This window comes from Microbacterium sp. zg.Y1084 (genome assembly GCF_024623595.1).
Lineage (GTDB): Bacteria > Actinomycetota > Actinomycetes > Actinomycetales > Microbacteriaceae > Microbacterium > Microbacterium wangruii.
In genome coordinates, this window is the sequence record NZ_JANJGV010000003.1 from 229120 (window position 1) to 675865 (window position 446746).

The following is a 446746-nucleotide window of genomic DNA, read 5'->3' on the forward strand; positions in this document are numbered from 1 at the left end:
CCGACTGGTACTGATCGGCGGCGTCCGCCGCCGACGGTGCGGAGTCAGTGAGGGGCGTGGTACTCGGTCTCGCCGCGCTTCCAGTACCCCTTCGCGACGAACCCGTCGGCGGGCAGCGCCCACCGCTCCTGCAGCAGCGCGCGGGCCGGCTTGACGATCGCCTGCTCGGCGGCCACGAACGCGAACACATCGCCGGCGGGGCGGTCGGCGGCGGTGAGCGCGTCCAGCGTCTGCGCGAGGGCTGCACCGGCCCGATCGGCGCCGCGGTGCACGAACGACACCGCCACCCCCGACGGCGCCGCGATCGACAGCTCGTGCGCCACGTCGGCCACCTCGACGATGATGCGGCCCTGAGCATCGGCATCCATCAGCGCTGCGTACCGGCGCATCGCCGGTACGGCGGTCTCGTCGCCGGCCAGCAGCCAGGAATCGGGCCTGCCGCTGAGCACGAGCGAGCCACGAGGGCCACCGACACCGGCCACGGCCCCGAGCTCTGCGGTCGCCGCCCACTGCGACGCGACGCCGTCGCCGTGGATCGCGAACTCCAGGTCGAGCCGGCCGGCCTCGGCGTCCCAGTCCAGCGGGGTGTACTCGCGGCTCGGCGCCGAGCGCAGCTGCTCGACCGACGCGGGCGGGGCGGCGGGGAAGAAGACGCGGATGTGGTCGTCCGAGCCCAGCGATGAGAAGCCGATCAGGTCCTCGCCCACCAGCCGCAGGCGCACGTAGTGGGGCGTGAGCCACTGTCGCTCCGCCAGCCGCGCCATGCGGAAGCGAAGGTCGAGCGGCTGGCGCTCGAGGCGGAAGGATGCCGGGCTGGTCGACGCGATCACACAGGTTAGGCTAACCTACATTCGCGGCCGTCCTCCGCCTCCGCGGCGGATGCGGGCGGCCCGCTCCCACCCTACCGACGGCGCAGCGAGCCTCGTCTGCCGCGCCCGATGCCGCGCGACCGCGCAGCACCCAGGAGAAGACATGACGCTCACCTCGTCCCGGCCGCTGCTCGCGGCATCCCTCGCCCTCGCGACCGCCGTCGCGCTCACCGGCTGCGCCACCGCCGACGCCGATGCCGATGCCGCGGCCGCCGCCGACCCGGCCGACACCGTCACGTACTCGTGGGACCGCAACACCGCCGGCGAGGATGAGGATCCGCAGTTCGAAGCCACCACGGTCGAGGTGCCCAAGAACCCCGAGACGATCGTCGTGTTCGACATGGCGAGCCTCGACACCATCGGCGCCCTCGGCGGCGAGGTCGCCGGCGCCCCGCTGGACTCGGTCCCCGACTACCTGCAGGACCACCTGGCGGCCGACGCGTTCAACGCCGGCACGCTCTTCGAAGCCGACCTGGTCGCCATCGAGGCGGAGCAGCCTGATCTCATCATCATCGGCGGCCGCTCGACGGCCCTGTACGACGACCTCAGCGAGATCGCCCCGACCGTGGACCTCAGCATCGCCGGCTCCTTCCAGGAGACCCTCGAGCGCAACACGACGTTCCTCGGTGAGGTCCTCGGAGCCGAGGACGCCGCAGCGGAGGCGCTCGCCGAGCTCGAGGCGGGGATCGAAGAGGCACAGGCCGCCACCGCCGGCGCCGGAACGGGCCTGGGGCTCATGGTCTCCGGTGGCCGGCTCAGCGCGATGGCACCCTCGGAGGGCAACGCCACCGGCCGCAACGCCCGCGGCGGGCTGATCTACGACGTCTTCGGCGTCGAGCCCGTCGTCGAGGACGTCAAGGCGGCCACCCACGGCGAGCCGGTCTCGTTCGAGTTCCTCCTCGAGCACAACCCCGACTTCCTCTGGGTCGTCGATCGCGACGCCGCCACCGGCGAGGAGAATGCGCAGGCCGCGGCCGCCGTACTCGACAACGACATCATCAAGCAGACCACCGCATACCAGGAAGACCAGATCGTCTACCTCGACCCCACCGCCTGGTACATCGTCTTCGGCGGGATCGACACCACCCGCATCATGATCGAGGACGTCCTGCAGATCGCCGAATAGGCGCTCGATCAGAGAGATCCGGCACTGAGGTGACTGCGACAGCCGTCGCGACGACGAGCACCCCCGCCCCTGCCCGCCCCCGGCGGACGTGGGTGGGGGTGCTCATCGGCGTGCTCCTGGTGGTGCTCGGCATCGTGAGCCTGTTCGTGGGGGTCTCCGACGTCTCGGTCGCCACCCTGCTCGAGGGCGGTGCCGACGGCACGGCGGCGTTCCTCCTCGTCGCGAGCAGGATGCCGCGCACGGTCGCCGTCGTGCTCGTCGGGGCATCGCTGGGCATCGCCGGGCTCATCCTGCAGATGCTCGTGCGCAACAAGTTTGTCGAGCCGGGCACGACAGGGGTGAGCGAGTTCGCCACCCTCGGCATGCTGGTGACCATCGTGCTGTGGCCGGGCATGGCGATCATGGGCAAGATGGCCGTCGCCGCGGTGTTCGGTCTCATCGGCACCTGGGTGTTCCTGCGGGTGATCCGGGCGGTCCCGGTGCGCCAGCTCGTGCTGGTTCCGCTGGTCGGCATCATGCTGGGCGGCATCGTCGGCGCGGTCACGGCGTTCTTCGCCTATCGGCTCGACCTGCTGCAGTCCCTGGGGCAGTGGTCGCAGGGCAGCTTCGCCTCGGTCATGCAGGGGCGCTACGAGTACGTCTGGGTCGCCGCCGTCATGGTGCTGGTGGCGTGGGTGGCCGCCGATCGGTTCAGCGTCATCGGGCTCGGCGAGGACTTCGCGACCAACCTCGGGCTGAACTACCGGCGCGTGGTCGCCGTCGGCATGGTCGTCGTCGCCGTCATCACCGCCTCGGTGCTCGTGACAGCCGGCATGATCCCGTTCCTCGGTCTCGTCGTTCCCAACATCGTCAGCCTCATCATCGGCGACAACGTGCGCCGCTCGATCCCGTGGGTGGCCGGCCTCGGCGCGACCTTCGTGCTCGCGTGCGACCTCATCGCGCGCACCGTGCGCTTCCCCTACGAGATCCCGCTCTCGGTGGTCGTCGGCATCGTCGGTGCGGGGCTGTTCCTCTGGCTGCTGCTGCGGAAGGGGAGCCGTGCGCACTGACACCGCCCCCGCCCCTGCCGCTGTCGCCGGTGTGCGCCCGCCGTCGCGCCTGGCATCCGCATGGTCGCGACCCGGCGTGCGGCTCGCCGTGCTCGCCGCCGCCGTGCTCGTGCTGGCCGCCCTCTACCTCTTCACGGCGGTGCCCGGCTCGCTCGGCTACGCGGTGAAGATCCGCAGCGTCAGCGTCGCGGGCATGGTCGTCGTCGCCGTGGCGGTCGGGGTGTCGACGGTGGTGTTCCACACCATCACGCAGAACCGCATCCTGACGCCGTCGATCATGGGCTTCGACGCGTTCTTCATGCTCATCTCGACGGTCATCGTGTTCGGCCTCGGCGCGACGACCTTCCTGCGCGCCGACCCGGTGGTGCTGTGGCTCGTGCAGGTGGCCGTCATGACGGCGTTCAGCGTGTTCCTGTTCACCTGGCTGTTCGGCGGCAAGCGTCGGTCGATCCACCTCATGCTGCTGGTCGGCATCGTGCTGGGCACGTTCTTCCGCAGTCTCACCGAGTGGATGCAGCGGATGCTGGACCCGCTGGATTTCCAGGTGCTCACCGACACCGGGTTCGCCTCGCTGACCCGGCCGAACGAGACGCTGCTGCTGCTCACCGGCATCCTCGTCGCCCTCGGGTGCCTGGGGGTCGTGCCGCTCCTGCGCACCCTCGACGTGCTGACCCTCGGCGAACCGACGGCGGTGGGACTCGGGGTGGATCACCGCCGGGTCGTCATGGCCCTGTTCGCGATCGTCTCGGTGATGGTCGCGGCCTCCACCGCCCTCGTCGGCCCGATCCTCTTCTTCGGCCTCATCGTCGCCAACCTGGCCTACAGCTACGCCGGCACCTTCCGCCACCGGTTCACCCTGCCGGCCGCCGCCCTGCTGGGCGTGGTGTGCCTGCTCGGCGGACAGCTGCTGCTTGAGCGGGTGCTCGGGTTCGGCGGGAGTCTGTCGATGGTGATCGAGTTCGCCGGCGGACTGTTCTTCCTCTTCCTCGTGCTGCGAAAGGGGGCGCGATGATCGCGCTCGACGGTGTGACCAAGCGCTACCGCGGACAGGCGGTGCTCGACGACGTCACGCTCACCCTGGGGGATGCCGGGGTGACCGCCCTGATCGGCCCGAACGGTGCGGGCAAGTCGACGCTCTTCGGGTTGATCGGCCGTCTCATCCCCGCCGACGGCGGCACGGTCACTGTCGACGGCGTCGACGTGCGCACCGCCGCCTCGGCCGACCTCGCGAAGGTGCTCGCGGTGCTGCGGCAGGACAACCACATCGCCGCGCGGCTGACGGTGCAGGACCTCGTGGAGTTCGGGCGCTACCCGCATTCGAAGGGCCGGATGAGCGCCGACGACCGCGCGCACGTGGACCGCGCCCTCGCCTATCTCGACCTCGACGCGTTCCGCGGGCGCTTCCTCGACGAGCTGTCGGGCGGGCAGCGGCAGCGCGCGTTCATCGCCATGGTGCTGGCGCAGGACACCAAGTACGTGCTGCTGGACGAGCCGCTGAACAACCTCGATGTGCGGCACATGGGCGAGATCATGAAGCTCGTGCGCCGCATGGCCGACGAACTCGGCAAGATCGTGGTGGTCGTGCTGCACGACATCAACTTCGCCGCCGCCTACGCCGACCGCATTGTGGCGATGCGCGACGGCCGGGTCGTCGCCGACGCCGCGGTCGCCGAGATCATGCGGCCCGAGGTGCTGGCCGAGGTGTACGAGACGCCGGTGGACGTGCGGCAGATCGACGGGCGTCCGGTGGCGCTGTACTACCGCTGACTACAGCTGAGCGCCGTCGTCGTCGCGGTCGTAGATGCCGCTGTTGCGCCCGCGCGACGACTCGTAGGCGATGAGCCAGCCGATCGACACCGCGCCGGCCAGCACCACGCCGAGCCACACATTGCTCATGATGAGGCCGAACAGCACGCCGACCACGAGCAGCAGGGCGGTGCCGGCGATCCAGCCGATGCGACCGCGCGGCCACCCCGGGCCGGTGCGAGAGTCCGTCATGCCGCCAGCCTACGGGCGACGCGGGCGGCCGGCATCGACGGGCAGCCGCGGCGAGGTCAGGACGGCGCGTTCAGCGCCACCATCCAGGGGACGTCGAACCGATCGGTGAGCATGCCGAAGCGACCGCCCCACGGCGGCGGGTCGAACGGCAGGGTGACGGTGCCGCCGCCGGTCAGGGCATCCCAGAACCGCTGCAGCTGCGCCTCGTCGTCCCCGCTGAGGGACACCGCGATGCCCGCGGGGGCGACGTAGGGCAGCGCGCCCGGTGTGTCGGAGCCCATGAGCACGAAGCCGTCGGGGGTGGTGAGCTGGGAGTGCATGACGAGCTCGCGCTCGCTGGGATCCTGCGCCATGCCCTCGAACTCGCCGAAGGTGGAGATCTGCAGGTCGCCCCCGAACACCCCCTGGTAGAAGGTCATGGCGGCGCGCGCCTGAGCGCGGAACGACAGGTAGGGGTTGAGAGCGGCCATCTCGCTTCTTCTCGTGACGGTGGATGCCGCGCCGGCGCGCGACGGGTCCAGTGTGAACCGCGCCGCGACGGCTCACAAGGGCGCCCGTCAGCGGTCGCGGTGGTCCTCGGGGTGCAGTCGAGGACCCCGCCGCTGCTCGCGCACGCCACCGGCGTAGATCAGTCGGATCACCCTCTGGCGGTGACCGGCCCACGGCTCCAGCAGCTCCAGCATCCCGTCGTCGTCGACGCGGTGGCCGGTCAGGGCGTTGCCGACCTCGTGGGCCAGGTGGTAGTCGGCGACGCTCACCGCGTCGGGGTCGCCGAGGGCACGGATGCGCGTCTCAGCGGAGGTCCAGATGCCGATGCCGCGCAGGCTCATCAGCACGCGGTCGACGGCCTCGCCGGCGCCCGCATCCATCACCGCCGCGACGACCGACGCGCCGCGACGTGCTGTCTCGACGATCGTGCGCGCCTGCGGCGGCTCCACGCCGGCGCGATGCCACGCCCAGCTGGGGATGTGCCGCCAGCCGTCGATCGACGGCGGCGCGAACATGGCCTTCGGAGTGGGGCCGGGAGCGCGCTCGCCGAAGCGGGTCACGAGCACCCGCCACGCGCCGAACGCCTGCAGGCCGGTGACCTTCTGCTCGATCACGGCGCTCGCGAGGGCCTCGAAGACGAGGTCGGTGCGGCCGATGCGCAGGTCGGGATGGCGTCGGTGCACCTCGGCGATGAGCGGATGCCGCCCGGCGTCGAACCCGGCCGGGTCGTCGAGGCCGCCGCACAGCGCGGGCAGCTGGTGCAGGGCCCACTCGGCTCCGGGTCCCCACGCCGCCGCCCTGATGCGGCTGCGGTCGGGGCGGATGGCCAGGGTCGCGACGCCTTCGGGGGTGCGGCTTGCGCGCCACAGCACCGATCCGTCGACCGCGAAGGCGGGGTCGTTCGCGCCGTGGCGCTGGTACCGGATGGCCCGCGCGGCGTCGATGGGGACCCGCGGCCGGTACTCGGTCTCGAGTGGGCGCGCGGCCCCGGGCGCGGGGGTGTGTGCGGGGGCGGCCGCGGGGGTGTGTGCCGGTGGCGTCGCGGTCGCGGTCGCGGTGGTGCGTGCGGCTGCTGCCGCGGCCGCGGTGGCCGGGGCGAGTGCTGCCGTGCGCGGCATCCTTCCCGCCTGCACCGTGCTCATGCCGCCACCCTACGCTCACCCCGCCGACATCCCGCTGGACGCGGGCGCCGGGGCCGGCGTGCGCAACGCCGCGGATGGTGCGAGTGCGGGTGCGGGTGCGCCGCCCTGCAACGGGCTGGGGGTGTGCACAACGTCGCTGATCCGCGCATCGGGGCGCCCACATCGCGCGTCGGGGCCCCGTCGGCAGGCGGGAAGGCGGCGTGATGCACGCGGTGCGGGCACAACGTCGCGGATCCGGCCCGTGCGGACGTCCACGCCGCCCGCCGGCATCTCCCGCGGGACGGGAAGGCGTCGTTGTGCACGCGGCCGCCGGCGCACCGCGCGCGGCTGCCACCGTACGGGGAGGATGCGGGTCAGAAGCGGTCGGGCGAAGGGCTGCCGTGGCCGTAGCGGATCACGACGTCGGCGTGGCGGTCGAACCGGTAGCCGACGCCGCGCACGGTGCGCACGATGTCCTCGTACCGGCCGAGCTTCGCCCGCAGGCGCCGCACGTGCACGTCGATGGTGCGCTCACCCGGCGCCTCGTCGTCGCCGGTGCCCTGCCAGAGCGACGAGACCAGCTCGGCGCGCTCGATCGTGCGTCCCTCCCGCAGCACCAGGTACTGCAGCAGCTCGAACTCCTTGAAGGTGAACGCCGCCGAGGCGCCGTCGATCAGCACGCGCTTGCGCGAGATGTCGACGGTGACGCCGCCGGGGACGGCATCCTCGTCGGGTTCGTCCTCCTGGGTGCGGGCGACGGCGCTCGGCTCGTGCAGAGCGAGTCGCACGACGTCGACGTCGCGGCCGCCGGCGCCGGCCGGAGCGAGCGCAACGGTGGCGTAGGTCTCGGCCTGCGGCGCGAGATCGGCGAGCGTGCGGCGCAGCGCGGCGACGAGCACGGAGAGCGAGACGCCGTCCTGCGCTGCCTTCACCTCGTCGATGCCGACGTACAGGGCGAAGCCGCGGGGGGCGGTGCCTGCCGGCACCGGGCGGGGGGATGCCGGGCGGGCCTCCGCCTCAACGGGTGCGGCGGCGCGTGCAGCGGGAGCGGTGGGCGCGACGTCTTCGACGGCGCGGAGGTGGCGGGCGGTGGCCGGGCGATCGAGGATGGCGATGTTCGACATGGGAGTTGACGTCCTTGCAGGTGGAACCCGGGCGATGCGCCGGAACGGGTTCAGGGTGTGCTGCGAAAGCCCGAGAGTGGGCGATGTGTCGGAGCAGCGGTTGCGCGTTGTGGGCGCATGCCGCAATGCTCGGGGGCCGGCCGCGGCGCTCAGATCAAAGGCGCGGCTCGAGCCCGGCGTGGGGTCGTGGTGTCAACGACACATTCGGCAACACATGACAGCGCGGCCGGGCATCATCATGCCGGCAGTCCCGTTCGCCTCCCAGGCGGACAGAGAGCGTGCGTTGTCAGTCATGAGGCCGATTATGACCCACCGAGTCGGAAAGCGTCAAACCGCTCGGACGCCCCGCCCTGCAGATGACGAAATGTGACAGATTGCTCAGCGTCCGCGCACCGGCGACATCTGGCTGGAGTCGGCCGGTGCCGATAGCCCGCCCGCCCCGCCGCATCCGGGTGCTCGTGACGTCCGGCTCCGGCACGTCGCGACGGGCCGCGCAGCTCTCGGCCGAGCTCGGGCTGCCGCGGCCGCCCGCGCGGCGGAAGGGTGGTCGATCGTGCACCTCCGCGGTCAGCGCGCCGTCGACCGCCGGCTCGCCGACGTCGTCGCGGCATCCCGGCCGCGCTGACGCTTCCCGAACCGCCCCCGGCCTCGGCCCCCGGCCTGTCACACGGGCGTAGCCTGGCGGCATGAAGGACCTGCGCTTCGAGAATCAGACCGACGCGTCCCGATGGGCCCTGCTGCGCGGCGATGAGCTGCTCAGCGTGCTGGACTACCGCGACGACGGCAGCACCATCGCCATGACCCGCGCCTACACGGTGCCCCCGCACCGCGGCCACGGCTACGCGGGCGAGGTCGTCTCGCGCGCCGTCGCCGAGCTGGAGGCCCGCGGCGACCGCACGGTCATCCCGGTCTGCTGGTACGTCGCGGACTGGTTCGACGAGAACCCGGCGCACCGCGGCATCCTGCGCACGCCCCACCCCGCCTGAGCCTCCCGCGCTCCCTACGCGCGGCGGACGCGTTCGTCAAGCCCGCGACGGCCCCCGACCTGACGCCGCAGAGTGGGGGGCAGACGAGAGGAGCGCATCATGACCGACAACCCGGATCGCACGTTGCCCGAGGGAGTGATCGACGCCGACCCGCCCGGTGGCTGGGAGGGCATCGATGACATCGAGTCCCGTGAGCGCAACGCGGATGCCGTCGGCTCGCCCAATCTGACCGACGCGCCCGTCGACGTGGGCGATGTCGAGTCGCCCGAGCCGTCCCGCGGCGCCGACCCCGACCTGGGAGTGGAGGAATCATGACCGAGCGCGAGAACGAGTTCGAGAACACCGGGGGCAACCACCCCGATCAGGGCGGAGCGGATGCCGAGGCGATGCAGCGCACAGCCGCAGCCAGCCCGGCCGACCGCGACCCCGCCAACCCGGTGACCGGTCCCGAGGGCGACTCCACGGCCGCTGCGCCGTCGCAGGGCACCGTCACCGACGCCGAGCGCGAGGCTGAGCCGGTCGACGGCTCGGCGGCTCCTGCCGCGGACCCCACGCACGAGGCGGTCGGCATCGGCGTGCCCGACGTGCCCGACCACCACGGTCAGGACGAGGGGCGCGACACCCTCACGGCCAGCCAATCCCAGCGTGATCTCTCCGGCGCGCAGGAGCAGCGCCTGCCGGCGATGGCGCAGAACAACGCCTCCGAGGTCGACAAAGTCGCGGGCATCGTGGCGCAGACGCGCAACGACCTCGGCACCGAGCCCCACGATCGCATCGTCGAGGTGCTGCACCAGCGCCTCGAGCAGTCCGGCATCCAACTGCCCGACAACGAGGTCTCGGAGCTGGCACGTCAGGTCTCGACGGGCTGAATCCCCACGTTGGCGAGGATCTCGCGGGAGGCCGGCGCCGCGTCGCGGATCATCGTCTCGTGCCCGTGACCGGGCACCTCGACCAGTCGTGCGCGCAACGCCGTCGCCACCTGACGACACCAGGCGCGCGGGCACACGACGTCCTTCTCGCCGCGGATGACGAGGGCCGGCACGTCGATGCGCGGGTACGCCAGCTCCGGGCGGTGCGTGAGCATCGCCCGGGTCTTGCGGCGGAGGTTCGGACCCGCGCGCACATACTCCCGCGCGCCCAGCGCGAGCACCTTGGGGCTCTCGATCACCAGGTCCAGGGCGAGCCGGCCGAGCTGCGGCAGCGCGCCCCGCGCGGCGGGATCCACCGTGGGCGCCACCAGCACGATGCGGTCGACCTGATCGGGATGCCGCGCCGCCAATTCCGCGACGACCTGCGTGCCCATGGAGTGGCCGATCGCGATCGTCTCTCCCGGCGTCACGTCGTAGGCCCGCAGGTAGGCGGCGAGCAGGTCGGCGAGGCGTTCGATCGAGGGCACCCGGGGCGGCTCCGCGGCGGCGCCGTACCCCGGCAGGTCCACCGCGAGCACGCGGCCGTGCGGCTCGAGCCGGCCGACGAGGTCGACGAAGACACGTCGGCCCATGCCGATGCCATGCACCAGCAGGAACGTGCGCGGACCCGAGCCGGTCTCCTCGACGACGAGTTCTGCACCGTCATGGGTGAAGCGTGTGAGGGCGTCGCCGGGGTCGTCGGATGCGGTGTCCACCGTCCGAGACTAGGGTCTGGCCAGGGCGGCATCCTGAGCGTACGGTGACCGCATGTGCCGCAACATCCACACGCTCCACAACTTCGAGCCCGCCGCCACCGACGATGAGGTGCGCGCTGCGGCGCTGCAGTACGTGCGCAAGATCTCGGGCGTCACCAAGCCTTCCCGGGCCAATGCGGCGGCGTTCGACCGGGCCGTGGACGAGATCGAGCACGCCACGCGCCACCTGCTGGCGGACCTCGTCGCCGTGGCGCCCCCGAAGAACCGCGAGGAGGAGGCGGCGAAGGCTCGCGCCCGTGCCGAGAAGTCCGGGCGCTACTCGCCCCGCGTCGCCTGAGGCCGCCGCCGGCGCGGCCGCGGCGCGTCGAGGCCGATGTGGATGCGGGTGCGCTTGCGCTCGACGACGATGAACGCCGTCCCGACGATCCACAGCGGAACCTGCACGAGGAACGCCAGACGGAAAGCGTCGAGCGTGTAGGTCGCGGGCGTGCCCGCGCCCTGCAGGTCGAGTGCCACGCCGATGAGGAAGATCGCGATCAGCGACGCGAGGAAGCCGCCGGAGTTCGTGATCCCGGTCGCCGTGCTGAGCCGGTGCGAGGGGTTGTGGGTGCGGGCGTGGTCGAAGGCGACCATCGATGCCGGTCCGCCCATCGCGAGCGCCACCGCCAGTGCGAGCAGCAGCCACAGGGGTGAGGCGCCGGGCTGTGCGATGACGACGAGCCACACCAGCGCCTGCACGGCGATCGACGGCAGCACGAGGGCGCGCGAGCGCAGCGTCGGCACGCGGCTCGACAGCGACCCCATGACGGGGCCGATGAGGATGCCGGACAGCACGTACACCGTCGTCACGACGGCCGCCTCGCCCTGCGTCAGCCCCTCACCGGCGGTGAGGAAGGGGAAGCCCCAGAGCATGACGAAGGCCGATCCGGCGAACGGCGTGGTGAAGTGCGACCAGAACGCCAGCCGGGTGCCGGGGTGCGACCAGGCGGCACGGATGCCGACGCGGTTGTCCACGGCGGAGGTGACCACCCGGATCGATCCGGTGTCGGTGTCGACGGTGACGTCGGAGTCGAGGTCGGGTGGGTGGTTGCGGATCACCGCGAAGACGAGCACCGCGAAAAGGACGCCGAGCCCGGCGACGCTGCCGAAGGCCACCGACCAGCTCGTGGCGTGCAGGAGCGCCGCCAGCGGCACGACCGCCACGATCTGCCCCAGCTGACCGACGATCCCGGTGACCTGCACCATCACGGGTCCACGCTGCGCGGGGAACCACGTGGCGATGAGCCGCAGCACGCTCGGGAAGATCGCGGCATCCCCTGCGCCCAGCAGCATGCGCGCCGCGATCGCGATGCCCACGTTGGGTGACAGCGCCATCACGAGCTGCCCGACGGCCATGAGCACCATGCCCGCCGTGATGAGGGGTCGGGCGCCGTACCGGTCGAGCATCAGTCCCACGGGGATCTGCATCGCGCCGTACACGCCGAGCTGGATGACGGCGAACATCGACAGGGTCGAGGCGTCGATGTCGAAGCGGTGCGCGGTGTCGACGCCCACCGCCGACAGCGACGTGCGGTTGACCACCGACAGGATGTAGGCCGCGACGCCGACGGCCCAGATCGTCCAGCTGCGCCACGAGGGGGCGGAGGCGGGGAGCACGGCGGTCACGGCGGAACCAGCCTACGCGGGCGATCCTCCAGGAGGATGTCGGAAGCGCCGATTACCGTGAAGGCATGCGCATCCTGCACACCTCCGACTGGCATATCGGGCGCACCTTCCACGGGCACGCGACCCTCGATGCCCTGCGCGTCGTGCTCGACGCGATGGTGACGCAGGTGCGCCAGAACGACGTCGACGTCGTGATCGTCGCCGGCGACGTGTTCGACTCGGCCACCCCGGCCGCCGCCTGCTACGCACTGCTCACCGACACCCTCGTCGCGCTGGCCGACGCCGGCGCTCAGGTCGTCGTGACCAGCGGCAACCACGACTCCGCCGCCCGGCTCGGCTTCCAGTCGGCGCTGCTGCGCGAGGGCATCCACGTCGTCACCGACCCGCAGACCGCCGGCACGCCGCTCACCTTCACCGACGCGCACGGTGCCGTCCACGTCTACGCGCTGCCGTTCCTCGAGCCTGCGCTGCTGCGGCATGTGTGGCCGGGTGTTCGGTCGCAGGCCGATGTCATGACCCACGCGATGCACCTGGTGCGGACTGATCTCGCCGAGCGCGGCGGGCGCTCGGTCGCGGTGGCGCACTGCTTCGCCGCCGGCGTCGAGCCGACGCCGCACCTCGAGCGCGACATCCAGCAGGGCGGGCTCGACGTCGTGCCGCTGTCGGCGTTCGACGGCGTGGACTACATGGCCCTCGGCCACATCCACGGGCGCCAGCGCCTGTCCGATGCGGTCCGCTACGCCGGCGCCCCGCTGCACTACAGCTTCGGCGAGGGCGACAAGCCGCGGGGGTCGTGGCTGGTCGAACTCGGCGCCGCCGGTCTCACCGAGGTCACCTGGCTCGAGCTGCCCGTGCCCCGCCGGCTGGTCACGCTCACCGGTCCTCTCGACGAACTGCTCGCCGACGAGCGCTTCGCCGTGCACGAGGATGCCTGGGTGTCGGTGGAGTACACCGACCCGCTGCCGCAGCGCGATCCGATGCGCCGGCTGCAGCAGCGCTTCGCCCACTGCGCGTGCGTCGCCCACCGACCCGCCGAGACGATGCCCGACGACGGCCGCAGCTACTCGCAGCGGGTGCGCGCCGCGCGCAGCGACCGCGAGCTGCTCGACGTGTTCCTGCGGCACGTGCGGGAGGGGGAGGGCGCGAACGACCGCGAGAGTGCGCTCATCGACGACCTGCTCGACGACCGCACCCTCGCCGAGGCGGCGACGTGAAGCTGCACCGGCTGGAACTGACGGGCTTCGGGCCGTTCCTGGCCACCCAGACGGTCGACTTCGACGCGTTCGACCGTGACGGCATCTTCCTCATCTCGGGTCGCACCGGCGCGGGAAAATCCAGCATCCTCGACGGGGTGAGCTTCGCCCTGTACGGCAGCGTGCCGCGCTACGACTCCGGCGACAAGCGCCTGCGCAGCGATCACTGCACCCCTGACGACCCCACCGAGGTGCGGCTGGAGTTCACGGTCGCCGGCCGTCGGTGGCGGGTCACCAGGGCGCCGGAGTACCAGCGGCCGGCGCGGCGTGGTGGGGGACTGACCACCGAGCCGACCCGCGCGACGCTCGAGGAGCAGGTCGCGGGGGAGTGGGTCGGGCGCGCCGCGAAGCCGCGCGATGTCGGGCTCGCCCTCGACGAGATCCTGGGCCTGAACGCCCAGCAGTTCCAGCAGGTGATCCTGCTGGCGCAGAACAAGTTCTCGCGCTTCCTCCTCGCCTCGGGAGCCGAGCGCCAGCCGCTGCTGCGCACGCTCTTCGGCACCCGGCGATACGAGGAGTACGTGCGCGTCCTCGCCGAGCGCAGCAAGGAGGCCGCGAGGAGTCTCGACACGCTCGGGGAGCACGCCCGCACGCTGCTCGACCAGGCCGAGCGCCTCATCGCCGAGCACGCGCTCGCCGGTGAAGGCGGGGTGCCGACCGATCTCGCCGGGCGCCGCAACGCCGCAGAGCGGGCCGTCCGGCGTGCCGACTACCGGCAGGAGACCCTCACACGCGCGCGGGCGGATGCCGACGCCGCGTTCGCTGCGGCGACGGCGGCTCATGCCGAGCGCGTGGCCCTGGCCAAGGCGCACGCCGACCTCGCGCAGGCCCGCGACCGGCTGGCATCCCTCGAGGGCGATGCGGAGAGCATCGCCTCCGACCGCATCACGATGGAGCGCGCCCGCGCAGCCGAAGCCCTGCGCTCGGTGCTCGACATGGCGACCCGCACGGCGCAGGCCGCTGCCGAGGCGACGTCCGCGGCGACCCAGGCCGACGAGGCATGGGCCCTCCTGGCCTCCGACCCCGAGGCAGACCTCGCCGTCGTCGAGGAACAGCTCACCGGCGACCTGGCGGTGTGGGCCGCCGCCGCGGCCCAGGAGTCCGCGCTCGCCGACCGCGAGGCCGAGCGTGCCGCTGCCCGAAGCCGGGTCGCCGTGCTCGAGCACGAACTCGCGACGCTCGACGAGCAACGTGCTCAGATCCCCGCCGAGCTGACGCGGCTGCGCGACCAGCTCGCCGATGCGCGCACGCGCGCCGCCGTTCTCGCGGGCGCGACCGCTCACCGTGACGGCCTCGCGGCTCGCGTCGCCGCGGCCAGGGAGACAGAGACGCTCGGGGTCGTGCTGCGCGAGGCCGATGCCGCCCATCGCGACGCCGCCGCGCTGTCGGCCGCCGCGGCTGCCGGTGTGGCGGTGCTGCTGCAGCGACGACTCGACGGCTACGCCGGAGAGCTTGCGGCCGCGTTGATCGACGGCGAGCCGTGCGCCGTGTGCGGTGCCACGGCGCACCCGGCCCCCGCCGCGCGCGGCGACGAGCCGGTGACGGATGAGCTGCTGGCCGAAGCAGAAGCGCAGCGCGATGCCGCACTGGCAGCCGAGCGCGCCGCGTCGGACGCTGCGCGCGCCGCGCGTGACGCGCACGCTCACGCGGCCGCGCGAGCCGGCGGCGAGGGCGTCGAGTCCCTCGAGACACAGCTGGCGGCCGCCGAGGCCGCTGTGGGCGCCGCCGCTGCCGCTGCCGGTGAGGGTGACCGCCTCGACGCGCAGTGCCGGCAGCTCGAAGAGCTCGAAGCCGTCTCGCTCACGGCGCGCGACGGCCTGGCCGCCGACCTGAACTCGGCACGTGAAACCGCCGCAGCGCTGGACGCGACCGTGACGGCCATGGGTGAGACCATCGCGGCCGCACGGGGGGACCACCCCACCGTGGCCGACCGTGTCGCCGTGGCCACGGCGCAGCGAGACGCCGCCCGCGCGTGCCGTGCTGCCCGCGCCACCGCTGCTCGCGCCGTGGAAGACCGTGACGCGGCGGTCGCCGAGCGAGACGCCCGCCTCGCGGCATCCGTGTTCACCGACGCCGACGACGCCGCGGCGGCGCTGCGCGACGATCGTGTGGTGCGGGAGCTCGTCGACCGCATCGGCGCTCACGACGCAGCTCTGGCCGCCACGCGCCAGCGCGCCCTCGAACTCGAACTGGAACTGGCCGGGGCGCCCGATGAACCGGTGGATCTCGCGGCGTCTCAGGCCACGGTCGACGCGGCCGACGCCACTCGTTCGACCGCCATCGCCGCCGAGCGCGACGCGCAGAACGTCGCCGCGCGGCTGCGCGACCTGCTCGTGCAGGCCGACGACGCCTATGCCGCCGTCGCCGCCCACGCAGAGGAGGCCGAAGCGGTGCGCCGGCTCGCCGACACGGTGGCCGGGCGTGCGCCGAACACGATGAAGATGGACCTCGAGACGTTCGTGCTCGCCGCCGAGCTCGAGGAGATCGTGGCAGCGGCCAACGTGCGGCTCGGGGAGATGTCGGCGGGGCGCTACACCCTGCACCACACCGACGCCCGCGCGGCCCGGGGTGCCGCGTCCGGGCTGGGCATCGAGGTGCTCGACGCGCACACCGGCCGCCTGCGCCCGCCGCAGTCGCTGTCGGGGGGCGAGACGTTCCTGGCCTCCCTGGCCCTGGCGCTGGGCCTGGCCGAGGTCGTCACCGCGCGCGCCGGGGGACTGCGGTTGGACACGCTGTTCATCGATGAGGGATTCGGCTCACTCGATGCCGACACGCTCGAGCTGGCGATGCGCACCCTCGACGAACTGCGCGCCGGTGGCCGTACCGTCGGCGTCATCAGTCACGTCGAGGCGATGAAGGAGCAGCTGCCCGCTCAGCTGCTCGTCGAAGCGACCCCCCGAGGCCCCAGCGTGATCACCCAGGACGCGCCCGTCCCGGCGGCCTCGTAAGCTGGGGGGATGAACAAGAGCACACTGTGGACCGTCGTCGGTGTCATCGTCGCTGTCGTGATCGCCTGGGTGCTCGTGGAGGTGCTGGGCGCCTTCCTCGTGTTCGCGTTCAAGCTGGCCATCGTCGCCGTCGTCGCGGTGATCGTCTTCCTCGTGCTGCGCGTGGCCTTCTCCGGCTCGCGGCGCTGAGCGGAGGTCCGCGGTGAGTTCGGTCGACCCTGAGAAGAACAAGCCCTCTCCGGCCCGTATCGGCGTCTGGCTCGTCGTGGGCGCCATCGGCGTGTACATGCTCACCTCGGGGGTCATCGGGATCCTCTCCGGCGGCAGCTGAGCCGGCGGTATTCACGGCCCGGCCCCGTGGCCCCGGGGCGGGACCTGGGCGAAGATGGTGGACGGCTTCGGCCGGAGAAGAGGAATGACATGGAATCCGTCCTGCTCGAGACGCCTGAGGCGATCACTGCCCGGCTGGGCTGGGACCCCGCCGTCAGCGTGCACGATCGACGGCGCATCCTGACGCGCGAGATCGTCGCGAAGCTGCAGAAGTGCGAGCCCCACGAGATCCGCGTCGAACGCGAGCCCCCGCGAGGCTACGGCTACCACACCCGCCTCATCGCCTCCCGCGACGGCGTCGAGCTGCCGTACGAGGTCAAGACCGCCAGCTATCGCTCCGCCACGGTCGTCGCCGTCGCCGATCCGGCGCTGCCGCTGGGACTGGACGTGCGGGACATGCACCCGGATGCCGCTGACATCCACATGATGCAGAAGCACTCGCACCTGTTCAACGAGGACGACATCCCAGCGCTCCTGGACCACTGGACGAAGGTGCAGGCCGTGCTCGAGGCCGACGGGCGCGGCGTGCGCGTGGCGGCGGAGCGGGTGAAGCTCGACGCGGCCAGGCGCAAGGGATGGCTTCCTGACCGCAAGCTCGGCTACCACCTGCTCGACGCCTCCCGCGATGGGTGGATCATCACCATCGCCTACGGCGCAATGCCCGTCTGACCCTCCCTCACCGCCACGCACCTCGCGGCGCCGCAACGCACCCGGCGGCGCCGGCCGGCGGTGCCGGCCGACCGCTGACTACCTGTCGGTCAGCGCGGCGTCGAGTTCCGCGAGCCAGGCCCGCGCGTTGCCGTCGCTGGGCGCCCGCCAGTCGCCGCGGGGCGAGAGCGAGCCTGCCGCGGCGACCTTGGGGCCGTTCGGGATCGCCGACCGCTTGAACTGCGCGAAGCCGAAGTACCGCTGCAGGAAGACCCGCAGCCACCGCACGATCGTCTCGCGGTCGTAGCCGTACCGCTCTTCGGCGGGGAACCCGGGCGGCCAGGAGCCGGCATCCGGGTCGGCCCACGCGTGCTCGGCGAGGAACGCGATCTTCGAGGGGCGCAAGCCGTAGCGCAGCACGTACGCGAGGGTGAAGTCGTGCAGCGCGTACGGGCCGATCGTGTCCTGCGTCGACTGCACCTTGCCGTCTTCGCCTGCGGGCACCAGCTCGGGGCTGATCTCGGTGTCGAGCACGGAGCGCAGCACGGCGACCGCATCGTCGGACAGCCGGGTCGCAGCGTCGTCGGCGGTGCCGCCGCTGCCGGGCCGGTGCGCGATCACCCAGCGGATGATGTGCTGGATCAGCGTCTTCGGCACACCCGCGTTGACGGCGTAGTGGCTCATGTGGTCGCCGACGCCGTAGGTCGCCCAGCCGAGCGCGAGCTCGGACAGGTCGGACGTGCCGATGACGATGCCGTTCTCGCGGTTGGCGATGCGGAAGAGGAAGTCGGTGCGGACGCCGGCCTGCACGTTCTCGAAGGTGACGTCGTACACCGGCTCGCCGGAGGCGTAGGGGTGCCCGATGCCCTTCAGCAGCTCGTTCGCCGCGGGACGGATGTCGATCGTCTGGATGCTGGCGCCGATCGCCTCGGCGAGGGCGATCGCGTTGGACTTGGTGTGCTCGCTCGTCGCGAACCCCGGCATCGTGTAGGCGAGGATGTCGCTGCGCGGCCGGCCCATGCGGTCCATCGCGCGCGCGACGACCAGCAGGGCATGGGTGGAGTCCAGCCCGCCGCTCACGCCGATGACAGGGCGCGGCCCGCCGATCGCGCGCAGGCGCTGCTCCAGGCCCGACACCTGGATGTTGAACGCCTCGTAGCAGTCCTGGTCGAGGCGGGCCGGGTCGTCGGGCACGAACGGGAAGCGGTCCAGGGGCCGGCGAAGTCCCACATCGGTCGCCGGCGGGTCGAGGAACAGCTCCACCGTGAGGAACTCGCCGCCGTCGGCGAGACGGTTGTCGTCGAACGTCCCCTGCCGCAGGCGCTCCTGTCGCAGCCGGTCGAGGTCGACGTCGACGACGGTGCGGCGCGGCCCTTCGGGGAAACGCTCGGTCTCCCCCAGCAGCGCGCCTGCCTCGTAGACCATGGTCTGGCCGTCCCACGACACGTCGTTCGTGGACTCGCCCATGCCGGCGGCGGCATACGCGTACGCGGCGAGGCAGCGCAGCGACTGGGACTGGCAGAGGATCTTGCGATCGTCGGCCCGGCCGATCGTGATCGGACTGCCCGAGAGGTTGGCCAGCACCGTCGCGCCGGCCAGCGCGGCCCGTGACGACGGCGGGATGGGCACCCAGACGTCTTCGCAGACCTCGGCGTGCAGCACGAGCCCCGGCACATCGCGCACCTCGAACAGCAGGTTGTTGCCGAACACGGCTTCATGGATGCCGATGCGGATCGGCTCGCCCGACCATGCCTCTCCCGCCGCGTACCAGCGGCGCTCGTAGAACTCCCGGTACGTCGGCAGGTACGACTTCGGCGCGACCCCGACGACCTCGCCGCGGTGGATGACGACGGCGCAGTTGTAGAGGCGGTTGCGATGGCGCAGCGGCGCCCCGACGACGAGCACGGGGAAGAGGTCGACGGATGCCGCGACGAGGCGCTCGATCGCGCGCTCCACGGCATCCAGCACGGCGTCCTGCATCACGAGGTCCTCGATGGCGTACCCGGTGAGGCAGAGCTCGGGGAAGACGGCGACGGCGACGGTGTCGTCGTGGCACCCCCGCCACGACTGCAGCACCGACTCGGCGTTGGTGGCCGGGTCGGCCACAGCCAGGGGGATCGTGCACGCGGCGATGCGGGCGAACCCGTGACGGTAGACGCTCTCGAAGGGGAGGCTCATGGCTCCAGTCTGGCAGGGTGCACGCGCGGTGCACGGAGAGGGTTGCGCGTCGCTGCCGGAGGCGGGCTCGCCGGGATCGTTCGCGACCGCTCCTCAGGCGGCCCGGGGCGCCGCGCTCGGTGTCCGAACCCGCGGCTAGGGTCGAAGGCGAAAGGGGAACATGCGATACATCGAGGACGAAGCCCGAATCGTCTGGAGCGCGAGCGACCTGAAAGCGGCCGCGGAATGCGAGTTCGCCTGGCTGCGCGCCATCGACGCGAAGCTGGGACGCATCGCCGCCGTGGACGAGGTGGAAGACCTCACGCTCGAGCGCGCCGGCCGTCTCGGCATCGCGCACGAGCTGCGCGTGCTCGACGACTACCGCCGCGCGTTCCCCGGCAGGGTCATCGAGATCCCCGAGGCGCGGTCGAGCGATGCCGCGGCGCTCGCCGATGCGGTCGCGCTCACCCGAGAGGCGCTGCGCTCCGACGCCGCCGTCATCTACCAGGCCGCGTTCGCCGCACCCGATTTCGTGGGCTTCGCGGACTTCCTCGTGCGCGACCCCGCCACAGCGGACGCCGACGGCCACGGCCGCTGGGTCGTTCAGGACACCAAGCTCGCCCGGCACGCCCGGGTCACGGCGCTGATGCAGCTCGCGGCCTACGTCGTGCAGCTCGACGCGCTGGGGGTCGCGCGGGCCGACCACGTCGAGCTGCTGCTCGGCGACGGCACCACGTCGCGTCACGCGGTGCGGGACCTGCTGCCGACGTTCCGCCTGCGCCGCGCCCGGCTGCTCGCGCTCATCGCCGACCGCGACGTCGCCGCCGGCGCGGCGGGTGCGCCGATCGCCTGGGGAGACCCGCGTGGTGAGCTGGGCGTCATCGCCTGCGGGCGCTGCGCCACCTGCGACCTGGAGGTCATCGCCCACCGGGATCTGCTGCTCGTGGCCGGCATGCGGCCGGTGCAGCGCGACCGGCTGCGGGCCGCGGGCGTGACCACGATCGACGCGCTCGCCGCCGCCGACGAGGCTCCGCCGCGCATGTCGTGGGACACCTTCGCCAGCCTGCGCACCCAAGCCCGGCTGCAGCTGGAGAGCCCTGCCGGTGTGCCGGACACCGTCGCGGTCATCGAGCGGGCGGAGCGAGACGAGACACCGGTGCCCGCGCCGCTGCCGACCTTCGAGGTCGTCTTCCCGCAGGCGCTGGGCGCCCTGCCGCTTCCCGACGCCGGCGACCTCTTCTTCGACTTCGAGGGCGACCCGCTGTACACGGAGGGCGCAGGCACCACCTGGGGCATCGACTACCTCTTCGGCTGGGTCGATGTGCGGGAGCAGTACAGCGCCCTCTGGGCGCACAGCTTCGCCGAGGAGCGCGCCGCGTTCGAGCGCTTCCTCGATCTCGTCGCGCTGCGCCGCCGCGAGCGCCCCGGCATGCACATCTACCACTACGCGCCCTACGAGCCGACCCACCTGCTGCAGATGGCCGCTCGCTACGGCGTGCGCGAGGGCGAGGTCGACCGGCTGCTGCGCGACGGCGTCTTCGTCGACCTCTACCCGATCGTGCGCCGGGCGCTGCGGGTGGGGTCGCGGTCCTACTCGATCAAGAAGCTCGAACCGCTGTACATGGGCGCTGAGGTGCGCACCAGCGACGTGCAGCGCGGCGACGACTCCATCGTGAAGTACGTGCAGGCGCGGGCCGCTGCCGCCGACGGCGACGCCGCGGCATCCGAGGCCGTGCTCGCCGACCTCGCCGACTACAACCGCTACGACTGCGTCTCCACGCGGCGCCTCCGGGACTGGCTGGTCGAGCGTGCGAAGGACGCCGGCATGCGACCCTCGGTCGAGCCCGACCCCGTCGACGCCGGGTACGAGCCGTCGCCGCGCGCCGAGGCGCTGGGACGCCTCGCCGAAGGGCAGGCGGAGTCCGACGCGCAGGCGCTGCGCCTGGCCGCCGCCGCCATCGACTACTACCCTCGCGAGCGCAAGACGTTCTGGGCGACGCACTTCCTGCGGCTGCGCGAGCCGGTGTCGGTGTGGGCAGACAGTCGCGACGTCGTCGTGTTCGACGCCGAGCGCTCTCGCGTCGTGCAGGACTGGCACCGTCCCGAGGGCGGCCGCGTCGACCGCCGCCTGGTGGAGCTGCGGGGCGAGCTCGCCCCGGGCACGCGCCTGAAGGAGCGCGGCCGGCCCTTCGTCGTCTACGAGCGCCCCGCGCCCTTCCCCGTCGATGCCGGACCCCGCGCCCTGCATGCGGCACGCTCAGCGGAGATCGTCGAGGTGCTCGACGACGGCGTCGTCGTGAGCGAGACGCCCGTCGACGGGTTCACCTGGTCGGAGCTCCCGGTCGCGCTCACTCCCGAGGGGCCGCCCGCCGCCGGCAGCCAGCAGGGCGCCATCGACGAATGGGCCGATGCCGTCATCGCCGCCGCGCCTGCTCTGCCCGCCGATGCCGCGACCGACCTGCTGCGACGAGTGCCGCCGCGCAGCCGGTCGGGCGCGCTCGTCCGCGGCACGGGTGACATCGTGGCGGACATCACCGCCTCGATCGCCGACCTCGACCGCAGCTACCTCGCCGTGCAGGGACCCCCCGGCACCGGCAAGACCTATGTCGGGTCTCACGTGATCGCGCGCCTCGTCGCCGAGCGCGGCTACCGCGTCGGAGTCGTCGCGCAGTCGCACGCCGTCGTGGAGAACATGCTCGACCGCGTCGTCGCCGCCGGGGTGCCGAAGGCGCAGGTCGCCAAGGCGCTGAAGGATGCGCCGACGGGGGAGGAGTCCTTCACCGTCATCGCGAAGAACGGCGTGCAGGCGTTCACCGCAGAGCAGACGGCCGGGTACGTCATCGGGGGCACCGCCTGGGACTTCTGCCACCCGACCCGGGTGCCACGGCAGAGCCTCGACCTGCTCGTCATCGACGAGGCCGGGCAGTTTTCCCTGGCATCCACCATCGCCGTGTCCGTCGCGGCTTCTCGGCTTCTGCTGCTGGGCGATCCGCAGCAGCTGCCGCAGGTGAGCCAGGGCACGCATCCCGAGCCGGTGGACACCTCCGCCCTCGGCTGGGTGATGGACGGCGCCGAGGTGATCGACGCGGCCCACGGATACTTCCTGGCCCAGACCTGGCGCATGCATCCCGCCGTCGCAGGACCCGTCTCGCAGCTGGCGTACGCCGGCGAGCTGGCATCGCACCCGTCTGCCGCCGAGCGATTGGTCGGCGGCATCGAGCCGGGCGTGCACCCGATCCCCGTGCGCCACCACGGCAATGCCACCCAGTCACCCGAAGAAGCAGACGAGGTCGTGCGGATCGTCCGCGACGTCGTCGGGCGCGCCTGGACCGACGGCGCCGGTGCGCCGCCGAGGCCGCTCACCGCCCGCGACGTCATCGTGGTGACGCCCTACAACGCCCAGCAGGTGGTCGTGGAGGAGGCCCTCGCCGCGGCGGGCTTCGGCGAGGTGCCCGTCGGCACCGTCGACCGGTTCCAAGGGCAGGAGGCGGCGATCGCGATCGTCTCGCTCGCGGCATCCAGCGGACGCGATGCGCCGCGCGGGCTGGAGTTCCTGCTGCTGCAGAACCGCCTCAACGTCGCCGTCTCACGGGCGAAGTACGCCGCCTACATCGTGTACGCGCCCGGCGTGCTCGACGACCTGCCGCGTACACCCGAGGGGGTGGCCCGGCTCAGCGCGTTCGCGCGCCTGGTCGGCGCCTGAGGCCCCGCGCAGCGCCGTCGGCGCATCGCACCGCGCGGCGGGGTCTCAGACGGTGCCGTAGAGGCGGTCGCCGGCGTCGCCGAGACCGGGCACGATGTACCCCTTCTCGTCGAGCCGCTCGTCCAGCGCACCCAGCACCAGGGTCACATCGCGGTCGCCGACCTGGCGCTCGATGGCAGCGACACCCTCGGGTGCGCCCAGGATGCAGATGGCGGTGACGTCCTGCGCGCCGCGCGCGAAGAGGAAGTCGATCGCCGCACCCAGCGAGCCGCCGGTGGCGAGCATGGGGTCCAGCACGAAGCACTGCCGGTCGCTGAGGTCGTCGGGCAGGCGCTCGGCGTAGGTGGCCGGCTGCAGCGTCACCTCGTCGCGGAGCATTCCCAGGAAGCCCACCTCGGCGGTCGGCATGAGCCGGACCATGCCCTCGAGCATGCCGAGACCGGCGCGCAGGATCGGCACGACGAGGGGGCGGGGCTCGCTGAGCTTCACGCCGGTGGTCTCGGTCACGGGCGTGCGGATCGACACCGGGTCCACCCGCACCTGGCGGGTCGCCTCGTAGGCGAGCAGGGTGACGAGTTCCTCCACCAGCTGTCGGAACATCGGCGACGGTGTGCGCTCGTCGCGCAGCACGGTCAGCTTGTGGGTGATGAGGGGGTGGTTGGCCACGTGCACACGCATGAGTCCAGCCTACGCGGTGGGGTCGTCCGCCACCGTCGTCGGCCGCGAGAGCCTGCGCGAGACGCTCGGATCCGACGTCGTCGGCTGCGGCGATGGGCGCAGCTCCCTCTTCGCACGGGTGCGGGGCAATAGCCTGGAGCGCGTGACCCTGCCTGCCCGAGACGCCGACCTGGCGGCGATGGACCGTGCGCTGGCGCTCGCCGCCGAGGCCGCCGCGCACGGCGACATCCCCGTCGGCGCCGTGGTGACCGATGCGACCGGCGCCGTCATCGGCGAGGGCCGCAACCTGCGCGAGGCCACCGGTGACCCGCTGGCGCACGCCGAGGTGGTGGCGATGCGCGCCGCCGCCCAGACGCTCGGCTCGTGGAATCTCTCCCGATGCACCCTCGTGGTGACGCTGGAGCCGTGCCTGATGTGCGCGGGTGCGCTCCTCCAGGCCCACGTGGACCGTCTCGTGTACGGCGCGTGGGACGACAAGGCGGGAGCGGCGGGGTCGATGTACGACGTCGTGCGCGACCGGCGCCTGCCGCACCGCGCCGAGGTCGTCGCCGGGGTGCGCGAGGCGCAGTCGGTGGCGCTGCTGCGCGCCTTCTTCGGCGCCCGTCGCGAATTCTGAACCTGGTCGGCCGGCGGGGGGGGGGGGGGGGGGCGCCCCCCCCCCCCCCCCCGCGGGAGCGGCCCCCCCGGCGGGGGCGGGGGGGGGGGGCCCCCCCCCCCCCCCCCCCGGCGCCGGGGCCCCCCCCCCCGCCCGATGGCGTCAGTCCGAGGAGGCGATGACGATCGCCTCGGTGGGCGGTGCGGGGTCGGCGCGACGGCCGATGTAGCCGATGTTCGCCAGCAGAGCCTGGCGGAACTCCGCCGGGCGCTCGAGGTGGGGGGAGTGGCCGACGCCCTCGAGGGCGACCTCGACCACGTCGCCACCGCCCTGGGCATAGGCGCCCAGCACATCGCGGGTCTGCGTGACCATCGCCTGCGCCGGCGCCGCGTCGACGCCCGGCCAGTCCGGCACGATCCCCAGCTGTCCCAGCTGGTTGTAGTCGAAGAACGACGCGTCGGACACGATCGCGTCGGAGGTGCCGTGCACCCAGAGGATCGGCGGCTTCGGGTCGAGGTCGACGACGCCCGACACATCGAAGTAGCGCGGCGCGAGGGCGTTGAGCACGCCGGTGGTCCCCGGGGCGAAGCCCGGCCAGTTGTCACTGTGGGCGGTGTCGCCGGGATAGTTGCCCGACGCGGTGGACGTGGTGAGCATCGAGGCGACCCACAGGTCCTCGTGCTCGGTGCGGTAGCCCGCGGCGACGTAGGAGTTGCGGAAGACGTTGCGCGGCGAGGTGGATGCCTCGTCGCCGGTGTCCCGGTCGTTGAGACGCTGCACGAAGTCGGGGTTGGCCGCTCCCGCCCCGCATCCCGCGTCGTCATCGGTGAGCCTGCTGCCGTCGCGGCGCGTGCCGCCGAAGCCGTAGGGGGAGATGGGGGACTCCAGGGTCAGCGACCGTGCGCCGTGGTCGAGGGCGTACTGCATCACGACCCCGGCCCCCAGCGACCAGCCCACGAGGTGCACGGCGCTCAGCCCCAGGGCATCCAGGGTGGCGTGCAGGTCGTCGCTGAAGTCGCGCACGCCGCGGGTGGCGTCGACGGGGGCGTGGTCGGTGCCGCCGAACCCGCGCAGGTCCACCGCGAGGGCGCGCAGCTCTCCGGGGAGGTCCTGCATGATCTCCTGCCAGAACAGGCTCGACGAGACGTTCCCGTGCACGAACACCACGGTGCGGTCCTCCGGGGTGGCCGGGTCGTCCGCGGCGCGCTCGAGGATGTTCACCGTCAGCCGCGGCGTCTCGATGAGGCGCGACTGGATCCCGTCGAGGAGGGTCTGCATGATGCGTCCTGCGTCCTTCGTCTGCTCGATGCAAGCGGGTGCGGGCCGCGCCCGTGCTCGTCACTATAGCCGCGCGCCCGTTGCGCCGACGGGGCCGGGCATGCGCCGGTGAGTCCCGCCGGTCGTCTGCGAGGATGGCCCCATGACCTCCGCTCTGCCCCCCATCGCGATCCTCGGCGCCGGCTCCATGGGGGGTGCGGTGCTGCACGGTCTCGTGCGCTCGGCATCCGCGCCGCAGGTCACCGTGACCAACCGCACCGGGGCCAAGGCCGCGGCGCTGGAAGGGCTTCCCGGCGTGCGCAGCATCGCCCTCGAGCGGGATCCGCAGGGCAACGTGCGCGCGGCGGAATCCGCCGACATCGTGCTCATCGGGGTGAAGCCCGCCTTGGTGCCCGATCTGCTGCGCGAGATCGCTCCGGCCGTGCGGCCGGGCACGGTCGTGGTGAGCCTGGCGGCCGGCGTCACCGTCGCCACATTCGAGTCGATCCTGGGTCCTCGGGTGCCGGTGCTGCGGTCCATGCCCAACACCCCCGCCCTCGTCGGCAAGGGCGTCACGGGGCTCGCTCCCGGCACCACCGCCGACGCGGACCACGTCGCGCTGGTGCGTCGGCTGTTCGAGACGGTCGGCGCCGTCGTCGAGGTGCCCGAAGAGCAGATCGACGCCCTGTCCACCATCTCGGGCTCGGGCCCCGCCTACGTCTTCCTCCTCATCGAGGAGCTCACCGCCGCCGCCCGGGGCAAGGGCTTCGCCGACGCCGACGCCCGCCTCATGGTGCAGCAGACCTTCCTCGGCGCGACCGCGCTGCTGGAGTCATCCGGTGAGGATCCCGCAGAGCTGCGGCGTCAGGTGACGAGCCCGAAGGGCACCACCGAGCGGGCCGTCGCGGTGCTGCAGCACGCCGATCTGGCGGGACTGTTCGCCCGCGCCACGGATGCCGCGCTCGCGCGGGCCCGGGAGCTGGCCGCCGGCGACTGAGCCTCGCGCGGCCTCAGCGGTCGAGGCCCGCGAACCTCTCGATGTCGGAGTTCGTGCCCGACACGATGATGAGGTCGTGGTTGGTGACGACGGTGTTCGCCTCGGCGTACCGGAAGGGCTTGCCGGGACTCTTCACCCCGACGACGGTCACCCGGTATTTCGTGCGCACGCCGGATTCGTTCAGCCCGACGCCGCGGATGAACTTCGGCGGATACATCTTCGCCAGCACGAAGTCGTCGTCGAAGCGGATGAAGTCCAGCATGCGGCCGCTGACGAGGTGCGCCACGCGCTCGCCGGCCTCACGCTCGGGGTAGACGACGTGGTTCGCCCCGACGCGGGCCAGGATCTTGCCGTGCGACTGCGAGACGGCCTTCGCCCAGATCTGCGGCACCTTCAGGTCAACGAGGTTCGCGGTGATGAGCACCGACGCCTCGATCGACGAGCCGGTGGCGACGATGGCCACCTGGAAGTCCTGTGCACCCACCTGCTTGAGGGCGTCGATGTTGCGCGCATCGGCCTGCACGGTGTGGGTGACGCGCTCGGACCACTTCTGCACGAGCTCGAGGTTCGCGTCGATCGCGAGCACGTCGCGGTCGAGGCGGTCGAGTTCCCCCGCGCACGCGGCGCCGAAGCGACCGAGTCCGATGACGAGGACGGGAGCGTCTCCCCGGATCTGCTCAACCAACGATCGGCCTTTCCACCGGCATCGAGTACAGCTGCGAACGCGCTGTCGCGGCGATGGCCGCGGCGAGAGTCACTGTACCAACGCGGCCCATGAACATCGTCGCGGCCATGACGTAGATGCCCGAGTCGGGCAGTTCCGCGGTGAGTCCCGTCGACAGCCCGACGGTGGCGAACCCGGAGATCACGTCGAACAGCACGAATTCGACGGGCGCCTTGGTGATCTGCGCGATCGTGATGGTCGACAGCGCGACGATGGTCGCGCCCCACGCCACGACCGAGAGCGCGACGCGCTGCACGTCGCTGGGGATGCGGCGTCCGAAGGCTTCGACCTGCTGGCGCCCCTTGGCCTCGGACCACACCGCCAGTGCCAGCACCGCCAGCGTCGTCACCTTGATGCCACCCGCCGTGGAAGCCGAGCCGCCGCCGACGAACATGAGCATCGAGCCGACCATGAGCGACGAGCCGTTGAGTTCTCCGATGTCGATGAGCGAGAAGCCGCCGGACCGGGTCATCGCCGACAGGAACAGCGACTGGAACGCGGTGTCCCAGGCATCCATCGCCCCGAAGGTCTTCGGATTGGCGTACTCCAGGCTGACCACCGCCACGGCCCCCGCGAAGAACAGCACGATCGTGGTGATGAGCGTCAGCTTGGTGTGCAGCGACCAGCGGCGCACGTGCCACGTGTGCCGCCACAGGGTGAAGATCACCGGGAAGCCGATGGACCCGAGGAAGACGCCGATCATCAGCACGGTCAGGAAGTAGTAGTCGTCGGCGAAGGGAGCCAGACCTTCGGCGTTCGGGACGAATCCGGTGTTCGTGAAGGACATCGCCGCGTAGTACGGGGCCTCCCACAGGGCGGTGAGAGGGTCGATGCCGGCTGCGAGCAGGGCGGGATAGATGAGCACCGCGAGCGCGGCCTCGATGATGAGGGTCGACAGCGCCACGGTCGAGAGCATCTGGCCGACTTCACCCAGCCGCACCGTCTGTCCTTCGTTGACGGGCCCGCCGTGGGCGCGCAGCGGATTGGTGTCGCCGGCGGCGATGAGCTTCGCACGCAGGCCGAGCCGCTTGGAGATCACCAGACCCAGGATCGAGGCGAGGGTCAGCACGCCCAGTGCCCCGACGTTCACGCCGATGTAGGTGATGACATGGCCCAGCGGCGACCAGTGCGCGTACATGTCGACCGTGGCAAGTCCGGTCACGCAGATCGTGGAGACGGCCGTGAACAGGGCATCCGCCAGCGGGGTCGCCCGCCCGTCCGCCGCGGCGGCGGGAAGCGAGTACAGCGCCGTGAACACGAGGATGAGCACGACGAAGATCATCACCGCGAATCGTGCGGGAGAGGAGGTCGTCAAGTCGCGGAAGGTGTCGCGGATGCGATTCATTCGCGCGAGGGCGCGGCTACGCAGCCGGGTGCCGACGGTTCGCCCCGTCATGCGGGGTCCTCCTCGCTCTCGGATCCGTGTCATGGTACTCCCGCAGGGGCGCGGCTAACCTATACCCCATGGCGGATATCTTCGACGTGATCGCCGACGGCACCCGTCGGGAGATCCTGCAGCTCCTTCTCGCGCGCACGTCGGGCGGTGAGCACGGTGGCACGAGCGTGTCCCGCATCGTGGCGGATCTCGGTGTCAGTCAGCCGACGGTGTCCAAGCATCTCAAGGTCCTGCGCGAGGCAGGGCTCGTCTCCGTGCGCGAGGAAGGGCAGCATCGCTACTACAGCCTCTCCACGGCGCCGCTGGACATCGTGGACGACTGGCTCATGCCGTTCATGCTGGAACAGGAGCAGGAGGAGCTCCCCGCCCTCCCCGGATCCGCCGCGCAGGCGGCGGAGGCTGTCGGGCGCGCCGCGGCATCCGCGAAGCATGCCCTCTCGAGCGTGTTCAGCAGGATGCCGGGGCGCTGAGCCCTACACCACAGCCGTCCCAGTGGTCACACCGGTTTACAGCCGTCGCATGCGGACCCTAGAGTGTGGTCATCACGAGGGGGAACCATGGCTGAACTGCCGGATATGCGATTCTTGACGGTCGCCGAGGTCGCCGAGCTCATGCGCGTCTCCAAGATGACGGTCTACCGCCTCGTGCATGCCGGCGAGCTCCCCGCCGTGCGCTTCGGCCGCAGCTACCGCGTGCCCGAGAGTGCCGTCGTGGATGCCTTGCAACGTCCTATCGCCGACGTCGGCTAGACTGATCCGAGGCATTTTTCCGTTTGCCCGATCCCGGGTGTGGTTCCACCACTCCCAGACCCCTGACATAGTGAGGTTTTCCGTGGGTTCAGTCATCAAGAAGCGCCGCAAGCGCATGGCGAAGAAGAAGCACCGCAAGCTGCTTCGCAAGACTCGCCACCAGCGCCGCAACAAGAAGTAAGCGGCATCCCACACAAGCGCCCCCGACCGGTTCACCGCGTCGCAGGGGGCGCTTCGTGTTCTGAAGGCCGGGTGTGAAAGGACCGTCATGAAGTCGATCACCGTCCAGCAGCTGCGCGAGCGCCAGGGCACTCCGCTCATCGATGTGCGCGAAGAGCACGAGTTCGCCGCCGGCCACGTGCCCGGTGCGGTGAACCTGCCGATGTCGCAGCTGGGCGACCTGCTCGATCGTCTGCCCGACGAGCCGTTCGACGTCATCTGCCAGGCCGGCGGCCGCTCCGCGCAGGTGGTGACCGCGCTCGAGCAGCGCGGCTACGACGCCACCAACGTGGCGGGCGGCACCGGGGAGTGGATCGCTTCGGGCTTTCCCGTCGAGCACTGACGTGACCAGGCTCACCCTCATCTCCAAGCCCGACTGCCACCTCTGCGACGTGGCACGGGAGGTCGTCGAGACTGTCGTCGCCGAGCTGCCCGAGGACAGCGTCACCGTCGACGAGCTGTCGATCCAGGACGACCAGGCTCTCCACGACCTGTGGTGGGAGAAGATCCCGGTCGTCCTCGTCGACGGTCGTCTGCACTCCCACTGGCGCGTCTCGCCCGACCGGCTGCGCGCCGCACTGACCGAGGAGGTCTCCCGATGATCCGTCACGTCGCGGCGTTCACGTTCGCCGATGCCGACCCCGCCGTGCGCTCGGCGCAGGCTGCCGAGGCCGCGCGCCGGCTCACCGCGCTCGTGGGCGTGGTTCCGTCGCTGCGCGCCATGAGCGCCGGCGCCGAGGCGCTGCACCTTCCCGGCAACTGGGACCTCGTGCTGGTGGCGGACTTCGACGACGCCGCCGGTCTCGACGCCTACCAGGTGCATCCCGCGCACGAAGAGGTCGCGGCCTTCATCGGCGGCCTGCGCTCCGACCGCGCCGCCGTGGACTTCGAGGTCTGAGCCGCCTCAGCCGCGCAGGCGCGCGTTCAGCCCCGCCGATTCGTCCTCGCTGAGCCCCCCGGCACGCAGATACGCGGCCGATCCGCCGCGCTCGTCGACCCAGGCCAGTGCCGCCTCGATGGCGGATGCCGGTGCGCCGGCGATCAGCGTGGTCAGGGCCGGTGTCAGCGGCACGCCCATGCCGGTGACGAGGGAGAACATCTGGTCCGCCCACGCGCCGGAGAGGTTGCGCTCGGAGGCGGTGTAGTCCGCCACGATCGCGTCACGCTCCACGCCGACCGTGTCGAGGATGAGGGCCATGGCGACGCCGGTGCGGTCCTTGCCGGCCGTGCAGTGCAGGAGCACCCCCTGGGAATGCTCGACGGGAGCCGCCACCGTGCGGGCGGCCTCGGCGAACGCGGTGGCGCCGTGCTCGAGCATCCGCGCGTAGATCTCCTCCAGGGTGGGGAGCTGCTCCAGGGCGTCGGCGATCGCCTGCTCCGCAGCACCCCGGTCGCCCGATTGCCGTCCCATCTGCATCGCCTGCTGGGCGAGCCCGGTGAGGGCGCCCTCCAGCAGCGGCAGCCGGACGGTGTGGAAGGCGCGGCTGGCGGGCAGCCGGTCGGGAGCCATCTGCTGCTCGAAGGGGGTGCGGAAGTCGACGATCACCTCGATGTCGCTTTCGGCGAGCTGTCCGAGGCCGTCGGCGGTGAGTCCGCCCAGCGCGTCGGAGCGGAACAGGACGCCCGCCGCCGTCGAGCCTCCGCCCTGCAGCGGCATCCCGCCGGCATCGCGGAAGTTGACGGTGCCTTCGAGCGTGTCGATCATGGGCCGAGCCTAGCCCGGCGCACGGGCCCCACGCCCGGGCCGCCCCCGGGGAGGAGGCGGCCCGGGGGTCGGTCTCAGCGGTGTGCGTCGGCCGTGGGGCCGTCGAGGCGCAGGCGGTCGGTCCGGCGATTGCGTACGAAGACGATCGCGATCACGGCCGCCGCCAGCATCCCGACCGCAGCAGTGACGAACGTCGCACTGTAGCCCTCGACGAGCACAGCGGGGGAGGGCAGACCCGACCCGTGGGTCCCCACCACCGCGGCGTACACGGCGGTGAACACCGATAGCCCGATGGAACCGCCGATCTGCATGGCTGAGTTGGCCGTCGCGGAGGCGACGCCGGCATCGTGCGCCGGAACGCCGGCGAGTGCCAGGTTCTGCAGGGGCACGAAGATGAACGCCATCCCGACCCCCATCACGATCAGTGCGGGGAGCACCTCGACCGCGTACGAGCCTCCGGTGATGCGTGAGAGCAGCAGCAGGCTCCCCGCCACGACCACGGGCCCCGTGATCATGAGCGGCCGCGGGCCGATGCGCCCCAGCAGCGAGGTGACCAGCGCCGCAGTGAGCATCGTCGCGAGGGGCAGGGGCAGGCTCGCCATGCCCGCCGTCAGCGCCGTCATGCCGAGGACGAGCTGCAGGTGGAAGGTGAGATACAGCGTCGCCCCGATCATGACGCTGCCGGCGACGGCCTGGATGAGGAAGGCGCCGGCACGCACACGGTCGGTGACGACGTGCAGCGGCAGCAGGGGGTTGGCGACGCGCGTCTCGATCCACACGAACAGGGCGATCAGCGCGACACCGGCGACGAGGAAGCCGACGGTCGCCGGGTTGCCCCAGCCGAACTCCGCCAGGCTGAAGCCGTAGACGAGCGAGCCGAGCCCCAGGGTCACCGTCACTGCGCCCCGGACGTCGTACCGGTTGTCGCCCTCCGCCTTGGACTCGCGCAGGAACAGTGCCGCGCCCACGAGGCCGACGACGACGAAGACGAGGTTCACCAGCAGGCACCAGCGCCAGCTGAAGAACTCCGTGAGCAGGCCGCCGAGCGCGAGCCCGACGGCCGCGCCCGCGCCGGCGACCGTGCCGAACACGGCGAAGGCGGTGTTGCGGTCCCGTCCCGTCGGGAACGTCACCGTCAGCAGGGCCAGGGCCGCCGGCGCCAGAAGTGCGGCGAACACGCCCTGCAGGCCGCGGGCGAGGATCAGCTCGGCGCCGGTCTGGGCCAGCCCGCCCCACAGCGAGGCGATGCCGAAGCCCACCATGCCCACCATGAAGGTGCGCTTGCGGCCCCAGTAGTCGGCGATGCGGCCGCCCAGAAGCAGCAGCGCTCCGAACGCGAGGGCGTAGGCGGTGACGACCCACTGGCGTGCGCTGTCGGTGAGGTCGAGGGCGGCCTGGGCCTGGGGCAGCGCGATGTTCACGATCGTGCCGTCGAGGACGACTACGAGCTGTGTGAGCGACAGCACGGCGAGGGCCCACCAGCGGGTGCGCGGGGACAGGGGTGAAGACATGGAAAAACCTCCGGGTGTCTGGGTGAGAGATGCCGGAGGTTTCGAGCCTCGGACCGCAGCGGAAGAGCCGTGCGACCACCTCGCGCAGGGGGCGAGCGAACCTCCAGTTTACCCTCCGCCGGCACCGGCAGGCCGCCACCGACCCCCCTAGTCGCGGTGTCGGGGCGTCACTATGCTCACCGCCATGACGGTCAGAGAGCATGCCACAGACAGCAGACCGCACCACCCCACGCCCGCGTTCGCGCAGCCCAAGCTCATCGCCTTCGTCTTCTTGGGGGGCATGGTCGGGGTGGCCGCACGACTCGGGCTCACCGTCGCGATCCCCGAGCAGCGCGGGGATGAGTGGGCGGTGCTCACAGCCAACCTGCTCGGTCCCTTCCTCCTCGGATTCCTCCTCACGGCGCTGGCCTCCCGCAAGCCCGAGACACCCGGCAGGCGCGATTTCCGCCTCTTCGCCGGCACCGGCATCATGGGCGGCTTCACCACCTACAGCTCGCTGGCGACCAACAGCGCGCTGCTCGTGGAGACCGACGGCTTCATCGGCGTCGCCTATGCGCTCGGCACGCTCATCGGCGGCATCCTGACCGCCTGGCTCGGAGTGTGGCTGGCCGGGGTGGCCTTCCCCGCCAGACCCGCCCCCGCGACGAAGGGTGGCGCGTCATGACCGTCGGAGTCTTCCTCCTCGCGGTCGTCGGCGGTGGCCTGGGAGCGGCCCTGCGGTTCGTCACCGATGGGCTGATCATGCGCCGCGTGTCCTCCGGCTACCCGTGGGGCACCTTCGTCATCAACTCCGTCGGCTCGCTGCTGCTCGGGTTCCTCACCGGTCTGTCGGACTCCTCGGTGCTGGATGCCGCATGGCTCACGATCCTCGGCGGCGGGGTGATGGGCGGGTTCACCACCTTCAGCACCGCCATGGTCGACACCGTGCACATGCTGCAGAAGCGCACGTACGGACGCTTCTTCGCCAACTCGCTGGGGATGCTGATCCTCACGGTGCTGCTGGCCGTCGTCGGACTGGCGATCGGCCGAGCCCTGTGACGCGGCACGGGCGGTGACCCCCGTGCCGTCCGGTCCTGCCACTGCGCCCGCGGCCGCGGCTGACGGTGCGCGGGGACGGGGGCGGGCGCGCACCCTGACCGGGTGCCTGCTGGCGGTGACCTTCGGCACCGGCATCGTCGACGCGCTCAGCTGGGTGGTGCTCAGCGGGGTCTTCACCGCCAACATGACGGGAAACGTGCTGATCGTGGGCATGGGGATCGTCGGCGCCGGAGGCAGCCACTGGTTCCCCTCCCTGTTCGCCCTGGCGTGGTTCCTCATCGGTGCGGGCGTCGTCGGTGCGACGGCCCGCCACGCGGCTCCGGGCTGGGGGCGGCGCACCACCGTGGTGTTCGCCGCCGTCGCCGGCACGCTCACGGCCGTGGCGGTGTTCGCCGCATTCTGGCAGCCCCACCGGCTCGACGCCGGGGCGTTCGCCGCGACCGCCGCGATGGCATTAGCGATGGGGGCGCAGGGCGCCGAGGCGATGCGTCTGGCAGTGCCCGGGCTCATCACCATCGCCGTCAGCAGTGCCACGGTCGGGGTGGGCATGAGCCTGTTCCTCGGTCTGGGTGCCCGGGGCTCCGGAGTGGCGAGGCGCCTGGCAGCCATCGTCCTACTGTGCGCCGGCGCCTTCGTCGGCGCACTGCTCTCGCCGCACGGACTCGCCCCCGGGCTGCTGGTCGCCGCAGCGGTGGCGGGGCTCGCAACGGCGGTCGGGCACCGACAGGTGAGGGAGGCGGCGTGATGGAGGTCGTATGGATCGTCCTGGGCATCGTCGTACTGGCGGCGACGCTGCTCGACGTCTTCCTCAGTGTGCTCAACTACGACGAGGCAGGGCTGTTCGTTCACCGTGTCGTGCGCTGGGAGTGGGTCCTCATCCGCGCGGGAACGCGGCGCATCCGCCGTCGGTGGCGGCCCGTGGTGCTGCGCCAGGTGACCGGCCTGCTCATCGTCTCGTCCATTCTCTGGTGGGTCACCGGCATCATCCTCGGGTTCTCGTTCATCTACTACGGCGCGATGCTGGCCGGAGACCTGCAGATCTCCACCGGCGTGCCGCAGGACTACTGGGGAGCGCTCTACCTCAGCGTCGGCCAGTTCTCGACCGTCGGCGTGGACAACATCTCGCCCGGCGGACCCATCCTGGACCTGCTGACGGTGAGCGAGGCCATGGCGGACGTGCTGCTGCTGTCGTTCATCATCGCCTTCCTCAGCAACATCTACGGCGTCGTCCAGTCGCTGCGGGCGCTCTCGTCGAACTTCTTCCACGCCGGGCATGGGGTCGTCGCACCCGTCGACACCCTCGCGCCGTTCTTCCCCGATGGTCAGGCCCGCGGCCTGGACAGCCAGCTGGGCGCCATCGCCGACTCGCTCGCGGCTTACTCCGACGGCCTGTCGCAGAACCCCGTGGCCTACTACTTCCAGAGCGGCCGCGACCAGTTCTCGCTGCCCTTCTCGCTGTACATGACCTCCGGGGTGATCGGGGCGCTGCGGTGGGGGCTGCCGACGGGCAGCGACCCCGCCAAGGAGCCCGGACTCGCGCGGCTGACCGAGCAGTTCTACGACCTGCGGGCGGCACTGCTGCGGATGCTGGGACGCGTGGCGCCGCAGAACCCCGAGCCGGTGTCGGCAGAGGACTTCGCCGCGGCCATGGCTGTCCTGCAACGTGGCGGCCGCGCCGCCAAGCTCGACCCGTGGGTGGTGCGGTTCTTCACGGTGCAGCAGCGCATCGGCGCACTCGTCGCGCCCGGTGCCGGTGCGGCGCCGACGGATGCCGGTCCCGCCGCGGCCGCGCCGGGTGCGGCGGCGCAGCGCTCTGCCGACCCCGGCACGGCCGACGCCTACCGGCGCTACGTGCAGTGGCTGCCGTTCGAGGTGCAGTCGCAGTGGCTGCTGGCACTCATATCGAGGGACCTCGACTACCAGCCCGTGTACCGGGGCACGGCGGCGACGCCCGACGGCATCCCGTTGGACGACGCGACCCCCGCCGAGCTGTTCGCCGCCTCGGATGTCGGCGCGCGGGTGCCGATCCTGGGGGCGCCGGTCGAGGGTGATCCCGGCCGCAGGCCCTCCCGCCTGACACGCTGGCTGCGCCGGCGCCACCTGTTCATCGACCCCGGCTGGGCACGTCTGATCGACGCGTTGCGCACACTGGCGGCGGTGGCCCTCGCGCTGGCGGTGGTGATCCCGCTATCGCAGGTGCTCGGACCGGGCGACCAGAGTGGTGCGGTGTTCGCCGCGATGGTGGCGCTGTTCACCACGCCCGCTGCCGCTGCGCAGGCCGCGCCCGCCGCGCGCACGGTGAGGGCGCTCGTCTCGATCATCCCGGTGTCCCTCGCCGTCGTGCTCGGTGCCCTGCTGTCGGCGGATCAGCCCGTCATCGTGGTGTCGATGGCGCTCGCCGCGGGACTCGCCGTCTGGCTGCGGCGCTTCGGCCCGCGCGTGGGGGCGATGGGACAGCTGTTCTTCCTGATCTTCTATTTCAGCCTGCTCGTGCACCTGTCGTCGCAGGACATCCTCTTCTCGCTGCTCGCGGCGATCGTCGGGCTGGCGGCGAGTTGGCTGGTGCAGGCGATCCCCGGCGCGCCGCCAGCCAGGCAGGTGCACGCCGGCATCGCGGCCGTGTACGAGCGCATCGAGGACCTTCTCGACACGCTCGTCGATCTCGTGTCCAGCGGCCGGCCCGACCGGCGTCTGGTGCGGGAGCTGCGCTCAGCCCGTACCGCGCTGGAGCATACGGTCGATGACATCAACGGGCCGCTCGAGCGGATGTCGGGGGATCAGATGAATCCGATGCGGGTGCGCGTGCTGCGCATGCGCATCTTCGACGTGCAGCTGGCGGCCGAGAACCTGCTGACGCTGCTGCCGGTCGTCCCCAGCATCGCGATCACGGTCGACGAGCGTGCGCGCCTGGCCGGCGACCTCGTCGCCACGAGCGCCGAGATCTCGGCCTTCCGCGGTTCGGCCGCGCCGCCGGAGCGCTCGCGCAAGGACCTCGAGCTGCCCCCGGGGCTCACCAGCGACGTGCGACGGGTGCTGTTCTCGATCATGCAGCTGCGCTATGCCGTCGAGCGCCTGCGGCGTCTGCAGCTGGCCGACGACAAGGCGCTGGAGTCCCTCCCGGAAGCCGCGGCCGATACGGACCCCGGCCCGGGGGCCGCGCAGAAGTCGGGCGCCGCAGCGCACCCGGCGCCACCGCCGCAGCGCACGGGTGCGCTGCGGCCGACAGACCGGCAGGCCGCCCAGGCGACCGCCGCGACGGGGATCGCGCTGCTCCTCGGCTCGCTGGTCTCGTCGACGCATCAGTACTGGGCGGCCATGCCCGCGTTTCAGACCATCAGCGGCTCCGACGGGGAGACCCGGGTCAAGAGCATCCAGCGCATCGTCGCGACCGTCGCCGCCTCCGGCATCGCGTTCGGGCTGGCGATCGTCGCGGGGCACGATCCGCTCTGGGCCTACCCGCTGCTGATCGTGAGCGTCTTCTTCGTGGCCTTCACCCGTTCCATCTCGCCGGCGGCGATGGTCTTCTGGATCACGCTGGGGCTGGCGACCATGTACGACGTGATGGGCACGCTGAGCGTGGAGACCGTGCAGGCGCGCATGCTCGAGACGTTCGTCGGCGGCGTGGTCGCCATCGTGATCTCCGCGTTGCTGCTGCCCACCCGCACCGGGTCGCAGGTCGCGGCGGGTATGACGTCTACTGTGGGGCGGGCGCGGGCGCTGATGTCGGACCTGCTCGCCGCGCGTAGGGGGGAGCAGGCGCTGACCCCACAGCAGGTCGCCGAGCGCGAGCGCGAGCTGGCCGGCCAGCTGCGATCGCTGGAGATGCGGGCGGCTCCGCTGCGCCGGGACCCCGGCTCCTTGCGCACCGACGGCATCGAAGCGCAGCTGACGGCGCTGTGGTCGGTGCTCGACTACGAACGGCGCCTGGGACGCTCGCTCGTGCGGCTACCGCGCGCGGACAGCCCCGCCGACACCGCGCAGTGGTCGCGTCTCGCGCAGATGTCCGACGACAACTTCGCGGCCCTCCAGGAGGTGCTGCGAGGCGCTCTGCCCAGCAGGTTGCACCCCCTGGCCGATCTCGCGCTCAACCCTGGAACGGGCGAGGGGCCTGCAGCGGACGCGCTCATCCAGCTGACGCGCCTGAACCAGTCGGTGCTCGCACTGATCGAGTCGATCCGCCCCGGAACCGTGGACCCTCCCGACGGGACGACCGCGCAGGTGCCCGCCGACATCGGCCGTCGCCGCCGCGCGTCGCGCTGACCCGGCTCAGCGCTGAGCTGGGCTCAGTGCACGGCGGCGGGCTTGCGGGGCACGGGGATGTGCGTGCGTGGCGTGCTGACGGCGAGCACGGCGATGAGCGCCCCCGCCGCCACCAGCACCGCCCACACCCACCCGCCCATGTCGTCGAACGCGACCGCATCCGATGATGTGCCGGCGACGGCGAGGATCGATCCGGCGCCGGCGATGCCCAGCAGCTGGCCGGTCTGCTTGGACGTGGAGATGAGACTCGACGCCAGGCCGGACTCCTCGGTGGGCAGCTCCGAGAGCGCGGTGACGCTCACCGGGTCCGCGATGAGGCCGAAACCGAACCCGAAGACGAAGTACGGCACGATCACGGTCCACAGCGGGGCGCTCTCGGTCAGCCACAGGCCCGCGGCGCCGATGGCGATGAGCGCGCCGCTGGCGATGAGGGCGGCGCGGGAGCGCTGATGCGCAACGAGGCGGGCGGCCCACAGTGCGGACGCCGTCGCGCCGGCGGCCAGCGGGATCGTCATGAGACCCGCCGCCGTGGCATTCAGCCCCCGCTCGGACTGCAGGTAGAACGTGTTGAGGAAGAGCAGTGCCGCCAGCGACAGGTAGCCGGCGATCGCCATCGTCAGTGCGGTGACGAACGGCCTGTCGGTGAGCAGATGCAGGGGCAGGAGCGGATCCGGCTGACGTCGTTCGTACGGCACCAGAGCGACCAGCGACGCCACCGCCACGAAGATCGCCACGAGCACCGGCACCGAGGTCCAGCCGAGGTGCACGCCCTCGATGAGGGCGAAGGCCATCGCGGCGAGGAAGAGCGTCAGCAGCAGCTGTCCCACGCCGTCGAGCGGCGCCGGATGCTGGGCGCGGGACTCCTGCAGCAGGACCACGGCGAGGATCGAGGCGACCGCTCCCAGGGGCACGCCTGCCCAGAAGACCGAGGTCCAGCCGAGGTCCTTCACGATCAGTCCGCCGAGGATCGGGCCGGCTGCGAGCGACGCGGTGCCGATCGTCGTCCACCACATGACGGCGACGGCGCGGCGCGCGGTCTCGGGGAACGCCGCCGCAAGCAGCGACAGTCCGGCGGGTGCGATCAGGGCGCTGCCTGCGCCCTGGATCACCCGCCCGACGATGAGCAGCGGCACGGACGTGCTGACGGCGCAGATGATCGAGCCGGTGATCATCACGACGTTGCCGAGCACCAGCACACGGCGCCGCCCGATGCGATCGGCCAGGTTCCCCGCGAAGATCAGCAGGCTCGCCAGGGTGAGCACATATGCGCTGACGACCCACTGCAGCGAGTCGATTCCGGCACCCAGATCCCGCGAGATGTCGGGGAGGGCGATGTTCGCGACGCTGCCGTACACGGTGTGCAGGAACTGCGACAGACAGCAGACGAGGATCAGCCAGCCGCCCGCGACACTCCCCGATCTGACCATGCGACCCCCGTTCGAGGCCTCGACTATAGCCCCGCCGGAGGGCCATGCCCAGGGCTCCTGCGACCTCGTCGCAGGAGCGCTGGAACGGTCGACGACGGGCCTGGTCACACCCGTCTTCGCGTGTAATGCTGACCCCCTATCGACGCCCCACGCAGACACGTCGGAGCGCCTCCTCCCTCATCTGATGTCAGGAGTTGCAATGGACCTCACGCCACGAGAGATCGACAAGCTGTACGTCTACCAGGTCGCGGAGCTCGCGCGACGCCGCCGGGATCGCGGCACCAAGCTCAATGTCAGCGAGGCCATCGCCCTCGTGACCGAAGGCGTTCTCGAAGCCGCCCGCGACGGCAAGACCGTCTCGGACTGCATGGAGCTCGGCAAGAAGATCGTCACCGTCGACCAGTGCATGGACGGGGTGCGCGAGCGCGTCACGCTGCTGCAGGTCGAAGCGACCTTCCCCGACGGCACCAAGCTGGTCTCCTGCCACGATCCCATCGGCGGCTGACACGATGACGGGCGCCACCGGAGTGCAGGTCGTCCTGGTCGGTGGACACGAGAGCGACGACGCGCGCGACCTCGAACGGTTCGAGCCGCTCGCAGGTGGGGCGCGCACGACCGTCGCGGGCCGCGCGCTGGACAACATCGCCCGCGCCGCACTCGACCACGGCGACCGCGTCGTGGTGCTCCCGATGACCTTCGGGCGGGACCCCGCCATGGTCGCCGATGCGGCCAAGACGCTCCGTTGGCTGAACCGCACGCATCCCGGGCGGCTCGCGCTGGCCGCGCCCTTCGGCCAGATCGACCATCTCACCGCCTGGCTGCGCACCGCAGCCAATCGCGCGAGCCTCGTCGATCCGGCATCCGCCCTGCTCATCGTCGCGCCGCACTCCAACCCGTTCGACGAGGCGGAGCTGCACCGCGTGGCCTATCTCGTCGCCACGCACGGCGCGCTGGACGAGGTGGCGGTGGCGATCGCCGACGACGGCGCCCAGATCTCGGCAGCAGCGGCGCGGCTGCGCACGCTCGGCGCGACGCGCGTCGTGGCGGTTCCCGCGGGATTCGCCGCTTCGCTGCCCGCAGCAGACGCCGAATTCGGCGGGCCGCTGATGAGCGACGCGTCGATCGTGCGGGTGATCGGCACCCGGGTGCGCGACGCGCTCGCCGCCCTCGATGACGGTGACGACGGCATCGAGGCGGGGCTCCTCGCCGACCACGGCCACGGGTACGCCCACTCGCACGCGTTCGAGGGGGACGCCCACGCCCACCCCCACCCGCACGACCACGCCGACGGAACGCGGCACTCCCACACGCACGGGGGCCTTCACGCCCACGTGCACCATCACGACAGCGACGCGTTGGCGCTCTCCGACGCGCACCACGACCACGACCACTGAGTCGTAACCGGAGGGAACATCATGCTCAGCAGACGCCCCAGCTACCACCACGGTGCCGACACGATCGAGATCAACGAGGGTCGGCCCTCGGCGACGATGAATGTCACGAACACCGGCGACCGGCCGGTGCAGATCGGCTCGCACTTCCACTTCTTCGAAGTCAATTCGGCCATGCGCTTCCCGCGCGAGCAGGCGTGGGGGATGCACCTGGACATCCCGGCAGGCAGCGGGGTGCGCTTCGAGCCGGGCGAGACCAAGCAGGTCACACTGGTGGCCTTCGCCGGCGCGCGCCGGATCATCGGCTTCAACGGGTTCGTCAACGGCGGTCTGGACGCGCCGCAGACGAAGGTCGAGGCGCTGAAGCTCCTCGTCGAGCGCGGCTACCAGGACGGCGAAGCCGACAGCACCCCGAACGCTCCGGCCAAGACCGCGAAGACATCCGGAAACGGAAAAGCGAACAAGAACGCATCCGGAAGCAAGAAGGGGAGCAAGTAGCCATGGCCATCATCTCCAAGAAGCAGTACACCGACCTCTTCGGTCCGACCGTCGGCGACCGAGTGCATCTGGCCGACACGAACCTCGTCATCGAGATCGAGAAGGACTACGCCGCCGACAGCTACGGCGATGAGGTCGTGTACGGCGGCGGCAAGTCCGCCCGTGACGGCATGGGGGCAGACCCCCAGGCCAGTTCCTCCCAGGGGTCGCTCGATCTCGTGATCACGAACGTGATCGTCATGGATGCCATCCTCGGCATCGTCAAGGCGGACATCGGCGTGCGGGACGGCAAGATCGCGGGAATCGGCAAATCCGGCAACCCTCAGACTCAGAAGGGCGTGGACCCCCACCTCGTCGTCGGTCCCGGCACCGAGGTGATCGCTGGCGAGCACCTCATCGCCACCGCCGGCGCGATGGACCCGCACGTGCACTTCATCTCCCCGCAGCAGGTGTACAACGCGCTCTCCAACGGCATCACGACCCTCTTCGGAGGCGGCACGGGGCCCACGGACGGCACCAACGGCACGACGTGCACGCCGGGCACCTGGAACATCCACCGGATGTTGCAGGCGTGGGACGACCTTCCGATCAACGTGGGCATCCACGGCAAGGGCAACAGCTCGCTGCCGCAGGCTCTCATCGACCAGGTCGAAGCAGGCGCGGGCGGGCTGAAGGTGCACGAGGACTGGGGAACCACCCCGGCCGCCATCGACATGGCACTGCAGATCGCCGACGAGTACGACATCCAGGTCGCCATCCACACCGACAGCCTGAACGAGTCGGGATTCGTGGAGAACACCATCTCGGCCATCAACGGGCGGACGATCCACACGTACCACACCGAGGGTGCCGGCGGCGGCCACGCCCCCGACATCATGAAGATCGCCGGACAGTCCAACGTGCTGCCGTCCTCGACGAACCCCACGCTGCCGTACACGGTGAACTCGGTCGACGAGCTGCTGGACATGGTGATGGTGTGCCACCACCTGTCGTACGACGCGCCGGAGGACGTCGCGTTCGCCGACTCGCGCGTGCGTGCCGAGACGATCTCGGCAGAGACCGTGCTGCAGGATATGGGCGTCATCTCCATGTTCTCGTCGGACTCGCAGGCCATGGGCCGTATCGGCGAGTCAGTGACGAGGGCGTTCCAGACGGCGCACCACTGCAAGGACAAGCGCGGCAAGCTGCCGGAGGATGCCGAGGACAACGACAACTTCCGGGTGCTGCGGTACCTCGCGAAGGTGACGATCAACCCCGCGATCACCCACGGCATCTCGGACTACGTCGGCTCGCTCGAGCCCGGCAAGATGGCCGACATCGTGCTGTGGCCGGTGGACACCTTCGCGGCGAAGCCGAAGGTGGTCATCAAGGGCGGGCTGATCAACTGGGGCCTGATGGGCGACCCCAATGCGTCGCTGCCCACGCCCCAGCCGGTGTACTTCCGTCCGGCGTTCGGTGCCCTGCCCCAGACGCTTCACGCGACGAGGGCGACCTTCGTGTCGAAGGTGTCGATCGAGAAGGGGGTGCCGGAGAAGCTCGGGCTGAAGAGTCAGATCCTGCCGGTGCGCAACACCCGCTCGATCGGCAAGAGCAGCATGGTGCGCAACAGCGAGACGCCGGAGGTCACGGTCGATCCGGAGACGTACCGGGTGTCGCTGGACGGCGTTCCGGCCGAGATCGAGCCCGCCCAGTCGCTGCCGCTGACGCAGCTGTTCTTCCTTGCGTGATCGCCACGAGATGACGATCATCACGAGCGCGGGGTCGGCGGTGGCACCGCTGCTGGTCGGCCTGCAATTGACCGACTCCGCGTTCCCCAGTGGGTTCTACACGATGTCGCACGGCCTGGAGGGGTTCCACCAGGCCGGGCTGGTGGATGCCGGCACCGTGGGCGACCTGCTCGAGGATCTCTTGATCTCCGCGGTGGGCCCGGGCGACGCCACGGCGCTCGCGCGGGCGCACGGCTGCGCGTCGCGCGGCGAGTGGGACGCGGTCGCGGAGATCGACCGGGTGCTGTTCGCGTCGAAGCTGAATGCGGAGCTGCGCACATCCAGTGTGCGAAGCGGCAGGCAGCTCGCCGACATCACCGCGGAGATCTTCGAGGGGACCCCGGGGGCCGACGACATCGCGGCCTGGGCGGCACGGGTGAAGCAGCGCCGCACGCCCGGCTGTCAGCCCGTCGTGACGGCTGTCTGCTACGCGGCGGAACGGGTGCCGATCGCCGCGGCGGTGGCGGCGGACCTGTTCGCGTTCGCCGCGAGCTATGCGTTCGCCGCTCTGCGCCTGCGCCTGGCCGACCACCGGTCGGCGCAGGTGATGATCCGGCGTGTTCACCCGGTCATCGAGGCGGTGACCGCAGACGCGCTGGTGCGCCCGGTCGCCGACATCGGCGGCTTCGTGCCGATGGGCGACATCATGTCGGCCGGCCACGAGCGCGCCGAGGCGCGACTTTTCACCAACTGAGCACACGAAGGCAAGGAAAGAGGAACACATGAGCGACAACGTTCTGCGCGTCGGAATCGGCGGCCCCGTGGGGTCGGGCAAGACCGCGCTCACCGAGGCGCTGGTGCCGATCTTCATCGCCAGCGGCCGTACGCCGGGCGTCATCACCAATGACATCTACACCCAGGAGGACGCCCACCACGTGCGACGGGAGCTCGCCGGCATCCTCGACCCCGAGCGCGTCGTCGGTGTCGAGACGGGCGCTTGCCCCCACACCGCAGTGCGCGATGATCCCACCATGAACCTCGCCGCGGGGGAGGAGATGCTCGAGCGCTTCCCCGACATCGACACCCTCATCTACGAATCCGGCGGCGACAACCTGACGCTCACCTTCTCGCCGTCGCTGGCGGATGTGTTCGTGTTCGTGCTCGACACATCGGAGGGGGAGAAGATGCCGCGCAAGCGCGGTCCCGGCATCACCGAGAGCGACATCCTGGTGATCAACAAGATCGACATCGCGCAGTACGTGCGCACCGATCTGTCGATCATGGAGCGCGACGCCCACGCGGTGCGCAGCGGCAAGCCGGTCGTGCTGACCAACTCGCTCGACGGCACCGGGGTGCAGGAGCTCTTCGACACGATCATGTCGGTGTGGCACGCGAAGACGGGCGAGCTGGTCTCGTGACCGATCTCGAGGTGGGCGAGGTGGATGCCGAGTCGTCGTCGCCGACGCCGGAGCCGGCACCGCTGTACGGCGGGCCGCGCCTGCAGCCCGCCCACTTCGAGCCGACGCACGTGCCGATCGAGGTGGCCCGCTACGGCACCGAGAGCTATACGCTGCCCGTGGGGAGCCCGGGAAAAGTCGGCATCCTCGAACTCGGATTCGCGCTGCGCGGGCGGGGCGACGCGCAGCGCACGGAGCTGGTGCATCACTACCAGAAGGCTCCGCTGCAGATCATGAAGCCGCTGTACTACAACACCCTGCGGCCCGACATGCCGTATACGTACCTCATCACGACCGGCGGCGGCATTCTGCACAACGACCGTCAGCGCATGGACCTCACCTTCGGCGAGGGGACCTCGGCCTTCATCACGACGCAGGCGCACACGAAGGTGTACCGGATGGTCTCGGGCTACGCGACGTCGATCGTGAACATCGACGTTGCCGAGGGTGCATACGTGGAGTACCTCCCCGACCCCCTCATCCCGTATGTCGACTCGCGCTTCTATCAACAGCTGACGGCGCGCGTTCATCCGGATGCCACCCTGCTGGTCGGCGAGACGGTGTACGCCGGCCGCCTGACGCGCGGTGAGCGGTACGCCTTCAGTGCCTATGCGAGCGACCTCGACGTCCGCCGTCCCGACGACCAGGGCGGTGAGCCCGTCGCCATCGACCGCGTGCGGCTGGTGCCCCGCGACGGCCGCGTCGGCGGAGATGCGGTGCTCGGCGGCCGCGACATCGTGGCGTCGTTGTACGTCGTCACACCGCTGCAGCCCGCCGCACGGGTCGCGGAGGTGCTGCACGATGCCGTGGGTGCCGTGGTCGCGGCATCCGGCGACGCCGCCGCACGCTTCGGCGTCAGCGTGCTGCCGGGGGACACGGGCGCATGGCTGCGCTACGCCGGCGACGACACCGTCGTCTCGCTGCGCGTGCAGACGGCCGCCGCGGCTGCGATGCATGAACTGCTCACGGGGCGACCCGCCCCGCTCATCCGCAAGTAACAGCTTCGTGGGGAGGATGTCATGACCGACACGCAGACGGAGAAGCGCACGTCCGGCAGGCAGTGGGGCCTGGGGTTCCTCCACGGTCCATCGCAGATCTACTTCCAGATCAACATCATCACCGGCATCCTGGTGCTCGCGGCCTTCGTCGTCGCGGACTGGCGGATGGGCGTGCTGGCGGCGATCGGCGCCATCGGCGGCATGCTCGGCGGCCGCGCGGTCGGGTTCCCGCCCAGCAGCGTGGAAGCGGGCATGCAGTCCTTCTGCGGCACGCTCGTGGGCGCCGCGGTCTTCGCGGCGCTCGGCGGCGACGCATGGTGGTCGTACGTGCTGGCCTTCGTCGGCGGTGTCGCGACCGGTCCGGTGACCTGGCTCGTCAACGCCCTGTTCACCAAGACGCCGCTGAAGGTCTACAACCTGCCCTACACCACCGCGCCCTTCGTCATCGTCGCCACGATCATCGCGCTGTCCACGCTGAGCCTCGCGGTCGCGTCGTCGCCGTCGGATCTCCCCGACGAGCCGTTGCCGGCCTTCCTGCTCTCGCTGCTGACGAACGTCTCACAGGTGGTACTCGTCGACAGTCCCATCGCGGGAGCGCTGATCCTTCTCGGCCTGTTCATCGCGAGCTGGAAGGTGGGGCTCGCGGCGATCATGGGATCGTTCGTCGGCACGCTGACGGCCATCGCGATGGGGGAGACTTGGAGCGAGATCGCCAACGGGCTGGCGAACTACTCGGGGGTGCTCACCGCCATCGCGTTGGCCGTGACGTTCCTGAAGAGCAGCACCGGCTCATGGTTGTACTCGCTGCCGTGGATCGTGGTGACCGCGGTCGTGACCCTCGTCATGCACCGGGCAGGCCTCGACACCTACACCTGGCCGTACATCCTCACCACGTGGGTCGCGCTCATCGTCGCGCACTACATCCCGGGTCTCAAACGCTCGTGACCGGTGCCATCGGCTCTGCGCTCGACATGGGGTAGAGGAAGCGCAGGGCCGGTGACACCATGAGGGCATGTCCGAGTCCTCGGCGTTCCCCGAGCACGATGCGCTGCATGCGGCGGCGCGCGGCGAGGACCTCCGTGCGGCGATCTCGACGCTGCGGTCCCGCGGCGAGCGGGTGACCGCGCCGCGCCGCGCGGTGCTCTCGGTGCTCGCCGCCCGAGCGGACCACCTGACCGCCGACGACGTGGCCGCCCTCCTCGGCGACGGGGACGTGCACCGCGCCACGGTGTACCGCACCCTCGACCTGCTCGCGGCATCCGGTGTGGTCTCGCGGCAGCACGTGCCGGGCGGGGCCGCGCGCTACCACCTGGCCACGACCGGGGGTCGGCGACGCCACCTGCACGGTCAGTGCACCGACTGCGGCGCGGTGGTGATGCTGCCGCCGGAAGCGCTGCGCGCGGCAGGACGGACGCTGCGAGCGATGACGGGCTTCGACTGGTCGCCCGATCAGAGCACGTTCAGCGGCAGATGCGCCACGTGCGTCGACCTCGCGCGCTGAGGCCGGGTGCCGGCTGCGGCTAGGGTGCCAGACGCGTGGGACCGCGGAAGAGGTAGGTGACCTCGCGGATCGAGTCCTGCCCGAGCAGCAGCATCAGCACGCGGGCCAGGCCCATGCCGAAGCCGCCGTGCGGCGGGGCGCCGTAGCGGAAGAAGTCGAAGTAGAACTCGAGGTGCTCCGGCTCCAGACCCTTCTCGCGCGCCTGTTCGATGAGCACGTCGACGCGGTGCTCACGCTGTGCACCGGTCGTGATCTCGACACCCTTGAACAGCAGGTCGTACGACTTCGTCAGCCCGGTCTGCTCGTCGCGCATGTGATAGAACGCGCGGATCTCGGGGTGGTAGTCGGTGATGAAGACGAACTGGTGGCCGTACGTCTCCTCGACGTACGCCGAGATCTGCCGCTCGCCTTCGGGGTCGAGGTCGCCATCGGTGCGGGGGATGTCGTAGCCGCGGCTCTTCACGATCTCGCGGGCCTCGGCCAGCGGGATGCGGGGGAACGGGATCGCCGGCACCTGCACCTCGATGCCGAACAGCTCCTCGATCTCGGCCCCGTGCTTGTCCTTGACGGCCTGGATCGCCGTCTGCAGCAGTTCCTCCTGCATCGCCGCGACATCCTCGTGCGAGTCGATCCAGCTGATCTCGGCGTCGATCGAGGTGAACTCGGTCGCGTGGCGGCTGGTGAACGACGGGTCGGCCCGGAAGGCGGGGGCGATCTCGAAGATCTTGCCGAAGCCGGCGACCTGGGCCATCTGCTTGAAGAACTGCGGAGACTGCGCGAGGTACGCGGTCTTGTCCTCGAAGTAGGGGACCTCGAACAGCTCGGCGTTGGACTCCGAGGCGGAGGCCATGAGCTTCGGCGAGTGCACCTCGATGTAGTCGCGCTCGATCCAGTAGGACCGCATCGCGTGCTCGAGCGTGGTCTGCACGCGGAAGATGAGGTTGTTGCGGCGCTGGCGCAGGTCGAGGAAGCGCCAGTCCATGCGCTTGTCCATGCCGCTGTCGGCGGCGATGGGGGTCTCGGGGAGAGCAGCGGATGCCACCTCGAGCGAGCCGATCTTGATCTCGACGCCCCCGAGCTTGACGCGCTCGTCGTGCTTCAGCTCGCCGGTGACGGTCAGGAACGTGCCCGTGGTCAGCTCGGAGATGAGCGAGGTCAGCGCCAGCTTGTCGGCATCCGGCTCGGGTGCGTCGACCGCGTCGGCGGCGGGCGGACGGGTGGCCGGGTTGACCAGCTGCACCGCCCCCGTCTCGTCGCGCAGGATGACGAACTGCACCTTCTTCTGGTCGCGGACCGTCTCGACCCATCCGGATACCGAGACGGGTCCATCGGGGAGACCCTGCAGCTGCTGGACGAGAACGCGTTCACTCACGATCGACCAGTCTACGTGGGCGGACGGCGCGTGCCCCCACCCCACTTCGGGGGCATCCTCCAGGTTTCCGGCCGCGCTGTTCCCTATCGTGGGAGGAATGACGCCTGACGCCGTGATCGCCGCCGCCGCCGCCGCCCCCTCGGACGGCGGCTGGCTGACCGCTCTGGCGGACTGGACGGTGTCGCTCATGGACACCATCGGCCCGATCGGCGCCGGCGCCGCCATCGCGCTGGAGAACCTGTTCCCGCCGCTGCCGAGCGAGGTGATCCTGCCGATGGCGGGACTGGCTGCCAGTCGCGGCGGGTTCACGCTGTTCGAAGCGCTGTTCTGGACCACCGCGGGATCGGTCGTCGGCGCGTTCGCGCTCTACGGCATCGGCGCCTGGCTCGGCGCGCGCCGGCTGACCGCCTTCGCGGACAAGATGCCGCTGCTGCACCCGGAGGACATCGACCGCACGATCGCGTGGTTCCTCAAGCACGGCGGCAAGGCGGTGTTCTTCGGGCGGATGCTGCCGATCTTCCGCAGTCTCATCTCCATCCCCGCCGGGATCGCGCGGATGCCGCTGTGGCGCTTCGGCCTGCTCACCACCGCCGGCAGCCTCATCTGGAACACCATCTTCGTCCTCGCCGGGTTCTTCCTCGGCGAGCAGTGGCACATCGTCGAGACGTACGCCGACGTGCTGCAGTACGTCGTCATCGCGGTCACGGCCATCGGTGTCGCCTGGTTCATCTACGTGCGCGTCCGCGCGCTGCTGGCCGCGCGCGGCACCCCCGGCGCCGACGCGGTGTAGCCGCACTCAGCGCGCGCTCAGCCTGCGCACAGACCGGGCCACCGTAGACTTGGCGGGTGCCCGCCGATCGCCTTCACCTCGTGCGCCACGGCGAGGTCCACAATCCTGGCCGCGTGCTGTACGGACGGCTCCCCGGATTCGGGTTGAGCGCCGACGGCCGCCGCATGGCGCGGCAGGCTGCCGAGTACGTCGCATCGCTCGACCGGCCGGTGGGGAGTCTCGTCTGCTCGCCGCTGCAGCGCACGCAGGAGTCGGCGGAGCCCTTCACCGAGATCTTCGGCATCGAGCCACTCGTGGACGAGCGGGTCATCGAGCCGACCAACGTCTTCGAGGGCCGGCGGATGAAGCGGGCCATGTTCAACCCGTGGAACTGGCGCCACCTGCTCGCTCCCGCGCTTCCCAGCTGGGGCGAACCGTACCTGAAGGTCGTGGCACGCATGGATGAGGCGATGCGCGAGGCATGGGAGCGGACGGAATCGGGTGACGTGGTCATCGTCTCCCACCAGCTGCCCATCTGGGTGACGCATCTCTCGGTGACCGGGGCGGCGCTGCGCCACAACCCCACTCAGCGGCGCTGCGCGCTGTCGAGCGTGACGAGCTTCGACCTGGCCGATGACGAGTGGTCCGAGGTCGCCTACGCCGAGCCCGCCCGCCTGGACGGCGCCGTCGACGTGGGGGCGGTGTGATGCCCGCCGCACGCGCGTCGTCCTCCCGTACCCGCTCCGCACGCCGCCGGCTCCGCGCGGCCACCGCGGCGCTCGCCGCGGTGGCCCTGGCCGGGTCGCTGGCGGCCTGCACGGCTCAGAACGACGACCTGGTCGACGCCTACCGCGAGGGTGATACGTCCGGCTTCGTCTCCCGCGACTTCGCGGCGACCGAGATCGCGCTCGACGCACGCGACGAGGCGATCGTCTTCTCCGGCACCGGCGTGGACGGCAGCACGATCACCAGCGACGACATGCTCGGCGACGTCGTCGTCGTGAACTTCTGGTACGCCGGGTGCGGGCCGTGTCGCGCCGAGGCGCCGTTCCTGCAGGAGGCGAACGAGGAGTTCGCCGACGCCGACGTGTCGTTCCTCGGCGTCAACATCTACGACGAGGCCGCCACCGCCGAATCGTTCGATCGCACCTACGGCATCACCTACCCGTCGGTGCTCGCCCACCGCGACCCCGACCTCAAGCTCGCCTTCGCCGAGGTGACGTCGCTGCAGGCCGTGCCCACGACGCTCGTGCTCGACGCCGAGGGGCGGCTGGCCGCGCGCATCATCGGGCAGCTCTCCGACGCCTCGATCCTCACCACCCTGGTGCGCGACACGCTCGCGGAGACGCCGTGAGCCCGTTCGGGATCGTCTTCGACGGTGCGCTGTGGCTGGCGATCCCGATCGCGCTGCTCGCGGGGCTGGTGTCCTTCCTGTCGCCGTGCGTGCTGCCGCTGGTCCCCGGCTACCTCGGCTTCCTCGGCGGCGCCGCGCCCGAGCGCGCCGGCGCGCGCGCGGGCGGACGCTCACGACTGCTCTGGGGCGTGCTGCTGTTCATCGCCGGGTTCACGGCGGTGTTCGTCGCGATCTTCGTGCTCGGCGGCACGCTCGGACAGCTGTTCATCCGCTTCCAGGACCCGATCACGCGGGTGCTGGGCGTGGTGGTGATCCTGCTGGGTCTGGTGTTCATCGGCCTCTTCGGCGTCGCCCAGCGCACCGTGCGCCTGCGCACGAGAGACAATCTCGGGCTCGTCGGCGCCCCTCTGCTGGGGGTCGCCATGGGGATCGGCTGGGCCCCGTGCATCGGCCCCACGATGACGGCGATCCTGGCGATCTCGATCAACCAGGGCGACCCGGTGCGCGCCGGCATCCTGGGGGTGGCCTACTCGCTGGGGCTCGGGGTGCCCTTCATCCTGCTCGCCGTCGGCTTCGGCTGGGCGACCCGCTCGGTCACGTTCGTCAAGCGCCACATCCGCGCGATCAACATCACGGGAGGGGTGCTCCTCATCGCACTCGGACTGCTCATGGTCACCGGGGTCTGGACGGACCTGCTGTCGCGACTCGGGGCGGTGATCGGAAGTGTCCAGCTCCCGCTCTGACGACGGCACGCTCACCGAGCAGCCCATCGACGGCCCGCTGCGCCCCAGCGATCACGCCGATGGCGCCGGTGACGGCATCCGCGGACCCGCGCTGGGTGGAACCGGGTGGCTGCGGTGGGGCTGGCGACAGCTGACCAGCATGCGCACCGCGATCGTGCTGCTGCTGCTGCTGGCGATCGCGGCCGTTCCCGGCTCGATCGTGCCGCAGCGCTCGGCCGACCCCAACGGCGTCACGCAGTTCCGCTCCGACAACCCCGACCTGTATCCGGTGCTCGACGCGATGAGCATGTTCGACGTGTACACGTCGCCCTGGTTCTCGGCGATCTACCTGCTGCTGTTCATCTCGCTGATCGGCTGCGTCATTCCGCGCACCAAGCACCACTGGAAGGCGCTGCGCTCACGCCCGCCGCGCACGCCTGCACGGCTGACCCGACTCGACGACCACACCGATGCGGTCGTCACCGTGCCGGAGGGGCGGGATGCCGACGCCGTCGCCGCCGAGGCGATCGCCCTCGCCGACGAGCAGCTGCGCAAGGCCGGGTATCGGGTGGAGCGCTACGACGACCGCGGGACGATGTCGGTGTCGGCCGAGCGCGGGTACCTGCGCGAGACCGGGAACCTCGTCTTCCACGCCTCCCTGGTGGGGGTGCTCATCGCGGTGGGCGTCGGCGGCGGGTACACCTATACCGGCCAGGACGTGCTGGTGGAGGGACAGAGCTTCGTCAACACGCTCGCGGACTACTCCTCGTTCAACCCCGGACGGTTCGTCGACACCGAGACGCTGCCGCCGTACTCGATGACCCTCGAGGAGTTCCAGGTCAGCTACGTGCCCGTCGGCGAGCAGGGAGCCGGTCAGGCCGGGGACTTCGCCGCGGTGCTGACGACGCGGGTGCCCGGCGGCGACGAGCAGCCCGCCGAGGTGCGGGTGAACCACCCGGTCGACATCGAGGGCGACCGCATCTATCTGATGGGCAACGGCTACGCGCCGACGCTCACGATCCGAGACGCCGACGGCGACGTCGTCTACAGCGAGTCGGTGCCCTTCCTGCCCCAGGATGCCGCGATGACGTCGCTCGGCGTGGTGAAGGTGCCCGACGGCATGCCCGAGCAGCTCGGCATGGTCGGTTTCTTCTACCCGACGGCAGCCGCCCTCGGGACCGGGGCGCTGACCTCGGTCTATCCCGACCTGGTGAACCCGGTGCTGACCCTCGACGTCTACGCCGGCGACCTCGGCATCGACGACGGCACGCCACGTTCGGTGTACACCCTCGACCCCGAGGGCATGGAGCAGCTGACCGGCCGCGCGATCGGCGTCGACTCGATCGAGCTGGCGCCGGGGGAGACCGCCGACCTGCCCAACGGGTGGGGGACGATCACCTTCGAGAACACGTCGCCGGCCGGCGTCGCCGGCTACGCCGAGTCGGTGCCCCGGTTCGCGTCGCTGTCGATCCACCGCGACGTCGGTGCGCCGTGGGTGCTGCTGTTCGCGGTGCTGGCGACGACCGGGCTGATGGTGGCGCTGTTCGTTCCCCGCCGCCGCATGTGGGTGAAGGCGACGGTCGACGGCGACGCCGTGCGGCTGGAGTACGCCGGCCTCGCCCGCGGCGAGGACCCGACGCTGCGCGCCGCGGTCGACGACGTGGCGCGCCGCCACGGCGACGCCCTCGAAAGCCGTCTCCGAACCCGCGAGTGACTGTTCCCGCGCCCGCGCGCACTCGTTCCACCCCCTTGTTCCGCCCTCTGCGCCCCCGGTTCCCCGGGACGCGCCCGACGTAGACTGGATGCCATGCCTGCGACCGAAGCGCTTTCGCTCGACGACGTGTCCGTGCTGCTGGTGTGGACCGCGATCGCGATCTATGCACTGGCCTTCATCGCGTACGCGGTGGACCTGGCCCGCCGCTCCGAGCAGGCTGTGAAGGCTCAGGACACCCGCGCCCGCACGCTCGTGTCCGCCGCTGCGACCGCGGGAGCCACCGGATCCGCCGCCGGAGGCGGTTCGCCGGACCCCGCGGCATCCGCCACCGACGTCGAGGCCCGCCCGAGCGAGCGCCCCCGGCACCTCTGGGCCCGCATCGCCACGGCGATGATGTGGCTGGGCTTCCTCTTCCACGTCGCCGCCGACGTGCTGCGCGGTATCGCCGCCGAGCGCGTGCCGTGGGCGAACATGTACGAGTTCGCCCTCACCGGCACGATGCTGATGGTCGCGGTGTACCTGGGCGTGCTGTTCCGGTACGACCTGCGCTTCCTCGGCGCGTTCGTCAGCGGCCTGGTCGTGGTTCTGCTGGGCGGGGCGACCCTGGCGTACTACGTCGAGGTGCAGCCGCTCATGGACCCTCTCAAGAGCGTGTGGCTCGTCATCCACGTGTTCGTGGCTTCGCTGTCGACGGCGTTCTTCGCCCTCGCGTTCGCCCTGTCGGTGCTGCAGCTGTTCCAGGTGCACCGCGAGGCGAAGCTGCGGCGTCTGGCCGAGACCGACAGTGCGTCGCTGGCCGCCCCGGGCGCCGGATCGCGTCTGCTGCGCACGCTGCCGAACGCCGACACGCTCGAGTCGCTGGCCTACCGCTTCGCGATCATCGGCTTCATCTTCTGGACCTTCACCCTCATCGCCGGATCGATCTGGGCGAACGAGGCGTGGGGCCGCTACTGGGGCTTCGACACGAAGGAAGTCTGGACCTTCGTGATCTGGGTGCTCTACGCCGGCTACATCCACGCCCGCGCCACGCGCGGCTGGCGCGGCGTGCGTTCGGCGTGGCTGTCGATCATCGGCTTCGTGACGGTCATCTTCAACTTCACGATCGTCAACCAGTTCTTCAAGGGGCTGCACGCCTACAGTGGCCTGAACTGACCGACCGGCACCCGCCCCCGGGCGGGTGAGTGGATGCCGCCAGGTCCACCGGTCGCTCAACTCGACCGGCGGGCGACGTCCGCTTCTCGGCGCAGGCGGTCGAGAGCCTCCGCGTTGTCCGTCACGTCCTCCTGCGACGCGACTTCCCACGCGCTCCGCTCATACTTCGTCTCCAGAAGCGCCAGGACGTCGTCGTAGAGCGCGGCGAACGTCTCCGGCGACGCGAACACCCGGATGGACAGCTCGGCGAGGGTGAACTGCTCGATGTCGTTCATGGAGGTCATCCTCGCGTTCGCTCCCCGTCTCCTCCACCTCACGGCCCCGGCCCTCACCCCGAACCGCACCCGGACGCTCGACTCCTGATCGGCCACGGACGTCGACGAAGAACACACCGTCCCACCGAACGACGCAACGGGCGCGCCACCCGAAGGCAGCGCGCCCGTTGCGGAGCGCCTCGACGTGGCGGCTACACCGCGGCCGCCGCCACGATCGCCTTGGCCGACGTGGAACGGCGCCGCGCGACCACGAGCGTGGAGGCGATGAACGCCAGCGCGCCCCAGACGATCAGCCCGGCCACCGCGGCGCCGACGCCGCCGGCGTCGGTCAGCGCGCCCAGCAGAGCCTGGTACGCGGGCGTGGTGGGCATGAGCCCCGCCAGGGAGGCGAGCACCCCGGGCACCGTCGACACCACGCCGGTCGCGACGGCGAGCACGCCGACGAGGGCGGCGATCCAGCGGCCGGCGCCGCCGAACACGGCGATGAGCGCCTGGTTGACGGCGGCGAAGGCGACGCCGGCCAGCACGCACAACAGGGCGAACAGCGACCAGGTGCCGCCGTCGTAGTCTGCGGCCAGCTGCACCACGATCGCGACCAGCAGGCCCTGCGCAGCGCCGATCGCGGCGGCGGGCGCGAGCGATCGCAGTGCCAGCAGCACCGACGGGCGGCGCGAGGTGAGGGCGCGGGCCGAGACGGCGCGCAGCGCGACGAACGAGGCGACACCGCCGAACCACAGCGCCAGGGTCACCAGCAGCGGCACGGCGGATGCTCCGAAGAGGTTGTTGCCCAGCCCCTCGGCGGCCACCGGGTCGGCGACGACGGAGGCGAGGTCGGCTGCCTCCTCGTCGGTGTAGGACGGCAGTGCGTCGGTCGCGGTCGTCAGCCCTTCCGAGAGCGTGTCGGCCCCGCCGGCGAGCTCGCCGATGCCGTCGGCGAGGGCATCCGCGCCGTCTGCGGCATCCGTCGCCCCCGAGGTCAGCTGATCGGCACCGGATGCCAGCTGGGAGGCGCCCGTCGCCAGGGCGCCCGCTCCGCCGCCGAGCTCCCGCACGCCGCCCGCGGCCTGCTCGGCGCCGCCCGCGAGACCGGCGACGCCGTCGGCGATCTGCCCGGACTGCGCGGCGATCTCGGTCAGGCCGGCTCGCAGCTGCGGCAGGTCGTTCAGGCCCTGCAGCGCCCCTCCGATCGGTCCGGCCTGCCCCACGAGCGTGGTGAGCGTGGGCAGCAGCTGCTGGGACTGCCGGCTCGCCGCCTCGAGCTGCGTGCAGAGCTGCGGGGTGGCGGCCGGGTCGCACGCCGCGGCGAGGGCCGCGAGCTGGGTCGCGGAGTCGGTCAGCTGACCGATGATGGCATCGCTGTTCGCACCGATGCCCGCGAGGGCGTCGGTGAGCTGCGCCGGCACCTGCGCCTCGCTGGGAAGCTGCGCGGCGATGCCGTCCAGCGCTCCGGCGACCTGACGCTGGCCGTCGGCGAGGGTCGTCGCTCCGCCGGCGAGGGTGTCGAGACCGTTCGCGGCCTGCGTCGCGCCGCCCGCGAGCTGCCCGGCACCCGATGACAGTTCGCGTGCACCGTCGGCGATGGCGCCCGCTCCCGTGCCCAGCGCCCGCACGCCGTCGGCGAGGCTCGTCGTGCCGTCGGCGATCGTGCGTGCGCCGTCGCCCAGCTCTGCGGCGCCGTCGGCGGCCTCGCCCAGCTGGTCGCCGAGCGTCGTGAAGCCGAGGAAGACGTTCTCCAGGTACACCTGCGACAGCTCGCTGCCGAGCAGCGATGCGGCGGCCTGCGTGACCTGGGCGGTGATCGCCTCGTCGACGATCAGGCTGTCGGGCGCGGTCTCCACGACGATCGTCGCCTGCTCGGGGGTGCTGCCGGGCGCGGTGGAGGTGGCGGCGGCGGAGAAGTTCTCCGGAATCGTCACGATGGCCGCGTACGTCCCGTCGGCGAGCCCGTCGCGGGCGTCGTCGTCGTTGGAGATGGTCCAGGTGAGGTTGCTCGGCAGCTCATCGGACCCCTCGACCAGGCCGGCGGTGAGCTGGCGACCGAGCGGAACCATCTGGTCGTCGATCGTGACCGGCTCGTCGTCGTTCACCACGGCCACGTTCATCGCATCGAGGCGCTCGACCGGGTTGTACAGCGCGGCGACCAGGACGCCGCCGATGAGCACCGGCAGCAGCAGCACCCCGATGAGGGTGAGCCACGTGACGGGGCGACGCGAACGGGCGCGCTCGAGGGGGAGGGTCATGCGTGGGCCTTGCTTTCGGCGAATCGGGGGGAGCCGGCGTCCGCGTCGCGGCGCAGGGAAGCCGGGTCGTCCAGGGTCAGAAGGATCGGATCGGTGCGGCCGGCATCGGCGAGCACCGCGCGGGCGGTGCCGTCGGCGCGACCGGATGCCACGATCGTGAGGGCCGCGCGGGGGTCGCTGGAGCGTTCCCGCAGCGCGTCGACAGCCGCGCGCAGCAGCTGGGCCGCGGTCTCGCGCTGCTCGACGGGAAGGGTGTCGAGACCGTCGATGACCACCAGCCGCGGTGAGCCCGACAGGGCGTGACGGAGAGCGCGGATCGGGTCGTCGGGGGCATCGAGCAGAGCGACCGACACGTGTGCCCGCACCCAGGCGGCGCGCCCGGGCAGCAGGTGGCCGGCCACCCGCAGCAGGCCGGCGTCGGGGGTGATGCGACCGGCGATCATCAGCGCGAACGCCCGCGCGGCGCGGGGGTCGCCGTCGACGATCAGCGTGCCGCCGTCGGGGACGCGCACGTCGACGTCGGCGAACAGGGGGATGTCGTCGTGGCGACCGCCGTCGGCGGTGAGCGTGAGCCCATCGCCGGCGATGGCGGCCGGCTGCTCCGGCCAGTGCGCCGTCGCGAGCTCGCGCTCGACGGCCTCGCCCTCGATGTCGAAGTGGGGGAGGCGCCGGTCGAGCCACCGGGGGATGCGCCAGGCGCGCTCGCCCAGCAGCGCCATGACGGCCGGCACCAGCGTCATGCGCACGAGGAACGCGTCCACTGCGATGCCGGCGGCCAGTCCCAGCGCGATCGGCTTGATGGAGGAATCGCCCTCCGGGACGAACGCGGCGAACACAGCGAACATGATCACGGCGGCCGCGGTCACCACGCGAGCCGATGCGGTGAAGCCGGAGCGCACCGCGCCGACGGCGGTGTGGCGATCCGATCGACCGCCGCGGTCGCGCCGGGCGTGCACGTAGTCCTCCCGCATCCGCGACACCAGGAACACCTGGTAGTCCATGGCGAGCCCGAACAGCACGCCCATCAGGATGATCGGCATGAAGCTGATGACCGGGCCGGTGCGGGTGACATGCAGCAGGTCGGCGAACCAGCCCCACTCGAACACCGCCGCGACGACGCCGAACGAGGCGGCGACGGACAGCAGGTAGCCGGCGGCGGCGGTCAGGGGCACCCAGATGGAGCGGAAGACGATCGTCAGCAGGATGAGCGAGAGGCCGACGACGAAGAGACCGAAGGGCAGCAGCGCCTCGCCGAGCCGGTCGGAGATGTCGATGCCGACGGCGGTGAACCCGGTCACCACGAGGTCGACGCCGTACTCGTCCAGCAGCCGGTCGTGCTGGGCGCGCAGCTCGCGCACGAGATCGGCGGTGGCCGGGTCGTCGGGCGCCGTCTCGGGCACGATCTGGATGAGGCCGGTGTCGGCGGTCTCGTTGGGGGTCGCGAGCGCCACCTCGGCGACGCCGGGGATCTTCTCGATCTCGTCGGCGAGGTCGCTCATGAGGCCCAGGGGGTCGGTGGATGTCACGATCGTGCCCGTCATCACCAGGGCGCCGTTGGTGCCGGGGCCGAAGTGCTCGGCGGTCAGGTCGTAGGCCTGGCGGGCTTCGCTCGACGGCGGCTGCACGCCGGCGTTGGGAAGGGCGAGGGTGAGGGATGCCGCGGGGATCGCGACGACGCCGAGCCCCACGATCACGGCGATGGTCGTGACGACGGGATGCCGGGTGACTCCGGTCACCCAGCGCTGCGCGAAGCCGCGGTCGCTGCGGGGCGCCCGGGCCTTGCGAGGACGGCGCGGCGCGCGGCGGGGACGCCCCGCCACCCGGCCCTTGGCGAAGCCGAGCAGCGCGGGAGTGAGCGTGATGGCGACCGCGACGGCCACGGCGACCGACGCGGCGGCGGCGATGCCCATCGTGGTGAGGAAGGGGATTCCCGCGAACGACAGGCCGATCAGCGCGATGAGCACCGTGACACCGGCGAAGACGACCGCCGAGCCGGCGGTGCCGGTGGCCCGTGCGGCGGACTCCTCCGGCTCGACGCCGGCGCGGACCTGGTCCTGGTGGCGGGCGACGATGAACAGCGCGTAGTCGATCCCGACCGCCAGTCCGAGCATGATCGCGAGCATCGGCGCCGTCGACGGCACGGACTCGAACGCCGTCGCGACGTAGATCAGGGCGATGCCGAGCCCGACACCGATGAGGGCGCTGACCAGCGGGAAGAAGGCGACCGCGATGGAGCGGAAGGTGACGATCAGCACGAACAGCGCGATGAGCACACCGACCGCCTCGATCAGCGACAGGGTGGGGATCGACGTGCCGAACAGGTCGCCGCCGAGCGCGACCTGGGCGTCCGCGGGCAGTGCGTCGCGGGCGTCGGCGGCGATCGCGCGCATCGCATCGGTGGTCTCCTGGGAGACGTCGATCGACTGGCCGTCGAACTGCAGGCGCACGATGGCGGCGCGCTCGTCGTCGGACACGAGACCGGACACCATCTCGTCGAACGGGTCGGTCACCGCCAGCACGCCGTCGAGGTCCTCGAAGGCCGCGACCGTGTCGTCGATGGCATCCACGTACGCGTCATCGGCGACGGTGTCGCCGTCGGCGGCCACGATCACCAGCTGGGCGCTCGTGCCGCTGGCCTGCGGGAAGGTGCGCTCCAGCAGCTCGATGCCCTCCTGCGCCTCGGTGCCGGGGATCCTGAACGCGTCGTCCGTCCCCTTCATGAAGGCGAGGGCGCTGCCCCCGACGATGGCCAGCAGCAGCAGCCACCCGATGAGGACGCGCCACGGGTGGCGGTACGACCAGCGGCCCAGGGAGAACAGGAGAGTGGACACGGCGTCCTTCGATCGAGGTCGGACAATCTCGATACATCACTGTATCCGATACACAGGTGTATCCTAAGGGCCACAGGGTGTGCCAATCTGTGGAACACGTGTGAAGAGAGGGACAGGGCCATGGTCGATGTGCGTCCACCCGTCCGCAGCCGTGAGAACACGCGCGGACGGCTCATGGATGCCGCTCTCGACGTCTTCGCGCTCGTCGGACTGGACGGAGCATCGGTCGAGGCCATCTGCGAGCGCGCCGGCTTCACCCGCGGAGCCTTCTACTCCAACTTCGCCTCGAAGGACGAGTTGTTCCTGGCGATCATCGCCCGCCTCGCGGAGGCCAAGGTCGAAGAGGTCGAAGCGCGTGTGCGCGACCTGGGCGAGCTCGGCACCCCGCTCGGCCCGACCGAGATCACCCACCGGGTGGCCGACCTCTCGATCGGCCCCAGCATCGACCCCGCGCTCACCGGAGAGATCCGGGCGCAGGCCCTGCGCGACCCCGAGATGGCACGGGCGTACCTGGAGTGGCAGGACGGCATGATCGCCCGCATCGCGCAGATCGTGTCGTCGCTGGTGGACACCTACGGCTTCCGGCTGCGGCTGCCCGCCGACGAGGTGGCACGACTGTTCGTCGAGATCGCCGACGACACCGCGACACGAGCGGCGCTGCAGGGCATGGACCGGGCGGAGGCCAACCGCCTGCTCAACGAGCGCGCCCAGCGTCTCGCCGGCGCTCTGGTCGACCTGCCCGCGAGCTGAGCCCCGATCCGTCGGGTTGCGGCGCGGGTCGCTAGCCGGCCGCGGTGCCGGCGTCGGCCTGCGCGGCCAGCAGGGCGTGGCAGCGCGCGATGCGCGCGAACCACCAGTCCCGGTGGGCGTCGTCGACGGCGAGGGCGCGCACCACGGCGTCGTCCACGGCGACCCGGCCCACGCGCAGCATCCCGTCGATCGGCGCGAGCGGCGGCGTCGTCACATCGGCGGTGAACAGCGCCGCCGTCCCCAGTCCGCAGTCGTAGTCGAGGTCGGGCAGGGCCGCCGCCAGGGCCACGCCCATCGACAGGCCGACCGAGGTGTCCAGGGCGCTCGAGACGACCGCCGGCAGTCCTGCCTCTGCCACGATCCGCAGCGCCCGGTGCACGCCGCCGAGCGGCTGGGCCTTGACGACGAGGATGTCGGCGGCGCCCGCCCGGGCGACCGCGAGGGGGTCGGTGGCTTTGCGCACGCTCTCGTCGGCGGCGACCGGGATGTCCATGTAGCGGATGCGGGCGCGCAGTTCGGCCAGCTCGGGAACGGTCGCGCAGGGCTGCTCGACGTACTCGAGGTCGAACGGCGCGAGGGCGTGCACCGCATGCTCCGCCTCGTCGACGTTCCAGCCCCCGTTGGCGTCGACGCGCACCCGGCCCTCCGGGCCCATCGCGGCGCGGACGGCGCGGACGCGGGCCACGTCGTCGGCGAGCACCTGGCCGCGCTCGGCGACCTTGACCTTCGCCGTGCGGCATCCGTCGTAGCGGGCCAGGACACGGGCCACCTGTTCGGCCGGCACGGCGGGCACCGTGGCATTGACCGGAATGCGGTCGCGCTGGACGGTGGGCTGCCCCGCCCAGCCGAAGTCGACAGCGCCCGCCAGCCACGCCGAGGCCTCGGCGTCGTCGTACTCCGCGAAGGGCGAGAACTCCGTCCATCCGGCCGGACCGCGCAGCACGACGGCCTCGCGGACGTCGACCCCACGGAAGCGGGTGGCCAGCGGCAGGGCGACGACGGCGGCGTTGCGGAGGATGTCGTCGAGTGCGGGAAGCGGAGTCACCTTCCCATCCTGGCCCGGCCGCGCGCGGCTCGCCCGGGTCCGCGCCGTGCATACCTGCCACCGGTGCGGAACTTCGATGATTGCATCAATGTGTTATTGACTATGGTGTGTGTCGCACAGTACAGTGTGATCCATGAGTGAGAACGAAGCCCTCGACACCCACCTGCAGGAGCTGCGGCGCGGCACGACGGTGCTGGCGTGCCTGCGGCTGCTGCAGCAGCCCGGCTACGGGTACGGGCTGCTCGAGGAACTGAGCCGGCGCGGGTTCGACACCGACGCCAACACGCTGTACCCCCTGCTGCGCCGACTGGAGAAGCAGGGGCACCTCACGAGCGAGTGGAACACCGACGAGGCCCGGCCCCGCAAGTTCTACCGCACGAGCGAGGCCGGGCAGCGCCTGGCCCGTGCCCTCACCGCCGACTTCACCGCGATCGCCGACGCGATCGCCGGCCTCCCCGAGGAGAACTGAGATGCCCACCACCACCGCCACCCTCACCGACCGCTACGTCGAAACCGCCATGCGCACGGTGCCCGAGAAGCAGCGGCCCGACCTCGCCGCCGAGCTGCGCGCATCGATCGAGGATGAGATCGAGGCCCGCATCGCCGCCGGCGACACCCCGGATGCCGCCGAGATCGCCGTGCTCACCGAGCTCGGCGATCCCGACGCGCTGGCGGCGGGATACATCGACCGTCCGCTCTGGCTGATCGGCCCGAAGTACTACCTGACGTGGTGGCGCCTGACGAAGCTGCTGTGGGCCATCGTGCCGGCCTGCGTCGCGTTCGCCGTCGCCCTCGGCCAGGTGCTGGCGGGGGAGAGCATCGGCACCGTCATCGGCGCGGTCGTCCCCGCGGTGATCTCGGTCATCGTCAACATCGGCTTCTGGACGGCGCTGGTGTTCTTCATCATCGAGCGCTCCACCGGAGACAAGGATGCCGCCGTCGTCTCCGCGTGGACCCTCGACCGCCTCCCGGAGAAGAAGGAGCGCGGCGCGGGCCTCAGCGACCTCGTCGCGAGCCTGGTGTTCCTCGCGCTCGCGGCCGGCGCCGTCATCTGGGACCAGCTGTTCGGCCTGGCCTACCTCACCGACGCCGGCGGCTGGCTGCCGGCGCTGTCTCCGGCGCTGTGGCCCGGGTGGATCCTGGGTCTGCTCGCCCTCATCGTGCTCGAGGCGCTGCTCATGACCGTCGTCTACCTGCAGGGCCGCTGGACCGCAGTGACGGCCACCGTGAACGCCGCGCTCAACGTGGCCTTCGTCATTCCGCTGCTCTGGCTGCTGTCGCGGGGGGAGCTGCTGAACCCGGAGTTGTTCCCCGGCCTGATCCCGGCCGGCTCGGCCGACACCGTCGAGACCGTGCTGGTGACGCTCCTCAGCTTCGGAGCCGTCGCCATCGCCGCCTGGGACACGATCGACGGCTTCCTCAAGGCGCGTCGCGCCCGGTGACACCGGACGCCAGAAGAGAGGCACGAAAATGGAATCGATGGCCACCGGCGACCACACCAGCCGCTACATCGCGGCGGCAACGCGGCCCCTGCCGGCGCGCGAGCGCGCCGACCACGCCGCCGAGCTGCGCGCGTCGATCCGCGACCAGATCGACGGTCGTCTCGAGCAGGGGCAGGACGCCGACGCCGCTGAGATCGCCGTGCTCACCGATCTCGGCGACCCGGCCGTCCTCGCCGCCGACTACGCCGACCGACCGCTGCACCTTCTCGGCCCTCGCTGGTACCCCACATGGCGGCGCATGCTGCGGATCGTGCTGTGGAGCGCGCTGCCGTTCGTCGCGTTCGCCGTCGCCCTGGCGATGGCCCTCGAGGACCGGCCGTTCTGGGGGATCGTCGGGCCGACGATCGGCGTCACGCTCGCCGTCGGCGCCGGCATCTTCACGGGCATGACGCTCGTCTACGCCGCCCTCGAACGCGCAGGGGAGCAGGCGCAGCCGTGGAACGTCGAGCAGCTGCCGGGGGGCGATGCCGACCAGATGTCGCCGGTCGGCCGCGGCGAGTGGATCGCCGGGATCCTCGCGGTGGGCTTCGCCATCGCGGGGCTTGTCGTCCTCACCGTCCCGTGGGACATCGACGGCCCCGGGCGCCTCTCGGTGCTCGATCCGGCGCTGTGGCCGTGGAACCTCGTCGTCGGAGTGCTGCTGGTCCTGGCCGGTGCTTTCGCGACGCTGCGGGCACGCATCACCGGGCTCTGGGGGAGGGGCAGCGCAATAGCCGGCGCCCTGCTCGCGCTCGCGTGGGCGGTGCCGATCGTGGTGCTGACGGTCACCGGTCGGCTGTGCGATCCCGCGTTCGTGGCGTACCTCGACATCGACGCCGACGCGAAGACGGCGATCGCGGGCTGTCTCGTCGCGGGCGCCGTCGCGATCGCGGGCTGGACCGTCTTCGCCGCCGTGCGGCGTGCGCGCCGCGCCGGCTGAGGCGATCGGGTGGATGCCGCCCCGTGCGGCATCCACCCGCCTTAGGCTGTGCCGCATGCCTCTTCTCGACACGCCCGTCCGCCTGGGGATCCAGCTGCAGCCCCAGCACGCCCTGTACCCCGACTTCCGCGAGGCCGTCATGCGGCTGGAGGAGATGGGGGTGGACGTCCTGTTCAACTGGGACCACTTCTTCCCCCTCTCGGGCGATCCCGACGGCCTGCACTTCGAGTCGTGGACGATGCTCGCCGCCTGGGCGGAGCAGACCGAGCGTGTCGACTTCGGGGCGCTGGTCAACTGCAACAGCTACCGCAACCCCGACCTGCAGGCGGACATGGCCCGCACCATCGACCACATCTCGGCCAAGGGCGGCACCGGACGGTTCATCTTCGGCACCGGGGCCGGCTGGTTCGAGCGGGACTACGACGAGTACGGGTACGAATTCGGCACCCCGGGCTCGCGCCTGCGCGACCTCGAGCAGGGTCTCGCCCGCATCGAGCGGCGCTGGGAGAAGCTCAACCCGGCCCCGACCCGGCGGATCCCGGTGATGATCGGAGGCGCGGGCGAGCAGAAGACGCTGCGTCTGGTCGCCCGCCACGCCGACATCTGGCACAGCTTCGTGGGGCCCGACAACCTGTCGCACAAGCTCTCGGTGATCGAGAAGTGGGCCGACGTCGAGCAGCGTCCGACGGATGGGCTCATCATCTCCAACGAGTTGAAGGACCGTGACGAAGACGTCGCCGACGCCCTCTACGACCACGGTGTGCGCCTGTACACCCTCGGCTTCCAGGGGCCCGACTGGGACTACGCGCTCGTCGAGCGGTGGCTGCGCTGGCGCGACGGCAAGAACGCCTGACAGGCTCCGTCGCCCACGGTGGCCGGGAATAGGCTGGAGCCATGGTCTCCGAGCTGTTCGACCCGGCCGCGTGGGTGCCCGCGCCCGGCGCCGATGCCTACACCGACATCACCGCGCATGTCTCCACCGACGGGCGCATCGCGCGCATCGCGTTCGACCGGCCCGAGGTGCGCAACGCCTTCCGGCCGCACACCGTCGACGAGCTGTACCGGGCGCTGGACATCGCGCGGCAGGACTCGCGCATCGGCGTCGTGCTGCTCACCGGCAACGGCCCCAGCCCCAAGGACGGCGGGTGGGCGTTCTGCTCCGGCGGCGACCAGCGCATCCGAGGCCGCGACGGCTACAAGTACGAGGGCGATGAGGCGTTCGTGCCCGACCCCGCCCGCTCCGGGCGCCTGCACATCCTCGAGGTGCAGCGGCTCATCCGCTTCATGCCGAAGGTCGTCATCGCGGTGATCCCGGGATGGGCGGCCGGCGGCGGGCACTCCCTGCACGTCGTCTGCGACCTGTCGATCGCGTCCCGCGAGCACGGAAGGTTCAAGCAGACGGATGCCGACGTCGGCTCGTTCGATGCCGGGTACGGGTCGGCCTACATGGCGCGCCAGGTGGGGCAGAAGATCGCCCGCGAGGTGTTCTTCCTCGCCGAGGAGTACTCCGCCGACCGAGCGTACGAGATGGGCGCGGTCAATCGCGTCGTGCCGCACGCCGAACTCGAGCGCGAGGCGATCGCGATGGCGCAGACCATCCTCACCAAGTCGCCCACGGCGATCCGCATGCTGAAGTTCGCCTTCAACGCCGTCGACGACGGCCTGGTGGGCCAGCAGGTGTTCGCCGGGGAGGCCACGCGCCTGGCCTATGGCACCGACGAGGCCGTCGAGGGACGGGACGCGTTCCTCGAGAAGCGCGACCCCGACTGGTCGCCCTACCCCTGGCACTACTGAGGTGGCGATGGACCTTCAGGCGGTGTCGGGGGACGACCCCCGTGAGGTGCTGCGTGCCGTGCGCGCCGCGATCGACGGCGCAGGTCCCGCGCTGGGGCTCGGAATGGTCGACACCGCACCGCGGGAGGTGCCGGCCGGCACCGCGGTGGTCGTCACGACGTCGGGTTCCACCGGCATCCCGAAATCCGTCGTGCTCAGCCGCACCGCGCTGACCGCCGGAGCACGTGCCACCGCGGCGCGCATCGGCGAGGGTGCGTGGCTGCTCGCTCTGCCGGCGTCGTACGTCGCCGGGCTGCAGGTGCTCGTGCGCTCGATCGTCTCGGGGCGCGAGCCGACGATGCTGAAGGGTGCGTTCACCCCGCAGGCATTCGCGGCGGCGGCGCGCGACATGGCGTCGGCCACCGGTGCGCGGGAGGTGCCCGCCTACACCTCGCTCGTCCCGGCGCAGTTGACGAAGCTTCTGGATGCCGCGGAGCACGATGCCGCGGTGGGGGACGCGCTGCGGTCGTTCGAGGCGATCCTCGTGGGCGGCCAGTCGCTCCCCGCCGCCGTGTACGACCGTGCCCGCGAGTGCGGCGCGCGCATCGTGCGCACCTACGGGTCCACCGAGACCAGCGGCGGGTGCGTCTACGACGGCGTGCCGCTGGACGGCGTGGAGCTGCGCCTGGTCGACGGCGAGGTGCAGGTGGCCGGCCCGACGCTCGCCGACGGCTACCTCGACGATCCCGAGCGCACCGAGGCGACGTTCGTCCGTGACGGCGACGGGACCCGCTGGTACCGCACCGGCGATGCCGGGGTCATCACCGACGGCGTGCTGGCGGTGCGCGGCCGCCTGGACAACGTGATCATCTCGGGCGGCGTCAACATCTCGCTGGACCGCGTCGAGCAGGTCGTGCGCGGGGTCCCCGGGCTCGCGAATGCCGTCGTCGTCGCTGTCCCCGACGCACGGTGGGGGGAGGCATCTGTCATCGTCTGCGCCCGCGGCAATGCGCTGCGCCGCAGCGATGCCGACCACCTCGCCGCCGCCCGCAGCGCCGTGGCGGACGAGATCGGCGCGCATGCCCGCCCCGTGCGGCTGGTGCTGCTGGACGAGGTCGCGACGCTCGCCAGCGGCAAGCCCGATCGTGAGGCGATCCGCCAGGCGGTGCGACAGACGCCGCACTGACGCGGCCGGGCGCGTGGCGGGGAGTGTCCCGGCACGGCCTAAACTGACTGGTCGTGGCCGCACCCTCCCGTAAGAAGAAGCGCACCCCGTCGGCATCCGCCCGCAAGACGCGCGGCAACCCGCAGCGGTCGCAGGCGCCGCAGGCGCCCGCCCGCGTCGAGCCCGCGACGCTCGGCGACTGGATCGGAGCCGCCCGGCTGCGCACACTGCCGCTGGCGGTGACGCCCGTGCTCATCGGCACCGGCGCCGCGCTGGTCGTCGAGCCGGCGTTCCACTGGGCGCTCGCCCTGGCCTGCCTCGTGGTGGCGGTCGCACTGCAGATCGGCGTCAACTTCGCCAACGACTACAGCGACGGCATCCGGGGCACCGACGACCACCGCGTCGGCCCGGCGCGCCTCACCGCCTCACGCAAGGCCCGGCCGCGCACCGTGCTGATCGTGGCCCTCGCGTTCTTCGCCGTCGCCGCGATCGCCGGAATCGCGATCGTGATCCGCACCCAGCACTGGTGGATGCTCGCGATCGGCGCGGTCTGCATCATCGCGGCCTGGTTCTACACCGGCGGCAAGCGGCCCTATGGCTATGCCGGCCTCGGTGAGCTCTTCGTCTTCGTCTTCTTCGGGCTCGTCGCCACCGTCGGCACCACGTTCGTGCAGGTCGGCGTCGTGCCGCAGGAGGCGTGGTTCGGCGCGGTGGGCGCGGGTCTGCTGGCCTGCGCGGTGCTGCTGGCGAACAACCTGCGCGACATCGACCAGGACCGTCTGGCCGGCAAGCGCACCCTCACGGTGCGCATCGGCAAGCGCGCCACTCAGGCGCTGTTCACACTGTTCCTGCTGATCCCGTTCGCCATCGCGGCGTACCTGGCGCTGTTCTACCCGATCGCCTGGCTGACGCTGCTGGCACTGATCCCGGCCGCCGCGGCGATCCTCATCGTGTGGACCTACCGCGCCCCGCGGGAGCTGGTCGTCGCCCTGGGCGTCACGTCGCTGACGTCGGTGGCGTACGGCGCGCTGCTGCTGTGGGCCTTCGCGGGCTGAGTCAGCGTGCGGCGGGACCGGCCGTGGTGCCGGGGCCGGCAGCGTCGGTGTCGTCGCCGGTAGATCTGCTCACGGCGTCGTTCGCGGCATCCTCCGCGTCGGCATCCAGGTGCTCGGTGCGCCGCGCACGGCGGTCGGCCAGGCCCGCCGTGACGTCGTCCAGCGGCGCGCGCAGGAACAGCAGCGACAGGCTCAGCCCGATCAGCGCGGCGAAGATCGCCGAGAGCCAGTAGAACTCCCGCATGATCGGAAACAGCATCATGATGCCGAACGGCACCAGGAACGCCAACAGTCGCAGCACCGAGTAGACGATCACGGAGCGTGCTTTCACACCCGCCATCCTACGCGGCATGACGAGGGCGGCCCGGTTCCACTCCTCTGGGCGCCCGCTCAGCCCAGCGCGCCTAGGATGGAACGCGTGGCGCGTATCCTGCTCATCGTTGCGCTGCTGTTGATCCTGTTCTGGGTCTACAGCATCGTCGACTGCGCCGTTCAGCACCCCAGCCGGCACCGTGGCGTCAGCAAGCCGGTGTGGATCCTGATCGTGGCGCTGCTGCCGGTGCTCGGTGGCGTGCTCTGGTTCGCGGTGGGCCGCACTCGTTCCTCGGCGATGCCGCGGCCGAAGGCGCCGGATGACGACCCCGAGTTCCTCGGCCGCATCGGCGACATCCGCGACACGGATGAGCGCATCCGCCGCATCGAGGAGGAGCTGAAGGCCCTCGACTCGGAGGACGACGATCCGCACTGGGGCAACCCCCCGCCGCCGCGCCCGACCGACGCATGAGCGCAGGGGAGCGGTCCCCGGCCACGGATGCCGCCGCCGCGCTGCTGGGCCGACTCGTCGAACGCGGCGTGCGCGACATCGTGCTCAGCCCGGGCTCGCGCTCGCAGGCGCTCGCGCTGATCGCCGCCGAACTCGAAAGCCGCGGCGTGGTGCGGCTGCACGTGCGCATCGACGAACGGGTCGCCGGGTTCACCGCTCTGGGCCTCGGCCGTGAGTCGGGCGTTCCCGCTGCGGTGATCTGCACCTCCGGCACCGCCGCCGCCAATCTGCTGCCGGCCGCCCTCGAGGCGCACCACGCGGGCGTTCCGCTGCTGCTGCTCACCGCCGATCGTCCCCCGGAGCTCCGCGGCGTCGGCGCGAACCAGACCACCCGCCAGCCCGGCATGTTCTCCGCCGCGGTGCGGCGCGAGGCCGACCTTCCGGTGCCCGACCGCATCGACGCCGACGGCACCGACGAGCAGTCGGCGATGCTGCGCGCCGTCGCGGACGACGCGTTCGAGGCGAGCCTGGGCTACGGGGCGCTGCCGCGCGGACCGGTGCATCTGAACCTTCCGTGCCGGGAGCCGCTGGCCGGGACCCTGCCCCCGTGGCTCATCGCGGCCGCGGCCGTCGACCCCACCGCTGCGGACGATCCGTCCGGCGCGCCGGACGCCGCCCCGATCCCTGCCTCCGGGGACGATTCGGGCGCGCTGTACCAGGGCGGTGGCGGCATCGGACGGGCGGATGTGCCCGCCGCCGACGACGCACCGGTCGTGCTGGAGCCGGGCCCGCGCACCCTCGTGATCGCCGGTGCCGACGCCGGGCCCGCCGCAGAGGAGCTCGCCCACCGCGGCGGGTGGCCGCTCGTGGCCGAGATCGTCAGCGGCGCGCGGTTCGGCCGTCAGCTCGTGCACGGCTATCGCGGGCTGCTGCGCGATCCGCGCCTGGGCGGTCGCGTGCAGCGTGCCGTCGTCTTCGGCCACCCCACCCTCAGCCGCGAGGTCGTCGCCCTGCTCTCGCGCGACGACGTCGAGGTCATCGCCGTCCGCGGCCCGGGGGAGCCCCTCAACCTCAACGGAGCGACCGTGGCCGCCGCCGCGGTGACGGTCTCCGCCAGGGACGCCGACCCGCAGTGGCTGCCGGAGTGGATGCGGGCCTCGCGGGACGCCGCGGTCGATCTCGCCCCGCCCGCGCCCGACGCGGTCGGCCTCGCCTCGGCCTCGCCCGCCGCGCGACTCGGTGCGATCGCCGCCGAGCTGCAGGCCATCAGGGCGCCACTGGACCGCGAGGCGCTCGTCGACGCGGTGTGGCGCGCCACGTGGCCGCACGACCGCCTGGTGTTCGGGTCCTCGCGCCTCGTGCGCGTCGCCGATGCGGTGCTCGGCGGCAAGAAGGTGCCCGTCCACGCCAACCGTGGCCTCGCGGGCATCGACGGCACGATCGCGACGGCCACGGGCATCGCCCTGGCCTCGCAGGTGATCGGCGCGCCGGGCGTCACCCGCGTGCTCATGGGCGACCTCACGTTCCTCCACGACGTCGGGGCGCTGCTGCTCCCGCCGCATGAGGAGGAGCCCCGCCTGCAGGTGATCGTCGGCAACGACGGGGGCGGAACGATCTTCGACGGGCTCGAGGTGGCCGCCGTCGCACAGGCCTCGGCCATGGAACGGGTGCTGTACACCCCGCAGACCGCGCGGCTGGAGCAGCTGGCCACCGCCTATGGCTGGGAGTACCAGCGGGTCACGACGCGGGCGGCGCTCGACCAGGCGCTCACCTCGCCTGTCGGCGGACGCCAGCTCATCGAAGTGCCGCTGCCGCGGTGAGCGCCGGGCGCTGAGGGTTCGGCGCACGAACCCGGTGCCGCGGGCTCCGGCATCCGCCATGATGACTGCATGACCGCGAGAAGTCAGTCCAATGTCACCGTCGACCTGATCGAGACGCTGCGGGTGCGGGAGGGGTTCCGCCTCGCCGACGTCGACAGCCGTGCGACACCCGGGTACGGCAAGGACAAGGCCAAGGCCGCGGAGGATCTCGTCGCCGGAGCGCATGAGTTCGACGAGCTGCAGGAGCGCCTCTACGCCCAGAGTCGCGAGGATCCGACCAAGCCCTCGGTGCTGCTGGTGCTGCAGGCGATGGACACCGCAGGCAAGGGCGGCATCGTGCGGCACGTCATCGGTGCGACGGACCCGCAGGGCATCCACCTGAAGGCGTTCAAGAAGCCGACGGCGGAGGAGCTCGCCCACGACTTCCTCTGGCGCATCGAGAAGCACGTGCCCCACCCCGGTTACATCGGCGTCTTCGACCGCTCGCACTACGAGGATGTGCTGATCGGCCGGGTGCGCGAGCTCGCGCCGCCGGAGGAGATCGAGCGCCGATACGGGGCGATCAACGACTTCGAGCGGCGCATCTCCGACGCCGGCACCACCATCGTGAAGGTGATGCTGCACATCTCCCCGGCTGAGCAGAAGGAGCGCCTGATGCAGCGCCTGGAGCGGCCGGAGAAGCACTGGAAGTACAACCCCGGCGACATCGATGAACGCCTTCTCTGGCCGCAGTACATGGATGCCTACCAGACGGTGTTCGACCGCACCTCCACCGACGTCGCGCCCTGGTACGTCGTCCCCGCCGGTCGCAAGTGGTACGCGCGCATCGCGGTGCAGCACCTGCTGCTGGCGACGCTGGAACGCCTCGACCCGCAGTGGCCGCCGGCCACCTTCGACGTCGAGGCGGAGAAGCGACGCCTCGAGGCCACATGACGCTCCGTCCGGCAGGGCGGGCCGTGCGTGGCGGACGCTACGCCAGCGCGTCCACGATCGGCCGGAACTTCACCCGCGTCTCGATGAGCTCGGTCTCGGGGTCGCTGCCGGGCACGATGCCGGCGCCGGCGTAGGCGGTCACAGCGATCGGCGCCGCCTCGTCGGCGGGAAGGTCGAACTGCGCGCAGCGCAGCGCGATCGCCCACTCGCCGTCGCCGTGCGCGTCGATCCAGCCGACGGGCCCGGCGTACCGGCCGCGGTCGAAGGGCTCCAGGCGCCGGATGACCTCGATCGCCGCGGCGGTCGGGGTGCCCGCCACGGCGGCGGTGGGGTGCAGCGCGCCGACGAGGTCCAGCGCCGAGGCCACGCCGCCGAGCTCGCCCTCGACGTCGGTGGCCAGGTGCCAGACGTTGGGCAGCTTGAGGGTGAACGGCGCCTCGCCGGCGACGAGCGCCCGGGTGTAGGGGCGCAGTGACGACAGCACGCTCTGCACCGCGAACTCGTGCTCGTCGAGATCCTTGCCGCTCGAGGCGAGCGCGGACGCCGCGGCCGTGTCGGCGTCGGCGTCGGCGCCGCGGGGGGTGGTGCCGGCGAGCACGCGGGCGGTCACAGTGCCCCCGTGCACGGTGACGAGGGTCTCCGGACTCGCGCCGATGATCCCGTCCACGGCGAAGGTCCAGGTGTCGGGGTAGTCGGATGCCAGCGCACGCGCGAGCCGGCGAAGATCCGAACCGGCCGGGGCGGTGCCGCGCAGGTCGCGCGCGAGCACCACCTTGCCCACCTCGCCCGCGGCGATGGCGTCCAGCCCGGCGCGCACGGAAGCGAGGTATCCCTCGGCGGACTGCTCGCCCGGCCCGAGCGTGCCGGCCCAGTGCCCGCCGTACGGCGTCTCGTGCGGCTCCAGGGGTCCCTCGCCGGCGGGGTCGATGGTGGTCACCCAGCCTCGTCCCCCGCGGCGGCCCACGATGACGCGCGGCACGTGCAGCTCGCCCGCCCGGCGCGATCGGGTGTCGAACGTCAGCGCGCCGAACGCCACGAGCCCGGTGCCGGGAAGACCCACCGGGTCGTCGATGTCGGCGGCGGCGGCCAGAGCGGTCCACTGCCGCGAGAGCTCGCCCGCGGCATCCCCGTCGGCGACCGTGAACGTGTGGGCCGCGCCCCAGCCGACCATGCCGTCGCCGCGGCGCATCCACGCGGTCGGGCGGGTCGGGGAGGTGAAGGTCAGCAGGTCTTCGACGTGGTCCGTCTCGCGGGTCCGGACGACGAGATGCGGAAGGGACACAGACACGCCTTCCAGCCTAGACTCGCGAAGATGACCGTCGCCCCCGAGCCGCCGCGTCGTCCCGCGCCCGGCACCCGCCTGTCATTCCGCTGGCGCAAATGGGACGGCGGGGTGCACTGGGTGCACGAGTGCGTCTATCTCGGCAGCGACCGGTGGGGCGACTGGGTCGGTCAGCGACCGGGCGATCGCAGCGTGCGGCCGGGGCGCGATGTCATCGCCGAGCACCCGAACGTCAGTCTGATCCCGCCCGACGGTGACTGGGTGCTGACCATGAACGCGCCGCCGCACCGCACCCGGATCTACATCGACCTGGCCTGGGACGCCGGCTGGCAGGACGGCGAGCCGGTGGGCATCGACATGGACCTCGACGTCGTCGACCATGTCGGCACCGGCGTCTACGTCGACGACCGCGACGAATGGGAGGAGCACCGCGTGGCATACGGGTACCCCCTCGACGTGGTGGAGCGGCTCGAGGACGTCGCCGTGACGCTCGAGGCGCGGGTGCGCGCGCACGAGGCGCCGTTCGACGACGCGACGGCGGCGCACTGGTTCACCCGTCTCGCGGCGCTCGCTGCGGACGCGCGCGCCGCCAGCGGGGCTGCCGCCGACGCGGACGACCCTGACGCCGCGCCGTAGGATCGAATGGTGACTTCCGAACCGCTGCGCGCCGACCTCGGCAAGGACCCTGCTCGTGTGAGCGGCATGTTCGACGAGGTCGCCCCCGCGTACGACCGCACCAATACGGCGCTGAGCCTCGGCAACGACAAGCTGTGGCGTGTCGCCACCACCCGCGCCGTCGCCCCTCGGCCCGGTCAGCGCATCCTCGATCTCGCCGCCGGCACCGGCGCGAGCTCGGTTGCGCTCGCCGCGAGCGGCGCCGAGGTGGTCGCGGCCGACTTCTCGCCCGGCATGATCGCCGAGGGGCGACGCCGTCACGGTGCGGTGCCGAACCTCTCCTTCGTCGAGGCCGACGCCACCGCGCTGCCCTTCGCCGACGACACCTTCGATGCCGTGACGATCTCGTTCGGCCTGCGCAACGTCGCCGACCCGCAGAAGGCGCTCGCCGAGATGCTGCGCGTCACCGCGCCGGGCGGTCGCATCGTGGTGTGCGAGTTCTCGCACCCGCGCTCGCCCGCGTTCGCCGGTCTCTACCGCTTCTACAACGACCGCGTCCTCCCGGTCATCGCGCGGGCCCTCAGCTCGAACGCCGCCGCGTACGACTATCTCAACGAGTCGATCCGCGACTGGCCCGACCAGACGACCCTGAGCGCCTGGATGCGGCAGGCAGGCTGGGCGGACGTCGCCCACCGCGACCTCACGTTCGGCATCGTCGCCCTGCACCGGGCTCGCAAACCCCTGACCACTCCCTGAGCGGCGGCATCCCCCCTGCCTGACCCCGGTAGGCTGGAGAGCGTGACTGCAAGCCACCCTGCGCCGGGCATGCGCCTGTCGAACCGCCTCGGCCTCACCGAGAGGGTGTTCGCCGGACCCCGCGCGCGGAAGCTGCTCACCCGCGTGGAGGACGGCCTCGACCGCGTCGAGGCGAACCTCGCCGCCGAGCTGCGGGTCGCCGACACCCTCGCCGACGCCACCAGCCGTTACCTGTACGAGGCGGGCGGCAAGCGCGTGCGGCCCATGCTGACCCTGCTGACCTCACAGCTCGGCGACGGCATCACCGACGACGTCATCACCGGCGCCACGGCGCTGGAGCTCACCCACCTCGGCTCGCTGTACCACGACGATGTCATGGACGGGGCGGACGTGCGCCGCGGCGTCCCCAGCGCCCAGACGGTGTGGGGCAACAACGTCGCGATCCTCACCGGCGACCTGCTGTTCTCCCGCGCCAGCCAGCTGATGGCGCGACTGGGGGAGCGGGCCATCCGCATGCAGGCCGACACGTTCGAGCGCCTCGTGCTCGGCCAGATGCACGAGACCGTCGGGCCGCGCGCCGACGAGGATCCCGTGGCGTTCTACCTGCAGGTGCTCGCCGACAAGACCGGGTCGCTGATCGCGGCATCCGCGCAGGCCGGCGTCGCGTTCAGCGACGGGCCGCGCGAGTACGAGGAGCCGTTGGTGACCTTCGGCGAGAAGGCGGGCGTCGCCTTCCAGCTGCTCGACGACGTCATCGACCTCTCCGCCGACCCCGACGAGACGGGCAAGGTGCCCGGCACCGACCTGCGCGCGGGGGTGCCGACCATGCCCTACCTGCTGCTCGGCCAGCGCACCGATGCCGCGTCGCAGGCGCTGCACCGTGAGATCGACGAGGGCGTCGCGGCCATCGCCGAGGGCGCCGACCCGGCCGTGCTCGACCGTCCGCTCGCGCGGCTGCGCGACCACGAGGCCACTGCCGCGACCCGCGACCTGGCGGGCGACTGGTCGGATGCCGCGATCGCCGCGCTGGACCCCCTCCCCGACGGTGCGGTGCGCGAGGGCCTCACCCGCTTCGCGCGCGCCGTCGCCGACCGCTCCAGCTGACGGCACCCGACACGCTGCGACGGGACCGGCAGGTGCCGGCCGTCGATCACGAAAGGACATCATGACCAAGTTGCGACTCGCGATCGTGGGCGCCGGCCCCGCAGGGATCTACGCCGCCGACATCCTGCTCAAGGCCGAGCGCCGCTTCGACGTCTCGATCGACCTGTTCGAGCAGCTTCCCGCCCCCTACGGCCTGGTGCGCTACGGCGTCGCGCCCGACCACCCGCGCATCAAGGGCATCGTCACGGCGCTGCGCGGCGTGCTCGACAGCGGCGACATCCGCTTGTTCGGCAACGTGCGCTTCGGTGAGGACATCACCCTCGACGACCTCAAGCGTCACTACAACGCGGTCATCTTCGCCACCGGCGCCATCCGCGACACCGCGCTGGACATCCCCGGCATCGACGCCGAGGGCTCGTTCGGCGCGGCCGACTTCGTCAGCTGGTTCGACGGTCACCCCGACGTGCCGCGCACGTGGCCGCTCGAGGCCGAGTCGATCGCGGTCATCGGCAACGGCAACGTGGCCCTCGATGTCACGCGCATGCTGGTCAAGCACCCCGACGATCTGCTCCCCACCGAGATCCCCGACAACGTCTACGAGGGCCTGAAGGCCTCGCCCGTCACCGACGTGCACGTGTTCGGCCGCCGCGGTCCCGCACAGGTGAAGTTCACTCCCCTCGAGCTGCGCGAGCTCGGTGAGCTGCGCGACGTCGACATGGTGGTCTACGACGAGGACTTCGACTACGACGAGGCGTCCCGCGCCGCGGTCGCCAGCAACAAGCAGGTCATGGTCATCGACCGCGTGCTGCAGTCGTGGCGTCAGCGTCCGTCGGCGAACAACGCCGGCGGCGAGGCATCGCGCCGGCTGCATCTGCACTTCTGGGCACGTCCGGTCGAGGTGAAGAAGGATGCCGAGGGCCGGGTCACCGCCTTCGTCTACGAGCGCACGCGTCCCGACGGTCAGGGCGGCGTCGAGGGCACGGGGGAGCTGCGCGAGATCGCCGTGCAGGCGCTGTACCGGGCCGTCGGCTACTTCGGGTCGCCGCTGCCGGGCGTGCCGTTCGACAAGCGCCATGGCGTCATCCCCAACCAGGAGGGGCAGGTGCTGCACAAGGACTCCAACGAGCGGGTCCCCGGCGTCTACGCCACCGGCTGGATCAAGCGCGGCCCCGTCGGCCTCATCGGCCACACCAAGTCGGACGCCATGGAGACGGTGAGCCACATCATCAATGACCAGGGCTCGTGGTGGACGCCCGAGGACCCCTCGGAAGAAGCGATCCCCGAGCTGCTGGCATCCCGTGGGGTGCGGTGGACCGACCTGGAGGGCTGGCACCGTCTCGACGAGTACGAGGTCGCCCTGGGCGCCGCACGCGAGCGTGCCCGCGTGAAGGTGGTCTCGCGCGAGGAGATGATCGCCGTCTCACGCGGCGAGTAGCGCGCGGGCGCGGGGCGCCGCGATGGCCAGGACGACGGCCGTGGTGATCGCGATCTGCCCGGCGACCATCAGCGCGGGCCCGAATGGCGTGGCATCCGCGCCCGACGTCATGAAGGTGTCGGCCAGGCCCATGCCCATGGTGAACGACGCCATCCACTGGGTCGTGGCGATCAGCCCGAGCATCGCGCACCCGATCACGATCCCCGAAGCATAGGGGGATGGCATTCCGCGAGCGTGGACGAGCATCGCCACCCCGCGCCACCGGCCGCCGCCCCCGTAGGCTGGCCGCATGCCCGAGCAGTGGATCACCGACATCCTCGGAGCGCCGTTCGAGAGCCTCACCCTGCCCCTGGGCGAGGACGACGAGGGGCCGGTCGTCGCGACACTCGTGCGCAGCCTGCCCTCGTTGACCGCGCGCCTGACCCAGCCCCTGCGCGACGTCGACGTGCTCTACGTGCACGGCTGGTCGGACTACTTCTTCCAGACGGAGCTGGCCCGGTTCTGGAACCACCTCGGGGCGCGGTTCTACGCGCTGGACCTGCGCAAGTACGGGCGCAGCCTGCGCGAGGGGCAGACGCCCGGCTACATCACCAACCTCGACGAATACGGAGCCGACATCGGCGCGGCGCTCGCGGTCATGGGCCACCCGCCGGACGCCGCGTCGGGGCGGCGGCTGGTGCTGATGGGGCACTCCACCGGCGGATTGACCCTGACCCTGTGGGCCGCCCGGCACGAGGGTCGCGCGGCAGCGCTCGTGCTCAACAGTCCGTGGCTGGAGCTGCAACTGGGCGCGATCGGGCGCCAGGCCATCGCGCCACTGGTCCAGGTGCGGGCGCGGATGGACCCCCTCGGCGCGCACCCGGTGGTCGACCTCGGGTTCTACACGCGCGCGCAGACCGAGCTGGGGTCGCTGCCCGCGGACCCGCCACGCGCCCTGTGGCGACCGGACCGGGGGTTTCCGACCCACCCTGGATGGCTCGCCGCCATCCTCGACGGGCACCGGCGGGTGGCGGCGGGGCTCGACGTGGGGTGTCCCGCCCTGGTGATGCTGGCGGAGCGGTCGTCGAATCCCATGGTGTGGTCGCAGCACATGACCTCCACCGACTCGGTGCTGATCGTCGACGACATCGCCAAGGCCGCCACCCGCCTCGGGCGGCGCGTCAGCGTGGAGCGCATCAGGGGCGGCATCCACGACCTCTTCCTCTCCAGCGCCGATCCCCGGGCCGAGGCCTACGCGGCCCTGCAGCACTGGCTCACCCGCGGCGCGCTGCGGTGAGCGGTTCCGTACGCTGGAGTCATGGACGCGACGACGGGATGCCGCAGCGGCGGGGAGGCCTGAGATGAGCGGGGATCTGCTGCTCAACATCGCCCTCGTCATCCTCTTCGTGCTGATCGGCGGGGTGTTCGCGGCGACCGAGATGGCGCTGGTCACACTGCGCGAGAGTCAGCTGAACGCGATCGCGCTGCGCGGGCCGCGCGGACAGAAGGTCGCCGAGCTGGCACGCAACCCGAACACGTTCCTCTCGGCCGTGCAGATCGGTGTGACGGTCGCCGGTTTCGCCTCGGCGGCGTTCGGCGCCTCGTCGATCGCACCCTCGGTCGCGCCGCTGTTCGTCTCCTGGGGCTTGTCCGAGTCGACCGCGACGCTCGTCGCCACCATCCTGCTGACCCTCGCGATCGCCTACCTGTCGCTGGTGCTGGGGGAGCTCGTGCCCAAGCGGCTGGCCATCCAGCGCAATGCGCAGTTCGCCTACGGTGTCGCGCCGCTCGTGAACGGCTTCGCGCGGCTCATGCGCCCGGTGATCTGGCTGCTGTCGGTGTCGACGAACTTCATGGTGCGACTGCTCGGGGGCGACCCGGACAAGACGGCGGAGGGCCTCAGCGACGAGGAGCTGCGCGACATCGTGTCGAGCCACGAGGGCCTTCCCGAGGACGAGCGGCGCATCCTCGACGACGTGCTGTCGATCCGCCACCGTCACCTGAGCGAGGTCATGCGCCCCCGGCCCGAGGTGGTCACGCTGGACCTCGACAACACCGTCTCCTCCGCGGCAGCGCGGGTGCGCGACCTGCCATTCTCGCGGTACCCGGTGCTGGATCAGTCGATCGACGACATCACCGGGTTCGTGCACGTGCGGGACGTGCTCGAAGCGGCCGCGACCGACGCCGAAGCCCCGCTGGCCGGCATCCTCCGTCCCATCCGCTATCTGCCCTCCACCGCGCGGGTGCTTCCCACCCTCACCGGCATGCGCGCCGAGAACGACCAGATCGCCGTCGTCGTGGACGAATACGGCGGCACCGACGGCATCGTGACCCTCGAAGACCTCGTGGAGGAAGTCGTGGGGGAGATCTTCGACGAGTACGACACCGAGGTGGCGCCCGCGCAGCTCGCCGCCCACGGCGGGCTCGTGGACGGCCGGCTGAACCTGCAGGACTTCGAGGAGGCCACCGGCATCAGTCTGCCCCGCGGGGCGTCCGACACCGTCGCCGGCTTCGTCGTCGAGCAGCTCGGCAGGCTGGCGGTCGTCGGGGACAAGGTGGAGGTGCCCGGTGCGACGATCCAGGTCGCCGAGATCGACCGACGCCGCATCTCGCGGGTGCTCGTGACGCCGCACGGGGCCGGGGAGACGGTCGTGGCGACCGACGCCGACTGAGCGCCTCGGTGGACGAGGGGCGCGCAGATCGACCGTGGTCATTGTGCCGACGGGGTGTCGGTAAGGTGGGGGCATGGAGATTCTGAAGAACGTCATCCTCGCCATTCACATCATCGGCGTGGCCGCTCTGCTCGGAGGCGTCCTCTACCAGATGGGATCCGCCCGTCGCGGTACCCCCCGAGTGCTGCCCGCCATGATGCACGGCGCCTGGACGATGCTCGTGACCGGCGTGATCCTCGTCGGTCTGCAGTACCCGATCGGCAACGAGCCGAACAACGTCAAGATCAGCGTCAAGCTGGTCGTCCTGATCGCGATCATCGTCATCGCGCTGATCAACCGCAAGAAGGAGCAGGTCGCTTCGTGGGTGCTGCCCACGATCGGTCTGCTCACCGTCGTGAACATCCTGCTTGCGACGGTCTGGAAGTAGCCCCTCGCCGGGCTTGCCGGCATCCGCATGACGCCCGTCCCGCTCGCCGGGGCGGGCGTCGTCGCGTACGCGGGTACGCGCTGATCTTCCTCCCAGCTTTTGGTGACAGACTGTCGGCATGATGTCGACGGACCGTCGATAACCCCCGAGAACGGAATCCTTCATGTTCCTCGCCTTGCGCGAACTGAAATTCGCCCGTGGCCGCTTCGCTTTGATGGGGGTCGTCATCGCCCTCATCTCCCTGCTCGTCGTGCTGCTGTCCGGCCTGTCGTCGGGACTGGTCAACGACGGCGTGTCCGGCCTCAAATCGATGCCCGCGACCGCGTTCGCCTTCGACGGCGGCACCAAGAAGGACAACGCCTTCAGCCGCTCCGTCGTCGACGGTGACCAGCTGGCCGCCTGGCAGGACGCCGAGGGCATCGCCGAAGCCGAGCCGATGGGCGTCAACATCGTCAACGGTGTGACCGACGACGGCACCCAGATCGACCTGACGCTGTTCGGCGTCGAGCCCGACGGGTTCCTGGCGCCTCCGGTGTCTTCCGGTGACGGGATCGCCACTCCCGGTGGGATCGTCGTCTCGGAGCCGATGAAGGATGAGGACGTCGAGATCGGCACCGTCGTGACGCTCGACCGCCTCGACCTCGAGCTCACCGTGGTGGGGTTCACCGAGGGTCAGGCCACCTTCGGCCACGTCGACGTCGCCTACCTGCCGCTGGACACCTGGAAGCTCATGGCCGCCGGTGCCACTCAGCCCGGTGCGCCCACGCAGGCGCAGATCGCCGAACTGGACTTCCCGTTCTCGAGCGTCGTCGCACTGAAGGCCGCCGACGGGGCGAAGCCCGATTACGCCGCCATCGACGCGGACGCCGATACGACCACGATGACGCTGACCGAGTCGTTCAACGCCTCGCCCGGCTACGAGGCCGAGACGCTGACGCTCAGCATGATCCAGTTCTTCCTGTATGCCATCTCCGCGCTCGTCGTGGGTGCGTTCTTCACCGTCTGGACCATCCAGCGCAGCCACGACCTCGCGGTCCTGCGCGCCGTCGGAGCATCCAGCCGCTACCTGCTGCGTGACAGCCTGATGCAGGCTGCCATCCTCCTCGTCGGCTTCACCGCCCTCGGTGTGGCCGCCGGCGTCGGCCTGGGTGCGCTCATGCCCGCCGCCATGCCCTTCGACCTCGAAGCGGCACCGATCGCCCTGGCATCCGGCCTGACGATCCTGCTCGGACTCATCGGCGCCGGCGTCGCGGTGCTGCGCATCGTCCGAATCGACCCGCTCCGAGCCCTGGGAGGCCAGCGATGAGCACCGACAACACCCCCGCCCTCGACATCAGCAACGCCGTGCTCGAGCTCGGCGACGGCGACTCGCGCGTGCGTGCCCTCGATGACGTGTCGCTGACCGTCATGCCTGGCGAGTTCCTCGCCATCGTCGGTCCCTCGGGCTCCGGCAAGTCGTCGCTGCTGGCGATCGCCGGCGCGCTGGCACACCCCGACAGCGGCACCGTGCGCGTGCACGGCACCGATCTGGCGACGCTCTCCAAGCGCACCCGCGCACGGTTCCGTCTGCGCAACATCGGGTTCGTCTTCCAGTCCGGCAACCTGCTGCCCGCCCTCACGGCCGCGGACCAGCTGCGCCTCGCCGGGCGCCTGGCGGGCAACCGCCACGTCGACCCGGCGCCCGTGCTGGAGTCGGTGGGCATGAGCCACCGCGCCGGTCACCGTCCCGGGGAGCTCTCCGGCGGCGAGCGTCAGCGTGTCGGCATCGCCCGTGCGCTGGTGAACCAGCCCACCCTGCTGCTGGTCGATGAGCCCACTGCGGCCCTCGACCGCCGCCGCAGCCACGAAGTGGTCCAGCTGCTCGCCGACCGGGCGCACGACGCCGGCGTCGCCGTGGTCATGGTCACCCACGACCGCGATGTGCTGGAGCACTGCGACCGCGTGCTCGAGATGGTCGACGGTCGCCTGGGAGTTCCCGCCACGGTCTGAGCCATCGCCCCCGTCGCCCGCGGCAGCTTCGGCTGTCGCGGGCGACGTGCTCCTTCTCCCGAACATTGCAGCCGCCGCGCCGCTCCGTGCGAGGGCTGCCGATGAGGACGATAATTGCCGGATGCCCAAGATCACTGCGCCCACGGTCGCCGAGCACCGCGCCTCGCAGCGCGCCGCTCTCGTGCGCGCGGGTGAGGCGCTGCTGCAGGAGGCCGGTCTCGCCGGGGTGACCCCGGGGAGCGTCTCCGAGCGCGCCGGCATGTCGCGCTCGAGCTTCTACGACTATTTCCCGTCCAAGGACGACCTGCTCGTCGCGATCGCGATCGATGCGATCGAGCGGTGGGACGCCGACATCGAGCGCACGCTCGACGGCGTCGATCGCGGCCTGCCCGAGCTGCGCGCCTTCGTCGACGCCACGATGCGGATGACCGCCGACGGCCGTCACGCGATCGCCGGGGCGTTGCGCGACGCGAAGCTCTCCCCGAGCCGGTTCGAAGACCTCATGACGCTGCACGACGCGCTCATGCGTCCGCTGACCCGGGTGCTGGCGGATCTCGGTCTGTCGGCATCCCGGTCGACTGTCGCCCTGGTGCAGGGTGTGCTGGGCGCGGGCGTGCAGCTCGTGTCGCACGGCGTCGATCCGCAGGTCGCCGCCGACGACGTGTACGGGCTGCTGACCCGCGGCATCATCACCGCCTGACGGCAGCCTGCGCGCTGCGGCGACGCGGGTGCCAGCGTGCCATGTTCGCCGTGCCGCGCCGTGCCGCGCCGCCGTGCCGGACGCGCGGTGCCGCGCTGCCGTGCCGCGCTGCCGTGCCGGACGCGCGGTGCCGCGCCGAGCGCGTGCACAACGTCGCTGATCCGCGCCGCCCACCACGCTGATCGTGGCCGTCGCGGTCCGCGCGCGCCGTATCGGCGACGTTATGCACGCAGGCTCGCCGCGATCTGTGCTCGGCGTCAGCGCTCGCAGGCGTACCCGTCGCCGTCGCGGTCGAGGCCGTAGACGTCCGATCCCACGACCCGCGCAACACCGTCGAAGTAGGCGGGACCGTCCCCGGTTCCCCAGGCGCAGTCGACATCGCTCGCGATCGGAACGCACGCGTCGGCATAGTTCGGGTCGCAGCTGGGTGCGGGCGGGGGAGGAGGTGCGACGTAGGTCCCGATCGACGTCACGTGGGTGACGGGCTCGGCGGTCACGACGTCCGAGATCAGTTCCCGCTCGATCTCCACACCATCGAGCTCCGTCACGCGGTATGTGAGGGTGCGTTCGCCGTCGCGCCCCTCCGTCGTCACAACCGTCTGTCCCTGCGCGAGCGCGCCATCCTCGACCGTGGTGGACGAAAACGCGATCGGCTCGGTGGCGACCACCTCACGGAACGTCGGTGTGGGCGTCGGCGTGGGTGTGGGCGTCGGCGTGGGCGTCGATGTCGGGGTCGGGGCGGCGGTCGCCTCGGCCAACGCCGGGCGAGACGACTCCGACGAGCTCGCCGCCCGCTCGGTGCCGCCGTCGCCGGAGGACATCGCCGACGAGATGCCGCTGCTGACGAACAGCAGGACAGCCGCGAGCAGGGTGGCGCTCAGGGCCCATCCGCGGGAACGGAAGCGCAACCAAGTCGGCGAGTTGCGGACGAGTGCCACGATGCCGGTGATCATCACGGTCAGTGCGATCACGGCCACGAGCGGAGCGAGGAAGACCAGCAGCAGGATTCCGATGACCCCTGCAACGACCCAGCCCCAGACCGGAAGGCGGAAACGGGGTCCGAGTACAGAGGGCAGCGGTGGCGGCGGCAGCGTGCCCACCGCTGGGGCAGCGTAAGTCTGCTCCGTCCATACGGCGCCGTTCCACCATCGCTGCTGAGCCGGCTCTGAAGGATCGGCGTACCATCCCGCCGGCGGCGCGCTCACCGACGTGCTTCCGACGTGCGCATGACGAATGTACGAGCGCTGAACCCCATTGTTTTCTCCCCAGTGCGACGCGCCCTTCCCCAACGAAACATGAGAGCGCGCTAATAACCTACATCGACCGGCTCACGCACGGGCGGGTCTTTTCGCGCGGCGACGCGAGCACAACGTCGCCAATCCGTGCACCACGGTGCGATATGGCGGGGCGACCGCGCCCGGCACACGACGGATCAGCGACGTTGTGCACGGGCGGGCACCGGCACCGAGCCCGCGACCCCCGTCCCGGCGACCCTGCGCGCGGGATCCCGCCGCCCGGCCCCCGCGCCCCACCCCGGACGTAGCCTGGAAGCATGAGCCTCGCGCCCGAGACCACCGTCGACCTGGGCTCGCGCTTCGCCCGCGAGTTCCCGGAGCTGTCCACGCCGTGGTCCGCGGCGGACTTTCCCGACGCCCGTCTGCTGGTCCTGAACGCCCCGCTCGCCGTCGAACTGGGACTCGACCCCGAGGCCCTCCGCGCAGCCGACGGCGTCGCCTTCCTCACCGGAAACCGTGTGCCCGCGTCCGCCGCCCCGGTCGCGCAGGCCTACGCCGGTCACCAGTTCGGCGGCTACTCTCCCGTGCTCGGTGACGGGCGCGCGCTGCTGCTCGGCGAACTCACCGCCCGTGACGGCGCCCTGCGCGATCTGCACCTCAAGGGGTCCGGCCCCACTCCCTTCGCCCGCGGCGGCGACGGGCTGGCCGCCGTCGGCCCGATGCTGCGGGAGTACGTGATCAGCGAGGCCATGCACGCGCTGGGAGTGCCGACCACCCGCGCGCTCGCCGTCAGCGCGACCGGCCTCGGCGTGCAACGCGAGACGATGCTCCCCGGCGCCGTGCTCACCCGCGTCGCCGCGAGCCACGTGCGGGTGGGAACGTTCCAGTTCGCGGCTTCCACCGGCGAAGTCGACCTCGTGCGCCGGCTCGTCGCCCACGCCCTCGAGCGCCACTACCCGGAGCGCGTCGGTGCCGAGAACCCGTCGGTGGCGCTGCTCGAAGCCGTCATCGACGCCCAAGCCTCGCTCATCGCGAAATGGATGCTGCTCGGCTTCGTCCACGGCGTGATGAACACCGACAACATGACGATCTCGGGGGAGACGATCGACTACGGCCCGTGCGCCTTCATGGATGCCTTCGACCCGGCATCCGTCTTCAGCTCCATCGATCTGCAAGGCCGCTATGCCTTCGGCCGGCAGCCGCTCATCGCCGAGTGGAACCTCACCCGCTTCGCCGAGGCGCTGCTGCCCACGCTCGATGACGACGAAGACCGGGCGATCGAGCTGGCGCAGAACGCGCTCGGGCGCTTCCGCGACGCGTACAACGCGGCATGGTTCGGCGGGATGCTGGCCAAGCTCGGCATCCGGGCCGACGCCGACGACGCGGTCACGACGGCCCTGCTGACCGACCTCGTCAGCCTGCTGCAGATCGGTCGTGTCGACTACACGGGCTTCTTCCGGCGCCTCGGTCAGGCCGCGCGCGGCGACGAGGCTCCCGCCCGCGCGCTGTTCGCCGACCCGGGGCCGTTCGACATCTGGGGCGCCCGGTGGCGGGCGCTGAACCCCGACGCGGATGCCATGGACGCGGTGAACCCGGCGTACATCCCGCGCAACCACCTCGTGGAGGAAGCGCTGGCGGCGGCCACCGAGGGCGACGTCACCCTGGTCGAGCGGCTGGTCGAGGTCGTAGGCTCACCGTACGTCGAGCGGACCGGGGCTGAGCGCTATGCGGAGCCCGCGCCGGAGGCGTTCGGCCCGTACCGCACCTTCTGCGGCACCTGACCGGATCGACGCGCGCACGTCGAGAGGGGCGGCCCATGCCGGAGACCACCTGTCACATCTCGATGTCCCTCGACGGCTTCGTCGCGGGGCCGGACCAGAGCCTCGACGATCCGCTCGGAAGGCGCGGACTCGAGCTGCACCGCTGGCACCTGGGAGATCCGCGCGCCACGGAGGCCGATGCCCTCGCCTCCGCCTGGGTGGGACGCCCCCGGGGCGCTTACGTGATGGGCCGCAACATGTTCGGCCCGATCCGCGGCGCCTGGGATGGTGACTGGCGCGGGTGGTGGGGACCTGAGCCGCCGTACCACGCACCCGTGTTCGTGCTCACCCACTACGCCCGCGACCCGATCGAGATGGAAGGCGGAACCACCTTCCACTTCGTCACCCGAGGCTTCGACGATGCCTACGCGCGCGCGGTGGAGACCGCCGGCGATGACGGCATCCACATCGCGGGCGGTGCCTCCACCGTGCGCCAGGCGCTCGCCGCCGACCGGGTCGACGAGATCACCCTCGACATCGCGCCCGTGCTGCTCGGCTCGGGGGAGCGCATCTTCGACGGCAGGGAGACGTTCGACTACGAGCCCGTGGAGGTGCTGCACTCGCCCCTGGCGACGCACATCCGCTACCGCCGCGCCTGAGCGCGCACGGGATGCCGGGTGCGGCGGCGGGTCAGCGGTAGTTGATGAACTGCAGGTCGACGTCGAGGTCGGCCGCCTTCAGCAGGCGCTGCACCTCCTGCAGGTCGTCGCGGCTCTTGGACTGCACGCGCAGCTCGTCGCCCTGGATCTGCGACTTGACCGACTTGGGGCCCTCGTCGCGGATCATCTTGCTGATCTTCTTCGCGTTCTCGGAGGAAATGCCCTCCTTGAGCGTGGAGACGATGCGGTACTCGCGACCGCTGGCGACGGGGTCACCCGACTCCAGGCTCTTCAGCGAGATGCCGCGTTTGATGAGCTTCGACTGGAACACGTCGAGCACGGCCTTCGCGCGCTCTTCGCTGTTCGCCTTGATGATGATCGACTCGCCGCTCCACTCGATCGACGAGTCGGTGCCCTTGAAGTCGTAGCGCTGCTCGACCTCTTTGCGCGCCTGGTTGAGAGCGTTGTCCGCCTCCTGGCGGTCGATCTTCGAGACGATGTCGAACGAGGAATCAGCCATGGCGTGAGTCTACCGAGAGCCGTCAGCGGCGGTGGCGGATGCCGGCGAGGAAGTACGCCGCCGGACCGATCCAGTTGATGAGGATGATCGGGGTCCACAGCGCCTTCGGGCCGCGCACGTCGCCCGGGTCTCGGTGACCGAGGTCCCAGTAGGCGAGGAAGGCGAATGCGGCCTGCAGCACGCCCACCAGGCTGAGTCCGACCTTGGCTCCTGCGCTGAGAGCTGCGGCTTTCTTGGCCATGTCCCACCCCTTTCGTCGCGCTCATTCTGCCCCAGGTGGTGCCGGTGTGGGTCCTCCTCGCGGAAAAGCGTGCGCCCTCGGGTGCCGTCGGGCACGATGTGGTCCATGGGATCAGCGTTGACCACCATCGGATTGCCCGTCGCCCTCGGCATCATCATGTTCGGCTTGGGCCTCAGTCTCACCCCGCGCGACTTCGCGCGGGTCGCCACCCAGCCCAAGGCGGTGATCGTCGCGCTGGGATGCCAGCTGGTGCTGCTGCCGGCGATCTGCTTCGGCCTGGTGCTGCTGTTCCAGCTGCCGCCGGTGCTCGCCGTGGGCATGATGATGCTCGCCGCCTCACCGGGAGGGACGACCGCCAACCTCTACAGCCACCTGTTCCGCGGCGACATCGCGCTGAACATCTCGCTGACCGCGATCAACTCCGTCATCGCCGTGGTGACGCTGCCGATCATCACGAACCTGGCGATCGCCTACTTCGACCCCTTCGACGGGGAGCTCGGGATGCAGTGGGCCAAGACCGCCGAGGTGTTCGCGATCGTGCTGCTTCCGGTGGCGCTCGGGATGATCGTGCGGCGCGTGCGTCCGGGGTTCGCCGATGGCATGGACAAGCCGGTGCGCATCGTGTCGGTGATCGTGCTGGTGGTCGTGATCGCGGGAGCGGTGGCATCCAACTGGGCGCTGCTGGTCGACAACGTCGCGAGCCTGGCGCTCATCACGGTGCTGTTCTGCCTCATCAGCCTGGCCGTCGGATACCTCGTGCCGCGGCTGCTGCGCGTCGGGCAGCGCCAGGCGGTCGCGTCGTCGTTCGAGATCGGCATCCACAACGCCACGCTCGCCATCGTCATCGCCCAGACCGTGCTCGGCTCGATGGAGCTGAGTCTTCCGGCCGCCGTCTACGGCGTGCTGATGTTCTTCATCGCCTTCGGGTTCGGCTTCGTCATCCGCGGGCGCGGCGACGCCGCTGCCGCCGAGCGCGAGGAGAGGGACGGTGCCGCCGAGCGCGTGCCTTCGTAGACTGGCCGCCATGCGTCCGCTCACTGAGGACGAACTGCGCACCTCGTTCGTCAACGCCGGTCCTGAGGACATCCGCCAGGTGACCGTGCCCGCCGACTTCCCCTTCGCCGACTGGGACCACCTGGACTTCTACGCGTGGCGCGACCCGCGCACCCGGGGGAGGGGCTACGTCGTCGCCGAACTCGACGGCCGGCTCGCCGCGGTGATGCTGCGCGCGGCCGACGGATCGGGGCGGGCGCGAGCGGCGATGTGCAACCTCTGCCACACGATGCAGCCGGCTGATCAGGTGGCTCTGTTCACGGCGCGCAAGGCCGGGGATGCCGGAGCGCACGGCGACAGCATCGGCACCTACATCTGCGCCGATCTGTCGTGCCACGAGAACGTCAGGCTGGCGGCTCCCCTCGCGCCGAGCGAGGTCCGCGCGAGCGTGGACCGCCGCATCGACGGCACCCGGCAGCGCGCCGAAGCCTTCGTCGCGCGGGTGCTGGATGCCGAGGCGTGAGCCGATTTTCGCCACCCGCCGCGACAGAGTACGATAGACAATCGCGCCTCCGATCGCCTGATAAAGCCGGTCGGGTGCGCACCTGGCGAGTTACCCAAGCGGCCAAAGGGATCTGACTGTAAATCAGCCGGCGTAGCCTTCGGGGGTTCGAATCCCTCACTCGCCACCCTCAAGTGAAGGAGACAGCGGAGCGATCCGCGGTCTCCTTCACTTTTTTGCGTGCCGGGAGCGGGTCGCGGCAGCGACGAGGCCGTAACCGTCCAGTCGTGTCCAACATCGATCCCATGCTGGTGCTGTGTGGTTGCTATGCGCCATCGTGGACATACGAGACCGTGAGGGCCGTCCAGGAGGGGGGCTGAGCGATGGACCGAAGGCGATCTGTCCGCGCGGTGGTGCTGCCCGTCCTCATCATGTGGTGGGTGTTCACCGGACTCTTCGTGGTGAGCCTCCTCTCCGCTCCGCTCGGGGTGGGCGAGGAGCGAGGGTGCCTGCAGCGGCACGTGGGATTCAGCGTCGACCGCTCGATCATCGTCGAGGGGAGCTGGGAGCTTTTTCCGCTCGGACTCACCTGCTCGTTCACGATGCCGTCAGGCGAGCAGATCGTCTATGGCGCCGACCCGGTGCCGTCGGTGATGCTGGTGACGGGGGTCGTCCTGACGGTTGTGGGCGCCGTCGCCCTGATCGTCTCGCACCGTGACCCCGAACGTCAGCGTCGGGGTCGAGCGAGCAGTCCGTCACTGTAGAGGGCCCACGAGCCGTCAGAACGACGCCGGCCCCCGCCATCGCAGCGGGGGCCGGCGTCGGTCGCGCCGGATCAGACCATCAGGCCATCGCGGTGGTCGCTGCGACGCAGACCCGCAGGCTCTCGCGGATCGCGGCTTCGACGTCCTCGGGGCCGTAGCCGAGAGCTGCCTGCACCGGCTCCGGGTCGATGTAGGCGAAGCGCTCCTGCACGCGCGCGGCATCCTCCTGGTGCATGCCGTGCTCGATGCCGCGTGCGGCTTCGGCCTTGTCGTACGCCGTCATACCGGGGAGGAAGACCTCCGCAGGCAGGGGTGTCACGCGGGCCGGGTCCATGCCGGCCTCCTCCGCGATCATGCGGTGGAAGTCGGCGTACGTCATGTTGATGCCGCCGAGCGCATAGGTCTTGCCGTGCTCGCCGCGCTCGATCGCGCCGCGCGCGGCCTTGGCGACCTGGCCGGTGGTGATCATGACGGTGCCACCTGCGGGGACGGCGATGGGGGCGTCCTCGGGCACCGCGGCATCCATCGCCACGAACATGCTCCACAGCGGCACGGTGTCGGGCATGGTGCCGAAGATCCAGGGGAGGCGCAGCGACGTGACCGTCATCGCGCCGTCGCCCTCGAGGAAGGCGACCTGCTCCTGCAGGAGCCGGGTGCGGACGTACCCCGCCTTCTCACGCAGCCCCAGTTCTGGCCACCGCTCGGCGAACTCGGCGAAGTAGGAGCCGAACACGACGAACGAACTGACGCCGGCCTGCCTGGCCAGGCGCGCCATCCGCTGGGTGGGCAGCACGTTGGCGCGGTAGAAGAAGCCGGCAGCGGGTGCCTGCGGGGCGACCCGCTCGTCCACGCCGGCGGCGTAGGCCACAGCATCGACGCCGTCGAGCAGCGCGAGCAGCTCGTCATCGGATGCCGCGGCGACGTCGCAGTACGCGTAGCGCACGCCCTCGAGAGGGTGGGCGGTCTCCGGCGGAAGTGCGATGGAGAGCACGTCATAGCCGTGGGCGAGGAGCTCCTCAGCCGTGGCGCGTCCGAGGAGGCCGGTTCCGCCGATGATGGCAACAGTGGACATGATGTTCCCTTCGTTCTGGGTCAGTCCGCTGTAGTCAACCGCGTCTGGCCTGTGGTCTGACCACAACATATCGCGGGGGGTGCCCGCGGCGCCAGTGGTGGGCCGGGAAAACTCGCTCGCCCGTTCTGCGGCCGGGCTGTGCCGCCGTCAGAGCCGCAGACAATGGATGACCGTGGTCCGACACGCGGGGGCGTGTCAGGATGGGGGGATGCCGCGGCGTGGCGCCGCGCGAGAGGACCGATGATGAGCGAACCGATCACCAGCCCCGCCTCCGCCAAGCTTCTGCGCGTCGCGCTGTGGGTCGCCATCGGCGCGCTCATCGCCGCCGCCTTGGTGTGCGTCGTCTGGGTGCTGTTCGGGCCGGAGACCGGTCTCGTCGGCCGCGCGTTCCTGACGATCCTGTTGCTGGCGGCCTTCGCGGGGGTGGCCATCCTCGAAGCCCAGCTCGCCCCGCGCCGTCCCGCCTGGTTCGCGCTGGCGAGCATGACGACGTGGGTCGTCTCGCTGCTCATCGGCGCCTTCATGATCTGGATGCCGGAGCCGGACCGCTACTTCGGACTCGGTGCCGAGCGCTTCTTCCGCTTTCTGCTGATCGTGCTCATCTTGCAGCTCGCGCTGCTGCACGTGCGGCTGTTCACCAAGTCGCACACCCGCAACTCGACCACGTTCATCTCGATCGTCACCTACGTCACGATCGCGCTCGTCGTGATCCTCGCGGTCATGCTGGTGCTGCCGCTCATGCTGTCGGACTACTTCGACTTCCTCGCGGTGTACTGGCGCATCGTGGTCGCGCTCGCCATCCTGGCGGCGGTCGGAACCGCCCTGGTGCCGCTGGTCAACGCGCTGTTCGCGCCGAAGCGCGAGCGGCCCCTGCGCCACGCGCACGAGGGGCACGATCCCCGAGTCGTGCAGCAGTACGCCGGACAGTCGCCGTACGCCGGGCAGGGTCAGTACACCGCCGAGGGCACATACGGCGGGCAGGGCTACGGCACCACCTCGCCGTACGGCGCGCAGCAGCAGGTGCCGCCGCAGTGGCCGACCTATGCCGACGGCTTCACCCCGCTCCCCGTCATGCCCGATGGGCAGCCGGATTGGAACGCCTACTACACCGGGCAGCCGACCTTCCCGCAGCAGGCATACGGCGCCCCGTCGCCGCAGCCGCCCGCAGCGCCGCACGAAAGCGCGCCCGAGGTCGCACCGGCGCCGCCCGCGCAGCCGGATGCCACGGCGACGGCGCCCGCAGCGCAGCCGGAGGCGCCGGCATCCGTCGACGCCACCGACATCCCGCCGGTGCCGCCGCTGCCTCCGGTCCCGCCGCTGCCGCCCCGGCCGTAAGCGATACCGCAGCCGCCGCCCGTGACGTTCGTCGCGGGGCGGTCGCGCGTTCCGGCGCAGCGGGTGCGCGTAGCGTGGGCGCATGGCTCTGGAGCAGGAACTGTCCGCACTCGCCGTCGACATCGCCGCGGAAGCCGGGGAACTCGCCCACCGCCGCCGCGCGGAGGGGGTCTCGATCGCGGCGAGCAAGTCCGCCCTTGCGGATATCGTCACCGAAGCCGACCGCGAGGTGGAGAACCTCATCCGGGATCGGCTGTCCGCCGCGCGCCCGGGCGACGGCTTCCTCGGAGAAGAGTCCGAGGCCGACCGCGGCACCACCGGCATCACGTGGGTCGTCGATCCCATCGACGGCACCGTCAACTACGCCTACGGCATCCCCTCCTATGCGGTGAGCATCGCCGCCGTGTCCGGCGAACCCGACCCGCGTGCGTGGCAGGCGCTGGCCGGCGCCGTGTATGCGCCGGCTCTGGGAGAGATGTTCCGCGCGGAGCGCGGTGGGGGTGCGTGGCTCGGCGATGAGCGTCTGCGCGTCAACAGCGACCTGAACCCCGCCGGGTCGCTGCTGGCGACCGGTTTCGGATACGACCCCGCCACGCATGCGCCCCAGCTCGCCCTGCTCGGCCGGGTCATGCCGCTGGCTCGCGACATCCGCCGCATCGGCGCGGCGTCGCTGGATCTGGCCTACGTCGCGGCGGGCCGGCTCGACGGCTATTTCGAGCGCGGGCTGAACCCGTGGGATCACGCCGCTGGCGTGCTCATGGTGCAAGAAGCGGGTGGCATCGCGGTGGGCGTCGACGGCGGCGCCCCCAGCCGGGACATGACCATCGTGGGTGGGGAGCAGCTCGTCGACCGGCTGGCGGCGATCGTCTTCGGCGAGCAGGGAATCCCGACGTGACAACGGGGCCGTCGGAGGGATAGGGTTTACCCGATCGTTATCTTTTCCGCCCGAAGGAAAAGGTGACATCAACCGAATACGAAGACGTCCCTCGCCCCCCGAGTGGCTGACCCGAGAGCCCCCCGATTTGACCCTCGACGCCCCCTCGGCCGTCCCGGCGCCCGCGCGCAGGTCCGACCGCATCGCCGCCGCGAACGCGCGCGACGCCGTCGCTTCCGACGCGCCCCGCGTTCTCACGCGCGCGGAACTGCGCCAGCGCGCGGCCGTCGCTCCGGTCGAGCCCTCGCGTTCGTCGCTGCGCCGGCGTGCCTCGGGCATCCCGGGGGAGTCGTGGCGCGTCGAGCAGCCGACCGAGGTCGCGCCGGAGCCGCAGGCGGATGCCGCGCAGGCGACGGCGCCGCAGGCGGACGCACCGCAGGCGGATGCCGCGCACTCGGACGCGTCGCAGGTCGATGGCGCCCAGGTCGCGGGTCTCGCCGCATTCGTGGTTGCCGCGGCGGCCGTCGAGCTTCCCGCGGCGCTGACGCGCCGGTCTCCCGAGCCCGCCTCCGTGCTCCAGCCCTCCGCCGCCCCGATGACGCGCGCGGCCCGCGCGGCTGCGGCGCGCGCGGCCCGTGCCCCCGAGCCTCTCGCGATCGTGGCTCCCGATGCGCAGGTCCCCGCAGTCGAAGCGCCCGCAGCCGAGGCGCCCGCAGTCGAAGCGCCCGCAGTCGAGGCGCCCGCAGCCGAGGCGCCTGCAGTCGAGGTCCCTGCAGTCGAGGTCCCCGCAGTCGAGGCGCCCGCTGTCGAGGTCGCCGTGGCCGACGTCGCCGTCACCCTCGTGCCGGTGGATGACGCGTCCCTCACCGCCGCGCCGCAGGCGCAACCGCCGCTGCGGCGGCGCGCACGCCGAGCGGAGGCCGCCACGCCGCCCGCATCGGCTGCTGCAGACATCGATGCGACAGCAGAAGCGGACTGCCCCCTTCCTGACGCGGTGACCTCTGCGCCCGCCGCCCCACAGCTCGACGATTTCGAACGCGCCGCGAAGATCTTCGCGTTCGCGGGATCGGCCCGGCAGCAGGCCGCGGGTGCACGCGCCGGGGAGCGCGCCGCCCCCCGCGCGCAGGTCGCGCCGTGCGCCGAAGGCACGCCCCCTCGCGGGTGGGCGCAGGCGCGCAAGCGTCTGGCTGCCGCATCCGCGTCGATCGGCGCGATGGGCGTCGTGGGCCTGCTCGCGATCAGCATGACGACGCCGGCCGGCGCCGTCGCCGCGGGTGAGGCGCAGACCGTCCCGGGTGCCGCGGCTACCTCGGCATCCGCCGAGGACGCGCTCACCGAGACCGATGAGATCCAGGCGTTCGTGGCATCCGCCGCCACGACCGACATCAGCCTCGGTCGCGATGCGAACTACACCACGGCGACGCGGTCGGACCTCGCCGCCGAGTCGGGCGTGCGCAACTTCGACAATTCGTTCATCAGCGACCCGAACTCGCCCGTGCAGTGGCCGTTCCCGGTGGGGGTTCCCTACACCTGGGGCTTCCAGATGCGCGACGGCAGCATGCACCACGGCATCGACTTCGTGCCGGGGCAGGGCGCCGAGATCCACGCGATCGCCGACGGCACCGTGCGCGTCGCCACCGAGGCCGGCGGGCTGTACGGGGTGCACGTCATCATCGACCACGTCATCGACGGCGAACTCGTCTCGAGCCACTACGCGCACATGGAGTACGGCTCCCTCAACGTGGCGGTCGGTGACACGATCACGGTGGGCGAGGTGCTCGGCACCGTCGGTGACACCGGCTACTCCTTCGGTGCGCACCTGCACTTCGAGATCCTGCAGAACGGGTCGACGCGCATCGACCCGCTTCCGTGGATGCGCGAACACACCGGAGGGTGACTGCGCGTTTCAGAGCACGCCGCGGCTCTGATATCCTCGTCTAGTTGCCTGCTTGCAGGCAGCACGCCCCGATAGCTCAGTGGCAGAGCACTTCCATGGTAAGGAAGGGGTCGTCAGTTCAATCCTGACTCGGGGCTCGAAGCATCGTGAGATGCGTCGCGGCAGGGTAGCTCAGTTGGTGAGAGCGCACGACTCATAATCGTGAGGTCGCGGGTTCGAACCCCGCTCCTGCTACAGATTGAAACCCCCGGATTTCCGGGGGTTTCGTCGTTTGTACCCGACGTCAGCCGCGATCTCACCCCCTCGAAAAGTGACCTCACGATTCGCGCCGTTGACCGCGTCGCGGACTGCGAGGGCTGCCTCGGTGCCGGACAGGTGCGTATAGCGCTCGGTGGTCGTGATCGACGCGTGCCCTGCAACCTTCTGAATGTGGGCAGGGGCGATGCCGTGACGTGCCAGTCGCGACAGGAATGTGTGACGCAGATCGTGGAAGCGCAGAGGGTGACCGTCTGCGAACGTCGCGATCTGGTCACGGATCGCGTGCCACCGGACAGCGCGGGCGAGGTTGCCGCTGTCGAACGGACCGCCGAGCTTGCCGGTGAAGATGTGATCGTGGCCGCCTCCGCGTGCCCCGTCCAGCCACGGCACCAATTCTTCGATGATCGGAACCTGCCGGGATTTGCCGCTCTTGGTTGACTGCTCGACGAGTCGCCCGTGCCCGTCAGGCGAGAAGGTGCGGCGGACGGTCAGCAAGCCGCGCTGCTCGTCCAGGTCCTCCCAGCGGAGGCCGACGAGTTCGCCCAGGCGGAGTCCCGTGAAGGCCAGGCCCGCAAGGGCGCGCTGGCCGTGCGGGTGAAAGTCCGTGAGGGCGAGCATTCGTCGCACCTGCAGGTCATCGAGCGCGCGTGAAGTCCACTCCGCCTCTGAGGCCTTGCCTCGGGAGCGGGGAAGCGAGCGGCACGGGTTTGTCGACAGGAGTTCGCCCACGACAGCGAACTCAAGGATCTTCGAAAGGAGCGCAAGAGCGTCACCCTTGGTGGATGCTGCGCCCGACCAGTCCGCACGCGCCTTGGCGATTATCAGAGGGCGAATGTCCGTGAGTGGAAGGGAGCCGAGGGATGGCTCAACGCGAAGCGCCCATGCGCGCTCGTAGGACTGGCAAGCGTTGGAGGTGAGGCCCTCGAAGAAAAGCGCGCGGAACTCGCTGAAGAACTCAGCCAGAGTCGTCGTCGCAGGGTCTAATCTCACAATTGAGACTGTAGACCCGTTCTGTCTCTAGTGTCAATCGTGAGACTAGGAGTCGTCCCTCTTAAGCCCGCCTTGTGCCGTCAGGCCGGCGTAGAAGGCCTCGACATCGACCGTGATCCCGGGGAACTCATACACGTCCGGGTGCTCACCGAACACGGAGCGAAACGCAGCGATCCGGCGATAGATCGTGGAGCGGCTCATCCCGAGGTGCTCCTGCAGACCCTCGAAGCCTCCGAAGAGACGCCACGCGAGCCAGAAACCGAAGACATCGACAGCGGCCGAGGCAGCTTGCCCCCGCATCATCGTCTTGATCCAGGGGAACGCAGCAAAGAGCGGCTTGTTGGCGGCGCGGTTGACCACGTAGTACGTGTCCCAGGCGTTCTCGAGGGCGTGCTTCGCGCGGCCTTCTCCTTCAGGAGAGGCCATGCGCTCAGATCGGAAGTCCGCCATGCGTCCGCCTAGTCTCAGTTGCCGGGACTACCAGGCTAGGCCGTGGTCGCCCGGAGCGGCGTCAGCGAAGCCAAGGAGTCCGCAGTCCCCGCAACTCCATGCGCGGCTTTCCTTCTGTCGAGCGGCTGATCCGCCTGAGCCAGACATCGCATCACCCAGGCTCGGCCACCACATCAGCTTGGGCGAGGAGCAAGCGGTGCACGCGGTCCCGTCCGGCCCAAGCAAATCGACCCCGATGCCGCCATGTCGCCCGGCAGTGGGCGGCGCGCCGGTCGAGGCGCTGCGCGCCGCCCGGCGACGCTGTGAGTTCTTCCCCATGGCCCGAGCATGGCACCCGCTACCGACATACCCGCGGCGGACGCTCCCGAAATCCTCTACACAGGATCAAGGCTCACCTGTAGATCGCTATCGGGTGCACAATCACTGCCGGATACTCGTAGGAGGTGTCACTGTCATCGATGGTGACGCCGAGTCCGCCGGCTGCGTCCCTGAAGCCGTCGAGGACGTTAGTCATCATCGTGACCTCCACCGGCGTCGGGGGCGTGTCTCTCAATATCCGTAGAGCTGGCACAACCTCGCCTCTGTCGACGAGGTTCGAGACCTGCGCGATAACGGTGAAGTCGCCTTCCACCATTTGTGCGCCGCCCACAAGGTACTGCTCGTCCAGACGCGCAACGACCCTAGGGCTATCAACGCCGAAGGGCGCGGCAAGAACCTGAATATTCCGCCCATTCCCGGCACCCCGGATCATGTTCTCGATGGGCCGCGCCTGTTTCTTCAGTTCGGCCACCTTCGCGGTGGGCTGCTTGAAAACGGAGTTGGGATCACCAGCCTGTGCAACGTACTCAAGGAACACGAAGAACACCTGCTGAACCTTCGAGAGCGTGACGCGGGCCTCAAAACGAACAGTGTCGCCAACTTCGATCTCATCCCGCGTTTCAACGTCCCACGCCGTGAGTTCGCCTACTCCATCCTCAGCGTCGAGATGCTTGATCCAGCTGTCGAATGCTGAGAAATGGGTGCGGGAGCGCGTCAGTTCTTCCTCCATGCTTGCCGACTTCTTCTTCCCGGCGCTGACCTTGGCGTTGGCTGGCCCGACGTTCGCCCCCAGCGACCCCGACAGGCCTCCATCCGAAGCTTCGGAGACCTTCTGCAGGATCTCATCCACCTTGCCTGCTTCGAACGCCGAGAGGGAGTTGATGATCGTGTCGTAGTTGAGGTACATGAACTCGCGATGCAGCCGCTTCTTCGGTGCCTTGTATCCACCCATAGCGACAACATAGCGACCGATAACGCCGTTGTAACGCGTGGCACCTGCCGCCCTACGCGCTACGCGCTGCGGTTGCCCTCGGCGGCGTGCTCCAATTCGGCAGGCGCGACCCGTGGCGAGCCGGGGCGGCCGCGCGCGTCCCGCATGCGGGACTCCGCGCGCTCCGCCCCCGGCTCCGCTCACGCGTCCTCGACTGCCTCCCACGGCGGCACAAGCGTCGACGGGCGCACGTGCACGAGCCCGCCCGACCAGTCCGGGTGCATCGACCGAAACATATCCGCAGCTTCCTCATGCGTCCTCGCGGCGTTGATCACGCCGCCGATCAACTCGGTCGGGCGTCCGAACGCGTCACACGCGTAGATATCCCAATGCGGCATCCGCTCGACCTCCGAGCCGGACCGAACAAAGAACTTCACCACGATTACCCCTCGACTACGGCGCGGCCCAACCGCGCGCGACCAACTCACGACGCGACCGCGCCGCAAGACCTTCCAGCGGAGCCGGCGCCACGGTCGGCGACGCGTCGCCGGCCCCCGACTGCTGCGACTCCCACCACTCCCGCCGCAACCGGCGCTGCACCGTCCGAGTCAGGCCGGTGAACGACCAACCCGGCCGGTGCTTCGTCCGACGTGAAGCGGAGACAACCTGGGAGCGTGACCCGAACCGCTTGTGCACGAGGCTCGAGCAGTTCTGCGGCTCGCAGACCCCCGAGCAGCGCATCCGGCGAGCAGCGTCACCGAGAGCGACCTGATGCCGCCACACCTCAACCGGCACCTCGCCCGCGTCCGTTGCCACGTCCTTCAGCACGTAGTTCAACGCTTTGGACAGATACCAGATCGTCTTCGCGCCGTCACCGTCCGCGCGGAACGCGTCACATTGCGCCTGCGCGCCCCACTCGACGACAGAGCCGTCGACCTTCGAGACCGCCGTCGCCGTCCGCGCGGCATCCCGCAGCCGTTCTGCAGGAGGAGCCTCCACACGCGCCACCCGGACGATCGCGTGCACGTGCAGCACGCCCCGGTCCTGCCACTCCCGGACGATGAAGTACTCGAGCGAGTCCCAGCGGTCACGAAGGCGACGGCGCGTCCGATCCCAGAGCACCCCCGCATCCCGGTTCCACGCCACCTGGCCCGCGTAGTCGTACTGTGCGGGGTCGAGGGGTACCCCTCGCAGCGCGGCGTCCGCTGCTGAGTGCGCTGAGCCGCAGCCGCAACGCGGCGCGGGACCGGACCGCGGTACACGGTGTACCCGCCCGAACGACGGAGCAGTGAGCGTGAGCAGGTAGAAGCGGTAACGCTCGACAGGGCCATCGAACACACCGGATCGAGCAATTGCCGCCCAGTCACCGCGGTAGAGCTCAGCGCACGACGCGCACTTGCTTTTGATGCGCGAGCCGCAGCGCACCCAAACGCCCGTCGCCGTCTTGATCGGGGAAGAGCAGCCGCGCGCGAGTACATCCGCCTTGCCCGGTTCGATGGTTTCGGAGTCGGCTCGCATGACGAGCGGCTACGGGTACACGTCTCATAATCGTGAGGTCGCGGGTTCGAACCCCGCTCCTGCTACAGATTGAAACCCCCGGATTTCCGGGGGTTTTCTGCATCTGCCGACGGATGCCGTGGCTACCGAGCTCCGCCGCCGAGGAACCATACGCCGGGATGACGGCAGGTCATCTTCGCGGCGGATTCGCCCCGCCGTGCCCCCGCGTTCACTGGGACCATGAACGAACCCACGTCGTCGCCCCGTCCTTCCCGCATCGCGCGCCTCACCGCCACCGGTCTGCTCGGACTCGCTGCCGTCGCCACGCTCGCCGGCTGTGCGAACCCCATGGACATCGTCTCGAAGGTGCACACCGAGACGTTCTCCGATCGGAAGGCGGCCGATGAAGGCTGGGTGGGCGTGCGGATGCCGGAATGGATTCCCGCGGACGCCGGTCCGATCCACTCCACGGCCACCATGAACGAGACCAACGCCGTCATCTTCGTCGAGGGCGGATCGGATCCGCAGGGGTGCGAGGAGCAGGACCGGCGGTCCCTCCCGTTCGACGGCCGCTACGGCGGATTCCCCGAAGACGACGCGCTCCCGGCGACGGTTCTGGCATGCGGGCCGTACGAGGTGCTCGAGATCGAGTCGGGCCTGCTCGGCTGGTTCAACGCCACGGAGGAGGGCCAGACGCCGGATGATCTCTGAGCCGAGCGGGCACCGAGGGGCGCGCCGTCAGAAGGGCGCGTCGTCGAACTCGGGATCGGTGGCGAACGCCACTTCGCTCACGGGCCGGTCGATGTAGACGCGCGCGGTCGGTGACGTCCACTCGAGCACACCACCCGGTCGTTGACGCACGCGCCAAGGGGAGTGGTGTTTGCCGGTGTGATGTCGCCGGCAGACGTGCGCGAGGTTGCGGACGTCCGTCGCGCCGCCCCGAGCGCGGTCGACAGTGTGATCGATGTCACAGATCTTCGCCGGCACGCGGCAGGCGGGGAACCGGCAGTGCTGGTCGCGGGTGCGCAGATGCCGTCGCATCTCCTCGGAGGGGCGGTACCGGTCCACGGCGAGCACGGCGCCGCTGACCGGGTGGGTGAGGATGCGATCCCAGCCGGGGGCGTCGGCGGTGAGGGATCGCGCGGTGGCCGCATCGATCGGCCCGTGCCCGACGAGCACGGTCGCCTCGAACGGATCGGCGACGCGGTCGCCGATGAGGGCCAGGACGGGCACGGTGACCTGCACCGTGCCGCGGATCGCGCGGAGACCACCGTCGGCGACGCTCAGCGTCGACGGCTCCCCGGTCAGCAGCAGGTCGGAGAGGACGTCGGCGCGCAGCTCGTTGAGGGTGCGGGTGTCGGAGGGGGCGGGTCGCCCGTCGTCGGTGAGTGCATCGTCACCGACGCCGGCCTGCGAGTCCTGGGCGCTGCGCGCGATCTGGGAGAGCCGGTCGAAGGCGCCGTGCGCGAGCACCGCCGGGAGGACGGCGACGAGCTCGGCCATGCCGTCGTCGAGGTCCGTCACCGACACCCCGCGCCGCAGCCGTGCCTGCCGGTGCCGCTCGTCGACGGTGGTGTCGGAGTACCACTGCGCGCGGAGGCGCGCGACCGGCGCGAGCCGGGTGGCCGCCTCGCTCTCGGCATACGGCAGTACCGCATCTTCATAAGCGGCGCGCAGCTCGGGCCGCGAGATGATCGCGCCGTTGGCGACGATGACCCGCACATGAGCGGCGGAGATGCGTCCCGCCTCGAGTGCCGCGAGCGTGCTCGGATAGTCCCTGACGAGCGTGGCGGCGTCGCCGATCTGACGCTGCACGGTGCGGTCGCTCACCCGCCACGCGGCGGCGATCTCCGCAGCGGCGATGCGGTGCGGCATCTCGGCCTCGGAGCGGTGCTGCAGCCCGGCATCCTTCACCCAGTCCGCCACGACGTCGTCCGTCGCGGCCAGCAACCGTGCCTCACGAGCCTGCAGGCGTGCCAGCTGCTGCCGCACGGCGATCAAGTCGGGCAGGATCCCGCCGAGGCGGTCGACGGCACGCGCCGCCGCCTCGTCGGGGGGAAGATATCTCGTATCCTGCATGCCCTTATCATCGCGCGAACCTCCGACATTGATTCGACGCCGGAGGGTGCTCACGTCACGCCGTCATCAGCACCTTCAGCGCCTTCGTCTCGGCAGCGCGGCCGAAGACGTCGTACGCCTCCTCGATCTCGTCGAGGGTGAACTCGTGCGTGACGAACAGCGATGCCTCGACCTTGTGCTGCTCGACGAGCTTGAGCAGGGTGTCGGTGGTGTTGGCGTTGACCAGCCCCATCGTGATGGCGATGTTCGCGATCCACAGCCGGTCGATCGGCAGCTCCACGGGCTTGCCGTGCACGCCCACATTGGCGACGACGCCTCCGGGGCGCACGATGTCGAGCGCGGCCGCGAAGGTGGCAGGGATGCCGACAGCCTCGATCGCGACGTCGACGCCGAGCCCGTCGGTCAGCGCCATCACCTGCTCGCGCCAATCCGCGTCGGAGGAGAGCACGCCGTCCGTGGCCCCGAACCGCTTGGCCTGCTCGATGCGGTTGGCGTCCAGGTCGAGGGAAATCACCCGCGACGGGCCGTAGAGTCCCGCGGTCGCGATGGTGGCGAGGCCCACGGGTCCGGCACCGATGACCGCGACCACGTCGCCGGCCTTCACCCCGCCCGCCTGCACACCGATCTCGTGACCGGTCGGCAGAATGTCCGACAGCAGCATCGCCTCGGCGTCGGTGACCGTGGCCGGCACCTTGTACAGCGACGTCTCGGCGTACGGGATGCGCACGTACTCGGCCTGCGTGCCGTCGATGAGGTGCCCGAGGATCCAGCCGATGCCCGACTCGCCCTCCGGGGCCAGACAGTGCGAGTACAGCTGCTTGCGGCAGTAGCCGCAGTGCCCGCACGCGCTGATGCAGGAGATGATCACGCGGTCGCCGACCGCCAGGCCTTCGACGGCGGCTCCGACCTCGGTGATCGTTCCGACGCCCTCGTGCCCGAGGATGCGCCCATCGGTCACGGCCGGCACGTCGCCCTTGAGGATGTGCAGGTCGGTGCCGCAGATCGTCGTCGCATCGATCTTGACGATGGCATCCGTGGCGTTCTTGATGACCGGATCGGGCACCGCCTCCCATGCCTTGTTCCCTGCCCCGTGGTACACGAGTGCCTTCATGGCCTTCCTCCTGTCGTCGTCGTGCGGCCCATCCTCCGCTCCGCGCGGGCCGGGCAACAGGCCCCTTGTCGCACCCCCGCCCCGGGGATAGCGTCAGCCGCACAGTGTGCATCATGCGAGCTCCGGTGGTGCATCCCGAACGCTGCCCGTCACGGTGCGTCGCGGGCGGCCTGAACGCAAGGTAGGCAAATCCATGGCTGATCTCATCGTCATCGCCTTCGACTCGGAGGCCGACGCCGAAGCGGCGTACAACACCGTGCAGCAGCTGCAGGACGACATGGTCGTGCAGCTGGCGGGTCTTGCGCTGGTCAAGGTGAACAACGAAGGCAAGACGAGCGTGGAGTACCCCGGAGGCATCGCGAACATCGGGTTCGGTGCGGTGGGCGGGGCGCTGTTCGGCACCCTCATCGGCATCCTCTTCTTCGTCCCCGTCGCCGGACTCGTCCTCGGCGGCCTCGTCGGCGCGCTGTTCGCGGGCCTCGACAAGGTCGGCATGGACTCGGAGTTCCGCAGCCGCGTGCAGTCGGCGGTCACGGCCGGCAAGTCGGCCGTCGTGATCTACGCGACCAAGCTCACGGCCGACAAGTTCGCCGCCGCGCTGGCGCCCTTCCACGGCACGGTCATGCAGACCTCGCTGTCGGAGGACGACGAGCGCGAACTCGCCCATGATCTCGGCGCGAACCAGGGGCAGGCGTCGCCGGCACCGGCACCGGCACCGGCCCCGGCCGAATAGTCGTACGGGGAGCGCTCGCTTGCCGTCGGTGCGGGCGAGCGCAACCCCTGGGCGCACCCCGGGGAGTGCTTCTAGGGTGGGCGGATGCCGGTGAACACTCTGTGGCTCGTACGACACGGTGAGAGCGTGGGCAACGTCGCGGCGAGCCGCGCGGAGCGGGAAGGACTCGAACGCATCCCGCTGGACATACGCGACTCCGACGTGCCGCTGTCCTCGACGGGGGAGGAGCAGGCCGCCGCGCTCGGGGATTGGCTCGAAGACAATCGCGGCGCGATCGACGCGTACTGGTCATCGCCGTACCTGCGGGCACGCGAGACGCTCGCGATCGCGCTGGGCGGCCACCCCGCCGACGTCGTCGTCGACGAGCGGCTGCGCGATCGTGAGCTCGGCATTCTGGACCTGCTCACCATGAGCGGAGTCGCGCGGCTGCACCCGGAGGAGGCGCAGCGCCGGCGTCACCTCGGCAAGTACTACCACCGCCCCCCGGGCGGGGAATCGTGGGCGGACGTCGCGCTGCGGCTGAGATCCGTCCTCGGAGATCTGCTGGCCGGCCCACAGGAATCGGCGCTCGTGGTCGCCCACGACGCCGTGGTCACCCTGATCGTCTCCCTGCTGCGCGGCATGCCCGAGCGCGAACTGCTGGAGTTCGCCGCGGCGAACCCGGTGCTCAACGCGTCGGTGACCCGTCTCGAGCTCGTCGACGGCCGGTGGGAGCTGCGGGCGTTCTCCGACGTGGGCCATCTGCAGGAGGAGGGTGCGAAGGTCACGGTGCACCCGGGGACCCCCGAGGTCGGCGACCCGGCAACCGGTCCGCAAGCCACCCCCGACGCCCGCACGGAGCAGGCGCCATGACGACACATCGTGACGACGCACCGCAGCCGGTGACGGAGGAGCTGCTGGCGCAGTGGGGCCTTCCCGATCCCGGAGCGGACAAGAAAGCACGCGGGGACGTCATCGTGATCGGCGGCTCCCGCAGAACGCCGGGCGGCGTGATGCTTGCGGGCGAGGCGACCTTGCGGGTGGGCGCGGGCAGACTCGCCGTCTTCGTGCCGGGTTCGATCGATGCGCAGGTGGGCATCGTGCTGCCGGAGGCGGCGGTCTATGCCCTGCCCGAGCGCGCCCGGGACCCCTTCCCCCGGGCGGCGCAGCAGAACATCGCCGCGGCGGATGCCGTGCTCGTCGGGCCCGGGTTCGACGACGCCGACGAGACGCGCGACACCCTTCTCGCCGTCGCCGACGCCGGCCCGCGGTGCCTGGTGCTCGACGCCTACGCCCTCGGCATCCTCTCCGACGTCGACCGTGCGCGCCTGCCCGAGGAGCTGCTCCTCACCCCCAACCGCGAAGAGCTCGCGCTGCTGCTCGGCGGAGACACCCCGGCGGATGAGCTGGGCGATGATCTGACGGATGCCGTGCGCGAGGTGGCCCGACGCCACTTGGCCGTCGTCAGCTGCTACGACGTCGTCGCCGACCCTGACGGCGCCGCCTGGCGCATCGACGGCGGCGGGCCGGGGCTGGCCACCTCGGGAAGCGGCGACGTGCTCGCGGGTGCCGTCACCGGGTTCGTCGCCCGCGGCACCGGATCGGCGCAGGCGGCGGTGTGGGCGGCCTGGGTGCATGCACGCGCCGGTGACCGGCTCACCGAGCGCTTCGGGCTCGGCTTCCTCGCCCGCGAGCTCGTCGCCGAGCTGCCGCTCGCGCTGCGCGAGGCCGCGTAGCGCGCTACGACGCCGCCGCGCGCGCGTCGAGCGCGGCCGCCATGCGCTCGACCGCCGTCCGCAGCAGCGGGCGCGGCAGAGCGAACACGAAGCGCACGTGACCTCGACCGGCCTCGCCGCACGCGATGCCGTCGATCATCGCCACCCGCGCATGCTCACGGAACCATTCCGCCAGGTCACCACCCAGGCCGTACGCGCGCAGATCGATCAGCGCGATGTAGGTGCCTTCCGGCATCGTCATCCGCGCAGCGGGGAGCAGCTCGCGCACCAGCTCCGCCAGCATCCGCCGGTTGCCGTCGAGATAGGCGACGGCGTCGTCGAGCCAGTCCGCGCCGCCGGCGAACGCCGCCGTGTTGGCGTAGACCCCGATCGTCGAGGTGCCGTGGCCGGCCCACATGCCGAACTCTTCCCACGCCGCGGCATCCGCGTCGTTCGAGAGGATCACCTGGGCGCACTTCAGCCCGGCGAGGTTCCACGCCTTCGAGGCGGATGCCGCCGTCAGCGTGTGCCCGGCCGCGGTCTCGGACACCGAGGCGTAGGGCACGTGGCGAGCCGGGCCGTAGACGATGGGCGCGTGGATCTCGTCGGAGAACACGCGTCCGCCTGCGGCATCGACCACCTCCGACACCGCGACGAGCTCGTCCCGCGTGAAGACGGTGCCGAGCGGGTTGTGCGGATTGCAGAGGACGAGCAGACCGCCCCCGTCGGCGAAAGCGCGGGCCACGCCCTCGAGGTCCATGACCATGCGGTCGTCCACCTCGATGCTCGGCACTTCGATGACCCGGCGGTCGTGCATGCCGGGCACCGTCAGGAACGGCATGTAGGCCGGCGTCGGCACGATGACGGCCGACCCGGGCGTGGAGAAGCGTTCGATCGCGAGCTCGAACGCCGCGATCACGTCGGGCACATGGTGCACCCGCTCGGGCGGTACGGCCCAGCCGTATCGGTCGGCGTACCACGCAGCGGTGGCCGCCGAGAGGTCGGCGGCGGCCTGCGTGGGCAGGTAGCCGGTCGCGCCGCGGTCCAGCGCGCCGGTGACGGCATCGCGCACCGCGGGTGCCACACCGAAGTCCATCTCGGCGACGAACGCGCCGATCGCGTCGGGGAACATCGTCCACTTCAGGCTGCCGCGCTCCCGCAGCCGGTCTTCGGTGAGGGCATCGACGTCGGTCGCGAAGGTCATGCCTCCACGTTAGGGCTCGCCGCAGACGACAACGCTCCGATGACGACCCGACGATGACGGCGTTGCCGGACGGTTAGCAGAAGAGCCGCCCCCGGACAACGGTCATCCCTCGGCGGGCTGTTCGGTGCACCATCGAGGCGGGCGAGGGTGCAGGGGTCGCCCGGACCGACGCCGCGCGCAGCGGATGCCGGGCGGCGCATCGCACCCCGCATGCTCGAGAAAGGACTCGGACCGGCATGGGCATTCGACAGAGGTCGCAGTGGCGACAGAGGGCCGTCGGCGCGGCTGTCGTGGTGGCAGCGCTGGTGCTGGCCGGGTGCGGCCGCGCGGACGACGGAGCGCCCTCGGGCGAGGCCGGCGCGGTGACCGACGGCCCCGCCACGGGCACGATCGAGCTGTGGGCGGCGGGGGCGGAAGCCGCGGAGCTGCCGGTGCTGTTCGATGATTTCATCGCCGAGAACCCCGACGTCGAGATCAACATGACGCCCATCCCCGAAGAGGAGTTCGTCACGAAGATGACCGCGGCGATCGCCGCGGGCACCGTCCCCGACCTGGTGTACGTCTTCACCGAGCACCAGCCCGCGCTCTTCGCCACCGAGGCGTTCGCGCCGGTCCCCGAAGGACTCGTGGACGAGGCGGACTTCTTCGCGTCGGTGTGGGAGAGCGGTCAGGTCGACGGCGTGTCGTACGGGGTGCCCTGGTTCACCTACGCCCGCGTCTTCCAGTACCGCGCCGATCTGGCAGAGGCCGCCGGCCTCGAGCCACCGCAGGACTGGGACGATCTGCGCGAGTTCGCCCAGACGCTGAAGGATGCCGGCGTGGCGTATCCGCTCGCCTTCTACGTCGTCCCCTTCGACGAGTACACCGCCGCGCAGTTCGACACGTTCGCGCATCAGAACGGCGGCGGCATCATCAGCGACGACGCCACGGAGTGGACCATCGACTCCCCGGAGAACGTCGAGGCGCTGGAGTTCTACGGTTCCCTCTTCGACGACGGCTTCGTCTCGCCCGACGGCCCGACCTCGGTCGACTCCGTGGCCTACCTGGCCCAGGACCGTATCGCGGGGGTGCTCAACGGGCCGTGGCTGCGTGGCTGGATCAAGGACGCGCACGGCCAGGAGTGGCTCGACGAGCACATGGCCGCGCTGGTGCCGCCCGCAGGCCCGGGCGGTGAGCGGGCCGCCTCGATCGGCGGCGGCAACTGGGCTGTGCTGGAGGACGCCGCCAACGCCGATGCCGCCTGGAAGTTCGTGCGGTACGCCTCGGAGCCCGAGACGCAGCTGGCCTGGTTCGCGAGCATGGGAAACCTGCCGACGGTTCAGGTCGCCTGGGACGATCCGGCGATCGCCGACGACGAGGCACTTGAGCAGGTGCGCGAGGCCATGGAGTACGGCGTCTCGGTCCCGCCGGTGCCGACATGGAACCAGGTCGGCAAGGCGCTGGGAGAGCAGATCGAGCGCGTGGCACGGGGGACCGCAACCGCGCAGGAGGCGCTGGATGCGGCGCAGGCCGAGGCGGAGTCCATCGGCGTCGGCCAGTAGATGACCGCCACCGTGACGTCGGGTCCGGAAGGCAGGGCAGCGCCCCCGCCTTCCGGACCCGGGGCGGCGGGGCGGCGATGGCGTGCGACGAACCCCCCGCGGCGGTCGTCGCTGCAACGGGCGCAGGCACGGGCGGCCTGGCTGTTCCTGTTGCCCTTCCTCGTGGTGACGGCCACCTTCACCGCCGTCCCGGTTCTCGCGGCCATGGGGATGAGCCTCACCGACATCACCTCGCGCGACATCCGCACCCCCTTCGCCGTCGACTTCATCGGCTTCGAGAACTTCGTGCGGGTGCTCGGCGACGCTGGCTTCCAGCGATCGATGCTCAACACCGCGCTGTTCGTGGTGCTGTGCGTCCCGCTCAGTGCCGGACTGGGCCTCGTGCTGGCCCTGCTGCTCGACAAGGGCATCCGGCGGCTGCGCACGTTCTTCCGCGCCGCCGCCTACCTTCCCGTCATCACCAACATCGTCGCCGCGGCGGTGATCTGGCAGTATGCCTTCGCCCCGCTCGGGCCGGTCAACGCCGCTCTGGAGGGCATCGGTGCGGCGGGACCGAATTGGCTGGGCGACCCGGTGTGGGCGGTGGCGACCGTGGTGATGCTGGCGGTGTGGCGCAACGTCGGCACGTGCATGGTGCTGTTCCTGGCGGGCCTGCAGGCCATTCCTCAGCAGGTCTACGAAGCGGCGGCGGTCGACGGCGCCACGGCCGCGCGCCGCTTCCGCTCCATCACACTGCCGCTTCTGCGCCCGGCGACGCTTCTGGTTGTGGTGCTCATGACGGTGTCGTTCCTGAGCATCTTCGAGGAGCCCTATCTGCTCACCGCCGGCGGGCCACTGGGCTCGACCCGGTCCATCGCCCTGTGGATCTATCAGCAGTTCGGCTTCGGCAACACGGCGATCTCGATGGCCGGATCGTTCCTCCTCATCGTGTTCGTCTCGATCGTCGCGGTCGTGCAGTTCCGTTTGCTGAGGCCCAAGCATTGAACGCGCCGTCGCGGCTGTCCTCGGCAGCGCTGTACACCGCCGTCGTCGTGATCGTCGGGGCACTGCTGCTGCCCTTCGTCTGGGTCGTCTTCGGATCGTTCAAGACCCAGGGGGAGTTCCTCTCCGACCCGGGAGCCTGGTTCCCGCAGAGCTTCCAGGTCCAGAACTACGTCGACCTGTTCGTGGAGGAGGGGTTCGGCCTCTACTTCGTCAACAGCGCCATCGTCTCGGTCGTGGCCGTCTCGGCCAACGTGCTGTTCAGCTCGATGGCGGGATACGCGCTGGCGAAGCTGGAGTTCCGCGGCAAGAACCTCGTCTTCTCGCTCGTGATCTTCGCCTGGATCGTGCCCTACGTGGCGATCTTCGTGCCGCAGTTCCTGGTGATCGTGCAACTGGGCCTGGTGAACACCCTGTCGGGCATCATCGCGCCGCTGCTGGTGACGCCGCTGTCGGTGTTCATCATGCGCCAGTTCGCGTACTCGCTGCCCACCGAACTGCTCGAGGCGGGCAGGGTGGACGGTGCGAGCGAGGCGCGCCTGTTCTTCGGCATCTTCCTGCCGCTGTCCGGCCCGCCCGTGGCCACCATCGCGATCCTGTCGTTCCTCGGGTCGTGGAACTCGTTCCTGTGGCCGTTGATCGTGGCCCAGAGCGAGGGGACGTTCACCCTTCCCGTGGCGCTGGCGGTGGCCTCGCAGGCATCCAACACCACGGAGTTCGGCATCCTGCTGGCCGGGGCCGTGGTCGTGCTGCTGCCGGTGCTGATCCTCTTCCTCTTCCTGCAGAAGTACTTCATCCAGGGGGTCGCCACCGCCGGCATCAAGTAGCGCCGGCCGCCGGCATCCCGGGAGGACCGAGGGGATCAGCTCAGCGCGCTGGAGGACTCCGGGGTGTCGTCTGCGACGTCCGCCGCGTCGGTGTCGATGTGCTCGGCGACGAGCATGACGCCGCCGGAGGAGTTCGCGCTGCTGGCGAGTTCCTCGACCCAGCTGCGGCTGAGCTGCGTCGGCTCCGGGTCGTCGAAGACGAAGCGCAGGGGGATCGACGGGTGGATCCACACGGTGCTGCGGCCGCGCTCCTGGTCGTCGGGATGCCGCCACGACACCGTGAAGCTCTCGCCACGGCGCAGCTTGGTCGCGATGACGACCTTCAGGTGCGCCAGCGCGCGATCCTCGATGTGTACGGGCGTGGACTCGCCCCCGTAATACAGCGTTCCCACGTCACTCCACTCTCTCGGTCTGGGCTAGATCACCGCCACCGACCAAGCGGCTGCAGCGACCCCAGCCTAGCGCCCTTACGATGCCCAGACCGTGAGCGCAAGCACCCCTCGCCGATCGGGGTCAGGCCTTACGTTCTTGGGCATGGTGTATCTGCTGGTGGGAGGGCCGAGGGCGCGGCAACTCGTTGATGATCTCCCCACGGGTTACCGACCGGCCCCCATGCCCGCGGGGTCCGACGCGATGACGCTCTTCGACGATCTCGTCGTGGAAGAGGCGCTGTGGACGGACCCGGTCGGGCTGCGCTGAGGCGACGCCCCACGCCGGTGCGGGACGTGCCAGGCTGGTGCGCATGACTGTTCCCACCCTCACGCTCAATGACGGCCACACGATCCCGCAGCTCGGGTTCGGCGTCTTCAAGGTCGACCCCACCGAGACGGAGCGCATCGTCTCCGACGCGCTCGAGGTGGGCTACCGCCACATCGACACCGCGGCCGTCTACGGCAACGAGGAAGGCGTCGGTCGCGCCATCGCCGCCTCCGGCATCCCGCGCGAGGAGCTCTTCGTCACGACGAAGCTGTGGAACTCGGACCAGGGCACGCAGTCGGTCTTCGACGCGATGGACTCGAGCCTGGAAAAGCTCGGCCTGAACCACGTGGATCTGTACCTGATCCACTGGCCGCGCCCCGATCTCGACCGCTACGTGGAATCGTGGCGCGCACTGGAGCAGCTGCGCGACCGCGGACTCACCCGGTCGATCGGCGTCTCCAACTTCCACCGCTCCCACATCGAGCGCATCCTCGCCGAGTCGGACACCGTTCCGGCGGTCGACCAGATCGAGCTGCACCCGGCCTTCGCGCAGCGCGAGCTGCGTGCGTTCATCGAGCCCCTCGGCATCCGCACCGAGGCCTGGGGCCCGCTCGGGCAGGGCAAGTACGACCTCTTCGGCGAGCAGGCGATCGTGGATGCCGCGGCCGCCCACGGCGTCACGCCCGCCCAGGTCGTCATCCGCTGGCACCTGCAGCAGGGGATCATCGTGTTCCCCAAGAGCAACTCCCGGCAGCGCATGGCCGAGAACTTCGACGTGTTCGGGTTCGAGCTCTCCGACGACGAGATGGCCGCGATCGACAGCCTGGACCGCGGTCAGCGGGTGGGGGCCGACCCCGATCAGGCCACGTTCTGATCCAGAACGAGAACACGGCCCGGGCGATGAGCCCGGGCCGTCTTCCCGGTCGGGGTGACCCGAACACCGCGCGACCGGGGTGAAGCAGATTCCACGCTAGCCGCGGCGTGCGGCCGAGCGCGAATTGCGTGAGAACACCCTCATCCGCGGCGCGGATGCCGATGCGGCCACCCGCCGCCCCGCGCATCGGAAGATTAGGCTGACCACCCGCGGCAGACGCCGCGCGACGCGAAGGATCGCCATGAGCTCACCCAGTCCGGGACGGTTCGACCAGGGCAGCGGCACCCTCGTGCCCGCAACGGACGGATGGGCGATCGACGAGGTGGTGCCGGCATGAGCGCGCCCGCGGCCCCGGTCCGTCGCACCCCCCGGTTCATCCTCTCGTGCCTGGGGGTCGGCCTTGCCGCGGGGCTTCTCTCCGGGCTCTTCGGCGTCGGCGGCGGCACGGTGATCGTGCCCCTGCTGGTGCTGCTGCTGCACTTCGACCAGCGTCGAGCGGCCGGCACGTCGCTCGCCGCGATCGTCCCGACCGCGACGGTCGGGGTGATCTCCTACGCCGTCAACGGCTCCGTGGCCTGGATCCCCGCACTCCTCCTCGCCGCCGCGGCGGTCGTGGGCGCGCAGCTGGGCACCTGGCTGCTGGCGCGGGTGAACCAGAACGCCCTGCGGTGGGGGTTCGTCGGGTTCCTCGTGGTGGTCATCGTCTCGCTGTTCATCGTCGTGCCGTCCCGTGACGCGCAGCTCGTGCTTTCGTGGGGCACCGGACTCGGCCTGATCGCGCTGGGTTTCATCACCGGCATCCTCGCCGGTCTTCTGGGCGTCGGCGGCGGTGTCGTGGTCGTTCCGGCCCTCATGCTCCTCTTCGGCACGAGCGACCTGATCGCGAAGGGGACGTCGCTGCTGATGATGATCCCCACCGCCCTCTCGGGGACGATCGGCAACATCCGGCGGCGCAATGTCGACCTCGTCGCCGCCGCTCTCGTCGGCGTCGCCGCGTGCACGACGACCGCGCTGGGGGCGTGGTTGGCGACCCTGTTGGACCCCCTCGCCGCCAACATCCTCTTCGCTTTTTTCCTGGCCTTCATCGCCGTGCAGATGGCGCTCAGGGCGCTGCGTGCGCGCCGGGCGTAGACCGCGGTCGGTCGGCGCGGCTGTGGGAGGATGGAACGCGTGTCCGTGAATCCCGAGCTGGTCGAGCGTGTGTTCCCGCCGACCCCGCCGTACCTCGTGGGGCGAGAGAAGGTGCGCGAGTTCGCACGCGCCGTCCACGCCACCGACCCGCAGCACACCGACGTCGCCGCAGCCCGCGAGCTGGGCTACCCCGACGTCGTGGCGCCGCCGACGTTCGCGATGGTGGTGCAGGATCTGACCCTCCAGCAGCTGCTGGCCGAGCCTGATTCCGGCATCGCGCTGGAGCGCACGATCCACGCCGAGCAGCGCTTCCGCTACAGCCGGCCGATCGTCGCAGGCGACGAGATCACGGCGACCCTGTCGATCACGGGCGTGCGTCCGTTCGGCAAGGGCGCGATGGTCACCAGCGAGGCCGAGATGACCGACGCCGCGGGCGACCACGTCGTCACCGCTGTGTCGGTGCTGCTGATCGGGGGAGAGGACGAATGAGCGACCTGACCGTCGGCGACGTCGTCGCGCAGCGCACCGTGCACCTGACCCGCGAATCCCTCGTCCGCTACGCGGGGGCATCGGGTGATTTCAACCCCATCCACTACCGCGACGACGTCGCCGCCCGCGTCGGGCTTCCCGGCGTGCTGGCCCACGGGATGCTCACCATGGGGCTCGCCGTCGAGACGATCGTGCCGTGGCTGGGCGACTCCGGCCGCATCCTCGACTACGGCGTGCGCTTCACGCGCCCCGTCGTGGTGGATGCCGAGGACGGTGCCGATGTCGAGGTGACCGCCACCGTCGGCGCACTGGACGACGACTCCGCCCGCATCGATCTCAAGGTCACCTGCGCCGACACCACCGTGCTCGGCAAGGCCCAGGTGCGCGTGCGCCGCTGATGCCCGAGATCACCCCGCTTCCGCTGTCCCGGCTGACCACGCTGCGCGCCGGCGGCACTCCCCGCCGCCTCGTCGAGGCACGCACCCGCGACGAGCTGATCGAGACGGTGCGCGCGGCCTGGGCCGACGACGAGCCGTGGCTGGTCATCGGGGGAGGATCGAACCTGCTGGTCTCGGACGACCCCTTCGACGGCACCGTCGTGCTGGTGCGCACCTCCGGCATCCAGGCGCTGCCCTCCCCGCGCGCCGGGCGCGTGCGCCTGCGGGTGGAGGCGGGGCATGACTGGGACGACCTCGTGGCGTACACCGTCGCCGAGGGGCTCGCCGGCATCGAGGCGATGTCCGGGATCCCCGGCACGACCGGTGCAGCGCCCATCCAGAACGTCGGCGCCTACGGGCAGGAGATCGTGCAGACCCTCGTGGAGGTGGAGCTGCTCGACGAGGCCACCGGCGAGGTCGAGACGGTTCCCGCCGCCGACCTGGGGCTGGGCTTTCGCACCTCGGTGCTGAAGGACCACTACGGCACGGGCGCCGCCCGCCGTGGCGTCATCATCTCGGTCACGCTGGAGCTGACCGAGGTCGGTCACGGGGAGTTCCCGGTGCGCGGCGCGCAGCTGCGCCAGGCGCTGCGGCTCGAGCCGGATGCCACCGTGAGCCTCGCCTGGGTGCGCGAGACCGTGCTGGCCACCCGCCGCATGAAGGGGATGGTGCTCGACGACGCCGACCCCGACACGCACAGCGCCGGATCGTTCTTCCAGAACGCGGTCGTATCGGCCTCGTTCGCCCGCACCCTGCCGCCGGAGTGCCCACGGTGGCCAGTGGCGCCCGACCTCGACACGGTCACCGTCATCCCGCTGTCGGCCTTCGACGGCTCCGTCCCCGCGCCGGTCGCGCAGGAGCCGGAGGTGAAGGTCAGCGCCGCCTGGCTCATCGAGCACGCCGGGCTGCGCAAGGGATTCCGCCTGCCGCGCTCGCGGGCGGGTCTGTCGACCAAGCACGCGCTGGCGCTGACGAACCGCGGGTCGGCCACGGCCGAGGAGATCGCCGAGCTGGCGCGGTTCATCCAGCAGCGTGTGCAGTCCGATTTCGGGCTGATCCTCCAGCCCGAGCCGGTGCTGGTGGGCGTCGAGCTCTAGTCACGGCGTGCGCCGGCGCACGGCCTTCCGTGCGCCCCGGCCTCCGCTCGTGGCCGCGGGACCGGGGCCGACGGCTCAGGCGAACAGGCGCTGCAGACGCTGCACGCCTTCGAGCAGCTGGTCGTCGCCGAGCGCGTACGACAGTCGCAGGTACCCGGAGGGGCCGAACGCTTCACCCGGGACGACGGCGACCTCGGCCTGCTCGAGGATGAGGTCGGCCAGCTCCAGCGACGTCGTCGGGGTGACCCCGCCCCACGTGCGGCCCAGCAGGCCGGTGACGTCGGGATAGACGTAGAACGCGCCGAGCGGGTTCGGCACGGTCACACCGTCGATCTTGGCGAGCTCACCGACGATGAGGCGACGGCGGCGGTCGAACGCGACCCGCATCTGCTCGGCCTCGTCCTGGGGGCCGGTGAGGGCGGCGAGCGCTGCGCGCTGCGCGACGTTGTTGACGTTGGAGCTCAGGTGCGACTGCAGGTTGGCCGCCAGCTTGATGGCGTCGGCGGGGCCGACCATCCAGCCCACGCGCCACCCGGTCATGGCGTAGGTCTTCGCGACACCGTTGACCAGCAGCGTCTGGCCGGCCAGCTCCGGCACGGCCTCGACGATCGACACGGCGCGCGCTCCGTCGTAGACGAGGTTCTGGTAGATCTCGTCGGTGACCACCCAGATTCCGTGCTCGAGCGCCCACTGACCGATCTCGGCGGTCTCCTCGGGGGTGTAGACCGATCCGGTGGGGTTGGACGGCGACACGAACACCAGCACGGTGGTGCGCTCGGTGCGGGCGGCCTCGAGCTGCGCCACGGTGACCTTGTAGTCCTGGTCCGCGCCGGCGAAGACCTCGACCGGCACGCCGTCGGCCAGCGCGATCGCCTCGGGGTAGGTGGTCCAGTACGGCGCGGGCAGCAGCACCTCGTCGCCCGGGTTCACCACGGCCTGGAACGCCTGGTAGACGGCCTGCTTGCCGCCGTTGGTGACCACGATCTGCGAAGGGGAGACCTCCAGGCCGGAGTCGCGCATGGTCTTCGCGGCGATCGCCTCGCGCAGCACCGGAAGGCCGGCGGCAGGCGTGTAGCGGTAGTTCGCGGGGTCCCTCAGCGCCTCGGCGGCCGCGTCCACGATGAACTGCGGCGTGGCGAAGTCGGGCTCGCCCGCCGCATATGAGATGACGGGGCGACCGGCCGCCTGCAGGGACTTCGCCTTGGCATCCACCTTCAGGGTGGCGGACTCGGCGATGGCGGACAGCTTGCGGGACAGGGGAGCGCGTTCGGTCACGGTTGAAATCGTAGTGCGCGACCGTGCTTCGCGCCGGGCGAGCGGCGTTCACGGGCAACTGTGCGTAGGGAAAACATCGCCGATCACGCATGCTGTATCCATGGACATGGATGCCGTGCGGGTGGAGAACCTGCGCAAGACCTATGGCGATGTCGCCGTGGTCGACGACGTGAGCTTCACCATCGCGCGCGGCGAGACCTTCGCTCTGCTGGGCCCCAACGGCGCAGGGAAATCCACCACGGTGGAGATCCTGGAAGGGTACCGGCGCCGCACCGCCGGGTCCGTCAGCGTGCTGGGCGCCGACCCCGGCACGGCAGGGCTGGAGTGGAAGGCCCGCATCGGCATCGTGCTGCAGTCGGCGGGTCAGGGCGGCCTCTACACGGTGCGCGAGCAGCTGCGGCAGTTCGCCACCTACTACCCCCGCGCCCGCGACGTCGACGAGGTGATCGCCGCGGTCGGGCTCGAGGCGCAGGCCGGCACCCGCATCTCCAAGCTCTCCGGCGGTCAGCAGCGCCGCGTCGACGTGGCGCTGGGGATCATCGGCCGGCCGGAGCTGCTGTTCCTCGACGAGCCGACGACGGGGTTCGACCCGCAAGCGCGGCGCGAGTTCTGGCAGCTGATCCGCGGGCTGCAGGACGAGGGCACGACGATCCTGCTCACGACCCACTACCTCGACGAGGCTGCCCAGCTGGCCGACCGGGTGGCCGTGATCACTCGCGGGCGTCTGCGGGCGATCGGCCCGGTCGCCGGGTTCGGCGGGGAGCAGGCCCGCACGCCGCGGGTCACCTGGCGAGAGGGCGGGGTCACGCACGAGGCCCGCACCGCTCGTCCGTGGGAGTTCACCGCGGCGTTGGCCGAACGACTCGGCGGTGAGCCGGAAGGGCTGGAGATCCGCCGCCCGGCGCTGGAGGAGATCTACCTCTCGATGGTCGACGAGCAGGAAGGCGTGGATGCCGCCGGCGACACCGCGCTCGGCGGCGCAGAGGACGAGGCGCCCCAGGCCCCCGCGACCGAGGGGGCGGGTCGATGAGCGTCATCGCCCTCGGCGTGCACCGCGCCGCCTACGAGGTGCGCGGATACTTCCGCGCCGGCGACACCCTGTTCTTCACGTTCCTCTTCCCGGTGTTCATGCTGGCGCTGTTCAGCACGATCTTCCAGGAGGAGGGCGGCATCGCCGGCGGGCCGGGCGTTCCCGAGCTGTCGGCGGCCGAGCTGTACTTGCCGGCGATGCTCGCTGCGGGTCTGCTGCTGTCGGGCTTCCAGAACCTCGCGGTCGACATCGCCATGGAGCGCTCCGACGGCACCCTGAAAAGGCTCGGGGGCACGCCCCTGTCGCCGGTGAGCTACTTCGCGGGCAAGATCGCCCAGGTGCTCACCACGGGCGTGCTGCAGGCGTTCATCCTCATCGTCGTCGCAGCGGTCGTGTTCGATGTCGCGCTGCCGTCCGACGCGGAGTCGTGGATCACGTTCGCCTGGGTGTTCCTCCTCGGGCTCATCGCATCCGCGCTCCTGGGCATCGCGGTCTCTTCGCTGCCGCGCTCGGGGCGCAGCGCCACGGCGGTGGTCGTCCCCATCGCGCTCGTGCTGCAGTTCGTCTCGGGCGTCTACATCTTCTTCTGGCAGCTGCCGGACTGGCTGCAGTACGTCGCCAGCGCGTTCCCGCTGGTGTGGATGGCGCGTGGCATGCGCGCCGCGTTCTTGCCCCCCGAGTACGCCACCCTCGAGCCCGGTGACGGCTGGGAGCTCGGCTGGGTGGCGCTGGCGCTGGGCATCTGGCTGCTGGTGGGACTCCTGCTCAGCCGCGCGACCTTCCGCTGGATCCGCCGCGACGCGTGAGCCGAGCGCCCGCCCGGCGGGGCGGGCGCTGCCCCCGCGTCAGAGGTCCAGCGGCCAGGCCGGATGCAGCTGGATGACCCCTGCGGTGGCCATCGGATGCCGCGAGGCCAGCTCGACGGCTTCGTCCAGCGTCTCGCACTCGAGCACGTCGAAGCCGCCGAGGAGCTCGTAGGACTCGGCGAACGGGCCGTCGCTGACGATCACGCCGTTGCGCCGGCGTCGCACGGTCTTGGCCTCGGCGGCCGGTCGCAGCCGGTCGCCCAGCACAGCCCTGTCGGTCCCGTATGCCTCGTCGACCCAGTCCTCGATCGAGACGGGCGGCTCCTCGGGGGCATCGAGGTCGGGATCGGTGAGCACGAGCATGAGGTATCGCATTTGCGTCGCCTTTCGTTGGAGTGACGTTACGACAGCACGTCGCTGCGGCGGCAGGGGGAATCGACATTCCGGGAGAGGAAACGGCGGATGCCCCGGACCGGGTGGTCCGAGGCATCCGCCGTGTCGAGCGCGTGCTCAGCCGAACTGGTTCATCGTGTTGTGCGCGCCGCCCGCCTTCAGGGCCGCCGCGCCGGCGAAGTACTCCTTGTGGTTGTCGCCGATGTCGCTTCCCGCCATGTTCTGGTGCTTGACCGTCGCGATGCCCTCGCGGATCTCGCGGCGCTGCACGCCCCGGACGTACGCGAGCATGCCCTCGTCGCCGAAGTAGCCCTTGGCGAGGTCATCGGTGGACAGCGCGGCCGTGTGGTAGGTCGGCAGCGTGATGAGGTGGTGGAAGATGCCCGCCCGAGCCGACCCGTCGCGCTGGAACGTGCGGATCTTCTCGTCGGCCAGCCGGCCGAGCTCGGTGTCGTCGTAGGCGACGTTCATGAGCTCACCGCGGTCGTAGGCCGAGACGTCCTCGCCCTGCTCGGCCAGCTGGTCGTAGGCCTGCTGGCGGAAGTTGAGCGTCCAGTTGAACGACGGGCTGTTGTTGTAGACGAGCTTCGCATCCGGGATCTCCTCGCGGATCGCGTCGACCATGCCGGCGATCTGCTCCACGTGGGGCTTCTCGGTCTCGATCCACAGCAGGTCGGCGCCGTTGCGCAGCGAGGTGATGCAGTCCAGCACGACGCGCTCCTCGCCGGTGCCGGCGCGGAACTGGTAGAGGTTGCTCGCCAGGCGCTGGGGGCGCAGCAGCTTGCCGTCGCGCTTGATGACGACATCGCCGTTGCCGAGGTCGGACTCCGAGATCTCCTCGACGTCCAGGAACGAGTTGTACCGGTCGCCGAGATCGCCGGGCTCCTGCGTGACGGCGAGCTTCTGCGTCAGGCCGGCGCCGAGCGAATCGGTGCGGGCGACGATGATGCCGTTGTCGATGCCCAGCTCGAGGAAGGCGTAGCGCACCGCGTTGATCTTGGCGATGAAGTCCTCGTGGGGGACGGTGACCTTGCCGTCCTGATGACCGCACTGCTTCTCGTCCGACACCTGGTTCTCGATCTGGATGGCGCAGGCGCCCGCCTCGATCATCTTCTTCGCCAGCAGGTACGTCGCCTCGGGGTTTCCGAACCCGGCGTCGATGTCCGCGATGATCGGCACGACGTGGGTCTCGTAGGCGTCGATCTGCGCCTGGATGAACTCCGCCGCCGTCTCGTCGCCGGCGCTGCGCGCGTGGTCGAGCTGCGTGAAGAGCAGGTCGAGCTCGCGGGCGTCGGCCTGGCGCAGGAACGTGTAGAGCTCCTCGATGAGGGCCGGAACAGAGGTCTTCTCGTGCATCGACTGGTCGGGCAGCGGCCCGAACTCCGACCGGAGCGCGGCGACCATCCACCCGGAGAGGTAGAGGTAGCGCTTGTTCGTGGACTTCAGGTGCTTCTTGATCGAGATCAGCTTCTGCTGGCCGATGAAACCGTGCCAGACGCCGAGCGACTGGGTGTAGACCGACGAGTCCTGGTCGTACTCGGCCATGTCGCGGCGCATGATGTCGGCCGTGTACTGGGCGATCTCGAGCCCGGTCTTGAAGCGGTTCTGCGCCCGCATCCGGGCGACGGACTCGGGGTTGATGGCATCCCACGCGGATCCGTGCTCCGCCTTGAGCGCCTGGATGGCCTGGATGTCGTCCTGGTAGGTGGTCATTGCTGTTCCCTTCGTTGGGGTGTGAGTGTCGCGTCGCGCAGGCGACGGCGAGCGCGGGTCAGTCGGCCTCGATGAGGAAGCGCGAATACGCCGAGAGGGTGAGGAAGGCGGGGAAGTCCTGGCCGAGTGCGACCTCGCGGAACACCTCCGCGGCGTCGTCGAACCGATCGCCGCTGCGGCGCGGGACCTCGCCGAGCATCTCGGCGATGAGCCCCTCGATGTAGTCGCGGGTGATGCGGTCTCCCTCCGCGGTGGACAGATCCTGGTGGATCCACTGCCACACCTGCGAGCGGCTGATCTCGGCCGTCGCGGCATCCTCCATCAGGTTGTCGATCGCGACCGCACCCTGGCCGCGCAGCCAGGCCTCGAGGTAGCGGATCGCGACCGACACGTTGTCGCGCACACCCTGCGCGGTGATAGGGCGCCCGATGCGCACGTCGATCAGATCGGCCGCTGTGACGTTCACGTCGAACCGCTCGCGGTCCACCTGGTTCGGCTGCTCGCCCAGCACCGCGTCGAACTCTGCGCGGGCGACGGGGATGAGGTCGGGGTGGGCGACCCACGTGCCGTCGAAGCCGTCGGTGGCCTCGCGCTTCTTGTCTGCGGCCACCTTCTCGAACGCGCGCTCGGTCACCTCGGGGTCGCGGCGGTTGGGGATGAAGGCGCTCATCCCGCCGATCGCGAAGGCGCCGCGCTTGTGGCACGTCTGCACCAGCAGTTCGGTGTACGACCGCATGAACGGCACGGTCATCGTGACCTCGCTGCGGTCGGGGAGCACGAAGCGGGCGCCGCGGCCGCGGTAGTTCTTGATGATCGAGAAGATGTAGTCCCAGCGGCCCGCGTTCAGGCCGGCGCAATGGTCGCGCAGCTCGAAGAGGATCTCCTCCATCTCGAACGCCGCCGGCAGCGTCTCGATCAGCACCGTCGCACGGATGGTGCCGTGCGGGATGCCGACGTACTGCTCGCTGAACGTGAAGATGTCGTCCCACAGCCGCGCCTCTTCGCTCGACTCCAGCTTGGGGAGGTAGAAGTAGGGTCCGCGGCCGTTCGCGATCAGCTGCGCCGCGTTGTGGAAGAAGTACAGGCCGAAGTCCACGAGCGACCCGGATGCCGCCATCTCGCGACCGAAGCGGTCGGTGAAGCGGATGTGGTGCTCGATGAGGTGCCAGCCGCGCGGGCGCATCACGATCGTGGGCGTCTGCTCGGCGGTGACCTCGTAGCGCTTGCCCTCCGGGCTCGTGTACGACAGCTCGCCGCGGATCGCGTCGCGCAGGCTCAGCTGACCTTCGATGACGTTCTTCCACGTGGGGCTCGTGGCGTCCTCCTGATCGGCGAGCCACACCTTCGCGCCCGAGTTGAGCGCGTTGATCGTCATCTTCGGGTCGGTGGGGCCGGTGATCTCGACGCGACGGTCCTCGAGGCCGGGACCGGCGCCGGCGACCTGCCATTCGGCATCCTCGCGGATGTGCCGGGTGTCGTCGCGGAAGTGCGGGTCGTGGCCGTTGCCGATCTGGAACCGCCGGCGCATGCGGTCGGCGAGCCGGTCGTGGCGGCGGGAGCTGAAGCGCTGGTGCAGCTCGGTGAGGAAGGCCAGAGCGTCGGGGGTGAGGATCTCGTCGTAGCGGGAGCCGAGGCGACCGACGACGTCGACGGATGCCTCGCGCGTCGGGGTGGGGATCGGTGCGGTGCGCGTGCGCATCGGGGTGGCGGTTGCAGGTGTCATGTCCCTGTTCTCCTGTGAGCGAGTGCGGGTGAGTGTTCCTGGGCTGCGCGACCGGCGAGTGAGCCGGGTCTGCAGTCCGCGATCCTCGGTGCGGATCCCTGGGGGTGTGGCGTGGTTCCACTATCCGGTGAACATCCCGGGTCTGAACGGCCGAATCGGGTGTGAAGTTTCCCGATACTTCTGCATTCGTGACAGAATCCGGCCATGACGACCTCTCTCGATGTCGAGATCGACGCTCGCTCCGCCGACGATGAAGCGGTGGACGCACTGACGATGGGCCGGCGCATCCGTCAGCTGCGCACGGCCAGGGGGATGACCCTCGACGAGCTCGCCGCCGCCGTCGAGCGCGCACCCAGTCAGCTGTCGATGATCGAGAACGGCAAGCGGGAGCCGAAGCTCACCCTGCTTCGGGCGATCTCGCGGGCCCTGGGGACGACGCTCGACGCGCTGCTGGAGAGCCAGCCGCTCGACGAGCGGGCGACGCTCGAGATCCAGCTGGAACGGGCGATGCGCGGCCAGACCTTCCAGGCGCTGGGCATCGCGCCCTTCCGTGTCGGCAAGACGGTGCCCACCGAGGCGCTGAAGGCGATGATCGCACTGCAGGGCGAGATCGAGCGCCTGCGCGACGAGCGGTCCGCGACCCCCGAGGAAGCGCGGCGGGCGAATGTGGCGCTGCGGCGTCTCATGAGGACGCAGAACAACTACTTCGCCGACCTCGAGCAGCACGCCCGCGGCATCCTCGATGCCGTCGGCCACCCCGGCGGGCCGCTCACACAGCGGACGGCGTCGGACATCGCCGCGCACCTCGGCTTCACGCTGCATTACGTGCCCGACCTGCCGCAGACGACCCGCAGCGTCGCCGACATCAAGAACGGGCGGCTCTACCTCTCGAGCCGCGTCACGGCGAAGGCCGACCCGCGCACGGCCGTGCTGCAGGCGCTGTCCAGCCGCATCCTCGGGCACTCCGAGCCGCACAGCTACGCCGAGTTCCTGCGCCAGCGGGTGGAGACGAACTACCTCACCGGCGCGCTGCTGATCCCCGAGGCGCACGTCGTGCCGGCCCTGCGGGATGCCAAGGCCCGCAGAGCACTGTCGATCGAGGACCTGCGCGACACGTACTCCGTGTCGTACGAGACGGCCGCGCACCGGTTCACCAACCTCGCGACGACCCACCTCGGCATCCCGGTGCACTTCCTCAAGGTGCACGAATCGGGGACGATCACGAAGGCGTATGAGAACGACGACGTGAACTTCCCCACCGACCGGCTGGGGTCGATCGAGGGGCAGATGTGCTGCCGCAAGTGGACGAGCCGCGTGGTCTTCGACGTCGACGACCACTTCAACCCGTACTACCAGTACACCGACACCGGCAACGGCACCTACTGGTGCACGGCGCGGGTGGAGGCGTCCAGCGAGGGGGCGCACTCGGTCAGCGTGGGCGTGCGCTTCGATGACACGAAGTGGTTCCTGGGACGCGACACTCCGAACCGCGGCGTCTCGAAGCACTCGGTCGAGGCGTGCTGCCGCCGGGCGCCGGCCGACCTCGAGTCGGCGTGGCGCGAGCACTCGTGGCCGAACGTGCGTACGCCGCGGACGCTGCTGGCGACCCTGCCGACGGGCTCGTTCCCGGGGGTGGACTCGACCGAGGTGTACGAGTTCCTCGAGGCGCACGCGCCACGCTGAGCGCCGCCGTCGGGCGCTGCGCTGCTCCCGCGCGCTGCTCGTGTGTCGGGCGCTGCTCGCCCTCGCGCGCTGCTCGTGTGTCGGGCGCTGCGCGCCCTCGCGCGCTGCTCGTGTGTTCGGGCGCTGCTCGCCCTCGCGCGCTGCTCGTGTGTCGCGGATGGCGGGTTCCGCTGGCACGAGACTGTGCGTAAGCGACACTCGAGCAGCGCTCGGCGGGGGCGGGTGAGCGGTATGTTCGGGGCCATGATCATCGACGATCTCGCCCCTTCCCTCCCGCTCGGCGGACCCGGGCTGCCGCAGCAGCGCCGCATGGTGACCGCCATCCCCGGGCCGCGCTCTCGCGACCTGCTCGAACGCAAGAGCGCCGCTGTCGCGGCGGGCGTCGGTCACACCGTCCCGATCGCCGCGGTCGCCGCGGGCGGCGGCATCGTGATGGATGCCGACGGCAACGCGCTCATCGACCTGGGATCGGGCATCGCCGTCACCACTGTCGGCTCTGCGCACCCGAAGGTCGTCGAGGCGATCGCCGCGCAGGCCGCCCAGTTCACGCACACCTGCTTCATGATCTCGCCGTACGAGTCGTACGTCGCGGTGGCCGAGGCGCTGAACCGGCTCACCCCGGGTGACCACGAGAAGAAGACCGCGCTGTTCAATTCCGGCGCCGAAGCCGTCGAGAACGCCGTGAAGATCGCTCGCAAGCACACCGGCCGCCAGGCGGTCGTGGCCTTCGACCACGGCTACCACGGCCGCACGAACCTGACGATGGCGCTCACAGCCAAGGCCATGCCCTACAAGAGCGGATTCGGCCCCTTCGCCCCCGAGATCTACCGGGTGCCGGGGTCGTACCCCTTCCGCGACGGGCTGACCGGCGGCGAGGCAGCCGCCCGCGCGATCACGCTCATGGAGAAGCAGGTGGGGGCGGAGAACCTCGCCGCCGTCGTCATCGAGCCGATCCAGGGGGAGGGCGGGTTCATCGTGCCGGCGGACGGCTTCCTCCCCGCCGTCGCCCAGTGGTGCCGCGACAACGACGTGGTCTTCATCGTCGACGAGGTGCAGTCGGGCTTCGCCCGCACCGGAGCCATGTTCGCCAGCGAGCTGTTCGGCGTCGTGCCCGACCTCATCACGACGGCGAAGGGCATGGCAGGCGGCATGCCGCTGGCCGGAGTCACGGGTCGCGCCGAGATCATGGATGCCGCGCATGCCGGGGGCCTCGGCGGCACCTACGGGGGCAACCCGGTCGCGTGCGCCGCCGCGCTCGCCGCCATCGACGCCTTCGAGAACGACGGTCTCATCGAGCGCGCGCAGCAGATCGAGCGCCTCATGCTCGACCGGCTGCGGGAGCTCGCAGGGGCCGACCCGCGGGTGGGTGACGTGCGTGGCCGCGGAGCCATGATCGCGATCGAGCTCGCGGACCCGGGCACCGGCGCGCCGGACGCCGCGCTGGCCACCGACATCGCGCGGGCGTGCATCGCCGAGGGCGTCATCGTGCTCACCTGCGGAACGTACGGCAACGTGATCCGGTTCCTGCCGCCGCTCGCCATCGATGACGAGCTGCTCCACGAGGGCCTCGACGTCGTGGCATCCGCTATCGCCGCGCACTGACCCGCCCGCTGGCGCACCGGGCCGGGGTCAGGGCTCGGGGCTCGGGGCTGCGGGCTCGGGGCTGCTCGAGTGTCGCTTCCGCGCGGTCCGGGGGTCGGTGACCCGCCATTCGTGACACACGAGCGGCGCCGGGGGCGCGCGGCGGCGTGGGGCGACTCGGGCCCTCTGGGCGGCGCGGGAGTGCGCTGCGGCGGCGCGGGGCGGCTGCGGGCTGCTCGAGTGTCGGTTCCGCACGGTCGGGGGCTCGGCGGCGCGGCATTCGTGACACTCGAGCGGCGCGGGGTGCTGCGGGGGCGCGGCGCGGGGGCGCGGCGCGGGCGGGCGGGCGGCGGGGGCGCGCGGGGCGGCTGCGGGCTGCTCGAGTGTCGGTTCCGCACGGTCGGGGGTGCGGGTGTCGCGGCATTCGTGACACTCGAGCGGCGCGGGGGCGGCGGGGTGCGGGTGTCGGGCATGATGGCAGCGGGTGCCAGCGCCGGCACCCGTGCCGCCGGCATCCGTGAAGAGCCGACCACCCGGTCCACGCCGACCCCGCCGACGGCGGGCAGAACGGAGCACCATGAGCACGTACGCGGTCGTCAACCCCGCCACGGGGGAGACCCTCGCCACCTACCCCACCGCCACCGACGAAGAAGTCGAGTCGGCCCTGGCCACCGCGGATGCCGCCGCGCGCGGCTGGCTGCGGACGTCGACACCCGACGAGCGGGCGCGCCTGCTGCGCCGCGTCGCGGAGCTGCACCGGGAACGCCGCGACGACCTCGCCGCGATCATCGTGCGGGAGATGGGCAAGCCCCTCGCCGCCGCCGAGGGGGAGGTCGACTTCGCCGCCGACATCACCGAGTACTACGCCGACCACATCGGAGAGATCACCGGAGACACCCCCGTGGACGTCCTGGGCGACGGTACCGCGGTCATCCGCCGGGCGCCGCTCGGGGTGCTGCTGGGCATCATGCCGTGGAACTTCCCCTACTACCAGGTGGCGCGCTTCGCCGCTCCGAACATCGCGATCGGCAACGCCATCCTGCTCAAGCACGCCTCGCAGTGCCCGCAGTCGGCCGAGGCGATCGAGAGGATCTACGCCGACGCCGGCTTCCCGGCCGGGGTGTACACCGACCTGCGCCTGACCAACGAACAGGCAGCCGAGGTCATCGCCGACCCCCGGGTGCAGGGCGTGTCGGTGACCGGTTCCGAGCGCGCGGGCGCGGCTGTGGCCGAGGTGGCCGGACGCAACCTGAAGAAGGCCGTGCTGGAGCTGGGCGGATCCGACCCGTTCCTGCTGCTGTCCACCGACGACCTCGACCAGGCGGTGCAGGCCGCCGTCGACGCGCGGCTGGACAACGTCGGGCAGTCCTGCAACGGCGCCAAGCGCTTCCTCGTGGTCGACGAGCTGTACGACGCCTTCCTCGAGAAGTTCACGGCCGCGATGGCCGCAGCCACCGTCGGCGACCCGTTCGCCGAGGACACCGTGCTCGGACCGCTGTCGTCGCTGACGGCAGCGGAGCGCCTGGCCGAGCAGGTCGACCGCGCCGTGGCGCAGGGGGCGACGCTCGTCACGGGAGGCGCCCGCGACGGCGCGTTCTACCCCGGCACCGTGCTGACGGGGGTGACCCGCGACATGGACGCCTACCGCGAAGAGTTCTTCGGTCCCGTCGGGGTCGTGTATCGGGTCGCCGACGAGGACGAGGCGATCGAGATCGCCAACGACACCGGGTTCGGCCTGGGCTCCTACGTCTTCACCACCGACCCCGCGCAGGCGGAGCGCGTGGCCGACCGCATCGACGCCGGCATGGTCTACGTCAACCTCGTGCTCGCCGACTCGCCGGAGCTGCCCTTCGGCGGAGTCAAGCGCAGCGGCACCGGGCGGGAACTCGGCCTGCTCGCAGCGGACGAGTTCGTCAACAAGAAGCTGATCCGCGTCGCCGGCTGACCCTCGCCGGGGGTCGGCGCCGTGCGGGCGACCGACCCCTGGCATCCATGCTCCTGCAGGGGTTGGATAGGGGTATGGACCAGTTGCAGGAATACGTCGCCTCCCTGTCGGACGACGAGTGCTGGGAGCGTCTGGAGACGCAGAAGCTCGGCAGGCTCGTCACGCACGTCGGCGGGGTTCTGGACATCTTCCCGGTGAACTTCGTCGTCGACGAGAAGTCGCTCGTGTTCCGCACCGCACCGGGCAGCAAGCTGTTCGAGCTGACCGTCAGCGACGAAGTGCTCTTCGAAGTGGACGACCACACCGACGACGACGCCTGGAGCGTCGTGGTGCGCGGGCACGCCCACGTGCTCGACACGTACGATCAGGTCGCCGCCGCCGACAAGCTGCCGCTTCACCCGTGGATCCCGACGCTGAAGTACCACTACGTACGGATCGCCCCCACGTCGCTGTCGGGCCGCGCGTTCGTGCGCGCCGAGGAACCCGACCGGTACGGAGCCGCCGAATACTGACCCGGGGCGGGGCCCGGGCGGACCGGGGCGGACGCGCCGGGACACGCCGCCGCGTCGGGTGGGGGATTCGTCTGGCGCCGAAGCCATGCCGTACACTGGACAGTGCAGTCGAAATCTGCATTCTTTCGCCGTGCCCGCCGGTCGGGAACACCCTGGACTCACGTCGCGGCGGGGGATGTGATTTCATCCCGAAGGCCCCCGGGCCTTTTAGGGCGGTAGCTCAATTGGCAGAGCAGCGGTCTCCAAAACCGCAGGTTGCAGGTTCGATTCCTGTCCGCCCTGCGCGTCAGCACTCGCTGGCACACCAGGTCACACACAGGTGGGGTTGATGGTCCAGGACGAGCCGAAGGGCGAAGTCGTCGCCTCCAGCGACGCGTCGCGCGAGAAGAAGCCCAACTTCTTCCAGCGCATCGCCATCTTCATCCGCCAGGTCTTCGCGGAACTCCGCAAGGTCGTGACGCCGACCCGCCAAGAGCTCGTGAAGTTCACGGGCGTCGTCCTCGGATTCGTCGTCGTGATGATGGCGATCGTCTACGGCCTCGACTGGGTGTTCACCTGGATCGTGCAGATCGTCTTCGGCGTACCCAGCTGAGCCAGGCGGCGGACGTATTCCGGTGAGCTGGAACATGGCACCGGACCCCCGAACGGAAGAGAACCCAAGTGTCTGAAAAGTATGTCGACGACGCCGATTGGGCGACGGCCGCGGAGCAGTCGAGCGAGGATGACGAGGCCCAGGAGGGCAACATCCTCGCCGCGGAGGAGCGTGCCGTGGAGCCCGCCGAGCGTGCCGCGGTGCACATCGTGGAGGACGGCGACGACGCGGATGCCGACGCCCGCGAACTGGATGATGTCGACATCGAAGACCCGGAGGCGGATGCCATCGTGAACGACGCCCTCGAGATCGACGAGGCCGCCGAGGCCCAGGCCGCGGCTGAGGTGCTCACCGACTCCATGGCCGAGGAGGAGGCCGAGAAGGCCGCTGACCGCGCCGACGAGGTCACCCCCTACGACGGCCCCGACGTCAACGGCGAGCCCGACGCGCCCGTCGAGGACACCGACTTCCTGGCGGACTTCGAGGCCGCCGGTCGCATCGTCGACGACGCAGAGGCTGACGCCGAAGCAGGCGACGAGGATGCCGAAGAGGACCCTTACGACGCGTTCCGCGCCGAGCTGCGCAGCCTCCCCGGCAAGTGGTACGTCATCCACTCCTACGCCGGCTTCGAGCGCAAGGTGAAGGCCAACATCGAGCAGCGCAAGTCGACGCTCGAGGTCGAAGAGGACATCTACCAGGTCGAGGTCCCCATGGAGGACGTCGTCGAGATCAAGAACGGTCAGCGCAAGATGGTCACGCGCGTCCGGATCCCCGGCTACGTGCTCGTGCGCATGGAGCTGAACGAGGACACCTGGTCGGTCGTGCGACACACGCCCGGCGTCACCGGCTTCGTGGGCAACGCCCACAACCCGACGCCGCTGCGCTTCGAAGAGGCCTTCAACATGCTGAAGTCCCTCGTCGAGGTCAAGGAGGTCGCCTCCGCGAAGGGCGCCGCCAAGGGCTCGGCCACGCAGGCGCGCAGCATCCCCGCCGAGGTCGACTTCGAGGTGGGCGAGACCATCACGATCAAGGAGGGCTCGTTCGCCGGCCTTCCCGGCTCGATCAGCGAGATCAAGCCCGAGAGCGGCAAGCTCACGGTGCTCGTCTCCCTGTTCGAGCGCGAGACCCCGGTCGAGCTGTCGTTCGACCAGGTCACCAAGCTCTGACGCATCCCCGCGTCGTCGCGAACGCCCCGCAGCCTCGGCTGTGGGGCGTTCGCGCTGTCAGGGTGCGGTAGACTGTCGTGGTTTGCGCATGCTTTCGCGTGCGCACACGCAACCGCGGTCCGGAAGGGCCGGACCCGCGGGAGAACCGGAGGCTTCGGCATCCGATTCGAAGAGAGGAAGAAGCATGGCACCCAAGAAGAAGGTGACCGGCCTGATCAAGCTCCAGATCAAGGCCGGCGCTGCCAACCCGGCGCCGCCGATCGGCCCCGCGCTCGGTCAGCACGGCGTCAACATCATGGAGTTCTGCAAGGCGTACAACGCCGCGACCGAGTCGCAGCGCGGCAACGTCATCCCCGTGGAGATCACCGTCTACGAGGACCGCAGCTTCACGTTCATCCTGAAGACGCCCCCGGCCGCTGAGCTGATCAAGAAGGCCGCCGGTGTGGCCAAGGGCTCGCAGACGCCGCACACCACCAAGGTGGGCAAGCTCACCAAGGAGCAGGTGCGTCAGATCGCCGAGACCAAGCAGCCCGACCTGAACGCGAACGACATCGAGGCCGCCTCGAAGATCATCGCCGGCACCGCCCGTTCCATGGGCATCACGGTTGAGGACTGAGGGGATAACGAACATGGCTAAGTCCAAGGCTTACAACGCAGCTGCCGAGAAGATCGAGCCCGGCAAGTTCTACAGCTCCACCGAAGCGGTGCAGCTGGCGAAGGAGACCGGGTCGAAGAAGTTCGACTCGACCGTCGAGGTCGCGCTCAAGCTCGCAGTCGACCCCCGCAAGGCGGACCAGATGGTGCGTGGCACCGTCATCCTTCCCCACGGCACGGGCAAGACCGCCCGCGTCATCGTGTTCGCGACGGGCCCGGCCGCTGAGGCCGCCATCGCCGCGGGTGCGGACGAGGTCGGCGGCGCCGAGCTCATCGAGAAGGTCGCCGGCGGCTGGACCAACTTCGACGCCGCGGTGTCGACCCCTGAGCTCATGGGCCAGGTCGGTCGTCTCGGCAAGGTGCTGGGTCCCCGTGGCCTCATGCCCAACCCGAAGACCGGCACCGTGACCCCCAACCCGGCCAAGGCCGTGGAGGAGATCAAGGGCGGAAAGATCGAGTTCCGCGTCGACAAGCACGCCAACGTGCACTTCGTCGTCGGCAAGGCGTCGTTCACCGCCGAGCAGCTGGACGAGAACTTCAAGGCCGCGCTCGAGGAGATCGTGCGCCTGAAGCCGTCGAGCGCGAAGGGCCGTTACATCCAGAAGGGTGCGGTGTCGACCACGTTCGGCCCCGGCATCCCGCTGGACGTCAACGTCTTCTGAGCCGACCCGCTCACACACAGGGACCTCGCCTTCGGGCGGGGTCCCTGCGTCTTTCCGCAGGGGCGGGTCGGGCCGCGCTCGCCCGGCCGCGCTGTGCGCGCTGCGCTGCTCCGGTGTCGCAAGCGCAGGGTCGGGGGCGGGCGCACTCGCCATAAGTGACACCGGAGCGGCGCCGGGGCGCGCGGCGGTGCCCGCTCCCGCGGCCCCTCGCCCGCTCCCGCGGGCCCGGGCCTGTTCCCGCGGGACCGGGCCCGTTCCGGTGTCGTCAGCGCACAGTCCGCGGCAGGGCGCACCCGCCATAAGTGACACCGGAGCGGCCCCGCAGCGCGCGGCGAGGCCCCCGCGCGGCTCCGGTGTCGCAAGCGCACAGTGCGCGGCCGGGCGCACCCGCCATAAGTGACACTCGAGCGGCCCCCGGCGGGGCGGGGGTCAGGCGGTGGGGAGGACCTCGAACCCGGCGTCGCGCTGCGGGGCGCGGTCGGTGACGGCGGCCTGCTCGACGACCGCGCCGGGTGGGCCGCCGGCCATCCAGGCCAGTACCGCGTCGACCTGGTCGGCCGTGCCCTCGACCTCCGCCTCCACGCTGCCGTCGCGGCGATTGCGCACCCACCCGGACGCGCCGGCATCCCGTGCCACTATCCGCATCGTGTACCGGTAGCCGACACCCTGGACGTCGCCTCTGACGATCACGTGCACCCGCTTCATGACTCCATCGTGCCGGGCAGACGGTGCGGCCGCGAGGGGAGGATGCCAGGATGGGCGCCGTGGGCACCGTCGACGACTACCTGGCCACCCTCGACTCCGCGGATGCCGCGGCGATCGGCCGCCTCTACGACCTCGCGCGTGCGGTCGTTCCCGATGCGGAGCAGGGACTCGGCTACGGCATGCCCGCCCTCACCTACCGCGGCAGGCCGCTGCTGTCCGTCATGCGCGCCAAGCGGCACATCGGCCTGTATCCGTTCAGCCCCGAGGCGATCGCAGCGGTCGCGCCGCAGCTGGCGGGCGTCGAGACGGCCAAGGGCACCATCCGGGTCGCCCCGGACGCGCCCCTCCCGGAGGAGGCGGTGCGTGCGCTGGTGGCGGCGCGCAAGGCGCAGATCGACCGCTGAGCTCACCGGGGCAGGATCAGCGAGATCGCGATGGCCGTCATCACGACCGCGATGACACCGTCGAGCACCCGCCAGGAGCGCGGCGTCGACAGCCATCGGCCCAGGTAGCGCGCGCCGAACGCGAGCCCGAAGAACCAGACGACGCTGGCCGTCATCGCCCCCGCCGCGAACACCCAGCGTCCGTCGCCCTGCGCGCTCGCGACGGTTCCGAGGAGGAACACCGTGTCGAGGTAGACGTGCGGGTTCAGCCACGTGAGCGCCAGGCAGGTCAGCAGCACCGGGGCGAGTCGCGCCCGGGTCGCCGTGCCGCCACCCGGCTCGTCAGCCATGCTCCCCGCCGCGGCGGAACCCGACCCGGCCCGGGACCCTCCCCCGGACCCGGACCCGCCGCCGGACCCGCCCGCGGCCCCGGCCCCCGATCCGGCCCCCGATCCGGCCCCCGATCCGGCCCCCGATCCGGCCCCCGACCCGGACCCCGACCCGGACCCCGACCCGGCACCCGTCGTCAGCGCCGCCCCGGACGGCCGCCACGCGCGCCGAGCCGCCAGCAGCGCGTAGCCGAGGAGGAACGCCGCGCCTGCCCAGCGGACGACCTCCACCAGCCACGGAACGGCCGCGACCACGACACCCAGCCCCGAGACGCCGACCGCGATGAGCACGGCATCCGAGACCGCGCACACCGTCGCCACCGCCGCGACGTGCTCGCGCCGCACGCCTTGGCGCAGGACGAAGAGGTTCTGGGCGCCGATGGCGACGATGAGGGAGAGGCCCAGCGCGAAGCCGGCGACGAGGGAGGGGATCACCTCTCCACGGTAGGTCGGCGCTGAAGATCAGTACAGCTCATGAGGCTTACGAACCATTAGCATCGCTTGTGATGCGCCTTCCTGCCGATCTCGCTGAGACCCTCGCCGTCGTGGTCGACGAAGGGACGCTGGATGCCGCCGCCAGACGGCTGCACATCACCCCCTCCGCCGTGAGTCAGCGCATCAAGGCTCTGGAGCAGCAGGTGGGCCGGGTGCTGCTGGTGCGCGCGAAGCCCGCGCGACCCACCGATGCCGGTCGCGCCGTGGTGCGCCTGGCGCGGCAGTTCGCGCTGCTCGAGCACGACGCGCTGGGGCAACTGGGGGCGCCGGGGGAGGACACGGTGGCGGTGCCGCTCGCCGTCAACGCCGACTCGCTGGCGACCTGGTTCCTGCCGCCCCTGGCGCGGCTCTCCGAGCGGCATCCCGTGGTGTTCGACCTGCACCGGGACGACCAGGACTTCACGGCCCGCCTGCTCGAGGACGGCACCGTGATGGCGGCGGTCACGTCGCGGGCGGCCCCGGTGGCCGGGTGCGCGGTCAGCGCACTGGGCGCCCTGCGGTACGAGGCGGTGGCAGCGCCGCGGTATGTCGAGCGTCATCTGCCCGGCGGGCCGCACGCGGATGCGCTGGCCGGCGCGCCCCTGGTCGACTTCGACCGTCGCGACGACATCCAGCGCACCTGGCTCGCGGGCCGGGGCGTCGACCCCGACGCACCGCCGCGGCATTACGTGCCGGCCTCCGCCGACTTCGCCTCCGCGGTGCGCCTGGGGCTCGGGTGGGCGATGCTGCCGCGGCTGCAGTCGCAGGCGGCGCTGGATGCCGGGGACCTCGTGCTGCTGGGCGGCGACGCCGTGGACGTGCCGCTCTACTGGCAGCAGTGGAACCTGCGCTCCCCGCTGCTGGACGCCGTCGCGGCCGAGCTCATCGCCGAGGGCAGGCGGGTGCTGGCATCCTGAGCCACGCCGGAGGCGCCGGAGGCAACGGGCTCGCCGGCCGCGCCTGCCCGGCCAGGCCCGGCTCAGTCGTCGCTGACCTGCAGCACCGACTTGCCGCGGGTGTGACCGCGCTCGAGCTCGCGGTGGGCCGCGGCGGCCTCGCCGAGATCGAAGACCCGGTCGAGGAAGACGCGGATCGACCCGGATTCCAGGAGTCTCCCCAGCGTCGACAGCACCCCGCCGTCGGGGATCACCTTGTACGACGTCGCCCGCAGACCCGCCGCCGCGGCGGCCTCCGCGTAGCCCGGCCAGCCGCCCGTGGGCACCAGTACGTACAGGCCGCCGCGGCGCAGCACCGACAGCGAGCGCGAGCCCGTGTCGTCGTGCACGTTGCCGACGAGGTCGATGACCACGTCGACGTCGGAGACGACGTCCTCGAACCGCGTCGTGGCGTAGTCGATGGCCACGGAGGCGCCGAGCTCCCGCAGCCAGGGCAGGTTCGCCGCGGAGCCGGTGGCCGTCACGTGCGCGCCGAAGTACGACGCCAGCTGCACCGCGAAGTGCCCGACCCCGCCGCTGCCGGCGTGGATGAGGATGCGCTGGCCCTCGTGCGCGTGGGCGGTCTCGACGACGAGCCCCCAGGCGGTGAGCGCCGCCAGCGGAACCCCGGCGGCTTCGGCGTGCGAGAGGGAGGCGGGCTTGCGGGCCACAGACAGCGACGGCACGACGACGTACTCGGCATAGGTGCCGCCCGAGCGGGGAAAGGGCACCATGCCGTAGACCTCGGTGCCCGGCGCCAGCGGGTGCGACTCGTAGGGCGCCTTGACCACGACCCCGCTGAAGTCGAAGCCGAGCGTGCTGGGGTAGGACGGGATGCCGGCGGTGGCGCCGCCGCCGCTGCGGGTCTTCGCGTCGATCGGGTTGACCCCCGCGGCCACGACCCGCACGAGCAGCTCGCTCAGCACGGGTGCGGGCACCGCAACCTCGGCGAGGCGCAGCACGTCGGCGGTGCCGGGTGCGTCGTACACGACGGCCTTCATCAGTGAAGGCGGGTCGGTCACCACGAGGGAGGGCGTCTCGGGGACGGTGGACGATCTCAGCGGCCGGAATCGCATCGGTCGCTCCTTCCGCGCGCCGCGGGTGCGCGGCAGCGTTGCTCGATTCTGCCCCGGATCGGGCAGGGTCCCAGTCAACCGCGCGTATGTCTCGGCCGTGTTACGCGGGTGCAACGAGTCCCCCCCGGTGCGGCCGTCACGGTAGGTGGGTGGGGCATGGTCAGCCGCGTGCGGCGAAGGCCTCGACGCCCCGCACTCCGGCCAGCAGGTGCTCGCCCGCCCGGGCGATGCTGCCGCCGATGACGATGAGCGAGACCCTGCGCAGATCAAGAGCATCATCAGCGACGAGCTCGCCAAGGGCGACGTGGCGGGCATCTGGATGGATGCCGGTGACGGTGCGGTGGCCGCGATCGAGGCGTTCGAGGCTGCACGGCGCCGCCGAGGCGATCGGGTTCGTGCGGTCGCTGCTGTGGGACGCCCCGACGGCCTCGTTCGACGCCGCCTTCCAGAACCAGTAGGCGCCGGGGCTTCCGCGGCCGCCGCCTGCGACGGCCTCAGGACGGCGGCGTGCCGGTCGTCAGGGCGCGCAGCAGGTGGGCGAGCTGGTGGATGTCGTCGAGGTCCCAATCCTCGAGCGCGGCGTGCAGGGTGCTCTGCTGCGGGGCCCGGGCGGTGGCCAGGCGCGCCAGCCCCTCGGGACTCGCGGAGAGCAGGCTCGACCGGCCGTCGGCCGGATCCGGCATGCGCTCCACCAGTCCCAGCTCCTCGAGCTCGCGCACGGTGCGGCTGAGCTGGCCCTTGTCCACCGCCAGCTGCTCCGCCAGCGCCGCCTGCGTCACCGGCTCGCAGCGCACGATGCTCGTGAAGACCTTGTATGCCCCAGGGAGCATGCCGGGACTCACCCGGTGCGCGTTCTCGGCGATGATCTTGCGGAACCGGCTGATCAGCTCGCCGAATTCGCCCTCCAGGGCGCGTACCGCCGCTGCGCGCTCCTCGGAGGTCTCCTGACTCGTCATCGTCGTCACCCTATCGGCGTGCGTCGCGGGAGTCGGATGCCCCGTCCGTGGCATCCGTCTCGGCTGAGGCATCCGTCTGGTCCGCCTCGTCGATGATGCGATGGGATGCCGTCAGGCTGCCCATCCCTTCGGGGACGGAGACCGTCGCGAAATCGGCCTCCGCCGCGTGCAGGCGCTCGGTGGTCGTCATCGAGGTCAGCGGGGTGCGGGGGAGGAAGACGATCGCGATGAGACTGATGACGGCGAACGGCACGGCGATGAGGAACGCGCGCGAGATGCCGTTGGCGTAGATGTCCTCGAAGACGACCCGGAGTGCGTCGGGCATGGTCGCGACCGAGGGGAGGGCGCCGCTCTGCAGCTGGGCCGCCCAGACCGGGCCCTGCTCGCCGAGGCTCGCCAGCGCGGCGGTGATGTCGTCGGTGCGCGCAGTGAGGAGCTCGGCGACGCGCGAGGCCAGCGCCGCTCCCATCACCGACACGCCGAGCGTGCCGCCGAGGCTGCGGAAGAACGTCACCCCCGAGCTCGCGACGCCGATCTGCTTCGGGCTGGCGGTGTTCTGCACCACGAGGACGAGGTTCTGCATCGTCATGCCCACGCCGGCACCGAGGAGGAACATGTAGATGGAGACGAGCGTGAAATCGGTGTCGTACTCGATCGTCGACAGCAGCGCGGAACCGGCGGTCAGCAGCACGGCGCCCGCGACGAGGAACGCCTTCCAGCGACCGGTCTTCGTGATCAGAGCGCCGATGCCGATCGACGCGATCAGCAGACCCGCGATCATCGGGATCGTCATGATGCCGGCCTCGGTCGGCGTGGCGCCGCGGGCCAGCTGCATGTACTGGCTGAGGTAGACCGAGGCACCGAACATCGCGATGCCGGTGGCGATCGAGGCGATCACCGACAGCGTGAAGGTGCGGTCGCGGAAGAGCGTCAGCGGGATCAGCGGCTCAGGGGAGCGCAGCTCGACCCACACGAACAGGCCGGCGCCGACGAGCGCTCCGCCGAGCATGAGGGCGGTCTCGAGGCTCCACCAGTCGAACGAGTCACCCGCCAGCGACACCCAGATCAGCAGGAGCGACACCGATAGCGAGAGCAGCACGATGCCGAGGTAGTCGATGCGCGCCTTCTGCTTCGGCCGCGCGGGCACGTGCAGGTTGCGCTGCACGATGAGCAGGGCGGCGACGGCGACGGGGATCGCCACGAAGAAGTTCCAGCGCCAGCCCCAGGCATCCGTGATGAGGCCGCCCAGCAGCGGGCCGCCCACCGTCGCGACCGCCATGACCGCGCCGAACAGCCCCATGTAGCGGCCGCGCTCGCGCGGGCTGATGATGTCGGCCATCAGCACCTGGCTGAGGGCGGCGAGGCCACCGGCGCCGATGCCCTGCAGGGCGCGGAACGCGATGAGCGTCTCGGGGTTCTGCGAGAACCCGGCCGCGGCGGTGGCGAGCACGAAGATCACGAGCGCCAGCTGGTACATCACCTTGCGGTTGGTGAGGTCGGCGAGCTTGCCCCAGATCGGTGTGGAGATCGCGGTCGTCAGCAGCGTCGCGGTGACCACCCAGGTGAAGGCGGTCTGCCCGCCGCCGAGGTCGTGGAGGATCACCGGAAGCGACGTCGACACCACCGTCGAGGCGAGCATCGACACGAACATGCCCAGGAGCAGTCCCGAGAGCGCTTCGAGGACGCGACGGTGGGCGAGCTTCTCCGTGACGGCGGGATCGTTCGAACGGGGGGACTTCGGCACGTGTCTCCTTCAGGGGCTGAGACGGTGCGACGACACTGGCGACCGGAAGTTGACGGGAATCAACGGTTGAGCGAAGTCAACTATACCCCCGGAGTTGACATGGGTCAACCAGTTTGGCCGGGCACGGGACTGCCGGGCGCCGCTCGGTGGCGGGCGCTCAGTCGGCGAGGGCGAGAGCGCGGAAGGGCTCGCGCGGCGCGACCGGGGCGGCCGGCGGGGCGACGAGGCTGCGGCGCTGCATCGTGCGGTGGTACAGCTCGTCGATGAGAGAGGTCGCGAGCGTCACCAGCTTGCCGATCTCGTACTCGTCCCGGTCGACCCAGGCGCATCGCGGCTCGTCGCCCACGGGCACGAAGTCCACATGCTGCTCCCACGCCACGAGCGTGCGCTCGGCGCCCAGCACGTGCTGCTGCCACCACACCTGCCGCAGGTAGGAGCGGGGGATGGAGCGCCAGTGCTTGTTGGTCGTCTTGATCTCGGCCAGGATCACGCGGCCGTTCTTATCGAGACCGACGCCGTCGGGCGTCGCCAGGTGGCGCTTCTCGACGACCGCGTGGAACAGGGCAGACGACGGCTGGATGCCGTGGGTCGCGGCCACCCAGCGGGCGATCTCGGGTTCGCGGCGGCGTCCGTGGTCGGTGTAGGCGTTGCCGGAGAACCCGGAGCCCATGAGCTTGGCGTCGGCCGCGCGGGCGATCGCCTTCTCGGAGGTGAGGGCGGCCACGTCGGTCGCGGTGATCCCGCGCGACCGCGCCCGCACCCACGCCACGCGGTCGCGGGAGTCCGCGACGATCCGGGCAGCGAGTTCGGGGGTCACGCCTTCCACCGTAACCCCGGCGGATGACAGCCCCCGTCCGTCCACGCCGCCTGCGGCGAGCGGCGTCGGGCCTGATTTGTCCTGGAGGTGGTGCAGACGTATGCTTGAGGCAAGCCAAAGACCGTCGGTCATCGGTGTGCGCGCAAGCGCACGACGATCGAAGCTCTGCACAGCAGGGGCCCACGCAGGTGTACAGATCGATTCTCCGGAATTCGGCTCCGTGCGCTTGCGCCGGAGCTTTTTTGTTGGGCAGGGGCCCGGGTCCAGGCCGGCGCCCGCCTCCGCGGAGCGCCTCGTACACATCAAGGAGTGACCATGGCGCAGAAGGATGCATCGGTCGCCGAGCTCACGAAGAACTTCGAGAACTCGAACGCCGTCCTGCTGACCGAGTACCGCGGTCTGACGGTTGCCCAGCTCAAGCAGCTGCGCAACACCATCCGTCAGGACGCGCAGTACGCCGTGGTGAAGAACACGCTGACCAAGATCGCCGCGAACAACGCGGGGATCACGGCGCTGGACGAGGACCTCAAGGGCCCGTCCGCCGTCGCGTTCGTGCACGGCGACTTCGTCGCCACCGCGAAGGCTCTGCGTGACTTCGCCAAGGCCAACCCGCTTCTCGTGATCAAGGGCGGCATCTTCGAGGGCAACACCCTCACTGCCGACGAGGTCAACAAGTACGCCTCGCTCGAGAGCCGTGAGGTTCTGCTGGCGAAGGCTGCGGGCATGATGAAGGCGACGATGGGCAAGGCTGCGGCCACCATCGACGCGCTTCGCGAAAAGCTGGAGACCGCTGAGGCCGCGTAAGCGTCCGGCGGCATTTTTCCCACAAACCCCATCTATCTAGGAGATACATCATGGCGAAGCTCACCACTGAGGAGCTGCTCGAGCAGTTTGCCGGCCTGACCCTCGTCGAGCTCAGCGAGTTCGTGAAGGCGTTCGAGGAGAAGTTCGACGTCACCGCTGCTGCCCCCGTGGCCGTTGCCGGTGCCGCCGGCGGCGCTGCTGCTGAAGAGGTCGAGGAGAAGGACTCCTTCGACGTCATCCTCGAGGCTGCCGGCGACAAGAAGATCCAGGTCATCAAGACGGTCCGCGAGCTCACCTCGCTGGGCCTCGGCGAGGCCAAGGCCGTCGTCGACGGTGCTCCCAAGGCCGTCCTGGAGGGCGCCAACAAGGAGACCGCCGACAAGGCCAAGGAGGCCCTCGAGGCCGCCGGCGCCACGGTCACCCTCAAGTAATCACGCTTCACGCGTTGAAGGCCCCGGATGCCACGGCATCCGGGGCCTTCTCCCTGTGGGGCGGGTGGGCGCGGCGTTCGGGTCGCCGCGCCCACCCGGGTCAGGGCCGACGGTCGACGAGACCGGCATCCGTCGCCGCGACGCCGATCACGGCGGCCGGGGGAGCGGTGGAGCTGCGCACGACGAGGCGCGCATCGGGGCGCACATGGGCGGCCGCCGCGCGGGGATCGGCCAGCCGGGCCGCCAGCAGCTCGACGGCGACGCTGCCCTGGCGCCGCGGATCGTGCGCGAGCGTGGTGAGTCCGAACATCTCCGCGTAGTCGTGATCGTCGATGCCGACGACGCTCACCCCTCCGGGAACGGGGATCGCCAGGCGCCGAGCGGCGATCATGGCGCCCACGGCGACCTCGTCGCTGACGGCGACGATCGCGGTGGGGCGGCGTCGGGCGTCGCTGAGCACGTCGACGGCGGCGGCGTATCCCCCCGGCAGTGTGGGTGCCGAAGGAAGGTGACGCATCGGGAGGCCGGCGTCGCGCAAAGCGGCGAGGCAGCCCTCGCGACGGGCGGCGTCGGCGCGCGTCCCCGATGCGGATGTGCCCGGTTCCTCGGTGCCGCCGAGGAACACGATGTCGGTGTGGCCGAGGGCGAGGAGGTGCTCGGCAGCCCGACGGCCGGCGCGCTCGTCGTCGAAGGCGACGGAACCGTCGTGTCCGCCCTCGCCCATGACGCTCACCACCGGGCGGCCGATCCCCCGCAGGCGGTCGAGTTCGTGGTCCTCCGTCTCGAGCCCGACGGCGATGAGGCCGTCGAAGCGTTTGCGGGCGAGGAAGTCGTCGAACACCCGGCGTCGGGTCTCGGTGCCCGGCCGGGCGTCGTACAGGGTCAGATCGAGGCCCTGGTGCAGCAGTGCGGACTGGATGCCCTCGAGGATCTCGGCGAAGATCCATCGGCTCACCGACGGGATGATGACCCCGACGTTGCGCGTGCGGCCCGTCGCCAGGCTCACCGCACTCGTGGACGGCACATAGCCGAGGGCGGCGGCGGCCTCCTGCACGCGCCGTCGCGTCTGCTCCGACACTTGGCTGCTGCCGGTGAGGGCGCGACTGGCCGTGGCCTTCGAGACCCCCGCTCGACGCGCGACGTCGGCGATTCCGCTCATCAGTGAAACTCCTTCGGCGCCCCGGCCGCTCTGTCGTGGCGTCCCTCAAACCTGTAACCGGTTCCACGGAATGATGCCACGACCGCACCGGTGTTCGCCAGTCCCGGATTTGTTGTGATCACCGCAGTGGGAGCGCACCCAGGACCGGGTTACCGAGTTGTTATCTGCGGCGGTTGAGTCGCGCGGCGCGGTCCTCTACCGTGGGTACGGAAGCGGTTCCATTACCCGCACCGCTTCCCGCAAGATTGTGGACGCGACGACGCGCCGTGGTGCGTCGGCTCGATGAGGAGGACAGATGAAGACCATCCCGCGCAGGACCCTTGCCGCCGGATCGCTCCTGACGGTCGGAGCGCTCGCGCTCGCAGGCTGTGGCGGCGGACCGGGTTCGGGAGGCAGCGACGGCGAGAGCGGTGCCGCGGACGGCAACGTCGTCACCGTCTACGGCACCATCTCCGACACCGAGGCCGACCTGCTCGAGCAGTCATGGGCGGACTGGGAAGAAGAGAACGACATCGACATCCAGTACGAGGCGTCGAAGGAGTTCGAGGCGCAGATCGCCGTGCGCGCGCAGGGCGGCAACGCCCCCGACATCGCGATCTTCCCGCAGCCCGGCCTCATGGGTGACATGGCCGACCTCGGCTACCTGAAGCCCGCTCCGCAGGAGGTGGCGGACAACGTCGCCGAGTACTGGAGCGAGGACTGGGCCAAGTACGGCACCTACGACGGCACGCTGTACGGCGCGCCGCTCATGGCGAGCGTCAAGGGCTGGGTCTGGTACTCGCCGTCGTTCTTCGAGGAGAACGGCTACGAGGTGCCGACCGACTGGCAGGGCCTCGTGGACCTGACCGCGCAGATCCAGGGCGACACCGGCTCCGCGCCGTGGTGCGTGGGCTTCGGCTCCGACGCCGCGACCGGCTGGCCGGGAACGGACTGGGTCGAGGACGTCGTGCTGCGTCAAGCCGGCCCCGAGGTCTACGACCAGTGGGTGACCAACGAGGTCCCCTTCACCGACCCGCAGATCGCCTCGGCGTTCGACGAGGTCGGCAAGATCCTCAAGAACCCGGACTACGTCAACGCCGGCTTCGGCGGCACCGACACCATCGTGACCACGCCCTTCGGCGACCCGGCCTCGGCGCTGGTCTCCGGTGAGTGCGTGCTGCACCACCAGGCGTCGTTCTACGACGGCTTCATCACCGACGCCGGCGGCACCGTCGCCGAAGACGGTGACATCTGGGCCTTCCTGACCCCGGCCTTCGGCGACGCGGCCGGTGACGGCGCCGTCGTGACCGGCGGTGGCGAGATCGTCGCCGCGTTCAGCGACGACGAGGCCACCCAGAAGGTGCAGGCGTACCTGTCGAGCCCCGAGTGGGCCAACTCGCGTGTCTCCCTCGGCGGCGTCATCAGCGCCAACAAGGGCCTGGACCCCGAGAACGCCTCGAGCGAGATCCTCAAGGAAGCCATCGCCATCCTGCAGGACGAGGGCACCACGTTCCGCTTCGACGCATCTGACCTGATGCCGTCGGGCGTCGGCACGAACACCTTCTTCAAGGGGATGAACGACTGGGTCAACGGCTCCGACACGGCCACCGTGCTCGAGCAGATCGAGTCGGGCTGGCCTTCCAGCTGACGGTTCCACGCGCAGCGGGGCCGACCGCACCAGGCGGTCGGCCCCGCTTTTCTCGACCCGGAGTCCGCTGACGCACCCGAAAGGATCCCATGTCCGCCTTCTTCCAGTGGCTGAGTGACCTCACGCCGCTGCTGCAGATCCCGATCATCATCGGCGTGTTCGTCGCCGTGGTCGGACTCATCCTGTTCTTCGTGGAGATCGCCCCGCGCAGCGGGCGCGTCTACACGTTCATCCGGCTGGCGGTGTGCGTGGGAGCCCCCGCGCTGCTCCTGCTGCTGCTGAACTCCTACAACGCGGCGATCATCGGCGCGGCTGTGCTGGGCCTGCTGCTGTTCTTCCTCGACATGCGCTCGAAGGAGGGCACCGGGTCTCTGTTCGTGCTCGTGGCGTTCCTGGCGCCGGCACTGCTGCTGGTCGTCGTCGGACTCATCATCCCGGCGATCCAGACCACCGGTCAGGCGTTCATGAACCGCAACAGCACCGAATTCGTGGGCCTCGACAACTTCATCTGGATCTTCACCCAGCCCCAGGGCATCCGCGTCGTGCTCAACACGATCGTGTGGGTGGTCATCGCCCCGGTGGTCTCGACGATCGCGGGACTGGCCTACGCCTACTTCATCGACAAGACGCGCGGGGAGAAGTACTACAAGATCCTCGTCTTCCTGCCCATGGCGATCTCGTTCGTGGGCGCCTCGATCATCTGGCGCTTCGTCTACACCGCGCGTCCCGCCGGCCAGGAGCAGATCGGTCTGGCCAACCAGGTGATCGTGTGGCTGGGCGGTGAGCCGCTGAACTTCCTCGCCGTGCAGCCGTGGAACACGCTGTTCCTCATCATCGTGCTCATCTGGGTGCAGACCGGTTTCGCGATGGTCATCCTCTCGGCCGCCATCAAGGGCGTTCCCACCGAGCAGATCGAAGCGGCGCAGCTGGACGGCACCAACGGCTGGCAGCGGTTCATCAACGTGATCGTCCCCGGCATCCGCGGTTCTCTCATCGTGGTGCTCACGACCATCTCGATCGCCTCGCTCAAGGTGTTCGACATCGTCCGCACGATGACAGCCGGTGCCAACAACACCTCCGTCATCGCCAACGAGATGTACACGCAGCTGCGCAGCTTCGAAGCGGGCCGCTCGGCCGCCTTCGCGGTGGTGCTGTTCGTGCTGGTGCTGCCGCTGGTGGTCTACAACGCCCGGCAGCTGAAGAAGCAGAGGGAGATCCGATGACCGCCTTCACTCCCATCGACCTCCCGGTCGATGAGCAGACCAAGCAGCGCCTGCGGCGCGGCGAACGCAAGATCGAGCAGCAGTCCACCGCCGCGGGAGCCAAGAAGCGGCTGACGTCGCGCTGGGCGACCCTGGCGGCTCTGGTCATCGCCGTGCTCTGGACGCTGCCCACCTTCGGCCTGTTCGTGTCGTCGTTCCGGCCCAGGGAGCTGATCCAGACCACCGGCTGGTGGACCGTCTTCGCCAACTGGGGCTGGACGCTGGACAACTACTCCGAGGCGCTGCAGGCCGGCAACAGCCAGCTCAACATGGCCGGAGCCTTCGTCAACTCCATCGCGATCACGCTGCCGGCGACGATCATCCCGATCTCCATCGCGCTGCTGGCGGCATACGCCTTCGCCTGGATGAACTTCCGCGGCAAGAACATCCTGTTCATCCTGGTGTTCGCCCTGCAGATCGTGCCGATCCAGATGGCGCTCATCCCGCTGCTGCAGCTGTTCTCCAACGGCACGCTGTTCGGGTTCCCGGTGATCGAGGGGATCGGTCAGGCGGGGTACGCCCAGGTGTGGATCGCCCACACGATCTTCGCCATGCCGCTGACGATCTTCCTGCTGCACAACTTCGTCTCGGAGATTCCGGGCGAAGTGATCGAGGCGGCGCGTGTGGACGGCGCCGGCCACGGGCAGATCTTCTTCCGGATCATCCTGCCGCTGACCATGCCGGCGATCGCCTCGGTGGCGATCTTCCAGTTCTTGTGGGTGTGGAACGACCTGCTCGTGGCGCTGATCTTCGCCGACGGCGCGGTCGGGCCGATCACGAAGCTGCTGGCCGAGATGACCGGAAGCCGTGGTCAGGACTGGCACCTGCTGACGGCGGGCGCGTTCATCGCGATCATCGTTCCGCTGATCGTGTTCCTGGCGCTGCAGCGCTACTTCGTCCGCGGCCTGCTGGCCGGCTCCACGAAGGGCTGACGCGCGCCGCGCGCGCGGCCGCACGCGGCCCGCGCGCTGAGACAGCAACTGGCGGCTGAGACAGTGGGTGATACCCACCGTCTCAGCCGCCAGATGCGGTTTCACGGGTGTGGGAAGGTCAGGGGGCGGGGCAGGACAGGCGCTGCTGTGCGGCGGTCATCGCGTCGATCTCGAACTGCTGCGCGTCGCGCATGCGCTCGGCCACGGCCAGCGTGCGCGGCTCCGAGCCGAGCTCGAGCACGGCCTCGGCCATCGGGATCGCCGCCGCATGGTGACGGATCATCAGCGACAGGAAGAGGCAGTCCGCGTCGCGGCCCTCCGCCTCGGCCAGCGCCGTCAGCTCGGCGGGGGAGGCCATGCCCATCGCCTCGCGCTCCTGCTCGGCGGTGAGCGGCTCGGCGCCGGTCACGCCGTGGTCATGCCCGGCGTCGGATGCCGCCATCCACGCCATCGCGGGCCCGCCGGCCTGCGGCAGGCCCCACTTGACCAGCCAGTCGAACATCTCGCCGCGCTGCGCGGCCTGACCGGTGGCGATGTCGTACGACAGTGCCCGCAGCTCCTCGTCGTCGGTCTTGCGGTGCATGGTCATCGCCATGTCCACCGCCTGCCCGTGGTGGAACTGCATGTCGCGGGCGAAGCCGGCCTCGGCCGAATCAGTCGTCGGCAGGGCCGGCCCCGACGCGGCGAAGGTCGAGAAGCGCCCGGCGGCGAAGGCGACCGCGGCGACGGCGACGGCGACCAGGACGATCGCGAGCCACCGCAGCCGGGGCGCCTCGGTCACGACTGCTTGCCCGGTGCGTCGAGGGCGCCGGCGCAGGCGGCGTTGGGCTCAGGGGCGTTGAGATTGCGCCAGTACGCGGTGAGGAAGTCCTCGAGGCGCGGGTCGTCCACGGAGTCGAGCTTGATCTGGGCGTTCCAGGCACTGGCCACGACAGGTGCGTCGAGGTCTTCGCCGGGAGAGAGGATGACGTAGCTGTTGGGCAGCTTCGACTCGAGGGCGTCGACGCCGGCCTGGTCGACCGACGCCGGGTCGTAGGTGACCCACACGGCGCCGTGCTCCAGCGAGTGCACCGCGTTGACCTCGGGCACGGGCTCGGAGTACACGCCGCAGTTGAGCCACATGGCGTTGTGGTCGCCGCCGGCGGGCGGGGCCTGCGGGTAGGCGACGTCGCCTTCGACGTGGTTGGCGGTGTTCTCGAACGTCTCGACGCCCGAGATCGACGTGCCGTCGCCGTCGCCGCGCGCGTAGGTGACGGGCTTGGGGGTGAACATGTAGGACGCGACGATGGCGCCCACGATCGCGATGCCGGCGGCGCTGCCGACGACCCACCAGACGAGCTTGCTGCGGCGGCGCTTCGCCAGCTCCCGCTGGTACTGGGCGAGCTTCTCCTGCTTCTGCTGTTCGCGCTGCTGCTTGGCGGTGAGGGCGATCTTCGACTGGGTGGCGGGGTTGCCGCTCACACGCTGCGATTTGTTCGGGGGCGTCGGGGTCATGGTGATCTCGGCTCGGGGGAAGGGGGCGCCTGGGCGCGGGACCTGCTCAGCCTATGCGGCTGAATACGCCGGTTTGCTGAGAAGACGCTAGACTCGATCGGTTCTCGAATCGTTTCGACGGTTCTCCTTCGACTTCTTGGACACCGTGCCCGACACTTCTCCCACCCCTCGCGATCCCGCCACCACATCGACCGGGGCCATCCGCACCCTCGGGGCGAACCCCACCACCGCGCCCATCGTGCTGCACCCCGGCGACTCGCTGTCGACGCGGCGACGGGTGCTCTACATCATCCTGCTGGGCGCGCTCACCGCGCTCGGACCGTTCACGGTCGACCTGTACCTGCCGGCGTTCCCCGTGCTCGAGGCCGACTTCCAGACGTCCGCCGCCGCGATCCAGCTCACCCTCACCGGCACGATGATCGGCTTCGCGCTGGGCCAGCTGGTGGTCGGACCCCTCAGCGACAAGGTCGGCCGGCGCATCCCGCTCATCGTCGTGACCGCCCTGCACGTGGTCGCCAGCGTCCTGGCCGCCTTCGCCCCCACGCTCGAGCTGCTCTCGGTGACCCGCGTGATGATGGGTGCCGGAGCCGCCGCGGGCGGCGTCGTGGCGGCCGCCATCGTGCGCGACCTGTTCGGCGGACGCCGTCTGGTCGTCATGCTCAGCCGCCTGGCGCTCGTGTCGGGTGTCGCCCCCGTCGTCGCGCCGCTGATCGGCTCGGCCCTGCTGACGGTCATGCCCTGGCGGGGCATCTTCGTCGCGCTCGCCCTCTACGGCGCGGTCATGCTCGCCTGCGCGCTGCTGTTCATCCCCGAGACGCTGCCGCCGGCCCGTCGCCACGAGAAGGGGGCGACGACCGTGCTGCAGCGCTACCGCAGCGTCTTCAGCGACCGGGTCTTCATCGGCGTGCTGATCATCGGCGGCATGACGTTCAGCGGGATGTTCTCGTACCTGTCCGCATCGTCGTTCCTGTTCCAGCAGACCTACGGCTTCGACCCGCAGCAGTACGGTCTGCTGTTCGCGGTGAACTCCGTCGGCGTCGTGGTCGGCGTGCAGACGGCGTCGCGGCTGGCCGCGCGCTTCGGCCCGCAGTGGGTGCTGGCGTTCTCGACCGGGGCGCTGGTGCTTTCGGCATCCGCCATCATCGTCGGCGATCTGCTCGACGCCGGGCTGTGGGGCGTCGTGGTGCCGCTGTTCGTCTTCATGACGGCGTGCGGATTCACCTTCCCGTGCGTGCAGGTGCTGGCGCTCGACCGGCACGGCAAGGCCGCGGGCACCGCGCAGTCGATCATCGGCGCGGTCAACTTCGGGGTCGCCGGGCTCATCTCGCCGCTCGTGGGCGCGCTCGCCGGCGACACCGGCATCACGCCGACGACGATGGCCGCCGTGATGGTCGGCTGCGGCGTGATCGCGGTGCTGTCGCTCTGGTTGGTGGTGCGGCCGCGCACCGTGGCGCAGCTGGCGCCGTAGCGTCCACTCGGCGCCGGGCGCAAGCCCGGCGCCGCACGCGGGCAGCAGGCTCCACAATGGGGCGATGGATGCCCTTCGTCACCCGATCGCGCGCCTGCTCGTCCCGGGTCTCGTACTCGCCGCACTCGCCTGCGGCCTCGGCTGGTGGATCCTCCTGCGGGGCCCGGCGCCCTTCACACTGGACACGGCGTGGAACTCGCTGCTGGTCGGCTGGCGCGTCGGTGCTCTGACCGTTTTCTCGCAGGCTATGAACTGGCTCGGCGGGGGCATCTTCGGGATCTTCGTCGTGCCGATCGCCAGCGCGCTCGCGCTGGTGATCGCGCGCCGGTACATGGCTGCCCTCTACTTCGTCGCGGCCTCGCTGCTCAGCGCCGGCGCGGTGCAGGTGCTCAAGCACCTCTTCGGCCGCGCGCGCCCCGAGGAGATCATCGTCATCAGTGACTACGGCTCCTTCCCCTCTGGGCACGCGGCCAACGCCGCGACGGTCGCGGCCGTCGCCGCCGTGCTGTTCCCCCGGCTGTGGGTGATGCTGGCGGGTGCGCTGTGGGTGGCGCTGATGGCGTTCAGCCGCACCTATCTGCACGCACACTGGCTCAGCGACACGGTCGGCGGCGCCGCGATCGGCGCGGGGGTGGCCCTGGTCGTCGCGGCCGCGTTCTCGGTGCCGCTGCGCTCCGAGCAGAGCCGTCGGCAACGGCGGTACGCCTCAGTAGGCTGACGCCCATGACAGCGTCGTCCACGCCCGATCCGTCCCTCGCCGAAGCGCGGCTCGCACAGTTGCGGGCGGAGGCGCAGGCGGCTCAGGCGGCACTGGTTGCCGCGCAGGCCCAGGCGGCGCTCGCCGCTGCGGAGGTGGCAGCGGCCGAAGCGCGGGCGGCGGCGGGTGCGGGTGCCGCGGCGGCCGACTCTCCTGCGGAGACGCTGCGCGACGCGAGCGGAACCGAGACGGCTGCGGACGACACCGCGACGGCCGGGGAGGGGGCGGATGCCGGCGAAGCGACGACGGCGGCATCCGCCGACGACCAGCCGGAGACGTCGCCCGGCGGGCCGCTCGACGACGCGGAGGTCGCCGCGATCGTCCGCGGCTACACGTTCGACTCCGCGACACTGGATCTCGGGGCGCTCGTCAACGGCGCAGCGGCGCCCAAGGCGCAGATCCGCATCCCGCTGTCGATGATCAACCGGCACGGCCTGGTGGCCGGGGCCACCGGCACGGGGAAGACCCGCACGCTGCAGTCCCTGGCCGAGCAGCTCGCCGCGCACGGTGTTCCCGTGTTCGCGGCCGACATCAAAGGCGACCTGTCGGGCGTCGCGACGCCGGGGGAGCCGAGCGACAAGCTGCTCGCCCGCACGCGCGCGATCGGGCAGGACTGGCATCCGTGTGCCTCGGCGACCGAGTTCTTCGCGCTCGGCGGGGTGGGGACGGGCGTGCCCGTCCGCGCGACGGTATCGGGCTTCGGGCCGCTGCTGCTGAGCAAGGTGCTCGGGCTGAACGCGACGCAGGAGTCGAGCCTCGGGCTCGTATTCCACTACGCCGACGCGCACGGGCTGGCGCTCGTGGACCTCTCGGATCTGCGCGCCGTGCTGACCTACCTGACCGGGCCCGAGGGCAAGGCCGAGCTCGCCGGCCTGGGCGGGCTCTCGGCGGCGACGGCGGGCGTGATCCTGCGCAAGCTCATCACCTTCGCCGACGCCGGCGCCGACGTCTTCTTCGGTGAGCCGGAGTTCGAGGTGACCGACTTCCTGCGCAATGCCGCCGACGGCAGCGGCATCGTCAACCTGCTGGACGTGCCGGGGGTGGCCGACAAGCCGGCCCTGTACTCGACGTTCCTCATGTACCTGCTGGCGGAGCTTCACGAGGTCCTTCCCGAAGTCGGCGACCTGGATCGGCCCAAGCTGGTGTTCTTCTTCGACGAGGCGCACCTGCTGTTCCGCGATGCGTCGAAGGACTTCCGCGCGGCGATCGTGCAGACGGTGCGTCTCATCCGCTCGAAGGGGGTCGGGGTCTTCTTCGTCACGCAGACGCCCAAGGACGTCCCCGCCGACGTGCTCGCGCAACTGGGGTCGCGCGTGCAGCACGCGCTGCGGGCGTTCACACCGGATGACGCCACGGCGCTGCGGGCCACCGTGCGCACCTATTCGCGGTCGGGGTACGACCTCGAGCGGGTGCTGCAGGAGCTGGCGACCGGCGAGGCCGTCGTCACCGTCATGAGCGAGAGCGGAACCCCGACCCCGGTGGCGTGGACGCGGCTGCGCGCGCCGCAGGGGTCGATGGAGCCCACCCCCGCGCCCGCCGTCGCGGCCGCGGTGGCGGTGTCGCCCCTGCAGGCCCGCTACGGCACGGCCATCGACCGGGAGTCGGCGCGGGAGATCCTCGCGGCGAAGATGAATGCCGCCGCCGAGGCCGCCGCCGCGCAGGAGGCGGAGCTGGCGGCGGCGAAGGCGGCGGCGGAGCACGCTCGCCAGGAGGCCGCCGCGCGCAAGGCCGAGGCCGCAGCCCAGCAGGAGTACGACCGGCTCCTACGCAAGACGGCCGGCACCTCCCGCACGTCGCGATCGCGCCGGCGCAGCCCGGTCGAGCAGGTGCTGGGTCCGGACGTCGCGTCCACGGTCCTCTCCGGTGTGCTGCGGGGCGTCTTCGGCATCGGCCGGCGCTGACCGCCCGGCATTCCGCGCATGCGCGCCGCCCGGCGTCCCGCCGTCACGCCCCCGAAGGCGGAGACCGGGCGCCGCAGCGGCGTGGCCGCGCTGCCCGGGTCCGGCGTCGCTCAGCGCAGCGCGGGCGTGTCCGCGTCGTCGACGCGGACGATCGGCAGGGGCATGGTCGATGTGTCGATGAGCGGATCGTCGTCCTGTCGCTCGACGACGGCCGCCGCCTCGGCAAGGGTCTCCACCGCGGGCACCGACCCGAGCAGCGGGCGCTGCGCCGTCTCCTTCATCGTCAGCATCGCGATGCCGCCCAGCAGCGCGAAGAACATGATGTAGAACGCCGGCATGTAGGTGTTGCCCGTGAGCTCGATGAGGCCCTGGCTGAACAAAGGGGTCGTGCCGCCGAAGAGCGACACCGAGACGTTGTACGCGATCGCCATCGCGCCGAAGCGGGAGGCCGTGGGGAACAGGGCTGGCAGTGCCGAGGCGGCCACCGCCACGTAGAACGCCACCGGCACGGCGACCATGGCGAGCGCGAGGAAGACCGCCCACATCTCGCCGATCTGCATCACCGCGAACGCCGGCACCATGAGCACCAGCGTGGAGCCCGCCGCGATGAGATACACCGGCCGACGGCCGATGCGATCGCTGAGCAGGCCGATGAGCGGCAGGCATGCGGACATCACGATGAGCACCGGTACCGTCGCGACGGCGGCCATGAGGTTGGAGACCCCCACCTCCTGCTCGAGATAGGTGGGCATGTAACTGGTGAGCGCGTAGCCGGCGGTGTTGGTCGCCGCGACGATCGCGATGCCGATGAGCACCGGGCGCCAGTGGTGGCGCAGGATGCCGAGGACGCCGTGGCGGGCGAGGGGGTCGTCGCCGCGGACGGCGGCCTCGTGCTCGGTGGCCGTCTCGTAGGCGGGCGTCTCGGGGATGCGCAGGCGGAACCAGATGGCGACGGCGCCGAGGGGGATGGCCAGGAGGAACGGGATGCGCCAGCCGAAGTCCACCATGGCGGTCGGCCCCCACACGCTCTCGGTGATGAGCGTCGTGAGGGCGACGACAGAGGCCCCGGCGGCGAATCCGACGTAGGAGCCGACGTCGAGCCACGACGACCAGAACCCGCGGCGGCGGTCGGGGGAGAACTCCGCCACATAGGTCGTCGCGCCGGCGTACTCCCCACCGGTGGAGAAGCCCTGCGCCATCTTCAGCAGGTACAGCGGCAGGATCGCCCACAGGCCGATCTGCGCGGAGGTGGGCAGCACACCGATGAGTCCGGTGGCCACCGCCATCAGCGCCATCGTGAAGAACAGCACCCGCTGGCGCCCGATCCTGTCGCCGAGCGGCCCGAGCACGAGCCCGCCGACGGGACGCACGAGGAACGACACCGCGAAACCGAACAGCGTCACCATCAGGCCCCACGGCTCCGGCAGGTCCTCGGTGAAGACCACCGCCAGCGTGACGGCCAGGTAGCCGTAGATGCCGAAGTCGAACCACTCCATGAAGTTGCCGACGACCGTGCCGCCGATCGCGGTGCGCACCCGCTTCTTGTCGACGACGATGACGTCGTCGACCTCCAGCCGCGGTGCGTCAGGTCCCGTCGATGCCGCTGTCGTGCTCATGTACCTCCGCCTGTTCCCCGTCGCACGGGCGCGCGACGGATGTCTGCGAGAAGCGACGGTACGCCGGGGCTGCGAGGGCTCGCATCCGTTTGTCCTCGGGCATCGCGGTGCGCTATGCGCGCGCGGAGCGGCCCTCGCGGGCGGAGATCCGGTCCCGCTGTCGGCGCCCGGTGGGCCCGTGCCATGCACGGCCGCCGACGACATGCAAGACCGGGCGCCTCCCGCCAGGGCGGACATAGCGTCGACGCATGAGCGAACTCTCCGCCCCCACCGGCCACGAGCCGGCACTGCGTGCCCTGCCGCGGCCCGATGGCTCGCCGCCGCGGGCACTGGTGCTCGGCGGCACCGGGTACATCGGCGGTCGGCTCGTGCCGCGCCTGCGTGAAGCGGGGTACCGGGTGCGGGTGCTCGCCCGCGACACGTCACGGCTCGCCGCTTTCCCGTGGGGTCGGGACGTGGAAGACGTGGAAGGCTCCGCCGAGGATCCGGACGTGATGGCCCGCGCCGTCGAAGACGTGGACGTGCTCTACTACCTGGTGCATTCCATGGCCGCGGGACCGGGTTTCGCCGATGCGGACCTGCGCGCGGCCGAGACCGTCGCCGCTGCCGCTGCTGCGGCATCCGTCGGGCGCCTCGTCTACCTCGGCGGGCTCCACCCATCCGGGGGAGACCTGTCGCCGCATCTGCGATCGAGGGTGGCGGTGGGCGAGGTGTTCCTGCAGTCGGGGGTGCCCTCCCTGGTGCTGCAGGCCGGGGTCGTGATCGGGTCGGGGTCGGCCTCGTTCGAGATGGTGCGCCACCTCACCGAGGTGCTTCCCTACATGCCGGCGCCGCGGTGGGTGCGCAATCGCATCCAGCCGATCGCGGTGCGCGATGTGCTGCACTATCTGCTCGGGGCGGGGCGGGTGCCGGCAGAGGTCAACCGGGCCGTGGACATCGGCGGGCCGGATGTGCTGCGGTACGGGCAGATGATGAACGGCTACGCCGTCGCGGCGGGACTGCCGCAGCGGGCGATCGCGTCGCTGCCGGTGTTCACGCCGGGCCTGGCCTCCCACTGGGTGAACCTCGTCACCCCCATCCCGCGCGCCATCGCCCGCCCGCTCGTGGCATCGCTGCAGAACGAGTGCGTCATGGACGACCACGCCGTCGACGACCTCATCCCGCCGCCTGAGGACGGGCTCACCCCGTACCGCGGTGCGGTGGAGATGGCGCTCGGGCGGGTGGAATCCGACGACGTCGAGACCAGCTGGCAGGATGCCGAGGTGCTCGGCGCCCCGGCCGACCCGCTGCCGTCGGACCCCGACTGGGCGGGCCGAACGGTCTATACCGACGAGCGGTCGGAGATGACCACCACCAGCCCGGAGCGGCTGTGGGCGGTGATCACCGGCATCGGCGGGGAGAACGGGTGGTACTCCACCCCGCTGCTGTGGGCGGTGCGCGGGTGGATGGACAAGGTCGCCGGCGGCGTGGGGCTCGCGCGCGGGCGTCGCAGCCGGTCACGGGTCGCCCCCGGGGATGTCATCGACTTCTGGCGGGTGGAGACGGTCGAGGAGGGACGGATGCTGCGGCTGCGCGCCGAGATGAAGGTGCCCGGCCAGGCGTGGCTGGAACTGCGTGTCACTCCTGCTGACGAGGGATCCCGCTACGACCAGCGCGCGGTCTTCTTCCCCCGTGGGCTCGCGGGGCGCCTGTACTGGCTCGCGGTGCTCCCGTTCCACGGGTTCGTCTTCCGTGGCATGGCCAACCGCATCACCGCGACCGCCGAAGCCGAGTCGAGCGCGGGTGGCCGGCGGGGGAAGGGCTCTGCCGGTACGGCGCGGAACAGCGCGGTGCGGGTGACCGCCTCCTAGGCGGGTGCCGTCGGCGCCGCAGCGGGCGTCGCGTGCGCTGCCGCGCGGTGGGCGAGGGCCGCGATGGTGGCCACGACGTCGGCGGCGTCGGTCGCCGTCGCGTGCGCGCGCCCGGCGACCAGGCCGGCGACGAAGGCGCTCACCGGCGCCGCCGACGGCGACACCCCGGCGGCGATGTCGCGGGCGAGGTCGAGGACGAGGGAGACGGGCACGTCGTCGGGCACGAGGTCGAACCTCTCACGCAGCATCCTCGCCCAGTCATCGAGGGCGTCGGGGGAGGCGGGACGAACGGTCACGGCAGGACCTCCTCGGCGGTTCGACGGCTCGTGGGCGAGCCACGGGGGAGATCCTGCCACGTGTCGCCTCCTGTGTCGCGGGGTTGCGCCGGTGGCAGGATGAAGGGGTGACCCGCATCCGTCCGTTCCGTCCCGGCGACGAGCCGGCGCTCGCCGACGTATGCCTGCTCACGGCGGATGCCGGTGCCGACGCGACCGGCGTGCTCGCCGACGACGACCTCTGGGCGGAGGTGTTCGTGCTGCCCTATGCCGCGCGGCATCCCGACCTCGCCTTCGTGGTGGAGAGCGACCACGGCCGCGTCGTGGGGTACACCGTGGCCGTGCCCGACACCCGCGCCTTCGAGGACTGGTTCGCCACCGAATGGTGGCCGCGGCATGCCGACCGCTGGCCCGAGCCGGAGGTCGAGCTCACCCGGCAGGACGGCATCCTCCGCTACGCATACGGGCGCCGCGCGGGCGCCGAGTCCTACGGCGATGCGCATCCGGCGCACCTGCACATCGACCTGCTCCCCGAGGTGCAGGGGCAGGGGTGGGGCCGCCGGCTGATCGACACCGTGAGCGATGCCCTGCGTGAGCGGGGCGTGTCGGGGCTGCACCTCGTCTCCTCCGCCGACAACGCCGGCGCCCTGGCGTTCTACGACCGTCTCGGCTTCACGCGGCTGCCCTCCCACGACGGGGTGCAGGCGTTCGCCCGCACCCTCTGACGCCGAGAGCACCGCACGCCCATGACGACGATCCGGCCGATGACCGCAGAGGACTGGCCGCGGGTCGAGGCGATCTTCGCCGCCGGAATCGCCGGCGGTGAGGCCACCTTCGAAACCCGGCCGCCGACGTGGGAGCGCTTCGACACGGGAAAGGTGCCGGACGCCCGGCTCGTCGCGGTGGATGAAGCCGGCACCGTGGTCGGCTGGGCGGCGGCCTCGCCTGTGTCGGCCCGCGAGGCGTATCGCGGTGTCATCGAGCACTCGGTCTACATCGACCCCGCCCATCGGGGCGAGGGGATCGGGCGGGCGCTGCTGGCGACGTTCATCGAGGCCGCGGAGGATGCCGGCTACTGGACCATCCAGGCCACCGTCTTCCCCGAGAACACCGCGAGCCTGCGCCTGCACGAACAGGCGGGGTTCCGCGTCGTCGGACGACGCGAGCGGATCGCGCGCAGCGGTGTCGGCCCGCACGCCGGCCGGTGGCGCGACACCCTGCTCATCGAACGCCGCTCCACCCGCAACGGCGGCCAGCCCGACGCCTGACCCGCGGCCCGCCGCGTGGGCGCCGCGCCGCTCGGCGGCCGCGTCTCCTGGCGCCGATCCACGGCACCGGCCAGGCCGTAGCGGACCGGGCGATGGGGAGAACTCCCCATCGCGGCATGGGTGGGGCGGTGGTCCACTGGAGGCCAGGAGGAATGCGATGACCGCCGCCACTGCGCCGAACACCGACGGGTGGGATGCGGCGACCGCATGGACCGCACTGCACCGCGCGGAGACCTCCCCGCACGACCTCGCGGCGATCGCCGCGGCGTACCCCGCGTACGCGGAGCAGATCGCCCGGCATCCGCAGGCGTACCCCGCCCTCGTCGCGTGGGCCGGCCACGTCGCCGCCGCGGGCGGGAGCGCCCGGCCCGCCGCCGGGCGGGCGCGCGCGGGCATCATCACCGACCTTCCGGTCGGCGGACGCCGTCCCTCCGGAGCGCACCCCCTGGCCGTGTCCGCCGATGCCCGGGCGTGGCGGGAGGCGGTGGCCGCGGCCGAGGCGGCGTCGCCGCCGGCTGCGACGCCGGGCGCGCGTGCGGTCGACATCGCCGCACGCGTGAAGTGGGACCCCGATCTCGACACGCCCGCGCGGGGCATCCGCGCACCCGGCGCGGCGGCGCACGCGCCGGACGAGGTTGCACCGCGGCACCCGGCCGTCGCCACCGAGACCGCGTCCGTCGCCGCCGAAGCTGTGCCGGGCGCGCCCTCCACCCCGCCCCCCGGAGTACTCACAGCGGACGTGGCGCCGCCGGCGAGTCCCGCGACCGCGGATGCCCCCGCTGAGCCCTGGTGGGCGGCCGTCGGCGAGTCCGAGCCGCCGGTGAACGACAAGGCGCTGCTGGCCCTCGTCTTCGGCTTCGTCCTCGCGCCGATCGGCATCGTCTTCGGGCACCTCGCGCGCCGCGAGCTGCGCCGCACCGACGCCCGCGGTCGCGGGTACGCCGTCGCCGGCCTCGTGGTCGGCTACACCCTCACGGCTGTGGCGATCCTCGCCGCCGCCGCGGTGCTGATCACCGGGCTGCTGCTGCGCTGAGCGCCTGCGGCCGGTCAGGCAGCGGCGTCGAGGTGCCCGGCATCGAGGCGCACGACGCGGTCGACCAGTCCGGCGGGCACGGCCACGTGCGAGATGAGCACGACGGCCTGGTCGGGGCCGACCGCCTGCAGCAGGTCGGTGAGGAGCGCGTCGGATGCCGCGGGGTCCACGCCTGCGGTCGGCTCGTCGAGCACCAGCACCGGGAACCCCCGCAGCAGCGCGCGGGCCAGGGCGATGCGCTGCGCCTGCCCGCCCGACACCAGCGCGCCTCGCTCGCCGACCCGGGCGTCAAGGCCCCCGCGCTCGGCGAGCCACGGGCCCAGGCCGACGCGGTCGAGCACGGCCACGAGCTCCTCGTCGGTGGCGGTGTCGCGGGCGAACAGCAGGTTCTGGCGGATGTCCTCGTCGAACAGCATCGGCTGCTGCTCGCAGAGGCCGACGGTGAGCCGCACGTCGTCGGGGGACGACTCCCGCACCGAGCGCCCGCCGATCTCGTACGTGCCGGTGCACTCCAGGAACCGCACCAGCACGTGTGCGAGCGTCGTCTTCCCCGCCCCGCTGGAGCCGATGACCAGCAGCCGTTCGCCCGCGTGCACGTCGAGGTCGACCCCGGCCAGCGACGCGGTGTCCGCTCCCGGCCAGGTGGCCCAGACGCCGCGCAGGCGCAGCCCCTCGCCGAGCGCGGGGGCCTCTCCGGTGGCGGGTGCGGGGTGCTGGACGAGGCCCGCCGGGATCGTGTCGGGAACCGACTCGGCGATGCGCTCCGCCGACGCGCGCACCTGGCGCCACGAGGCGGCGGCCAGCGGCACCGCGCCGAACACCTCGAACACCGCCATCGGCACGAGCACCGCGACGGCGAGGGCGGGGCCGCCCAGCGTCGCGGCGTCGGGGGCGGTGACCACCACGGCGAGGATCGACGCGGCACCGGCCAGCAGCGACACGATGGCCGTGGTCGCCGCCTGGGCGCCGGCCCGGCGGACGACCGCACGGCGCACGGCGCTGTCGGCGTCGGCGATGCGGCTCCGGCTGGCGGCTTCGGCGCCGTAGGCCAGCAGCACATCGAGGCTGCCGAGGTGGTCGGTCACCGCGTCGGCGAGCCGCGCGCGCAGCGGAGCGATGGCCCGCTCGGCACGGCCGCCCGCCACCCACCCCCAGGCGGTCGCGACGACGGCCGCGACCGCGAGGCATCCCAGCAGCGTCAGCGCCGCCGGCCCCGAGACGAAGGCCACGAAGACGACCGCCGACAGGGCCACGGTCACCGAGGCCACCAGCGGCTCCACCACCCGCAGCGGAAGGTTCTGCAGCTCGTCGACGTCATCGACGAGCGCCCCGAGCACGGACCCTCGCCGGGTGCGGGTGAGACCGTCGGGCGCGAGCGGGATGAGCCGGCGCACCAGGGCGGTGCGCGTGGAGGCGAGCTGGCGCAGCGCCGCATCGTGCGAGGTGAGCCGCTCGAGGTAGCGGAAGGTCGCGCGGGACAGCGCGAACGCGCGCACCCCGACGACGGCGGCGGTGAGGTACATCACGGCGGGCTGCTCGCTGGCGCGCACGATCAGCCACGCGCTGACGGCCAGCAATGCCACGGCCGACGCCTCGTGGGCGAAACCGGTGGCGGCAGCGCGCCAGAAGCGGCGGGCCGGCGGCATGGCGCCGCGCAGCACGTCGGCGGTCGTCGCCCCTGATCCGCGCGGCGTGCCGTGGGCGGACGCCGTGCTCGGGGTCGGCGTGGTCGTCGCAGCGCTCATGCCGCCACCTCCGCAGGCTGAAGCCGCACGATGCGGTCGGCGTACGCCTCGGCGGTCGTCCGGTGCGAGATCAGCAGCACGGTGGCGCCGCCGTCTGCCAGCGTGCGAAGGCTCTGCCACAGCAGGTCTTCGGTGACGGGGTCGAGCGCGGCGCTCGGCTCGTCGAGGGCGAGCACGGTCGCGGTGCCGCGGAGATGGCGGTAGATCGCCCGGGCAACGGCGATGCGCTGCGCCTGACCTCCGGAGAGGCCCGCGCCCTGCACGCCGAGCTCATACGACGGGTCGATGTCGCCGGCGCACGCCAGCTGCAGCGCCCGCACGATGACAGCGGCGTCCGGGGCGGCATCGCCGAGCGCGACGTTGTCGGCCACGGTGCCGGCGATGAGGCCGGGGTGCTGCCCTGCCCATCCCAGCCAGCGGTCGGGGGTCAGCTGCGCCAACGGGATGCCGCCGACGCGGGCGTCGCCATCGAAGGCGGCAGCTCGGCGCAGCGCCGCGAACACACTCGACTTGCCCGCGCCGCTCGGTCCGGCCACCAGCACGAGTTCACCGGCATCCGCCTCGAGATCCACGGGGGGCAGCGCGCGGTCGCCGTAGCGCACACGCAGCCCCCGCAGCACGAGGGGACCCGCGATCGCTCCGGCCGGAACGGCAGACGTGCCTGCCGGCGCCGCGTCGGCGTGACGCTCGGCGCGCGCGGCGCGGGCCTCGTCGAGCACCGCGAACACGTCTTCGGTGGCCGAAACGCCCTCGGCGGCGGCGTGGAACTGCACGCCCACCTGACGCAGGGGGAGGTAGGCCTCCGGTGCCAGGAGCAGCACGAACAGGCCGACCAGCAGCGTCAGGTCGCCGTCGAGCAGTCGGAAGCCGATCGAGACGGCGATGATCGCCACCGACAGGCTCGCCAGCAGCTCCAGCGCGAACCCCGACAGGAACGACACCCGCAGCACCCGCATGGTCTCATCGCGATAGCGCTCGGTGACCCGCTGGATCGACGCGACCGCGCGGTGCTGCCGGCCGAAAACCGTGAGGGTCGACAGGCCCCGCACGGTGTCGGCGAAGCGCGCGGCGAGCCGCCCGAGGGTGCGCCACTGCTTGTCCTGCACGGAGCGGGTCGCCAGTCCGATCAGCACCATGAACAGCGGGATCAGCGGAAGGGTGAGCACGACGGTGAGGCCCGAGATCCAGTCCATCCACCACATCACGAGGATGATCGTCGGCGTCGCGACCGCGGTCTGCACCAACTGGGGCAGGTAGCGCGCGAAGTACGCGTCGAGGGCGTCGAGGCCGCGGCCCGCCGTCACCGCGAGGCGTGCGGAGTTGTGCACCGCCAGCCACCCCGGCCCGAGCTCGTCGACGGCTTCGAAGAGGTGCGCGCGCAGCTGCGCCTGCACCCGCGCCGAGGCGCGCGCCGCCACCGTCTCGCGCAGCCAGACAAGAACGGCGCGCAGGGCGACGACACCGGCGAGGATGAGGAGGATGCCGGAGAGCTCGTCCCACCGCATCCCGTCGATCGCGCCGACGATGGCGCGGGTCAGCAGCCAGGCGAAGGCGATGATCACGGCCGTCTGGGCGAGGCCGATCAGTCCGATCGCGACGAAGAAGACGCGTGAAGCGCCGGCGTACCGCAGCAGCCGCGGGTCCAGGGGACGTCCGGCCGGCCGCGGTGGTGCGTCCGCTTCCTGCGAAGCCATGTCCTCGATCCTCCCATGCGGCCCGGCGCCGCGGTCGGCGCCGCCGGTGAAAAACGACCGCCCCGGCCCGGCGCGCGAATCGCGCGGCCGACGACCGGGGCGGTCGGGTTCAGTGGACGGTCGCCGCCGCCTTCTCGATCTCGACGCGGGTGACGCGCTTGCGGAACACCCAGTACGTCCAGCCCTGGTACAGCAGCACCAGCGGCAGGAAGATCACCGCGGCCCACGTCATGATGGTGAGCGTGTAGTCGGTGCTCGAGGCGTTCTCGATCGTGAGGCTGAACGCCGGGTCGATCGTCGAGGGCATGACGTTCGGGAAGAGCGCCAGCCACAGGGTCAGCACGGCGAAGACCACCGTGCCGGCGCCGAAGCCGAACGCCCAGCCCTCGCGGTCGCGCAGGTTCGCCACCGCCGAGGCGATGAGCAGCACGGCGGCGATCACGGCGCAGGCGATCGACAGCATCAGCAGGGGCGAGCCTGCAGCGGCGGCGTTGAACACCGTCCAGATCAGGAACGCCGCCGCGACGACGACCGTCAGCACGCCGGACTTGATGGCCAGGGCGCGGGCGTCGCTGCGCACGCGGCCGTCGGTCTTCAGCGCCACGAAGTACACGCCGTGGGTGAAGAACAGCAGCAGCGTGGTGAGGCCGCCCAGCAGTCCGTAGGGGTTCAGCAGCGTCAGGAGCGACCCGACGAACTCGTGATCGGCATCCAGCGGCACACCCTGCACGATGTTGGCCACCGCGACGCCCCAGAGGAACGCGGGCACGGCGGAGCCGATGACGATCATGCGGTCGAAGTTGCGCTTCCACCGCAGGCTGTCGCGCTGGTGGCGATACTCGAACGACACGCCGCGGGCGATGAGGGCCAGCAGGATCAGCAGCAGCGCCAGGTAGAACCCGCTGAACAGCGTGGCGTACCACTCCGGGAAGGCGGCGAACAGGCAGGCGCCCGCGACGATGACCCAGGTCTCGTTGAGGTCCCAGACGGGCCCGATCGTGTTGATGACCTGACGGCGCGAGACGTCGTCCTTGCCGAGGAAGGGCAGCGACATGCCCACGCCGAAGTCGAAGCCGTCGAGCACGAAGTAGCCGACGAACAGCACACCGACGATGAAGAACCAGATGTAGGCGAGATCCATGACGTGCTCCTAGTAGACCGTCGTCGGGGTGTCTTCGACGGAGGTCGGCTGGTCATCCTCGGCACCGGGCTCGGGCAGCGGGGCAGGGCCCTTCTGCGCGGCCTTGAGGATGAGTCCGAACTCGACCACCGCGAGGGCGGCGTAGATGAGCGTGAAGGCGACGAGCGAGATCAGCACCGTCCAGCCGGGCACGTTGGGCGAGACCCCGTCCTCGGTGAGCATGAGGCTGAACACGATCCAGGGCTGGCGACCCATCTCCGTGAACACCCAGCCGACGAGGCTGCCCAGCAGCGGCAGCGGAGCCGACCAGATCGCGACCTTCCACATCCAGGGCGCGACGGGGCGCGTGGCCTTCTTGCGGGTGACCCAGAGGCCGACGACCGAGATGAGCGCCGCGATGCCGCCGAGGGCGATCATCCAGCGGAACGACCAGTAGGTGACCCAGATGATGGGCATGTAGTCGATGCCGGCGCCGAACTGCTCGGTGTACAGCGCCTGCAGGTCGTTGAGGCCCTCGACGCAGCCGTCCAGCGAGTGCGTCGACAGCAGCGACAGCAGGTACGGCACGCGCAGCGACCAGATCTCCTGAGATCCGTCGGGGGTGCCGATGGAGAACAGCGAGAACGAGGCGTCCGCGCCGCAGGCGGTGTTCCAGATGGCCTCGGCGGCCGCCATCTTCATCGGCTGGGTCTCGACCATGACCAGGCTCAGCTGGTCACCGGTGAGCGCGACCGCGGCGAACGAGCCGATCATGAACCACATGCCGAAGCGCAGCGACTTGCGCATGGTGACCAGGTTCTGCCCGCGGGCGAGGTGCCAGGCGCTGACGGCGATGACGACGGCGGCGGCGAACATCCACGCGGAGAAGATCGTGTGCGGGAACGCGGCGAGCACGACCGGGTTGGTCAGCACCGCCCAGAAGTCCACGAGCTCGGCCCGCCCGCCGTCGGCGGCCATCTCGTAGCCCACCGGGTTCTGCATGAACGCGTTGGCGGCGAGGATGAAGTAGGCCGACAGGGTGGAGCCGACGACGACCATCCACATCGAGAACAGGTGCACGGCGCGCGGCAGCTTGTTCCACCCGAAGATCCACAACCCGATGAAGGTGGCTTCGAAGAAGAAGGCCATGAGGCCCTCGAAGGCCAGCGGCGCGCCGAAGATGTCGCCGACGAAGCGGGAGTAGGCGGACCAGTTCATGCCGAACTGGAACTCCTGCACGATGCCGGTGACGACGCCCATCGCGAAGTTGATGAGGAAGATCTTCCCGAACAGCTGCGTCAGGTGCAGCCACTCCACCTTGCCGGTGCGGTGCCAGACCGTCTGGAAGATGGCGACCACGAGCGCGAGTCCGAGCGTCAGAGGCACGAACAGGTAGTGGTACAGAGTCGTCAGGCCGAACTGCCATCGGGCGAGCAGCAGCGGGTCGAGCAGATCCATCGGGATCCTTCCTCGGGTGGGGGTTCCTAACGGTTGAAGGTAGTGAGCCGCGCGGGCGCATTCCGGGGCAGGCGGCCGTGAATAAGGATACCTGTGGTCAGACCACGGGCGCAATGCTACGACCTTACCCTGTGAGAAGGGCTGTGAGTTGCCCGGGACGGGCTCTGCCCAGCGCGGTGTGGGCACCGCTGGGCACCGTGACCGCTTCGGTGATCAGGGCGCCGTCGCCGGGCGCGACAGACCACCGCCGGCGGCCGCGGCCGGCGGTGTGAAGAGGGGGTTCAGCCGCGCGCGGACAGCTGCACGATGCACTCGCGCGGGTCGCACGAGGAGCGCATGCCGTCAACGGTGAGCGGGCCGCCGGCTGCGGCGACGACGCCCTGCATGAGGCCGAGGTGCACCGAGCAGAGCACCTGCCGGTGGGCGGACTGCACCTCGGCGTGTGCGCACGGGCTGAGGTCGATCGTCAGGTCGGACTCGTCGACGATCGGCTCGAAGCCCGCGTCGGCGAGGTTCTCCACGAGGGCGTCGACCTGGTGCAGGGCCTCCGTGGTGAGTTCCGGCGGCAGCTCGCTGGGGAGCACCCGCCGCATGAGATCGCCGCGCTTCGCGGCCTCGCGCACCTTGCGCTGCTGCACCGGGCTCCAGGTCTCTGCGCCGTCGGCGGCGCTGTACAGCACCCGTGGCCGGCCCCTCGTCGTGCGGTGCTCGGTCTCCGACACGACGTAGCCGTCGTCGATCAGGCGCTGCAGGTGCTCACGCACCGTGTTGGGGTGCAGCTTGGTGGCCTCGACCAGCTCCGCGATGGTGCGCTGAGGACGCTCCTGGATGAGGTGGAGGATCTCCACCCGGGAGTAGCTCGAGATCGCGCTGTAGCCGGCGGGTCGTGTGGTCACACCACTATTATTCATGGTTTTTCACGGTGGTCACACCACACCGTCGATCAGGCTTCTGCCGGGGGTGCGGCAACCCGTCGCGCTCCCACGTCCCGATCCGCGTGGCGCGCGGGCAGGGAGTCCGCCAGAGTGGGGGGATGATCGGCATCGTCTTCAATCCCACGCGCGTGGAGCGCTCCGCACTCGAAGAGGCGCTCGCCGCGCGGAAGCAGCCGGTCGAGGTGGAGTGGTACGCGACGACGGTCGAGGATGCCGGGCAGGGGATGGCCCGTCAGGCACTCGCGGATGGATGCGGGCTGGTCGTGGCGGTGGGCGGCGACGGGACGATCCGCGACGTGGCCGCGACGCTGGCCGGCACGGAGGTGCCGCTGGGGATCGTGCCGCAGGGCACCGGCAACCTGCTGGCCCGCAACCTCGGCATCCCTCTGGGCGACGTGGCTGGCGCCCTCGCGCGTGCGATCGACGGGGACGAGTCGCCGATCGACATCGGGCGCATCGAACTGCACGACCGCGGGGAGGAGTTCATCTTCCTCGTGATGGCAGGCTTCGGCATCGACGCGCAGATGCTCGCCGAGACCGACGAGTCTGCCAAGGAGCGCGCGGGCTGGCTGGCCTACGTCGGGGCTCTCGGACGGGCGATGGCCGCCACCGACGTCGTCGACGCCACGGTCGTCTTCGATGCCGACCCGCCGGTGACCGAGCCCACCCACACCGTGCTGATCGGCAACTGCGGAACCGTGCAGGGAGGACTGCGCATCCTTCCCGACGCCGAACCCGATGACGGTCTGCTGGACGTCGTGCTCATCGGTGGCGAGGGCCCGGAAGGGCTGCAGTGGCTCGACGCCCTGAAGTCCGTGGTCTGGGACAACGGCATCCGCCGCGCCGTCACCCGCGACGACACCGCCGTGGACACGGCCACGACACGCCACCGCCAGGCGGTGTCGGTGCGGGTCACCCTCCCCGAGCCGCTGCCGTTCGAGATCGACGGCGAAGAGGTGGGCGCCACGGCCGACATCCTCGCGATCATCCAGCCCGGCGCGCTGCTCGTGCGCCGCTGACCCGGGCGAAGGGCGATTCCCGACACTCCGACGCCCGCACCTACGCTGGAGCGCGTGACCGAACCTGTCTCCATCGCGGAGTTCTGGCGTCTCCGCCGCGCCGAGCTGCCGTACCTCCCCGAAGAGCCGACCGAGGCGTGGGCCTTCGGAGCGACCCCCGCGCACGCCGACGGCCTGCTGGCCCTCGTGCTTGCCGGGGTGAAGACCGGCACGGCCTCGTCCATGTGGGATTACGAGGCCACGGGGGACCGGATGCCCGAGGTGGGGGACGTCAGCGTCATCCTCGACGGCGCCGGGGCGCCGCGAGCGGTCATCGAGACCACCGACCTGCGGGTCGTGCCGTTCGATCAGGTGGATGCCGAGCACGCGCACGCCGAGGGTGAGGGCGACCGCACCCTGGCGCACTGGCGCGCGGTGCACGAGCGGTTCTGGCGCGAGCACTCCGAGAACCCGCGCGGCTACGAGCCGGACATGCCGGTGCTCTGCGAGCGGTTCCGCCTGGTGTACCCGCGCTGACCGCCGCGGCCGGGTGCGAGCCGCAGGCCGCGAGACGTCACTGCTCGTCAGCGGGTTGCTGGCGCCTACGGGTACGACAGGTACCCAGTGTCAGGGTCGACCCCGGCGAGGAAGTCCTCGATGGCGGCCACGTGCCTCTCGTGGCTCACCGGCGCGACTCCGCCGAATGCGCTGAAGCCGTAACCGGCGTTGGGGCCCGAAACCCAGTCGTAGTGATGCGAGCCATCGCGGTCGCGCCTGCGCACGGCGAACGTCTCGCCCTGTACGACGATGTCGGCCACTCTCGTATAGGTGTCCTCATCGGGCAGCGCCGAGGTGGGCACGTAGATCCAGCCTTCGCCCGCCGCGCCGTCGTCGCTCGCCATGCGCCGAACCTACCGCGGGGCGACGTGGGTCTTTACGCGTGCGCCCCGGTCGTCGGCTGCCAGCCCAGCGCCGGCGCCACGTGCTTCGCGAACGACTCGACGACGCGCAGGTTGAACGCGACCCCGAGCTGGCTCGGGATGGTCAGCATGAGGGTGTCGGCGCTGGCGATGGCGGCATCCTGCTGCAGCTGCTCGACGAGCAGGTCAGGGGATGCGGCGTAGGTCTTGCCGAACGTCGAGCGGATGCCGTCGATGTAGCCGACGCCCTCGCCCTCGGACGCGTGCCCGAAGTACAGCTCATCCTCGGCGGTGGTGATGGGGAAGATCGAGCGGCTGACCGAGACGCGCGGCTCACCGGGGTGACCCGCCTCGCGCCACGCGGCGCGGAACGCGTCGATCTGCTCGGCCTGCAGCACGTCGAAGGGAACGCCGCGGTCTTCGGTGAGCAGCGTCGACGACATGAGGTTCACGCCCATCGTGCCCGCCCAGGCGGCGCTGTCGCGGTTGCCGGCACCCCACCACACGCGCGAGCGCAGGCCGGGGGAGTGCGGCTCGACGCGCTGCATGCCGGTGCCGCCGCCGAACGGGCTCTCGGGGTCTCGCTGGGCGAGTCCTTCGCCGTCGATCGCGCGCAGGAACAGGTCGAAGTGCGCGCGGGCGATGTCGGCGCCGCGGGGATCCTGCGATCCCGTGTAGCCGAATGTCTCGTAGCCCCGCACGACGGTCTCCGGTGACCCGCGGCTGACGCCGAGGGCAAGCCGTCCGTCGCTGATGAGGTCGACCGCCGCGGCCTCTTCGGCCAGGTGCAGCGGGTTCTCGTACCGCATGTCGATGACACCGGTGCCGACCTCGATGCGCTTCGTGGTGGCGGCGATCGCCGACAGCAGGGGCATCGGCGACGCCTGCTGCCGGGCGAAGTGGTGCACGCGGAAGTAGGCGCCGTTGACACCCAGATCGTCCATGCCCTGCGCGAGGTCGATCGCCTGGCGCAGGGAGTCTCCGGCGGTGAGCTCGCGGCCGCCGCCGAGGGGTCCGTAGTGGCCGAACGAGAGCGTTCCGAAGCGTTGCATACCCGGTGCAACGGACGCCGCGCGGCATCCATTCCGCTCGATGCGCCGAGGCGTGCCGCGGGTGTCAGGAGCGGGCGGATGCGGCCGCTCGCCGCCGCGCCTGCACGAGCGTGGCGATCACGCGCCAGCCCACGAGGAACAGCAGCAGCGTGAGCGTGGCGACGATGATGAAGGGCAGTGCGGTGCCCTGGCCGCTGGCCGCGCGCAGCAGCATGCCGCCGGCGACGGTGATCGCCCAGACCCCCAGGCCGGTGCGCACGGGTGCGGCGGGCCGGCGCCAGGCGAGGGTCACCAGCCACCCCACGGCGAGGGCCGCCAGGAACGGCCACGCGGTCGTCGCCAGGCCGATGCCGAAGGGCGCGGAGTCGTGGCTCGCCCGACCCACCGCGGCGAACAGCGTGACGAGCACGACGTCGAGGGCGAACGCGGTGAGGGCGGAGCGGATCATGCCTCCATTCTCCGCCCGGGCCGTGGGCTCAGCCGTCGCAGACGGCGGCCTCCGCGGGCTCAGCAGGGTCCGCGGGCGCGGCCTCCGCCGCGAGGGCCAGCACGATCTGGCGCCACCGCAACAGGAACGCCGGCTCGTCGAGGCGTCGCCGGCGCATCCAGGTGGTGACTTCCTCGTTGCACTTGCTGGCGTTGCACGACCGGCACGCGGGCACCACGTTGTCGAGCGTGTAGCGGCCGCCGCGGGAGATCGGCAGCACGCAGTCGCGCTGCAGTGCGGCGCCGTCGCCGCCGCAGTAGGCGCACGCCGCCCACGCCTCGAGGATGGCGCACCACTGCAGGTCGGTCAGGTCGCTCCCCGACGCCGCGACGCGCTTCACGCGGCGACGCTGCGCCCGGGCGCGACGGGTCTGACGGACGGCCATGCCGCCCAGGCTATCGGCCCGGCGACGGCGGATGCCGCGGGCGCGCGGACCCTGCCCGCGGCGACTCCCCGGCCGCTACCGTGGAGCGATGACGAACCAGGCCCAGCGTGCTCAGACCCTGTCCGACCTGCATGCCGCCCCGGAGATCCTCCGCGTGGTGAACGTGTGGGACGTCGTCTCGGCGAAGGCGATCATCGACCTGCCCGAGACCCGCGCCCTCGCCACGGCGGGGCATTCCATCGCGGCGACGTTCGGCTACGCCGACGGGGAGAACATCCCGCGCGACCTCATGCTCGACATGGTCGGCCGCATCGTCGCGGTCGCGGGCGACCTGCCCGTGTCGGCAGACCTGGATGCCGGCTTCGGCGACCCCGGCGAGACGACCCGCCGGGCGATCGGCGTCGGCGTGGTGGGTGCGAACGTCGAAGACCGTCTGAAGCCGCTGGCGGAGTCCGTCGCCGCCGTCGAAGCGATCGTCGCGGCCGGGCAGGCAGAGGGCGTGCCGTTCGCCCTCAACGCCCGCACCGACGCGTTCGTGCGCGCCGGCGACCGCCCCGTGCAGGACTCGGTCGCCGACGCGATCGAGCGCGGCCGCGCCTACCTCGACGCCGGCGCGGATGTCGTGTTCGTGCCGGGTGTGCTCGATGCCGACATCACGCGGCAGCTGGTGGCCGGCATCGGCGAGCGCAAGGTGAGCGTGATCGGGCTTCCCGGCGCGCTGTCGGCCGCCGAGTACGAGGCGCTCGGCGTCGCCCGCATCTCGTACGGCCCGATGACCCAGCGGGTCGCATTGACGGCGCTGCAGGACGTGGCGAAGAGCCTCTACGCCGACGGCGTCCTCCCGGCATCCACCCGCGCCCTCAACTGACGCCCCGAACGGGGGACCTGCCGCCGCCCGCATAGGATCGAAGGCGACGCCCTGTGCGGCGTCGCAGGGAGGTCGCAGTGGGCGACGCGCAGGGCGCATGGGTGCTGGTCGACGGCGAGAACATCGACGCGACCCTCGGTGGATCGATCCTGGGGCGCCGACCGCAGCCCGATGAGCGGCCGCGCTGGGACCGCATCCTCTCGTTCGTGGAGCGCACCTGGCGGCAGCCGACACGCGGCCTGTTCTTCCTCAACGCCACGACCAACCTGCCGATGACCTTCGTGCAGGCGCTGAAGGCGCTGGGCTACGAGCCGGTGCCCCTGTCGGGTCCGTCCGACGCGAAGATCGTCGACATCGCCATCCAGCGCACGCTGCAGGCGCTGCGCGACCGCGATGACGACGTCATGCTCGTCAGCCACGACGGCGACTTCGTCGACGACCTCGGTGCGCTCGCCGACGGTCGGCGTCTCGGCATCCTCGGGTTCACCGAGTTCCGCAACACCGCGTTCGCGGCCATCCCGGGCCTCGAGGTGTTCGACCTCGAGTTCGACGCCCGGGCGTTCGACGCACCGCTGCCGCGCATCCGCGTGATCCCGATCGAGGAGTTCGACCCCGCGCAGTTCCTGCGCTGACCCGTCGGCGGACGATCGGGGGCAGCGCGCGCGCCCGCGATTCCATGCAGGCTCGGTGTTGTCAACCCTGCCGCATGTCCGCGCCGCCTCGCGAAGACTGGAACCACCCATCCGGGAGGAGCCAGCGTGACATGTCAGCCGATCGAGTCGTATGCACCGATCGGCGACGGCCGCACGGTGGCGCTCGTGGGGGCCGACGGCAGCATCGACTGGATGCCGCTTCCCGAGCTCACCTCGGACGCGGTCTTCGCGAAGATCCTCGATGACGCGACGGGCGGCTCGTTCCAGCTCGCCCCTGCTGCGGAATTCACGATGCGCCGCCGGTACGTCCCGCGCACGAACGTGCTGGAGACGACCTTCACCACGGCCGACGGCGTCGTGAAGATGACCGATGCGCTGGTGTCGGGCATCGCCGGCCGCCTGCCATGGGCAGAGCTCGCGCGCCGGGTCACGGGCGTCTCCGGCCGGGTCGAGATGGCGTGGAGGGTGCACCCCGGCACCTCGCTGCAGACCGCCTCGCCCTGGATCGAGCCGTCCGCGCACGGCGCCGTCGTCCGCTGCGGCAAGACCGCCATCGGCGTCGTCGGCTTCGACCACGGCCCCGCCGACCCCGAACCCGACGGGCCGACCGGTCCGATGCTCGCCGGCCGTTTCACCACGGCGCCCGACTCGCGGCACCTCGTGGTGATGGCCGCCACCCACGACGAGCCGCTGCACTTCCCCGATCCGCACAACGTCGACGTCGGCATCGACCGCACCATCGGCAACTGGCGTGCGTGGTCGCGCGCGTTCTCGTACGAGGGGCCGTGGGCCACCCACGTGCAGCGCAGCGCCCTGGCGCTGAAGCTGCTCATCTACAGCCCCACCGGCGCGATCGCCGCGGCCGCGACGACGTCGCTGCCGGAGAGCGCCCGCGGCGGCAAGAACTGGGACTACCGGTTCGCCTGGGTGCGCGACCTCGCCTACACCGCCCACGCGCTGGTGCGCTTCGGGCTGCGCGAAGAGACCCACGCCGCCCTGTCCTGGATGCTGCGCACCATCCGCGACCACGGACCCGACGTGCACGTGATGTACACCCTCGACGGCGGGCTCGCCCCTGCTCCCACCACCGCGGACGTGCCGGGGTGGCGCGGCATCGGCCCCGTGGTCACCGGCAACCCCGCCCGCGAACAGCTGCAGCTCGGGGTCTACGGTGACCTCATCGCGATCTGCCGCACCTACGTCGAAGCGGGCAACGTGCTCGACGTCGACACCTCACGCCTGCTCGCCGGAGTGGCGGATCGCACGTGCGACCTGTGGCGCAACCCCGACTCCGGCATGTGGGAGCTCCCCGAGCTGCGCCACCACACCTCGTCGAAGATGGGCTGCTGGAAGGCCCTGGAGGATGCCGTCTGGCTCGCCGAGACCGGCGTCATCCCGGGCAGCGCCGAGCGTTGGCGCACCGAGCGCGAGCGCATCCGCGAGTGGATCGACGACAACTGCTGGTCGGAGGACCTCGGCGCGTACGTCTGGTACGCCGGATCCGATGACCTCGACGCATCGGTGCTGCTGCACGCTCCGAGCGGATTCGACCGGGGGGAGCGCATGTCGCGCACGATCGACGCGCTCACCGGACAGCTGGGCGCCGGTGCCCTGATGTACCGCTACACGGGAGTGGACCAGGAGGAGAAGACCTTCGTCGCCTGCGCATTCTGGCGTGCCCACGCTCTGGCGTGCGTGGGGCGGCACGACGAGGCGCTCGAGGCGATGGACGCCCTCGTCGCAGCGGCGAACGACGTCGGGATCTACGCCGAGATGATCGACGAGCACGACGGGTCGGCGTGGGGCAACACTCCGCAGGCCCTCAGCCACCTGGCGTTCATCAGCGCGGCCCTCACGATCAGAGAAATCGTCCCGGAGCACAAGCTCCGCGGCCGTTGACCATCACCAGAGAGGAGAACACCATGTCACGCGACCAGTACACCTTCACCGACCCGGCGAAGCTCTACGCAGACATCGAGCCGCAGAACCAGGAGATGTCGGAGCCGGGCCTGGACGCCGAGCTCAAGGACAAGGCCGACCTCGGCGAGGACAGCTACCGCGGCTCCGGCCGTCTGAGCGGCCGCAAGGCGCTCATCACCGGCGGCGACTCCGGTATCGGCGCCGCCACCGCGATCGCGTTCGCGCGCGAAGGTGCCGACGTCGCCCTGTCGTACCTGCCGGAGGAGGAGCAGGACGCCCAGCGCATCGCCGGCATCCTGCGCGAAGCCGGGGTCACGGCGCTGACGCTGCCGGGCGACCTCAAGGACCCGGCGTACTGCCGTGACCTCGTCGCCCAGACGGTCGAGGGGCTCGGCGGCCTCGACATCCTCGTCAACAACGCCGGCAAGCAGATCTACAACGAGGATCTGACGACGCTGACCGACGAGCAGTTCGACCACACCTTCAAGACCAACGTCTATGCGATGTTCTGGATCACCAAGGCGGCGCTGCCGCACCTGAAGCCCGGATCGACGATCATCAACACGACGTCGATCCAGGCATATTCTCCGTCCGGCATCCTGGTGGACTACGCCTCGACGAAGGCCACCATCAATGCGTTCACCAAGGGACTCGCCGAGCAGCTGGCGCCCAAGGGCATCCGCGTCAACGCCGTGGCCCCCGGCCCGATCTGGACGCCGCTGCAGCCGACCGACGGCCAGCCGCCGGAGAAGCTCGAGGAGTTCGGCGAGCAGACGCCGCTCGGACGCATGGGACAGCCCGCCGAGCTCGCGCCGGCGTACGTCTTCCTCGCGTCGGCGGAGTCGAGCTACGTGCTGGGCGAGACGCTCAACGTCAACGGCGGGATGCCGACTCCCTGAGTCCGCCTGCAACGACGAAAGCCCGTCCGGTCACCCGGGCGGGCTTTCGCTCTCTCCTGCGCGAGAGGATCAGCGCTTCGGCGTGCGATTCTCCGCGCTCACCATCCACGAGAGCTGTTCGAGCCGCTCCAGCACTGCGTGCAGCAGGTCGGCACTCGTGGGGTCTTCCTCGTCGACGTCATCGTGCACGTCGCGGCACGTGCCGCAGACGCCGTCGAGTCGCTCGGTCATCAGGTCGATCACCTCGGTGGTGGCGATCTCGCCCTGCGGGAACTCCGGCAGGGTGGTGGTGGCGGCCACGAGATCGCTGCGCCCGTCGGGCAGGGCGTGCAGCGCGCGCATGCGCTCGGCGACGTCGTCGCTGAATCCGCGGGCGGCTTCGATGATCTCGTCGAGCTGCAGGTGGGTGTCACGGAAGTTCGTGCCGACGACGTTCCAATGGGCCTGCTTGCCCTGCAGCGACAGCTCGATGAGGTCCACCAGCACGCGCTGCAGGTTCTCGCTCAGCGCGGCCGAGGCGGTGAAGCCCTTCTCGGCGTTCTCCTCCTTGGTGAGCTTGGCGCCTTCTCCGCCGCGGGCGCTGCGGCGCCGGTTGGTCTTCGCGGTCGACGCCGCGGCATCCTTCGTCGAGGTGCTCTTCTGGGTGGCCGACTTCGCCATTGTGGGGCTCCTGTTCGATCGGGGTGTCATCGACGGTACGACCGGGCGCCGGCCGGCGGCATGCCCTTGCCCTCGCACGCGTCCAGTGCTACTCGCGGGGGCGTGCGCCCCGGGTCGGGGACGAACGCTACGCTCGCGGGATGACGCAGCAGCCGCGACTTCCGGAGGACTCGACGCTGCGTCGCACCTACCGCTACCTGCGGCTGAGCATCGCGGGCAGCGTCGTCGCGATCGCGGTCGCCGTGGTGCTGCAGACCGCGCAGGGGGGCGTGCGGGAATCGATCAGCGCCTACTACTACACCCCCGCCCGCGACGTGTTCGTCGGCGCGCTCATCGCCGCATCCCTCGGCCTGCTCGCCCTGTCGGGGCGTGGTGCGCAGCGCGCGCTGCTGGATGCGGCGGCGCTGCTGGCGCCACTGGTCGCGCTGGTGCCGACGCCGACCCTGGCGTCGGGGTGCGCATCGCCGTGTGTGCCGGCAGAGGTGCACCCCGCCGTCGACATCGGGGTGGCGACCTACCTCATCGTCGGCGCGCTGGCGGTGCTCGTCGCGGTGGTGGTCGGGACGCGCCCGGGGGCGGGGCGGGCGGCGCTCTCGCGCACGTGGCCATCGATCGTCGTCGCGGTGGGCGTGCTCGCCGGCGTGTGGGCCTGGTGGGGGCTGGCCCGTGCCGCGTTCCTCTCGTTCGGGCACGTCGTCGCCGCGACCGGGTTCTTCGCGCTGCTCGCGGTGGTCGCCCTGCTCGACGCACGGCGCACCGACTGGGCCCCGGAGCCCGCGCCGCCGAGGGGCGTGCGCATCGCGTTCGCGGTGATCGCGGTGGTGCTGATCGTCGATCTCGTGGCGGTGCTCGGCTACGTCGCCGTCGAGGGAGACGCCGCGATGCGCACCCCGGTCGTGTTCGTCGGCGAGTTCGTCGCGCTCGCCCTGTTCGGGACGTACTGGGTGCTCCAGACGGTGCGCACCTGGGCGAGTGCCGACCCGTCCCTGATCAGCGCTTCTCCGCTCCGCCGCTGAGCCGGCCGTGGAACGCCGCGGTCGCCTCGTTCATCCCGACGAACTCGACCTGCGTGTCGCGCTGGGCGTACTTGGTGACGATCGCGTCGAGGGCGGCGACGGTCGATGCATCCCACACGTGGGAGCGGCTGAGGTCGATCACGACCCGGGCGGGATCGTGGGCGTAGTCGAACTGGGTCGTGAGGTCGTTGCTCGAGGCGAAGAACAGTGCCCCGTCGACGGTGTACCGGGCGACCTCGCCGTCGGCGGTGCCCGTGAGGGAGCGGGTGACGGTGGTGAAGTGCGCGACGCGCCGGGCGAACGCGATCATGGCGGCCAGCACGCCGGCCACCACGCCCAGGGCGAGGTTCTGCGTCCACACCGTCACGACCACGGTGACGAGCATGATGATCGTCTCGCTCGGCGGCATCCGCTTGAGCGTCGCCGGGCGGATGCTGTGCCACTCGAACGTGGACACCGACACCAGGATCATCACGGCGACCAGCGCCGCCATCGGGATGATCGCCACGACATCGCCCAGGGCCACGACGAGGACCAGCAGGAAGACGCCGGCCAGGAACGTCGAGATGCGGGTGCGTGCGCCGGAGGCCTTCACGTTGATCATCGTCTGGCCGATCATGGCGCAGCCGCCCATGCCGCCGAACAGCCCCGATGCGAGGTTGGCCACCCCCAGCCCCCAGGCCTCGCGGGTCTTGCCGGAGGGGGTGTCGGTGATGTCGTCGACCAGCTTGGCCGTCATGAGCGACTCGAGCAGGCCGACCGTCGCCATCGCGAGCGCGTAGGGCGCGATGATGCGCAGCGTCTCCCACTCCAGCGGCACGTCGGGCAGGAACAGCGACGGCAGGCTGTGGGGCAGCTCGCCCTGGTCACCCACGGTGGGCACGGCGATCCCGAACACCACGACCACGGCGGTGAGCACCACGATCGCGATGAGCGGTGCCGGCACGGCCTTGGTCACGCGGGGCCAGAGGGAGAGGATCGCCAGGCCCGCCGCGACGAGCACGTACACCGTCCAGGGAACGTCGATGAGCTGCGGCATCTGGGCCAGGAACACCAGGATCGCGAGCGCGTTGACGAAGCCGACCATGACGCTGCGCGGAATGAACCGCATGAGCTTCGCCACCCCCAGCGCGGCCATGACCACCTGGATGACGCCCGCCAGCAGCACGGTCGCCACGAGGTAGTCGATGCCGTGCTCGCGGGCGACCGGGGCGACCACGAGGGCGACGGCTCCGGTGGCCGCGGTGATCATCGCGGGGCGGCCCCCGGTGAAGGCGATGACGACCGCCATCACGAAGGAGGAGAACAGCCCGACGCGGGGATCCACCCCGGCGATGAGGGAGAAGGCGATGGCTTCCGGGATGAGCGCGATGGCGACGACCATGCCCGCCAGCGCCTCCCGCGTCAGCAGGCGCGGACTGCGCAGCGCCTGCAGCACGGTCGGCTCGATACGGCGGCGCGCCGAACGATCGGGCGCGGGTGCGGCGACGGACACAGGACTCCTGAGGCGTGACGGCGTCGAGGACGCGCCGCGCTCGGGACGCGCGGCGGCGAGACGATTCTACGACCGCGGCGCTTCACGTCCGCCGAGGGTCACGCCAGTGCGGCATCCACAGCCTGGGCCAGCACTGAGGCGACGGGCCACGCGCCGTCGGCGGTGTTGCCGATGACGGTGACGGTGGTGTCCGACTCCGGCAGGTGCGCCGACCAGAACGACACACCGGTGTCGTACCCCTCGGCGATGAGCGCGTCGCCCGTGGCGTGCAGCCAGATGCCGAGGCCGGCGCGCTTGTCCTCGTCTTCGACGTCGTGGCGCGGCCGGGTCATCTCGGCGTAGGTCTGCGGCGAGACGATGCGTCCCTCGCGCAGGGCGCGCCAGAAGGTGTGCACGTCGGCGGTGGTCGTGAACGCCCCGCCGTCTCCGTTTCCGAGCACCGGCAGGTGCAGGGTGTTGGCCCGGTCGTCCTCGGCGTAGACGTAGCCGACCGCGGTGTCGGCGGGCAGCTCGTCCAGACGCAGGAAGTCGGTGCGCGTGAGGCCGGCCGGCTCGAAGACCAGGCGCCGCACGGCGTCGTGGTAGCTCTCGCCGGTGACGCGCTCGATGACGATCGCGAGCACGACGTACCCGCCGTTGCAGTAGGCGAACCGCTCACCGGGGGTGAACGTCTGCGGGAGCTCGGCGAGGATCGGGAGGAACGCCTCGGCGGTGGTGAGCGTGTGGACCGGGACGCTGAGGACGTAGTCGTCGACCTCGCCCTCGGCATCCTCGTCGAGGTAGTCGCCGATGCCGGAGGTGTGGCCGAGGAGGTGCTCGATGGTGACGGCGTCGTCGATCAGCGGAAGGTCGTCGCCCAGGATGCTGCGCACGGGCTGGTCCAGGGCCAGATCCCCGGATTCGATGAGACGCCAGATCGCGAGGGCGGTGAAGATCTTGCTGCCGCTGGCGATGGCGAACCGGGTGTCGGGTGTGGTCGGCACGCCGAATGCCCGGTGGGCGAGGCCGTAGGCGCGCTCGAAGGTGCGGGTGTCGGCGACGTCGACGGTGACGACACCGGAGAACGACTCGTCGGCGGCAGCGGCGTCGAGGGCGTCGGGGTCGATGGCGAGTGGCATGGGGTGCTCCTTTCGGGTCCATCCACGCTAGGCGATGCCGTGCGCGCGCCGCCAGCCGCGGCCTCGGCCTTGGACGGGCCCTCGGCCTTGGCCGGGCCCTCGGCCTTGGCGCTCTAGGCTCGATGCCGTGATCCTGCGCACCTTCGACGACGGCGCCGTGCTGCGCGCCGCCCGCCCCGGCGACGCGTCCGGCATCCTGGCCCGCATCCACGACCTCGCCGTCTACGAGCGCGAACCGGATGCCGTCGAGAACACGGAGTCCGCCCTGCGGGAGGCGCTGTTCGGGCCCGAGCCGCGGGTGTTCGCGCACGTGGTCGAGCGCGACGGCGAGATCGCCGGTATCGCGATCTGGTTCCTCACGTACTCCACCTGGACCGGCCGGCACGGGATCTGGCTCGAGGACCTGTATGTGGCTGAGGAGCACCGTGGCCGCGGTTACGGGCTGGGGCTCATCGCCCAGCTGGCGGCGGTGTGCACCGAGCGCGGATATTCCCGCCTGGAGTGGACCGTGCTGGATTGGAACGAGCCGTCGGTCGCGTTCTACCGCTCGCTCGGCGCCGAGCCGCTCGCGGAGTGGACGAGTCAGCGCCTCACCGGGGATGCGCTCGCCGCGCTGAGCCGCCGCGCGCGGGCCTAACAGACGCTCCACCGCCGGGCAACCCCTTCATCGCGGGTCGCGGCGCGGGACACGATGGCACCAGACAGTCATCAGACCCGTGCGAAGGAAGGTATGCCCCATGGCTCGCATCACCGAGAGCATCGACGTCGACGTGCCCGTGTCCGTCGCCTACAACCAGTGGACGCAGTTCGAGTCCTTTCCCCAGTTCCTCGACTTCGTCGACTCCATCACGCAGACGGACGACGAGACGACGCACTGGAAGGTGACGATGGCGGGCGTCGAGCGGGAGTTCACCGCGAAGATCACCGAGCAGCACCCCGACGAGCGCGTCGCATGGAACAGCATCACCGGTGACGTGAACCACGCCGGAGTCGTGACCTTCCACCGCCTCGACGACACGAAGAGCCGCGTCACCGTGCAGCTCGATTGGGAGCCCGAGGGTTTCGCCGAGAAGGTGGGCGCTGCGATCGGCTGGGATGACCACGCCGTGAAGAAGGACCTCAAGGAGTTCAAGAAGTTCATCGAGGCGCGTGGCACGGAGACGGGAGCCTGGCGCGGCGACGTCAGCTGACGCTCCTCATACGCTCCGAGACCCCGTCGCGCCGCTCTGCGGGCCAGCGGGGTTTCGTTCGTACGCCGTCCCCGAGTCGTTCGCGTTGTTCGCGTCCTGCGCCGAGCGCGTCCGTTCTTCGTCATCCGCGTCCGCGTCCGCGTCCGCGTCTCACCGTCGTTGCCTTCTCTATTTCTCATGTGAGTTCCGGTTCACACGTCTTCGTGGGAGGCGTGCGGCCGCCCCGTGGCCCGCGCGCTGAAGCGCCGCGCGCGGAATCAATCGGCGGGCCGTGTGAGCGGGAACTCACATGACGAACAGGGGAGGGTGCCGGACTGTCGCGAGGCGCTGCGGCGGGCAGCCATCGGCCAGCGGCGGGCCGTGTGAGCGGGAACTCCCATGACGAAGAGAGAGGATGCTGAAATTTCGAGAGTCGCCACGCCGGCGACCCCGCAGCCACGCCGCAACCACGCCGCAGCCACGCCGGCGACCCCGCTGTCGACGGCGACCCCGCTGTCGACGGCTCCGTAAGCTGGAGGACGTGCGCGCCGTCCTCAACGTCTCCGCCTATCTCTTCACGCGGCTCGAGGACCCCGCGGCGCTGCGGCCGGTCCTGCGCGAGCGGGCACTCGCCGCAGGGCTGAAGGGCACCATCCTGCTGGCAGAGGAGGGGATCAACCTCTTCCTCGCGGGCGAGGCCGACGGGGTGCGCGGCTTCGTCGACGACCTTCGTGCGGACACGAGACTCGCCGCGCTCACGACCAAGGAGAGCTGGTCGGCGGGTCAGCCCTTCGGCAAGATGCTCGTCAAGGTCAAGCGCGAGATCATCCGCATGGATCGTCCCACCATCCGTCCCGAGGCGGGGCGCGCGCCCGCCGTCGCGCCGGCGACGCTGCGGCGCTGGCTCGATCAGGGGCACGACGACGACGGCCGCGAGGTCGTGCTGCTGGACACCCGCAATGCGTTCGAGGTCGGTTACGGCACGTTCCGCGGTGCCGTGGACTGGGGCATCGAGCGGTTCACGCAGTTTCCGGATGCCGCAGCCTCGCATCGCGACGATCTGGCGGGCAAGACGGTGGTGAGCTTCTGCACCGGTGGCATCCGCTGCGAGAAGGCGGCCATCCACCTGCGCGAGGAGGGCGTCGACGCGTTCCAGCTCGAGGGCGGCATCCTCGGCTACTTCGAGCACGTCGGCGGCGACCACTGGGCGGGGGAGTGCTTCGTCTTCGACGGGCGCGAAGCCCTCTCGCCCGACCTCGCTCCCCGCGGGTAGCGTCGCGGTATGACCGCGCGCATCGTCGTCCTCACGGGCGCGGGAATCTCGGCGGAGTCGGGGCTCGCCACCTTCCGCGCAGCCGATGGGCTGTGGGAGGAGCACCGCATCGAGGACGTCGCGACCCCGGAGGGGTTCGCCCGCAATCCGGCTCTCGTCCACGCCTTCTACGACCAGCGGCGCCGCGCGGCGCGGGCGGCAGAGCCCAACGCGGCCCATCGTGCGCTCGCCGACCTGGAACGCGGCCTCGACGGTGAGGTGCTGATCGTCACGCAGAACGTCGACGACCTGCACGAGCGGGCGGGTTCGCGCAACGTCATCCACATCCACGGACAACTGGACAGCGCCCTGTGCACGACCTGCGGGCAGCGGATGCCATGGGCCGACGACCTCGCCGACGAACCACCGTGCCCCGCGTGCGGACACCGCACCCTGCGGCCCGACGTCGTCTGGTTCGGCGAGCAGGTGCACCACCTCGACGAGATCTACGACGCCGTCGGCCAGTGCGAGGAGTTCTGGGTCATCGGCACGTCGGGAAACGTCTCACCGGCATCCACCCTGCACGCCCTCGCCGGCGTCGTGGGGGCGAAGACGGCGCTGCTGAATCTCGAGACCCACGAGGACACGTCGCTGTTCGACGAGGTCGTGCTCGGCCCGGCGTCCGTCGTCGTGCCGGCGTACGTGCAGCGTCGCCTGTCTGGCGAGCGGCCCGCGTAGAACCGCCCTGACGGGTCATCACGCGCCGACGCTACTGCTCTCGCTCAGCGCGCTGCGGCGAAGGCGCAGGGTGGCGAGCTGGAACGGCTGCAGGTGCAGCGCGATCGTGCCGTCGGACACGGTGCCGAGCACCGTCGCCGCGACCGGGCGCTCGAGCAGGTCGACCTGCTCGACGCCCGCCCACGCGAACCCCCGGCGCAGCGGCGCCCGGCGCGGCGACCCCCGCGCTTCGTACAGCCGCACCACGACATCGCCGGAGCCGTCGTCGGCGAGCTTGACCGCCTCCACGACCACCCCGCGGTCATCGACCGTCAGCGCCGGCTCGATGGGGCGCGCACCGGTCAGCTGCACCGGCGGCAGGTTCAGCCGGAACCCGTCGGCGACGGCATCGGCGACGTCGGCGCCCGGCCGCAGCGACACCGTGAACTCGTGCCTGCCCTGGTCGGCTCCCGGGTCGGGGAACAGCGGGGCCCGCACGAGCGTCACGCGGGCGACCGTGTGCGCACCGCCCGCAGCGCCGTCGCCGCGCCGCACGTCGTGACCGTAGCTGGCGTCGTTGGCGATGCTCACGCCGTAGCCTCCTTCGACCACGCGGATCCAGCGGTGTGCGACGGTCTCGAACTTCGCGGCATCCCACGTCGTGTTGGCGTGCACCGGGCGCGACACGTGACCGAACTGGATCTCGGACTCGGTGCGCTCGGCGCGCAGCTGCAGCGGGAAGGCGAGCTTGAGCATCTTCTGCCGCTCGTGCCAGTCCAGGCGCACGGTGATGTCCAGCGCCCCGCTGGCGGCGTCGACGCGGAACTCCTGCTCCACCCGTGACGCCCCGAAGCGACGGATGACGACGACGCCCGCTCCATCGGCGGTGGTCGACACCGATTCCGCGTCCCGCAGGTCTGTGCCGAGGGCGGCATCCTCCGCGTCGATGTTCCAGGCATCCCAGTCTCGGGGCGTGTCCCGGAACAGCTGCAGCACGCCGGCCGGACGAGACGGGTCTACAAGGTGCCGGTCGGCGACGAGGTCGTGCCCGCCCACCACGGCGCCGCGGGCATCGAGAAGCCAGCGCGCGCGGGGATGCTCCAGCACCCAGCCGTCGTCCGTCGCCCGCACGGATGCCGGAGCCGCCTCGGCTGCGGCGGCGGCACCCAGTGCGGGGGCGTCGCTCAGCACCACCGGCGCGGCGTTGGCCGCGAGCGGGAGAGTCCCCTCCCCGGCCAGCGTCGCAAGCGCCGTGTCGATGATCTCGGCGAGCTCGGCGGCGACCGCGGCGTAGGTCTGCTCGGCTTCCTGGTGCACCCACGCGATCGACGTGCCCGGCAGGATGTCGTGGAACTGCTGCAGCAGCACGGTGCGCCAGAGGCGGCGCAGCCGCTCGGCGGGATAGGCGGCGCCGGTGCGCACGGTGGCGAGAGTCGCCCACAGCTCCGCCGCCCGCAGCAGGTGCTCGCTGCGCCGGTTGCCGCGCTTGGTGCGCGCCTGCGCGCTGTAGCTGCCGCGGTGATACTCCAGATACAGCTCGCCCGACCACACCGGCGGGTCGGGGTACTCGGCCTCGGCCTCGCGGAAGAACGTCTCCGGTGCGGCCATGCGCACGCGCGGCGAGCCCTCGAGGTCGGCGGTGCGGCGGGCCGCGGCGACCATCTCGCGCGTCGGGCCGCCGCCGCCGTCGCCCCAGCCGAACGGCACGAGGGAATGGTCGGTGTGCGCCTTCTCGGCGAACTGCCGCTCCGCGCGGGCGAGGTCCGCGGCCGACAGGTCGGAGTTGTAGGTGTCCACCGGCGGGAAATGGGTGAACACGCGCGTGCCGTCGATGCCCTCCCACAGGAAGGTGTGGTGCGGCATCCGGTTGGTCTCGTTCCACGAGATCTTCTGGGTGAGGAACCAGCGCGACCCCGCCTGCGCGATGATCTGCGGCAGGGCGGCGGAGTACCCGAAGGAGTCGGGGAGCCACACTTCGAGAGGCTCGACGCCGAACTTCTCCAGGAAGAAGCGCTTGCCCTCGATGAACTGCCGGGCCAGCGCCTCGGAACCGGGCATGTTCGTGTCCGATTCCACCCACATCCCGCCCACGGGCACGAAGCGTCCGGCCCGCACCGCCTCGGCGAGCCGTGAGAACAGGGCGGGCTGGTGCTCCTCGAGCCACGCGTACTGCTGCGCCGACGACGCGGCGAAGACGAACTCCTCGTCGCGCTCGATGAGGTCCAGCACGTTCGCGAACGTGCGCGCGACCTTGCGCGCGGTCTCGCGCACCGGCCAGAGCCACGCCGAGTCGATGTGGGCGTGGCCGACGGCGGTGATGCGGTGCGAGGATGCCGCCGCCGGCGAGTCCAGCACGTCGCGCAGCGCGGCGCGCGCCTCGGCGGCGGTGCCGGCGACATCGTCGGGGTCGAGGGCGTCGACGGCGCGGCCCAGGGCCGCGATCACGCGCGCGTGCCGGGTGCGCGCAGGGTCGAGCTCGTCGACGAGTCCCCGCAGCGCGACGACGTCCTGGGTGAGCTCCCACACCTCGCGGTCGTGCAGGCCCAGGTCCAGCCGGGTGAGCCGGTACAGCGGCTCACCGCCGGCGGTGGCGGGATCGCCCAGCGGGGTCGGCTCGAAGGTGAACGTGCCGGCCACGCTCGGGTTTGCGGCGGCCTCGATGTACAGGTCGATCTGGTCGGCCTCGATCGGCACCGCTGCGTTGCGGGGCTCGATCGCCTTCACGATGCTGCCGTCGGGGCGGTAGACCAGCGCTTCGGCCTGGAACCCGGGTGCCGACGCGTCGAAGCCGAGGTCGGCGACGAGCTCGACCAGGGTGCCCGCCTGCTCGCGCCAGCCCGCAGGCACCGTGCCGGTGACGTGGAACCACACCGTGCCCCACGGACGCCCCCAGGCCTGCCCCACCTCGAACGGCCCGTACTCGGCGGCCAGCGCGTCGGCGAAAGGCACCGGCTCGCCGGGCACCTCCCACGCCGTGATCGTCAGCGGTGCAGTCGCCCGGTACAGCGCGCCGGCGAGCCGGTCCCGGCTGAGCCGGTCGATGCGCTGAAGGGCGAGGCGGTCGTTGCGGTGCATGACGGGGAGCTTCCGATCTGAGTGGACGGGGGAGGGTCAGCCCTTGACCGCGCCGGCCAGGGCGAACGAGCCGCCCAGGCCGCGCGTGACGAGCAGGTACAACCCGAGCACGGGGAGGGAGTAGACGAGCGAATAGGCTGCCAGGCGACCGTACGCCACCGTGCCGTACTGACCGAAGAACGCGTAGATCGACACCGCCGCCGGCTGCCAGTCCGGCGAGTACAGCAGCACGAACGGCACGAAGAAGTTGCCCCACGCCTGCAGGAAGACGAAGACGAACACCACGCTGATCGCCGGGCGCATCAGCGGCACGACGATGCGGCGCAGCGCCGTCATGGCGCTCGCGCCGTCGACCCATGCGGCCTCCTCGAGGCTGATGGGCACCGAGTCCATGAAGTTCTTCGTCATCCACAGCGCCATCGGCAGCGAACTCGCGGCGAGGAAGAGGGCGACGGCCCACGGCTGGTTGATGAGGCGCAGCTGCACGAACAGGCTGTAGACCGGCACCATGATCGCCGTGATCGGCAGGCAGCTGGCGAAGAGCACCCCGTAGAGGAAGGGGCCGTTGAAGCGGGAGCGGTAGCGCGACAGCGGGTACGCGGCGAGGATCGCGACGACCACGGTGATCGCCGCGGCGGCGGTGGACAGCAGCAGACTGCTCAGCAACGGCATCAGGGTGAGCTGCGGCGTGAGCACGTCGGCGAAGTTCTGCAGCGTGGGCTCGGCCGGGATCTTCACCTGATACGACGCCTGCGCGTCGAAGGCGGCCAGCACGACCCATGCCAGGGGCAGCAGGAAGACCACGCCGATGACGGCGAGCACGAGGTCGGCCCAGAGCTTGGTCGAGCGCCGGGTGGGCGCGGCGACGCTGGCGACGCGCGCGCTCATGGGCGCTCCCCGCCGCCGCGCAGCGACACGACGTAGCCGATGGAGAAGACCGCGCCCAGCACGAGCATGACGACGGCGATCGCGTTGCCGTAGCCGATGTCCCCGAACTGGAACGCCTCGGTGTAGGCGAGCACGGGGAGGGTGCTGGACAGGCTGCCGGGACCGCCCTTGGTCATCACCCAGATGAGGGTGAACACCGACAGCGTCTGCAGGGTGGTCAGCATGAGGTTGGTGAAGATCGTCGGGCGGATCATCGGCAGGGTGATCAGTCGCAGCCGCTGCCAGGCACCGGCGCCGTCGATCATCGACGACTCGATCACCTCCAGCGGCACGTCGTCCAGCGCCGCGCGGTAGATCATCATCGAGAACGCCGTGCCCCGCCAGGTGTTGGCGACGATGATGGCCACGAGGGGGAAGGCGTAGAGCCAGTTCGGCCCGGCGATGCCGATGCCGGCCAGCAGCGCGTTGAGGGTGCCGTCCGCGGAGAGGAAGGCGTAGCCGATGAACGCCGCGACGATCTCCGGCAGCACCCAGGCGGTCACCACGAGCACGCCGACCGCGCCGGTCACCGCGCGGCTGCCCACACGGAACAGCACCGCCAGCAGCAGTCCCAGCACGTTCTGGCCGATGATCGCCGATCCCACCACGAACGCCACCGTGATACCGATCGACAGCGGGAGGACGGGGTCGGCGAACAGGCGCACGTAGTTGTCGAAGCCGATGAACTGCGGGTTGGCCGCCCGCGCTCCGCTGAGCGCCCGGTCGGTCAGCGACCCGTAGAGGGCCCACACGATCGGACCGGCGAGGAACACCAGGAGCAGCCCCCCGGCCGGCACCAGCGGCAACGCTCTGGCGGGCGTCGCCCCTCTGCTGATGCGGCTCCTGCGCTTGGCGCGCGTTCCTTCCGCCGGTCCGATCGTGGTCGTCGTCATCGCGTCACTGAGCGATGACCTTCTCGTCGCCCACGATGCGACGCACCGCGTCGTCGTAGGCGGCCGCGGCCTCCGCGGCAGTCTGCTGGCCGGTGATGACGGCCTCGGTCGCCTCCTGCACAGCGACGGAGATCTGCGGGTAATCGCTGTTGGCGGGGCGGAAGTGCGTCACCGACACCGCCTCCGACACGTCCCCGACGAACGGGTTCGCCTCGAGGTAGGTCGGGTCCGAAGCCACGTCCGTGCGCACCGCGATCTGTGCGTTGTTGATGGCGTACCAGAGCGAGTTCTCCTGGTTGAGCACCGTCTGCAGGAACTCGACGGCGAGGTCGGGCACATCGGTCTCGGCGGATGCCGCGAGGGTCCAGCCGCCCGACATGCTCACGCCGCCGGGGTCCTGGCCGTCCTGCGTGGGGAACAGCGCCACCTGCATCACGTCGCCGTACTCGGGCCACGGGTAGGCGCCGCCCTCTTCCCAGAACGACGGGGTGTAGGAGCCCTCCACGGTGGCGCCGAGGCCGTCCTGCGGGAACATCTCGCCGAACACCGCCTGCCAGACGTTCGGGTCCAGCGCGCGGTCGGGGGAGACGGCGTAGCCCTCGGAGTAGAGGGTCTCGAGGAAGGTCAGCGCGTCGACGAAGCCCTGCGACTCGACGATCCACTTGCCCTCGGCGTCGTCGTAGAGCCCGGTGCCGTCACCCGTGCCGTAGAGCAGCTCGTAGAAGCCCTGCATCACGGTGCCCTCGCCCGTGCCCGTGCCGGCGTACATGTTGAACGGCACGACGTCGGGCTGGCTGGCCTTGATCTTCGCCGCCGCGTCGAGGATGTCGTCCCACGTCTCCGGCTGCCAGGGGACCTCGATGCCGGCGGCATCCATCACGTTCGTGTTGTACCAGATGACGCGGGTGTCGGTGCCCAGGGGCAGCGCGTAGATGCTGCCGTCCTCGCCCTGGCCGGCGGTCTTGGCCGCCTCGTCGAACATGCCCCAGTCGTCCCAATCGGCGAGGTACTCGTCGAGGTTGAGCAGGTAGCCGGCCTCGACGTCGCTGCGCACGTTGAAGGTGTCCTCGTAGAAGACGTCGGGAGCGGTGTCGGGGGAACCCAGCGACAGCTGCAGGCGCGTCTTGTACTCGTCGTCGGTGGCGGTGATCGGCTGCAGGTCGATCGTGACGCCCTCGTTCTCGGCCTCGAACTGCTCCTTGGCCTGGGTGAGCAGGGTGTCGAGGGCGGTGAACGAATCGGTCTTGGAGTAGACGACCGTGACGGTGTTCTCGTCGCTCTCGGCCCCGCCGGCGGAGCACCCGCCGAGCGTGACGGTCAGAGCGAGAACGCCGACGGTGGCGATGACGGTGGATGTGGCCCTCATGGTGCTGCTCCTTTGCTTCACCCGGATACGGGCACCGGACGGGGCGGGTTCACACCTGACCGGGAGATTAAGTCAATCGGATGGACTTAAAGGCTGTCCAGCATCGTCGGTATCAATTCAGCAACAATGACGTCGGCCTCGGCGTGAGCGCCTCATCAAGGACGAGACACGCCGCGCCGATCGCGCCCACGTCGTCGCCGAGCGCCGTGCCGGACACGCGCACGTCATGCAGGCCCCGGGCGACGCGCAGCTCGTCGAGCGCCGCGGGGATGCCGGTGGCGTACCAGGGCGCCAGTCGCCGCCACGCCGGCCCGCCGAGCACGACGCGATCGACGTCGAGCAGGTTGCACACCACCGACAGTGCGCGGGCCACGTGATCGGCGGCCCGCCGCAGCAGCGCGTCGGCGGCGGCGTCGGTGGCGGCGCGGGCGACCAGTTCGGTCAGCGCGAGGTCGATCGTGAACGGATCGGCTGCGGTGCGCCCGGCTGGAAGGATGCCGAGCGACTCCGCTTCGGCGACCAGGGCCGCCGGCGTGCAGCTGACCGCGACGCAGCCGCGCAGCCCGCACGCGCACGGCACGCCGTCCGGATCGGCGACGATGTGGCCGATCTCGCCGGCGTTGCCCGACCCGCCGCGCACGATGTCGTCGGAGACCATCAGACCGACGCCCAGACCGGTGCCGAGGTACAGGAAGGCGAAGCTGCGGGCGGTGGCGGCGGACACCCACCGCTCGCCGACCGCGGCGGCGGTGACGTCCTTGTCGAGCACGACGGGGAAGCCGGTCGCCGCGGCCACGGCATCGCGCAGGGGCACGCGGTGCCAGCCGCCGAGGTTGGGCGGATCGACGACCACGCCCCGCTCGGCGTCGATCGGACCGGGCGCGGCGATGCCCACTCCCACGATGCGGGAGCGATCGACCCCGGAGTCGGCGATCAGGCGCTCGAGCTCGGCGGTGATCAGCCGCTCGGTGCGCTCGGGGTCGTTCGCGTCGGGGGTGGGGCGGTGGCGCGCGGCGACAACCTCCCCATCGATGCCGAGCAGCACGAAGCTGATGATCGACGGATCCAGATGCACTCCGACGGCGAAGCGGCTCCCCGGTGCGAGACGCAGCGTCGTGCGGGGCTTCCCGGGGCCGGGGGTGACCGAGGTCCGCCCGGCTTCTGCGACGATGCCGGCATCCAGGAGGCGCTGCGTGATGTTCGACACCGTCTGAGCGGACAGGCCGGTGAGGGCGGCGAGCTCCACCCGGCTGAGACCGCCGGAGCGGCGGATCTGGTCGAGGATCACCGACTGGTTGAACCCGCCCACGCTCGGCTGATTGGCGCCGCGAGGAGTCATGTGCGCACCTGCTTCGTCGGGGTCGTCCCTCGAGCGTAGTGCCCGGTGAGCGACGGCTTGGTATCCTGGTGACGGTGCGTCCGGGCTCTCCGACGCACGACACGGTGCATCTACCTGCTGGAAAGGCAAGGCGGCACATCTCCCTCCGCCGTCGAACCGAGGTCTTCACCATGTCCGTTTCCGTCGCTCCCGACGATCGCCCCGTCATCGCCCACACCGGGCCGTGGTACTTCCCGATCGCCTTCCTCGCACGTTTGCCGTTCGCCATGATGGTCGTCGGTGTGCTGACGCTCGTCGTCTCGGTCACGGGGTCGGTGGCCCTCGGCGGGCTCACCTCCGCCGCGGTCGGCATCGGCACCGTCCTCGCCGGCCCCATCGTCGGTGACCTCGTCGACCGGCACGGCCAGCGGCGCGTGCTGGTGCCGCTCGGCCTGGCCAACAGCGCGCTGCTGGCATCCTTTCCGTTCGTCGTGTCGGTGCTGCCGCCGACCTGGCTGCTGCTGCTGGCGGCGCTGCTCATCGGGACGTCCGCGCCGCAGGCGGCGGCGATGTCGCGCAGCAGGCTGATGGCGATCATCCGCGAGCGCCTGGCCGCCCCCCGCCGCGCGCGCGCGTTCTCGCGCACGATGGCCTACGAGTCGGCCGCCGACGAGACCGCGTTCGTGATCGGTCCGGTGGTCGTCGGAGTTCTCGCATCCTTCATCGCCCCCTGGGCGCCCATCGCGGGGGCTGCGGCGCTGAGCTTCGTCTTCGTGACCGCGTTCGCGCTGCATCCCACCGCCCGTGCCGGCGTCGGTCCCGATGACGGTCCCGCCGAGATCGCGCCCGCGCGCGCGCTGCTGCGCCTGCCGGTCGTCGTGCTCGTGGCCGCCACGTTCGCCGTCGGCGCCTTCTTCGGCGCCACCCTGACCTCGCTGACGTCGTTCATGGCGGAGCAGGGTGACGTCGACTCCGCGGCGCTGCTCTACGGCATCATGGGCATCGGCTCGGCGGTGCTTGCTCTCGCGGTCGCCGCGCTGCCGCCCCGGTTCGCGCTGCGGTGGCGCTGGATGCTGTTCGCGGGCGTGCTCGTGGCGGCCACCGCGGCCTTCACGCTGAGCACGACGGTCAGCGCGGTCACCGTGGCGCTCGTGATCATGGGCCTGGGCGTCGGACCGACGCTGGTGACGCTGTTCAGCCTCGCGGGGGCGCGGGCTCCGCTCGGACGCACCGCGACGATCATGACGGTGCTCGGATCGTCGGTCGCGCTCGCGCAGTCGCTCGCCTCGGCCGTGACGGGGGCGATCGCCGAGGAGTTGGGCGCCGCCGCGGCGATGGTCCTGCCGCTCGTGGCGGCGGCCCTCGTGCTGGTGCTGGCCGTGGCGAACCTCGGGGTCGAGCGCGGGATGCGCCGCACGGCGGTGCCTGAGCGGCATCCGCTCACGCCGTCGCTCGCGCCCACGCCCGACCTCGGCTGAGCGGGGCGCGTCCCGCTGGTCGGCTCGGCCCGCACGGTCCCCCCCCCGCCGCCCGAGCCCCGGTCAGGCGGCCGGAGCGGGGAAGGGGCGCTCCCTCAGCAGGGTCGCGAGGTGCGCCGCATGACGGGCGAGGGTCTCGGTGGTCGTCGCCACCGTCTCCGGCGTCTCATCGAGGTCTTTGTAGTCGGTGGTGTGCATGGCCTCGCCGTTCCAGTAGACGCCGCCCTGCGACGGGATCGTGAAGCCGACGTCGTTCAGCCCCTGGAAGGCGTCGGCGATGACGGCGTGCGCTCCGTCCTCGTTGCCGACGACGGCCACGACCGCCACCTTTCCCGCCAGGAGCGGCCGGCCCTCGTCGTCGGTCTCCGAGATCTCGGCATCCAGCCGCTCGATCACCCGCTGGGCGACGCTGGACATGTGCCCGACCCAGGTGGGCGTGGCGAAGACGACGATGTCGGATGCCAGCACGCGCTCGCGGATCGCCGGCCATGCGTCGCCGTCGCCCATGTCGGCCTCGACGCCGGGCTTGACGTCGTGGTCGACGACGCGGACGGTCTCGCCCTGCGCGCCGTGGCGGGCGAGGGCGTCGAGCACCTGCTGGGCCAGCAGGTCGGTGCTGGATTCGGCGGGGGAAGGCTTGAGGGTGCAGTTGAGCACGAGGGCGCGGAGCATGGGGGTCCTTTCGTTCGTCCGTTCCACGCTAGGAACCCGCCCCGCCCCCGTCCCAGGGGTTGACAGCACTCACTCGGCGGCGCGAGGGCTCACTCGCGCCAGGCGATGCCCGCGGCGGCGATGCGGCGCGCCGCCTCCTCCGCCGGGACGTGCTCTCCCACGGTCGACCCCCGCTGGAGCGCCACGGGGGAGTGCACGATGGTGCCGGGATACACCTGCACCAGGTTGTACCCCTGCGCGGCATCCTGCCCCCGCGTCGACCCGACCGCCGTCGCGAGGTCCTGCCCGTACGCGCTCGACGATGCGACGGCCACCGGGATGCCGGCGAAGGTCCCGAACGACGGGTGGTGCACGTGCCCCGAGAGGATCGCGCGCACATCCGATCCGCGCAGCACGTCCGCCAGCGCGGCCTGCCCCCTCAGCTCGACGGTCACGGCGAGATCGAGCACCGTCGGCAGCGGCGGATGGTGCATGACGAGCAGGCTCCCCTCCGGCGCCGGCCGCGACAGCTCGTCGCGCAGCCACGCCTCCTGCACCGGGCCGATCTCGCCCCAGTGCTCCCCGGGAACCGTCGAATCGAGCACCAGCACACGCAGCCCGCCGAACCAGCGGACGAAGCACACCGGGGATGCCGGGTCTGCGGCGTCGTCCAGCGGCAGCTCCGCCCGCATCGCGGCGCGGTCGTCGTGGTTGCCCGGCGCCCACACCACGGCGGCGCCGAGGCGCTCGGCCACGGGCTCGACGAGGGCACGCAGCCGCCGGTACGCCGACCGGTCACCGCGATCCACCAGGTCGCCTGCGAGCAGCAGCGCGTCGGGTCGCAGGCCGCTCTCCTCGAGGCCGGCGAGGATCGCGGCGAGGTGGCCGTCGGCGTCGGCGGCGCCGTACAGCGGGGATGGCTCGCCGGGCAGGTGGCTGTCGGCCAGGTGCACGAACACGGCCGACGGCCGGGGGTGCTCGGTGCGGATCATCGGTGTTTCCTCCGGGGGGAGTCTCGGGCAGTCTCGCGGCGCGTCAGGCGGGTGTCGCCGCGGTCGTGCCGGGGACGAGGGGACCGGCGTACGAGCGGCGGATCACGCCGTCTCCGTCGGCGTCGAGCAGGTGGGTCATGGCCTCGATCGTGCCGCGCGCGATGTCCTCGACCGGGATGCGCACCGTGGTCAGCCCGAGCAGGTCCGCTCCGGGGAGGATGCCGTCGCACCCCGTGACGCTGAGGTCGCCGGGGACGTCGATGCCTGCGGCGCGCGCGGCGCGGAGCACGGCGAGCTGACGGTAGTCCGACGGGCACAGCACGGCGGTGATGCGGCGGGCGGATGCCAGCGCGAGCGCCGTATCGACGCCCTCGGTCGGACGCGCCCCCACGGGCACCACTGTCACCTCGACGCCGGCGGATTCCAGGTGCTCCCGCATCGCGCGGGCACGCACGTGCTCGGGGAACGAGGCTGCAGGGTCGGTGTCGAGCACGGCGACGCGGCGGTGTCCGAGCGCCTGGACGTGCGCGGCGAGCAGCGTGCCGTGCGCCTGTTCGTCGTAGGCGATGGAGTGCAGGCGCTCGCCGGTGGCGTCGCGGCCGGCCCGGATGATCGGCACCTGGTCGGCGAAGGGCTCGAGCTGGGCATTCGTCACGCCGCCAGTGGCGACGATGAGGCCCGCGACCCGCATTCCGAGCAGCCGGTGCAGCGCGGTGACCTGCTGGGTGCCCCCGCGGTCGGCGCCGATCGTGATGGTGACCAGGTCGAGGTCGCGCCGATCCGCTTCGTCCTGCAGCCGTGAGAAGAGCAGGCCGTAGGCCGGGTTGCTCGCGTCGCGGAGCATGAGGCCGACCGTGCCGGTGCGGCCGGCGGCGAGCTCGGCGGCCATCGTGTTGGGGACGTATCCCAGCCGCTCGCTGATCTCGAGGATGCGCGCGCGGGTCTCGGCGGCGAAGCGCCCCTCGCCCTTCAACGCCCGGGTGGCGGTGGCCCGCGACACTCCCGCCGCCGCGGCGACGTCGCTGACGGTCACGCGCAGCGGCGCGCGGTCGGGCATGTCGCTCATCGGGCGGTTCCCCTGCCGGTCCGCGGCGCACGCCGGCGCCGCGGCGATCCGGCGCGGGATCCGCGACCGTACACGAAGTACATAACCAGTCCCATGATGATCATGAGCAGCACGGTGTAGACGAAGGTGATCGGCATCGCGTCGAGGTTGTTCTCGCCGCGGGTGCTCTCCTGGATCGCCACGCCGAGCGGCTTGTAGAGCGGGTGGTAGAGGAAGATCGCCGCGTCGTAGTCGTCGAGCAGGCTGTTGAAGTTGAGTGCGGTGATGGCGGCGGCCGTGGGCAGCACGAGCGGGATGATGACCCGGCGGAACGCCGTCAGCGACTTGGCGCCGAGGATGCGTGAGGCGTCCTCGAGCGAATCGGGCACGGACGCGAACGCCGCCTTCAGCAGGCGCAGGGTGAACGGGATCTTGATGACGATGTACGCCACCAGCAGCAGCGCCGGCGTGCCGGTGAGCACGGCGTTGCCCACCCAGGCGTTCGGCTTGTCGAAGGTCATGACCAGCCCGAGCGCGATGAGCACCGTGGGCAGGATCCACGGGATGTGCAGCACGTACTCGATGAGCGACGTGAGCGGGTTGCGGTAGCGCTGCAGCACGCGGGCGACGAAGAGGAGCCCCACCACCACGATGATCGCCGCGACGGCGCTGTAGACCACGCTGACGATGAACGGCCGGATCGCGCCCGGGGTGGTGAACACCGTGATGTAGTTCTGCAGCGTGAAGCTGTCGAGCGTGATGCTGCCGGCGAGGATGCTGCGGGCATCCACGAAGGAGAACAGCACGATCAGCACGACCGGGATGAGGTAGATCAGCCACACGAGGTAGGCCAGCACGTGCACGGCGGCGTTGGCGACGGGGTTCGGGATCGGCTGCTTCTGGATCGGCGTGGCGACCTTGGCGACCGAGAAGTACACGCCGGACTTCTCGGCGCGGTTCATGATCGCCAGCAGCACGATCGTCGCCAGTCCCAGCACGATCGCCAGAAGTGCGGCGATGTCCCGGGTGACGGGGCTGCGCGACAGGTCGACGATGAGGGGCGCGACGGTCTGGAAGTCCGGGCCGCCCAGCACGAGGGGAGCGGTCAGCGCACCCAGGCCGATGAGGAAGGTCAGCACCGTCACCGCGAACAGCATCGGCCGCATCACCGGCAGCACGATGCGCCGCAGGATCGTCCATGTCGACGCGCCCATCAGCTTCGCGGCCTCGATCGAGGCGAAGTCGATCTTGGCGAGCGACGACGACAGGAACAGCATGTGGTTCGTCGTGGTGGCGAAGGTCATCACGAACACGACGGCGAAGTAGCCCGAGAACCAGTCGCGGTCCAGATCCGGCCAGATGTTCAGCGCCAGGTTCGTCACGAACCCGAACCGGCCGTAGATGAAGTTGTAGCCGGCGGCCAGCACGATGCCGCCGTAGATGAGGGTGGTCGCATAGCCGAGCCACAGCAGCCGCGAGCCGCGGATGCGGAAGTACTGGGTCACCAGCACGATGAAGACGCCGACGATGTTCACCGTGATCGACAGGGTCACCGCCAGCAGGAAGCTGTTGCCGAGGGTGCGCATCGCGCGCTCGCTGCCGACTAGCTTCTCCACCGCGCGCACGCTGAACTGCCCGTCCGGGAAGAACGTCGTGCCCAGCAGGGTCAGGTTCGGCAGCACCAGGAACGCGGCGGCGAACCACAGCACCCCGACACCGGTGACCCACACCATGGGCGAGCGCAGCATGGCGCGGGCCTGGCCGGCCCCGCGGCGCCGGCGGCGAGCGCCGGTCGCCGGCACGGGCGCGGCCGCTGCGGGCAGTTCGTCGGCCTCCGGGGGCGGGGGAGCGGACAGCGCCATCTCAACCCTCCGGGTACTGGAGGACCCACCGCGGGTCGATCCCCAGCGTCACCGGCGTTCCCGGCTCCCACCGCTTCGCAGCGGCGGAGCCGGCCACGCTCACACGCAGCGTCGCGTCGTCCACCGCGATGGTGTAGACGCTGTGGCTGCCGTGATACGTGCGCCCTCCGACGATCCCGTCGACGGTGAGAACGCCGTCGGTGGCCCCCCACACCGGTGGCCCCACCGTGACGGCGACCTTCTCGGGGCGCACGTAGCTTTCCGCGTTCTCGTCGAGAACGGGCAGATCGGATGCCGCGCCGCTCGCCGCGGCGCTCTCGCGCAGCCGCGCCAGCACGGCGGGCGTGAGGCGGTTGCTCTCGCCGATGAACCGGCAGACGAACGACGTCGCGCTGCGGTCGTAGATCTCCTCGGGAGTGCCGACCTGCTGGAGGGCCCCCGCATCGAGCACCGCGATGCGGTCGCTGAGGGTCAGCGCCTCCTCCTGGTCGTGGGTGACGTACACCGTCGTCACGCCCACCTCGTGCTGCAGCTGCTTGAGCTGCTCGCGCAGCTGCACGCGCAGCTTGGCATCGAGGTTGGACAGCGGTTCGTCCAGCAGCAGGATCTTGGGGGCCAGCACCAGTGCGCGCGCGATCGCCACACGCTGCTGCTGGCCGCCGGAGAGCTCCGCGACGTTCTTGTCGAGCTGTGCCGCGGCCAGGCCGGTGCGCTCGGCGATCTCGTCGACGAGGCGCCGCTGCTCGGCCTTCGAGGTCTTTCGCACCGCCAGACCGAAGGCGATGTTCTCGCGCACGTTCATGCTCGGGAACAGGGCGTAGTTCTGGAACACCATGCCCACGCCGCGCTTCTCGCTCGCGACGTTCGTGACGTCTCGGTCGCCGATGAGGATGCGGCCCGAGGAGGGCTGGATAAAACCGGCCAGCGAGCGCAGCGCGGTGGTCTTGCCGCACCCCGAGGGGCCCAGGAGGGTGAAGAACTCACCCTCCTGGATCTCGAGGTTCAGCCCGCGCACGGCGCGGTGGTCGCCGAAGGTGACGTCGACGTCGTCGAAGCGGATCACTGCCTGTGCCTGTCGCCTTCTCAGCCGATGTACTCGAGCGTGACCTTCTCGACCCAGTCGCCGAGGTGCTCGCTGACGAAGCCGAAGTCGATGTCCTGGCGCGGGATCTCCGCCAGCTGTGCCACCACGTCGGGGTTCGCCTGCTCGACCGCACCCTCGTTCACGGGCATCGCGTTGAACTCGGCGGCGAAGGCGCCCTGCACCTCGGCGCTGCCGAACCAGTCGATGAACTCCTGCGCGCGCTGCTCGTTGGCGGAGCCGTTGATGACGGCGATCTGCTCGGTGACGTACGGCACGCCGTACTCGGGGACGACCAGGCCGGTGCTGGTGCCGTACTCCTCGTCGCGGGCGGCGATGCCGCTGGAGGGCAGCACGCCGAAGTCGACCTCGTCGCGGGTGATGCGCGCGTACAGGTCGGTGCCTTCGACCACCGGAGATCCGTTGCCGTAGTAAGACTCCACGATCTCCCAGCCCTCGTCGCTGACACCGAGGTCGCCGTCCTCGTCGAGGTGGCGGCTGAGGATGCCGGCGAGCACGAGCTGCGGGGTCGCCTGGCCGAGCGCCGGGTTGACCTCGTACCGGCCCTGGTAGGCCTCGTCGGTCGCGAGCTCCTCGATGTCGGCGGGCGCGTCCGAGACGCTGTTCTCGTCGTACACCGTGACGATCGCCTGCTGGACGAGCGGCCAGTACGCGCCGTCGGCGGGGTCACCGGCGTCGGCGGGAACCTCGCCGCTCCAGCTGGGCTCGTAGGCGGCGATGGCCTCCTCGGCCTTCAGCTGCTCGAAGAACATGTTGTTCAGGCCGAACACGACGTCTCCGACCGGGTTGTTCTTCTCGGCGATGATGCGGTTGGTGAGGTCGGCGCCGCCGAGCCCCACGATCTCGATGTCGAAGCCCGCCTCCTCCGCCTGTGCCTGCAGCCACTCGCCGCGGCCGTCGGAGTTGGAGTTCGTGTAGACGATGAGGGTCGCGTCGGACGCCCCGGCGCCGGCATCGCCGGTGTCGGACTCGGTGTCGCCGCCCGCGCAGCCGGTGAGCAGCAACGCGGTCGCCGCCGTCGCTCCCAGGATCGCCAGGCTCTTCTTCCGTGCTGCGAACATGCTGTGCCTCTCGCTCGTCGTTGAGGTGGGACCCCCACGGGGACGATACTCCACCTTTTTGTAATATTCCAACAACGTGCGACCCTATCCGTGGGTGCGGTCGCGCGTTCGCACCCACCGTAGGTCGTGGACATGAACGCGCGGGGTGCCAGAGGTGAATTGTCGCGACGCCGGAGAATGCGAGATCGGCCCGGACATGTCAACCCCGGCTCGCGGACGGTCACGCCGGAGGAGGCTGGTGACGTGCACCGGCATGTCCTCCCAGGGCCCGGTGGCACACAGTGAGGATCCCGTGGCCACCGACCTGCTGCTGATCTCCGACACCCACGTGCCCGGGCGCGCCCGTCGGCTCCCCGAAGAGGTGCTGCGGGCCGCGGATGCCGCGGACCTCGTGATCCACGCGGGGGACTGGGTCACGGCATCCGTGCTCGACGAGCTGCAGCAGCATGCACCCGTGCGGGGCGGCTGGGGCAACAACGACGGCCCGGATCTGCGCAGGAGGCTCCCCGAGGTCGCGCGCGCCGACATCGACGGCGTGCGCCTGGCCGTCGTGCACGAGACCGGTGCGGCGCGCGGGCGGGAGGCGCGGATGGATGCCGCGTTCCCCGACACCGACGTGCTGGTGTTCGGTCACAGCCATATCCCGTGGGACACCGTGACGCCGGGCGGGATGCGCCTGCTCAACCCCGGCTCACCCACCGACCGGCGCCGGCAGCCGCACCGCACGATGATGACGGTGCGCGTCGACGGCGGCGCGCTCCACGAGCTGCGCCTGATCGCGCTCTGAGCGGACACGCCTCGCCCGCGTGCCACGCCGCGCGCGGAATGGCAACCCCGGCGCGGCGGCCGGCGCCCGTTGCCAGACTGATTCCTCCGATTCCGACCAGGAGGCGTGAATGAAAGCGATGACCTACCGCGGGCCGTACAAGGTGCGCGTGGAAGAGAAGCCGGACCCCACCATCCAGCACCCGAACGACGCGATCGTGCGCGTCGAGCTGGCCGCGATCTGCGGCTCGGACCTGCACCTGTACCACGGCATGCTGCCCGACACCCGGGTCGGCCACACCTTCGGGCACGAGTTCATCGGCCGCGTCGAGCAGGTCGGGCCGTCGGTGCAGAACCTCAAGGTCGGCGACCGTGTGATGGTCCCCTTCAACATCTTCTGCGGCAGCTGCTTCTTCTGCGCGCGCGGGCTTTTCTCCAACTGCCACAACGTCAACGCCAACGCCACCGCCGTCGGGGGCATCTACGGCTACTCCCACACCGCCGGCGGGTACGACGGCGGGCAGGCTGAGCTCGTGCGCGTGCCCTTCGCCGACGTCGGCCCTGCCGTGATCCCCGATGGCGTGAACCCCGAAGACGCACTGCTGCTGACCGATGCCTTCTCGACCGGCTACTTCGGCGCCCAGCTGGCGGACATCGTCGAGGGCGACACCGCGGTGGTCTTCGGCGCCGGTCCCATCGGACTGGCCGCCGCCCGCTCGTGCTGGCTGATGGGGGCAGGCCGCGTCATCGTGGTCGACTACCTCGACTACCGGCTGCGCAAGGCGGAGGAGTTCGCCTTCGCCGAGACGATCAACTTCGGCCAGGTCAACGACATCGTGCTCGAGCTCAAGAAGCAGACCGGCGGGCTCGGGGCGGACGTCGTGATCGACGCCGTCGGCGCCGAAGCCGACGGCCATGTCCTGCAGCACGTGACCTCGGCCAAGCTGAAGCTCCAGGGCGGCTCGCCGGTCGCTCTCAACTGGGCGATCGATTCGGTGCGCAAGGCCGGCACGATCTCGGTGATGGGCGCCTATGGCCCCCTGTTCAGCGCCGTGAAGTTCGGCGACGCCATGAACAAGGGCGTCACGATGCGCATGAACCAGGCGCCGGTCAAGCGCCAGTGGCCACGCCTGCTCGAGCACATCGCCGCCGGCCACATCACGCCGAGCGAGATGATCACCCACCGCATCCCGCTGGAGCACATCGCCGAGGGGTACCACATCTTCTCGTCGAAGCTCGACGACATCATCAAGCCCGTCATCACGGTGGCCTGAGCGCCGTTTCGAAGGAGACCGACATGCCGTACACCGCCGACAAGCCCGGTTCCACGCCCGACCCCGACGCGCTGCGCGCGCGCATCCCCGGGTGGGGATCCGATCTCGACCCCGCCGACCGTCCCGCGTTCCCGCGGGAGCAGCCCGACATCGTCACCGGCGCCCACTGGGAGCTGCCCGAGCAGCAGCCCGGCGGCGCGGGGCGCGAGCGCTCCATCGAGCACGAGCGGCTGACGCCCGTGTTCGGCACCGCACAGCCGCTGCACGGCGCCTCCGGCGCCATCCGCCGGTTCGCCTACGACCGCTTCAGCGAGGGCCAGACCGCCCACTGGCTGCTGCTGGTGCTCGGCGACCGCGTGGACGCCGTCACCGCCCATGCCGCATCGCTGTTCAGCACGCGCCCCGACGACCCGATCACCGAGTCCGGCGTCGCCGGCGAGGTCGCCCATCGACCCATCGCGTCGCGGTTCGGGCGGGGACGCATCGACCTCAAGCACGCCTGGCTCGACCCGATCCTCGTGGTCGGTCCGTGGGTGCTGGCCTCGGTGCTGGCCGTCAAGCTCGTTCGGGCAGTCTTCCTGCCCGCTGCGAAGCGCGGGAAGAAGTGACCCCCGCCGCGCGATACCACTGGGCGCAGAAGATCACGATCACGACGGCCTCGACCCACGCGCCTGCGTAGTACATCAGCTGCGCACCCGCCCGCACGTCCGCCACGGCGAGACCTGCGGGCGGGTTCGCGTAGAGGAACTTGGCGAGGATGCCGTGCGAGGCGATCGTCGCGACCAGCACCGCAGCGGTGAGCACGCGGCCGGGCGGATGGGGGCGGGGATCGGGCCCGATGACGGATGCGTAGAAGAGGGCCCCTGCGGCGACGAGGTGGGCGTGCACCAGCACATGGACCAGCGGCTGGTCGCGCATCGCGTCGAAGATCGGGGTGAGGTAGAGCACCCACAACCCGCCCGCGCTCAGCGCGGCGGCGACCACGGGGTGCGCGAGCACCCGGGCGGGGGCGCTGCGCAGCAGCCGCGACAGCCGCCGCGCCGGCGTGACGTCGAGGGTGCGCAGCGCGAGGGTCACCGGGGCTGCCAACACCAGCAGCAGTGGCGCGACCATGCCGCCCACCAGGTGCGCCCACATGTGCGCGACGAATCCGTCGTGCGCCGCGGCGGCGAGGGGACCCGCCGCCCCGGCCGCTCCGGCGGCCACCCCCGCGCACCACAGGGCCGTGCGCCACACCGGCCATGGGCGGCCCCGTCGCTGCGAGAGCACCACGCCGGCGAGGTAGCAGGCGACCGCCGCGACGGCGATCGCCACCACCACGGCATCCAGGCCGAGCCCCACGCCGCCGTGGGCGTGCGCGGCATCCGTCATGGCCGGCATCGGCTCACCGGGGCGCGCGCTTGACCTGCACGGCCGCACCGGCGCGGGTGAGCCAGACGAGCACGCCCCCGGCGAGGATCATCGCCATCGCGGTGAGGTTCCACGCGAGGTCGTAGACGAAGACGTCCGGAACGTAGCGGATCTGGTGGATGCCGAACACCTTGTGCTGCACCGTGCCGTCGTAGAGCTGGAAGACGCCCGCTCCCAGCAGCACGCCGCCCGCCCACCGGCGCCAGTTCAGCGCGTCGTGACGGCGCAAGTCGGCGAGGAGGAAGAGCCCGGCGATCGTGGCGAACCAGCTGATGGCGTGGAAGACGCCGTCGGAGACGAGCCCGATCGCCGGGGTCGACAGGTCGTAGAAGTGGTGCCAGTGCAGCAGCTGATGGAACACGGCCTCATCGATGAACGCGATGAGGCCGACGCCGAACAGCACGCCGGACCAGAGGTTCTGCGCGGGCCGTGCCGCTCGCACCGCCGCCGCCGTCATCCTCCGGAGGGGTTGTCCACCGGCTTGTCGTCGTCGTCGGTGGTGTCGGGGATCGTGGTCTCGTCGGGGGAGCCTCCCGAAGCGGTGTCGGCTTCGAGGTCGCCGTCGGGGGTTCCCTGGGTGTTGTGCGCGTCGCTCATGATCGTCTCCGGTCGTCGTGGATAGTAGGCGGCCAGTAAACCACCGAGGGCACGAGGGCGGCGCGGGCATTGCGCCGGGCGCCGGGATGTGTCAGGGGCGCCGCGCGTCGGGGCGATCGAGGGGAACGCGGGCGACCACGGCACCGGCGACCGCGGCGCCCAAGCCGCCGACGGCCATATCCCCGATGGTGTCCTGGTAGGTCACGAAGATCTCGTCGGTGATGAACGCGTAGCCGACCCACTCGATCATCTCCCACACCGCGCTGGCGGCCAGGCCCAGCGCGGGAACCAGCACGAGGGGCGTGCGTGCGAGCGATCCGGCGGCGCTCGGGTCGGCGACGACGCGGGCGCGGACCAGGATCAGGTAGGCCAGTGCGGCGAGCACCGCGGTGCACGCGAAATGCAGGATGAGATCCCAGTTGTCGACCGTGCGGTACAGGTCGATGACGTTGCTCCAGGCCGCCACGAGCACGGTGAACGACGAGATGATGTCGAACGATGCCCTGGCACCGATGACGCGCGGCACCATCAGGGCCGGAAGAGCAAGGGCGAGGATGCCGGCGTCGGTCGCGGTGCTCCAGATCGACACGGCGATCACGCTCAGCACGCCGATCACCCGCAGGGCATCGGCCAGCAGCTCCAGGGGGCCGGACGGCCGTCGCAGGAAGTTCTCTTTCACCGGGAGCTCTCCGATCGCGGCATCCGCACCACCGTCTGCACCGGCAGGTGGTCTGACGGCCAGCCGCCGTCGATCCGCTGCGGGTTGATCGCCGCCCGCCGCACCTCCACGTCGGGGGTGACGGCGATCCAGTCGATGCGACCGCGCCCGGATCGCGGCGCGCGGTACCCACCGTACGTGCCCCACTCCGGAGTGAGGCGCTGCGTGGCGGCGCGCCAGCCGTCCACGAGGTCGTCGCCCGCCAGCAGCGCGGCGACGGCGGCCGAATCCGGGCCGGCGTTGAGATCGCCCATGACGACGGCGGGCAGCGCGAGCCCACCCACCTGCCGGCGGATCTCCTCGGCACCGCGCAGACGCGCCTGCGCGGAGAAGACGTCGAGGTGGGTGTTGAACGCCGCGAAGACCGCGCCGGTCGAGAGGTCGCGCAGCGTCGCGCGCACGAGCACGCGCGGGATGACGTTTCCCCACGACGTGGATCCGGGCCGGTCGGGCTCATCCGACAGCGCGGTCTGGCGCCAGTCGACCAGCTGCAGCCGTTCGGTGTCGAAGAACAGGGGGCATGCCTCACCGCGCGGCCCCGGTTGCCGGCCGTGTCCGACGCGCCGGTAGCCCGGGCCCAGCGCGGCGCCGATCGCCTGGGCCTGGTCGGGGAGGGCCTCCTGCACCCCGAGCAGTGTGGGGCGCTCGCCCTGCAGCAGGGCCGCCACCCGGTCGCGGCGCCGGCGCCAGTCGTCGGCGGGCCGGGCCAGAAGGCGCGGCATCCGACGTCGCACGTTGAAGGTCATCACGTGCAGGTCGGGTGCCTCCGTGGCGCCGATGAGCGGCGCCGTCACAGGGTGCGCACCTCGGGGCGGACAGCGCCCGCTCGGTCGAGAAGGCGGTGGTAGAGGATCTTCTGCCAGCGCACTGGGGGGAAATCCGCCGGCCAGTGCACCAGCACCGAACGGAAGCCGCGCCGCACGCGGCGACCGAAGCCGGAGCCGGCGCGGAAGGGCCGCATCGACACACCCATGCGGGCGTCGCGGAGGTACCGGATGCGATGGCGTTCGCCGAGGTGGAAGGCGAGATCGAAGTCGTCGTGCACCTCGGGATCGTCGCGGTGCACCCGGTCGCGCACGGCGCGCCACGCGGAGGCGCGCATCGCGAGGTTGGAGCCGAAGAGCGGCAGGTGGCCGAGGGCGGGCACCGCGACGGCGAGGTAGGCGCTGAGGTAGAGCACCGCCAGCGGGGCGCGCAGGGCGCGCGGGCCGTCGACGAAGCGTGCGCCACCGGTGTACGCGGCCACGTCGGGCCGTGCGGCGAGGGCGCCGGACATCGCCTCCACCCAGTGGTGACCGGGGCGGGAATCGGCGTCGAGGCGCAGGATGAGATCGCCCGTCGCGGCGTCGTAACCGGTCGCGGCGGTGGGAGGGATGCCGGGGACGTCGCAGCGCACCACGCGGGCGCCGGCTGCGCGGGCCACCGCCGCGGAGTCGTCGGTCGAGGCGTTGTCGACCACGACGATCTCGTCGGGCAGGCGCGTCTGCAGCGACAGCGCCCGCAGGCACCCCCGCAGCTGCTCGGCGTCGTCCTTCACCGGGATCACCACCGACACGGTCGGGGTCGTCGGGGTGGCGGCGGTCACATCATCTCCTCGGCGCGGTGGGCTCCACGCTACCGAGGTCCCCGGCCGACCCCGGCGGGTTGACGCGGTGCGCCCGCTGGGTTATCGACCGGCACGATCGGCGCACGGGCCCTGCCGTGCCGGCATCCGCCGCGTTATCGTGGCCGGCGTGCACCGCATCTTCACCATGAGCGTCGCGTCGGTCTACCCGCTGTATCTGAACAAACTCGAGCGCAAGGGGCGCACGCGCGACGAGCTCGACCAGGTGATCACCTGGCTGACAGGCTTCGACGACGCCGAGCTGCGGCGGCAGCTGCAGAGCGGGGCCACGTTCTCGGACTTCTTCGCGGACGCCCGGCTCCATCCGCAGGCGGCGGCCATCACCGGAACGGTCTGCGGTGTGCGGGTGGAGGAGATCGAGGATCCCCTGATGCAGAAGATCCGCTACCTCGACAAGCTCGTCGACGAGCTGGCTCAGGGCCGGCCCCTGGCGCGGGTGCTGCGCGAGGGCTGACCGCGGGCGGATGCCGCGGGCGCGCGAAACGGCGAACCGGCCGCGCCCGCCCACGAGGGCGCGACGCGGCCGGCGAGGGGGAGGGGTCAGGACCGGGAGGTGCTGCCCTCGGTGGTGTCGTCGCGGTCGCTGTCCGGAGCGGTGCGGTCGGACTTGCGGTCGCCGCCGGAGTCGCGGTCGCTGCCGGAGTCGCGGTCGCGCTCGCGGTCGGACGGGCGGTCGCTGTCGGACGGGCGGTCGCTGTCGGAGCGGCTATCGGTGTCGGCATCGCCCTCCTCGGGGGTCGTGCCCTCGTCCTGTGTGCCGTCGTTCGGCTGGGCGCCGTCCTCCTGCGGGCCGTGGTGGCCGTGCCGCGGCATGTCGCCGAAGTCGCGGTCACTCCGGTCGCCCCACGGTGCGCGGGGGCCGTCCTGCTCGGTTCCGTCCTCCTGCCAGGCGTCGGGGCCGCCGTCCGGCCAGATCTCCGCGTTCTGGGAATTGCCGGCGCGGGCGGGCTCGACCGCGTCGGACACGGCCCAGCCGGCGCCGAAACCCACACCCAGCAGCGCGATGCCGGCGACGGTCGCGCCCGCCGCCTTCACCCAGGTGCGCTGGAGGAACGGCGTCTGGGGCTCCGCGGCGGCGGGTGCGGCATGCGGGGCGGCCGGTGCGGGCGGGGCGGTCGTCGGCTCCTGCGCAGCCGGGGCCGGTGCGGGGGTGGGGATGGTGTCCTTCTCGTTGTCGGGGGTGATGTTCTCAGGCATGACCTCACTGTCGCGCGCGCGTTCCAAGACCAGTCCAAGAGTCGCCCGGTTGCGGCAACTCCATAGGTTTCTGATCCCCCGGTCTCAGGTGCGCCGGTGAAGGCGCCCGGCGGTGGGGAGTTCCAGCACGAAGACGCTGCCCCGCGGGGACGTGCTCTCCAGCCGCACCTCCCCGCCGAAGCGCACGGCGATGTCGCGCACGAGCGCGAGGCCCAGACCGAACCCGCGCGAGCGACCCTCGCCCGGCGCCGGCGCCGGCGCCGGCGCCGTCGACCGCGCGAACCGGTCGAAGAGGCGGTCGGGGTCCACGCCGGTGACCCCGCTGCCCTCGTCGGCCACGGCGATCCGCACGCGTCGCCCGTCCGCGGCGGCGCGCACCGTGACGGTGCCGCCCGCCGGCGAGTGCCGCACCGCATTGTCGAGCAGGGCGATGAGAGCGCGGCTCAGGGCGGCCCGCGTCGCCGTGACCGCCGGTGCGTCCCGCGCGTCGACGACGATGCGGATGCCGCGCTCCGCGGCCCTCGGGCCGATGACGGCCGTGGCATCGGCGGCGGCCTCGGCGACCGTCGTCACCGCCGTGCGGTCGTCGCGCCCCACCCCGGCCGTCTCTGCGGTGATCAGCAGATCGGTGAGGGCGGTGTCCATCGCGTCGGCATCCCGGCGCAGCTCGGCCAGTGCCCCCGAGACATCCCCGCCCTGCGCGGCACGGTGCTGGGCGAGCTGGATGCGGCTGCTGAGAGTGGTCAGCGGGGTGCGCAGCTCGTGGCCGGCGTCGGCGACGAAGGTGCGCTGCACCCGCAGCGCCTCGGCGAGGGGTGCCGCCGCACGCCGGGCGGCGTACCCAGCGAGAACGGCCAGCGCGAGCGCGCCGAGGATGCCGAGGACGACGGTGACGGGAACGATGAGGTCCAGCTCGATCACCCGAGAGCGCCGCCCGCCGCCCGGGGGCGGAGGGCGCCGATCGGGCCGCGACGCCGTGATCATCACCGCGACGGTCGCGGTCGTGACGATCGCGACGACCGCAGCGGCGGCGACACCCACCCACACCCCCGCGCGCACGGCGGCGCGGTTCACCCGGCGCTGGTCGGCAGCCGCCGCCGCGTCGGCGCGGCCGCTCATCGCGGCATCCCCGCCCGGTAGCCGCGCGCCCGGACGGTCTCGATGATCTCGGGGGTGGACTTGCGCCGCACGTAGTGCACGTACGTGTCGACCGTCGTCGCCGACCCGCCCGGAAAGACGGCGGCGATGATCTCGTCGCGGGTGAACACGTGCTCCGGGCTCGAGGTGAGCAGCTCCAGCAGATCGGACTCCGCCGCGGTGAGCGCGATGCGGGCGCCCCCCGGCGCGTACAGCGCCTGCGAGGCCGGGGTGAACACCCAGTCCCCGAGCTCCCGGCGGTCGCCCGGGCCGCGACCGCGCCGCAGCGCCCGCAGCCGGGCGCGCAGCTCCGCGAAGTCGAAGGGCTTCACCAGGTAGTCGTCGGCGCCGGCATCCAGCCCGCTCACCCGGTCGTCGACCGTCCCCAGCGCGGTGAGCATGAGCACGGGCGTGGCGATGCGCGCGGTGCGGATCGCCTCCAGCATCTGCACGCCCGACCGGCCGGGGAGACGCCGGTCGATGACCATCACCTCGTACCGGTTGCCCAGCGCCAGCCTCAGCCCCTCCTCGCCGGTGGTGGCGTGGTCGATGTCGTACTCGTCCGAGAGCACCTCGATCACCATCGCCGCGGTCTCGGTCTCGTCTTCGACGTACAGCAGACGGGGATGCGGCGCGCGCGGGACCCGGGTGTCGGGCGGGGGCGGCGGCCGGTCGGGCATGGGGTCAGGCTAGGAGAGGGCGAGCACGCGGGAAAGGCCCAAAACCGTTGATGCGTGCGGCGCGAGTGAGCATACTTTGCGGATGGACTTCGACGTGGCAGACCTGCTCCGTGTGGAGACCGCCGGTTGGCAGTCGCTGTGCGACGGCACCGGCGGGGATTTCTACGGATCTCTGATGACCGACGACGGCCTGATGGTGCTCGCCGACGGATCCGTGCTCGATCGCGACGGCGTCGTCGCCTCGCTCGCCGACGCGCCGGCATGGTCGGCCTACGAGATCACGCACGAGCGGATGGTCGATGTCGGCAGCGACGTGGTCGCGTTCGTGTACCGGGCCCGCGCGTTCCGCGCGTCGGGCGGGCCGCCGTTCGACGCCCTCATGTCCAGCGTCTACAGGTGGCGGGGCGGACGCTGGCGGCTCGCGCTGTACCAGCAGACCCCCGTTCCCGACGAGGAGAGCGCCGAACTCTGACGCCGCACTCTGCGACACGGTGGGGGGATTGTCAACCGGTTCCCTGCCGCCGTGGGACGGGGTGGGATGGCCTTCCGACGGTTCGACGAAAGGACCCTGATGGCCGACACGACCGAGCTGCAGAAGCTCAACGAGCTGCTGAAGAAGTTCCGCTTCGCGATGGTGACCACCCGTGCCGCGGACGGAACCCTCACCGCCCACCCCCTCACCGTGCAGGAGCACGAGACCGACGGCGACCTGTGGTTCGTCGTCTCCCGCAACGCGACGGCCGCTCAGCACGTGCAGCACGACCCGCACGTGGGGGTGTCGTTCAGCTCCAACGACGCGTGGCTCTCGCTGGCGGGTTCGGCGCAGATCGTCGACGACACGGCCAAGCTGAAGGAGGAGTGGAACTCCGGGCTCGAGGCCTGGTTCCCGGAGGGACCCGAGGACCCCGACATCGTGCTGCTGAAGATCAACGCCGAGAGCGGCGAGTACTGGGACAGCCCGGGCGGACGCGTGGCCAGTGTGCTGGCCTTCGTCAAGCACAAGGTCACCGGCGAGCGCCTCGAGGGCGATAACGAGACGTTCGATCTCTGACATGGCGGATGCCGCAGACGTGGGCGCGCCGCGGACCATCGTCATCACCGGGGCCAGCGATGGAATCGGCGCCGCCGCGGCGCGTCAGCTGCAGGCCGCAGGTGAGCACGTCGTGGTGGTCGGGCGCAACCCGGAGAAGACGCGCAGGGTCGCCGAGGAGATCGGGGCGCCGTGGCACCTCGCCGACTACGCCCAGCTCGGTCAGGTGCGCGATCTCGCCGCCGCGCTGCGCGACTCCTACCCGCGCATCGACGTGCTCGCCAACAACGCCGGCGGCATCTTCGGTGAGCGGGTCGTCACCGAGGACGGCTTCGAGCTGACGTTCCAGGTGAACCACCTGGGCGGATTCCTGCTGACGAATCTGCTGCGGGACCGTCTCGTCGACAGCGGGGCGTCCGTCATCCAGACCTCCAGCGTCGCGGCGCAGCGCTTCGCGCGCTTCGACATCGATGATCTGCAGGGGAAGCGCCGCTACACCGCGGGGGCTGCCTACGGCAACGCCAAGCTCGCGAACGTGCTGTTCACGAAGGAGTTGCACCGCCGGTTCTCGCGGGACGGCCTGCGCGCCGTGGCCTTCCACCCCGGAGCCGTGGCGACGAGCTTCGCCGGAGCATCCGAGGGGCCGTGGCGGTTCATGTACACGAACCCGGTGACGAAGCGGCTGCTCACCACACCGGAGCAGGGTGGGTCGCGGCTGACGTTCCTCGCCGCGGGGACGCCCGGCATCGACTGGCGGCCGGGGGGCTATTACTCCGGCAACAAGCCGGCGCGCACGAACCCGCTCGCCGCCGACCCGGCACTGGCCCGCATGCTGTGGGAGCGCAGCGCGGAGATGGTCGGGCTCTGACCCGCCGCCGGGGGCTCGATCCGCGGGGGTTCGGGGACCTTTCCGCGCCCCGCCCCCCGGTGCCGGTGGTCCGGGCGTTCGGGGACCTTTACGCGCCCCGAACCGGGCGAATCCGGGGTTCGGGGACTTTTTCGCGCCCCGAACCACCGGCATCCGGGGTTCGGGGACCTTTTCGCGACCCAAACCACCGGCATCCGGGTTCGGGGTGCGGGCGGGCGCGCGGGGACGCGCGACGTTTACGCGCCCCGAGCCACGGGAGTCGGCGTTCGGCGACCTTCACGCGACCCAAACCGGGTGAATCGGGGCTTCGGCGACCTTTACGCGACCCAAACCGGGTGAATCGGGGCTTCGGCGACCTTTACGCGCCCCAAACGACAGGCATCCGGGGTTCGGGGACCGTTACGCGACCCACACCGGGTGAATCGCAGGTTCGGGACTTTTTCGCGCCCCAAACCACAGGCATCGGGGCTTCGGCGACCTTTACGCGCCCCAAACCACCGGCATCCGGGGCTTGGGGACCTTTACGCGACCCAAACCCACAGGCATGCGGGGTTCCGGGACCTTACGCGAGCCGCAGCGTCCACCCCACCGAGCACACGTCGATCGCCAGCGGCGGCGGGTCGGCGAACTTCGGGATCTGCACCTCCGCCCAGACGTCGGGGGCAAGGCCGACGCGCGGGAACGCGGTACCGGCGTGCTCCACGTCGGCATCCGCCACATAGGCGATGACGTCCAGCGCGTCGAGCTTGGTGACCGGCATATCGACCACGAGCGTCACGGCGTAGGGGCCGCCGGCGGTATCGCGGGTCGGGATGGTCATCGTGTCATCCTCGTCACCTCACGTCGGGCTCGCCAGCCCTGATGCCTCGGCGACCTGTCGCTTTAGGCTGACGGGCATGTCAGCGATGAACCTCGTGCGCTCCGCCGCCGGAGCCGCCCTGCTCGTCAACGCCGTCCCGCACGGTGTCGCCGCCGTGCAGGGCACGCCCTTTCCGTCGCCGTTCTCCGATCCGCCGGGGGTGGGCCTGTCCTCACCGGCGGTGAACGTCGCCTGGAGCGGTGCGAACCTCGTCGCCGGGCGGCTGCTGCTGGACCGCACCGACGGCACGGCCGGCGAGCGTGTCGTCGCGGCGCTCGCCGCCGTCGGGATGGCGCTCGTGCTGGCGACCCACTTCGGCAACGTGCGCCGGCGCCCGCGACGCGCACGCCGGTAGGCTCCAACCGCTCGCGGCCGGCAGCCGACCCTGCCAGCGTGGAGGCGGTGGCGAGTGCGTCAGCGGTAGCGGACGACCGCCTCGCGGATTGCGTCCGCGTGCTGATAGATCTCGTCCAGCGATGCGAGAGGGTGGCGTGTCTCAACCTTTTCCGCGTCCAGCAGACCCAGGTACTTCTGACGGGAGTTGAAGTGGAGCCTCGCGATCGGCTTGCGGTTGTTGTCGTCAAGCATGACAGCGAAGTAGCTCTTTGCGTCGCGGTGGGTCACACGCTGCGGCTTGATCTCGCCGCAGGCGATCGCTTTCACGATCTGGTAGCCCTCGAGCTCTTCGAGGGTTGTCTCGATCTCGGTGTCGCGGTTGAGGTCCTCCTCAGCCACGGACTCCGACGTGAGCTCAGGCGCTTCGTGTGCCGCCACGGCAGCGCCTGCTCCTAGCGCGGTCTTAAGCCGGTCGTTGACGCTGTCCGTCAAGAACTGGCGCGACGCTTTGGTGACGAGCGAGGTGAACTGCTCGCGGACGCTCTTGGTGAATGCGCCGTCGTACACGCGCGACGTGAAGAACTTGATCCACTCGTCGCTCGGCTCGCGGAACTGGGCTGCGATCTCCCGCTTAATCACGCCGACGTACTTGAGTTCCTCGGCCGCACTGATGATCGAGTCAAGATCGAAACTGTCCTTGCTCATCTTCTGAACCTCGGGAATCAACGTCTCGTCGATATCCAGGAGGTCGAGCACGAGGAACGGCTTCGCGTCCATGCGGTTAGGGGCGTCGAGATCGGTGTAGAACTGCCAGATCACGCCGTTCGTCAAGGCAGCTATGCGAGCGTTCGTGGTCGCGAAGTACCGGAACAGCTGGGAAGCGTGCTCAATCTTGGGCGCGCCAGTGGACGCCTTGCATTCGATCAGGATCTGAACCTCGCCATCCCGCATGATGGCGTAGTCGACCTTCTCGCCCTTCTTGATGCCGACGTCGGCGGTGAACTCAGGGACTACTTCCAGCGGATCGAAGACGTCGTAACCCAGGATGGTCGAGATGAACGGCATGATGAAGGCATTCTTCGTTGCCTCCTCGGTGCCTATCGCCGCAGACTGATTGCGAACCTTGGTCGCGAGCGCATCGAGGCGGTCTTCAAAATCCATCGCTTGTTTTTCCCCCAGGGAATCGGTTACCTGAGAGAAAGCTTAGCGTCTGGTGTATAGCGACTAGCGCGAGACCGCGAACGCCGTTGAGGACTCTCGCGACGAGCAGCACGCGGGCTGCTCAGCCGATGGCATCCTCGCGCTTGGGCAGCACCCAACCGGGGCGCACGAAGTGGCAGGTGTAGCCGTTCGGGATGCGCAGCAGGTAATCCTGGTGCTCGGGCTCGGCCTCCCAGAAGGGTCCGGCGGGCTCGATGGTGGTGACGACCTTGTTCGGCCAGATGCCGGAGGCGTCCACATCGGCGATGGTCTCGCGTGCCACCCGCTCCTGCTCGGGGGTGACCGGGAAGATCGCCGAGCGGTAGCTCGTGCCGACGTCGTTGCCCTGACGGTTGAGGGTCGACGGGTCGTGGATCTGGAAGAAGAAGGCCAGGATGTCGCGATACGTCGTCTGGGTGGGGTCGAAGATGATCTCCACCGCCTCGGCGTGGCCGGGGTGGTTGCGATAGGTGGGGTGGTCGTTCTGGCCGCCGGTGTATCCGACGCGGGTGGAGACCACGCCCGGCTGGCGGCGGATCAGGTCTTCGACGCCCCAGAAGCACCCGCCGGCGAGCACGGCGGTTTCGGTGCCGGGGGTACGGGTGATGGCTCCGGTGTCGGTGGGTCCGCTGGTCATGATGCGTGCTCCTCGTGAGTGTCGGTCTGCAGTCTTTCAGGCCCGAGGGCCCGGATGGGTGACGCCGCCGGCTGCGGCGTCATAGACCGCAACGGATGCCGGTGCCGTTTTGGTCCCGCGAACCTGGGAGCGGCCCGTGAATCGGTCACGGACCGGAGGCGGGGCGGATGCCGGAGGCGGGGCGGATGCCGGCGGCGGGCGGTGCCGCCGCGGCTCGCGGCAGGTCCTGGTCGAACGACACCCGGGAGACGAGCTCGCGGCGGCTCGCCACGCCCACCTTCGCGAAGATCGACTTCAAGTGGTCCTGCACCGTGTAGGGCGACACCCCCATCGTCCCCGCGATCGCGCGGGTGTCCCCGCCCCGCAGCACCAGCCGAAGCACCTCGTTCTCGCGCGCCGTCAGCCCGTAGGCGGCGCCGACCAGGTCGATGACGTCTTGCGGGTGGGCGTGCTCGATCGTGACGACCACGTCGCCGCTTCGGCCTTCTCCCATCAGCGGCGCCGCCTGCAGCAGCAGCCACACCCCATCGCCGCGGCGGATCCGAAGGCGCGGCATCCGTTCAGCGTCGCCCCGGGCCACCCGGCGCACCGCCGTCACCAGCGCCTGCACCGATACGAGCGGGTCGCCCGATGCGCTGTCGGCGGCGACCCGCTGCAGCGCCTCCGCTGCAGCGTCGCTGCACTGCACGATGTGGTCGCGCGTGTCGACGACGATGACGGCAGGGCCGACCGCTGCGGCCTCGTCGTGCCGTACGGCACCGGCGAGAAGTCCCGTGCGGATGCCGCGGGCGAGCGCCGGGGCGAGAGTGCCGAGAAAGCCCGCCTCGGCGGGCGAGAAGGGGCGGTCATCGGCGCCGCGGAACAGCGCCAGCCCACCCCAGGGTCCGGTGCGGTCGGCCAGCAGCACGCGTGCCTCGTCGTGGAACCCGAAGAGGGGGACCATCAGCTCGCTCATCCGCGGGGAGCGCTCGATCACCCCGGAGGTGGCCGTATGCGCGGTCGCCACCACCTCCCGCCTGGCCAGCAGTGCCCGGTACGCGGTGGGGTCGTCGCGGCCGTACTCGATCTGCGCCCAGTCCCTGTCGCCGTCGTCGCGACCGGCCAGTGCTCCCGTCTTCAGCGCGCCGGCGACCATCGCGGTGGTGGGGTCGATGGTCGACAGGCACGATGCCGCGAACCCCAGCACCCTGCCGAGCGCGTCGATGGCATGCTCTGCGAAAGCAGGCAGGGCGAACCCCGCGCGGGACATCAGATCGATCTCGTCGCGGGCACGACGGTATGCAGGCGCATGGGCCATGCACGACAGTGTCCCGCTGGCGCAGGGCCGGCGCCAGACCCCCACCCTTCTGGGAGTGACAGCGCGGGTGGGCTCTGCGAGGGTGGCCTGGTTCGCACCGGGCGCGTCGTCGCCCTCCTGATCGATCCGGATGCACCCGAGATGACTCTTCCCGCCCCGCTCCTCGACGGACCCGCTGCCCTGCGCAGCGCGCTGGCCGAGCGTGTCGTGCTCGCCGACGATGTCGAGTACGACACTGCTCGGCTCTCGTGGAACCGTTCCGTCGACCGGCATCCACTCGCCGTCGCGCGTCCGGAGAGCGCCGAGGACGTCGTGGCCGTCGTGCGCGCCGCCGGGTCGGCAGGGTTGCGCCTGATGCCGCAGTCCACCGGGCACGCCGCCGCCGCTCTGCGGGGGGCGGACCTGTCGGACACCGTCATCGTCGACCTCTCCCGGCTGCGCGGCGTGAGCGTCGACCCCGAGGCCCGGTCGGCACGCGTACTCGGCGGCTCGACCTGGAACGACGTGCTGGCCGCCGTCGCCCCGCACGGGCTGACGGCGCTTCACGGCAGCGCGGGCGACGTCTCGGTGGTCGGCTACGCGCTCAGCGGCGGGGTGTCCTTCTACGCCCGCGCCCACGGCCTGGCCGTCGGGAGTGTGACGGAGGCCCAGGTGGTCACCGCGGACGGGGCGCTCGTGCGGGCCGCGGCCGACGAGAACCCCGAGTTGTTCTGGGCGTTGCGCGGCGGTGCCGGGGCGATCGGCGTCGTCGTCTCGGTGCGTCTGGAGCTGCTGCCCTATGCCGACGTGTTCGCCGGGATGCTGCTGTGGGATGCCGTCCACGCCGCCGAGGTCACCCATGCGTGGGCGCGGTGGACGGCCACGGCGCCGGAGTCGGCGACGACGGCGCTGCGGGTGCTGCACCTGCCGCCGCTGCCGGGACTGCCGCCTTTCCTGAGCGGCCGCTCGGTGGTCGTGGTCGACGGGGCGATCCTCGAGACGGATGCCGTGGCATCCGCGCTGCTCGAGCCGCTGCGTGCGCTGTCGCCGGAAGTCGACACGTTCGCCCGCATCCCCGCGCCGGCGCTCGTCGGGGTGCACATGGACCCGCCCGATCCGACACCGTCGGTGTCGGCCGCGTCGATGCTGGCGGCGCTCCCGCCGGAGGCCGCCGACGCATTCGTGGCAGCGAGCGGGATGCCGGGGATGTTCATCACCGAGCTGCGCCATCTGGGGGGAGCGGCGGCACGGCCGGTGGAGGGCGGCGGGGCGGTCTCGGCGGTAACGGGGGAGTACGTCGCCCACGCCGTCGCTGTGGCCCCGGTTGCCGACGCGGTGCCGGGTGCGGAGGCGGCGGTGCGCGCCGGCCTGGCGCAGCTCGCGCCGTGGCGGTCGACGGGGGTGGCGCTCACCTTCGTCGATGAGCCGGACAGTGACCGGGCACCGGCCTTCGGTGATGGACTCGTCCGACTGCGGGAACTCAAGCGGGCGATCGACCCGAACGGAATGCTTCGGGGGGCGCATCCGATCTGATCGCAGCGCGGGTCTCGTGGGGACGGGCTGGGGGACGGGCGGAGGTGCGGGCCGGAGGGCGGCCCCGCCTCCGTCCGGCGTCGGGGGACAATGGACCCATGTCCCCTGCGCTGAGCGAGATCGCCGATTCCGAGTACGTGCTGCTCACCACCTTCCGCAAGACCGGTGTCGCCGTCTCGACGCCGGTGTGGGCGGCACCCGACGGCGACGAGCTGCTCGTGACGACGGGCGGCGCTTCGGGCAAGGTCAAGCGGCTGCGTCACACCGAACGGGTGACGCTGACCCCGTGCGACGTGCGCGGCAACGTCGTCGACGGGGCAGTCGCGGTCGAGGCCACCGCCACCGTGCACGACGACGATGCGACGATGGCGCGCCTGGACAAGGCTCTGAACGCCAAGTACGGCATCAAGTACAAGATGATCCGCGCCGGCCAGAAGCTGCGTCGCGGTCAGAGCGATTCGGTCGCGCTCGTCATTCGCTGACGGCTCCACCGGCAGGGATGCTCGGACGGCGATGTCGGCCGTCACCCCCGCGAACTAACATCGAATCACCGCCCGCCATCTGAGGAGTCCCGCCGTGCCTGCAGCCGCTGACGCACTCGCCCACGCCGACGATCTCGCCGCTTTCGTCGCGGCGTCCCCGTCGAGCTTCCACGCCGCGACAGAAGTGGCGGAACGGCTCGTCGATGCCGGTTTCACCCGGCTCGATGAAACCGCGGCCTGGCCGGCGGTCGCGGGCGGGCGCTTTCTGGTCGTGCGTGACGGCGCGGTGATCGCGTGGGTCGTCCCGGCCGGAGCGACCGGCGCGACCCCCGTGCGGGTGTTCGGGGCGCACAGCGATTCGCCGGCGTTCAAGCTCAAGCCGCAGCCGACCACGGGGTCGCTGGGCTGGCTGCAGGCGGGCGTGGAGGTCTACGGCGGCCCGCTGCTGAACTCGTGGCTCGACCGCGAGCTGCGCCTGGCGGGACGGCTCGTGCTCGACGACGGGTCGTCGGTGCTGACGGCGACCGGCCCCCTGCTGCGGCTGCCGCAGCTGGCGATCCACCTCGACCGTGAGGCGAACGACCACCTGGCGCTGGACAAGCAGACCCAGACCCAGCCGGTGTGGGGCCTCGGCGAGGCGGACTCGGCGGACCTGCTGGGTGAGCTCGCGCGCGCGGCAGGGGTGGATGCCGCTCGCATCCGCGGCTACGACATCGTCACCGCCGACGCCGCCCGGGGCGAGGTCTTCGGGCGCGACGACGTGTTCTTCGCCTCCGGGCGGCTCGACGACCTCGCATCCGTGCACGCCGGGGTCGTCGCGCTGGAGCGCGCGGCCGACGGGTTCGACGCCGACCACATCGCGATGCTCGCGGTGTTCGACCACGAGGAGGTCGGGTCGGGCACGCGTTCGGGTGCGGCAGGACCCTTCCTCTCCGACGTGCTGGAGCGGGTATGGCTCGGGCTCGGCGCCGATCGTGACGCGCAGCTGCGTGCGATGGCCGCCAGCTGGTGCGTCTCGAGCGACGTCGGCCACGCCGTGCACCCGAACTACCCGCAGAAGCACGACCCGGTGGTGCGTCCCACGTTGGGACAGGGCCCCATCCTCAAGATCAACGCGAACCAGCGGTACGCGACGGATGCCGTGGGCGCGGCGGCCTGGAACGGCTGGTGCGCCGATGCCGGGGTCGCGTCGCAGGAGTTCGTCTCCAACAATGCGGTGCCGTGCGGGTCGACGATCGGCCCCATCACGGCGACGCGGCTCGGCATGCGCACGGTGGACGTCGGCATCCCGATCCTGTCGATGCACTCCGCACGCGAGCTCGCCGGCGTCAGCGATCTGTGGGACCTGCAGCGCGTCGCCGAGGTCTTCTTCCGCGGCTGAGTCGTTTCGCGACGGCGCGCGGGGCGACCGTCAGTCGGTGAGCGCCGCGGCGTAGCCGCGCACCGAGCGGTTGTAGATCGGGAGCGTCGGTTCGACCGCTTCGATCGCCACGCGCAGCGCCTCATCGTGCCGCCCCGCGCTGTGCAGGGCCAGGGCGAGGAACACCGCCGGCGCGGCCCCCACCGACGGATGCGACGGCGCGGCGCGCAGCAGGGCGATGGCCTCGTCGACCCGGCCGAGGTTGCGCAGCGTCGAGGCGTGCTGCACCGCGAGGCGGGCAGCGCGCGCCGGGTCGATGTCGCAGAGGCCCGCCGCCGTGGCCGCGGAGTACTGCGTGTCGGCATCCGCTTCGTCACCGGCGGAATCCATGGCGCCGCCGAGCTCGAAGGCGCCGAGCGCCGGATGCGGCGCCGCGGCCGCCAGTGAGCGCATGAGGTCGATACGCTCCCGGTCGTCGATGGTGTCGTCGGCCCAGAGGGCGGCGACCTGCTGCTCCCACTGATGTGCGGTCATCCGGCCAGCGTATGTCGGGCGAGCGCCGTGTTCGGAATGCGCAGGTCAGGCGTCGGCGTAGAACCGCCAGGCCAGACCCGGGTAGTCCACGACCATGCCGTCGTGGTCGACGGACAGGTCGGCCGAGAAGCTGCGGTCCTCGTTGGCATAGGTGACGGTGCGCTTGCCGGTGCGATCGTGGGAGCCGTAGTGCTGGCGTTCGCGGCGCACCTGCAGTGACGGCACGTCGACCCAGGCCGCCGTCAGCTGCTCCTCATCCCGGTCGCGGCGGTGCAGGTCGAGCCGGCGGATCGGCATGACGTTCGTCACGGGGCACAGGCCCAGATCGCAGTCGAGGGCGTCGCTGAGGTCGGTGTCGTCATCGAGACCGGGGTCGGCCCAGCGCTGGATCGCGCCGGTCTGCGTGACGGTCGCCCGCCAGGCGGCATCGCCGCCGCGGCGCAGGTCGAGCGAGCGGGACCAGCCCTTGCCGAGGGAACGCACGCGCAGGTGGTTGGTGACCCACCCGTCGCCGACATCGAGCGTCCACGACAGGGTGTACTGCTGCGTCACTGAGGATCCGTGGGCCCGCAGCCCGCTATTGCGGAACCGCACATACGCGGTGTCGACACGGGAGGGATCGTCCTCCCCGCGCCACTGATATCGCTCGCTGTCCATCCTTCCGGTCTACTCCCGGGCATCGGGCGGGGCAATGCCCTTGTGCCTGAGCGCCGTCTCGGTCAGCGCGGTGCACCGGCGGCGCCGGTGCCCGTGGGCATCCGCCGCGTGCAGCCGGCGCTCCCGCATCGCCAGGAACAGCGGGAAGGTGAACGCGAACGCCGTCACCGCCGACAGCACGATGTACAGCCACGCCCGCCGCATGCCCAGCCGACGGGCTTCGGTCACGATCAGCACGCACCCGGCGATCGCGACGACGAGCAGGTCGACGCCGAGGGAGCCGACGGCCGGACCGCCGTCGAAGATGTCGCCGAGGAAGTCGCGCCCCATCACGACGGTCGACGCGTTGAGCGCGAAGGTGACGACGAGCCCGATGAGGGCGAGGGCCAGGTATACGAGCGACAGGGGCGTCCAGTGCGGCTTCTGTGAAGGCGTCATGAGGCATTGTCGCCTGGGAATGCCGTGGGAGCGCCGTCGCACCCCTGTTGACCTCGACGTCAGCGATATATCGTCGAGTATCGGTGAGACACGCCGATCAGACGAGGGGGACCACAATGAACGGTTCATTCGACAGCGGTTTCGGCTCCGGTTCCGGGGGGCGCGGCGGCGGTTTCGGCGCGGGCGGCGGCTTCGGCGGCAGCGGGGGCGGTGGCTCGCACGGGTTCGGCATCGGCGATATCGGACAGGGCATGTGGGATGCCGTGGACCAGCTGCGTCGCGCCTTCGAACCGCGCCCGAGCGGCACGAGCCGGATGGGGCGCGGCGACGTGCGCGTGGCGGTGCTCAGCCTGCTGGCCGAGCGGCCGATGCACGGCTACCAGATCATCCAGGAGATCGAGGATCGCAGCGGCGGATCGTGGAAGCCCAGCGCCGGCAGCGTCTACCCGACGCTGCAGCTGCTGGCCGATGAAGGCCTGATCACCGCGGAAGAGGCCAACGGTCGCAAGACCTACGCGCTCACCGAGGCAGGCCGCATCGAGGCGGACGCCGTCGCGGGCAAGTCGGCGCCGTGGGAGGGCGCCTCGAAGGAGAACGCGCGCATGACCGCGCTGCCCAAGGCGGGCATGGAGCTCGCTCAGGCCGCCGCGCAGGTGGGCCGGTCGGGCTCGCCCGAGCAGGTGCACGAGGCGGTCGAGATCCTCAACGACGCGCGCCGCCGGCTCTACGCGCTTCTCGCCCAGGACTGAGCAGCGTGACGGAGGAGCGCCGGGGGCGGCAGATGTCCGTTCCCGGCGTGGGGGACACGCGCGCTCGTTCCCGCCGCATCCTGCGCTTCGCTGCGCGTTACCTCGTGCAGTCGTGGTGGTACGAGTTGTTCCTTCCGCGCTTCGGCCTCGGGCGCTTCGTCGCCCGGGGCCGTGCGGCGCGGATGACGCGCATCGCGCAGCGCTTCCACGTGCTGGCCGTCGATCTCGGCGGGCTCATGATCAAGGTCGGGCAGTTCATGTCGTCGCGGCTCGACGTGCTGCCGCCCGAGATCACGAAGGAACTCGAAGGGCTGCAGGACGAGGTGCCGCCTGTGCCGTTCCCCGCGATCCGCGCGGCTGCCGAGGCCGAGCTGGGCATCGCGCTCGACGTCGCCTACGCCGCGTTCGACGAGGTGCCGGTGGCTGCGGCATCCCTCGGCCAGGCCCACCGAGCCCGCCTCGCGGCGCTCGACGAGGAACTCACCGGGTTCGCCGATGTGATCGTGAAGGTGCAGCGTCCCGGCATCCAGGAGATCGTCGACGTCGACCTTGCTGCGCTGCGCCGAGTGGGGCGGTGGCTCAGCCGCGTGCAGGTGGTCGCCCGTCGGGTGGACATGCCGGCCCTCGTGGAGGAGTTCGCCGCGACGAGCAGGGCCGAGATCGACTACCTGCTCGAAGCGGGCAACGCGGAGCGGTTCGCCGAGAACGCCGCCGACGACCGGCGGGTGAGCGTGCCCGAGGTGGTGTGGGAGCGCACCACGCGGCGGGTGCTGACCCTGTCGGATGTCACGGCGATCAAGGTCACCGACGTCGACGCGCTGCGGGCGGCGGGCATCGACCCGGCCGAGGTCGCGCACACGTTCGCATCCGTCATGTTCGGGCAGCTGTTCGGCGACGGGTTCTTCCATGCCGACCCGCACCCCGGGAACATCTTCGTCACCCCGCTCGCGACGCCCGACGGCGGGCGCGGTGCGGATGCCGGGGGATCGCCCCCCTGGGTGCTGACGTTCATCGACTTCGGGATGATGGGCGAGGTCACCCCGACGCTGCGCCGAGGGTTGCGCAGGCTCGTGATCGCTGTTGCCGCACGCGATGGGAAAGGCCTCGTCGACGGCATCCGGGATGTGGGGGTGCTGCTGCCCTCGGCCGACACCCGTGAGCTGGAGCGGGCGATGACGCAGCTGTTCGCGCGCTTCGGCGGGATGGGCTTCGCTGAGCTGCAGCAGGTCGATCCCCAGGAGTTCCGGGACTTCGCGGTGGAGTTCGGTGACGTGGTGCGGGCGATGCCGTTCCAGTTGCCCGAGAACTTCTTGCTGATCATCCGGTCGATGTCGCTGGTGTCCGGCGTATGCAGCTCGCTGCAGGCGGACTTCAACCTGTGGGACGCGGTCGAGCCGTACGCCGGCCAGCTGCTGCGCGACGAGCGGGGCAATGTGCTGCAGGACGCTGTCACGCAGGCGGCGTCGACGGCGTCGATCGCGGCAGGGCTGCCGCGGCGGATCAACGACGTCATCGAGCGGATCGACGAGGGCGCGATCGCCGTCGAGACGCCGCGGCTCGACCGGCGGCTGGCGCGGCTCGAGCGGGCGGCGCGGCGGGTCGTGTCGGCCATCCTCTTCGGCGGTCTGCTGGTGGGAGGGGTGCTGCTGCGTCCCGCCGAGGAGGCGTTCGGCACTGTGCTCATGGTCGCCTCGGTGCCGCCCCTGCTGCACGCCCTGTTCGCAGGGATGGTGGGCCCGCGCGGTCCCGCCTGAGGCGCCGCGGGGCGGTGGAACGGCGGAGCCGCGGGGAACGGTGGAGCGGCCGGCTCAGGTGGTACCCGGCTCGGCACGCTCCCGGCACCACTCGACGAACTTCTTCGCGCGACCATCGGGAGCGAAGTGCACCTCCCAGAGGTTCACCCAGTTGGTGTCGCCCGGGTAGTCGATCGTGCCGCGGATGATGCCGAGATCATCGTTCTCGATCAGTACGTCGAGATCGTGCTGCGGGTCGGCGCCCTCGGATTCCGGCCATGCAGCGAGGATCGCGTCGATCCCCCGCGCGGGATCGGGGTCGTCGGGCCGGAACCAGTATTCGGCATCGTCGGCGAAGATGGCGCGGACGTCGTCGGGGTTCTCGGTCTGCCAGGCGGTGATGTAGCCGTCCAGCCAGGTGCGTGTTCTGCTCATGGCGATGGTCTACTCCGGGGTGCGGACACTGCGCAGTGGGATTGACAGGCGGTCGGGCGGTTCGGTCGGGCGGTTCGGTCGGGCGGTTCGGTCGGGCGGTTCGGTCGGGCGGTTCGCCTCAGAAAGGCGCCGGATCGAACTCGGGTTCGGTGGCGAAGGCGACCTCGCTGACCGGGCGGTCGATGTACACCCGACCGGTCGGGGAGGTCCACCTCAGCACGCCACCGGCGTCTTGCTGGACGCGCCAGGGAGAGTGGTGCTTGCCGCTGTGATGTCGTCTGCAGAAGTGGGCGAGATTCGCGATCGCGGTCGGTCCGCCGTGCGCGTGATCGATGGTGTGATCGATGTCGCACAGACGCGCCGGTATCCGGCAGGCGGGGAACCGGCAGTGCTGATCGCGCGTGCGCAGATGCCGGCGCATCTCTTCGGAGGGACGGTAGCGGTCGACGGCGAGAACGGCGCCCGAGACCGGGTGGGTGAGGATGCGGTCCCATCCGGGTGCCCCGGCCGCCAGGGTGCGCGCTGTCACAGCGTCGATCGGCCCGTGCCCGACGAGGGTGGTCGGCTCGAATGGGTCGGCGACATGATCGCCGATGAGCGTGAGTACCGGCACCGTGACCTGGATGTTCGCGCGGATCGCCTCACGTCCGCCCGGGATCGATACCGAGGAGGGCATGCCGGTGAGCAGCAGATCGCTCAAGGCGTCGGCCCGCAGCTCATTCAGGGTGCGGGTGTCGGGGGTGGCATCCGACGGGACGTCGTCGACCGGGAGGAGCGCGTCGTCATCGTCCGAGGCGCTGCGTGCGGTCTGGGCGATGCGGGCGATCTGCGAGATACGGTCGTACGCGCCGTGGGCGAGTGCGGCGGGGAGGATGGCGACGAGTTCGGCCATGCCGTCGTCGAGGTCGGTGAGGGAGACGCTGCGCCGCAGCCGTGCCTGCCGGTGGCGCTCGTCGAAGGTGGTCTCGGCGAACCACTGGGCGCGCAGCCGCGCGATCGGCGCCACCCGCGTGGCCGCTTCGGATTCGGCGTAGGGCAGGATGGCGGCTTCGTACTCGGCACGCAGTTCAGGACGCGCGATGATCGCGCCGTTGCCGACGATGACCCGCACGTGGGCGCTGGAGATGCGGCCCGCCTCGAGCGACGCGAGGGTGGCCGGGTAGTCGTTGACGAGGGCGGCGGCATCAGCCATCTGGCGCTGCACGGTGCGGTCGCTGACCCGCCAGGCGGCGGCGATCTCGGATGCCGCGATGCGGTGCGGCATCTCGGCTTCGGAGCGGTGCTGCAAGCCGGCATCCATCACCCAGTCGTCGACGATGGCACCGCTCGCGGCGAGCAGCCGGGCTTCGTGCGCCTGCAGGCGTGCCATCTGCTGCCGCACCCCGACGAGGTCGGGAAGCACCTCGCCGAGCCGGTCGACAGCACGCGCAGCGGCTTCGTCGGCGGGGAGGTAGGTGGTTCTCGGCATGCATCCATTGTCGCGCAACCCTCGGACATTTGTTCGAGTAACGGCGTCGCCTGTGGATAACGTGTAACGACGAGCGGGGCGCCCAGCCAGCGGTGCGGCCGCTCGGGGGGAGTCAGGCGCGAATCTCACGGGGGCGGCGCAGGAGCGCACGGAGCCCCAGTCCGATCGCCGCCACGACGATCGCCGTCAGGATCGGTCGCATCGCCAGTGCCGGCTCGAACAGCGCCATGCGGAAGACCCCGAGCCCGTAGTCGAGCATGTCGGCGGGGCTTTCCGCCAGCACGCGTGAGCCGACTGCATTGGTCAGGCCGGTGACGACGGCCGGGGTCACCCACACGATGACGATGGCGGTGATGGCCGCGATGACCCTTCCCGCCGTCGACACTCCCGTCCACGTGATCGCCGCGCCCACCAGCACGGCAGGCACCCACTGCACAAGCCACAGGGCAGCGGGGAACTCCGGGGGAAAGGAGCCGAAGGGCACGATGATCGCAGACAGCCACCCGCCCGCGGCGGCCGAGCCCACCGCGAGACCGATCAGCGCGCCGGCCTGCGGCGCGGTCGCGATGAGTGTGGTCGCTGCCAGGCTGATGGCGATCGTGAGCACGCTGCCGAGGGTCAGCCCCGTCACATAGATCGCCGATTCTGTGCGCTCCTGCAGCGTTGCGGCCACCGTGGCGGCGGTCTGCGCGACGGCACCCAGCTGGACGAGGCCCACACCCGCAAGCAGAAAGCCGGTTGCCCGCCGTCTCGAGCGGGCGCCGAGCGCGCGGCCGCCGATGCCGGCGAGGGCAGCACCCACGACGATCACGGAGAGGATCAGCCCCACGGCGTATTGACTGAACGGCAACAGGATGATCGGCGGGACGCCGGGCGTGAACGCCCACAGGTTCTGCGTCGGCATCCGCGCTCCGGTGAGGAGCCAGGGGAGGAGCCCGACCAGCGCGGCCGTCGCCCCGGTGAGCGGAAAGAGCCAGAGCGGACGGGTGCGCTGCGGGACCCTCTTCACCGACCCGGACGTGATGGGCTCGGGATTCATGACTCCCCTTCGATGGGCTCGACGCGGACCGGCGGCGCCAGCCTACGTGGCGGTGAGCGGTATCGGAGAGCAGCGGGTCACCGATGGGCGCGATCTGCGCGACGGCCATGGCGCCCGCGACCACTTCGCGCTACCGTGGCCGCCCACAACTCTTCACGGATCCTGGGGAACCGATGAGAACTGGACTGAGACGGCTTGCCCGCCGCATGGCCGAACCGGTCGATCGGATCCACGCACGATGGGCGCTTCCAGCCCTCACGGGCCCGGTCGAGCGGGTCGCGGTCGTGGGGATCTACCGCGACGAGCAACCCATCGCCCGCTTGATCGACGAAGTCCTCGAGAGTCGACATCGGGTGGACGTGCGGCTCGGCTCGATGGATGTCGCCCCGCCTCGGCTGCGCGACGTCACCGCGCGCGAACACCTGAGGGCGGGGAAGTTCCAGAACCTCAATGAGCTGGTCGCCGTGGACGATGCCGACCTCGACTGGCTGTTGATCGTCGATGACGATGTGGTGCTGCCCGCCGGGTTCCTCGATCGGATGATCGAGGTATGTCGTCGCTGCGATTTCGCGCTCGCACAGCCCGCTCAGACGAGGGGCAGCAACGCCAATTGGCGGATCGCCAAGCGACACTTCCTCTCGCTCGCGAGGCAGACGGGGTTCGTCGAGATCGGACCCGTCACTCTCCTGCGGCGTGACGCCCTCGCAGTGCTCGCGCCGTTCCCCGCGCATGTGCGATACGGGTGGGGCCTCGACTTCGTCTGGGCGGAGGTGATGCGACGACATGGTCTGCTGCTGGGGATCGTGGATGCCCTGGCCGTCGAGCACTCCTCACGGGCGGTCGCGACCACGTATTCGTGGGATGCTGCCCAGGCAGAGGGGCGCCGGTTCCTCGAAACCGTGCCGCACGCGCCGACGAGCATCACCACGGAGCCGCCCCGCCGGATCTTCCGCTGGGCTCCCCGTCGAGCGGGCAGGTGACGCAAGGCGAAAGGCGCCGGTCGCGGGATGAACCCCCGCGCGCCGGCGCCTTTCGTCGAAGCTCAGTACCAGCCGACGGACTGCGAGTGGCCCCAAGCGCCGCACGGAGATCCGTAGCGCCCGGAGATGTATCCCAGGCCCCACGCGATCTGCGTCGCGGGGTTGGTCTGCCAGTCGGCGCCGGCGCTGGCCATCTTGCTGCCGGGGAGCGCCTGCGGAATGCCGAAGGCACCGCTGCCGGCGTTGTACGCCTGGTAGTTCCAGCCCGATTCCTTGTTCCACAGCGACACGAGGCATCCGAACTGGTCGTCGCCCCAGCCGTACCCGGCGAGCATCGAGTGCGCGGTGGCCTGGGCATCGGCCGGGCTCGTGCCGCCCACGGCGCCGCCCGAGGCATAGACGGGGCTCGGGCTCGCGGGAGCGGACGAGCCGCCGGAGCTGCTCGGTCGCGCAGCGGCCTCGGCCGCCTCTGCCTCCGCGGCAGCGGCGGCCGCAGCGGCCTCCGCCTCGAGTCGGGCCTGCTCGGCAGCAACGCGCTCGGCTTCGGCGGCGACGGCGGCATCCAGTCGGCCGCGCAGGCCGGCGGTCGCCTCGTTCACCGTGCCGGTCTCGGCGGCGACCTCGTCGGTCGTCTCATCCAGGTCGGCGAAGGGAAGTGCCTGTGCCCTCTCGAGCTGCTGCACAGCCGTCGAGAGCCCTGCGGTGTCGACGGTGGTGTCGGGCGCGCCGATGTCGAGGCCCGACGCGGCGATGTCGGCGGCGACGGCCGTGGCCGCGGCGACAGCGGCCTGCGCCGCGGCGAGCGCCTGGTCGGCCTCCGAGGCGGGGTCGTCGGCCGTCTTCACCTGCGCGGCGGCCTCGGCGTGCAGGGGCGTCGTGGACGACGCCAGCTCGAAGACGGGGGGCTGCGCAGCCCACGCGAGCGAGGCAGCGGGGGTGCTCGCGGTGGAGCACGCTGCCGCCACGATCCCGACCGCGAGCGTCGCGACGGCCAGCAGCGGGCGGCGGCGCAGACGGCGTTCGGTGTGACGCGTGCTGCGGCGGGTGGGGTTCGTGGTGGTGTCAGAAAGCAAGAGTCAGGACCGGTTCCGTAGTCGAGGGCGCACCGAATGCCGGCGCGTCGAATCCGTTCGGGCGGATCAGGTGGCCCACTCTTGGCGAGGTTTCTGGACGCTTCCGGTGCGTTACCTGACCGTTACCTGGGCGCGACTGAAGGAAAAGGCGTGGTCAGACCGCTGTTTTTCCGGTGGGTCACTGGGATCTAGGCGAACCGCACCCAGTTCGCGCCTGCGCCGGTTTCTGCGCGTTCCAACAGGTGCAATCCCTCATCCTCGACGGCGTAGAGCGACACTGTGGTCGATCGCTCGCCTGCCGCGACGAGGTATGCGCCGTCGGGGCTGACGGCGAATCCGCGCGGCTGCGGCTCGGTCACAGTGAAGCGCTCGGGAGCCGAGACCGTGCCGTCGGCGGCGACTGCCACGGCGCCCAGGGTGCTCTCAGTGCGCTCCGAGCACCACAGTCGCCGGCCGCCGTCGGAGAAGTGCAGGTCGGCGCCCCAGATGTAGTGATTCGCCATGGGGTCGGCGCCGAATTCGCTGTGGCCGAGACCCTTCGTCGTGTCGTACGCCGTCGTGGTGTCCTGCAGCGTCAGCACCCCTGTTTCGGTGTCCCTGGCGTAGTGCAGCACCTCACCGGAGAACTCGGTGAGGACGTAGACGGCATCCTCGGCATCGTTCAGCACGAGATGGCGCGGGCCGCTGCCGGCGGGGGCGGCGACCGTCTCGGGGCCCAACGGGGTGAGGGACAGTTCGTCCTCGAGGGCGTACTGCGCGACGAGGTCGGCGCCCAGCGACACGAAGTAGGCGAAGCGCCCGTCAGTGCTGGGGAGCACCGAGTGCAGGTTCGGGAAGTCGATGCGCGAGATCGGCGCGCTCACCACACCGTCAGCGATCCCGCAGGTGATGCCGAGGCCGCCGCTGTAGGAAGCGCCCAGCAGTCCGGTGCCGCCTCGGGTGAGGGCGAGGTAGTTCATGCTCCCCGGCACATCACGGCGCGACTGCGGGGTGAGCCGCCCGCTTTCCCGGTCGAGGGACAGAGTCAGGATGCCGGCGGCGTCACCCTCGGCATCGCCCTTGACTCCGGCGTAGACGAGGTTGCGTTCGGTGTCGACGGCGAAGGTCGAGCACCCCTTCACGCCGTCGGTGACGGCCAGTCGCTCCAGCTCACCGTCGGCGAGGCGGAACGTGCTGAGGGAGCCGTCGCCGGCGTTGGCGACGAGGACGAGGCGCGAGTCGGTCATGTCTCGATCGTAGGAGGCCACGCGGATCGACGCGGAGGGGTTGCGCTGGCGTTTCATTCGGCTCCCCGTGTGGGCCGGTCGTTGAGCGAGGGAGCGCAGCGACCGGTGAGACGTGGTCGTTGAGCGAGGGAGCGCAGCGACCGAGACGAAGCGCGGTTCGGCCGGTGGGCGGGGCGTTTCGTCTCGCTGCGCTCGCTCAACGACCACGGGGCGGGGGCGTTTCGTCTCGCTGCGCTCGCTCAACGACCGGAGGGTGCGCGCTCGCTCGACGACCGGGGCGGCGTAGCCTGAACGGATGCCAGCTTCGGATGCCCCTCGGACCGCGCGGGCGCAGCTGGCCGCGCTGGCCGACGCCGTGGAACGCCGCCGGCGCAGCGAGCCGGGCGTGACACCCTCGTTCGGACCGCTGATCGACCTGCCCGTCGCACCCGGCTCGCGTCCCGCGGCGGTGCTCATCCTCTTCGGCGTGCTGGATGCCACGCCCAGCGGGCGCCCCGCCGCCGACACAGCCGTCTCGCGCGACCTCGACGTGCTGCTTCTCGCGCGGGCGGCGACCCTGCGCTCGCACCCCGGACAGGTGGCGTTCCCCGGCGGGCGGGTGGATCCCGGCGACGACGGACCCATCGCCGCGGCGCTGCGCGAGGCGCAGGAGGAGACGGGTCTCGACCCCTCCGGTGTGGAGGTGCTCGGGGCCCTCGAAACAATCCCGCTGGCGTTCTCGCGGCACCTCGTCACTCCGGTGCTCGGGTGGTGGCGGCATCCGTCGCGCGTGCGCGTCGTGGACGAAGGCGAGTCCGCGGCGGTCTTCCGTGCGCCCGTGGCCGACTTGCTGAATCCGGCCAACCGCGGCGTCACCGTGCTTCGCGACGGCGCACGCGAGATGCGCGGACCGGCCTTCTCCGTCGGAGAGGGGCCGGGGGCCCACCTCGTGTGGGGATTCACCGCGATGGTGCTCGACGTGCTGTTCGATCGGCTCGGCTGGACCGAGCCGTGGGATGCCACCCGCGAGATGCCGCTGGCGCTGCCGCCCGATCGGTGACCGACGGCCGGCGTGGCGGATCAGCCGATGTCGTCGGAGGGAGGGCGCGTCAGCAGCGGCAGGCCGGTGCATCCTCTTGCGTCTGGGCTGCGCGGTGTTCCGCTGTGCCGTGCGAGGGCACCCCGTCGGTCGCGCAACATCCGGCGCTGTCTCCGGTCACGTCCGCGTGCGCGCGCATCGGGGCCGGAACGTCCAGTGTCGGGTTTCGGTCGAAGAAGCCGTGCGGCACCAGGCTGAAGCCGGCGCTGTCCACGGGCATGATCGGCCAGTCTTCCGTTCGCGGGAAGTGCGTCAGCCCGAACGTGTGCCACAGCACGAGGTCCTGACCGTCGATGTCGGCATCCCGCTCGATCCACCGATCGATCGTGCCGAAGCCATCGTTCTGGTTCACCAGTTCGCCGGACGGGAAGCGCTCGTCGGGGGAGTACCGCGTCACCCACAGATCGTGCGTCGTGAAGGCCGCGCGCCGGGCGATGGACGATGAGGGATCGGCGAGGAGGCTCGGCTGCCCCTCGGCCCGCAGAATGTAGCCCACCGGCTTGCCGACGATGTTGGTGACCTCCGGGTTCACCACGTGCCACACGCGGCCGCGCTTGCCGTCGGCATCCCGCACGCCCTCCCGTTCGGTGCGGAGCCGCGTGGTCGAGAGGGTGAAGGCGTTGCCGTAGGGGTTCGCCTCGCCCACCGGCACGCGCTGCGCCTCCAGCTCGTCGACGGCGTTGTTCACGCCATCGACCATCATGTCGAGTCGGGCGGAGAAGAGGTGCTGGTGATACGGCGCTCCGATTCCCGGCGCGATCTGGGACGCCCACGGGTAGTCACTGCCATCCGGCTGGGTACCGGGGTAGGCCGAGGCGAACACCACGCCGGTCGCCTTGCATTCCAGCTCGATGCGGCCGTCGAGGTAGAGGTGCCAGTAGAACCCGTAGTCGTAGTTCCCGACGGTGATGAAGAACGAGATGACCAAGCGCCGGTTTCGGCGGACATCGCCCGAACGGTAGTACTCGTCGGTGTGCTTCCAGAGGATGGAGGCGTCCTCCTCGTGCATGCAGATGGCGTTGCGGATCGTGCGCGGCATGCCGTCGGTCGCGGCGATCGTCGCGTCGAAGTAATGGATCTCGCCGAGGCAGTCGCAGCCGAGCTCCAGCGAGTTCGCGCACTTGCCCAGCGAATACTCCCCGGCATCGAAGTAGTTCTGCCAGAACCGCACGGGGCTCGGGTCGCCGTAGGGCACGACCATCTCCGCGATCGACGCGCGATAGAGGATCGGCCGCAGTCGCTCGCCGTCGGTGAAGGACAGCTCGTGCAGCGTCAGCCCTTCCACCTGGTTGAATCCGATGCGGAAACGCCACTTCTCCCACTCCACGATGTCCCCGTCGACAGTGAAGCTGGGGCCCTCCGGCTGGGTGATCACGATCGGTTTCTGCGTCGTCCGCGGCGCCGGCAATTCAGCCGGCAGATGGAAGTTGTGGCGCTCCTGCGGCACGTCGAAGTGCCGATCTTCGATCAGCCGCATCATCTCGCCGGTGATCAGATCGACGTACGCCACCACCCCGTCGATCGGGTGGGCCCAGGCGTTGTCGTCCTCGTCGAGCTGCAGGAACGACAGGCACCGCACGATGCGCCGGCCGTCCTCGTCGGGCAGCCCGAAGCGACCAGCCGACAGGGCGGAGATGCGCACCAGAGAGACATCCTCGATGCCCCGTCGGGCCATCGCCGCGACCCACTGAGGCTCCGCGCGCAGCAGGTGCTCGACGCGCTCGAACTCGTCCTCGACGATCGGCGGCTGACCCTCCGCGATCACGTCGACCTCCCGCTGCCCGACCACTGCGCGCGCGACGAGATCGACCGTCACCTCGTGCACCGCTCCGGTGACGCGATCCATTACGACGTTCCCGACACGACGGTCGTGCGCGCTGCCCTCGAGCACGGCGGCCTTGTCCGGCTCGATGAGGTTCACGAGCATGAACGCGGTCGTGGCGTCGTCGAAGCCGGCGCCGAGGACGATGTCGCGGTTGGCCTGGATCTCGGAAGAGGTGAGTCGGTCGAGCGGGTGGGACATGGGGGCTCCGAGGGGTGAGGGGCGGCAGGGGGTCAGCGGCCGGCGAACCAGGTCGTCTTGAGGGAGGTGAACTTGTCGAGGGCGTGCAGGGAGAGATCGCGGCCGAACCCGGATTGCTTGACGCCCCCGAACGGGGTGGTCACATCCAGGGCGTCCACGGTGTTGACCGAGACGGTGCCCACGCGCAGCGCCCGGGATACCCGGAGGGCGCGATGGATGTCGTCGGTGAACACGGATGCCGCGAGTCCATATTCGCTGTCGTTGGCCAGTCGCACGGCCTCGTCCTCGTCGTCGAACACGGAGACGGCCAGGACAGGGCCGAAAATCTCCTCGCGCCACAGCGCGCTGTCCACGGGCGTGTCGGCGAACACGGTCGGCGCCAGGAAGAACCCGCCGGAGTCGGCGTGCAGCTGCTCTCCGCCGGTGACCAGGCGTGCGTCCTCCTTCGCGGCGGCCACGTGGGCGAGCACCCTCGACAGCTGACCGGCGCTGACGAGCGGGCCCATCGCGCTCGCGGGATCCATCGGATCCCCCACGGCGAGGGCCTGTGCGCGGGCGGCGATGCGCTCGATGAGCGCGTCGGCGATCGATCGGTGCACCAGCAGTCGGGAGTTGGCCGAGCACACCTGTCCGCTGCACGAGAAGATCCCCGCCACGGCGCGATCCGCGACCAGGTCGAGGTCGGCGGCATCGGGGAAGACGATGTTGGCGCTCTTGCCGCCGCACTCCAGCCAGACCGCCTTCATGTTCGAGCGGCCGGCGTACTCGAGGAAGAGCTTCCCGACCGTCGTCGAGCCGGTGAAGGCGATCACGTCGACATCGGGGTGCAGCCCCAAGGCCTGCCCGGCTTCCGTGCCGTGCCCGGGCACCACGTTGAGGACGCCCGCGGGCAGCCCGGCCGCGACGGCGAGTTCCGCAAGGCGCAGGGCTGACAGAGGCGATTCCTCGGCCGGCTTCAGGATGACGCTGTTCCCCGCAGCCAGCGCAGGTGCCAGCTTCCAGATCGCCATCTCGAGCGGGTAGTTCCACGGCACGACTGCGCCCACGACGCCCACCGGCTCCCGGGTCACGATCGCCAGGTCGGGAGCCGCCACCGGTGCGACCTCGCCGTACAGCTTGTCGATCGCCTCCGCGTACCACTGCAGGATGGCGGCGCTGCCCGGCACGTCGATCGTGGAGGTGTCGGAGATCAGCTTGCCGCCGTCGAGGGTGTCGAGTACGGCGAGGTCATCGCCCGCCGCGCGGATCGCGTCGGCCAGGGCCAGCAGAACCGTCTTGCGCTCTGCGGGGGACGCCTGCGACCATGCCCCGTCGTCGAATGCCCGTCGAGCGGAGACCACGGCGCGATCGACATCGGCCGCGCGACACCGGGCCACCCTGGCCAGAACCTGTCCGGTGGCGGGATTCACCGTGTCGAAGGTGCCGCCGTCGGCGGCGTCGACGAAGACGCCGTCGATGAACGCCTGCGTGCGGAAGGGGACGGTCTCGGCCAGCGCGGACCACTCAGCGTGTGTGGGCATGGGTGTGCTCCTTTTCGGGACAGGGCAGGGGGGAGTCGTGGTGCCGGGCGGCGTCGATGACGGTCTGTGCCATCAGGATCGCACCCTCGACGGCGGCCTCCTCCGCGGCGGGGGTGCCGGCGGCGTCGGCGAACGCCTCCTGGTGATTGACGGCGGGGAGGGACCCGATGGAGAGGTAGGGGTGGATGGCCCGGACCACCCGCGACACGTTGCCCATGTCGGTCGACGCGGTGTTCATCCCGCCCGGCCGCACCTCGTCGAGATCCATGTCGCGGCCGCGGGCGGCGGCGTTGCGGGCGAAGGCCGCGACGAGGTCCTCGTCGTTGTGGAACTCCGAGTACCGATGGCTCGTCTCCTGGAGGTCCACCGTGCACCCCGTCGCGAGGGCGCCGGCCTCGAAGCACGCCATCACGCGGGGGTAGACCTCCTCGAGCTCCTCGAGCGTCGCGGCCCGCACGTACCAGCTGCCCAGCGCCGACCCCGGGATCGCGTTGGGGGCGCTGCCGGCCTCCCGCACGATGCCGTGGACGCGGACGCTCGGCGGAAGCTGCTGACGCAGAAGGCCGATGGCGACCTGGGCGACAGTGAAGGCATCGGCGGCGTTGATGCCCAGCGTCGGGTAGGCGGCGGCGTGCGTCTCGCGGCCGCGGTACGCGACGTCGAGGTGCGCCACGGCCAGCGGGCGGGCATAGACCGAGTCCGCCGGCCCGGGGTGCACCATCATGGCGATGTCCACGCCGTCGAACACGCCGGCCTCGAGCAGCATCACCTTGCCGCCGCCGCCCTCCTCCGCCGGGGCGCCGACCACGGTGAGCGTGAGCCCGAGCTCGTCCGCGAGCGGCGCCAGCGCGGATGCCGCGCCGACGGCGGCCGCGGCGATCACGTTGTGACCGCATGCGTGACCGAGTCCGGCGAGCGCGTCGTACTCGGCCACGATCGCCACGTGCAGCGAACCCGTCCCGGTCGTCGCGGTGAAGGCCGTCGGCAGGCCGCCCGCACCGCGGCTCACGGTCATGCCGAGCTCCGCCAGCGCGTCCGTCAGCAGGGCGGCAGCCCGGTGCTCGTCGAACGCGGTCTCGGGGTCGGCATGGAGCGCGCGGCTGATGCCGACGACGAGTCCGCGACGGTCCTCCACCGCGTCGGCCGCCCACCGTTTGAGCTCCACCGCTGACGTGCTCATTCGTCGCCCGGCACGCCGTACGACGGTGCCGCCGAGGGATCGATCGCGCGGATGAGGTAGTCGCTCTTCTGGGGGAGCCAGAGGCCGACGAGGCGGCGCAGCTCCGCCACCGGCTCGGCGTGGTCGTCCACCCGCAGGTCGGTCACCCGCCACGAGGCCGCATCCGACACGACGGCCAGTCCGGCCGAACGCAGCGGTCCGGCCTCGCCGCCGGCGGCCTGCGCCGCTTCGAGCCCGGCCAGCAGCCGCTCCTCGAACGACCCGGCCGCGGCGGTGAACCCGGCCACCATCTGCTCGAGCACGTCGTCGCCCGCGAGCATGTTGCCGGCGGCGACGCATCCCTCGCCCAGCCGGTGCCCGTGGATGCCGAGCGCACGCGACCCCGAGTGCACGGCGACGCGCCCAGCGGCATCCACCACGGTCAGCTGCCGGTAGTCGCCGTGGGTGTCGGACGCGAGGGCCGCAGTGAGCGCATCGGAGGCGGGCGCACCGTCGGCGAGCGCACGCAGCGCCGCCGGGCCGAGGGCCGGGTTCGTGACGTTCTGCGACGCGACAGCGCCCACCCCCGAAGCCAGGTGCAGGCAGCGTGAAGCGACGGCGGGGCTCGAGGAGGCGATCACCATGCCGAACGCGCCGTCGGCGTCGCGGGCTGCGAGCGAGAGCGTCACAGCGTCACCGTGTGGTCGTCGGCCGGGTCGCTGATCACGGCGGTCGCGTCGATCTCGACGAGCCACTCCGGACGGGCGAGGGCTTCGACGACCAGGCCCGTCGAGACGGGGTGGACGCCCTTGAGCCAGCGGCCCATCGTGCGGTACACCGTCTCCCGGTAGCGGATGTCCGTGAGGTACACGACGACCTTCACGATGTCCTCCAGCCGGGACCCGGCCTCGCGCAGCAGCAGGTCGATATTGGCCATCGCCTTCTCGGTCTGAGCTTCGACGTCGCCGATGCCCACGCTCTCGCGAGTGTCGAGGTCCTGTCCGATCTGACCGCGCAGGTAAACGACGCCCCCGGCCACAACGGCCTGGCACAGGTCGTTGTCGAGGTCCTGCTCGGGGTAGGTGACCTTCGTGTTGAACGGGCGGATGCGGGTGTGAGCGGTCATCGCGTGATCTCCATCTCTGCGGCGGCGGATTCCAGGGGCACGGCAGCCGCCGTGGCGGGGGCGGCGTCGTGGCCGGCGTCGGGTCCGGGGTACGCGAGGTAGCTGCGCTGGATCTGGATGTGATCGCACACGTGCTTGGCGTCGTGCCAGACGCCCCAGATGAAGCTGGAGCCGCGGCGCGACTGCCACGGCAGCCCGAGGAAGTAGACGCCGGCCTCGCGGGAGACGCCGCGACGGTGAGCGGGCCTGCCGTCGGCATCCAGCGCGCCCTCCGGCAGCCAGCTGTAGTCGGCCGCGAAGCCGGTCGCCCACACCACGGCCGAGATCCCGGCGCACTCGAGATCGAGGTCCTCGAGGGGATGGGTGACGCAGGACGGATCGGAGCCGATGACGCGGGCCTCGGGCTCCTCCGGCAGGTCCAGCCCGTTGCGTGCGATGTACGCATCGGCCTCGTCGAGCAGGGCGAGGTACGACGCGTCGCCGGCGGCGATGTTGGCGGCCAGATCCGGCGCGAAGGTCACCAGCCCGTCCTGGTGGGCGATGGTGCGCCCCACGAGGGTGACGCCGTCGTCGGCCAGGCGACGGAAGTCGACGGTGTGCCCGCCGTCGGCGCCGGAGACGGCGATCGTGACGTGCTTGGCGCCCTGCGGCGGGGTCGCCGCGTCCCACTTGTCCAGGACGCCGAGCCACCACACGAAGTCGCGGCCGCGGTAGCTGCGGGGCGGCCGGTCGTGAGGGCCCACCGACAGATACGTGGGCCGACCGGATCGCTGCAGCTCTGCGGCGATCTGCACACCCGACGAGCCGGCGCCGACCACCAGGACCGCTCCGGGGGGAAGCTGCGCGGGGTTGCGGTAGGCGCTCGAGTGCAACTGCACGACAGCGGGATTCTCGGGGATGAGGGCGGGGATGACCGGCTGCTGGAACGCGCCGGTCGCCGCCACGACGTAGCGTGCCTCGACGGTCCCCGCCGAGGTCTCGACCCGGAAGCCCGGCTGTCCGGTGAGCCTGCGCACCGCCCGCACCTCCACCCCGCACTGGATGGGGGCGTCGAACCGGGCCGCGTACTCGGTGAAGTAGTCGGCGACCTGGTCCTTGGTCGCGAACGCGTCGGGGGCGAGCCCGGCGAAGCTCAGGCCCGGGAAGCGGTCGTGCCACACTGGCCCGTTGGTCACCAGGGAGTCCCAGCGCTCCGAGCGCCACCGCTCCGCGATGCGGCCGCGCTCGAGGACGATGTGGGTCACTCCGGCGCGAGTGAGGTGCTCGCTCATCGCCACGCCGGCCTGCCCGGCCCCGACGACGACGACCTCCACGTTCTCGATCACCGCGCGCACCCCCGTTCGCGAGTGGGGAGCAGCGGGAGAGGACGGGTTGCGACGGGGCCGCGATCCGGGACGAGCGCCATGGTGGGGAGCCTTCGGTGGGAGCAACGGGGGACGGTATGAGTTTGGGAACAGCGGTTCCGGCAAAGCAAATAGCCCGGCGCGCGCTTTTGCATCTAGTATTCGTATGCAAAGGCTTGGCAATATCGCTGAAACCTATCGGAAATACGAGGTCCCCATGCGACAACCCGCTCGAGCAGACGTCTCCCTGACCCAGCTCCGCTACTTCGTCGCCGCCGCTGAGCTCGGCAGCATGACGTGGGCGGCAGACGAGCTGTTCGTCGCCCAGTCCGCGGTGTCGACATCGATCGCGAACCTCGAGGCCGCGGTCGGGGTGCAGCTGCTGATCCGTCGCAGGGCGAAAGGGCTGCAGCTGACGCCGCAGGGCGCGCAGTTCCTGCAGCGGGCGCGCGGCATCCTCGCCGCCGTCGACGACGCCGTGATGGCGCTCAAACCGGAGAACACCGCCGGGCGCATCGTCATCGGCTGCTTCCAGACCCTCGCGCCGTTCTACCTGCCGCCGATCATCAGCGGCCTCGAGGACGCCTACCCCGAGTTGCAGGTGGACGTGTCGGAGCTCACCGCAGACCGCATCGAGGAGGCGCTGCTGGACCAGTCCATCGAGATCGCGCTCACGTACGACCTCGGCCTCGGACCCGACATCGACCGTGAGGTGCTCTCGCAGGTCCCGCTGTACGCCGCCGTGAGCAGCGACCATCCGCTCGCCGGGCAGGAGACGGTCAGCCTCTCGCAGCTCGTCGACGAGCCCATGGTGCTGCTGGACCTTCCGGCCAGCCGCGACTACTTCCTGCAGGCCTTCGCCGATCAGGGCCTGCGACCGTCGGTGCGCTACCGGTTCACCAATTTCGAGGCGGTGCGAGCCATGGTCGCCAGCGGCCACGGCTTCACGCTGCTCAACCAGCAGCCCAAGCTCGGGCACACGTACGCCGGCACGGAGCTGCACAGGCTCGGCATCCGCGAGTCCACGCGTCCGCTGGACCTCGTGCTGGCGCGCCGCAGCGCCGGGACCCGTGTGACCCGCAAGGCCGAGATCTTCGCCGAGGAATGCAGGCGGGCGGTGGCGGCGCTTGCGGGCCCGCCCGTCGACGTGGCCGCTCAGTCGGCGCGGTAGACGAGCTTCCCGCCCACGACGGTGCGCATGACGGCCGCCGAGCCGAGCTCGTCGACGTGGCGCAGGTCGCGGTCGACCCAGACGAGATCGGCCGCCGCGCCCACACGCAGCGTGCCGGTCTCGCCGTCGAGCCGATTGATGAACGCCGCCTCGGCGAGGTAGGCGTCGAGCGCGACGCCCAGCGGGATCGCCTCGTCCGGCAGCAGCGGCACCGTGAGCACCTCGTTTCCGATCGCGTGGGGGTCCTCCGCGACGCCCGTGCGGGTCACGGCGGTCTTGACCGCCCACAGCGGATCGGGCGCGGTGACCGGCCAGTCGCTGCCGCCGACGATGCGGGCGCCGTGGCGCCGCAGCGTGCCGAAGGGGAAGTGGTGCCCCGCCCGGTCGTCGCCCAGCAGCGGGAGCTTGCGGGTGATGATCTCCTTGTCCCTGCGCGCCCACAGTGCGGTGACGTTCGCCGTGGCGTCGAGCTCGCGGAAGCGCGGTGCATCCGACGGGTGCACCAGGTCGAGGTGTGCGATGTGGTGGCGGTTGCCGGACCGCCCGTTGTGCAGCCGCGCCGCCTCCAGCGCGTCCAGCGCGTCGCGCACAGCGGCGTCGCCGACGGCGTGGAAGTGGATCTGGAACCCGGCTGCGTCGAGGGCGACCGTCAGCGCGGCCAGCGCGGCCGGCTCGATGAAGCGGATGCCGCGGTCGTCGGGGTGCCCGGTGAAGGGCTCGAGCATGGCGGCGGTGTGGTTCTCGACCATCCCGTCGATCATGACCTTGACGGTGCCGGCGTCCAGCCGTGCGCTCGCGCGCAGGCGTTCGCGGGTCGTGATCAGCTCGGCGATCTGCTCCACGCCGCGCTCGCGATCCCACCACAGCGCGAGGACGACGCGGCCGGTGAGCAAGCCCTCGCGGTCGAGATGCTCGTACACCGGCAGCGCGTCGGGGCCGAGGTCGGAGGGCCCGACGGCGGCATCCTGCCATGCCGTGATCCCGGCGGCGTGGAGCCGCTGCTGCGCGGCGCGGAGGGCGAGGGCGAGCATCGGCAGGTCGGGTTCGGCCAGGAGCGCCGTCACCGGCGCGGTGGCCGCCTCGAGCAGCATGCCCGTCGGCGCCCCGTCGGCGTCGCGGAGAATGCGTCCGCCGACCGGGTCGGGGGTGCCTGCATCGATCCCCGCCGCCCGCAGCGCGGCGGTGTTCACCCACGCGCCGTGCGCGTCATGGCTGTGCAGGACCACCGGGCGGTCCGGCACCACCGCGTCCAGCTCGGCGGCCGTGGGGAAGCCGCCGGGAAAGACGTCGCCGAACCAGCCCCCGCCGCTGAGCACGGGGAGCTCAGGGTGCGCTGCGGCGTAGTCGCCGATGAGACGGAGGTACCCGCCGCGGTCGTGGACGGTGTGCAGATCGATCGAGAGCAGCTGGAGCCCGGCGAGCAGGGGGTGCACATGCGCATCCTGGAACCCCGGCAACAGCGTCCCGCCGGCGAGGTCCACGGTCTCGTCGGCGGCGGGAAGCGGATCGCCCGCTGCGAGCACGGCCGCGATCCGGTCACCGCGGGTGAGGACGGCGCCCTCGCTGAAGCGGCCCTCGCCGAGGTAGAGCAGGCCGTTGGTGTAGAGCGTCGTGTGCATGGGACTCCGATCGGTCGCGGCCGCCGTCGGCGACGGCCCCACCTTCCGGCGCTCATATTTCGCATTTGTTACGTCGATATTGCGCAGGAATTGCATCACAAAAGATGATTTAAACTCTCGCCCACGGCTATTTGCTTGGGCGCTCACGGGGTCACGATGCTGGTCCCACTTCACCCGACGAGCGCCACCCACCGGAAGGACCCCCCATGTCCCGCAGAACCCCCGCCCTCCGTGCAGCAGCAGCCTTGGTGATCGGCGCCGGCCTGTTCGCCACCACCGCCTGCTCCGCCGGCGCCGACGCAGCGTCGGACACCCCCACCGTCGGCATGGGCATCCAGCCGTGGCTGGGCTACGGACCCTGGTACATCGCGCAGGAGAAGGGCTACTTCGAGGAGGCGGGGGTCGACGTCAAGATCACCAACTTCATGAACGACGCCGATATGAGCGCCGCCTTCGCCTCCGACCGCATCCAGGTCGCCAACATGGCGAGCCACTCCGCTCTGCAGCTGGTCGAGCAGGGTCTGGACATCACGATCGTGCTGCTGCTGGACGCCTCGCTGGCCGCGGACGCCATCCTCACCGACGGCTCCGTCACCGAGGTGTCGGAGCTCGCGGGCAAGAGCATCGCGTTCGAGGAGGGATCGGTCAGCAACCTGCTGCTCGGCTACGCGCTCCAGGAGAGCGGACTCAGCCTCGACGACATCTCGCCGGTTCCGATGGACCCGTCCGAGGCGGCGACGGCACTCATCGGCGGCAGCGTGCCCGTGGCCGTGACGTATGAGCCGTACATCTCGGAGGCGCAGAAGGCGAGCGAGGGCTTCGAGACCATCTTCACCGCGGCCGAGAAGGAGGGCCTCATCAGCGACGTGCTCGCGGTGGACAACGACTTCCTCGCCGAGAACCCCGAGGCGGTCCAGCGGATCGTCGACGCGTGGGCGCCGGCGATCTCGTTCTACGAGTCCGACACCGACGAGGCGCGCGCCATCATCGCCGAGAGCGTCGGCAGCGACGTGGACGCCCTCGCCACCGCGTTCGACGGCGTGAAGTTCTTCACCCTCGCGCAGAACAAGACGATGCTCTCCGGTGAATACCTCACCTCCGTGCTGCCCGCCGTGCAGGACGTCGCCGCAGCGATCGGCCTGGTGCAAGGGGGCCTCGACCTGGCATCCCTCATCGACCCGACGTTCGTCGAAGACGCGCCGTGAGCCGCATCGACACCACACGGAGTGCCACGATGACCATCACCCCTGACGCCCCCGCCGCGCGCCGACCACGCGCGGCGGGGCGCGCCCGCCCCGCCACCGGGCCGCTGACCCGCCGGCAGTACCTGACCACGGCGATCGTCGCCTTCATCGTGCTGCTCGCGGCGTGGGCTGCGGTGAGTCTGTCCGGGATCGTCAACCCGCTGTTCCTGCCGTCGCCGTTCGCGGTCGTGGCGAAGCTCGGCGAGCAGGCCGGCAACGGCGAGCTGTGGTCCGACATGGGCATCAGCACCTACCGGGTGATGGTGGGCTTCCTGGCCTCGAGCCTGCTCGCCATCCCGATCGGCGTGCTGTGCGGCGCACTGGTGCGCGTCGAGGCGGCGGTCGAGCCGATCATGGACTTCATCCGCTACATGCCGGTAGTGGCCTTCGTGCCTCTGACGATCCTCTGGGTCGGCACCGACGACATGCAGAAGTTCCTCATCATCTTCCTCGGCACGTTCTTCCAGCAGGTGCTCATGTTCGCCGACGCGGTGCGGCGGGTGCCGGTGTCCTACCGCAATCTCGGGGCGACCCTCGGGCTGTCGTCACGGCAGATCCTCACACGCATCGTCTTCCCTTCCGCGCTGCCGCGCATCTGGGACGCGCTGCGGATCAGCCTGGGGTGGGCATGGACCTGGCTGGTCGTCGCCGAGCTGGTCGCGGCCACGTCGGGCATGGGCTACCGCATCACCCAGGCCCAGCGGTTCCTCGAGACCGATCTCATCATCGGCTACGTCATCGTGCTCGGCCTGCTCGGGCTCGTCTTCGACCAGATCATGCGCGCGCTCGGTCGCCGCTTCTTCCGCTACCTGAAGGGACGGTCGTGATGACCACTCCGGTTCTGCTGCGCACGCCCAAGGTTCAGGTGGAGGGCGTCACCAAGACGTTCGGAGAGGTGCAGGCACTCAGCGACGTCACCCTCACCCTCGGCGACCGCGAGTTCGTCTCCGTCGTCGGCGCATCCGGGTGCGGAAAGAGCACCCTGCTGTCGATCATCGCCGGGCTGGAAGCCCCGACCGCCGGGTCCGCTTCGCTCGGTGGCGAGCTCATCACGGGTCCCGGCCGCGATCGCGGCGTCGTCTTCCAGTCCGCGACTCTGCTGCCCTGGCTCAGCGCGCTGGACAACGTCGTGTTCGCGCTCAAGGGCGAACAGGGGATGAGCCGCCGACAGCGTGTCGACCGCGCCCGTGAGGTGCTGTCGCAGGTGGGACTGACCGGGTTCGAGGACTCCTACCCCGCGCAGCTCTCCGGAGGGATGCAGCAGCGCGTGGCACTGGCGCGCTCGCTGGCCTACGGCCCGGAGGTTCTGCTGATGGACGAGCCGTTCGGGGCGCTCGACGCCCTCACCCGTCGCACGATGCAGGAGCTGCTCACCGAGGTGTGGGAGCTGAACCGCATGACGGTCATGCTCATCACGCACGACATCGAGGAAGCGGTCTTCCTTTCGGATCGCGTCATCGCGATGACGCCGCGCCCGGGGAAGGTCAGCGCGGAGTACGTGATCGATCTGCCGCGTCCGCGCGATGCCGAGGTGATCGGGAGCCCGGAGTTCCACGGGTACTACTCCGAGATCCTCCATCTCATCCACCACGGCTGAGAGCCGGGCGTGGCGACCATGGACGAGCAGCTCTGGGACTACGTCGTCGTCGGCGGCGGCACCGCCGGGTGCATCGTGGCGGCGCGGCTGAGCGAGGACCCCGCCGCGACGGTGTGCCTCGTGGAGGCGGGCCCGAACGACGAGTCCGAGGAGCGAGCTGGCCAGATCCGTCGGTGGGCGGAGATGCTCGAGGGCGAGTACGACCTCGACTATCGCAGCGTGCCGCAGGCGCGCGGGAACTCCTTCATACGACAGGCGCGGCTGCGCATCCTGGGCGGGTGCTCCACGGCGAACACCATGATCAGCTGGCGGCCATTGCGCGGCGACCTGGACGAGTGGGCCGCGGCGGGGGTGGACGGCTGGGGTTACGACCTGATCGCCCCGTACTTCGACCGGCTGGAGGCAGACATCGTGCCGGTGGACCCGGCCGACCGCAACCCTTACGTCGCAGACGCCGTGCAAGCGGCATCGACCGCACTCGGGCTGACCGCGCGCGAGACCTGGAACGACACCGAGTTCGTCGAGGGCGCCGGTTTCTTCGAGATCGGCTACGAACCGCGCACGAACCTGCGTTCGTCTGCTTCGCGGGCATATCTGCACGGCGTGCAGCGGGCGAACCTCCACCTGCAGCTGGAGTCGGTGGCCGAGACGCTGCTGATCGAGGAAGGCCGCGCGGTGGGGGTGCGCGTGCGCACGCCGCAGGGGACGCGTGAGCTGCGGGCACGGCGGGAGGTCATCGTCTGCTGCGGTGCCATCGATAGCCCGGCGCTGCTGATGCGTTCGGGAATCGGGCCGGCCGCGGTCCTGAAAGAGGCGGGTGTGCCGGTCGTCGTCGATCTCCCCGGCGTCGGCGAGAACCTGCAGGATCATGCCGAGGGGCTGATCGTGTGGGAAGGGCGCACACCGCGCGACGATGTCTCCGCCACGGGCTGGGACGCCGGCTATGTCGTGCGCATCGATCCCGACAGCGCGGTGCCCGATATTTCCACGCATATCCCCCTGCACTCGTGGACGGTGCATGCCGAACGATTCGGCGTGCACATCCCCGCGGACAACGTCTCCTTCGCCCCGAACGTCGCCAAGCCCCGCAGCCGTGGGCGCGTGTGGATCACCAGCGGCGACGTCGATGAGGCACCGAGCATCGACTATCGCTACTTCACCGACCACGAGGGACGCGATGAGCGGATGCTGGTGGAGGGCGTCAAGCTCGCCCGCCGGGTCGCCGCCGAGGCGCCTTTCGCGCAGCACATCGGGCGCGAAGTCTTCCCCGGCGCCCACATCAGCACGGATGAGGAGCTGTCGGCCGTGCTGCGGGCGACGCATCAGACCGTCTACCACGTGTCCTGCACCTGCCCGATGGGCGCGGACGACGACCCCGCCGCCGTACTCGATCATCGACTGCGGGTGCGCGGAGTCGCGGGACTTCGCGTCGTGGACGCGTCGGTGTTCCCCACCATTCCCGCATTGAACCCGGTGGGATCGATCATGGTCGTCGCCGAGCGGGCAGCGGATCTCATCCGTGAGGCGGCATCGGAGAACGCGACGGCCGGCGTGGCGGATCAGCCGATGTCGTCGGCGGGAGGGCGGGTCAGCAGCGGCTCGATGTCGAGGGTCAGGTCGATGATCTGACGCAGCAGGCCCCCCAGCGTCGTGGCCTGCAGCAGGGTGAAGCGGTCCAGCTCACCCAGCGGAGCGATGGCCGCCAGCTGCCATGAGGACTCGACGGGATCGGGGGAGAGCTCCGTCTCGGCATCCCACCGCACGTTCTCGTCGTCGGCTGCGCGGGCGAGCACCCGCCGCACGATGTGCTCGGCTTCGTCGCGCAGCGGCGTGAGCGCGTCGGACCATTCCAGCGGAGGCACCTCTGACACGTCGGCGACGGGATACGGGTCATCCGGCAGCCACCGCTCGACGCGGATGCGCTCCGCGCCGATCGCCACCACCTGCAGGTCGGTGGCGGTGGGGGCGACACGCACCAGGCGCGCGAGGGTGCCGATGTCGCTGCGCTGATCGCCGCCGCCGGCTTCGGGGCCGCGCTCGATGAGCACGACGCCGAACTGCGGGTCCTCCTCGTCGAGGAGCCGGCCGATCAGGGTGAGATAGCGCGGTTCGAAGATGCGCAGCGGCAGCGGGGTGTACGGGAGCAGCACGCTGCCCAGCGGGAACATGGGCATGCCGGTCATGGCGACAGTCAACCACCCGTGCGGGTCACGCAACCCCTCGCGCCGCATCTCACCGCATTCCTACAGTGAGGCCATGACCCACCCGCGTCCCGACCCCATCGGCCCCGGCCAGGAATCCGTCTGGGACTACCCGCGCCCGCCCCGCATCGAGCGTGTCGACACCCCCGTGACGATCGACCTCGGCGGCGTCCGCATCGTCGACACGGCCGACGTCGTGCGGGTGCTCGAGACCAGTCACCCGCCGGTGTACTACCTGCCGATCGCGGCGTTCGCGCCGGGCTCGCTCGTCCCGGCGGAGGGCAGCTCGTACTGCGAGTTCAAGGGTGCGGCTCGCTATCTCGACGTGCGCGGCGGCGACCGCGTCGCGCCGCGCGCCGCCTGGAACTATCCGCATCCCTCGCCCGGCTACGAACTGCTGGCCGACCGCGTCGCGGTGTACGTCGACCCGATGGACCAGTGCGCGGTCGACGGCGAGACGGTGACGCCGCAGCCCGGCCTCTTCTACGGCGGCTGGGTGACGTCGTGGGTACGGGGCCCGTTCAAGGGCGGGCCGGGCTCGATGGGGTGGTGAACCGGGGTGTGGGTGCCGGCCCCCCAGCCGGCACCCGTCGCCGATCCCCCCGAACCGGCATCGCACACGCTAGGGCACCCCTCCGACATCGGCCCCGTGGCCAGCGATGACACCCGGTGGCATCATCGGGCCATGACCCGCTACGCCATCGACGCGCCGACGGCGCTGCGGCTGATCGAGGAGGACGCGGTGCTCGGCCCCGGGCACTCCCTGGTCGCGCCGAGCGTGCTGCGCACGCACGCGCTCTCGCTGCTCTACCAGCAGGTGCGTGCCGGCGCGCTCGAGGAACGCGTCGCCCTCGCGCGGCTCGAACGCCTCGCCGAGCTGAAGATCCGCCTTCTCGGTGACCGCGTCTCCCGCGCCACGGCGTGGAAGCTGGCCCTGCGGCTCGGCTGGCCCGACACACCCCCGGCGGAGTACCTCGCCGTCGCCATGCTGCAGGCGGACCTGCTGGTCACGGACGATCCGCACCTGCGCAGCGGTGCCGAAGACCACGTGGCTCTGGCTCCCTACGAGGCGCTCCTGCGCTGACCCCGGCTGCCCGTCGTGCTCAGCCGGGGGCACCGAAGCGGGCGAGCAGGCGCACGAGCGTCGGCAGCCCGCGGGAGGTCGCGGGCTCGCCGGTCACCTCCTCGATCGTAGGGGTGGCATTGCCCTCACCCGCCCGCTCGTTGACGGAGACGACCCAGCCTTCACCGGCATCCACCACCCGGCACCGGCGGTGCGCGGCGACGCGCGCCAACTCTGCATCGTCGGGGTCGATGCGGCCGTCGGCGTGGAATGACACCTCTCGCCGCGCGGCATCCGGCTGCTCGGCGTGCGCATCCACGATGCGCGAGATCTCCGACAGCGGCAGCGCGCAGGCATCGCGACGCAGGCCGGTGCGGGCTTCCAACGCACGCACCGCGTCGGCCACCGCGCCGGCGGGATCGTCCGCCCGGAAGACCACGGTGCCGTTGCTCTGGAACGTCACCGCGTCGGGCACGCCCGCATCGGCGAACGCGGCGAGGATGTCCGCCGTGGACGGATGCCCGCGCTGGCCCTGATTGACGTTGCGCAGAAACCCGACCCACTCGTCCACGGTCGCGATGCTACGACGACTCCGCCTCGCTTGTCATGAAACGCTCGCCGGGAGGCGTCGTCCGTGACGGGGGAGGCGAAGGGGGAGCGACGGTCAGCGTGCGACGGCGGCCGCGACGGCATCGGCGACCAGCGCGTACGTGGCCGGGTCGAATGCCACGATGCGCGCCTCTGCCACCGCCGTGTCGGCAGCGGCGAGCGTCTCGACGGCGGCGCCGATGGCATCCGCCTTCGGCCAGGCATACACGCCGGCGCTGATGAGGGGGAACGCCACCGACCGGACGCCCAGCTCGTCTGCCACCTGCAGCGACCGGCGGTAGCACGACACCAGCAGCGAGCGGTCGCGTTCGCCGACGGCGAAGTTCGGGCCGACGGTGTGGATGACCCACCGCGCCGGCAGGTCGCCGGCGGTCGTCCAGCCGGCATCCCCCGTCGCCAGCCCGTCGGGGAACCGTGCGATGCACTCGCGCAGGATCTCGGGGCCCCCGGCGCGGTGGATCGCGCCGTCGACGCCTCCGCCCCCGCGCATGGCGTTGTTCGCCGCGTTCACGATCGCGTCCACCTGCTGCTCGGTGATGTCCCCGCGCACCGCGATGATCCTCGTCATGACGCCAGTGTCGCCCACCGCGTCGCCGCTTGGCGAGCACCCGTCTGCGGGATCGGCGCACAGCATGCGCGGCGCGGCCGGAAGTGGTATCCGTTGAGAGACGGAAGGGACGCCATGCCCGCGACGACCAGCGCCGACCTTCCCGGCCTCGCCGGTCGCACCGCTCTCGTCACCGGTGCGAGCGACGGAGTCGGTCTCGAGGTGGCTCGCGCGCTCGCCGCTGCCGGTGCCCACGTCATCATGCCGGTGCGCAACCGCGACAAGGGCACCCGTGCGATCGAGAGCATCCGGGGCGGCGTCCCCGACGCGAGCCTCGAGCTGCGCGACCTCGACCTCGCCCGCCTCGACTCGGTGCGGGCGCTCGTCGCGGGACTCGCCGCCGAGCACACCCCGATACACCTCCTGCTGGCCAACGCCGGTGTCGTGCTCCTCGGCGACCGCAGACGCCACCTCACCGCAGACGGCTTCGAGCTGCACTTCCAGACCAACTTCCTCGGCCACTTCGCCCTGATCATCGGCCTGCTTCCCGCGCTGCGAACGGAGCGATCCCGCATCGTCATGCAGACCAGCGTCGCCGTGGCGTTCAGTCGCCTCGACTGGTCGGACCTGCAGCTGGAGCGTCGCTACGCGGCCCTGCGCGCCTATGCCAGGTCGAAGCTCGCTCTCGCACTCTTCTGTGCCGAGCTTGCACGGCGCAGCGCGGTGACGGGCGGCGCAGCCGTCACCGTCGCCCAGTCCCACCCCGGCGTCGTCCCCGCGACGGCGATCGCGCCGGACATACGCCGCCGGACACCGCCACCCGTGGCTCGACTGACCGCCCGCCTCGGCAATCCGCTGCCGCTCGCGGCGCTCCCCGCCCTGCAGGCCCTGACGGCGGATGCCGACGAGGGCGCCTTCTTCGCCCCCTCCGGGATGCTGCAGCTCGCGGGTGCGCCGCGGGCGCGGCATCCGTTTCACCGCGCCATGAACAAGCAGGATGCCGAGCGCCTGTGGCGGGTCGCCGAGGACCTGCTGCAACAGTCCGGCCGCGGTGGGGTGCGCCTGCAGTAGCGTCGAGCCCGTGACCACCCGGCTCACGCTCGACCAGGCTTACCGCCCCAGATCCCCGACACCGCCCAGGCGGCACGGGCACCCGACGGGTGGTCCGGAGCCAACGGAGCGAGGGAGACGAAACGGGGGTTCGGGTGGGGGCGTTTCGTCTCGCTGCGCTCGCTCAACGACCGGCCCGCGGGTCGTTGAGCGAGGGAGCGGAGCGAGCGAGACGAAACGGGGTGCGGCGCGGGGGCGTTTCGTCTCGCTGCGCTCGCTCAACGACCGGGTCGGGGGTCGTTGAGCGAGGGAGCGGAGCGACCGAGACGAAACGGGGTGCGGCGCGGGGGCGTTTCGTCTCGCTGCGCTCGCTCAACGACCGGGGAGTGCGCTCGCTCAACGACCGGGGAGTGCGCTCGCTCAACGACCGGGGAGTGGGCTCGCTCAACGACCGGGGGCCCACGGGTCGTAGTCGACCTCGAGGGGCTCCTGGGGCGGGCGCTCGTCCTCGGGCACGTGCTGCAGATTCACCCGGATGCGGTACCACAGCGAACTCGACCCGCGCATGCCGTCGACGAGCACGTCAGCGGGGGAGAGGTGCGCCACGACAGCCGGATGCCGCGCCTTCCAGTCATCCAGCCCCGCCAGGGCCTCGTCCTTCGTCGCGGCGCGCGCGATCTCGATGAGCGGCATCGCCGAGACGCGCCGGCCCGCTCCGCCGCCCGCGCCCCGCGGCGCGCGCTCCGCCGGACCGAGCCGGTCGGCGAGCGCCAGCAGCGCGTCGAGTGACCCCGCGGCGGCATCGATCCCGGCATGGGGGTCGCCGATCTCGGCGAACCGGCGGCGCACCGTCGGCACGGTGAACTCCTCGGGACGACGCACCCGCAGCTCGTCCCACCCCAGCGGCGTCGAAACGCGGGCATCGGGAAGGGCGCGCACCGAATAGGCCGACGCGACCGTGCGGTCCTTGGCGTTCTGGTTGAAGTCGACGAAGACGCTCTCGCCGCGCTCCTCCTTCCACCACTGCGCGCTGGCGAGCCCCGGCGCCCGGTCGGCGACCTCCCGTGCCAGCGCCTGCGCCGCCAGGCGCACCGCCGCGAAGTCCCACGCCGGCTCGATGCGCACCAGGATGTGGATGCCGCGCGACCCGGAGGTCTTCGGCCAGCCGACGAGGCCGTGGTCCTCGAGCACGTCGCGCACGACGAACGCGACGTCGACGATCTGCTGCCAGTCGACGCCCGGCATGGGGTCGAGATCGATGCGCAGTTCGTCGGGGTGATCGAGGTTCCCGGCGCGCACCGCGTGCGGATTGAGGTCGAGGCACCCGAGGTTCACGACCCACGCCAGCCCCGCGGCATCCCGGATCACCGCTTCTTCGGCGCTCGTTCCCGAGGCGTACCGCAGCGTCGCCGTCCCGACCCACTCGGGGTGGTTCTCGGGCACGCGCTTCTGGAAGAACGGCTCCTTGTCGATGCCCTTCACGAAGCGCTTCAGCACCATCGGGCGGTCGCCGGCGCCGCGCAGGGCCCCCTCGGCGACGGAGAGGTAGTACTGCACGAGGTCGAGCTTCGTCAGGCCCGGCTGCGGGAAGACCACCTTGCCGGGGTGACTCACCCGCACCTCGTGCCCGTCGGCGTCGACGGTGACGGCGTCGTCTTTCGCGGATGCCATGGCGGTCACGATACGCCCGTCGCGCCGCCGCGGCGTCGGCGATCACGCGGACGGGTGGCGCCGCGCCGACGGATGCCTACGATGGGGCGTGAACAGCGTCCGATCGGATGCCGGGAGGAGGGCAGCACCATGGTCCAGGTGCGCGTGGCCGGCGTCGCTCTCGATCCCGAGGGACAGCGGGTCGTGCTGCTCAAGCCCATCGACGCACTTCCGGGCGAAGGTGCGATCCTGCCGATCTGGATCGGGGCGCAGGAGGCGACGTCGATACTCATCGCGGTCGAGGGGGCCGTCACTCCGCGTCCGCTCGCGCACGACCTGATGCGCTCGATGATCGCGGCGCTCGACGCCGAGGTCGACCGGGTGGAGGTCGCCCGCATCGACGACGGCACGTTCTACGCCGAGGTCACCCTGTCGTCGACGCGGGGGACGCAGGTCGTCGACGCCCGCCCGTCGGATGCCATCGCGCTGGCGTCGCGCACGTCGGCGCCGGTGTTCGTCGCCGATGACGTGCTGCTCGAAGCGGGGATTCCCGACGTGCTGGCGACCGCAGACGCGGAGGAGAACATCGAGGAGTTCAAGCACTTCATCGACGATGTCGAGCCGGAGGACTTCCGGGAGTGAGCAGAGGGCGCCCCCGGTCACGGCTGCTGACGGGCAGCCGCTTCCAGCAGCTGCCGCAATCCCGCCTCGGGGAGTGCGGACCCGAAGGCGGGCGAGCCTGGCTCGATCAGCCGCCCCGCCGCCAGGGGGCCGATGACGACGGGTGCGAAGCCCAGACGTCGCACCAGCGCGGCCACGGCATCCGTCGCCGGCCCGTCGTCGCCGGCGATCGCGATCGCCGTGCGATGCGGGTCGTCTTCGGGCAGCCGGCGCGGGGCGAGGTCGCGGTAGGCGATGTGGTTGAAGGCCTTCACCACGCGAGAGTCCGCCAGCACGGACTGCACCATCTCGCTGGTGGAGCGTGCGGGTTCGACCCAGTCGTCGCGATCGCCGTCGACCTCCCGCCAGTGGTTCATCGCGTCGATCACGGTCTTCCCCGCCAGCGCCGCCACCGGAAGGTCGTGGACGGCGCTCAGCGGGAGGGCGAGGATCACGAGGTCCGAGGTGGCGGCCACCTCGTCCGCCCAGCCCAGCTGCACGGCCGGCAGCAGCGCGTCGCGCATCATCCGCAGCCGCACGGGCTGCGCCGAACCCGCCGCCTTCACCGTCAGCCCGGCCCGATCGGCGAGACCGGCGAGGGTGCGGCCGAGCTTGCCGAAACCCAGGATCCCGAGCGTCGGGGGCGAGGTGTCGGAGATCATCGGTCCATCCTCGCGCGCATACGGGCAGTCGGGGGGATGCCGCAGCCGGGGAGCGCCCGGCGCGGGCGGATGAAGAAGTGGCGGAGGATAGGGGATTCGAACCCCTGAGAGCTTTCACTCAACACGCTTTCCAAGCGTGCGCCATAGGCCACTAGGCGAATCCTCCATGGCCCCGGAGGGCCGCGGGACAGTCTACCGGGTGCGAGGGGGTGCTGTTGTCGCAGGCCAGCGGGGGCGGCGCGGGCGGGGCGTCCGCAGCGCCGCGGTCAGGTTGTCACGCGGTCTGTGGCGTACGTGCTGCCGGGTCGCACGATGAGCGAGCGCGGCGCGACCACGGCCAGCGCCCGCCGCCGGCGCGCGGCCGAACGCGCCAGCGCAGAGTGGACGGATGCCGCGGCCGCCGCAAGCCCGCGGCCATCGGCACCGCCCGCCGCGTCGCCCCGCCCACCGCTCACGACGGCGGAGGCGGCCGGCGCGTACGCCTGACGTTCGATCGCCGCCACGAGCACGTCCATCGCGTCTTCCGGCGCGTCGTGCTCGGCGACGAGACGGGCGCCGAAAGCGCGCGGGGACTCCGACGCGGGCACCGCGATCCCGAGGTCCACCGCGGCTTCCCGCACGCTCAGCCAGGCGGCCGCGGCATCCCCGCCCGCCGCTGCGGCGAGGCGGCGGCGGCGCCTGACCTCACGGGCGACCGCCGGGATGGACAGCAGCACGAGCAGCCCGAGCAGCGTCAGCACCACGATCAGCGAGAGGCCCTGCGGGGTCGCCGCGCCGGAGGCGCCCGGATCGGCGGCGTCGGGCGCAAGGTCGGGATTGATCGGCTCGACAGGGCGGGCCGGCGCGGCAGTCGGTTCCAGCCCTTCGGTGATGTCCTCGCCGCCGTCCTCGGGTGTCCCCACCCGCTCGGGCAGGAAGGACGTGGGCGTGCCCAGGCTCTTGGTCGGCTCGAACGGCACCCAGCCGATGCCGTCGAAGTGGACTTCCGGCCACGCGTGCAACTGGTCGCTGTTGACCTGATACTCCGTCTGGCCTTCGATGATCCTGCCGTTGCCGGTGCCGGGGAGGTAGCCGACGACGATGCGCGACGGCATGCCCAGGGTGCGGGCCATGACCGCGAACGCCGACGCGAAATGCACGCAGTACCCGCCGCGTTCGGCCAGGAACCCCTCGATCGCGTCGATGCCCGACCCGTCGAAGCCGTACCTCACCGGTGCGCGCAGCGAGTAGGTGAAGTCCGGTCCCCGGAACCAGCTCTGCAGCGCGATCAGCCGGTCGTAGTCGTTCTCGGCGCCTGCGGTGACCTCCTGGGCGGTGCGGGTGATGACGTCCAGCGGCTGGTCGTCGGGGAGGACGGACGTCGCATCGCGCAGCGCGGTGCCGCCCGCCTCGGTCGCGCGGATCTGCTCCCTCGTCGGGCGGGGCAGGTGGGTCACCACCTCGTAGGACTGACCCTGCGAGCTGGTCGTCTGGCTGACCACGGTGCGGTTGTACGGCATCCACTGCCACTCGCCTTCCAGCCCGGCCACCTCCACAGCCGGGAACGAGACCGGCAGCCAGGCCGACGCGAGGTTCGTGACCTCGATCGTCGTACGGTAGGCGGTCACCCGCAGCGCGGGATCCACCTCGATCTCATCGATCTCGGTGCCGTCCTCGAAGGGCAGTGCGCCGATGCGGTCGGGCTGCCACTGCTCGCCGTCGAAGCTCGACAGCGTCGTCACGCGCAGATACGGCGGGACCGGTGCGTTGGTGCGCACGTTGAGGACGGGCTCGCTCGCCGGCTGCCGCAGGTCCGATCCCAGGTTGAGCGACGGGTCGATGGTGTTCGCCGGTCCGATGCCGGCGGCGGTGGATCGGGGGGCGGGCGTCGGCAGCAGCGGGGTGACCGTCAGCGCGACGACCACCGCGATGGCCCCGATCCCCAGCGCCGTCGCGCCCACGCCCGCCGGCTGCGGGGGCGTCTGCATCCTGCCCGGTGCCGCCCGGGCCGCCGGCACCTCGCGGGTGCGGGTCTCAGCGCGCAGCAGGAAGAGCAGCGTCACCGCCAGCAGCGCGAACGCCGCCAGGTCCACGCCCCGGGGAACGGCGATCGCCGGCACCAGCCACACCGCCACCACCCCGACGGCGGCCAGCAGCGGAAGCCGCGCCGTGACCACGACATGGTCGAGCACGACCGTGAGCAGCCCCGCTGCGGCGATCAGCAGGAAGGTCAGCGCCCGCCCGGCATCCAGCGGGGCGGCGCCGACGAAGATCTCGTTCATGCCCGCCGAGACGACCACCGGAACCTCTCGCACGGTCTCCGGGGTGGGGATGACCCCCAGCAGGGCGGTGTCGCTGAAGAACACCGCTGTCAGCGCGAGCGCCCAGAGCCCCGCCTGCAGGCCGGTGACCGCCACCGCCGGCACGCGTCGCGTGCGGGCGAGGTAGCCGGCGGCGAGCAGCGCCGTCGCCAGCAGCACGGCCCCCAGCAGCCCAGGGCCGGGCTCGATCACCCGCACGAGCGGCGCGATGGCCGCCACCACCACTCCCAGAACCGCGACCGTGAGCCGCAGGTCGGCGCGGCGATGCACGCGGCGGGTGACGTCAGGAGAGGACACGGCCCACCCCCCGGTCCACGGCGTCCTGCCAGGCGGCCGCGAGGTCGTCGTCCGGGCCGATGGCGGCGGGATGCCAGCCGTGCTCCGCCGCGTGCGCGAGCGCCTCTCCCACGGGAGCGACCGACAGCAGCACCGGCAGGGAGGAGTGGTGGGCGACGGGGGCGAGCGTCGCCGCATCCGCCGCGTCGAAGCGCCCGACGATGACCACCAGCGGGCCGCCGATCGCGCCGACGAACCGGGAGACCAGGTCGCCGAGATGGTCGTCGCGGCGGGTGATGAGCGTGGCGAACCCGGTGCCGAGGGTCTCGACGGCGGTGAGGTCGCCGCCCTCGATCGGGTCGGCGAGCGGGTGACCGTCGGCATCGGTCACAGAGACGGTGTACCCCTCGCGCACCAGGCGCGACACCACCGAGACGCAGGCGCTGAGGGCGCGCTCGAATCCCGGATCCAGTCCCGCACCCCGCATCGCGTCGGTGCTGAATCGCCCGGTCGACAGATCGAGCACGACGGTCGCGGCGGGCGTCGACTCCTGCTCCTCCTGGCGCACCATCAGCTCGTCGCGGTGCGCGCTGGCACGCCAGTGGATGCGGCGCATCGAGTCGCCGGCGACGTAGACGCGGGGGATGAGGTTGTCGGCGCCCTGACCGAGCTCGTTCGACGCCGTGTGCCGAGTGCCGCCCGCCTCGCCGGGCAGGTCCGAAAGGGCAGGGAGATCGACGACCTCGGGAGCGACCACGACCTGGGTGACCAGCGGCAGCGTGTGGCTGCGCAGCACCAGGCCGAACGGGTCGGTCGACGACACCGCGAGGGGGCCGAGGGTGTGCACGCCTCGCCGCGTCCCCTCGATGCGGTAGTCCACGTCCACGGTGTGCGGCTCGCCGCGCAGGCTCGATCCGAGTGCCGGGAACACCCCGCGCGCCCCGCCGGCGACGACCGTCGTCCCGCCGCGTCCGCCGGCATCCGGTGCGGCGTCCCCGGCGGGCGGGCGCACCCACCCGAGCCCGGGAGAGAGCGTGTCGTGCCACGTGCCCGGACTCGACGCCATCGCCGAGCGCAGCGACACCCGCGCCGTCACGCGGGCCTGCCCGCCGACGGTGAGCACCTCGGGCGTCACGGTCCGCGTCATTCCATCCGCCCGGCGTACCGCATACAGACTCAGCAGGGCCGCCGCCACGACGGCCAGCAGCAGCACCGCGACGTACAGCAGCTCGGGCACCCCCTGGTCGGAGGCGAGGAGCAGGCATCCCAGCCCCAGCAGCACGGCACCGGTGCCCCGGATCGTCAACGGCCACGGGCGCTGCATGATCGCCTCAGGCGCGGGCGGTCAGCGGCACGCGCACGGATGCCGCGATCTGAGCCAGCGCGGCCACCACGGCGTCGCCGGTCGAGCGGGCCCGTGCTGTGCCGGCGTTGCGGCTCGGGATCAGCCGGTGGGCGAACACCGGCTCGAGCAGCGCGGCGATGTCGTCGGGGATGACGAAGTCGCGCCCGTCCAGCGCTGCGCGCACCTTCGCCGCACGCACCAGCTGCAGCGTTGCGCGTGGGCTGGCGCCCAGGCGCAGATCGGCGTGGACGCGGGTCGCCTGCGCGAGGGCGACGGCGTACTCCTCGACCGCGGGGGACAGATGCACCGAGCGCGCCCAGCCGATGAGCCTGCGCACCCCGTCCGCGTCGACGACGGGCGAAATGGCCGACAGGGGATTGGTCGCGTCGCGCTGGCGCAGCATCAGCCGCTCGCTGGCGGCGTCGGGGTACCCCATGGAGATGCGCATCATGAAGCGGTCCCGCTGCGCTTCCGGGAGCGCGTAAGTGCCCTCCATCTCCAACGGGTTCTGCGTCGCCACGACCAGGAACGGCTCGGGCAGCGCGTGCGACTCGCCGTCGACGGTGACCTGGTGCTCCTCCATCGCCTCCAGCAGCGCCGACTGCGTCTTGGGGGAGGAGCGGTTGATCTCGTCGGCGATGACGATGTGCGCGAAGATCGCGCCCCGCTTGAACTCGAACTCGCGGTCGACCGGGTTGAACACCGACACGCCCGTGACGTCGCCGGGCAGCAGATCGGGCGTGAACTGGATGCGGCGCACGGTGGCGTGCACGGATGCCGCGAGCGCGCGGGCCAGCATGGTCTTGCCGACGCCCGGCACGTCCTCGATGAGGAGATGCCCCTCGGCCAGCAGGCAGGTGAGCGCGGAGCGCACCGCTTCGGGCTTTCCATCGATGACGCGGGTGACCGAATCGATGATCTCACCGGTCCTGCGGGCGAACTCCTCCGCGGTGACGGGTTCCCCGGACTGCTCGCTCATGCGTTCCCCTCGACCGCTGGCAGAAGCGCGCAGCGTCGTCGCCGCGCCCGTCGATCGTAACCCGCGCGAACGAGGGGCGGGTCGAGTCGGGCTACACTGGTGTCAGCTCTCCGCGAGGCGGCATCCAGGCCAACTCCCCCAGGACGGAAACGTAGCAAGGGTAACCAGGCTCTGCCGGGTTCGCGGAGAGTCTTACTTTTTCCGCCGGGCGATGCGGCCACGGCGATTAGTCACGGACCGGCGGTCTGTCGGGCATCCCAGCCCCCGCCTAGGCTGAGCGGGTGGCTCAGAGCATCTACATCACCTCGGTCGAAGGTCATTCCGGCAAGTCCACGATCGCGCTCGGCGTGCTCGACGCGCTGAGTCGAGCGACGCCGCGGGTGGGGGTGTTCCGCACCATCGCCCGCTCCACCGCGGAGCGCGACTACGTGCTCGAGATGCTGCTGGACCACGACGGCGTCGACCTCGCCTACGAGGAGTGCGTCGGTGTCACCTACGACGACGTGCGCGCCGACCCCGAGGCATCCCTCGCCCGCATCGTGGAGCGCTACAAGGCGGTCGAGCGTCAGTGCGACGCGGTCGTCGTCGTCGGCAGCGACTTCACCGATGTGGGAAGCCCCGCCGAACTGGCCTACAACGCCCGCATCGCGGCCAACCTCGGCACACCGGTGCTGCTGGTCGTCGGCGGCCGTGCGATGCAGGGGCAGAGCGAGCAGTTGGGCACCGCCCCGGCACGCACGGCCGAGCAGATGGGCCAGATCGCGGCGCTCGCCGTGCCCGAGCTGATCTCCGGTCGCGCCGACCTGTTCGCCGTCGTCGCCAACCGCGCCGACCCCGAGCGTCTCGACGAGATCGTCGAGGCCGTCTCGGCTGCCGTGGCGGCGGTGCTGCCGGGGCGCGACATCCCCGTGCGGGCCCTGCCGGAGGACCGCTACCTCGTCGCCCCGTCGGTGCGCGGCATCCTGCGCGCTGTGGAAGGCACCCTGGTCAAGGGCGACCCGGAACTGATGACCCGCGAGGTGCTGAGCATCGTCGTCGCCGGCATGTCGATGGTCAATGTGCTGCCGCGGCTGACCGAATCCGCCGTCGTGGTGATCCCGGCCGATCGCACCGAGGTGCTGCTGGCGACCCTGCTCGCCCACGCGTCGGGCACGTTCCCGTCACTGGCCGCGGTGGTGCTCAACGGCCCGTTCCCGCTGCCCGACACGATCGACAGCCTCATCGACGGCCTCGGCTCGACGCTGCCGATCATCGCGACCGACCTCGGCACCTACGACACCGCGGTGCGGGTCATGACCGCGCGCGGGCGCCTGGCCGCCGACTCGCAGCGCCGGTACGACACGGCGCTGGCGCTGTTCGAGAAGCACGTCGACACCGAGGCGCTCACCCAGGCGCTGGGCGTCGCCCACACGACGGTGGTGACACCGCTCATGTTCGAGTACGCACTGATGGAGCGGGCCCGCAACGACCGCCGCCGCATCGTGCTGCCCGAGGGTGACGACGACCGCGTGCTGCGCGCCGCCGCCACGGTGCTCGCCCGCGGCATCGCCGACGTCACGATCCTCGGCGAGGAGATCGAGGTGCGCAGTCGCGCGCTGGAGCTGGGCATCGACCTGTCCGGGGCGCAGGTCATCAGCCCCTTCGACGCCGTGCTGGTGGACAGGTTCGCCCAGGAGTACACCCGCCTGCGCTCCCACAAGGGCATGACGCTGGAGCGCGCAGCCGACACGGTCACCGACGCGTCCTACTTCGGCACGCTCATGGTGCACCTGGGGCTGGCGGACGGCATGGTGTCGGGTGCGATGCACACGACCGCGCACACGATCCGTCCCGCCTTCGAGATCATCAAGACCCGTCCCGGGGTCTCCGTCGTGTCGAGCGTGTTCCTGATGGCGCTCGCCGACCGGGTGCTCGTCTACGGCGACTGCGCCGTCATCCCCGACCCCACCAGCGAGCAGCTCGCCGACATCGCGGTGTCGTCGGCAGCGACGGCGGCTCAGTTCGGCATCGAGCCGCGCGTGGCGATGCTGTCGTACTCGACGGGGGAGTCGGGCAAGGGCGCCGACGTCGAGAAGGTGCGCGCGGCCACGGCGCTCGTGCGCGAGCGCTCGCCGCAGCTGCCCGTGGAGGGGCCCATCCAGTACGACGCGGCCGCCGACGCCGCCGTGGCATCCCAGAAGATGCCGGGCTCCGACGTGGCCGGCCGGGCGACGGTGTTCGTCTTCCCCGACCTCAACACCGGCAACAACACATACAAGGCCGTGCAGCGCTCGGCCGGCGCCGTGGCCATCGGCCCGGTGCTGCAGGGACTGAACAAGCCGATCAACGACCTCTCGCGCGGCGCGCTGGTGGACGACATCGTCAACACGATCGCCATCACGGCGATCCAGGCACAGGGTGAGGTGGGCGCATGAGCGTCGTACTGGTCGTCAACAGCGGATCGTCGTCGTTCAAGTACCAGCTGGTCGAACCCGAGGACGGCCACGTCCTGGCCTCGGGTGTCGTCGAGCGCATCGGCCAGGCCATGGGCGCCACCAAGCACACAGTGAACTTCCCGTCGTCGTCGGCGGGCGGGGAGGCGGTGACCGCGACGGATGCCACCTATCGCCGGGAGCTCCCCATCCCCGACCACACCGCCGGGTTCGCCGTCATGCTCGAGGCGTTTCGCGAGTGGGGGCCGTCGCTGGAGACGTCGCCGCCGGTGGCGGTGGGTCACCGGGTGGTCCATGGCGGGGCGCGCTTCTTCGAGCCGACCCTCATCACCTCGCTGGTGGAGATCAACATCGACGACCTGTCGGTGCTCGCGCCGCTGCACAACCCCGGCGCGCTCCAGGGCATCCGGGCGGCGAAGTCGGCCTTCCCCGACCTCGCCCACGTCGCGGTGTTCGACACCGCCTTCCACCAGACGCTGCCGCCGGCGGCGTACACCTACGCCATCGACCGGGACCTCGCCGCGGCTCACCGCATCCGCCGCTACGGGTTCCACGGCACGTCGCACAAGTTCGTCAGCCGCGCGGCGGCGGAGTTCCTCGGCCGCCCGCTGGGCGAGCTGCGCCAGATCGTCTTCCACCTCGGCAACGGCGCATCCGTCACCGCGGTCGACCGCGGCCGCTCGGTGGAGACATCGATGGGGCTCACCCCGCTCGAGGGCCTGGTCATGGGCACCCGCTCGGGCGACCTCGACCCGGCCGTGCTGTTCCAGCTCGCCCGGCGCGCGTCGATGTCGATCGACGACCTTGACGACCTGCTGAACAAGCGCAGCGGCGTGCTCGGGCTCGCCGGCGTCGCCGACATGCGCGACCTCGAGGAGCGCGTGGACGCCGGCGACGAGGACGCCATCCTGGCGTTCGAGGTGTACCTGCACCGGCTGCGCGCGTACGCGGGGGCGTACCTCGCTCAGCTCGGCGGCGTCGACGTGATCACGTTCACCGCCGGGGTGGGGGAGAACTCCCCGAGCGTGCGCGAGGGGGCGCTGGCCACCCTCGGATTCGCGGGTGTGAAGGTGGATCGCGAGCGCAACGAGACCCGCGCGCGCGGCATCCGCGTGATCTCCACCGACGACTCCCCGGTGACGGTGCTGGTGGTGCCCACGAACGAGGAACTGGAGATCGCGCGCCAGGCCCTCGACGTCGCATCGTCCCTCTGACGGCACCCCGGACCCCGAGCATGCCGCAACCTCCGGCGTCGACGTGACCGTGCACAGTTCGCGCGACTACGCTGGCGACGTGGCTTCCCGAAATCTGCCCGACCTGACGGCGTACGACGCCGTGCTCTTCGACCTGGACGGCGTCCTCACGCCGACCGCCGAGGTGCACATGCACGCGTGGCAGACCATGTTCACCGAGCTGTTCGCGGCCTGGGGGATCACCCCGCCGTACACCGAGCAGGACTACTTCCTGCACCTCGACGGCAAGAAGCGGTACGACGGCGTGGCGGCGCTGCTGCGCAGCCGCGACGTCGAGGTGCCGTGGGGCGAGCCGAGCGATCCGCCGAGCGCCGACACGGTGTGCGGCATCGGCAACCGCAAGAACCTCGTGTTCGAGCGGGTGCTGCGCCAAGACGGCATCGCCGCCTACCCGGGGTCGCTGCGGCTGCTGGACAAGCTGCAGGCGGCGGGCACGCCCATCGCGGTGGTCTCCAGCTCGAAGAACGCCCGCGAGGTGCTCACCGTGGCGGGGCTGATCGATCGCTTCCCCGTCATCATGGACGGCCTCGTCGCCGAGCGCGACCACCTGCCCAGCAAGCCCGCCCCCGACGTCTTCGTCGTCGCCGCGCGCATGCTCGGGGTGGACCCCGCGCGCAGCGTCGCCATCGAAGACGCGCACAGCGGGGTGCAGTCCGCCGCCGCCGGCGGCTTCGGCCTCGTCATCGGCGTCGACCGCGGTGTGGGCGCGCAGGTGCTGCGCGATGCCGGCGCAGACGTCGTCGTCGACGACCTCGACGCTTTCCTCCCCTGACCGGTGCCCGACCGGCAGCAACCCTCGAAAAAACCTGGAAGGCCCGCATGATCGACCGTGATCGCTTCCCCGTCGACCCCTGGCGGCTCGTGGAGAAGAGCTTCTCGCTGGAGGATCTCGGCGTCACCGAGACCTTGTTCGCGCTCGGCAACGGCTACCTCGGCATGCGCGGAAACCCGCCCGAGGGACTGCAGGGTCACGAGCACGGCACCTTCATCAACGGCTTCCACGAGACCTTCGCGATCCGTCACGCCGAGCAGGCCTACGGCTTCGCCGAGGTGGGCCAGACGATCATCAACGCTCCGGATGCCAAGGTCATGCGGGTCTACGTCGAGGACGAGCCGCTGTCGCTGGACATCGCCGACGTGCGCGAGTACGAGCGCGTGCTCGACATGCGTGACGGCGTGCTGCGCCGTCACGTGCTGTGGGTGACGCCCAGCGGCAAGGAGGTGCAGATCGACTTCGAGCGCATGGTGTCGTTCGAGGAGAAGCACCTCGCGGTGATGAAGATCACGGTGACCGTGCTCAACGCCGACGCGCCGGTGACGATCAACTGCCAGCTGGTGAACCGCCAGGACGGCGAAGACGTCTACGGCGGCAGCTCGGCGGTGCGTGCGCCCCGCGCCGGGTTCGACCCGCGCAAGACCGACCGCATCCACGAGCGGGTGCTGCAGCCGCAGGACTACTGGCAGGACGGCTCGCGCACCGCGCTGTCGTACCGCGTCAACCAGTCGGGCATGACACTCGCCGTCGCCGCCGATCACATCATCGAGACCGAGAACGAGTACGACGTGCGCGGGCTCATCGAGCCCGACATCGCCAAGAACCTTTACCGCGTGCAGGCCAAGGCGGGGGTGCCGATCACGGTCACGAAGCTGGTGACCTACCACACGTCCCGTGGCGTGCCCGCCCGCGAGCTCGTCGACCGGTGCCGCCGCACGCTCGACCGCGCCTACACCACCGGCGTCCCCGCGCTGTTCGCGCAGCAGCGCAAGTGGCTGGACGAATTCTGGGACCGCTCCGACGTGCGCATCGGCGGACACGACGATCTGCAGCAGGCCACCCGCTGGTGTCTGTACCAGCTCGCGCAGGCCGCCGCGCGTGCCGACGGCCGCGGTGTGCCGGCCAAGGGCGTCACCGGCTCGGGGTACAGCGGACATTACTTCTGGGACACCGAGATCTACGTGCTGCCGTTCCTGGCGTACACGACGCCGCTGTGGGCACGCAACGCCCTGCGCATGCGGTACCTGATGCTGCCGGCGGCCCGCAAGCGTGCCGCGCAGCTCAACGAGGCGGGCGCCCTCTTCCCCTGGCGCACGATCAACGGCGAGGAGGCCTCGGCCTACTACGCCGCGGGCACCGCGCAGTACCACATCAACGCCGACGTCTGCTTCGCCCTGGCGAAGTACGTGCGGGCGACCGGCGACGTGGACTTCCTCTACACCGAGGGCATCGACATCGCCGTGGAGACCGCGCGCCTGTGGGCGACGCTCGGTTTCTGGCGCACGAGCGACGGCATCCACGACGATGACGACGACGCCGACGGCGACATGTTCCATATCCACGGTGTGACCGGTCCCGACGAGTACACGACCGTCGTCAACGACAACCTGTTCACGAATGTGATGGCGCGCTTCAACCTGCGCTTCGCCGCGCGCACCGTGCGGGAGATGGAGCAGGACGCGCCGGAGGAGTACCGGCGCGCGATGGACCGGCTGGGCATCGAGCCCGGCGAGGCGGAGTCGTGGGACCGTGCCGCGGATGCGATGCACATCCCCTTCAGCGAAGCACTCGGCATCCACCCCCAGGATCACGTCTTCCTGGAGAAGGAGGTGTGGGACCTCGAGAACACGCCGCCCGAGAGTCGTCCGCTGCTGCTGCACTTCCACCCGCTGGTCATCTACCGGTATCAGGTGCTCAAGCAGGCAGACGTGGTGCTCGCGCTGTTCCTGCAGGGGAACCACTTCAGCGATGCCGAGAAGCTCGCCGACTTCAACTACTACGACCCGCTCACGACGGGCGACTCGACCCTGTCGGCGGTCGTGCAGGCGATCCTCGCCGCTGAGGTCGGCTACCAGGAGCTGGCACTGGAGTACTTCCTCGAGTCGATCTACGTCGACCTCGGCGATCTGCACCACAACGCCGCCGATGGGGTGCACGTCGCGTCGGCGGGAGGGGTGTGGACGGCGCTCGTGTCCGGCTTCGGCGGCATGCGCGACCACTTCGGCGACCTGTCGTTCGACCCGCGGCTGCCCGAGGGCTGGCCGTCGCTGGAGTACGCGCTGCACTGGCACGGCACACGCATCGATGTGCGGGTGACCCCCGACGCGATCTCCTTCGACGTCGGCCCCGGCGGGCCCGTCGTGCTGTCGGTGCGCGGAGCGGGCTACGTCATCGCTGGCGACGAGACCCTCGTGGTGCCGCTCGACGGCCAGGGCACGCGTCGGCCCGGACGTCCGTCGCTGCGCCACATCGAGGATGCCCGTCGCGACGACGGCACCTTCCTGTCGGCGTCGATCCCCACGCTCACGAGCTCCATCCCGGTCATCTCCGACGACGAGCTGCTCGGCGACGACGCGAACGTCGGGGCGGACAGCTGAGCCGGGCGCTCAGCCCGCGGGGGCGACGGTGACGACCGCGACGGCGACGACGGCCTGACCCGGCTCGACCCCGAGCCGTCGCAGGTCGCGCGCGGCGGACCACGCCTGCACGACCGCCTGGTCGGCCACGGTGCTGCCGTCGCCGCTCAGCAGGCGCACGGCGGCGTCGGTGCGGCCCTGCCCTCCGGCGGGGACGTACCCGGCGGCCTCCAGTGCGCGCAGCAGGGCGTCGACGTGCGGATCGGCCGCCGCCTCGCCGGGCAGCACCCAGACGCGCACGTCGGAGGTCGCCTCGAGCTCCTCGATGTCGGTGAAGGAACGCTGCGTCCCGGTGAACGCGCACCCCGGCTCGCCCAGTCCGGCGAGGTCGACCTGCGGATCCGCGGAGACGGGAGCGGCGACGCGCTCGTCGGCGAGGAGTCGGGAGCCGCCCACGATCCACCAGGCGACGCCCGCCGGGCACGGCAGCGAGGCGTCGGCATCCGCATCCGCGCCGGCATCCGCACCCGCGCCGGCACCCGCACCCGCACCCGCGCCGTCGCCGCGCTCGGGCGTCTCGGGGATCGTGGCGTCGGGCAGCGGGTGCAGGGGCGAGGGACCGGGCGTCGTCGACGCCGTGGGACTCGGGCTCGGAGTGGGGGTGGGCGTCTCGGAGGGGAGGCGAGGCGCGCACCCCGCCACCAGGAGGACGCCGACGACGATTCCGGCGGCGGCGCCGCACAGCGCCCCTCGCCGCGATCGACCGCTCCTGATGCCCATACCGGCAGTCTCGCGCAGGCGGTGCGGAGGCGACACCCCGCAGCCGGATCGCCGGCTGGATACCCGCCGGACGTGATGTCGCGGGCACGCCGTAGGCTAGGAACGTGACCACCGCCCTCTACCGCCGTTACCGTCCCGAGGCGTTCGGCGAGATGATCGGCCAGTCCCAGGTCACCGACCCGCTGATGACAGCGCTGCGCGGAGACCGGGTCGGGCATGCCTACCTCTTCTCCGGACCGCGCGGATGCGGCAAGACCACGTCGGCCCGCATCCTCGCCCGCTGTCTCAACTGCGCCGAGGGGCCGACCGACACCCCGTGCGGCACGTGCCCCAGCTGCGTGGAACTGGGCCGCAACGGCGGCGGCTCTCTCGACGTGGTCGAGATCGACGCGGCATCCCACAACGGCGTCGACGACGCCCGCGATCTGCGTGAGCGCGCCATCTTCGCGCCGGCCCGAGACCGGTTCAAGATCTTCATCCTCGACGAGGCGCACATGGTCACCCCGCAGGGCTTCAACGCCCTGCTGAAGCTCGTCGAAGAGCCGCCCGACCACGTCAAGTTCATCTTCGCCACAACCGAGCCCGACAAGGTCATCGGCACCATCCGCTCGCGCACGCACCACTACCCGTTCCGGCTGGTGGCACCCGCGGCCATGCTCGAGTACGTGCAGGAGCTGTGCACGCAGGAGGGCGTCGAGGTCGAGACCGGCGTGCTGCCCCTCGTCGTGCGCGCCGGGGGCGGGTCACCGCGTGACACGCTGTCGCTGCTCGACCAGCTGATCGCCGGCTCCGATGTCGCCGAGGGCGGCGCGGTGCGTGTGAAGTACGAGCGCGCCGTCGCGCTGCTCGGCTACACCCACGCCGAGCTGCTCGACGAGGTCGTCGAGGCGTTCGGCTCGGGGGACGCCGCAGGCGCCTTCGCCGCGGTCGACCGGGTGGTGCAGACCGGGCAGGACCCGCGCCGGTTCGTCGACGACCTGCTGGAGCGGCTGCGCGACCTCATCATCGTGGCGGCCACCGGCGACGGCGCCGCCGCGGTGCTGCGCGGCGTGCCCGAGGACGAGCTCGAGCGCATGGGTCGCCAGGCGGTGATCTTCGGCACCGAGCGTCTCTCGCGCACCGCCGACCTCGTCGTGACGGCTCTCGACGACATGACCGGTGCGACCTCCCCGCGCCTGCAGCTGGAGCTGATGGTCGCGCGGGTGCTCGCCCAGACCTCGCCCGCCGCGTCGGCCCCGGTCGCGCCTCCCGTGCAGGCCGAGCCCGTGCGCACACCGGCCCCGGCAGCCGTCGCGCCGCCGGTTCCGGCCCCTGCGCCCCGTGCGCCGGAGCCCCAGGCACCCGCGTCGCCCCCCGCGTCCGCGCCCGCCGCATCGGCGCCCGTCGCGCAGCCCGCCTCGGCGCCCGTCGCCTCGGCGCCCGTCGCGCAGCCGGCCTCGACACCTGTCACGGAGCCGGCAGCAGCGCCCGCGGAGCCCGTCCAGGAGCCGCAGGCCGCACCGGCCGAGCCGGTCGTGCCCGCCGGGCCGATCACGTTCGCGCACGTCCGCGACGCGTGGCCGGAGATCCTCAAGCGTCTCGAGGCCGTCAGCCGCACCTCGTGGCTGCTCGCGACCGTCGCACGGGTCGCGGCGTTCGACGACGACGTGCTGACCCTGGCGTTCCAGAGCCAGGCCGACGTCGCCGCGTTCAAGAAGCTGCAGGGCGGTCAGGGCCCGAGCGAAGACCTGCGCGGCGTGATCCAGCAGGTGCTCGGCATCCGCGTGAAGTACATCGCCCGTCACGACACCGATCCGACGCCGCCGCCGCCCGGTGCGGCACCGGCAGGCCCGGCCCCGGCCGGCCCCACCCCGAGCGACCCGGCACCCGGCGGTGCGCCCTCAGGCTCCGGCGACGGACGTCCGGCGCCCGGCGGCTCCCGCACTCCCTCGCCGGTCGGCGGCCCGTCGTCATCGCCGGCCGCCGCCGCGCCGGTGACGCAGTGGGCGGTCGCGCCGATCCCGGCCGACGACCCCACCGTGCCGGCCGCGCAGGCGCAGTTCGCCGTCGACGACGAGCCAGAAGACGCAGCGGCGTCCCGCGCCCGCGTCGCGACCCTCGCGCGCTCGCAGGAGGGCGAGGTGCTGCCCGCCGACGCGGTCGCGCCGTCGATGCCGGACGACGAGCCCGATCTCGACGATGTCCCGCCGCCGCCCGACGACCTGCCGGTGCCGCCGGTCGTGGTCACCAGCCGCCCGATCGCCACGCGTCCCGGGGTCGAGCGTTACGGCGAGCCGGTCATCCGTCAGATGCTCGGCGCCACCTTCGTGCGCGAAGAGCCCTACTCCCCGCCGACGAGGTTCAACTAAGCCATGTACGACGGCATCGTCCAGGACCTGATCGACGAGTTCGGCCGGCTGCCCGGCATCGGACCGAAGTCGGCGCAGCGCATCACGTTCCACATCCTGCAGACCCCCAACTTCGACGTGCAGCGCCTCTCGGTGCTGCTCAGCGACATCCGCGACAAGGTGCGCTTCTGCGAGATCTGCGGCAACGTGTCGGAGCAGGACCGCTGCGGCATCTGCCGTGACCCCCGCCGCGATCCCAGCGTCATCTGCGTCGTCGAGGATGCCAAGGACGTCGCCGCCATCGAGCGCACGCGCGAGTTCAAGGGGCTCTACCACGTGCTCGGCGGGTCGATCAGCCCGATCGCCGGCATCGGGCCCGACGACCTGCGCATCACGCAGCTCATGCAGCGCCTCGCCGACGGCACGGTGCAGGAGGTCATCCTCGCCACGAACCCCAACCTCGAGGGCGAGGCGACGGCCACCTACCTCAGCCGACTGCTGCACTCCCTCGAGATCCGCGTCACCCGGCTGGCCTCGGGCCTGCCCGTCGGCGGCGACCTCGAGTACGCCGACGAAGTGACCCTGGGACGCGCGTTCGAGGGCCGCCGCTCGGTCTGACCGAGGTCAGCGGCGCAGGCGAGCCCGCGCGCGCGCCACGCCCGTCAGCGATGCCCGCAGCGGCTGCCCGAGGTAGATGCCCAGAGATGCTCCCACCGCGAGGCTGATGCCCACGGTCGCCGCCGCGGCGAGGGTGCCGAACCCGGTGAGCAGCATCGCCGGCTCCGGGCCGGACTCGACGATCGACAGCAGGCCGCGGAACACTGCCGCTCCAGGGACGAGCGGCAGGATCGCGGCGGTCGTGATGGCCACCGACGGCACGTGCAGCCGGTAGGCGATGACGATGCCGAGAAGGCTGCCGCCGAAGGCGCCCATCCCCGCCGCAGCGGCGGCGTCGAAGCCGACGGCGGATGCGGCGACGAACCCGAGCCACGCGACCGTGCTCAACAGCGTGCTGATCACGACGATGCGCGCGCCGGCGCCGTTGAAGACCGCGACAGCCACGGCGATGAGGGCCGCGCCGAGGAACTGCAGCGGCAGGGGGCCGAAGGGCACCGCCTCGCTCGGGGGCTCCATGCCCAGGCCGATGACGCGCGCCGTCTCGAGGCCCGCGAGGATCCCGAGAACGACGCCGAGGGTCTGCGTCATGAGCTCCAGGATGCGTCCGGTGGCCGTCAGCGCGAACCCGTCGATGGCATCCTGCGCCGCCCCCACGACGGTCAGCCCCGCGAGCATCAGCACGATGCCGGAGGCGACGATCACCGACGGGCGCACCGTCGCCGCCGCCTCCCAGCCGGTGGCGGCGAGGAGAGGACTCAGCGCCGCGACCATCGTCAGCACGAACGCACCGGCGATCTGGCTGAAGAAGTAGGGCACGCGCGCCTTGGCGAGGGCGAACTGGGTGAGGGCGGCGAGGGCGGCCGCGATGAAGGCCAGCGCGATGACGAGCCAGTTGCCGCCGAACATCACCGCCACTCCCACCGCCAGCAGCGCCTGCGCCGCGATGACGATCGCCGGACGGTAGCGGAACGGGGCGCGCCGGATGGCGCGGAACCGCGCGGTTGCGGCATCCAGCGGGAGCCCGCCGACGACGTCGGTGACGAGACTCTGCAGCTTCTGCAGCCGGTCGTGGTCGGGCGCGGGTCCCCGCACGACCCGCAGCAGCGTGATCGGGCGGGCATCGTCGCCGCGGTGATGGGCGACGGTGATGGCGTTGTACGTGATGTCCACGTGCACCGGTTTCAGCCCGTAGGCTCCCGACACCCGCACGATCGTGAGTGCCACGTCGCTGGCGCTGGCGCCGGCGACGAGCATCGTCTCGCCGATGCGCACCGACAGGTCGAGCATCCGCGCCGCAAGGGTGTCGTCGATGATCGGAAGGGCCTCGGTCAGTGCGGGGGCCGTGTCGCTGCCCCGCAGAAGAGTGCCGAGGGATCGGGCCATCCGCTCTCTTCGATGCATCGTCCGCCCGTCTCCACCCGTACCGCTGCATCGATCGTACCGAGCCGGCCGGAGGCCACCGTCACATGGCTGACCCGGAACGTGGCGATCCCTAGAATGGGGCGTTGGGCGGCATCGGCCCATAATCCCCAGGAGTTCCCCCATGGCGTTGATCGTGCAGAAGTACGGCGGGTCGTCCGTCGCCGACGCGGAGAGCATCAAGCGGGTCGCGAAGCGCATCGTGGATGCCCGCCGCGCAGGCAACGAAGTGGTCGTCGCCGTCAGCGCGATGGGCGACACCACCGATGAGCTGCTCGACCTCGCCCACGAGGTGGCCCCCATCCCCGCGCCGCGCGAACTGGACATGCTGCTGTCCAGCGGCGAGCGCATCTCGATGGCGCTGCTGGCGATGGCGATCCACTCGATGGGCTTCGAGGCGCGCTCGTTCACCGGCAGCCAGGCCGGCATGATCACCGATGCCACGCACGGCGCGGCCCGCATCGTCGACGTCACGCCGGTGCGGCTGCGCGAAGCGCTCGACGAGGGCGCCATCGTCATCGTCGCCGGCTTCCAGGGCTTCAACCGCGACACGCGCGACATCACCACGCTCGGCCGCGGCGGCTCCGACACCACCGCCGTCGCCCTGGCCGCCGCCCTCGACGCCGACGTCTGCGAGATCTACAGCGACGTCGACGGCATCTTCACCGCCGACCCGCGGGTCGTGCCGAGGGCGCGCAAGCTCTCCGTCGTCAGCAGCGAGGAGATGCTGGAGATGGCGGCCAACGGCGCCAAGGTCCTCTACATCCGTGCGGTGGAATACGCCCGCCGTCATGGGGTCACGATCCACGCCCGGTCGACGTTCTCCTCCGCGGTGGGCACCTACGTGCTCGCCCCGGGGATGACCGCGCCCGACAGCGAAGAAGGAGCAGAGATGGAAGAGCCGATCGTCGCGGGAGTCGCGACCGACCTGAGCCAGGCCAAGGTCACCGTCACGGGCGTTCCCGACGTGCCGGGCAAGGCCGCGGAGATCTTCACCGTCGTGGCGCAGTCCGGCGCCAACGTCGACATGATCGTGCAGAACGTCTCGGCGGCGACCACCGGCCGCACCGACATCTCTTTCACGCTGCCCAAGAGCGACGCCGGCACGGCCCTGCGTGCGCTGTCGGTGCGTCAGGGTGACATCGGGTACGAGGGACTCGTGCACGACGACCAGATCGGCAAGCTCTCGGTCGTGGGGGCCGGCATGCGCACCCACTCCGGGGTCTCGGCGACGCTCTTCGAGGCGCTGAGCACCGCGGGGATCAACATCGAGATGATCTCGACCTCCGAGATCCGCATCTCGGTCGTGGTCCGCGGCGACGACCTCGCCGCCGCCGCCCGCGTCGTGCACACCGCGTACGGCCTCGACGGCGATGCGGAAGCCGTCGTGCACGCCGGCACCGGGCGCTGACCCACGCCACGCGCCGGCAGCCGCTGCGCCGCCAGCCGCTGCGCCGGCGGCCTCGCCGCTAGACTCGCGGCATCCGCCCGCTCGGACCCCCGCCCGCATCGCCGCAAGGAACTTCAATGACTCGCATCTCCGATTCCGGACTCTCCGTCGCCGTCGTGGGCGCCACCGGCCAGGTCGGCACGGTCATGCTCGAGATCCTGGCGGAACGTGCGTTCCCGATCCGCGAGCTGCGTCTGCTGGCCACGTCGCGCTCGGCCGGCACCGCCGTCGACTTCGGCGGGCACACCGTCATCGTCGAGGACGTCGCGACGGCGGACCCCGCCGGCATCGACATCGCGCTGTTCTCCGCCGGCGCCACCGGCTCGCGCGCGCACGCGCCGCGGTTCGCCGAAGCCGGCGCCGTGGTCATCGACAACTCCAGCGCCTGGCGCATGGACCCCGAGGTGCCGCTGGTGGTGAGCGAGGTCAACCCGCATGCCACCGTCGATCCGCCCAAGGGCATCATCGCCAACCCCAACTGCACCACGATGGCCGCCATGCCCGTGCTGAAGGTGCTCCATGAGGATGCCGGGCTCGAGCGTCTCATCGTCAGCACCTACCAGGCCGTGTCCGGCTCCGGCCTCGCCGGCGCCGAAGAGCTGCTGGGCCAGGTCGAGGGCGTGCTCGCTCAGGGCGACACGCTGCGCCTCGTGCACGACGGCTCGGCGGTGGACTTCCCGCCGCCGGAGAAGTACGTCGCCCCGATCGCGTTCGACGTGATCCCGCTGGCCGGCTCGATCGTCGACGACGGCGAGGGGGAGACCGACGAGGAGAAGAAGCTCCGCAACGAGAGCCGCAAGATCCTCGAGCTGCCCGACCTGCGGGTGGCGGGGACCTGCGTGCGCGTCCCGGTGTTCACCGGTCACTCGCTGTCGATCCACGCCGAGTTCGCCCGCGACATCACGCCCGAGCGGGCGCGCGAGCTGCTGGCATCCGCCCCGGGCGTCGAGTTCGACGAGGTGCCGACCCCGCTGCAGGCCGCAGGCAAGGATGCCGCCTTCGTCGGGCGCATCCGCGCGGATCAGTCCGCCCCCGAGGGCAAGGGCCTCGTGCTGTTCATCAGCAACGACAACCTGCGCAAGGGTGCGGCGCTGAACGCCGTGCAGATCGCCGAGATCGTGGCCGGCCGCCTCGGGGCCGCCTGACCCCGGCAGGGCCCGGCCCACCTGGATGCCGGCGGTCGGGGCGCCCAGCCGCGCCCAGTAGGATGGACCATCGTGATCAAGACGTACGATGCCGTTCTCATCGGTGGCGGTATCATGAGCGCCACCCTCGGTACGCTGCTGAAGGAACTTCAGCCTGACTGGGACATCCTCGTCTGCGAGCGACTGGGCGACGTCGCGCTGGAAAGCTCCAACGCCTGGAACAACGCCGGCACCGGCCACGCCGCCCTCTGCGAGCTGAACTACATGCCCGAGGGCAAGGACGGATCCGTCGATCCCGCGAAGGCCGTCGCCATCAACGAGCAGTTCCAGCAGAGCCGACAGCTGTGGTCGTCTCTGGTCGAGCGTGGCATCCTCGACGAGCCGTCGACCTTCATCAACGCCACCCCGCACATGACCTTCGTGCGCGGCGAGAAGGACGTCGCCTACCTCAAGCGCCGCTACGAGACGCTCAGGGAGCAGCCGCTGTTCGAGGGCATCGAGTACAGCGAGGACTCCCGCGTCATCAACCAGTGGGCGCCGCTGCTGATGCAGCGTCGTCTCAAGGGCGAGCCGTTCGCGGCCACCCGCGTGCCGGCCGGCACCGACATCGACTTCGGCGCGCTGACGCGCCAGCTGTTCGCCCACCTGACCGAGCAGGGAACCGACGTCGTCGTCAACTGCGAGGTGCGCAAGCTCAAGAAGCAGAAGGACGGGACGTGGAAGGTCTCGTTCCGCAACACCGTCGGTCGCACCCCGGGCGCCGTCAACGCGCGCTTCGTCTTCGTCGGCGCGGGCGGCTGGGCGCTGAAGCTGCTGCAGCGCTCGGGCATCCCCGAGATCAAGGGGTACGGCGTCTTCCCGATCGGCGGCCAGTTCCTCAAGACCACGACGCCCGAGGTCGTCGCCCAGCACAAGGCCAAGGTCTACTCGCAGGCCTCGGTGGGCGCGCCTCCCATGTCGGTGCCCCACCTCGACACCCGCGTCGTCGACGGCGAGACCTCGCTGCTGTTCGGCCCGTTCGCGACCTTCAGCCCGAAGTTCCTCAAGAACGGCTCGGTGCTCGACCTCGTCACCCAGGTGCGCCCGCACAATCTGCTCCCGATGCTGAAGGTGGCCATCGACAACCCGTCGCTGATCTCCTACCTCGTCGGCGAGCTGCTCAAGAACAAGGCGAAGAAAGTCGACAGCCTGCGGGAGTTCGTCCCGACCGCCAAGGATGACGACTGGGAGCTCATCCAGGCCGGCCAGCGTGCCCAGGTCATGAAGAAGGACCCCGAGAAGGGCGGCATCCTGCAGTTCGGCACGGAGGTCGTCGCGGCGGAGGACGGCACCATCGCCGGACTCCTCGGTGCATCGCCGGGCGCGTCCACGGGTGCGTCGATCATGCTCGGCCTGCTCAAGCGCTGCTTCCCCGAGCGCCACGACGAGTGGGAGCCGCGCCTGCGCGAGCTCATCCCGAGCTACGGCGAGACGCTGAACCCGCGTCCGGAAGCGGCACGGGAATCGATGGATGCCACGGCCGCCGTCCTCGGCATCCAGCCGTAGGCGCCCGCGTGCGCCTGTGGTCGCTGCACCCTGCGGTGCTCGACCGCGCGGCGCTGGTCGCCTGCTGGCGTGAGGGCCTGCTGGCGCAGGCGGTGCTCGCGGGCGCGACCCGCGGGTACACGCGGCATCCGCAGCTCGAACGGTTCCGCGCCTGCGCCGACCCCCAGGACGCCATCGGGCACTTCCTCGCGGCGGTGCAGGCGGAGGCCACCGCACGCGGATACCGCTTCGATGCGACGCGCATCCGGCGAGCGGGCGCCGCGAACCCCGCCATCCCCGTGACCGACGGGCAGCTCGCCTTCGAACTCGAGCACCTTCGGCGCAAGGTCGCCGAGCGGTCGCCGGAGTGGCTGCTGCGCCTGCCCATCGCGGGCGCCGCGGTGCCTGCCGGGCCGTCGTTCGTCGCGGTGCCCGGGCCCGTCGCCACGTGGGAGCGGCCCTAGCCCGGCGGCGGAGCCGCGGCCGGCCTGCGGGGGCGCGCGGCGCGGCGCGCGCGGCGCGGGGCGCGCGGCGCGGGTTTGGGTCGCGTATCGGTTCCCGAGCCGGGTGTTGCGGGGGTTTGGGTCGTGTATCGGTTCCCGAACGTGGGGTGGCCGTGGCGGCGGGGGTTTGGGTCGCGTATCGGTTCCCGACCCGGGTGTTGCGGGGGTTTGGGTCGCGTGTCGGTTCCCGAGCCGGGTGTTGCGGGGGTTCGGGGCGCGTATCGGTTCCCGACCCGGGTGTTGCGCGGGTTTGGGTCGCGTATCGGGTTCCCGAACGTGGGGTGGCCGTGGCCGCAGGGGTTCGGGGCGCGTATCGGTTCCCGAGCCGGGTGTTGCGGGGGTTTGGGTCGCGTATCGGTTCCCGAACGTGGGGTGGCCGTGGCCGCGGGGGTTCGGGTCGCGTGTCGGTTCCCGAGCCGGGTGTTGCGGGGGTTTGGGTCGTGTATCGGTTCCCGAACGTGGGGTGGCCGTGGCGGCGGGGGTTTGGGGCGTGTATCGGTTCCCGAACCGCCTGGTCGGTGGTCGCGGTACTCGTTCTCGCGCTCATGGTCGCGGTCACGGCGCTGATCTGGCTGGCGTGGGCGGCGAAGCGGATGCCGGCGGGGCAGGTCCTGGGCTGGACGCTGCTCGTGATCTTCGTGCCGGCCGTCGGCGCGATCGCCTGGCTCGTGGGCGACCTGCGCGCAGGGGCAGCGGCCCGCAGACGAAGCGAGCTTGCCGTCGCTCCGCCTGACCGGGGTCAGAGCGCAGCGGCCTTGCCGCGCAGCACTGCAGCCTCGCGCTCATTCGCAGTGAGCTTCGCCGCTGCCAGCAGCTCGGTTCGCGCTTCGTCGGCGCGACCCAGTCGTGCCAGCAGCTCGCCGCGCACGCTCGGCAGCAGGTGCGAACCGCGCAGGGCGCCCTCGGACCGCAGCTCGTCGACGATCCGCAGTGCCGTCGCCGGCCCGGTGGCCATCGACACCGCCACCGCGCGGTTGAGCGCGACGACCGGACTCGGGGCGACCCGCCCGAGGGCTTCGTAGAGCAGCACGATCCGCTCCCAGTCGGTCTCAGCGACGCTCGGCGCGACGGCGTGACACAGGGCGATCGCCGCCTGCAGCGCGTACGGGCCGCGGCCGCGGCCGGCGGCATCCGCCCGAGCCAGCGCCGCCGCGCCGCGGATGATCTGCGCGCGGTCCCACCGTGAGCGGTCCTGATCGGTGAGCAGCACCGGTGAGCCGTCACGGGCGGTGCGCGCGGCGAACCGCGACGACTGCAGCTCCATCAGCGCGACGAGGGCGTGGGCCTCCGGCTCGCGGGGGACCAGGCCCGCCAGCACCCGGCCGAGCCGCAGCGCCTCTGCCGCGAGCTCCTCACGCACCCACCGGTCGCCGCCGGTGGCCGCGTAGCCCTCGGTGTAGACGAGGTACACGACGCCGAGCACGCCGCGCAGGCGCTCGCGCCACTCGGAGGGTTCGGGTGTCTCGAACGGCACCCGTGCCGCAGCGAGCGTCTTCTTCGCCCTCGTGATGCGCGCCTGCACCGTCGGCACCGGCACCAGCAGCATCCGCGCGATCTCCTGCGTCGACAGCCCGCCCACGACGCGCAGAGTGAGCGCGATCTGCGAAGTGGGGGAGAGCACCGGGTGGCACGCGGTGAACACCAGTCGCAGCACGTCGTCGTCGATCGGCTCATCGGCCTCCGCGGGGGGTACGGCGAGAGCGGCTGTCGGGTCCGCGGCGATCGCACGGTAGCGCTCGTCGCGGGCGCTCCGCCGCCGCCAGGCGTCGATCACACGCCGACGGGCGACGGCGGTCAGCCACGCGCCGGGACGGCGCGGGATGCCGGCATCCGGCCATGTCTGCAGCGCCTCGACGAGCGCCTCCTGAGCGGCATCCTCCGCCAGTCCGATGTCGCCGGTGGTCTTGGCGAGCACCGCGATGATACGCGGTCCCTCGATGCGCCAGACGGCGTCGATCTCGCGCGCCGTGCGGTCCGTCATCATCTCACTCCCGGCCGCTCACGGCCCGTCGGCACCGGAGGGGATGCCCTCGCCGGCGGCGGTGTCCAGTTCACGGCGCCACTGCTTCTCCTTCTGGATGTACTCGTTGTCCTCGTAGGCGGCGAAGTCGGAGTCGTCGGTCATCCGCCGCACCTCGATCTTGTTGCCAGGGCCGAGCGGTGCGCGGCTGGCCCACTCCACGGCCTCCTCCTGCGTGCCGACCTGGATCGTCCAGAACCCGTTGAACAGCTCGTGGGTCTCTCCGTACGGGCCATCGGTGATGATCGGCTCGTCGGCGGTGAACTCCACGACGGCACCCTGCGCGGCATCCGTCAGACCATCGCCTCCGAGCAGCACACCGGCCTTCATCATGGACTCGTTGTAGGCGCCCATCGCGTTGATGACGGCCTCGAAGTCCATGTCCTCGTAACTCTGCTCAGAGCCGCTGTTGCGCATGATGAGCATGTACTTCGCCATGATGTTCCCCTTTTGTCTCGGCGGGAGCCCGAGCGGCCCCTCCACTATCGCGTCGAACGGGCGCGGGCGGAATCGACATCCTGCGTAGACTTCCGTGGTGGCCAAACTGTACTTCCGCTACGGGGCGATGAACTCCGGCAAGTCGACGGCTCTGCTGCAGGCGGCGTACAACTACGAGGAGCGCGGTCAGCACGTCCTGCTCGCGAAGCCCGCCATCGACACGAAGGGCGCGGGGGAGATCTCGAGCCGGCTGGGCATGACCCGGCCCGTGGACTTCCTCATCTCTCCGGATGCCGACCTGCGTGCGCTCTTCTCCGAGCACCGGGCGCGCGTGCGGGCGGAGGCGGCCGCGGCGCTCGTGCCGGACGGCCCCACCGACGTGGCGTGCCTGCTGGTGGACGAAGCGCAGTTCCTCACCCGTGAGCAGGTCGACGACCTGCTGCGGATCACGGTGGAGGAGGGTGTGCCGGTGCTGGCATATGGCATCCGCACCGACTTCCAGACGCGCGCGTTCCCCGGTTCGGCGAGACTCATGGAGCTGTCCCACTCGCTGGAGGAGCTCAAGACCATCTGCCGCTGCGGCCGCAAGGCGCTGTTCAACGCGCGCCTGGTGGGTGGGCGCTTCGTCTTCGACGGCGACCAGGTCGCCATCGACGAGCTCTCAGCCGACCGGGTCACCTACGAGTCGATGTGCGCGGAGTGCTATCTGCGTGCCTCCGGCGGTCGGCTCGACGGCTGACCTCGCGCATTGCGTGGGGTTGCATGGTCTGACCACTGCGACTATCGTGGTCGGGCCACGAAGGGGAGGACCTGCGCCGATGACGGACACCACGACGCCGCCCGCGCGCGCCTGGAAGACCGTGCTCGACAAGATCGAGACGGATCTGCTGGAGGGCCGGCTCGGCCCCGGCGATCGCCTTCCCTCGGAGCGCGACCTCGTCGCCCAGCTGGGCGTGGGGCGCTCCAGCGTCCGCGAGGCCTTGCGGGTCCTCGAGGTCATGGGGCTCATCCGCACGGGCACCGGCTCCGGACCGTCCGCCGGGGCGATCGTGATCTCCTCGCCCACCGGCGGCATGTCTGCCTTCCTGCGGCTGCAGGTGGCTGCGCAGGGCTTCCCCATCGATGACGTCGTCGCCACGCGCCTGTTCGTCGAGGAATGGGTGGTGGGGACCCTCGCCCACGTTGCCTCACCGGATCTCGCCACGGCACGTGCCACCGTCGAAGCGATGGATGCCGCACCCCTGCCGCCGACGGAGTTCCTGGCGCTCGACGCCCAGTTCCACTACGCCCTGGCCGCAGCATCGGGCAACACGGTGGTGGCGGCCACCATGGCAGGGCTGCGCTCGGCCATCGAGGGCTACACCGCAGAGGTCGCCGGCCGCGTAGCCGACTGGGATGCCGCCTCGGAGCGCCTGCGACACGAGCACCATGAGATCCTCGCCGCCATCGACGCCGGCGACGCCGAACGCGCACGCGCCCTCATCCCCCAGCACATCTCCGGGTACTACGTACCCTGATCGGAAGGACTCCCATGGTCCAGCGCCAGTTGCCCAAGCCCGCCGAACTGCTCGAGCTGATGCAGTTCAAGAAGCCCGAGTTCAACGCCACCAAGCGCCGCCTTGACAGTGCCCTGACCATCGGTGACCTGCGCAAGATCGCCAAGCGTCGCACGCCGAAGGCGGCGTTCGACTACACCGATGGCGCGGCCGAGGGTGAGCTGTCCCTGGCCCGAGCCCGTCAGGCCTTCGAGGACATCGAGTTCCACCCGGATGTGCTGCGTCCCGCCGAGCACGTCGACACGTCCGTCGAGATCCTGGGCGGACGCTCGGCGCTGCCCTTCGGTATCGCGCCCACCGGATTCACTCGACTGATGCAGACCGAGGGGGAGACCGCCGGCGCGGGTGCGGCGGCTGCCGCCGGCATCCCGTTCACGCTCTCCACGCTCGGGACGACGTCTATCGAGGACGTCAAGTCCACCAACCCGCACGGGCGCAACTGGTTCCAGCTCTACGTGATGCGCGACCGCGACATCTCGTACGGGCTGGCGAAGCGCGCGGCCGAAGCCGGATTCGACACGCTGATGTTCACCGTCGACACACCCATCGCCGGGGCGCGCCTGCGCGACAAGCGCAACGGGTTCTCGATCCCGCCGCAGCTGACGCTGGGTACGATCCTCAACGCGATTCCGCGGCCGTGGTGGTGGATCGACTTCCTCACCACCCCGAAGCTCGAGTTCGCGTCGCTGTCGACCACCGGCGGCACGGTCGGCGAGCTGCTGAACGCGGCGATGGACCCCACCATCAGCTACGACGATCTCGAGATCATCCGCGGCATCTGGCCCGGCAAGATCGTCATCAAGGGCGTGCAGAACGTCGCGGACAGCAAGCGGCTGATCGACCTCGGCGTCGACGGCATCATCCTCTCCAACCACGGCGGCCGTCAGCTGGACCGTGCCCCGATCCCGTTCCACCTGCTGCCGCAGGTCGTGCGCGAGGTCGGCAAGGATGCCACCGTGATGGTCGACACGGGCATCATGAACGGTGCCGACATCGTGGCGTCGATGGCGCTCGGGGCGAAGTTCACCCTTATCGGCCGCGCCTACCTGTACGGCCTGATGGCGGGCGGCCGGGCGGGTGTCGACCGGACTATCGAGATCCTCCGCACCGAGATCGAGCGGACGATGGCGCTGCTGGGCGTCTCGAGCATCGAGGAACTCGAGCCGCGTCACGTCACGCAGCTGCAGCGGCTCACGCCGGTGGGCCAGCCGACGCGTGCGGTGCGCCCGCAGCAGGTGCCCGCGCGGGGCTGACGCGCCGCTCGTCGCCCGCGCCGGGGCTTCCGCGCGTGCGCGGCCGCCGCGCGCGCCGCGCGCGCCGCGCCTCGTCGCGCGCCTCGACGCGCGCTTCGACGCGCGCTTCGAGTGTCGCGAACGGTGGGTTGCGGTGCGGGGTACCCGCCCTTTGCGACACCGGAGCGGCGCGGGCGAGCGTGGCGTGGGCGCGCGGCGGGGAGCGCGCGGGGTCGTCGCGCGCTTCGAGTGTCGCGAACGGTGGGTTTGCGGTGCGGGATACCCGCCCTTTGCGACACCGGAGCGGCGCGGGGGAGCGTGGCGTGGGCGCGCGGGGCATCGCGCGCTTCGAGTGTCGCGAACGGTGGGTCGAGGCGCGGGGAACCCGCCCTTCGTGACACCGGAGCGGCGCGGGGGGCCGCGAGGCGGCGCGGGGGAGCGGCGCGGGGGGCCGCGAGGCGGGCGCCGCGCGCGCAGCGGGGGAACTAAACCCGGACGGGAAGGGTGGGGATGAGGCCCTCGAGGTACGTGGCGGTGTCCTCCCAGCCCTCGACGGCGTGGCAGGCGACGCCCATGGCCAGCACGGGGTAGTCGTTGCCGTCCGGGTCGAGGCGGTCGCCCACGAAGAGCATGTCGTCCAGGTCGATGCCGGTCTGCTCCGACAGCTGTCGCATGCCGTACGCCTTGTCGATGCCGCGGTGGGTGATGTCCACGGAGGTGGATCCGCCCGAGCGCACCTCGAGGTCGGGAACGCGGGCAGCGACCGCCTCGCGCAGGGCGTTCTTCTTCTCGCCGGTGGGGTCCCACGCGACCTTGGCATCCAGGGGCGCGGTCTGACCGAGGGCGGAGAAGGTGATCTGCGAGCCGCGGTCCTCGAGGATGTCTCCCCAGGTCTCGGTCTCCCACAGGCCCAGACGCCGCGCCTCTTCCTCCACCGCAGCCATCGCGCGAGTCTTCTCGTCGTCGGTGAGGCTGTGCGCATAGACGGTCTCGATGCCGGCCGCGGACAGGCGGTAGTACTGCGTGCCGCAGGTGGGCATGAGGTGCAGAGACCCCAGCACCTCGGCAGATGTCGGCGGGAGGTTCTCCACGACCTGCGAGCGGAACTGCTGCAGCTGACCGCCGGAGATGATGGCCACCTCGACGCGGCGCGCGAGCTCGACGAGCAGTTCGCCGATGCGGGGGTCGATCGCGCTCTTGGAGGGTGCCAGGGTGTCGTCGAGATCGAACGCGACGAGGCGGGGGATCGGCATGATGGCTCCTCGGTGTTGCGTGGCCGTTCTACACGAAGGGCCCCACCTCGCGGTGGAGCCCTTCTGCTGTCGGGGTGACAGGATTTGAACCTGCGGCCTCGTCGTCCCGAACGACGCGCGCTACCAAGCTGCGCCACACCCCGTGGCAACCCTCCTAGCCTACCCGATCAGAGGCGATGCTCCGAACCGGCGTGCATCGCGGGCGCGCCGCGCACACGGCCTTCCGGCGGTCATGCCCGCGGGACGAGCGTGAGCAGCGACGCCTCCGGCCGGCATCCGAAGCGCACGGGGGCGTAGATCGAGTGGCCGATGCCCGCGCTCACGTTCAGCGGCACGGTGCGCGCGGCAGCGGTCCAGGAGCTGAGCCCGCGTGCCTGTCGCAGCGGGATGTCGCAGTTGGCCACCAGCGCGGCGGGCGAGCCGGGGATGCGCACCTGCCCGCCGTGGGTGTGCCCGGCGATGAGCAGGTCCGCCCCGCGGGCGGTGAAGTCGTCGAGGACCCGCCGGTAGGGGGCGTGGGTGACCCCGAGGTCGAGGTCGGCCCGCGGCATCCCCACGAGCGCGGCATCGACCGCGTCGAGGTCGTCCCAGTCACGGTGTGCATCGCTCACGCCGAAGGCGCGGATGCCGATGCCCCCGGCATCCAGCGTCGTCGCGGTGTTGTTGAGGTCCGCCCAGCCGAGCTCGTCGGTGAAGAACGCGTCGAGCGCGTCGGTGTCGAGGCGCTCGGGGCTGCGCGGCTTGTCGGACGGCCCCATGAAATAGCGCAGCGGGTTGCGTGGGCTCGGGGCGGCCAGGTCGTTGGAGCCGTGCACGAAGACACCCGGGATGCCGGCGAAGGGAGCAAAGGCTTCGCGGACGCCGCGCAGCCCGTCGATGTGACCCAGGTTGTCACCGGTGTTGACCACGAGGTCCGGCTGCAGGTCGATCAGCGACGCGATCCAGCGCTGCTTGCGCCGCTGCCAGGGCGCCATGTGCGCGTCGGAGACGTGCAGCACGCGCAGTGGGCGGGTTCCCGGGGGGAGCACAGCGAGCTCGTGCCGCCGCACCGTGTACAGGTGCCGTTCGATGCCGATGCCCCACACGGCTGCGGCGGCGCCCAGCGCCCCCACCGCCGCGAAGGCGGTGAGGGCGCTGCGCGGGGCGCTGCCCCGGTCAGCCACAGATCAGAGTGATCTGCGCGGAGCGACCGGTGACCGTTCCCGCCGCCGGGTCGGTGCCGGTGACCTTGGGCTGGCTGGGCGGACGCGCGTCTTCGTCGTCGTCATCGTCGCCGGGCGGAGTCGGCGCGGGACAGGGCGTGATGGCCGTGAACCCGGCGCTGCGCAGGGCGTCGCGGGCCTTGTCCGCGCTCATCCCCGCCACGGTCGGCACGGCGATCCCCTGACCATTGCTGGGGCGGATCGTCACGGTCGTGCCACCGGGAACCCGGCCGGGGCCGGGATCCTGCACGGTGACGGTGCCGGCGGGCTCGACGCCGTCGACAGGGTCGCCGACGATGACGCTGAACCCGGCATCCTGGATGACGTCGGTGGCCTGCTCAACCGTGAGACCGACGACATTCGGCAGGTCGGCGTACACGCGCCGGGACAGGTTCGCGTCGGGACCGGGGAACTGGTCGCCGCCGTACTTGGCGTTCGCTGCGCGCTGCAGCTCCGGCCAGATCGCGTGACGCATGCGCCACAGCGGGTACCCGTTGGCCCACAGCCTGTTCAGCTCGGACTCGCCGATGACGTTGCCGACCCACACGGCGCTGGCGACCTTCGTCGAGCTGCCGATCATCCACGTCTGGAACTGCTGGTGGATACCGGTCTTGCCGATGAGGGGCACGCCGTCGAAGGTGCGCGACGGTGTCGCGGAGCCGTTCGCCAGCACGTTCTGCAGGACGTAGGCGGCGGTGTTCGCCACCGACTCATCGAGCACGCGCGAGCAGGTGGTTTCCGGCAGCGGAAGCTCCTCGCCCTTGGAGTTGGTGATCCTGTCGATGACCTTCGGCTGGCAGTAGATGCCGCCCGAGGCGATGGTCGCGTACACGCCGGCCATGTCGATCGGGGCGATGTTCATCGAGCCGAGGATCGAGTACGGCGCGTTGAGGTCAGGGTAGGAGGCGTCGGCCTCATACGTCTTGTGGCCGTCGGCGAGCGTCACTCCGAGGCGGTCCGCCACCTTGTTCACGTCGCAGACCGTCAGCTTCTCGGCCATGGCGAAGAATCCGCTGTTGAGGGAGTCCGCGGTGAACTGGAAGGGGGTAGCGGTGTAGCCGCGCGAGTCTTCGAAGTTGCCGATCCGCACGCCGTCGACCGGCTGCACGCCCTGGCCGCACCCGCGGTCGATGTTGAACGTGCGCACACGGCCGTTGAGGACCTCGTTGATCGAGTGGCCCTTCTCGAGCCAGTCCAGCAGCGTGAACACCTTGTAGGTGGATCCGACGTTGAAGCCGTTGGATCCACCGTTGGCCTTGCGGGTGTTGAAGTTGATCGACGAGAACGACCGGTCGGCCTCCAGCTGCGCGGCCGACTGCGAATAGCGCGTGTTCTGCACCATCGAGAGCACGCGCCCGGTGCCCACCTCGATCTGCACACCGGTCGAGCCGAGCTCGATGCCCTCCATCGTGGCGGGGACGATCGAGATCGCCTCCTCGGCGGGAATCTGCAGCCCGAGGTCCAGAGTCGTATAGATGCGGTAGCCGCCGCGCCGCAGGTTCTGCTTGCGCTCGTCGGGCGTCTCACCGAAGACGGGGTCGTTCTCGACCGTGGTGCGCACCAGGTCGCAGAAGTAGGCCGAGCCGCCGGCCATCTGGCAACCCTGGTCGGTGGGGGTGATGTTCGGCGTGATCGGCTCCGCGGAGGCAGCCGCGTGCTCTTCCTTGGTGATCTTGCCGTCGGCCAGCATGCGGTCGAGGACGTAATCGCGACGATTCAGCGTCTTGGCGTAGCCGTTCGCCTCACCGTTCGTCTCGCTGTCCGGACGATCGATGCGGTAGCCGTTGGGTTCCTGCACCATCCCGGCGAGGGTCGCAGCCTGGCTCAGCGAGAGGTTCGCGGCATCCACGCCGAAGTAGTACTTCGCCGCGGCGCCGATGCCGTAGTTCTGGCCGCCGAAGTTGACGATGTTGAGGTAGCCGAGAAGGATCTCGTCCTTCGTGTAGCTCTTCTCGAGCTGGATCGCGTAGCGCATCTCCTGGAGCTTGCGCTGCAGGCCGCCCTCGGAGACGTCGGAGTTGGTCGCCTCCCAGTAGCAGGCGTCACGTTCCTCGTCGGATGCCGCATCCTCTTCGCAACGCTGCACGAGGATGTTCTTGACGTACTGCTGGCTGATCGACGAGCCACCGCGGCTCGAGGTGCCGCGGACGTTGGCGAGCACCGCGCTCATCGTGCCGGCGAGGTCGACCCCGCCGTGGCGGTAGAAGTTCTTGTCCTCACTGGACAGCACCGCGTCATAGACGAGGGGGCTGATCTGGTCGAACTCGAGCGGCACGCGGTTCTGGTCGTAGAAACGCGCGAGCAGCTGCGGCTGGTCGTTCACCGTGGCGTAGATCTCCGTGGCCTCCATGAGGTCGTCGATCTCGAGATAGCTCGGCATGTTGTCGAACATCGAGATCGCGTTGCTCGCGGCGTAACCGGAGACGGCGATCGCGGGGGTGACCGTGGCGGTGACGAGGATGCCTGCGACGGTGCTGAGTCCGACCAGTCCCAGGAGTCCGCCGAGCACGCCGCTGGCTGTCCGTTTCTTGTGGGGCATAGGCTTGATGCTAGGCCAGAACCCTGGGGAAAGTCCCGACAGGACACCCGTGCGTCGTGACGCCCGGACGAGTGAGGGACCGCCCCACGACCGAGACACGGAGCCCCGATGACCACGTGGGAATACCTCACCACCCCCCTGCTGATCCACAACACCGCCGCCATCCTCAACAACTGGGGCAAGCAGGGGTGGGAGCTGGTGCAGGTGGTGACCGGGCCCGAAGGCGGGCTCGTCGCCTATCTGAAGCGGCCCGTCGGCGGCGGGTCCGACAACGCCGGGCTGGGCGCCGCAGCGCAGGCAGCCCGACAGTTCGAAGGAGAGGGCGCATGAGCGTCTCCGCGCGTCTGAGTGAACTCGGCATCGAGCTTCCCTCGGTGGTGCCCCCGGTCGCGGCATACGTCCCCGCGAAGGTTCACGGAGACCTGGTGTACACGGCAGGGCAGCTCCCGATGGTGTCGGGCGCTCTGCCGGCGACCGGAAAGGTCGGCGACGGCCACGGCCTGGTGCCGGCAGCGGATGCCGCCGCCTACGCGCGGCAGTGCGCGCTCAACGCGGTGGCGGCCGCCGCGGCCGCCGCGGGCGGTGTGGACCGGCTCACGGGAGTGCTGAAGGTCACCGCGTTCGTGGCATCCGTGCCGGAGTTCACCGGTCAGCCCGGCGTCGTCAACGGCGCCAGCGAGGTGCTCGGCGAGATCTTCGGCGACGCCGGACGGCACGCCCGCTCCGCTGTCGGGGTTCCGGTGCTGCCGCTGGACAGCCCGGTCGAGGTCGAGGTCGTCTTCACCCTCGCCTGAGGGGCGCCGGGTGGCCCTGCTGCGGGCGGGTGGGTACGCCGCCCCGGGCGCAGGCAGAATCCCCGGGACAGGACGTTTCGGCATGAATTGTCCTGTCCCGGGGATTTCTCCTGTGTGCGGAAGGTCGTCGCTCAGACCGCCATGGGGGTGCGACGGCGCAGCACGGATGCCACGGTGAAGAGGACCGCGCCGCCGACCAGCAGGCCGAGGCCGGCTGCCGCCGGCGGGGTGACCGCACCGCCGGTCACCGCGAGCTGGTCGCGCTGCGCGGTCACCGCGAGCTCGTCGCGCTGCACGGTGACGTCCGAGATCAGCACGATGCCCAGGTCGCGGTAGTCGAGGATGAGGTGGTGCGCGCCGCTGGGCACAGCACCCAGGTCGAACGAGCCGGTGACGGTGCCGCGGTCCCACTGCACTGTTCCGATCGCCACCGGTGTGGAGCGCATGTTGCCGATGATGTTCGAGCGGGAATCCTGCATCTTCTTGACGAAGTTCGTCATGACGTCGAAGGCCTCGTTGCGCCTGTTGCTGAGGCTCTGCAGGCGGAGCATGTCCATCTGCTGGCTGTTGGCGGCGGAGTCCATCTCGGTCATCAGCACCACGCGGAGGGCCTCCGCGTGCGGCCGTGCGTTCGCGGCGGTCGCATCGATGAACGGATGCACGGCGCCGCTGGCTTTCGCGGCGGCGACGGCGGCGGCGAAGGCGCGGTCGGTCGGTGAGGCCAGATATGCGTTCAGGGCGTTCAGGGCCTCGTTCATCAGGCCGATCCTCTGGTTGCGTGCCTGCACGTCCGTGATCTGTGCGGCCAGCTGCTGTTCGAGTTGCGTGGCGCGCTGCGACTGCACCATCATCAGTGCCGTCTCGAGATCGATCGACGCGATGTTGATCCCGGCGAGCGAGACCGAACCGGCGCCCGACCCCATCGCCGCGAGCACGGGGGCCTGCGCCTGCTGGAGCGGGGCCGCCTGCGATGCCGGTACCTGCCAGGCGAGGCCGAGGACCTGGCCCGCATCGTTGACCAGCGGGACGGTGTCGTTCGGCGTTGCCGTCAGGGCGAGCAGTTGGTCCAGGCCGCCTTCGGAGATGTCGCTGAGCGCCGCGCCCAGAGTGGAGGCACCGCCCATAGCCAGTGGTGCGGGGGACGACGGCGGATCAGGCGTGGGGGCGGGAGCAGGGGCGGGCGCGGGCGCCGGAGCCGGGGCGGGCGCGGGCGCCGGAGCCGGAGCCGGGGCGGGCGTCGGATCCGGCGTCGGAGCCGGGGTGGGCGTCGGACTCGGGTCGGGCGTCGGTGTGGGCACCGGCGTCGGGGTCGGGGTCGGGGTCGGGGCCGGGCCCTGTGCTGCCAGCGCGAAGGTGCGATCGACGGTCAGCGCAGCGGGGCCGGAGTCGCCGCGCGGCAGTGCGAACGGCGGGTTCGCGGCGGGCTGGTCCGGCGCGAGGGCGTAACCGTGCGGGGGGATCAGCGAGACGCTGTAGTCGTCGGCCGAGGACGTCGGCAGGGTGCCGCCGGTGAACGAGCCGTCAGCGGCGAGCGGGATCCGCTGCACCGTGATGCCGCCGCTGGAGACGACCAGCACTGCGCCGCTGAGATCGCTCATCGGCTCGCCGTCCGCCGTGGCGGCGGCGGTCCCGGCGATCGTCCCGTAGTCGCCGCGGAAGGTGACGGCGACCGGATCCGGTGCGGCCAGCGCGAACTCTGTGCGCATCTTCGTCTGCTCGAGGTCGCCGGCGGCGCCGGGCCAGACGGCATCCACCACAGCCTGCGACGCGTCGCTCTCGACCTCGAGCAGCACCGCGCCGTCGGGGCCGGTCGTACCCTCGGCGAGGCCGGGGCCGTCGCCGTACGGGTCCCGCACGGTGACCTGCACGCCTGCGAGCGGAGCGGGGGAGGCTCCGTCGTCGATGCTGACGACGACGGTGACCGGATACGTGGTGCCGACGTCGGCGTGGGCCGCCGTCGGCACGGTCATCAGGACCAGCCCTGCGACGCTGATGATCGCCCCGGTGACTCGGGCTCGGGTGGCGAGGGGATGGGGGCGCGTCCGCGGTGACATGCACGGCCTTTCTGTGGTTTTAGGCCAAGTATGGACTCCGTACAAAGTTGAGCACAAATCAGCCCGGCGTACAGTGGATGCTCGAACCGAGGAGGCTGGATGCCCGAGGGATTGCGGGAGCGCAAGAGGCGCGCGTCGAGGCGCGCGATGGAACGCGCAGCAGTGGACATCGCCTACGCGGAGGGGGTGGCCGCGGTCACCGTGGAACGCGTCTGCGAAGCGGCGATGGTCTCGCGCAGCACGTTCTTCAACTACTTCTCCTCGCTGGAGCAGGCCATCTTCGGGTCGGCGCTCGATTACGATCCCGAACTCACGGAGCGCATCCTCGACCGGTACCCGGATGATCTCGTCCGTGCGGCGAGCCTCATCGTCATGGAGTCGGTACTCGGCCAGGCCGACGACGAGGTGACCAGTCGCCGATTCGCACTCTTCGCACGCGAACCGGGCACGACGAGCAGGGTCTCGTGGTCCAGCCATGAGAGCCGCGAGCGCCTCATCGCCGTCGTCGCGGACTGGCTCGACCGGCATCCGGAGCGTGCACGGCTCGCCGACGCCGACCATCAGACCGAGGCGCGTCTCACCGTGTCGTTCTCCATCATGCTCGGCGACGAGGTGCAGCGCTTCGCTCGGGAGGTCGACGGGGTCGTGCAGATCGACCCCGAGGCGTTCCGTACGGCACGGCACCGGATGGCGGCGATCAGCGCTCCGATCGACTGAGCGCCGCCGTCCGGCTCACTTCACCTGTGCGGAGATGACGCTCATGACCATGGTGTCGGCGAGCGTCGTGGTGTCGCCCACCTCGCGTCCTTCGGCGACGTCACGCAGCAGGCGACGCATGATCTTGCCGGAGCGGGTCTTCGGCAGTTCGCCCACGATGTAGACGTCGCGGGGGCGGGCGATCGGGCCGATCTGCTCACCCACCCAGGCACGCAGGCTTCCGGCGAGGCCCTCGGGCGAATGCGCGGAGAGGTAGCTCTGCTTGATGATGACGAACGCGACCACCGCCTGGCCCGTGGTCTCGTCGGAGGCCCCGACGACGGCGGATTCGGCGACCGCCTCGTTGGCGACCAGCGCCGATTCGATCTCCGTCGTCGACAGGCGGTGCCCTGAGATGTTCATGACGTCGTCGACGCGGCCCATCAGCCACACGTCGCCGTCGTCGTCCAGGCGCGCGCCATCGCCGGCGAAGTAGTAGCCCTGCTTGCGGAACTTGTCCCAGTAGGTCTCCACGAACCGGTCCGGGTCGCCCCAGATGCCGCGCAGCATGCTCGGCCAGGGCTCGGTCACGACGAGCAGCCCCCCGTTGCCGTTGCCGACGTGGGCGCCGTCCTCGTCCACGACGTCGATGGAGATGCCCGGGAGGGCCACCTGCGCCGACCCCGGCTTGGTCTCGGTGACGCCCGGGAGGGCGGAGATCATGATCGCGCCGGTCTCGGTCTGCCACCAGGTGTCGACGATGGGGGCGGTCTTCCCACCGATCACCTTGCGGTACCACATCCACGCCTCGGGGTTGATGGGTTCGCCGACCGATCCCAGCAGCCGCAAAGACGAGAGATCGAACTGCTGGGGCACCGCACGCCCGATCTTCATGAACGACCGGATCGCCGTCGGCGCGGTGTAGAGGATGCTGACCTTGTACTTCTCCACCAGCTCCCACCACCGGCCGGGGTGCGGTGTGTCGGGGGTGCCTTCATAGAGCACCTGGGTCGTGCCATTGGCCAGCGGGCCGTATGCCACGTACGAGTGGCCGGTGACCCAGCCGATGTCGGCGGTGCACCAGAAGACGTCCTTCTCGGGGTGGATGTCGTGTACGACCCGGTGCGTGAAGGTGGCCTGCGTCAGGTAGCCGGCCGAGGTGTGGAGGATCCCCTTCGGCTTTCCGGTCGTGCCGGAGGTGTAGAGGATGAACAGCGGGTTCTCGGCGGGGAAGGGCTGCGCCTCGTGCTCGGCGGAGGCGCCGGCGACGACGTCGTGCCACCACAGGTCGCGTCCTTCGGTCCACTCCACGTCGTTGCCGCCGCGACGCACCACGAGCACGTGCTCGACGGTCTCCTGACGGCCCGAGCCGTTGCGGTCGGCCAGCGCCATGTCGACGGCGGGCTTGAGGGGCGAGACCTTGCCCTTGCGGTAGCCGCCGTCGGCGGTGATGACGAGCTTCGCACCCGCGTCGTCGATGCGGGCGCGAAGGCTGTCGGCGGAGAAACCGCCGAACACGACGGAGTGGATCGCGCCGACACGGGCGACGGCGAGCATGGCGGCGATGGCCTCGGGGATCATCGGCATGTAGATGGCGACACGGTCGCCGGCCTCGATGCCCAGCCCGGTCAGCACGTTGGCGAGGCGCTTGACCTCGTCGGTCAGTTCGCCGTAGGTCACACGGCGCTCGTCGCCGGGCTCACCCTCCCACAGCAGGGCGACGCGGTCGCCGTTGCCGGCCTCGACGTGCCGGTCGAGGCAGTTGTAGGCGACGTTCAGCTCGCCGTCGCCGAACCACCGTGCGAAGGGCGGATTGGTCCAGTCCAGCACCTCGGTGAAGGGGGTGTGCCAGTGCAGCAGCTCGCGGGCCTGGTCGGCCCAGAACCCCTCGCGGTCGGCGGCGGCCTGCCGGTACAGCTCGGCGGTCGCCACCGCGTCGGCGGCGAAGTCCGCCGGCGGGGCGAACCGCCGCGTCTCGTTCAGCAGGTGGTCGATCTGGCTGCTCATCTCGGCGCGCTCCTTTGCGGGTCGGCGTGACGGTTCGACCGTCATCCCGCGTCACTCTATTGACCGTCTCCGACAGGCGACTACCGCCGATAGTGGGTGCCGGTGCACGGAGGCGACAAACCGCCGCGCCCGGGTACGTGCCCTTTTGGTGACGCTCGATCGGCCGCGTAGAGTCGGGAACGGCCGAATTTCTGATTCTGGCGAATGCAACGCCCGTCCATTCCCCCCCCGGACGGGTTCGTTGTCCGGCGGCATCCCATCCCCCCCATGGGATGCCGCCACCTCTTTCACCCGGCCTCTCCCCAACCGCGGGGGATCGGCGTGTCTTCCACCGATCGCCCGATGAGACGATGCGGAGCGCGTGACGCGACTTAGCGTCGGGCCATGACCAGCGCGTTCGTCGTCCGATCCCGCCGCCCCGAGGCGGCAGTGGTCGAGGAGCGCGCCCCGCTGCCACTGCGAGCGCTGCCGGACGCCGCACGTCCCGTCCTCGCGGCGCCGATCGTGCCGAGCGTGCCGATCGCGCCGTTGTCGGCGTCCCCGGTCGGGGGAGGCGCCGGTGCGAATGCCGTCGTCCCACCGCCGCCGCCGGTCGCCGGGGTTCCCCGGCCGCGCCGGTCGACAGCGTCGCAGCCGCAGGTGACCCGAGCCGTGGCATCGCCGGCCCGTCGCCGGCTCCCCGCCGATGCCGCGCTGGCACCGCTCGTGCCCCACCTGGCAGACCCGGCCGTCACCGACCTGTTCGTCAACGGTGCGCACGGGCTGTTCGTCGACCGCGGTCGGGGCGCGGAGCGGGTGGCGGACTGGAGCGCCGAGGAACCCGAGGTGCGGGCGCTGGCGGTCGACCTCATCGCGCTCGGCGGACGTCATCTCGACGATGCGACGCCCTGCGTCGACGTCCGGCTCGACGGCGGGCTGCGGGTGCACGCCGTCCTCCCCCCGGTGTCGCGCGGCGGCACGATCATCTCGGTGCGCGCGCCCGCGGCCACGGTTCCCGACCTCGACGCGCTGCAGCAGCGCGGCATGTTCGATGCGCGCATGCGCGAACTGCTCGACGCGGTGGTCGACGAGCGGGTGAACGTGCTCATCACCGGCGCGACCGGCGCAGGCAAGACCACCCTGCTGGCAGCGATGCTCGACCGGGTGCCGCACGCGGAGCGCATCGTGACGATCGAGGACGTCGCGGAGCTCCGGTTGCGCCACCCGCACCACGTTCGGCTGGAAGCGCGCCAGCCCAACCTCGAAGGCGCCGGCGGGGTATCGCTGGCGCGCCTCGTGCGCGAAGCGCTGCGCATGCGGCCGGACCGGCTGGTGGTGGGGGAGTGCCGTGGCCAGGAGGTGCGTGAGTTGCTGACCGCGCTGAACACCGGCCACCACGGGGGAGCGGGAACGCTCCACGCCGGCAGCATGGGCGACGTCCCCGCCCGCCTCGAGGCCCTGGGCGCCCTGGCGGGGATGGACGAGCGCGCGATCGCGCGGCAGGCGGTCAGCGCACTCGGCTGCATCGTGCACGTCGGTCGCGGGCGCGACGGGGTGCGCAAGGTCACCGCGATAGCGCGTCCGGTGCTGGCCGGCAACGGGCTGTCGCTCGAGGCGGTGCCGCGATGATCTGGCGTCGTCGTCGTCGACCGACCATCGCCGATGAGGATGCCGCCGCGGCGACCGTGCTCCAGCTGGCGGTGCTGCTGCAGGCGGGCATCACCCCGCAGCGCGCGTGGCAGCACCTCGCGGCAGCCGGCGATCCGGTCGCGGCCGATGTCTGCGCACGGGTGGACGACGGTGCCGCACTTCCTGCGGCGATCGCTTCGGCGGGTGCGACCTGGCGGCATGTGGCCGATGCGTGGTCGGTGGCGACCGCCGTCGGTGCGCCGCTGGCAGTGAGCCTGCGGGCGGTCGCCGAGGCGCTGCGCGACGCGCAATCGGCTGCGGACGACGTGCGCGTCGCGCTCGCGGAGCCTGTCGCCACTGCGCGTCTCATCGCCTGGCTGCCTCTGGTCGCCGTCGCCCTCGGCGCCGCCCTCGGCTTCGACGCCGTCGGGGTCGTCTTCACGCAGCCGCTCGGGGCGGCCGCCGTCGTGGCGGGCTTGCTGCTCATGCTCGCGGCGCATCGGTGGACCGCACGGCTGGTCTCCCGTGCACAGGCGCCGCCCGGTGTCCCCGGCCTCGATGCGGAGCTGTTCGCCGTGGCACTCGCCGGCGGGGCATCGATCCCGCGCGCCCGGGAGCTGGTCACCGCCACCGGGATCGCCGCAGAGCCGGGGACCCACGCCGTGCTGGCCCTGTCGCGCACCGCGGGCGCTCCGGCCGTGGAACTGCTGCGCGCGGCCGCCGCGCATGCCCGCCACCGGTCCCGCGTCGACGGACGACTGCGGGCCGCGCGACTGTCGGCCCGGCTGCTGCTGCCGCTCGGCATCTGCACCCTGCCGGCCTTCCTGCTGCTCGGGGTCGCCCCGATGATCCTCGGCGTGCTGGCCGCCACGCCGCTCTCGCTCTGACCCGTGCCCGACCGACACCACATGACAAGGAGCATCATGACCCGAAGAACACCCGCCCCGATCCCCGTCCTCACACGCGGCCGCGCGGCGCGGCTGCTCGCCGACGAGACCGGCGCCGCGACAGCGGAGTACGCCGTCGCCACGATGGCCGCTGTCGCCTTCGCGGGCCTGCTGGTGGTGATCATGCGCTCCGACGAGGTGCGCGGCATCCTCACCGATCTCGTGCGCCGCGCACTCACGGTGGCCTGATGAACCGCCGCCGGTGGGACGACCGAGGCTCGGCCTCCGCCGAGCTCGCGGTCGCCCTGCCTGCGGTGGTCGTCGTCTGCGCTCTTCTGCTCGGGGCGCTCACGGCCGCGTCGCGTCAGGTGCGCCTCGAGCAGGGCGCGGCGCAGGGCGCACGGCTGGCGGCGCGGGGTGAGGGTGACGCACGCGTGCAGGATGCCGTGTCCCGCGCGGTCACCGGTGCCGCCGTGGCCATCGGCTCCGATGGCGACCTCGTATGCGTTACCGCCACCGCGCCGGCGGGCCTGCCCCTGCCGCTCGGTGAGCTGCGTGCGACCGCGTGCGCCGTGGGCGAGGCCCGCTGATGCCCGGGACGGTCGCCGTCGTCGGCGTGCTCGCATCCAGCATGCTGCTGGGCGCCTCGCTGCTGGCCGTCGGATCGGCCGCGGTGTGGAGTCAGCGACTGTCGGGCGCCGCCGACGCCGCCGCGCTCGCGGCCGCCGACGCGGCATCCGGTGCCGTCGCAGGCGTGCCGTGCGAGCGCGCCGCGCAGGTCGCCGCGACCGTGGGGGCACAGGTGCTCGCGTGCGAGCTCGACGGCCTGGTGGCCACCGTCACCCTGGGGGCGACGTACGGGGTCATGCCCGTTGCGGTGGCCGCTCGTGCAGGTCCGCCGTCGGCTCCGCCTCCCGTCGCGCCCTGACGCGCCGCGACCCCGCGGAGCAGGCGCGAGCGGAAGCGGTGGACCCGGCGGATCGACGTGACAGAGGGGTCGACGGGTGCTCTCGGCTTTCTCCAAGGGAGTGAAAAGCAGCGGTGCTTATCCTTTCGCACCGTTGAGTGAAGGCGCCGACCGTCCGCTGCGTCCGGTCGGCCTCGGGCGGTGCGGCGTGGGATGTCCGCCGCACTGCCACGCACGTTGGAAGGCAGTGATGAACCCGAACTTCTCTTTCCTTCGCGGCTTCCGCCGCCGCAAGCATGCCCTTCGCGCGTCCCTCGGCACGCTCGTCGCGGCCGCACTGGTCGTTGCGCCCGTGATCGCCGACCCCGCGCACGCGAAGGTGGATGACGCGGCCCCGGTGGGCGAGGCGCTGGCCGGCCCGAACACCGAGGTCACCTACATCGGCCACGGGGCGGGTCTGGACCTCAAGGGGTACCTGCCTCCGACGGACATCGTGCCCGACCCGCTGGCCGCGTATCCCGCTGGTCGGCCGGCAGGGTATGTCGACGAGTCGGCGTTCGCCGGTGTCCGCAAGGTCGCGTCCATCGACGACGAGTCGCTCATCGGCGAGACGTTCTGCATCAACCTGCGCATCATGACCGCGGTGGGCACCGGCTACGCGTCGGGGGCCTGGACGGAATCCAACGTCCCGAATCTCGGCTACGTCACCTACGTGCTCAACAACTATTACCCGTCGGTCGATGCGCCGGCCGGACTGACCCGCGACCAGCAGGCTGCGGCCGTGCAGTCGGCGATCTGGTACTTCACCGACGGCTTCGTGATGGGCACCAGCCCGTCCAAGGTGCGCGCGGCCACCGCGGCGATCGTCGAGGCCGCTCAGGCCAACGGCCCGGTGGTCGAGCCGCCGGCGCCCGACGTGGAGATCACTCCGGCGTCCGCATCGGCGGCTGAAGGGGCCTCGGCGGGTCCCTACGTGGTCACCGCCGAGGGCGTCGAGGCGGTCGACGCCGAGGGTGCCGCGATGGTCACCGTCAGCGTGCCGACCGGCTACACGATGTACGCCGACCCCGACGCCACCCTGTCGTTGGGGAGCTCGAACGAGGTTCCCTCTGGCACCTCCGTGTGGATCACCGGACCCGGTGTCACCGCCGCCGAAACCGTGCTGACCGCCCGGGCCGCCGTCGACGTGCAGTCGGGGGTCGCCTATCTCTACGACGGCAACAGCCCCAATCGCGACGACGCCCAGCCTCTGATCCTCGGCAAGACGACCGAGCTCGAGGCCATCGCGACCGCGACCGCGGAGTACTTCGCTGCAGGCGACCTCACGGTCAACAAACAGTACGCCGGCACCGCGGTGGGTCAGCAGGGCGCGGCCGAGCTGGTGATCGACTGCGGCGAGGGGTACGTCTTCACCCAGCAGATCCCCGCGGGCACCAGCACCAGGCAGACCTACACCTTCACCGGCATCCCGGTCGGCAACACCTGCACGGTGACCGAGCCCATCACCGGGGCGACCACCGAGGTGGGCGTCACCTCCGACGCTCCGCAGACGGGCGCGATGCTGCCCGAGGGCCTGGCGCTGACGGTCACCAACACGGTCGACCTCAACCCGGGCTCGCTCGACCTCGTGAAGGTCATCGCGGGCGGCGCAGCCGGCTCGCAGGACGAGGTGTCGGTGAGCATCATGTGCACCAGCGGCCTGCAGGACACCTTTGCGATCCCCGCGGGATCGGCGGCGGGTGAGTACGTGCGGTCGTACACGGACCTTCCCGCCGGGGACGAGTGCACCGTGACCGAGCTGGCGACGGGGTCGAACACCGTCGTGGAGGTGACCACGGACGCCCCGGTGACCGTGGGCATCGCGCCCGGTGCCGCCGTCGAGGCGCGCGTGACCAACACGGTCGAGTTCCGTCCCGGGGCTCTCACGCTGACCAAGACCGTGGCCGGTGACGCGGCCGGGTCGCAGTCGGAGATCCAGGTCGGCGTCATGTGCGACAGCGGGCTGGATGAGATCTTCACCATCCCCGCCGGCGCGGCGGTCGGTGACTACACGCAGAGGTACGAGCAGATCCCGGCCGGGTCGGAGTGCGTCATCACCGAGCTGGCATCGGGCTCCACCACCGAGGTGGAGGTCGTGCCCGGCGACCCGGTCACCGTGACGATCGAGCCGGGAGTGATCGCTGACGTCGAGCTCACCAACACGGTGACCTTCCGGCCGGGCTCGCTCCGCGTGGTCAAGGTCATCGACGGCACGGGAGCCGGCCTGCAGTCCGCCATCTCCCTGTCGGTGATGTGCGACAACGGGTGGGCGGAGACCTTCGACATCCCCGCCGGCTCGGCCGCCGGGGAGTACACGAAGACGTTCAGCGGACTGCCTGCCGGCACGGAGTGCACCGTCGCCGAGCGGGAGACGGGCGTCAACGACGCGGTGCGCATCGCCGCCGACGACCCCGTCACGGTGACGATCGCGCCGGGTGCCGAGACGGATGCCACGCTGACCAACACCGTGATGCGGCTGCAGAGCATCGCCGGCGGCCTCGCCATGTCGGGTGCCGACGCTCCGATGCCGCTGCTGGCGGCAGCGGCCGGTGTGATCGGCCTGGGAGTGCTGCTGATCGTAGCTGTGCGGGCGAACCGTCGCCAGGCATCCGGCGAGGAGTGATGCGACCGGATCGGGTGGGGGTGTGCACCGCGCGCCTCCACCCGATGGCGGGTCAGGGCTGACCGGGGAGCGCGGAGAGGAGAGAGTCCTCACCGCTGAGCGTACTCAGGTTCTGCTCTGCTCGCCGGTGTGTATGGTGTGCACGGATAGAAAGGCGGCCACCGTGGCACAGGGCAAGAAGCTCGTCATCGTCGAGTCCCCGACGAAGATGAAGTCGATCCAGGGATACCTGGGCGATGGCTACGAGGTGCTGAGCTCGGTGGGACACATCCGCGACCTCGCGGACAAGAAGGACATCCCGGCCGAGAAGAAGAAGGCCTACGGCAAGTACTCGATCGACGTCGAGAACGACTTCGACCCGCTCTACGTCGTCAACGACCGCAAGACGAAGACGGTCGCCGAACTGAAGCGCGCGCTGAAGGGTGCCGACGAGGTCCTGCTCGCCACCGATGAAGACCGCGAAGGCGAGGCCATCGCGTGGCACCTGCTCGAGGTGCTCAAGCCCAAGGTGCCCGTCAAGCGCATGGTGTTCCACGAGATCACCAAGGACGCGATCCAGGCCGCCGCACAGAACACCCGCGAACTCGACCACGCCCTCGTCGACGCACAGGAGACCCGCCGCGTGCTCGACCGCCTCTACGGCTGGGACGTCTCGCCGGTGCTGTGGCGCAAGATCGGCAGCGGCCGCGAGGGCCAGGCGCTCAGCGCCGGCCGCGTGCAGTCCGCCGCCACCCGCATGGTCGTCGAGCGCGAGCGCGAGCGCATGGCGTTCGTCTCGGCGTCGTACTGGGACGTGGATGCCACGGCCGCCAAAGACGGTGAGAGCTTCGGCACGCGCCTGGCACGCGTCGACGGCCTGCCGCTGGCCCGCGGCACCGACTTCGACGACAAGGGCGAGCTGAAGAAGGCCGTCATCGTCTTCGACGAGCAGCAGGCGCGGGAACTGGCCGAAGCCATCGCGGCGAAGGCCACGGCATCCGTCACGTCCGTCGAGGCCAAGCCCGGCACCCGCAGCCCCAAGGCCCCGTTCACGACGTCGACGATGCAGCAGGAAGCGGGCCGCAAGCTCTCGATGAGCGCCAAGCACGCCATGAGCGTCGCCCAGCGTCTCTACGAGAAGGGCTACATCACCTATATGCGCACCGACTCGACGGCCCTGAGCACTCAGGCCGTCGAAGCCGCCCGCGCGCAGGCGGTGTCGTTGTACGGCGCGGCCGCCGTGCCCGACAAGCCCCGCGTCTACCGCAGCAAGAGCCGCAACGCCCAGGAGGCGCACGAGGCCATCCGCCCGTCGGGCGAGCAGTTCCGCACCCCGTCGTCGGTGGCATCCGACCTCGACCGCGATGAGGCTCGCCTGTACGACCTCATCTGGAAGCGCACCGTCGCCAGCCAGATGTCCGACGCCAAGTACGAGACCACGACGGTCATCCTCACCGCCACCGCGGCCGGACGCAGCGCCGAGTTCACCGCGTCGGGCACGGTCTACACCTTCAAGGGCTTCCTCGAGGCCTACGAAGAGGGCCGTGACGAGAAGCGCGGTGACGCCGACAAGGATGCCGACCAGTCGCTGCCCGCGCTCACCGTCGGCGACACGCTCAGCCTGCGCGACGTCGAGCCCAAGGGCCACGCCACGAGCCCCAAGCCCCGCTACACCGAGGCGAGCCTGGTCAAGGCGCTCGAGGAGAGGGGCATCGGGCGCCCGTCGACCTTCGCCAGCATCATCGACGTCATCCTCGACCGCGGCTATGTCACCAAGCGCGGCCAGGCGCTCGTGCCCAGCTGGCTGTCCTTCAGCGTCGTGCGCCTGCTCGAAGAGCACTTCGCCGATCTGGTCGACTACGACTTCACCGCCGCTCTCGAAGACGACCTCGATGCCATCGCCCGCGGCGAGCAGCAGCGTGTGGCGTGGCTGAAGGACTTCTACTACGGCTCGAAGGACCACGTGGGCCTGCGCCACATCGTCGACAACCTCGGCGACATCGACGCGCGCGAGCTCAACTCCACCCGCATCGGCGACGTGGCGACGCTGCGCTTCGGCAAGTACGGCCCCTACCTCGAGGTCCCCGACGCCAGCGGTGACCCCGAGGCCAAGCCCCGCATCGTCAACGTGCCCGACGACCTGGCGCCCGACGAGCTCACTCCGCAGAAGGCCCAGGAGCTGATCGACGCTCCCGTCGCCGGCGACCGGGTGCTCGGGGAGAACCCCGACAACGGCAAGCTGATCGTCGTCAAGGACGGCCGCTTCGGCCCGTACGTGCAGGAAGTCGAGCCGGTCGACCCGGATGCCGTCGACACCGAGACCGGTGAGGTGGCGGAGGAGCCGAAGAAGAAGACGACGCGCAAGAAGGCGGAGGCAGCACCCAAGCCCCGGACCGCGTCGCTGTTCAAGAGCATGTCGGTGGAGACCATCGATCTCGACACGGCGCTGAAGCTGCTGTCGCTGCCGCGCGTCGTGGGTGTCGACCCCGAGAGCGGCGTCGAGATCACCGCCCAGAACGGCCGGTACGGTCCCTACCTGAAAAAGGGCACGGACTCTCGCACGCTGCAGAGCGAGGACCAGTTGTTCGACATCACCCTCGACGAGGCGCTCGCCGTCTATGCGCAGCCGAAGTACGGTGCGCGCGGCGCATCCAGCGCGCTCAAGGAGTTCGAGGCCGACCCCGTCAGCGGCAAGCCGATCAAGCTGAAGGACGGCCGCTTCGGGCCCTACGTGACCGACGGCGAGACAAACGCGACGATCCCGCGCGGCGAGAACGTCGAAGAGGTCACGTTCGAGCGCGCCGTGCAGCTGCTGGCCGACAAGCGTGCCAAGGGGCCTGCGCCCAAGAAGCGCGCCGCGGCCCGCAAGACGACCACGACCCGCAAGCCCGCGGCCAAGAAGAAGTGACCACGCCCGAGTCCCGCACCGGCCTCTGGGTCACCTTCGAAGGCGGCGACGGAGCGGGCAAGACGACGCAGGCCGCGCTGCTCGAGCAGTGGCTGCAGCAGCAGGGGCGCACCGTGCTGCGCACCCGCGAGCCCGGCGGGAGCGACGTCGGGGTGCTGATCCGCGACATCGTGCTGCATCACCGTGGCGACATCGCTCCGCGTGCCGAGGCGCTGCTGTACGCCGCCGACCGCGCGCACCACGTGGCGACGATCGTGCGCCCCGCCCTCGCCCGCGGCGAGGTCGTGATCCAGGACCGCTACCTCGACTCGTCGGTCGCCTACCAGGGTGCCGGCCGGGTGCTCGACGCCGACGAGGTGCGGCAGCTGTCGCTGTGGGCAACCGAAGGTGCCCTTCCCGATGTCACCGTGCTGCTCGACCTCGACCCGGCGGACGCCCGCCGGCGGCTGGATGCCGACGACAAGCCGTTCGACCGGCTCGAGGCCGAGCGGTCCGACTTCCACCAGCGCGTGCGCGATGCGTTCCTCGCGCTGGCGTCGGCGGAGCCCGGCCGGTTCCTCGTCGTCGACGCGGGTCTGCCGGTCGACGAGATCGCCGCCCGGGTGCAGCGGCGCGTCGCTGCTGCGCTCTCGGCCGACGCCGCCGGCTAGCGGCACGCGCCCGGTGCCCGCGCCGGGCGGGCGCCCCTCCGCCGCTGTCAGTGTCAGCGCCCCCGGATAGGCTGGAGTCCATGGATACCGCCCCGATCGTGCATGAGCTGCCGTGGGGCGAGGTCTGGGGGCAGGACGACGCGGTCGCGCAGCTGCGGGCCGCGGCGACCGACCCGGCATCCATGACCCACGCGTGGCTGCTCACCGGGCCGCCCGGTTCGGGTCGGTCGGTGCTCGCACGCGCGTTCGCCGCCCAGCTCATCGCGGGCGAGGGCGAGGAGCACGTGATGCGGCAGGTGCTCGCCGGCACCCACCCCGACCTGACCACGCTGCGCACCGAGGGCGTCATCATCTCGATCAAGGAGGCGCGCGCCCTCGTCGAGCGCTCCTACTTCTCGCCGTCGCTGGGGCGCTATCGCGTGATCGTCGTCGAAGACGCCGACCGCATGACCGAGCGCACCTCGAACGTGCTGCTGAAGGCCCTTGAAGAGCCGCCCGAGCGCACCGTGTGGGTGCTGTGCGCACCGAGCGACGCCGACCTGCTGCCGACGATCCGCTCGCGGGTGCGCACCCTGCGCCTGCGCGACCCCGAGGTCGCCGACGTCGCCCGCCTGATCGTGCAGCGCACCGGCGTCGACCCGGCCGTCGCCGAGCAGTCGGCCCGCCTCGCGCAGCGGCACATCGGCATGGCGCAGCGGTTGGCGACGGATGCCGCCTCCCGCGCCCGCCGCGAGCAGACGCTGCGTGCGGTGCTGGGCGTGCGCGGCGTGGGTGACGCCGTCGAAGTCGCCGGGCGCATCGTGCAGGCCGCGACAGAAGACGCCAAGGCGCTCACCGCCGAACGCGATGCCGGCGAACGCGCTGCGCTGCTGCGCACGCTCGGTGTCGCGGAGGGCGCCGCCGTGCCGCCGTCCGTCCGCGGTCAGGTCAACGCGCTCGAAGACGAGCAGAAGCGCCGTGCCACCCGCAGTCTGCGCGATGGCATCGACCGGGTGCTCACCGACCTGCAGTCGCTGTACCGCGACACCCTCATGCTGCAGTTCGGGCGCGAGACCGACCTCATCAACCTCGAGCTCGCCGACGACCTGCGCGCCTTGGCGTCGGCGTGGACGATGCAGCGCACCCTGACCGTGCTCGATCAGATCTCCGTCACCCGCAGCAATCTCGAGCTCAACGCCGCCCCGGCACTGGCGCTGGAGAGCATGCTCGTGACCGTCGCCAGCGGAAGGACCCCGTGAGCATTCGCCGCCGTCTCCTCCTCGTCGTCTCCGGCCTCGCCGCGATGACGCTCGCCCTCACCGGCTGCGTCGCCGCGATGATCCCCGATGACACCCGGCCCACGCCCGGCCCGAGCAAGGCGCCCGTCACCGATGGCGTGCCCGCCGATCTCCTGCCGTTCTACGAGCAGACCGTCGACTGGCAGGAGTGCGACGGTGCCGACAGCGGGCTCTACGACTGTGCGACCGTCGTCGCGCCGCTGGACTGGGACGACCCCGACGCCGGTGAGATCGAGCTGGCCGTCATCCGCCGGCACGCCGACTCGGGCGAGCCGATCGGCTCGCTGCTGACCAACCCGGGCGGCCCCGGCTCCAGTGGTGTGGAACTCATCCGCGACTCCGCGGCCTACGCGACCGGCGCCGCGCTGCGCGACGCCTACGACGTCATCGGGTTCGACCCGCGCGGGGTGGGGGAGTCCACGCCGGTGCGGTGCCTGGACGCCGAGGAGATGGACGCCTACCTCTACGACCTGCCGCAGAATCCGCGCGGCAGCGCCGAGTGGGAGGCCGAGCTCGACGAGCGCAACGCGGCGTTCGCCGAGGCGTGCGAGGCCAACAGCGACGGCATCCTGCCTTACATCACCACCGATCAGGCCGCCCGTGATCTCGACCTGCTGCGCGCGGTGCTGGGAGACGAGAAGCTCAACTACCTCGGCTACTCGTACGGCACGTTCCTCGGCGCCACGTACGCCAAGCTCTTCCCCGAGCGCGTCGGTCGACTGGTGCTCGACGGCGCGATCGACCCGGCGGTGTCGGGGCTCGAGGTGGGCACGACGCAGGGCGTCGGTTTCGAGTCGGCTCTCCGCGCGTTCATGGCCGAGTGCCTCGCCGGCAGCGACTGCCCGTTCCGCGGCACCGTCGACGACGCCATGGCCGACCTCGGCACGCTGCTGGCCAGCGTCGACGCGCGCCCACTGCAGGCCTCCGACGGTCGCCAGGTGGGCGCCGACACCCTGATGACCGGCATCATCGCCGCGCTCTACTCCGAGGACAGCTGGCCCTACCTCACCGCGGCGCTCGCCGACGCGCTGCAGGGCGACCCCGAGCTCGCGCTGCAGCTGGCCGACTTCTACAACGGCCGCGAGGGCGGGGTCTACCTCGACAACTCCACGGAGGCGTTCCGCGCGTACAACTGCATGGATTACCCGGTGGCCGACCCCGCCGAGGACGTGGCATCCGAGGCGCTGCTCGCCGAGCAGGCGCCGACCGTCGCCCCGTACTGGAGCGGTCCCGATTCGTGCGCCGTGTGGCCGTACGAGCCCACCGGCGTGCGGGAGCCGATCACGGCCGAGGGCGCCGCCCCGATCGTCGTGGTGGGCACCACCAATGACCCCGCCACGCCGTACGAATGGTCGGTGTCGCTGGCCGATCAGCTCGCGTCGGGGGTGCTCGTCACGCGCGTGGGCGAGGGGCACACCGGCTACAACAAGGGAGACGCCTGCGTCGACGACGCGGTGGAGCAGTACCTCATCGACGGGGTCGTGCCCGACGACGGACTGACCTGCGGCTGAGCGGGCGCCGGTTCGCGGCGGCTCTTTCCGCCATGTAAGATCGATGATCGTGCACCGCGCGAGCGGAGTACGCCACCTTAGCTCAGACGGCAGAGCGATTCACTCGTAATGAATAGGTCAAGGGTTCGATTCCCTTAGGTGGCTCCACTGCGACAGAACCCCGAACCGTGATGCCACGGGTCGGGGTTTCGTCGTTTCGGAAGGCGCGGCGTCCGCGAAGGTCGCGTCCCATGGCTCCGGTAGACTCGGGACGCCACGTGCCGCCCGCCGGGGTCTGAATCCCGAGGGCGATCCATGCCGTGGTGGTGCTCATCGCAGCCCCGCCGTATTAGCCGCTCGAGCGCTGGGAGACCCATGAACGTCGCGCTCGACGCCATCCTCGAGATCTTCACCTGGGTCGGTCTCGGCGCGGGCGCGCTGGTGGGCCTGATCGCTCTGGGCCTCTGGGCCGCCGACGGATCATGGCTGCCCGCCCAGGCGGTCGTCGACCACGAGGACGGCCGCACCGTCGTGCGCTGGTTCGACGATGCCGGCGGCGTGGGCGCGGCCGACGCCGGCCACGCCGAGGCGCAGAAGCTGGCGGGAGTCTCGACGGCCGACATCTGGTACCGACTGGGCGCCCGCGACCGGTTCCGGCTCACGCGCCGATCGCCTGCCGTGCGGGCCGCGGCCTGGCTGGCCGCAGGGCTCGCCGCCGTGGGGATCGTCGCGTTCGCGGCATCCTGGATCGTCCTCTTCGCCGCCTGAGCGGTACTCCGGCGGGCCGACTCCGCCTCCTCGCCTGTCGCCGACTGGCGTTTCCGGAGATTGCTAGATAAGCTAGCAATATGGCAAATGAGCGAAAAGTGCCGCGCTGGCTCCGCGTCTTCATCCCCGTCGTGCTGGTGCTGGTGTGGTTGGGTGCCGGCGCCATCGGCGGTCCCTACTTCGGCAAGGTCGACGAGGTCGCCGTCAACGATCGGTCGGCGTTCCTCCCGTCGAGCGCCGAGGCCACCCAGGTCAACGAATTGCTGCCCGGGTTCCTCGGCGATGACAGCGTCCCGGCACTGGTGGTCATGTCGACCGACGACGGCGAGCTCAGTGAGGAGCAGCTCACCGAGGTGAACGACCTCGCCGCCGGCATCGTCGATCTCGAGGGCGTCGTGGGCGATGTGTCGCCTGCGGTGCCGTCGGAAGACGGCGAAGCCGTGCAGGTCTTCGTGCCGCTGGACGCCTCGGCCGACATCGCCGAGGTCGTCACCGAACTGCGCGACTATCTCGCCGACGGCGCACCGCCGGGGGTCGAGACCTTCGTCACCGGGCCCGCCGGATTTTCCGCCGACCTCGTCGAGGGGTTCCTGGGCATCGACGGGCTGCTGCTCGGCGTCGCGCTCATCGCCGTCTTCATCATCCTCGTCGTGGTCTACCGCTCGCCGCTCTTGCCGATCCTCGTGCTCATGACCTCGGTGCTGGCGCTCTGCGTGGCCGTACTGACGGTCTGGTGGCTCGCCAAGGCCGACATCGTCGTGCTGAACGGCCAAGTGCAGGGCATCCTGTTCATCCTCGTCATCGGCGCCGCAACCGACTATGCACTGCTGTACGTCGCGCGCTTCCGTGAGGCCATCGCGATGGGCAAGAAGCGGTGGGATGCCACCATCTCGGCATGGCGGGGAGCGTTCGAGCCCATCCTCGCCTCCGGCGGCACGGTCATCGCGGGTCTGCTCTGCCTGCTGCTGAGCGATCTGGCCACCAACCGCGCGCTCGGCCCGATCGCCTCCATCGGCATCGCGTTCGCCATGCTGTCGGCACTGACGTTCCTCCCCGCCCTGCTGGGCCTTGCCGGGCGGGCCGCCTTCTGGCCCTTCGCCCCGAAGCCCGATGCCCTCGGCATCCCCGAAGACTTCTCCCGTCCGCTCAAGGGCATCTGGCCGCGTCAGGCACGCCTGGTCGGGCGGCACCCGCGCGCCGTGTGGATCGTGTCGACCGTCGTGCTGCTGGCCGCCTGCGTCGGCGTGACCCAGCTCAAGGCCGACGGCGTGCCCTCCAGCGAACTGGTGCTCGGCACCTCGCAGGCGCGTGACGGCCAGGTGGAGCTCGCCGAGCACTTCCCGGCCGGCTCCGGCAGCCCCGTGTACGTCGTGGCCCCCGAGGGCGACCTGACCGCGGCGGTCGAGGTGCTCACCGACGCCGACGGCATCGACTCGCTCGCCGTCGCGACCGAGGATTCGCCCAACGGTCAGGCCGGCGTCGAGCTGGAAGGCGGGGAGGCCGTGTTCACGACCTTCGGCCCTCCCGGAACCCCGGCGCCCGAGCCCACCGTCGTCGATGGCGACGTGCTGCTCTTCGCAACGCTGACCGACGCGGCCGACTCGCTCGCCGCCGAGGATGTGGTGCGCGATCTCCGCCAGGCGATGAACGACGAGATCGGTTCGTCCGTGCTGGTCGGCGGCGAGACGGCCACCGACATCGACACCAACGACACCTCGATCCGCGACCGCACGCTGATCATCCCGATCATCCTCGTGGTGATCCTGCTGATCCTCATCGTGCTGCTGCGGTCGGTGCTGGCACCGGTGCTGCTGATCATCACCACGATCATCTCGTTCGGGTCGGCGCTGGGCGTCAGCGCGTGGGTGTTCAACGGGATCTTCGACTTCCCGGGTGCCGACCCCTCGGTGCCGCTGTACGGGTTCGTGTTCCTGGTGGCCCTGGGCATCGACTACAACATCTTCTTGATGACCCGTGTGCGGGAGGAGTCTCTCAAGCACGGCACGCGCCTCGGCATCCTGCGGGGACTCGTGGCCACCGGTGGGGTGATCACGTCGGCCGGCCTCGTGCTGGCGGCCACGTTCGCCGCGCTGGGTGTGATCCCGATTCTGTTCCTGGCGCAGCTGGCGTTCATCGTGGCGTTCGGTGTGCTGCTGGACACCTTCGTGGTGCGCTCGCTGCTGGTGCCCGCGCTGGCGTTCGATATCGGCCGCGCCATCTGGTGGCCGTCGAAGCTGTGGCGCAACTACCCGGGCGGCTCGCGCTACCTCGCGCGGACGTCGGCCGAGGGCGGCCCCGTGGTGGCGGTCCGTGCGGATCAGGTCGGTGACGGCCAGCGCCGTGGGGACGGCGACACGGTCGCAGCCGTTGCGGCTACCGGCACCGGCGCGCAGAACGTCGCCGAATCGACGCGGCGACCGGTGACACGGCGGTCGCTGCGCCGGCGCTGAGCCGGAAGAGCGACGTTGTGCACGAGGGCCGCGGCTGATGCCGCGGCCCTCGTGCGTCTCGCCGGCGCGCGCCGCGGCCCCTCGCGCGTCCCGCCGCCGTGCACAACGTCGTCGAAACGTTCCGAGGCGGCGCCGGCGCGGGCACACACCCCCGTCGGTGACCGGGTTGGCGACGCTGTGCACACCCGGGTGGCGTAGGCTCGCCACATGGGCAAGGCGCTGTTCATCGTCGACGTGCAGAACGACTTCACCGAGGGCGGGGCCCTCGGGGTGACCGGGGGAGACGCCGTCGCGGCCGCGATCAGTCGTCACCTGGCCGATCACGCCGGCGAGTACGCCCTGATCGTGGCCTCCCGCGACTGGCACGCACCCGACGGTGACAACGGCGGCCACTTCGCCGCCGGCGAGCCCGACTTCGTCGACACCTGGCCGGTGCACTGCGTCGCGGGAACGCCGGGCGCCGAGTACGACCCGGCGCTCGTCACCGAGGCGGTGACCCACCACGTGAAGAAGGGCCAGGGCGCCCCGGCCTACTCACTGTTCGAGGGGACCACCGACGACGGCGGCACGGTGGCCGAGCTGCTCACCGCGCACGGCATCGTCGAGGCGGACGTGGCCGGCATCGCGACCGACTACTGCGTGCGGGCCTCGGCTCTGGATGCCATCGAGCACGGCGTGCGCGTGCGGGTGCTGACCGACCTGATCGCGGGTGTCGCTCCCGCCAGCAGCGATGCGGCCCTGGCCGAGCTCGCGCACGCCGGGGCCGAGCTCGCGACGTCGGGAGTCTGACGACCGCGCCCCGAGCTGCCCGCGCTAGCGGGTGCCGCCGCCCTCGCGGCGGAGGTGGTGACGGGAGACGCTGTTCACCCAGCCGACGAACTGCCGCGCCTGAAGCCCGAACGCGGGGTCGACGGGCGCGACCCAGACCTGCTCCGGGCCGTCGATCGAGATGTAGAACTCCCTCCGGTCGACCTTCTTCCTGAGCATGGCGCCGGTGATCATGCCGGCGGGCCCGAACAGCAGTCCGCCCGCCGCCGCGCGCGTCAGGGTGGAGCGTTCGCTGATCTCGCCGGCCGTCTCGAACGACGCGATGGCGCCGGCGACGGGCTGGCTGAGATCACCGCAGAAGATCCACTCACCCGACACGGTGAGCCCGGCGAACGTATGCGGTTCCGCCAGAAACTGGGTCAGCGGCGTCCATGCCTCGCCGTCCCACCAGCGCAGACGGCCGCGCCCGTCGTCGTACCAGCCCATCGACTGCGTGCGGGAGAGCGGCGTGGGGGCGTGCAGCTCGACGGTGGTTCCGCTCATATCGGCGAAGTACTCGGTCCACGCCTCGCCGTCCCACCAGCGCTGGTAGCCCGCCCCGTCGTCGTACCATCCCGCTTCCGCGTTCCCCATGCGCAGATCGTAGCCAGTGCGCAGGCGTGCGGCAGGGGGTGCGCTGAAAGAGCGGCGGATGCCGGTGGCCCCGGCCGTCGCGGCATCCGCGCCCGCAGATACAGCAGCGCCGCGAGAGCCGGTAGATCGGCCCTCGCGGCGCCGTGCTGAACGAGCGGTCAGCGTCCGGTCGGAGGCAGCTTGTCGACGCCGTGCCGATCGGGCTTGCCCGGCTCGGCTGCGGTCGCCGGTGACACGTCGTCCGTCGGGGCGGACCCGGTGTCGGGGTACTGCGGTTCGTCGATCTCGATCGCCGTGTCCCGCTCATCGGTCGGCGGAAGATGGTCAAGGGGCTGCTTGATGTCATCTCGGTCGCTCATGGTCCCATCCTGCGTCGGCGGATGCCGTCTGCGCACGGGGTTGCGATCGGCACCCCATCCGTGGCACGGGGCGGGGATTCCGCTGCCGGCACGCACCCTGCGCCGGGCCCCGGGGCGATGCGCTGACGGATGCCGGGTGTGAGGGAACCGTAAGGATCCGCGGCTGCCCCGCATGGGTTGTGTGAGGACGGTCATCGCACGGTCGCCGCGGGCGTTGGATCGGAATGCGCCCGCGAGTGAGGGCGTGCGATCAGCGCCCGCGCTGTCGCCGTCTCTGAGATGGAGCCCGCTGTGCTTGACCTCGTCTACGTGCTGGGCACGGTCGCCGTGTTCGTCGTCGTCGGACTGCTGGGGAAGGCGGTGGAGAAGCTGTGATCGTGTTCCAGCTGCTCGCCGGCATCCTCGGTGTCGCGGCGATCGTGTACCTCGTGTTCGCCCTCGTGAAACCGGAGCGGTTCTGATGGCGTGGGTGTCGGCGCTGCTGTCGCTCGCCACCGTCGCGGTCATCCTCGGTGTGCTGTACCGGCCCTTCGGCGACTACATGGCCTGGGTGTACACCTCACCGAAGGACACCAGGGTCGAAGCCGGCGTCTACCGGGTGATCGGCATCGACGCGAAAGCCGCGCAGACGTGGCCGGCGTACCTGCGAGCGGTGCTGGCCTTCTCGGCCGTCGGGCTGCTCCTCGTCTACGGGCTGCAGCGGCTGCAGCAGTGGCTCCCGTACTCGCTGGGCCTTGACGCCCCCAGCGAGCACCTGTCGTTCAACACCGCGGCGTCGTTCGTCGGCAACACCAACTGGCAGTCGTACTCGCCCGAGCTCACCCTCGGCTACACCGTGCAGGCCCTCGGCCTGGTGGTGCAGAACTTCGTGTCCGCCGGCGTCGGCATGGCCGTCGCCATCGCCCTGGTGCGCGGCTTCGCGGCACGCCGGTCGGGCACGCTCGGCAACTTCTGGGTGGACCTCACCCGCGGCACCCTGCGCATCCTGCTGCCGACCGCCGCGCTCGCCGCGGTCGTGCTGCTGATCGGCGGGGTGGTGCAGAACATCAACGGTTTCACCGACGTCACCACGCTCACCGGCGCGACGCAGTCGATCCCCGGCGGCCCGGTGGCCTCGCAGGAGGCCATCAAGCTGCTCGGCACCAACGGCGGCGGATTCTTCAACGCCAACTCGTCGCATCCGTTCGAGAACCCGAACGCGTGGACCAACGTCTTCGAGGTGCTCCTCATGCTCGTCATCCCGTTCGCGCTGCCGCGCACGTTCGGCCGCATGGTCGGCGACAACCGCCAGGGCTACGCGATCCTCGGCGTCATGGCGACGCTGTACCTGGCGTCGTTCGCGCTGCTGACCGCGTTCGAGACCGCCGGCAACGGCACCGCGCCGCAGCTGGCGGGGGCCGCGATGGAGGGCAAGGAGCAGCGCTTCGGCATCATCGGCTCGACGCTCTTCGCCACCACGAGCACCGGCACCTCCACCGGCGCGGTCAACTCCATGCACGACTCGTACACGGCGCTGGGCGGCATGATGCCGATGCTCAACATGATGCTCGGCGAGGTCTCGCCCGGCGGAGTGGGGTCGGGGCTCTACGCGATCCTCGTGCTCGCGATCATCGGCGTCTTCATCGCCGGTCTGCTGATCGGCCGCACACCCGAGTACCTCGGCAAGAAGATCGGGCCGCGCGAGATCAAGCTCGCCGCCCTGACGATCCTCGTCATGCCGACCCTCGTGCTCACCGGCACCGCGCTGAGCTTCGCCCTCCCCGGCATCCGCGAAGAGGTGGCATCCACGTCGATCTGGAATCCCGGCATCCACGGCATGAGCGAGGTGCTCTACGCCTTCACCTCGGCAGCCAACAACAACGGCTCGGCGTTCGCCGGGCTCACCGCGAACACCCCGTGGCTGAACACGGCGCTGGGCGTCGTCATCCTGCTCGGTCGTTTCGTGCCGATCGTCTTCGTGCTCGCCCTCGCCGGCTCGCTCGCGGCGCAGGACTCCGTGCCGACGACCGCGGGCACGCTCCCCACCCACCGCCCGCTGTTCGTCGGGCTCCTCAGCACCGTCACGGTGCTGGTCACCGCGTTGACCTTCTTTCCCGTACTCGCGCTGGGTCCCCTGGCGGAAGGGCTGATCTGATGTCCACACTGACCACCGCGCGTCCCGAGGCCGCGCCGAAGGCTGCTCCGCAGGGCGGGTTCTCGCCGGCACAGGTGCGCGCCGCCGTGCCCGGTGCGGTGCGCAAGCTCGACCCGCGCCTGCAGTGGCACAACCCCGTCATGTTCCTGGTGTGGGTGGGCGCCGCGCTCACCACCGTGCTGGCCGTGGCGGAGCCGTTCATCGGGGGACCGGCGCCCTCGGGCGGCACCCCCGTGCCGTGGTCGTTCACCGGCGCGATCGCGATCTGGCTGTGGCTCACGGTGCTCTTCGCCAACCTCGCCGAGTCCGTCGCCGAAGGCCGAGGCAAGGCGCAGGCCGAGACGCTGCGCAAGACCCGCACCAGCACGACGGCGCGGCGGGTGGATGCCTACGATCCGCTCACCGATCCCGCGGCCGAGCGAGCCGGCACGACCGATGTGGCATCGGCCGACCTGCGCCTCGGCGACATCGTCGTGGTGTCGCCGCCAGAGCTCATCCCCGGCGACGGCGACGTCATCTGGGGCATCGCCTCGGTCGACGAGTCCGCGATCACGGGAGAGTCGGCTCCCGTCGTGCGGGAGTCCGGCGGGGACCGTTCGGCCGTCACCGGAGGCACCCGTGTGCTGTCGGACCGCATCGTGGTGAAGATCACCTCGAAGCCCGGAGAGACCTTCGTCGACCGCATGATCGCGCTCGTCGAGGGCGCCGCGCGGCAGAAGACGCCGAACGAGATCGCGCTGAACATCCTGCTGGCGAGCCTGTCGATCATCTTCGTCGTCGTCGCGCTGACGCTGAACCCCATCGCCTCGTACGCCGCCGCCCCGGTGAGCGTGCCGGTGCTGGTGGCTCTGCTGGTGTGCCTCATCCCGACGACCATCGGGGCGCTCCTCAGCGCGATCGGCATCGCGGGCATGGACCGGCTGGTGCAGCGGAACGTGCTCGCCATGTCGGGCCGCGCGGTCGAGGCCGCGGGGGATGTGACCACCCTGCTGCTCGACAAGACCGGCACCATCACCTACGGCAACCGCCGCGCCAGCGCCTTCGTGCCGGTCGGCGATGTGCCGGCGCCCGATCTCATCCGCACCGCCGCCCTGTCGTCGCTGGCCGACCCGACGCCCGAGGGCGCGTCGATCGTCGAGCTCGCCCGGGCGGAGGGCATCGACGTCGGACGGGCGGCGCCGGGAGACATCGTGCCGTTCACGGCGCAGACCCGCATGTCGGGCCTGGACACCCCCGACGGCACGAGCATCCGCAAGGGCGCCGCCTCGGCGGTCATCGCCTGGCTCGAGCAGCAGGGGCAGCCGCCGACGGCGCCGGTGCTGGCGGAGGTGACCGCCGCCGTCGAGAGGATCTCGCAGACCGGCGGCACCCCGCTGGTGGTCGCCACGAGCACCCCGGATGCCGGTTCGCGCCTGCTCGGCGTCGTGCACCTGAAAGACGTGGTCAAGGAGGGACTGCCGGCGAAGTTCGCAGAACTCCGCTCGATGGGGATCCGCACCGTGATGATCACCGGCGACAACCCGCTGACCGCCGCGGCGATCGCGGCAGAGGCGGGGGTCGACGACTTTCTCGCGGAGGCGACCCCCGAGGACAAGCTGGCCTACATCCGTGCCGAGCAGCAGGGCGGCAACCTCGTCGCGATGACCGGCGACGGCACCAATGACGCCCCTGCGCTCGCGCAGGCTGACGTGGGCGTGGCGATGAACTCCGGCACGTCGGCGGCGAAGGAGGCCGGCAACATGGTCGACCTCGACTCCGACCCGTCGAAGCTCATCGACATCGTGCGCATCGGCAAGCAGCTGCTCATCACCCGTGGCGCGCTGACGACGTTCTCCATCGCCAACGACATCGCCAAGTACTTCGCGATCATCCCGGCGATGTTCCTCGGGGTGTTCCCGCAGCTGGCGGCGCTGAACATCATGGGCCTGCACTCACCGGCATCCGCCGTGCTCTCGGCGATCATCTTCAACGCGATCGTCATCGTGGTGCTCATTCCGCTCGCCCTGCGCGGCGTCTCCTACCACCCCGGCGGTGCATCGCAGACCCTCGGACGCAACCTCGCGATCTACGGCCTCGGCGGCATCGTCGCACCCTTCATCGGCATCTGGCTCATCGACCTCGTCGTGCGCCTCATCCCTGGCTTCTGATTGCAGAGGAAGAACCCACATGAACACCTCCACCCGCAGCACCGCCCGCACCGTCGGGGTCGCCGTGCGCGCCATGGCGCTCTTCACGGTGCTGTTCGGCCTCGGCTACACCGCCGTGCTCACCGTCGTCGGCCAGCTGGCCCTGCCCGCCCAGGCGAACGGCTCGCTGCTGACCGACAGCGAAGGCGCGCCAGTCGGGTCGTCGCTCATCGGCCAGGGCTTCACCGATGCCGATGGGGTGCCGCTGCCGCACTACTTCCAGTCCCGGCCCTCCGCCGCCGGTGACGGCTATGACGCGGGGGCGTCGTCGGGGTCGAACCTCGGCCCCGAGAACGACGACCTCATCGCGGCGATCGCGGAGCGCCGGGACCAGGTGGCGGCGTTCAATGGCGTGGCCACCGACGAGGTGCCCGCCGACGCCGTCACCGCCTCGTCGTCGGGGCTCGACCCCCACATCAGCCCCGCGTACACCGAGATCCAGATCGAGCGCGTTGCGGCAGAGCGCGGCATCCCGGAGGCCGACGTGCGCGAGCTGGTGCAGGAGCACACCGACGGGCCGCAACTCGGGTACCTCGGTGACGCCACGGTGAACGTGCTGGAGCTTAACGTTGCCCTTGACCAACGATGACGACGAGCGAGAAGGACGACCATGACCAGACGCGGGCGGCTGCGAGTGCTGCTGGGGGCCGCCCCGGGCGTCGGCAAGACCGTCACCATGCTCGAGGAGGGTCGCCGTCTGCGAGATGAGGGCCGCGACGTCGTCATCGGCATCGTCGAGACCCACGGGCGCGCCGCGACCGCGGCGATGGCCGAGGGCATGCCGGCGGTGCCCCGCGCCCGCGTCTCGCACCGCGGCGTCGCCCTCGAGGAGATGGACCTCGATGCCGTGCTGCAGCGGATGCCGCAGGTCGCCCTCGTCGACGAGCTCGCCCACACCAACGCCCCCGGGTCGCGCAACGACAAGCGGTGGCAGGACGTCGCCGAGCTGCTGGATGCCGGCATCGACGTCGTCTCGACGCTCAACATCCAGCACATCGAGTCGCTCAACGACGTGGTGGAGCAGATCACCGGGGTGCCGCAGCGCGAGACCATCCCTGACAGCTTCCTGCGCAGCGCCGACCAGATCGAGGTCGTCGACCTCGCCCCGCAGGCGCTGCGCGACCGGCTCGCCGGCGGCGCGGTGTACCCGGCCGAGCGCATCGACGCGGCGCTGTCGAACTACTTCCGCCTGGGCAACCTCACCGCATTGCGCGAACTCGCGCTCATTTGGCTGGCCGACGAGGTCGACCAGGCGCTGCAGGGGTACCGGCAGGCGCAGGGCATCGACAGTCGGTGGGAGGCGCGGGAGCGCGTGGTCGTCGCCCTCACCGGCGGCCCGGAGGGCGAGACACTGCTGCGCCGTGGCGCCCGCATCGCCGCCCGGTCGGCCGGCGGCGAGCTGATCGCGGTGCACGTCACCAGCCAGGACGGGCTGCGGTCGGGGAGCCCCGCCGAGCTCGCCGAGCAGCGCGCGCTGGTCGAGAAGCTCAACGGCACCTATCACCAGGTCGTGGGCGAGGACATCCCGACGGCCCTCGTCGAGTTCGCCCGCTCGGTCAACGCCACCCAGCTCGTGCTCGGCGCCAGCAGGCGCGGCCGAGTCGCCGCGCTGCTGACCGGCCCCGGCATCGGCGCGACCGTCGTGCGCGAATCCGGCGACATCGACGTGCACATGGTCAACCACGCCGCCGCCGGCCGCAGCCCGGCGCTGCCGCCGCTGACCGGGGCGCTCACGGCGAAGCGTCGCATCCTCGGCTTCGTCGTGGCGCTCGTGGGCGGGCCGCTGCTCAGCGCCCTGCTGTGGCTCTTCCGAAGCGCCGACTCCATCACCACCGACGTGCTCAGCTTCCAGCTGCTCGTCGTGATCGTCGCCCTCGTCGGCGGGCTGTGGCCGGCCCTCTTCGCCGCGGTGCTGTCGGGGGTGACCCTCGACTTCCTCTTCATCGAGCCGCTCTACACGGTGCACATCCATGAGCCGCATCACCTGCTGGCCCTGGTGCTGTACGTCGTCATCGCGAGTCTCGTGAGCTTCATCGTCGACCGCGCCGCGCGGTACACCCGTGCCGCGCGCCGGTCCGCGGCGGAGTCGGAGCTCATCCAGACCATCGCCGGCAGCGTGCTGCGGGGTGAGAACGCGATCCAGGCGCTCGTCGACCGGGTGCGTGAGGCGTTCCACCTTCCGGGCGTGAGAGTGGTCGTCGACGGCGACGTGGTGGCACGCGCGGGGGAGCCGCTGCCGGACGGGCGGTTCACCGGCATCCCGCTCACCGACGACGCGGTGCTCGAACTGCACGGCGCCGACCTGGCGGCATCCGAGCGTCGTCTGCTGGGTGTCGTCACGGCGCAGCTGCGGGCGGCGCTCGACACCGAGCGCCTGGAGAAGACCGCGCAGCAGATCGAGCCGATCGCGGCATCCGATCGGGTGCGCGGGGCCCTGTTGTCGGCGCTCAGCCACGATCTGCGCCGCCCGCTCGCCGCCGCCTCCGCCGCCGTCGGGGGCCTGCGCGCGGCGGGGCCGGAGCTCGCCGCCACCGACCGGCAGGAGCTGCTCGAGACAGCGGACGAGAGCCTCACCGCACTCGGCGCGCTGCTGACCGACCTGCTGGACGTCAGCCGGCTGCAGACCGGGGTGCTCACGATCGCCGACATCGCGACCGACCCTGCCGAGACCATCGCGCCGGCGCTGGATGAACTGCAGCTCGGCCCCGCCGACGTCACCCTCGCGCTGCAGCACGGCGACGCCGTCGCCCATGCCGACCCGGTGCTGCTGCAGCGGGTGCTGGTGAACCTGCTGTCCAACGCGCACCGCTACACGCCGACGGGTGTGCCGGTGCACGTCAGCACGAGTACCTTCGGGGACAGGCTCGAGATCCGCATCGTCGACCGCGGACCGGGCGTGCCACCCGAGAAGAAGGATGACATCTTCGTGCCGTTCCAGCGTCTGGGTGACACCGACAACTCCAGCGGTCTGGGGCTCGGCCTCGCGCTCTCGCGCGGGTTCATCGAGGCGATGCACGGCACGCTCACCTCGGAGGACACCCCCGGCGGTGGCCTGACGATGGTCATCTCGCTGCGCACGGCGAGCGAGCCGGATGCCGCGGCGAACGTCGCCGCCCACGAGAGGGAGCGCACGTGAGGATCCTCATCGCCGACGACGACCCGCAGATCCTGCGGGCGCTGCGCATCACGCTCACCGCGAAGGGGTACGACGTCACGACCGCCCTCGACGGCACGCAGGCCATCGCCGCCGCCGTCGACCACCGGCCGGACATCCTGATCCTCGATCTCGGGATGCCGCAGCTCGACGGCATCGAGGTGATCCACGCCGTGCGGGGGTGGTCGGCCGCGCCGATCCTCGTCGTCTCGGGGCGCGCGGGCGCCGCCGACAAGGTCGAAGCGCTGGATGCCGGTGCCGACGACTACATCACCAAGCCCTTCGCCGTGGAGGAGTTGCTCGCCCGCATCCGCGCGCTCACGCGCCGGGTGCCGCACGACGACGCGTCACCCGTGGTGCGCCTGGGCGACGTGACGATCGACCTCGCCGCGCACAGCGTGGTGCGGACGACCGCCGATGGCGTGCGGCAGATCCGGCTGACGCCCACGGAGTGGCAGTTCATCGAAATCCTCATCCGCAACGCGGGCAAGCTCGTGACCCGCCAGACGGTGCTGCGCACGATCTGGGGAACCGACCACGCCGAAGACACCGGCTACCTGCGGCTGTACGTGTCGCAGCTGCGCAAGAAGCTGGAGCCGGACCCCAGCGCGCCGCGGTACCTGCTCACCGAACCGGGGATGGGGTACCGGCTCGACGGGGTGGGGTAGCGCCGCAGCCCGGCTCAGGTCGCGGGATCCTGCAGCCCCGCGTCGCGCCCGTGCGCGTCTTCGAACGCGGCGAGCTCTCGCCGGTAGGTGACGATGTTGAAGATGCCCAGCGGCACCAGAAGGAGGGGAGTCGCTGCCGACAGCCAGCCGCCAATGCTCTGCGGGTCGCCGATCAGAACGGCAAGGCTCACCGCGGCCATGATGCCGCCGAGCACGCAGAACAAGACACCGGTCCTGCGTTTGGCGTCGATCTGAAGGCGCTGCTCGTGGAGGCTCACCCCACGAGTCTGGCACGAGACGGCGCTGGGCCATCCGGTTCGTACGGCGCCCACGCGGGTTCCCGCAGGGCCGGGCAGTGCTCGGGGGTCGGGTCCTTCGCGATCGCGATCATGCGATCGAGGGCGTCGCGGGCGGCGGCGAGTTCCGTCATGGCGGTGGTGATGCGCTCACGCTCCTGCGCCATCAGCTCGAACACGTCGGGCGACGCCTGTCCCGCCTCGATGCAGGGCATGAGCCGCACGATGGTTCGGCTCGGCAGCCCCGCGGTGAACAACTGCTGGATCAGCCGCACGCGCTCGACGGCCGACGGCGGGTAGATCCGCTGGCCGCTGTCCGTGCGCTCGGAGGAGAGCAGCCCCTGCTCCTCGTAGTACCGCAGCGCCCGCGCGCTGACCCCGGCCTGACGCGCGACTTCTCCAATGCGCACCGGCATCCTCCGCTCCTGTTGCACCCGCGTGAACGCGGACTTGACGTTGACGTTGACGTCAGGTCTTAGCGTAGCCGTCGGCGGGCCGAATCCGGCTGGCCGCCGAAGAAATCTGATGGAAGAGAACAAGCAATGAACGTCACACAGCAGGTCGCCCTCGTCTCCGGAGCGAACCGCGGCATCGGCCGGCAGTTCGTCCTCGAACTGCTCGAGCGAGGGGCCAGCAAGGTCTATGCGACGGCCCGCCGACCCGAAAGCCTCGACTTCGACGACGCGCGAGTGGTGCCGCTGCACCTCGATCTTTTGGACCACGCGTCGGTCGTCGCCGCGGCGGAAGTCGCGACGGACGTGACGCTGCTGATCAACAGCGCCGGGATCTCGAGCGGTGCCCAGCTTGTCACGAGTGATCTCGCCGAGATCCGCCGCGAGATGGACACCCACTTCTGGGGCACGCTCGACGTGATCCGCGCGTTCAGCCCGGTGCTCGCGGCCAACGGCGGGGGAGCGATCGTGAACGTGCTCTCGGCGCTGTCGTGGTTCGCAAGCCCCGGTGCCGGCGCGTACGCGGCGGCGAAGGCCGCGGAGTGGAACATGACCAACGGTGTGCGCCTCGAGCTCGCCTCGCAGGGCACCCTCGTGCAGGGGGTGCTGCTCGGCGCCGCGGACACTGACATGACGGACGGCTACGACGGACCCAAGATCGACGCGCGCGATGTGCCGCGCGCCGCGTTCGACGGCCTGGAGCGTGGGGACATCGAGGTGATCGTCGATGACTGGACCGCGATGGTGAAGGAATCGGTGTCGGGAGACCCCGCCGAGTTCTACGCGAAGATCACCGCGTTGCTCGGCGCGTAGGAACGCTGCGGGTGTCGGGACCGGGGGACTCAGCGCGAGCGGAGTCCCCCGGCCCCCGCCCCGCCGTCATCCCGGCTGCGACGACGGATGCCACACCGGTCCCGTGCCGCAGGACCCGAGGATGCTAGAAGATGTGCGCTTCGCAGGATGCGAGGAACTGGTCACGGCGATGCTGAAGCTCGCGGTAAATGGTGGCGCGCGAGACGCTGAACAGTTCCGCGATCTCGGTCTGGGTGTACTCGCCTCGATCGTGCACCTCGAACAGCAGCGCCCGCTGCGTCTTCGACAGCTTCGGCTGCTTTCCCTTCAGCCTCCCTTTCGCGCGGGCGACCGCCATCCCCTCCCGGGTGCGCATGCTGATCAGGTCGCGCTCGAACTCCGCCACCATGGCGAGCACGTTGAACAGCAGTCGACCGACGGGATCGGTGGGGAGAGGCTGACGATTTTGGCCGCATGGAGGGCGTTCGAGCACGCCTCTCCAGACGATCATGCGTGATCGCTCGAGCATGCAGGCCGCTGGCCGTCTTTCTCATCTGGCCGCTGCGACTTTTCTTCAAACAGCTACGCAACCGCAGACAGCGATCCGCTTGCGCATCGAGAAGCAGCCCCGGCTATCGGTAGATCGAGTGCAGCCTCATCAGTCGAGGACTGCCGATCCACTAGCTACGAGTTCCTCGAGAAGACGAAAGCCCGGACGGTCCACGGCTGCGTGCCGTGCGGAAAGCACGGCCACACCGATGCGGGCTTCCCTGTCGATACCGATCCAGCTACTGAACCCCCCAGTCGCGCCGTTGTGCCACGTGATTGTGCGGCTGCGGTACGGCAGAGTAATCCATGCGGCGCCGATCCGGACCCTTGAGGAGAAATCTGCAACGGGTTCGAGCGCGGTGACACCCGGAGCAGTGTGATCCAGGATCGATCGCAGGAGGTCTCCTATGGTGCCTATGTTTGCCCGGATGCCGCCTGCCGGAGCCAGAGCCTCGCCGACCCACGGCTGGACCAGGCGGCCAAGCCGGGAGGTTCCCCGGAGGTCTGCGTCATCAAGGTCGTCCTGACGCGACGGCGTCGAATACCCGGGGCCAAAGACCTCACGGAGGAGTCGGCCGTACTTTCGCCCGTCAGCACTCGCGGTCGCGTGCCCGAGAAGTTGAAACCCGAGGTTTGAGTACCGAGGTCGCGTCGACCCTACGCGTACGTCCCGCGTCTGCTCGAGGAGCTCAGCGAGGGTCTCGCCGTACGGATTCTCCCCGCGGATCGAGAACGCCAGACTGCGACGTAGAACGGGCATCCCGGGCGCCAGGCGTGGGAGGCCAGATCCGTGGACGGCCAGCGAGCCGAGGGGCACCGCGGCGACGGGTCCGAACCCGTTCAGAGGAAGCAAATCCCCCAGCGTCGTCTTCGGCGAAACTACGCCGCGCTGAAGCGCGTCGGAATACAGCATGCCGGTGAGCGCCTTCGAGACCGACCCGATCTCGAAGGTGTCTTTCACCTCGGTCCCCGCAGTTGCAACGAAGACCCGCTGCGGAGAAGCGACCGCGATCGCCACCGGCCACGATCGCCGGAGTACCCGATTAGCCGGGCGGAGCAACTCCGCGTCCCCTGTCCACTCCCATGGCTGCATGAGATCCTCCTCGGGGCGCTCCGCACGCCCGTATACGCCAAGAGCCTGTCAACATACGTTGACGCGTCCTCTTCGCTGAACGTAGTGCATGAAGGTCTATTGCGTCAACATTCATTGACGAGTCGCGTTGGTGCGCCCATCAGGACATCGATGGGCGGCTGCGCCGCCAGCCCTACTGCTTGCCGTATTTACGATGCACGGCCTGCTTTGTCACGCCGAGATACTCCGCTATTGCCTCCCACGACAGGCCAGCCTGGCGGGCGCTGCGGACGAGACCAGCTTCGGTGCGGGCGACCTCGCCCCGGAGCTGGGTGACGGCCCGTAGTGCGGCAGCCGGACCCTTGCCAGACAGGGAATCGACGAGCCCATAGAGTTTCTCCGCGGTCATCTGTCAAAGATAGTTGACGGATATCCGCAGACGGCGAAGAGCTTCACGTCAGGATTTGTTACCCAGCGCGAAGTGTCGACAAGTCGAAGCCCGACCACCCTCCGCATTTGCAGCGATGCATGAATGGATCCCTCAGTGGGCACTGAACGATCCGAAGGTGACGCGGGCGCACGTTGGCTCGATGCGTTTCGACCGGCCTCTCGCCTCGATGTTGCACGCCTTCTCACCGAAAACGATCGTTTTCGGCAGCCCCTGGGTGGCCTCAGCGTGTTCGGCTAGTCCCAGTTTCGCTCTCCGCATCTACTTGCGTACATGCCAACTAGATGCCATGCTTGCAACTGCAACGTCCACACAGCAAGGAAGCGACGCATGAGTTCCCATGAAGTAAACCCGCAGGACGCCGCCGCCACGCTTGCGCAAACCGACCGGCTTGCCGCAAAGATGAGCAAGGACGTCTACGCGATGCGTGTCGCTATGGTGAGCCTGTCCGCTGCAACCGCCTTCGGGCTGCTCATCATCGGGCTGGTTCCGTCGATCGGGGCGATCATCGCCGGCACCGCCGCGATCGTCGCTGCAACCGTTCCGGTTTCGCTCGTCGGAGCAACCGCACGAGCACGTGACCGTGCGTTCTCTCGACGCTACGTTCTCACCATCGGCTGCTGGGGGCTGCTCTTTGCCGCGACGATCGTCATCGGCATGCTTCTCTTCCCCCATGTGTGGGGCTTCTGGATCCCCGCGGCGATCCTGTGCGCAATCCCGCCGGTCGCCTTCGTCATCACAGGGAGCCGAGCGGTCCGCTCATGACACACCCACGATCCGAGCTCGACAAGGAGCTCCTCTCGCCTCTCCGCCTCTCGGTCCTCGCCGCTCTCTCCCGCGTGGGGGAGGCCGAGTTCGCCGCCATTCGGGATGCAATCGAGACGAACGATGCCGAGCTTTCGCGACAACTCACCCGACTGTCTGAAGTCGGCTACCTCCTGATCGATAAACAGCGCTCCGGCCGCTACATGAAGACATGGCTCTCCCTCACAGAGGAAGGTCGCGTCGCCCTCACTTCACATATCGCGGCGCTCAAGCGGATCACAGACATCTGAGACCTCTATCGCTGTTCAGCAACGCCCGGAAGAGGTTCGCCTGGGCGACTTCGGCGCCGCCACAGACTGATAGCAGAACACCGCCTCGAAGCGATTTAGCTTTAGTGCGCACCGGGCGGTCGACGTCGGTCAGCCCACCGCTAACGATCGTTTTGGGTGGGTACTGCAGCTGTCGAAACCGATGACGACGTCGATCCAGATCTTTGGGGGACCCGCGTGAGCGCCCCCGCAGCGGTGAAATCAGATCGCGGCTCGCGAGGCCCGCGGATAGCCTTCAGGATTGTGGCGTCGCTTGGCGTCGTCGCGTCGGCCGTCGCGTGGGTCTGGTACGGACTCGCTCAGTTCGAAGCGCAGACGGAACAGCCCAAGGCGTTATCTGCTGGCACGACGATGGCAGGTTTTGCGGAGGTCATCGGGGGCGTTCCGCTCGTCCTCGCCCACCTGATCGGGCTCACCCTGCTGTTGATACTGGGATGGTGGGGTTACGGGAAGCGCGGCATTCCCGCGGCGATCCTCGCGGTGATTGTTGCTTCCGGGGCGGGGATCATTGCCGCCCAGATTCTCTGGGGTGGGGAGCTATTCCAATTCGGGATCAATAACAACGCCTACATCCCCTAACAGGGGATCGCGGCCGGCCCCTCTCCGGGGATCGCGTCGCTGGTCTCAGCGCTCGAATCCCGGTCGATGAACGGGCGGTCTGCCCGCGGGCGCGCTCCCGCGCGCGGCGCCGCGCGCGTAGGGTGATCGCCATGAGCGAAGACGGGTGGCGTGCGTTCCTCACCGGCGAAGGCGTCGATGACTGGGTGATTCTTCATGGTGGCCCGACCGCCGTGTTCAAGGTGGGCTCGCTCCAGGAGGCTGCGCGGCTGGCGGCGGCCGTGGCGGAGATCCCAGGGCTCGGCCCGCGCACGTTGCTGACAGCGGTCTCGGACCGTCTCACGGTAAAGCTGACTCGCGAGATGTGGGGAACCGAACGGTCGCACCTTGATGTGGCTAGGAAGATCTCGACCATCGCCCGCGACCACGGGGCGGTCGCCGACACGGCCCGGGTACAGGAGGTGCAGGTCGCTGTCGCAGCAATGCCCGACGCGATCGATCTGCCCTTCTGGCGAGCGGTGCTGGGATACGCGCCGTTGCACGAGGACAACTGCATCGATCCGCTCGGTCAGGGATCAACGGTATGGATGCAGGAGTTGGACCCTTCAAAGCCCCTCACTCACGCCATGCACATCGACGTCTCGCTGGCCAAGGAGCACATCGAGGCTCGCGTCGCCGCGGCAGTGGCCGCGGGGGGCCGGGTGGTTGAATCCGTCGAGGCGCCCAGCGGATGGATCCTCGCCGACCGGTCGGGAAACAAGGTGTGCCTGGCAGCCTGGCCAGACGGCGCGGAACCCGCCAGCCCCGAGCAAGCCGCATAAAGTCCACAGCGGCGCAACCAGATAGAGGGCGCGGGACTTCGAAACTAATTATGCGACCGATTGCCAGTCCTTGTCCGGGCAATGCGCGAGGGTGCGCGGCGGGATCTCTCAGCGGGCCACGGCCGTGTCGGGTCGGACGCCCGAATTGAGCGACCGCGGCTCCAAGGGCGCTAGAAGATGTGTGCTTCGCAGGATGCGAGGAACTTCTCACGGCGATGCTGAAGCTCGCGGTAAACGGTGGCGCGCGAGACGCTGAACAGTTCCGCGATCTCGGTCTGGGTGTACTCGCCTCGATCGTGCACCTCGAACAGCAGCGCCCGCTGCGTCTTCGACAGCTTCGGCTGCTTTCCCTTCAGCCTCCCTTTCGCGCGGGCGACCGCCATCCCCTCCCGGGTGCGCATGCTGATCAGGTCCCGCTCGAACTCCGCCACCATGGCGAGCACGTTGAACAGCAGTCGACCGACGGGATCGGTGGGATCGTACCGGTTCCCGCCGAGGCTGAGTGCGACGTCTTTCGACGTCAGCTCATCCGCAATCTCGCGCGCATCTCTCAGCGACCGGGCGAGCCGGTCGAGTTTCGTCACGACGAGGGTGTCTCCGCTTCGCACCGCGGCAAGCGCCTCCCGCAATCCCGGTCGGGCGCGGTTCGCGCCGGTCATGCCGTGGTCGACGTAGATCTGCGCGTCGTGAACGCCCAAACGCAGCAGTGCGTCGCGTTGAGCGGTGAGGTCCTGATCCGTGGTCGAGACCCTGGCGTATCCAATCTGTATTCCATCCATAGGGTCAGCGTCGTACCGCGCTACTGACGCCGCACGGTGAGGATCCCTGCCGCGCATCCGCACGCCTGTGCCTAATCTCGGCAACGAGCGACCGGCTCAACTAGGTAGTGTCGTCACTCCTCGGCCCGCGCGGGCAAGGTAGCCAGTCGAAGCCGGCTATACGATCGCCACGGCGAAACGCCTCGCGACCGCAGGGTCAACATTATGACGGGCCCTGCAGCCGACTCATCCCTGCGTCCCGTCCTGGTCGATCGTGTGCGGGGAGGCGCCTCGCCGCGGGTTTCTCGCTCGGCGATGCAGGCGCGCTGGCTCTTCCCGCTCGCGGCCCACTACGAACCGAGTGCCTTGACCTCGGCGAGCAACCGCGCGAGGTGTTCGTCTGACATGTCGAGGATCGGTTCGTACATGAAGGAGTTCACGTGGATGTGTTCGGGCGTCATCAGGACGACGCCGTCGATCGCTCGGATGGCGACCAATTCGGAGGGAAAGTCCTTCTTGTATCGCGCCAGAAGCTGAGGTGTCTGATTTGCACGCACCCCGTCGAGGAACTCAGGATCGTTGATCGCTTCGACCATGTGCTTCTCGGCTTCGAGGCGAATGGCGATCGAGAGCGTGATCTTGTTCGACAGATTCAGGCTCGTGCTGTCGCCGACGCAAGCGTCAGCCTGATCCGTGATCATCTCAATGACGGCGCCGTTCGGGTCTCTCCATTGCTCAGACGTTTCGAACAGTGAATTGAAGATCGCGTCGAGATCTGACTGCGTGATGGATGCAGTGTCGGCTTTCCAGTGCAGGAGGGACGTGAGCTTGACGTAGTCAGGATCATCCTCACCGCGCGTGTACTCCAGCAGGTTGCGGATGAAGGGGATGGCTGCGACCCGCTTACCCGGGTCGACGAAGAAGTTGGGCTTGAAGTCCTTGATAAACGGATTCTTGATGCCCGCGGCCCTCACGAGCGCGACGCCCTGCTCCGTCTTCTGAGCCATCAAACACTGGCTATACGGGATGAACCGGCTCTCGAGCGTCCGGTAGAAGTCGAAGTTGTGCGTCAGTACTACCAGTCGGAAGTTGTCGACATCCGCAATGTCCTTCAAGTACTGAATGATCGCGTACTTGTTCTTGTAGTCGAACGAATCGGCGATGTCGTCCACGATGAAGATGGTCTCGCCGGGCTGATTCTTACGCCGCTCCACCTCGAACAGCACGTTGAGGATGTAGAGCGCCTTCTTCTCGCCCGTGCTGAGAACCTCGAGAAGGTCGTCGCGCTCCACTTCAACGCTTTCGCCGCCGTCCTCAAACTCGAAGCCGAGCTTCGCCACCGCGTCGAGGCCAAGAACGACGTTGGTGCGATTCTTTGCCGTCAGCGTGAACGGAACGAAGAAGCGCCGGTTGAAGATCTCGATGACTTCTTCCCACTGTCCTCGCTGGCCCGCCGCCGCCGCCTGGATCTCCTTCTTGCGGACTTCAGCGCCACGGAAGCGCGCGACAGCTTCGCTGTAGAGCCCTTCGTTTGCCTTGAGATAGGACTTCCACACCCGCTCCTTGAACCGGTCAACATTGACGAGCTCTGGCAATATCGCCTGGTTCTCGGAGATGAAATCCCAGAAACGACGGACCTCAGCGTTCCTCGTGAGCTTGGCTTCGATCGCGGCGAAGGTCTTGCGAAGGGCCGCATCCTCACTGATCCGATCCTTCTCCGAATTGATGAGATCGGCCAGCTCTTTCTGGCTGCCGACGGTCGTACCCCCGGAACCGTCATGGAGGATCACTGTATGGTTGGCGTCGAAGAAGCCGTTAGCGCCCAAGCTCCTCGCGACCGTCTCGGCGTTGTAGTAGCTGAAAGTGTCCCGACTGAAGTAGGTCGAAGCGTCGAGAAGTTCGTTGAATCGCTGCACATAGTCAGCCAGGGTCTCGGCGAAGTCCTTCGTCGCGAGGAGGGCGAGCACTTTGTCGTCGAAGAGCGTGTCGTACGGCAGTTCCGCGTAACGTGCCTCCTCATCTTGCAGTTCCTCCTCCACACGCAGCAGTGAGCGGAAGAAGCTCTGGTCGTCCCGCGTGAAGGCGAGCGAAACCTCCCGGGCGACGTCCTTCTTGGTGGATGACTGTATCTTCAGGGCCGCGACGAGGTCTGCCCGCGCCTCGTTGATCCCGCGCTGCAACCGCTCGTACTCATCGCGGAGGACCTGGTCCACTAGTAGCGTCGATGTCTCTTCGGTCGGTCCCATCTCCTCGTCATAAGACACGATGACGACGACCTGGCTGGGGTCAACCGCGACCCCGTCTTGGTCAGTGATGTTCCGCGAGCTTGCGCGCTCTGGAAACAGATGATCGGAGGAGTCCACGCCACGCGAAAGGTCGCCGAAGGTGCGCGCGAACGACGTTTTCATGAGGCCGTTCGGCGCGTAGATTGCAGCGGCTCTGGCGTCCTTGAAGCTGATCTCAGAATCAAGGCGATGAATGCCATGACAGTTGGTGAGATCAATCTTGAGTTTCTTCATCTCGCCTCAGCTTGAGTCTTGTTAGTTGCCAGAGTTCCTGCGGCGCCTGCGATGTGGCGCGCCGGTGCGCGAGTCGTCTTGAAGACGATCGCCACCCAACGGTACCGGCGCGCGGCCGTTGCCTGCTCTGCCCACGTGATTCTGACGCGATTCGACCGAGTCCGGCCGTTTGTCGTTGAGGTCGATCATGCCGCTAACAACAGGTGGTCCGGCTCGATGACCTAGCCGGCGGTCGAGCCGGTGAGGACTGTGCGGCGGATCGCGGAGTACTCAAGTCCAACTGCTACCGCGAGTTCGTCGCAAGCCGATGCGAACCCGAATCCCGTGAACTCCGACACCTGCTGCGGTGTGAGCCACCCGCGTAGTCGGGCTGTGGCAGAGCGTCTGGACCTAACATCATCGGATGGCGACGGAGGGCACCTGGGAGAAGGGCCACGCGAAGGTGACCGCGGCTGCGGACGCTGCCAGACTGGTCGCTGTCGGAGGCCGGTCGCCGCCGCGCGGATACCGGTTCATCCGCACACGCCGACGATGTCCTGGCGTTAGCCCTCGTAGATGGTCGTCCCATCGCTCAGAGTGCGGCTGGGACGCCGAACCGTCGATCCCTCACGATCCTCAACCTTGCCCCCACCCGAAACGTCGACTCCCCTCGTGCCCTCGTTGATGAGTGTGCCCTCGACGTGCAGTACGCCGAGCGCAACAGCGCCGGGCATCAAGTGGGCGATCGCCCCGCTGTCGACGTTGATGGTGCCGCTCGCCGCGCTGCGAAAGGTTACGCGCGCTCCAGCTTCCACGCTGACAGTTCCGGACACGGGTCCGCGGGCGTCCAGCGTCGACCCCGACATGACACGAACAGTCCCGCTCACGCTTGCGAATATGGTTGCCGTTACCCCGGGGCGGATCACAAGCCTGTTGTTGATCGGGTGGTGAATCTCCGAATCCTCAGTCAACACAGTGTCGGGGATCTCGACCATCCGACCGTCGCGGTACATGTAGCTCGGCATGAGATTCACGATACTGACCCACTCCGACACCGGAACGCTCAGCATGGTCATTTTGGGTGGCAGTCCGCTCGAACGAGGGTCCCAAACTGCAACGTTTCGCGTCGAACCTGGGCGGCGAGCGCTACTGAGCTGGCTCAGCCGGCGAGGCGAGAACACCGTTCCAGCAGGAGCCGCCACCGAATCCATAGAGGTCGCGTACCGCGCAATCTCCGTCGCCGACATTGCTCTCGAGGTAAACGGCGAGGTCGGTGACGGCAGGGTTGTATCCGACATAGACCCCAGGGGCGAGCGCGACGGCCTGCGGAGTTTTAATGGCGTTGGCGACTCGGTAGTCAATCTGTGCAGTTTCAACGACGAGCGGATAGCCCGCGGGCACTGGATCACCTGACTGGTAGTGAAGCTGCTTTGACCGAGCGGCGTCATTCGGGAAGTCATCACGTGAATCGGGCACGCCATCGCCATCCGCGTCCGGGGGAGGCGTCGACTTCTGCGTCGGTGTGGCTGTGGTTGGCGCAGCGGTCACTGTCACCGTCACTGTCGGCGCCGATTGTGGCGTCGAGTTGCTGGAAGAACAGCCCGACGCGAATAGCGCACCGACGACGACGGCGGCGGCAAGCACGCATCGACCCCTGTTGTTCATGGAGGTCAGCATATTGGCCACTCGTCGCTTGAAGGGCCTAAATCTTCTCTCGGGACGAATGGGACTGCTGAGGGCTTGGGTGACTCCTGATCTGTGGTGATTTGTCACCGCTGGAAGGATGAGCGCACAAATGCGGGTCCTCGGCGCGCGCGAATCAGTCGGGTTCGTCATTAGCAGCGGCCTCGATCCAGTCGACTGCTTCGTCCGAGAGAAAGAAGCCATCGGGTCCTGACTCGCCGACCCACCACGCGCTCGAGGTCACGGAGCCGCCGGCCGCCGCGATCTTGCTCATCACCTCCGCCGACACTGCTTCGCCGTTGTGGGCGATGAGCCACGCTTTGGCGTCGGAGTCCAGCTTCGGCCACCACTCGATGATCTCCATGCGGCCACCATCGCACCGGATGGAGTCGACCGAAACCCGGTCCTCCAGCGAGACGGACCCCCTCGAAGTGGCCAACACGGCGAAGCCCACGGTGACGGGCGGCAACCGTTCCACGGCGGCGTGCAGGACTCCACTCGTGAAACGCATCGTGCCCGCCGCCGTCGGCATGGCGACGCTCTCGCTGTTCGTCGTCGGGTGCTCGGGTGAGCGTGGAGTTCAACAGGCTCACGGAGTCAATGCCATGGTGGCTGGAAGCGGTCCGGGCGCTGCCATGGATGCGCTGATCTCGGGGACCCTGAGGATCACCGACGCGGGGTGCTTCGCCGTGTCGTCGGGCGGAGTCACGTACCCGCTTCAGTTCCCGTTCGGCACTCGACTCAGCGACGATGGCACCGAGGTCGCTGTCCCGGGGTTGGCGTCGCTCCGCGCTGGCGACGAGATCTCGGCGGCGGTGGGTACCTGAACCTCACGGATGTCCCTTCCGTGTGCATCGCCGACAACGAATACGACGAGTACGCCGTCTGGCAGACCGTGGGCAGGTAGCGCGAAAGCCGGTCGTCGAGCGAGCTCGCCTTGTGGCGGGTCGGGTGTCCCCAGGCGAGAGAAGCCGGTTACAGGTCCATCTCCAACGCCGCTGCGGAGGTGCGCGCGATGAAGATGGACCCCAGTGTCGCGGACTGACTGATACGGCCATTTCTCCGCATGTCCGCAAAGATTGCCTTTGCCTCCATCGTCAGCGCCTCATCGTCCGGATGCTGCGCGAGCCTCATTTGCTCGAACGCGGTCAGCGGGCGATCCGGGATCTGCATTTGCGGACGTTCATAGACGATCCGGTTCGCGACGCCCGACTCGTCGTAGTCGATGCAGATGGTGCATTGCACGGCGTAGTCGATGGAGTTGGACCTTCTCGTCATGCTTCGTACCCAACCACACCACGACGAAGGCTGTCGATTCCGACACCGGGCGGATCCCTCGGTGGACATCGCCGCCCACTGGTCCTTGAAGGTGCGGAATCGGCGCCAATCCGAGCGTGGCCGGAGCCGTCAGTGCTGCAGTGCCCTCATCGGGTACTTGTGAAGAAGCGGTCGCGGACGATATCCAGATTCATTGCGTACTGCCCAGTCGTTTCCAGCCACCATCCGTTGGAGGGGTGCCGCACCTCAATCGACGTTTGGCCTGCGGCGAGGACCAGCGCCCGGCCGAATGGGTGCGCGAAGCCTCCGCATACGGCCACGATGCAGTCGGCGCTCATAGGCACGCTTCTCATTCGGCGCTGAAAGTCGTCTTGGAGCGCCGCGGTGATGGCCTGCGCTGCGGGGTCTCCAGCAACGCGCGCCGCCTTCTTCGCATCGCGCATGTCATCGAGGACCTCCCAGTCAGTCAGCGGCGGCGGGGGAATCTTCGTGTGTGGTTTGAACGCCTTCTCCTGGAGCGGAACCGTCGACACGTTGAGTATCGCGACTCGACCGTCCCCGGCATCGATGTTGTTCTTCACCAGGCGACCCAAGCTCTCCGTGCCTCGCGTCTGCTGGCAGAGGATTGCCAACGCATCCCGTCCGGTCATGCCCGCAACCGGGTACCTCGAGATCAATTCGTCAGTGTGCGGCGATTCCAGGACGAAGACAAGCTCGACATCGCCTGCACCCCGCCGCACGAGGTCGTCCACTTTCGCGGCAGGGTATGCCCCGGCAACATAATCCACGGCCTGCATCAGCGACAAGTGTGGCATGCCTCGGCCTGAAGAGCGCGGGGTTCATGTCGTGCCTGGTTTCTGATTGGGTCCTGACGAGGGGCTCACGCTCGCAACACGGTGCTCGGCGGACGCTCGTGAGAGCCCGGCTCGACGACGCCTACAATCTCGACCGCGCGGGCGCCGGGTTCGCCGCGACGGTGCAACGTCGGATCGGGATGCGGACCGGGCGTTCGGCCGGCCTCGTCGTGCTGGCGGCGCCACGATCAGCGCCAGCCAACGCGCTGAGGTCACACGTCCTCGCCGGTATCGCGTCCCTTCGGACTGACGAGTCCCGCCCGGGTGGCAGTTGTGCGCGTCGCGGGCATCGCTTGTCTTGGGTGTGCCTGGCGCGCGGGCCCTGGCGGAGTGCATCGCCGCACGCGGCGACCGGCTGAGCATCAACTAAGCCGATACCCACTGACACAGAAACCCGACAGCCCCCGCAAGCATCGTTAGCGACTGACCGCGCGCGAGGGATGCCGGCGGTGATCCGGGCGAGGGGCCGGGCGTTCCATCTGCCGATAGCTCGGTACATTGGTGACGATGTTCCGATGGCCGGGGCTGCGGCGCGACGCAGGTTAATAGGAGTATGGATGCGAAGCCGGTGTCTAGCGGCGTGACGCTTACCTCGTGGTGGTCAGTGTGGTTGACCGTTGTAGTGGCGGCGTGGGCATCATTTATCTCCATCAGCTGGGTGTCAGCGTGGTGGGTCGACAATGTCTCGTTCATTCCCGGCGAAGCTCAGTTCATCGACCAGATGCTCGGTTTCATTCTGTTCATCGGCGCTGCATCGGGGACTGTGGGGGCCGCGTTACAGGTCGCTTCAGGCGACCGCCAGCCCCGCCTCGATCACGGTGGAAAGATGCTCGTGCTCGCGGCGGCGATCTACACGTGGGTCGGCGCGACGAAGGTGCTGCTCCCTGCGCTCGCTGAGACCCTCATTTGCAACTTGTCAGTGGCGGCGATCTCGATCGTCATTGTGCTGACCGTCCTTATCCGCGTTCGCGATCGAAATCTCAAGAACCACGCTGTGAAGCAACGCAATTCTGCGCCTCCTGCCTACGTGCTCCAGCTCGACTCTTGAACCCTCGATTGCGTCGCCACCCCGATCACGAGGACGCGATGCTGGTAATGCTTGCAGAACCTGTCGTAGCCCCGCGTCCTGTCTCCCTTGCCTCGGCAGGCGCCGACGTATTCGCCGTGCAGCAGCCTTAGCGACACCGTGCGCGTATGGATCCGATCGGCCGCCAACGCCCGCAGACCGGTCCTTCAGCGCGCGGACCCCGCGGCGGACCGATCGGACACGCTCGCCGGTATTCTCCGGGCTCCATACGTCCCTGCTGCGCTGGTTGTGAACTGAGGTGTGCGGGCAGAGCGTGGTGCCGCCGCGTGACTATGGCGCGCCAATCAGCTCCACGGCGGGTGTATACCCGACCACACGGCTATCGCAACGCAGAGAACAGTCTGCCCCCACACCGCCGACTTGAAGATGGCCTGCTCCCGTTTGTCGAAGTCACGCTCTTCACCCCTGTTGAGCATGTCGAGAGTCGTTTGCGGGTCACGGTCAAGCATGTATACGAGACCGCTGGCGGAGTACAGTACCGACATTGCGACGAATGCCATGGAAAGAAGCACTATCCAGCCAACTGCGAGCCACGTCGACGGACCTGAGCCCGTCAGGTGAATGACGCCTCGAATTGCCCATCCAGCCAGTACGGCCACGGCGGCAGCCGCCGCCACGTACGCGGAGAGTCTGCCGACCGCGGCGCTCCGAGATCGTCGCACCAAGGTTCGGGACTGTTGCGGGGTAGGGGCGATTGGGGTCGCACCCAGTCCAGAGGACTGAACGCCCGCTTGGGCGGCGTCGCCCCGCTTTGCCAACACCATCCGTCCGAGGACATCAATGACGAGATACGTTACGGCGGTGCCGACCAACGTGAGGATGAAAAACCCCATCGGAGTAGTTGCTAGAGCGGTTGCGGATAACGTCGCTCCGACAACGCACAAGACGACCACGCCGGCGACCGCGGCAAGACCAAGGAACACGACTTTTCTGCGGCGCGAGCCTGCACGCTGAGCCGCCCAAACAGTTGCGGCGACCGCTACCGTCATCAGCACCGGCCATAGCCATTCCATGCTCGCCATTCTGGCTATGCTCGCCATTCTGGCGCAACTGGGCGATCGGGAGGCGTTCGGCCTCAGGATTGGCGCCTTCGTCGGTCCGTGATCGCGCGCGTCGGCGGATCGAACTCGGCCTGGATGAGGGTCGACACTGATGAGGCAAGCGCCGTCGCCGCGTCGATGTACTCCTCTCACCGCCTATCTCGGCGGGCTTGGTTGACTTTCAAGCGCTGAGGCGACTCTGGAACAGAAAAGCGAGCGTCGCGCCAAGAAGCGTCCCGACGACCGCGATGATGCTGCGCGCGTACTCCGTCATCCCCTCAGTCTGGATCGGCTTGCCTCATGGCGCCATGCTGCTGCGTCTCTGCGCGCGATAGTCGGTCCTCGATCGGGCGCGTTCGTGTCGGCGGCCGTCAACTATGGCCGTCACGGCAGTCGCGTTGCAGAACACCCGCCCGCACGGATTCTCAACGAGCGGACCCCATGCGATGTCGAGCACCCTGACGGCATCCTTAGCCCCCCAGGGGCTTGAAGCCACGACCCGCGGACTAAGAGTCCGACGCTCTACCGACGGGACGGGGCTAGGGACCCTTCACATCCAGACCCGTGCTCTGCGCCCACCGTCCGAGGGCGGTGATCGCCTCGCGTAAGGCGAGCCCGCGATCCGTCAAGGCATAGGCGCGGGTGTTGTGGCGGAGCGGCAGACGCGACAGCACGCCGGCGGCTTCGAGTTCGCGAAGCCGTGTGGCCAGCACGCTCGCCGGCACTCCCAGGTCGCGCTGAAGATCGCCGTAACGCTGCGGTCCATCGAGCAGCCGTTCCACGATGAGGAGAGCCCATCGGCCCCCGACGATGTCCAGTACCGCGGCGAGGTCGCTCACGCGGTCTGATCGGTTTCCGGCTTCATCCAGAACGGCGAGTAGTGGTACCCGTCGGGGTCATCGAACTGACGCTGATACATGAAGGGGTAGTCGTCGGTGTCCCCGACGCGCCCGCCGGCGGCGGCTGCCCGCTCGATCAGATCATCGACCGCCTCTCTGCTGCTGAGGTCGAACGAGACCGTGACCTTCGAGGGGGTGTCGGGGGCGCCGATCAGTTCCTCGGCTCCGCCGACGCTCGCGTACATCTCGCGGCTGCCGAGCATGACGTACTGCTCGGGCGCGATGGCGAAGCAGGACACGTTGTGATCGGACATGTCCGCATTGAGCGTCCAGCCGAGTGCCGTGTAGAAGTCGGTCGACCGCTGGACGCTCTCGACCGGGCAGGTGATGAAGATGCTCATGCGGCAGACACTTTCAAAATCGAAGTGCTCTGTCAAGGCCACCTGTGCGCGACGATGCACGCGCCTGCCTCGGGAGGTTTGTGCGCGCGATCATGCGAATGAAGTGGGCCCCGTGGGGCTCGAACCCACGACCCGCGGATTAAAAGTCCGATGCTCTACCGACTGAGCTAGAGGCCCTCGTGTTCCAGCCTAGTAGGCCGTCAGCGGTTCCCGTTCCCGTTCCCGTTGTTGTTGCCGGGTCCGCGGTTCGGGTTGTCGGCGCCGGGTCCGTTGCCCGGGCCCTTGTTCGGGTTGGTGTGGGCGGGGCCGCCGCTGTTGCCGGGGCCGGGCTTGTCCGCCGGCGCGTCGACGGGCGTGACCACGATCGGCTGAGGCGCGGGCGCCTCGACCTCTTCGGCCACGACGGCCGGGGCCTCTTCCACCGGAGCCGCCGGAGCCGCGGGCTCCACCGGCGCGACGGGCGCCGGCTCCTCGGGCACCACCTCGGGCTCGGTCAACACCACCGGCGGCTCCACCGGGGCTGGTTCCTCCTGCACGACCGGGGCGGGGTCCTGAGAGATACTCGCGCCGATCACGGCGGAGAACGCCGACACCGACAGCACCGCCAGCACCCCGACCCCGGCGGCGGCGGCGTACACGCGGCGCGGGTACCGGGGAGCGGGGCGAACGACCGAGGTCAGCCCGGGAACCTCAGGAACCGTCGTGTCAGTGATACGGGCCGACACGGCCGTCGACGCCGACCGGGGCGCAGACACGGTAGGCATCTGCAGGGGAGCGGTCGCTGCGGCTGCCGCTGCGGCCGCGCGCGAGCGCCGCGTCATTGGGGCGGGGTGAGCGACCGGGGCAACGGGAGGCGCGGTGTCGTCGGCGATGGCATCCGGCACGGTCAGCCGCGCAGCCGCGACAGCCACCTCGAGGGCACTGGGGCGGTCTTCGGGACGCATCGCGGTCATCGCCTGCAGCAGCTCGCGCCACGGGGCCGGTAGCCACGCGGGGACCGCGGGCGGGTCGATGAGGCGCGCGGTGATGGCTCCGATGCCCGAGGCATCGCCGAACGGACGCTGCCCGGTGATGGCTTCGATGAGCAGGATGCCGAGCGCGTAGATGTCGGCAGCGGGGGTCGCCGCCGCGCCGCGCGCCTGCTCCGGCGCGAGGTAGGCGGCGGTGCCGATCACGAGCCCCGGGGCGGTGGCGCGGGTGGTGTTCTGCAGGTAGGCGATGCCGAAGTCGGCGACCTTCGCGCGCCAGCGTCCGTTCGCCAGCGGTGAGCGCCACAGCAGCACGTTCGAGGGCTTGATGTCGCGGTGCACGACACCCGAGCTGTGGGCGACGTGCAGGCCCTCGGCGATGTCGAGCGCGATGCCCGCGAGCTCCCTGGCATCCATCTCGCCCTGCTCCAGCCGCTCGCGCAGGGTGAGACCGGGCACGTACTCCATGACCAGGTAGGCGACATCGTCTTCGGTGTGGCCGATGCGCGCGTCGAACAGGGTGACGAGGCACGGGTGGTTGAGCGAGGCCAGCAGCAGCATCTCGGCGCGGGCGCGCTCCACCGAGCCCAGCCCGTCGACCTGACGGTGCATCACCTTGACGGCGACGGTGCGCTGCAGGTGCACGTCGTCGGCACGGAAGACGCGCCCCGCCCCGCCGGCGCCGATCTCCTCGCGCAGCCGGTAGCGGCGCTCCAGCACCGTGCCCTCGGCGATCTCGGTCGCGCTTGCGTGGATCATGGCCCTCCAGCCCATCGTTGGCGGCCTATCCCGCGGTTCGATCTTTACGACGCTAACGAAGTCGATTCCGGCGCATCGATGCTTGACGAATCCGCCGAAACATGAGATAGCCCCCGACGCCATCGCTGCGCCGGCGGCCCCGCCGCCTACCACGGACCGTGGACCCCCACCACGGCCCGGTCGACTCACTGTGCCGGAGGCATCAGTACGGTGTCGATGAGGTAGACGGTGCCATTCGCGGTCTGCACGCCGCCGCAGATGACCATCGCGTCGTTGACCATCCACTCGTCGCCCGACCCGGTCACTTCCAGCTCCTCGCCCTGCAGCGTGGTGTGGGTGCCGGCGATGTCCGCCGGGTCCACCTGGCCCTCGACCACGTGGTAGGTCAGGATCGACGTCAGCGTGTCGGAGTCGGTCTTGAGGGAGTCGAGCGTCGCCTGGTCGATCTTCGCGAACGCGTCGTCGACGGGGGCGAACACGGTGTACTCGCCGTTGTTGAGCGTCTCGACGAGGTCGACGTCGGGGTTGAGCTCACCGCTGACCGCGGCGGTCAGCGTGGTCAGCAGCGGGTTGTTGGATGCCGCGACAGCCACCGGCTCCTGCGACATGCCCTCGATCGAGCCGGCGCCGTCCGGAACGGTCTCGGCGTAGTCCTCGCAGCCGGCGCCGACGAGCATGGCACCGGCATCCATCGCCTCGGGCGTGGTGGTCTCCGACGACTCCGGTGCCATCGACGCCGTGTCGTCGCTCTCGGTGTCGCTGCCCATCGAGCATGCCGACAGTGCGAAAGCGCCGGCGACCATGAGAGTCAGAGCTGCGGTGGTCTTCTTCTTGGTGCTGAGCATGATGTCCTCCGGTTTTGGGGAGCCGCCAGGACTGCGGCCATGACTGCTGTTCGGAGCGGTGCGCCGATCGGATGGAAAAAAATCCGATCCCTCTGTCGAGCCGAAGAACCCCCCGACGGAAACGGGGACACATGGAGCTCATCATCATCGGCCTGCTGGGAGGGCTGATCACCGGGATCTCGCCGTGCATCCTCCCGGTGCTGCCGGTCATCTTCCTCACCGGCGGCGCGCAGTCCGCGCGGTTCGAGGGGGACCCCACGACCATCCCCGCGCGGCGCAGCCGTCCGTACCTCGTCATCGCGGGCCTGGTGACCAGCTTCACCCTGGTCACCCTCGCCGGATCGCTGATCCTCGGGGCGCTCAACCTGCCGCAGGACGTCATCCGGTGGGTGGGGATCGCGGTGCTCGTGCTCATCGGCGTCGGCCTGCTCGTGCCACGGTTCGAGCAGGTGCTCGAGAAGCCGTTCCAGTGGCTGCCCCGCCGCGAAGTCGCCAACAGGGGGAGCGGCTTCGCGGTGGGGCTCGCGCTGGGCGCGGTGTTCGTGCCCTGCGCCGGTCCCGTGCTCGCGGCCATCATCGTCGCCGGGGCGACCGGGCAGATCGGCGTGGACACCGTCGCCCTCACGGCATCCTTCGCCATCGGCGTCGCCCTGCCCCTGCTGGTGTTCGCCCTCGCCGGGCGCGGCCTCATCGAGCGCATCAAGGCGTTCCGCACTCGCGAGCGCGGCCTGCGCATCGCCGCCGGGGTCGCCATGCTCGCCCTCGCCGTCGGCCTCGTCTTCAACGTGCCGCAGCTGCTGCAGCGTCTCGTGCCCGACTACACCGCCGACCTGCAGCGAGACCTCACCGAGAACGAGGATGCCGCGCGCGCCCTGAACCTGGGAGGCATCGTCACCGACGAGAACCGTGAGCTCGACAACTGCACCAACGGCGCCACCGAGCTCGAGTCGTGCGGCACCGCCCCCGGCATCCGGGGGATCGAGTCGTGGCTGAACACCCCTGACGGCGGTGGCATCGACCTGGCAGACCTGCGCGGGCAGGTCGTGCTCATCGACTTCTGGGCGTACTCGTGCATCAACTGTCAGCGCTCGATCCCGCACGTCGTGGCCTGGGACGACGCCTACCGCGACGCGGGCCTGCAGGTCATCGGCATCCATTCGCCCGAGTACGCCTTCGAGAAGGATGCCGGCAACGTCGCCGCCGGTGCGGCCGACTTCGGCATCGAGTACCCGGTCGCGCTCGACAACGCCCTGTCGACCTGGACCAACTATCGCAACCGGTACTGGCCGGCCCACTACCTGATCGACGCCGAGGGCACCGTGCGGCACATCTCGTTCGGCGAGGGCAACTACACCGCGACCGAGGCGATGATCCGCGAGCTGCTGAAGGACGCCGATGCGGATGCCGCTCTGCCGGCGCCCACCGACGTCGCCGACCTCACCCCCGAGGCGGGGTCGACGACGCCCGAGACGTTCCTCGGGTCGGCGAAGGACGTCAACTACGGCGGGGACGAGCGCTACCGAGCCGGCACGCGCCCGTTCGCCTACCCCGGCGACCAGCCGGCCGACTCGTTCGCCCTGTCGGGGGAGTGGGACGTCCAGACGCAGTTCGCCACCCCGGCCGGCGACGAGGGCGGCATCCGTCTGCGCTTCACCGCCGAGGAGGTGCGGGTGGTGCTCGCCGGCGAGGGACGGGTGCAGGTGCGCGTCGACGGTGAGGCGGCATACGCCATCGAGGTCGGCGGCACGCCCCGGTCGTATGCGCTGATCGAGGCGGCGCGGGCCCGTGACGGCGTCATCGAGATCACCGTGCCGGCGGGGGTGCAGGCGTATTCGTTCACATTCGGGTGATCAATGCAAGCCAGGCGCGGACGAGGGGATGTGGTGCATGCTGGACGAGATGGTCATCGACGGCGTGGATGTGCCGGAGGACGGGCCGGCGCGGGACCACGCCGCCGAACTCCTCGTTCGTGTTGCCGCCGGCGACCAATCCGCCTTCGCGCGGCTCTACGACATGCTGGCGCCGCGGGTGTTCGGTCTGATCGTGCGGGTGCTGGTCGACCGGTCGCAGAGCGAAGAGGTGCTGCAGGAGGTCTTTCTCGAAGTGTGGCAATCCGCTGCGCGCTTCGCTCCGAACAAGGGGCAGGGGAGGGCATGGGTCCTCACCATGGCCCACCGCCGAGCGGTGGACCGGGTGCGGGCATCCCAGTCCAGCGCAGACCGCGACCTGAAAGCGGGCCTGCGTGATCTCGACGTCGCACACGACGACGTCGCCGAGCAGGTCGAGCTGAAGGTGGAGGGGCAGAAGGTGGCAGGTGCGCTGTCGGCTCTTCCCGCACCTCAGCGCGAAGCGATCGAGCTGGCGTACTACGGCGGTTACAGTCAGAGCGAAATCGCCGTGCTGGTGGGCGCCCCGCTCGGAACGATCAAGACCCGGATGCGTGACGGACTGTCGCGACTGCGCGCCGCGATGGGGGTGACCGCATGACCGAGCAGGACTTCGCCGAACTCGCCGCCGGTCACGCCCTCCATGCCCTCTCGCACGACGATGAGGCCGCCTACTGGGAAGCGCTCGCCGCCAACCCGGCGTGGGAGCAGATCGCGCAGGCGGATGCCGCTGCCGCCGCCGCCCTCGCCGACGCCGTGCGCCCGGTCGCGCCGCCGCTGACCGCGCGCTCGGTGCTGCTCGCTCGGGTCACCGCACTGGCACGGGAGCAGGCCCACCCCGCGCCGGCGGCGGCCGCGTTCGACGCCGCGGATGACGACGTCGACGACAGCGGGCCCGTCACCCACGTGGTCGGGGTCGTGCCGCCGCCCCCCGCGGCACTGCGACCGCCGGCCGACCCGGTGGCGGCTGCGCCGCCGGTGCCGCCGGTACCGCCGCTTCCGCCGGTGCCGCCCCTGCCGGCCGTGCCGCCTGCGGCGGCAGCGTCGGGGGACGACGTCCCCGTCGCGCCGTCTCTGCGCCGCGATCGTGCCGCGGGCGAGACGACGGATGCCGCCGGTGACGAACCCGAGACGCAGTTGCTGCCCGCGGCGGAGCCGGCATCGGCTGCCGACGACGACGAGCCCGCGGCGGAGCCGGCATCCGGTGCCGTCGACGACGAGCCCGTGACCGACCCGGCATCCGGTGCCGTCGACGATGAGCCCGTGACCGACCCGGCATCCGGTGCCGTCGACGACGAGCCCGTGACCGACCCGGCATCCGGTGCCGTCGACGATCTGCCCGCGCCCGACCACGCCTCCGAGGATGGGCAGGCCGAGACGACCGGCCCATCGCCGATCACCGGACCGAATCCGATGACGGGCCTCACCCGGCTGTTCGGGTTGCAGGCGGCCGCCACATCACCGATATCCGTGCCGCCGGCATCCGGCGATGGCGCCGAGCCGCCGACGACGACCACGGCGATGCAGGCCGTCGTGCGGCAACGCTGGACGCGCGGGCTCATCGCGCTCGCCGCCTGCCTGACGCTGCTCGTGGGCGTGGGGTTCGGTGCGGGCGCCGTGCACAACTGGCTCAACCGCCCGGCATCCGTCGTGGCGCTCGACGAGGTCAGGGACGCCCCCGACGCGCAGTCGGCCACCGTCGTCATGGAGGGCGGCCTGACGATGACGGCGTACTGGTCGGCCGAGCAGGGCAAGGCGGTGCTGGTGACCGACGGGCTGCCGCCGATCCCCACCGACGAGACGTTCGAGATGTGGCTGATCCGCGACGACGAGCCCACCTCGGCGGGAACCTTCACCCCGCAGTCTGGCAGCCGTGCCACCTCGGTGATCGACAGCGAGGTGCAGCCGGGCGACGTCTTCGCCATCACCGTCGAACCGGCCGGTGGGTCTCCGAACGGCGCGCCCACGAGTGATCCGATCGTCGCCGTCCCCACCGCCTGACCGGCTCCGGCGCGGTGGTCGCGGCGCCCTCACGGGGAGCCGCGGGTAGCCTGGATTGATGACCGACGACGCCGGCAACCCGTTCCACAAGCCCGTCCGGCGGCCCTCCGACACGTTCGACCGGTTCTTCGCCGCCCAGGATCCGGCCGAGGTGTCGCGCGTCGCGCACGCCACCGCACAGGCGCTGCTCACCCGCGTGCGCGCGGAGCAGGACGACGAGGTGGTGGAGCGCCTGGTGGGGTTCACCGATCGTCACGGCATCCACGACATCGCCGAGCTGTGGTCGCAGGCTCCCGCCCGGTCGCTGCCGGGCGCGCTGTGGCGGCTGTACCTGCTGCAGCTGATGATCCACGACGACCCTCAGACCGCGGCGCTGCTGTACGACCGGGGGCGGGTCGCCACCGCCACCGTCGACCCCGTGGTGGCCGGGGCGCCCACGCCCGCCGGCCCGGAGGAGCTCGTGACCCTGGTCGACACCATCATGCGCGGGCTCTTCACCGGCGACTTCGCGGTGGCGCTGGAGCGCGCGGCGGCATTCTGCCGTGTGGAGGCGACGGGCGCGACGCACCTCGCCGACGATTACGAGACGACCGAGTCCGACCGGGCGAGCGCGCTGACCACCCGCGCCCTGCGGCTGTCGACCTATGCCGGCGACCTGGCGTCGTGCGCCGCCCTCTGGCGCCGCGACACACTGACGTAGGCCGCGGGGCGGCTCCCCCCGGGTCGCTGAGACGAATTCTGGCGGACGAGACCGTGGGTAATGCCCGTCGTCTCGTCCGCCAGAATTCGTCTCACGGAGTCTCGCGGATCGGACGCCGCCGCCGGGGCATGAAAGTGCCGGGCCGCAGAACGCCTCTCGGCGCGAGGCCGCTCGCAGCGGCAGAAGATGGAGCCCGGGGTTACTGCGGCCCGGCTGCTCCAGTGTAACGGAGGCCCGCCGCCGGGCATTCCCGAATCGGGCGGATTGCACCGGATGCCAGGTCTGCGTACCCTGGCGCCCCGCGCGGCCTAGGCTCGCGTCATGGCCTGGATCTTCGCCCTCACGATCGACCCCGTCGCTGCGGATTCCGCCGACGCCGACTTCGCCGACACGTTCGCCGTCATCGATCCCGCAGCGCCCGCACTGAGTGTCGGCGAGCTGAGCACGCAGCGCGGCGACGGCATCTTCGAATCGATCGGCGTCGTCGACGGACATGCCCAGGAGGTCACCGCGCACCTCGAGCGGCTCGCCCACTCCGCACGCATCTGCGACCTCCCCGCGCCGCACCTGGGCCAATGGCGCCAGGCCGTCGAGATGGCCGCCGCCGCCAGCGGGCCGGGGGAGTCGGTCATCAAGCTCATCCTCAGCCGCGGCGTCGAGCACGGCCCCGCCCCGACGGCGTGGGTCACGGTGGCCACGGCGTCCGATTTCACCGCGGTACGGCGCGACGGCATCCGCGTGGTCACCCTCGACCGCGGCTACGCCCTCGACGTGCCGGCCCGCGCGCCCTGGCTGCTGCTGGGCGCGAAGACGCTGTCGTACGCGGTGAACATGGCCGCCATCCGCGAGGCCAAGCGTCGCGGCGCCGACGACGCGATCTTCACCACGTCCGACGGGTTCGTGCTCGAAGCCCCCACGGCGTCGCTGATCCTGCGCCGCGGCGACACGTTCGTCACGCCCGCGCCGAACGGCGGCATCCTGCACGGCACCACGCAGCTGAGCCTGTTCGCCCACCTCGAGCAGCAGGGATTCGCCACCGCCTACGAGACGGTGCCGGTGGCCGACCTGTCGACGGCGGATGCCGCCTGGCTCGTCTCGAGCGTGCGGCTCGCCGCGCCGATCACCGCGGTCGACGGGGCGGCGCTGCCGACGGATGCCGAGTTCACGGCATCCGTCAACGAGTACCTGCTGAGCCCTCGGGACTGAGCGCCGCTCCGCCCCGCGCCGCGCGCCGGCCCGCCGAGCGGGCGCTGAGACCTCATCGGACGGATGAGACGTCGGTAATCACCCGCTGTCTCGGCCCTCAGATGAGGTCTCACGGCGGCGGCGGGAGCTCCCGGCGGCGGAGGCCACGGCGGCGGCGGAGGCCACGGCGGCGGCGGAGCCACGGCAGCGGAGGTCACGGAGACGACAGCCACGCCGCCTCCGGCCGCGCTCACCCGAAGCGGCCGGAGACGTAGTCCTCGGTGGCCTTGACGGCGGGCGTCGTGAAGATGGTGTTCGTGTCGTCGTACTCGATGAGCTTGCCCGGCTTGCCGGTGCCGGCGATGTTGAAGAACGCGGTCTTGTCCGACACGCGCGATGCCTGCTGCATGTTGTGCGTGACGATGACCACCGTGTAGTCGTTCTTCAGCTCGGCGATGAGCTCCTCGATCGCGTAGGTCGAGATCGGGTCGAGGGCCGAGCAGGGCTCGTCCATGAGGATCACCTGCGGCGACACGGCGATCGCACGCGCGATGCACAGACGCTGCTGCTGGCCGCCCGACAGGCCCGAACCGGGCTTGTCGAGGCGGTCTTTGACCTCGTTCCACAGGTTCGCGCCGCGCAGCGACCGCTCCACCAGGTCGTCGGCGTCGGACTTGGAGATGCGCTTGTTGTTGAGCTTGACCCCCGCCAGCACGTTCTCCTTGATCGACATCGTGGGGAACGGGTTGGGCCGCTGGAACACCATGCCCACCTGGCGGCGCACCAGCACCGGGTCGACGCTCGGCCCGTAGAGGTCGTCGCCGTCCAGCAGCACCTTGCCCTCGACGCGCGCGCCCGGGATGACCTCGTGCATGCGGTTGAGCGTGCGCAGGAACGTGGACTTGCCGCAGCCCGACGGGCCGATGAAGGCCGTCACGCTGCGTGGCTCGATCTCGAGGGAGACGCCCTCGACGGCGAGGAAGTCGCCGTAGTAGACGTTCAGATCGCTGACTTCGATGCTCTTGGACAACTGGTTTCCTTCGGGTGGGAGCGTTCGGGGAGGCCGCGTCAGCGGCCCATCTTGGGGGCGAAGATCCGCGCGATGAGGCGCGCGAAGAGGTTCAGCGCCATGACGATGACGATGAGCACCAGCGCACCCGCCCAGGCGCGGTCGACATATGCCCAGCCGGGGATGCCCTGGTTCATGTACTGGGTGTAGACGAAGACCGGCAGCGACGCCATGCGGCCGTCGAAGAGGTTGTAGTTCATCGACGTCGCCATGCCGGCGGTGATCAGCAGCGGAGCCGTCTCGCCGATGACGCGCGAGATCGACAGCATGATGCCGGTGGTGATGCCCGCCAGCGACGTCGGCAGCACGACCTTGACGATCGTGAGCCACTTCGGCACGCCCAGGGCGTACGACGCCTCGCGCAGCTCGTTCGGCACGAGTCGCAGCATCTCCTCGGTCGAGCGCACGACCACGGGGATCATCAGCACCGACAGTGCGACGGCGCCCATGATGCCCATGCGGATGCCGGGGCCGAAGAACAGCGCGAACAGCGCGAAGGCGAACAGGCCCGCCACGATCGAGGGGATGCCGGTCATGACGTCGACGAGGAACGTGATGCCGCGGGCGAGGCGCCGCCCGCCGCCGTACTCGATGAGGTAGATCGCGGTGAACAGGCCGATCGGGATCGAGATGACCGCAGCGGCCAGCGTGATCTGCAGCGTGCCCATGATGGCGTGCAGGGCGCCGCCGCCTTCGCCGACGACGTTGCGCATCGAGTGGGTGAAGAACTCCGCCGACAGACCCGCGATGCCGTTGGTGATGACCGTGATGGCCACCGAGATCAGCGGCACCATCGCGATGAGGAACGCGGCGGTCACGACACCGGTGACGAACCGGTCCATGCCCTTGCGGCGGCCCTCGATGAGCGAGGAGATCGTGGTGATGAGCGCCAGGTAGACCAGCGCCGAGACGATGGCCCACCCGGCGACGTTGAACGGGGAGCCGCCGGCGAGCGCGATCACGCCGAACAGCAGCGCCATGAGGGCGGCGGCACCGACCAGGATCGCCCACGGCGCCCAGCGGGGCAGGCGTCCACTGGTCAGGCGCAGCGGGGCGCCGGCCGATACGGGGCGCGCCGACGGGGCGGGGGGAGCGGTGGTCACGGTCATCAGTTCGCTCCCGAGAATTCCTTGCGGCGGCTGACGACCCAGCGCGCCACCGCGTTGACGGCGAACGTGACCACGAACAGGATCAGGCCTGTCGCGATCAGCACGTTGATGTTGGTGCCGTAGGCCTCGGGGAAGGTCAGGGCGATGTTGGCGGGGATCGTGCTCGGGTTGGACGGCGTGAACAGTCGGAGCGTGACGACGCCGGTGGCCGAGAGCACCATGGCGACGGCCATGGTCTCGCCCAGCGCGCGGCCGAGACCCAGCATGGATGCCGAGACGATGCCGGAGCGGCCGAAGGGGAACACCGCCATGCGGATCATCTCCCAGCGGGTGGCGCCGAGGGCGAGCGCGGCCTCTTCGTGCAGACGCGGCGTCTGCAGGAAGATCTCGCGGCAGATCGCCGTGATGATCGGGACGACCATGACCGCCAGCACGATCGCCGCCGTGAAGATGGTGCGGCCCGTCTGCGAGACGGGGCCGGCGAAGAGCGGGAACCACCCCGCGTTGACCACCAGCCAGCTGTAGACCGGCTGCACGGCGGGGGCGAGGACGAGGATGCCCCACAGGCCGAAGACCACCGACGGCACCGCCGCGAGCAGGTCGACCACGTAGCCGAGCGCCTGCGACAGCCGGCGAGGGGCGTAGTGCGAGATGAACAGCGCCACCGACACCGACAGCGGAACGGCCATCAGCAGCGCCAGGAACGAGGCCCACACGGTGCCGAACGCGAGCGGCCAGACGTAGTCCCAGAAGTCGGACTTCAGCAGCGACGCGGTCTCGCTCGTCGCCGTCAGACCGGGGAGGGACTGGACGATGAGGAAGATCGCGACCGCGGCGAGGGTCGCGAGGATCATTGTTCCGGCGAACAGCGCGGTTCCCGAGAACCAGCGATCGCCCACGCGCTGCGGGGGACGGCCGGTGCGGGTCTTCGCGACCGCGGCGGGGGTGGTGGTCGTTCCTGTTCTCGGGTATGGGGAACGCGGTGCTGCCCGGCCCGACCGGAGTCGGGCCGGGCAGCCGGTGTCACTCGGTGACGATCAGGTCGATCGCGGCGTTGACCTTCTCGCGCAGCGAGTCGGAGATGGGGGCGTTGCCGGCGGCGGCGGCCGCGGCATCCTGGCCCTCGGGGCTCGCGACGTACTCGAGGTAGCCCTTGACGACCGGGGCGAGGGCGGGGTCGACGTAGTCCTGGCAGGCGATCATGTAGCTGATCAGCACGATCGGGTAGACGCCGGCGGCGTCGGTGGTGCGGTCCAGTGCGATGGCGAGGTCGCCGTCGGCGCGGCCCTCCTCGAACGGCGACGCGTCGACGACGGCCGCCGCGGCCTCGGGGGAGTACTCCACGAACTCGTCGCCCACCTTGATGGCGACCGTCGACAGCCCCTCCTCGGCGGCCCGGGAGGCGTCGGCGTAGCCGATGGTGCCGTTGCCGCCGGAGATGGCCGACACGACACCGGAGGTGCCCTGGGCGGCCTCGTTGGTGCCGGGGGTCGACGGCCACACGCCGTCGGGCTCCCACGTCCACGTGTCGGGGGCGGCCTGGAAGAGGTAGTCGGTGAAGTTCTCGGTGGTGCCGGAGTCATCGGCGCGGTGCACGACCGTCACCCGCAGGTCGGGGAGCGTGACGCCGGGGTTCAGGGCGGCGATCGCCGGGTCGTTCCAGTTCTCGATCGCGCCGGAGAACAGGCCGGCGAGCGTGGCGGCATCCAGGTTGAGCGTGTCGACGCCCTCGAGGTTGAAGATGACCGCGATGGGGGAGATGTAGGTGGGCAGTTCGATGATGCCGCTGCCGTCGACGCAGCCGTCGAAGGAGCCGGTGAACTCGTCGGTCTTGAAGGGGCGGTCCGAGCCGGCGAAGGCGACGGCGCCGGCCTGGAACGACTCGCGGCCCGCGCCGGAGCCCGAGGCGTCGTAGGTGACCTCGACGTCGGGGTTGGCGGTCTGGAAGCCGGCGGTCCAGGCCTGGACCGCGACCTCCTGCGAGGAGGCGCCGGCGCCGGCGATGGTGCCCGAGAGCGTGGCGTCCTCGCCGCTGGCGGCAGGGGTCTGCTCGTTGACGGCGCAAGCGGTGAGGGTCAGTGCGGCGACGGCGGTGACGGCGCCGAACTGGGCGAAACGGGAGAGCTTCACTGTGTGTCCTTCGGGTTCGGAGTGGGCGCCCGGTGCAGGGCCCGCCCCGACGGTAGAGAGCAACTCTTACGAGAGTGCGCTTCCCGGGTGAACGAAAGGTGAACGGCTCCCGACCGCGAGCGGGTGCCCGCTCCCCACTCAGCGCGGCAGCTTGGGGGAGTGCGTCTCGATCGCCACGATCCCCGACCCCGGATTCGTCGCCGACAGGTGCACGACCGAGAACGCCGCGACCTCCAGGGCCGACGCACTGCCGAGGTACGACCCGCGCATCGTGCCGGTGGCCAGCGCGATCTCGGTGAGGATGTCCGGCAGCACCGGCCCGTGGCTGCACAGCACCGTCGGTTTGCGCGCCCGCACCCGCTCTCCCACCACGGCCCGCGCGTCGGAACGGCCCTCCTCCCAGGCATCCTGGCTGATCAGGGCGGTGCGCTCGATGCGCCGGTCGAGGGCTGCCGCCAGGGGTGTGATCGTCGCGACGCACCGCTCCGCCGGGCTCGTCACGATGCGACGCACTCCGAACGCCGACAGCGGCCCCACCAGCGCCGCCGCCTGCCGCGCGCCCTTGGGCGACAGCGGGCGCTTGGCGTCGGCCTTGTGCCAGTCCTCCCGCGCCACAGCCTTGGCGTGGCGCAGCACGATGAGCGGAAACGTCTCGAGCACGCCGTCGTCGACCAGCCGCGCGAACCCGTCGAGGATCTCGATGTCGACCGGGTAGCTCAGCATCGACCGTGCCTTCTTGACGCTCACCCACTCCAGTGCCGCGATCTCCTTGTTCGGCACGAACTCCGACGCGCGGATCGCCGGTTCGGTCGCCTGCGCCGACCAGTAGTGCACGATCTTCTGCTTCTTGCTGGGCAGCACGTAGCGGGACACGCCCAGCGCGACGCCGAGGGACACCCGGATGCCGGTCTCCTCGTGGATCTCGCGCACCGCCGTCTCGGCAAGCGCCTCGCCGGGATCGACCTTGCCCTTGGGCAGGGTGACGTCGCGGTACCGCGTGCGGTGGATCAGCAGGACGCGCAGCTTGCCGTCGACGACACGCCACACGACACCTCCGGCGGCGTAGACCGCGGTGTCGGTCATCGCACCGCCCGCACGCGCCGGCGGCGCTGCACCAACGCCATCGTCTTGTCCTGCAGGTCGGCCAGCGGCCGCCCCTCGGCATCGAGATGGTGGCGCACCCACTCGCCGTCGGCCCTCAGATGCCACGAACTGGTGCGGTCGCTCATCGCGACGTCGAAGAGCGAGATGAGCTCCTTCGCGTGTGCCGGCTCCGTGACGCGCACGAGCGCCTCGACCCGGCGGTCGAGGTTGCGGTGCATCATGTCGGCGCTGCCGATGTACACCTGCGGCTCGCCGCCGGCTTCGAACGCGAAGATGCGGGAGTGCTCGAGGTAGCGGCCGAGGATGCTGCGCACCGTGATGTTGTCGCTGACCCCGTCGAGCCCGACCTTGAGCGAGCAGATGCCGCGCACCCAGACGTCGACCTTCACCCCCGCCTGGCTGGCGCGGTACAGCGCATCGATGATCTGCTCGTCGACCATCGAGTTGACCTTGATGCGCACCGACGCCGGCTTGCCGTCGAGGGCGTTGCGGCGCTCCGCGTCGATCAGTCGCAGCAGCCCCTTGCGCAGGTGCAGCGGCGCGACCAGCAGCCGCTTGAACTTCTTCTCGATCGCGTAGCCCGACAGCTCGTTGAACAGACGTGTGAGGTCGCGCCCGACCTGCTCGTCGGTGGTGAAGAGCCCGAAATCCTCGTACAGGCGGCTGGTCTTGGGGTTGTAGTTGCCGGTGCCGATGTGGCTGTAGCTGCGCAGCGACCCGTCTTCCTCGCGGATGACGTGCAGCAGCTTGCAGTGGGTCTTGAGCCCCACGAGGCCGTAGACCACGTGCACGCCGGCCTTCTCGAGCTTGCGCGCCCAGACGATGTTGGCGGCCTCGTCGAAACGGGCCTTAACCTCGACCAGCACGAGCACCTGCTTGCCGGCCTCGGCGGCGTCGATGAGCGCCTTCACGATGGGACTGTCCCCCGACGTGCGGTACAGCGTCTGCTTGATCGCGAGGACGTGCGGGTCTTTCGCGGCCTGCTCGAGGAACGCCTGCACGCTCGTGGTGAACGACTCGTACGGATGGTGCACCAGCACGTCGCCCTTGCGGATGGCGGCGAACAGGTCGGCACGGCCGTTCTGCTCGGCCGGCTGGAACGGCAGCGCAGTCACCGGCACGTGCGGCGGGAAGTGCAGGTCGGGCCGGTCGATGCGGGCGAGGTCGAACAATCCGCGCAGATCGAGCGGGCCGGGGAGGCGGTAGACCTCCTGCTGCGTGATGTCGAGCTCGTTGATCAGCAGGTCGAGGGTGAGGTCGTCCATGTCGTCGCCGACCTCGAGTCGGATCGGCGGCCCGAAACGGCGGCGCAGCAGCTCGGCCTCGAGCGCCTGGATGAGGTTCTCCGTCTCGTCCTCTTCGATCACGACGTCTTCGTTGCGGGTGAGGCGGAAGGCGTGGTGGTCGAGGATCTCCATTCCGGGGAAGAGGTCCTTGAGATTGTGCGCGATGAGGTCTTCCAAGGGCAGATAGCGCACGGTGCGCCCGTCGGCGCGCACCTGCACGAACCGCGGCAGCATCGGCGGCACCTTCAGTCGCGCGAACTCCTGGCGCCCGGTGCGGGCGTTGCGGATGCGGATGGCCAGGTTCAGCGACAGCCCCGAGATGTAGGGGAAGGGGTGGGCCGGGTCCACCGCCAGCGGCATGAGAACGGGGAACACCTGTCCCTGGAAATAGTCGTAGAGCTGCGTGCGCTCCCCGTCGCTGAGCTCGTGCCACGACACGATGTCGATGCCGGCGTCGGCGAGGGCGGGGCGCACCAGCGTCGTCCACGCGTCGGCGTGCCGCAGCTGCAGCGCATGGGCCTCGGCGGAGATGTCGGCGAGCACGTCCTGCGGGGCGCGGCCGACGTTGGTCGGCACGGCGAGGCCGGTGATGATGCGGCGTTTGAGGCCGGCGACGCGCACCATGAAGAACTCGTCGAGGTTGCTGGCGAAGATCGCGAGGAAGTTGGCGCGCTCCAGCACGGGCAGCGACGGATCCTCCGCGAGCTCGAGGACCCGCCGGTTGAACGCGAGCCAGCTGATCTCGCGGTCCTGGTAGCGGTTCTCGGGCAGTTGCGCGTCGTGCGTCTCGACGACCTGGTCGAAGTCGTCGTCGTCGGCGTCGCCCAGACCGGTGTCGAGTGCCTCGGTGTGGATCATCTGCCCATCATTGCAGGGCTGACGCAGCAGGGGAGAGCGGATGCCGCGGCGGGTCAGGCCTGCGAGCGCTCGCGCGGTGCGGGCACCTGGTCGTCCTCGTACACGTTGAAGCGGTAGCCCACGTTGCGCACGGTGCCGATGAGCTGCTCGAGGTCGCCGAGCTTGGCGCGCAGGCGTCGCACGTGCACGTCGACCGTGCGCGTGCCGCCGAAGTAGTCGTAGCCCCAGACCTCGCTCAACAGCTGCTCTCGCGTGAACACCCGAGAGGGGTGCGTGGCGAAGAAGTGCAGCAGCTGGAACTCCTTGTAGGTGAGGTCGAGCGGCTTGCCGTGCACCTTCGCCGAATACGACGACTCGTCGATCGTGATGCCGGAGGTCTGGATGCGGGTGGACGTCTGCTCCGCCGACTGGCGGCCGACGGCCAGTCGCACGCGGGCGTCGACCTCGGCGGGGCCCGCGTTGACGAGGATGACGTCGTCGATGCCCCAGTCGGTCGAGACCGCGGTAAGGCCGCCCTCGGTGACGACCAGCACCAGCGGCGCGTCGAGGCCGGTGGTCGTGAGGATCTTGCACAGCGACTTCGCGCCCACCAGGTCGGTGCGCGCATCGATGAAGATCACGTCGGCGCTGGGAGCGTTGACGAGCTGGGCGGGTTCGGCCGGGATCTGTCGCACACGATGGCTCAGCAGTTCGAGCGCGGGCAGTACCGGAACGCCGCCTGGCGCGGAGCTCAGAACGAGAAGCTGGGCCACGTGAGGATCCTCCCCGAGCGCGGCGGGCCGCGTCGTGCCCCCCATCCTAGAGCGCACGCGGAGCGGTCTTGGCACCGCTCCCGCCGTTGTTGCGACAGTGCGTCACAATAGAGACATGACCATTCCCGAGCTCGCACCCCGGCGCACGTTCGGCGGCATCATCGCCGTGTGGGTCGTCGCGGCCCTCGCCGCGGTGGCCATCGGGATCTTCGCCCCGGCGGAGTGGCGGGCACCCTGGGTGACGGTGGCGCTGGGGGGATGCCTCGTCCTCTCGTTCGCCGTGCAGCTGGCATCCGGACGCTCGCAGCGGTTCACCGAGCGCATGGCGGCGAGCATCCTCGGGTCGCTCCTGGTGATGGGTGTCATCGGGTTCGGGTTCGGGCTGGCGAGCCTCGTTCCGGCGTAGAGTGAGGGTCATGGATCTTTTCGCCCTCGAGATGTTCTTCATCGGCCTGCTGGGGCTGGCCGGACTCTCCATCGCGTTCATCTCCGCCGTCGTGGTCAAGAACCTCTACCGCGGCCAGCGCTGACGGCACTGACGTGATCGAGCTGCCGACCGATCTGCCCGCCGACCTGGTGCCGCTGTCGTGGCTGCTGGGGGTCTGGGAGGGCACCGGCGTCATCGATTACGAAGACGGCGAGGGGCGCCGCTTCGAGGGCGAGTTCGCGCACCGCGTGAGCTTCAGTCACGACGGGGGCGACTACCTCAACTACACCGGGCACGCGCACATGCTGGCCGATCCGCAGACCGCACTCGTCGCCGAGACCGGATTCTGGCGGCTGGCCCGTGCCGCCACCGATGTCGACGCCGGTCCGGGACTGCTCCCCGCCGTCGCCGAGCCGGTGAACCGCACCGCCGACGACGTCGAGGCGCTGCGCACCGCCGAGGGCGGCTTCGAGATCGAGGTCGCGCTCGTGCACTCCGACGGGGTCAGCGAGATCTACGTGGGTCAGGTGCGGGGGCCGCGCATCGACATCGCGACGGATGCCGTGATGCGCTCCGCATCCGCCAAGCCGTACGCCGCCGCGACCCGCATGTACGGTCTCGTCGACAACCACCTGCTGTGGGCCTGGGACATCGCCGCCCTCGGGGCACCGCTCGCCTCGCACGCGTCGGCGCGACTGGCGCGGGTGCAGTGATGACCGACCGCACCCCGATCGACTCCGGCACGACCGACGCCACGGCGACCACCACGTCCGCCGCCGACCCCTTCGCCGCCGTGCCCGCCGCGGTCGTCGACGACGGGATGCTGCTGCACCTCGGCGCCCCGTCGGCCGAGCAGCGCGCCCTCGCCACCGGCACCGCCGTCGCCCCGCTCGGCGACCGCACCGTGCTCGCCGTCACCGGCGAGGACCGCCTGTCGTGGCTGGACTCGCTGTCGTCGCAGGCGCTGAAGGGCCTGGCCGCCGGCGCGAGCACCGAGCTGCTGATCCTCGACCCTCGGGGGCATGTCGAGCACGCCGCGGCCGTCGTCGATGACGGTGAGACGACGTGGCTGATCGTCGACCGCACCGGAGCGGAGTCGCTGCTGACCTGGCTCACCCGCATGCGCTTCCGCCTGCGGGTCGCGCCGCGCGACGCCTCGGACGAGGTCGCCGTGGTCGGCGGAACCGCCGAGGCCATCGCACGCGAGGTCCCCGAGGCCACCGCGGTGTGGACGGACCCGTGGCCCGCCGTCGCCGTCGGCGGCTGGGGCTACGCCCCCGCCGACCCGCACCCCGGCTTCGACCGCGACTGGAGCGAGGCGATCGTGCCGCGCGCCAGCCTCGACCGGCTCGCCACCGCTGCCCGCGACGGCTCGCTGTCGCTGGCCGGCACACTCGCCGCCGATGCGCTGCGCATCGCCGCCTGGCGCCCGCGCGCCTCCGCCGAGGGCGGGGAGCGCACTCTGCCGCACGAGGCCGACTGGCTGCGCACGGCGGTGCACCTCGACAAGGGCTGCTACCGCGGTCAGGAGACCGTCGCCAAGGTGCACAACCTCGGCCACCCGCCGCGACGCCTCGTGGCGCTGCAGCTCGACGGCAGCGACGCGCTGCTGCCGGTGCCGGGTGCGGTCGTACGCCGCGACGGCGACGCGGTCGGTGAAGTGACCTCGGTCGCGCGCCACTTCGAGGAGGGGCCCATCGCCTTGGCGTTCCTCAAGCGGTCGGTTCCGCTGGACGCCGCCCTCACCGTCGACACCGATGAAGGGGCGGTCGCCGCCGCGCAGGAGACGATCGTGCCGCCGGATGCCGGAGCCACCGCCGCCATCCCGCGTCTGCCGCGCCTGTCGCGTCGGCGCTGAGGGAGCCGAGCGACCGTCAGCGCGGGGCGACCGCGGCCCACGGCACGGTGAGCTCGCCCAGGCGCCAGCGTGCCGAGGGGCCGAGCGACCAGCCGGCATCCGTCATCGCCGCCATCGTCGTGCGCCAGCGGTGCACGGCGCCGAACGGCGACACGACCGCGGCCTGGTGCCACCGCGCGTCGAGCTCGCTCAGCAGGGCGTGCACGCCCTCACCGGGGACGTTGCGGTGGATGAGGGCCTTCGGCAGTCGCTCCGCCGCGATCGACGGCTGCTGCAGCGAGGCCAGGTGCAGCGACACCGTGAGCGAGCGGGGCGCGGCATCCGCCCCCACCTCGACCCACGCCGAGACGCGGCCGATCTCGTCGCACGTGCCCTCGACGAGGATGCCGCCGGGGGCGAGCCTGCTCGCCATGCGGTCCCATGCCGCCGGGACGTCGGACTCGCCGTACTGCCGCAGCACGTTGAACGCCCGCACCACGGTCGGCCGGCGCGGGGCGGGCAGCTCGAAGCCGCCGCGGGCGAAAGAGACGCGGGCGTCCGGCGAGAAATCGGTGCGCCCCTCGCGCACGTCGGCCAGCTGCGCGGTCGCGCGGGCCACGCGGGCCGGGTCGATCTCGAGGCCGAGCACCGTCACGTCGGGGCGCAGGCGGGCGAGGCGGGCGTGCAGCTCGAGGGCGGTCACGCCGCTCGCGCCGTAGCCCAGGTCGACCACGAGCGGGTCGACGGGGGCGGTGCGCAGCGCGCGATGCCGGGCGATCCAGCGGTCGACGCGGCGCAGCCGATTGGTGTTGGTCGTGCCGCGGGTGATCTGCCCGACCGGGGAGGTCGCCATACGAACCATGATGCCAGGAGTGGGGTGGGAGCCCGCCGAGTAGGATCGGAGCATGACCGAGCCGCACACGCTGATCCTCCTCCGCCACGGGCAGAGCGAGTGGAACGAGTTGAATCTCTTCACCGGGTGGGTCGATGTCCGCCTGACCGACCAGGGCAAGGCCGAGGCCGAGCGCGGCGGTCGGCTGATGGCCGAGGCGAACCTGCTTCCCGACGTGCTGCACACCTCCGTGCTCAGCCGCGCCATTCAGACCGCGAACATCGCCCTCGACGCCGCCGACCGCCTCTGGATTCCGGTGAAGCGCTCCTGGCGCCTCAACGAGCGCCACTACGGCGCGCTGCAGGGCAAGGACAAGGCGCAGACGCTCGCCGAGTTCGGCCAGGAGCAGTTCATGCTGTGGCGCCGCTCGTTCGACGTGCCGCCGCCGCCCCTGCCCGCCGATGACGAGTTCAGCCAGGCCGGCGACCCGCGCTACGTCGGCATCGACGGCGAGGTCCCCGCGACCGAGTCGCTCAAGCTCGTGATCGACCGCATGCTGCCGTACTGGCACAGCGACATCATCCCCGACCTGCAGCAGGGCAAGACGGTGCTGGTGACCGCCCACGGCAACTCGCTGCGCGGCCTGGTGAAGCACCTCGAGGGCATCAGCGACGACGACATCGCGCAGCTGAACATCCCCACCGGCATCCCGCTGGTGTACCGCCTCAACGCCGACATGACGCCGGTCGGCCCGGGTGAGTACCTCGACCCCGAGGCCGCCGCCGCCGGCGCCGCCGCCGTGGCCGCACAGGGCAAGAAGTAACCGACAGCAGCAACGACGAGGGGTGGATGCCATGTGGCATCCACCCCTCGTGTCGTTGCGGGATCAGCTGTTCGGCTGCGTGCGCAGGAGGCCCAGCATCTCGGGGTCGGCGGTCCAGTCGCCGGTCGCGAGGTAGAGCACCTTCTTCGCCACCGACTCGGCGTGGTCGGCGAAGCGCTCGTGGTAGCGGCTGGCGAGCGTGGCATCCACGGTCGCTGCGGCCTCACCCTGCCAGTTGTCGCTGAGCACCTTCTCGAACACCGAGATGTGCAGGTCGTCGAGCTTGTCCTCGGCGACGCGGATCTTCTCCGTCAGAGCCAGGTCCTCGGTGCGCAGCAGCTCGGTGAGCAGGCGCGCGACCTCGACGTCGAGCTCACCCATCTTGGTGAACGTGTTCTTCAGTCCGCGGGGGATGGCGCGCTCGGGGAAACGCATGCGGGTGAGCTGGGCGATGTGCTCGGCGATGTCGCCCATGCGCTCGAGCGACGCCGACACGCGCAGCGCGGCGACCACGATGCGCAGGTCGCGGGCCACCGGCTGCTGGCGGGCGAGGATCTGGATGGCGAGCTCGTCGAGCTCGATGGCCTTGTCATCGATGACCTGGTCGGCTTCGATGACCTCTTCGGCCAGAGCGACGTCGCTGGTGCCGAAGGCACGGGTGGCCTTGTCGATGGCGATCGTGACGAGCTCGGCGATCTCGACGAGCCGCCCCTGCACGTCTTCGAGGGACTGGTGGAACACTTCGCGCATGGGGGTACCTTCCTTCCGCGGGCACAGCACCGCTTCGACCTCGCGGCGGGGCGTGCGTTCGCGAGCTTGGCGATTCTCGTCGGCGAAGGTTAACGAACGGTGCCGCCGGAGTGAATAGTATCCCGCGGGGCGCCGTGGCGGCCGGATTCCGAGCATGTGCGCGGCTGCGCCCCGTCTACGCTGGACACATGGATTCGCTGCAGCTGGCGCTGCTGTCCTTGCTGGTCGGGATGTTCGTCGGCGTCTCCGTGGCGCTGCTGATCACCCTCGCACTGCGCGCCCGCGACCGTGCCCTCGCCGCGGATTCCTCGCACCTGCCCGACGGCCTGCACGCGGTGCTCGGCGGCATGGACGATGCGGCCGTCGTCGTCGATGCGTCGTCGACCGTGGTGGCGTCGTCGTCGGCGGCGGAGCTGTTCGGCATGCACGAGGGAGAGGTGCTCCCGAGCGTCGAGCTGCGCACGCTGGCGCGCACGGCGCGCACGAACGGCCGGCCCGCGACCGACACGCTGCGGCTGGGACGCACCACCACCCTCGCCCCCACCCGTCTGGTCACCGCCCGCGCGAGCGCCGTCACGCCGCGCCTGGTGCTGCTGGTGGTGCGCGACATCACCGAGCGCGAGCGGGTCGAGGAGATGCGCCGCGACTTCGTCACCAACACCAGCCATGAGCTGAAGACCCCTGTGGGCGCGGTCATGTTGCTGTCGGAGGCGATCGAGTCCGCCGCCGACGACCCCGCCCAGGTGCGCTCCTTCGCCGGCAGACTGCATGCCGAGGCGGCGCGGCTCGGCCAGCTGACCGGTCGCATCATGAGCCTGTCGCGCCTGCAGGCCGCCGACGAGCTGAGCGAGGTGCGCGACCTCTCCGTCGACCAGATCGTCGCGGCCGCCATCGAGGCGCACCTGACGCAGGCGGATGCCGCGGCGGTCGAGGTCGTGCGCGGCGGCGACCGCGGGCTGCACGTGCGCGGCGACATGCAGATCCTCAGCGAGGCGGTCGGCAACCTGGTCTCGAACGCCATCGCCTACTCCCCGTCGGGGTCGCGGGTGGGGGTGGGGGTCAAGCGCGTCGGCGACGTGGTGGAGATCGCCGTCACCGACCGTGGCATCGGCATTCCCGAGGGGGAGCAGCAGCGCGTGTTCGAGCGGTTCTACCGTGCCGACCAGGCGCGGTCACGCAGCACCGGCGGCACGGGGCTGGGGCTGGCGATCGTGAAGCACGCCGTGCAGCGCCACGGCGGCGAGGTGCGGCTGTGGTCCCAGCCGGGGCGCGGATCGACGTTCACCGTGCGGCTGCCGCTGGCCGCCACTCCCGCCGCCGAGGGGCAGCCGCGCAAGAAGAAGGCCCGCACCCAGAGCGGACGCCCCGCCACCGCCCTCTCGAACGGAGACCCCCGATGACCCGCGTGCTGATCGTCGAGGACGAGCCCGATCTCGCAGACCCGCTGGCCTACCTGCTGCGCCGGGAGGGGTTCGAGGTGCAGATCGCCGAGGACGGCCCCACGGCGCTGCGGATGTTCGATTCGGCCGGCGCCGACATCATCCTGCTCGACCTCATGCTGCCGGGGATGCAGGGCACCGAGGTGTGCCGCCAGATCCGGATGACGTCATCGGTGCCGATCATCATGCTGACCGCGAAGGACTCCGAGGTCGACATCGTCGTGGGGCTCGAGCTCGGGGCGGACGACTACGTCACCAAGCCCTATTCATCCCGCCAGCTGCTCGCCCGCATGCGCGCGGTGCTGCGTCGCAGCGCGCCCGCGGGGGACGACCTCGAGGAGCGCGTGCTCACCGGTGGCCGGGTGACCCTCGACATCGATCGGCACGCCGTGGCGGTCGACGGCACCGAGATCAACATGCCGCTGAAGGAGTTCGAGCTGCTCGAGCTGCTGATGCGCAACGCCGGGCGCGTGCTCACCCGCGGGCAGCTCATCGACCGCGTGTGGGGCAGCGACTATTTCGGCGACACGAAGACCCTCGACGTGCACATCAAGCGCATCCGCTCCCGCATCGAGGAGAACCCGAGCGAGCCGGTCATGCTGGTGACGGTACGCGGCCTCGGCTACCGCTTCGAAGGCTGAACGCGCCGCACACGCCGAAGCCCGGCCGAGGGACGATCCTCGGCCGGGCTTCGGCGTGTCTCGGGGAGTGCGTCAGTCGAGGATGAACTCGTCCTCGACGGGCACGAACTCGGAGTAGTAGGGCAGTGCGCCGTCGAGCACGGGCACGTCCACCAGAGCGCCGGTGGCGTCGCCGGACTGGAAGGCCATCGGCACGGTCGCGCCCGCGGGCACGCCCAGGTCGGTGAAGAGGATGGGGTCCACGTCCACGCCGAGGCTCACGGCCTCACCGGCGGGGAGGACGAAGGTCTCCGCCTCGCCGTTCTCGATGGCGATGGTGATCTCCTGCGCCTCGAGCGAGGTGTTCACCAGCGCGCCGATGAAGTTGCCCAGCGTGCCGTCCTCGTTGGCGATGACCATCGCGTTGCGCACCTCGACGGGGCCCGACGGCGGAATGTTCACCCCGTCAGAGGGGGAGTAGGAGATGGTGGTCGCCTGAGGGGCGATCATGTTGCAACCGGTCGCCCCCACGACGACGGCGGCACCCAGAGCGAGCGACGCGAGCAGGCGCGATTTCACGGTTCCTCCCGGAGAAGCAGACAGCATTCTGAGCATTCTACGCGGAAGGCCCCGAACTGCCGGGACCACCGCCCCCGGCCCGAGCCGGCAAACCTTACCCTATGACCGCTGTGGTATCCTTAAGGTTGCCGAAAGGACATTGCTGCATGCTTTTTGAGGTTGGCGAAACGGTTGTCTACCCGCACCACGGGGCCGCTACGATCATCGAGGTCAAAGAACGGGTCATCAAGGGCGAGACCAAGAAGTATCTCAAACTCAACGTCACTCAGGGAGACCTCATCATCGAGGTCCCGGCGGACAACGTCGATCTCGTGGGCGTTCGCGATGTGATCGGTCAGGAAGGTCTCGACCGCGTGTTCGAGGTGCTGCGCGCGCCGTTCACCGAGGAGCCGACCAACTGGTCGCGCCGGTACAAGGCCAACCTCGAGAAGCTCGCTTCGGGCGACGTGATCAAGGTCAGCGAGGTCGTCCGCGACCTGTGGCGCCGCGATCAGGACCGCGGCCTGTCGGCCGGTGAGAAGCGCATGCTCGCCAAGGCGCGTCAGATCCTCATCTCCGAGCTGGCGCTGGCTGAGAAGACCGACGAGGAGCGCGCAGGCGTCGTCCTCGACGAGGTGCTCGCCAGCTGACTCGCCCGTCCGGGTAGGTTCGAGGCGTGAACATCACGCCTGTGCCGCGCATCGCGGTGATCGTCGTCGCCGCCGGATCCGGCACCCGTCTGGGAGCGGACGCACCCAAGGCCTTCGTGGGGCTCGATCGTCATACGATCCTGCGCCACTGCCTGCAGGGGGTGTTCGTCGCGCCCGAGGCGCAGGTGATCGTGGTCGCCCCGTCGGGGCGTGAGGGCGACGCCCTCACCGACGCGCTGGAGGCCGCCGGCGACCGCCGTGACCTCGTGCAGGTCGTGGTCGGCGGGCAGACGCGGCAGGCCTCGGTCGCCGCCGGACTGCACGCGGTGTGGCCCGACGTGCAGGTCGTGCTCGTGCACGACGCCGCACGCGCGCTCACTCCGCCCGAGGTGTTCGAGCGCGTCATCGCGGCGGTCGACGCGGGGGCCGCGGGCGCGATCCCCGTGCTGCCGGTGGTCGACACTCTGAAGCGGGTGGAGGGCGAACGCATCGCCGCCGCGGTGGACCGTGCCGAGCTGGCCGCCGCGCAGACCCCGCAGGGGTTCCGCCGCGACGTGATCGATGCCGCGTACCGCGCGGCGGCGGAGGAGTTCACCGACGACGCCGCGCTCGTGGCATCCGCCGGTCATGACGTCGCCACGGTCGCCGGATCGGAACGAAGCTTCAAGATCACCACGCCGGCCGACCTCGAGCGTGCCCGCGCGCTCGTCGCGCCCGTGCCTCCCGCCGCCGCGCCGATCGACGCGGCGCCCCGCGCACCGCGGGTGGGCGTGGGCACCGACGTGCACGCCGTCGGCGGCACCGGCACGCTGTGGCTGGCCGGACTGGAATGGCCGGGGGAGCAGCCGCTGTCGGGACACTCCGACGGGGATGCCGTCGCCCACGCCATCGTCGATGCGCTGCTGGCCGCTGCCGGTCTGGGCGATATCGGCACGCACTTCGGCACCGACCGGCCCGAGTACGCCGGCGCCCACGCCGATGCGTTCCTCGCCCGCACGCGCGCGCTGCTGGGTGAGGCGGGCTGGGCGGTGGGCAACGTCTCGGTGCAGGTGCAGGCCAGACGTCCCCGGTTCGCCGACCGCCGCGTCGAGGCCGAGCAGGTGCTGTCCGCGGCCCTCGGCGGGGCGGCGGTGTCGGTGTCGGCCACCACGACCGACGGACTGGGTTTCACCGGCACCGGTGAGGGCGTGGCGGCGTTCGCCGTAGCGATGATCGTCCCCGCCTGACCGCCGGCGATCGCGCCGTCGGCGCCGTCAGCCGCTGAGCTCGCGGACGAAGAACATCGACAGCGGGTCGTCGGTGTAGTCGGCGAACGGTCCGCAGGGCGTGAACCCCTCGCTGAGGTAGAGCGTGCGCGCGGCCGTGAACTCCGGCCCGGAGCCGGTCTCCAGCTGCAGCCGCTCCAGGCCCCTGCCCGTCGCCTCGGCCGTGATGTGGCGCAGCAGGGCGCGGCCGACGCCGCGGCGCAGGTGGTCCGGCGCCACGCGCATCGACTTCACCTCGCCGTGCGCGGCATCCCGCTGCAGGAGGGCGCCGACCCCGGCGATGTCGTCCCCGTCCCAGGCCGACCACACCGTGATGAGCGGATGCCGCAGCTGCGCGACGCCCAGCGCGTGAACGCTCTCAGCGGGACACTGCGCATGCATGGCGTCGAGGTGCGCGGCGATGAGCGCGCACGTCGCCGTGCCGGTGAGGTCGTCGACGATGATCTGCAGGGTCATGGCGGCCTCCTCAGCCTTCCAGTGCGTAGGGAGCGGGATCCCGGGGTGTGCGGGAGCCGGCGGCGAGCAGCACGAGACCCGCCACGAGCACGGCCAGCCCGATCAGCGCCGCGACGCTGAGTCGTTCGCCGAGCACGCCGATGCCGAGCAGCGTCGCCGTGAGCGGCTCGGCGAGAGTGAGGGTCGCCGCCGTCGCGGCCGTCAGCCGCAGCAGCCCCACGGTGAACAGCGTGTAGGCGATGCCGACGGTTGCGAGGCCGAGCCACAGCGTCATCGCGATGCCGTCGGGCGAGGCCAGCCACGCCAGGTCGGCGAAGAACAGCATCACGACGCCCCACGCCGCCCCGCCGAGCCCCATCGCGCCGCCGATGGTGAAGGGATCCCAGCCGGCATCCATCAGCCGCCGCTGCACGTTGGCCTGCACGGCGAACGCGGTGCCCGCTGCGAGCGAGGCCAGCAGGCCCAGCGGGTCGCTGCCGCCGCCGCCGCCCGCGGCCGTCGTGCCTCCCACGCCCAGCAGCACCACGCCCGCCGTCGCGAGCGTCGTCGCCGTCAGCCACGTGCGCGAAGGGACGCGCCGGGTCAGCGCCCACTCCACCAGGCCGGCGATGACCGGCGCCGATCCCAGCGCGATCACCGTGCCGACGGCCACGCCGTTGCGCTCGGCACCCAGGAAGAACAGCGGCTGGTACAGCGCCAGGCACGTGCCGGTGGTCGCCATCAGCAGCACGGCGCGACGGTCGAGCACCGGCCGGGGAGCGGGGGCGGCGCCGGACGCCGCAGCGGCCCGACGTCGCTGACGCGCCCCCAGGGTGAACGCCAGGGCAGCCAGCGCCGCGCCGCCGAGGGTCAGGCGCACCGCGCCGACCGCCCAGGGCGTGCTGTCGGCCGGACCGAGCGCCTGCGCGGTGCCCGTCGTGCCGAACAGCACCGCGGCGGCGAGGACGGCGAGCACGGGGAACATGCTTCCGTTGTAGCGGACCCGTGTGTCCGGCTCGTGACGCGCGCCCAGGAACCGGGCGCCGCCGCCGGTAGGCTGGTGCAGTGAACACCGGCGGTACGGGCGTGAAGCTCTATGACACGAAGGCGCAGCAGCTGCGCGACTTCGTCCCCGCCGACCCCCGCAACGTCACCGTCTACGTCTGCGGTCCGACCGTGCAGTCGGGGCCGCACATCGGCCACCTGCGCGGCGCGCTGAGCTTCGACATCCTGCGCCGCTGGCTCGCCCACCGGTTCGGACGCGTCACCTTCGTGCGCAACGTCACCGACATCGACGACAAGGTGCTCGCCAACGCGACCGCCGACGAGCCCTGGTGGGCGCTGGCCTACCGCATGGAGCAGGCGTTCTCGCGCGCCTACACGACCATCGGCATCCTGCCGCCGACCTACGAGCCCCGGGCCACCGCGTCGATCCCGCAGATGCTCGAGCTCATCGACCGGCTCATCGACGCCGGTCACGCCTACCCCGCGGGCGAGGGCGACGTGTACTTCGATGTGCGCTCCTGGCCGTCGTACGGCGAGCTGACGCGCCAGTCGCTCGACGCCATGGAGCCGGCCGCCGACGCCGACCCGCGCGGCAAGCGCGACCCCCGCGACTTCGCGCTGTGGAAGGGCGCGAAGGCCGACGAACCGGCGGATGCCGTGTGGGAGTCGCCGTGGGGCCGTGGCCGCCCCGGCTGGCACATCGAGTGCTCCGCCATGTCGCGGCGCTACCTCGGGCCGTCGTTCGACATCCACGGCGGCGGGCTCGACCTGCGCTTCCCGCACCACGAGAACGAGCTCGCCCAGTCCACCGCCGCCGGCGACGCGTTCGCGGCGTACTGGGTGCACAACGGACTGGTCACCGTCGGCGACCAGAAGATGTCGAAGTCGCTCGGCAACTTCCTGCTCGCCGACGAGGTGCTCGCGCAGTACGACCCGCTGGTCGTGCGGTACGCGCTCGCGGCGGCGCACTACCGCTCGAACCTCGACATCACGGCGGCGTCGTTCGACGAGGCTGCGGCGGCGCTCGATCGCATCCGCACCTTCCAGGTGCGTGCGGCGCGGGTGCTGGGCGCGGGCAGCTGGCTCACCGTCGCCGACCTGCCCGCCGCCTTCGCTGCCGCGATGGACGACGACCTCGGCGTGCCGCAGGCCCTCGCCGTCGTGCACGAGACCGTCCGGGCGGGTAACGCCGCTCTGGACGGCGACGACCGGGATGCCGCGGCGCGCGCGGCCGTGCAGGTGGGCCGGATGACCGGCCTGCTGGGCCTGAACCCCGAGGACCCGCAGTGGCGCACCGGCGATGGGGGAGCTGCGGCATCCGCGCTCGACGCGCTCGTGCAGACGATCCCAGCGCGCGCAGGCGCGCATCGACAAGGACTGGCCGGCGGCCGACCGCATCAGAGATGCGATCGCGGCCGCCGGCATCACTCTGGAGGACACTCCGGACGGAACACATTGGAGTCTGAACAATGGCTAAGCCAGGGCGCCCCGGCGCAAGCAAGAGCAGCAAGAAGGGCCCGACCAAGGGCACCGGCGGCAAGAACAAGCGGTCCCTCGAGGGGCGCGGTCCGACACCGAAGGCGGAGGAGCGCGCCTGGCACCCGGCCGGCAAGCGCAAGGCTGCGGCCGAGCGCTACGCCGCCGCCGGCGGCAAGGGCGCGCCCGGGCAGAAGCCCGCGCCGCAGCGCCGCGCGAAGAAGGACGACGACACCGAGATCGTCACCGGCCGCAACTCCGTGCTCGAGGCGCTGCGGGCGAAGATCCCCGCCACCGCGTTCTACATCGCGCAGCGCGTGGAGATGGACGACCGTGTCAAGGAGATGCTGTCGATCGCGACCCACCGCGGCATCCCGGTGCTCGAGGTGACCCGCCCGGAGCTCGACCGCATGGCCGGCTTCGACGGTGTGCACCAGGGCGTCGCGATCAAGGTGCCGCCGTACGAGTACGCCCACCCGCAGGATCTGCTGGAGCAGATCATCGACCGCGACCAGGTGCCGCTGCTGGTCGCCCTCGACGGCGTGACCGACCCCCGCAACCTGGGTGCCATCATCCGCTCCACGGCAGCGTTCGGCGGGCACGGCGTGATCCTCCCGCAGCGTCGCAGCGCGAGCGTCAACGCCGCCGCCTGGAAGACCAGCGCCGGAGCGGCCGCCCGCATCCCCGTGGCCATTGCGCCGAACCTCACCACGACGCTCAAGGAGTTCAAGAAGCAGGGCGTGTTCGTGCTGGGTCTGGATGGCGGGGGCGACGTGTCGCTGCCCGAGCTCCAGCTCGCCGATCGGCCCGTGGTGATCGTCGTCGGCTCGGAGGGCAAGGGCCTGTCGCGTCTGGTCACCGAGACGTGCGACCAGATCGTGTCCATCCCGATCTCGGCGGCGACGGAGTCGCTGAACGCCGGCATCGCGGCATCCGTCGCGCTGTACCAGGTGTCGACGATGCGCTCCACGGAGGTCTGAGACCCATGACCCGCATCGCCGTCATCGGGGGGACCGGATACGCCGGCCGCCACATCGTCACCGAGGCTCTGGACCGCGGCCACACCGTGATCTCGGTCGCACGCACCCTCCCCGGCGACCGCATCGAGGGCGCGACCTACCTCGTCGGCACGATTCTGGACGTGCCCACCCTCATCGCCCAGCTCGACGGTGTCGAAGCCGTCGTCGTCGCCACGTCGCCGCGCGGCGACATGGAGGGCAAGATGCGCGGCGCCATCGCCGAACTGGTCGCGGCGCTCCCCGAAGAGGTGCGCGTCGGCGTCATCGGCGGCGCGGGCGGCAGCCTCGTGGCCCCGGGCGGTCCGCGGCTGATCGACACCGACTTCCCCGAGGAGTTCAAGCCCGAGGCGTTCGAGGCGATCGGCGTGCTCGAGGATCTTCAGGCGACGGATGCCGCGCGCGACTGGTTCTTCGTGCACCCGGCCGCCGCCTTCGGCGCGTTCAACCCGGGGGAGCGCACCGGGCGCTACCGCGACGGCGGCGACGTGATGGTCACCGACGAGGCGGGGGAGTCGCACCTTTCGGGGGCGGACCTCGCCGTCGCGGTGCTCGACGAGATCGAGTCGCCGCGGCACCACCGGGAGCGCTTCACCGTCGGCTACTGACGCCGACGCAACGCGCCGGCCGGTCAGACCAGGTCGCGCCAGTCGACGTCGTCGTCCTCGTCCTCTGACACGGGGACCGCTCCGGTGGGCAGCGACATCGCCAGCGACAGCGTCTCGGTCTGCGGGCCGACGACCGTCGCCTCATCCCGGCGGTGGCGCAGCACGTTCTCGATGTACGAGGTCAGGGTCTCCGCGAGCGGCACGGAACGGCCGCGGGCCTGAGACATGTACCAGCGGTGCTCCAGCACCTGGTGGAACACCTCGGCGGGTTCGAGCTTGGCCCGCAGGTCCCAGGGAATGGCCTTCACCACCGGCTCGAACACGCGCGTCAGCCACTCGTGGGCGACCATCTCCTCGTCGGTCCCCAGGCGCGAGACGCGGGCGGCGAATTCGTCGAGGTCGTTGAGCAGCCGGCGCGCCTGGTTCTCCTCGACATCGAGGCCCGTCAGGCGCAGCAGCCGTCGCTGGTGGTGCCCGGCATCCACCACCTTCGGCTGGATGGACACCCGGGTGCCGTCCGCCGTGGAGTCGATCGACATCTCGTCGATGTCGAAGCCCAGGTCGTTGAGGCGCTTGACCCGCTCGGTGATGCGCCACGACTCGTTGGCAGCGAACGTCTCCTGGTCGGTCAGCGCGCCCCACAGTGAGTGGTACGACGACACGATGCCGTCGGCGATCGCCACGGCATCCACCCCGCCCTCGAGCCGGCCGCCCGCCTCGAGGTCCATGATCTCGCCCGCGATGTTGGTGCGGGCCACGTCGAGGTCGTGCAGGCGCTGGCCGCGGGTGAGGCCGGATTCGTGCAGCTCGCCGGTCTCTGCGTCGACGAGGTACGCGGCGTACGCGCCGGCATCCCGTCGGAAGAGGGTGTTCGACAGCGACACGTCGCCCCAGAAGAATCCCACGTTGTGCAGCCGCACGAGCAGCACCGCGAGTGCATCGACGAGCCGGGCTGCCGTGTCGGGCCGCAGCACCTGGGTGAACAGCGCCCGGTAGGGGAGGGAGAACTTCAGGTGCGCGGTGACCAGAGCAGCCGGCAGCGGCTCTCCGTTGTCATCGGTGCGGCCGGCGATGACCGCCACCCTGCTGACGCAGGGGATGTCCAGGCGCGACAGATTGCCGAGCATGTCGTACTCGCGCCGGGCCATCTGCTCGGTCGTCTCCTTGATGGCGACGACCTTGTCGGACAGGTTGGCGAAGCGCACCAGGTGGCGGGACAGGCCCTTGGGCAGGAAGACGATGTGCTGCGACGGCCACTCGGCCAGCGACGTGGACCACGGCAGCGACAGCAGTGCGGGGTCGATCGTGCTGGCGGTGATGCGGAGGGCTGAAGACACGGGTACTCCTCGCAAAACGACACGGCGCGGGCAGCCTCAAGGCTACCCGCGCCGCGCGGTGACTTCGTTCGATCAGGCCGAGACGACGGGCTTGTCGTTCAGACGCTCGCCCGACTCGATGTCGAAGGCGTGCACGTGACCGGCGGATGCCGCCAGGGTGACCGTCTCGCCCGCGTTCGGGTGGTTGCGGCCGTCGACGCGAGCGACGAGGTCGGCGCGCTTGCCGTTGATCTCGGTGTGGCCGTAGAGGTAGCCGTCGGCGCCGAGCTCCTCGACGAGGTCCACCATGACCGAGAGGCCGCGACCGTCGGCGGGGCCGACGACGATGTCCTCGGGGCGGACGCCCACCGTGACCTGGCTGCCGTTGGCACGGCCGACGGTGTCGCGGTCCAGCGGAACGACCTCGTCGCCGAAGCGCACGCCGCCCTCGGCGAGGTCCGCGGCGAAGAGGTTCATCGCGGGCGAGCCGATGAAGCCGGCGACGAACACGTTGTTCGGCTTCTCGTAGAGGTCGCGCGGGGTGCCGACCTGCTGCAGCAGACCGTCCTTGAGCACCGCGATGCGGTCACCCATGGTGAGGGCCTCGGTCTGGTCGTGCGTGACGTAGACCGTGGTGACGCCCAGGCGGCGCTGGAGCGAGGCGATCTGGGTGCGGGTCTGCACGCGCAGCTTGGCGTCGAGGTTCGACAGCGGCTCGTCCATGAGGAACACCTGGGGCTGACGCACGATGGCGCGGCCCATGGCGACACGCTGACGCTGACCACCCGAGAGGGCCTTCGGCTTGCGGGTCAGGTACTCCTCGAGGTCGAGCAGCTTGGCGGCCTCGAGCACGCGGGCGGCGCGCTCTTCCTTGCCGACGCCGGCGATCTTCAGTGCGAAGCCCATGTTCTCGGCGACGGTCATGTGCGGGTACAGCGCGTAGTTCTGGAACACCATCGCGATGTCGCGGTCCTTCGGCGGGACGTCGGTGACGTCGCGGTCGCCGATGAGGATGCGGCCGGAGTTGACCTCTTCGAGGCCGGCCAGCATGCGCAGCGACGTGGACTTGCCACAGCCGGAGGGGCCGACCAGCACCAGGAACTCGCCGTCGGCGACCTCGAGGTTGAGCTTGTCGACCGCAGGGCGCGTGCCCCCGGGGTACAGACGCGTTGCGTTGTCGAATGTGACGGACGCCATGGTCTCTTCTCCTTCACCGGCAGGTACGTGCCGGACGATCCGTAGTGAATGAGCGGGGGGTTGCCCGCGCGCCCGTCATCGGGCGTGCGTTCAGTATGCCATGCCCGGACACCGTGTCTGGGCATTTCCCAGCGACCCTGACTAGCATCGAGAAGGCCGCCACACCCGAGCGGCAACAGTCGGGAAACCGGCCGCACGACTTCCAGAAGGTTCAATGTCCAGCCACGACCCCTCGAACGCACCGGTCAAGCGCGACGCCCGCGAGGCGCTGCGTGCGAAGGCCCAGCAGGTGCAGGCCCAGCAGTCGCGCCGGCGTCTGGTTCAGCGATCCCTGATGGCGGTCGCGGGCCTTGCGGTCATCGCCGTGATCGCGGGGTCGCTGGTGTGGGTGTTCTCGAACAACGCCTCCCAGCCGCAGCTCGCGCCCACCAACGTGACCGACAACGGCTTCGCGATCTCGTCGGTTTCTGGTGTGGCCGGCGCGGGCGCCGCAGCCACCTTGGATGCCACGGCGACGCCGGAGGTCGCGGCGACGGAGCCGGATGCCGAGGCTGATGCAACCGCTGCCGCGGGCGAGTCCGCGGCCGTCGACATCCGGGTGTACGTGGACTACCTTTCCGAGGGCTCCCGCACGTTCCAGATGGCGAACATGTCGCAGCTGGCCAGCTGGGTCGAGGATGGCTCGGCGACGCTGACCTACCACCCGGTCGCGATGCTCAGCGCGAAGTCCAACGGGACCAAGTACTCGCTGCGCGCGGCCAGTGCCGCAGCGTGCGTGGCGACCCACTCGAGCGACGCGTTCTTCGCGTACACGAACGAGCTGCTCACCCGCCAGCCCGCGGTCGACGCCGACGGCATGTCCGACAAGGAGCTCGCCGACCTGGCGCAGGCATCCGGTGTGGAAGCGCCGAAGGAGGTGCGCGCGTGCATCGAAGAGGGGCGCTTCGCCGCCTGGGCGCGCACCGCGACCGACAACGCGCTCGAGGGCATTCCGGGCACCGATGACCTCGCATTGACGGGCACGCCGACCGTGCTCGTGAACGGTGAGCCCTACGTGGGAGCCCTGGACGACCCGGCCGAGTTCGCGCAGTTCGTGATGACGCTCGCCAGCGACGCGTACTTCAGGGAATCGTCCACCCCGAGTCCCACGCCGACGCCCGCGTCGTGACGCGCGATCGCCCCGATAGACTGGGCGATCTGCCGGCTTGGCGCAATTGGTAGCGCACCGTACTTGTAATACGGGGGTTGCAGGTTCAAGTCCTGTAGCCGGCACCAGACTCTGTCGCCGCGCACCTACGCGCCTGGCTATCGTTGTGCAGCGAGGGAATCGTCGAGCAGGATCGCCGCCTGCTCGAACCCGGCCGGATCGGGTCCCGCGAAGTTGAGTCGCAGGTACCGTCCGGCGGGTTCGGCGGGGAACCACTCATCACCGCCCGCGATCGCGAGCCCTCTCGCTTCGGCGTCTTGCACGAGTCGATCGAGGTCGACGGTGTCGGGCAAGCGAACCCAGAGGTTGAGTCCTCCTGGCGGCACGGATGCGATGGTCGCGTCGGAGACTCGTGAGGTGAGCGCGTCGACGAGGAGGTCTCGACGATGGCGCAGCTGCTTTCGCAGGGCGCGTCGGTGCGTCTGCCAGCCTGGCTGGGAGACGACATCCAATGCGGCGGCCTGAAGGAGGCCGCTGACGTACATCGACTGCGCCTGCAACTCGGAGAGGAGCCGCGTGCGGATCGGGCCGCGGGCGATCACCGCAGCGACGCGGATCGCCGGCGAGATGCTCTTGGTCAGGGAACGCAGGTAGACGACGTGCCCGCTGTCATCTCGAGCGGCCAACGGGACCGCGTCCGTGGTGATCCCGAAATCGTGCGCCCAGTCGTCCTCGATGAGGAACGCACGATGAGACCGCACGATCTTCAGGACCGTGTCGCCCGTCAATCGGCTCCACTGTGCGCCAGTCGGATTCGCGTAGTTCGGCTGCGCGTAGAAACCCCGCGCCCCGGTCTCGCTGAACGCCCTGTCCAGCGCATCCAGGTCGGGCCCGTCTGTGCCCGTCGGGATGGGAATGAGTGTGACGCCGACCTGCCGAGCGGCGAGGATCGCGCCCCAATACGTGGGGGACTCGATGAGCATTGTGTTGCGGGAACCCGCGATGCTGCGGAAAAGCGCCCCGAGGCCGAGCTGGCTGCCGGGAAGCACGATCACGTCCTGCGCACTCGGCGGCGTGATCTGCGCCGGCGTCTGCGCGGCCAACTCCGACGCGAACCACACGCGCAATCCTGTCGATCCGGCTGAGTCACTCCGTTGCAACGCTGCATCGCTTCTGGCGGCGCGGGTCACCGCGGCGCGCACCAGACGCTCGGGGAGGAGTTCTCGATCGGGATACCCCGAGTGCAGGGCAATCGCGTCAGGACGTGTTGCGCGCAGCGCCGCAGACGTTGTCGGCAGCGCCTGCCCGGCAGCCCCCAGCGAGCCGGTCTGCCAGGAGTAGTCCTGCGGTCGCGCTCTGCGTGCCGCAGCGACGAAGGTGCCGACCCCGGGTCGTGTCTCGATGAGGCCGCGAGCGGTCAGCGATCTCAAGGCCGACTGCACCGTGACAGGACTCGCTGCGTGTCGCGCAGCGAGTTCCCGCGTCGACGGCAACCGAGCACCGGGTGGCGCGGAAGCCAACCACGCTGCGAGGTCAGCCGCGATGCGCGCACTGCTACTGTCATTCATGAACGCACATAGTAGCGCTACTGAATTGATGGCTCGCCCGCTACCGGTTCCCCGAAACGGAATCGCCTGGGGCTTCGCCGGCGTCGTGGCTTTCTCCCTCACCGTCCCGATGACTCGTCTCGCTGTCGAGTCGGGCCACATGTCCGCCCTTTTCGTCGGCAGCGCGCGCGGTGTCGTCGCGGCATCCATCGCGGCCATCGCCCTGATGATCACTCGGTCGCTCCGCCCACGCGGACGTCAGTGGGTCAGCGTCGGCATCGTGGCGATGGGAGCTGTGCTCGGCTTCCCGTTGTTGACCTCGCTGGCCCTGACGCAGACGCAAGCGAGCCACGGAGCCGTCGTCATCGCATTGCTGCCCGCGACGACCGCGGTGGTCTCGGTGCTCCGCACCGGAGAGCGCCCAACCGCGATGTTCTGGGTGGCTGCAGGCGCCGGTGCCGTCGCGGCTGTGACCTTCGCGGCCGTTCATGCCGGCGGCCTCGGTCAGATGGGTCCCGCTGACGGCCTGCTCTTCGCGGCCGTCATCGTCTGTGCCATCGCGTACGCCGAGGGGGGTGTGCTCTCGCGCGAACTCGGCGCGTGGCAGACGATCTCTTGGGCACTCGTCGTCGCTGCACCTGTGATGGCGGTCTTGACGGTGGTGGCGGTGGTCTCTCATGCACCGACGGGAACCCCGGTCGAGTGGCTCGGGTTCGTGTACCTCTGCGTCGTCAGCATGTTCCTCGGATTCGTCGCCTGGTACCGCGGACTCGCGATCGGCCCGCTCGCCCAGGTCAGCCAGGTTCAGCTGGCCCAGCCTGTGATGAGCATCGGGTGGGCGGCGCTCCTCCTCCACGAACACCTCACCGCGCCGACGCTGATCGGCGGAGCTGTCGTCATCGCCTGCGCACTCGTCGCCGTTCGCACTCGACGCCGGGTCCGACAGTCAGCCCGCGTCAACTCGCGGTTGCCAGCGCATGTTCGGCTGCGACGTGGACGACCCGCGAGACGACGTCGGCCTGGGTCATGAAGACGGCGTGGCTGGCGGAGACGTAGGTGATCTCTGCGCCCGCCCGCTCCGCCATGTGCCTCAGCATCGCCTGGTCGAACGACTGGTCTTCGGTGGCGATGACCGCCCACGCCGGCTTGTCGTGCCACGCAGCGTGCGCCACGGGTGTCGCGAAGGCCGACATGTTGATCGGCACCTGTGAGTCACGCAGGAACGCGGCATCCTCATCGCTGGCGTCCGCCGCGAACCCGATCTTGAAGGTGTCGTGGTTGAGGAAACCGAACCCGTCGTCCCCCACGTCGATGGTGAAGTTCGGGGTGGGCGCGAAGCCCTCGTACTGTCCCGCAGTGTTCTCGCCGCTGTCCGGGGCCAGCGCCGAAACATACACCAAGCCCGCGACCGCGGGGTGGTTGCCAGCCTCGGTGATCACGGTGCCACCCCAGGAGTGGCCGACGAGAATGGTCGGACCATCCTGCATATCGAGCACCCTCAGGGTGGCAGCGATATCGTCCTGCAACGAGGTGAGCGGGTTCTGCACGATCGTGACGCGGTGCCCCTCCGCTGTGAGCTTCTCGTAGACCTTCCGCCAGCCGGAACCGTCCGCGAATGCGCCGTGCACCAGCACCACGTTCTTGATGGACTTCTCCGAAGCCGGGGGCGTCGCATGTGGGGTGGCCCGTCCGACGTTCTCGAGCGTGTGCTCGCTCATGGCATCTCCTGTCGATGATCCGCGTACGGGCACGGTTGCGCCCGTACGTCGATGTTCCGCCGCCGACGGCGCGCGGGTAAGCGTCGACCGACTGGCTCAGGTCGTCGGCGGGTCGTGGCAGGTCACGCGAGTCGCGAGCGGACACGGAGCTGGCGGCGTTGATAGCGCCATAAAGGGTGCAGGTCAGAGTCTGTTTCCATACAATGAACCATGGTGACCCGACCACCGCCTGCAACGGATGCACCTGGTCCCTCCGCGCTCGTCCTTCGCCACATCGAGGAGGTTTTCGGTCCGAGGGGGGCGCCTCAAGCGGTGGTTGCGCGACTATCGCGCCAAGATCGTTGGCCGGAAGCGCTTCCCCGACTCAGCGATCTGGCAGCAGACGGAATGGATGCCGTCGCCGACTTCCGAGCGCTTTCCTCCGAGCTTCGCGGTCATCTTCTTGCGCTGGCTCTCCACGGGGAGGCGGGCGTCGTGCCGCTGGACCTCGCCGCAGCCTCGGCCACCGGGTTCGTCGACGTGGAGCGCGGAGGGCTCATAACCTGGAAATCCGACGTGCACCGCGTAGCCGTCCTCGCCGGCGGTGACCAGGACGATCATCGACTTTCCGGTCACCTCTGCTTCTCCGGGCCCTCCGCCCTGCATGGCGGCGCGCTCCACCTGCTGCTCGCCGGAGAGCCGGTCGAGAGCGCCGACCTCGTCGTTGCCGCCGGGTTCTTCGAGCGAGCGGATCGACCGTCATGGGCGATGTTCTGCCTGGTCAGCGCTGCCTTCGCAGCGGCCACCCCCGCGGCCGCTGCATCCTGCGCGGCGGCTGCAGCGAACCTCGCCGCGTTCGAGGGCGACTTCTCCGAGGCGGAGCGCGTGGTGAAGCACTTCACCCCCAGCGACAGCGGGGTGCTCCTCCGCGAAAGCGCGCCGGCCAGAGCGCTGAGACAAGCGGTCTGCGACAGCAACACCGTCGCCGCGCGGGCCACGGTGCTGGCCCGCCTGCAAGAGCCCGGGCTCACAGCGGACGCAGCCGGACAAGCCCTCGCCGTCTACGCGCTGGCCAGCATCATCGACGGCGAGCCGACCGCCTGGGAAGGGTTCGTCCGCGCGTTCTCCGAGGCGCCTGGCCCCGCGCACCCGGCGATCGCGGCCATCGTGCACACGATCGGCGCACCGGACACGGCATTCGAGCCGCACCTGGATCCGCCTGTGGCCGACGGGCGGGGATGGTCGCAGCTGGTCGGGTGCATCTCCTCGCTCCTTGACGCATTCCGCGATATGCGCCTGGGATTCTCTTCCCTTCCCGCCCTGGGGACGCGTGCGGCGAACCGGCTCGTCCGGGCAGTCGCTGCGACGTGGGGTTCGGTGATGCTCGCACACGACCACCACTGGGCCGTGCTCGAGTCGGAAGTGGAGATCGCTTTGGACACGACGCGAATCGTGCCCGCACCGCTGATGCGGCTCAACGCCGAGACGCTAGCGGCATTGTTCGAGGCCTTCCGCGGAGAACGCGCTGCGGCGCGCGAGCGCCTGGATCGTATCCGCTCCGAGCCGGTGCTGCGTCGCGCATATCGGCTTCGGCTGGTGCTGGACTCGGTCAACGTCATGATCGAGGGGCCGCAGGGGAACTATGAGCACGCCCTGGCTTTGCTGTCCACCCGGGAACCAGACATCCTCGATCTCATCGTCGGCCCGTGCGGCCCTGTGGAGCTTTTCGACTTCGTCGACTACGCGCTCTTGCTCCACCAATACGAGGAGGCGGTCGCCCGTGTCGAGTGGGCCCGGGGGAGCTTGCGCCCACATCAATCGGAGCGGGCGGCCTTCGTGCTGGCGGCCTGCGACGCCGCGATCGCTGCGCGCACCACGTTGACACCCGCGGAAGACCTCCTCGCCCGCGCCCAGACGCTTCCGTATGTGTACGAATCTGCCCGGCTGCGCCTCGTCTACGCCGAAAGGCTGAGGAAGCGGAACCGAATCGCCGACGCTCGCCGCCAGCTGCTTCGTGTCGAGGTGGAATTCAAGGCGGTGCAGTCCGGCGCCTGGATGGGCCGGGTGCAGAGTGAACTCCGCGCATGTCGGCGCGGAGCGGCGATGGGCATCGCCGACCTCACCGAGCAGGAATGGCGAATCGCGGAGCTCGCCGCAGGCGGGCTGTCCAACAAGGAGATCGGTCTCCGACTGCATCTTTCCCCGCGCACGATCGGCGGCCACCTCTACAGGGTCTTCCCGAAACTCGGGGTCACCAGCCGGGCTCAGCTGCGCGACGCCCTGGCCATCGCCCAGCGCGACAAAGTCTCGGGAGCGTAGTGCGGCGTCGCCCGGCCGAACCGCAGCCGTGATGACGCCGATCACAGCCTGCGGGGATTCTTCGCGTGCGGAATGTCGATGCCCCTGCTCATGATTCGACGTACAAGGGGTACGCCACGTCTTGGAGGTCAATCGATGAGCGGCGAAAGAGCACCCACGATCGAGGATGTCGCGACGGCAGCCCACGTGTCGCGATCGACCGTTTCGCGTGTGATCAATCACGATCCGCGCGTGAGCTTCGCGGTGTGGGAGGCGGTGACCCGCGCCATCCAGGAGCTCGCCTACATTCCCGACCCGTCGGCCCAGGCGCTTGCGCGCAGGCGGGGCGCGGCGCCGGGTGCGGAGCCGGACGCGGGTCCCGTGTGACCCGCCGATGACTCCCGGTGCGGCACCATGCCGGGGAAGCGGGGGCGATGGAAGGTGGCCGGTGCGGGCATCCGGGCCTGCGTCGAGGTGGTCATGGCACGCCCTGGCTGCGGGCGTCGTGGCGGCGCCACGCTCGGCATCCTCTCCGACGACTACAGGTACTCGGTGCGCGCCGCGTAGGCGATCGAGCGTTCCCGGATGTCGGCCCAGTCGAGCACGACGACCCCGTGCAGTCCGGCGGGGTCATCGCAGCGGTCGAGGAGGCGCTCGGTCAGGCCCGGCACGTCGGTGCAGTCGCTCACGTCGAGGAACGTGACTTCGACGTCCCGCCCTCTGTCCCGTTCGAGGTCGGAGTGCAGGCGTGCCCCGAGCGCGGATGCGATGCGGTCGAATCGACCCGCATGGCGCGGCGCGAGCATCACGGCGAAGATGAGATGCCGCACCGAGGGCTGTCGGGCCGCTGCCGTGAGGGAGAGCGCCGCCAATGTGCGGAGACGCTCGGGTCCGGACCGTCGCGTATCGTCGCGTAGATCCGCGAACGCGAGCACGGCACGGGGCGCTGAGAGGGCGGCGGCGCCGGACGAGCGCCGGGCGGTGTCGAGCGCTGTCATGCCGCGGGCGAGCGGCGTCTCGGTGTCTCCGAGGAGCAGGGTGTGGTGGCTCATGGGTGCGCCTTCTATCAAAGAAACGGTCGAGGACCGTTGCCGACCAGACTTCCCGGCTCACCCTGCGTTGCTCGGAGACCTTACTCCCTTTCGGCGTCCGGGGTCGGAGGCGCGTCCTGGTACACGTCGGGGATGCCGTCGCCGTCGGCGTCGACTTGCTCTGCGGCCGCGATGTGACGATAGCGGCGGTTACGGACCAGCAGGATGGCGGCGGCGATCAGCGATGCCAGGACCGACGCGATCATGATGGCGATCTTCGCGTCGTCGCCCGCCGTGGAGCCGACGGGAAAGCTGAGCTCTGCGATCAGGAGGGAGACCGTGAACCCGATGCCGGCGAGGAGGGCGACGCCGAGCATGTCCACCCAGCGCAGGGCCGGGTCGAGTCGCACCCGCGTCACGAGGGTGAGCAGCCGCACGGAGAGCAGGATGCCGATGGGCTTGCCGAGCACCAGGCCCGCCACGATGCCGATCGCGACGGGGTCCGTGGCGGCGCGGACGATCCCCTCGGTGCCGCCGACGGCGACACCGGCGGCGAAGAACGCGAACACGGGGACCGCGAAGCCCGCGGACAGCGGCCGGAAGCGATGCTCGAACTCGCCCGCGAGATCCTGGGGCTGACCCTGGATAGGCAGGGTGCGCGCCGCCTTGACCGGGACGGTGAAGGCGAGCGCGACGCCGGCGATGGTGGCGTGCACGCCGGATGCGTGGAGGAACGCCCAGGCGGCGAAGCCGATCGGGAGGAGCACCGCCCACGCCGCGAAGGGGCGACCGAGGAACAGGGTGCGGTAGCGCTGCGCGATCACGCCATAGACGGCGATGATCGCGACCGCGATGAGCAGCGGAACGACCTGGATCTGCTCGGTGTAGAAGACGGCGATGATGCCGATGGCGATCAGGTCGTCGACGACGGCGAGGGTGAGGAGGAAGATGCGCAGCGGGCTCGGCAGGTGCGAGCCGACCAGCGCCAGCACGGCGACGGCGAAAGCGATATCGGTCGCCGTGGGAATGGCCCAGCCTTGCGCCAGGCCCTCCTGCCCCCGCGTGATCAGCACGTAGATCAGCGCGGGGACGGCCACTCCGCCCAGCGCCGCCGTGACCGGGACGATCGCCGTGCGGAACCGGCGCAGGTCTCCGCTGACGATCTCCCGCTTCAGCTCCAGGCCGACGAGGAAGAAGAAGATGGCGAGCAGTCCGTCGGCGGCCCACGCGCCCAGGCTCAGCTCGAGGTGCCACGGCTCGTATCCGATGCGGAAGTCACGCAGTGCGAAGTACACGTCGGCAGCGGGCGAGTTGGCCCAGACGATCGCGACGACGGCCGCCACCACGAGGAGCGCGCCGCCGACGGCTTCTTTCCGCAGGATGGCGGAGACGCGCTGTGCTTCGGCGTAGCCGGGCCAGCGGGGTGCACGCAGCGTCGAGGGGGTCTTGGCGGGTGCGGCCACGGGGGAGTCCTCCGGAAGGGTCGACGATGGTGTGTGTCGACCAGGCTTCCCGACTCCCCGCATCCATCCTACCGGCAGTGCGGTGGGACCGTGCAGGTCACGCGCGCAGCGCGGCGTCCAGCCGGTCCAGCCCATAGTCGAAGGCGGCGTCGATGTCGCCGCCGAGCCGGAAGGCTCCGGCGAGCTCCATGCTGACGAAGCCGGTGGCCCACGCCGTCAGCAGCCGCGCGGCGTCGAGCGCCCGCTCGTCGCCGACGGCCGCGTGCGCCGCCCGCAGCACAGGCTCGCTGGCCCGCTCGAGCGAGAGCTGATCCGGCGACGACGCGTACATGAGGCGGAACGCCTCGGGGCGCGCGTGCCCGAAGGCGCGATACGCGCGCGCCAAGCCGGCGAGCGTGCCATCGGATGCCGCGAGGTGCGAGCCCAGGTCCGCCACGGTCGCCTCGACGACGAGGCGCATCAGCGCGTCGCGGTCCCGCACCCGCTTGTAGAGCGACGGCGCCCGCACGCCCACCCGCTCGGCGACCGCCTGCATGCTGACCCGGGCCGTGCCGCCCTCTTCCAACAGGTCGCGCGCGGCCGCGACGATGGCGGGGAGGGTCGTACGTTCAGGAGCGGGCATGCGGCGTCCTCCGGCGATGGCTACGGGTCTAAGTTATGATGGCTACGAAGAATAGCCTACCTCTCAAAGAAGGAGTCCTCGTGCGACTCGCCCCCAACCTCCACCGCATCGGCAACGACATCGTCGCCGCCTACCTGATCACCGCGCCGGACGGGATCACGCTCGTCGACGCGGGGCTGCCCGGGCACTGGAACGACCTGCGCGCCGAGCTCGCCGCCCTCGGCCGTCCGATGTCGGACATCAAGGGCATCGTGCTCACGCATGGTGACAGCGACCACATCGGTTTCGCCGAGCGCTTGCGCCGTGAGCTCGGCATCCCCGTCTACGTGCACGCCGACGACGCCGATCGCGCCCGCGGCGGTGACAAGCCGAAGACGCCGATGGGGCCGCTGCGGCTCGGGGCGCTGGCCGGGTTCTTCGCCTACGCGCTGCGGAAGAACGGCATGCGCACCCGCTATCTCACCGAGGTCGTCCCGGTGTCCGACGGCGCTGTCCTCGACCTGCCGGGCTCACCGCGCGTCATCGGGATGCCAGGGCACTCGCCGGGAAGCATCGTCGTGCACGTCCCCGAGGTCGGTGCGGTGTTCGTCGGCGACGCGCTGACGACGAGGCACGTGCTCACCGGCCGGACCGGCGCTCAGCCGGCGCCCTTCACAGACGAGCCCGAGCGCGCGCTGGCATCGCTCGACCGGCTCGCCGCGCTGGATGCCGACTGGGTGCTGCCCGGCCACGGCACCCCGTGGCGTGGCTCGCCGGCCGACATCGTCGCCCAGGTGCGGCAAGCCGCGGCACGCTGACGCTGCGCCGTCCGCGCCGCTGCGCCCCCCGCGTCGCACCGCGCCGCTCCGGTGTCGCGAAAGGTGGGTTCCGGCCGCGGGCATCCACCATTCGTGACACTCGAGCGGCGCGGGCGGCGGCAGCGCGGGCGAGCGGCGCGCCGCGCCGGTGCCGCGAAAGGCGTGTTCCCGCCGCGCGCATCCACGATTCGTGACACTCGAGCGGCGCGGGTGCGGCAGCGCGCATCTCCGGTGTCGCGAACGGCGGGTTGCAGTGGCGGGCATCCACCATTCGTGACACTCGAGCGGCGCGGGCGAGCGGCGCCGGCGAGCGGCCCCGGCGCCGGGGCGGGTCCGGCGCGGGCCCCGGCCCGGCGCGGGGCCACGCCCGGCCCTCAGTCGGCCGTGGCGACGCCGTCGGCGTGGGCGACGAGCGCGTCGAAGGCGGCATCCAGCTTCTCGTCGACACGCTGACGGTCGGGGTGCGCGTCGTAGAACGCGAGGATGCGGCGTGCTCCCTCGTCGAACGTCACGGTCGTGCGGAAGTCGGGGGCGAGTCGGGTGACCTTGGCATTGTCGAAGACCATCGAGTGCGCCTTGTCTCCGACGAGGGACGGCCCGACGTCGGGGAGGGCGGCGGCGATCGTGTCGCTGGCGACGTGCACGAAGCGCGGGTCGGTGACGCCGGCGGCATCCGCCAGCCAGCCGTAGATCTGGTTCCAGGTCGGGGCGTGGGTGCCGGTGATGGTGAAGGCGTCGCCCACGGCGGCCGGGTTGCCGAGCAGCCCGGTGAAGGCGACGGCGAAGTCGTCGGAGTGGGTGATCGTCCACAGGCTCGTGCCGTCGCCGTGGATGACGACCGGCTTGCCGGCGCGCAGGCGCGCGATGTCGGTCCAGCCGCCCGTCGTCGGGATCATGGTCTCGTCGTAGGTGTGCGACGGGCGCACGATCGTCACCGGCAGCGCCCGCTCGCGATGGGCCGCGACCAGCAGGTCCTCGCAGGCGATCTTGTCGCGGGAGTACTGCCAGAACGGGTTGCGCAGCGGCGTCGACTCCGTCACCGGCAGGTAGCGCGGGGGCTTCTCGTAAGCGGATGCCGAGCTGATGTAGATGTACTGCCGGGTGCGGCCCTCGGCGGCGGCGAGCACCGTTTCGACGTGCTCGGGGACGAAGGAGAGGAAGTCGGCGACGACGTCGACGCCGTCGCCGACCGCAGCGCGGATGTCGTCGGCGTTGCGCACATCGCCGGTGACGTGCTGCACCTGCTCGGGCAGGTCGCGATCGCGGTTGCCGCGGTTGAACACGGTGACGTGGTGACCGGCCGCGACGGCCGCCCGCACGCACGCGGTGCTGATGGTGCCGGTGCCGCCGAGAAAGAGGACGCGCAGAGAAGTCATGCCCCGACGATAGTCACGCGCGAGGGGTAGCCGGGTCACCGGCGCATGATCGCGGCGCACGTTCTTGATCCGGCACCCCAACGGTGGTTGTCTGCTGGCACGACCCGAGCGGAGGTCTGGTGAGCGGACATTCCACCATCCCTGTGAGTTCTGAGGAGCGGCGCACGCGTTCCCCGCGCCCTCGCACGGACTCCATCGCAGACAAGGTGCGCGCCATGCGTCGAGACCGGGGAGCTCGAGATCGTGCGCGACGCGCTGGCGTGGGTCGACGAGGCGGTGATCACCGTCGTCGGGCCGCGCTCCTTCGCGGGTGAACTGGGCCTGCTCAACGGCCAGCGCGCGTTCCTCTCGGCGCGCGCCACCGGCCCGGCCGCATGCGCCGGCTGTCGCGCGGCAATCTGCGCCGGCTGCTGACCGAGGACGACGACCTGGGCGACGTGATCCTGCACGCCCTGTGGGCGCGGCGGGAATCGCTGCGGCGGGGGCCCGCGGCCATGACGCTGAAGTTCGTCGGCACCGAGAGCTCGGCGGACTTCCTGGCGCTGCGGCGGTTCGCCGAACGGCTGGATCTCGTGCACGCCGCCGTCGCCCTGCCGCCGGGGGAGGCGGTCACCCATCCCGCGCACACCTACTCCGCCGACGACCTGCCGATCGCGTTCATCCAGGGCGAGCCGCTCGTGCGGGCGACGCCCGGCCTCGTCGCCGACCAGCTCGGCCTCAGCTACGAGCCCACGCAGGAGGGCGACGCCGACGTGGTGGTGATCGGGGGAGGGCCGGCAGGCCTCGCCGCCGCGATCTACGCCGCCTCCGAGGGGCTCAGCACCGTGCTGCTGGAATCCGTCGCCCCGGCGGGCAGGCCGCGTCCACCGCCCGCATCGAGAACTTCCTGGGGTTCCCGTTCGGTGTGAGCGGCGGCGACCTCATCGGACAGGCATCGTTGCAGGCGATCAAGTTCGGCGTCCGCGTGTGCGCGCCCTGCGAGGCGGTCGGGCTCACCCCCACCGCGACCGGTGTGCGGGTGGAGCTGGCCGACGGCCGCGCGATCGACGGGCGGGCGGCCATCGTGACCTCCGGCGCGGCGTACCGGCGGCTGCACCTGGACCGGTGGGAGGACTTCGAGCGCAGCGCCATCCACTACGCGGCCACGCCGCTCGAGCTCAAACAGGTCGCCGGGTCGCCGGTGGTCGTGGTGGGTGGCGCGAACTCGGCGGGACAGGCGGCGCTGTATCTGGCATCCAGCGGGTCGCCGGTGCACCTCGTGGTGCGGGGCGACGACCTCGGCGCGCGGATGTCGTCGTACCTCGTCGAGCGCATCGCCGAGGACCCCCGCATCCAGGTGCACACCCGCTCGCACCTGGTCGGGCTCGAGGGGGAGGAATCGCTGGAGGCCGTGCAGATCGACACCGTCGGCGACGTCGTCGCGCGCGGGGTCTTCTGCTTCATCGGAGCCGACCCGGCCACGGCGTGGCTGCCGCGCATCGCCCGCGACGAGGCGGGGTTCATCCGCACGGGGACGGACGTCACGTCGCCGGCGCGCCGGATCTGGGGCCCGCTCGGGCGGGAGCCGCTGCCGTTCGAGACATCGATTCCACGGGTCTTCGCCGCCGGCGACGTGCGCCGCGGGTCGATGAAGCGGGTCGCCGCTGCCGTGGGAGAGGGCTCCAGCGCCGTCGCGTCCGTGCACCGCGTGCTCGCCGGGTGAAGGAAGGGCGCCGGATGAGGGGAGTGCGGCGAGGGCTCACGCCCCCGCCGCACCCGCTATCAGTCCCCGAAGCGGGCGACGAGGCGCCCGGTGACCTGGTTGTTCTTGAGCCGCTCGAGGCCCGCGCCGATCTCGTCGAACGCGATCTCGCTGTAGACCGGCTCGATCTCCTTCGACAGCAGGAGCGCGAAGACCTCCTCGATGTCGGTCACGCTGCCGCCCAGCGACCCGAGCAGGTTCTTGCCGAGGATCGCGTTGGTGGGCACGGTGAAGGTCGGCTTGCCCAGCCCCACCTGCACGGCCGTGCCGCCACGGCGCACGGCTGCGAGTGCCTTGGCGGTGGTGTCGAACCCGGCGTAGTCCACGACGAGGTCGAAGCCCTGTCGCGCCCACTCGTCGGCATCCTTCACGACGGCGGTGACACCGGCGGCCAGCGCGAGCGGCCACACGTCTTCCTTCACCTCGGCGACGTGCACTTCGGCGCCGGCGAGCACCGCGGCGCGCGTGCCGATCTGCCCGAGTCCGCCGTAGCCGATGACGCCCACCTTCATGCCGGCCTTCGCCCCGCCGGTCTTCATCATCGCGTGATACGAGGTCATGCCGGCGTCGGTGGCGAGTGCGGCGAGCGACAGGTCGAGGCCTTCGGGCACGCGAGCGAGGTCGGCGGCGGTCGCGACGAGCTGGTCGGCGAAGCCCCCGTGGGCGAACATGCCCAGCGGCGGACGCACACCGGACGAGCACACGCCGACGACGTCGCCGACGCTCCAGCCGGTGACGCCTTCGCCGATGGCGCTGATGACGCCGGCGTTCTCATGGCCCTGCGTCATCGGCAGGAACGGCATGACGGCCTCGCCCATCTCCATGTACATGATGTCGCTGTGGCACAGCCCCGCCGCCTTGACGTCGATGACGACTTCGCCGGGTCCTGCCGTCGCCTCGGGAACCTCGTTGAGCGCGATCGGCTTGCGGCCGCCCTCGTACTGCCATGCCTTCATCTGATGCTCCTTCTGTCTTGGCGGCGCGCCGGAGGCGCACCCGATTTCAGGCTAGGCACTTAATCGGTTAAGTGATAACTTCTGCGCATGCGGGATGAGCGCCGGCCGACCATCCGTGACGTCGCGCGCGAGGCGGGCGTCTCCACGGCGACGGTGAGCTACGTGCTCAACGAGACGCCGGGCCAGACCATCCGCGAGACCACCCGCGAGCGGGTGCGCGAGGCCGCGACGACGCTCGGATACCTGCCGCACGCCGTGGCGCGCACCCTGCGGGAGGGGACGGCGCGGGTCGTCATCTTCAACACCGGCCCCGTCGTCATCGGGGAGAGCCTCAACGGCTTCATCCGGGGGATGGCCGATGAGCTCCGCTCGCTCGGTCATGCGCTCATCGTCACCACCCCGACCGAGTCGGCCGGGGGTGCCGTGCCGCGCGAGGTGCTCGACGCGGTCGCTCCCCGGGCGGTCCTCGATCTCGCCTCGCTCATGTCGGACAGCATCGAGGACGACCGCGTCTCGGGTGAGCGGGGTGGCGCCCATGTGGGGTTCGCCTTCCAGTCCAGCCAGCAGCTGCGCTATCTGGCCGACCGTGGGCACCGCCGCATCGCCTTCGCCTCGCTCACTCCGGCCACCGAACTCACCCGCGTGCGCGAGGCGCAGGCGAGGCGCGCGGCCCGCACCCTGGGCCTCGACCTGTCGGTCGTGCGCCTCGACGTCGACGACGACCACGACGCGTGGTGTCGCGAGGTCGACCGGCTCGCCCGGCATACGGCGGTGACGGCGGTCGCCGCCTACGACGACGACGTCGCGATCGCGGTGCTCGCCGCGATGGCCGCGACCGGTCTGCAGGCGCCGACAGACCTCGCGGTCATCGGATTCGACGAGGGAAAGCTCGCGCGGCTGTGGCGGCCCGCCCTGACCACCTTCCGCATCGACGCGGAGAGTTACGGCAGGCGCGCGGCGCGCGTCGCGCTGGGGCTGGATCCCGGGCAGTGGCACCACAACCCGTCGCGGGTCGTCGTGCGGGAGACGGCGTGACGAGCCGGCATCCCCCCGCCAGTAGACTGCCGCGAGTGCCCACTGAGTCCCGTCGCCTGCCCGTCTGGGTGGCGTTGGGCGGCGCCGCACTCATCGGTGTGATGACGGCGGTGCAGGCGCGGGTGAACGGCCAGCTGGGCGTGCGGCTGCAAGACGGACTCGTCGCCGCCTTCATCTCCTTCGGCTCCGGCCTGCTGATCCTCACCGTCGCGTCGCTGGCGCTTCCGGCCGGCCGCCGCGGATTCGGCCGACTGGCATCCGGCGTGCGCGAGCGGCGCATCCCCTTCTGGATGCTGTGCGGCGGTGCGGCCGGCGCCCTGACGGTCGCGACACAGGGCCTCGCCGTCGGACTGATCGGCGTGGCCCTGTTCACCGTCGGCATCGTCGCGGGCCAGACCGTCTGCGGTCTCGTGCTCGACCGCCTCGGCTACGGGCCTTCCGGAGTCGTCGCCGTCACCACCGGGCGGGTGCTCGGCGGCGTGCTCGCGCTGGCTGCGGTCGCGATCGCGCTCACGGGCGGTCGCGTCGACGCCCCGCTGTGGATGCTGCTGCTGCCGTTCGCCGCCGGCGTCGGCATCGCGTGGCAGCAGGCCACCAACGGGCGGCTGCGCCAGCGCGTCGGGACTCCCTTGACCGCCACGCTCGTGAACTTCATCGGCGGATCGCTGTGCCTGCTCGTCGCCGCCGGCGTGGGCGTCGCCGTGACCGGTCCGCCCGCGGCGCTGCCGACCGAGCTCTGGCTCTATGTCGGCGGAGCGCTCGGAGTCGTCTACATCTTCCTGTCGGCCGCGCTGGTGGTCCACACCGGCGTGCTGCTGCTGGGCCTCGCCTCGGTGGCCGGGCAGCTGGCGGCATCCGTCGCGCTCGACCTCGTGTGGCCGGCTCCGGCGGGCCCGAGCGTCGGCACGGCACTGACCATGGCGACCGTCGCCCTCGCGTCGGTCGTGGTCGCGGCGGTGCCGTGGCGCCGACGCCGCGCCCGCTGAAGGCTACGAGAGCGGCTTCTTCGGAGCCGGCATCCTGCTCACGAACCGCTCGGCGTCGATGACCTTCTCGCGGGCGTCGCGGGAGCGTTCGGGCCTGCCACCGACGTAGAGCCAGCCGAGAAGCCGCTCGTGCTTCTTCAGCCCGTGCGCCTTCGCCACGGCCTTGGCGCGGGTGTAGTGACCGGTGCGCCAGATGACGCCCCACCCGGCCTCGTCCAGCAGCAGGCTCAGCGCATGGGCGACACCGGATGCCACCGCCTCCTGCTCCCAGTACGGCACCTTCTCGCTCTTGCGCGGGCTGGCGACCACCGCGATCAGCAGCGGTGCACGCAGCGGCTTCGACGACGCACCCTTCTCGCCCTCGGCCTTGTTGATGGCGCGGCCGAGGGTGAGGCGATCGTCGCCGCGCAGCTCGATGAGCCGCCACGGCTTCAGCTCGGAATGGTCGGCCACCCGCCCCGCCGCCGCCACCAGCTCGAGCAGCTGCTCGTGCGTGGGGGCGTCGTCGGTCACCTTCGACAGCGAGCGGCGCCGCCGCATCGCGTCGAGGGCGCTCACTCGGGCTGTTCCGGCGTGAACTGCAGGGCGACGGAGTTCATGCAGTATCGGTCGCCGGTGGGCGTGCCGAATCCGTCGGGGAACACGTGCCCCAGGTGCGAGCCGCAGTTCGCGCAGCGCACCTCGGTGCGCACCATGCCGTGGCTGGTGTCGTCGATCAGCTGCACCGCTTCGGGGCGCACCGACTCGTAGAAGCTCGGCCACCCGCAGTGCGAGTCGAACTTGGTCCCGCTCTGGAACAGCTCCGCGCCGCACGCGGCACACGCGTACAGGCCGGCCCGGCTCTCATCCAGCAGTTCGCCGGTCCACGGGCGCTCGGTGGCCGCCTGGCGCAGCACCGCGTACTGCTCGGCTCCCAGCTCCTGGCGCCACTCGTCTTCGCTCTTGTTCACCGCGTAAGTCATGTCTCTCCTTCGTCACTCCATTCAACCCGACGGCAGGGCAGCGTGTTCCGTCTGCGCACAATGAGAGGGTGACGATTCCCGAGGATGCCGCCGGAGCGGTGCGCGAACGCTACGCCCGCTTCGCCCGCGACGAGGCGCCCGGCCGCTCCGAGCTCTACCGCGCCTGGGCGCAGGGCGTGGCCACGGACGGATCCGTGCAGCAGCTGCTCGCGCGCATCCCTCCCGAGCGGCGCCAGCCGCCCCTCGTCTTCGCCGTCACCCGGCTGCTCGGCGCGCCCGAGACCGATTACCCCTCGTGGGCGTCGTGGCTGGCCCAGCACGCCGATGCCGTCGTGACCGAATGCGGTCGGCGCAGCGTGCAGACCAATGAGCCGCTGCGCTGTGCGGCGCTTCTGCCGGCCCTCGCGCTCGTGCCCGGCCCGATCGCGCTGCTCGAGGTCGGCGCCAGCGCCGGACTGTGCCTCTACCCCGACCGCTACTCGTACCGGTACCGCCGCCCCGACGGCGAGGTCATCGCGCTCGATCCGCCCGACGGTCCGTCTGCGGTCACCCTCGAGAGCGACCTGCGGGGCGAGGCCGTGCCGCCGCTGCGTCTGCCCGAGGTGGTGTGGCGGGCGGGTATCGACCTCGCGCCACTGGACCCCGCCCTGCCCGACACCGAGGCGTGGCTCACCGGTCTGGTGTGGCCGGGGGAGACCGGGCGGGCCGAGCGCGTGCGCCAGGCCCTGCGCATCGCGGCATCCGACCCGCCCCTGCTCGTCGCCGGCGACGGGGCCGCGCTCATCGCCGAGGTGGCGCGGCAGGCGCCGGCGGATGCCACGCTCGTCGTCACCACGCCCGGCGTGCTCGCCTTCGTGCCGTGGGCCGGGCGGCGGGCGATGATCGACGCCGCGCGTGCCGCCGGCCGCTGGATCACCCTCGACGCCCCGACCCTGCACGACGGGTGGACGCAGCCGGTCGACCCGCAGACCTGGCCAGGCGGCTTCGCCCTCGCCCTCGACGGCGAGGTGCTCGCCGCCGTCGATCCGCTCGGCTCGTACGTGGAGTGGCGCGCAGAGGATGCCGCCCGGCCGCGTTAGCGTGGAAGGGTGCCGCTGACCCCCCGCGATCGCGCGATCCTCGACTTCGAATCGGGCTGGTCGCGTCACGGTCCGCGCAAGGAAGAGGCGATCCACGCCCACCTGGGATTGTCGCCGGCGCGGTACTACCAGCTGCTGGGCCGGCTGATCGACACCCCCGAAGCGCTGGAGTACGACCCGATGATGGTGTCGCGGCTGCGGCGCATCCGGGACGCGCGGGAGCAGGCCCGCCGAGCCCGCGTCGCGATGAGCCCGCGCGTGGCCAGGTAGCATTTCACAGTGCCGAGAACGACCTACCCGAAGGATCGCTTCGATCAGCTGCCCCCTGGCAGCGGTCGTGTGGGCGCGCACCGCGCGGAGAATCCGCGCATGCGAGGCTGGGTCGTGCTGCTGTGGGCCGCCGTCGCAACAGTCGTGCTGGTCGCCGTCGGCATCTTCGGCACGCTGGTGCTCACGGGCCGCGTGAGCCTCGATCCCGAGGTCGCGCCGACGGCCGTCCCGGCGCCCGTGGTGACCCCGGAGCTCGACACCGAGTACAACGTGCTCGTGCTCAACGCCACGCCCGAAGCCGGACTGGCCACGCGCGCCCGCGACCAGATCGTCGCTGCCGGCTGGTCGCCGGATCTCGTGCTGGCCGGCGATGCCGGGTCGCGGGACTTCGCCACCACCACGGTGTACTACCCCTTCGCCACCGATGAGGCCGCGGCCCTCGCCCTCGCCGAGGTCATCGGCGGCGCCGAGGTCGTGCAGAGCGACGTGTATCAGCCGGTCGACGACCCTGAATCGCGGCAGCTGGCGGTCGTGCTCGGCGTGGACCGCATCGGGTCCGGCATGGACACGCCTGCTCCCTGAGCCGCACCGAGCGCCACCTCCGGCGTGCTGTGTTTCGCCGATGTGAAGACTTCGGGGCGCCCGCGTCAACAGTGCCCGCTGCGGCCGTGACGCGAGGCGGCCGCTGGCTACGCTGGCGTCGTCACATCCAGCAACAGGAGATTCACATGGCCCAGGGCACCGTCAAATGGTTCAACGCTGAGAAGGGCTTCGGGTTCATCACCGTCGCCGACGGCCAGGACGTCTTCGTTCACTACTCGAGCATCGAGATGAGCGGCTTCCGCGTGCTCGAAGAGGGCCAGCAGGTCGAGTTCACCCTCGGCACCGGCGCGAAGGGCCCGCAGGCGGAGGCCGTTCGGCCGCTCTGAGGCGTCCGCGGATGCCGGCGCCTCGCGTGGCTGTGGCATCCGACCCTCTCGACGTGTGTCGACGTGTGTCGCGACGCGCCCGGCGTGGCTTGCACTCCCCAGGGGCGAGTGCCAGAATGGCTTAGCACTCACTCCTGTTGAGTGCTAAAGACATTCCGACGTCCGGGAGGGACGAACACACACATGGCAAAGATCATCGCTTTCGACGAAGAGGCCCGTCGTGGTCTCGAGCGCGGCCTGAACATCCTCGCCGACGCCGTCAAGGTGACGCTCGGCCCGCGCGGTCGCAACGTCGTGCTCGAAAAGAAGTGGGGCGCCCCCACGATCACGAACGACGGCGTCTCGATCGCCAAGGAGATCGAGCTCGACGACCCGTTCGAGAAGATCGGTGCGGAGCTGGTGAAGGAGGTCGCCAAGAAGACCGACGACGTCGCCGGTGACGGCACCACCACCGCCACTGTCCTCGCCCAGGCGCTCGTCCGCGAGGGCCTGCGCAACGTCGCAGCCGGCGCCGACCCGATCTCGCTCAAGCGCGGCATCGAGAAGGCCGTCGAGGCCATCACCGCCGAGCTGCTCTCGTCGGCCAAGGAGGTCGAGTCGAAGGAGCAGATCGCTGCCACCGCGTCGATCTCGGCCGCTGACGCCTCCATCGGCGAGCTCATCGCCGAGGCGATCGACAAGGTCGGCAAGGAGGGTGTGGTCACCGTCGAGGAGTCCAACACCTTCGGCACCGAGCTCGAGCTCACCGAGGGCATGCGCTTCGACAAGGGCTACATCAACCCCTACTTCGTCACGGACCCGGAGCGCCAGGAGGCTGTCTTCGAGGACCCGTACATCCTCATCGCGAATCAGAAGATCTCGAACATCAAGGACCTTCTGCCCATCGTCGACAAGGTGATCCAGGAGGGCAAGGAGCTCCTCATCATCGCCGAGGACGTCGAGGGCGAGGCTCTCGCGACGCTGGTGCTCAACAAGATCCGCGGCATCTTCAAGTCGGTCGCCGTCAAGGCCCCCGGCTTCGGCGACCGTCGCAAGGCGCAGCTGCAGGACATCGCGATCCTCACCGGCGGCCAGGTCATCACCGAAGAGGTCGGCCTCAAGCTCGAGAACGCCACGGTCGACCTGCTCGGCCGCGCGCGCAAGGTCATCATCACCAAGGACGAGACGACCATCGTCGAAGGTGCGGGCGACTCGGCTCAGATCGAGGGTCGCGTGACCCAGATCCGCCGCGAGATCGAGAACACCGACAGCGACTACGACCGCGAGAAGCTCCAGGAGCGTCTCGCCAAGCTCGCCGGCGGCGTGGCCGTCATCAAGGCGGGTGCGGCCACCGAGGTCGAGCTGAAGGAGCGCAAGCACCGCATCGAGGACGCCGTTCGCAACGCGAAGGCCGCCGTCGAAGAGGGTGTCGTCGCCGGTGGTGGCGTCGCGCTCATCCAGGCAGGCAAGAAGGCGCTCGACGCCCTCGAGCTGACCGGTGACGAGGCGACCGGTGCGAACATCGTTCGCGTCGCGATCCAGGCGCCGCTGAAGCAGATCGCCCTCAACGCAGGCATGGAGCCCGGCGTCGTCGCCAACAAGGTCGCCGAGCTGCCGCTCGGCCACGGCCTCAACGCCGCCACCGGCGAGTACGGTGACCTGTTCGCACAGGGCATCATCGACCCGGCCAAGGTGACCCGCTCGGCTCTGCAGAACGCGGCATCCATCGCCGGTCTGTTCCTCACGACCGAGGCCGTCGTCGCCGACAAGCCCGAGAAGGCCGCGGCTCCGGCCGGCGACCCGACGGGTGGCATGGACTTCTGATCTGATCAGAACCCGATGAACGAAGGGCCCCTCCCCACGGAGGGGCCCTTCGCCGTTCCGGCGGGGGTCACCGGAACAGTCCGGCCGTCGTCGCCTCGGTCTGCGCGTACTGCTGCCCGGCGGTGCCGAGTGCCGCGCTGATGTCGGCGAGCGAGGCCTCCACCTCCCGCTGTGTCGCCCGCCACCGGTCGATGACCGACTGGAAGCCGAGCGCCGCGGTGCCGGTCCACGAGGACTGCAGCGCGGTGAGCTGCGCGAGCATGGCGGAGGTCTCGCCGGCCAAGCGGTCGGCGGTGCCGCGGACGGCGGCGGTGGCGGACAGGACGGCGTCGCTGTCGACGGAGAAGACGGCCATGGTGTGCTCCCTTCGAGCGTTTCCGCCACGGTAGGGCGCGGCGGCAGGGCCGTGGATGCCGCATCAGCCCGATCGGGGAGGGATCGGCCCTCTTCGTGCCTGGGGAGAAGTCGCAGCGACCCGGGGGTCAGCCGTCGGACGTGCTCAGGGCCGGTGACGTCGCCTCGGACGGAGCCGTGTCTGAGGGGCCGCCGGTGCCGACGAGGGGGAAGGCGACGGTGAAGGTCGCTCCGCCGCCGGGGGTGTCGGTGACCTTGATCGACCCGTGCAGGGTCTCCACGATCGCCGCCACGATCGACAGCCCCAGGCCGGAGCCGCCGGTCTCGCGGGTGCGCGAGGTGTCTGCGCGCCAGAACCGCTGGAAGATCTTGTCGCGGATCTGCGGCGGAACGCCCTCGCCGTGGTCGCTGACGGCGATCCAGCCTGTGCCGGCGGCGGCGTCCACACCCACGCTGATCTCGATGGGGGAGTCCTCGGGGCTGTACCGGCGCGCGTTGCCCAGCAGGTTCGTCACCACCTGGCGGATGCGGTCCTCATCGCCGGTCACGATCGGGGCCGCGGGCGGGCGGGCGGGCGGCTGCGCCGCCGGGGGCGGAGTCGGGCGCGGCCGCGCCGGTTCGGCCGGCGGCTGCTGCTTCGGGCGGCGTCGAAACCGCGACAGCGTCGCGCCGGCCAGGCCGATCGCCGTCGTGGGGCTGGGGCGCTTGCGGGCGGGTTCGCTCGGCGGGTGCTCTGGGGCGTCGGCCTCGGGCGCGGGTGCGGGCTGCGGGAGCGGCACGGGTGCGCTGATGGTGGTGGTGTCTCGCACGATGACGGTGCGCAGCGGCGCGGCCGCGCGGGCGTCGAGCGCGGCATCACGGGCGATCGGGCGCAGATCCACCGGGGCGAGGGTGATCCCGCGGCGCTCGTCGAGGCGCGCCAGGGCGAGCAGATCCTCCACCAGCACGCCCATGCGGATCGCCTCCTTCTCGATGCGCTCCATCGACTGGTCGATCTGCTCCTCGCCGGAGATGGCGCCCATGCGGTACAGCTCGGCGTACCCGCGCACGGTCACCAGAGGGGTGCGCAGCTCATGGCTGGCATCTCCGATGAAGCGGCGCATCTGCCGCACCGTGGCATCCCGCTCGGACAGCGCCGCGTCGATGCGGCCGAGCATCGCGTTGATCGCCGCCTTGAGCCTGCCGACCTCGGTGGTCGCCGGCTCGATGTCGGTCATGCGCAGGCTGAAGTCGCCCGCGGCGATGGCATCGGCGGTCGCCTCCACCTGCCCGAGGCTGCGGAAGGTGAGGGTGACGATCCAGCGCACCAGGAACGCGCTCGCGATGACGGTGATGATGGCCAGGAAGCTGTAGATGCCGAGGAACGCGGCGAGGAACCGTTCGTTCGGCGCCGTGGGGAGGGCCACCAGCTGCGTGTAGAAGACGCCCGACGGGGTGTCCTCGACTCCGACCGCCGCCCGGTAGCCGGCCCCGCCGTCGCGGGCATTGAGGTCGAAGACGGTGGACGTGCCGAAGATCGTCGCCTGGGCGAGGGTGAACGTCTGGGGGAACTCCGGCTCGGGAGCGGAGTTGCCGCCGCCGCTGGTGAGGAAGCGCCCGTCGGGCCCGTACACGGCCACGAAGTACGCCGTGGCATCCGATCGCACCTCGAAGTCGTCACCGGACTCGGTGACCCAGCCGGTGAAGACGCTGCTGACGGCATCCGTCTCGGCCAACTGCTGCACCTGGGCGTCGAGGTTCATGGCCAAGGTGTTGCGCAGGAAGGCGAGGGTGCCGACGCCCGCGGAGACGAGACCGATCGCGAGCACGGCGACGGTGACGCCGGTGACCTTGGCGCGCAGGCTGACGCCGCGCCACCACGAGGTCAGCGCGTCGTTCTTGCCCGCGTGGGCGGCTAGAGCCACCGGTTCACGCGGACTTGCCGGCCTTCAGCATGTAGCCGAAACCGCGCTTGGTCTGGATGAGGGGCTCGGAGGAGTGCGGGTCGATCTTGCGCCGCAGATACGAGATGTAGCTCTCGACGATGCCGGCATCCCCGTTGAAGTCGTACTCCCACACGTGATCGAGGATCTGCGCCTTGCTGAGCACCCGGTTCGGGTTGAGCATGAGGTAGCGCAGCAGCTTGAACTCGGTGGGGGAGAGATCGATCGACACGTCGCCGACGAGCACGTCGTGGGTGTCCTGGTCCATCGTCAGCTCTCCCGCGCGGATGATCGAGTCTTCGTCGGCCTGCATCGTGCGGCGCAGGATCGCCTGGATGCGCGCGACGATCTCGTCGAGGCTGAAGGGCTTGGTGACGTAGTCGTCGCCGCCGGCGTTGAGGCCCGTGATCTTGTCCTCGGTCTCGTCCTTGGCGGTGAGGAAGAGGATCGGGGCGGTGTAGCCCGCGCCGCGGAGGCGCTTGGTGACGCTGAAGCCGTTCATGTCCGGCAGCATCACGTCGAGGACGATCAGGTCGGGCTCCTCCTCGAGGACGGCGGAGATCGTCTGCGCGCCGTTGGACACGGCACGCACCTGGAAACCTGCGAAGCGCAGGCTCGTGATGAGCAGGTCGCGGATGTTCGGCTCATCGTCGACGACAAGGATGCGAGGCGCGGTCATGGCCCCATTATGGCCACGGAACCCATGCGCTGTCTGGACATCGGTCGGAGCGGCTGTCATGCGGTATAGGGGCCGGGCGCGTCCGGAGCAAGCGGATGCCGTCATCGCGCCGGCCCGGAGCCGCGCGGGCGCCGCGCGGGGGCCGCGCGGGGGGCGTCGTCGCACGCCTGCCGGATGCCGGGCCGCAGACCGTCGACCGAGATGCGGAGATCTGCCGGAATGCGGATGCCTGCGGCTCAGGGGTCCGCATCCGGGCGGATCCCCTCGTTTCGGCGACGGTGGTGGTCGGTGACTGGAGGCCGCGCGACGCCGTCGGCGGGTTCGCACCCAGCGCGGGGTGTCGGAATTCCGGCTGAGGGGCGGAACCGGCCACGCCGGCCGGTACCCGTGCTGAGGCCGAATTCCGAGAGGTATCTCGCGGCCGGACGGCCGGACGGCCGGGCGGCCTACGCCCCCAGCGCGGCGTTCACGGCGCTGGCGGAGTACTCCCTCTCGACCACGAGGGTCGCGAGTCCCACCATCGCCGCGCGCTCGCCGAGGGTGGATTGGCTGATGGCCAGGTGCCGGGTCGCACGGGGGAGCGACCGAGGGTAGAGGGTCTCCCGCACGCCGGCCAGCAGCGGCGCCGACGCGAGCATCCCGCCCAGCACGACCTCGGCCGGGTTCAGCAGGGTGACCACCGTCGCGACCACCTCGCCGATCACCCGGCCGGCAGCCTGGGTGAGTCGCGCGGCGTCGGGATCGCCGGCGGCGAGGTACGCGCCGACATCCGAGCCCGAGGTCGCCGACTTACCGAGTGCGCTGAGCTTGCGGGCGACGGCGCGACCGGATGCCACGGCTGCGAGGCAGCCGTGCGATCCGCACTGGCACACGTCATCGTCGTGGCCGGCAAGCTTCACATGCCCGATGTCGCCCGCCCCGCCGTCGGCGCCGCGATACACCCGGCCGTCGAGGATGATGCCGGTGCCGATACCGGACGAGACCTTGATGAAGCACAGCGAGCGGGAATCGGGGTGAGCGCTGCGCTGCTCGCCGAGGCCCGCGGCATCCGCGTCGTTCGCGACGAGCACCGGCGCGCCCAGTGCGTCACTCAGGTGCTCGCTGACCGGGTAGGCATCCCATCCCGGCATGATGGGGGGTTGGCTGGGTCGTCCGCTGTCGGGATCGACCGGTCCCGGGATGCAGATGCCCACACCACCGAGGGGCGGTGCGGCCGGGTTCGCGGCGAGGCTGCGTCGGGCGCTGTCGACGATGGCGTTGAGTGTGCGATCGGGGCCGTCGACGACGGCGACCTCCACGCGTTCCTCGGCGGCCACGCGACCGGCGAGATCGGTGAGGGCGACGGTGGTGTGGGTCGTGTCGACCGTCGCGATCACGAGCGACGCGCGCGACGTGTTGAACTCCAGTCGTCGCGAGGGGCGGCCGCCGGTGACGCGGTCGGTGCCGTTCTCGATGACGAGGTCGGCGTCCCGCAGAGCGTCGATGCGCGCCGACACCGTCATCCGCGACAGCCCTGTCACGTCGAGGATCTCACCGCGGGTGACGGCGCGGCCGCTGCGCACCAACTCGAGGATGTCACCGGGTCCCGGCATCGCGCCTCCTACTTATGCTTGACAGCTAGACATTACACCCCTAGCTTCTAGGCATTACGGCGCCCTGGCGCCACCGGCAGCATTGAGCGCAAGGAGGCGCGCGATGAAGAATCGTGCCACAGCAGTCACGATTTCGGCGGCCTGCGCCGTGCTCATCCTCAGTGGGTGCACCACGGGCGGTGATGACGGCGGCGGGGGTGACGACGGCACGCTGACGTTCTGGGTGCAGGAGGATCTGCCCGACCGGGTCGCCGCCACCCAGGAGATCGTCGACGCGTTCACGGCGGACAGCGGCACCGAGGTGGAAGTGGTGTCGGTCGGCGAAGACCAGTTCAGCCAGCTCATCACCTCTGCGGCGGCGGCGGGCGACCTGCCCGATGTCATCGGCGGCATCTCGCTGCCGCAGGTGCGGACGCTCTCGGCCAACGAGCTGATCGACACCGACGCCGTCGCGGCCGTCATCGACGCCCTCGACCCGTCGACCTTCTCCGAGAAGGCCCTCGAGTTGACGTCCGACGGCGACACGGCGCTCGCCGTGCCGAGCGAGTCCTGGACGCAGATGCTCTACTACCGCACCGACCTCTTCGATGCGGCGGGACTCGACGCGCCCGATTCCTACGACGCGATCCTGGAGGCGGCGGCGGCTCTGGACAGCGACGAGATGGCGGGCTTCGTCGGCGCGACGGCCCCCGGCGACGCGTTCACAGAACAGACGTTCGAGCACATCGCACTCGGCAACGGATGCGAGCTCGTCGATGACGAGGGCGAGACCCGGCTCGACTCGGATGCCTGCGTGGCGGCGTTGGACTTCTACGGCGATCTGGTCACGAACTACTCGGTGCCGGGTGCGCAGGACGTCGACACCACTCGCGCGACCTACTTCGCCGGAGATGCCGCCATGTTCATCTGGTCGAGCTTCGTGCTGGACGAACTCGCCGGGCTGCGTGAGGATGCCAAGCCGTCGTGCCCGGAGTGCGTCGACGATCCGTCGTTCCTCGCCGCCAACACCGGCGTCGTCACGGCGATCACCGGCCCCGATGCCGATTCCCCCGCGCAGTTCGGAGAGATCACGTCGTGGACCGTCACCGAGGGTGCGGACACCGAAGGGGCGCAGGCGTTCATCGAGTACATGATGAGCGACGGCTACGAACCGTGGATCGCGATCGCGCCGGAGGGAAAGGTGCCGGTGCGCACCGGGACGTCCGACGAGACGATGCTGTACGCAGAGCTCTGGGGCACGCTGCCGGCGGGGGTCGACACGAAGGCGCCGCTGTCTGATTTCTACGCGCCGGAGGTGCTCGAAGCCGTGGCCGCCGGTCCGGAGGACCTCGCGCGCTGGGGCATCACTCAAGGTCAGGGCACGCTGTTGGGCGCCCTGCAGGGCGAACTGCCCGTCGCCGAGGCTGTCAGCCAGGTAGCGCAGGGCGACGACCCCGCCGCAGTCGCAGCGAACGCCGCAGAGGCGGTGCGCGCCGTCGCGGAGTCGATCCGATGACGCAGGTGGCCGGGGGGCCGGGGCTCACCGGCGCGGCCCCCCGCCCACCGGCGCCGACGACGCCGGGTGGAGCCTCCCGCACGCGGCGGGGACGTCGGTCGCGGCGGAGCGCGGAGGAGAACCGCGCCGGTCTGCTGCTGATGTCGCCGACGCTCATCATCGTGACCGTCGCGGTGGTGCTGCCCATCCTGTGGGCCGTCGCCCTGGCCTTCCAGAACGTGCGACTGATCAACATCCGTGGCACGGGGTTCTTCGGCGAATACACCCTGGAGAACTTCGCGAACGTCCTGACGTCGCCAGGATTCCTCGGCGCGTTGTGGACGACCCTGGTGTATTCGGTGTGCGGCACGGCCCTGGCGGTCGGCATCGGGCTCGTCGCGGCGCTCGCGCTGCGCTCGCCGTTCCGGGGGCGCGGACTGATCCGAGCTTCGCTGCTGCTGCCCTATGTCGCGCCGGTCGTTGCGGCCACCTTCGTGTGGTCGACCGCGCTGAATCCGCAGTACGGCATCGTCAACTGGTTCGGAACGACCGTGCTCGGCTGGAGTGAACCGGTCGCGTTCCTCTCCGACCGCGCCCTCCCGGTGTCGATCTTCGGCTGGCAGGTGGACCTGCCCGTCGCGCTGATCACCGTGATCTGCTTCGAGGCATGGCGGTCGTTCCCCTTCGCCTTCCTCTTCCTCACCGCCAGGCTTCAAGCCGTTCCCGACGTCCTCGACGAGGCCGCCCGCATCGACGGCGCCACCCCCACGCAGCGCTTCCGCCACATCCTGCTGCCGCAGCTGCTGCCGACGATCGCCGTCTTGTGCGTGCTGCGGTTCATCTGGACCTTCAACAACTTCGATGACATCTACCTGCTCACCGGTGGCGGTGCCGGCACCGAAGTGGTGTCGGTGCGTGTCTTCGACTACCTGACGGCGCGAGGTGACATCGGCGCCGCCGCCGCACAGGCGCTGCTTCTCGCGGCCATCCTCGCGGTGCTGGTGGGGCTGTACCTGAAGCTCTTCGGCCGGCAGGAGGAGCAAGCATGACCACGGCGGTCGGCAAACACCGCACATCGAGCGGGTTCAACCGCGACAGCTTCGAGATCGCGCTGTTCGGCATCCTGCGCCCGATCGTCATCGTGGCGCTCCTGCTCGCTGCCGTGGTGCCGTTCTACTACATGGTGCTGCTGAGCTTCCGGTCGCTGGATTCGCTGCTTCAGAGCCCTGGTGCTCTATGGATCTCGATCGAGGAGTTCGACCTCGGCACCTACTTGGAGGTGCTCGCCCCTGTCTCTGACGGCGGACAGGGGTTCGTCGTCTTCATGCGCAACTCGCTCCTCGTGGCGCTCGGGACGGTGGCCCTGACACTGCTGGTGGCCATCCCGGGGGCCTATGCCATCAGCCGCCTGGAGTTCTTCGGGCGCCGGCAGGTGTCGGCATTGTTCCTCGCGGTGTACTTCTTCCCCAGCATCCTGCTCGCCGTCCCGCTGTTCGTGTTCTTCACGCAGATCGGTCTGCGCGGCTCGCTGGTGGGGCTGCTCATCGTGTATGTGTCCCAGGTGGTCGCCGTGTCGATCTACACCCTGCGCAATTACTTCTCCACGATCCCGGTCTCACTGGAAGAGGCCGCGGCGATCGACGGCTGCAGCCGGCTGCAGATCATGCGCCGCGTCAGCCTGCCCCTCGCCATGCCGGCGATCGTCTCGAACGGGCTGTTCATCTTCATGATCGCCTGGAACGAGTTCCTCTTCGCGCTGCTGTTCCTCGTCGAACGGCGTGACTCCTGGACGGTGTCGCTCGGGCTCTCGCAGTTGTCGGGCAGCATCGAGGTACCCACGACCGTGCTGATGGCGGGGTCGGTGATTCTGACGCTGCCCATCATCGTGCTGTTCTTCGCCTCGGAGCGGCTGCTCGTCGGTGGTCTCACCGCCGGCGCGGAGAAGGGGTAGCGCTTCGGCGCGGATGCGGCTGTGCCCCAGATCGTGCAGTTCACCGCCCCGGGCTTGGTGGAGCTCGTCGAAACGGATGCCATGCCTCTCGGGCCCGGCGACGTGCGGGTGCAGACGCTGTACTCCGGCATCTCGGCCGGGACCGAGCTCACCGCGTATCGCGGGACGAACCCGTATCTCACGTCGACGTGGGATGCGCGGCGGCGGCTGTTCGTCCCCGGCGAACCGAGCTTCAGATATCCGGTGCAGGGCTGGGGATACTCCGAGGTGGGCCGGGTCTGTGAGGTCGCGCCGGATGTGACGTCGCTGCGCGAGGGCGATGTCGTCCACGGCATCTGGGGACACCGCAGCGACGCGGTGCTGCCGGCATCCGTCCTCGACGGGCGGGTGATGCCGACGGATGCCGATCCGATCCTCGGCACGTTCGCGCGGGTCGCGGCCATCGCGCTGAACGCGGTGCTCGCCGCCGACGTGCGCCTCGGGGAGCAGGTCGCGATCTTCGGACAGGGTGTGATCGGCTTGCTGGCGACGCGCCTGGCGGTGCTGTCGGGCGCGCGCGTGCTGGCCGTGGACACGCTGCCGGAGCGGCTGGCGGTCGCCAGGGATTTCGGTGCCGACGTGACCGTCGATGCGACGGGGCGAGGCGGTGCGGGAGCAGCTGTCAGAGTGGCATCCGATGGGGGCGTCGACAGTGCGATCGAGCTGTCGGGGTCGGATCGGGCGCTGCATGAGGCGGTTCGGTCGGTCGTGCCCGACGGCCTCGTGGCGGCTGCCGGGTTCTACCAGGGCGGTGCGCCGGAGCTGCGTCTCGGGGAGGAGTTCCACCACAACCGCGTGCGCATCGTCGCAAGCCAGATCTCCGGCGTGCCCGCGGGCCTGGTCGGACGCTGGAGTCCGGCGCGCCTCGTGCAGACGGTCATGCGGCTGATCTGCGCGGGGACCATCGACGCCGGTGTGCTCGTGACCGATGTCGTGGATGCCGAGGACGTCGCGGCGACGTTCCGGCGACTGGACAGCGGAGACCGGGGCATGCTGCAGGCGGTGCTGCGGTTCGGGCAGGCGGGACGGAGATGACCGTCATCGACGAGGTTCCGGTGTCGTCGCGGGCGCAGGTGTACGCGGAGGGCTGGCAGAGCTGGAGTCCCACCGGTTGGTATCGGCGGGACGACGTCGCGCCGCGGCCCGCGCAGACGTGGGAGCACCTCATGCGTTTCCGCCCCGGTGCTTCCGTCGCCGCGCACGGCGCGCAGGGTGAGGGGCTGTTGCTGGTCGATCCAGGGGACGGTTCCGCCGCACGCGTGTACTGCGCGGTGGATGCCACCGTGGCGGTGCCGTCGATCCGCGCGACGTGGCGCGACGAGCACGTCGTCGTCGACGCGACGGGGGCGGTGCGGTGCTGGGAGGTGGGGGGCGACGCCGGACCCGGTCCGGGGGACGGGGCCGGGGCCGGAGCCGGAGCCGGCACGAACGCCGGCGCGGCGGCGCTGGCGGCCGTGGGTGCGCGAATCGGGGCGGCAGCGGGCGCGCGGACGACCGCGGTGGTGCCTCGGGTCTGGTGCACCTGGTACCGGTACTTCGAAGCGGTGACCGCCGCCGACGTCCGAGAGAACCTCCGGGCGATCGACGCGCTGCGGCTGCCGGTCGACGTCATCCAGATCGATGACGGCTGGAGTCTGGGCACGGGGGAGTGGACGGCACCCAAGCCGGCGTTCGGTTCGCTCGGCGCCACCGTCGACGCGATCCGTCACAGCGGCCGACGTGCGGGTCTGTGGCTGGCGCCGTTCACGGTGGGCGCTTCGTCGGGTCTCGCCCGCCGGCATCCGGATTGGCTCACCGGCCCCGCCGGTCGCAACTGGGGTGACGACCTCGTCGGGCTCGACCTGACCCACCCGGGGGTCAGCGAATACCTCACCGAGGTGTTCACCTGCGTGCGGGACACGGGGGTCGACTACCTCAAGCTCGATTTCCTCTACGGCGGCGCGGTGCCGGGGGTCAGGCGCGACCGCGACGCCTCCGCGATCTCGGCCTACCGCCGCGGCCTGCAGCTCATCCGCGAGGTGATGGGGGAAGGGGCGTACCTGCTCGGCTGCGGCGCGCCGCTGCTGCCGAGCGTGGGGCTCGTCGACGCGATGCGCATCTCGCCCGACACCTTCCACGAGGGCGGTGAGGACGGGCCCCAGGGGCTTCGCGGACGCACGTCGCTGCGGGCGAGAGCGTGGCAGCACGGGCGGCTGTGGACGACCGACCCCGACTGCCTGGTGGCGCGCCCGCAGTTCGCCCTCAGGGAGGAATGGGCTCGAGAGGTGTTCGCCGCCCCCGGCGTGCGCGGGTTCTCCGATCGCATCGACGAGCTCGACGAGCGTGGCATCCGACTCGTGCGGCAGCTGCTGCAGGGGGCACCGGAGTGATCGACGAGGACGCTCTGCGGGCGAAGCTCACACCACTGGTGACGCGGCTCTACCCCGAACAGGCATCCGCGGTGCTGACCGGACTGCTCGCGCTCGCCGAGCGCTGGGCGCCCGTGCTGCCTACGGCGCCGCGCGCTCGTCCCGACGAGGGAACCGCGTACCTGATCACCTACGGGGACGCCTTCCGCAGGTCGGGCGAGCCGCCGCTGCGCACGCTCGCCGGCGTGCTGCGTGAGCAGGTCGGCGACGCGATCACCGATGTGCACCTGCTTCCGATCTATCCCTGGACGTCGGACGACGGGTTCGGCGTCGTCGACCACCGTGAGGTGAACCCTGACCTGGGGTCGTGGGAGGACGTCGCGGACCTGCGGGCCGACCATGCGCTCGCGCTGGACTTCGTCGCCAACCACGTCTCCAGCGCGAGCCCCTGGTTCCGGGGCTGGCTCGCGCGGGATCCGCGGTTCGCGGGGTACTTCCTCGAGCCGGGTCCCGAGTTCGACACCTCCCGCGTGGTGCGTCCGCGGACGACGCCGCTGGTGCACGAGTACGACCGGCCCGACGGGACCGTGGCGCGTGCCTGGACGACGTTCGGACCCGACCAGATCGACGTGGACCCCCGGACGCCCGCGGTGCTCCTGGACCTGACCGACGTGCTGCTCGGGTACCTCGCGCGGGGGGCATCCACGGTGCGGCTGGATGCGATCGGGTTCCTCTGGAAGGAATCGGGATCCACCGGCATCCACCTTCCCCAGACACACACCGTCATTCGGATCTGGCGGGTGCTCGTGGATGCCCTGGCGCCGGGCACCCTGCTGCTCACCGAGACGAACGTGCCGCACTCCGACAACATCCGCTACTTCGGCGACGGGTCGGACGAGGCGCACATGGTGTATCAGTTCGCCCTTCCCCCGCTCGTGCTGCATGCGTTCGTCACGGGGCGGGCGACGGCGCTGGCTCGGTGGGCGGCGGGCATCGAGCCGGTCAGCCCGACCGCGACCTGGTTCAACTTCCTCGCCAGCCACGACGGCATCGGGCTGCGGCCCACCGAGGGGCTGCTCAGCGACGAGGACCGGGAGCTGCTGGTGGAGCGCACTCTGGCCCGCGGCGGGCGGGTGTCGATGGCGCAGCGCCCCGACGGCAGCAGCGGCGTGTATGAGCTGAACACCAACTTCCTCGACGCGCTGGTCGCACCCGACAGCGCGGACCCCGACGGTGACGCCGTCGCACGCGGCCTGGCGGCGCACGCCATCCTCCTGTCGCTGGTGGGAGTGCCGGCCATCTACTACCACTCGCTGTTCGGCTCGGGCCAGGATGCAGCAGGCATGGCGCAGTCCGACATCGCGCGCCGCATCAATCGGGAGGTGCTGGATGCCGACCTGCTGCGGGACGAGTTGCGCTCCTCCCCGCGCCGCGCGGGCATGCTCGACGGTCTGCGGAAGCTTCTCGCCGCGCGGAGGGGACTGCCGGGGCTGTCCCCCTTCGCATCGCAGGTCGTGGAGCGACTCGATGACCGGGTCGTGGTGATCCGCCGGGCGGCGGGGACCGGCGACGAACTGGTTGCCGTGATCAACGTCAGCGGCGACCACCTGCAGGTGCCGTCGCTGTCGGGGACGGACGTGCTCACCGGCATCCGGCACGAGGGCCTGCGGCTGGGCCCGCATGGGTACGCGTGGATCGTTACCGCGGGGCCGGGAGGTGGCGCCGCGGCCGGCCGCTGAGGAACCGGGCGCCGCGGGCATCGGCGTGGGCCCGGATGCGGGGATCTGCCGGAATGCGGATGCCTGCGGCTCAGGGGTCCGCATCTGGGCGGATTCCCTCGTTTCGGCAACGGTGGTAGCCGGTGCCGGGCGCCGCGCGCGGCCGTGGCGGCCGCGCGCCGGTACCCGCCGGCGCGGACGCGCGGCCCGGCCCGCGCTCAGGCCGCCGCGACCTGCTCGGCGTCGAGGATCGTGTACGAGTACCCCTGCTCGGCGAGGAACCGCTGCCGGTTCTGCGCGAAGTCCTGGTCGACGGTGTCGCGGGCGATGAGCGTGTAGAAGCTCGCCGTGTGCCCGTTGGTCTTGGGCCGCAGCAGACGCCCCAGGCGCTGGGCCTCCTCCTGGCGGGAGCCGAACGACCCCGACACCTGGATGGCGACGGATGCCTCGGGCAGGTCGATCGAGAAGTTCGCGACCTTCGACACCACCAGCACCGGCACCTCGCCGACCCGGAACGCCTGGTACAGCTGCTCGCGCTCGTCCACGGGCACCGCGCCGGTGATCTTCGGCGCGTCGAGCGCCTCGGCGAGCTCGTCGATCTGGTCGAGGTACTGGCCGATCACCAGGATCTGCTCGCCCTCGTGGCGGGCCACCAGGTCGCGGACGACCTCGATCTTCACCGGCGCCGTGGCGGCGAGACGGTAGCGGTCCTCGTCGGCGGATGCCGCGTACTCCAGTCGCTCGTCGACGGGCAGGTCCACGCGCACTTCGTAGCAGACGGCGGGGGAGATGAAGCCCTGGGCCTCGATCTCCTTCCAGGGCGCGTCGAAGCGCTTGGGGCCGATGAGGCTGAACACGTCGCCCTCGCGGCCGTCCTCGCGCACGAGCGTGGCGGTGAGACCGAGCCGGCGGCGGGCCTGCAGGTCGGCGGTGAGCTTGAACACCGGCGCCGGCAGCAGGTGCACCTCGTCGTAGACGATGAGGCCCCAGTCGAGGGCGTCCAGCAGCGACAGGTGGGCGTACTGGCCGCCGCGCTTGGCGGTGAGGATCTGGTAGGTCGCGATCGTGACCGGCTTGATCTCCTTGACCTGGCCGGAGTACTCGCCGATCTCCTCGGGCGTGAGGCTCGTGCGCTTGAGCAGCTCGTCGCGCCACTGCCGGGCGCTGACGGTGTTGGTCACGAGGATCAGCGTCGTGGTCTTCGTCTGCGCCATCGCGCCGGCGCCGACCAGGGTCTTGCCCGCGCCGCAGGGGAGCACCACGACGCCCGAGCCGCCCTCGTGGAAGACGTCCACGGCGGTGCGCTGGTAGGGGCGCAGCGTCCAGCCGTCCTCAGCCAGTTCGATCGGGTGCGGGGTGCCCGGGGTGTAGCCGGCGTGGTCCTCGGCGGGCCAGCCGATCTTCAGCAGCTCCTGCTTGATCTGCCCGCGCGCCCACGCGTCGACGACGAAGGTGTCGGGGGTCGGGTGGCCGATCAGCAGCGGGCTGATGCGCTTGTTGCGCGACACCTCAGACAGCACGGCGCCGTCGGTGGAGCGCAGCACCAGCACGCCCTCGCCGAAGCCGGGGACGTCGGCGCGCTCGATGATCAGGCGGCCGTAGCGATTGACGGTCTCGCGCAGGTCCATCGACACCGATGCCGGCACCGGGAACCGCGACCAGCGGTCGAGGGTCGCGAGCATGTCGTCGGCGTCGTGGCCCGCCGCACGGGCATTCCACAGTCCCAGCCGGGTGATGCGGTAGGTGTGGATGTGTTCGGGGGCGCGCTCGAGCTCCGCGAAGATCGCGAGCTCGTGGCGCGCGGTCTCGGCATCCGGATGGGCTACTTCAAGCAGCACCGTCCGGTCGCTCTGCACGATGAGGGGGCCGTCAGCCATAACGTGCAAGTCTAGACCGCACCGGACGGGGTGAGGTCGTCCGGGCGCCCCCTGGCCGCGGTTCGCTCGCGTGCGGCCGCGGCGCACGGCGCGGCGCGAGCGCGGCGCGAGCGTGGCGCGAGCACGGCGCGAGCAGCAGCGCGGCCGACTCAGACCGACTCAGACGGGGTGCACCGACTCGATGCTCGCCACCGGCAGGGTGCGCTCGACGTCGGCCGCCTTGTCGCGTCCGCGCAGGCGTCCCCCGCCCAGGCCGCTGGCCTCGAGGGTGAACGCACGCGTGCTGCCGTCCGGCAGGCGCACCGTGACGGTGATGAGCGCCTTCGCGCGCACGGCGTGCTCGAGCTCGCGGCCCAGCCACGCGGCATCCGAGTCTGACTCGTGCGCGGCCCGCAGCCGTTCCAGCAACGGGGCGTAGGGGTCGGATGCCGGCTCCCCCGGCTGCGCGAGGCGGTGCCGCTGCACGGTGCGCGCGGTGCCCGAGGCATCGTGCATGCTCACCGGGTAGCGCGCGTCGGCGAGCATCCAGAAGACGGCGTCGGGGTTCGAGCGCGAGGCGAGACCCTCGGCGTGGCGCATGAGCCCGAGGGAGCGCAGCGCCTGGTCGACCGCCAGGGTGTCGAGCACGGCCGGGTCGTCGCTGCGTACGAGGGTGAGGCCGGAGGGGTCGTCGACGACCTTCACGAGGCCGTGCCGCGCTGCGGTGCGCTCGATCTCGTAGGCCAGCGGCTGAGGCAGGCCGGTCAGCGACAGCTCGGTGAGGAACGCGCGCATCGACTCGGCCGTCTCGCCCAGGGTGATGGCGGCGCCGATCGACTCCGGGGTGAACCGGTAGCTCGACGCCTGGGCGCGGGACTCCCGCAGCGCCATGGTGCGCAGACGCAGATCCAGGTGCGGGGCCAGCGGCCCCGGGGCGATGGCGGTGAGGTCGTTCTGCAGGAAGACCTTGTCCACCTCCGGCGGCAGCAGGGCGCGGAGGGCCTCGAGGTCGGCGTCGCCGCCGGCGGCCAGCCCCGCCGCCCAGGGCACGCTGTGCCCGTCGGCGCCGACCATCGCCCACCGGTGCAGCAGGCTGCGCCACTGCTCGGCGCGCTCGGGCCACGACGGATCGAAGGGGTATGCCCGCGGCCAGTCGCCCACCGCGATCCAGCCGGCACCGTCTGCGCGCAGACCTGCAGGCAGAGCGTCTCGCAGCCGCCGGGCGACCTCGTCCCAGCGGGCGACGGAGCCGGCCTGCAGCCACTGCAGACCGTCGGCGGTGACGAGCCACTCCTTGCCCGTGGGCGCGGCGAGCCCGGTGGTGGCCGCAACGGCGACCAGTTCGTCGGCGGTGGCGGGGTCGTCCACGATGCCCGCTTCGAGCAGTCGCCGGCGCTCGCTGGCGCCCAGGGCGCCCGAGCCGATGCGCGCCAGCGGCGAGGTCAGCGCCAGCTGCAGGATCTCGGCGAGCGTCGCCGCGGCGGTGAACGCGCGTTCGGCTGCGGCTGCATCCGACTCGGTGGCGCCCGCGGCCGGTTCGGGCGCGGCCGGCGCGACCGGCGCCATCGTGGCCACGGCGGCGGCGACGGCCGGGTACGCCGACCCGTCAGGGGCGACCAGCGCTCGGGTGGTCAGCGCGCTGCGGGCCGGTTCGGGCGCGGTGCCGCCGTCGGCCACGGCGGCCAGGGCTTCGGCGAGCGGGCGGGGAAGGGAAGCGAGCGCCCGGGTGAGCGCAGGGGCATCCTGCAGGGCTTCAGCGGCGTCGAAGAAGTCCGCCCACGATGCGTTCGGAGAGGCGCCGCGTTCGGCGAGTACGGCGCTCAGCACGGCGTCGTTCTGCGTGGCCAGCCAGGTGGCCAGTGCGCGGGAGTCTGCCGAGGAGGCCATGGTCAGTGTGCCTTGTTGGCACGAGCCCTTCGGACGAAGCTCATGATGACGAGGGTCATCAGCAGGACGAAGGCCACGGGCGGGGCGAACCAGACGATCGCTCCCACGGTGGGCCAGATGCCCGACCGCATGTCGCCTCCGGTGGACGATCCGACGATGATCGCCACGAAGCACACGATCGACAGCAGCAGCAGGCCGAAGGACATGTAGGCGAGGATGCGGTCGATCCGGCGGACCGGCACGTCTTCGCGCGGTGAAGGTGTGCTCATTCGCTCCAGACTAGTGGGTGGTCGGTGCCGTAGGCTTGAGTCGGGGTTCCATCGGCCCTATTTTTCCCTGCCCGCGCGCAGGCCCGATTCAGCGAGGTTCGCATGCCCACCGGCAAGGTCAGGTTCTACGACGACGAGAAGGGGTTCGGCTTCATCTCCGCCGATGACGGCCAGGACGTCTTCCTGCACGCCTCCGCCCTCCCCGCCGGCACGACCGGCCTCAAGCCGGGCACCCGGCTGGAGTTCGGGGTGGCAGACGGCAAGCGCGGACTGCAGGCGCTCTCGGTGCGCGTGCTGGAGGCGCCGGTCAGTCTCGCCAAGCGGTCCCGCAAGCCCGCCGACGACATGGCGATCATCGTCGAAGACCTCGTGAAGCTGCTCGACGACATCGGCGGCGACCTGCGCCGTGGCCGCTACCCCAGCGGTTCCCACGCCAAGAAGGTCGCGGCCGTGCTGCGCAAGGTCGCCGATGACTTCGAAGCCTGAGCCCGCCGACGAGCGGCTGCTGCACGCTCACGACCTGGCCCGCGCCGCGCTGCGCGAGGTGACCCCCGACGCGACCATCGGCGATGCCGCCGGCTACACGGTGGAAGAGGGCGGCGTCGTCTCGCTGCGCTTCAACAACCGGATGCCGGGATACCCGGGCTGGTTCTGGACGGTCAGTGTCGCCGCCGTCGAGGATGCCGATCCGACCGTGCTCGAAGTCGAGCTGCTGCCCGGTGACGGCGCGCTGCTCGCTCCCGAGTGGGTGCCGTGGGCCGTGCGGCTCGCGGACTACCAGGCAGCCCAGGCAGCCCAGGCGGCCGCCGCAGCCGAAGCCGGGGAGCCCGTCGAGGACGGCGACGAGTCCTACGACGTCGAAGACCTCGACGACCTGGATGCCGCCGACTTCGACGACGACGGCTCCGCCATCCTGCACGGCGGCGACCTGGACGGCGTGGACATCGACGAGCTCGATGACAGCGGCGCCGACGACGCGCTCGCCCAGGACGGCGACGACGACGTCGATCACGACGCGGACGACGATGACGCGGACGACGATGACTCGGACGACGCCGACTCGGACGACGACGCCGACGATGACGTGGACGACGACTCGGACGAGGACGACCGCTAGAACGCACGGAAAAGGGGGCCGACGTCGTGTGACGCCGGCCCCCTTTCGTGTTCGCGGGTGTCAGCCCCGCACGGTGAACGGTGCGCTCAGCAGCGCGCCCTCGCGCGACGACGGGCCGACCAGCAGCTCGAAGGCGCCGGGCTCGACGACGCGGCGACCCGCGGCATCCACGATGGTGCAATCGGCCTGAGGGCCGCCGACTCAGAGGTGGTCGACGACCTGCTCGATGCAGCGGATGAGCTGGCGCACATCGGACGGCTCGATGGAGACGAACGTCGCCACACGCAGCTGGTTGCGACCGAGCTTGCGGTACGGCTCGGTGTCGACGATGCCGTTGGCGCGCAGCACCTTGGCGACCTCGGCGGCATCCACCGCGTCATCGAAGTCGATCGTGGCGACGACCTGTGAGCGGTCGGCCGGGTCCGCGACGAAGGGCGTGGCGTACGGCGTCGCCTCGGCCCACTCGTACAGTGCCGACGACGACTGGCGGGTGCGGGCGTCGGCCCACTGCAGGCCGCCGCTCTGGATCATCCAGTCGAGCTGGTTGTCGAGCAGGTACAGGGTCGTCAGCGCCGGGGTGTTGAGTGTCTGGTTCAGGCGCGAGTTGTCCAGCGCGTTCTTCAGGCTCAGGAACTCGGGGATGTACCTGCCCGATGCCGCGATGCGCTCGATCCGCTCGACCGCGGCGGGGGAGACGAACGCGAGCCACAGGCCCCCGTCGGAGCCGAGGTTCTTCTGCGGCGCGAAGTAGTAGACATCGGCCTGGCGCAGCGAGAAGTCGATGCCGCCGGCGGCGCTGGTCGCGTCGATCACGGTGAGCGCGCCGGGGTCGCCGTGCACGCGCTCGACGGGGGCCATGACGCCGGTGGAGGTCTCGTTGTGCGGCCAGGCGTAGACGTCGACGCCCTCAACCGGCTCGGCGACCGCGCGGGTGCCGGGGGCGGCCTTGCGCACGTCGGGCGCCTGCAGCCACGGGGCGGCCGCGGCGGCGGCGAACTTGCCGCCGAACTCGCCGAAGACGAGGTTCTGGCTGCGGTTCTCGATGAGTCCGAACGCGGCGGCGTCCCAGAAGGCCGTCGAGCCGCCGTTGCCGAGAATCACCTCGTAGCCGTCCGGCAGGCGGAACAGCTCGCCGAGGTTCGCCCGCACGCTGGCGACGAGGCTCTTCACCGGCGCCTGGCGGTGCGACGTGCCCAGCAGCGCCAGCCCGGGGCCGACGAGAGACGCGATCTGCTCGGCGCGCACCTTGGAGGGTCCGCAGCCGAAGCGTCCGTCGGTGGGCAGGATGTCGCGGGGCAGCGTCACATGGGCCATGTGCTGATTGTAGGGCCGCGCCCGAGGGCATCCCGGCGCCTCAGGAGCCGTATGACGGCCAGACGATAGGCTGGAAGAGCTGCCACCACTCCTGACATCGAGGCTTTGATGACCGATCTGATCGACACCACCGAGATGTATCTCCGCACCATCCTGGAGCTGGAGGAAGAGGACATCATCCCCCTGCGTGCGCGCATCTCCGAGCGTCTCGGGCACTCCGGCCCGACCGTCTCGCAGACCGTCGGCCGCATGGAGCGCGACGGACTGGTCGTGGTGTCGGAGGACCGCCGGCTCGAACTCACCGACGAGGGCCGGCAGAAGGCCGTCGACGTGATGCGCAAGCACCGCCTCGCCGAACGGCTGCTCAGTGACGTCATCGGGCTGGACTGGTCGTACGTGCACGAAGAGGCGTGCCGGTGGGAGCACGTGATGAGCGAGCAGGTCGAACGGCGGCTGATCGAACTGCTCGGCCACCCCACCGAGTCGCCGTACGGCAACCCCATCCCGGGGCTCGACCAGCTGGGCGACATCCCCGCCCACACGTTCGACCAGGGAGTGGTGGGACTCGTGCGCCGCCTGCACGCCGCCGGCGGCCCGATCCGCGCCACGGTGCGCCGCCTGGCCGAGCCCGTGCAGGTCGACCCCGAGCTGCTCACGCAGCTGCGCGCGGCGGGCGTGGTGCCCGGCGCGACCGGTGACTTCCAGTTCAACGAGGGCTACGTGCTCGTGCAGATGGACGACAACGACGAGGCGCTCGAACTGCCGGTCGAAGTGGCGTCGCACATCTTCCTCATCGACGATCGCGGCTGACCCCGCGGGAAGGTCGGATGAACGGCCGCTCACGCGCTGTGCAACCGGGCGTGACATGTTCGTTATCTTCGGGTAGCCTCAGGGAAGTCCCACGGCGAGAAGCACGCCAACGGATGCCACGAGGATTGCCTCCCCGGCTCGTCTTCCACGTGGGATCGCATATCTGTGCCCCGACACCGAATGCCGACGAGCCGGCGTCACTCGGCGCGGAGGCGCGCGGAGGGTTGACTTGACCGAAGCACAAGATTCGTCTCGCGGTGACGCTGAGATCGCTCCCACGCGCGGGACTCGTCGATCTGCGCGGAGCCTCGCAGCCGCCGCGTCCACGCGGCTCGTGCGGCGTCGTCCGGCCGTTCCCGCCGCGGCATCCGCGTCATCGCTGCCTCGGGCCGAGAAGAACAGGCCCGCCCGCAACATCACGATCGTCGCGATGGTCGTGGGCCTCGTGGCCTCCGTCGCGCTGCCGGCCTACGCCGCCTCCTCGCGTCCGGTGGCCGATGAGGTCGCCGTGACCCAGCACCAGGTCGCCGCCGACAACGCGCAGTCGCTCGTCGTGGCATCCGAGGCCACCCCCGAAGCGCTCGAGCGCTACAGCTACTCGGCCACCACGCCCGAGGAGATCGAGAAGAAGAAGGCCGAAGAAGCCGCCGCCGCGCGCGCCGCCGCCGCGGCCGTCGCCCGGGCGAGCGCCGTCACGCGCACCGCCGAGGTCGCCTCGGTCGACCTGTCGATGACCGCTCCCGGCTCGGGCGAGGTGCGCTGGCCGGTCACCGCCTTCACCTACCAGAGCTACAACCTCTTCGGCGGATATCCCGGACACAAGGGCTTCGACCTCATGTCGGGCTCAGGCACCCCCATCTTCGCCGCGGCATCCGGCGTCGTGCGCACCTCGACCGACGGCGGCGGCAGCTACGGCGCCGTCGTGATGATCGACTCGGTCGTCGGCGGCCAGCAGGTCAGCACCACGTACGCGCACATGAGCTACGGCACCCGCGTCGTCTCGGCCGGCCAGAGCGTGCAGGCCGGGCAGCTGATCGGCCAGGTCGGCCAGAGCGGCAACGCCACCGCGCCGCACCTGCACTTCGAGGTGCAGGTCAACGGGTCGTTCGTCGATCCGCTGGCGTGGCTGCAGAGCAACGCGGGCTGAGTCCGCTTCGTCGCCCGGCTGTGCCGGGGACGTGGGCGTGTGCGACACGCGCAACCCGCCGTTCTTCCGCTCTCCGGCGCCCATGGGTGGAGGGTGGGTTACCCTGATCCCGACGCTGAGAGAAGCGGAGGGAAGCCGATGGACGGCACGCGACGCACCCGAACCACGGGTGCGCTCGGGCTGCTCGTCCTTCGGCATCGTGAGATCGGATGCCGCGGTGCTGCCGCGGCGCCCAGGCGCTGTCTGTGAGGACGGCGCCTTTTTTCATACCCTGACGCGGATCGATCGTCACCGCAGTTCGAATTTCCGGGAATCCGTTCCGGCCATTCGAGAGGACATCGATTGTGCGCACACTGGTGCTGAACGCCGGCTACGAGCCGCTGGCCGTCATCTCCTTCAAGCGAGCCCTGGTGCTCGTGATGAATGAGAAGGCCACCATCGTCGAACGCGTCGAGGGCGACCCCGTCTGGGGTGCGCGCGGCGCCTACGACCGACCGGCGGTGATCCTGCTCACCCGCTATGTGCGGGTGCCGGGTGCGCGGCGGGTGCCGGTGACGCGCCGCGGCGTGCTGCGCCGTGATGGGCACCACTGCGCCTACTGCGGCAAGGCGGCGGCGACCATCGACCACGTGATGCCGCGCTCGCGCGGCGGCGCCGACTCGTGGGAGAACCTCGTGGCCGCGTGCGTGCGCTGCAACAACACCAAGGGCGACCGCACGCCGCAGGAGATCGGGTGGCACCTGCGGATCACCCCGCGTGCCCCCCGCGGCGCGCAGTGGACCGTGCGCGGCACCGAACGCAGCGACCCGCGCTGGGAGCCGTACCTGGTGCTCGCCGCGTAGCGCGGGGCGCGAGGCGGTTGCGGGACTCGGGGTTTGTGGCGCCCGGGGGCGTGTGTGGTGCCCGGGTGCCGAGGGCAGTGTCGCGCTCCGGCATCCCACGCGGCATCCGCCCTGCGGGCGATGTCGGAACCCGAGCGTATCTTCGACCCTGACGTTGATGATCTAGAACATCCGTTCTAGTCTGGGTTGGTGAGGTCGATCGTGCGCAACCGGGCTGCGGCAGAAGACGTGCAGCGTCTGCGCGCGCAGCTCGAGCGCGTGCAGGGGCGTCGCATGGACGCCCCGGTGCTGCCCGCCGACCCGGCGCTCGCGGGACTGCTGCCGGGGCGCGGGCTGCGGCCGGGGTCGGCGTACGCGCTCGGCTCGTCGCTCACGCTGCTGTCGGCGCTGCTGGCGCCGCCCTCGCAGGCCGGCTCCTGGTGCGGGGTGGTCGGCATGCCGGAGTTCGGTGCCGAGGCGGCCGAGCGGGTGGGGGTCGCCCTCGACAAGCTGGTGCTGATCCCCGAGCCCGGCACCCGGTGGCTGGCGGTCACGGCGGCCATCGCCGAGGTGCTGCCGGTGGTGGCGGTGCGCCCGCCCTCGCGGGCGAGGGATGCCGACGTCTCGCGGCTGGCCGCCCGGCTGCGTGAGCGCGGCGCGGTGCTGCTGGTGCAGGGCACCTGGCCGCAGACCGAGGCGATGATCGACGTGAGCGACCCGGTGTGGTCGGGGGTCGGCGACGGCTATGGCTATCTCGCCGCCCGCGAGCTCACCGTCACCGTCTCGAGCCGCCGCACCCCGGTGCCGCGCCGCGCGCGCGTGCAGCTGCCGGCATCGTCGGGGCAGGTGGCCGCGGCATCCACCCCGGTGCCGCGCTCGGTGCCGCTGCCGATTCCCATCCGGGCGGCCGGATGAGCACCGCACCCGACACCCCCGTGCCCCGCACCCTCGTGCTGTGGCTGCCGGACTGGCCCGTCGTCGCCCTCGCCCGCGAGGCGGGGGTGGATGCCGCCGCGCCCGTCGCCGTGCTCGCCAAGGGGGCGGTGGTCGCCTGTTCCGCGGCCGCCCGCGCCGAGGGGGTGCGGCGGGGGCAGCGCCGCCGTGATGCGCAGGCCCGGTGCCCGCAGCTGACGGTCGCCGACGCCGACCCCACCCGCGACCAGCGGGTGTTCGCGCCGCTCATCGCCCGCATCGAGGAGCTCGCCCCCGGGGTGCAGTTGCTGCGGGCGGGCCTCTGCGCACTGCGCGCCCGGGGACCGGCCCGCTATTACGGCGGCGAGGAGCGTGCCGCCCACACCCTGCGCGACGCGATGGGCGAGACCGACACCCGCATCGCGATCGCCGACGGCCCCTTCACCGCAGAGCAGGCCGCCCGTCGCACCCTCGCCGACGCCCCGGTGCGCATCGTGCCGGCGGGGGAGTCCGCCGCCTTCCTCGCGCCGCTGCCGATCACCGCGCTCGACGAGCCCGACATCGTCGACCTGCTGGGCAGGCTCGGCGTGCAGACCCTCGGGCAGTTCGCGGCCCTCCCCGCCGAGCGCGTCGGCGAGCGGCTGGGGGAGCGTGGCATCCGCCTGCATGCGCTCGCGGCCGGGCGCGACTCCCGTCCGGTGCAGCCGCGCACGCCGCCGCCGGATCTCGACCGCGAGGTGGCGTTCGAGCCGCCGCTCGAGATCGCCGACCAGGTGGCGTTCGCGATGCGCGTCGCCGCCGAGGAGTTCATCGGCGCGCTCGGCGCCCTCGACCTCGTGTGCACCGAGCTGCGGGTGCAGATCACCGGCGACCGGGCCGAGAACAGTGAGCGGGTGTGGCTGCACCCCGGCGCGTTCACCGCCGGCGAGGTGGTCGACCGGGTGCGCTGGCAGCTGGGCGAGGCGGGGCTGCGCAGCGCCGTCACGCGGGTGCGCATCGCCCCCGAGACGGTGGATGCCGCCGCCCACCACGTGCGCTCGCTCTTCGGGGGCGGGCCGGATGAACGGGTGCACCATGCGCTGTCGCGGGTGCAGGCGATGCTGGGGCATCGCGGCGTGGTGACGCCCGTCGTCGGGGGCGGCCGCTGGCTGAGCGAGCGGCAGGTGCTCGTGCCGTGGGGCGACCGCCCGGTGGTGCCGCGGCCCCGCGAGCGGCCGTGGCCCGGGAGCCTGCCCGACCCGCTGCCGTCGACGGTGTTCGACCCGCCGCTGCCGGTGGCGGTGGTCGATGCCGACGGCGACACGGTGGCGGTCGGCGATCGCGACGCGCTGACCGCGCCGCCGGCGGTGCTGGTCGAGAGCGGGCGGCGCCGGCGCATCGACGCGTGGGCGGGGCCGTGGCCGGTGCGCGAGCGCGGATGGGATGCCGCGCGCGCCCGGCAGGCGCACCGGTTCCAGGTGGTGGATGCCGACCAGTCGGCGTGGCTGCTCGTCTGCGAGGCCGGCGACTGGTCAGCCGAGGGTCGTTATGACTGACCGGTCGTTGAGCGAGCCCCACCGGTCGTTGAGCGAGCGGAGCGAGACGAAACGCAGCAACCACCGGTCGTTGAGCGAGCGGAGCGAGACGAAACGCAGCAACCACCGGTCGTTGAGCGAGCGGAGCGAGACGAAACGCAGCAACCCACAGTCGGAACCGCGTTTCGTCTCGGTCGCTGCGCTCCCTCGCTCAACGACCGGGGTGAACCGCTGATGGGCTTCAACAACCCCTCGGTGTCGTGGTCCGAGATGGAGCGACTGCTCAGCGGTCGCAAGCCCGCCGGCGCCGACGGCGGCGACAGCCCCGCATGGTCGCGCAAGCGCGGCGCCTACACACCCCCGCCCATCGCCCGCCCCGACGACGTCGTGCCGTACGCCGAGCTGCACGTGCACACGTCGTTCTCGTTCCTCGACGGCGCCTCCTCCCCGGAGGAACTCGTCGAAGAGGCCGAGCGCCTGGGCCTTCACGCCCTCGCCGTCACCGACCACGACGGCTTCTACGGCATCGTGCGCTTCGCCGAGGCCGCCGAGGCCCGCAGCGTCAAGACCGTCTTCGGTGCCGAGCTGTCCCTCGGCCTCCCCGGCCCGCAGAACGGCGAACCCGACCCGCACGGCCGGCACCTGCTCGTGCTCGCCCGCGGCGAGGAGGGCTACCACCGCCTCGCCGCCGCCCTCACCCACGCGCAGCTGGCGGGCGGGCAGAAGGGCCGCCCCGTCTACGACCTGCATGACCTCGCCGCCCGCGCCGACGGCCACTGGGCGGTGCTGACCGGATGCCGCAAGGGCGCCGTCCGCGCCGCGCTCGCCGCCGAGGGTGCCGCCGGTGCCGCCCGCGAACTCGACCTTCTGATCGACGTCTTCGGCCCCGACGTGGTCAACGTCGAGCTGATCGACCACGGCGCCCCGACGGATTCCCGCGACAACGACGTGCTGGCATCCCTCGCCGCCGAACGGGGACTCCCCGTGCTCGCCAGCAACAACGTGCACTACGCCGCGCCGGAGCGAGCCGACCTCGCCGCCGCCGTCGCCGCGGTGCGCGCCAACCGCAGCCTCGACGAGCTCGACGGGTGGCTCCCCGCCAATTCCGGCGCGCACCTGCGCTCGGGCCGCGAGATGGCGCAGCGCTTCGCCCGCTACCCCGGCGCCATCGCCCGCACCGTCGAGCTGGCCGACGAGCTGGCCTTTCCGCTGCGGCGGGCTAAGCCCGCGCTGCCGAAGCTCCCCGTGCCCGAGGGGCACACCACCATGTCATGGCTGCGGCACCTGGTCTGGGAGGCCGTGCCCCGCAAGTACCCCGACGCGACCGACGCCGACCGCGCCCGCATCGAGAAGGAGCTCGGGGTCATCGAGCAGAAGGACTTTCCCGGGTACTTCCTCATCGTCCACGGCATCGTGCAAGAGGCGCGCCGCCGCGGCATCCTGTGTCAGGGCAGGGGGTCCGCCGCCAACAGCGCCGTCTGCTATCTGCTGGACATCACGGCGGTCGACTCCATCGCCTACGACCTGCCGTTCGAGCGGTTCCTCTCGGCGCTGCGCGATGAGGAGCCCGACATCGACGTCGACTTCGACAGCGACCGCCGCGAGGAGATCATTCAGTGGGTCTACGCGACCTACGGGCGCGAGCGGGCGGCGCAGGTGGCCAACGTCATCCAGTACCGGCCGAAGAACGCCGTGCGCGACATGGCGAAGGCGCTCGGGCACTCGCCGGGGCAGCAGGATGCCTGGTCGAAGCAGGTGGAGCACTGGGGGCCGCTCCCCGAAGCCGACGCCGCCGCCGAGATGCACGACATCCCCGAGCGGGTGCTGCAGTATGCGACCGAGCTGCTGAAGGCCCCGCGACACCTCGGCATCCACTCCGGCGGCATGGTGCTGACCGACCGGCCCGTCGGCGAAGTGGTGCCGATCGAGCATGCGCGCATGGAGAACCGCACGGTCATCCAGTGGGACAAGGACGACGCGGCGTGGATGGGACTGGTGAAGTTCGACCTGCTGGGGCTCGGCATCCTGGCCGCCCTGCAGTACAGCTTCGATCTCATCGCGGATGCCACGGGGGAGCGGTGGGAGCTGTCGACCCTGCCCAAGGAGGAGCAGGCCGTCTACGACATGCTGTGCCGGGCCGATTCGATCGGGGTGTTCCAGGTGGAATCCCGCGCGCAAATGGGCCTGTTGCCCCGCCTGCAGCCGCGCAGGTTCTACGACCTCGTGATCGAGATCGCGCTGATCAGGCCCGGGCCCATCCAGGGCGGGGCGGTGCACCCGTATGTGCGGCGCAAGCTCGGGCACGAGCCCGTGACCTACCCGCACCCCAAGCTGAAGCCGGTGCTGGAGCGGACCCTCGGCATTCCTGTGTTCCAGGAGCAGCTCATGCAGATGGGCATGGCCGTGGGCGGGCTGAGCGGGGCGGATGCCGATGTGCTCCGCCGCGCGATGGGCTCCAAGCGCGGCGTCGAGCGGATCGATTCGCTGAAGAAGAAGCTCTACGCCGGCATGGCCGAGAACGGCATCACCGGGGACCTCGCCCACGACATCTACGCGAAGATCCAGGCGTTCGCGAACTTCGGGTTCGCCGAGAGCCACTCGCTGTCGTTCGCGCTGCTGGTGTACGCCAGCTCGTGGCTGAAGCTGCACTACCCGGCGGCGTTCCTCGCCGGGCTGCTGCGCGCGCAGCCGATGGGGTTCTACTCGCCCGCCACCCTCACCGCCGATGCCCGCCGCCACGGCGTGGAGGTCCTCCGCCCCGACCTCCATCGCTCCGGCGTCGAGGCCGTGCTCGAGCCGGTGGGAGAGGCGGGGAGCGCGGCGGGTTCGCCGTCGTCGCCGGCACAGGAGGAATCACCGGGACAGGACGTTTCCGGGCGCAACCGTCCTGTCTTCGGTAGTCCGCCTGTCTCCGGGAGGGGGCCGACGGGGCGGGATGCCTGCACCCACCGCAAGCAACCCCCCGTCCCCGAGTTCGACCCCACCGCGCCCGACGAGTCCGCCGCGCACCGCCGCGACGGCGCCTTCGCCGTGCGCCTCGGTCTCGCAGCGGTCAAAGGCATCGGCCAGCCGCTCGCCCAGCGCATCGTCGCCGAGCGCGAGGCGTCGGGGGAGTACCGCGACCTGCGCGACCTGGTGCGGCGCACCGGGGCGACCGCCGCGCAGCTCGAGGCGCTCGCCACCGCGGGGGTGTTCGGATGCTTCGGGCTCAGTCGCCGCGAGGCGATCTGGCTCGCCGGCTCCGCGGCGCAGGACCGCGCCGAGTTCCTGCCCGGCACGCTGGTGTCGGTGCAGCCGCCGCTGTTCTCCGACCCCACCAGCTACGAGGTGCTCGCCGCGGACCTGTGGGCCACGGGCATCTCGACGGACGACCATCCGCTGGCCCATTACCGGGCGAAGCTCGACGCCCGCGGGGTGCTCACCTCGGGCGAGCTGCGCACGCACGAGACCGGTCGCCGGGTGGAGGTCGCGGGCCTGGTGACGCACCGGCAGCGGCCGGCGACGGCATCCGGGGTCACGTTCCTCAACCTCGAGGACGAGCACGGTCTGGTGAACATCGTCTGCTCGGTGGGGGTGTGGAACCGCTATCGGCGGGTGCTGCGCGATGCGCCCGCGCTCATCGCGCGCGGGCTGCTGGAGCGCTCGCCGGAGGGCGTGACGAACCTGGTGGCGGATGCCTTCGAGGATCTGCGGGTGGGGGTGATGCACCGCTCGCGCGACTTCCGGTGAGTAACGCGCCACGTAAGCCCCGCCGAGAAAGCCGTTTTACTCGACGGGCGTTGATCGATGTCCAGGTTTGGTGAGTTCCAAGCTCACGAGGTGGCGTTGGAGGCGCTTGGTCATGGGGAGGAACGTGCTGAGGGTGAGGCCGCCTGAAAGGACTGCCCCCAACAGGGGGATCGACTTCGCTACACCACTCGCGAAGAGCTTCTTCGTCATCGTCACACCAAGATGCTTCGAGACCTGCTTGACGATCGGGTAGATGACGCCCTTTGTGAGTGCCTGCTGGGGAAGCCTCTTCGCGACACTGGCGGCCACCATGCCAGCGACCTTGGAAACACCACCCTGGGCGATTTGCACGCCGAACATCACACCTACGAACAGGATGAGCAGGTTCTCGGTGGCTTCGTCGAGGTCCTCGCCCGAATCGGCGAACAAATCCGGCCAGCCGTAGATGTAGGCCAGCTTCTGTGAGATCCGTAGCATGTGGCCCATGTATTGAGCGAGATCGGCTGGCACGGTGCCGATCATCGCAAGGCCGCCAGGAATGCCTGCAACAGTCGACAGGCCGGTCACTTTGCTGGTCTCGTAGGTGATTGACGTGTTCGCGACGTCGGTAATCACCTTGAGTGGAACGCCCGCTGCCGCAGGACTCTCTGAGACTGCGCGCTCAATCTGTTCTTCGGTGCAGTACCGGCGTAGCGCAGACCGAAGATACGCCGCCCGATTGATTCTCACACCGGGCAATTTCGCCGCTGCTTCAAGCACCTGCGCGAACCCTGTGCCTGGGCTTGCGATCTCCTTCGATTCGGTCATGCGGTCACGCTATCGCGAGCCTGCGACGTTACCGCCCATCAGCACATAACTGCGTGAAAACCGTGTCGCGTGACATCGAGACTATAAAACCTCGCTGAGGCTAACCGGGCACAGTCTTCGGGTGAGTTGCGCTCATGAGATGAATCGTGCCTGGTGACCTTGGGGCGCACGCGGCGTTCAGCCTAGGTGCAATGCGTCCGCGTTCGTCGGGCGTGACGATCCTGCTTCCGCTGACACTGAGCCGGCGCGACCTGTCCCTCGCTCCCTCCCCGGCACGACGAAGGCCCCGGGTCGCAACCCGGGGCCTGCCGTATCTCGTGTGCGCGTCAGGCGCGCACGCCGAGGGCGAAGCTCAGTGAGCCGTCGTCGCCGATCTGGGCGTCGAGCACCCGGTCGTCCAGCGGCAGCGCGGCCGACTGCTCGACGAAGACGCGGGCGCCGTCGGTCTCGATGACGGCATCCTCGGGCTCGGGCGACGACACGAGGGCGAGCTCGAAGCCGGCCTCAGCCTGGTCCGCACCGCGGATGCGCAGGCCGCCCTCTTCCGTCGGGATCTGCGACGTGAGCGTCTTGACGGCACTGGTGGCGTTCTCGGTGAGTGTGAGCATGATGCTCCCTTCCGTGGATTGCGGCGAAGACGGCCACGATTCCGAGATCGGGCCGCCATTGCAACCCGCGACGCACCTTCGGGCCGGACTCTCACCGGATACGGAGGTTCGGGCGCTGGCCCGCGCTGCTGGCCCGGGGCGTCGGCTGGTCGCGGCTAGAATCGATCAGCCAGCCTCTGTAGCTCAATGGAAGAGCAGTTGCGTCCTAAGCAAACGGTTGGGGGTTCGAGTCCCTCCAGGGGCACTTTGTGATGAGTCGCGACATAGGAGACATCTGAGTCGCGTCATAGGAGACATCAAGAACGAGAGCCTGGCCATCGGCCGGGCTCTCGTTCTTGGTTTCGCCAGTAGGTGCTGTCGGGGTCGATGGCGTTGGTGGCGATGATCTCGCCGGTGTCGAGGTGGATCACGGTGACCGTCGCGTCGTCGGCGATGAGGATGCAGCGTTTCCCGCGGTGGGGTGCGCCGACGCCGAGGTGGTGCATGCGACCGGCTCGGCGGAGGCTGATCTTGCCGTTGCTGCCGACGTGGTCGTAACGGACCCGGTAGTGGCCGGCGTCGGGCCGGTTCCCGGCGGGGAGCGCTTTGACCGTGGCAGCGTAGGCGGTCGCGGGGGTGGTGCCGGCGAGGGCGCGGTGCGGGCGGCGCTGGTTGTAGTGCTCGCGGAACGCGTCGAGTTGGCTCTGCAGCTGGGGGGTGGTGGCGCGGGGGGCGGGAGGTGTGAGCCAGCGTTTCAGAGTCTGGTGGAAGCAATCGATCTTCCTGAGTCAACCTTGTGCTTCGACGTCCTGCACGAGTGTCGCCTATGACTCGACTCATGTGTCGCCGATCACCCGTCGCCTATGTCGCGAACCCAAACACCTCCAGGGCAACGTCATTTTCGTGACCGCGAACCGCAACGCGTCCGATCACGCAGAGAGCCGGTGCCGGAGACCAGTACTTGAACTCCACCTGTCCGACTCGAACTCGATATCCTTGCGCCGGAAGATCATCGGTTCGGACCTCCGTGGAATGATGGGCACACCGTCTTTGCGTATTCCGTTGCCTAGCGGGCACAGATGGTCAGCATTCAGTTCACAGAAAAGGTCTGCATCTCCGCGTTCATAAGCGCTCGGATCTGCGTCTTTGCCTCGGCTCGTACGCCGGTTAGAGACATCACAATGCGAATGCGGTCGAGAATGTGTCGCTGTCGCCCTCTAAAGTGCTCCATTGCGGCATCCTCAACGTGGTAGGGCAGCGCCAGGAACGGGACAGGAGGAACGGTCTCCCCAAAATAAGCCATCCAGTCGTCGGGCACCGCGTCATAGATCTTCGTGTGCCATTCGTCACTGCGGGCACACGTGACCTGGCCGATGAAAAGCCATCGCCCGACTCGCGTGTCCTGCCAGTCCAGATGTCCGACTACATCAACCCCGGCGTCCTGCGCGCTTACCCGACGGACAACCGCGTTTGGGTTCATAGCAATGGTCATGCGCTGGCTGAGTTGGTTCATGGACTGCTCGAAGCTCAGAGTGGCGTCGCGGCCTATCTCCCCAAATCGCCCGACGTGGAGGCCGCGGCTCTCCAATGAATCCCCGACCACGTCTTCGAAGAGGTTTTCGACGAGAAGATCGCGGGACGCACTGAACGCGTGGTTGAGTGCGATCGCCAACAGTGACAGATAAGGAGACTCCTCTGGATCTACACCAACTCGAAAACTCACGCTGGTCGGCGACACTATGAAGGGGTATTTGTTCCCCAGTATTTGAGCGCGCTGCTCTAGGCAGCCCCACGTGCTGTCCGCGAGGTCTGCCGGCTCCCAATCCTCCGTTCCCGCGGATCCCACATCCGTGAGAATCTCCCTCGATCGGGCGTATGTGTCTGCGATCAAGTCTGCAAGCAGATTCTTGCGATTGCGATGTCCCTTCAGGGCTAACAACTCCATATAGTCGGCGAAGAAGGACGCCCTTGCCAGATTCCCGTAAGCGTCTTGGTTTGGCTTAATCTTCTTCAGGCTCACGGCGGTCCTTCACCGTCAACATCAGGGTCCGTGCGGTGGATGCCAGGGCCTCAGCTCGAGATACAACTACGTCCGTGACGAGGTAGGAATCAATACCGTTGACGATGAGTTCGAGAGAGTTGCGCGTAGTTTCCAGGCGGTCAGCTAACGAAGCGCGGTCAACCACTTGGTACGCCAGATTCAAGTCGCCGTACTTGATCAACGCTTCGCGCGCCGCATCATTTGCTAACACGCGTCCGTAGTTGGTCGCATCACGCGAATCATTCAGCACCGCACGAGTTGATCCCTTCCGCGGTTGGAGGTCCTCAAGAACCCGTTGGAGTTGTTCATCCCGTATCTCACGGGACGCTGCCTCTATAGCGTCGTAATCGACCGGGTCGCCAAAGCCAATGTACTCACGGACCTCGGCACTGTTAAGGAGTCGAGTCCAAACACCGAAGCGATTGCGCAGCACATACGAAGCCAGCTGCTGGAGCCCCAGATCATCGCGCGCCGTTCGCAGCACTCTCAGTGCGATGTAGGAGTTTCTAACGCCTGTGGCGTTGCTTCCTACACGTCGCCCAACGTCGCGGAACGGAGTTTGCGATGCTTGCGCGACAGCCCTCTTAATCTCATCTTCTAGATACCGCGCTTTTGCTTCCGGGCTCCAGGTCTTCAGGCCACCGATGTGCCGAAATCCTAGAAACTTCCTGACTTCCTCAGCAGAGGATACAACCAAGCACGGAACTTCGCGAAGCGCAGCCAACTGCGCGTCTGACGGACGACTCTCGAACTCGAACTCGAGATCCGCCTCCTCTGCGGCCGGTGTTTGGAGGAGAATGCTAATGGTTGCAAACCGTCGGTTACCCTCAACGACGGTGTGCAGTCCATTCTCCTCAGCCAAAACGACCAGGGGTTCATGCGCGAAAAAGCCATTAGCGAGCATGGATGCTGCGAGTTCGTCTAGCGTTTCCTCGTTATCGAGCCACGCCAACAACTCGGGCTGGGTCTTTCCCAGCATGTCTTCTGGCAGGCGCGGATTCTGCGGGTCCAGTTGAAGACTCTGGACCGGCAGCCGCCGAATGTCCTCTGCAACTGAGACCGCGTCAGTCATCGTATGTCTCCGATCCAATGGGTCTCATGAGATCGCCACTCTATCCAGAAATCGCCGTTCGACGCGTGTCTGCGTCTCCATCCGCTTCTTCATCCATCCCCACCGACCGAGCGGGGCGTCAGGCGCCGCACTCAACTCACACAAGGTGCGGGCGCTCACCGATCTGCTGAATCGAGTTGAAGCGCACGACACGCACACGCAAGGGCAGAACGCCCTCAATCGTCGGGTGCGACGAGTTGCCGGTTAGGGGGTCGACTGATAGGCGCCCGCGGTCGCGCGTGTCTTCCTAAGCGCGCTCAGAGCCGAACGTCGAGTCGATCAGCGCCCGTAGTGCCTTGGCCGCCATCGCGTCGAGTTGGAATGTCTGAGAGACCTTTGGTTCAGACTTTCGATCGTCGGACCCGAGCGTGCTGATCTGCAGAAGGGTGCCACCGCCGACGGGCCGAACCACGCGCACGATCGCGTCTGTTGTCGAGGGGTGGACGCGGGTAGTCGGCGGCGCGTTCGTGAACTTCCGAATGACGGCCATTCGTCTCCTTCGATCGGACCTATTGGCCCTACCCTAGCGGCGCGGCGACCGCTGCTGCTTCCCCCAAGTAGGACCCACGCATACCCTGGGCCGTAGAAGAGATCCCGGATCTGTCAGTCCACCCGACAGTGCCGATCTAGCCAGTTGCGCGGCGGACGCGTTGAAGGCGGATGCATACACCCGGCGTACGACGACTTGCCCTCTCACAAGGGCTGCCACATGCCCTCGCGCCGAAGTTCCAGAGAAGGGGACGGCGAGGGTGTCCGGAGAACGGGTTAGGGTCCGTCCAGCCCGTCGTCGCGGTGACGATGATGAGTCTAGGCAGATACCGGCGACTTACCCCCTACCGTGCCGCCGGCTCGGTACCACCAACTGCCCGCAGCGATCTTCAGCGCCGCGACCCTATGCTTCGACGACAAACACGATTTTTGCCTTTCCCCTGAATCGGCCTGGGTTTCGTTCCGTTCTTCAAGCAAGGATGGAAGACGATGAACAGGAAGTACTCGCCGGAGATGCGTGAGCGGGCGCTGCGGATGCTCGCGGAGACGCGGCCGTCGCACCCGACGATGATGAGCGCAGTCCGCCATGTTGCCGGGCTGCTGGGGATGAGCCCCGAGACGCTGCGGCTGTGGCAGCGCCGGGCCGAGGTCGACGCGGGCGTGAACCCCGGGCTGACAACCGATGCGGCGGCGGAGATCAAGCGGCTGCAGAAGGAGGTCTCGGAGTTGCGGAATGCGAACGAGATTCTCAAGGCTGCGAGCGTGTTTTTCGCGAAGGAGCTCGACCGCCCCTGACCGAGATGGTCCGGTTCATCGATGAGTACCGGGATCGTTTCGGGGTCGAGCTCATCTGCCGGGTCCTCCGACCGGCAGTGCAGGGCTTCCTCACCTCCCGCGGATACCGCTCCGCCGTCGGCCGCGCCCCATCAGCCAGGCATCTGCGCGATGACCTGCTGGTGCCGGAGGTCGCCAGGCTGCATGCGGAGAACTACGGCGTGTACGGGCGCCGGAAGATGCACGCGCTGATGCGCCGGCAAGGCTGGGACATCGGTCGTGACCAGACCGAACGGCTCATGCGCCTGGCCGGGGTCCGCGGCGTCAAGAAGTCGAAGCGGGTGTTCACCACATGCTCCGACAAGACCGCGGCACTGCCGAGCGACCTGGTCAACCGCCGCTTCACCGCCCCGGCGCCGCGGCGGCTGTGGGTGTGCGACGTGACCTACGTCGCGACGTGGTCCGGGTTCGCCTACGTCGCGTTCGTCACCGACGTCTACTCACGGCGCATCGTCGGCTGGAACGTTGCCTCGACTCTGCGGTCGGAGATCCTGCCGATGCAGGCGCTCGATATGGCGGCGTGGGGCGCCGGCGGGGATCTCACCGGGCTGATCCATCACGCCGACCACGGGTCGAACTACACCGCGATGGTCTACACCGAGAGGATCGTCGAGCTCGGCGCCGTCCCATCGACCGGCACGGTCGGGGACTCGTTCGACAACGCGATGGCCGAGGCGGTCAACAACCTCTACAAGACGGAGCTGATCCGCCAGCGGGGCCCCTGGCGGACGGTCGAGCAGGTCGAGCTCGCAACGCTCGAGTGGGTGTGGTGGTGGAACAACCAGCGCCTCCACGGAGAGCTCGACATGCGCACCCCGCTCGAGGTCGAGAACGCGTACTACGCTGACCTGGAATCAGCCCAACCGGCATCTGCCGGACAAACAATCCGATAGGAACGAAACCCAGGCCGATTCACCCATTCACAGGGCGCCCATCGCCCGGAGCCGATGTCGCGACCGCAGCCGAGGAGTTGGAGTCACGTATAGACAACACTGTCTGATGGCACACGCCCTACTGACTTGTGCAGGCATGGGTGGCTCAGCGGACGGGGTGCGGCATAGCGAGGGTATTTCGGCGCACGCTGGGTCTTAACGCGCGCACGCGCGTCAGAGCCCGAGTATGAACTGGGCAACCTGGTTAGCCCCTTCGACCGGGTTTCCCATGCTGACCGGGCCATTGGCGGCGAGGTTGACTCGGAACCTCACCGATGCGTCGACCACATGCCCAAAAGCGGCAACATCGTGACTACGCAGAACACGGATCGCTGCGTCATCCATGTCGTAGGCGCGGAAGAAGGTCGTAAGAAACGAGATCGCATAAGCCGGATCGGCCGCTTGGGTCGTGTGGTCATACCCGGCCCCTGAACTCGCACCGTACTCCGCAACATGGGCAATGAACCGTTCGATGACCTCGGGCGAGACCGCAGCCTCGCCCATGCGTGAGGCGATGCGTTCAACGAGGCTGGGGACCGTGAAACCGTTGCTGGCGTCGATCTCGGCGCGCTGGAGGCCGATGCTCACCAGCAGAAGTCGGTCCTCCTGATCGCTTCGTTCGACCTGATGTACGCCCTCGACGAGGTGTGACGAAGCCATACCTGTCGTCGTCTTGACCTCGATCCCGGTGCCCCAAAGCTCAATGTCGCGCGCGGATCGCTGCCAACCGTGCCAACCGGCGATGATTTCTGCCACACGCGCATCATCAGCGCGTCGACACAGTGCCTCAAGGAGGAGCAGTTCGCCCACCAGGCCAATGAGCGCCTGGTTCGAGAGCGTGAGGTTCTCGATGGCGAGTTCGATGATCGCTTCGGTACGGGCGAAGGCGCGTGGGAGATCGTTATCTGCGCCGTTGCGGAGGAGCTCGATGCAGATGAATGCCGCTACCTGATCGAAGTGCATGAGGGCGGGAAAGACGATGCGCGTTGCTTCGAACGACGTTCTGTCGTCTCTGAAAACTGGTCGGTAGTCGGATGCGTCATTAACTGAACGAGAGACCGCAACGAGTTGGGCACCTCGAAGAAGGAGTTCGAGCCTCCCCTCGGTGTCACGCGCCACCCCGACGACTTCCGCCGGCGTAATCCACTCGACGTTGCGCGACCCGGCTTCACGCGAGACCGGGAGGCGTTCGATCCGTTGTCGAACATCTTCGTAGCTGATCATCGAGTCATTCTCACGCTGCGATCAGCGAGCCCGCTCGCGTCGCGGCGAACTGCTCGGGGCCACCAGCGGGGATGCAGACCCCTACAGCGACTACCGGATGGGCCTGTCGTGGCCGCTTGTTGATGTAGAAGAGGATCTGGCCATGCGACCCTTGCGGGCGCCAAGGTGTCGTTCTAGCCGTTGCGGGCAGAACTTCGCCGCGATGGTAGTAGTCGAAGAACTCGTCGCCACGATAGTCCAGAGGGCCAGCGTTCGGATCGTTCGAGCCCCAGGTGGTGTCGAGATCCCCCCCGGCATTTAGGGCTTTCCGTGTGGCCCGGATGTTGAAGCCTAGGCCGGCGAGCGCTCCGTCGGTGATGCTCTCACCGTCGCCGTACCGAATTCCGACGGAGAACCGCGGCTGATGAAGCTGTTTGGCGCTCAAGTCGGCCAGCGCCCATCGGCCCGAAGGCACTCCGGTGACGAAAAGGCCCGGAACGGCACGGGTTAAGGATGCTTCCCACAAGCGGAGATACGCGGCAATGGCGTAGGGGCACTCGAAGCGGGCATCCGAGGCTGTCCCGCTTGTGGGGCTTGGAGCGTTGTAAAACCTGGTTCCCGGGGGCAGTGGCAGAGTTGCGTCTACTCGGGCCCGGACTTGTTGCCACAACTCGGCCAGGCGGCTGTCGTTGCCAGGTGCGTACGACTCGAAGGAGAAACTATCGAGGAGGTCAGCAGCCTCTGACAGTGACAGCGTGCGGTCCAGGGCACGTCCACGCGTAGCGCGGCCGACCGACACGTCGACCGAGGGCTCGGCGAATAGCTCAGCAACAAGTCGCTCGTTTGGGTCGGGCGTCTGTCCACCGTTGATGAGCGTGATGAACGGCTTTGCGCCGGGGCAGAGCGGCACGCGGCCAACATTGGCGATCTTTCCAGTAGCTAGAAAACTCATGCCATGCAGGACGACCGGAGAAGGTGCATCTCCCGCCATCCGCGCCGCGATGCCTTGCCGGAGGGCCTCGTCGACGTCGTGGTAGGCGCCAAACAACTCAATTTGCTGCCGGGTAGCGAACACGCGGCACAGCTCAATGTAATCTCCGCGGTAGCCGAACCACCGCTGCATCTGCATCTGGGTGTCAGCGAATGGGTTTGCCGAGCTACGGCGGAAAAGTGCTGTAGTCATCCCCTCTAGCGTCAGCCCGCGCGCCATCACGTTGCCAGAGACGAAGACCGTCGAGAGGTCGGGGGCCGCGCGCCAGCGCTGAGCGGCCTCGTCGAAGACCGGCTTGTACTCGGGTCGGTCGTCCGCTTCGGCGTCGCTGTTGACGACAGAAACACGTGTCCCCGGAATGACCTCTGCCTCAAGGATCGCGCGCACGGTCGGCCATGTGGGTACTGGCCGCGGGTTCATCACGTTGAATTCTGTCGCTATGGCGGTTGACGAGGCCTGGTAGCGGTCGATCCATATTTCCCAGAGAGGCTCTTCGCTACGCATTTTCGCGATTAGGTCGAGCGGGAGTTGCGCGTTGCCTGATGTGAGCAAGTTGCGCGCCGCCGCGCGATCTTGCGCCCCAGCCCAAACGAGTACATCTTCAGCAGTTGCGAAGTGAGCGCCAATGTCCGCCGAGGGGTGGATCAGCATCGATTGGGTGGGTGGCGAAACCGCCCGCACGTCGTCTCGCAGCGCGAAATCAACACCCCTGATCGAGTGAGGCCCCATCAGGGCGGGCGTATTGGTTGAGGCCCAGTGCAACCGGATTGCACCGGCAATGAGGAAGGCGCGGATGGAATCTGCGAGATCCTCGTCGGGCTCTCCCGCCAACTCAAGGCAGAGGCCAGCCTTAGCGCCGCGAGCGTAATAGACCTCGCCGCCCGTGTAGTAACTGTTGATACCGTTCGGTTCAGGATAGGTGGATGACCGCGGCGCGTTTGGGTCGGCGGGCTGAGCCGGTATGCCGACATCGAGCGGCGTTCTAAGCGAGATCACGAAGTCCCGGGGCGCAAGCGGATTGTGGTCTTCTTGGAGCAGGTTCGCCTGCGGGGTCGCGGTGTACCCGATGTATGTGGCGAACAGGTTGTCAGGTGCCCCGCTCGAGCGGGGTTCCCACAGGTCAGCGATCGCACGGGGGACCTGCTTGAGCGCGGGCGAAAGCGGTGACAAGGATTGCTCGACAACTGCATCGAGCACTGATCCGTCATCCGCTTCATCGTCGAGGACGAGCATGTGCACCGCGCGGTTAAGTTGAGCGACCTCGCCGAATACGCTCTGACGCAGTTCTCGGCCTAGCGCATAGAGATGGTCGGTCTGCTTCATCGCAACGACGATTAGTGGCTGTTTCTGCGTCAGCTTGCGCCTAACCTGCGCGGAGGGCAGCCGATACGTGCCATCGAGCGTCCCAGATGCGCCGCCGAGGACCACGCCCGGAGCCGGGCAGAGCAATCGTCGCCGCGCCTTCGCGACGCCCTCCTCACCCGCATCGAGCTGTTCAACCATGCGTTCATACGTCTGGCGCCACAGCGACAGACGCGTCCCTGCGAGGATCACCACGATGTCGATACCGTGGTCGAGCGCCAAGGCGGTCACGCCGAACATGGAGGCTGTCTTGCCTGATTGCACCGAGCCCATGACTAGACCCGTGCGCGTCCTGCTCTGTGGCCACGTCGCGACATCGGGCGACCCCGCACCGAGTAATCCTCGCTCGACGATGTAGGCGCAATCGGTGCGGAGCGCTCCTCGCGCGGTCGAGGTCATCTGTCCCAGCTCGGCAGCGTACCGGCCCCACCATGTGTCTTCCGCACCAGACGGCGGGTCGAAATGCACCCGTTCCACGTTGTCTGTCACGCACCCCTCGCCGATATGCGGGATAACAGCAGCGACTCCACCCCGGACGAGCCGAACCGTGAACGGATCGCTTCGGAGGCTGATGTGATGTCGATTCCAAGCTTCTCGACGACGCCTGCCGCGATGCGAGCGATGAAATCCCATTGCGTGCGCGTCTGCGTCTTTTCAGGTCGCGTCCACTCATTCAGTGCAGCATCGCGAATCGCCTCGGCGTTGGCCTCGATACGTTCTTCGATGTCATCCGGCGCGCCGGCAGTGGCAATCGCGATGCCGACGAGGGACCCGACCAACTGCAGGTCCTGCCACCTGCTGCTCTTCCCGTCGCCGCGGAACTTCTCAGGCCAGAGCTCGTCGTAGGTCGCGTGCAAGCTGGCTGCCTGTGTGACGAGGCCGAAGAGATCGGCTAGACGCGACGAGACTCGCAGGGGATGTGAGTTATCATCCTGCACCCGTTTAAGGAGGTCGTCGGTGTGTCGCGCGGTGGACGGGAGCAGTTTGTTTCCCGAATCATTCACGAGCACCGCAATGATCCATCCGAGGACCTTCGTCCGGCGGTACCGCGCCGCGCCGAAGCCATAGTCGGCCAGTGTCTTGCCTAGTTCGGCTACGCCTGGCACGTTGACGAGCGAAGGGGTGATGTCTTCGATGCGGGCACGCCTGCTCGCATCACCAGCCGCCACGAGGATCGCGCGCGTGAGTTCAACGTCGTGGAACACGGCGTTGCGAATTTCCTCGGCGTTGAGGTGCATGCCCTGCTTGTTGTAGAGGTTGAAGACCTCGTGAATTTGCCGCTGGCTTGCCTTGGTGTACTCAATTACGGGGACCTTGTAGTCTGGTGCGCCCTCGAAGAGTTCTTCGACCGTAACCTCCTGATCGGCTACGTGGATCGTGCGTCCCTTGATCTGGGTGTAGTACTTCCCGCGTAGAGGCTCTAGATCCTTGCCGACGAGCACACCGTTCTTGTCATTACGCAGGCGGAACGGGAAATAATAGTCATCCTCGAGCTTTGCCGTCAGCGGCTCGCCCATGTAGCTTTTCCACGCCAAGCGGAATTGGGGATAGTCGGTTTCAAACTTCTCTCGAAGTCGGGCCTCAGGCTTTGCTTTGTCGGCCTCAATCACCCTCGCCAGTGCTTCGGGATGTTTGCCCACGAAACGCAAGATCGCAGTCAAACGCTGCTTGCCGTCAACCACGTCATCGGGGACAGCGCCGCCCTTCCGCAGCAAGATGATAGAAGGCAAGGGGATACCCCGAAGGATTGACTCAATCAGTTTCTGCCGGTCTCCGGTGCGCCACACGTCCCCGCGCTGATAAGAGGGCGTGAGGTTCAGTTTCTTCTTTGTCAACTGGAAAATGTGCCACACGTCCGCTTTGGCTGTGACGGGCTCCGGTGAGACGTCCTCGTCGTCGCCCTCGGTTTCCCACTGATCCGACCAGGAAGCGGTGGCGGACGCTTGGGTGCCACCGTCTGCGTTGAGTTCCGCTATGAACTCGTCTTTTAGTCTGGCAGCTCTCTCGGCGCGTTCCGCGAGGCGCTCCAAGGCCTCAGTGGTTAGCCCAGTGGCCCCGTTGGACTCATCGATCCCTTGGGTTTCGGGGACGAAGTTGAGGTTTTTCGCGAGGCTGCGCGTGAACGTGCCGAGGTCGGTATTGGAAAGATCGTCATCAAAGCGCAGCCACCCTTGTACGTCGCTCAGCCGGGATATCCAAGCATCGGAATCAAAGTCGACTTCGGCGGGCGAAAAGCTGGCGCAAGCCTGTAACCCCTCTGGGGTGTCGATAACGTCAGATAGTTCCGCGAGTGCTTCCGCGATGCGATCCTGCGCTTGCGCGCGCGGGCTCTCCTCTGGCGCGTCCTCGGTAGTCTCTGCAAGGTTCAGGCTCATGCGTCGCGCTTTCTCTCGGTACTTCCCAAACCTATCTCTACGCAGCTTCGCCCGTTACTGCATCTACAAACGGTGCGCTTTCGGACTGTGCGCCGCCCCGGGCTAGGGCGTTGATCAATGGCTCGGCGATCTTGCGCACGACCTTTGCATTGACGGCGTTGCCGAGCGCCTTGTATGCAGCGACGTCGCTTGCAGGGAGGGCGAGACCTCCGAGGCTCTGCAGCCGGGCGCATTCCGCCGGGGTCATGTAGCGCCTCGCACCCGTCCCGGAGAGTCGTGCTCCCAGGATTGGCACCTGCGTCTGCGTCATCGCGATCAGAGCGGGCGCCGTTGCCGGCCTCTTCACACGGACGCCCGAGGCGCGGACCTGTATGACGTAAGCGTCGATGTCTCGCTCGCCGCCCTGCGCGTTCCATTCGAACTTCTGGAAGCTGGAAGGGAACTCCCACGGCTGCCAACGATCAAGCCATGGGTCGATCCATCCGCGGTTATCTCGGTAGAACTCACGGTTTTGCCGGATATAGGTTCGCTTCCAGCCCGGGAACTCAGCATCTCCGTCTCGTCGGGAGTGGCTAGGAATAAGTGGCTTCTGCTCAGCAATGCTCAGCCCATCGAGCGGGAACCCGAACGATCCCCTGAAGCCATCGAGTTCGCCAGGTCGCCGCTGGGACCACGCCCTCGGTGGCGTCATCCCCTCATAGGGATAACTCGCACGGAACTCCATTGACCAGATCGGGAATGAGGGGAGTTTGACGTCCTCCGGAGCGCGCCGCAGGAAGTCGCTCCACATATCGATCGCATCCTGCGTCCTCTCAGGCACGGCGCGAACGGGCTGCGCGTAAGGGTCAAGAGCGGTGGCAATAGTGGTCTTTTCATAGCTCTCGCCTGGCCACTCGAACCCGGCGAGTCCACCCTCGGAGATAAGCGCTCCGACAAAGTAAGCACGCTCACGCACCTGCGGGATGCCGAACTGGTGCGGGGACAACCGCCGGATGTCGACGTCGTATCCGATGTCGGCGAGGTTCTTGATAATCGTCGCCTTAGTTTCACCTCCGTTGTGATTGAGTATGTTTGGGACATTCTCAAGAATGAACCGGCCAGGCTTCTTGACTCGAAGGATGTCGTGCACTTTGAAGAACAGGTGACCCTGGAGGGTGTGCTCAAAACCCTGCTGCTTACCTGACTTCGAAAACGGCTGACATGGAAAGCCCGCGGTGAGTACTTCGTGATCTGGAACGCGCTCGGCGATTACCTCATCCGTGTCGAGCTCATTGACGTCCGACCACGGCGCAATGCCGAAGTTGGTCTCGTAAAGCGCGTTTAGTGCCGGCTCCCACTCCGCCGCGAAGACGCCCTCGCCACCCAACTCCCGGAGTGCGACATGAAAACCACCGAGACCAGCGAAGAGGTCGACGAATCGGAAGGTTGGATGCTGCCCTGCCATGCTGCGCGTTCTCCTTCAAGGCCCGAGGTTAGTTCGCTTCTTCGTGCAACGGGTGGCTTGAGCACGTAGCAGGCGAAGGTCACCGCCGCCATCGCGGTGGGTTCCCTCTAACAATAGGTGGAGCGACCGACATCACCGGAGTGCTCGGACGGCGCGCCCGTTCCACACCGCCCACCGCGGCCTGCTCGAGCCCACGGGCCATCGACTCCGCCGGGCGCTGATGATCATCGGGGGTATCGCGTTCGTCGCCGACATGGTCATCGGCCTCGGCGGCGGGCTCGCGGGACTCGTCTTCACTCGATACGGCACGGCGCCCGTGGTGGCCTTGGGGATACTCGCTCTCGTGGTCGAGTTCTCGAGCGTCGGCCCGAGCGGGGCTTCGTGGGACGACGCATCCAGGATGTCGGGCGTACCGCGTTGAGTTCGTACGTCCTTCAGAATCTCGTGGCATCCGCGATCTGTTACGGCTGGGGTCTGGGGCTTGCGGCACGGCTCGACCCCGGCGTGCGCGTGCCGGCGACGATCGGGATCTACGTCGTCGTGGTCACCGCAGCGGCGATCTGGCTGAAGCGCTTCTCGCGCGGGCCGGTCGAGCTGGCGTGGCTGTGGAGCTTCGAGCGCATCACGCGAACGTTGGATCGTCGCGCGGCAGCTCCGGCTCGGGTTTCGTAGCCTCGCCGACGCCTGGGCGGTCGTCCGCGCGCCGCCCATACCGCGCGAGCAGGTGCCACACCTTCTTGAGCGATTGCGCGGGGTGGAGGCCTGAACGGGCGGCGACCCCAATGACATCAGGAGTCAATTCACCCGCGAGGGATGCCGCGAGGGCTGCGTACCGCGGCCCTCGGTACTCGAGGTCAAGCGCATCGGTCTTGACTCTGAAGCCGGGATGGAAGTCGACTTCGGAAAGTCGCGCTGCCGCCGTATGAATGGCTGTTCCTCGATAACAGGGGTCGAGAACGATCGCTTCGACATCCCTTGCGAAGGTGACGCCGCCGTGGACGTGCGCCTCGACGTAGCGATCCAAGGGTTCGCGATCTTCGGACAGCATCCGCCCGACGAGCGACGGCAGTTCATCCACGCCCACGATCCGGTCCGGTTGGAACACGGAGTCGGGGTAACAGAATGTCGCTCGCGCAGACGCCTCGGGCCGGAGGCGGAGGAACGCTGAGCCGAATCGCGGCGCGGAGCCGTGCGCCTCTCCGAGGTCGAGCGCGCCGTAGACCGGGCGGGCGTCGGCGGGCGCGGTGTCGTACCGGCCGTTGAACAGGCGGCTTTCCCAGTGCCAGCGGTCGCCGCCAGCATGAGCCGTGTGGCCCCCGTTGGACGTGCCGGTCTCGAACTGAGAAAGGTACCGACCGCTCGACACCATGGCGCCGAGAACCGTTGTGCTCCGATAAGGCCAGTCCGGATGGAAATGGAGGAGCACTCTCGTGGGCACGGGGCGAGAGTAGCAAGAGCCCCGTTGCGCGCGGCGGGTGGGTGCATGGCGGCTATCAGGAGACCGCCGGTGCTCCGCGCGCCGTCGCAAACCGACCTGCCAGCTGTGCGAACGCCTCACCCAGCTCGCGCGGCTCCACCGCGTCGATGTCCGCGTCGAACCGCCCCAGCGACGCCGCGAGCGCCACCCACGACCACGACCCCGCCGTGTACCGGCAACGGTCCGGTCCCAGTGCCTCCACCACGCCGTCCCCGGCGAACGGGAGCACCGCCTCGGCGGGCAGATGGAGTACCACCGTCCCCACGCACGGCCACCCGGAGCCGTCCTCCGACCCCATGAACCGCCCAGCTACGAACGCCGCGGCATCCCCGCCGGGAATCTCGCGCGGTGCGAACGCCAGCCGCGTCAGCGCGCGCGGCGTGATGCGATCGGCGCGGAAGAGGCGCCAGTCCTCGACGTCGAGGTCCCACGCCACGAGGTACCAGCGGCCCTGTGACGCGACGAGGTGGTGCGGCTCCACCCGCCGCGGCCGCGCCACATCGGCATCCGGCCCCAAACCACCGGACGCGCCCGGGGTCGCGTAGTCGAACCGCAGCACCTCATGCGCGCGGACGGCGCTCGACAGCGCGATGAGCACCTCGGGCGACGCGGATGCCGCGGGGCCGTCGCCGGGGCGGGGCACGGTGGTGAAGGCGATGGCATCCAGGCGCTGGCGCACCCGCGACGGCATCACCTGCCGCACGGTGGTGAGTGCCCGCAGCGCTGCCTCTTCGATGCCGGCGCCGGTGACGGTCGCCGCCTGCAGCGCGACGGCCAGCGCCACGACCTGGTCGTCGTCGAACAGCAGCGGCGGCAGCTCGCTGCCGGCATCCAGTCGGTATCCGCCGTCGGGGCCCATGGTCGCCTCGATGCGGTAGCCCATCTCGCGCAGCCGGTCGACGTCGCGGCGCACCGTGCGGTGACTGATCTGCAGCCGGTCGGCGAGCACGGCGCCCGGCCAGTCACGCCTGCTCTGCAGCAGCGACAGCAGTTTCAGCAGCCGGGAGGTCGTCGTCATCACGCCTCGACTTTAGGGGGGGGGTGGAGGACCGAAACAGTCCTCTACTGCTGCGACAGTGGGCGCAGCCGGGACGCACCCGGCATCCGATCGAGGAGCAGACATGAGCATCACCACGACCACCCACCTGAACTTCCGCGGCGACGCCCGCGCGGCCCTGGAGTTCTATCGCTCCGTGTTCGGCGGCGACCTCTCGATCGCCACGTACGGCGATTTCGGGATGCCCGCCGAAGCTCCGGGTGCCTCGAACGTCGTGTTCGGGCAACTCGAGAGCGAGAACGGATTCCGCGTCATGGCCTATGACATCCCGGGCGCGACGGGCGGCTCGGCGGCGACGGCGGGCACGACGCGACGCGAGAACGGCGTCACCCTCACCGACCAGCCGTTCTTCGTCTCGGTGCGCGGCGACGCGCTCGACGAGGTGCAGGGCTACTGGGTGGCCCTCTCGGTCGGCGCCTCGATCGTCGAGCCGCTCGCGGCATCGGCCTGGAGCCCCGGATTCGGCATGCTCACCGACCGCTTCGGCGTGACCTGGATCCTCGACGTCGCCGCGGCGGCGTACAGCGCGGATTGAGGGCGGGGGAGACGCGCAGGCGGTGTGCGCGTCTCCTCGCTGTTCAGCGTCCGGAGGCCGCAGCGCGGTGCGACCGCACCCACCCGAGAAACTCCTCGATCGCGTTCGCCGCCGCCCGTGCCCGCACCGACGCGAACAGGTCGAAGCTGTGCTGCGTGTCGGGCAGCTCGGCGTAGATCACCGCCGCCGCCGACCGCTCGCGCACGGCATCCGCCACCGCCCGGGCGACGCCCGGCGGGAGAGCCGAGTCCTTCGCGCCCTGCACGATGAGGATCGGCGGTGCGTCCGGGGTCGCCAGGTGCGCCGGCGAACTGGCGCGGTCGGCACCTAGAGCGCCGAGGTAGCCGTACAGCGAGACGGCCCCGGCGACCGACGTGTCGGCCTGCTCGAATCCCGGCTGAAACCGGGGGTCACCCGCAGTCAGGGCCGCGGAGAGGGCGAGGTGCCCCCCGGCGGAGGTGCCGGCGAGGAAGATCTGCTCCGGATCGATCCCGTACGCCTGCGCGTGCGCCCCCACCCACGCGATCACGCGCTTCGCGTCGATGAGCGACCGGGGGAAGACCCCCTGGCCCCGAAGTCCGTAGTTCGCGCTGACGCAGAACCACCCGTGCGCGGCCAGCTGGTTCAGCAGCGTGACGCTCTCGCGGCTCTTGCCGCCGGAGGTGAACCCGCCGCCGTGCAGGTGGATGAGCGCGGGGCGACCCGGTGCGCCGCCGCCCCGGTCGTAGATGTCGAGCAGGTGCGCACGACCGCCGTCGGCGTAGGCGACATTGCGCGTGCGCGTCACCCCGGACGCATGCCGCTGAAAGGGCAGCAGGATGCCGCGCGGCCACGGCGACGGCAGCGGATCGGGGACGCGGAACTCCGGCCGCAGCCGGGCGCGCCAGTCGCTCCCGAGTCCCGCCGTAAGCGCTGCCGCGAACGCGGGCCCCGCGCTGCGCGCCCGTACCTGGATCCAGACGAGCGCGGCGGCGACCAGCACCGCGAGCACCAGGGCCGGCGTGGTGGCCCCGTCGCGTTGCGTGGCATCCGTCAGGGTCGCCGCCACCGACGCGACGAACACCGCCAGCAGTACCAGCGGGATCTCGTTGCAGGCCAAGGTGAGCACGTACACGGCGAAGCCGAGGCGTGTACGACGGAAGGGGAACCACAGCGTCGTCGCGACGAAGACCGCCCAGATCGTGACGGTGGTGAGCAAGCCCACGGGTGCGTGCTCCCTCCGACGCCGTGGTCGAACCGGTACCGGCGGCAGAGCGCGGTCGGCACCGCCACTCAAGCACGTCCGTCGCCGAGATCACACCCCGTGGCGGCGTCACCGACGGGCCCTGCGAACGTGACGTGCCGCACCTGACGCGGCTCCCGCTGGCAAACGCATGTCGACGACGGCGCCGCGCTGCACATAGCGTGGACGGGTGCCTGCACATCGCTCACGCCGCATCCTGCGCCTGCGCGTGTCTCTCGTGGGCATCGAGCCGGAGATCTGGCGCACCGTCGACGTGGACGACAGCCTGACGCTCGCCGAACTGCACACGGTGCTGCAGGTGGTCTTCAACTGGTTCGACTCGCACCTGCACCGCTTCTCCGACGACGATCCGTGGGTCAAGAGCAACGGCATCCCTCGCATCGGGCGGCAGCCGCGCGCATGGGTCGATGCCTGGTCGCTGACCGAGTTGGACCTCGAGGGCGAGGAGGACGAGGCAGGCACGACGATCGGCGAGGCCATGCAGCACGACGGACCGCTGTGGTACGTGTACGACCAAGGCGACAACTGGCTGCACCGCATCGATCTGGTTGACCGGGATGTCGCGAGCACCGACGAGCCGCCGGCCCAACTGGTGCCAGGGGAGCGGCGGGCGCCGTTCGAGAACTCCGGCGGCTGCACCGGGTTTGAGGAGCTCGCCAGCATCCTTGCCGACCCTTCGCATCCCGGCTTTGGATCGACGAAGGCGTGGGTCGGCACCGCGGTCGGACCGTGGGGCACAGACGATCTCGAGGATGCCGATCCCGACGGAGCGCGCGCCGAGCTCGCCCTCCTGTTCGGTCCCGCACGAGATGACCTCTCAGGGCTGGCGGATGCCGCAACCGGCGTCACCGCCGACTCGCCCCTTGCGCAGTTCGCGGCATCGCTCCCCGTGCCGCTGCGGTCGAACTTGCGCCGGCACCTGCGGCGCGCCGGGTTACTCGCATCCGTGCCGATTCGCGATGAGGACGTCGCCGACGCCGTGAAGCCCTATGCCTGGCTGATCGACCGTATCGGGGTCGACGGGCTGACGTTGACGAAAGCAGGGTGGATGCCGCCCGCAGTCGTGCTCGAAGGGATGACGGCCCTCGGCTGGCGCGACGAATGGATCGGCGAAGCGAACCGCGAAGACCTGACCTACCCGATGCGTGGGCTGCGCGCGTCGGCTGAACGGCTGCGCCTGATCCGCAAGGCGAAGGGCCGCCTCGAGGTGGTCAGCCGCACACGCCCCGCGATCGGAAGGCCGGCGGTGCTCGCGGAGCAGATCGGGCGGATGCTCCTGCGCCAGCGGATGACGGACGGTCAGCGCGTCGCCGCGACGGTCCTGGCGATCGGTCTGGCAGACGGGAGCATCGCGACGCGACGTGACGCGGAGCGTCGGGTGATCGGCGTGCTCAACGAACTCGGATATGTCGATGCGCAGGGTCGAGAACTCGAGCTGCGCTGGTTCTCGTCCCTGACTGAGTCGGCTGTCGACGTCCTCGAGGCGCTGGGCCTTTGGCGTGCGGGCGGCCGTCGCCGAGACGTCCCGGCCACCGATGCGGTCCGGGCCATCGCCCGCATCGCGCTCAGGTAGCGCGGGACAGCATGACCGGTCACGCGGCCGTCACCGCCTCGACGCGAGCCTCGGCATCCGCCGGCGTCCGCGCTGCCCCCGCACCTCGCGTGCGCACCCACACCACCACGACGGCGATGACGATCACGGCCATCGGCGCCAGCGTCTCCACCGAGGCCACGCCCGCCGACCGGTCGTACGCGGTGCCCATGTCGACGCGCAGCGCCACGTCGAACACGAAGTTCACCGTGTTGAACATCGCATGCAGCACGATCGCGATCTCGAGGCCTCCCGTGTGCCAGGTGATCAGCGACAGCTCCACGGCGAAGACGAGGTACCAGGCGTTGAGCCACACCTCGGACGAGAGGTGGACGACGGCGAACACCACGCTCGAGACGACGATGCCGAGCACGAGCCCCGCCCGTGCCCCGCGCGCCCACCCGCCGGCGACACGGAAAATCAATCCGCGGAAGCCGTACTCCTCACCTGCGCCCTGCAGCGGCGTGAGCAGGATCGTGGCGAGCAGGAACCAGAGCACATCCGTGTGGCTCCAACTGGCCTCGGGCAACGGTGACCAGTACAGCACGACCGAGACGATGCTCCACGCCGGAACGGCGAGCGGCAGCGCCTTCCCGAAGATGTCGAACCGGAAGCGCGAGAACACGGAGTGCAGCGACGCACCCTTCACGCCGTAGAGCCACCGCTGGATGATCATGCTCCACGGGGTCAGCAGCGCCACCGACGCCATCCCCGCGGCGTGGAGCAGAGGCGTATAAGCGGCGCCGCCATCCTGCTGCACCGGGTTCACCATCACCGCGACCGCGGCGAAGAGGATGTTGAGGAAGAACATCCCACCGATCAGCAGCACGATCGCGAGGATGCCGCGACCGATGCGCCGCTGGTCTCCGGCGAGCACGCGGTGGTATTCGACCCCGGGGGCGAGGGTTTGGCCGCCCGACTCCGTGCCTTCGGGCGAGCTCTCGAATTGAGAGCTCTTCAACGCGCGCGTCCCTTCGGATCCGCGCGAACAATTCCACCCGAGACTCCATCCAAACCTCCACCATCAGCAACCGAGATACCTGTTGCGATCACGGTGCAGGTGGGTACGGCTTAGATTGCCCGCAACACCCCGACGAGCCCGAAGTGGGTACCGCTTGCCCTGGTGGGTACGACTAACGCTGACAGAGACACCGGAACGCGGTCACCACCTGGAGCAACAGGGGCGGACCGGGGGACTGGCTGCTGATTGCTGGTCATGCCGACCATGCACGAGGGCCGCTCAGATATCGAGCTGGTGATCGTAAGAGGCTAAATGTGCCGACACCTAGTTGGTAAAATCTGGTGATATCTGAGTGGTTCCCCTCGTCGATCGAGGGGCAGGAAGAACGGATCGACAATGGGTTTCCTCGACAAGATGAAGGACGCGGCATCGCAAGCGATGTCGGAGGCGAAGAGCGGACTGGATGCCAAGCTCACGGGCATCACCGGCGAGCGGCAGGAGAGTGAGGCGGCGCCCGTCGCCGCAGGTGAGACGCCGCTGTACGAGGTCGTCTCCCACATCGCTGGGAAGAACGCGAAGGTGCGGCTGTACGCCGACCGGATCGAGTGGGAGCGGCCCCGTGGGGTCTCCGGTGCCAAGATGACGGCCGCCGCGTTCACCGCCGGAACCTCGCTCCTGGTCACCGGAGTGAAGGGCGGCAAGGAGGCGTTCGAGATGGTGTCGCTCCGACACGTCACGAACGTGTCGACCCGCAAGGACGGCATGATGTACCACCTGGTGGAGGTGCAGACCGCGGTCGGCGCAGCGGTGAACACGGTCGACTTCCGCGTGGGCCGCGACGAGGCTCTTGAGTTCCGCAAGGCGATCCTCTCGGCTATGGATGCGCTGCAGCAGCAGGGCAACGCAACGGTCGTCGTCCAGGCGGCGGCCGCGCCCGCGGCGAACGATGCGGCCACCCAGATTCAGAAGCTGTCGGAGCTGCACGCGCAGGGCATCCTCAGCGATGAGGAGTTCACGGCCGCGAAGGCGAAGGCGCTAGGCATCTGACCTGAGCCTCCGCACCGGGCATAATCAGCCGCAGCGATCTGGCTGCGGCTGTTCGCTTTCCGAGCGGGACGCTCGCACGATCCGGCGCGACCGGGTGCGCCACGCGTTCGATCGGGTGCGCGACCGCGACGTTGAGCTGCTGGACGACTGTCCCGATGACGGAGTACATCGAGCCGGAAGACGTCGACGAGCTCGTCGAGGACGAGGGGTTTCACTACCGGGATCGCAATGCCCTGCTGTTCGCGCTGGCGTCCCCGATGCCCGTGTTCGGCGAGGAGGTCTACCCGGGGATTCACCAGAAGGCGGCCATGCTGATCAGCGCGATCAACCACAACCATCCGCTGTTGGATGGCAACACGCGGTTGAGCTGGTTCGTCTCGGTCGCCTTCTATGACATCAACGGCTACGACCTGCGTGCGGACGCCGAGGAGGCCGACCGCTATATCCGGCTGATCGCCGGCGCGAACCCTCCGCCTCCGCGCGACGTGGGGCTTTGGCTCGACACGCACACCTTCCCCCTGCACTGACCGGCGTGGGGGAGACCCCGCGCGGCATGCAGCCCTGGCCGTGGGACGTGCCGCGTCCGCGACGAGAAGCGTCAGTCGAAGACGACGGTCACCTTGTCCGCGGCCCTGGGTCGCCGCGAGTTCGAGGGCTTCGAGCGTCTGGTCGAACGGGATCCGGTGGCTGATGATCGCGCCGACGTCCTCCTTCGAGGAGTCGATGACGGCATCCGCGCCGATCTCCAGCGCCTTCTCGAGGCGCGAGGGGATCACGTCGACGACGACGATGTGGCTCGCGCCCCTGGGGCGGTAGCCGAGCAGATGTCAGCCGCACGACGCTGTTCTGGTACTGTCCCGCCAAGCGCGACCTGATGTGGGACGAGTTCGACGCGCGATCAGTAGCACGATCGCGAGGATGCCGCGACCGATGCGCCGCTGGTCTCCGGCGAGCACGCGGTGGTATTCGACCCCGGGGGCGAGGGTGTTGGGCTGGGCGGTCATGACGGGTCCTGCTTTCATCGGAAACGAGGGGGTGGCATCCACTGGACACCGTGTGGTCACCACAGGGTCAAGCGCGACCGGCACCGGCCCCGCGTGACGGACCCCCGACGGCGCGCTTCACGAGGTCGATGTCCGCGAGCCGGGGCGTGCGGTAGGCGCCTCCCTCGGCGACGTACTCCCCGCCGTGCTTCGTGAGGTGCCGGGCGAACAGCGGGCACACCGGCACGACGGTGACGCCCTTGCGGATGCTGTCGGCCAGCGCCTCGCGCAGCAGCAGCACGCCGAAGCCGCGGCCGCCGTACTCCGGATCGACCTCGGTGTGGAAGAAGATGCGCTCACGTCCCTCCGACGCGTCGATGAAGTCGGCCCGCCCCGCGACGCGCCCGTCGGCGAACCTCGCGATGTAACTGCTGATCCGATCTCCGACAGCGAGGTGCACCGTCGCGGTTTCGCCCGCGGCGGTCGTGGTCTCCTGAGTCATGTCCTTCTCCTTGTCTGTAGCCATGGTTCGAAACCCGGGGCCGTGAGGCTCAGGCATCCCGACGCTTGAGCAACACGGCCGCGGCGGTGAACAGAACCACGGCCCAGGCGACGAGCACGAGCCCGCCCTGCCACGGTTCGGTGAGCCAGCCGACGGATTCCGGTGCGGCGAGGGTCACCCAGCTCTGCTCGGTCGGATAGCTGAAGAGGATGCTGCTGGCGGTGGAGGGCAGCAGCATCGCGAGGTTCTCCACCCAGCCCGACGATGCGAAGCCGAGCACGAGGGCCAGCACGAGCGGTGCCGCCAGCACCAGGCCGAGCGCAACGGCGATGCCTCCGGCGGTGTTGCGCAGGAGCGCTCCGATGCCGAACGAGATGAGACCCACCAGCACGAGGTAGCCCACGCCCCCGAGCAACGCGAGCCAGTACTGCGGGTCGTCGAGGGCGACGCTGAGTCCGTCGGCCGCGAACAGCGCCGCCGAGACCGGAGCCGTGATCGCGAACGCGAGGGCGCTCACGGCGAAGGTCGCGACGGCGAAGACGAGCGCTTTGGCAACGAGCGCCGGCACGCGCTGCGGCACGGCCGTGAGGGTCGACCGGATCATGCCGGTGCCGTACTCGCCGGCGATGATGAGCACGCCCAGCACGCTGACGATGAGCGCGCCGACGTCGGTGCTGACCATCACGGCGTACACGGCCATGTCCTGGATGGCGTCTTGGGTGGGAATGGCATCGACGCCCTGGAAGCTGAGCGACGCGGACATCTGCGCCCCGAATCCGACCGTGATCACCACGAGGATCGCGTAGGCCCACCAGGTGGAGCGGATGCTGCGGAGCTTGATCCACTCCGCCCGCAGCACGCCGCTGAAACGCAGATCGTGGCCGACGGGGGAGAGGCCGGGGTGGGTGGTGGTGGTGCTCATCGGGTCGCCTCCGTGCTGCGGTATTCGACGTCGTCTCGGGTCAGCTGCATGTAGGCCTCTTCGAGCGACTGCGTCACCGGGGTGAGTCCGTGCACCACGATTCCCGCGGCCGCGGCGAGTTCGGCGATGCGCGGCGCGGTGAGCCCGGTCACCGACACCAGGTCGTACTCCAGGGGTGTCACGGTCGCGCCCTCCGCTTCGAGCAGGCGCGAGAGCCCGACGACCCGCGACGCGCGCACCTGTACCGCATCGCCCTCGGCGCGCGCGAGGATCTCACTCACGGGAGCGTCGGCGACGACGCGTCCGCGGCCGAGGATGATGAGGTGATCGGCCGTCTGCGCCATCTCGCTCATCAGGTGCGAGGAGAGGAAGACGGTGCGCCCCTCCGCTGCAAGGCTTCGCGCCAGCCGGCGCACCCACACCACGCCTTCGGGGTCGAGCCCGTTCACCGGCTCGTCGAGGATGAGAGTCGAAGGATCTCCCAGCAGCGCCACGGCGAGCCCGAGTCGCTGGCCCATGCCCAGCGAGAACCCGCCCACGCGCTTACGCGCGACGGAGTCGAGCCCCGTGCGCGCGATCACCTCGTCCACGCGCTTCGCGCCGAGGCGATGTGTGGCGGCCACCGCGAGCAGATGGTTGCGGGCGCTGCGCCCGGGATGCATCGCCTTGGCATCCAGCAGCGCTCCCACCTGGTGAAGCGGGTCGCGATGCCGGGCATAGGGCATGCCGTTGACCGTCACCGAGCCGGATGACGGGTGGTCGAGTCCCATGATCATGCGCATCGTGGTGGACTTGCCGGCGCCGTTCGGGCCGAGGAACCCGGTCACGATCCCGGGGCGCACGGTGAAGTCGATGCCGTCGACGGCGGTCTTCGCGCCGTAGCGCTTGGTCAGGGAGTGAGCTTCGATCACTGAAATGCCTCCATATCTTTCTGTGTCGGACGACGCGGTGAGAGGCAAGGCAGCCCCGCCGGGTTCACCCAGTGGACACCGTGTGGTCGGCACAGGGTCAAGTGCGGGCGCGATCGCCCAGGACCGATTCCGGGTCGGCGATCTCGACGTGGTGCCCCTCCGACCTGAGCCGGTACACGACCTCGCGCAGCATGCGCCGCGCCACGTCGTCGATCGAGGAGACCAGGGTGAGGTCGAACACCACGCCGGGTTCGGAGGGCGCGGTGTCGACCACCTCGCGCACGATGCGCTCTGCTCCGGCGAAGCGGATGCCACCCTGCAACTCGAACACGCGCGTCGCGCCGGGCCCGCTGCCACGGGTGCGGTTGGCCCGCACGACCGTGCGCGTGGTGGCCGGAACCTCCATCACGTGCATCCCCATGTCCGAGGAGAACCGCTCGAACAGGGAGATCCCGCGCACGCTGTTGCCGTGCGGGTCCAGTCGTGGCGAGAACGTGGCGATGCCGACCTGCCCGGGCAGCGCGCCGATGAGGCCGCCGGCGACGCCGCTCTTGGCCGGAATGCCGACCTGCGTCGCCCAGTCTCCGGCGGTGTCGTACATGCCGCAGGTCGCCATGACGGTGAGCACCTGCCGCACCACTCGCGCGCCGACGACGTGTTCGCCGGTGAGCGGGTTGACGCCCGCGTTGGCCAGCGTCGCCGCCATCATCGCCAGGTCCCGGGTGGTCACGCGCACCGAGCACTGCCGGATGTACCCGTCGACGACGACCGTCGGATCCTCGGTCAAGATGCCGTGGCTGCGCAGCATGTGCGCGATCGCCAGGTTGCGATGCGCGTTCTGCATCTCCGACGCGCACGTCGCCTCGTCGACCTCGAGACGGCGACCGGCGAAGGCGGACAGGCCGTCGACGACGCGGGCGACGCGCTCGGGGGAGGACAGCTGCGTTGCGCCGACGAGCGCGTGCACCGTGATCGCGCCGGCGTTGATCATCGGGTTGCGGGGACGACCCGTGTCGCGCTCCAGGGAGATCTCGTTGAACGCCTCGCCCGACGGTTCGACGCCGACCTTGGCGAGCACGGCGTCGAACCCGGCATCGTCGAGGGCCATCGCGTAGGCGAACGGCTTGGAGATCGACTGGATCGTGAACGCAGTGTCCACATCGCCCGCGCCGTAGAGACGACCGTCGGTCGTGGCGAAGACGGCGGCCAGCCGCTCGGGATTCGCTGCGGCGAGCTCGGGGATGTAGTCGGCGAGGTGCCCCGACGCATCGGATGCCACCTGTGCGAGTGCCTCGTCGAGGTAGTCGGGGATGATCGACTTCATCAGAACCCGCCGCAGCCGGTGCGCGGACGCGCGGCTCGCACCGCCTGCGCGATCGGGGTCGCGCCCTGGGTGAGTTCGAGGATCTGCCGGGAGATGCGCGGTTCGTGGAGCATCTCGGCGAGGGTGGCGGCGACGTCGGCGCGGGGGATCTCGTCGTGCGGCTGCGCGGGCCCGAGCGCCACGGTGCCGGTGGCGGGATCGTCGGTGAGCAGTGACGGCCGCAGGATCACCCAGTCGAGGTCGCTCATACTGACCGTCACGTCGACGAGCTTCTTGACCGCGAAGTAGAACTCCTCGTCGGCGCTGAGGTTCTGCCCTCGGCCCGCCTCGGGGAGCACCGACACCAGCACCAAGCGCCGCACCCCGGCGAGCGACGCGGCGTCCAGCGCCGTCACCACGCCTTCGCCGTCGATCGCGACCGTGACGTCGCGGGCGCCCCCGTTCGAACCGGCGGTGTAGACGATGGCATCCGCCCCCGTCAGCAGGGATGCCAGCGCTTCGGGGGAGATATCGGCGAGCCTGCCCACGCGCGCACCGATGCCCCGGGCTGCCAGCTCGGCGCGCTGCTGCTCGCGGCGCACGAGACCCGAGACCTCGTCGCCGCGGTCGATGAGATGCTGCGCGAGCAGCCCTCCGACGGCTCCGGTGACCCCGATGATGAAGACCTTCATTGCACTGTTCCCTTCCGCCGAAGACGACGTGGGGACACTCCACCCCGTGTTCCCGGCACCGGGTCAAGCGGGGGCGTGGAGGGGTCAGGCCAGCGGCATGTCCCGCAGCTGCCGGCGGGAGGTGATCCCGAGCTTGCGGAAGATGTTGCGCAGGTGCGCCTCGATGGTGCGGGGGCTAAGGAACAGCTGCGTGCCGACTTCGCGTGACGTCGCGCCGGCGGCCACCAACCGCGCGATGTGCAGCTCCTGTGCGGTGAGTGCGTCGGTCGGCTGGGCGGTGCGCTTCTGCGGGTGCTCGCCGGTCGCGCGCAGCTCTCGGGCCGCGCGCGCGGCGAAGGCCTCGGCGCCCATGGTCGTCAGCATGTCGTGGGCGGTGCGCAGCTGCTCGCGGGCCTCCTGACGCCGGCCTTCGCGGCGCAGCCACTCGCCGTAGACGAGGTGCGTGCGGGCGAGGTGGGTCGCCATGCGGCTGCGCGCGAGGTGATCCAGCGCCTCGCGGTAGTGGTCCTCGGCGGCCGGACCGGTCGTGGTCAGCGCCCGGGAGCGGGCGGCGAGTCCGAGGCCCCAGGGGGTGCCGGCGGCGTTCGCGCGTGCGGTGAGCTCTGCGAGTGCTTCGGTCGCGCTCTCGGGCTGGCCGGAACGGCTGGCCGCCTCGACGAGTTCGGAGTAGATGAGGTTGTTGTACTTCAGGCCTTCGCATTCGATGCCCCGTGCCGCGGCGCTGTGTGCCGCCGCGTAGTCGCCCGAACCGTTGTGCAACACCGCCAAGGCGTACCCGGCAATGATCATCTCGGCGCTGCGCCCGCGGGCGGGGCCCGCCTGGCCGATCAATGAGGTGATCTCCGCGGCCTCTTCGGCATGGCCGCGCCACGCAGCCAGGATGAGGCGCGCGTGGAGGTGGAGTCCGGCCTTGGTGGCCGCTGCGGCCTCGGTCTGCTCGGCCGCCCGGGTGAACTCGCCGGAGAGCACGAGTATGACGGACTGGACGAGGAGAGCAGCCGGGAGCGTGGCCAGCGCGCCGGCTTCACGGGCAGACCGCATATGGTGCGCGCCGAGCGTGAAGAAGAGGTCCTCGTCGAAGATCGTCATCGCCGTGCGCGCCGCAAGCCATCCCCAGCGGCGGATGTCTGCGTCGGTCGCCGGGTCACCGCTTACGCCGTCGCAGAATGCGGCCAGCGCGTGCCGCAACTCCGGCACGCCCGCCGCGTGCCCCCGGGTGAACGTGGTCACCAGCCCGTCGAGCAGCAGATCCGCCGGTCGTGGTGGCCCAGGGGGGACGGGTGCCCTGCGGGCGGCCTCAGCCACGTCCCGCACCGCGGAGCCCATCCCGGGGTCGCCGGTGCTGATCGCGGCGTCGAGCGCGTCGAGGTAGGTTTCGCGTGAGAGCGCCGGATGCAGGCGGGCAAGGCCGTCGGCCGCCTTCAACAGCATCACCGCCCCCTCACCGTCGCGCGCGACGTGGAACGCGATCCGCGCGCGCAGCAGCTCGACGCGGGCCCGCTGCAACGCGTCGAGCGGCCCCGCGGCGGCCATCGCCAGCAGTTCGGACGCCGCTTCGGAGGCGCCGGCCTCGTGCTTGGCGTAGGCCGCTTCGAGCGCTCGGCGCGCCCGGGCGCCCGGCTCCGGAGTAAGCGTCGCCGCCTGCGCCATGAACGCCGCCGATGCGGCCAGCCCGCCGCGGGCACGTGCGCGACCCGCCGACTGCTCCAGCTCGGCGGCGGCATCCTCATCCGTGCCCTGTACCGCCTGGGCGCGGTGCCAGGCGCGGCGGTCGGGGTCGGTGTCGGGGTCGGTGGCGGCCGCCAGGGCGTCGTGCGCGCGACGCACGTCGGGCGGCGGCGCATCACGATAGACGGCCGAGCGTACGAGCGGATGCCGGAAGGTGACCCGGTTGTCGACAACCAGCAGCCCGGCGGCCTCGGCAGGCGCGAGGGCGTCTTCAGCGACCCCGAGTCGCGCCGACACGCGGCACAGCAGCGCCGCGTCTCCGGTGGGGTCCGCGGCCGCGGCGAGCAGCAGCAGCTGGGTGTCGGCGGGGAGGCTCTGGGATCGGCGGCGGAAGCTCTCCTCGACGCGCCGCGGCACATCCAGCGCGCTCGGCACCTCGTATCCGCCAGCCAGCTGTGCGGCCGCCGCACTGAGGGGCAATTCGACCAGCGCAAGAGGATTGCCGTACGACTCGGCGATGATCCGCTCGAACACCCTCTCGTCGAGGGGAGCGGGCAGCGCCGACGCCAGCAGTTCGCGCGCATGTTCCTCGCAGAGACCCGCGAGGCGCAGCTCGGGTAAGTCCGCCAGCGCCGTCGACGCGGCGGCGGCATCCGCTCGGGCGCCATCGCGCACCGCGAACAGGAGGGCGATCCGCTCGGCCGACAGCCGCCGCGCCACGAACGCGAGCACCTGCGCGGAGGCATCATCGAGCCACTGCGCATCGTCGACGAGGCACAGCAGTGGCCCCTCTTCGGCCGCCTCGGCGAGCAGGTTCAGGGTGGCGAGCCCGACGAGAAAGCGGTCGGGCGGGTCGCCTGCCTGCTGACCGAACGCGACGGCCAGCGCACTCTGCTGCGGTTCGGGCAGGGCGGTCGCGTGGTGCATCAGCGCGCCGCACACCTGGTGCAGGCCGGCGAACGCGAACTGAGATTCCGACTCGACTCCGACGGAGACCTCGACGCGGAACCCCGAGGATCGGGCGACGCCGCGGGCGTGATCGAGCAGCGCCGTCTTGCCGATGCCGGCGTCACCGCGCACCACGAGCGCTCCGCTGTGCCCCGCCCGCGCGCGGGCGACAAGCTTCTCCACCGCGTCGCGCTCGGCATGCCGGCCGAGAAGGTGGGTCACGAGTGGCTCCCTTCGGGTGGTCGCCACCGTACTAGGTGATGATCACCGACGCGAACAATCCCGATCGGCCGTGGCCGGCCGCGGAGACCGGAATCATCACCGACGCGACGCGGTGGCACCCGGTGCGAGCCTGACGGGACCGTCCGAGAAGGGACCTCCTGATGAAGACACCATCGCCCACACCGCCCGCCCGCGCAACCGCTGACATGCCGGCCGCGGGTGCTCTGCCGGACACCACTGACACGGGTGCCGTCAGCCTCGCCGCCGCCCTCGCCGGCATTCTGCTGGGCGCGTCGGGCGCGAGCCCTCGCACCTCGTCGGCGTCCGCCGGCCGCCCGGGCGCGGCGCGCGTCACCGGCATCCACCGCTAGGAGCATCCCATGGCCTGGAGCACCCGTGAGCTCGCCGATCTGGCGGGCACCACCGTCAACACCGTGCGGCACTATCACCGCCTCGGCCTGCTCGACGAGCCCACACGTCGCTATAACGGGTACAAGCAGTACGGCGTGCGCCACCTCGTGCGTCTGCTGCGCATCCGCCGGCTGGCGCAGCTGGGCGTGCCGCTCTCGCAGGTCGGCCCGGTCGGCGCGGGCGACGAGAACGCGCCCGACGCGCTGCGCGCGGTGGATGCCGAATTGGCGGCGAACATCGAGCGCCTGCAGCAGGCGCGCGCCGACATCGCGGCGATCCTGCGCGACGATGCCCCGGCCGACGCCCCCGCCGGCTTCGCATCCGTAGCCGCACACCTGTCCGAGGCGGACCGCTCCATCATCCACATCTATTCGCGGTTCTACGACGACGAGGCGCTCGCGGATCTGCGGCGCATGGTCGAAGTCGATGCCGAATCCGGCGCCGTCGGCGACGAGGTCAGCGCGCTGCCGGCCGATGCCGACGAGGCCACCCGGCAGCGGCTCGCCGAGCGTCTTGCCCCCTCACTGGCGCGGAATCTCGTCGACTACCCGTGGCTCGCAGACCCCGCCCGGCACGCCGTGCAGCGAGCGCGCGCGACGCACCAGACCTTCGTCGAGGCGGTGACGGAGCTGTACAACCCCGCCCAGATCGACGTGCTCGCCCGGGCCGGCCTGCTCGCGCAGGAGCGCGTGCGGGCGAGCGCCGAATCCGACGACTTGACCCTGTTCTGAGAACAGGGGATCTCCTTATTTCCGCTCCACACCACAACAGAAAAGGGAAATGCCATGAACTTCGTGCAAGAACTCATCCTGAACCTGCAAGAGCTCGCCACCCAGGTGCCCGCTCTCGTCAAACCCCTCATCGTCGCGCTCGCCGCCGCGATTCCCATGGTCGAGGGCGAGGTGGGGGCTGTGATCGGCATGATCGGCGGAATGCACCCACTCGCCGCGGCAACGGCCGCGGTTGCGGGCAACTTCCTGACCGTGCTGATCATCGTGCTGCTCACCTCGCGGGCGCGCACCGCCGTCGTCTCCCGCAGCAGAGCGCGGGTCGGCGCGAGCGTGGGCGCGTCGTCACTCGCGGGTCTCGAGGACGTAGGGGATGCCGCGGTCATCGAGCCGGCGGCATCCGCCAAACCTGAATCGAAGGGGCGCCAGCGCGTCAAGACGTGGCTCGTGCGCTTCGGCGTGCCGGGTGCGAGCATTCTCGGGCCCCTCGCCATCCCCACCCAGTTCACCTCGGCGATGCTCGTCGCCGCCGGCACCTCGCGGGCGTGGGTGCTGCTCTGGCAGGCCGTCGCGATCGTGCTGTGGACGACGGTGACCACCGTCGGGTTCTGGCTCGCCCTCACCTACGTCGTGGGGGTGTGACGGCCATGGCTCCCCCCGTGCTGCGCAGATTCCGCTGGTGGGAGGCGTTCTCGCGTTCGCTCTTCCACCTGCGTCTCGTGGATGCCACCGGCTTCGCGGAGACATGGTCGGTCGACGTGCGGCACGGGGGAGATGACGACGGCGTGGTGTGGGCGGAGCTCTACCGCGACGGCCGCCCCTACGCCCGTGCGAAGACGCCCGCGACGTTCCCGGTGTCGGGCGGGAGGATCGAGGTCATCACCAGCGGCTACGGGCTGCGGCGCGCGCACTACGTCGCTTTCGACGGGTCGGAGCGGCAGCTGACCCCCGACCCGGCCTCCGCCGAAGGCCGACGCGCACGGCTGGAGCGCACCGCCCCGGCGGTCAGCCACGCGCTCAGCACCGCCTCGCTGATCGTGCTGGTCGTCGCCCTCGTGCTCGCCGTGCCGCAGCTGATCGAGACTGTCACGCAGTTCCCGCCCATCGCGGAGCGGATCGGCGCGTTCGAGAGCCCCATCCGCCTGCCGGCGTGGCTGAACATCTCCCTGGTCGTGGCGGCCCTGGCCGCCAGCACGGAGCGCGCGCTGCGCCTGCGCTACAACCGGGTGCTCGACGGAGGGCTGTTCGATGGTGATGAGTAGGGCGGGCGGCGGCTCGCCGGCGCCGTCGTCACGCGCGGTGGCGCCCGGTCACCGCGCGACCGTCGCCCGGCGGGATGACACGCTCGCGCCCGGGCCGGGTGACATCACCGTGCGGTCGACCTTCTCGGTCGATCTGACCCACCTCGTCACCGCCGGGCTCGAGGGCGCGGGGAACGGTTCGGCACAGCCGGGCTGACCGGGCTCCCTGCGCCGGCCGGGGCTGGTGCAGCATCCTCCGGCGGCGCGCCCCCTGCCCGCCTCCGGCGTATCGCTCACCGACATCCGCGAGTACCGTAATGCCCGCCACGTGCCGTCGACGATGACGGCGCCGGACGCTGCAGAAGAGGGCTTCCCATGGACGAGTCGACGAACGCGCCGACGAGCATCTCCGCCGCGGAGGTCCACCGCGCCCCCGGCGTCTCGGACTGGCGGGTCACCGAGGTCGGCCCGCACGCCGTCTTCACCGCGGCGTCGCTGGCGCAGGCCGCCGAACTCATCGCACCGATCCTCGCCGCATCCGAACGCTTCGGCATCCTGCCCGACATCGACCTGCGGCCCGAAGCCGTCGTCGTGCGGGTGGCTGATCGCACGCAAGACGGCATCCCGGCGGCCGCGCCGCAGTTCGCCGCCGCCGTGTCGCGCGCCGCCGCCGAACGAGGGCTGACCGCCGACCCGTCGCTCGCCCAGTCGGTCGGCATCTATGTGGCGCAGCATTCGCAGGTCGACGTGCGGCCGTTCTTCCTGGCTGCGCTCGGCTACGAGCCGCTCGGCGAGACGGATGCCATCGACCCGTTGCGGTGCGGCCCACAGCTGGCGTTCAACCCGATCACCGGGGACACCCCGGCGCGCGGGCGCACGCACTTCGACGTCTTCGTGCCCGCCGATCAGGCGCAGGCGCGGGTCGATGCCGCGCTCGCCCCGGGCGGCCGCCTGGTCGATGACACCTAGGCGCCGGCGTGGTGGTCGCTGGCCTCGCCGGACAACCACGGCGTCGACATCGCGTCGTGGACCGACACCTCCGGGTGAGGGCGGGTCAGTCGCCCAGCGCCTCCCGCAGCAGCTCGATCGCCTTCGGGCCCACTCCGTGAAGCGTCGCGATGTGATCCAGACCCACGTGTCGCACATCGTCCATCGTGCGGATCTGAGCCTGCGCCAGGGCACGGCCTGCGGGTGCGCCGATCTTCGGGAGGTCCATGCGGTGGACCCTAGCCCTGACGGCGCCCTGCCGATACCGTGCGTGCGCTTCCGCCTGTAGACGCTCGCCGCGCTGGGCCTCGGGTCTGTCGCGCCGGTCGCGATCGCCGCGTCAGTCGGCGGCGGTCGCCAGCACCTGCGCCAGTCGTCGGAACGCCTGGTCGGCGGGATGCGCATGGTCGGGCAGGCTCGACTCGTTCGTGAAGACGACGATGGTCGCACCGGTCGCCGGGTGGTGGAACGCCGCCGACGTGAAACCGAAACCCTCGCCGTTGTGCCCCCACCAGCCGTCGGTCTCGCCGATGCCGAGGGCATACTGGCCGTAGGGCGGCCCGGCGTCCAGCGGTGCACCCTGCGTGCGCTCGGTCTGCGTCGCCGCATCGACCAGCGCCCCGGTGGCGAGCGCCTCCGCCCACACGCGGCTGTCGTCGAGGGTAGAGACCATCGCCCCCGCCGGTCCGAAGATCGAGAAGTTCTGCGGCATCGGCGCGCGCGGCGTGGCATCCGGCCCATAGCCCGACGCGTGCGGCTCGGTCCACGTGGCGGCGTCGACGACGTACCGCGTGTCGTCGAGTCCGAGCGGCTCGAGGATGCGCTCCTCGAGAACCTCGGCGTAGGGGCGGCCGGTCACCTGCTCGATGACGGCACCCAGCAGGTTGGTGTTGGCATTCGTGTAGACGCGCCGCGCGCCGGGCGCGAACTGCGCCGGCTTGCCCAGCATGAAGGCGTTCAGATCCTCGAGGGAGTAGGGCCGCGTCGGGTCGGACGTGAATGCCGCGAGGAAGTCGTCGTTGGTGTAGTCGGCGTTGCCGCTGGACATTCCGGCCAGCTGCCGCAGCGTGATGCGATCCCCGTCGGTGACACCGTCGACATACGTGTCGATCGTGTCGTCGAGCGAGATCGCGCCGTCGTCGCACAGCTGCAGCAGCAGGGTCACCGTGTACGACTTGGTCACACTGCGCAGCGGCCATGACATGTCGGTCGTCGTCGGTTCGCCGCTGTCGATGTCGGCGAGCCCGGCGGCCGTCTGCCATGTGCCCTCGCCGGGGAGCCAGACCCCGGCGACGGCTCCCGGTACGTCGTGCGCGGCCATGACCTCATCGAGCGCGGCGGCCAGCTCCGACACCAGCGCCGCAGGCAGTGCGCCTTCGGCCGCCGCTGCCACGTTGGGCGAGGCCGACGGCGGAGCGGGCGGTGCCTCGGATGCCGCCGCGCACCCGCCGAGCGCCAGAAGACCCGCCGCCGCGGCAGTGACGAGGGCAACGCGTCGCGATCGGCGGCGATCGCCGGAGGCCTCAGTCCGCATGGGACGGCGCCATCGGCGCGCTGACCGACAGGGCAAGAGGGCAGACCACCGGCTGCGACATGGGCGACTCCTGAGCACGAGTTCGGGGCAGGCGCGGATGAAGGACGCCCCTCACGCTAGCGGGTCATCGCCGTGCGACGGTGGCGTGGCTCCGGTCGGGATGCCGGTTGGGCCACGCCACCGCCTCAACGAGGAACCGTCAGTCGAAGACGACGGTCACCTTGTCCGCCGCGCCGGGCGTGGCCGCGAGTTCCAGCGCCTCGAGCGTCTTCTCGAACGGGAACCGGTGGCTGATGATCTTGGCGTACTTCTCCCAGTTCTCGACGATGTCGTCGGTCACCTCGAAGATCTCCGTCGGGTAGCCCATCGCCCACACGATGTTCATCTCGCTCTGCAGGATGCCACCGAAGTCCAGCTCCACCGGCTTCTTGTGCACCGCCACGACGCCGAGCGTGGCGCCATGCTTCGCGATGCTGGCAACCGTCTGCGGCACGACTGCGACGCCTGCGGCATCCAGGTAGATGTCGGTGGCCGGGCGCACACCGCGCACCCACGGGGTCGAGCCGTCGCCCTGCAGTTCGACCAGGCGCGCGCCGACGTCTTCCTTGGACGAGTCGATGACGGCATCCGCACCGATCTCCAGCGCCTTCTCGAGGCGGGAGGGGATGACGTCGACGACGACGATGTGGCTCGCGCCCTTGCGGCGGTAGCCGAGCAGCGCGCCCAGGCCGATGGGGCCGGCGCCGAAGATGACGACCTTGTCGCCCTCCTTCACGCCGGTGCGGTTGACGGCGTGCAGGGCCACGGCCATCGGCTCGTTGAGCGCGGCGACCTCCCACGGCACGTCGTTGGGGATGACCTTCAGCTGCACGCCCGGGGTGGCGTCGCGCACGACGACGTACGGGGTGAAGCCGCCCTGCGCGCCGCCCGAGCCGAGCAGGCCGTCGGTGAAGCGCATCGTGTCGATGACGACGTGGTCGCCGACGGCGAAGCCCTCGACCTCGGCGCCGACCTCGGCGACCTCGGCGGCAGGCTCGTGACCGAGGGGAGTGGCGCCCTGACGGGGCGGGATGCCGCCGTAGCTGGCATACATCGCGTCGGAGCCGCAGATGCCGCACGCGCGCATGCGCAGCAGCACATCCCGCGGGCCGACCTCGGGCTTGTCGACCTCGACCCAGTCGATCTGGTTCACACCGGTGACGTGGACGGATTTCATGGCGGCCTCCTGATGCCTTCTGGTCTGGTCGGCGGGGTTTCCCGACCGCTTCCACAATATCCGAACCGTGTTCGGAAATGTAGAGTGACGGGGTGAGTGCGAACGGTGCAGTGGCGGCCAAAGGGCCGGGCCGACCGCGGCGCGCGAGCCGGGACGAGGTGCGCGCCGTCGCCCTCGCCCTGTTCGCGAAGCAGGGGTATGCCGCGACGTCGCTCACCGAGATCGCCCGGGCCGTCGGCGTCAGCCGCACGACGCTGTTCTCGTACTTCCCCGCCAAGCGCGACCTGATGTGGGACGAGTTCGATGCGCGTGCCGAACGGATGCGCAAGAGCCTCGCGGATTCCGAGGGTCTGCCGGCGATGGACGTCATCGTCGCCGCGATCCTCGCGCTCGCGCACTACAGCACCGCCGATCGCGCGTCATTCACCGCGCGCTGGCGCATCGTGGATGCCGATGACGAGCTGCGGGCGGCGGCGGCCCTGCGCACCGCGGCGCTCAGCGGGGAGATCCTGGAGCACGTGCACCGGTGCGCGCCCGAACTCGACCGCGACCGCGCGGGGGATGTGGTCCGCGCGCTCATGGCCGTCGGCGAGCGTGTGACCTCAGACTGGGCCGCTGCCCCCGAGGTGAGTGAGCCGCTCGACACGGTCATGGCACGGCGGCTGCATCCGTTCGTGGAGGCGCTGCGACCGTTGCTCGGGTGACGCGCGACCGGCTGCCGCCGGCATCCGCCTCGATAATGGACGGATGGAGTCGTGGGAGCTGCACGAGTGGTTCGCGGACCACGTCGACGCGCTCAATCGCCACGACCTCGAGGCCATCCGGTCGTTCCTCGACCCGGCGGTGCGTCGGGCGCACCTTCCGGGAGGGGCGGACGCGTGGATCGAGGATCTCGCCGATCTCTTCCGCGCGTTTCCGGACTGGCGCTGGCGCCGCATCCAGCTCGTCGTCGAAGACGACCGCGTCGCCGCGCACCTGCGCGGCAGCGGCACCCACCAGGGCACCTTCCGGGGAATCGCGCCGACGCGTCGTCACGTCAACGTGGCGGAGTTCGCCTTCTGCCGCGTGGCCAACGGGCGGATCGTCGAGGCCTCGGGAAGCGGCGACACCGAGCTGCTCGCGCAGCTGCGCGGCGAGTGACGGCCCGCACCGCCCGTACCCTGAACGCATGCCCGACGTGCACCTCACCGGCCAGCTCATCTGTCGCAGCGCCGAGGAAGAAGCGAAGGTGCGGGAACACCTTGCCCGTCACATCGCGCTCACGCGCGCGGAGCCCGGATGCCTGAGCTTCGAGGTCACCCCCGCGGACACACCGCGGGTGTGGGATGTGGCCGAGCGATTCGCGGACGAAGCGTCGTTCCGCGCCCACCAGGCGCGGGTCGCAGCCAGCGAGTGGGGTGTGGCCACGGCGGGCATCGAGCGGCGCTACACCGTGCGCGGGTTGTCACGCGCGGGTCTTGACCCCGCAGAATGAACGCGCCCCGACGTTCAGCGCCTCGGATTGCGAACACCGCTCTCACGCGGCTCCGCCGTCACTCCTGCGCGACCAACGTTCCCTGATGGAACCGCAGTTGTACGCGTCCGTCGGATTGCACCCACAGGGACGCATGCCGGCTCGGCTGCCCGGGTCCGGTGATCGTGTAGGTGACCAGTGCCAGATCCGGCGCGAGCTCCACTTCCTCCCACTCGTCGGTCACGACCGGGAGGGGATGCTCGTCGGCGAGGGCCGTCACGATATCGTCGCGAGACCAGCGCCGGCCGGATCGGCCCACCTCGACGAAGTCCGGGTGCAGCAGTTCTCGCACCCGCTTCGGATCGCGCCGGAGCTCAGGAGTCAGCATCGCCTCTTCGGCGGCGCGGGCGGATGTCAACAGTGCGTCGGCGCGAGCCATCATGCGCCCACGGTAGCGACGAAGACGACGGGCGTCTCGGGGTGACCCATCGCTCCGCACGCCAGAATGGACCCATGCCCGCCGCCCATCGCCCCGGTCTGCGCGTCACGCCTGCGCTGACGATCGCGGAGTCGGAGCTGACCTGGCGGTTCTCGCGCTCGTCGGGCCCGGGCGGGCAGGGCGTGAACACCACCGACTCACGGGTGGAGCTGGTGTGGGATGCCGCCGGCTCGGCATCCCTGACTCCGCATCAGCGCGAGCGGATCCTCCAGCGGCTGGCGGGTCGCCTGGTGGGTGGAGTGCTGACCGTCACGGCATCCGAACATCGCGCCCAGGCGCGCAACCGCGACGCCGCGCGCGAACGGCTGGCGGGCCTCGTCGCCGACGCTGTGCGCCCGCCGGCGCCGCCGCGGCGTGCGACGAAGCCGACGCGGGGCGCGAAGGAGCGGCGGCTGACCGCGAAGAAGCAGCGCACCGACGTCAAGCGCCTGCGCCGCCGGCCGGAGGACTGACCGGCGGGTTCGGGGCGGGGGCGTTTCGTCTCGCTTCGCTCGCTCAACGACCGGGGCGGTGGCGGCGGGGTGGGGGCGTTTCGTCTCGCTTCGCTCGCTCAACGACCGGTGCGGTGGCGGGGGGCGGGGGCGTTTCGTCTCGCTTCGCTCGCTCAACGACCGGTGTGGTGGTGGCGGGGGGCGGGGGGCGTTTCGTCTCGCTTCGCTCGCTCAACGACCGGTGCGTCAGTCGCCGTCGGCGCCCGCGCCGCCGAGATCGCCGACGTCGACAGCCGACGGCTCTTCGGGGTGGGCGACGTGGGCGGCTGTCTCCGTGGCGCCACCGGCGCGGAGGTTCGCGGCTTCGAGTGCTCGATCCAGGGCGAGATCCGTCTCGGATCCGGGCAGAATCTGGTCATCGCTGTTCGACACGGGTGCCTCCTTGACCGCACCGTACTGAGGCGCCCGGCATGTCGGCAAGCCTCAACCTCGAAACCGCTCCGCCAGCCGTGCGAACGCCTGCGCCAGCTCGGGCGGCTCGATCACTTCGAGGTCGACGTCGAAACGTGCCAGCGCCGCCGTGATCGAACCGCTGGCCGCCTCGCCGTGGAGCCCCGGGTTCGGCATTCTCACCGATCGGTTCGGAGTGACCTGGGTCGTCGACGTGGCCGGTGCCGGCACCGTCTGACCGCTCAGCGGACGATCGGCAGTCCCGTGGCCTCGGCGGCGTGCGCGACGCCGCCGAGGTCGGTGACGTCGGTCAGCCCGGCATCCGCCATCATCCGCACCGCCTGCGACGAGCGGTTGCCCGATGCGCAGTACACGAGGTACTCGGCGTCGGCGTCGAGCTCGTCCATCGACGCCGCGAGCTGGCCGCCGTTGAGGTCGTACGAGAGGGCACCGTCGAGGTGGCCGTCGGCGTACTCCGACGGAGTGCGCACATCGATGATGATCGTGTCGTCGGCGACGGTGACCGGCTCGGCGGGGGCGGCGCAGCCGACGAGGGTCAGGCTGAGGGCGACAGCGCCGAGGGCGGCGTGGAGGAGGCGGGGCATGGGAATCCTCAGGACAAGGGCGGGGTCAGCAGCTGCAGCGGTCGGCGGGAGCGACCCCGGCGAGGGCTTCTTCGACGTGCTGGCCGCAGCCGTCCCAGGTCGGCTTCTGGCAGCGGGGGCAGGTGACGCGTGCGCACATGGTGGTGTCTTTCTTTCGGGTGGGGGTGGGGGAGTGGGGGGCGTTTCGTCTCGCTGCGCTCGCTCAACGACCGGGCGCTGCGCTCGCTCAACGACCGGGCGCTGCGCTCGCTCAACGACCGAGGCGAGCGGGGATCAGCGGCCGAAGAGGCGGGCGAAGAAGCCGCCGCGCTGCGACTGCGCCGCCGCGATCTGGTCGGGGCTGTGCTTGCCGTTGCACCAGTCGGATGCCGGCACGCTGCGCTTCACGCTCTGCACGTGCTGGCCGCAGCCGGTCCAGGTCGTCTTGCCGCAGACGCGGCAGGTCACTGCTCGACACATGTCGTGTTCCTTCGTTCGATGGGGTTCGGGAATACCCCAGGGGGTATCGCCACCATACCCCGTGGGGTATCATGGGTGTCAAATCGGCTCCCCGGAAGAGGCTCCCCATGACCGACGTCACCGCCGCGGCAGGCGCTGCCTTGCATGATCCCGACGCGCAGCGCAAGATCGTCAACCGACTGCGCCGTGCGCAGGGTCAGCTCGCCGCCGTCATCTCGGCGGTGGAGTCCGACGCCTCGTGCCGCGACGTCGTGCAGCAGCTCTCGGCCGTGTCCAAGGCGCTCGATCGGGCCGGATTCCTCGTGATCTCCACGGCGCTCAAGGAGTGCCTGA

Annotated in this window: 442 protein-coding genes, 11 tRNA genes, 1 other RNA gene and 9 pseudogenes (2 of these 463 running past the window's edge); 260 read left to right on the forward strand and 203 right to left on the reverse strand. The window is 70.5% G+C overall.

The features are described from left to right. A protein-coding gene (locus NQ165_RS05555; protein ID WP_257526170.1) for a phospholipase crosses the window boundary here: on the forward strand, positions 1–14 show its final stretch. The gene continues 850 nt to the left of window position 1, outside the view; 14 of the gene's 864 nt are visible here — the last part of the coding sequence; its start codon lies beyond the left edge, outside the window; it ends in the stop codon at positions 12–14. Positions 15–44: 30 nt separating this feature from the next. On the opposite strand, the gene NQ165_RS05560 is transcribed toward NQ165_RS05555, so the two are convergent. After that, a complete protein-coding gene (locus NQ165_RS05560) occupies positions 45–830 on the reverse strand; it encodes a siderophore-interacting protein (RefSeq protein ID WP_257531998.1) in 786 nt (261 codons plus the stop codon). Positions 831–972: 142 nt separating this feature from the next. On the opposite strand from NQ165_RS05560, the gene NQ165_RS05565 reads away from it, so the two are divergent. The 4 genes from NQ165_RS05565 to NQ165_RS05580 are packed head-to-tail and all read left to right on the forward strand — an operon-like array spanning position 973 to position 4811. Then, complete coding sequence (locus tag NQ165_RS05565) at positions 973–1995, forward strand: siderophore ABC transporter substrate-binding protein (RefSeq protein ID WP_257526168.1); 1023 nt, start codon at positions 973–975, stop codon at positions 1993–1995. Between the two features lie 29 nt (positions 1996–2024). Beyond that, a complete protein-coding gene (locus tag NQ165_RS05570; protein ID WP_257526167.1) occupies positions 2025–3044 on the forward strand; it encodes an ABC transporter permease in 1020 nt (339 codons plus the stop codon). Then, positions 3034–4056: an iron chelate uptake ABC transporter family permease subunit gene (locus tag NQ165_RS05575; RefSeq protein ID WP_257526166.1), complete on the forward strand. Its 1023-nt coding sequence runs from the start codon at positions 3034–3036 to the stop codon at positions 4054–4056. The genes NQ165_RS05570 and NQ165_RS05575 overlap by 11 nt, the downstream gene beginning before the upstream one ends. Then, a complete protein-coding gene (locus tag NQ165_RS05580; RefSeq protein ID WP_257526165.1) occupies positions 4053–4811 on the forward strand; it encodes an ABC transporter ATP-binding protein in 759 nt (252 codons plus the stop codon). The genes NQ165_RS05575 and NQ165_RS05580 overlap by 4 nt, the downstream gene beginning before the upstream one ends. Here NQ165_RS05580 and NQ165_RS05585 read toward each other — a convergent pair whose 3' ends face one another. From NQ165_RS05585 to NQ165_RS05600, 4 genes are all read right to left on the reverse strand, one after another. Next, on the reverse strand, positions 4812–5042 hold the full coding sequence (locus tag NQ165_RS05585; RefSeq protein WP_257526164.1) for a hypothetical protein: 231 nt from the start codon (positions 5040–5042) through the stop codon (positions 4812–4814). 56 nt (positions 5043–5098) lie between these two features. After that, positions 5099–5512 carry a VOC family protein gene (locus NQ165_RS05590; RefSeq protein ID WP_257526163.1) on the reverse strand — a complete coding sequence of 138 codons (414 nt, stop codon included), beginning with the start codon at positions 5510–5512 and terminating at the stop codon, positions 5099–5101. Between the two features lie 87 nt (positions 5513–5599). Beyond that, on the reverse strand, positions 5600–6673 hold the full coding sequence (locus NQ165_RS05595) for a DNA-3-methyladenine glycosylase (RefSeq protein ID WP_257532000.1): 1074 nt from the start codon (positions 6671–6673) through the stop codon (positions 5600–5602). Positions 6674–7026: 353 nt separating this feature from the next. Next, positions 7027–7776, reverse strand: coding sequence for a winged helix-turn-helix domain-containing protein (locus NQ165_RS05600; RefSeq protein WP_257526161.1), 750 nt, complete (start codon positions 7774–7776; stop codon positions 7027–7029). A 686-nt stretch (positions 7777–8462) separates the two neighbouring features. On the opposite strand from NQ165_RS05600, the gene NQ165_RS05605 reads away from it, so the two are divergent. The 3 genes from NQ165_RS05605 (at position 8463) to NQ165_RS05615 (ending at position 9631) form a co-directional block, all read left to right on the forward strand. Continuing rightward, positions 8463–8762 (forward strand): GNAT family N-acetyltransferase, encoded by a 300-nt coding sequence (locus NQ165_RS05605; protein ID WP_257526160.1) that lies wholly within the window; start codon positions 8463–8465, stop codon positions 8760–8762. A gap of 99 nt (positions 8763–8861) precedes the next feature. Beyond that, entirely contained in the window at positions 8862–9077 is a 216-nt protein-coding gene (locus NQ165_RS05610; protein WP_257526159.1) for a hypothetical protein, read from the forward strand. Further along, positions 9074–9631 carry a hypothetical protein gene (locus tag NQ165_RS05615; protein WP_257526158.1) on the forward strand — a complete coding sequence of 186 codons (558 nt, stop codon included), beginning with the start codon at positions 9074–9076 and terminating at the stop codon, positions 9629–9631. The genes NQ165_RS05610 and NQ165_RS05615 overlap by 4 nt, the downstream gene beginning before the upstream one ends. On the opposite strand, the gene NQ165_RS05620 is transcribed toward NQ165_RS05615, so the two are convergent. Next, on the reverse strand, positions 9613–10386 hold the full coding sequence (locus NQ165_RS05620) for an alpha/beta fold hydrolase (protein ID WP_257526157.1): 774 nt from the start codon (positions 10384–10386) through the stop codon (positions 9613–9615). The two genes, NQ165_RS05615 and NQ165_RS05620, sit on opposite strands and share 19 nt — an antisense overlap. Positions 10387–10438: 52 nt before the next feature. On the opposite strand from NQ165_RS05620, the gene NQ165_RS05625 reads away from it, so the two are divergent. After that, on the forward strand, positions 10439–10723 hold the full coding sequence (locus tag NQ165_RS05625) for a DUF2277 domain-containing protein (RefSeq protein WP_257526156.1): 285 nt from the start codon (positions 10439–10441) through the stop codon (positions 10721–10723). On the opposite strand, the gene NQ165_RS05630 is transcribed toward NQ165_RS05625, so the two are convergent. Continuing rightward, positions 10702–12051, reverse strand: a complete 1350-nt coding sequence (locus NQ165_RS05630; protein ID WP_257526155.1) for a nitrate/nitrite transporter — start codon at positions 12049–12051, stop codon at positions 10702–10704. The genes NQ165_RS05625 and NQ165_RS05630 overlap by 22 nt on opposite strands. Positions 12052–12116: 65 nt before the next feature. On the opposite strand from NQ165_RS05630, the gene NQ165_RS05635 reads away from it, so the two are divergent. From NQ165_RS05635 to NQ165_RS05655, 5 genes are all read left to right on the forward strand, one after another. Continuing rightward, positions 12117–13265, forward strand: coding sequence for an exonuclease SbcCD subunit D (locus NQ165_RS05635; protein ID WP_257526154.1), 1149 nt, complete (start codon positions 12117–12119; stop codon positions 13263–13265). Continuing rightward, a complete protein-coding gene (locus tag NQ165_RS05640) occupies positions 13262–16252 on the forward strand; it encodes an SMC family ATPase (protein WP_257532002.1) in 2991 nt (996 codons plus the stop codon). Before NQ165_RS05635 ends, NQ165_RS05640 begins: the two co-directional genes overlap by 4 nt. A gap of 9 nt (positions 16253–16261) precedes the next feature. Beyond that, a complete protein-coding gene (locus NQ165_RS05645; RefSeq protein WP_257526152.1) occupies positions 16262–16441 on the forward strand; it encodes a hypothetical protein in 180 nt (59 codons plus the stop codon). 13 nt (positions 16442–16454) lie between these two features. Beyond that, complete coding sequence (locus tag NQ165_RS05650) at positions 16455–16583, forward strand: hypothetical protein (protein ID WP_257532004.1); 129 nt, start codon at positions 16455–16457, stop codon at positions 16581–16583. 89 nt (positions 16584–16672) lie between these two features. After that, positions 16673–17251 carry a hypothetical protein gene (locus NQ165_RS05655; RefSeq protein WP_257526150.1) on the forward strand — a complete coding sequence of 193 codons (579 nt, stop codon included), beginning with the start codon at positions 16673–16675 and terminating at the stop codon, positions 17249–17251. A 78-nt stretch (positions 17252–17329) separates the two neighbouring features. Here NQ165_RS05655 and NQ165_RS05660 read toward each other — a convergent pair whose 3' ends face one another. Continuing rightward, entirely contained in the window at positions 17330–19408 is a 2079-nt protein-coding gene (locus NQ165_RS05660) for an NAD(+) synthase (RefSeq protein WP_257532006.1), read from the reverse strand. Between the two features lie 160 nt (positions 19409–19568). Between NQ165_RS05660 and NQ165_RS05665 the strand changes: the two genes are divergently transcribed. Beyond that, positions 19569–23090 (forward strand): bifunctional RecB family nuclease/DEAD/DEAH box helicase, encoded by a 3522-nt coding sequence (locus NQ165_RS05665; protein WP_257526148.1) that lies wholly within the window; start codon positions 19569–19571, stop codon positions 23088–23090. Between the two features lie 45 nt (positions 23091–23135). Here NQ165_RS05665 and upp read toward each other — a convergent pair whose 3' ends face one another. Beyond that, entirely contained in the window at positions 23136–23768 is a 633-nt protein-coding gene (gene upp, locus NQ165_RS05670; protein WP_257526147.1) for a uracil phosphoribosyltransferase, read from the reverse strand. Between the two features lie 178 nt (positions 23769–23946). On the opposite strand from upp, the gene NQ165_RS05675 reads away from it, so the two are divergent. Further along, positions 23947–24384, forward strand: a complete 438-nt coding sequence (locus NQ165_RS05675; RefSeq protein WP_257526332.1) for a nucleoside deaminase — start codon at positions 23947–23949, stop codon at positions 24382–24384. A gap of 141 nt (positions 24385–24525) precedes the next feature. Here the strand turns inward: NQ165_RS05675 and NQ165_RS05680 are convergent, their stop codons facing one another. After that, on the reverse strand, positions 24526–25641 hold the full coding sequence (locus NQ165_RS05680; protein ID WP_257526146.1) for an alpha/beta fold hydrolase: 1116 nt from the start codon (positions 25639–25641) through the stop codon (positions 24526–24528). Between the two features lie 142 nt (positions 25642–25783). Between NQ165_RS05680 and proC the strand changes: the two genes are divergently transcribed. Next, positions 25784–26617 (forward strand): pyrroline-5-carboxylate reductase, encoded by an 834-nt coding sequence (gene proC / locus NQ165_RS05685; protein WP_257526145.1) that lies wholly within the window; start codon positions 25784–25786, stop codon positions 26615–26617. A gap of 13 nt (positions 26618–26630) precedes the next feature. Here proC and NQ165_RS05690 read toward each other — a convergent pair whose 3' ends face one another. Together NQ165_RS05690 and NQ165_RS05695 are read right to left on the reverse strand one after the other, a co-directional pair. Further along, positions 26631–27302, reverse strand: coding sequence for a TrkA family potassium uptake protein (locus NQ165_RS05690; RefSeq protein WP_257526144.1), 672 nt, complete (start codon positions 27300–27302; stop codon positions 26631–26633). Further along, positions 27295–28737, reverse strand: a complete 1443-nt coding sequence (locus NQ165_RS05695; protein WP_374940927.1) for a TrkH family potassium uptake protein — start codon at positions 28735–28737, stop codon at positions 27295–27297. The genes NQ165_RS05690 and NQ165_RS05695 overlap by 8 nt, the downstream gene beginning before the upstream one ends. Positions 28738–28805: 68 nt before the next feature. On the opposite strand from NQ165_RS05695, the gene NQ165_RS05700 reads away from it, so the two are divergent. The 6 genes from NQ165_RS05700 (at position 28806) to NQ165_RS05725 (ending at position 30603) form a co-directional block, all read left to right on the forward strand. Continuing rightward, positions 28806–29207: a helix-turn-helix transcriptional regulator gene (locus NQ165_RS05700; protein WP_257532009.1), complete on the forward strand. Its 402-nt coding sequence runs from the start codon at positions 28806–28808 to the stop codon at positions 29205–29207. A gap of 87 nt (positions 29208–29294) precedes the next feature. Then, a complete protein-coding gene (locus NQ165_RS05705) occupies positions 29295–29486 on the forward strand; it encodes a helix-turn-helix domain-containing protein (RefSeq protein ID WP_257526142.1) in 192 nt (63 codons plus the stop codon). 82 nt (positions 29487–29568) lie between these two features. Beyond that, a complete protein-coding gene (locus NQ165_RS05710) occupies positions 29569–29667 on the forward strand; it encodes a 30S ribosomal protein bS22 (protein WP_003792170.1) in 99 nt (32 codons plus the stop codon). An 87-nt stretch (positions 29668–29754) separates the two neighbouring features. Then, positions 29755–30048 carry a rhodanese-like domain-containing protein gene (locus NQ165_RS05715; protein WP_257526141.1) on the forward strand — a complete coding sequence of 98 codons (294 nt, stop codon included), beginning with the start codon at positions 29755–29757 and terminating at the stop codon, positions 30046–30048. Position 30049: 1 nt separating this feature from the next. Then, the gene (locus NQ165_RS05720) at positions 30050–30307 is read left to right on the forward strand and encodes a glutaredoxin family protein (protein WP_257532011.1); all 258 of its coding nucleotides are present in this window, start codon (positions 30050–30052) and stop codon (positions 30305–30307) included. Continuing rightward, a complete protein-coding gene (locus NQ165_RS05725) occupies positions 30304–30603 on the forward strand; it encodes a Dabb family protein (RefSeq protein WP_257532013.1) in 300 nt (99 codons plus the stop codon). Before NQ165_RS05720 ends, NQ165_RS05725 begins: the two co-directional genes overlap by 4 nt. A 6-nt stretch (positions 30604–30609) precedes the next feature. Here the strand turns inward: NQ165_RS05725 and NQ165_RS05730 are convergent, their stop codons facing one another. Further along, positions 30610–31410 (reverse strand): tyrosine-protein phosphatase, encoded by an 801-nt coding sequence (locus NQ165_RS05730; RefSeq protein WP_257532015.1) that lies wholly within the window; start codon positions 31408–31410, stop codon positions 30610–30612. Between the two features lie 74 nt (positions 31411–31484). After that, positions 31485–32921 (reverse strand): MFS transporter, encoded by a 1437-nt coding sequence (locus tag NQ165_RS05735; RefSeq protein WP_257532017.1) that lies wholly within the window; start codon positions 32919–32921, stop codon positions 31485–31487. Positions 32922–33105: 184 nt separating this feature from the next. Here NQ165_RS05735 and NQ165_RS05740 point away from each other — a divergent pair, with 184 nt between their 5' ends. The 4 genes from NQ165_RS05740 to NQ165_RS05755 all read left to right on the forward strand — a co-directional run bounded on the left by NQ165_RS05740 (position 33106) and on the right by NQ165_RS05755 (position 38219). Then, on the forward strand, positions 33106–33585 hold the full coding sequence (locus NQ165_RS05740) for a CrcB family protein (protein WP_257526136.1): 480 nt from the start codon (positions 33106–33108) through the stop codon (positions 33583–33585). After that, the gene (locus NQ165_RS05745; protein WP_257526135.1) at positions 33582–33959 is read left to right on the forward strand and encodes a CrcB family protein; all 378 of its coding nucleotides are present in this window, start codon (positions 33582–33584) and stop codon (positions 33957–33959) included. The genes NQ165_RS05740 and NQ165_RS05745 overlap by 4 nt, the downstream gene beginning before the upstream one ends. Positions 33960–34074: 115 nt before the next feature. Next, the gene (locus NQ165_RS05750; RefSeq protein ID WP_257526134.1) at positions 34075–34704 is read left to right on the forward strand and encodes a YoaK family protein; all 630 of its coding nucleotides are present in this window, start codon (positions 34075–34077) and stop codon (positions 34702–34704) included. After that, positions 34704–38219, forward strand: a complete 3516-nt coding sequence (locus NQ165_RS05755; protein ID WP_257526133.1) for an FUSC family protein — start codon at positions 34704–34706, stop codon at positions 38217–38219. Before NQ165_RS05750 ends, NQ165_RS05755 begins: the two co-directional genes overlap by 1 nt. 23 nt (positions 38220–38242) lie before the next feature. Here NQ165_RS05755 and NQ165_RS05760 read toward each other — a convergent pair whose 3' ends face one another. Next, the gene (locus tag NQ165_RS05760) at positions 38243–39646 is read right to left on the reverse strand and encodes an MFS transporter (protein ID WP_257526132.1); all 1404 of its coding nucleotides are present in this window, start codon (positions 39644–39646) and stop codon (positions 38243–38245) included. A 199-nt stretch (positions 39647–39845) separates the two neighbouring features. Here NQ165_RS05760 and NQ165_RS05765 point away from each other — a divergent pair, with 199 nt between their 5' ends. The 9 genes and pseudogenes from NQ165_RS05765 (at position 39846) to NQ165_RS05805 (ending at position 47197) form a co-directional block, all read left to right on the forward strand. Further along, positions 39846–40151: an urease subunit gamma gene (locus NQ165_RS05765; RefSeq protein ID WP_257526131.1), complete on the forward strand. Its 306-nt coding sequence runs from the start codon at positions 39846–39848 to the stop codon at positions 40149–40151. Between the two features lie 4 nt (positions 40152–40155). Then, positions 40156–41040, forward strand: a complete 885-nt coding sequence (locus NQ165_RS05770; protein ID WP_257526130.1) for a hypothetical protein — start codon at positions 40156–40158, stop codon at positions 41038–41040. A gap of 21 nt (positions 41041–41061) precedes the next feature. Next, positions 41062–41373, forward strand: a pseudogene (locus tag NQ165_RS05775) (urease subunit beta); the annotation flags it as partial. Positions 41374–41537: 164 nt separating this feature from the next. Beyond that, positions 41538–43262 (forward strand): urease subunit alpha, encoded by a 1725-nt coding sequence (ureC, locus tag NQ165_RS05780; protein WP_257526128.1) that lies wholly within the window; start codon positions 41538–41540, stop codon positions 43260–43262. 10 nt (positions 43263–43272) lie between these two features. Further along, positions 43273–43995: an urease accessory protein UreF gene (locus NQ165_RS05785; RefSeq protein WP_257526127.1), complete on the forward strand. Its 723-nt coding sequence runs from the start codon at positions 43273–43275 to the stop codon at positions 43993–43995. Positions 43996–44023: 28 nt separating this feature from the next. Next, positions 44024–44659 carry an urease accessory protein UreG gene (gene ureG / locus NQ165_RS05790; protein ID WP_257526126.1) on the forward strand — a complete coding sequence of 212 codons (636 nt, stop codon included), beginning with the start codon at positions 44024–44026 and terminating at the stop codon, positions 44657–44659. After that, positions 44656–45696, forward strand: a complete 1041-nt coding sequence (locus NQ165_RS05795) for an urease accessory protein UreD (protein ID WP_257532019.1) — start codon at positions 44656–44658, stop codon at positions 45694–45696. The genes ureG and NQ165_RS05795 overlap by 4 nt, the downstream gene beginning before the upstream one ends. Positions 45697–45717: 21 nt before the next feature. Next, on the forward strand, positions 45718–46641 hold the full coding sequence (locus tag NQ165_RS05800; RefSeq protein ID WP_257526124.1) for an urea transporter: 924 nt from the start codon (positions 45718–45720) through the stop codon (positions 46639–46641). A gap of 67 nt (positions 46642–46708) precedes the next feature. After that, positions 46709–47197 carry a Fur family transcriptional regulator gene (locus tag NQ165_RS05805; protein WP_257526123.1) on the forward strand — a complete coding sequence of 163 codons (489 nt, stop codon included), beginning with the start codon at positions 46709–46711 and terminating at the stop codon, positions 47195–47197. A gap of 19 nt (positions 47198–47216) precedes the next feature. Here NQ165_RS05805 and aspS read toward each other — a convergent pair whose 3' ends face one another. Next, positions 47217–48569, reverse strand: coding sequence for an aspartate--tRNA(Asn) ligase (aspS, locus tag NQ165_RS05810; RefSeq protein ID WP_257532021.1), 1353 nt, complete (start codon positions 48567–48569; stop codon positions 47217–47219). A gap of 97 nt (positions 48570–48666) precedes the next feature. Between aspS and NQ165_RS05815 the strand changes: the two genes are divergently transcribed. From NQ165_RS05815 to ccsB, 6 genes are all read left to right on the forward strand, one after another. Next, positions 48667–49359 (forward strand): DedA family protein, encoded by a 693-nt coding sequence (locus NQ165_RS05815; protein WP_257532024.1) that lies wholly within the window; start codon positions 48667–48669, stop codon positions 49357–49359. 56 nt (positions 49360–49415) lie between these two features. Beyond that, positions 49416–50045: a histidine phosphatase family protein gene (locus NQ165_RS05820; protein ID WP_257532026.1), complete on the forward strand. Its 630-nt coding sequence runs from the start codon at positions 49416–49418 to the stop codon at positions 50043–50045. Further along, positions 50045–50692: a TlpA disulfide reductase family protein gene (locus NQ165_RS05825; RefSeq protein ID WP_257532028.1), complete on the forward strand. Its 648-nt coding sequence runs from the start codon at positions 50045–50047 to the stop codon at positions 50690–50692. The genes NQ165_RS05820 and NQ165_RS05825 overlap by 1 nt, the downstream gene beginning before the upstream one ends. Beyond that, the gene (locus NQ165_RS05830; RefSeq protein ID WP_257526117.1) at positions 50689–51435 is read left to right on the forward strand and encodes a cytochrome c biogenesis CcdA family protein; all 747 of its coding nucleotides are present in this window, start codon (positions 50689–50691) and stop codon (positions 51433–51435) included. Before NQ165_RS05825 ends, NQ165_RS05830 begins: the two co-directional genes overlap by 4 nt. Beyond that, on the forward strand, positions 51416–53128 hold the full coding sequence (locus tag NQ165_RS05835) for a cytochrome c biogenesis protein ResB (protein ID WP_257526116.1): 1713 nt from the start codon (positions 51416–51418) through the stop codon (positions 53126–53128). Before NQ165_RS05830 ends, NQ165_RS05835 begins: the two co-directional genes overlap by 20 nt. A gap of 93 nt (positions 53129–53221) precedes the next feature. Then, positions 53222–54280, forward strand: coding sequence for a c-type cytochrome biogenesis protein CcsB (gene ccsB, locus NQ165_RS05840; RefSeq protein ID WP_257526115.1), 1059 nt, complete (start codon positions 53222–53224; stop codon positions 54278–54280). 56 nt (positions 54281–54336) lie between these two features. Here ccsB and NQ165_RS05845 read toward each other — a convergent pair whose 3' ends face one another. From NQ165_RS05845 to NQ165_RS05855, 3 genes are all read right to left on the reverse strand, one after another. Then, a complete protein-coding gene (locus tag NQ165_RS05845) occupies positions 54337–54555 on the reverse strand; it encodes a hypothetical protein (protein WP_257532030.1) in 219 nt (72 codons plus the stop codon). A gap of 191 nt (positions 54556–54746) precedes the next feature. Further along, positions 54747–56795 carry a YhgE/Pip domain-containing protein gene (locus tag NQ165_RS05850; RefSeq protein ID WP_257526113.1) on the reverse strand — a complete coding sequence of 683 codons (2049 nt, stop codon included), beginning with the start codon at positions 56793–56795 and terminating at the stop codon, positions 54747–54749. Next, a complete protein-coding gene (locus NQ165_RS05855; RefSeq protein WP_257532032.1) occupies positions 56792–59626 on the reverse strand; it encodes an MMPL family transporter in 2835 nt (944 codons plus the stop codon). Before NQ165_RS05855 ends, NQ165_RS05850 begins: the two co-directional genes overlap by 4 nt. A gap of 120 nt (positions 59627–59746) precedes the next feature. On the opposite strand from NQ165_RS05855, the gene NQ165_RS05860 reads away from it, so the two are divergent. Next, positions 59747–60376 (forward strand): TetR/AcrR family transcriptional regulator, encoded by a 630-nt coding sequence (locus NQ165_RS05860; RefSeq protein ID WP_257526111.1) that lies wholly within the window; start codon positions 59747–59749, stop codon positions 60374–60376. Between the two features lie 31 nt (positions 60377–60407). On the opposite strand, the gene NQ165_RS05865 is transcribed toward NQ165_RS05860, so the two are convergent. Further along, entirely contained in the window at positions 60408–61421 is a 1014-nt protein-coding gene (locus tag NQ165_RS05865) for an o-succinylbenzoate synthase (RefSeq protein WP_257526110.1), read from the reverse strand. A gap of 133 nt (positions 61422–61554) precedes the next feature. On the opposite strand from NQ165_RS05865, the gene NQ165_RS05870 reads away from it, so the two are divergent. From NQ165_RS05870 to NQ165_RS05900, 7 genes are read left to right on the forward strand one after another with little or no spacing between them, the layout of a single operon-like run. Continuing rightward, complete coding sequence (locus tag NQ165_RS05870) at positions 61555–61890, forward strand: PadR family transcriptional regulator (protein ID WP_257526109.1); 336 nt, start codon at positions 61555–61557, stop codon at positions 61888–61890. A gap of 1 nt (position 61891) precedes the next feature. Then, positions 61892–62863, forward strand: a complete 972-nt coding sequence (locus tag NQ165_RS05875; RefSeq protein WP_257532034.1) for a permease prefix domain 1-containing protein — start codon at positions 61892–61894, stop codon at positions 62861–62863. Positions 62864–62900: 37 nt separating this feature from the next. Next, positions 62901–63842, forward strand: a complete 942-nt coding sequence (locus NQ165_RS05880) for a permease prefix domain 1-containing protein (protein ID WP_257532037.1) — start codon at positions 62901–62903, stop codon at positions 63840–63842. A gap of 55 nt (positions 63843–63897) precedes the next feature. Next, positions 63898–64695 (forward strand): LLM class F420-dependent oxidoreductase, encoded by a 798-nt coding sequence (locus NQ165_RS05885; protein WP_257532039.1) that lies wholly within the window; start codon positions 63898–63900, stop codon positions 64693–64695. A gap of 41 nt (positions 64696–64736) precedes the next feature. Beyond that, positions 64737–65636: a 1,4-dihydroxy-2-naphthoyl-CoA synthase gene (locus NQ165_RS05890; RefSeq protein WP_257526105.1), complete on the forward strand. Its 900-nt coding sequence runs from the start codon at positions 64737–64739 to the stop codon at positions 65634–65636. A 7-nt stretch (positions 65637–65643) separates the two neighbouring features. Continuing rightward, positions 65644–66801, forward strand: a complete 1158-nt coding sequence (locus NQ165_RS05895) for an AMP-binding protein (RefSeq protein WP_257532040.1) — start codon at positions 65644–65646, stop codon at positions 66799–66801. Positions 66802–66854: 53 nt separating this feature from the next. Further along, positions 66855–67835: a 1,4-dihydroxy-2-naphthoate polyprenyltransferase gene (locus tag NQ165_RS05900; RefSeq protein ID WP_257526103.1), complete on the forward strand. Its 981-nt coding sequence runs from the start codon at positions 66855–66857 to the stop codon at positions 67833–67835. Position 67836: 1 nt separating this feature from the next. Here NQ165_RS05900 and NQ165_RS05905 read toward each other — a convergent pair whose 3' ends face one another. Next, on the reverse strand, positions 67837–68166 hold the full coding sequence (locus tag NQ165_RS05905) for a DUF4229 domain-containing protein (RefSeq protein ID WP_257526102.1): 330 nt from the start codon (positions 68164–68166) through the stop codon (positions 67837–67839). Positions 68167–68253: 87 nt separating this feature from the next. On the opposite strand from NQ165_RS05905, the gene NQ165_RS05910 reads away from it, so the two are divergent. The 3 genes from NQ165_RS05910 to NQ165_RS05920 all read left to right on the forward strand — a co-directional run bounded on the left by NQ165_RS05910 (position 68254) and on the right by NQ165_RS05920 (position 71351). Next, on the forward strand, positions 68254–68619 hold the full coding sequence (locus NQ165_RS05910; RefSeq protein ID WP_257526100.1) for a PLD nuclease N-terminal domain-containing protein: 366 nt from the start codon (positions 68254–68256) through the stop codon (positions 68617–68619). Further along, complete coding sequence (gene menD / locus NQ165_RS05915) at positions 68616–70418, forward strand: 2-succinyl-5-enolpyruvyl-6-hydroxy-3-cyclohexene-1-carboxylic-acid synthase (RefSeq protein ID WP_257526099.1); 1803 nt, start codon at positions 68616–68618, stop codon at positions 70416–70418. Before NQ165_RS05910 ends, menD begins: the two co-directional genes overlap by 4 nt. 69 nt (positions 70419–70487) lie before the next feature. Beyond that, positions 70488–71351: a polyphosphate kinase 2 family protein gene (locus NQ165_RS05920; protein WP_257526098.1), complete on the forward strand. Its 864-nt coding sequence runs from the start codon at positions 70488–70490 to the stop codon at positions 71349–71351. Positions 71352–71388: 37 nt separating this feature from the next. Here the strand turns inward: NQ165_RS05920 and NQ165_RS05925 are convergent, their stop codons facing one another. Further along, positions 71389–72648, reverse strand: coding sequence for an isochorismate synthase MenF (locus tag NQ165_RS05925; RefSeq protein ID WP_257526330.1), 1260 nt, complete (start codon positions 72646–72648; stop codon positions 71389–71391). A gap of 15 nt (positions 72649–72663) precedes the next feature. On the opposite strand from NQ165_RS05925, the gene NQ165_RS05930 reads away from it, so the two are divergent. From NQ165_RS05930 to NQ165_RS05945, 4 genes are all read left to right on the forward strand, one after another. Further along, a complete protein-coding gene (locus tag NQ165_RS05930; RefSeq protein ID WP_257532043.1) occupies positions 72664–73269 on the forward strand; it encodes a YgaC family protein in 606 nt (201 codons plus the stop codon). 66 nt (positions 73270–73335) lie between these two features. Beyond that, positions 73336–74004, forward strand: coding sequence for a bifunctional demethylmenaquinone methyltransferase/2-methoxy-6-polyprenyl-1,4-benzoquinol methylase UbiE (gene ubiE / locus NQ165_RS05935; protein ID WP_374679345.1), 669 nt, complete (start codon positions 73336–73338; stop codon positions 74002–74004). Between the two features lie 69 nt (positions 74005–74073). Beyond that, the gene (locus NQ165_RS05940) at positions 74074–75108 is read left to right on the forward strand and encodes a polyprenyl synthetase family protein (RefSeq protein WP_257532393.1); all 1035 of its coding nucleotides are present in this window, start codon (positions 74074–74076) and stop codon (positions 75106–75108) included. A gap of 61 nt (positions 75109–75169) precedes the next feature. Then, positions 75170–76543, forward strand: a complete 1374-nt coding sequence (locus tag NQ165_RS05945; RefSeq protein ID WP_257526095.1) for an FAD-dependent oxidoreductase — start codon at positions 75170–75172, stop codon at positions 76541–76543. Here the strand turns inward: NQ165_RS05945 and NQ165_RS05950 are convergent. After that, positions 76529–76768 carry a hypothetical protein gene (locus tag NQ165_RS05950; RefSeq protein ID WP_257526094.1) on the reverse strand — a complete coding sequence of 80 codons (240 nt, stop codon included), beginning with the start codon at positions 76766–76768 and terminating at the stop codon, positions 76529–76531. The two genes, NQ165_RS05945 and NQ165_RS05950, sit on opposite strands and share 15 nt — an antisense overlap. A 64-nt stretch (positions 76769–76832) precedes the next feature. Between NQ165_RS05950 and NQ165_RS05955 the strand changes: the two genes are divergently transcribed. From NQ165_RS05955 to NQ165_RS05980, 6 genes are all read left to right on the forward strand, one after another. Continuing rightward, on the forward strand, positions 76833–77819 hold the full coding sequence (locus NQ165_RS05955) for an alpha/beta hydrolase (protein WP_257526093.1): 987 nt from the start codon (positions 76833–76835) through the stop codon (positions 77817–77819). A 64-nt stretch (positions 77820–77883) separates the two neighbouring features. Continuing rightward, a complete protein-coding gene (locus NQ165_RS05960) occupies positions 77884–79194 on the forward strand; it encodes a hemolysin family protein (protein WP_257532045.1) in 1311 nt (436 codons plus the stop codon). Between the two features lie 73 nt (positions 79195–79267). Further along, positions 79268–79621, forward strand: a complete 354-nt coding sequence (locus NQ165_RS05965) for a hypothetical protein (RefSeq protein ID WP_257526090.1) — start codon at positions 79268–79270, stop codon at positions 79619–79621. A 163-nt stretch (positions 79622–79784) separates the two neighbouring features. After that, a complete protein-coding gene (locus NQ165_RS05970; RefSeq protein ID WP_257532047.1) occupies positions 79785–80927 on the forward strand; it encodes an ABC transporter permease in 1143 nt (380 codons plus the stop codon). Continuing rightward, complete coding sequence (locus tag NQ165_RS05975) at positions 80924–81610, forward strand: ABC transporter ATP-binding protein (protein ID WP_257526088.1); 687 nt, start codon at positions 80924–80926, stop codon at positions 81608–81610. Before NQ165_RS05970 ends, NQ165_RS05975 begins: the two co-directional genes overlap by 4 nt. A gap of 121 nt (positions 81611–81731) precedes the next feature. After that, a complete protein-coding gene (locus NQ165_RS05980; protein ID WP_257526087.1) occupies positions 81732–82310 on the forward strand; it encodes a TetR/AcrR family transcriptional regulator in 579 nt (192 codons plus the stop codon). 257 nt (positions 82311–82567) lie between these two features. Here the strand turns inward: NQ165_RS05980 and NQ165_RS05985 are convergent, their stop codons facing one another. Together NQ165_RS05985 and NQ165_RS14705 are read right to left on the reverse strand one after the other, a co-directional pair. Further along, complete coding sequence (locus NQ165_RS05985; protein ID WP_257526086.1) at positions 82568–83410, reverse strand: G5 domain-containing protein; 843 nt, start codon at positions 83408–83410, stop codon at positions 82568–82570. A gap of 12 nt (positions 83411–83422) precedes the next feature. Next, positions 83423–83515: pseudogene (locus NQ165_RS14705) on the reverse strand (DUF2510 domain-containing protein); the annotation flags it as partial. Between the two features lie 347 nt (positions 83516–83862). On the opposite strand from NQ165_RS14705, the gene NQ165_RS05990 reads away from it, so the two are divergent. Both NQ165_RS05990 and NQ165_RS05995 read left to right on the forward strand, forming a co-directional pair. Continuing rightward, complete coding sequence (locus tag NQ165_RS05990; RefSeq protein ID WP_257526085.1) at positions 83863–85326, forward strand: YdiU family protein; 1464 nt, start codon at positions 83863–83865, stop codon at positions 85324–85326. Between the two features lie 35 nt (positions 85327–85361). Beyond that, positions 85362–85964 carry a dihydrofolate reductase family protein gene (locus tag NQ165_RS05995; protein WP_257526084.1) on the forward strand — a complete coding sequence of 201 codons (603 nt, stop codon included), beginning with the start codon at positions 85362–85364 and terminating at the stop codon, positions 85962–85964. A 31-nt stretch (positions 85965–85995) separates the two neighbouring features. On the opposite strand, the gene NQ165_RS06000 is transcribed toward NQ165_RS05995, so the two are convergent. After that, positions 85996–86484 (reverse strand): YajQ family cyclic di-GMP-binding protein, encoded by a 489-nt coding sequence (locus tag NQ165_RS06000; protein ID WP_257532049.1) that lies wholly within the window; start codon positions 86482–86484, stop codon positions 85996–85998. 22 nt (positions 86485–86506) lie between these two features. Continuing rightward, positions 86507–86725, reverse strand: a complete 219-nt coding sequence (locus tag NQ165_RS06005) for a PLDc N-terminal domain-containing protein (RefSeq protein WP_257526082.1) — start codon at positions 86723–86725, stop codon at positions 86507–86509. Positions 86726–86830: 105 nt separating this feature from the next. Here NQ165_RS06005 and NQ165_RS06010 point away from each other — a divergent pair, with 105 nt between their 5' ends. The 4 genes from NQ165_RS06010 (at position 86831) to NQ165_RS06025 (ending at position 88984) form a co-directional block, all read left to right on the forward strand. Then, entirely contained in the window at positions 86831–87739 is a 909-nt protein-coding gene (locus tag NQ165_RS06010; protein WP_257526081.1) for a bile acid:sodium symporter family protein, read from the forward strand. A 10-nt stretch (positions 87740–87749) separates the two neighbouring features. Beyond that, complete coding sequence (locus NQ165_RS06015; protein WP_257526080.1) at positions 87750–88241, forward strand: FBP domain-containing protein; 492 nt, start codon at positions 87750–87752, stop codon at positions 88239–88241. An 84-nt stretch (positions 88242–88325) separates the two neighbouring features. Beyond that, positions 88326–88407, forward strand: a tRNA-Tyr gene (locus NQ165_RS06020). Between the two features lie 223 nt (positions 88408–88630). Further along, positions 88631–88984: a hypothetical protein gene (locus NQ165_RS06025; protein ID WP_257526079.1), complete on the forward strand. Its 354-nt coding sequence runs from the start codon at positions 88631–88633 to the stop codon at positions 88982–88984. Between the two features lie 79 nt (positions 88985–89063). Here NQ165_RS06025 and NQ165_RS06030 read toward each other — a convergent pair whose 3' ends face one another. Next, entirely contained in the window at positions 89064–90056 is a 993-nt protein-coding gene (locus NQ165_RS06030) for an NAD(P)-dependent oxidoreductase (RefSeq protein WP_257526077.1), read from the reverse strand. A gap of 243 nt (positions 90057–90299) precedes the next feature. Between NQ165_RS06030 and NQ165_RS06035 the strand changes: the two genes are divergently transcribed. The 5 genes from NQ165_RS06035 (at position 90300) to NQ165_RS06055 (ending at position 94396) form a co-directional block, all read left to right on the forward strand. Further along, positions 90300–91391 (forward strand): hypothetical protein, encoded by a 1092-nt coding sequence (locus NQ165_RS06035; protein ID WP_257532051.1) that lies wholly within the window; start codon positions 90300–90302, stop codon positions 91389–91391. 82 nt (positions 91392–91473) lie between these two features. Next, positions 91474–92286, forward strand: a complete 813-nt coding sequence (locus tag NQ165_RS06040) for an inositol monophosphatase family protein (protein ID WP_257526075.1) — start codon at positions 91474–91476, stop codon at positions 92284–92286. A 127-nt stretch (positions 92287–92413) separates the two neighbouring features. Continuing rightward, positions 92414–94162 (forward strand): M23 family metallopeptidase, encoded by a 1749-nt coding sequence (locus tag NQ165_RS06045; protein WP_257526074.1) that lies wholly within the window; start codon positions 92414–92416, stop codon positions 94160–94162. Positions 94163–94227: 65 nt separating this feature from the next. Next, a tRNA-Thr gene (locus tag NQ165_RS06050) sits at positions 94228–94299 on the forward strand. 23 nt (positions 94300–94322) lie between these two features. Beyond that, positions 94323–94396: transfer RNA gene (locus tag NQ165_RS06055), tRNA-Met, on the forward strand. Here NQ165_RS06055 and NQ165_RS06060 read toward each other — a convergent pair. From NQ165_RS06060 to NQ165_RS06080, 5 genes are all read right to left on the reverse strand, one after another. Further along, positions 94394–95410, reverse strand: coding sequence for a site-specific integrase (locus tag NQ165_RS06060; RefSeq protein ID WP_257532053.1), 1017 nt, complete (start codon positions 95408–95410; stop codon positions 94394–94396). The two genes, NQ165_RS06055 and NQ165_RS06060, sit on opposite strands and share 3 nt — an antisense overlap. Before the next feature lie 45 nt (positions 95411–95455). Beyond that, on the reverse strand, positions 95456–95860 hold the full coding sequence (locus tag NQ165_RS06065) for a hypothetical protein (RefSeq protein WP_257532055.1): 405 nt from the start codon (positions 95858–95860) through the stop codon (positions 95456–95458). A gap of 391 nt (positions 95861–96251) precedes the next feature. Further along, positions 96252–97130, reverse strand: coding sequence for a hypothetical protein (locus NQ165_RS06070; RefSeq protein ID WP_257532057.1), 879 nt, complete (start codon positions 97128–97130; stop codon positions 96252–96254). Positions 97131–97309: 179 nt separating this feature from the next. Beyond that, positions 97310–97549, reverse strand: a complete 240-nt coding sequence (locus tag NQ165_RS06075) for a hypothetical protein (protein WP_257532059.1) — start codon at positions 97547–97549, stop codon at positions 97310–97312. 13 nt (positions 97550–97562) lie between these two features. Beyond that, on the reverse strand, positions 97563–98627 hold the full coding sequence (locus NQ165_RS06080) for a replication initiator (RefSeq protein ID WP_257532061.1): 1065 nt from the start codon (positions 98625–98627) through the stop codon (positions 97563–97565). Here NQ165_RS06080 and NQ165_RS06085 point away from each other — a divergent pair. Together NQ165_RS06085 and NQ165_RS06090 are read left to right on the forward strand one after the other, a co-directional pair. After that, a tRNA-Ser gene (locus tag NQ165_RS06085) sits at positions 98624–98691 on the forward strand. The genes NQ165_RS06080 and NQ165_RS06085 overlap by 4 nt on opposite strands. Positions 98692–98846: 155 nt before the next feature. Then, positions 98847–99317 carry a hypothetical protein gene (locus NQ165_RS06090; RefSeq protein WP_257532063.1) on the forward strand — a complete coding sequence of 157 codons (471 nt, stop codon included), beginning with the start codon at positions 98847–98849 and terminating at the stop codon, positions 99315–99317. Between the two features lie 27 nt (positions 99318–99344). On the opposite strand, the gene NQ165_RS06095 is transcribed toward NQ165_RS06090, so the two are convergent. Then, entirely contained in the window at positions 99345–100685 is a 1341-nt protein-coding gene (locus tag NQ165_RS06095) for an HNH endonuclease signature motif containing protein (protein ID WP_257526072.1), read from the reverse strand. Positions 100686–100740: 55 nt separating this feature from the next. Beyond that, on the reverse strand, positions 100741–101796 hold the full coding sequence (locus NQ165_RS06100) for a zinc-dependent alcohol dehydrogenase family protein (protein ID WP_257526071.1): 1056 nt from the start codon (positions 101794–101796) through the stop codon (positions 100741–100743). Positions 101797–101989: 193 nt separating this feature from the next. Here NQ165_RS06100 and NQ165_RS06105 point away from each other — a divergent pair, with 193 nt between their 5' ends. The 3 genes from NQ165_RS06105 to NQ165_RS06115 all read left to right on the forward strand — a co-directional run bounded on the left by NQ165_RS06105 (position 101990) and on the right by NQ165_RS06115 (position 104244). Then, positions 101990–102529: a DUF1269 domain-containing protein gene (locus NQ165_RS06105; RefSeq protein ID WP_257526070.1), complete on the forward strand. Its 540-nt coding sequence runs from the start codon at positions 101990–101992 to the stop codon at positions 102527–102529. 84 nt (positions 102530–102613) lie between these two features. Next, positions 102614–103381 carry a histidine phosphatase family protein gene (locus tag NQ165_RS06110; RefSeq protein ID WP_257526069.1) on the forward strand — a complete coding sequence of 256 codons (768 nt, stop codon included), beginning with the start codon at positions 102614–102616 and terminating at the stop codon, positions 103379–103381. Beyond that, on the forward strand, positions 103378–104244 hold the full coding sequence (locus NQ165_RS06115) for an NAD(P)H-hydrate dehydratase (RefSeq protein WP_257526068.1): 867 nt from the start codon (positions 103378–103380) through the stop codon (positions 104242–104244). Before NQ165_RS06110 ends, NQ165_RS06115 begins: the two co-directional genes overlap by 4 nt. A gap of 4 nt (positions 104245–104248) precedes the next feature. On the opposite strand, the gene NQ165_RS06120 is transcribed toward NQ165_RS06115, so the two are convergent. Continuing rightward, positions 104249–105427 carry a MalY/PatB family protein gene (locus NQ165_RS06120; protein WP_257532065.1) on the reverse strand — a complete coding sequence of 393 codons (1179 nt, stop codon included), beginning with the start codon at positions 105425–105427 and terminating at the stop codon, positions 104249–104251. Positions 105428–105663: 236 nt separating this feature from the next. Here NQ165_RS06120 and NQ165_RS06125 point away from each other — a divergent pair, with 236 nt between their 5' ends. The 3 genes from NQ165_RS06125 (at position 105664) to NQ165_RS06135 (ending at position 108776) form a co-directional block, all read left to right on the forward strand. Next, positions 105664–106968 carry an extracellular solute-binding protein gene (locus NQ165_RS06125; protein WP_257526066.1) on the forward strand — a complete coding sequence of 435 codons (1305 nt, stop codon included), beginning with the start codon at positions 105664–105666 and terminating at the stop codon, positions 106966–106968. A 150-nt stretch (positions 106969–107118) separates the two neighbouring features. Then, entirely contained in the window at positions 107119–107952 is an 834-nt protein-coding gene (locus tag NQ165_RS06130; RefSeq protein WP_257526065.1) for a carbohydrate ABC transporter permease, read from the forward strand. Continuing rightward, positions 107949–108776: a carbohydrate ABC transporter permease gene (locus tag NQ165_RS06135; RefSeq protein ID WP_257526064.1), complete on the forward strand. Its 828-nt coding sequence runs from the start codon at positions 107949–107951 to the stop codon at positions 108774–108776. The genes NQ165_RS06130 and NQ165_RS06135 overlap by 4 nt, the downstream gene beginning before the upstream one ends. Before the next feature lie 35 nt (positions 108777–108811). On the opposite strand, the gene NQ165_RS06140 is transcribed toward NQ165_RS06135, so the two are convergent. Continuing rightward, complete coding sequence (locus NQ165_RS06140; RefSeq protein WP_257526063.1) at positions 108812–109168, reverse strand: hypothetical protein; 357 nt, start codon at positions 109166–109168, stop codon at positions 108812–108814. Between the two features lie 142 nt (positions 109169–109310). Between NQ165_RS06140 and NQ165_RS06145 the strand changes: the two genes are divergently transcribed. The 6 genes from NQ165_RS06145 (at position 109311) to NQ165_RS06170 (ending at position 113503) form a co-directional block, all read left to right on the forward strand. Next, the gene (locus NQ165_RS06145; protein ID WP_257526062.1) at positions 109311–109475 is read left to right on the forward strand and encodes a hypothetical protein; all 165 of its coding nucleotides are present in this window, start codon (positions 109311–109313) and stop codon (positions 109473–109475) included. A gap of 43 nt (positions 109476–109518) precedes the next feature. Beyond that, positions 109519–110349 (forward strand): aldo/keto reductase, encoded by an 831-nt coding sequence (locus NQ165_RS06150; protein WP_257532067.1) that lies wholly within the window; start codon positions 109519–109521, stop codon positions 110347–110349. A 333-nt stretch (positions 110350–110682) separates the two neighbouring features. After that, positions 110683–111480, forward strand: coding sequence for a sulfite exporter TauE/SafE family protein (locus tag NQ165_RS06155; protein WP_257526060.1), 798 nt, complete (start codon positions 110683–110685; stop codon positions 111478–111480). Positions 111481–111519: 39 nt separating this feature from the next. Beyond that, the gene (locus NQ165_RS06160) at positions 111520–111969 is read left to right on the forward strand and encodes a MaoC family dehydratase N-terminal domain-containing protein (RefSeq protein ID WP_257526059.1); all 450 of its coding nucleotides are present in this window, start codon (positions 111520–111522) and stop codon (positions 111967–111969) included. Then, positions 111966–112367 carry a MaoC/PaaZ C-terminal domain-containing protein gene (locus NQ165_RS06165; protein ID WP_257526058.1) on the forward strand — a complete coding sequence of 134 codons (402 nt, stop codon included), beginning with the start codon at positions 111966–111968 and terminating at the stop codon, positions 112365–112367. Before NQ165_RS06160 ends, NQ165_RS06165 begins: the two co-directional genes overlap by 4 nt. Continuing rightward, positions 112367–113503 (forward strand): UDP-N-acetylmuramate dehydrogenase, encoded by a 1137-nt coding sequence (locus NQ165_RS06170; RefSeq protein ID WP_257526057.1) that lies wholly within the window; start codon positions 112367–112369, stop codon positions 113501–113503. The genes NQ165_RS06165 and NQ165_RS06170 overlap by 1 nt, the downstream gene beginning before the upstream one ends. Positions 113504–113578: 75 nt before the next feature. Here NQ165_RS06170 and NQ165_RS06175 read toward each other — a convergent pair whose 3' ends face one another. After that, entirely contained in the window at positions 113579–114778 is a 1200-nt protein-coding gene (locus tag NQ165_RS06175; RefSeq protein ID WP_257526056.1) for a pyridoxal phosphate-dependent aminotransferase, read from the reverse strand. Positions 114779–114878: 100 nt separating this feature from the next. Here NQ165_RS06175 and NQ165_RS06180 point away from each other — a divergent pair, with 100 nt between their 5' ends. Both NQ165_RS06180 and NQ165_RS06185 read left to right on the forward strand, forming a co-directional pair. Next, positions 114879–115808, forward strand: a complete 930-nt coding sequence (locus NQ165_RS06180) for an ABC transporter ATP-binding protein (protein WP_257526055.1) — start codon at positions 114879–114881, stop codon at positions 115806–115808. Then, a complete protein-coding gene (locus NQ165_RS06185; RefSeq protein WP_257526054.1) occupies positions 115805–116614 on the forward strand; it encodes an ABC transporter permease in 810 nt (269 codons plus the stop codon). Before NQ165_RS06180 ends, NQ165_RS06185 begins: the two co-directional genes overlap by 4 nt. Before the next feature lie 39 nt (positions 116615–116653). On the opposite strand, the gene NQ165_RS06190 is transcribed toward NQ165_RS06185, so the two are convergent. The 3 genes from NQ165_RS06190 to aceB form a co-directional block, all read right to left on the reverse strand. Then, the gene (locus NQ165_RS06190; RefSeq protein WP_257526053.1) at positions 116654–116989 is read right to left on the reverse strand and encodes a YciI family protein; all 336 of its coding nucleotides are present in this window, start codon (positions 116987–116989) and stop codon (positions 116654–116656) included. 135 nt (positions 116990–117124) lie between these two features. Further along, the gene (locus NQ165_RS06195) at positions 117125–118720 is read right to left on the reverse strand and encodes an isocitrate lyase (protein ID WP_257526052.1); all 1596 of its coding nucleotides are present in this window, start codon (positions 118718–118720) and stop codon (positions 117125–117127) included. Positions 118721–118778: 58 nt separating this feature from the next. Next, a complete protein-coding gene (aceB, locus tag NQ165_RS06200; protein ID WP_257526328.1) occupies positions 118779–120419 on the reverse strand; it encodes a malate synthase A in 1641 nt (546 codons plus the stop codon). 228 nt (positions 120420–120647) lie between these two features. On the opposite strand from aceB, the gene NQ165_RS06205 reads away from it, so the two are divergent. The 9 genes from NQ165_RS06205 to rplA all read left to right on the forward strand — a co-directional run bounded on the left by NQ165_RS06205 (position 120648) and on the right by rplA (position 129238). After that, positions 120648–122126 (forward strand): helix-turn-helix transcriptional regulator, encoded by a 1479-nt coding sequence (locus NQ165_RS06205; protein ID WP_257526051.1) that lies wholly within the window; start codon positions 120648–120650, stop codon positions 122124–122126. Positions 122127–122369: 243 nt separating this feature from the next. Then, complete coding sequence (gene gabT / locus NQ165_RS06210) at positions 122370–123728, forward strand: 4-aminobutyrate--2-oxoglutarate transaminase (protein ID WP_257526050.1); 1359 nt, start codon at positions 122370–122372, stop codon at positions 123726–123728. Positions 123729–124284: 556 nt separating this feature from the next. Further along, complete coding sequence (locus tag NQ165_RS06215; protein WP_257532069.1) at positions 124285–125652, forward strand: NAD-dependent succinate-semialdehyde dehydrogenase; 1368 nt, start codon at positions 124285–124287, stop codon at positions 125650–125652. A gap of 74 nt (positions 125653–125726) precedes the next feature. Then, entirely contained in the window at positions 125727–126164 is a 438-nt protein-coding gene (locus NQ165_RS06220; protein WP_257526048.1) for a pyridoxamine 5'-phosphate oxidase family protein, read from the forward strand. A 209-nt stretch (positions 126165–126373) separates the two neighbouring features. Beyond that, positions 126374–126446 (forward strand) — tRNA-Trp (locus tag NQ165_RS06225). Between the two features lie 46 nt (positions 126447–126492). Next, entirely contained in the window at positions 126493–126756 is a 264-nt protein-coding gene (gene secE / locus NQ165_RS06230) for a preprotein translocase subunit SecE (RefSeq protein WP_257526047.1), read from the forward strand. 68 nt (positions 126757–126824) lie between these two features. Beyond that, on the forward strand, positions 126825–127922 hold the full coding sequence (gene nusG, locus NQ165_RS06235) for a transcription termination/antitermination protein NusG (RefSeq protein WP_257526046.1): 1098 nt from the start codon (positions 126825–126827) through the stop codon (positions 127920–127922). Between the two features lie 184 nt (positions 127923–128106). Continuing rightward, positions 128107–128538, forward strand: a complete 432-nt coding sequence (gene rplK / locus NQ165_RS06240; protein ID WP_257526045.1) for a 50S ribosomal protein L11 — start codon at positions 128107–128109, stop codon at positions 128536–128538. A gap of 13 nt (positions 128539–128551) precedes the next feature. Then, positions 128552–129238: a 50S ribosomal protein L1 gene (gene rplA, locus NQ165_RS06245; protein WP_257526044.1), complete on the forward strand. Its 687-nt coding sequence runs from the start codon at positions 128552–128554 to the stop codon at positions 129236–129238. 429 nt (positions 129239–129667) lie between these two features. On the opposite strand, the gene NQ165_RS06250 is transcribed toward rplA, so the two are convergent. Beyond that, complete coding sequence (locus NQ165_RS06250) at positions 129668–129943, reverse strand: acylphosphatase (RefSeq protein WP_257532071.1); 276 nt, start codon at positions 129941–129943, stop codon at positions 129668–129670. 50 nt (positions 129944–129993) lie between these two features. On the opposite strand from NQ165_RS06250, the gene NQ165_RS06255 reads away from it, so the two are divergent. Further along, the gene (locus tag NQ165_RS06255; protein WP_306816496.1) at positions 129994–130347 is read left to right on the forward strand and encodes an iron chaperone; all 354 of its coding nucleotides are present in this window, start codon (positions 129994–129996) and stop codon (positions 130345–130347) included. 2 nt (positions 130348–130349) lie between these two features. Here the strand turns inward: NQ165_RS06255 and NQ165_RS06260 are convergent, their stop codons facing one another. Further along, positions 130350–131147, reverse strand: coding sequence for a LysE/ArgO family amino acid transporter (locus NQ165_RS06260; RefSeq protein ID WP_374940932.1), 798 nt, complete (start codon positions 131145–131147; stop codon positions 130350–130352). 74 nt (positions 131148–131221) lie between these two features. On the opposite strand from NQ165_RS06260, the gene NQ165_RS06265 reads away from it, so the two are divergent. Continuing rightward, on the forward strand, positions 131222–132106 hold the full coding sequence (locus tag NQ165_RS06265) for a LysR family transcriptional regulator ArgP (protein ID WP_257532075.1): 885 nt from the start codon (positions 131222–131224) through the stop codon (positions 132104–132106). Positions 132107–132168: 62 nt separating this feature from the next. On the opposite strand, the gene NQ165_RS06270 is transcribed toward NQ165_RS06265, so the two are convergent. Beyond that, positions 132169–133200, reverse strand: a complete 1032-nt coding sequence (locus NQ165_RS06270) for an NADP-dependent oxidoreductase (RefSeq protein ID WP_257526040.1) — start codon at positions 133198–133200, stop codon at positions 132169–132171. Positions 133201–133523: 323 nt separating this feature from the next. On the opposite strand from NQ165_RS06270, the gene NQ165_RS06275 reads away from it, so the two are divergent. Then, a complete protein-coding gene (locus NQ165_RS06275; protein WP_257532077.1) occupies positions 133524–133658 on the forward strand; it encodes a hypothetical protein in 135 nt (44 codons plus the stop codon). Between the two features lie 36 nt (positions 133659–133694). Here the strand turns inward: NQ165_RS06275 and NQ165_RS06280 are convergent, their stop codons facing one another. The 3 genes from NQ165_RS06280 to NQ165_RS06290 all read right to left on the reverse strand — a co-directional run bounded on the left by NQ165_RS06280 (position 133695) and on the right by NQ165_RS06290 (position 136717). Then, a complete protein-coding gene (locus NQ165_RS06280; RefSeq protein WP_257526038.1) occupies positions 133695–134156 on the reverse strand; it encodes a MarR family winged helix-turn-helix transcriptional regulator in 462 nt (153 codons plus the stop codon). A 10-nt stretch (positions 134157–134166) separates the two neighbouring features. Then, positions 134167–135807: an MDR family MFS transporter gene (locus tag NQ165_RS06285; RefSeq protein WP_374679343.1), complete on the reverse strand. Its 1641-nt coding sequence runs from the start codon at positions 135805–135807 to the stop codon at positions 134167–134169. A 250-nt stretch (positions 135808–136057) separates the two neighbouring features. Beyond that, complete coding sequence (locus NQ165_RS06290) at positions 136058–136717, reverse strand: YqaJ viral recombinase family protein (RefSeq protein WP_257526036.1); 660 nt, start codon at positions 136715–136717, stop codon at positions 136058–136060. 315 nt (positions 136718–137032) lie between these two features. Between NQ165_RS06290 and rplJ the strand changes: the two genes are divergently transcribed. Together rplJ and rplL are read left to right on the forward strand one after the other, a co-directional pair. Next, a complete protein-coding gene (gene rplJ / locus NQ165_RS06295) occupies positions 137033–137521 on the forward strand; it encodes a 50S ribosomal protein L10 (protein WP_257526035.1) in 489 nt (162 codons plus the stop codon). 50 nt (positions 137522–137571) lie between these two features. Beyond that, positions 137572–137952, forward strand: a complete 381-nt coding sequence (gene rplL, locus NQ165_RS06300; RefSeq protein WP_257526034.1) for a 50S ribosomal protein L7/L12 — start codon at positions 137572–137574, stop codon at positions 137950–137952. A gap of 100 nt (positions 137953–138052) precedes the next feature. Here rplL and NQ165_RS06305 read toward each other — a convergent pair whose 3' ends face one another. Continuing rightward, on the reverse strand, positions 138053–139111 hold the full coding sequence (locus NQ165_RS06305; protein ID WP_257526030.1) for a LacI family DNA-binding transcriptional regulator: 1059 nt from the start codon (positions 139109–139111) through the stop codon (positions 138053–138055). Positions 139112–139406: 295 nt separating this feature from the next. Here NQ165_RS06305 and NQ165_RS06310 point away from each other — a divergent pair, with 295 nt between their 5' ends. From NQ165_RS06310 to NQ165_RS06320, 3 genes are all read left to right on the forward strand, one after another. After that, entirely contained in the window at positions 139407–140738 is a 1332-nt protein-coding gene (locus NQ165_RS06310) for an ABC transporter substrate-binding protein (RefSeq protein ID WP_257532079.1), read from the forward strand. 89 nt (positions 140739–140827) lie between these two features. Continuing rightward, positions 140828–141961, forward strand: a complete 1134-nt coding sequence (locus NQ165_RS06315) for a carbohydrate ABC transporter permease (protein ID WP_257526028.1) — start codon at positions 140828–140830, stop codon at positions 141959–141961. After that, positions 141958–142932, forward strand: a complete 975-nt coding sequence (locus NQ165_RS06320; protein ID WP_257526027.1) for a carbohydrate ABC transporter permease — start codon at positions 141958–141960, stop codon at positions 142930–142932. Before NQ165_RS06315 ends, NQ165_RS06320 begins: the two co-directional genes overlap by 4 nt. Positions 142933–143050: 118 nt before the next feature. Here the strand turns inward: NQ165_RS06320 and NQ165_RS06325 are convergent, their stop codons facing one another. Beyond that, the gene (locus NQ165_RS06325) at positions 143051–143713 is read right to left on the reverse strand and encodes a DUF305 domain-containing protein (RefSeq protein ID WP_257532081.1); all 663 of its coding nucleotides are present in this window, start codon (positions 143711–143713) and stop codon (positions 143051–143053) included. Continuing rightward, positions 143710–144426: a DUF3105 domain-containing protein gene (locus tag NQ165_RS06330; RefSeq protein ID WP_257526025.1), complete on the reverse strand. Its 717-nt coding sequence runs from the start codon at positions 144424–144426 to the stop codon at positions 143710–143712. Before NQ165_RS06330 ends, NQ165_RS06325 begins: the two co-directional genes overlap by 4 nt. A gap of 145 nt (positions 144427–144571) precedes the next feature. Between NQ165_RS06330 and NQ165_RS06335 the strand changes: the two genes are divergently transcribed. The 3 genes from NQ165_RS06335 to NQ165_RS06345 all read left to right on the forward strand — a co-directional run bounded on the left by NQ165_RS06335 (position 144572) and on the right by NQ165_RS06345 (position 148552). Next, positions 144572–145894, forward strand: a complete 1323-nt coding sequence (locus tag NQ165_RS06335; protein ID WP_374940928.1) for a multidrug effflux MFS transporter — start codon at positions 144572–144574, stop codon at positions 145892–145894. Positions 145895–145958: 64 nt separating this feature from the next. Further along, entirely contained in the window at positions 145959–146612 is a 654-nt protein-coding gene (locus NQ165_RS06340; protein WP_257526024.1) for a phosphatase PAP2 family protein, read from the forward strand. 5 nt (positions 146613–146617) lie between these two features. Continuing rightward, the gene (locus NQ165_RS06345; protein WP_257532083.1) at positions 146618–148552 is read left to right on the forward strand and encodes a DUF853 domain-containing protein; all 1935 of its coding nucleotides are present in this window, start codon (positions 146618–146620) and stop codon (positions 148550–148552) included. Between the two features lie 110 nt (positions 148553–148662). Here NQ165_RS06345 and NQ165_RS06350 read toward each other — a convergent pair whose 3' ends face one another. Next, positions 148663–150168: an MFS transporter gene (locus NQ165_RS06350; RefSeq protein WP_257526022.1), complete on the reverse strand. Its 1506-nt coding sequence runs from the start codon at positions 150166–150168 to the stop codon at positions 148663–148665. Between the two features lie 248 nt (positions 150169–150416). On the opposite strand from NQ165_RS06350, the gene NQ165_RS06355 reads away from it, so the two are divergent. Then, positions 150417–152018: an SDR family oxidoreductase gene (locus NQ165_RS06355; RefSeq protein ID WP_257526021.1), complete on the forward strand. Its 1602-nt coding sequence runs from the start codon at positions 150417–150419 to the stop codon at positions 152016–152018. Here NQ165_RS06355 and NQ165_RS06360 read toward each other — a convergent pair. Then, on the reverse strand, positions 152015–152314 hold the full coding sequence (locus NQ165_RS06360; RefSeq protein WP_257526020.1) for a DUF6457 domain-containing protein: 300 nt from the start codon (positions 152312–152314) through the stop codon (positions 152015–152017). The genes NQ165_RS06355 and NQ165_RS06360 overlap by 4 nt on opposite strands. Before the next feature lie 107 nt (positions 152315–152421). Between NQ165_RS06360 and NQ165_RS06365 the strand changes: the two genes are divergently transcribed. From NQ165_RS06365 to NQ165_RS06375, 3 genes are all read left to right on the forward strand, one after another. After that, entirely contained in the window at positions 152422–153018 is a 597-nt protein-coding gene (locus tag NQ165_RS06365) for a GNAT family N-acetyltransferase (protein WP_257532085.1), read from the forward strand. Between the two features lie 39 nt (positions 153019–153057). Then, positions 153058–153561 carry a GNAT family N-acetyltransferase gene (locus NQ165_RS06370; RefSeq protein ID WP_374940929.1) on the forward strand — a complete coding sequence of 168 codons (504 nt, stop codon included), beginning with the start codon at positions 153058–153060 and terminating at the stop codon, positions 153559–153561. Positions 153562–153718: 157 nt separating this feature from the next. Further along, positions 153719–154594 (forward strand): DUF4190 domain-containing protein, encoded by an 876-nt coding sequence (locus NQ165_RS06375; protein WP_257526017.1) that lies wholly within the window; start codon positions 153719–153721, stop codon positions 154592–154594. 14 nt (positions 154595–154608) lie between these two features. On the opposite strand, the gene cydC is transcribed toward NQ165_RS06375, so the two are convergent. The 5 genes from cydC to NQ165_RS06400 form a co-directional block, all read right to left on the reverse strand. Further along, positions 154609–156240: a thiol reductant ABC exporter subunit CydC gene (gene cydC / locus NQ165_RS06380; RefSeq protein ID WP_257532396.1), complete on the reverse strand. Its 1632-nt coding sequence runs from the start codon at positions 156238–156240 to the stop codon at positions 154609–154611. Between the two features lie 95 nt (positions 156241–156335). Further along, on the reverse strand, positions 156336–158033 hold the full coding sequence (gene cydD / locus NQ165_RS06385; protein ID WP_257526016.1) for a thiol reductant ABC exporter subunit CydD: 1698 nt from the start codon (positions 158031–158033) through the stop codon (positions 156336–156338). 109 nt (positions 158034–158142) lie between these two features. Then, a complete protein-coding gene (gene cydB / locus NQ165_RS06390; RefSeq protein ID WP_257526014.1) occupies positions 158143–159174 on the reverse strand; it encodes a cytochrome d ubiquinol oxidase subunit II in 1032 nt (343 codons plus the stop codon). Positions 159175–159183: 9 nt separating this feature from the next. Beyond that, the gene (locus tag NQ165_RS06395; RefSeq protein WP_257526013.1) at positions 159184–160611 is read right to left on the reverse strand and encodes a cytochrome ubiquinol oxidase subunit I; all 1428 of its coding nucleotides are present in this window, start codon (positions 160609–160611) and stop codon (positions 159184–159186) included. A gap of 281 nt (positions 160612–160892) precedes the next feature. Beyond that, positions 160893–161507 (reverse strand): metalloregulator ArsR/SmtB family transcription factor, encoded by a 615-nt coding sequence (locus NQ165_RS06400; protein WP_257526012.1) that lies wholly within the window; start codon positions 161505–161507, stop codon positions 160893–160895. 137 nt (positions 161508–161644) lie between these two features. On the opposite strand from NQ165_RS06400, the gene NQ165_RS06405 reads away from it, so the two are divergent. Both NQ165_RS06405 and NQ165_RS06410 read left to right on the forward strand, forming a co-directional pair. Then, positions 161645–162565, forward strand: a complete 921-nt coding sequence (locus NQ165_RS06405; protein WP_257526011.1) for a diacylglycerol kinase family protein — start codon at positions 161645–161647, stop codon at positions 162563–162565. 54 nt (positions 162566–162619) lie between these two features. Further along, complete coding sequence (locus tag NQ165_RS06410; RefSeq protein ID WP_257532089.1) at positions 162620–163081, forward strand: ASCH domain-containing protein; 462 nt, start codon at positions 162620–162622, stop codon at positions 163079–163081. 65 nt (positions 163082–163146) lie between these two features. On the opposite strand, the gene NQ165_RS06415 is transcribed toward NQ165_RS06410, so the two are convergent. The 4 genes from NQ165_RS06415 to NQ165_RS06430 all read right to left on the reverse strand — a co-directional run bounded on the left by NQ165_RS06415 (position 163147) and on the right by NQ165_RS06430 (position 165388). Further along, complete coding sequence (locus NQ165_RS06415) at positions 163147–163446, reverse strand: hypothetical protein (RefSeq protein WP_257526009.1); 300 nt, start codon at positions 163444–163446, stop codon at positions 163147–163149. Between the two features lie 32 nt (positions 163447–163478). Next, positions 163479–164516: an LLM class flavin-dependent oxidoreductase gene (locus tag NQ165_RS06420; RefSeq protein ID WP_257532091.1), complete on the reverse strand. Its 1038-nt coding sequence runs from the start codon at positions 164514–164516 to the stop codon at positions 163479–163481. A 64-nt stretch (positions 164517–164580) separates the two neighbouring features. Then, a complete protein-coding gene (locus NQ165_RS06425; protein WP_257526007.1) occupies positions 164581–164964 on the reverse strand; it encodes a DUF3054 domain-containing protein in 384 nt (127 codons plus the stop codon). Between the two features lie 28 nt (positions 164965–164992). Further along, complete coding sequence (locus NQ165_RS06430; RefSeq protein WP_257526006.1) at positions 164993–165388, reverse strand: HNH endonuclease; 396 nt, start codon at positions 165386–165388, stop codon at positions 164993–164995. A gap of 88 nt (positions 165389–165476) precedes the next feature. Between NQ165_RS06430 and NQ165_RS06435 the strand changes: the two genes are divergently transcribed. From NQ165_RS06435 to NQ165_RS06450, 4 genes are all read left to right on the forward strand, one after another. Next, positions 165477–166256, forward strand: a complete 780-nt coding sequence (locus NQ165_RS06435) for an isocitrate lyase/phosphoenolpyruvate mutase family protein (protein WP_257526005.1) — start codon at positions 165477–165479, stop codon at positions 166254–166256. Positions 166257–166333: 77 nt separating this feature from the next. Continuing rightward, positions 166334–166888 carry an NYN domain-containing protein gene (locus NQ165_RS06440; protein ID WP_257526004.1) on the forward strand — a complete coding sequence of 185 codons (555 nt, stop codon included), beginning with the start codon at positions 166334–166336 and terminating at the stop codon, positions 166886–166888. A gap of 126 nt (positions 166889–167014) precedes the next feature. Continuing rightward, the gene (locus tag NQ165_RS06445; RefSeq protein ID WP_257526003.1) at positions 167015–168808 is read left to right on the forward strand and encodes a glycoside hydrolase family 15 protein; all 1794 of its coding nucleotides are present in this window, start codon (positions 167015–167017) and stop codon (positions 168806–168808) included. 23 nt (positions 168809–168831) lie between these two features. After that, positions 168832–169728 carry an SDR family oxidoreductase gene (locus tag NQ165_RS06450; protein WP_257526002.1) on the forward strand — a complete coding sequence of 299 codons (897 nt, stop codon included), beginning with the start codon at positions 168832–168834 and terminating at the stop codon, positions 169726–169728. 69 nt (positions 169729–169797) lie between these two features. On the opposite strand, the gene NQ165_RS06455 is transcribed toward NQ165_RS06450, so the two are convergent. Next, positions 169798–170388 (reverse strand): Dps family protein, encoded by a 591-nt coding sequence (locus NQ165_RS06455; RefSeq protein ID WP_257526001.1) that lies wholly within the window; start codon positions 170386–170388, stop codon positions 169798–169800. Positions 170389–170528: 140 nt separating this feature from the next. Here NQ165_RS06455 and NQ165_RS06460 point away from each other — a divergent pair, with 140 nt between their 5' ends. Beyond that, positions 170529–171404, forward strand: a complete 876-nt coding sequence (locus tag NQ165_RS06460; RefSeq protein ID WP_257526000.1) for a hypothetical protein — start codon at positions 170529–170531, stop codon at positions 171402–171404. Here the strand turns inward: NQ165_RS06460 and NQ165_RS06465 are convergent. Together NQ165_RS06465 and NQ165_RS06470 are read right to left on the reverse strand one after the other, a co-directional pair. Next, entirely contained in the window at positions 171379–172899 is a 1521-nt protein-coding gene (locus NQ165_RS06465; protein WP_257525999.1) for a SulP family inorganic anion transporter, read from the reverse strand. The two genes, NQ165_RS06460 and NQ165_RS06465, sit on opposite strands and share 26 nt — an antisense overlap. Positions 172900–172997: 98 nt before the next feature. Next, positions 172998–174017: a serine hydrolase gene (locus NQ165_RS06470; protein WP_257525998.1), complete on the reverse strand. Its 1020-nt coding sequence runs from the start codon at positions 174015–174017 to the stop codon at positions 172998–173000. A 127-nt stretch (positions 174018–174144) separates the two neighbouring features. Here NQ165_RS06470 and NQ165_RS06475 point away from each other — a divergent pair, with 127 nt between their 5' ends. From NQ165_RS06475 to NQ165_RS06490, 4 genes are all read left to right on the forward strand, one after another. Continuing rightward, positions 174145–174654 carry an N-acetyltransferase family protein gene (locus NQ165_RS06475; RefSeq protein ID WP_374679336.1) on the forward strand — a complete coding sequence of 170 codons (510 nt, stop codon included), beginning with the start codon at positions 174145–174147 and terminating at the stop codon, positions 174652–174654. A gap of 100 nt (positions 174655–174754) precedes the next feature. Beyond that, positions 174755–175207, forward strand: a complete 453-nt coding sequence (locus tag NQ165_RS06480) for an SRPBCC family protein (RefSeq protein ID WP_257525997.1) — start codon at positions 174755–174757, stop codon at positions 175205–175207. A gap of 520 nt (positions 175208–175727) precedes the next feature. Beyond that, the gene (locus tag NQ165_RS06485) at positions 175728–176459 is read left to right on the forward strand and encodes a sulfurtransferase (RefSeq protein ID WP_257532093.1); all 732 of its coding nucleotides are present in this window, start codon (positions 175728–175730) and stop codon (positions 176457–176459) included. A 9-nt stretch (positions 176460–176468) separates the two neighbouring features. Further along, positions 176469–177176 (forward strand): NAD-dependent deacylase, encoded by a 708-nt coding sequence (locus NQ165_RS06490; protein ID WP_257532095.1) that lies wholly within the window; start codon positions 176469–176471, stop codon positions 177174–177176. Between the two features lie 18 nt (positions 177177–177194). Here NQ165_RS06490 and NQ165_RS06495 read toward each other — a convergent pair whose 3' ends face one another. From NQ165_RS06495 to NQ165_RS06515, 5 genes are all read right to left on the reverse strand, one after another. Next, a complete protein-coding gene (locus tag NQ165_RS06495) occupies positions 177195–180230 on the reverse strand; it encodes a glycoside hydrolase family 38 C-terminal domain-containing protein (RefSeq protein ID WP_257532098.1) in 3036 nt (1011 codons plus the stop codon). Positions 180231–180266: 36 nt separating this feature from the next. Further along, positions 180267–181118 carry a carbohydrate ABC transporter permease gene (locus tag NQ165_RS06500; RefSeq protein ID WP_257525984.1) on the reverse strand — a complete coding sequence of 284 codons (852 nt, stop codon included), beginning with the start codon at positions 181116–181118 and terminating at the stop codon, positions 180267–180269. Further along, on the reverse strand, positions 181115–182050 hold the full coding sequence (locus tag NQ165_RS06505) for a carbohydrate ABC transporter permease (RefSeq protein ID WP_257532100.1): 936 nt from the start codon (positions 182048–182050) through the stop codon (positions 181115–181117). The genes NQ165_RS06500 and NQ165_RS06505 overlap by 4 nt, the downstream gene beginning before the upstream one ends. Positions 182051–182054: 4 nt before the next feature. Continuing rightward, a complete protein-coding gene (locus NQ165_RS06510; RefSeq protein ID WP_257532102.1) occupies positions 182055–183416 on the reverse strand; it encodes an extracellular solute-binding protein in 1362 nt (453 codons plus the stop codon). Between the two features lie 112 nt (positions 183417–183528). Beyond that, the gene (locus NQ165_RS06515) at positions 183529–184755 is read right to left on the reverse strand and encodes an ROK family transcriptional regulator (protein WP_257525981.1); all 1227 of its coding nucleotides are present in this window, start codon (positions 184753–184755) and stop codon (positions 183529–183531) included. Between the two features lie 170 nt (positions 184756–184925). Here NQ165_RS06515 and NQ165_RS06520 point away from each other — a divergent pair, with 170 nt between their 5' ends. Beyond that, the gene (locus tag NQ165_RS06520; protein ID WP_257532104.1) at positions 184926–186212 is read left to right on the forward strand and encodes an MFS transporter; all 1287 of its coding nucleotides are present in this window, start codon (positions 184926–184928) and stop codon (positions 186210–186212) included. A 63-nt stretch (positions 186213–186275) separates the two neighbouring features. Here NQ165_RS06520 and NQ165_RS06525 read toward each other — a convergent pair whose 3' ends face one another. From NQ165_RS06525 to NQ165_RS06550, 6 genes are all read right to left on the reverse strand, one after another. Then, a complete protein-coding gene (locus NQ165_RS06525) occupies positions 186276–186884 on the reverse strand; it encodes a flavodoxin family protein (RefSeq protein ID WP_257532106.1) in 609 nt (202 codons plus the stop codon). Between the two features lie 89 nt (positions 186885–186973). Then, positions 186974–187855 carry a metallophosphoesterase gene (locus NQ165_RS06530; RefSeq protein ID WP_257532108.1) on the reverse strand — a complete coding sequence of 294 codons (882 nt, stop codon included), beginning with the start codon at positions 187853–187855 and terminating at the stop codon, positions 186974–186976. 43 nt (positions 187856–187898) lie between these two features. Continuing rightward, complete coding sequence (locus NQ165_RS06535) at positions 187899–188921, reverse strand: LacI family DNA-binding transcriptional regulator (protein ID WP_257525976.1); 1023 nt, start codon at positions 188919–188921, stop codon at positions 187899–187901. After that, on the reverse strand, positions 188918–190762 hold the full coding sequence (locus NQ165_RS06540) for an iron ABC transporter permease (protein ID WP_306816499.1): 1845 nt from the start codon (positions 190760–190762) through the stop codon (positions 188918–188920). The genes NQ165_RS06535 and NQ165_RS06540 overlap by 4 nt, the downstream gene beginning before the upstream one ends. A 1-nt stretch (position 190763) precedes the next feature. Continuing rightward, positions 190764–191825, reverse strand: coding sequence for an ABC transporter ATP-binding protein (locus NQ165_RS06545; RefSeq protein ID WP_257525975.1), 1062 nt, complete (start codon positions 191823–191825; stop codon positions 190764–190766). Between the two features lie 20 nt (positions 191826–191845). Continuing rightward, on the reverse strand, positions 191846–192925 hold the full coding sequence (locus NQ165_RS06550; protein ID WP_257525974.1) for an extracellular solute-binding protein: 1080 nt from the start codon (positions 192923–192925) through the stop codon (positions 191846–191848). A gap of 292 nt (positions 192926–193217) precedes the next feature. Here NQ165_RS06550 and NQ165_RS06555 point away from each other — a divergent pair, with 292 nt between their 5' ends. The 3 genes from NQ165_RS06555 to NQ165_RS06565 all read left to right on the forward strand — a co-directional run bounded on the left by NQ165_RS06555 (position 193218) and on the right by NQ165_RS06565 (position 195572). Continuing rightward, entirely contained in the window at positions 193218–193712 is a 495-nt protein-coding gene (locus tag NQ165_RS06555; RefSeq protein WP_257532110.1) for a metallophosphoesterase family protein, read from the forward strand. A 109-nt stretch (positions 193713–193821) separates the two neighbouring features. Further along, positions 193822–194964: a zinc-dependent alcohol dehydrogenase gene (locus NQ165_RS06560; protein ID WP_257525972.1), complete on the forward strand. Its 1143-nt coding sequence runs from the start codon at positions 193822–193824 to the stop codon at positions 194962–194964. 23 nt (positions 194965–194987) lie between these two features. Further along, positions 194988–195572: a hypothetical protein gene (locus NQ165_RS06565; protein WP_257532112.1), complete on the forward strand. Its 585-nt coding sequence runs from the start codon at positions 194988–194990 to the stop codon at positions 195570–195572. Here NQ165_RS06565 and NQ165_RS06570 read toward each other — a convergent pair. The 6 genes from NQ165_RS06570 to NQ165_RS06595 all read right to left on the reverse strand — a co-directional run bounded on the left by NQ165_RS06570 (position 195520) and on the right by NQ165_RS06595 (position 199274). Continuing rightward, the gene (locus NQ165_RS06570) at positions 195520–196344 is read right to left on the reverse strand and encodes a cytochrome c oxidase assembly protein (RefSeq protein ID WP_257532114.1); all 825 of its coding nucleotides are present in this window, start codon (positions 196342–196344) and stop codon (positions 195520–195522) included. The two genes, NQ165_RS06565 and NQ165_RS06570, sit on opposite strands and share 53 nt — an antisense overlap. A 4-nt stretch (positions 196345–196348) precedes the next feature. Then, the gene (locus NQ165_RS06575) at positions 196349–196831 is read right to left on the reverse strand and encodes a DUF2243 domain-containing protein (RefSeq protein ID WP_257532116.1); all 483 of its coding nucleotides are present in this window, start codon (positions 196829–196831) and stop codon (positions 196349–196351) included. Further along, a complete protein-coding gene (locus tag NQ165_RS06580; RefSeq protein WP_257525968.1) occupies positions 196828–196971 on the reverse strand; it encodes a hypothetical protein in 144 nt (47 codons plus the stop codon). The genes NQ165_RS06575 and NQ165_RS06580 overlap by 4 nt, the downstream gene beginning before the upstream one ends. Positions 196972–197062: 91 nt before the next feature. Next, the gene (locus NQ165_RS06585; RefSeq protein ID WP_257525967.1) at positions 197063–197650 is read right to left on the reverse strand and encodes a DUF2238 domain-containing protein; all 588 of its coding nucleotides are present in this window, start codon (positions 197648–197650) and stop codon (positions 197063–197065) included. Then, positions 197647–198483 carry an endonuclease/exonuclease/phosphatase family protein gene (locus NQ165_RS06590; RefSeq protein ID WP_257532118.1) on the reverse strand — a complete coding sequence of 279 codons (837 nt, stop codon included), beginning with the start codon at positions 198481–198483 and terminating at the stop codon, positions 197647–197649. The genes NQ165_RS06585 and NQ165_RS06590 overlap by 4 nt, the downstream gene beginning before the upstream one ends. Beyond that, entirely contained in the window at positions 198480–199274 is a 795-nt protein-coding gene (locus NQ165_RS06595; RefSeq protein ID WP_257532120.1) for a glycosyltransferase family A protein, read from the reverse strand. The genes NQ165_RS06590 and NQ165_RS06595 overlap by 4 nt, the downstream gene beginning before the upstream one ends. 148 nt (positions 199275–199422) lie before the next feature. Between NQ165_RS06595 and NQ165_RS06600 the strand changes: the two genes are divergently transcribed. Continuing rightward, a complete protein-coding gene (locus NQ165_RS06600; RefSeq protein WP_257532122.1) occupies positions 199423–199767 on the forward strand; it encodes a DUF2200 domain-containing protein in 345 nt (114 codons plus the stop codon). Between the two features lie 86 nt (positions 199768–199853). Here the strand turns inward: NQ165_RS06600 and NQ165_RS06605 are convergent, their stop codons facing one another. From NQ165_RS06605 to NQ165_RS06615, 3 genes are all read right to left on the reverse strand, one after another. Next, positions 199854–200510, reverse strand: a complete 657-nt coding sequence (locus NQ165_RS06605) for a hypothetical protein (RefSeq protein WP_257532124.1) — start codon at positions 200508–200510, stop codon at positions 199854–199856. An 84-nt stretch (positions 200511–200594) separates the two neighbouring features. Beyond that, positions 200595–201629, reverse strand: coding sequence for a sensor histidine kinase KdpD (locus NQ165_RS06610; protein ID WP_257532126.1), 1035 nt, complete (start codon positions 201627–201629; stop codon positions 200595–200597). Beyond that, positions 201626–202327: a response regulator transcription factor gene (locus tag NQ165_RS06615; protein ID WP_257532128.1), complete on the reverse strand. Its 702-nt coding sequence runs from the start codon at positions 202325–202327 to the stop codon at positions 201626–201628. The genes NQ165_RS06610 and NQ165_RS06615 overlap by 4 nt, the downstream gene beginning before the upstream one ends. An 82-nt stretch (positions 202328–202409) precedes the next feature. Between NQ165_RS06615 and NQ165_RS06620 the strand changes: the two genes are divergently transcribed. From NQ165_RS06620 to NQ165_RS06630, 3 genes are all read left to right on the forward strand, one after another. Further along, a complete protein-coding gene (locus NQ165_RS06620; RefSeq protein ID WP_257525960.1) occupies positions 202410–202799 on the forward strand; it encodes a nuclear transport factor 2 family protein in 390 nt (129 codons plus the stop codon). Between the two features lie 99 nt (positions 202800–202898). After that, positions 202899–203378 (forward strand): pyridoxamine 5'-phosphate oxidase family protein, encoded by a 480-nt coding sequence (locus tag NQ165_RS06625; protein WP_257525959.1) that lies wholly within the window; start codon positions 202899–202901, stop codon positions 203376–203378. A gap of 1 nt (position 203379) precedes the next feature. Beyond that, positions 203380–204225 (forward strand): SDR family NAD(P)-dependent oxidoreductase, encoded by an 846-nt coding sequence (locus NQ165_RS06630; protein ID WP_257532130.1) that lies wholly within the window; start codon positions 203380–203382, stop codon positions 204223–204225. Positions 204226–204787: 562 nt separating this feature from the next. On the opposite strand, the gene NQ165_RS06635 is transcribed toward NQ165_RS06630, so the two are convergent. After that, positions 204788–205045 (reverse strand): hypothetical protein, encoded by a 258-nt coding sequence (locus NQ165_RS06635; RefSeq protein ID WP_257532133.1) that lies wholly within the window; start codon positions 205043–205045, stop codon positions 204788–204790. A 76-nt stretch (positions 205046–205121) separates the two neighbouring features. On the opposite strand from NQ165_RS06635, the gene NQ165_RS06640 reads away from it, so the two are divergent. Beyond that, on the forward strand, positions 205122–205439 hold the full coding sequence (locus NQ165_RS06640) for a hypothetical protein (protein ID WP_257532134.1): 318 nt from the start codon (positions 205122–205124) through the stop codon (positions 205437–205439). A gap of 59 nt (positions 205440–205498) precedes the next feature. On the opposite strand, the gene NQ165_RS06645 is transcribed toward NQ165_RS06640, so the two are convergent. The 3 genes from NQ165_RS06645 to NQ165_RS06655 form a co-directional block, all read right to left on the reverse strand. Next, complete coding sequence (locus NQ165_RS06645; RefSeq protein WP_257532137.1) at positions 205499–206581, reverse strand: type I restriction endonuclease; 1083 nt, start codon at positions 206579–206581, stop codon at positions 205499–205501. Between the two features lie 121 nt (positions 206582–206702). Continuing rightward, the gene (msrA, locus tag NQ165_RS06650) at positions 206703–207257 is read right to left on the reverse strand and encodes a peptide-methionine (S)-S-oxide reductase MsrA (protein ID WP_257525955.1); all 555 of its coding nucleotides are present in this window, start codon (positions 207255–207257) and stop codon (positions 206703–206705) included. A 145-nt stretch (positions 207258–207402) separates the two neighbouring features. Next, positions 207403–208554, reverse strand: coding sequence for a LuxR family transcriptional regulator (locus tag NQ165_RS06655; protein ID WP_257532139.1), 1152 nt, complete (start codon positions 208552–208554; stop codon positions 207403–207405). Positions 208555–208695: 141 nt separating this feature from the next. Between NQ165_RS06655 and NQ165_RS06660 the strand changes: the two genes are divergently transcribed. The 3 genes from NQ165_RS06660 (at position 208696) to NQ165_RS06670 (ending at position 211929) form a co-directional block, all read left to right on the forward strand. Then, the gene (locus NQ165_RS06660; RefSeq protein ID WP_257525953.1) at positions 208696–210066 is read left to right on the forward strand and encodes an FAD-binding oxidoreductase; all 1371 of its coding nucleotides are present in this window, start codon (positions 208696–208698) and stop codon (positions 210064–210066) included. A 98-nt stretch (positions 210067–210164) separates the two neighbouring features. Continuing rightward, positions 210165–210548: a PPOX class F420-dependent oxidoreductase gene (locus NQ165_RS06665; protein ID WP_257525952.1), complete on the forward strand. Its 384-nt coding sequence runs from the start codon at positions 210165–210167 to the stop codon at positions 210546–210548. A gap of 94 nt (positions 210549–210642) precedes the next feature. Further along, positions 210643–211929: a M18 family aminopeptidase gene (locus NQ165_RS06670; protein ID WP_257525951.1), complete on the forward strand. Its 1287-nt coding sequence runs from the start codon at positions 210643–210645 to the stop codon at positions 211927–211929. Positions 211930–211959: 30 nt separating this feature from the next. Here the strand turns inward: NQ165_RS06670 and NQ165_RS06675 are convergent, their stop codons facing one another. The 3 genes from NQ165_RS06675 to NQ165_RS06685 are packed head-to-tail and all read right to left on the reverse strand — an operon-like array spanning position 211960 to position 213537. Continuing rightward, positions 211960–212442: a tetratricopeptide repeat protein gene (locus tag NQ165_RS06675; protein ID WP_257525950.1), complete on the reverse strand. Its 483-nt coding sequence runs from the start codon at positions 212440–212442 to the stop codon at positions 211960–211962. Positions 212443–212487: 45 nt separating this feature from the next. Further along, entirely contained in the window at positions 212488–213099 is a 612-nt protein-coding gene (locus NQ165_RS06680; RefSeq protein WP_257525948.1) for a putative glycolipid-binding domain-containing protein, read from the reverse strand. Positions 213100–213108: 9 nt separating this feature from the next. Then, positions 213109–213537: a DUF2834 domain-containing protein gene (locus NQ165_RS06685; protein ID WP_257525947.1), complete on the reverse strand. Its 429-nt coding sequence runs from the start codon at positions 213535–213537 to the stop codon at positions 213109–213111. A 116-nt stretch (positions 213538–213653) separates the two neighbouring features. On the opposite strand from NQ165_RS06685, the gene NQ165_RS06690 reads away from it, so the two are divergent. Next, positions 213654–214286 carry a PadR family transcriptional regulator gene (locus NQ165_RS06690; protein WP_257525946.1) on the forward strand — a complete coding sequence of 211 codons (633 nt, stop codon included), beginning with the start codon at positions 213654–213656 and terminating at the stop codon, positions 214284–214286. Positions 214287–214318: 32 nt separating this feature from the next. Continuing rightward, complete coding sequence (locus tag NQ165_RS06695; RefSeq protein ID WP_257525945.1) at positions 214319–216040, forward strand: AarF/ABC1/UbiB kinase family protein; 1722 nt, start codon at positions 214319–214321, stop codon at positions 216038–216040. Between the two features lie 54 nt (positions 216041–216094). Here NQ165_RS06695 and NQ165_RS06700 read toward each other — a convergent pair whose 3' ends face one another. From NQ165_RS06700 to NQ165_RS06710, 3 genes are all read right to left on the reverse strand, one after another. Continuing rightward, positions 216095–216454: a nuclear transport factor 2 family protein gene (locus tag NQ165_RS06700; RefSeq protein ID WP_257525944.1), complete on the reverse strand. Its 360-nt coding sequence runs from the start codon at positions 216452–216454 to the stop codon at positions 216095–216097. A gap of 118 nt (positions 216455–216572) precedes the next feature. Further along, positions 216573–217922: an HNH endonuclease signature motif containing protein gene (locus tag NQ165_RS06705; RefSeq protein ID WP_257532142.1), complete on the reverse strand. Its 1350-nt coding sequence runs from the start codon at positions 217920–217922 to the stop codon at positions 216573–216575. Positions 217923–218034: 112 nt separating this feature from the next. Continuing rightward, positions 218035–218961, reverse strand: coding sequence for a hypothetical protein (locus NQ165_RS06710; protein ID WP_257532144.1), 927 nt, complete (start codon positions 218959–218961; stop codon positions 218035–218037). A 206-nt stretch (positions 218962–219167) separates the two neighbouring features. On the opposite strand from NQ165_RS06710, the gene NQ165_RS06715 reads away from it, so the two are divergent. Then, a complete protein-coding gene (locus NQ165_RS06715) occupies positions 219168–219941 on the forward strand; it encodes a hypothetical protein (RefSeq protein ID WP_257532146.1) in 774 nt (257 codons plus the stop codon). A 62-nt stretch (positions 219942–220003) separates the two neighbouring features. Here the strand turns inward: NQ165_RS06715 and NQ165_RS06720 are convergent, their stop codons facing one another. Continuing rightward, a complete protein-coding gene (locus NQ165_RS06720; protein ID WP_257525941.1) occupies positions 220004–221014 on the reverse strand; it encodes a lytic transglycosylase domain-containing protein in 1011 nt (336 codons plus the stop codon). Between the two features lie 188 nt (positions 221015–221202). Next, positions 221203–222240: a lactonase family protein gene (locus tag NQ165_RS06725; protein WP_257525940.1), complete on the reverse strand. Its 1038-nt coding sequence runs from the start codon at positions 222238–222240 to the stop codon at positions 221203–221205. 295 nt (positions 222241–222535) lie between these two features. On the opposite strand from NQ165_RS06725, the gene NQ165_RS06730 reads away from it, so the two are divergent. After that, positions 222536–223279 carry a CoA pyrophosphatase gene (locus NQ165_RS06730; RefSeq protein WP_257532148.1) on the forward strand — a complete coding sequence of 248 codons (744 nt, stop codon included), beginning with the start codon at positions 222536–222538 and terminating at the stop codon, positions 223277–223279. Positions 223280–223328: 49 nt separating this feature from the next. Here the strand turns inward: NQ165_RS06730 and NQ165_RS06735 are convergent, their stop codons facing one another. Genes NQ165_RS06735 through NQ165_RS06760 form a run of 6 tightly spaced genes read right to left on the reverse strand, consistent with a single transcriptional unit; the run spans position 223329 to position 230471 of the window. Beyond that, on the reverse strand, positions 223329–225341 hold the full coding sequence (locus NQ165_RS06735) for a primary-amine oxidase (protein WP_257532150.1): 2013 nt from the start codon (positions 225339–225341) through the stop codon (positions 223329–223331). Between the two features lie 32 nt (positions 225342–225373). Further along, positions 225374–226861 (reverse strand): aldehyde dehydrogenase, encoded by a 1488-nt coding sequence (locus NQ165_RS06740; protein WP_257525937.1) that lies wholly within the window; start codon positions 226859–226861, stop codon positions 225374–225376. Next, positions 226845–228041, reverse strand: coding sequence for an amidohydrolase (locus NQ165_RS06745; RefSeq protein WP_257525936.1), 1197 nt, complete (start codon positions 228039–228041; stop codon positions 226845–226847). Before NQ165_RS06745 ends, NQ165_RS06740 begins: the two co-directional genes overlap by 17 nt. Continuing rightward, entirely contained in the window at positions 228038–228709 is a 672-nt protein-coding gene (locus NQ165_RS06750) for a DUF1028 domain-containing protein (RefSeq protein ID WP_257525934.1), read from the reverse strand. The genes NQ165_RS06745 and NQ165_RS06750 overlap by 4 nt, the downstream gene beginning before the upstream one ends. After that, a complete protein-coding gene (locus tag NQ165_RS06755; RefSeq protein ID WP_257525933.1) occupies positions 228706–229146 on the reverse strand; it encodes a RidA family protein in 441 nt (146 codons plus the stop codon). The genes NQ165_RS06750 and NQ165_RS06755 overlap by 4 nt, the downstream gene beginning before the upstream one ends. Beyond that, positions 229143–230471: an NAD(P)/FAD-dependent oxidoreductase gene (locus NQ165_RS06760; RefSeq protein ID WP_257525932.1), complete on the reverse strand. Its 1329-nt coding sequence runs from the start codon at positions 230469–230471 to the stop codon at positions 229143–229145. Before NQ165_RS06760 ends, NQ165_RS06755 begins: the two co-directional genes overlap by 4 nt. Before the next feature lie 235 nt (positions 230472–230706). Between NQ165_RS06760 and NQ165_RS06765 the strand changes: the two genes are divergently transcribed. Continuing rightward, positions 230707–231660, forward strand: a complete 954-nt coding sequence (locus NQ165_RS06765; protein WP_257525931.1) for a LysR substrate-binding domain-containing protein — start codon at positions 230707–230709, stop codon at positions 231658–231660. Here the strand turns inward: NQ165_RS06765 and NQ165_RS06770 are convergent. Then, complete coding sequence (locus NQ165_RS06770; protein ID WP_257525930.1) at positions 231645–233279, reverse strand: amidohydrolase; 1635 nt, start codon at positions 233277–233279, stop codon at positions 231645–231647. The two genes, NQ165_RS06765 and NQ165_RS06770, sit on opposite strands and share 16 nt — an antisense overlap. A 206-nt stretch (positions 233280–233485) precedes the next feature. Here NQ165_RS06770 and NQ165_RS06775 point away from each other — a divergent pair, with 206 nt between their 5' ends. The 4 genes from NQ165_RS06775 to NQ165_RS06790 are packed head-to-tail and all read left to right on the forward strand — an operon-like array spanning position 233486 to position 237749. Beyond that, the gene (locus tag NQ165_RS06775) at positions 233486–234484 is read left to right on the forward strand and encodes an ABC transporter substrate-binding protein (RefSeq protein ID WP_257532152.1); all 999 of its coding nucleotides are present in this window, start codon (positions 233486–233488) and stop codon (positions 234482–234484) included. A gap of 29 nt (positions 234485–234513) precedes the next feature. Further along, on the forward strand, positions 234514–235350 hold the full coding sequence (locus NQ165_RS06780; protein WP_257525928.1) for an ABC transporter permease: 837 nt from the start codon (positions 234514–234516) through the stop codon (positions 235348–235350). Further along, complete coding sequence (locus tag NQ165_RS06785) at positions 235350–236120, forward strand: ABC transporter ATP-binding protein (protein ID WP_257525927.1); 771 nt, start codon at positions 235350–235352, stop codon at positions 236118–236120. Before NQ165_RS06780 ends, NQ165_RS06785 begins: the two co-directional genes overlap by 1 nt. An 18-nt stretch (positions 236121–236138) precedes the next feature. Next, positions 236139–237749: a GMC family oxidoreductase gene (locus NQ165_RS06790; protein WP_257532398.1), complete on the forward strand. Its 1611-nt coding sequence runs from the start codon at positions 236139–236141 to the stop codon at positions 237747–237749. Here the strand turns inward: NQ165_RS06790 and NQ165_RS06795 are convergent. Then, positions 237680–238303, reverse strand: coding sequence for an LON peptidase substrate-binding domain-containing protein (locus NQ165_RS06795; protein ID WP_257525926.1), 624 nt, complete (start codon positions 238301–238303; stop codon positions 237680–237682). The two genes, NQ165_RS06790 and NQ165_RS06795, sit on opposite strands and share 70 nt — an antisense overlap. Positions 238304–238376: 73 nt before the next feature. Between NQ165_RS06795 and NQ165_RS06800 the strand changes: the two genes are divergently transcribed. Beyond that, positions 238377–238874: a DUF427 domain-containing protein gene (locus tag NQ165_RS06800; protein ID WP_257525923.1), complete on the forward strand. Its 498-nt coding sequence runs from the start codon at positions 238377–238379 to the stop codon at positions 238872–238874. Positions 238875–239006: 132 nt separating this feature from the next. Further along, positions 239007–239405 (forward strand): hypothetical protein, encoded by a 399-nt coding sequence (locus tag NQ165_RS06805; RefSeq protein ID WP_257515828.1) that lies wholly within the window; start codon positions 239007–239009, stop codon positions 239403–239405. 19 nt (positions 239406–239424) lie between these two features. Here NQ165_RS06805 and NQ165_RS06810 read toward each other — a convergent pair whose 3' ends face one another. Together NQ165_RS06810 and NQ165_RS06815 are read right to left on the reverse strand one after the other, a co-directional pair. Continuing rightward, complete coding sequence (locus NQ165_RS06810) at positions 239425–239955, reverse strand: DUF1697 domain-containing protein (protein WP_257532155.1); 531 nt, start codon at positions 239953–239955, stop codon at positions 239425–239427. 93 nt (positions 239956–240048) lie between these two features. Then, a complete protein-coding gene (locus NQ165_RS06815) occupies positions 240049–240561 on the reverse strand; it encodes an O-acetyl-ADP-ribose deacetylase (RefSeq protein WP_257532156.1) in 513 nt (170 codons plus the stop codon). Positions 240562–240675: 114 nt separating this feature from the next. Here NQ165_RS06815 and NQ165_RS06820 point away from each other — a divergent pair, with 114 nt between their 5' ends. Next, entirely contained in the window at positions 240676–241611 is a 936-nt protein-coding gene (locus NQ165_RS06820) for an SDR family oxidoreductase (RefSeq protein WP_257525920.1), read from the forward strand. Between the two features lie 423 nt (positions 241612–242034). On the opposite strand, the gene ligD is transcribed toward NQ165_RS06820, so the two are convergent. Continuing rightward, positions 242035–243261 (reverse strand): non-homologous end-joining DNA ligase, encoded by a 1227-nt coding sequence (ligD, locus tag NQ165_RS06825; protein WP_257525919.1) that lies wholly within the window; start codon positions 243259–243261, stop codon positions 242035–242037. Between the two features lie 129 nt (positions 243262–243390). On the opposite strand from ligD, the gene NQ165_RS06830 reads away from it, so the two are divergent. Next, positions 243391–243882, forward strand: a complete 492-nt coding sequence (locus tag NQ165_RS06830; protein WP_257525918.1) for a bifunctional nuclease family protein — start codon at positions 243391–243393, stop codon at positions 243880–243882. A 17-nt stretch (positions 243883–243899) separates the two neighbouring features. On the opposite strand, the gene NQ165_RS06835 is transcribed toward NQ165_RS06830, so the two are convergent. From NQ165_RS06835 to NQ165_RS06855, 5 genes are all read right to left on the reverse strand, one after another. Next, complete coding sequence (locus NQ165_RS06835) at positions 243900–244562, reverse strand: NADPH-dependent F420 reductase (RefSeq protein ID WP_257525917.1); 663 nt, start codon at positions 244560–244562, stop codon at positions 243900–243902. Positions 244563–244640: 78 nt separating this feature from the next. Further along, positions 244641–244728: transfer RNA gene (locus NQ165_RS06840), tRNA-Ser, on the reverse strand. A 100-nt stretch (positions 244729–244828) separates the two neighbouring features. Then, complete coding sequence (locus NQ165_RS06845; protein ID WP_257532158.1) at positions 244829–247159, reverse strand: DUF3488 and transglutaminase-like domain-containing protein; 2331 nt, start codon at positions 247157–247159, stop codon at positions 244829–244831. Continuing rightward, positions 247146–248462 carry a DUF58 domain-containing protein gene (locus tag NQ165_RS06850; protein ID WP_257525913.1) on the reverse strand — a complete coding sequence of 439 codons (1317 nt, stop codon included), beginning with the start codon at positions 248460–248462 and terminating at the stop codon, positions 247146–247148. Before NQ165_RS06850 ends, NQ165_RS06845 begins: the two co-directional genes overlap by 14 nt. Before the next feature lie 7 nt (positions 248463–248469). Further along, entirely contained in the window at positions 248470–249462 is a 993-nt protein-coding gene (locus NQ165_RS06855; protein WP_257525912.1) for a MoxR family ATPase, read from the reverse strand. A gap of 101 nt (positions 249463–249563) precedes the next feature. Between NQ165_RS06855 and ffs the strand changes: the two genes are divergently transcribed. The 5 genes from ffs to NQ165_RS06880 all read left to right on the forward strand — a co-directional run bounded on the left by ffs (position 249564) and on the right by NQ165_RS06880 (position 256519). After that, positions 249564–249660, forward strand: an RNA gene (ffs, locus tag NQ165_RS06860) — signal recognition particle sRNA small type. A gap of 83 nt (positions 249661–249743) precedes the next feature. Next, a complete protein-coding gene (gene pta, locus NQ165_RS06865; protein WP_257525911.1) occupies positions 249744–251876 on the forward strand; it encodes a phosphate acetyltransferase in 2133 nt (710 codons plus the stop codon). Continuing rightward, positions 251873–253108: an acetate/propionate family kinase gene (locus tag NQ165_RS06870; RefSeq protein WP_257525909.1), complete on the forward strand. Its 1236-nt coding sequence runs from the start codon at positions 251873–251875 to the stop codon at positions 253106–253108. The genes pta and NQ165_RS06870 overlap by 4 nt, the downstream gene beginning before the upstream one ends. 79 nt (positions 253109–253187) lie before the next feature. Further along, positions 253188–253919: an HAD family phosphatase gene (locus NQ165_RS06875; RefSeq protein WP_257525908.1), complete on the forward strand. Its 732-nt coding sequence runs from the start codon at positions 253188–253190 to the stop codon at positions 253917–253919. 47 nt (positions 253920–253966) lie between these two features. Beyond that, positions 253967–256519, forward strand: a complete 2553-nt coding sequence (locus NQ165_RS06880) for a glycoside hydrolase family 65 protein (RefSeq protein ID WP_257525906.1) — start codon at positions 253967–253969, stop codon at positions 256517–256519. Between the two features lie 9 nt (positions 256520–256528). On the opposite strand, the gene NQ165_RS06885 is transcribed toward NQ165_RS06880, so the two are convergent. Next, positions 256529–257278 carry a hypothetical protein gene (locus tag NQ165_RS06885; RefSeq protein ID WP_257525905.1) on the reverse strand — a complete coding sequence of 250 codons (750 nt, stop codon included), beginning with the start codon at positions 257276–257278 and terminating at the stop codon, positions 256529–256531. Between the two features lie 104 nt (positions 257279–257382). Here NQ165_RS06885 and NQ165_RS06890 point away from each other — a divergent pair, with 104 nt between their 5' ends. Further along, entirely contained in the window at positions 257383–259626 is a 2244-nt protein-coding gene (locus tag NQ165_RS06890; RefSeq protein WP_257525904.1) for a DNA polymerase III subunit gamma and tau, read from the forward strand. 3 nt (positions 259627–259629) lie between these two features. After that, complete coding sequence (recR, locus tag NQ165_RS06895) at positions 259630–260223, forward strand: recombination mediator RecR (RefSeq protein ID WP_257525903.1); 594 nt, start codon at positions 259630–259632, stop codon at positions 260221–260223. Between the two features lie 6 nt (positions 260224–260229). Here recR and NQ165_RS06900 read toward each other — a convergent pair whose 3' ends face one another. Continuing rightward, positions 260230–261606: a threonine/serine exporter ThrE family protein gene (locus NQ165_RS06900; RefSeq protein ID WP_257525902.1), complete on the reverse strand. Its 1377-nt coding sequence runs from the start codon at positions 261604–261606 to the stop codon at positions 260230–260232. A 160-nt stretch (positions 261607–261766) separates the two neighbouring features. On the opposite strand from NQ165_RS06900, the gene NQ165_RS06905 reads away from it, so the two are divergent. The 4 genes from NQ165_RS06905 (at position 261767) to NQ165_RS06920 (ending at position 266225) form a co-directional block, all read left to right on the forward strand. After that, the gene (locus tag NQ165_RS06905) at positions 261767–263053 is read left to right on the forward strand and encodes an aspartate kinase (RefSeq protein WP_257525901.1); all 1287 of its coding nucleotides are present in this window, start codon (positions 261767–261769) and stop codon (positions 263051–263053) included. A 116-nt stretch (positions 263054–263169) separates the two neighbouring features. Beyond that, positions 263170–264237, forward strand: coding sequence for an aspartate-semialdehyde dehydrogenase (locus NQ165_RS06910; RefSeq protein WP_257532160.1), 1068 nt, complete (start codon positions 263170–263172; stop codon positions 264235–264237). A 72-nt stretch (positions 264238–264309) separates the two neighbouring features. Beyond that, the gene (locus NQ165_RS06915; protein ID WP_257532162.1) at positions 264310–265782 is read left to right on the forward strand and encodes a malate:quinone oxidoreductase; all 1473 of its coding nucleotides are present in this window, start codon (positions 264310–264312) and stop codon (positions 265780–265782) included. 8 nt (positions 265783–265790) lie between these two features. After that, on the forward strand, positions 265791–266225 hold the full coding sequence (locus NQ165_RS06920; RefSeq protein ID WP_257525897.1) for a pyrimidine dimer DNA glycosylase/endonuclease V: 435 nt from the start codon (positions 265791–265793) through the stop codon (positions 266223–266225). A gap of 778 nt (positions 266226–267003) precedes the next feature. Here NQ165_RS06920 and NQ165_RS06925 read toward each other — a convergent pair. Continuing rightward, positions 267004–268245, reverse strand: a complete 1242-nt coding sequence (locus NQ165_RS06925; RefSeq protein ID WP_257525896.1) for an RNA polymerase sigma factor — start codon at positions 268243–268245, stop codon at positions 267004–267006. An 18-nt stretch (positions 268246–268263) separates the two neighbouring features. Beyond that, positions 268264–268722, reverse strand: a complete 459-nt coding sequence (locus tag NQ165_RS06930; protein WP_257525895.1) for a YciI family protein — start codon at positions 268720–268722, stop codon at positions 268264–268266. Between the two features lie 97 nt (positions 268723–268819). On the opposite strand from NQ165_RS06930, the gene NQ165_RS06935 reads away from it, so the two are divergent. The 3 genes from NQ165_RS06935 to NQ165_RS06945 all read left to right on the forward strand — a co-directional run bounded on the left by NQ165_RS06935 (position 268820) and on the right by NQ165_RS06945 (position 271531). Next, the gene (locus tag NQ165_RS06935; RefSeq protein WP_257525894.1) at positions 268820–269461 is read left to right on the forward strand and encodes a thymidine kinase; all 642 of its coding nucleotides are present in this window, start codon (positions 268820–268822) and stop codon (positions 269459–269461) included. A 79-nt stretch (positions 269462–269540) separates the two neighbouring features. Next, positions 269541–270239, forward strand: a complete 699-nt coding sequence (locus NQ165_RS06940; protein ID WP_257532164.1) for a FadR/GntR family transcriptional regulator — start codon at positions 269541–269543, stop codon at positions 270237–270239. A gap of 14 nt (positions 270240–270253) precedes the next feature. Then, a complete protein-coding gene (locus tag NQ165_RS06945; RefSeq protein WP_257525890.1) occupies positions 270254–271531 on the forward strand; it encodes an alpha-hydroxy acid oxidase in 1278 nt (425 codons plus the stop codon). Between the two features lie 464 nt (positions 271532–271995). On the opposite strand, the gene NQ165_RS06950 is transcribed toward NQ165_RS06945, so the two are convergent. The 4 genes from NQ165_RS06950 to NQ165_RS06965 all read right to left on the reverse strand — a co-directional run bounded on the left by NQ165_RS06950 (position 271996) and on the right by NQ165_RS06965 (position 276504). After that, the gene (locus tag NQ165_RS06950; RefSeq protein WP_257532167.1) at positions 271996–272763 is read right to left on the reverse strand and encodes an HAD-IIB family hydrolase; all 768 of its coding nucleotides are present in this window, start codon (positions 272761–272763) and stop codon (positions 271996–271998) included. 69 nt (positions 272764–272832) lie between these two features. Continuing rightward, positions 272833–272906 (reverse strand) — tRNA-Pro (locus tag NQ165_RS06955). 87 nt (positions 272907–272993) lie between these two features. Beyond that, the gene (locus tag NQ165_RS06960; protein ID WP_257532169.1) at positions 272994–273926 is read right to left on the reverse strand and encodes a metallophosphoesterase; all 933 of its coding nucleotides are present in this window, start codon (positions 273924–273926) and stop codon (positions 272994–272996) included. Next, positions 273919–276504 (reverse strand): transglycosylase domain-containing protein, encoded by a 2586-nt coding sequence (locus NQ165_RS06965; protein WP_257525887.1) that lies wholly within the window; start codon positions 276502–276504, stop codon positions 273919–273921. The genes NQ165_RS06960 and NQ165_RS06965 overlap by 8 nt, the downstream gene beginning before the upstream one ends. 108 nt (positions 276505–276612) lie before the next feature. On the opposite strand from NQ165_RS06965, the gene NQ165_RS06970 reads away from it, so the two are divergent. After that, positions 276613–276834, forward strand: coding sequence for a DUF4177 domain-containing protein (locus NQ165_RS06970; RefSeq protein WP_257525886.1), 222 nt, complete (start codon positions 276613–276615; stop codon positions 276832–276834). Continuing rightward, a complete protein-coding gene (locus tag NQ165_RS06975; RefSeq protein WP_257525885.1) occupies positions 276831–277298 on the forward strand; it encodes a RidA family protein in 468 nt (155 codons plus the stop codon). Before NQ165_RS06970 ends, NQ165_RS06975 begins: the two co-directional genes overlap by 4 nt. A gap of 131 nt (positions 277299–277429) precedes the next feature. Here the strand turns inward: NQ165_RS06975 and NQ165_RS06980 are convergent, their stop codons facing one another. After that, on the reverse strand, positions 277430–279268 hold the full coding sequence (locus tag NQ165_RS06980; RefSeq protein ID WP_257532412.1) for a hypothetical protein: 1839 nt from the start codon (positions 279266–279268) through the stop codon (positions 277430–277432). A 231-nt stretch (positions 279269–279499) separates the two neighbouring features. Here NQ165_RS06980 and NQ165_RS06985 point away from each other — a divergent pair, with 231 nt between their 5' ends. Continuing rightward, positions 279500–280069 (forward strand): TetR/AcrR family transcriptional regulator, encoded by a 570-nt coding sequence (locus tag NQ165_RS06985; protein WP_257525884.1) that lies wholly within the window; start codon positions 279500–279502, stop codon positions 280067–280069. A gap of 15 nt (positions 280070–280084) precedes the next feature. Here NQ165_RS06985 and acs read toward each other — a convergent pair whose 3' ends face one another. Beyond that, positions 280085–282055, reverse strand: coding sequence for an acetate--CoA ligase (acs, locus tag NQ165_RS06990; protein ID WP_257525883.1), 1971 nt, complete (start codon positions 282053–282055; stop codon positions 280085–280087). Between the two features lie 639 nt (positions 282056–282694). Here acs and NQ165_RS06995 point away from each other — a divergent pair. From NQ165_RS06995 to NQ165_RS07060, 14 genes are all read left to right on the forward strand, one after another. Further along, entirely contained in the window at positions 282695–283663 is a 969-nt protein-coding gene (locus NQ165_RS06995) for a TadA family conjugal transfer-associated ATPase (RefSeq protein WP_374679335.1), read from the forward strand. Further along, positions 283660–284550: a type II secretion system F family protein gene (locus NQ165_RS07000; protein WP_257532171.1), complete on the forward strand. Its 891-nt coding sequence runs from the start codon at positions 283660–283662 to the stop codon at positions 284548–284550. Before NQ165_RS06995 ends, NQ165_RS07000 begins: the two co-directional genes overlap by 4 nt. Before the next feature lie 36 nt (positions 284551–284586). After that, positions 284587–284799 (forward strand): DUF4244 domain-containing protein, encoded by a 213-nt coding sequence (locus NQ165_RS07005; protein WP_257532173.1) that lies wholly within the window; start codon positions 284587–284589, stop codon positions 284797–284799. After that, positions 284799–285140, forward strand: coding sequence for a TadE family type IV pilus minor pilin (locus NQ165_RS07010; RefSeq protein ID WP_257532175.1), 342 nt, complete (start codon positions 284799–284801; stop codon positions 285138–285140). The genes NQ165_RS07005 and NQ165_RS07010 overlap by 1 nt, the downstream gene beginning before the upstream one ends. Beyond that, on the forward strand, positions 285140–285478 hold the full coding sequence (locus tag NQ165_RS07015; protein WP_257532177.1) for an Rv3654c family TadE-like protein: 339 nt from the start codon (positions 285140–285142) through the stop codon (positions 285476–285478). The genes NQ165_RS07010 and NQ165_RS07015 overlap by 1 nt, the downstream gene beginning before the upstream one ends. A gap of 229 nt (positions 285479–285707) precedes the next feature. Then, positions 285708–288119, forward strand: a complete 2412-nt coding sequence (locus NQ165_RS07020) for a thioester domain-containing protein (protein ID WP_257532179.1) — start codon at positions 285708–285710, stop codon at positions 288117–288119. 163 nt (positions 288120–288282) lie between these two features. Continuing rightward, a complete protein-coding gene (gene topA / locus NQ165_RS07025) occupies positions 288283–291006 on the forward strand; it encodes a type I DNA topoisomerase (protein WP_257532181.1) in 2724 nt (907 codons plus the stop codon). Then, entirely contained in the window at positions 291003–291656 is a 654-nt protein-coding gene (gene tmk, locus NQ165_RS07030) for a dTMP kinase (RefSeq protein WP_257525876.1), read from the forward strand. Before topA ends, tmk begins: the two co-directional genes overlap by 4 nt. 80 nt (positions 291657–291736) lie before the next feature. Further along, positions 291737–292894 (forward strand): DNA polymerase III subunit delta', encoded by a 1158-nt coding sequence (locus NQ165_RS07035; protein ID WP_257532183.1) that lies wholly within the window; start codon positions 291737–291739, stop codon positions 292892–292894. A gap of 44 nt (positions 292895–292938) precedes the next feature. After that, the gene (locus NQ165_RS07040) at positions 292939–294444 is read left to right on the forward strand and encodes an alpha/beta hydrolase (protein ID WP_257532400.1); all 1506 of its coding nucleotides are present in this window, start codon (positions 292939–292941) and stop codon (positions 294442–294444) included. 71 nt (positions 294445–294515) lie between these two features. Continuing rightward, a tRNA-Thr gene (locus tag NQ165_RS07045) sits at positions 294516–294591 on the forward strand. 207 nt (positions 294592–294798) lie between these two features. After that, positions 294799–295191, forward strand: a complete 393-nt coding sequence (locus NQ165_RS07050) for a hypothetical protein (protein ID WP_257532185.1) — start codon at positions 294799–294801, stop codon at positions 295189–295191. 80 nt (positions 295192–295271) lie between these two features. Next, entirely contained in the window at positions 295272–297641 is a 2370-nt protein-coding gene (locus tag NQ165_RS07055; RefSeq protein ID WP_257532187.1) for an MMPL family transporter, read from the forward strand. A gap of 207 nt (positions 297642–297848) precedes the next feature. Then, positions 297849–298430 (forward strand): isochorismatase family protein, encoded by a 582-nt coding sequence (locus tag NQ165_RS07060; RefSeq protein WP_257532189.1) that lies wholly within the window; start codon positions 297849–297851, stop codon positions 298428–298430. 24 nt (positions 298431–298454) lie between these two features. Here the strand turns inward: NQ165_RS07060 and NQ165_RS07065 are convergent, their stop codons facing one another. Together NQ165_RS07065 and NQ165_RS07070 are read right to left on the reverse strand one after the other, a co-directional pair. Then, a complete protein-coding gene (locus NQ165_RS07065; RefSeq protein ID WP_257525869.1) occupies positions 298455–299042 on the reverse strand; it encodes a DUF2510 domain-containing protein in 588 nt (195 codons plus the stop codon). Positions 299043–299200: 158 nt separating this feature from the next. Then, complete coding sequence (locus NQ165_RS07070) at positions 299201–299401, reverse strand: hypothetical protein (protein ID WP_257525868.1); 201 nt, start codon at positions 299399–299401, stop codon at positions 299201–299203. 371 nt (positions 299402–299772) lie between these two features. Here NQ165_RS07070 and NQ165_RS07075 point away from each other — a divergent pair, with 371 nt between their 5' ends. From NQ165_RS07075 to NQ165_RS07100, 6 genes are read left to right on the forward strand one after another with little or no spacing between them, the layout of a single operon-like run. Then, complete coding sequence (locus NQ165_RS07075; protein ID WP_257495481.1) at positions 299773–299862, forward strand: potassium-transporting ATPase subunit F; 90 nt, start codon at positions 299773–299775, stop codon at positions 299860–299862. Continuing rightward, a complete protein-coding gene (kdpA, locus tag NQ165_RS07080) occupies positions 299862–301535 on the forward strand; it encodes a potassium-transporting ATPase subunit KdpA (protein WP_257532191.1) in 1674 nt (557 codons plus the stop codon). The genes NQ165_RS07075 and kdpA overlap by 1 nt, the downstream gene beginning before the upstream one ends. Then, positions 301535–303682: a potassium-transporting ATPase subunit KdpB gene (kdpB, locus tag NQ165_RS07085; protein WP_257525866.1), complete on the forward strand. Its 2148-nt coding sequence runs from the start codon at positions 301535–301537 to the stop codon at positions 303680–303682. The genes kdpA and kdpB overlap by 1 nt, the downstream gene beginning before the upstream one ends. 19 nt (positions 303683–303701) lie before the next feature. Next, positions 303702–304310 carry a K(+)-transporting ATPase subunit C gene (gene kdpC, locus NQ165_RS07090; protein WP_257532193.1) on the forward strand — a complete coding sequence of 203 codons (609 nt, stop codon included), beginning with the start codon at positions 303702–303704 and terminating at the stop codon, positions 304308–304310. Positions 304311–304331: 21 nt separating this feature from the next. After that, positions 304332–306857: a DUF4118 domain-containing protein gene (locus tag NQ165_RS07095; RefSeq protein WP_257532195.1), complete on the forward strand. Its 2526-nt coding sequence runs from the start codon at positions 304332–304334 to the stop codon at positions 306855–306857. Beyond that, positions 306854–307543, forward strand: a complete 690-nt coding sequence (locus NQ165_RS07100; RefSeq protein WP_257532198.1) for a response regulator transcription factor — start codon at positions 306854–306856, stop codon at positions 307541–307543. Before NQ165_RS07095 ends, NQ165_RS07100 begins: the two co-directional genes overlap by 4 nt. Positions 307544–307557: 14 nt before the next feature. Here NQ165_RS07100 and NQ165_RS07105 read toward each other — a convergent pair whose 3' ends face one another. Continuing rightward, positions 307558–307821 carry a hypothetical protein gene (locus NQ165_RS07105; protein WP_257532199.1) on the reverse strand — a complete coding sequence of 88 codons (264 nt, stop codon included), beginning with the start codon at positions 307819–307821 and terminating at the stop codon, positions 307558–307560. After that, a complete protein-coding gene (locus NQ165_RS07110; protein ID WP_257532201.1) occupies positions 307818–308255 on the reverse strand; it encodes a MerR family transcriptional regulator in 438 nt (145 codons plus the stop codon). The genes NQ165_RS07105 and NQ165_RS07110 overlap by 4 nt, the downstream gene beginning before the upstream one ends. A 126-nt stretch (positions 308256–308381) precedes the next feature. Here NQ165_RS07110 and NQ165_RS07115 point away from each other — a divergent pair, with 126 nt between their 5' ends. Further along, entirely contained in the window at positions 308382–309104 is a 723-nt protein-coding gene (locus NQ165_RS07115) for an SDR family oxidoreductase (protein WP_257532202.1), read from the forward strand. A gap of 124 nt (positions 309105–309228) precedes the next feature. On the opposite strand, the pseudogene NQ165_RS07120 reads toward NQ165_RS07115, so the two are convergent. From NQ165_RS07120 to NQ165_RS07130, 3 genes and pseudogenes are all read right to left on the reverse strand, one after another. Beyond that, positions 309229–309534: pseudogene (locus NQ165_RS07120) on the reverse strand (recombinase family protein); the annotation flags it as partial. Between the two features lie 207 nt (positions 309535–309741). Next, a complete protein-coding gene (locus NQ165_RS07125) occupies positions 309742–310725 on the reverse strand; it encodes a serine hydrolase (protein WP_257532205.1) in 984 nt (327 codons plus the stop codon). 172 nt (positions 310726–310897) lie between these two features. Then, positions 310898–311113, reverse strand: a complete 216-nt coding sequence (locus tag NQ165_RS07130; RefSeq protein WP_257532207.1) for an AsnC family protein — start codon at positions 311111–311113, stop codon at positions 310898–310900. Between the two features lie 369 nt (positions 311114–311482). Between NQ165_RS07130 and NQ165_RS07135 the strand changes: the two genes are divergently transcribed. The 4 genes from NQ165_RS07135 (at position 311483) to NQ165_RS07150 (ending at position 313625) form a co-directional block, all read left to right on the forward strand. Continuing rightward, positions 311483–311917: a hypothetical protein gene (locus NQ165_RS07135; protein ID WP_257532209.1), complete on the forward strand. Its 435-nt coding sequence runs from the start codon at positions 311483–311485 to the stop codon at positions 311915–311917. After that, positions 311914–312207 (forward strand): transcriptional regulator, encoded by a 294-nt coding sequence (locus tag NQ165_RS07140; protein WP_257508172.1) that lies wholly within the window; start codon positions 311914–311916, stop codon positions 312205–312207. The genes NQ165_RS07135 and NQ165_RS07140 overlap by 4 nt, the downstream gene beginning before the upstream one ends. Before the next feature lie 156 nt (positions 312208–312363). After that, complete coding sequence (locus NQ165_RS07145; protein ID WP_257532211.1) at positions 312364–312825, forward strand: hypothetical protein; 462 nt, start codon at positions 312364–312366, stop codon at positions 312823–312825. Positions 312826–312956: 131 nt separating this feature from the next. After that, positions 312957–313625, forward strand: coding sequence for a VOC family protein (locus tag NQ165_RS07150; RefSeq protein ID WP_257496085.1), 669 nt, complete (start codon positions 312957–312959; stop codon positions 313623–313625). 170 nt (positions 313626–313795) lie between these two features. Here NQ165_RS07150 and NQ165_RS07155 read toward each other — a convergent pair whose 3' ends face one another. From NQ165_RS07155 to NQ165_RS07175, 5 genes are all read right to left on the reverse strand, one after another. Then, positions 313796–314404, reverse strand: a complete 609-nt coding sequence (locus tag NQ165_RS07155) for a recombinase family protein (protein WP_257532402.1) — start codon at positions 314402–314404, stop codon at positions 313796–313798. A gap of 329 nt (positions 314405–314733) precedes the next feature. Next, positions 314734–316902: an AAA family ATPase gene (locus NQ165_RS07160; RefSeq protein ID WP_257532213.1), complete on the reverse strand. Its 2169-nt coding sequence runs from the start codon at positions 316900–316902 to the stop codon at positions 314734–314736. A 542-nt stretch (positions 316903–317444) separates the two neighbouring features. After that, positions 317445–317957 carry a hypothetical protein gene (locus NQ165_RS07165; RefSeq protein ID WP_257532215.1) on the reverse strand — a complete coding sequence of 171 codons (513 nt, stop codon included), beginning with the start codon at positions 317955–317957 and terminating at the stop codon, positions 317445–317447. A gap of 70 nt (positions 317958–318027) precedes the next feature. Beyond that, a complete protein-coding gene (locus NQ165_RS07170; protein ID WP_257532217.1) occupies positions 318028–318525 on the reverse strand; it encodes a hypothetical protein in 498 nt (165 codons plus the stop codon). A gap of 175 nt (positions 318526–318700) precedes the next feature. Beyond that, entirely contained in the window at positions 318701–318928 is a 228-nt protein-coding gene (locus NQ165_RS07175) for a hypothetical protein (RefSeq protein WP_257532219.1), read from the reverse strand. A 19-nt stretch (positions 318929–318947) separates the two neighbouring features. Between NQ165_RS07175 and NQ165_RS07180 the strand changes: the two genes are divergently transcribed. Next, positions 318948–319391 (forward strand): hypothetical protein, encoded by a 444-nt coding sequence (locus NQ165_RS07180; RefSeq protein ID WP_257532221.1) that lies wholly within the window; start codon positions 318948–318950, stop codon positions 319389–319391. A gap of 148 nt (positions 319392–319539) precedes the next feature. Here NQ165_RS07180 and NQ165_RS07185 read toward each other — a convergent pair whose 3' ends face one another. Together NQ165_RS07185 and NQ165_RS07190 are read right to left on the reverse strand one after the other, a co-directional pair. Next, entirely contained in the window at positions 319540–319842 is a 303-nt protein-coding gene (locus NQ165_RS07185; protein WP_257532223.1) for a hypothetical protein, read from the reverse strand. Positions 319843–319988: 146 nt separating this feature from the next. Beyond that, the gene (locus NQ165_RS07190; RefSeq protein WP_257532225.1) at positions 319989–320594 is read right to left on the reverse strand and encodes a hypothetical protein; all 606 of its coding nucleotides are present in this window, start codon (positions 320592–320594) and stop codon (positions 319989–319991) included. A gap of 655 nt (positions 320595–321249) precedes the next feature. Between NQ165_RS07190 and NQ165_RS07195 the strand changes: the two genes are divergently transcribed. After that, positions 321250–321744, forward strand: coding sequence for a hypothetical protein (locus NQ165_RS07195; protein ID WP_257532227.1), 495 nt, complete (start codon positions 321250–321252; stop codon positions 321742–321744). A gap of 323 nt (positions 321745–322067) precedes the next feature. Here NQ165_RS07195 and NQ165_RS07200 read toward each other — a convergent pair whose 3' ends face one another. From NQ165_RS07200 to NQ165_RS07225, 6 genes are all read right to left on the reverse strand, one after another. Beyond that, positions 322068–322796 carry a hypothetical protein gene (locus NQ165_RS07200; protein WP_257532229.1) on the reverse strand — a complete coding sequence of 243 codons (729 nt, stop codon included), beginning with the start codon at positions 322794–322796 and terminating at the stop codon, positions 322068–322070. A gap of 566 nt (positions 322797–323362) precedes the next feature. Then, complete coding sequence (locus NQ165_RS07205; protein WP_257532231.1) at positions 323363–323662, reverse strand: helix-turn-helix domain-containing protein; 300 nt, start codon at positions 323660–323662, stop codon at positions 323363–323365. Beyond that, a complete protein-coding gene (locus NQ165_RS07210; RefSeq protein WP_257532233.1) occupies positions 323659–324063 on the reverse strand; it encodes a VOC family protein in 405 nt (134 codons plus the stop codon). Before NQ165_RS07210 ends, NQ165_RS07205 begins: the two co-directional genes overlap by 4 nt. A gap of 104 nt (positions 324064–324167) precedes the next feature. Continuing rightward, positions 324168–324240: transfer RNA gene (locus tag NQ165_RS07215), tRNA-Lys, on the reverse strand. Positions 324241–324263: 23 nt separating this feature from the next. Next, the gene (locus NQ165_RS07220; protein WP_257532234.1) at positions 324264–325790 is read right to left on the reverse strand and encodes a serine/threonine-protein kinase; all 1527 of its coding nucleotides are present in this window, start codon (positions 325788–325790) and stop codon (positions 324264–324266) included. Between the two features lie 185 nt (positions 325791–325975). Next, complete coding sequence (locus NQ165_RS07225) at positions 325976–326635, reverse strand: fasciclin domain-containing protein (RefSeq protein WP_257532236.1); 660 nt, start codon at positions 326633–326635, stop codon at positions 325976–325978. 131 nt (positions 326636–326766) lie between these two features. On the opposite strand from NQ165_RS07225, the gene NQ165_RS07230 reads away from it, so the two are divergent. The 5 genes from NQ165_RS07230 (at position 326767) to NQ165_RS07250 (ending at position 332428) form a co-directional block, all read left to right on the forward strand. Beyond that, entirely contained in the window at positions 326767–328485 is a 1719-nt protein-coding gene (locus NQ165_RS07230) for a cytochrome c biogenesis protein CcdA (protein WP_257532238.1), read from the forward strand. A 37-nt stretch (positions 328486–328522) separates the two neighbouring features. Beyond that, positions 328523–329122 carry an ECF RNA polymerase sigma factor SigK gene (sigK, locus tag NQ165_RS07235; RefSeq protein ID WP_257525823.1) on the forward strand — a complete coding sequence of 200 codons (600 nt, stop codon included), beginning with the start codon at positions 328523–328525 and terminating at the stop codon, positions 329120–329122. Then, on the forward strand, positions 329119–330522 hold the full coding sequence (locus NQ165_RS07240) for an anti-sigma factor domain-containing protein (RefSeq protein ID WP_257532240.1): 1404 nt from the start codon (positions 329119–329121) through the stop codon (positions 330520–330522). Before sigK ends, NQ165_RS07240 begins: the two co-directional genes overlap by 4 nt. A 58-nt stretch (positions 330523–330580) precedes the next feature. Next, complete coding sequence (locus NQ165_RS07245) at positions 330581–331222, forward strand: DNA-directed RNA polymerase subunit beta (protein WP_257525821.1); 642 nt, start codon at positions 330581–330583, stop codon at positions 331220–331222. Between the two features lie 321 nt (positions 331223–331543). Next, positions 331544–332428: an aminodeoxychorismate lyase gene (locus NQ165_RS07250; protein WP_257525820.1), complete on the forward strand. Its 885-nt coding sequence runs from the start codon at positions 331544–331546 to the stop codon at positions 332426–332428. Positions 332429–332657: 229 nt separating this feature from the next. Here NQ165_RS07250 and pstB read toward each other — a convergent pair whose 3' ends face one another. The 7 genes from pstB to NQ165_RS07285 all read right to left on the reverse strand — a co-directional run bounded on the left by pstB (position 332658) and on the right by NQ165_RS07285 (position 340715). Then, positions 332658–333437 (reverse strand): phosphate ABC transporter ATP-binding protein PstB, encoded by a 780-nt coding sequence (pstB, locus tag NQ165_RS07255; RefSeq protein ID WP_257525819.1) that lies wholly within the window; start codon positions 333435–333437, stop codon positions 332658–332660. Positions 333438–333475: 38 nt separating this feature from the next. Continuing rightward, positions 333476–334585, reverse strand: coding sequence for a phosphate ABC transporter permease PstA (pstA, locus tag NQ165_RS07260; RefSeq protein ID WP_257532242.1), 1110 nt, complete (start codon positions 334583–334585; stop codon positions 333476–333478). Further along, positions 334585–335484 (reverse strand): phosphate ABC transporter permease subunit PstC, encoded by a 900-nt coding sequence (pstC, locus tag NQ165_RS07265; RefSeq protein ID WP_257532244.1) that lies wholly within the window; start codon positions 335482–335484, stop codon positions 334585–334587. The genes pstA and pstC overlap by 1 nt, the downstream gene beginning before the upstream one ends. A gap of 124 nt (positions 335485–335608) precedes the next feature. Then, positions 335609–336715 (reverse strand): phosphate ABC transporter substrate-binding protein PstS, encoded by a 1107-nt coding sequence (gene pstS, locus NQ165_RS07270; RefSeq protein WP_257532245.1) that lies wholly within the window; start codon positions 336713–336715, stop codon positions 335609–335611. A 138-nt stretch (positions 336716–336853) separates the two neighbouring features. After that, positions 336854–337798: an NUDIX hydrolase gene (locus tag NQ165_RS07275; RefSeq protein ID WP_257532247.1), complete on the reverse strand. Its 945-nt coding sequence runs from the start codon at positions 337796–337798 to the stop codon at positions 336854–336856. After that, positions 337795–339963 (reverse strand): RNA degradosome polyphosphate kinase, encoded by a 2169-nt coding sequence (locus tag NQ165_RS07280; RefSeq protein WP_257525812.1) that lies wholly within the window; start codon positions 339961–339963, stop codon positions 337795–337797. Before NQ165_RS07280 ends, NQ165_RS07275 begins: the two co-directional genes overlap by 4 nt. Before the next feature lie 53 nt (positions 339964–340016). Next, positions 340017–340715 (reverse strand): response regulator transcription factor, encoded by a 699-nt coding sequence (locus NQ165_RS07285; RefSeq protein ID WP_257525811.1) that lies wholly within the window; start codon positions 340713–340715, stop codon positions 340017–340019. A gap of 115 nt (positions 340716–340830) precedes the next feature. Between NQ165_RS07285 and NQ165_RS07290 the strand changes: the two genes are divergently transcribed. From NQ165_RS07290 to NQ165_RS07300, 3 genes are all read left to right on the forward strand, one after another. Then, positions 340831–341121, forward strand: a complete 291-nt coding sequence (locus NQ165_RS07290) for a hypothetical protein (protein WP_257525810.1) — start codon at positions 340831–340833, stop codon at positions 341119–341121. A gap of 134 nt (positions 341122–341255) precedes the next feature. Next, the gene (locus NQ165_RS07295; RefSeq protein WP_257532249.1) at positions 341256–341855 is read left to right on the forward strand and encodes an FABP family protein; all 600 of its coding nucleotides are present in this window, start codon (positions 341256–341258) and stop codon (positions 341853–341855) included. Between the two features lie 107 nt (positions 341856–341962). After that, positions 341963–343000 (forward strand): folate-binding protein YgfZ, encoded by a 1038-nt coding sequence (locus tag NQ165_RS07300; RefSeq protein WP_257532404.1) that lies wholly within the window; start codon positions 341963–341965, stop codon positions 342998–343000. A gap of 16 nt (positions 343001–343016) precedes the next feature. Here the strand turns inward: NQ165_RS07300 and NQ165_RS07305 are convergent, their stop codons facing one another. Continuing rightward, entirely contained in the window at positions 343017–343832 is an 816-nt protein-coding gene (locus NQ165_RS07305) for a trans-aconitate 2-methyltransferase (protein WP_257532251.1), read from the reverse strand. Between the two features lie 52 nt (positions 343833–343884). On the opposite strand from NQ165_RS07305, the gene NQ165_RS07310 reads away from it, so the two are divergent. Then, positions 343885–344634, forward strand: coding sequence for a phosphoglyceromutase (locus NQ165_RS07310; protein ID WP_257525806.1), 750 nt, complete (start codon positions 343885–343887; stop codon positions 344632–344634). 63 nt (positions 344635–344697) lie between these two features. On the opposite strand, the gene phoU is transcribed toward NQ165_RS07310, so the two are convergent. Next, on the reverse strand, positions 344698–345384 hold the full coding sequence (phoU, locus tag NQ165_RS07315) for a phosphate signaling complex protein PhoU (protein WP_257525805.1): 687 nt from the start codon (positions 345382–345384) through the stop codon (positions 344698–344700). Between the two features lie 188 nt (positions 345385–345572). Between phoU and NQ165_RS07320 the strand changes: the two genes are divergently transcribed. Continuing rightward, positions 345573–346784 (forward strand): cell wall metabolism sensor histidine kinase WalK, encoded by a 1212-nt coding sequence (locus NQ165_RS07320; protein WP_257525804.1) that lies wholly within the window; start codon positions 345573–345575, stop codon positions 346782–346784. Beyond that, on the forward strand, positions 346781–347464 hold the full coding sequence (locus NQ165_RS07325) for a response regulator transcription factor (protein ID WP_257525803.1): 684 nt from the start codon (positions 346781–346783) through the stop codon (positions 347462–347464). The genes NQ165_RS07320 and NQ165_RS07325 overlap by 4 nt, the downstream gene beginning before the upstream one ends. 72 nt (positions 347465–347536) lie before the next feature. Here NQ165_RS07325 and NQ165_RS07330 read toward each other — a convergent pair whose 3' ends face one another. Beyond that, positions 347537–348049 (reverse strand): DNA modification methylase, encoded by a 513-nt coding sequence (locus tag NQ165_RS07330; RefSeq protein WP_257525802.1) that lies wholly within the window; start codon positions 348047–348049, stop codon positions 347537–347539. Between the two features lie 119 nt (positions 348050–348168). On the opposite strand from NQ165_RS07330, the gene NQ165_RS07335 reads away from it, so the two are divergent. Together NQ165_RS07335 and ispD are read left to right on the forward strand one after the other, a co-directional pair. Then, positions 348169–348651 (forward strand): CarD family transcriptional regulator, encoded by a 483-nt coding sequence (locus NQ165_RS07335; protein WP_191717359.1) that lies wholly within the window; start codon positions 348169–348171, stop codon positions 348649–348651. 26 nt (positions 348652–348677) lie between these two features. Further along, the gene (ispD, locus tag NQ165_RS07340) at positions 348678–349877 is read left to right on the forward strand and encodes a 2-C-methyl-D-erythritol 4-phosphate cytidylyltransferase (RefSeq protein WP_257525801.1); all 1200 of its coding nucleotides are present in this window, start codon (positions 348678–348680) and stop codon (positions 349875–349877) included. 27 nt (positions 349878–349904) lie between these two features. On the opposite strand, the gene NQ165_RS07345 is transcribed toward ispD, so the two are convergent. Continuing rightward, positions 349905–350372 (reverse strand): GNAT family N-acetyltransferase, encoded by a 468-nt coding sequence (locus NQ165_RS07345; protein WP_257532253.1) that lies wholly within the window; start codon positions 350370–350372, stop codon positions 349905–349907. Between the two features lie 10 nt (positions 350373–350382). Then, positions 350383–351336 (reverse strand): DMT family transporter, encoded by a 954-nt coding sequence (locus tag NQ165_RS07350; RefSeq protein ID WP_257525799.1) that lies wholly within the window; start codon positions 351334–351336, stop codon positions 350383–350385. Between the two features lie 80 nt (positions 351337–351416). On the opposite strand from NQ165_RS07350, the pseudogene cysS reads away from it, so the two are divergent. The 3 genes and pseudogenes from cysS to NQ165_RS07365 all read left to right on the forward strand — a co-directional run bounded on the left by cysS (position 351417) and on the right by NQ165_RS07365 (position 354456). Beyond that, positions 351417–352833, forward strand: a pseudogene (gene cysS / locus NQ165_RS07355) (cysteine--tRNA ligase). Beyond that, a complete protein-coding gene (gene rlmB / locus NQ165_RS07360; protein WP_257525797.1) occupies positions 352826–353812 on the forward strand; it encodes a 23S rRNA (guanosine(2251)-2'-O)-methyltransferase RlmB in 987 nt (328 codons plus the stop codon). Before cysS ends, rlmB begins: the two are co-directional and overlap by 8 nt. Positions 353813–353817: 5 nt before the next feature. Beyond that, positions 353818–354456, forward strand: a complete 639-nt coding sequence (locus NQ165_RS07365; protein ID WP_257525796.1) for an NAD(P)-dependent oxidoreductase — start codon at positions 353818–353820, stop codon at positions 354454–354456. A 23-nt stretch (positions 354457–354479) separates the two neighbouring features. On the opposite strand, the gene NQ165_RS07370 is transcribed toward NQ165_RS07365, so the two are convergent. Next, positions 354480–355793 carry a DUF4032 domain-containing protein gene (locus NQ165_RS07370; RefSeq protein WP_257532256.1) on the reverse strand — a complete coding sequence of 438 codons (1314 nt, stop codon included), beginning with the start codon at positions 355791–355793 and terminating at the stop codon, positions 354480–354482. A 72-nt stretch (positions 355794–355865) separates the two neighbouring features. Continuing rightward, positions 355866–356969 (reverse strand): ABC transporter ATP-binding protein, encoded by a 1104-nt coding sequence (locus NQ165_RS07375; protein ID WP_257517879.1) that lies wholly within the window; start codon positions 356967–356969, stop codon positions 355866–355868. Positions 356970–357183: 214 nt separating this feature from the next. Here NQ165_RS07375 and NQ165_RS07380 point away from each other — a divergent pair, with 214 nt between their 5' ends. After that, positions 357184–358137 carry a DsbA family protein gene (locus tag NQ165_RS07380; protein WP_257525794.1) on the forward strand — a complete coding sequence of 318 codons (954 nt, stop codon included), beginning with the start codon at positions 357184–357186 and terminating at the stop codon, positions 358135–358137. Positions 358138–358168: 31 nt separating this feature from the next. After that, positions 358169–358244 (forward strand) — tRNA-Thr (locus NQ165_RS07385). Positions 358245–358274: 30 nt separating this feature from the next. Here the strand turns inward: NQ165_RS07385 and NQ165_RS07390 are convergent. Both NQ165_RS07390 and NQ165_RS14710 read right to left on the reverse strand, forming a co-directional pair. Then, the gene (locus NQ165_RS07390) at positions 358275–359306 is read right to left on the reverse strand and encodes a PLP-dependent aminotransferase family protein (RefSeq protein ID WP_374940933.1); all 1032 of its coding nucleotides are present in this window, start codon (positions 359304–359306) and stop codon (positions 358275–358277) included. 192 nt (positions 359307–359498) lie between these two features. Continuing rightward, a pseudogene (locus NQ165_RS14710) lies at positions 359499–359684 on the reverse strand (GntR family transcriptional regulator); the annotation flags it as partial. Here NQ165_RS14710 and NQ165_RS07395 point away from each other — a divergent pair. Beyond that, positions 359683–360693, forward strand: coding sequence for a DMT family transporter (locus NQ165_RS07395; protein ID WP_257525792.1), 1011 nt, complete (start codon positions 359683–359685; stop codon positions 360691–360693). The pseudogene NQ165_RS14710 and the gene NQ165_RS07395 sit on opposite strands and share 2 nt — an antisense overlap. On the opposite strand, the gene NQ165_RS07400 is transcribed toward NQ165_RS07395, so the two are convergent. Beyond that, positions 360620–361381, reverse strand: a complete 762-nt coding sequence (locus tag NQ165_RS07400) for an alpha/beta fold hydrolase (RefSeq protein ID WP_257525791.1) — start codon at positions 361379–361381, stop codon at positions 360620–360622. The genes NQ165_RS07395 and NQ165_RS07400 overlap by 74 nt on opposite strands. Before the next feature lie 387 nt (positions 361382–361768). Here NQ165_RS07400 and NQ165_RS07405 point away from each other — a divergent pair, with 387 nt between their 5' ends. Both NQ165_RS07405 and NQ165_RS07410 read left to right on the forward strand, forming a co-directional pair. Further along, on the forward strand, positions 361769–363679 hold the full coding sequence (locus NQ165_RS07405; RefSeq protein WP_257525790.1) for a LuxR family transcriptional regulator: 1911 nt from the start codon (positions 361769–361771) through the stop codon (positions 363677–363679). Between the two features lie 135 nt (positions 363680–363814). Then, positions 363815–364045, forward strand: coding sequence for a LacI family DNA-binding transcriptional regulator (locus NQ165_RS07410; protein WP_257525789.1), 231 nt, complete (start codon positions 363815–363817; stop codon positions 364043–364045). A 152-nt stretch (positions 364046–364197) separates the two neighbouring features. Here NQ165_RS07410 and NQ165_RS07415 read toward each other — a convergent pair whose 3' ends face one another. The 3 genes from NQ165_RS07415 to NQ165_RS07425 all read right to left on the reverse strand — a co-directional run bounded on the left by NQ165_RS07415 (position 364198) and on the right by NQ165_RS07425 (position 366774). Further along, positions 364198–364710 (reverse strand): hypothetical protein, encoded by a 513-nt coding sequence (locus NQ165_RS07415; RefSeq protein ID WP_257525786.1) that lies wholly within the window; start codon positions 364708–364710, stop codon positions 364198–364200. Positions 364711–364790: 80 nt separating this feature from the next. After that, positions 364791–366152: a Na+/H+ antiporter NhaA gene (gene nhaA / locus NQ165_RS07420; RefSeq protein WP_257532259.1), complete on the reverse strand. Its 1362-nt coding sequence runs from the start codon at positions 366150–366152 to the stop codon at positions 364791–364793. A gap of 97 nt (positions 366153–366249) precedes the next feature. Further along, a complete protein-coding gene (locus NQ165_RS07425; RefSeq protein WP_257525784.1) occupies positions 366250–366774 on the reverse strand; it encodes a TetR/AcrR family transcriptional regulator in 525 nt (174 codons plus the stop codon). A gap of 80 nt (positions 366775–366854) precedes the next feature. Between NQ165_RS07425 and NQ165_RS07430 the strand changes: the two genes are divergently transcribed. Continuing rightward, the gene (locus NQ165_RS07430) at positions 366855–367571 is read left to right on the forward strand and encodes an MBL fold metallo-hydrolase (protein WP_257525783.1); all 717 of its coding nucleotides are present in this window, start codon (positions 366855–366857) and stop codon (positions 367569–367571) included. 374 nt (positions 367572–367945) lie between these two features. Here NQ165_RS07430 and NQ165_RS07435 read toward each other — a convergent pair whose 3' ends face one another. Beyond that, positions 367946–368947 (reverse strand): SDR family oxidoreductase, encoded by a 1002-nt coding sequence (locus NQ165_RS07435; RefSeq protein WP_257525782.1) that lies wholly within the window; start codon positions 368945–368947, stop codon positions 367946–367948. A 243-nt stretch (positions 368948–369190) separates the two neighbouring features. Here NQ165_RS07435 and NQ165_RS07440 point away from each other — a divergent pair, with 243 nt between their 5' ends. After that, positions 369191–369361 (forward strand): hypothetical protein, encoded by a 171-nt coding sequence (locus NQ165_RS07440; RefSeq protein WP_257525781.1) that lies wholly within the window; start codon positions 369191–369193, stop codon positions 369359–369361. 80 nt (positions 369362–369441) lie between these two features. Further along, positions 369442–370649: pseudogene (locus tag NQ165_RS07450) on the forward strand (NAD(P)/FAD-dependent oxidoreductase). Between the two features lie 59 nt (positions 370650–370708). Here the strand turns inward: NQ165_RS07450 and NQ165_RS07455 are convergent. Further along, positions 370709–371644 carry a zinc-binding dehydrogenase gene (locus tag NQ165_RS07455; RefSeq protein WP_257525778.1) on the reverse strand — a complete coding sequence of 312 codons (936 nt, stop codon included), beginning with the start codon at positions 371642–371644 and terminating at the stop codon, positions 370709–370711. A gap of 87 nt (positions 371645–371731) precedes the next feature. On the opposite strand from NQ165_RS07455, the gene NQ165_RS07460 reads away from it, so the two are divergent. Further along, a complete protein-coding gene (locus tag NQ165_RS07460) occupies positions 371732–372679 on the forward strand; it encodes a LacI family DNA-binding transcriptional regulator (RefSeq protein WP_257525777.1) in 948 nt (315 codons plus the stop codon). Between the two features lie 35 nt (positions 372680–372714). After that, the gene (locus NQ165_RS07465; RefSeq protein WP_257532261.1) at positions 372715–373665 is read left to right on the forward strand and encodes a DMT family transporter; all 951 of its coding nucleotides are present in this window, start codon (positions 372715–372717) and stop codon (positions 373663–373665) included. A gap of 3 nt (positions 373666–373668) precedes the next feature. Here the strand turns inward: NQ165_RS07465 and NQ165_RS07470 are convergent, their stop codons facing one another. Continuing rightward, complete coding sequence (locus NQ165_RS07470) at positions 373669–374205, reverse strand: nitroreductase family protein (RefSeq protein WP_257525840.1); 537 nt, start codon at positions 374203–374205, stop codon at positions 373669–373671. A gap of 14 nt (positions 374206–374219) precedes the next feature. Next, positions 374220–374627 (reverse strand): peptide-methionine (R)-S-oxide reductase MsrB, encoded by a 408-nt coding sequence (gene msrB / locus NQ165_RS07475; RefSeq protein ID WP_257525774.1) that lies wholly within the window; start codon positions 374625–374627, stop codon positions 374220–374222. Positions 374628–374695: 68 nt separating this feature from the next. Here msrB and NQ165_RS07480 point away from each other — a divergent pair, with 68 nt between their 5' ends. From NQ165_RS07480 to groL, 5 genes are all read left to right on the forward strand, one after another. Then, positions 374696–375706: a DUF2332 domain-containing protein gene (locus NQ165_RS07480; RefSeq protein ID WP_257525773.1), complete on the forward strand. Its 1011-nt coding sequence runs from the start codon at positions 374696–374698 to the stop codon at positions 375704–375706. 9 nt (positions 375707–375715) lie between these two features. Continuing rightward, entirely contained in the window at positions 375716–375976 is a 261-nt protein-coding gene (locus tag NQ165_RS07485) for a DUF3263 domain-containing protein (RefSeq protein WP_257525772.1), read from the forward strand. Positions 375977–375985: 9 nt separating this feature from the next. Beyond that, positions 375986–376558, forward strand: coding sequence for a LytR C-terminal domain-containing protein (locus tag NQ165_RS07490; RefSeq protein WP_257525771.1), 573 nt, complete (start codon positions 375986–375988; stop codon positions 376556–376558). A 146-nt stretch (positions 376559–376704) separates the two neighbouring features. After that, complete coding sequence (locus NQ165_RS07495) at positions 376705–376905, forward strand: cold-shock protein (protein ID WP_257525770.1); 201 nt, start codon at positions 376705–376707, stop codon at positions 376903–376905. Positions 376906–377088: 183 nt separating this feature from the next. Beyond that, complete coding sequence (gene groL / locus NQ165_RS07500; protein WP_257525769.1) at positions 377089–378708, forward strand: chaperonin GroEL; 1620 nt, start codon at positions 377089–377091, stop codon at positions 378706–378708. A 67-nt stretch (positions 378709–378775) separates the two neighbouring features. Here the strand turns inward: groL and NQ165_RS07505 are convergent, their stop codons facing one another. The 4 genes from NQ165_RS07505 to NQ165_RS07520 all read right to left on the reverse strand — a co-directional run bounded on the left by NQ165_RS07505 (position 378776) and on the right by NQ165_RS07520 (position 383255). Then, positions 378776–379063 carry a WXG100 family type VII secretion target gene (locus NQ165_RS07505; protein ID WP_257525768.1) on the reverse strand — a complete coding sequence of 96 codons (288 nt, stop codon included), beginning with the start codon at positions 379061–379063 and terminating at the stop codon, positions 378776–378778. Between the two features lie 127 nt (positions 379064–379190). Further along, on the reverse strand, positions 379191–380966 hold the full coding sequence (locus tag NQ165_RS07510; protein ID WP_257525767.1) for a HAMP domain-containing sensor histidine kinase: 1776 nt from the start codon (positions 380964–380966) through the stop codon (positions 379191–379193). 4 nt (positions 380967–380970) lie between these two features. Continuing rightward, positions 380971–381663: a response regulator transcription factor gene (locus tag NQ165_RS07515; protein WP_257525766.1), complete on the reverse strand. Its 693-nt coding sequence runs from the start codon at positions 381661–381663 to the stop codon at positions 380971–380973. Between the two features lie 446 nt (positions 381664–382109). Next, positions 382110–383255: an ROK family transcriptional regulator gene (locus NQ165_RS07520; RefSeq protein WP_257532263.1), complete on the reverse strand. Its 1146-nt coding sequence runs from the start codon at positions 383253–383255 to the stop codon at positions 382110–382112. Between the two features lie 103 nt (positions 383256–383358). Between NQ165_RS07520 and NQ165_RS07525 the strand changes: the two genes are divergently transcribed. The 6 genes from NQ165_RS07525 (at position 383359) to NQ165_RS07550 (ending at position 390806) form a co-directional block, all read left to right on the forward strand. Then, positions 383359–384750, forward strand: coding sequence for an ABC transporter substrate-binding protein (locus NQ165_RS07525; RefSeq protein WP_257525764.1), 1392 nt, complete (start codon positions 383359–383361; stop codon positions 384748–384750). A 140-nt stretch (positions 384751–384890) separates the two neighbouring features. Further along, positions 384891–385778, forward strand: coding sequence for a carbohydrate ABC transporter permease (locus tag NQ165_RS07530; RefSeq protein ID WP_257525763.1), 888 nt, complete (start codon positions 384891–384893; stop codon positions 385776–385778). Further along, positions 385775–386680: a carbohydrate ABC transporter permease gene (locus tag NQ165_RS07535; protein ID WP_257525762.1), complete on the forward strand. Its 906-nt coding sequence runs from the start codon at positions 385775–385777 to the stop codon at positions 386678–386680. The genes NQ165_RS07530 and NQ165_RS07535 overlap by 4 nt, the downstream gene beginning before the upstream one ends. Before the next feature lie 21 nt (positions 386681–386701). Further along, positions 386702–387754 (forward strand): zinc-binding alcohol dehydrogenase, encoded by a 1053-nt coding sequence (locus NQ165_RS07540; RefSeq protein ID WP_257525761.1) that lies wholly within the window; start codon positions 386702–386704, stop codon positions 387752–387754. After that, positions 387751–389088, forward strand: a complete 1338-nt coding sequence (locus NQ165_RS07545; RefSeq protein ID WP_257532265.1) for a glycoside hydrolase family 36 protein — start codon at positions 387751–387753, stop codon at positions 389086–389088. The genes NQ165_RS07540 and NQ165_RS07545 overlap by 4 nt, the downstream gene beginning before the upstream one ends. After that, the gene (locus NQ165_RS07550) at positions 389085–390806 is read left to right on the forward strand and encodes an alpha-amylase family glycosyl hydrolase (RefSeq protein ID WP_257525759.1); all 1722 of its coding nucleotides are present in this window, start codon (positions 389085–389087) and stop codon (positions 390804–390806) included. Before NQ165_RS07545 ends, NQ165_RS07550 begins: the two co-directional genes overlap by 4 nt. A gap of 197 nt (positions 390807–391003) precedes the next feature. Here NQ165_RS07550 and NQ165_RS07555 read toward each other — a convergent pair whose 3' ends face one another. The 3 genes from NQ165_RS07555 to NQ165_RS07565 all read right to left on the reverse strand — a co-directional run bounded on the left by NQ165_RS07555 (position 391004) and on the right by NQ165_RS07565 (position 394797). Then, positions 391004–392662, reverse strand: a complete 1659-nt coding sequence (locus NQ165_RS07555) for a DNA repair helicase XPB (RefSeq protein ID WP_257525758.1) — start codon at positions 392660–392662, stop codon at positions 391004–391006. A 159-nt stretch (positions 392663–392821) separates the two neighbouring features. Beyond that, positions 392822–394528 carry a helicase-associated domain-containing protein gene (locus NQ165_RS07560; protein WP_257532267.1) on the reverse strand — a complete coding sequence of 569 codons (1707 nt, stop codon included), beginning with the start codon at positions 394526–394528 and terminating at the stop codon, positions 392822–392824. 2 nt (positions 394529–394530) lie between these two features. Further along, a complete protein-coding gene (locus NQ165_RS07565) occupies positions 394531–394797 on the reverse strand; it encodes a multidrug ABC transporter ATPase (protein ID WP_257525756.1) in 267 nt (88 codons plus the stop codon). A 102-nt stretch (positions 394798–394899) separates the two neighbouring features. Here NQ165_RS07565 and NQ165_RS07570 point away from each other — a divergent pair, with 102 nt between their 5' ends. Beyond that, the gene (locus NQ165_RS07570) at positions 394900–395283 is read left to right on the forward strand and encodes a cold-shock protein (protein ID WP_257516884.1); all 384 of its coding nucleotides are present in this window, start codon (positions 394900–394902) and stop codon (positions 395281–395283) included. Continuing rightward, positions 395267–395914, forward strand: a complete 648-nt coding sequence (locus NQ165_RS07575) for a DUF3027 domain-containing protein (RefSeq protein WP_257532269.1) — start codon at positions 395267–395269, stop codon at positions 395912–395914. Before NQ165_RS07570 ends, NQ165_RS07575 begins: the two co-directional genes overlap by 17 nt. A 60-nt stretch (positions 395915–395974) precedes the next feature. On the opposite strand, the pseudogene NQ165_RS07580 reads toward NQ165_RS07575, so the two are convergent. Beyond that, positions 395975–396106, reverse strand: a pseudogene (locus tag NQ165_RS07580) (beta-glucosidase); the annotation flags it as partial. Between the two features lie 9 nt (positions 396107–396115). After that, positions 396116–397228 (reverse strand): phosphoserine transaminase, encoded by a 1113-nt coding sequence (gene serC, locus NQ165_RS07585; RefSeq protein ID WP_257525754.1) that lies wholly within the window; start codon positions 397226–397228, stop codon positions 396116–396118. Positions 397229–397336: 108 nt separating this feature from the next. Between serC and NQ165_RS07590 the strand changes: the two genes are divergently transcribed. The 6 genes from NQ165_RS07590 (at position 397337) to NQ165_RS07615 (ending at position 406161) form a co-directional block, all read left to right on the forward strand. Beyond that, the gene (locus NQ165_RS07590) at positions 397337–398038 is read left to right on the forward strand and encodes a metal-dependent transcriptional regulator (RefSeq protein WP_257532271.1); all 702 of its coding nucleotides are present in this window, start codon (positions 397337–397339) and stop codon (positions 398036–398038) included. A 334-nt stretch (positions 398039–398372) separates the two neighbouring features. Continuing rightward, complete coding sequence (locus tag NQ165_RS07595; protein ID WP_257525752.1) at positions 398373–399185, forward strand: M23 family metallopeptidase; 813 nt, start codon at positions 398373–398375, stop codon at positions 399183–399185. 344 nt (positions 399186–399529) lie between these two features. Beyond that, on the forward strand, positions 399530–400027 hold the full coding sequence (locus tag NQ165_RS07600) for an HNH endonuclease (RefSeq protein ID WP_257532273.1): 498 nt from the start codon (positions 399530–399532) through the stop codon (positions 400025–400027). 189 nt (positions 400028–400216) lie between these two features. After that, positions 400217–400921 carry a hypothetical protein gene (locus tag NQ165_RS07605; protein WP_374940930.1) on the forward strand — a complete coding sequence of 235 codons (705 nt, stop codon included), beginning with the start codon at positions 400217–400219 and terminating at the stop codon, positions 400919–400921. Beyond that, positions 400918–402453, forward strand: a complete 1536-nt coding sequence (locus tag NQ165_RS07610) for a DNA polymerase Y family protein (protein ID WP_257532275.1) — start codon at positions 400918–400920, stop codon at positions 402451–402453. The genes NQ165_RS07605 and NQ165_RS07610 overlap by 4 nt, the downstream gene beginning before the upstream one ends. A gap of 213 nt (positions 402454–402666) precedes the next feature. Next, positions 402667–406161 carry an error-prone DNA polymerase gene (locus NQ165_RS07615; protein WP_257532277.1) on the forward strand — a complete coding sequence of 1165 codons (3495 nt, stop codon included), beginning with the start codon at positions 402667–402669 and terminating at the stop codon, positions 406159–406161. A 36-nt stretch (positions 406162–406197) separates the two neighbouring features. Here NQ165_RS07615 and NQ165_RS07620 read toward each other — a convergent pair whose 3' ends face one another. Together NQ165_RS07620 and NQ165_RS07625 are read right to left on the reverse strand one after the other, a co-directional pair. Continuing rightward, positions 406198–406968, reverse strand: coding sequence for an EcsC family protein (locus NQ165_RS07620; RefSeq protein ID WP_257532279.1), 771 nt, complete (start codon positions 406966–406968; stop codon positions 406198–406200). Positions 406969–407294: 326 nt separating this feature from the next. Next, positions 407295–407576 carry an iron-sulfur cluster biosynthesis family protein gene (locus NQ165_RS07625; protein WP_257532282.1) on the reverse strand — a complete coding sequence of 94 codons (282 nt, stop codon included), beginning with the start codon at positions 407574–407576 and terminating at the stop codon, positions 407295–407297. Positions 407577–407748: 172 nt separating this feature from the next. Here NQ165_RS07625 and NQ165_RS07630 point away from each other — a divergent pair. Continuing rightward, positions 407749–407820, forward strand: a tRNA-Arg gene (locus NQ165_RS07630). 52 nt (positions 407821–407872) lie between these two features. Here the strand turns inward: NQ165_RS07630 and NQ165_RS07635 are convergent. The 4 genes and pseudogenes from NQ165_RS07635 to NQ165_RS07645 form a co-directional block, all read right to left on the reverse strand. Further along, on the reverse strand, positions 407873–408061 hold the full coding sequence (locus NQ165_RS07635) for a hypothetical protein (RefSeq protein WP_257532283.1): 189 nt from the start codon (positions 408059–408061) through the stop codon (positions 407873–407875). Between the two features lie 138 nt (positions 408062–408199). Then, positions 408200–408334, reverse strand: a pseudogene (locus NQ165_RS14715) (integrase core domain-containing protein); the annotation flags it as partial. Positions 408335–408645: 311 nt separating this feature from the next. Continuing rightward, the gene (locus NQ165_RS07640) at positions 408646–409575 is read right to left on the reverse strand and encodes a hypothetical protein (RefSeq protein WP_257532285.1); all 930 of its coding nucleotides are present in this window, start codon (positions 409573–409575) and stop codon (positions 408646–408648) included. Beyond that, positions 409556–410668, reverse strand: coding sequence for a ParB N-terminal domain-containing protein (locus tag NQ165_RS07645; protein WP_257495584.1), 1113 nt, complete (start codon positions 410666–410668; stop codon positions 409556–409558). Before NQ165_RS07645 ends, NQ165_RS07640 begins: the two co-directional genes overlap by 20 nt. Positions 410669–411685: 1017 nt before the next feature. Here NQ165_RS07645 and NQ165_RS07650 point away from each other — a divergent pair. Continuing rightward, a protein-coding gene (locus tag NQ165_RS07650) for an IS3 family transposase (protein WP_374940931.1) occupies positions 411686–412923 on the forward strand; the annotation gives its coding sequence in 2 pieces (ribosomal slippage) (positions 411686–411965 and positions 411965–412923; 1239 coding nt in all). A gap of 213 nt (positions 412924–413136) precedes the next feature. Here the strand turns inward: NQ165_RS07650 and NQ165_RS07655 are convergent. Genes NQ165_RS07655 through NQ165_RS07670 form a run of 4 tightly spaced genes read right to left on the reverse strand, consistent with a single transcriptional unit; the run spans position 413137 to position 420337 of the window. Next, on the reverse strand, positions 413137–414186 hold the full coding sequence (locus NQ165_RS07655; RefSeq protein WP_257532289.1) for a PD-(D/E)XK motif protein: 1050 nt from the start codon (positions 414184–414186) through the stop codon (positions 413137–413139). 10 nt (positions 414187–414196) lie between these two features. Next, positions 414197–417007 carry a Z1 domain-containing protein gene (locus tag NQ165_RS07660; protein WP_257532291.1) on the reverse strand — a complete coding sequence of 937 codons (2811 nt, stop codon included), beginning with the start codon at positions 417005–417007 and terminating at the stop codon, positions 414197–414199. Then, positions 417004–418893, reverse strand: a complete 1890-nt coding sequence (locus NQ165_RS07665) for a DUF262 domain-containing protein (RefSeq protein WP_257532293.1) — start codon at positions 418891–418893, stop codon at positions 417004–417006. The genes NQ165_RS07660 and NQ165_RS07665 overlap by 4 nt, the downstream gene beginning before the upstream one ends. Before the next feature lie 37 nt (positions 418894–418930). Beyond that, positions 418931–420337, reverse strand: a complete 1407-nt coding sequence (locus NQ165_RS07670) for a DNA cytosine methyltransferase (protein ID WP_257532295.1) — start codon at positions 420335–420337, stop codon at positions 418931–418933. Positions 420338–420557: 220 nt separating this feature from the next. On the opposite strand from NQ165_RS07670, the gene NQ165_RS07675 reads away from it, so the two are divergent. Both NQ165_RS07675 and NQ165_RS07680 read left to right on the forward strand, forming a co-directional pair. Beyond that, positions 420558–420758: a hypothetical protein gene (locus NQ165_RS07675; RefSeq protein ID WP_257532297.1), complete on the forward strand. Its 201-nt coding sequence runs from the start codon at positions 420558–420560 to the stop codon at positions 420756–420758. Then, the gene (locus NQ165_RS07680; RefSeq protein ID WP_257532299.1) at positions 420719–421009 is read left to right on the forward strand and encodes a DUF418 domain-containing protein; all 291 of its coding nucleotides are present in this window, start codon (positions 420719–420721) and stop codon (positions 421007–421009) included. The genes NQ165_RS07675 and NQ165_RS07680 overlap by 40 nt, the downstream gene beginning before the upstream one ends. On the opposite strand, the gene NQ165_RS07685 is transcribed toward NQ165_RS07680, so the two are convergent. Both NQ165_RS07685 and NQ165_RS07690 read right to left on the reverse strand, forming a co-directional pair. Beyond that, a complete protein-coding gene (locus NQ165_RS07685) occupies positions 420960–421775 on the reverse strand; it encodes a DUF3626 domain-containing protein (protein WP_257532301.1) in 816 nt (271 codons plus the stop codon). The two genes, NQ165_RS07680 and NQ165_RS07685, sit on opposite strands and share 50 nt — an antisense overlap. 55 nt (positions 421776–421830) lie before the next feature. Continuing rightward, positions 421831–422832, reverse strand: coding sequence for a YafY family protein (locus NQ165_RS07690; protein WP_257532303.1), 1002 nt, complete (start codon positions 422830–422832; stop codon positions 421831–421833). 103 nt (positions 422833–422935) lie between these two features. On the opposite strand from NQ165_RS07690, the gene NQ165_RS07695 reads away from it, so the two are divergent. Beyond that, positions 422936–423406 carry a VOC family protein gene (locus NQ165_RS07695; protein WP_257532305.1) on the forward strand — a complete coding sequence of 157 codons (471 nt, stop codon included), beginning with the start codon at positions 422936–422938 and terminating at the stop codon, positions 423404–423406. Positions 423407–423449: 43 nt separating this feature from the next. On the opposite strand, the gene NQ165_RS07700 is transcribed toward NQ165_RS07695, so the two are convergent. Further along, positions 423450–424610, reverse strand: coding sequence for an alpha/beta hydrolase (locus tag NQ165_RS07700; protein WP_257532307.1), 1161 nt, complete (start codon positions 424608–424610; stop codon positions 423450–423452). Positions 424611–424818: 208 nt separating this feature from the next. Here NQ165_RS07700 and NQ165_RS07705 point away from each other — a divergent pair, with 208 nt between their 5' ends. Then, positions 424819–426222 (forward strand): plasmid pRiA4b ORF-3 family protein, encoded by a 1404-nt coding sequence (locus NQ165_RS07705; protein ID WP_257532309.1) that lies wholly within the window; start codon positions 424819–424821, stop codon positions 426220–426222. Between the two features lie 19 nt (positions 426223–426241). On the opposite strand, the gene NQ165_RS07710 is transcribed toward NQ165_RS07705, so the two are convergent. Beyond that, positions 426242–427117 (reverse strand): type II CAAX endopeptidase family protein, encoded by an 876-nt coding sequence (locus NQ165_RS07710; protein ID WP_257532311.1) that lies wholly within the window; start codon positions 427115–427117, stop codon positions 426242–426244. Between the two features lie 480 nt (positions 427118–427597). On the opposite strand from NQ165_RS07710, the gene NQ165_RS07715 reads away from it, so the two are divergent. From NQ165_RS07715 to NQ165_RS07725, 3 genes are all read left to right on the forward strand, one after another. After that, the gene (locus NQ165_RS07715) at positions 427598–428248 is read left to right on the forward strand and encodes an SHOCT domain-containing protein (RefSeq protein WP_257532313.1); all 651 of its coding nucleotides are present in this window, start codon (positions 427598–427600) and stop codon (positions 428246–428248) included. A 155-nt stretch (positions 428249–428403) separates the two neighbouring features. Beyond that, positions 428404–428775, forward strand: a complete 372-nt coding sequence (locus tag NQ165_RS07720; protein WP_257532315.1) for a type II toxin-antitoxin system death-on-curing family toxin — start codon at positions 428404–428406, stop codon at positions 428773–428775. Positions 428776–428938: 163 nt separating this feature from the next. Continuing rightward, positions 428939–429064 (forward strand): hypothetical protein, encoded by a 126-nt coding sequence (locus NQ165_RS07725; RefSeq protein ID WP_257532317.1) that lies wholly within the window; start codon positions 428939–428941, stop codon positions 429062–429064. A 255-nt stretch (positions 429065–429319) separates the two neighbouring features. Here NQ165_RS07725 and NQ165_RS07730 read toward each other — a convergent pair whose 3' ends face one another. The 6 genes from NQ165_RS07730 to NQ165_RS14650 form a co-directional block, all read right to left on the reverse strand. After that, positions 429320–429733 carry a GNAT family N-acetyltransferase gene (locus NQ165_RS07730; protein WP_257532319.1) on the reverse strand — a complete coding sequence of 138 codons (414 nt, stop codon included), beginning with the start codon at positions 429731–429733 and terminating at the stop codon, positions 429320–429322. Between the two features lie 49 nt (positions 429734–429782). After that, positions 429783–430655, reverse strand: coding sequence for an ABC transporter permease (locus tag NQ165_RS07735; RefSeq protein ID WP_257532321.1), 873 nt, complete (start codon positions 430653–430655; stop codon positions 429783–429785). After that, positions 430652–431566 (reverse strand): ABC transporter ATP-binding protein, encoded by a 915-nt coding sequence (locus tag NQ165_RS07740; RefSeq protein ID WP_257532323.1) that lies wholly within the window; start codon positions 431564–431566, stop codon positions 430652–430654. The genes NQ165_RS07735 and NQ165_RS07740 overlap by 4 nt, the downstream gene beginning before the upstream one ends. Positions 431567–431663: 97 nt before the next feature. Then, positions 431664–432890 (reverse strand): glutaminase, encoded by a 1227-nt coding sequence (locus NQ165_RS07745; protein WP_257532325.1) that lies wholly within the window; start codon positions 432888–432890, stop codon positions 431664–431666. Beyond that, positions 432890–433561: an NAD(P)H-binding protein gene (locus tag NQ165_RS07750; RefSeq protein ID WP_257532327.1), complete on the reverse strand. Its 672-nt coding sequence runs from the start codon at positions 433559–433561 to the stop codon at positions 432890–432892. Before NQ165_RS07750 ends, NQ165_RS07745 begins: the two co-directional genes overlap by 1 nt. 84 nt (positions 433562–433645) lie before the next feature. After that, positions 433646–436399, reverse strand: a complete 2754-nt coding sequence (locus tag NQ165_RS14650) for a LuxR family transcriptional regulator (RefSeq protein WP_257532329.1) — start codon at positions 436397–436399, stop codon at positions 433646–433648. Between the two features lie 161 nt (positions 436400–436560). On the opposite strand from NQ165_RS14650, the gene NQ165_RS07760 reads away from it, so the two are divergent. From NQ165_RS07760 to NQ165_RS07785, 6 genes are all read left to right on the forward strand, one after another. Then, positions 436561–436770 carry a hypothetical protein gene (locus NQ165_RS07760; protein WP_257525716.1) on the forward strand — a complete coding sequence of 70 codons (210 nt, stop codon included), beginning with the start codon at positions 436561–436563 and terminating at the stop codon, positions 436768–436770. Positions 436771–436779: 9 nt separating this feature from the next. Further along, complete coding sequence (locus NQ165_RS07765; RefSeq protein ID WP_257525715.1) at positions 436780–437541, forward strand: MerR family transcriptional regulator; 762 nt, start codon at positions 436780–436782, stop codon at positions 437539–437541. A 54-nt stretch (positions 437542–437595) separates the two neighbouring features. Then, the gene (locus tag NQ165_RS07770) at positions 437596–438180 is read left to right on the forward strand and encodes a small multidrug efflux protein (RefSeq protein ID WP_257525714.1); all 585 of its coding nucleotides are present in this window, start codon (positions 437596–437598) and stop codon (positions 438178–438180) included. Positions 438181–438197: 17 nt separating this feature from the next. Continuing rightward, on the forward strand, positions 438198–438800 hold the full coding sequence (locus NQ165_RS07775) for a hypothetical protein (protein WP_257525713.1): 603 nt from the start codon (positions 438198–438200) through the stop codon (positions 438798–438800). Continuing rightward, positions 438793–438996 carry a hypothetical protein gene (locus tag NQ165_RS07780; RefSeq protein ID WP_257525712.1) on the forward strand — a complete coding sequence of 68 codons (204 nt, stop codon included), beginning with the start codon at positions 438793–438795 and terminating at the stop codon, positions 438994–438996. The genes NQ165_RS07775 and NQ165_RS07780 overlap by 8 nt, the downstream gene beginning before the upstream one ends. Before the next feature lie 158 nt (positions 438997–439154). Beyond that, complete coding sequence (locus tag NQ165_RS07785; protein WP_257532331.1) at positions 439155–439748, forward strand: VOC family protein; 594 nt, start codon at positions 439155–439157, stop codon at positions 439746–439748. An 85-nt stretch (positions 439749–439833) separates the two neighbouring features. Here the strand turns inward: NQ165_RS07785 and NQ165_RS07790 are convergent, their stop codons facing one another. From NQ165_RS07790 to NQ165_RS07800, 3 genes are all read right to left on the reverse strand, one after another. Then, positions 439834–439995: a DNA-binding protein gene (locus tag NQ165_RS07790; RefSeq protein ID WP_257532333.1), complete on the reverse strand. Its 162-nt coding sequence runs from the start codon at positions 439993–439995 to the stop codon at positions 439834–439836. A 111-nt stretch (positions 439996–440106) separates the two neighbouring features. Further along, on the reverse strand, positions 440107–441300 hold the full coding sequence (locus NQ165_RS07795; protein WP_257532335.1) for a serine hydrolase: 1194 nt from the start codon (positions 441298–441300) through the stop codon (positions 440107–440109). Positions 441301–441499: 199 nt separating this feature from the next. Further along, positions 441500–442516: a zinc-binding dehydrogenase gene (locus NQ165_RS07800; protein ID WP_257532337.1), complete on the reverse strand. Its 1017-nt coding sequence runs from the start codon at positions 442514–442516 to the stop codon at positions 441500–441502. A gap of 92 nt (positions 442517–442608) precedes the next feature. Here NQ165_RS07800 and NQ165_RS07805 point away from each other — a divergent pair, with 92 nt between their 5' ends. The 3 genes from NQ165_RS07805 to NQ165_RS07815 are packed head-to-tail and all read left to right on the forward strand — an operon-like array spanning position 442609 to position 443990. Next, positions 442609–443220, forward strand: coding sequence for a TetR/AcrR family transcriptional regulator (locus NQ165_RS07805; RefSeq protein ID WP_257525707.1), 612 nt, complete (start codon positions 442609–442611; stop codon positions 443218–443220). A gap of 43 nt (positions 443221–443263) precedes the next feature. Then, positions 443264–443656, forward strand: a complete 393-nt coding sequence (locus tag NQ165_RS07810; RefSeq protein ID WP_257532339.1) for an ester cyclase — start codon at positions 443264–443266, stop codon at positions 443654–443656. A 28-nt stretch (positions 443657–443684) separates the two neighbouring features. Beyond that, positions 443685–443990 carry a putative quinol monooxygenase gene (locus NQ165_RS07815; protein ID WP_257532341.1) on the forward strand — a complete coding sequence of 102 codons (306 nt, stop codon included), beginning with the start codon at positions 443685–443687 and terminating at the stop codon, positions 443988–443990. A gap of 58 nt (positions 443991–444048) precedes the next feature. Here NQ165_RS07815 and NQ165_RS07820 read toward each other — a convergent pair whose 3' ends face one another. Next, entirely contained in the window at positions 444049–444411 is a 363-nt protein-coding gene (locus NQ165_RS07820) for a nuclear transport factor 2 family protein (RefSeq protein ID WP_257532343.1), read from the reverse strand. A 71-nt stretch (positions 444412–444482) separates the two neighbouring features. On the opposite strand from NQ165_RS07820, the gene arfB reads away from it, so the two are divergent. Continuing rightward, complete coding sequence (gene arfB / locus NQ165_RS07825) at positions 444483–444920, forward strand: alternative ribosome rescue aminoacyl-tRNA hydrolase ArfB (RefSeq protein ID WP_257532345.1); 438 nt, start codon at positions 444483–444485, stop codon at positions 444918–444920. A 225-nt stretch (positions 444921–445145) separates the two neighbouring features. Here the strand turns inward: arfB and NQ165_RS07830 are convergent, their stop codons facing one another. Continuing rightward, positions 445146–445331 carry a hypothetical protein gene (locus NQ165_RS07830; RefSeq protein WP_257525699.1) on the reverse strand — a complete coding sequence of 62 codons (186 nt, stop codon included), beginning with the start codon at positions 445329–445331 and terminating at the stop codon, positions 445146–445148. Between the two features lie 51 nt (positions 445332–445382). Next, on the reverse strand, positions 445383–445526 hold the full coding sequence (locus tag NQ165_RS07835) for a WYL domain-containing protein (RefSeq protein ID WP_257525698.1): 144 nt from the start codon (positions 445524–445526) through the stop codon (positions 445383–445385). On the opposite strand from NQ165_RS07835, the pseudogene NQ165_RS07840 reads away from it, so the two are divergent. Beyond that, a pseudogene (locus tag NQ165_RS07840) lies at positions 445474–445587 on the forward strand (VOC family protein); the annotation flags it as partial. The gene NQ165_RS07835 and the pseudogene NQ165_RS07840 overlap by 53 nt on opposite strands. 4 nt (positions 445588–445591) lie before the next feature. On the opposite strand, the gene NQ165_RS07845 reads toward NQ165_RS07840, so the two are convergent. Both NQ165_RS07845 and NQ165_RS07850 read right to left on the reverse strand, forming a co-directional pair. After that, complete coding sequence (locus NQ165_RS07845) at positions 445592–445954, reverse strand: rhodanese-like domain-containing protein (protein ID WP_257532348.1); 363 nt, start codon at positions 445952–445954, stop codon at positions 445592–445594. A gap of 273 nt (positions 445955–446227) precedes the next feature. Then, positions 446228–446413, reverse strand: coding sequence for a hypothetical protein (locus tag NQ165_RS07850; protein WP_257525696.1), 186 nt, complete (start codon positions 446411–446413; stop codon positions 446228–446230). 107 nt (positions 446414–446520) lie between these two features. Between NQ165_RS07850 and NQ165_RS07855 the strand changes: the two genes are divergently transcribed. Continuing rightward, on the forward strand, positions 446521–446746 hold the 5' portion of the coding sequence (locus NQ165_RS07855) for a metal-sensitive transcriptional regulator (RefSeq protein ID WP_257525694.1). Its footprint extends 68 nt past the window's final position; only the first 226 of its 294 coding nucleotides appear in the window; it begins with the start codon at positions 446521–446523; its stop codon lies off the right edge, out of view.

Excerpts from the sequence above, each read along its gene's own strand:
- NQ165_RS06015 (WP_257526080.1), top strand. The coding sequence starts at position 87,750 with ATGCGTCCGCTCACTGAGGACGAACTGCGCACCTCGTTCGTCAACGCC.
- NQ165_RS05665 (WP_257526148.1), top strand. The coding sequence starts at position 19,569 with ATGCGATACATCGAGGACGAAGCCCGAATCGTCTGGAGCGCGAGCGAC.
- NQ165_RS06950 (WP_257532167.1), bottom strand. The coding sequence starts at position 272,763 with ATGCCGATCCCCCGCCTCGTCGCGTTCGATCTCGACGACACCCTGGCA.
- NQ165_RS05595 (WP_257532000.1), bottom strand. The coding sequence starts at position 6,673 with ATGAGCACGGTGCAGGCGGGAAGGATGCCGCGCACGGCAGCACTCGCC.
- NQ165_RS07005 (WP_257532173.1), top strand. The coding sequence starts at position 284,587 with ATGACCCGAAGAACACCCGCCCCGATCCCCGTCCTCACACGCGGCCGC.
- NQ165_RS05965 (WP_257526090.1), top strand. The coding sequence starts at position 79,268 with ATGGAGATTCTGAAGAACGTCATCCTCGCCATTCACATCATCGGCGTG.
- NQ165_RS06470 (WP_257525998.1), bottom strand. The coding sequence starts at position 174,017 with ATGCCACTCGCCATCGACCCCGACGCCCTCGACGCCGCTGCCGCCGAC.
- NQ165_RS07245 (WP_257525821.1), top strand. The coding sequence starts at position 330,581 with ATGACCGACGACGCCGGCAACCCGTTCCACAAGCCCGTCCGGCGGCCC.
- NQ165_RS07175 (WP_257532219.1), bottom strand. The coding sequence starts at position 318,928 with ATGGAGATCATCGAGTGGTGGCCGAAGCTGGACTCCGACGCCAAAGCG.
- NQ165_RS06500 (WP_257525984.1), bottom strand. The coding sequence starts at position 181,118 with ATGAGCGCGCGCGTCGCCAGCGTCGCCGCGCCCACCCGGCGCTCGACC.
- NQ165_RS06850 (WP_257525913.1), bottom strand. The coding sequence starts at position 248,462 with ATGCAGCGCCCGTGGCCGTTGACGATCCGGGGCACCGGTGCCGTGCTG.
- NQ165_RS07020 (WP_257532179.1), top strand. The coding sequence starts at position 285,708 with ATGAACCCGAACTTCTCTTTCCTTCGCGGCTTCCGCCGCCGCAAGCAT.
- NQ165_RS06940 (WP_257532164.1), top strand. The coding sequence starts at position 269,541 with ATGACGGACACCACGACGCCGCCCGCGCGCGCCTGGAAGACCGTGCTC.
- NQ165_RS05565 (WP_257526168.1), top strand. The coding sequence starts at position 973 with ATGACGCTCACCTCGTCCCGGCCGCTGCTCGCGGCATCCCTCGCCCTC.
- NQ165_RS06640 (WP_257532134.1), top strand. The coding sequence starts at position 205,122 with ATGTCAGCGATGAACCTCGTGCGCTCCGCCGCCGGAGCCGCCCTGCTC.
- NQ165_RS05655 (WP_257526150.1), top strand. The coding sequence starts at position 16,673 with ATGGAATCCGTCCTGCTCGAGACGCCTGAGGCGATCACTGCCCGGCTG.
- NQ165_RS07615 (WP_257532277.1), top strand. The coding sequence starts at position 402,667 with ATGGGCTTCAACAACCCCTCGGTGTCGTGGTCCGAGATGGAGCGACTG.
- NQ165_RS07655 (WP_257532289.1), bottom strand. The coding sequence starts at position 414,186 with ATGATCAGCTACGAAGATGTTCGACAACGGATCGAACGCCTCCCGGTC.
- NQ165_RS05755 (WP_257526133.1), top strand. The coding sequence starts at position 34,704 with ATGGAGGTCGTATGGATCGTCCTGGGCATCGTCGTACTGGCGGCGACG.
- NQ165_RS05765 (WP_257526131.1), top strand. The coding sequence starts at position 39,846 with ATGGACCTCACGCCACGAGAGATCGACAAGCTGTACGTCTACCAGGTC.
- NQ165_RS05700 (WP_257532009.1), top strand. The coding sequence starts at position 28,806 with ATGGCGGATATCTTCGACGTGATCGCCGACGGCACCCGTCGGGAGATC.
- NQ165_RS05945 (WP_257526095.1), top strand. The coding sequence starts at position 75,170 with ATGACCAAGTTGCGACTCGCGATCGTGGGCGCCGGCCCCGCAGGGATC.
- NQ165_RS07115 (WP_257532202.1), top strand. The coding sequence starts at position 308,382 with ATGAACGTCACACAGCAGGTCGCCCTCGTCTCCGGAGCGAACCGCGGC.
- NQ165_RS07675 (WP_257532297.1), top strand. The coding sequence starts at position 420,558 with ATGATCATCGGGGGTATCGCGTTCGTCGCCGACATGGTCATCGGCCTC.
- NQ165_RS06035 (WP_257532051.1), top strand. The coding sequence starts at position 90,300 with ATGAGCGAACCGATCACCAGCCCCGCCTCCGCCAAGCTTCTGCGCGTC.
- NQ165_RS07000 (WP_257532171.1), top strand. The coding sequence starts at position 283,660 with ATGATCTGGCGTCGTCGTCGTCGACCGACCATCGCCGATGAGGATGCC.
- NQ165_RS06270 (WP_257526040.1), bottom strand. The coding sequence starts at position 133,200 with ATGCGATTCCGGCCGCTGAGATCGTCCACCGTCCCCGAGACGCCCTCC.
- NQ165_RS05580 (WP_257526165.1), top strand. The coding sequence starts at position 4,053 with ATGATCGCGCTCGACGGTGTGACCAAGCGCTACCGCGGACAGGCGGTG.
- NQ165_RS07010 (WP_257532175.1), top strand. The coding sequence starts at position 284,799 with ATGAACCGCCGCCGGTGGGACGACCGAGGCTCGGCCTCCGCCGAGCTC.
- NQ165_RS07505 (WP_257525768.1), bottom strand. The coding sequence starts at position 379,063 with ATGGCCGTCTTCTCCGTCGACAGCGACGCCGTCCTGTCCGCCACCGCC.
- NQ165_RS06150 (WP_257532067.1), top strand. The coding sequence starts at position 109,519 with ATGACTGTTCCCACCCTCACGCTCAATGACGGCCACACGATCCCGCAG.
- NQ165_RS05890 (WP_257526105.1), top strand. The coding sequence starts at position 64,737 with ATGGTCTCCGAGCTGTTCGACCCGGCCGCGTGGGTGCCCGCGCCCGGC.
- NQ165_RS06655 (WP_257532139.1), bottom strand. The coding sequence starts at position 208,554 with ATGGCCCATGCGCCTGCATACCGTCGTGCCCGCGACGAGATCGATCTG.
- NQ165_RS05845 (WP_257532030.1), bottom strand. The coding sequence starts at position 54,555 with ATGAACGACATCGAGCAGTTCACCCTCGCCGAGCTGTCCATCCGGGTG.
- NQ165_RS07140 (WP_257508172.1), top strand. The coding sequence starts at position 311,914 with ATGACACACCCACGATCCGAGCTCGACAAGGAGCTCCTCTCGCCTCTC.
- NQ165_RS07180 (WP_257532221.1), top strand. The coding sequence starts at position 318,948 with ATGGAGTCGACCGAAACCCGGTCCTCCAGCGAGACGGACCCCCTCGAA.
- NQ165_RS06635 (WP_257532133.1), bottom strand. The coding sequence starts at position 205,045 with ATGACCATCCCGACCCGCGATACCGCCGGCGGCCCCTACGCCGTGACG.
- NQ165_RS05860 (WP_257526111.1), top strand. The coding sequence starts at position 59,747 with ATGGTCGATGTGCGTCCACCCGTCCGCAGCCGTGAGAACACGCGCGGA.
- pstA (WP_257532242.1), bottom strand. The coding sequence starts at position 334,585 with ATGACCGTGACCACCGCTCCCCCCGCCCCGTCGGCGCGCCCCGTATCG.
- NQ165_RS07110 (WP_257532201.1), bottom strand. The coding sequence starts at position 308,255 with ATGCCGGTGCGCATTGGAGAAGTCGCGCGTCAGGCCGGGGTCAGCGCG.
- NQ165_RS06705 (WP_257532142.1), bottom strand. The coding sequence starts at position 217,922 with ATGCCGAGAACCACCTACCTCCCCGCCGACGAAGCCGCTGCGCGTGCT.
- NQ165_RS05825 (WP_257532028.1), top strand. The coding sequence starts at position 50,045 with ATGCCCGCCGCACGCGCGTCGTCCTCCCGTACCCGCTCCGCACGCCGC.
- NQ165_RS06645 (WP_257532137.1), bottom strand. The coding sequence starts at position 206,581 with ATGGATTTTGAAGACCGCCTCGATGCGCTCGCGACCAAGGTTCGCAAT.
- NQ165_RS07250 (WP_257525820.1), top strand. The coding sequence starts at position 331,544 with ATGGCCTGGATCTTCGCCCTCACGATCGACCCCGTCGCTGCGGATTCC.
- NQ165_RS06395 (WP_257526013.1), bottom strand. The coding sequence starts at position 160,611 with ATGGATCTGCTCGACCCGCTGCTGCTCGCCCGATGGCAGTTCGGCCTG.
- proC (WP_257526145.1), top strand. The coding sequence starts at position 25,784 with ATGACCTCCGCTCTGCCCCCCATCGCGATCCTCGGCGCCGGCTCCATG.
- NQ165_RS05760 (WP_257526132.1), bottom strand. The coding sequence starts at position 39,646 with ATGGTCAGATCGGGGAGTGTCGCGGGCGGCTGGCTGATCCTCGTCTGC.
- NQ165_RS06435 (WP_257526005.1), top strand. The coding sequence starts at position 165,477 with ATGACGAACCAGGCCCAGCGTGCTCAGACCCTGTCCGACCTGCATGCC.
- rplL (WP_257526034.1), top strand. The coding sequence starts at position 137,572 with ATGGCGAAGCTCACCACTGAGGAGCTGCTCGAGCAGTTTGCCGGCCTG.
- NQ165_RS06205 (WP_257526051.1), top strand. The coding sequence starts at position 120,648 with ATGACGACCTCTCTCGATGTCGAGATCGACGCTCGCTCCGCCGACGAT.
- NQ165_RS06430 (WP_257526006.1), bottom strand. The coding sequence starts at position 165,388 with ATGGCCGTCCGTCAGACCCGTCGCGCCCGGGCGCAGCGTCGCCGCGTG.
- NQ165_RS06770 (WP_257525930.1), bottom strand. The coding sequence starts at position 233,279 with ATGCACACGACGCTCTACACCAACGGCCTGCTCTACCTCGGCGAGGGC.
- NQ165_RS07520 (WP_257532263.1), bottom strand. The coding sequence starts at position 383,255 with ATGCCGGGACCCGGTGACATCCTCGAGTTGGTGCGCAGCGGCCGCGCC.
- NQ165_RS06540 (WP_306816499.1), bottom strand. The coding sequence starts at position 190,762 with ATGGCGCTGTCCGCTCCCCCGCCCCCGGAGGCCGACGAACTGCCCGCA.
- NQ165_RS07835 (WP_257525698.1), bottom strand. The coding sequence starts at position 445,526 with ATGCCGAACCCGGGGCTCCACGGCGAGGCGGCCAGCGGTTCGATCACG.
- NQ165_RS07815 (WP_257532341.1), top strand. The coding sequence starts at position 443,685 with ATGCCCGACGTGCACCTCACCGGCCAGCTCATCTGTCGCAGCGCCGAG.
- NQ165_RS05645 (WP_257526152.1), top strand. The coding sequence starts at position 16,262 with ATGAACAAGAGCACACTGTGGACCGTCGTCGGTGTCATCGTCGCTGTC.
- NQ165_RS07530 (WP_257525763.1), top strand. The coding sequence starts at position 384,891 with ATGTCGCCGACGCTCATCATCGTGACCGTCGCGGTGGTGCTGCCCATC.
- NQ165_RS06945 (WP_257525890.1), top strand. The coding sequence starts at position 270,254 with ATGGTCCAGCGCCAGTTGCCCAAGCCCGCCGAACTGCTCGAGCTGATG.
- NQ165_RS06515 (WP_257525981.1), bottom strand. The coding sequence starts at position 184,755 with ATGACTCCTCGCGGCGCCAATCAGCCGAGCGTGGGCGGGTTCAACCAG.
- kdpB (WP_257525866.1), top strand. The coding sequence starts at position 301,535 with ATGTCCACACTGACCACCGCGCGTCCCGAGGCCGCGCCGAAGGCTGCT.
- cydD (WP_257526016.1), bottom strand. The coding sequence starts at position 158,033 with ATGGCTTCGCAGGAAGCGGACGCACCACCGCGGCCGGCCGGACGTCCC.
- NQ165_RS06910 (WP_257532160.1), top strand. The coding sequence starts at position 263,170 with ATGACTCGCATCTCCGATTCCGGACTCTCCGTCGCCGTCGTGGGCGCC.
- NQ165_RS05980 (WP_257526087.1), top strand. The coding sequence starts at position 81,732 with ATGCCCAAGATCACTGCGCCCACGGTCGCCGAGCACCGCGCCTCGCAG.
- NQ165_RS06580 (WP_257525968.1), bottom strand. The coding sequence starts at position 196,971 with ATGAGCGACGCGCACAACACCCAGGGAACCCCCGACGGCGACCTCGAA.
- ureC (WP_257526128.1), top strand. The coding sequence starts at position 41,538 with ATGGCCATCATCTCCAAGAAGCAGTACACCGACCTCTTCGGTCCGACC.
- upp (WP_257526147.1), bottom strand. The coding sequence starts at position 23,768 with ATGCGTGTGCACGTGGCCAACCACCCCCTCATCACCCACAAGCTGACC.
- NQ165_RS05870 (WP_257526109.1), top strand. The coding sequence starts at position 61,555 with ATGAGTGAGAACGAAGCCCTCGACACCCACCTGCAGGAGCTGCGGCGC.
- NQ165_RS05770 (WP_257526130.1), top strand. The coding sequence starts at position 40,156 with ATGACGGGCGCCACCGGAGTGCAGGTCGTCCTGGTCGGTGGACACGAG.
- NQ165_RS06690 (WP_257525946.1), top strand. The coding sequence starts at position 213,654 with ATGAACGGTTCATTCGACAGCGGTTTCGGCTCCGGTTCCGGGGGGCGC.
- recR (WP_257525903.1), top strand. The coding sequence starts at position 259,630 with ATGTACGACGGCATCGTCCAGGACCTGATCGACGAGTTCGGCCGGCTG.
- NQ165_RS07735 (WP_257532321.1), bottom strand. The coding sequence starts at position 430,655 with ATGAGCACCACCACCACCCACCCCGGCCTCTCCCCCGTCGGCCACGAT.
- NQ165_RS07225 (WP_257532236.1), bottom strand. The coding sequence starts at position 326,635 with ATGCTCAGCACCAAGAAGAAGACCACCGCAGCTCTGACTCTCATGGTC.
- NQ165_RS07565 (WP_257525756.1), bottom strand. The coding sequence starts at position 394,797 with ATGAGCACACCTTCACCGCGCGAAGACGTGCCGGTCCGCCGGATCGAC.
- NQ165_RS06905 (WP_257525901.1), top strand. The coding sequence starts at position 261,767 with ATGGCGTTGATCGTGCAGAAGTACGGCGGGTCGTCCGTCGCCGACGCG.
- msrB (WP_257525774.1), bottom strand. The coding sequence starts at position 374,627 with ATGACTTACGCGGTGAACAAGAGCGAAGACGAGTGGCGCCAGGAGCTG.
- NQ165_RS07160 (WP_257532213.1), bottom strand. The coding sequence starts at position 316,902 with ATGAAGAAACTCAAGATTGATCTCACCAACTGTCATGGCATTCATCGC.
- NQ165_RS05725 (WP_257532013.1), top strand. The coding sequence starts at position 30,304 with ATGATCCGTCACGTCGCGGCGTTCACGTTCGCCGATGCCGACCCCGCC.
- NQ165_RS06755 (WP_257525933.1), bottom strand. The coding sequence starts at position 229,146 with ATGACCGCTCACACCCGCATCCGCCCGTTCAACACGAAGGTCACCTAC.
- NQ165_RS06455 (WP_257526001.1), bottom strand. The coding sequence starts at position 170,388 with ATGGCGAAGTCGGCCACCCAGAAGAGCACCTCGACGAAGGATGCCGCG.
- NQ165_RS05675 (WP_257526332.1), top strand. The coding sequence starts at position 23,947 with ATGGACCGTGCGCTGGCGCTCGCCGCCGAGGCCGCCGCGCACGGCGAC.
- NQ165_RS06575 (WP_257532116.1), bottom strand. The coding sequence starts at position 196,831 with ATGACGGCGGCGGCGGTGCGAGCGGCACGGCCCGCGCAGAACCTCTGG.
- NQ165_RS05895 (WP_257532040.1), top strand. The coding sequence starts at position 65,644 with ATGGACCTTCAGGCGGTGTCGGGGGACGACCCCCGTGAGGTGCTGCGT.
- NQ165_RS07015 (WP_257532177.1), top strand. The coding sequence starts at position 285,140 with ATGCCCGGGACGGTCGCCGTCGTCGGCGTGCTCGCATCCAGCATGCTG.
- kdpC (WP_257532193.1), top strand. The coding sequence starts at position 303,702 with ATGAACACCTCCACCCGCAGCACCGCCCGCACCGTCGGGGTCGCCGTG.
- NQ165_RS06250 (WP_257532071.1), bottom strand. The coding sequence starts at position 129,943 with ATGAAGCGGGTGCACGTGATCGTCAGAGGCGACGTCCAGGGTGTCGGC.
- NQ165_RS07405 (WP_257525790.1), top strand. The coding sequence starts at position 361,769 with ATGGATGCCGTCGCCGACTTCCGAGCGCTTTCCTCCGAGCTTCGCGGT.
- NQ165_RS05615 (WP_257526158.1), top strand. The coding sequence starts at position 9,074 with ATGACCGAGCGCGAGAACGAGTTCGAGAACACCGGGGGCAACCACCCC.
- NQ165_RS05920 (WP_257526098.1), top strand. The coding sequence starts at position 70,488 with ATGACCGCGAGAAGTCAGTCCAATGTCACCGTCGACCTGATCGAGACG.
- NQ165_RS06375 (WP_257526017.1), top strand. The coding sequence starts at position 153,719 with ATGACCGCCGCCACTGCGCCGAACACCGACGGGTGGGATGCGGCGACC.
- NQ165_RS06775 (WP_257532152.1), top strand. The coding sequence starts at position 233,486 with ATGTCCCGCAGAACCCCCGCCCTCCGTGCAGCAGCAGCCTTGGTGATC.
- NQ165_RS07200 (WP_257532229.1), bottom strand. The coding sequence starts at position 322,796 with ATGGAATGGCTATGGCCGGTGCTGATGACGGTAGCGGTCGCCGCAACT.
- NQ165_RS06820 (WP_257525920.1), top strand. The coding sequence starts at position 240,676 with ATGCCCGCGACGACCAGCGCCGACCTTCCCGGCCTCGCCGGTCGCACC.
- NQ165_RS06885 (WP_257525905.1), bottom strand. The coding sequence starts at position 257,278 with ATGGGCATCAGGAGCGGTCGATCGCGGCGAGGGGCGCTGTGCGGCGCC.
- NQ165_RS06765 (WP_257525931.1), top strand. The coding sequence starts at position 230,707 with ATGCGACAACCCGCTCGAGCAGACGTCTCCCTGACCCAGCTCCGCTAC.
- NQ165_RS06405 (WP_257526011.1), top strand. The coding sequence starts at position 161,645 with ATGATCGGCATCGTCTTCAATCCCACGCGCGTGGAGCGCTCCGCACTC.
- NQ165_RS07555 (WP_257525758.1), bottom strand. The coding sequence starts at position 392,662 with ATGGCTGACGGCCCCCTCATCGTGCAGAGCGACCGGACGGTGCTGCTT.
- NQ165_RS06180 (WP_257526055.1), top strand. The coding sequence starts at position 114,879 with ATGGACATGGATGCCGTGCGGGTGGAGAACCTGCGCAAGACCTATGGC.
- NQ165_RS07330 (WP_257525802.1), bottom strand. The coding sequence starts at position 348,049 with ATGCTGTCTGCTTCTCCGGGAGGAACCGTGAAATCGCGCCTGCTCGCG.
- NQ165_RS07850 (WP_257525696.1), bottom strand. The coding sequence starts at position 446,413 with ATGTGTCGAGCAGTGACCTGCCGCGTCTGCGGCAAGACGACCTGGACC.
- rlmB (WP_257525797.1), top strand. The coding sequence starts at position 352,826 with ATGGCTAAGCCAGGGCGCCCCGGCGCAAGCAAGAGCAGCAAGAAGGGC.
- NQ165_RS05990 (WP_257526085.1), top strand. The coding sequence starts at position 83,863 with ATGAGCCTCGCGCCCGAGACCACCGTCGACCTGGGCTCGCGCTTCGCC.
- NQ165_RS07770 (WP_257525714.1), top strand. The coding sequence starts at position 437,596 with ATGAACTTCGTGCAAGAACTCATCCTGAACCTGCAAGAGCTCGCCACC.
- NQ165_RS07795 (WP_257532335.1), bottom strand. The coding sequence starts at position 441,300 with ATGCGGACTGAGGCCTCCGGCGATCGCCGCCGATCGCGACGCGTTGCC.
- NQ165_RS07070 (WP_257525868.1), bottom strand. The coding sequence starts at position 299,401 with ATGAGCGACCGAGATGACATCAAGCAGCCCCTTGACCATCTTCCGCCG.
- NQ165_RS06220 (WP_257526048.1), top strand. The coding sequence starts at position 125,727 with ATGGACCAGTTGCAGGAATACGTCGCCTCCCTGTCGGACGACGAGTGC.
- NQ165_RS07690 (WP_257532303.1), bottom strand. The coding sequence starts at position 422,832 with ATGACGACGACCTCCCGGCTGCTGAAACTGCTGTCGCTGCTGCAGAGC.
- NQ165_RS07345 (WP_257532253.1), bottom strand. The coding sequence starts at position 350,372 with ATGACCCTGCAGATCATCGTCGACGACCTCACCGGCACGGCGACGTGC.
- NQ165_RS05735 (WP_257532017.1), bottom strand. The coding sequence starts at position 32,921 with ATGTCTTCACCCCTGTCCCCGCGCACCCGCTGGTGGGCCCTCGCCGTG.
- cydB (WP_257526014.1), bottom strand. The coding sequence starts at position 159,174 with ATGGATCTCGCCTACATCTGGTTCTTCATCGTCGGTGTGCTGTTCGTC.
- NQ165_RS06665 (WP_257525952.1), top strand. The coding sequence starts at position 210,165 with ATGTCCCCTGCGCTGAGCGAGATCGCCGATTCCGAGTACGTGCTGCTC.
- NQ165_RS05585 (WP_257526164.1), bottom strand. The coding sequence starts at position 5,042 with ATGACGGACTCTCGCACCGGCCCGGGGTGGCCGCGCGGTCGCATCGGC.
- NQ165_RS06550 (WP_257525974.1), bottom strand. The coding sequence starts at position 192,925 with ATGTTCGCAGCACGGAAGAAGAGCCTGGCGATCCTGGGAGCGACGGCG.
- NQ165_RS07185 (WP_257532223.1), bottom strand. The coding sequence starts at position 319,842 with ATGACGAGAAGGTCCAACTCCATCGACTACGCCGTGCAATGCACCATC.
- NQ165_RS06520 (WP_257532104.1), top strand. The coding sequence starts at position 184,926 with ATGTCCGTTTCCGTCGCTCCCGACGATCGCCCCGTCATCGCCCACACC.
- NQ165_RS07730 (WP_257532319.1), bottom strand. The coding sequence starts at position 429,733 with ATGACTCAGGAGACCACGACCGCCGCGGGCGAAACCGCGACGGTGCAC.
- NQ165_RS07280 (WP_257525812.1), bottom strand. The coding sequence starts at position 339,963 with ATGATCCACACCGAGGCACTCGACACCGGTCTGGGCGACGCCGACGAC.
- NQ165_RS07495 (WP_257525770.1), top strand. The coding sequence starts at position 376,705 with ATGGCCCAGGGCACCGTCAAATGGTTCAACGCTGAGAAGGGCTTCGGG.
- NQ165_RS06315 (WP_257526028.1), top strand. The coding sequence starts at position 140,828 with ATGTCCGCCTTCTTCCAGTGGCTGAGTGACCTCACGCCGCTGCTGCAG.
- NQ165_RS07415 (WP_257525786.1), bottom strand. The coding sequence starts at position 364,710 with ATGAGCCACCACACCCTGCTCCTCGGAGACACCGAGACGCCGCTCGCC.
- NQ165_RS06985 (WP_257525884.1), top strand. The coding sequence starts at position 279,500 with ATGGAACGCGCAGCAGTGGACATCGCCTACGCGGAGGGGGTGGCCGCG.
- NQ165_RS07095 (WP_257532195.1), top strand. The coding sequence starts at position 304,332 with ATGACCAGACGCGGGCGGCTGCGAGTGCTGCTGGGGGCCGCCCCGGGC.
- NQ165_RS06005 (WP_257526082.1), bottom strand. The coding sequence starts at position 86,725 with ATGGCCAAGAAAGCCGCAGCTCTCAGCGCAGGAGCCAAGGTCGGACTC.
- NQ165_RS06870 (WP_257525909.1), top strand. The coding sequence starts at position 251,873 with ATGAGCGTCGTACTGGTCGTCAACAGCGGATCGTCGTCGTTCAAGTAC.
- NQ165_RS06125 (WP_257526066.1), top strand. The coding sequence starts at position 105,664 with ATGGGCATTCGACAGAGGTCGCAGTGGCGACAGAGGGCCGTCGGCGCG.
- NQ165_RS05600 (WP_257526161.1), bottom strand. The coding sequence starts at position 7,776 with ATGTCGAACATCGCCATCCTCGATCGCCCGGCCACCGCCCGCCACCTC.
- NQ165_RS07380 (WP_257525794.1), top strand. The coding sequence starts at position 357,184 with ATGTCCAGCCACGACCCCTCGAACGCACCGGTCAAGCGCGACGCCCGC.
- NQ165_RS07455 (WP_257525778.1), bottom strand. The coding sequence starts at position 371,644 with ATGAAGGCATGGCAGTACGAGGGCGGCCGCAAGCCGATCGCGCTCAAC.
- NQ165_RS07745 (WP_257532325.1), bottom strand. The coding sequence starts at position 432,890 with ATGAAGTCGATCATCCCCGACTACCTCGACGAGGCACTCGCACAGGTG.
- NQ165_RS06165 (WP_257526058.1), top strand. The coding sequence starts at position 111,966 with ATGAGCGACCTGACCGTCGGCGACGTCGTCGCGCAGCGCACCGTGCAC.
- sigK (WP_257525823.1), top strand. The coding sequence starts at position 328,523 with ATGCTGGACGAGATGGTCATCGACGGCGTGGATGTGCCGGAGGACGGG.
- NQ165_RS07400 (WP_257525791.1), bottom strand. The coding sequence starts at position 361,381 with ATGAGCGAGCACACGCTCGAGAACGTCGGACGGGCCACCCCACATGCG.
- NQ165_RS06345 (WP_257532083.1), top strand. The coding sequence starts at position 146,618 with ATGACAGCGTCGTCCACGCCCGATCCGTCCCTCGCCGAAGCGCGGCTC.
- NQ165_RS06170 (WP_257526057.1), top strand. The coding sequence starts at position 112,367 with ATGCCCGAGATCACCCCGCTTCCGCTGTCCCGGCTGACCACGCTGCGC.
- NQ165_RS06090 (WP_257532063.1), top strand. The coding sequence starts at position 98,847 with ATGAACGAACCCACGTCGTCGCCCCGTCCTTCCCGCATCGCGCGCCTC.
- NQ165_RS07545 (WP_257532265.1), top strand. The coding sequence starts at position 387,751 with ATGACCGTCATCGACGAGGTTCCGGTGTCGTCGCGGGCGCAGGTGTAC.
- NQ165_RS06120 (WP_257532065.1), bottom strand. The coding sequence starts at position 105,427 with ATGACCTTCGCGACCGACGTCGATGCCCTCACCGAAGACCGGCTGCGG.
- NQ165_RS07060 (WP_257532189.1), top strand. The coding sequence starts at position 297,849 with ATGGGCAAGGCGCTGTTCATCGTCGACGTGCAGAACGACTTCACCGAG.
- NQ165_RS06100 (WP_257526071.1), bottom strand. The coding sequence starts at position 101,796 with ATGAAGGCACTCGTGTACCACGGGGCAGGGAACAAGGCATGGGAGGCG.
- NQ165_RS05885 (WP_257532039.1), top strand. The coding sequence starts at position 63,898 with ATGCCTCTTCTCGACACGCCCGTCCGCCTGGGGATCCAGCTGCAGCCC.
- NQ165_RS07810 (WP_257532339.1), top strand. The coding sequence starts at position 443,264 with ATGGAGTCGTGGGAGCTGCACGAGTGGTTCGCGGACCACGTCGACGCG.
- NQ165_RS06930 (WP_257525895.1), bottom strand. The coding sequence starts at position 268,722 with ATGGCGAAGTACATGCTCATCATGCGCAACAGCGGCTCTGAGCAGAGT.
- NQ165_RS06660 (WP_257525953.1), top strand. The coding sequence starts at position 208,696 with ATGACTCTTCCCGCCCCGCTCCTCGACGGACCCGCTGCCCTGCGCAGC.
- NQ165_RS07305 (WP_257532251.1), bottom strand. The coding sequence starts at position 343,832 with ATGGCGACCTCCCCGGTCGGGCAGATCACCCGCGGCACGACCAACACC.
- NQ165_RS06065 (WP_257532055.1), bottom strand. The coding sequence starts at position 95,860 with ATGGCGGACTTCCGATCTGAGCGCATGGCCTCTCCTGAAGGAGAAGGC.
- NQ165_RS06730 (WP_257532148.1), top strand. The coding sequence starts at position 222,536 with ATGCCAGCTTCGGATGCCCCTCGGACCGCGCGGGCGCAGCTGGCCGCG.
- NQ165_RS05680 (WP_257526146.1), bottom strand. The coding sequence starts at position 25,641 with ATGCAGACCCTCCTCGACGGGATCCAGTCGCGCCTCATCGAGACGCCG.
- NQ165_RS06685 (WP_257525947.1), bottom strand. The coding sequence starts at position 213,537 with ATGACGCCTTCACAGAAGCCGCACTGGACGCCCCTGTCGCTCGTATAC.
- NQ165_RS05950 (WP_257526094.1), bottom strand. The coding sequence starts at position 76,768 with ATGCCATCCCCCTATGCTTCGGGGATCGTGATCGGGTGCGCGATGCTC.
- NQ165_RS07335 (WP_191717359.1), top strand. The coding sequence starts at position 348,169 with ATGCTTTTTGAGGTTGGCGAAACGGTTGTCTACCCGCACCACGGGGCC.
- NQ165_RS07325 (WP_257525803.1), top strand. The coding sequence starts at position 346,781 with ATGACCCGCGTGCTGATCGTCGAGGACGAGCCCGATCTCGCAGACCCG.
- NQ165_RS07760 (WP_257525716.1), top strand. The coding sequence starts at position 436,561 with ATGAAGACACCATCGCCCACACCGCCCGCCCGCGCAACCGCTGACATG.
- NQ165_RS06700 (WP_257525944.1), bottom strand. The coding sequence starts at position 216,454 with ATGAGCAGAACACGCACCTGGCTGGACGGCTACATCACCGCCTGGCAG.
- NQ165_RS06605 (WP_257532124.1), bottom strand. The coding sequence starts at position 200,510 with ATGCCTGAGAACATCACCCCCGACAACGAGAAGGACACCATCCCCACC.
- NQ165_RS06310 (WP_257532079.1), top strand. The coding sequence starts at position 139,407 with ATGAAGACCATCCCGCGCAGGACCCTTGCCGCCGGATCGCTCCTGACG.
- NQ165_RS06495 (WP_257532098.1), bottom strand. The coding sequence starts at position 180,230 with ATGCACCGCAACGACCGCCTCGCCCTTCAGCGCATCGACCGGCTCAGC.
- ccsB (WP_257526115.1), top strand. The coding sequence starts at position 53,222 with ATGCCTGCGACCGAAGCGCTTTCGCTCGACGACGTGTCCGTGCTGCTG.
- NQ165_RS07800 (WP_257532337.1), bottom strand. The coding sequence starts at position 442,516 with ATGAAATCCGTCCACGTCACCGGTGTGAACCAGATCGACTGGGTCGAG.
- NQ165_RS05850 (WP_257526113.1), bottom strand. The coding sequence starts at position 56,795 with ATGACCCTCCCCCTCGAGCGCGCCCGTTCGCGTCGCCCCGTCACGTGG.
- NQ165_RS07300 (WP_257532404.1), top strand. The coding sequence starts at position 341,963 with ATGCTGCTGCACCTCGGCGCCCCGTCGGCCGAGCAGCGCGCCCTCGCC.
- NQ165_RS05970 (WP_257532047.1), top strand. The coding sequence starts at position 79,785 with ATGTTCCTCGCCTTGCGCGAACTGAAATTCGCCCGTGGCCGCTTCGCT.
- NQ165_RS06625 (WP_257525959.1), top strand. The coding sequence starts at position 202,899 with ATGGCCGACACGACCGAGCTGCAGAAGCTCAACGAGCTGCTGAAGAAG.
- NQ165_RS07435 (WP_257525782.1), bottom strand. The coding sequence starts at position 368,947 with ATGACTTCTCTGCGCGTCCTCTTTCTCGGCGGCACCGGCACCATCAGC.
- menD (WP_257526099.1), top strand. The coding sequence starts at position 68,616 with ATGAGCGCAGGGGAGCGGTCCCCGGCCACGGATGCCGCCGCCGCGCTG.
- NQ165_RS06725 (WP_257525940.1), bottom strand. The coding sequence starts at position 222,240 with ATGACCGACTCGCGCCTCGTCCTCGTCGCCAACGCCGGCGACGGCTCC.
- NQ165_RS06570 (WP_257532114.1), bottom strand. The coding sequence starts at position 196,344 with ATGCCGGCCATGACGGATGCCGCGCACGCCCACGGCGGCGTGGGGCTC.
- NQ165_RS06305 (WP_257526030.1), bottom strand. The coding sequence starts at position 139,111 with ATGAGCGGAATCGCCGACGTCGCGCGTCGAGCGGGGGTCTCGAAGGCC.
- NQ165_RS07780 (WP_257525712.1), top strand. The coding sequence starts at position 438,793 with ATGAGTAGGGCGGGCGGCGGCTCGCCGGCGCCGTCGTCACGCGCGGTG.
- NQ165_RS07240 (WP_257532240.1), top strand. The coding sequence starts at position 329,119 with ATGACCGAGCAGGACTTCGCCGAACTCGCCGCCGGTCACGCCCTCCAT.
- NQ165_RS05880 (WP_257532037.1), top strand. The coding sequence starts at position 62,901 with ATGGCCACCGGCGACCACACCAGCCGCTACATCGCGGCGGCAACGCGG.
- NQ165_RS06355 (WP_257526021.1), top strand. The coding sequence starts at position 150,417 with ATGAGCGAACTCTCCGCCCCCACCGGCCACGAGCCGGCACTGCGTGCC.
- NQ165_RS06095 (WP_257526072.1), bottom strand. The coding sequence starts at position 100,685 with ATGCAGGATACGAGATATCTTCCCCCCGACGAGGCGGCGGCGCGTGCC.
- NQ165_RS06815 (WP_257532156.1), bottom strand. The coding sequence starts at position 240,561 with ATGACGAGGATCATCGCGGTGCGCGGGGACATCACCGAGCAGCAGGTG.
- NQ165_RS07720 (WP_257532315.1), top strand. The coding sequence starts at position 428,404 with ATGACGGAGTACATCGAGCCGGAAGACGTCGACGAGCTCGTCGAGGAC.
- NQ165_RS06000 (WP_257532049.1), bottom strand. The coding sequence starts at position 86,484 with ATGGCTGATTCCTCGTTCGACATCGTCTCGAAGATCGACCGCCAGGAG.
- NQ165_RS07320 (WP_257525804.1), top strand. The coding sequence starts at position 345,573 with ATGGATTCGCTGCAGCTGGCGCTGCTGTCCTTGCTGGTCGGGATGTTC.
- NQ165_RS07790 (WP_257532333.1), bottom strand. The coding sequence starts at position 439,995 with ATGGACCTCCCGAAGATCGGCGCACCCGCAGGCCGTGCCCTGGCGCAG.
- NQ165_RS06630 (WP_257532130.1), top strand. The coding sequence starts at position 203,380 with ATGGCGGATGCCGCAGACGTGGGCGCGCCGCGGACCATCGTCATCACC.
- aceB (WP_257526328.1), bottom strand. The coding sequence starts at position 120,419 with ATGCGCACGCGCACCGCACCGATCCCCACCCCGACGCGCGAGGCATCC.
- NQ165_RS06155 (WP_257526060.1), top strand. The coding sequence starts at position 110,683 with ATGAGCGCGCCCGCGGCCCCGGTCCGTCGCACCCCCCGGTTCATCCTC.
- NQ165_RS06490 (WP_257532095.1), top strand. The coding sequence starts at position 176,469 with ATGACCGCGCGCATCGTCGTCCTCACGGGCGCGGGAATCTCGGCGGAG.
- NQ165_RS06535 (WP_257525976.1), bottom strand. The coding sequence starts at position 188,921 with ATGAGCGACATGCCCGACCGCGCGCCGCTGCGCGTGACCGTCAGCGAC.
- NQ165_RS06320 (WP_257526027.1), top strand. The coding sequence starts at position 141,958 with ATGACCGCCTTCACTCCCATCGACCTCCCGGTCGATGAGCAGACCAAG.
- NQ165_RS06675 (WP_257525950.1), bottom strand. The coding sequence starts at position 212,442 with ATGACCGCACATCAGTGGGAGCAGCAGGTCGCCGCCCTCTGGGCCGAC.
- NQ165_RS06980 (WP_257532412.1), bottom strand. The coding sequence starts at position 279,268 with ATGACCGTGCCGACGGCGGCCCACGCCGACGTCGGCACCACGTATCCG.
- NQ165_RS07130 (WP_257532207.1), bottom strand. The coding sequence starts at position 311,113 with ATGACCGCGGAGAAACTCTATGGGCTCGTCGATTCCCTGTCTGGCAAG.
- NQ165_RS07375 (WP_257517879.1), bottom strand. The coding sequence starts at position 356,969 with ATGGCGTCCGTCACATTCGACAACGCAACGCGTCTGTACCCCGGGGGC.
- NQ165_RS06695 (WP_257525945.1), top strand. The coding sequence starts at position 214,319 with ATGTCCGTTCCCGGCGTGGGGGACACGCGCGCTCGTTCCCGCCGCATC.
- NQ165_RS07210 (WP_257532233.1), bottom strand. The coding sequence starts at position 324,063 with ATGAGCATCTTCATCACCTGCCCGGTCGAGAGCGTCCAGCGGTCGACC.
- NQ165_RS07195 (WP_257532227.1), top strand. The coding sequence starts at position 321,250 with ATGGATGCGAAGCCGGTGTCTAGCGGCGTGACGCTTACCTCGTGGTGG.
- NQ165_RS06080 (WP_257532061.1), bottom strand. The coding sequence starts at position 98,627 with ATGCGAGCCGACTCCGAAACCATCGAACCGGGCAAGGCGGATGTACTC.
- NQ165_RS07625 (WP_257532282.1), bottom strand. The coding sequence starts at position 407,576 with ATGCTCACACTCACCGAGAACGCCACCAGTGCCGTCAAGACGCTCACG.
- NQ165_RS07150 (WP_257496085.1), top strand. The coding sequence starts at position 312,957 with ATGAGCGAAGACGGGTGGCGTGCGTTCCTCACCGGCGAAGGCGTCGAT.
- rplK (WP_257526045.1), top strand. The coding sequence starts at position 128,107 with ATGGCACCCAAGAAGAAGGTGACCGGCCTGATCAAGCTCCAGATCAAG.
- NQ165_RS05715 (WP_257526141.1), top strand. The coding sequence starts at position 29,755 with ATGAAGTCGATCACCGTCCAGCAGCTGCGCGAGCGCCAGGGCACTCCG.
- NQ165_RS07050 (WP_257532185.1), top strand. The coding sequence starts at position 294,799 with ATGAACGTCGCGCTCGACGCCATCCTCGAGATCTTCACCTGGGTCGGT.
- NQ165_RS06280 (WP_257526038.1), bottom strand. The coding sequence starts at position 134,156 with ATGACGAGTCAGGAGACCTCCGAGGAGCGCGCAGCGGCGGTACGCGCC.
- NQ165_RS06330 (WP_257526025.1), bottom strand. The coding sequence starts at position 144,426 with ATGACCCCGACGCCCCCGAACAAATCGCAGCGTGTGAGCGGCAACCCC.
- NQ165_RS07135 (WP_257532209.1), top strand. The coding sequence starts at position 311,483 with ATGAGTTCCCATGAAGTAAACCCGCAGGACGCCGCCGCCACGCTTGCG.
- NQ165_RS07570 (WP_257516884.1), top strand. The coding sequence starts at position 394,900 with ATGCCCACCGGCAAGGTCAGGTTCTACGACGACGAGAAGGGGTTCGGC.
- NQ165_RS07765 (WP_257525715.1), top strand. The coding sequence starts at position 436,780 with ATGGCCTGGAGCACCCGTGAGCTCGCCGATCTGGCGGGCACCACCGTC.
- NQ165_RS07425 (WP_257525784.1), bottom strand. The coding sequence starts at position 366,774 with ATGCCCGCTCCTGAACGTACGACCCTCCCCGCCATCGTCGCGGCCGCG.
- NQ165_RS05605 (WP_257526160.1), top strand. The coding sequence starts at position 8,463 with ATGAAGGACCTGCGCTTCGAGAATCAGACCGACGCGTCCCGATGGGCC.
- NQ165_RS06715 (WP_257532146.1), top strand. The coding sequence starts at position 219,168 with ATGGCCGAACCGGTCGATCGGATCCACGCACGATGGGCGCTTCCAGCC.
- ureG (WP_257526126.1), top strand. The coding sequence starts at position 44,024 with ATGAGCGACAACGTTCTGCGCGTCGGAATCGGCGGCCCCGTGGGGTCG.
- NQ165_RS07750 (WP_257532327.1), bottom strand. The coding sequence starts at position 433,561 with ATGAAGGTCTTCATCATCGGGGTCACCGGAGCCGTCGGAGGGCTGCTC.
- cydC (WP_257532396.1), bottom strand. The coding sequence starts at position 156,240 with ATGCCGCCGGCCCGCCGCTTCTGGCGCGCTGCCGCCACCGGTTTCGCC.
- rplJ (WP_257526035.1), top strand. The coding sequence starts at position 137,033 with ATGGCGCAGAAGGATGCATCGGTCGCCGAGCTCACGAAGAACTTCGAG.
- NQ165_RS06780 (WP_257525928.1), top strand. The coding sequence starts at position 234,514 with ATGACCATCACCCCTGACGCCCCCGCCGCGCGCCGACCACGCGCGGCG.
- NQ165_RS07635 (WP_257532283.1), bottom strand. The coding sequence starts at position 408,061 with ATGCACCACCTCGGCGTCGGCGCACCCCACCGCGGGAAACGCTGCATC.
- msrA (WP_257525955.1), bottom strand. The coding sequence starts at position 207,257 with ATGACCAGCGGACCCACCGACACCGGAGCCATCACCCGTACCCCCGGC.
- phoU (WP_257525805.1), bottom strand. The coding sequence starts at position 345,384 with ATGCGCGAAGTGTTCCACCAGTCCCTCGAAGACGTGCAGGGGCGGCTC.
- NQ165_RS06040 (WP_257526075.1), top strand. The coding sequence starts at position 91,474 with ATGGCTCTGGAGCAGGAACTGTCCGCACTCGCCGTCGACATCGCCGCG.
- NQ165_RS06275 (WP_257532077.1), top strand. The coding sequence starts at position 133,524 with ATGCCGGTGACGGTGCGGTGGCCGCGATCGAGGCGTTCGAGGCTGCAC.
- NQ165_RS07560 (WP_257532267.1), bottom strand. The coding sequence starts at position 394,528 with ATGGCCTCCTCGGCAGACTCCCGCGCACTGGCCACCTGGCTGGCCACG.
- NQ165_RS06855 (WP_257525912.1), bottom strand. The coding sequence starts at position 249,462 with ATGAGCGAGCAGTCCGGGGAACCCGTCACCGCGGAGGAGTTCGCCCGC.
- ligD (WP_257525919.1), bottom strand. The coding sequence starts at position 243,261 with ATGGCATCCGCGAAAGACGACGCCGTCACCGTCGACGCCGACGGGCAC.
- NQ165_RS07845 (WP_257532348.1), bottom strand. The coding sequence starts at position 445,954 with ATGCCCCGCCTCCTCCACGCCGCCCTCGGCGCTGTCGCCCTCAGCCTG.
- NQ165_RS05695 (WP_374940927.1), bottom strand. The coding sequence starts at position 28,737 with ATGACGGGGCGAACCGTCGGCACCCGGCTGCGTAGCCGCGCCCTCGCG.
- NQ165_RS06795 (WP_257525926.1), bottom strand. The coding sequence starts at position 238,303 with ATGACCGGCATGCCCATGTTCCCGCTGGGCAGCGTGCTGCTCCCGTAC.
- acs (WP_257525883.1), bottom strand. The coding sequence starts at position 282,055 with ATGAGCAGCCAGATCGACCACCTGCTGAACGAGACGCGGCGGTTCGCC.
- NQ165_RS07470 (WP_257525840.1), bottom strand. The coding sequence starts at position 374,205 with ATGCGGCGGCGCCGCTCGCTGTCGAAGGTGACCGACGACGCCCCCACG.
- NQ165_RS06480 (WP_257525997.1), top strand. The coding sequence starts at position 174,755 with ATGGCTCGCATCACCGAGAGCATCGACGTCGACGTGCCCGTGTCCGTC.
- NQ165_RS07535 (WP_257525762.1), top strand. The coding sequence starts at position 385,775 with ATGACCACGGCGGTCGGCAAACACCGCACATCGAGCGGGTTCAACCGC.
- NQ165_RS07525 (WP_257525764.1), top strand. The coding sequence starts at position 383,359 with ATGAAGAATCGTGCCACAGCAGTCACGATTTCGGCGGCCTGCGCCGTG.
- NQ165_RS07665 (WP_257532293.1), bottom strand. The coding sequence starts at position 418,893 with ATGAGCCTGAACCTTGCAGAGACTACCGAGGACGCGCCAGAGGAGAGC.
- NQ165_RS06010 (WP_257526081.1), top strand. The coding sequence starts at position 86,831 with ATGGGATCAGCGTTGACCACCATCGGATTGCCCGTCGCCCTCGGCATC.
- NQ165_RS06745 (WP_257525936.1), bottom strand. The coding sequence starts at position 228,041 with ATGAGCACGTCAGCGGTGGAGCTCAAACGGTGGGCGGCCGACGCGGTG.
- NQ165_RS07165 (WP_257532215.1), bottom strand. The coding sequence starts at position 317,957 with ATGACCATGCTGAGCGTTCCGGTGTCGGAGTGGGTCAGTATCGTGAAT.
- NQ165_RS06565 (WP_257532112.1), top strand. The coding sequence starts at position 194,988 with ATGCCGTACACCGCCGACAAGCCCGGTTCCACGCCCGACCCCGACGCG.
- NQ165_RS06370 (WP_374940929.1), top strand. The coding sequence starts at position 153,058 with ATGACCGCAGAGGACTGGCCGCGGGTCGAGGCGATCTTCGCCGCCGGA.
- NQ165_RS05955 (WP_257526093.1), top strand. The coding sequence starts at position 76,833 with ATGCCCGAGCAGTGGATCACCGACATCCTCGGAGCGCCGTTCGAGAGC.
- NQ165_RS07610 (WP_257532275.1), top strand. The coding sequence starts at position 400,918 with ATGAGCACCGCACCCGACACCCCCGTGCCCCGCACCCTCGTGCTGTGG.
- NQ165_RS06965 (WP_257525887.1), bottom strand. The coding sequence starts at position 276,504 with ATGCCCCACAAGAAACGGACAGCCAGCGGCGTGCTCGGCGGACTCCTG.
- NQ165_RS07065 (WP_257525869.1), bottom strand. The coding sequence starts at position 299,042 with ATGGGGAACGCGGAAGCGGGATGGTACGACGACGGGGCGGGCTACCAG.
- NQ165_RS06880 (WP_257525906.1), top strand. The coding sequence starts at position 253,967 with ATGATCGACCGTGATCGCTTCCCCGTCGACCCCTGGCGGCTCGTGGAG.
- NQ165_RS07460 (WP_257525777.1), top strand. The coding sequence starts at position 371,732 with ATGCGGGATGAGCGCCGGCCGACCATCCGTGACGTCGCGCGCGAGGCG.
- NQ165_RS07055 (WP_257532187.1), top strand. The coding sequence starts at position 295,272 with ATGGCAAATGAGCGAAAAGTGCCGCGCTGGCTCCGCGTCTTCATCCCC.
- NQ165_RS06350 (WP_257526022.1), bottom strand. The coding sequence starts at position 150,168 with ATGAGCACGACAGCGGCATCGACGGGACCTGACGCACCGCGGCTGGAG.
- NQ165_RS06740 (WP_257525937.1), bottom strand. The coding sequence starts at position 226,861 with ATGCCCACACACGCTGAGTGGTCCGCGCTGGCCGAGACCGTCCCCTTC.
- NQ165_RS05660 (WP_257532006.1), bottom strand. The coding sequence starts at position 19,408 with ATGAGCCTCCCCTTCGAGAGCGTCTACCGTCACGGGTTCGCCCGCATC.
- NQ165_RS05635 (WP_257526154.1), top strand. The coding sequence starts at position 12,117 with ATGCGCATCCTGCACACCTCCGACTGGCATATCGGGCGCACCTTCCAC.
- NQ165_RS05800 (WP_257526124.1), top strand. The coding sequence starts at position 45,718 with ATGACCGACACGCAGACGGAGAAGCGCACGTCCGGCAGGCAGTGGGGC.
- NQ165_RS06340 (WP_257526024.1), top strand. The coding sequence starts at position 145,959 with ATGGATGCCCTTCGTCACCCGATCGCGCGCCTGCTCGTCCCGGGTCTC.
- NQ165_RS06785 (WP_257525927.1), top strand. The coding sequence starts at position 235,350 with ATGACCACTCCGGTTCTGCTGCGCACGCCCAAGGTTCAGGTGGAGGGC.
- NQ165_RS06190 (WP_257526053.1), bottom strand. The coding sequence starts at position 116,989 with ATGCGATACCTCATGCTCGTGCTCACCGATCCCGACCTCGATGCCCCC.
- NQ165_RS06115 (WP_257526068.1), top strand. The coding sequence starts at position 103,378 with ATGACGACACATCGTGACGACGCACCGCAGCCGGTGACGGAGGAGCTG.
- NQ165_RS06450 (WP_257526002.1), top strand. The coding sequence starts at position 168,832 with ATGTCACGCGACCAGTACACCTTCACCGACCCGGCGAAGCTCTACGCA.
- NQ165_RS06105 (WP_257526070.1), top strand. The coding sequence starts at position 101,990 with ATGGCTGATCTCATCGTCATCGCCTTCGACTCGGAGGCCGACGCCGAA.
- NQ165_RS05960 (WP_257532045.1), top strand. The coding sequence starts at position 77,884 with ATGAGCGGGGATCTGCTGCTCAACATCGCCCTCGTCATCCTCTTCGTG.
- NQ165_RS07645 (WP_257495584.1), bottom strand. The coding sequence starts at position 410,668 with ATGACTGACGCGGTCTCAGTTGCAGAGGACATTCGGCGGCTGCCGGTC.
- NQ165_RS06560 (WP_257525972.1), top strand. The coding sequence starts at position 193,822 with ATGAAAGCGATGACCTACCGCGGGCCGTACAAGGTGCGCGTGGAAGAG.
- NQ165_RS06195 (WP_257526052.1), bottom strand. The coding sequence starts at position 118,720 with ATGACCACCTACCAGGACGACATCCAGGCCATCCAGGCGCTCAAGGCG.
- NQ165_RS07410 (WP_257525789.1), top strand. The coding sequence starts at position 363,815 with ATGAGCGGCGAAAGAGCACCCACGATCGAGGATGTCGCGACGGCAGCC.
- NQ165_RS05930 (WP_257532043.1), top strand. The coding sequence starts at position 72,664 with ATGACCGTCGCCCCCGAGCCGCCGCGTCGTCCCGCGCCCGGCACCCGC.
- NQ165_RS05875 (WP_257532034.1), top strand. The coding sequence starts at position 61,892 with ATGCCCACCACCACCGCCACCCTCACCGACCGCTACGTCGAAACCGCC.
- NQ165_RS06185 (WP_257526054.1), top strand. The coding sequence starts at position 115,805 with ATGAGCGTCATCGCCCTCGGCGTGCACCGCGCCGCCTACGAGGTGCGC.
- NQ165_RS07230 (WP_257532238.1), top strand. The coding sequence starts at position 326,767 with ATGGAGCTCATCATCATCGGCCTGCTGGGAGGGCTGATCACCGGGATC.
- NQ165_RS05745 (WP_257526135.1), top strand. The coding sequence starts at position 33,582 with ATGACCGTCGGAGTCTTCCTCCTCGCGGTCGTCGGCGGTGGCCTGGGA.
- NQ165_RS05730 (WP_257532015.1), bottom strand. The coding sequence starts at position 31,410 with ATGATCGACACGCTCGAAGGCACCGTCAACTTCCGCGATGCCGGCGGG.
- NQ165_RS06830 (WP_257525918.1), top strand. The coding sequence starts at position 243,391 with ATGGTCCAGGTGCGCGTGGCCGGCGTCGCTCTCGATCCCGAGGGACAG.
- kdpA (WP_257532191.1), top strand. The coding sequence starts at position 299,862 with ATGGCGTGGGTGTCGGCGCTGCTGTCGCTCGCCACCGTCGCGGTCATC.
- serC (WP_257525754.1), bottom strand. The coding sequence starts at position 397,228 with ATGGCCCATGTGACGCTGCCCCGCGACATCCTGCCCACCGACGGACGC.
- NQ165_RS06415 (WP_257526009.1), bottom strand. The coding sequence starts at position 163,446 with ATGGCGAGCGACGACGGCGCGGCGGGCGAAGGCTGGATCTACGTGCCC.
- ubiE (WP_374679345.1), top strand. The coding sequence starts at position 73,336 with ATGTTCGACGAGGTCGCCCCCGCGTACGACCGCACCAATACGGCGCTG.
- NQ165_RS05740 (WP_257526136.1), top strand. The coding sequence starts at position 33,106 with ATGACGGTCAGAGAGCATGCCACAGACAGCAGACCGCACCACCCCACG.
- NQ165_RS06735 (WP_257532150.1), bottom strand. The coding sequence starts at position 225,341 with ATGTCCCACCCGCTCGACCGACTCACCTCTTCCGAGATCCAGGCCAAC.
- rplA (WP_257526044.1), top strand. The coding sequence starts at position 128,552 with ATGGCTAAGTCCAAGGCTTACAACGCAGCTGCCGAGAAGATCGAGCCC.
- NQ165_RS06970 (WP_257525886.1), top strand. The coding sequence starts at position 276,613 with ATGACCACGTGGGAATACCTCACCACCCCCCTGCTGATCCACAACACC.
- NQ165_RS06255 (WP_306816496.1), top strand. The coding sequence starts at position 129,994 with ATGGGCGCCGTGGGCACCGTCGACGACTACCTGGCCACCCTCGACTCC.
- NQ165_RS07035 (WP_257532183.1), top strand. The coding sequence starts at position 291,737 with ATGGATACCGCCCCGATCGTGCATGAGCTGCCGTGGGGCGAGGTCTGG.
- NQ165_RS06710 (WP_257532144.1), bottom strand. The coding sequence starts at position 218,961 with ATGAATCCCGAGCCCATCACGTCCGGGTCGGTGAAGAGGGTCCCGCAG.
- NQ165_RS05805 (WP_257526123.1), top strand. The coding sequence starts at position 46,709 with ATGTCCGAGTCCTCGGCGTTCCCCGAGCACGATGCGCTGCATGCGGCG.
- NQ165_RS06835 (WP_257525917.1), bottom strand. The coding sequence starts at position 244,562 with ATGATCTCCGACACCTCGCCCCCGACGCTCGGGATCCTGGGTTTCGGC.
- NQ165_RS05995 (WP_257526084.1), top strand. The coding sequence starts at position 85,362 with ATGCCGGAGACCACCTGTCACATCTCGATGTCCCTCGACGGCTTCGTC.
- NQ165_RS06510 (WP_257532102.1), bottom strand. The coding sequence starts at position 183,416 with ATGAGGGCCACATCCACCGTCATCGCCACCGTCGGCGTTCTCGCTCTG.
- NQ165_RS06975 (WP_257525885.1), top strand. The coding sequence starts at position 276,831 with ATGAGCGTCTCCGCGCGTCTGAGTGAACTCGGCATCGAGCTTCCCTCG.
- NQ165_RS05705 (WP_257526142.1), top strand. The coding sequence starts at position 29,295 with ATGGCTGAACTGCCGGATATGCGATTCTTGACGGTCGCCGAGGTCGCC.
- NQ165_RS05625 (WP_257526156.1), top strand. The coding sequence starts at position 10,439 with ATGTGCCGCAACATCCACACGCTCCACAACTTCGAGCCCGCCGCCACC.
- NQ165_RS06110 (WP_257526069.1), top strand. The coding sequence starts at position 102,614 with ATGCCGGTGAACACTCTGTGGCTCGTACGACACGGTGAGAGCGTGGGC.
- NQ165_RS07785 (WP_257532331.1), top strand. The coding sequence starts at position 439,155 with ATGGACGAGTCGACGAACGCGCCGACGAGCATCTCCGCCGCGGAGGTC.
- NQ165_RS05785 (WP_257526127.1), top strand. The coding sequence starts at position 43,273 with ATGACGATCATCACGAGCGCGGGGTCGGCGGTGGCACCGCTGCTGGTC.
- NQ165_RS06460 (WP_257526000.1), top strand. The coding sequence starts at position 170,529 with ATGACGCAGCAGCCGCGACTTCCGGAGGACTCGACGCTGCGTCGCACC.
- NQ165_RS06615 (WP_257532128.1), bottom strand. The coding sequence starts at position 202,327 with ATGCCCGACCGGCCGCCGCCCCCGCCCGACACCCGGGTCCCGCGCGCG.
- NQ165_RS07575 (WP_257532269.1), top strand. The coding sequence starts at position 395,267 with ATGACTTCGAAGCCTGAGCCCGCCGACGAGCGGCTGCTGCACGCTCAC.
- NQ165_RS07155 (WP_257532402.1), bottom strand. The coding sequence starts at position 314,404 with ATGGATGGAATACAGATTGGATACGCCAGGGTCTCGACCACGGATCAG.
- NQ165_RS07820 (WP_257532343.1), bottom strand. The coding sequence starts at position 444,411 with ATGATGGCTCGCGCCGACGCACTGTTGACATCCGCCCGCGCCGCCGAA.
- NQ165_RS06420 (WP_257532091.1), bottom strand. The coding sequence starts at position 164,516 with ATGCAACGCTTCGGAACGCTCTCGTTCGGCCACTACGGACCCCTCGGC.
- NQ165_RS05815 (WP_257532024.1), top strand. The coding sequence starts at position 48,667 with ATGACGCCTGACGCCGTGATCGCCGCCGCCGCCGCCGCCCCCTCGGAC.
- NQ165_RS07310 (WP_257525806.1), top strand. The coding sequence starts at position 343,885 with ATGACCGAGCCGCACACGCTGATCCTCCTCCGCCACGGGCAGAGCGAG.
- NQ165_RS07350 (WP_257525799.1), bottom strand. The coding sequence starts at position 351,336 with ATGTTCCCCGTGCTCGCCGTCCTCGCCGCCGCGGTGCTGTTCGGCACG.
- NQ165_RS07395 (WP_257525792.1), top strand. The coding sequence starts at position 359,683 with ATGAACGCACATAGTAGCGCTACTGAATTGATGGCTCGCCCGCTACCG.
- NQ165_RS06525 (WP_257532106.1), bottom strand. The coding sequence starts at position 186,884 with ATGCTCCGCGCCCTCGTGCTCAACTGCACCCTCAAGCCTTCCCCCGCC.
- NQ165_RS06900 (WP_257525902.1), bottom strand. The coding sequence starts at position 261,606 with ATGGCCCGATCCCTCGGCACTCTTCTGCGGGGCAGCGACACGGCCCCC.
- NQ165_RS06505 (WP_257532100.1), bottom strand. The coding sequence starts at position 182,050 with ATGACGACGACCACGATCGGACCGGCGGAAGGAACGCGCGCCAAGCGC.
- NQ165_RS07365 (WP_257525796.1), top strand. The coding sequence starts at position 353,818 with ATGACCCGCATCGCCGTCATCGGGGGGACCGGATACGCCGGCCGCCAC.
- NQ165_RS07590 (WP_257532271.1), top strand. The coding sequence starts at position 397,337 with ATGACCGATCTGATCGACACCACCGAGATGTATCTCCGCACCATCCTG.
- NQ165_RS06425 (WP_257526007.1), bottom strand. The coding sequence starts at position 164,964 with ATGATCCGCTCCGCCCTCACCGCGTTCGCCCTCGACGTCGTGCTCGTC.
- arfB (WP_257532345.1), top strand. The coding sequence starts at position 444,483 with ATGCCCGCCGCCCATCGCCCCGGTCTGCGCGTCACGCCTGCGCTGACG.
- gabT (WP_257526050.1), top strand. The coding sequence starts at position 122,370 with ATGATCATCGACGATCTCGCCCCTTCCCTCCCGCTCGGCGGACCCGGG.
- NQ165_RS05975 (WP_257526088.1), top strand. The coding sequence starts at position 80,924 with ATGAGCACCGACAACACCCCCGCCCTCGACATCAGCAACGCCGTGCTC.
- NQ165_RS06800 (WP_257525923.1), top strand. The coding sequence starts at position 238,377 with ATGACCCACCCGCGTCCCGACCCCATCGGCCCCGGCCAGGAATCCGTC.
- NQ165_RS06145 (WP_257526062.1), top strand. The coding sequence starts at position 109,311 with ATGGTGTATCTGCTGGTGGGAGGGCCGAGGGCGCGGCAACTCGTTGAT.
- NQ165_RS06215 (WP_257532069.1), top strand. The coding sequence starts at position 124,285 with ATGAGCACGTACGCGGTCGTCAACCCCGCCACGGGGGAGACCCTCGCC.
- NQ165_RS06620 (WP_257525960.1), top strand. The coding sequence starts at position 202,410 with ATGGACTTCGACGTGGCAGACCTGCTCCGTGTGGAGACCGCCGGTTGG.
- NQ165_RS07725 (WP_257532317.1), top strand. The coding sequence starts at position 428,939 with ATGATCGCGCCGACGTCCTCCTTCGAGGAGTCGATGACGGCATCCGCG.
- NQ165_RS05610 (WP_257526159.1), top strand. The coding sequence starts at position 8,862 with ATGACCGACAACCCGGATCGCACGTTGCCCGAGGGAGTGATCGACGCC.
- NQ165_RS06070 (WP_257532057.1), bottom strand. The coding sequence starts at position 97,130 with ATGGGTGGATACAAGGCACCGAAGAAGCGGCTGCATCGCGAGTTCATG.
- NQ165_RS07125 (WP_257532205.1), bottom strand. The coding sequence starts at position 310,725 with ATGCAGCCATGGGAGTGGACAGGGGACGCGGAGTTGCTCCGCCCGGCT.
- NQ165_RS07695 (WP_257532305.1), top strand. The coding sequence starts at position 422,936 with ATGAGCATCACCACGACCACCCACCTGAACTTCCGCGGCGACGCCCGC.
- NQ165_RS05940 (WP_257532393.1), top strand. The coding sequence starts at position 74,074 with ATGCGCCTGTCGAACCGCCTCGGCCTCACCGAGAGGGTGTTCGCCGGA.
- NQ165_RS06610 (WP_257532126.1), bottom strand. The coding sequence starts at position 201,629 with ATGAGCGGCCGCGCCGACGCGGCGGCGGCTGCCGACCAGCGCCGGGTG.
- NQ165_RS07220 (WP_257532234.1), bottom strand. The coding sequence starts at position 325,790 with ATGATCCACGCAAGCGCGACCGAGATCGCCGAGGGCACGGTGCTGGAG.
- NQ165_RS05590 (WP_257526163.1), bottom strand. The coding sequence starts at position 5,512 with ATGGCCGCTCTCAACCCCTACCTGTCGTTCCGCGCTCAGGCGCGCGCC.
- groL (WP_257525769.1), top strand. The coding sequence starts at position 377,089 with ATGGCAAAGATCATCGCTTTCGACGAAGAGGCCCGTCGTGGTCTCGAG.
- NQ165_RS07275 (WP_257532247.1), bottom strand. The coding sequence starts at position 337,798 with ATGACCGACACCGCGGTCTACGCCGCCGGAGGTGTCGTGTGGCGTGTC.
- NQ165_RS06925 (WP_257525896.1), bottom strand. The coding sequence starts at position 268,245 with ATGACGGACCGCACGGCGCGCGAGATCGACGCCGTCTGGCGCATCGAG.
- NQ165_RS06265 (WP_257532075.1), top strand. The coding sequence starts at position 131,222 with ATGCGCCTTCCTGCCGATCTCGCTGAGACCCTCGCCGTCGTGGTCGAC.
- NQ165_RS06030 (WP_257526077.1), bottom strand. The coding sequence starts at position 90,056 with ATGTCCACTGTTGCCATCATCGGCGGAACCGGCCTCCTCGGACGCGCC.
- NQ165_RS07515 (WP_257525766.1), bottom strand. The coding sequence starts at position 381,663 with ATGACCGCGCCTCGCATCCTTGTCGTCGACGATGAGCCGAACATCCGC.
- NQ165_RS07040 (WP_257532400.1), top strand. The coding sequence starts at position 292,939 with ATGACGCTCGCCCTCACCGGCTGCGTCGCCGCGATGATCCCCGATGAC.
- NQ165_RS06790 (WP_257532398.1), top strand. The coding sequence starts at position 236,139 with ATGGACGAGCAGCTCTGGGACTACGTCGTCGTCGGCGGCGGCACCGCC.
- NQ165_RS06805 (WP_257515828.1), top strand. The coding sequence starts at position 239,007 with ATGACCCGCTACGCCATCGACGCGCCGACGGCGCTGCGGCTGATCGAG.
- NQ165_RS06680 (WP_257525948.1), bottom strand. The coding sequence starts at position 213,099 with ATGGACAGCGAGCGATATCAGTGGCGCGGGGAGGACGATCCCTCCCGT.
- secE (WP_257526047.1), top strand. The coding sequence starts at position 126,493 with ATGGTCCAGGACGAGCCGAAGGGCGAAGTCGTCGCCTCCAGCGACGCG.
- NQ165_RS07715 (WP_257532313.1), top strand. The coding sequence starts at position 427,598 with ATGGGTTTCCTCGACAAGATGAAGGACGCGGCATCGCAAGCGATGTCG.
- NQ165_RS06285 (WP_374679343.1), bottom strand. The coding sequence starts at position 135,807 with ATGTTCGTGTCGATGCTCGCCTCGACGGTGGTGTCGACGTCGCTTCCG.
- NQ165_RS07670 (WP_257532295.1), bottom strand. The coding sequence starts at position 420,337 with ATGGCAGGGCAGCATCCAACCTTCCGATTCGTCGACCTCTTCGCTGGT.
- NQ165_RS07290 (WP_257525810.1), top strand. The coding sequence starts at position 340,831 with ATGACCATTCCCGAGCTCGCACCCCGGCGCACGTTCGGCGGCATCATC.
- NQ165_RS06530 (WP_257532108.1), bottom strand. The coding sequence starts at position 187,855 with ATGATCCGCACCGAGCACCCCCGGCCGTCGGCCGTGTTCGTGCACCTG.
- NQ165_RS07620 (WP_257532279.1), bottom strand. The coding sequence starts at position 406,968 with ATGACCGAATCGAAGGAGATCGCAAGCCCAGGCACAGGGTTCGCGCAG.